The sequence below is a fragment of the Pseudomonas sp. C9-3 genome, assembly GCF_032392015.1.
Lineage (GTDB): Bacteria > Pseudomonadota > Gammaproteobacteria > Pseudomonadales > Pseudomonadaceae > Pseudomonas > Pseudomonas nitroreducens.
In genome coordinates this window covers 3,698,627-4,150,908 of sequence record NZ_CP135919.1, presented here as the reverse complement: position 1 = coordinate 4,150,908, position 452,282 = coordinate 3,698,627, and the positions used below count along the sequence as shown (strand labels likewise).

The 452,282-nt window shown below is 64.7% G+C and carries 422 protein-coding genes, 16 tRNA genes and 5 pseudogenes (2 of these 443 running past the window's edge); 289 read left to right on the top strand and 154 right to left on the bottom strand.

The annotated features are described in order from the left end of the window. The 4 genes from RS899_RS18920 to RS899_RS18905 all read right to left on the bottom strand — a co-directional run. Positions 1-130 carry the beginning of an MlaA family lipoprotein gene (locus RS899_RS18920; protein ID WP_054911122.1) on the bottom strand. The gene continues 683 nt to the left of window position 1, outside the view, so the window shows 130 of its 813 coding nt (coding positions 1-130); its start codon is at positions 128-130; the stop codon falls past the left edge of the window. 4 nt (positions 131-134) lie between these two features. Further along, entirely contained in the window at positions 135-1,484 is a 1,350-nt protein-coding gene (locus tag RS899_RS18915) for an alpha/beta fold hydrolase (protein ID WP_313464066.1), read from the bottom strand. A gap of 85 nt (positions 1,485-1,569) precedes the next feature. Continuing rightward, the gene (locus RS899_RS18910) at positions 1,570-2,055 is read right to left on the bottom strand and encodes a GNAT family N-acetyltransferase (RefSeq protein WP_315807828.1); all 486 of its coding nucleotides are present in this window, start codon (positions 2,053-2,055) and stop codon (positions 1,570-1,572) included. Between the two features lie 70 nt (positions 2,056-2,125). Next, a complete protein-coding gene (locus RS899_RS18905; protein ID WP_315807827.1) occupies positions 2,126-2,692 on the bottom strand; it encodes a hypothetical protein in 567 nt (188 codons plus the stop codon). A 111-nt stretch (positions 2,693-2,803) separates the two neighbouring features. Here RS899_RS18905 and RS899_RS18900 point away from each other — a divergent pair, with 111 nt between their 5' ends. Then, positions 2,804-3,169, top strand: coding sequence for a hypothetical protein (locus RS899_RS18900; protein WP_233300322.1), 366 nt, complete (start codon positions 2,804-2,806; stop codon positions 3,167-3,169). A 1-nt stretch (position 3,170) separates the two neighbouring features. Here the strand turns inward: RS899_RS18900 and RS899_RS18895 are convergent, their stop codons facing one another. Beyond that, entirely contained in the window at positions 3,171-4,727 is a 1,557-nt protein-coding gene (locus RS899_RS18895; RefSeq protein WP_315807826.1) for a glycosyl hydrolase family 17 protein, read from the bottom strand. A gap of 74 nt (positions 4,728-4,801) precedes the next feature. Then, complete coding sequence (locus RS899_RS18890) at positions 4,802-5,014, bottom strand: DUF2061 domain-containing protein (protein ID WP_024763444.1); 213 nt, start codon at positions 5,012-5,014, stop codon at positions 4,802-4,804. 285 nt (positions 5,015-5,299) lie between these two features. Between RS899_RS18890 and RS899_RS18885 the strand changes: the two genes are divergently transcribed. The 10 genes from RS899_RS18885 (at position 5,300) to RS899_RS18840 (ending at position 13,683) form a co-directional block, all read left to right on the top strand. After that, positions 5,300-6,154 (top strand): glycine betaine ABC transporter substrate-binding protein, encoded by an 855-nt coding sequence (locus tag RS899_RS18885; RefSeq protein ID WP_054911116.1) that lies wholly within the window; start codon positions 5,300-5,302, stop codon positions 6,152-6,154. Positions 6,155-6,366: 212 nt separating this feature from the next. After that, the gene (locus tag RS899_RS18880; RefSeq protein ID WP_024763446.1) at positions 6,367-6,678 is read left to right on the top strand and encodes a DUF485 domain-containing protein; all 312 of its coding nucleotides are present in this window, start codon (positions 6,367-6,369) and stop codon (positions 6,676-6,678) included. Then, a complete protein-coding gene (locus RS899_RS18875; RefSeq protein ID WP_054911115.1) occupies positions 6,675-8,330 on the top strand; it encodes a cation acetate symporter in 1,656 nt (551 codons plus the stop codon). The genes RS899_RS18880 and RS899_RS18875 overlap by 4 nt, the downstream gene beginning before the upstream one ends. A gap of 75 nt (positions 8,331-8,405) precedes the next feature. Next, the gene (locus tag RS899_RS18870; RefSeq protein WP_315807825.1) at positions 8,406-10,196 is read left to right on the top strand and encodes a DUF294 nucleotidyltransferase-like domain-containing protein; all 1,791 of its coding nucleotides are present in this window, start codon (positions 8,406-8,408) and stop codon (positions 10,194-10,196) included. After that, the gene (locus RS899_RS18865) at positions 10,193-10,819 is read left to right on the top strand and encodes a 3'-5' exonuclease (protein ID WP_024763449.1); all 627 of its coding nucleotides are present in this window, start codon (positions 10,193-10,195) and stop codon (positions 10,817-10,819) included. Before RS899_RS18870 ends, RS899_RS18865 begins: the two co-directional genes overlap by 4 nt. A 120-nt stretch (positions 10,820-10,939) precedes the next feature. Then, on the top strand, positions 10,940-11,098 hold the full coding sequence (locus RS899_RS18860; protein WP_017522017.1) for a DUF3309 family protein: 159 nt from the start codon (positions 10,940-10,942) through the stop codon (positions 11,096-11,098). A 279-nt stretch (positions 11,099-11,377) separates the two neighbouring features. Further along, a complete protein-coding gene (locus RS899_RS18855) occupies positions 11,378-11,677 on the top strand; it encodes a hypothetical protein (protein WP_054911112.1) in 300 nt (99 codons plus the stop codon). Positions 11,678-11,845: 168 nt separating this feature from the next. Then, on the top strand, positions 11,846-12,658 hold the full coding sequence (locus RS899_RS18850) for an SDR family oxidoreductase (RefSeq protein WP_054911111.1): 813 nt from the start codon (positions 11,846-11,848) through the stop codon (positions 12,656-12,658). Between the two features lie 240 nt (positions 12,659-12,898). Continuing rightward, positions 12,899-13,324: a hypothetical protein gene (locus tag RS899_RS18845; protein WP_024766159.1), complete on the top strand. Its 426-nt coding sequence runs from the start codon at positions 12,899-12,901 to the stop codon at positions 13,322-13,324. A gap of 29 nt (positions 13,325-13,353) precedes the next feature. Continuing rightward, positions 13,354-13,683: a YnfA family protein gene (locus RS899_RS18840; protein WP_138215220.1), complete on the top strand. Its 330-nt coding sequence runs from the start codon at positions 13,354-13,356 to the stop codon at positions 13,681-13,683. 168 nt (positions 13,684-13,851) lie between these two features. Here the strand turns inward: RS899_RS18840 and RS899_RS18835 are convergent, their stop codons facing one another. The 16 genes and pseudogenes from RS899_RS18835 to yejK form a co-directional block, all read right to left on the bottom strand. Continuing rightward, complete coding sequence (locus RS899_RS18835; RefSeq protein WP_037009258.1) at positions 13,852-14,082, bottom strand: YheU family protein; 231 nt, start codon at positions 14,080-14,082, stop codon at positions 13,852-13,854. Positions 14,083-14,147: 65 nt separating this feature from the next. Beyond that, a complete protein-coding gene (locus RS899_RS18830; RefSeq protein ID WP_315807824.1) occupies positions 14,148-15,374 on the bottom strand; it encodes an osmoprotectant NAGGN system M42 family peptidase in 1,227 nt (408 codons plus the stop codon). Next, a complete protein-coding gene (ngg, locus tag RS899_RS18825) occupies positions 15,371-17,170 on the bottom strand; it encodes an N-acetylglutaminylglutamine synthetase (RefSeq protein WP_315807823.1) in 1,800 nt (599 codons plus the stop codon). The genes RS899_RS18830 and ngg overlap by 4 nt, the downstream gene beginning before the upstream one ends. Positions 17,171-17,240: 70 nt before the next feature. Then, positions 17,241-19,010, bottom strand: a complete 1,770-nt coding sequence (locus RS899_RS18820; protein ID WP_315807822.1) for an N-acetylglutaminylglutamine amidotransferase — start codon at positions 19,008-19,010, stop codon at positions 17,241-17,243. 29 nt (positions 19,011-19,039) lie between these two features. Then, the gene (locus tag RS899_RS18815) at positions 19,040-20,224 is read right to left on the bottom strand and encodes a tyrosine-type recombinase/integrase (protein WP_315807821.1); all 1,185 of its coding nucleotides are present in this window, start codon (positions 20,222-20,224) and stop codon (positions 19,040-19,042) included. A gap of 183 nt (positions 20,225-20,407) precedes the next feature. Beyond that, positions 20,408-20,704 carry a DUF4031 domain-containing protein gene (locus tag RS899_RS18810; protein WP_315807820.1) on the bottom strand — a complete coding sequence of 99 codons (297 nt, stop codon included), beginning with the start codon at positions 20,702-20,704 and terminating at the stop codon, positions 20,408-20,410. Continuing rightward, positions 20,704-21,432, bottom strand: a complete 729-nt coding sequence (locus RS899_RS18805) for a hypothetical protein (RefSeq protein WP_315807819.1) — start codon at positions 21,430-21,432, stop codon at positions 20,704-20,706. Before RS899_RS18805 ends, RS899_RS18810 begins: the two co-directional genes overlap by 1 nt. Before the next feature lie 3 nt (positions 21,433-21,435). Further along, positions 21,436-22,203 carry a hypothetical protein gene (locus RS899_RS18800; protein WP_315807818.1) on the bottom strand — a complete coding sequence of 256 codons (768 nt, stop codon included), beginning with the start codon at positions 22,201-22,203 and terminating at the stop codon, positions 21,436-21,438. Between the two features lie 3 nt (positions 22,204-22,206). Next, positions 22,207-22,404 carry a hypothetical protein gene (locus RS899_RS18795; RefSeq protein ID WP_315807817.1) on the bottom strand — a complete coding sequence of 66 codons (198 nt, stop codon included), beginning with the start codon at positions 22,402-22,404 and terminating at the stop codon, positions 22,207-22,209. Positions 22,405-22,492: 88 nt separating this feature from the next. Further along, positions 22,493-22,876, bottom strand: coding sequence for an ASCH domain-containing protein (locus RS899_RS18790; protein WP_315807816.1), 384 nt, complete (start codon positions 22,874-22,876; stop codon positions 22,493-22,495). Further along, positions 22,873-23,193, bottom strand: a complete 321-nt coding sequence (locus tag RS899_RS18785) for a DUF4406 domain-containing protein (protein WP_315807815.1) — start codon at positions 23,191-23,193, stop codon at positions 22,873-22,875. The genes RS899_RS18790 and RS899_RS18785 overlap by 4 nt, the downstream gene beginning before the upstream one ends. A 2-nt stretch (positions 23,194-23,195) precedes the next feature. After that, the gene (locus RS899_RS18780; RefSeq protein ID WP_315807814.1) at positions 23,196-23,474 is read right to left on the bottom strand and encodes a hypothetical protein; all 279 of its coding nucleotides are present in this window, start codon (positions 23,472-23,474) and stop codon (positions 23,196-23,198) included. Positions 23,475-23,539: 65 nt separating this feature from the next. After that, a complete protein-coding gene (locus RS899_RS18775) occupies positions 23,540-24,259 on the bottom strand; it encodes a hypothetical protein (RefSeq protein WP_315807813.1) in 720 nt (239 codons plus the stop codon). Further along, positions 24,246-24,725, bottom strand: coding sequence for a hypothetical protein (locus RS899_RS18770; protein WP_315807812.1), 480 nt, complete (start codon positions 24,723-24,725; stop codon positions 24,246-24,248). Before RS899_RS18770 ends, RS899_RS18775 begins: the two co-directional genes overlap by 14 nt. Then, positions 24,722-24,937 (bottom strand): annotated as a pseudogene (locus RS899_RS18765) (DNA translocase FtsK); the annotation flags it as partial. The pseudogene RS899_RS18765 and the gene RS899_RS18770, both read right to left, overlap by 4 nt. Positions 24,938-24,988: 51 nt before the next feature. Continuing rightward, positions 24,989-25,984, bottom strand: a pseudogene (gene yejK / locus RS899_RS18760) (nucleoid-associated protein YejK); the annotation flags it as partial. Positions 25,985-26,064: 80 nt separating this feature from the next. Here yejK and RS899_RS18755 point away from each other — a divergent pair. Then, complete coding sequence (locus RS899_RS18755) at positions 26,065-26,769, top strand: TIGR02391 family protein (protein ID WP_315807811.1); 705 nt, start codon at positions 26,065-26,067, stop codon at positions 26,767-26,769. On the opposite strand, the gene RS899_RS18750 is transcribed toward RS899_RS18755, so the two are convergent. The 7 genes from RS899_RS18750 to RS899_RS18720 form a co-directional block, all read right to left on the bottom strand. Next, positions 26,770-27,690 (bottom strand): DNA cytosine methyltransferase, encoded by a 921-nt coding sequence (locus RS899_RS18750; RefSeq protein WP_315807810.1) that lies wholly within the window; start codon positions 27,688-27,690, stop codon positions 26,770-26,772. Beyond that, positions 27,687-28,874, bottom strand: a complete 1,188-nt coding sequence (locus RS899_RS18745) for a site-specific DNA-methyltransferase (protein WP_315807809.1) — start codon at positions 28,872-28,874, stop codon at positions 27,687-27,689. The genes RS899_RS18750 and RS899_RS18745 overlap by 4 nt, the downstream gene beginning before the upstream one ends. 38 nt (positions 28,875-28,912) lie before the next feature. Further along, on the bottom strand, positions 28,913-29,119 hold the full coding sequence (locus RS899_RS18740; protein WP_315807808.1) for a hypothetical protein: 207 nt from the start codon (positions 29,117-29,119) through the stop codon (positions 28,913-28,915). Beyond that, positions 29,116-29,625, bottom strand: a complete 510-nt coding sequence (locus RS899_RS18735; protein WP_315807807.1) for a hypothetical protein — start codon at positions 29,623-29,625, stop codon at positions 29,116-29,118. Before RS899_RS18735 ends, RS899_RS18740 begins: the two co-directional genes overlap by 4 nt. 217 nt (positions 29,626-29,842) lie before the next feature. Beyond that, positions 29,843-30,094, bottom strand: coding sequence for a hypothetical protein (locus RS899_RS18730; RefSeq protein WP_315807806.1), 252 nt, complete (start codon positions 30,092-30,094; stop codon positions 29,843-29,845). Positions 30,095-30,477: 383 nt separating this feature from the next. Further along, positions 30,478-30,693, bottom strand: a complete 216-nt coding sequence (locus RS899_RS18725) for a hypothetical protein (protein ID WP_315807805.1) — start codon at positions 30,691-30,693, stop codon at positions 30,478-30,480. Next, positions 30,693-31,133, bottom strand: a complete 441-nt coding sequence (locus tag RS899_RS18720; protein WP_315807804.1) for a tellurite resistance TerB family protein — start codon at positions 31,131-31,133, stop codon at positions 30,693-30,695. The genes RS899_RS18725 and RS899_RS18720 overlap by 1 nt, the downstream gene beginning before the upstream one ends. Before the next feature lie 714 nt (positions 31,134-31,847). Here RS899_RS18720 and RS899_RS18715 point away from each other — a divergent pair. Further along, a complete protein-coding gene (locus RS899_RS18715) occupies positions 31,848-32,183 on the top strand; it encodes a DUF1654 domain-containing protein (RefSeq protein WP_315807803.1) in 336 nt (111 codons plus the stop codon). Between the two features lie 40 nt (positions 32,184-32,223). On the opposite strand, the gene RS899_RS18710 is transcribed toward RS899_RS18715, so the two are convergent. The 3 genes from RS899_RS18710 to RS899_RS18700 all read right to left on the bottom strand — a co-directional run bounded on the left by RS899_RS18710 (position 32,224) and on the right by RS899_RS18700 (position 34,472). Next, complete coding sequence (locus tag RS899_RS18710) at positions 32,224-32,736, bottom strand: nuclease (RefSeq protein ID WP_315807802.1); 513 nt, start codon at positions 32,734-32,736, stop codon at positions 32,224-32,226. Next, entirely contained in the window at positions 32,737-33,477 is a 741-nt protein-coding gene (locus tag RS899_RS18705) for a hypothetical protein (RefSeq protein ID WP_315807801.1), read from the bottom strand. Between the two features lie 116 nt (positions 33,478-33,593). After that, positions 33,594-34,472 carry a S24 family peptidase gene (locus tag RS899_RS18700; protein WP_315807800.1) on the bottom strand — a complete coding sequence of 293 codons (879 nt, stop codon included), beginning with the start codon at positions 34,470-34,472 and terminating at the stop codon, positions 33,594-33,596. Positions 34,473-34,537: 65 nt separating this feature from the next. Here RS899_RS18700 and RS899_RS18695 point away from each other — a divergent pair, with 65 nt between their 5' ends. After that, a complete protein-coding gene (locus RS899_RS18695; protein WP_315807799.1) occupies positions 34,538-34,774 on the top strand; it encodes a hypothetical protein in 237 nt (78 codons plus the stop codon). Continuing rightward, a complete protein-coding gene (locus RS899_RS18690; RefSeq protein WP_315807798.1) occupies positions 34,771-34,911 on the top strand; it encodes a hypothetical protein in 141 nt (46 codons plus the stop codon). Before RS899_RS18695 ends, RS899_RS18690 begins: the two co-directional genes overlap by 4 nt. 8 nt (positions 34,912-34,919) lie before the next feature. Here the strand turns inward: RS899_RS18690 and RS899_RS18685 are convergent, their stop codons facing one another. Next, the gene (locus tag RS899_RS18685) at positions 34,920-35,138 is read right to left on the bottom strand and encodes a hypothetical protein (protein WP_233300390.1); all 219 of its coding nucleotides are present in this window, start codon (positions 35,136-35,138) and stop codon (positions 34,920-34,922) included. 73 nt (positions 35,139-35,211) lie between these two features. Between RS899_RS18685 and RS899_RS18680 the strand changes: the two genes are divergently transcribed. The 37 genes and pseudogenes from RS899_RS18680 (at position 35,212) to RS899_RS18505 (ending at position 66,058) form a co-directional block, all read left to right on the top strand. Continuing rightward, the gene (locus RS899_RS18680) at positions 35,212-35,838 is read left to right on the top strand and encodes a hypothetical protein (RefSeq protein ID WP_315807797.1); all 627 of its coding nucleotides are present in this window, start codon (positions 35,212-35,214) and stop codon (positions 35,836-35,838) included. 60 nt (positions 35,839-35,898) lie between these two features. Next, positions 35,899-36,618, top strand: coding sequence for a phage antirepressor KilAC domain-containing protein (locus tag RS899_RS18675; RefSeq protein ID WP_315807796.1), 720 nt, complete (start codon positions 35,899-35,901; stop codon positions 36,616-36,618). Further along, entirely contained in the window at positions 36,615-37,496 is an 882-nt protein-coding gene (locus RS899_RS18670; protein WP_315807795.1) for a DnaT-like ssDNA-binding domain-containing protein, read from the top strand. The genes RS899_RS18675 and RS899_RS18670 overlap by 4 nt, the downstream gene beginning before the upstream one ends. Then, complete coding sequence (locus RS899_RS18665) at positions 37,399-38,160, top strand: replication protein P (protein ID WP_315807794.1); 762 nt, start codon at positions 37,399-37,401, stop codon at positions 38,158-38,160. The genes RS899_RS18670 and RS899_RS18665 overlap by 98 nt, the downstream gene beginning before the upstream one ends. Next, complete coding sequence (locus RS899_RS18660; protein ID WP_315807793.1) at positions 38,157-38,429, top strand: hypothetical protein; 273 nt, start codon at positions 38,157-38,159, stop codon at positions 38,427-38,429. Before RS899_RS18665 ends, RS899_RS18660 begins: the two co-directional genes overlap by 4 nt. Further along, positions 38,426-38,935: a hypothetical protein gene (locus RS899_RS18655; protein ID WP_315807792.1), complete on the top strand. Its 510-nt coding sequence runs from the start codon at positions 38,426-38,428 to the stop codon at positions 38,933-38,935. Before RS899_RS18660 ends, RS899_RS18655 begins: the two co-directional genes overlap by 4 nt. Beyond that, the gene (locus tag RS899_RS18650) at positions 38,935-39,375 is read left to right on the top strand and encodes a VRR-NUC domain-containing protein (RefSeq protein WP_315807791.1); all 441 of its coding nucleotides are present in this window, start codon (positions 38,935-38,937) and stop codon (positions 39,373-39,375) included. Before RS899_RS18655 ends, RS899_RS18650 begins: the two co-directional genes overlap by 1 nt. Further along, positions 39,372-40,688: a tyrosine-type recombinase/integrase gene (locus RS899_RS18645; RefSeq protein WP_315807790.1), complete on the top strand. Its 1,317-nt coding sequence runs from the start codon at positions 39,372-39,374 to the stop codon at positions 40,686-40,688. Before RS899_RS18650 ends, RS899_RS18645 begins: the two co-directional genes overlap by 4 nt. A gap of 131 nt (positions 40,689-40,819) precedes the next feature. Continuing rightward, entirely contained in the window at positions 40,820-40,990 is a 171-nt protein-coding gene (locus tag RS899_RS18640; protein ID WP_315807789.1) for a hypothetical protein, read from the top strand. Positions 40,991-41,000: 10 nt separating this feature from the next. Next, a complete protein-coding gene (locus RS899_RS18635; protein ID WP_315807788.1) occupies positions 41,001-41,702 on the top strand; it encodes a hypothetical protein in 702 nt (233 codons plus the stop codon). A gap of 213 nt (positions 41,703-41,915) precedes the next feature. After that, a complete protein-coding gene (locus RS899_RS18630) occupies positions 41,916-42,287 on the top strand; it encodes a hypothetical protein (RefSeq protein WP_315807787.1) in 372 nt (123 codons plus the stop codon). Between the two features lies 1 nt (position 42,288). After that, the gene (locus RS899_RS18625) at positions 42,289-43,041 is read left to right on the top strand and encodes a hypothetical protein (protein WP_315807786.1); all 753 of its coding nucleotides are present in this window, start codon (positions 42,289-42,291) and stop codon (positions 43,039-43,041) included. A gap of 193 nt (positions 43,042-43,234) precedes the next feature. Then, positions 43,235-43,780 (top strand): terminase small subunit, encoded by a 546-nt coding sequence (locus tag RS899_RS18620; RefSeq protein WP_315807785.1) that lies wholly within the window; start codon positions 43,235-43,237, stop codon positions 43,778-43,780. Next, entirely contained in the window at positions 43,752-45,680 is a 1,929-nt protein-coding gene (locus tag RS899_RS18615; protein WP_315807784.1) for a phage terminase large subunit family protein, read from the top strand. The genes RS899_RS18620 and RS899_RS18615 overlap by 29 nt, the downstream gene beginning before the upstream one ends. Before the next feature lie 15 nt (positions 45,681-45,695). Beyond that, positions 45,696-45,920 carry a gpW family head-tail joining protein gene (gpW, locus tag RS899_RS18610; protein ID WP_233300404.1) on the top strand — a complete coding sequence of 75 codons (225 nt, stop codon included), beginning with the start codon at positions 45,696-45,698 and terminating at the stop codon, positions 45,918-45,920. Further along, positions 45,917-47,398 (top strand): phage portal protein, encoded by a 1,482-nt coding sequence (locus RS899_RS18605; RefSeq protein WP_409978027.1) that lies wholly within the window; start codon positions 45,917-45,919, stop codon positions 47,396-47,398. Before gpW ends, RS899_RS18605 begins: the two co-directional genes overlap by 4 nt. After that, positions 47,395-48,585 carry a head maturation protease, ClpP-related gene (locus RS899_RS18600; RefSeq protein ID WP_315807782.1) on the top strand — a complete coding sequence of 397 codons (1,191 nt, stop codon included), beginning with the start codon at positions 47,395-47,397 and terminating at the stop codon, positions 48,583-48,585. Before RS899_RS18605 ends, RS899_RS18600 begins: the two co-directional genes overlap by 4 nt. Positions 48,586-48,595: 10 nt before the next feature. Next, positions 48,596-48,955 (top strand): head decoration protein, encoded by a 360-nt coding sequence (locus RS899_RS18595; protein ID WP_233300407.1) that lies wholly within the window; start codon positions 48,596-48,598, stop codon positions 48,953-48,955. Between the two features lie 69 nt (positions 48,956-49,024). Next, the gene (locus RS899_RS18590) at positions 49,025-50,020 is read left to right on the top strand and encodes a major capsid protein (RefSeq protein WP_315807781.1); all 996 of its coding nucleotides are present in this window, start codon (positions 49,025-49,027) and stop codon (positions 50,018-50,020) included. Continuing rightward, on the top strand, positions 50,020-50,334 hold the full coding sequence (locus tag RS899_RS18585) for a hypothetical protein (RefSeq protein ID WP_233300409.1): 315 nt from the start codon (positions 50,020-50,022) through the stop codon (positions 50,332-50,334). The genes RS899_RS18590 and RS899_RS18585 overlap by 1 nt, the downstream gene beginning before the upstream one ends. Further along, entirely contained in the window at positions 50,331-50,768 is a 438-nt protein-coding gene (locus tag RS899_RS18580; protein ID WP_233300410.1) for a hypothetical protein, read from the top strand. The genes RS899_RS18585 and RS899_RS18580 overlap by 4 nt, the downstream gene beginning before the upstream one ends. A 49-nt stretch (positions 50,769-50,817) precedes the next feature. Continuing rightward, entirely contained in the window at positions 50,818-51,039 is a 222-nt protein-coding gene (locus RS899_RS18575; protein WP_233300411.1) for a hypothetical protein, read from the top strand. 29 nt (positions 51,040-51,068) lie between these two features. Further along, a complete protein-coding gene (locus RS899_RS18570; protein ID WP_233300412.1) occupies positions 51,069-51,815 on the top strand; it encodes a hypothetical protein in 747 nt (248 codons plus the stop codon). Between the two features lie 75 nt (positions 51,816-51,890). Beyond that, entirely contained in the window at positions 51,891-55,163 is a 3,273-nt protein-coding gene (locus RS899_RS18565) for a tape measure protein (protein ID WP_315807780.1), read from the top strand. After that, positions 55,163-55,558 (top strand): hypothetical protein, encoded by a 396-nt coding sequence (locus RS899_RS18560; RefSeq protein ID WP_315807779.1) that lies wholly within the window; start codon positions 55,163-55,165, stop codon positions 55,556-55,558. Before RS899_RS18565 ends, RS899_RS18560 begins: the two co-directional genes overlap by 1 nt. Positions 55,559-55,569: 11 nt before the next feature. Further along, positions 55,570-55,869, top strand: coding sequence for a hypothetical protein (locus tag RS899_RS18555; protein ID WP_315807778.1), 300 nt, complete (start codon positions 55,570-55,572; stop codon positions 55,867-55,869). A 69-nt stretch (positions 55,870-55,938) separates the two neighbouring features. Further along, the gene (locus tag RS899_RS18550) at positions 55,939-59,514 is read left to right on the top strand and encodes a hypothetical protein (RefSeq protein WP_315807777.1); all 3,576 of its coding nucleotides are present in this window, start codon (positions 55,939-55,941) and stop codon (positions 59,512-59,514) included. Next, positions 59,514-60,485: a hypothetical protein gene (locus tag RS899_RS18545; protein WP_315807776.1), complete on the top strand. Its 972-nt coding sequence runs from the start codon at positions 59,514-59,516 to the stop codon at positions 60,483-60,485. The genes RS899_RS18550 and RS899_RS18545 overlap by 1 nt, the downstream gene beginning before the upstream one ends. Positions 60,486-60,640: 155 nt before the next feature. Next, positions 60,641-61,264 carry a hypothetical protein gene (locus RS899_RS18540; protein ID WP_315807775.1) on the top strand — a complete coding sequence of 208 codons (624 nt, stop codon included), beginning with the start codon at positions 60,641-60,643 and terminating at the stop codon, positions 61,262-61,264. Beyond that, positions 61,264-63,030 carry a hypothetical protein gene (locus tag RS899_RS18535; RefSeq protein ID WP_315807774.1) on the top strand — a complete coding sequence of 589 codons (1,767 nt, stop codon included), beginning with the start codon at positions 61,264-61,266 and terminating at the stop codon, positions 63,028-63,030. The genes RS899_RS18540 and RS899_RS18535 overlap by 1 nt, the downstream gene beginning before the upstream one ends. Continuing rightward, positions 63,030-63,266 carry a hypothetical protein gene (locus RS899_RS18530; protein WP_315807773.1) on the top strand — a complete coding sequence of 79 codons (237 nt, stop codon included), beginning with the start codon at positions 63,030-63,032 and terminating at the stop codon, positions 63,264-63,266. Before RS899_RS18535 ends, RS899_RS18530 begins: the two co-directional genes overlap by 1 nt. 171 nt (positions 63,267-63,437) lie before the next feature. Then, positions 63,438-63,770: an HNH endonuclease signature motif containing protein gene (locus RS899_RS18525; RefSeq protein WP_315807772.1), complete on the top strand. Its 333-nt coding sequence runs from the start codon at positions 63,438-63,440 to the stop codon at positions 63,768-63,770. Positions 63,771-63,829: 59 nt separating this feature from the next. Next, entirely contained in the window at positions 63,830-64,240 is a 411-nt protein-coding gene (locus tag RS899_RS18520; protein ID WP_315807771.1) for a cell wall hydrolase, read from the top strand. A gap of 9 nt (positions 64,241-64,249) precedes the next feature. Then, on the top strand, positions 64,250-64,720 hold the full coding sequence (locus RS899_RS18515) for a hypothetical protein (protein WP_315807770.1): 471 nt from the start codon (positions 64,250-64,252) through the stop codon (positions 64,718-64,720). Beyond that, positions 64,650-64,823: pseudogene (locus RS899_RS30880) on the top strand (hypothetical protein); the annotation flags it as partial. The gene RS899_RS18515 and the pseudogene RS899_RS30880, both read left to right, overlap by 71 nt. A gap of 144 nt (positions 64,824-64,967) precedes the next feature. Beyond that, on the top strand, positions 64,968-65,762 hold the full coding sequence (locus RS899_RS18510) for a DNA adenine methylase (protein WP_315807769.1): 795 nt from the start codon (positions 64,968-64,970) through the stop codon (positions 65,760-65,762). 35 nt (positions 65,763-65,797) lie between these two features. After that, a complete protein-coding gene (locus tag RS899_RS18505) occupies positions 65,798-66,058 on the top strand; it encodes a hypothetical protein (protein WP_315807768.1) in 261 nt (86 codons plus the stop codon). Here the strand turns inward: RS899_RS18505 and RS899_RS18500 are convergent. Both RS899_RS18500 and RS899_RS18495 read right to left on the bottom strand, forming a co-directional pair. Beyond that, a complete protein-coding gene (locus RS899_RS18500) occupies positions 66,055-66,744 on the bottom strand; it encodes an SOS response-associated peptidase (protein WP_315807767.1) in 690 nt (229 codons plus the stop codon). The two genes, RS899_RS18505 and RS899_RS18500, sit on opposite strands and share 4 nt — an antisense overlap. Positions 66,745-66,754: 10 nt before the next feature. After that, the gene (locus RS899_RS18495; protein ID WP_315807766.1) at positions 66,755-67,432 is read right to left on the bottom strand and encodes a hypothetical protein; all 678 of its coding nucleotides are present in this window, start codon (positions 67,430-67,432) and stop codon (positions 66,755-66,757) included. 384 nt (positions 67,433-67,816) lie between these two features. Here RS899_RS18495 and RS899_RS18490 point away from each other — a divergent pair, with 384 nt between their 5' ends. Then, a complete protein-coding gene (locus RS899_RS18490; protein ID WP_315807765.1) occupies positions 67,817-68,317 on the top strand; it encodes a MarR family winged helix-turn-helix transcriptional regulator in 501 nt (166 codons plus the stop codon). Positions 68,318-68,320: 3 nt separating this feature from the next. Here RS899_RS18490 and RS899_RS18485 read toward each other — a convergent pair whose 3' ends face one another. Continuing rightward, on the bottom strand, positions 68,321-69,070 hold the full coding sequence (locus RS899_RS18485) for a sulfite exporter TauE/SafE family protein (RefSeq protein ID WP_054908729.1): 750 nt from the start codon (positions 69,068-69,070) through the stop codon (positions 68,321-68,323). A 55-nt stretch (positions 69,071-69,125) separates the two neighbouring features. Continuing rightward, on the bottom strand, positions 69,126-71,093 hold the full coding sequence (gene mnmC, locus RS899_RS18480; RefSeq protein ID WP_315807764.1) for a bifunctional tRNA (5-methylaminomethyl-2-thiouridine)(34)-methyltransferase MnmD/FAD-dependent 5-carboxymethylaminomethyl-2-thiouridine(34) oxidoreductase MnmC: 1,968 nt from the start codon (positions 71,091-71,093) through the stop codon (positions 69,126-69,128). Positions 71,094-71,202: 109 nt separating this feature from the next. Here mnmC and pap point away from each other — a divergent pair, with 109 nt between their 5' ends. After that, positions 71,203-72,708: a polyphosphate:AMP phosphotransferase gene (pap, locus tag RS899_RS18475; RefSeq protein WP_054908728.1), complete on the top strand. Its 1,506-nt coding sequence runs from the start codon at positions 71,203-71,205 to the stop codon at positions 72,706-72,708. A 533-nt stretch (positions 72,709-73,241) separates the two neighbouring features. On the opposite strand, the gene lapD is transcribed toward pap, so the two are convergent. Then, on the bottom strand, positions 73,242-75,197 hold the full coding sequence (gene lapD / locus RS899_RS18470) for a cyclic di-GMP receptor LapD (RefSeq protein ID WP_315807763.1): 1,956 nt from the start codon (positions 75,195-75,197) through the stop codon (positions 73,242-73,244). Positions 75,198-75,208: 11 nt separating this feature from the next. Continuing rightward, positions 75,209-75,910 (bottom strand): cysteine protease LapG, encoded by a 702-nt coding sequence (gene lapG / locus RS899_RS18465; RefSeq protein WP_054908726.1) that lies wholly within the window; start codon positions 75,908-75,910, stop codon positions 75,209-75,211. Positions 75,911-76,118: 208 nt separating this feature from the next. Here lapG and RS899_RS18460 point away from each other — a divergent pair, with 208 nt between their 5' ends. Genes RS899_RS18460 through RS899_RS18445 form a run of 4 tightly spaced genes read left to right on the top strand, consistent with a single transcriptional unit; the run spans position 76,119 to position 82,519 of the window. Next, a complete protein-coding gene (locus RS899_RS18460; RefSeq protein ID WP_065085952.1) occupies positions 76,119-77,264 on the top strand; it encodes an efflux RND transporter periplasmic adaptor subunit in 1,146 nt (381 codons plus the stop codon). After that, positions 77,261-80,356 (top strand): multidrug efflux RND transporter permease subunit, encoded by a 3,096-nt coding sequence (locus RS899_RS18455; protein WP_315807762.1) that lies wholly within the window; start codon positions 77,261-77,263, stop codon positions 80,354-80,356. The genes RS899_RS18460 and RS899_RS18455 overlap by 4 nt, the downstream gene beginning before the upstream one ends. Positions 80,357-80,402: 46 nt before the next feature. Next, positions 80,403-81,095: a heavy metal response regulator transcription factor gene (locus RS899_RS18450; RefSeq protein ID WP_024766145.1), complete on the top strand. Its 693-nt coding sequence runs from the start codon at positions 80,403-80,405 to the stop codon at positions 81,093-81,095. 32 nt (positions 81,096-81,127) lie between these two features. After that, positions 81,128-82,519, top strand: coding sequence for a heavy metal sensor histidine kinase (locus RS899_RS18445; protein ID WP_233299616.1), 1,392 nt, complete (start codon positions 81,128-81,130; stop codon positions 82,517-82,519). Between the two features lie 298 nt (positions 82,520-82,817). Here the strand turns inward: RS899_RS18445 and RS899_RS18440 are convergent, their stop codons facing one another. Both RS899_RS18440 and RS899_RS18435 read right to left on the bottom strand, forming a co-directional pair. Further along, entirely contained in the window at positions 82,818-83,216 is a 399-nt protein-coding gene (locus RS899_RS18440) for a YbaN family protein (protein ID WP_315807761.1), read from the bottom strand. Positions 83,217-83,267: 51 nt separating this feature from the next. Next, positions 83,268-83,855, bottom strand: a complete 588-nt coding sequence (locus RS899_RS18435) for a YecA family protein (RefSeq protein ID WP_054908723.1) — start codon at positions 83,853-83,855, stop codon at positions 83,268-83,270. Between the two features lie 196 nt (positions 83,856-84,051). Between RS899_RS18435 and recQ the strand changes: the two genes are divergently transcribed. The 6 genes from recQ (at position 84,052) to RS899_RS18405 (ending at position 91,997) form a co-directional block, all read left to right on the top strand. Continuing rightward, positions 84,052-86,196 (top strand): DNA helicase RecQ, encoded by a 2,145-nt coding sequence (gene recQ, locus RS899_RS18430; protein WP_315807760.1) that lies wholly within the window; start codon positions 84,052-84,054, stop codon positions 86,194-86,196. A gap of 103 nt (positions 86,197-86,299) precedes the next feature. Next, positions 86,300-86,572 carry a hypothetical protein gene (locus tag RS899_RS18425; RefSeq protein WP_315807759.1) on the top strand — a complete coding sequence of 91 codons (273 nt, stop codon included), beginning with the start codon at positions 86,300-86,302 and terminating at the stop codon, positions 86,570-86,572. Positions 86,573-86,639: 67 nt separating this feature from the next. After that, positions 86,640-87,836 (top strand): GGDEF domain-containing protein, encoded by a 1,197-nt coding sequence (locus tag RS899_RS18420; protein ID WP_054908721.1) that lies wholly within the window; start codon positions 86,640-86,642, stop codon positions 87,834-87,836. Between the two features lie 97 nt (positions 87,837-87,933). Further along, positions 87,934-88,950, top strand: coding sequence for a DUF2804 domain-containing protein (locus tag RS899_RS18415; RefSeq protein WP_315807758.1), 1,017 nt, complete (start codon positions 87,934-87,936; stop codon positions 88,948-88,950). Between the two features lie 119 nt (positions 88,951-89,069). Then, the gene (slyA, locus tag RS899_RS18410; RefSeq protein WP_024766137.1) at positions 89,070-89,504 is read left to right on the top strand and encodes a transcriptional regulator SlyA; all 435 of its coding nucleotides are present in this window, start codon (positions 89,070-89,072) and stop codon (positions 89,502-89,504) included. A 387-nt stretch (positions 89,505-89,891) separates the two neighbouring features. Further along, on the top strand, positions 89,892-91,997 hold the full coding sequence (locus RS899_RS18405; protein WP_315807757.1) for a FimV/HubP family polar landmark protein: 2,106 nt from the start codon (positions 89,892-89,894) through the stop codon (positions 91,995-91,997). A 186-nt stretch (positions 91,998-92,183) separates the two neighbouring features. Here the strand turns inward: RS899_RS18405 and RS899_RS18400 are convergent, their stop codons facing one another. Then, on the bottom strand, positions 92,184-94,370 hold the full coding sequence (locus tag RS899_RS18400; protein ID WP_024766135.1) for a patatin-like phospholipase family protein: 2,187 nt from the start codon (positions 94,368-94,370) through the stop codon (positions 92,184-92,186). A gap of 70 nt (positions 94,371-94,440) precedes the next feature. On the opposite strand from RS899_RS18400, the gene RS899_RS18395 reads away from it, so the two are divergent. From RS899_RS18395 to RS899_RS18385, 3 genes are all read left to right on the top strand, one after another. Further along, the gene (locus tag RS899_RS18395; RefSeq protein ID WP_054908718.1) at positions 94,441-94,725 is read left to right on the top strand and encodes a SelT/SelW/SelH family protein; all 285 of its coding nucleotides are present in this window, start codon (positions 94,441-94,443) and stop codon (positions 94,723-94,725) included. A gap of 123 nt (positions 94,726-94,848) precedes the next feature. After that, the gene (gene rfaD / locus RS899_RS18390) at positions 94,849-95,841 is read left to right on the top strand and encodes an ADP-glyceromanno-heptose 6-epimerase (protein ID WP_024766133.1); all 993 of its coding nucleotides are present in this window, start codon (positions 94,849-94,851) and stop codon (positions 95,839-95,841) included. A 121-nt stretch (positions 95,842-95,962) separates the two neighbouring features. Continuing rightward, the gene (locus RS899_RS18385; RefSeq protein ID WP_315807756.1) at positions 95,963-96,466 is read left to right on the top strand and encodes a hypothetical protein; all 504 of its coding nucleotides are present in this window, start codon (positions 95,963-95,965) and stop codon (positions 96,464-96,466) included. Between the two features lie 211 nt (positions 96,467-96,677). On the opposite strand, the gene RS899_RS18380 is transcribed toward RS899_RS18385, so the two are convergent. From RS899_RS18380 to RS899_RS18370, 3 genes are all read right to left on the bottom strand, one after another. Further along, the gene (locus tag RS899_RS18380; protein ID WP_315807755.1) at positions 96,678-97,544 is read right to left on the bottom strand and encodes a DMT family transporter; all 867 of its coding nucleotides are present in this window, start codon (positions 97,542-97,544) and stop codon (positions 96,678-96,680) included. A gap of 87 nt (positions 97,545-97,631) precedes the next feature. After that, positions 97,632-97,973, bottom strand: a complete 342-nt coding sequence (locus RS899_RS18375) for a tRNA-binding protein (protein ID WP_037007488.1) — start codon at positions 97,971-97,973, stop codon at positions 97,632-97,634. 74 nt (positions 97,974-98,047) lie between these two features. Beyond that, positions 98,048-98,812 carry an AraC family transcriptional regulator gene (locus RS899_RS18370; protein WP_169940189.1) on the bottom strand — a complete coding sequence of 255 codons (765 nt, stop codon included), beginning with the start codon at positions 98,810-98,812 and terminating at the stop codon, positions 98,048-98,050. Between the two features lie 138 nt (positions 98,813-98,950). Between RS899_RS18370 and RS899_RS18365 the strand changes: the two genes are divergently transcribed. Further along, on the top strand, positions 98,951-99,760 hold the full coding sequence (locus tag RS899_RS18365; RefSeq protein WP_315807754.1) for a UDP-2,3-diacylglucosamine diphosphatase: 810 nt from the start codon (positions 98,951-98,953) through the stop codon (positions 99,758-99,760). Continuing rightward, entirely contained in the window at positions 99,757-100,800 is a 1,044-nt protein-coding gene (locus RS899_RS18360) for a glycosyltransferase family 1 protein (protein WP_315807753.1), read from the top strand. The genes RS899_RS18365 and RS899_RS18360 overlap by 4 nt, the downstream gene beginning before the upstream one ends. Positions 100,801-100,803: 3 nt before the next feature. Here the strand turns inward: RS899_RS18360 and RS899_RS18355 are convergent, their stop codons facing one another. Then, complete coding sequence (locus RS899_RS18355) at positions 100,804-101,052, bottom strand: hypothetical protein (RefSeq protein ID WP_024766130.1); 249 nt, start codon at positions 101,050-101,052, stop codon at positions 100,804-100,806. 214 nt (positions 101,053-101,266) lie between these two features. On the opposite strand from RS899_RS18355, the gene RS899_RS18350 reads away from it, so the two are divergent. Continuing rightward, positions 101,267-102,400 carry a GNAT family N-acetyltransferase gene (locus tag RS899_RS18350; RefSeq protein WP_315807752.1) on the top strand — a complete coding sequence of 378 codons (1,134 nt, stop codon included), beginning with the start codon at positions 101,267-101,269 and terminating at the stop codon, positions 102,398-102,400. Between the two features lie 88 nt (positions 102,401-102,488). Here the strand turns inward: RS899_RS18350 and RS899_RS18345 are convergent, their stop codons facing one another. From RS899_RS18345 to RS899_RS18320, 6 genes are all read right to left on the bottom strand, one after another. Continuing rightward, positions 102,489-103,052 (bottom strand): cytochrome b, encoded by a 564-nt coding sequence (locus RS899_RS18345; RefSeq protein ID WP_315807751.1) that lies wholly within the window; start codon positions 103,050-103,052, stop codon positions 102,489-102,491. A gap of 142 nt (positions 103,053-103,194) precedes the next feature. Continuing rightward, positions 103,195-104,469, bottom strand: coding sequence for a virulence factor family protein (locus RS899_RS18340; protein ID WP_315807750.1), 1,275 nt, complete (start codon positions 104,467-104,469; stop codon positions 103,195-103,197). Position 104,470: 1 nt separating this feature from the next. Continuing rightward, complete coding sequence (gene mprF / locus RS899_RS18335) at positions 104,471-107,104, bottom strand: bifunctional lysylphosphatidylglycerol flippase/synthetase MprF (protein ID WP_054908709.1); 2,634 nt, start codon at positions 107,102-107,104, stop codon at positions 104,471-104,473. Positions 107,105-107,264: 160 nt separating this feature from the next. Continuing rightward, positions 107,265-107,341, bottom strand: a tRNA-Met gene (locus RS899_RS18330). Between the two features lie 115 nt (positions 107,342-107,456). Next, positions 107,457-107,533 (bottom strand) — tRNA-Met (locus tag RS899_RS18325). 115 nt (positions 107,534-107,648) lie between these two features. Next, positions 107,649-107,725, bottom strand: a tRNA-Met gene (locus tag RS899_RS18320). Positions 107,726-108,003: 278 nt separating this feature from the next. Between RS899_RS18320 and dinB the strand changes: the two genes are divergently transcribed. Next, positions 108,004-109,002, top strand: a complete 999-nt coding sequence (gene dinB, locus RS899_RS18315; RefSeq protein WP_315810452.1) for a DNA polymerase IV — start codon at positions 108,004-108,006, stop codon at positions 109,000-109,002. A 17-nt stretch (positions 109,003-109,019) separates the two neighbouring features. Here the strand turns inward: dinB and RS899_RS18310 are convergent, their stop codons facing one another. The 4 genes from RS899_RS18310 to RS899_RS18295 all read right to left on the bottom strand — a co-directional run bounded on the left by RS899_RS18310 (position 109,020) and on the right by RS899_RS18295 (position 113,695). Continuing rightward, entirely contained in the window at positions 109,020-109,418 is a 399-nt protein-coding gene (locus tag RS899_RS18310) for an META domain-containing protein (protein ID WP_233299594.1), read from the bottom strand. After that, positions 109,415-109,855 carry a hypothetical protein gene (locus tag RS899_RS18305; RefSeq protein WP_054908707.1) on the bottom strand — a complete coding sequence of 147 codons (441 nt, stop codon included), beginning with the start codon at positions 109,853-109,855 and terminating at the stop codon, positions 109,415-109,417. Before RS899_RS18305 ends, RS899_RS18310 begins: the two co-directional genes overlap by 4 nt. 62 nt (positions 109,856-109,917) lie before the next feature. After that, on the bottom strand, positions 109,918-110,907 hold the full coding sequence (locus RS899_RS18300; RefSeq protein ID WP_315807749.1) for a 2-hydroxyacid dehydrogenase: 990 nt from the start codon (positions 110,905-110,907) through the stop codon (positions 109,918-109,920). 16 nt (positions 110,908-110,923) lie between these two features. Then, positions 110,924-113,695 (bottom strand): response regulator, encoded by a 2,772-nt coding sequence (locus RS899_RS18295; protein ID WP_315807748.1) that lies wholly within the window; start codon positions 113,693-113,695, stop codon positions 110,924-110,926. A gap of 127 nt (positions 113,696-113,822) precedes the next feature. Here RS899_RS18295 and RS899_RS18290 point away from each other — a divergent pair, with 127 nt between their 5' ends. From RS899_RS18290 to mazG, 6 genes are all read left to right on the top strand, one after another. Continuing rightward, positions 113,823-114,533, top strand: coding sequence for a response regulator transcription factor (locus tag RS899_RS18290; protein WP_315807747.1), 711 nt, complete (start codon positions 113,823-113,825; stop codon positions 114,531-114,533). A 1-nt stretch (position 114,534) separates the two neighbouring features. Then, positions 114,535-115,881, top strand: coding sequence for a sensor histidine kinase (locus RS899_RS18285; RefSeq protein WP_315807746.1), 1,347 nt, complete (start codon positions 114,535-114,537; stop codon positions 115,879-115,881). 102 nt (positions 115,882-115,983) lie between these two features. After that, positions 115,984-116,883: a cysteine synthase CysM gene (gene cysM, locus RS899_RS18280; protein ID WP_054908702.1), complete on the top strand. Its 900-nt coding sequence runs from the start codon at positions 115,984-115,986 to the stop codon at positions 116,881-116,883. A 1-nt stretch (position 116,884) separates the two neighbouring features. After that, complete coding sequence (gene rlmD, locus RS899_RS18275) at positions 116,885-118,255, top strand: 23S rRNA (uracil(1939)-C(5))-methyltransferase RlmD (RefSeq protein WP_315807745.1); 1,371 nt, start codon at positions 116,885-116,887, stop codon at positions 118,253-118,255. Positions 118,256-118,347: 92 nt separating this feature from the next. Beyond that, positions 118,348-120,606 carry a GTP diphosphokinase gene (relA, locus tag RS899_RS18270; protein WP_054908700.1) on the top strand — a complete coding sequence of 753 codons (2,259 nt, stop codon included), beginning with the start codon at positions 118,348-118,350 and terminating at the stop codon, positions 120,604-120,606. Further along, positions 120,599-121,432, top strand: coding sequence for a nucleoside triphosphate pyrophosphohydrolase (gene mazG / locus RS899_RS18265; protein ID WP_054908699.1), 834 nt, complete (start codon positions 120,599-120,601; stop codon positions 121,430-121,432). Before relA ends, mazG begins: the two co-directional genes overlap by 8 nt. Before the next feature lie 123 nt (positions 121,433-121,555). Here the strand turns inward: mazG and RS899_RS18260 are convergent, their stop codons facing one another. Further along, positions 121,556-122,488: an aspartyl/asparaginyl beta-hydroxylase domain-containing protein gene (locus RS899_RS18260; RefSeq protein ID WP_169940137.1), complete on the bottom strand. Its 933-nt coding sequence runs from the start codon at positions 122,486-122,488 to the stop codon at positions 121,556-121,558. Positions 122,489-122,649: 161 nt separating this feature from the next. On the opposite strand from RS899_RS18260, the gene RS899_RS18255 reads away from it, so the two are divergent. Continuing rightward, positions 122,650-123,189, top strand: coding sequence for a DUF2058 domain-containing protein (locus tag RS899_RS18255; RefSeq protein WP_054908697.1), 540 nt, complete (start codon positions 122,650-122,652; stop codon positions 123,187-123,189). 18 nt (positions 123,190-123,207) lie between these two features. On the opposite strand, the gene RS899_RS18250 is transcribed toward RS899_RS18255, so the two are convergent. After that, on the bottom strand, positions 123,208-123,486 hold the full coding sequence (locus RS899_RS18250; RefSeq protein WP_233299588.1) for a Rho-binding antiterminator: 279 nt from the start codon (positions 123,484-123,486) through the stop codon (positions 123,208-123,210). An 11-nt stretch (positions 123,487-123,497) separates the two neighbouring features. Further along, positions 123,498-123,722: a glutaredoxin family protein gene (locus RS899_RS18245; protein WP_233299587.1), complete on the bottom strand. Its 225-nt coding sequence runs from the start codon at positions 123,720-123,722 to the stop codon at positions 123,498-123,500. A gap of 114 nt (positions 123,723-123,836) precedes the next feature. Between RS899_RS18245 and RS899_RS18240 the strand changes: the two genes are divergently transcribed. Further along, entirely contained in the window at positions 123,837-124,406 is a 570-nt protein-coding gene (locus tag RS899_RS18240) for a MarR family winged helix-turn-helix transcriptional regulator (protein ID WP_315807744.1), read from the top strand. 151 nt (positions 124,407-124,557) lie between these two features. Here the strand turns inward: RS899_RS18240 and RS899_RS18235 are convergent, their stop codons facing one another. From RS899_RS18235 to RS899_RS18220, 4 genes are all read right to left on the bottom strand, one after another. Then, complete coding sequence (locus RS899_RS18235; RefSeq protein WP_054908693.1) at positions 124,558-125,847, bottom strand: outer membrane protein transport protein; 1,290 nt, start codon at positions 125,845-125,847, stop codon at positions 124,558-124,560. Positions 125,848-126,032: 185 nt separating this feature from the next. Beyond that, positions 126,033-126,512, bottom strand: a complete 480-nt coding sequence (locus tag RS899_RS18230) for a hypothetical protein (RefSeq protein WP_054908692.1) — start codon at positions 126,510-126,512, stop codon at positions 126,033-126,035. 182 nt (positions 126,513-126,694) lie between these two features. After that, complete coding sequence (locus RS899_RS18225; RefSeq protein WP_315807743.1) at positions 126,695-127,348, bottom strand: tetratricopeptide repeat protein; 654 nt, start codon at positions 127,346-127,348, stop codon at positions 126,695-126,697. A gap of 116 nt (positions 127,349-127,464) precedes the next feature. Continuing rightward, positions 127,465-128,319 carry a sulfurtransferase gene (locus RS899_RS18220; RefSeq protein WP_233299583.1) on the bottom strand — a complete coding sequence of 285 codons (855 nt, stop codon included), beginning with the start codon at positions 128,317-128,319 and terminating at the stop codon, positions 127,465-127,467. An 80-nt stretch (positions 128,320-128,399) separates the two neighbouring features. On the opposite strand from RS899_RS18220, the gene RS899_RS18215 reads away from it, so the two are divergent. Then, positions 128,400-129,194, top strand: coding sequence for a lysophospholipid acyltransferase family protein (locus tag RS899_RS18215; RefSeq protein ID WP_054908689.1), 795 nt, complete (start codon positions 128,400-128,402; stop codon positions 129,192-129,194). Between the two features lie 4 nt (positions 129,195-129,198). On the opposite strand, the gene RS899_RS18210 is transcribed toward RS899_RS18215, so the two are convergent. After that, a complete protein-coding gene (locus RS899_RS18210) occupies positions 129,199-130,260 on the bottom strand; it encodes an SMP-30/gluconolactonase/LRE family protein (RefSeq protein ID WP_315807742.1) in 1,062 nt (353 codons plus the stop codon). A gap of 133 nt (positions 130,261-130,393) precedes the next feature. Here RS899_RS18210 and rnd point away from each other — a divergent pair, with 133 nt between their 5' ends. The 3 genes from rnd to RS899_RS18195 all read left to right on the top strand — a co-directional run bounded on the left by rnd (position 130,394) and on the right by RS899_RS18195 (position 133,043). Next, the gene (gene rnd / locus RS899_RS18205; RefSeq protein WP_054907201.1) at positions 130,394-131,533 is read left to right on the top strand and encodes a ribonuclease D; all 1,140 of its coding nucleotides are present in this window, start codon (positions 130,394-130,396) and stop codon (positions 131,531-131,533) included. A 33-nt stretch (positions 131,534-131,566) separates the two neighbouring features. After that, on the top strand, positions 131,567-131,860 hold the full coding sequence (locus tag RS899_RS18200; RefSeq protein ID WP_024766453.1) for a YcgL domain-containing protein: 294 nt from the start codon (positions 131,567-131,569) through the stop codon (positions 131,858-131,860). Between the two features lie 250 nt (positions 131,861-132,110). Next, the gene (locus tag RS899_RS18195) at positions 132,111-133,043 is read left to right on the top strand and encodes a D-2-hydroxyacid dehydrogenase (RefSeq protein WP_024766454.1); all 933 of its coding nucleotides are present in this window, start codon (positions 132,111-132,113) and stop codon (positions 133,041-133,043) included. A gap of 166 nt (positions 133,044-133,209) precedes the next feature. Here RS899_RS18195 and RS899_RS18190 read toward each other — a convergent pair whose 3' ends face one another. After that, positions 133,210-133,803 carry a nitroreductase family protein gene (locus RS899_RS18190; RefSeq protein ID WP_315807741.1) on the bottom strand — a complete coding sequence of 198 codons (594 nt, stop codon included), beginning with the start codon at positions 133,801-133,803 and terminating at the stop codon, positions 133,210-133,212. A gap of 258 nt (positions 133,804-134,061) precedes the next feature. On the opposite strand from RS899_RS18190, the gene RS899_RS18185 reads away from it, so the two are divergent. Continuing rightward, entirely contained in the window at positions 134,062-134,511 is a 450-nt protein-coding gene (locus tag RS899_RS18185) for a YcgN family cysteine cluster protein (RefSeq protein WP_233299578.1), read from the top strand. A gap of 1 nt (position 134,512) precedes the next feature. Here the strand turns inward: RS899_RS18185 and RS899_RS18180 are convergent, their stop codons facing one another. Next, positions 134,513-134,860, bottom strand: a complete 348-nt coding sequence (locus tag RS899_RS18180) for a CPCC family cysteine-rich protein (RefSeq protein ID WP_315807740.1) — start codon at positions 134,858-134,860, stop codon at positions 134,513-134,515. After that, positions 134,860-136,920: a S9 family peptidase gene (locus RS899_RS18175; protein ID WP_315807739.1), complete on the bottom strand. Its 2,061-nt coding sequence runs from the start codon at positions 136,918-136,920 to the stop codon at positions 134,860-134,862. The genes RS899_RS18180 and RS899_RS18175 overlap by 1 nt, the downstream gene beginning before the upstream one ends. A gap of 104 nt (positions 136,921-137,024) precedes the next feature. Here RS899_RS18175 and RS899_RS18170 point away from each other — a divergent pair, with 104 nt between their 5' ends. The 4 genes from RS899_RS18170 (at position 137,025) to RS899_RS18155 (ending at position 139,398) form a co-directional block, all read left to right on the top strand. Then, a complete protein-coding gene (locus tag RS899_RS18170) occupies positions 137,025-137,495 on the top strand; it encodes a hypothetical protein (protein ID WP_024766459.1) in 471 nt (156 codons plus the stop codon). 64 nt (positions 137,496-137,559) lie between these two features. Next, positions 137,560-138,006: an HIT family protein gene (locus RS899_RS18165; protein WP_054907206.1), complete on the top strand. Its 447-nt coding sequence runs from the start codon at positions 137,560-137,562 to the stop codon at positions 138,004-138,006. Between the two features lie 3 nt (positions 138,007-138,009). Then, entirely contained in the window at positions 138,010-138,783 is a 774-nt protein-coding gene (locus RS899_RS18160; protein ID WP_054907207.1) for a class II glutamine amidotransferase, read from the top strand. Between the two features lie 90 nt (positions 138,784-138,873). Continuing rightward, positions 138,874-139,398 carry a DUF2937 family protein gene (locus RS899_RS18155; RefSeq protein ID WP_054907208.1) on the top strand — a complete coding sequence of 175 codons (525 nt, stop codon included), beginning with the start codon at positions 138,874-138,876 and terminating at the stop codon, positions 139,396-139,398. Between the two features lie 105 nt (positions 139,399-139,503). Here RS899_RS18155 and RS899_RS18150 read toward each other — a convergent pair whose 3' ends face one another. From RS899_RS18150 to RS899_RS18135, 4 genes are all read right to left on the bottom strand, one after another. After that, the gene (locus RS899_RS18150) at positions 139,504-139,770 is read right to left on the bottom strand and encodes a DUF2790 domain-containing protein (protein WP_024766463.1); all 267 of its coding nucleotides are present in this window, start codon (positions 139,768-139,770) and stop codon (positions 139,504-139,506) included. 259 nt (positions 139,771-140,029) lie between these two features. Continuing rightward, positions 140,030-140,260 (bottom strand): cbb3-type cytochrome oxidase subunit 3, encoded by a 231-nt coding sequence (locus tag RS899_RS18145; protein WP_054907209.1) that lies wholly within the window; start codon positions 140,258-140,260, stop codon positions 140,030-140,032. A gap of 1 nt (position 140,261) precedes the next feature. Further along, positions 140,262-141,689, bottom strand: a complete 1,428-nt coding sequence (gene ccoN, locus RS899_RS18140; protein ID WP_205339689.1) for a cytochrome-c oxidase, cbb3-type subunit I — start codon at positions 141,687-141,689, stop codon at positions 140,262-140,264. A 150-nt stretch (positions 141,690-141,839) separates the two neighbouring features. Continuing rightward, positions 141,840-142,274, bottom strand: coding sequence for an NUDIX hydrolase (locus RS899_RS18135; RefSeq protein WP_054907211.1), 435 nt, complete (start codon positions 142,272-142,274; stop codon positions 141,840-141,842). 120 nt (positions 142,275-142,394) lie between these two features. Between RS899_RS18135 and rluB the strand changes: the two genes are divergently transcribed. Beyond that, positions 142,395-143,852: a 23S rRNA pseudouridine(2605) synthase RluB gene (gene rluB / locus RS899_RS18130; RefSeq protein WP_054907212.1), complete on the top strand. Its 1,458-nt coding sequence runs from the start codon at positions 142,395-142,397 to the stop codon at positions 143,850-143,852. A gap of 166 nt (positions 143,853-144,018) precedes the next feature. Here rluB and RS899_RS18125 read toward each other — a convergent pair whose 3' ends face one another. From RS899_RS18125 to ubiG, 4 genes are all read right to left on the bottom strand, one after another. Beyond that, positions 144,019-144,945, bottom strand: a complete 927-nt coding sequence (locus RS899_RS18125; protein WP_315807738.1) for a GGDEF domain-containing protein — start codon at positions 144,943-144,945, stop codon at positions 144,019-144,021. Positions 144,946-145,212: 267 nt separating this feature from the next. Further along, the gene (locus tag RS899_RS18120; RefSeq protein ID WP_315807737.1) at positions 145,213-145,956 is read right to left on the bottom strand and encodes a YciK family oxidoreductase; all 744 of its coding nucleotides are present in this window, start codon (positions 145,954-145,956) and stop codon (positions 145,213-145,215) included. Positions 145,957-146,009: 53 nt separating this feature from the next. Next, on the bottom strand, positions 146,010-146,687 hold the full coding sequence (gene mupP / locus RS899_RS18115; RefSeq protein WP_315807736.1) for an N-acetylmuramic acid 6-phosphate phosphatase MupP: 678 nt from the start codon (positions 146,685-146,687) through the stop codon (positions 146,010-146,012). Further along, positions 146,684-147,382: a bifunctional 2-polyprenyl-6-hydroxyphenol methylase/3-demethylubiquinol 3-O-methyltransferase UbiG gene (ubiG, locus tag RS899_RS18110; RefSeq protein ID WP_024767043.1), complete on the bottom strand. Its 699-nt coding sequence runs from the start codon at positions 147,380-147,382 to the stop codon at positions 146,684-146,686. The genes mupP and ubiG overlap by 4 nt, the downstream gene beginning before the upstream one ends. Before the next feature lie 10 nt (positions 147,383-147,392). On the opposite strand from ubiG, the gene RS899_RS18105 reads away from it, so the two are divergent. Beyond that, positions 147,393-147,638, top strand: coding sequence for a hypothetical protein (locus RS899_RS18105; protein WP_315807735.1), 246 nt, complete (start codon positions 147,393-147,395; stop codon positions 147,636-147,638). 114 nt (positions 147,639-147,752) lie between these two features. Here RS899_RS18105 and RS899_RS18100 read toward each other — a convergent pair whose 3' ends face one another. Beyond that, a complete protein-coding gene (locus RS899_RS18100) occupies positions 147,753-149,078 on the bottom strand; it encodes a TRZ/ATZ family hydrolase (protein WP_315807734.1) in 1,326 nt (441 codons plus the stop codon). Between the two features lie 153 nt (positions 149,079-149,231). Here RS899_RS18100 and mtnA point away from each other — a divergent pair, with 153 nt between their 5' ends. The 11 genes from mtnA (at position 149,232) to rarD (ending at position 164,150) form a co-directional block, all read left to right on the top strand. Beyond that, positions 149,232-150,308, top strand: coding sequence for an S-methyl-5-thioribose-1-phosphate isomerase (gene mtnA, locus RS899_RS18095; RefSeq protein WP_054907216.1), 1,077 nt, complete (start codon positions 149,232-149,234; stop codon positions 150,306-150,308). 233 nt (positions 150,309-150,541) lie between these two features. Then, positions 150,542-153,331, top strand: coding sequence for a DNA gyrase subunit A (gyrA, locus tag RS899_RS18090; RefSeq protein ID WP_315807733.1), 2,790 nt, complete (start codon positions 150,542-150,544; stop codon positions 153,329-153,331). A gap of 14 nt (positions 153,332-153,345) precedes the next feature. Continuing rightward, positions 153,346-154,431, top strand: a complete 1,086-nt coding sequence (gene serC, locus RS899_RS18085) for a 3-phosphoserine/phosphohydroxythreonine transaminase (protein ID WP_313463449.1) — start codon at positions 153,346-153,348, stop codon at positions 154,429-154,431. Next, a complete protein-coding gene (gene pheA, locus RS899_RS18080) occupies positions 154,431-155,528 on the top strand; it encodes a prephenate dehydratase (RefSeq protein ID WP_054907219.1) in 1,098 nt (365 codons plus the stop codon). The genes serC and pheA overlap by 1 nt, the downstream gene beginning before the upstream one ends. A gap of 1 nt (position 155,529) precedes the next feature. After that, the gene (gene cysC / locus RS899_RS18075; protein WP_315807732.1) at positions 155,530-156,165 is read left to right on the top strand and encodes an adenylyl-sulfate kinase; all 636 of its coding nucleotides are present in this window, start codon (positions 155,530-155,532) and stop codon (positions 156,163-156,165) included. After that, positions 156,155-157,267: a histidinol-phosphate transaminase gene (gene hisC / locus RS899_RS18070; RefSeq protein WP_315807731.1), complete on the top strand. Its 1,113-nt coding sequence runs from the start codon at positions 156,155-156,157 to the stop codon at positions 157,265-157,267. Before cysC ends, hisC begins: the two co-directional genes overlap by 11 nt. Then, a complete protein-coding gene (locus RS899_RS18065) occupies positions 157,260-159,479 on the top strand; it encodes a bifunctional prephenate dehydrogenase/3-phosphoshikimate 1-carboxyvinyltransferase (protein WP_315807730.1) in 2,220 nt (739 codons plus the stop codon). Before hisC ends, RS899_RS18065 begins: the two co-directional genes overlap by 8 nt. After that, positions 159,479-160,168: a (d)CMP kinase gene (gene cmk / locus RS899_RS18060; RefSeq protein WP_024767051.1), complete on the top strand. Its 690-nt coding sequence runs from the start codon at positions 159,479-159,481 to the stop codon at positions 160,166-160,168. The genes RS899_RS18065 and cmk overlap by 1 nt, the downstream gene beginning before the upstream one ends. Before the next feature lie 396 nt (positions 160,169-160,564). Beyond that, complete coding sequence (gene rpsA, locus RS899_RS18055; protein ID WP_038803317.1) at positions 160,565-162,247, top strand: 30S ribosomal protein S1; 1,683 nt, start codon at positions 160,565-160,567, stop codon at positions 162,245-162,247. A 140-nt stretch (positions 162,248-162,387) separates the two neighbouring features. Next, positions 162,388-163,257, top strand: a complete 870-nt coding sequence (locus RS899_RS18050) for a carboxylate/amino acid/amine transporter (RefSeq protein ID WP_054907223.1) — start codon at positions 162,388-162,390, stop codon at positions 163,255-163,257. Then, entirely contained in the window at positions 163,254-164,150 is an 897-nt protein-coding gene (gene rarD, locus RS899_RS18045; RefSeq protein ID WP_054907224.1) for an EamA family transporter RarD, read from the top strand. Before RS899_RS18050 ends, rarD begins: the two co-directional genes overlap by 4 nt. 37 nt (positions 164,151-164,187) lie before the next feature. On the opposite strand, the gene RS899_RS18040 is transcribed toward rarD, so the two are convergent. From RS899_RS18040 to RS899_RS18030, 3 genes are all read right to left on the bottom strand, one after another. Continuing rightward, positions 164,188-164,745 (bottom strand): C40 family peptidase, encoded by a 558-nt coding sequence (locus RS899_RS18040; RefSeq protein ID WP_371914055.1) that lies wholly within the window; start codon positions 164,743-164,745, stop codon positions 164,188-164,190. A gap of 391 nt (positions 164,746-165,136) precedes the next feature. Next, positions 165,137-165,541: an NUDIX domain-containing protein gene (locus RS899_RS18035; protein WP_315807729.1), complete on the bottom strand. Its 405-nt coding sequence runs from the start codon at positions 165,539-165,541 to the stop codon at positions 165,137-165,139. Beyond that, positions 165,538-166,110, bottom strand: coding sequence for a dihydrofolate reductase family protein (locus RS899_RS18030; RefSeq protein ID WP_409978026.1), 573 nt, complete (start codon positions 166,108-166,110; stop codon positions 165,538-165,540). The genes RS899_RS18035 and RS899_RS18030 overlap by 4 nt, the downstream gene beginning before the upstream one ends. A 144-nt stretch (positions 166,111-166,254) precedes the next feature. On the opposite strand from RS899_RS18030, the gene RS899_RS18025 reads away from it, so the two are divergent. Beyond that, the gene (locus tag RS899_RS18025) at positions 166,255-167,592 is read left to right on the top strand and encodes a DEAD/DEAH box helicase (RefSeq protein WP_139092964.1); all 1,338 of its coding nucleotides are present in this window, start codon (positions 166,255-166,257) and stop codon (positions 167,590-167,592) included. A 59-nt stretch (positions 167,593-167,651) separates the two neighbouring features. Here the strand turns inward: RS899_RS18025 and RS899_RS18020 are convergent, their stop codons facing one another. Further along, on the bottom strand, positions 167,652-169,316 hold the full coding sequence (locus tag RS899_RS18020; protein WP_315807727.1) for an MFS transporter: 1,665 nt from the start codon (positions 169,314-169,316) through the stop codon (positions 167,652-167,654). Between the two features lie 221 nt (positions 169,317-169,537). Between RS899_RS18020 and RS899_RS18015 the strand changes: the two genes are divergently transcribed. Beyond that, positions 169,538-170,833 carry a phospholipase gene (locus RS899_RS18015; protein WP_315807726.1) on the top strand — a complete coding sequence of 432 codons (1,296 nt, stop codon included), beginning with the start codon at positions 169,538-169,540 and terminating at the stop codon, positions 170,831-170,833. 58 nt (positions 170,834-170,891) lie between these two features. Here the strand turns inward: RS899_RS18015 and RS899_RS18010 are convergent, their stop codons facing one another. Both RS899_RS18010 and RS899_RS18005 read right to left on the bottom strand, forming a co-directional pair. Beyond that, a complete protein-coding gene (locus RS899_RS18010) occupies positions 170,892-171,155 on the bottom strand; it encodes a DUF2790 domain-containing protein (protein WP_024766324.1) in 264 nt (87 codons plus the stop codon). A 465-nt stretch (positions 171,156-171,620) separates the two neighbouring features. Beyond that, entirely contained in the window at positions 171,621-173,768 is a 2,148-nt protein-coding gene (locus RS899_RS18005; protein ID WP_315807725.1) for an FUSC family protein, read from the bottom strand. 344 nt (positions 173,769-174,112) lie between these two features. Between RS899_RS18005 and RS899_RS18000 the strand changes: the two genes are divergently transcribed. From RS899_RS18000 to argR, 11 genes are all read left to right on the top strand, one after another. Then, a complete protein-coding gene (locus RS899_RS18000) occupies positions 174,113-175,060 on the top strand; it encodes a LysR family transcriptional regulator (protein WP_054907232.1) in 948 nt (315 codons plus the stop codon). Positions 175,061-175,264: 204 nt separating this feature from the next. Then, entirely contained in the window at positions 175,265-176,308 is a 1,044-nt protein-coding gene (locus tag RS899_RS17995) for a TRAP transporter substrate-binding protein (RefSeq protein ID WP_313463465.1), read from the top strand. A gap of 45 nt (positions 176,309-176,353) precedes the next feature. After that, positions 176,354-176,992: a TRAP transporter small permease gene (locus tag RS899_RS17990; protein ID WP_315807724.1), complete on the top strand. Its 639-nt coding sequence runs from the start codon at positions 176,354-176,356 to the stop codon at positions 176,990-176,992. Continuing rightward, positions 176,989-178,269, top strand: coding sequence for a C4-dicarboxylate TRAP transporter large permease protein DctM (gene dctM, locus RS899_RS17985; protein WP_054907235.1), 1,281 nt, complete (start codon positions 176,989-176,991; stop codon positions 178,267-178,269). Before RS899_RS17990 ends, dctM begins: the two co-directional genes overlap by 4 nt. Positions 178,270-178,419: 150 nt before the next feature. Further along, positions 178,420-180,375: an acetate--CoA ligase gene (gene acs, locus RS899_RS17980; RefSeq protein ID WP_045210102.1), complete on the top strand. Its 1,956-nt coding sequence runs from the start codon at positions 178,420-178,422 to the stop codon at positions 180,373-180,375. A gap of 573 nt (positions 180,376-180,948) precedes the next feature. After that, positions 180,949-181,728 carry an ABC transporter substrate-binding protein gene (locus RS899_RS17975; RefSeq protein WP_054907237.1) on the top strand — a complete coding sequence of 260 codons (780 nt, stop codon included), beginning with the start codon at positions 180,949-180,951 and terminating at the stop codon, positions 181,726-181,728. A 140-nt stretch (positions 181,729-181,868) separates the two neighbouring features. Further along, a complete protein-coding gene (locus RS899_RS17970; protein ID WP_054907238.1) occupies positions 181,869-182,558 on the top strand; it encodes an ABC transporter permease in 690 nt (229 codons plus the stop codon). A 16-nt stretch (positions 182,559-182,574) separates the two neighbouring features. After that, positions 182,575-183,273, top strand: coding sequence for an ABC transporter permease (locus RS899_RS17965; protein WP_037017106.1), 699 nt, complete (start codon positions 182,575-182,577; stop codon positions 183,271-183,273). 10 nt (positions 183,274-183,283) lie between these two features. Continuing rightward, positions 183,284-184,396, top strand: coding sequence for a succinylglutamate desuccinylase/aspartoacylase family protein (locus RS899_RS17960; RefSeq protein ID WP_054907239.1), 1,113 nt, complete (start codon positions 183,284-183,286; stop codon positions 184,394-184,396). 17 nt (positions 184,397-184,413) lie between these two features. Continuing rightward, positions 184,414-185,178 (top strand): arginine/ornithine transport ATP-binding protein AotP, encoded by a 765-nt coding sequence (gene aotP / locus RS899_RS17955; RefSeq protein WP_024766334.1) that lies wholly within the window; start codon positions 184,414-184,416, stop codon positions 185,176-185,178. A gap of 37 nt (positions 185,179-185,215) precedes the next feature. Then, the gene (gene argR, locus RS899_RS17950; RefSeq protein WP_315807723.1) at positions 185,216-186,199 is read left to right on the top strand and encodes a transcriptional regulator ArgR; all 984 of its coding nucleotides are present in this window, start codon (positions 185,216-185,218) and stop codon (positions 186,197-186,199) included. A 93-nt stretch (positions 186,200-186,292) separates the two neighbouring features. On the opposite strand, the gene RS899_RS17945 is transcribed toward argR, so the two are convergent. Continuing rightward, positions 186,293-186,520 (bottom strand): hypothetical protein, encoded by a 228-nt coding sequence (locus RS899_RS17945; RefSeq protein WP_315807722.1) that lies wholly within the window; start codon positions 186,518-186,520, stop codon positions 186,293-186,295. Positions 186,521-186,953: 433 nt separating this feature from the next. Between RS899_RS17945 and RS899_RS17940 the strand changes: the two genes are divergently transcribed. The 14 genes from RS899_RS17940 (at position 186,954) to RS899_RS17875 (ending at position 200,818) form a co-directional block, all read left to right on the top strand. Continuing rightward, positions 186,954-188,174: an aspartate aminotransferase family protein gene (locus tag RS899_RS17940; protein WP_169940019.1), complete on the top strand. Its 1,221-nt coding sequence runs from the start codon at positions 186,954-186,956 to the stop codon at positions 188,172-188,174. A gap of 152 nt (positions 188,175-188,326) precedes the next feature. Further along, entirely contained in the window at positions 188,327-189,343 is a 1,017-nt protein-coding gene (gene aruF / locus RS899_RS17935) for an arginine/ornithine succinyltransferase subunit alpha (protein WP_054907242.1), read from the top strand. Positions 189,344-189,354: 11 nt separating this feature from the next. Next, positions 189,355-190,374: an arginine N-succinyltransferase gene (gene astA, locus RS899_RS17930; protein ID WP_315807721.1), complete on the top strand. Its 1,020-nt coding sequence runs from the start codon at positions 189,355-189,357 to the stop codon at positions 190,372-190,374. A 25-nt stretch (positions 190,375-190,399) separates the two neighbouring features. After that, complete coding sequence (gene astD, locus RS899_RS17925) at positions 190,400-191,866, top strand: succinylglutamate-semialdehyde dehydrogenase (RefSeq protein ID WP_315807720.1); 1,467 nt, start codon at positions 190,400-190,402, stop codon at positions 191,864-191,866. Further along, a complete protein-coding gene (astB, locus tag RS899_RS17920; protein ID WP_315807719.1) occupies positions 191,866-193,212 on the top strand; it encodes an N-succinylarginine dihydrolase in 1,347 nt (448 codons plus the stop codon). The genes astD and astB overlap by 1 nt, the downstream gene beginning before the upstream one ends. A gap of 9 nt (positions 193,213-193,221) precedes the next feature. Further along, positions 193,222-193,503 carry a hypothetical protein gene (locus RS899_RS17915; protein ID WP_054907334.1) on the top strand — a complete coding sequence of 94 codons (282 nt, stop codon included), beginning with the start codon at positions 193,222-193,224 and terminating at the stop codon, positions 193,501-193,503. A 50-nt stretch (positions 193,504-193,553) separates the two neighbouring features. Next, positions 193,554-194,546 (top strand): succinylglutamate desuccinylase, encoded by a 993-nt coding sequence (gene astE, locus RS899_RS17910; protein WP_054907245.1) that lies wholly within the window; start codon positions 193,554-193,556, stop codon positions 194,544-194,546. A gap of 300 nt (positions 194,547-194,846) precedes the next feature. Then, complete coding sequence (gene ltaE, locus RS899_RS17905) at positions 194,847-195,851, top strand: low-specificity L-threonine aldolase (RefSeq protein ID WP_315807718.1); 1,005 nt, start codon at positions 194,847-194,849, stop codon at positions 195,849-195,851. 121 nt (positions 195,852-195,972) lie between these two features. Next, complete coding sequence (gene alaS, locus RS899_RS17900; protein WP_315807717.1) at positions 195,973-198,597, top strand: alanine--tRNA ligase; 2,625 nt, start codon at positions 195,973-195,975, stop codon at positions 198,595-198,597. A 101-nt stretch (positions 198,598-198,698) separates the two neighbouring features. Next, on the top strand, positions 198,699-199,934 hold the full coding sequence (locus tag RS899_RS17895; RefSeq protein WP_315807716.1) for an aspartate kinase: 1,236 nt from the start codon (positions 198,699-198,701) through the stop codon (positions 199,932-199,934). Between the two features lie 186 nt (positions 199,935-200,120). Continuing rightward, positions 200,121-200,306, top strand: coding sequence for a carbon storage regulator CsrA (csrA, locus tag RS899_RS17890; protein WP_003085981.1), 186 nt, complete (start codon positions 200,121-200,123; stop codon positions 200,304-200,306). 60 nt (positions 200,307-200,366) lie between these two features. After that, positions 200,367-200,457, top strand: a tRNA-Ser gene (locus tag RS899_RS17885). Positions 200,458-200,566: 109 nt separating this feature from the next. Further along, a tRNA-Arg gene (locus RS899_RS17880) sits at positions 200,567-200,643 on the top strand. 98 nt (positions 200,644-200,741) lie between these two features. Then, positions 200,742-200,818, top strand: a tRNA-Arg gene (locus RS899_RS17875). 66 nt (positions 200,819-200,884) lie between these two features. Here the strand turns inward: RS899_RS17875 and bamE are convergent. Beyond that, positions 200,885-201,412, bottom strand: coding sequence for an outer membrane protein assembly factor BamE domain-containing protein (bamE, locus tag RS899_RS17870; RefSeq protein WP_315807715.1), 528 nt, complete (start codon positions 201,410-201,412; stop codon positions 200,885-200,887). Between the two features lie 322 nt (positions 201,413-201,734). Between bamE and mgtE the strand changes: the two genes are divergently transcribed. Continuing rightward, positions 201,735-203,177 (top strand): magnesium transporter, encoded by a 1,443-nt coding sequence (mgtE, locus tag RS899_RS17865; protein WP_054907250.1) that lies wholly within the window; start codon positions 201,735-201,737, stop codon positions 203,175-203,177. Positions 203,178-203,306: 129 nt separating this feature from the next. On the opposite strand, the gene amrZ is transcribed toward mgtE, so the two are convergent. Next, entirely contained in the window at positions 203,307-203,639 is a 333-nt protein-coding gene (amrZ, locus tag RS899_RS17860; RefSeq protein WP_024764908.1) for a transcriptional regulator AmrZ, read from the bottom strand. A gap of 513 nt (positions 203,640-204,152) precedes the next feature. On the opposite strand from amrZ, the gene phnN reads away from it, so the two are divergent. After that, positions 204,153-204,689 carry a phosphonate metabolism protein/1,5-bisphosphokinase (PRPP-forming) PhnN gene (phnN, locus tag RS899_RS17855; RefSeq protein WP_409978025.1) on the top strand — a complete coding sequence of 179 codons (537 nt, stop codon included), beginning with the start codon at positions 204,153-204,155 and terminating at the stop codon, positions 204,687-204,689. A 2-nt stretch (positions 204,690-204,691) separates the two neighbouring features. Here phnN and RS899_RS17850 read toward each other — a convergent pair whose 3' ends face one another. Further along, the gene (locus RS899_RS17850) at positions 204,692-205,168 is read right to left on the bottom strand and encodes a GNAT family N-acetyltransferase (RefSeq protein ID WP_315807713.1); all 477 of its coding nucleotides are present in this window, start codon (positions 205,166-205,168) and stop codon (positions 204,692-204,694) included. Positions 205,169-205,260: 92 nt separating this feature from the next. On the opposite strand from RS899_RS17850, the gene RS899_RS17845 reads away from it, so the two are divergent. Then, positions 205,261-205,337: transfer RNA gene (locus RS899_RS17845), tRNA-Arg, on the top strand. Positions 205,338-205,377: 40 nt separating this feature from the next. Here RS899_RS17845 and RS899_RS17840 read toward each other — a convergent pair. The 5 genes from RS899_RS17840 to wecB all read right to left on the bottom strand — a co-directional run bounded on the left by RS899_RS17840 (position 205,378) and on the right by wecB (position 213,921). After that, positions 205,378-206,445, bottom strand: coding sequence for a GGDEF domain-containing protein (locus RS899_RS17840; RefSeq protein WP_054907255.1), 1,068 nt, complete (start codon positions 206,443-206,445; stop codon positions 205,378-205,380). A 96-nt stretch (positions 206,446-206,541) separates the two neighbouring features. Continuing rightward, positions 206,542-207,417, bottom strand: coding sequence for a DUF4434 family protein (locus RS899_RS17835; protein WP_315807712.1), 876 nt, complete (start codon positions 207,415-207,417; stop codon positions 206,542-206,544). Further along, positions 207,417-210,599 carry an NfrA family protein gene (locus RS899_RS17830; protein ID WP_315807711.1) on the bottom strand — a complete coding sequence of 1,061 codons (3,183 nt, stop codon included), beginning with the start codon at positions 210,597-210,599 and terminating at the stop codon, positions 207,417-207,419. The genes RS899_RS17835 and RS899_RS17830 overlap by 1 nt, the downstream gene beginning before the upstream one ends. Continuing rightward, positions 210,596-212,770: a cyclic di-3',5'-guanylate-activated glycosyltransferase NrfB gene (gene nrfB / locus RS899_RS17825; RefSeq protein ID WP_315807710.1), complete on the bottom strand. Its 2,175-nt coding sequence runs from the start codon at positions 212,768-212,770 to the stop codon at positions 210,596-210,598. The genes RS899_RS17830 and nrfB overlap by 4 nt, the downstream gene beginning before the upstream one ends. Next, complete coding sequence (gene wecB, locus RS899_RS17820; RefSeq protein WP_233299545.1) at positions 212,767-213,921, bottom strand: non-hydrolyzing UDP-N-acetylglucosamine 2-epimerase; 1,155 nt, start codon at positions 213,919-213,921, stop codon at positions 212,767-212,769. The genes nrfB and wecB overlap by 4 nt, the downstream gene beginning before the upstream one ends. Before the next feature lie 254 nt (positions 213,922-214,175). Between wecB and RS899_RS17815 the strand changes: the two genes are divergently transcribed. The 5 genes from RS899_RS17815 to flgE all read left to right on the top strand — a co-directional run bounded on the left by RS899_RS17815 (position 214,176) and on the right by flgE (position 218,153). Then, positions 214,176-215,027 carry a LysR family transcriptional regulator gene (locus RS899_RS17815; protein ID WP_054907260.1) on the top strand — a complete coding sequence of 284 codons (852 nt, stop codon included), beginning with the start codon at positions 214,176-214,178 and terminating at the stop codon, positions 215,025-215,027. A gap of 219 nt (positions 215,028-215,246) precedes the next feature. Next, a complete protein-coding gene (flgB, locus tag RS899_RS17810; RefSeq protein WP_024764913.1) occupies positions 215,247-215,654 on the top strand; it encodes a flagellar basal body rod protein FlgB in 408 nt (135 codons plus the stop codon). 2 nt (positions 215,655-215,656) lie between these two features. Further along, entirely contained in the window at positions 215,657-216,103 is a 447-nt protein-coding gene (gene flgC, locus RS899_RS17805) for a flagellar basal body rod protein FlgC (protein WP_024764914.1), read from the top strand. Positions 216,104-216,119: 16 nt separating this feature from the next. Then, positions 216,120-216,818 (top strand): flagellar hook assembly protein FlgD, encoded by a 699-nt coding sequence (flgD, locus tag RS899_RS17800; protein WP_054907262.1) that lies wholly within the window; start codon positions 216,120-216,122, stop codon positions 216,816-216,818. 27 nt (positions 216,819-216,845) lie between these two features. Continuing rightward, on the top strand, positions 216,846-218,153 hold the full coding sequence (gene flgE, locus RS899_RS17795) for a flagellar hook protein FlgE (protein ID WP_315807709.1): 1,308 nt from the start codon (positions 216,846-216,848) through the stop codon (positions 218,151-218,153). Between the two features lie 75 nt (positions 218,154-218,228). Here flgE and RS899_RS30875 read toward each other — a convergent pair whose 3' ends face one another. Together RS899_RS30875 and RS899_RS30870 are read right to left on the bottom strand one after the other, a co-directional pair. Continuing rightward, positions 218,229-223,574: a non-ribosomal peptide synthetase gene (locus RS899_RS30875; RefSeq protein WP_409978024.1), complete on the bottom strand. Its 5,346-nt coding sequence runs from the start codon at positions 223,572-223,574 to the stop codon at positions 218,229-218,231. 73 nt (positions 223,575-223,647) lie between these two features. Next, positions 223,648-225,489, bottom strand: a pseudogene (locus RS899_RS30870) (AMP-binding protein); the annotation flags it as partial. Between the two features lie 476 nt (positions 225,490-225,965). On the opposite strand from RS899_RS30870, the gene flgF reads away from it, so the two are divergent. The 8 genes from flgF (at position 225,966) to RS899_RS17745 (ending at position 235,172) form a co-directional block, all read left to right on the top strand. Beyond that, positions 225,966-226,709: a flagellar basal-body rod protein FlgF gene (flgF, locus tag RS899_RS17780; RefSeq protein ID WP_024764917.1), complete on the top strand. Its 744-nt coding sequence runs from the start codon at positions 225,966-225,968 to the stop codon at positions 226,707-226,709. A gap of 56 nt (positions 226,710-226,765) precedes the next feature. Next, entirely contained in the window at positions 226,766-227,551 is a 786-nt protein-coding gene (gene flgG, locus RS899_RS17775) for a flagellar basal-body rod protein FlgG (RefSeq protein ID WP_024764918.1), read from the top strand. Positions 227,552-227,725: 174 nt separating this feature from the next. Then, positions 227,726-228,418: a flagellar basal body L-ring protein FlgH gene (gene flgH, locus RS899_RS17770; protein WP_037014602.1), complete on the top strand. Its 693-nt coding sequence runs from the start codon at positions 227,726-227,728 to the stop codon at positions 228,416-228,418. Positions 228,419-228,486: 68 nt separating this feature from the next. Continuing rightward, positions 228,487-229,575 (top strand): flagellar basal body P-ring protein FlgI, encoded by a 1,089-nt coding sequence (locus RS899_RS17765; RefSeq protein WP_409978088.1) that lies wholly within the window; start codon positions 228,487-228,489, stop codon positions 229,573-229,575. A gap of 10 nt (positions 229,576-229,585) precedes the next feature. Further along, complete coding sequence (gene flgJ, locus RS899_RS17760; protein WP_315807708.1) at positions 229,586-230,833, top strand: flagellar assembly peptidoglycan hydrolase FlgJ; 1,248 nt, start codon at positions 229,586-229,588, stop codon at positions 230,831-230,833. Between the two features lie 34 nt (positions 230,834-230,867). Then, positions 230,868-232,865, top strand: a complete 1,998-nt coding sequence (gene flgK, locus RS899_RS17755; protein WP_315807707.1) for a flagellar hook-associated protein FlgK — start codon at positions 230,868-230,870, stop codon at positions 232,863-232,865. Positions 232,866-232,875: 10 nt separating this feature from the next. Continuing rightward, positions 232,876-234,471, top strand: a complete 1,596-nt coding sequence (locus RS899_RS17750) for a flagellar hook-associated protein 3 (protein WP_267919108.1) — start codon at positions 232,876-232,878, stop codon at positions 234,469-234,471. 50 nt (positions 234,472-234,521) lie between these two features. Next, a complete protein-coding gene (locus tag RS899_RS17745; protein ID WP_024764923.1) occupies positions 234,522-235,172 on the top strand; it encodes a hypothetical protein in 651 nt (216 codons plus the stop codon). Positions 235,173-235,473: 301 nt separating this feature from the next. On the opposite strand, the gene RS899_RS17740 is transcribed toward RS899_RS17745, so the two are convergent. Both RS899_RS17740 and RS899_RS17735 read right to left on the bottom strand, forming a co-directional pair. After that, positions 235,474-237,060, bottom strand: a complete 1,587-nt coding sequence (locus RS899_RS17740) for a methyltransferase domain-containing protein (RefSeq protein WP_315807706.1) — start codon at positions 237,058-237,060, stop codon at positions 235,474-235,476. A 91-nt stretch (positions 237,061-237,151) separates the two neighbouring features. Beyond that, positions 237,152-238,789, bottom strand: a complete 1,638-nt coding sequence (locus RS899_RS17735; RefSeq protein ID WP_315807705.1) for a hypothetical protein — start codon at positions 238,787-238,789, stop codon at positions 237,152-237,154. A gap of 209 nt (positions 238,790-238,998) precedes the next feature. On the opposite strand from RS899_RS17735, the gene RS899_RS17730 reads away from it, so the two are divergent. From RS899_RS17730 to RS899_RS17655, 16 genes are all read left to right on the top strand, one after another. After that, positions 238,999-240,144: a flagellin gene (locus tag RS899_RS17730; RefSeq protein WP_024764928.1), complete on the top strand. Its 1,146-nt coding sequence runs from the start codon at positions 238,999-239,001 to the stop codon at positions 240,142-240,144. 79 nt (positions 240,145-240,223) lie between these two features. After that, positions 240,224-240,565 carry a flagellar protein FlaG gene (locus RS899_RS17725; protein WP_054907270.1) on the top strand — a complete coding sequence of 114 codons (342 nt, stop codon included), beginning with the start codon at positions 240,224-240,226 and terminating at the stop codon, positions 240,563-240,565. Positions 240,566-240,668: 103 nt separating this feature from the next. Continuing rightward, positions 240,669-242,075 (top strand): flagellar filament capping protein FliD, encoded by a 1,407-nt coding sequence (gene fliD, locus RS899_RS17720; RefSeq protein ID WP_054907271.1) that lies wholly within the window; start codon positions 240,669-240,671, stop codon positions 242,073-242,075. A 137-nt stretch (positions 242,076-242,212) separates the two neighbouring features. Further along, positions 242,213-242,593 (top strand): flagellar export chaperone FliS, encoded by a 381-nt coding sequence (gene fliS, locus RS899_RS17715; protein ID WP_024764930.1) that lies wholly within the window; start codon positions 242,213-242,215, stop codon positions 242,591-242,593. Between the two features lie 26 nt (positions 242,594-242,619). Continuing rightward, on the top strand, positions 242,620-242,916 hold the full coding sequence (locus tag RS899_RS17710) for a flagellar protein FliT (RefSeq protein WP_315807704.1): 297 nt from the start codon (positions 242,620-242,622) through the stop codon (positions 242,914-242,916). A gap of 269 nt (positions 242,917-243,185) precedes the next feature. Then, complete coding sequence (locus RS899_RS17705; RefSeq protein WP_054907273.1) at positions 243,186-244,661, top strand: sigma-54 dependent transcriptional regulator; 1,476 nt, start codon at positions 243,186-243,188, stop codon at positions 244,659-244,661. Between the two features lie 122 nt (positions 244,662-244,783). Next, on the top strand, positions 244,784-246,004 hold the full coding sequence (locus RS899_RS17700) for a sensor histidine kinase (protein ID WP_315807703.1): 1,221 nt from the start codon (positions 244,784-244,786) through the stop codon (positions 246,002-246,004). Positions 246,005-246,009: 5 nt separating this feature from the next. Further along, on the top strand, positions 246,010-247,422 hold the full coding sequence (fleR, locus tag RS899_RS17695) for a sigma-54-dependent response regulator transcription factor FleR (protein ID WP_315807702.1): 1,413 nt from the start codon (positions 246,010-246,012) through the stop codon (positions 247,420-247,422). Positions 247,423-247,756: 334 nt separating this feature from the next. Continuing rightward, positions 247,757-248,089, top strand: a complete 333-nt coding sequence (gene fliE / locus RS899_RS17690) for a flagellar hook-basal body complex protein FliE (protein WP_024764936.1) — start codon at positions 247,757-247,759, stop codon at positions 248,087-248,089. A 19-nt stretch (positions 248,090-248,108) separates the two neighbouring features. Further along, entirely contained in the window at positions 248,109-249,899 is a 1,791-nt protein-coding gene (gene fliF, locus RS899_RS17685; RefSeq protein WP_315807701.1) for a flagellar basal-body MS-ring/collar protein FliF, read from the top strand. Then, the gene (gene fliG / locus RS899_RS17680; protein WP_017520274.1) at positions 249,892-250,908 is read left to right on the top strand and encodes a flagellar motor switch protein FliG; all 1,017 of its coding nucleotides are present in this window, start codon (positions 249,892-249,894) and stop codon (positions 250,906-250,908) included. Before fliF ends, fliG begins: the two co-directional genes overlap by 8 nt. A 1-nt stretch (position 250,909) precedes the next feature. Continuing rightward, the gene (fliH, locus tag RS899_RS17675; RefSeq protein ID WP_315807700.1) at positions 250,910-251,698 is read left to right on the top strand and encodes a flagellar assembly protein FliH; all 789 of its coding nucleotides are present in this window, start codon (positions 250,910-250,912) and stop codon (positions 251,696-251,698) included. Then, complete coding sequence (gene fliI / locus RS899_RS17670) at positions 251,688-253,043, top strand: flagellar protein export ATPase FliI (RefSeq protein ID WP_024764939.1); 1,356 nt, start codon at positions 251,688-251,690, stop codon at positions 253,041-253,043. Before fliH ends, fliI begins: the two co-directional genes overlap by 11 nt. A gap of 142 nt (positions 253,044-253,185) precedes the next feature. Then, positions 253,186-253,629: a flagellar export protein FliJ gene (gene fliJ / locus RS899_RS17665; protein ID WP_233299536.1), complete on the top strand. Its 444-nt coding sequence runs from the start codon at positions 253,186-253,188 to the stop codon at positions 253,627-253,629. 65 nt (positions 253,630-253,694) lie between these two features. Beyond that, a complete protein-coding gene (locus tag RS899_RS17660; RefSeq protein ID WP_315807699.1) occupies positions 253,695-254,531 on the top strand; it encodes an aminoglycoside phosphotransferase family protein in 837 nt (278 codons plus the stop codon). After that, positions 254,519-255,172 (top strand): DUF1345 domain-containing protein, encoded by a 654-nt coding sequence (locus RS899_RS17655; protein ID WP_196912671.1) that lies wholly within the window; start codon positions 254,519-254,521, stop codon positions 255,170-255,172. Before RS899_RS17660 ends, RS899_RS17655 begins: the two co-directional genes overlap by 13 nt. Here the strand turns inward: RS899_RS17655 and RS899_RS17650 are convergent. The 3 genes from RS899_RS17650 to RS899_RS17640 all read right to left on the bottom strand — a co-directional run bounded on the left by RS899_RS17650 (position 255,169) and on the right by RS899_RS17640 (position 257,663). Further along, entirely contained in the window at positions 255,169-255,789 is a 621-nt protein-coding gene (locus RS899_RS17650) for a LysE family translocator (RefSeq protein ID WP_315807698.1), read from the bottom strand. The two genes, RS899_RS17655 and RS899_RS17650, sit on opposite strands and share 4 nt — an antisense overlap. Positions 255,790-255,838: 49 nt before the next feature. After that, the gene (locus RS899_RS17645) at positions 255,839-256,642 is read right to left on the bottom strand and encodes an AraC family transcriptional regulator (RefSeq protein WP_315807697.1); all 804 of its coding nucleotides are present in this window, start codon (positions 256,640-256,642) and stop codon (positions 255,839-255,841) included. Between the two features lie 304 nt (positions 256,643-256,946). Further along, complete coding sequence (locus RS899_RS17640; protein ID WP_024764953.1) at positions 256,947-257,663, bottom strand: TorF family putative porin; 717 nt, start codon at positions 257,661-257,663, stop codon at positions 256,947-256,949. 249 nt (positions 257,664-257,912) lie between these two features. On the opposite strand from RS899_RS17640, the gene RS899_RS17635 reads away from it, so the two are divergent. From RS899_RS17635 to RS899_RS17495, 29 genes are all read left to right on the top strand, one after another. After that, entirely contained in the window at positions 257,913-258,218 is a 306-nt protein-coding gene (locus RS899_RS17635; RefSeq protein ID WP_054907280.1) for an STAS domain-containing protein, read from the top strand. A 28-nt stretch (positions 258,219-258,246) separates the two neighbouring features. Beyond that, on the top strand, positions 258,247-259,944 hold the full coding sequence (locus RS899_RS17630; protein WP_233299532.1) for a SpoIIE family protein phosphatase: 1,698 nt from the start codon (positions 258,247-258,249) through the stop codon (positions 259,942-259,944). 55 nt (positions 259,945-259,999) lie between these two features. After that, positions 260,000-260,341: an Hpt domain-containing protein gene (locus RS899_RS17625; RefSeq protein ID WP_054907282.1), complete on the top strand. Its 342-nt coding sequence runs from the start codon at positions 260,000-260,002 to the stop codon at positions 260,339-260,341. Positions 260,342-260,406: 65 nt separating this feature from the next. Then, positions 260,407-261,711 carry a flagellar hook-length control protein FliK gene (locus RS899_RS17620; RefSeq protein ID WP_315807696.1) on the top strand — a complete coding sequence of 435 codons (1,305 nt, stop codon included), beginning with the start codon at positions 260,407-260,409 and terminating at the stop codon, positions 261,709-261,711. A 343-nt stretch (positions 261,712-262,054) separates the two neighbouring features. Further along, positions 262,055-262,573 carry a flagellar basal body-associated protein FliL gene (fliL, locus tag RS899_RS17615; RefSeq protein WP_024764958.1) on the top strand — a complete coding sequence of 173 codons (519 nt, stop codon included), beginning with the start codon at positions 262,055-262,057 and terminating at the stop codon, positions 262,571-262,573. Between the two features lie 9 nt (positions 262,574-262,582). Next, positions 262,583-263,554, top strand: a complete 972-nt coding sequence (gene fliM / locus RS899_RS17610) for a flagellar motor switch protein FliM (RefSeq protein WP_054907284.1) — start codon at positions 262,583-262,585, stop codon at positions 263,552-263,554. A gap of 22 nt (positions 263,555-263,576) precedes the next feature. Further along, entirely contained in the window at positions 263,577-264,044 is a 468-nt protein-coding gene (gene fliN, locus RS899_RS17605) for a flagellar motor switch protein FliN (RefSeq protein ID WP_024764960.1), read from the top strand. A 1-nt stretch (position 264,045) separates the two neighbouring features. Continuing rightward, positions 264,046-264,525 carry a flagellar biosynthetic protein FliO gene (gene fliO / locus RS899_RS17600; protein ID WP_139092959.1) on the top strand — a complete coding sequence of 160 codons (480 nt, stop codon included), beginning with the start codon at positions 264,046-264,048 and terminating at the stop codon, positions 264,523-264,525. A 20-nt stretch (positions 264,526-264,545) separates the two neighbouring features. Continuing rightward, positions 264,546-265,313 carry a flagellar type III secretion system pore protein FliP gene (gene fliP / locus RS899_RS17595; protein WP_371914056.1) on the top strand — a complete coding sequence of 256 codons (768 nt, stop codon included), beginning with the start codon at positions 264,546-264,548 and terminating at the stop codon, positions 265,311-265,313. A gap of 166 nt (positions 265,314-265,479) precedes the next feature. Next, positions 265,480-265,749, top strand: a complete 270-nt coding sequence (gene fliQ, locus RS899_RS17590; RefSeq protein WP_054907285.1) for a flagellar biosynthesis protein FliQ — start codon at positions 265,480-265,482, stop codon at positions 265,747-265,749. Beyond that, the gene (gene fliR / locus RS899_RS17585; RefSeq protein WP_024764964.1) at positions 265,749-266,525 is read left to right on the top strand and encodes a flagellar biosynthetic protein FliR; all 777 of its coding nucleotides are present in this window, start codon (positions 265,749-265,751) and stop codon (positions 266,523-266,525) included. Before fliQ ends, fliR begins: the two co-directional genes overlap by 1 nt. Beyond that, positions 266,525-267,661 carry a flagellar biosynthesis protein FlhB gene (gene flhB, locus RS899_RS17580; protein ID WP_054907286.1) on the top strand — a complete coding sequence of 379 codons (1,137 nt, stop codon included), beginning with the start codon at positions 266,525-266,527 and terminating at the stop codon, positions 267,659-267,661. The genes fliR and flhB overlap by 1 nt, the downstream gene beginning before the upstream one ends. A 105-nt stretch (positions 267,662-267,766) precedes the next feature. Continuing rightward, positions 267,767-268,978, top strand: coding sequence for a TPM domain-containing protein (locus tag RS899_RS17575; RefSeq protein ID WP_315807695.1), 1,212 nt, complete (start codon positions 267,767-267,769; stop codon positions 268,976-268,978). Between the two features lie 81 nt (positions 268,979-269,059). Beyond that, positions 269,060-269,491: a hypothetical protein gene (locus RS899_RS17570; RefSeq protein WP_315807694.1), complete on the top strand. Its 432-nt coding sequence runs from the start codon at positions 269,060-269,062 to the stop codon at positions 269,489-269,491. Continuing rightward, on the top strand, positions 269,491-270,765 hold the full coding sequence (locus RS899_RS17565; protein WP_315807693.1) for a TPM domain-containing protein: 1,275 nt from the start codon (positions 269,491-269,493) through the stop codon (positions 270,763-270,765). The genes RS899_RS17570 and RS899_RS17565 overlap by 1 nt, the downstream gene beginning before the upstream one ends. A 141-nt stretch (positions 270,766-270,906) precedes the next feature. Continuing rightward, positions 270,907-273,030: a flagellar biosynthesis protein FlhA gene (flhA, locus tag RS899_RS17560; RefSeq protein WP_054907289.1), complete on the top strand. Its 2,124-nt coding sequence runs from the start codon at positions 270,907-270,909 to the stop codon at positions 273,028-273,030. 15 nt (positions 273,031-273,045) lie between these two features. Then, positions 273,046-274,356, top strand: a complete 1,311-nt coding sequence (gene flhF / locus RS899_RS17555) for a flagellar biosynthesis protein FlhF (RefSeq protein ID WP_233299526.1) — start codon at positions 273,046-273,048, stop codon at positions 274,354-274,356. A gap of 164 nt (positions 274,357-274,520) precedes the next feature. Next, the gene (gene fleN, locus RS899_RS17550) at positions 274,521-275,348 is read left to right on the top strand and encodes a flagellar synthesis regulator FleN (RefSeq protein ID WP_017520297.1); all 828 of its coding nucleotides are present in this window, start codon (positions 274,521-274,523) and stop codon (positions 275,346-275,348) included. After that, entirely contained in the window at positions 275,345-276,094 is a 750-nt protein-coding gene (gene fliA, locus RS899_RS17545) for an RNA polymerase sigma factor FliA (RefSeq protein WP_024764971.1), read from the top strand. The genes fleN and fliA overlap by 4 nt, the downstream gene beginning before the upstream one ends. A 197-nt stretch (positions 276,095-276,291) precedes the next feature. After that, complete coding sequence (locus RS899_RS17540; protein WP_085988857.1) at positions 276,292-276,666, top strand: chemotaxis response regulator CheY; 375 nt, start codon at positions 276,292-276,294, stop codon at positions 276,664-276,666. A 19-nt stretch (positions 276,667-276,685) separates the two neighbouring features. After that, on the top strand, positions 276,686-277,468 hold the full coding sequence (locus RS899_RS17535; protein WP_024764972.1) for a protein phosphatase CheZ: 783 nt from the start codon (positions 276,686-276,688) through the stop codon (positions 277,466-277,468). Positions 277,469-277,499: 31 nt separating this feature from the next. Further along, on the top strand, positions 277,500-279,716 hold the full coding sequence (locus tag RS899_RS17530; RefSeq protein WP_233299525.1) for a chemotaxis protein CheA: 2,217 nt from the start codon (positions 277,500-277,502) through the stop codon (positions 279,714-279,716). Positions 279,717-279,778: 62 nt separating this feature from the next. Continuing rightward, complete coding sequence (locus RS899_RS17525) at positions 279,779-280,897, top strand: protein-glutamate methylesterase/protein-glutamine glutaminase (protein ID WP_054907292.1); 1,119 nt, start codon at positions 279,779-279,781, stop codon at positions 280,895-280,897. Then, positions 280,897-281,637 carry a flagellar motor protein gene (locus tag RS899_RS17520; RefSeq protein ID WP_054907293.1) on the top strand — a complete coding sequence of 247 codons (741 nt, stop codon included), beginning with the start codon at positions 280,897-280,899 and terminating at the stop codon, positions 281,635-281,637. The genes RS899_RS17525 and RS899_RS17520 overlap by 1 nt, the downstream gene beginning before the upstream one ends. Positions 281,638-281,653: 16 nt before the next feature. Then, on the top strand, positions 281,654-282,538 hold the full coding sequence (motD, locus tag RS899_RS17515) for a flagellar motor protein MotD (RefSeq protein ID WP_315807692.1): 885 nt from the start codon (positions 281,654-281,656) through the stop codon (positions 282,536-282,538). Positions 282,539-282,590: 52 nt separating this feature from the next. Continuing rightward, positions 282,591-283,379: a ParA family protein gene (locus RS899_RS17510; RefSeq protein ID WP_315807691.1), complete on the top strand. Its 789-nt coding sequence runs from the start codon at positions 282,591-282,593 to the stop codon at positions 283,377-283,379. Between the two features lie 97 nt (positions 283,380-283,476). Further along, positions 283,477-284,421 (top strand): CheW domain-containing protein, encoded by a 945-nt coding sequence (locus RS899_RS17505; RefSeq protein WP_315807690.1) that lies wholly within the window; start codon positions 283,477-283,479, stop codon positions 284,419-284,421. 72 nt (positions 284,422-284,493) lie between these two features. Continuing rightward, a complete protein-coding gene (locus RS899_RS17500) occupies positions 284,494-284,973 on the top strand; it encodes a chemotaxis protein CheW (protein ID WP_015476565.1) in 480 nt (159 codons plus the stop codon). A 1-nt stretch (position 284,974) separates the two neighbouring features. Next, positions 284,975-285,382 (top strand): DUF2802 domain-containing protein, encoded by a 408-nt coding sequence (locus tag RS899_RS17495; RefSeq protein ID WP_233299522.1) that lies wholly within the window; start codon positions 284,975-284,977, stop codon positions 285,380-285,382. Between the two features lie 15 nt (positions 285,383-285,397). On the opposite strand, the gene RS899_RS17490 is transcribed toward RS899_RS17495, so the two are convergent. Then, positions 285,398-286,441, bottom strand: a complete 1,044-nt coding sequence (locus RS899_RS17490; RefSeq protein WP_315807689.1) for a hypothetical protein — start codon at positions 286,439-286,441, stop codon at positions 285,398-285,400. Positions 286,442-286,656: 215 nt separating this feature from the next. Between RS899_RS17490 and RS899_RS17485 the strand changes: the two genes are divergently transcribed. The 7 genes and pseudogenes from RS899_RS17485 (at position 286,657) to RS899_RS17455 (ending at position 299,272) form a co-directional block, all read left to right on the top strand. After that, entirely contained in the window at positions 286,657-287,121 is a 465-nt protein-coding gene (locus RS899_RS17485; protein ID WP_315807688.1) for a filamentous hemagglutinin N-terminal domain-containing protein, read from the top strand. Continuing rightward, a complete protein-coding gene (locus tag RS899_RS17480; protein ID WP_315807687.1) occupies positions 287,084-295,297 on the top strand; it encodes a hemagglutinin repeat-containing protein in 8,214 nt (2,737 codons plus the stop codon). Before RS899_RS17485 ends, RS899_RS17480 begins: the two co-directional genes overlap by 38 nt. A gap of 47 nt (positions 295,298-295,344) precedes the next feature. Next, positions 295,345-295,701, top strand: coding sequence for a hypothetical protein (locus tag RS899_RS17475; RefSeq protein WP_315807686.1), 357 nt, complete (start codon positions 295,345-295,347; stop codon positions 295,699-295,701). 225 nt (positions 295,702-295,926) lie between these two features. Further along, entirely contained in the window at positions 295,927-296,331 is a 405-nt protein-coding gene (locus RS899_RS17470; RefSeq protein WP_315807685.1) for a hypothetical protein, read from the top strand. Between the two features lie 427 nt (positions 296,332-296,758). Further along, positions 296,759-297,130, top strand: coding sequence for a hypothetical protein (locus RS899_RS17465; protein ID WP_315807684.1), 372 nt, complete (start codon positions 296,759-296,761; stop codon positions 297,128-297,130). Positions 297,131-298,296: 1,166 nt separating this feature from the next. Continuing rightward, positions 298,297-298,584: pseudogene (locus RS899_RS30865) on the top strand (hypothetical protein); the annotation flags it as partial. Positions 298,585-298,774: 190 nt separating this feature from the next. Then, a complete protein-coding gene (locus RS899_RS17455; RefSeq protein WP_315807682.1) occupies positions 298,775-299,272 on the top strand; it encodes a hypothetical protein in 498 nt (165 codons plus the stop codon). A 6-nt stretch (positions 299,273-299,278) separates the two neighbouring features. Here the strand turns inward: RS899_RS17455 and RS899_RS17450 are convergent, their stop codons facing one another. Continuing rightward, a complete protein-coding gene (locus RS899_RS17450) occupies positions 299,279-299,620 on the bottom strand; it encodes an EscU/YscU/HrcU family type III secretion system export apparatus switch protein (protein ID WP_054907298.1) in 342 nt (113 codons plus the stop codon). Then, the gene (locus RS899_RS17445; RefSeq protein WP_315807681.1) at positions 299,617-301,227 is read right to left on the bottom strand and encodes a flagellar hook-length control protein FliK; all 1,611 of its coding nucleotides are present in this window, start codon (positions 301,225-301,227) and stop codon (positions 299,617-299,619) included. Before RS899_RS17445 ends, RS899_RS17450 begins: the two co-directional genes overlap by 4 nt. Before the next feature lie 327 nt (positions 301,228-301,554). Between RS899_RS17445 and RS899_RS17440 the strand changes: the two genes are divergently transcribed. The 11 genes from RS899_RS17440 (at position 301,555) to RS899_RS17390 (ending at position 309,747) form a co-directional block, all read left to right on the top strand. Next, complete coding sequence (locus tag RS899_RS17440) at positions 301,555-302,193, top strand: serine acetyltransferase (protein ID WP_170858323.1); 639 nt, start codon at positions 301,555-301,557, stop codon at positions 302,191-302,193. A gap of 141 nt (positions 302,194-302,334) precedes the next feature. After that, positions 302,335-302,988, top strand: a complete 654-nt coding sequence (gene ccmA / locus RS899_RS17435; RefSeq protein ID WP_054907300.1) for a cytochrome c biogenesis heme-transporting ATPase CcmA — start codon at positions 302,335-302,337, stop codon at positions 302,986-302,988. Beyond that, positions 302,985-303,656 carry a heme exporter protein CcmB gene (gene ccmB / locus RS899_RS17430; protein WP_054907301.1) on the top strand — a complete coding sequence of 224 codons (672 nt, stop codon included), beginning with the start codon at positions 302,985-302,987 and terminating at the stop codon, positions 303,654-303,656. Before ccmA ends, ccmB begins: the two co-directional genes overlap by 4 nt. A gap of 65 nt (positions 303,657-303,721) precedes the next feature. Next, positions 303,722-304,468 carry a heme ABC transporter permease gene (locus tag RS899_RS17425; RefSeq protein ID WP_139093035.1) on the top strand — a complete coding sequence of 249 codons (747 nt, stop codon included), beginning with the start codon at positions 303,722-303,724 and terminating at the stop codon, positions 304,466-304,468. Then, on the top strand, positions 304,465-304,641 hold the full coding sequence (gene ccmD / locus RS899_RS17420) for a heme exporter protein CcmD (RefSeq protein WP_024765945.1): 177 nt from the start codon (positions 304,465-304,467) through the stop codon (positions 304,639-304,641). The genes RS899_RS17425 and ccmD overlap by 4 nt, the downstream gene beginning before the upstream one ends. Continuing rightward, positions 304,638-305,123: a cytochrome c maturation protein CcmE gene (gene ccmE, locus RS899_RS17415; protein ID WP_024765946.1), complete on the top strand. Its 486-nt coding sequence runs from the start codon at positions 304,638-304,640 to the stop codon at positions 305,121-305,123. The genes ccmD and ccmE overlap by 4 nt, the downstream gene beginning before the upstream one ends. A gap of 2 nt (positions 305,124-305,125) precedes the next feature. Continuing rightward, complete coding sequence (locus tag RS899_RS17410) at positions 305,126-307,099, top strand: heme lyase CcmF/NrfE family subunit (RefSeq protein WP_054907302.1); 1,974 nt, start codon at positions 305,126-305,128, stop codon at positions 307,097-307,099. 2 nt (positions 307,100-307,101) lie between these two features. Next, positions 307,102-307,644: a thiol:disulfide interchange protein DsbE gene (gene dsbE / locus RS899_RS17405; protein ID WP_037013469.1), complete on the top strand. Its 543-nt coding sequence runs from the start codon at positions 307,102-307,104 to the stop codon at positions 307,642-307,644. Next, positions 307,641-308,111 carry a cytochrome c-type biogenesis protein gene (locus RS899_RS17400; protein WP_054907303.1) on the top strand — a complete coding sequence of 157 codons (471 nt, stop codon included), beginning with the start codon at positions 307,641-307,643 and terminating at the stop codon, positions 308,109-308,111. The genes dsbE and RS899_RS17400 overlap by 4 nt, the downstream gene beginning before the upstream one ends. Then, positions 308,108-309,319, top strand: a complete 1,212-nt coding sequence (gene ccmI / locus RS899_RS17395; RefSeq protein ID WP_315807680.1) for a c-type cytochrome biogenesis protein CcmI — start codon at positions 308,108-308,110, stop codon at positions 309,317-309,319. Before RS899_RS17400 ends, ccmI begins: the two co-directional genes overlap by 4 nt. A gap of 23 nt (positions 309,320-309,342) precedes the next feature. Then, positions 309,343-309,747 (top strand): hypothetical protein, encoded by a 405-nt coding sequence (locus RS899_RS17390; RefSeq protein WP_054907305.1) that lies wholly within the window; start codon positions 309,343-309,345, stop codon positions 309,745-309,747. A 109-nt stretch (positions 309,748-309,856) separates the two neighbouring features. On the opposite strand, the gene RS899_RS17385 is transcribed toward RS899_RS17390, so the two are convergent. Further along, entirely contained in the window at positions 309,857-311,059 is a 1,203-nt protein-coding gene (locus tag RS899_RS17385; protein ID WP_054907306.1) for a GGDEF domain-containing protein, read from the bottom strand. Positions 311,060-311,280: 221 nt separating this feature from the next. On the opposite strand from RS899_RS17385, the gene RS899_RS17380 reads away from it, so the two are divergent. The 3 genes from RS899_RS17380 to RS899_RS17370 all read left to right on the top strand — a co-directional run bounded on the left by RS899_RS17380 (position 311,281) and on the right by RS899_RS17370 (position 314,775). Next, complete coding sequence (locus tag RS899_RS17380; protein ID WP_315807679.1) at positions 311,281-311,994, top strand: lipoate--protein ligase family protein; 714 nt, start codon at positions 311,281-311,283, stop codon at positions 311,992-311,994. A 58-nt stretch (positions 311,995-312,052) separates the two neighbouring features. Further along, a complete protein-coding gene (locus RS899_RS17375; RefSeq protein WP_054907308.1) occupies positions 312,053-313,867 on the top strand; it encodes a monovalent cation:proton antiporter-2 (CPA2) family protein in 1,815 nt (604 codons plus the stop codon). Positions 313,868-313,950: 83 nt separating this feature from the next. Then, positions 313,951-314,775, top strand: coding sequence for an enoyl-CoA hydratase/isomerase family protein (locus RS899_RS17370; RefSeq protein WP_315807678.1), 825 nt, complete (start codon positions 313,951-313,953; stop codon positions 314,773-314,775). Positions 314,776-314,794: 19 nt separating this feature from the next. Here the strand turns inward: RS899_RS17370 and RS899_RS17365 are convergent, their stop codons facing one another. Both RS899_RS17365 and RS899_RS17360 read right to left on the bottom strand, forming a co-directional pair. After that, positions 314,795-315,061: a hypothetical protein gene (locus RS899_RS17365; protein ID WP_315807677.1), complete on the bottom strand. Its 267-nt coding sequence runs from the start codon at positions 315,059-315,061 to the stop codon at positions 314,795-314,797. Between the two features lie 248 nt (positions 315,062-315,309). Then, positions 315,310-316,032 (bottom strand): RNA pseudouridine synthase, encoded by a 723-nt coding sequence (locus tag RS899_RS17360; protein WP_054907310.1) that lies wholly within the window; start codon positions 316,030-316,032, stop codon positions 315,310-315,312. Between the two features lie 105 nt (positions 316,033-316,137). On the opposite strand from RS899_RS17360, the gene RS899_RS17355 reads away from it, so the two are divergent. Continuing rightward, positions 316,138-316,761, top strand: coding sequence for a hypothetical protein (locus RS899_RS17355; RefSeq protein WP_024765954.1), 624 nt, complete (start codon positions 316,138-316,140; stop codon positions 316,759-316,761). Positions 316,762-316,783: 22 nt separating this feature from the next. Here the strand turns inward: RS899_RS17355 and RS899_RS17350 are convergent, their stop codons facing one another. The 3 genes from RS899_RS17350 to RS899_RS17340 form a co-directional block, all read right to left on the bottom strand. Further along, entirely contained in the window at positions 316,784-317,392 is a 609-nt protein-coding gene (locus RS899_RS17350; protein WP_315807676.1) for a DUF4893 domain-containing protein, read from the bottom strand. Positions 317,393-317,447: 55 nt separating this feature from the next. Then, positions 317,448-318,557: an AI-2E family transporter gene (locus RS899_RS17345; protein ID WP_315807675.1), complete on the bottom strand. Its 1,110-nt coding sequence runs from the start codon at positions 318,555-318,557 to the stop codon at positions 317,448-317,450. 182 nt (positions 318,558-318,739) lie between these two features. Continuing rightward, positions 318,740-318,940 (bottom strand): hypothetical protein, encoded by a 201-nt coding sequence (locus tag RS899_RS17340; RefSeq protein ID WP_024765957.1) that lies wholly within the window; start codon positions 318,938-318,940, stop codon positions 318,740-318,742. A gap of 157 nt (positions 318,941-319,097) precedes the next feature. Between RS899_RS17340 and RS899_RS17335 the strand changes: the two genes are divergently transcribed. Further along, complete coding sequence (locus RS899_RS17335) at positions 319,098-320,870, top strand: ABC transporter transmembrane domain-containing protein (protein ID WP_315807674.1); 1,773 nt, start codon at positions 319,098-319,100, stop codon at positions 320,868-320,870. A gap of 169 nt (positions 320,871-321,039) precedes the next feature. Continuing rightward, on the top strand, positions 321,040-321,876 hold the full coding sequence (locus RS899_RS17330; protein WP_024765959.1) for a CvfB family protein: 837 nt from the start codon (positions 321,040-321,042) through the stop codon (positions 321,874-321,876). 4 nt (positions 321,877-321,880) lie between these two features. Here RS899_RS17330 and RS899_RS17325 read toward each other — a convergent pair whose 3' ends face one another. From RS899_RS17325 to RS899_RS17315, 3 genes are all read right to left on the bottom strand, one after another. Beyond that, positions 321,881-322,294, bottom strand: coding sequence for a DUF5064 family protein (locus RS899_RS17325; protein ID WP_315807673.1), 414 nt, complete (start codon positions 322,292-322,294; stop codon positions 321,881-321,883). A gap of 56 nt (positions 322,295-322,350) precedes the next feature. Further along, the gene (gene arcD, locus RS899_RS17320) at positions 322,351-323,781 is read right to left on the bottom strand and encodes an arginine-ornithine antiporter (RefSeq protein WP_233299513.1); all 1,431 of its coding nucleotides are present in this window, start codon (positions 323,779-323,781) and stop codon (positions 322,351-322,353) included. 189 nt (positions 323,782-323,970) lie between these two features. Then, positions 323,971-324,525 carry a hypothetical protein gene (locus tag RS899_RS17315; RefSeq protein ID WP_054907316.1) on the bottom strand — a complete coding sequence of 185 codons (555 nt, stop codon included), beginning with the start codon at positions 324,523-324,525 and terminating at the stop codon, positions 323,971-323,973. 239 nt (positions 324,526-324,764) lie between these two features. On the opposite strand from RS899_RS17315, the gene def reads away from it, so the two are divergent. After that, positions 324,765-325,304, top strand: a complete 540-nt coding sequence (def, locus tag RS899_RS17310) for a peptide deformylase (protein WP_315810450.1) — start codon at positions 324,765-324,767, stop codon at positions 325,302-325,304. A 109-nt stretch (positions 325,305-325,413) separates the two neighbouring features. On the opposite strand, the gene RS899_RS17305 is transcribed toward def, so the two are convergent. Continuing rightward, on the bottom strand, positions 325,414-326,271 hold the full coding sequence (locus tag RS899_RS17305; RefSeq protein WP_233299512.1) for a MurR/RpiR family transcriptional regulator: 858 nt from the start codon (positions 326,269-326,271) through the stop codon (positions 325,414-325,416). A gap of 187 nt (positions 326,272-326,458) precedes the next feature. On the opposite strand from RS899_RS17305, the gene zwf reads away from it, so the two are divergent. Genes zwf through RS899_RS17290 form a run of 3 tightly spaced genes read left to right on the top strand, consistent with a single transcriptional unit; the run spans position 326,459 to position 329,296 of the window. Then, a complete protein-coding gene (zwf, locus tag RS899_RS17300; protein ID WP_024765964.1) occupies positions 326,459-327,928 on the top strand; it encodes a glucose-6-phosphate dehydrogenase in 1,470 nt (489 codons plus the stop codon). Further along, the gene (gene pgl, locus RS899_RS17295; RefSeq protein ID WP_315807672.1) at positions 327,915-328,631 is read left to right on the top strand and encodes a 6-phosphogluconolactonase; all 717 of its coding nucleotides are present in this window, start codon (positions 327,915-327,917) and stop codon (positions 328,629-328,631) included. Before zwf ends, pgl begins: the two co-directional genes overlap by 14 nt. 17 nt (positions 328,632-328,648) lie before the next feature. Next, on the top strand, positions 328,649-329,296 hold the full coding sequence (locus tag RS899_RS17290; RefSeq protein WP_054907319.1) for a bifunctional 4-hydroxy-2-oxoglutarate aldolase/2-dehydro-3-deoxy-phosphogluconate aldolase: 648 nt from the start codon (positions 328,649-328,651) through the stop codon (positions 329,294-329,296). 213 nt (positions 329,297-329,509) lie between these two features. On the opposite strand, the gene RS899_RS17285 is transcribed toward RS899_RS17290, so the two are convergent. The 4 genes from RS899_RS17285 to RS899_RS17270 all read right to left on the bottom strand — a co-directional run bounded on the left by RS899_RS17285 (position 329,510) and on the right by RS899_RS17270 (position 333,756). Next, complete coding sequence (locus RS899_RS17285) at positions 329,510-331,342, bottom strand: ABC transporter ATP-binding protein (RefSeq protein ID WP_315807671.1); 1,833 nt, start codon at positions 331,340-331,342, stop codon at positions 329,510-329,512. A gap of 75 nt (positions 331,343-331,417) precedes the next feature. After that, complete coding sequence (locus RS899_RS17280; protein WP_024765968.1) at positions 331,418-331,978, bottom strand: peptidylprolyl isomerase; 561 nt, start codon at positions 331,976-331,978, stop codon at positions 331,418-331,420. Between the two features lie 28 nt (positions 331,979-332,006). Beyond that, positions 332,007-332,798, bottom strand: coding sequence for an alpha/beta fold hydrolase (locus RS899_RS17275; RefSeq protein ID WP_054907321.1), 792 nt, complete (start codon positions 332,796-332,798; stop codon positions 332,007-332,009). Between the two features lie 31 nt (positions 332,799-332,829). Beyond that, positions 332,830-333,756, bottom strand: a complete 927-nt coding sequence (locus RS899_RS17270; RefSeq protein ID WP_024765970.1) for a LysR family transcriptional regulator — start codon at positions 333,754-333,756, stop codon at positions 332,830-332,832. A gap of 55 nt (positions 333,757-333,811) precedes the next feature. Here RS899_RS17270 and RS899_RS17265 point away from each other — a divergent pair, with 55 nt between their 5' ends. From RS899_RS17265 to RS899_RS17225, 9 genes are all read left to right on the top strand, one after another. Beyond that, positions 333,812-334,126 carry a hypothetical protein gene (locus tag RS899_RS17265; RefSeq protein ID WP_054907323.1) on the top strand — a complete coding sequence of 105 codons (315 nt, stop codon included), beginning with the start codon at positions 333,812-333,814 and terminating at the stop codon, positions 334,124-334,126. 147 nt (positions 334,127-334,273) lie between these two features. After that, the gene (locus RS899_RS17260) at positions 334,274-334,873 is read left to right on the top strand and encodes an FMN-dependent NADH-azoreductase (RefSeq protein WP_315807670.1); all 600 of its coding nucleotides are present in this window, start codon (positions 334,274-334,276) and stop codon (positions 334,871-334,873) included. Between the two features lie 197 nt (positions 334,874-335,070). Continuing rightward, positions 335,071-335,355, top strand: coding sequence for an integration host factor subunit beta (ihfB, locus tag RS899_RS17255; RefSeq protein ID WP_003091441.1), 285 nt, complete (start codon positions 335,071-335,073; stop codon positions 335,353-335,355). Positions 335,356-335,388: 33 nt separating this feature from the next. Then, positions 335,389-335,694 (top strand): lipopolysaccharide assembly protein LapA domain-containing protein, encoded by a 306-nt coding sequence (locus RS899_RS17250; RefSeq protein WP_024765972.1) that lies wholly within the window; start codon positions 335,389-335,391, stop codon positions 335,692-335,694. Continuing rightward, positions 335,687-336,838 (top strand): tetratricopeptide repeat protein, encoded by a 1,152-nt coding sequence (locus tag RS899_RS17245; protein ID WP_315807669.1) that lies wholly within the window; start codon positions 335,687-335,689, stop codon positions 336,836-336,838. The genes RS899_RS17250 and RS899_RS17245 overlap by 8 nt, the downstream gene beginning before the upstream one ends. Before the next feature lie 55 nt (positions 336,839-336,893). Continuing rightward, positions 336,894-337,856 carry an SDR family oxidoreductase gene (locus RS899_RS17240; RefSeq protein ID WP_315807668.1) on the top strand — a complete coding sequence of 321 codons (963 nt, stop codon included), beginning with the start codon at positions 336,894-336,896 and terminating at the stop codon, positions 337,854-337,856. Further along, positions 337,853-338,878 (top strand): glycosyltransferase family 4 protein, encoded by a 1,026-nt coding sequence (locus RS899_RS17235; RefSeq protein WP_315807667.1) that lies wholly within the window; start codon positions 337,853-337,855, stop codon positions 338,876-338,878. Before RS899_RS17240 ends, RS899_RS17235 begins: the two co-directional genes overlap by 4 nt. A gap of 70 nt (positions 338,879-338,948) precedes the next feature. Next, entirely contained in the window at positions 338,949-340,937 is a 1,989-nt protein-coding gene (locus tag RS899_RS17230) for a polysaccharide biosynthesis protein (RefSeq protein ID WP_054907329.1), read from the top strand. A gap of 196 nt (positions 340,938-341,133) precedes the next feature. Then, entirely contained in the window at positions 341,134-341,481 is a 348-nt protein-coding gene (locus RS899_RS17225) for a ComEA family DNA-binding protein (protein WP_054907330.1), read from the top strand. A gap of 534 nt (positions 341,482-342,015) precedes the next feature. On the opposite strand, the gene RS899_RS17220 is transcribed toward RS899_RS17225, so the two are convergent. Together RS899_RS17220 and RS899_RS17215 are read right to left on the bottom strand one after the other, a co-directional pair. Then, positions 342,016-342,091 (bottom strand) — tRNA-Asn (locus tag RS899_RS17220). 69 nt (positions 342,092-342,160) lie between these two features. After that, on the bottom strand, positions 342,161-343,357 hold the full coding sequence (locus tag RS899_RS17215; RefSeq protein ID WP_054907331.1) for an amino acid aminotransferase: 1,197 nt from the start codon (positions 343,355-343,357) through the stop codon (positions 342,161-342,163). Positions 343,358-343,541: 184 nt separating this feature from the next. Here RS899_RS17215 and uvrB point away from each other — a divergent pair, with 184 nt between their 5' ends. Beyond that, positions 343,542-345,557: an excinuclease ABC subunit UvrB gene (gene uvrB / locus RS899_RS17210; protein ID WP_315807666.1), complete on the top strand. Its 2,016-nt coding sequence runs from the start codon at positions 343,542-343,544 to the stop codon at positions 345,555-345,557. A gap of 112 nt (positions 345,558-345,669) precedes the next feature. Here the strand turns inward: uvrB and RS899_RS17205 are convergent, their stop codons facing one another. Both RS899_RS17205 and RS899_RS17200 read right to left on the bottom strand, forming a co-directional pair. Next, positions 345,670-347,169 carry an MDR family MFS transporter gene (locus RS899_RS17205; RefSeq protein ID WP_315810449.1) on the bottom strand — a complete coding sequence of 500 codons (1,500 nt, stop codon included), beginning with the start codon at positions 347,167-347,169 and terminating at the stop codon, positions 345,670-345,672. Between the two features lie 49 nt (positions 347,170-347,218). Next, on the bottom strand, positions 347,219-348,253 hold the full coding sequence (locus tag RS899_RS17200; protein ID WP_233299501.1) for an HlyD family secretion protein: 1,035 nt from the start codon (positions 348,251-348,253) through the stop codon (positions 347,219-347,221). 110 nt (positions 348,254-348,363) lie between these two features. Here RS899_RS17200 and RS899_RS17195 point away from each other — a divergent pair, with 110 nt between their 5' ends. The 11 genes from RS899_RS17195 (at position 348,364) to RS899_RS17145 (ending at position 355,436) form a co-directional block, all read left to right on the top strand. After that, the gene (locus RS899_RS17195) at positions 348,364-349,284 is read left to right on the top strand and encodes a LysR family transcriptional regulator (protein WP_054909154.1); all 921 of its coding nucleotides are present in this window, start codon (positions 348,364-348,366) and stop codon (positions 349,282-349,284) included. Between the two features lie 63 nt (positions 349,285-349,347). Next, a complete protein-coding gene (gene gltX / locus RS899_RS17190; protein WP_233299500.1) occupies positions 349,348-350,832 on the top strand; it encodes a glutamate--tRNA ligase in 1,485 nt (494 codons plus the stop codon). A gap of 280 nt (positions 350,833-351,112) precedes the next feature. Beyond that, positions 351,113-351,188 (top strand) — tRNA-Ala (locus RS899_RS17185). Positions 351,189-351,241: 53 nt separating this feature from the next. Then, a tRNA-Glu gene (locus tag RS899_RS17180) sits at positions 351,242-351,317 on the top strand. 44 nt (positions 351,318-351,361) lie between these two features. Continuing rightward, positions 351,362-351,437, top strand: a tRNA-Ala gene (locus RS899_RS17175). A 58-nt stretch (positions 351,438-351,495) separates the two neighbouring features. Beyond that, positions 351,496-351,571: transfer RNA gene (locus tag RS899_RS17170), tRNA-Glu, on the top strand. Positions 351,572-351,735: 164 nt separating this feature from the next. Further along, positions 351,736-352,275: a TetR/AcrR family transcriptional regulator gene (locus RS899_RS17165; RefSeq protein WP_315807665.1), complete on the top strand. Its 540-nt coding sequence runs from the start codon at positions 351,736-351,738 to the stop codon at positions 352,273-352,275. A gap of 14 nt (positions 352,276-352,289) precedes the next feature. Then, positions 352,290-353,129, top strand: coding sequence for an alpha/beta fold hydrolase (locus RS899_RS17160; RefSeq protein WP_054909156.1), 840 nt, complete (start codon positions 352,290-352,292; stop codon positions 353,127-353,129). Positions 353,130-353,297: 168 nt separating this feature from the next. Continuing rightward, the gene (locus tag RS899_RS17155; RefSeq protein WP_315807664.1) at positions 353,298-353,948 is read left to right on the top strand and encodes a bifunctional 4-hydroxy-2-oxoglutarate aldolase/2-dehydro-3-deoxy-phosphogluconate aldolase; all 651 of its coding nucleotides are present in this window, start codon (positions 353,298-353,300) and stop codon (positions 353,946-353,948) included. Further along, positions 353,945-354,400, top strand: a complete 456-nt coding sequence (locus RS899_RS17150) for an acyl-CoA thioesterase (RefSeq protein ID WP_054909158.1) — start codon at positions 353,945-353,947, stop codon at positions 354,398-354,400. Before RS899_RS17155 ends, RS899_RS17150 begins: the two co-directional genes overlap by 4 nt. 76 nt (positions 354,401-354,476) lie before the next feature. Next, positions 354,477-355,436, top strand: coding sequence for a tRNA dihydrouridine synthase (locus RS899_RS17145; RefSeq protein WP_315807663.1), 960 nt, complete (start codon positions 354,477-354,479; stop codon positions 355,434-355,436). 116 nt (positions 355,437-355,552) lie between these two features. Here RS899_RS17145 and RS899_RS17140 read toward each other — a convergent pair whose 3' ends face one another. Next, the gene (locus tag RS899_RS17140) at positions 355,553-356,299 is read right to left on the bottom strand and encodes an SDR family oxidoreductase (RefSeq protein ID WP_315807662.1); all 747 of its coding nucleotides are present in this window, start codon (positions 356,297-356,299) and stop codon (positions 355,553-355,555) included. A gap of 147 nt (positions 356,300-356,446) precedes the next feature. On the opposite strand from RS899_RS17140, the gene RS899_RS17135 reads away from it, so the two are divergent. Then, positions 356,447-356,893 carry an Hsp20 family protein gene (locus RS899_RS17135; RefSeq protein ID WP_024766905.1) on the top strand — a complete coding sequence of 149 codons (447 nt, stop codon included), beginning with the start codon at positions 356,447-356,449 and terminating at the stop codon, positions 356,891-356,893. An 84-nt stretch (positions 356,894-356,977) separates the two neighbouring features. Here RS899_RS17135 and RS899_RS17130 read toward each other — a convergent pair whose 3' ends face one another. The 3 genes from RS899_RS17130 to RS899_RS17120 are packed head-to-tail and all read right to left on the bottom strand — an operon-like array spanning position 356,978 to position 359,607. Then, positions 356,978-358,039 carry a YkvI family membrane protein gene (locus tag RS899_RS17130; RefSeq protein WP_024766906.1) on the bottom strand — a complete coding sequence of 354 codons (1,062 nt, stop codon included), beginning with the start codon at positions 358,037-358,039 and terminating at the stop codon, positions 356,978-356,980. A 60-nt stretch (positions 358,040-358,099) separates the two neighbouring features. Beyond that, a complete protein-coding gene (locus RS899_RS17125) occupies positions 358,100-358,474 on the bottom strand; it encodes a RidA family protein (protein ID WP_045211910.1) in 375 nt (124 codons plus the stop codon). Between the two features lie 20 nt (positions 358,475-358,494). After that, positions 358,495-359,607 (bottom strand): FAD-binding oxidoreductase, encoded by a 1,113-nt coding sequence (locus tag RS899_RS17120; protein WP_315807661.1) that lies wholly within the window; start codon positions 359,605-359,607, stop codon positions 358,495-358,497. Between the two features lie 111 nt (positions 359,608-359,718). Between RS899_RS17120 and RS899_RS17115 the strand changes: the two genes are divergently transcribed. Further along, the gene (locus tag RS899_RS17115) at positions 359,719-360,342 is read left to right on the top strand and encodes a helix-turn-helix domain-containing protein (protein WP_054909163.1); all 624 of its coding nucleotides are present in this window, start codon (positions 359,719-359,721) and stop codon (positions 360,340-360,342) included. Positions 360,343-360,348: 6 nt separating this feature from the next. Here RS899_RS17115 and RS899_RS17110 read toward each other — a convergent pair whose 3' ends face one another. Beyond that, on the bottom strand, positions 360,349-363,222 hold the full coding sequence (locus RS899_RS17110) for a sensor domain-containing protein (RefSeq protein ID WP_315807660.1): 2,874 nt from the start codon (positions 363,220-363,222) through the stop codon (positions 360,349-360,351). Positions 363,223-363,334: 112 nt separating this feature from the next. Continuing rightward, the gene (locus tag RS899_RS17105; protein WP_024766911.1) at positions 363,335-364,228 is read right to left on the bottom strand and encodes a LysR family transcriptional regulator; all 894 of its coding nucleotides are present in this window, start codon (positions 364,226-364,228) and stop codon (positions 363,335-363,337) included. A 166-nt stretch (positions 364,229-364,394) separates the two neighbouring features. Here RS899_RS17105 and leuC point away from each other — a divergent pair, with 166 nt between their 5' ends. The 20 genes from leuC (at position 364,395) to RS899_RS17005 (ending at position 384,748) form a co-directional block, all read left to right on the top strand. Further along, the gene (gene leuC / locus RS899_RS17100) at positions 364,395-365,822 is read left to right on the top strand and encodes a 3-isopropylmalate dehydratase large subunit (protein WP_315807659.1); all 1,428 of its coding nucleotides are present in this window, start codon (positions 364,395-364,397) and stop codon (positions 365,820-365,822) included. Between the two features lie 11 nt (positions 365,823-365,833). Continuing rightward, entirely contained in the window at positions 365,834-366,478 is a 645-nt protein-coding gene (gene leuD / locus RS899_RS17095; RefSeq protein WP_315807658.1) for a 3-isopropylmalate dehydratase small subunit, read from the top strand. Between the two features lie 35 nt (positions 366,479-366,513). After that, positions 366,514-367,278 carry a class I SAM-dependent methyltransferase gene (locus RS899_RS17090; protein WP_054909167.1) on the top strand — a complete coding sequence of 255 codons (765 nt, stop codon included), beginning with the start codon at positions 366,514-366,516 and terminating at the stop codon, positions 367,276-367,278. Positions 367,279-367,365: 87 nt separating this feature from the next. Beyond that, complete coding sequence (gene leuB, locus RS899_RS17085; protein ID WP_024766915.1) at positions 367,366-368,448, top strand: 3-isopropylmalate dehydrogenase; 1,083 nt, start codon at positions 367,366-367,368, stop codon at positions 368,446-368,448. Between the two features lie 80 nt (positions 368,449-368,528). Continuing rightward, complete coding sequence (gene asd, locus RS899_RS17080; RefSeq protein WP_024766916.1) at positions 368,529-369,641, top strand: aspartate-semialdehyde dehydrogenase; 1,113 nt, start codon at positions 368,529-368,531, stop codon at positions 369,639-369,641. Between the two features lie 275 nt (positions 369,642-369,916). Further along, on the top strand, positions 369,917-371,086 hold the full coding sequence (locus tag RS899_RS17075) for a FimV/HubP family polar landmark protein (RefSeq protein ID WP_315807657.1): 1,170 nt from the start codon (positions 369,917-369,919) through the stop codon (positions 371,084-371,086). Positions 371,087-371,180: 94 nt separating this feature from the next. Further along, positions 371,181-372,191, top strand: coding sequence for an aspartate-semialdehyde dehydrogenase (locus tag RS899_RS17070; protein ID WP_315807656.1), 1,011 nt, complete (start codon positions 371,181-371,183; stop codon positions 372,189-372,191). Positions 372,192-372,358: 167 nt separating this feature from the next. After that, positions 372,359-375,250: a FimV/HubP family polar landmark protein gene (locus RS899_RS17065; RefSeq protein WP_315807655.1), complete on the top strand. Its 2,892-nt coding sequence runs from the start codon at positions 372,359-372,361 to the stop codon at positions 375,248-375,250. A 19-nt stretch (positions 375,251-375,269) separates the two neighbouring features. After that, positions 375,270-376,127 carry a tRNA pseudouridine(38-40) synthase TruA gene (gene truA / locus RS899_RS17060; RefSeq protein ID WP_054909170.1) on the top strand — a complete coding sequence of 286 codons (858 nt, stop codon included), beginning with the start codon at positions 375,270-375,272 and terminating at the stop codon, positions 376,125-376,127. A 57-nt stretch (positions 376,128-376,184) separates the two neighbouring features. After that, positions 376,185-376,808: a phosphoribosylanthranilate isomerase gene (locus RS899_RS17055; RefSeq protein WP_315807654.1), complete on the top strand. Its 624-nt coding sequence runs from the start codon at positions 376,185-376,187 to the stop codon at positions 376,806-376,808. 238 nt (positions 376,809-377,046) lie between these two features. Continuing rightward, the gene (accD, locus tag RS899_RS17050) at positions 377,047-377,922 is read left to right on the top strand and encodes an acetyl-CoA carboxylase, carboxyltransferase subunit beta (protein WP_054909172.1); all 876 of its coding nucleotides are present in this window, start codon (positions 377,047-377,049) and stop codon (positions 377,920-377,922) included. Beyond that, complete coding sequence (folC, locus tag RS899_RS17045) at positions 377,919-379,199, top strand: bifunctional tetrahydrofolate synthase/dihydrofolate synthase (RefSeq protein WP_315807653.1); 1,281 nt, start codon at positions 377,919-377,921, stop codon at positions 379,197-379,199. Before accD ends, folC begins: the two co-directional genes overlap by 4 nt. A gap of 22 nt (positions 379,200-379,221) precedes the next feature. Continuing rightward, positions 379,222-379,890, top strand: coding sequence for an SPOR domain-containing protein (locus RS899_RS17040; RefSeq protein WP_315807652.1), 669 nt, complete (start codon positions 379,222-379,224; stop codon positions 379,888-379,890). A gap of 104 nt (positions 379,891-379,994) precedes the next feature. Beyond that, positions 379,995-380,537 (top strand): CvpA family protein, encoded by a 543-nt coding sequence (locus RS899_RS17035; protein WP_138525869.1) that lies wholly within the window; start codon positions 379,995-379,997, stop codon positions 380,535-380,537. A gap of 106 nt (positions 380,538-380,643) precedes the next feature. Then, positions 380,644-382,149: an amidophosphoribosyltransferase gene (purF, locus tag RS899_RS17030; protein ID WP_037015408.1), complete on the top strand. Its 1,506-nt coding sequence runs from the start codon at positions 380,644-380,646 to the stop codon at positions 382,147-382,149. 11 nt (positions 382,150-382,160) lie between these two features. Then, entirely contained in the window at positions 382,161-383,372 is a 1,212-nt protein-coding gene (locus RS899_RS17025) for an O-succinylhomoserine sulfhydrylase (protein WP_054909176.1), read from the top strand. 2 nt (positions 383,373-383,374) lie between these two features. Then, entirely contained in the window at positions 383,375-384,136 is a 762-nt protein-coding gene (locus tag RS899_RS17020; protein ID WP_267919113.1) for an SDR family oxidoreductase, read from the top strand. Positions 384,137-384,407: 271 nt separating this feature from the next. Further along, positions 384,408-384,483, top strand: a tRNA-Val gene (locus RS899_RS17015). A gap of 15 nt (positions 384,484-384,498) precedes the next feature. After that, positions 384,499-384,575, top strand: a tRNA-Asp gene (locus RS899_RS17010). A 96-nt stretch (positions 384,576-384,671) separates the two neighbouring features. Beyond that, positions 384,672-384,748, top strand: a tRNA-Asp gene (locus tag RS899_RS17005). A gap of 252 nt (positions 384,749-385,000) precedes the next feature. On the opposite strand, the gene RS899_RS17000 is transcribed toward RS899_RS17005, so the two are convergent. After that, complete coding sequence (locus tag RS899_RS17000) at positions 385,001-386,038, bottom strand: AraC family transcriptional regulator (protein ID WP_315807651.1); 1,038 nt, start codon at positions 386,036-386,038, stop codon at positions 385,001-385,003. Then, positions 386,035-387,153: a carbon-nitrogen hydrolase family protein gene (locus RS899_RS16995; RefSeq protein ID WP_315807650.1), complete on the bottom strand. Its 1,119-nt coding sequence runs from the start codon at positions 387,151-387,153 to the stop codon at positions 386,035-386,037. The genes RS899_RS17000 and RS899_RS16995 overlap by 4 nt, the downstream gene beginning before the upstream one ends. A 210-nt stretch (positions 387,154-387,363) precedes the next feature. On the opposite strand from RS899_RS16995, the gene RS899_RS16990 reads away from it, so the two are divergent. From RS899_RS16990 to RS899_RS16980, 3 genes are all read left to right on the top strand, one after another. Next, positions 387,364-389,397, top strand: coding sequence for an NADPH-dependent 2,4-dienoyl-CoA reductase (locus tag RS899_RS16990; protein WP_054909180.1), 2,034 nt, complete (start codon positions 387,364-387,366; stop codon positions 389,395-389,397). A gap of 287 nt (positions 389,398-389,684) precedes the next feature. After that, positions 389,685-391,145 carry a chromosome partitioning protein ParA gene (locus RS899_RS16985; RefSeq protein WP_315807649.1) on the top strand — a complete coding sequence of 487 codons (1,461 nt, stop codon included), beginning with the start codon at positions 389,685-389,687 and terminating at the stop codon, positions 391,143-391,145. A gap of 10 nt (positions 391,146-391,155) precedes the next feature. Beyond that, positions 391,156-392,100 carry a 1-aminocyclopropane-1-carboxylate deaminase/D-cysteine desulfhydrase gene (locus RS899_RS16980; RefSeq protein ID WP_315807648.1) on the top strand — a complete coding sequence of 315 codons (945 nt, stop codon included), beginning with the start codon at positions 391,156-391,158 and terminating at the stop codon, positions 392,098-392,100. Here the strand turns inward: RS899_RS16980 and RS899_RS16975 are convergent. Continuing rightward, on the bottom strand, positions 392,088-393,026 hold the full coding sequence (locus tag RS899_RS16975; RefSeq protein WP_315807647.1) for a DUF1853 family protein: 939 nt from the start codon (positions 393,024-393,026) through the stop codon (positions 392,088-392,090). The two genes, RS899_RS16980 and RS899_RS16975, sit on opposite strands and share 13 nt — an antisense overlap. Before the next feature lie 102 nt (positions 393,027-393,128). On the opposite strand from RS899_RS16975, the gene RS899_RS16970 reads away from it, so the two are divergent. The 10 genes from RS899_RS16970 (at position 393,129) to RS899_RS16925 (ending at position 407,579) form a co-directional block, all read left to right on the top strand. Next, complete coding sequence (locus RS899_RS16970) at positions 393,129-394,016, top strand: NAD(+) kinase (RefSeq protein WP_017519352.1); 888 nt, start codon at positions 393,129-393,131, stop codon at positions 394,014-394,016. Further along, complete coding sequence (locus RS899_RS16965; protein ID WP_054909183.1) at positions 394,016-394,996, top strand: metallophosphoesterase; 981 nt, start codon at positions 394,016-394,018, stop codon at positions 394,994-394,996. Before RS899_RS16970 ends, RS899_RS16965 begins: the two co-directional genes overlap by 1 nt. A 14-nt stretch (positions 394,997-395,010) precedes the next feature. Continuing rightward, positions 395,011-395,859 carry a rhomboid family intramembrane serine protease gene (locus tag RS899_RS16960; protein WP_409978087.1) on the top strand — a complete coding sequence of 283 codons (849 nt, stop codon included), beginning with the start codon at positions 395,011-395,013 and terminating at the stop codon, positions 395,857-395,859. Positions 395,860-396,043: 184 nt separating this feature from the next. Next, positions 396,044-396,304 (top strand): YeaC family protein, encoded by a 261-nt coding sequence (locus tag RS899_RS16955; protein ID WP_024765109.1) that lies wholly within the window; start codon positions 396,044-396,046, stop codon positions 396,302-396,304. Next, on the top strand, positions 396,304-397,131 hold the full coding sequence (locus RS899_RS16950; RefSeq protein WP_315807646.1) for a DUF2797 domain-containing protein: 828 nt from the start codon (positions 396,304-396,306) through the stop codon (positions 397,129-397,131). The genes RS899_RS16955 and RS899_RS16950 overlap by 1 nt, the downstream gene beginning before the upstream one ends. A 149-nt stretch (positions 397,132-397,280) precedes the next feature. Beyond that, positions 397,281-399,953, top strand: a complete 2,673-nt coding sequence (pepN, locus tag RS899_RS16945; protein ID WP_315807645.1) for an aminopeptidase N — start codon at positions 397,281-397,283, stop codon at positions 399,951-399,953. Positions 399,954-400,438: 485 nt separating this feature from the next. Beyond that, positions 400,439-402,406, top strand: a complete 1,968-nt coding sequence (locus tag RS899_RS16940; protein WP_054909187.1) for a DUF1302 domain-containing protein — start codon at positions 400,439-400,441, stop codon at positions 402,404-402,406. A gap of 56 nt (positions 402,407-402,462) precedes the next feature. Further along, the gene (locus RS899_RS16935) at positions 402,463-403,830 is read left to right on the top strand and encodes a DUF1329 domain-containing protein (RefSeq protein WP_054909188.1); all 1,368 of its coding nucleotides are present in this window, start codon (positions 402,463-402,465) and stop codon (positions 403,828-403,830) included. Positions 403,831-404,166: 336 nt separating this feature from the next. Next, a complete protein-coding gene (locus RS899_RS16930; RefSeq protein ID WP_409978023.1) occupies positions 404,167-405,183 on the top strand; it encodes a WD40/YVTN/BNR-like repeat-containing protein in 1,017 nt (338 codons plus the stop codon). A 14-nt stretch (positions 405,184-405,197) separates the two neighbouring features. Continuing rightward, positions 405,198-407,579, top strand: a complete 2,382-nt coding sequence (locus RS899_RS16925) for an efflux RND transporter permease subunit (RefSeq protein ID WP_054909190.1) — start codon at positions 405,198-405,200, stop codon at positions 407,577-407,579. A 135-nt stretch (positions 407,580-407,714) separates the two neighbouring features. Here RS899_RS16925 and RS899_RS16920 read toward each other — a convergent pair whose 3' ends face one another. After that, entirely contained in the window at positions 407,715-408,521 is an 807-nt protein-coding gene (locus RS899_RS16920) for a cyclase family protein (protein ID WP_233299482.1), read from the bottom strand. A 114-nt stretch (positions 408,522-408,635) separates the two neighbouring features. Between RS899_RS16920 and RS899_RS16915 the strand changes: the two genes are divergently transcribed. After that, the gene (locus RS899_RS16915) at positions 408,636-409,052 is read left to right on the top strand and encodes a carboxymuconolactone decarboxylase family protein (protein WP_233299481.1); all 417 of its coding nucleotides are present in this window, start codon (positions 408,636-408,638) and stop codon (positions 409,050-409,052) included. Between the two features lie 33 nt (positions 409,053-409,085). Here the strand turns inward: RS899_RS16915 and RS899_RS16910 are convergent, their stop codons facing one another. From RS899_RS16910 to RS899_RS16875, 8 genes are all read right to left on the bottom strand, one after another. Beyond that, entirely contained in the window at positions 409,086-410,186 is a 1,101-nt protein-coding gene (locus RS899_RS16910; protein ID WP_315807643.1) for a chlorophyllase/cutinase-like alpha/beta fold protein, read from the bottom strand. Between the two features lie 37 nt (positions 410,187-410,223). After that, positions 410,224-411,870 (bottom strand): BatD family protein, encoded by a 1,647-nt coding sequence (locus RS899_RS16905; protein ID WP_315807642.1) that lies wholly within the window; start codon positions 411,868-411,870, stop codon positions 410,224-410,226. Further along, entirely contained in the window at positions 411,867-413,627 is a 1,761-nt protein-coding gene (locus RS899_RS16900) for a vWA domain-containing protein (protein WP_315807641.1), read from the bottom strand. Before RS899_RS16900 ends, RS899_RS16905 begins: the two co-directional genes overlap by 4 nt. Continuing rightward, positions 413,624-414,658 (bottom strand): VWA domain-containing protein, encoded by a 1,035-nt coding sequence (locus tag RS899_RS16895; protein WP_315807640.1) that lies wholly within the window; start codon positions 414,656-414,658, stop codon positions 413,624-413,626. The genes RS899_RS16900 and RS899_RS16895 overlap by 4 nt, the downstream gene beginning before the upstream one ends. Next, positions 414,651-415,148, bottom strand: coding sequence for a DUF4381 domain-containing protein (locus RS899_RS16890; RefSeq protein ID WP_169939782.1), 498 nt, complete (start codon positions 415,146-415,148; stop codon positions 414,651-414,653). The genes RS899_RS16895 and RS899_RS16890 overlap by 8 nt, the downstream gene beginning before the upstream one ends. Next, entirely contained in the window at positions 415,145-416,089 is a 945-nt protein-coding gene (locus tag RS899_RS16885; RefSeq protein WP_054909198.1) for a DUF58 domain-containing protein, read from the bottom strand. Before RS899_RS16885 ends, RS899_RS16890 begins: the two co-directional genes overlap by 4 nt. 1 nt (position 416,090) lies before the next feature. Further along, complete coding sequence (locus RS899_RS16880) at positions 416,091-417,050, bottom strand: AAA family ATPase (protein WP_038803712.1); 960 nt, start codon at positions 417,048-417,050, stop codon at positions 416,091-416,093. 61 nt (positions 417,051-417,111) lie between these two features. Further along, a complete protein-coding gene (locus RS899_RS16875; RefSeq protein ID WP_054909199.1) occupies positions 417,112-417,984 on the bottom strand; it encodes a DUF1353 domain-containing protein in 873 nt (290 codons plus the stop codon). A gap of 304 nt (positions 417,985-418,288) precedes the next feature. Here RS899_RS16875 and RS899_RS16870 point away from each other — a divergent pair, with 304 nt between their 5' ends. Next, positions 418,289-423,151: an NAD-glutamate dehydrogenase gene (locus tag RS899_RS16870; protein ID WP_315807639.1), complete on the top strand. Its 4,863-nt coding sequence runs from the start codon at positions 418,289-418,291 to the stop codon at positions 423,149-423,151. A 366-nt stretch (positions 423,152-423,517) separates the two neighbouring features. Here the strand turns inward: RS899_RS16870 and RS899_RS16865 are convergent, their stop codons facing one another. Beyond that, positions 423,518-423,733, bottom strand: a complete 216-nt coding sequence (locus RS899_RS16865; protein ID WP_054909201.1) for a hypothetical protein — start codon at positions 423,731-423,733, stop codon at positions 423,518-423,520. A 199-nt stretch (positions 423,734-423,932) separates the two neighbouring features. Between RS899_RS16865 and RS899_RS16860 the strand changes: the two genes are divergently transcribed. Continuing rightward, positions 423,933-424,463 (top strand): hypothetical protein, encoded by a 531-nt coding sequence (locus RS899_RS16860; protein ID WP_054909202.1) that lies wholly within the window; start codon positions 423,933-423,935, stop codon positions 424,461-424,463. On the opposite strand, the gene RS899_RS16855 is transcribed toward RS899_RS16860, so the two are convergent. Next, positions 424,454-424,666, bottom strand: coding sequence for a helix-turn-helix domain-containing protein (locus RS899_RS16855; RefSeq protein ID WP_054909203.1), 213 nt, complete (start codon positions 424,664-424,666; stop codon positions 424,454-424,456). The genes RS899_RS16860 and RS899_RS16855 overlap by 10 nt on opposite strands. A 121-nt stretch (positions 424,667-424,787) precedes the next feature. On the opposite strand from RS899_RS16855, the gene RS899_RS16850 reads away from it, so the two are divergent. Beyond that, the gene (locus tag RS899_RS16850) at positions 424,788-425,201 is read left to right on the top strand and encodes a helix-turn-helix domain-containing protein (RefSeq protein WP_233299474.1); all 414 of its coding nucleotides are present in this window, start codon (positions 424,788-424,790) and stop codon (positions 425,199-425,201) included. Between the two features lie 9 nt (positions 425,202-425,210). On the opposite strand, the gene RS899_RS16845 is transcribed toward RS899_RS16850, so the two are convergent. After that, on the bottom strand, positions 425,211-426,092 hold the full coding sequence (locus RS899_RS16845) for a DUF6685 family protein (protein WP_315807638.1): 882 nt from the start codon (positions 426,090-426,092) through the stop codon (positions 425,211-425,213). Between the two features lie 149 nt (positions 426,093-426,241). Here RS899_RS16845 and RS899_RS16840 point away from each other — a divergent pair, with 149 nt between their 5' ends. Continuing rightward, the gene (locus RS899_RS16840; RefSeq protein ID WP_315807637.1) at positions 426,242-426,463 is read left to right on the top strand and encodes a DUF2835 domain-containing protein; all 222 of its coding nucleotides are present in this window, start codon (positions 426,242-426,244) and stop codon (positions 426,461-426,463) included. Between the two features lie 53 nt (positions 426,464-426,516). Further along, positions 426,517-427,542, top strand: a complete 1,026-nt coding sequence (locus tag RS899_RS16835; RefSeq protein WP_233299472.1) for a quinone-dependent dihydroorotate dehydrogenase — start codon at positions 426,517-426,519, stop codon at positions 427,540-427,542. Positions 427,543-427,645: 103 nt separating this feature from the next. Here RS899_RS16835 and rmf read toward each other — a convergent pair whose 3' ends face one another. Further along, positions 427,646-427,864 carry a ribosome modulation factor gene (rmf, locus tag RS899_RS16830; RefSeq protein WP_081519407.1) on the bottom strand — a complete coding sequence of 73 codons (219 nt, stop codon included), beginning with the start codon at positions 427,862-427,864 and terminating at the stop codon, positions 427,646-427,648. 474 nt (positions 427,865-428,338) lie between these two features. On the opposite strand from rmf, the gene rlmKL reads away from it, so the two are divergent. Together rlmKL and RS899_RS16820 are read left to right on the top strand one after the other, a co-directional pair. After that, on the top strand, positions 428,339-430,522 hold the full coding sequence (rlmKL, locus tag RS899_RS16825; RefSeq protein ID WP_315807636.1) for a bifunctional 23S rRNA (guanine(2069)-N(7))-methyltransferase RlmK/23S rRNA (guanine(2445)-N(2))-methyltransferase RlmL: 2,184 nt from the start codon (positions 428,339-428,341) through the stop codon (positions 430,520-430,522). A 101-nt stretch (positions 430,523-430,623) separates the two neighbouring features. Then, positions 430,624-433,035, top strand: a complete 2,412-nt coding sequence (locus RS899_RS16820; RefSeq protein WP_024765086.1) for a sensor domain-containing diguanylate cyclase — start codon at positions 430,624-430,626, stop codon at positions 433,033-433,035. Positions 433,036-433,074: 39 nt separating this feature from the next. Here the strand turns inward: RS899_RS16820 and dacB are convergent, their stop codons facing one another. After that, on the bottom strand, positions 433,075-434,511 hold the full coding sequence (dacB, locus tag RS899_RS16815) for a D-alanyl-D-alanine carboxypeptidase/D-alanyl-D-alanine endopeptidase (RefSeq protein WP_024765085.1): 1,437 nt from the start codon (positions 434,509-434,511) through the stop codon (positions 433,075-433,077). A 254-nt stretch (positions 434,512-434,765) separates the two neighbouring features. Here dacB and RS899_RS16810 point away from each other — a divergent pair, with 254 nt between their 5' ends. Next, positions 434,766-435,113, top strand: a complete 348-nt coding sequence (locus tag RS899_RS16810; RefSeq protein WP_315807635.1) for a YggL family protein — start codon at positions 434,766-434,768, stop codon at positions 435,111-435,113. Here RS899_RS16810 and RS899_RS16805 read toward each other — a convergent pair. Continuing rightward, positions 435,094-435,510 carry a response regulator gene (locus RS899_RS16805; RefSeq protein WP_315807634.1) on the bottom strand — a complete coding sequence of 139 codons (417 nt, stop codon included), beginning with the start codon at positions 435,508-435,510 and terminating at the stop codon, positions 435,094-435,096. The genes RS899_RS16810 and RS899_RS16805 overlap by 20 nt on opposite strands. 828 nt (positions 435,511-436,338) lie before the next feature. Here RS899_RS16805 and RS899_RS16800 point away from each other — a divergent pair. Further along, positions 436,339-436,965: a response regulator transcription factor gene (locus tag RS899_RS16800; RefSeq protein WP_315807633.1), complete on the top strand. Its 627-nt coding sequence runs from the start codon at positions 436,339-436,341 to the stop codon at positions 436,963-436,965. Between the two features lie 92 nt (positions 436,966-437,057). Beyond that, a complete protein-coding gene (locus tag RS899_RS16795) occupies positions 437,058-440,618 on the top strand; it encodes a transporter substrate-binding domain-containing protein (RefSeq protein WP_315807632.1) in 3,561 nt (1,186 codons plus the stop codon). A 14-nt stretch (positions 440,619-440,632) separates the two neighbouring features. Here RS899_RS16795 and RS899_RS16790 read toward each other — a convergent pair whose 3' ends face one another. From RS899_RS16790 to RS899_RS16770, 5 genes are all read right to left on the bottom strand, one after another. Next, positions 440,633-441,964, bottom strand: a complete 1,332-nt coding sequence (locus RS899_RS16790) for a deoxyguanosinetriphosphate triphosphohydrolase (protein WP_054910463.1) — start codon at positions 441,962-441,964, stop codon at positions 440,633-440,635. A 69-nt stretch (positions 441,965-442,033) separates the two neighbouring features. Further along, a complete protein-coding gene (locus RS899_RS16785; RefSeq protein WP_315807631.1) occupies positions 442,034-443,200 on the bottom strand; it encodes an EAL domain-containing protein in 1,167 nt (388 codons plus the stop codon). 82 nt (positions 443,201-443,282) lie between these two features. After that, positions 443,283-443,627, bottom strand: coding sequence for a hypothetical protein (locus RS899_RS16780; protein WP_054910461.1), 345 nt, complete (start codon positions 443,625-443,627; stop codon positions 443,283-443,285). Further along, positions 443,624-444,004 (bottom strand): phage holin family protein, encoded by a 381-nt coding sequence (locus tag RS899_RS16775; protein WP_089285716.1) that lies wholly within the window; start codon positions 444,002-444,004, stop codon positions 443,624-443,626. Before RS899_RS16775 ends, RS899_RS16780 begins: the two co-directional genes overlap by 4 nt. Positions 444,005-444,019: 15 nt before the next feature. Then, complete coding sequence (locus RS899_RS16770) at positions 444,020-444,337, bottom strand: DUF883 family protein (protein ID WP_045211754.1); 318 nt, start codon at positions 444,335-444,337, stop codon at positions 444,020-444,022. 393 nt (positions 444,338-444,730) lie between these two features. On the opposite strand from RS899_RS16770, the gene RS899_RS16765 reads away from it, so the two are divergent. Continuing rightward, positions 444,731-445,939, top strand: coding sequence for an ammonium transporter (locus RS899_RS16765; protein ID WP_054910459.1), 1,209 nt, complete (start codon positions 444,731-444,733; stop codon positions 445,937-445,939). Between the two features lie 138 nt (positions 445,940-446,077). On the opposite strand, the gene RS899_RS16760 is transcribed toward RS899_RS16765, so the two are convergent. From RS899_RS16760 to RS899_RS16750, 3 genes are all read right to left on the bottom strand, one after another. Beyond that, on the bottom strand, positions 446,078-447,349 hold the full coding sequence (locus RS899_RS16760) for an OprD family porin (protein ID WP_054910458.1): 1,272 nt from the start codon (positions 447,347-447,349) through the stop codon (positions 446,078-446,080). A gap of 175 nt (positions 447,350-447,524) precedes the next feature. Continuing rightward, positions 447,525-448,391, bottom strand: coding sequence for an MBL fold metallo-hydrolase (locus RS899_RS16755; protein WP_082450841.1), 867 nt, complete (start codon positions 448,389-448,391; stop codon positions 447,525-447,527). Between the two features lie 59 nt (positions 448,392-448,450). Beyond that, positions 448,451-449,047, bottom strand: a complete 597-nt coding sequence (locus RS899_RS16750) for a glutathione S-transferase family protein (RefSeq protein WP_233299468.1) — start codon at positions 449,045-449,047, stop codon at positions 448,451-448,453. Positions 449,048-449,224: 177 nt separating this feature from the next. On the opposite strand from RS899_RS16750, the gene RS899_RS16745 reads away from it, so the two are divergent. Genes RS899_RS16745 through RS899_RS16735 form a run of 3 tightly spaced genes read left to right on the top strand, consistent with a single transcriptional unit; the run spans position 449,225 to position 450,978 of the window. Next, positions 449,225-449,782, top strand: coding sequence for a TetR/AcrR family transcriptional regulator (locus tag RS899_RS16745; RefSeq protein WP_024765068.1), 558 nt, complete (start codon positions 449,225-449,227; stop codon positions 449,780-449,782). A 28-nt stretch (positions 449,783-449,810) separates the two neighbouring features. Further along, positions 449,811-450,050, top strand: a complete 240-nt coding sequence (locus RS899_RS16740; RefSeq protein ID WP_054910456.1) for a glutaredoxin family protein — start codon at positions 449,811-449,813, stop codon at positions 450,048-450,050. 52 nt (positions 450,051-450,102) lie between these two features. Beyond that, positions 450,103-450,978, top strand: a complete 876-nt coding sequence (locus RS899_RS16735; RefSeq protein WP_315807630.1) for an NAD(P)-dependent oxidoreductase — start codon at positions 450,103-450,105, stop codon at positions 450,976-450,978. Between the two features lie 114 nt (positions 450,979-451,092). On the opposite strand, the gene RS899_RS16730 is transcribed toward RS899_RS16735, so the two are convergent. The 3 genes from RS899_RS16730 to mobA all read right to left on the bottom strand — a co-directional run bounded on the left by RS899_RS16730 (position 451,093) and on the right by mobA (position 452,204). Next, positions 451,093-451,169 (bottom strand) — tRNA-Pro (locus RS899_RS16730). A 134-nt stretch (positions 451,170-451,303) separates the two neighbouring features. Then, positions 451,304-451,525 (bottom strand): YgdI/YgdR family lipoprotein, encoded by a 222-nt coding sequence (locus RS899_RS16725; protein WP_017519306.1) that lies wholly within the window; start codon positions 451,523-451,525, stop codon positions 451,304-451,306. 91 nt (positions 451,526-451,616) lie between these two features. Continuing rightward, on the bottom strand, positions 451,617-452,204 hold the full coding sequence (gene mobA / locus RS899_RS16720; protein WP_233299466.1) for a molybdenum cofactor guanylyltransferase MobA: 588 nt from the start codon (positions 452,202-452,204) through the stop codon (positions 451,617-451,619). A gap of 70 nt (positions 452,205-452,274) precedes the next feature. On the opposite strand from mobA, the gene moaB reads away from it, so the two are divergent. Next, positions 452,275-452,282, top strand: the start of a protein-coding gene (moaB, locus tag RS899_RS16715; RefSeq protein ID WP_054910453.1) for a molybdenum cofactor biosynthesis protein B. Its footprint extends 532 nt past the window's final position; 8 of the gene's 540 nt are visible here — the first part of the coding sequence; it begins with the start codon at positions 452,275-452,277; its stop codon lies off the right edge, out of view.

The window sequence follows — 452,282 nt, the reverse complement described above, 5'->3', positions numbered from 1 at the left end:
TGAAGCCGTCGTCGTCCGGCGCCATGTCGAACTTGGTGGTGATGGGCGTCTGTACCGGTTGCGCGGTCTCGGCCTGGGCGACGCCGCAGGCCAGCAGCAGGGCAAGAGTCCAGGAATGGCGGAGTGGCATGGAGTCAGTTCCCTGTCTGCGCGGTGGCCAGGCCGTCGGCCGGGGCACCCTGTCCCTTGAAGAAGCCCAGCATGTCCTGGGCGTTCACGCGGTAATTGAGGTTGCCGCAGTGGCCGCCGCGCGGGTAGAGCGTCAGGCGATCACCAAAGGTGCGGCGCAGGAAGCCGATATCGCCCGGGCCAAGGATGACGTCGTCGGCGTTGTGCATGACGGCGATCTTCGGGCTCTGCTTCAGGTAGTCCTGGACCCCATACAGGCTGACCTGGTCGACCAGCTGCGGGAGGCTGCCGCCGTCGTACTTGGCGCGCCATAGCGGCATCAACTGGTCGGTCATGTAGCACTCGAAGTCGCACTGCATGGCGCGCTTGAAGAACGGCGTCAGGCTGGTGCCTTCGGTGATCGGGTACTTGGGCGGAGTGATCAGGCCGCGGCGGTTGATCAGGTCGGAGGTGAAGGCGATGTCGGCGGAGGAGAAGCGGAACACCGCGCCGATCAGCATCGCCATCTCTTCATTGGAGAGGTGTTGCTTGGACTGCTGCAGGTCGAAGAGGAAGGCGTCGTTGAGGTCGACGTAGCCCTTCTGGTTGAAGTAGCGGGTCAGCTTGGCCAGGATCACCTGGTAGAAGGTGTTGGTGTCGTTGATGCCCTTGACCTGGGTCTGCACCAGCTTGTCGAGGTTGCTCACCGAGGTGTAGAGGTTCACCGGCGGGTTGAGCAGCAACACACGCTTGAAGTTGAAGCTGCGGCGGGTTTCGTCGAGCTTGCTGACAAAGGCTGCGTGCAGCGCGCCCAGGCTGTAGCCGGTCAGGTAGTAGTCGCTGACAGGCAGGTCCGGATGCTGCGCGCGCACCGCCTGCATGACTCTGTACAGGTCGTCGGCATCGTCGGGCGTGTAGCCGGGAGTGGCGACGTGGGAAGCGCCGACCATGAAGTCCCAGCTGGTCGGCGAGGACAGTTGCACCACGTGGTAGCCGGCGCCGTAGAAGAGGCGCTTGAGGTACTCCGGCGTCGTGCTGGCATAGTTGGCGCCGGTGCCGGCAATGATGAATACCAGCGGCGCCTTGTGGTTCTGCCAGGCCAGGCGGTAGTGCAGCTTCTTCACTGGCCAGAAGTTGCTCGGTAGCTCGTACTCGCGCTCGGGGCGCAGCTTGAGTGCGTAGTCCGACTGGCGGATGTCCTCGTCCGCCGGCAGTTGCGGGCGCAGCTCCGGCGGGGTGGTGGCGATGGTCGCCTCGAACGGGTTGATCAATGGGTAGCCGTAGCTGGCCTGATCCACATCGCGGGCAAATGCCGGCCCGGCGAGTCCCAGTGCGAGGCAACCGATCAGGGCAGCCACGCGGTCAAGAAATGTCATGGTTCGGAGTCCTTTCAAGAGGAGGCCAACTCAAAGGTGACCGGCGATTAAGACCAGCACATTTCCGACAAGTGCAACTTGCTTGTCAGCCTTTGCGCGCGAGGTCCCCGAGTGCGTCACCGGTTAGACGATAGACGCTCCATTCGTCCTGTGGGCGCGCGCCCAGGCTGCGATAGAAACCAATGGCCGGTTCGTTCCAGTCCAGCACCGACCATTCCAGCCGGCCACAGCCACGTTCCACCGCCAGCCGCGCCAGCTCCGTGAGCAGCGCCTTGCCCAGGCCGGCGCCACGCGCGGCGGGGCGCACGTAGAGGTCTTCGAGGTAGATGCCGGGCTGGCTCAGCCAGGTGGAGTAGTTGTGGAAGAACAGCGCAAAACCCTGGGGCGTGCCGTCCACCTCGCCGATCAGCACCTCGGCGTAGGGGCGCGGGCCGAACAGGTGGTCGTGCATGCGCTGGGCGTCGGCCTTCACCTCGTGGACCAGCTTTTCATAGTCGGCCAGCTCGCGGATGAGGTCGAGAATCAGCGGGATGTCGTCGGGGACGGCAGGGCGCAGGGTGGCACGAGGCATCGGTAATTCCTTGCAGGGCGGGATCGCAGCGAGGATGCCCAAAGGCAGGCGCGGCTGGCAACCGGGCACTTCAGTAATGCTCCAGGCTTTCCACCCAGACCAGCTCGCAGGCGCCGGCGCCGGTGTCCTCGCGGGTCAGCGAACTGATCCAGCGCCAACCATCATCGCCCTCCACGCGTACCAGCTTGCCGGAGAGGCGAATGTGCTCGCCGGCGCTGACCTGGGCCAGGGTGCGCGCCACGTCGTCATTGGCCGGGATCATATGCATGTTGGCGGCATGGGTCTCCAGCTCCCGGCGGGGAATCGGCAGCTTGTCGGCGTGCCAGTAGAACCAGCGGTTGCCCTGGGTGATACGGATATCGGCCAGCACGCGCGGATCATCCATCGGCCCCCAGCCCAGGGCGAGATCGGTGGGCGACAACTCCGCCTCGCGACCCAGGCGGTAATCCTCGCGGCCCAGCACGCGCGCCTCGATGCTGAAATCCTCCAGCGGATAGATGGAATAGCGCTCCAGGCGGAAACCGCCATTGGCCAGTGTCTGGCTTTGCTGCTGCGGCGCCTGGGGACGCTCGGTCGGCCAGAGCCACCAGAAGCTGCCCGCCAGGCAGGCCAGCAGGAACAGGGTCGATCGTTTCATCGAAGGCTCCATTACTGGGCGAAGTCTAGGCTGCAACCGGCCCCCCTTGCATCGGCCCTTGCGCTGGTTATGCTGGGCGCCGATTTCCCGCCTGCCCGGAGTAGTGGCGCCATGTCCCGTCGTTTGCCCCTGATCCTCCTGCTGCTCGCCCTGGCCCTGTGGCTGGCCGCCAGTTATGGCGTACGTTTCGGGCTGATGGAGGATGGCCGCTGGGTCGGCATCTGCGCCGACGAGGCCGCGCGCTGGGAGTGCGGCGTGCGTTCGCAGCTGGGTTGGGCGATCCACTTCGGCGTATTCGGCAAGCTGGCCCTGGGGCTTTCGCTGCTGGCCTTCTTCGTGCCGCGTCAGGCCGGCTGGTGGCTGGCGGTGCTGGCGATGCTGGTCACGCTGCCGGCGCTGGTGCTGTACAACGCCGGGCTCGCGGTGTTCGCGGTGGTATTGGCCGGGTTGCGCCTGGTGCGGGCAGCAGGACCCTGATTCAGGCCTTTTGCGGCGCCAGCCGTCCGCGTAACAGTGCGCCGAGCAGGAGCAGGCTCACCGCTGCCCAGCCCAGTGCCTGGAGATTGCTCAAGCCTTCCAGCGCCAGCTGTGCGGGAATCCCGGCGGCAATGATCAATGCCAGCAATAGTGCTTCTCGACGTGGTGTCGCAACCGGCCGGCACAGATAGACCAGCGCCGGGAACAGCAGTGCCGCGCTGGGGAAGCTGCGGTAGCGCGCGTCGAAGACCATCCCGAGCATCAGTACCGCGCCAGCGAAACCGGCCGCCGCCAGCCACAGGCCGGCGTGGCGCTGCAGCCAGCCGAACGCCTTCGACCGCCAACCCGCGCGGGCTGACAGCGCCAGGCTGATGTGCAGCAGCACCAGCAGGTTGAGGCCCACCAGTGCCGCCGACCAGAGCCACTCGCCCCAGAAGCGGCTGGTGATCACCGACAGCTCCAGCCACAGGCCGATGCAGCCGGCGCCGAGTGCGCCAGCCAGCGGCAACAGGAAGGCATGGCGGGCAGAGGCGGGGCGGCCGCCGACCAGCAATCCAGCGAGCAGGATCACGCCGGAAAGTCCCAGCCAAAGCGGCCAGCCCGGCAGGTTGCTGACCGGCCCGGCGAGCACGCCTTTCTCCTCGCGGTCGGCGCTGAACACGCCCCAGTAACCGCCCACCGCGCCTTCGCTCTGGCGTTTCCAGGGCTGGTCGAAGGCTTCGATCAGGTTGTAGCGCCAGCCTTTCTCCTCCGCCATGTGCACGAAGCCGCGGATGAAGCGCGCCTCGTTGACGCGACTGGGCAGGGCGGTTTCGCGCTGGCGGCCTTCGCTGGGCCAACCGGTTTCGCCGATCAGGATGTCCTTGGGGGCGAACTCGCGGCCGAAGTCTTCGCGGATCTTCGCCACGTGGGTGAGTGCATCGTCGATCCCGCTGGGATTGTCTTCCCAGTACGGCAACAGGTGGATGGTGACGAAGTCTACCGCCGGGGCGATCTCCGGGTGCTGGTGCCAGAAGTCCCAGACGTCGGCGTAGGTCACCGGTTGGCGCACACGAGCCTTCACCTTGTGGATCAGCCCGGCGAGGTAGCGCCCGGTAACTTCCTTGCGCAACAGGGTCTCGTTGCCGACGATCACCGCCTGTACCACGTCCGGGTACTGGTTGGCCGCCTTGATCAGCGCCTCGACTTCCCTATCGGTATCCACCGGGTTGGCATTGACCCAGGCGCCGAGCATTAGCTTCAGGCCGTGCTTGCGCGCCAGCGCCGGGATGCCTTCCAGGCCGGTCATGGAATAGGTGCGCACGCACTCGAAGCGCGTTGCCAGCAGCGCCAGGTCGGCGTCCATCTGCTCAGGGCGCAGGACGAAGGGCTGGTCGAAGGGCGACTGGTCCTTGGCGAACGGGCTGTAGGACGCGCATTGCAGCTTGTGTGTGGGCGTGGCCGCGTCGGGCAGGGCCACCGGTTTGCCCAGGCCGTACCAAAGGCCGCCGAGGGCGATCAGGGCAAGCAGCAGGGCGAGAAGGTAGGGGAGAAGCGGAAAGCGCGAGGACTGGGGCATGGGGGCACGCGAACCGTGGCGAGGCGCGCATCTTAGCAACGCCGCTCGCCGCCGTCAGTGCCCGTGCGAGGCGTTCACGCGTGGCGGTGAATCCAGTTGTGCGTCGGCTGGGCCGCGTTGCCCTCGATACGCTTCCAGAACTTCTCGTGGAAGTGGAAGCCCACCGCGTTGCACAGCGGCTCGACGATCGCCACCAGGCCGCCCACGGTGATGCTGCCGGTCAGCGCGTAGGCGACGCTGAAGGCGATGGCGAAGTGCATCAGGGTGAAGGTGACGGTCTTGAGCATGGTGGCAATCCTCCAGTCGAGAATGATTCTCCGTTGCTGAAAGACTACTGCGCGGGAACCCCGCCGGGTAATCGAGCCTCTGTATGGAGGCGATAGGCCGGCACCTTCGTCGCGGATGGAATGGCGCGGTCGTGGATGGACGGATTCTGTCGTGGATCGGACCGTTTGGCGTCGTTCTCAGAGCAGTTCGCCAGCAGCGGGCGCCGATCATGAAAGGGCGGCCAAGACCGCGAATGGCGCCGGGTCCACTCGGACGCCGCAACGAAAAATCACGGGGAGAAAACCATGTCTATGATGCGACGCCTGTTGGGCCTTGGCGCAGGGCTGGTGCTGTCGGCAGCGGCCGGGCTGGCCGGTGCGGCGGCCAAGCCGGAAATCACCATCGGTTACGTGGACGGCTGGTCGGACAGCGTGGCCACCACGCACGTGGCCGCCGAGATCATGCGCGAGAAGCTCGGCTACCAGGTCAAGCTGATGCCGGTTGCCGCCGGGATCATGTGGCAGGGCGTGGCGCGCGGCAAGCTCGACGCCATGCTCTCTGCCTGGCTGCCGGTCACCCACGGCGCCTACTACGAGAAGATGAAGGACAAGGTCACCAACCTGGGCGTGAACTACCCGGGTGCGAAGATCGGCCTGATCGTGCCCGAATACGTGAAAGCCAACAGCATCGAGGACCTCAAGGCGCAGAAGGATGACTTCGGCGGCCGCATCGTTGGCATCGACGCCGGCGCCGGGGTGATGCTCAAGACCGACCAGGCGATCAAGGACTACGGCCTGGACTACAAGCTGGTAGCCAGTTCCGGCAGCGGCATGATCGCCGAGCTGACCCGCGCGGAGAACGACAAGAAGGCCATCGCCGTCACCGGCTGGATTCCGCACTGGATGTTCGCCAAGTGGAAGCTGAAGTTCCTCGAAGACCCGAAAAAGGTCTACGGCGAAGAGGAGCATGTCGACAGCGTCGCCAACCCGGCGCTGGAGAAGAAGGCGCCGGAAGTCTGGGCCTTCCTGAAGAAATTCCAGTGGAAGGACGGCCAGGAAATCGGCGAAGTCATGCTCGCGGTGCAGAACGGCGAGAAGCCGGAAGTGGCCGCCAAGAAATGGGTCGAAGCGCATCCGGATCGCGTGAAAGAGTGGCTGTGATCTTCTAGGCCGAACTGACGCGAGCAACAGAAGAATCCCCCGCGAACGCCATCGTTCGCGGGGGATTTTTTTATTCCGAGGCGTCTATTCCGGGCTTGTTCGCAAGAGAGGGCAAATCGCTACGACTAAAGTCGTCTGGAGCGCTTGCAGCGGACACATAAATTAGGGATCGACGACATCCGCGTCATCCCCGCTGTGAGGACAAGAACAAAATGAACGACAGCATCTACCAGCGGATTGATACCAATCCGCGCTTCAAAGAGTTGGTGGCCAAGCGCGAGCGATTCGCCTGGCTGCTCTCCCTGATCATGTTGGGCCTGTACGTGGTCTTCATCCTGCTCATCGCCTTCCAGCCGCAGCTGCTCGGCGCGAAGATCAGTGCCGATTCGTCCGTCACCTGGGGCATCCCCATGGGCGTCGGGCTGATCCTCTCGGCCTTCGTGCTCACCGGTATCTACGTGCGCCGGGCGAACGGTGAATTCGACCGCCTCAACCAGGAAATCCTCAAGGAGGCCCAGCAATGAAAGGCCGTATCGCCGCGGCCCTCGCGCTGGCCGCATTCGCTCCCGCACTCTGGGCTGACGCCCTCACCGGCGAGGTACAGCGCCAGCCGCTGAACGTTTCCGCCATCGTCATGTTCGTCGCTTTCGTCGGCCTGACCCTTTGCATCACCTACTGGGCCTCCAAACGCAGCAAATCCGCCGCTGACTTCTACACCGCCGGCGGTAGCATCACCGGCTTCCAGAACGGCCTGGCGATCGCCGGCGACTACATGTCCGCCGCCTCCTTCCTCGGCATTTCCGCGCTGGTGTTCACCTCCGGCTACGACGGCCTGATCTACTCCATCGGCTTCCTCGTCGGTTGGCCGATCATCCTTTTCCTGATCGCCGAACGCCTGCGCAACCTGGGCAAGTACACCTTCGCCGACGTGGCGTCCTACCGCCTCAAGCAGAAGGACATCCGCACCCTGTCCGCCTGCGGCTCGCTGGTGGTCGTGGCCTTCTACCTGATCGCGCAGATGGTCGGCGCCGGCAAGCTCATCGAGCTGCTGTTCGGCCTGAACTACCACGTCGCCGTGGTCCTGGTCGGCATCCTGATGGTGCTGTACGTGCTGTTCGGCGGCATGCTCGCCACTACCTGGGTACAGATCATCAAGGCCGTGCTGCTGCTCTCGGGCGCTACCTTCATGGCGATCATGGTGCTCAAGCACGTCAACTTCGACATCAGCACCCTGTTCTCCGAAGCCATCAAGGTCCACCCGAAAGGCGAGGGCATCATGAGCCCCGGCGGCCTGGTGAAGGACCCGATCTCCGCGTTCTCCCTGGGCTTCGCGCTGATGTTCGGCACTGCCGGCCTGCCGCACATCCTGATGCGCTTCTTCACCGTCAGTGACGCCAAGGAAGCCCGCAAGTCGGTGTTCTTCGCTACCGGCTTCATCGGCTACTTCTACATCCTAACCTTCATCATCGGCTTCGGCGCGATCCTGCTGGTCAGCACCAACCCGGACTTCAAGGACGCCACCGGCGCCCTGCTGGGCGGCAACAACATGGCCGCCGTGCACCTGGCCGACGCCGTGGGTGGCAGCCTGTTCCTCGGCTTCATCTCCGCTGTGGCCTTCGCCACCATCCTCGCGGTGGTTGCCGGCCTGACCCTGGCCGGTGCCTCGGCGGTTTCCCACGACCTGTACGCCAGCGTGCTCAAAGGTGGCAAGGCCAACGAGAAGGATGAGCTGCGCGTGTCGAAGATCACCACTATCTGCCTCGGCGTGGTGGCCATCGTCCTCGGCATCCTGTTCGAGAAGCAGAACATCGCCTTCATGGTCGGCCTGGCCTTCTCCATCGCTGCCAGCTGCAACTTCCCGGTACTGCTGCTCTCCATGTACTGGAAGAAACTGACCACCCGTGGCGCGAAGATCGGCGGCTGGCTCGGCCTGATCACCGCGGTGACCCTGATGATCCTCGGCCCGACCATCTGGGTACAGATCCTCGGCCACGAGAAAGCCATCTACCCGTACGAGTACCCGGCGCTGTTCTCCATGGCCGTGGCCTTCATCGGCATCTGGTTCTTCTCCATCACCGACAAGTCCGCCGCTGCCGACGAGGAGCGTGCACGCTTCTTCCCGCAATTCATTCGCTCGCAGACCGGCCTGGGTGCCACTGGCGCCGTTGCCCACTGATCGCTTGAGCTAACCTGCCGGGGCCGGAGGTGGAAACACCTCCGGCCCTGCTTTTTTGACAGGGATGGATAACGGATGTCCGACGATTTCAACTTCACCTCGCCTCCCTTCGATCAGCTTCGCGCGCTGGAGCGCGAGCAGCTGCGCGATGCATTGAGCGTGGGTTACTACACGGTCGACGAAGTACTGCTCGAGGCCGGTGCGCCGGTGCCCTGCCTGTTCGTCCTGCTGAAGGGTGTGATCGAAGAGCGCGGCGAGGACGGCAGGCTGTTCGCGCAATACGGCGCCGAAGACCTGTTCGATGTTCGCGGATTGCTCTCCGGCAGCAGCAAGCACCGATACCAGGCAGTGGAAGAAAGCATCGTCTACGAACTGCCCGCCGCGGTATTTCATCAGCTCTGCGCGGACAATCCCGAGTTCGCGCGATTCTTCCGCGCGGACCTGGCCAGCAAACGCCAGCTGGAGCGTCGCGACGGACAGAACCTGGCCGAATTCATCCTCACCCGCATCGCCCCCGAACACCTGTTGCCGGCCATCGAAGTCGAGCCCACATTGCCGCTGGGCGATGCGGCGCGCCTGCAGCTGAGCCGCGGTGCCGATGCCTTGCTGGTGCGCGAGGACGGTGCGCTGGGCATCGTTACCCGCACCGACCTGATGACCGCACATTTCCGCGATGGCTTCAGCGAGGCGCAACCCATCGGCCCGCTGGCGCACCGACCGCTGAGCCATGTCGAGCTGGGTGACTTTCTCTTCGACGCGATGATCGTCATGACCCGCCAGCGCATCGAGCGCGTGGCGGTGTGCGAGGCGGGCAGGGTGGTTGGCCTGCTCCACCTGACCCAGGTGCTCAGCCTGTTCTCCACCCATTCCCATGTGCTGGCGCTGCGCATCGCCCGCGCTGAAAGCGAAGCCGAATTGCGCGCCGCTGCGCAAACCCTGCACACCCTGATCGCCACGCTGGCCGGCAATGGCATCCGCCTGCGCTTCATCATGCAACTGGTCAGCGCGCTCAACGAACAACTGCTCGAACGCCTCTTCGAACTGCAGGTACCGCCGGTGCTACGCGGTCGTTGCTGCCTGCTGGTGATGGGCAGCGAAGGGCGCGCGGAACAGCTGCTGAAGACCGACCAGGACAACGCCCTGATCCTCGACGACGGCCTGCCGGTGGAGCAGGGGCTGTTGCTGATGCAGCGTTTCTCCGCCGCGTTGCTGGAGTTCGGCTATCCGCCGTGCCCCGGCGGCGTGATGGCTAGCCGGCCGGAGTGGTGCAAACCCTTGTCGGAGTGGCAGCGCGAGTTGCGCGAGTTGCCGTTGCAGGGGCGCCCGGAGCAACTGCTGCGCCTGTCGATTCTTGCCGATGCCTGGCCGGTGGCGGGCAACCGACGGCTGTTCGACAGCCTGCGCGAAAGCCTGGGTGAGCTGGCTGGCGACAGCGGCCGCTGGATGAGCGACCTCGCCTTGCCGGCGCTGCAATTCGACACACCACTGACCTTCCTTGGCCAACTCAAGACCCAGGATGCGCAACTCGACGTGAAGCGCGGCGGCATCTTCCCCATCGTCCACGGCGCCCGCGTGCTGACCGTGCGCGAAGGCCTGGAGGAGCGCGGCACGCTGGGCCGGCTGACTGCGCTGAAGGCGCTCGGCGTGCTGGACGAGTCGCTGGTGGACAACCTGGTCGAGTCCTTCGAGCTGTTCCTTCAACTGCGCCTGCGCCAGCAATTGGACGGCAAGCGTGACGGTCGCGAGCAGGGGCTCGATGTTTCTCGGCTGAGCCGCCACGAGCGCGACCTGCTGCGCTTCGGCTTGCACACGGTGAAGAAGTTCAAGCAGAGCCTGACCCGCCAATTCCATCTGGAGACCCGATGAACGCCTGCGTCGCCGCCCCCGATCCGCATTGGTCCGCCTGGCGCCGTCGCCTCTACTGGTGGCGGCATGATCCGGCCGAGGCGGAGGAACTGGTGTCGCTGGACCTGGAAACCACCAGCCTCGATCCGCGCAAGGCCGACATCCTCAGCATCGGCGCCGTGGTGATCCGCCGTGGCAAGCTGATCCTCGGCGAACGCCTGGAGCTGCTGGTGGAACCGCCGCCATCGCTGGACGGCGAGTCGATCCGCATCCACAAACTGCGCCGCGCTGACCTCGAAGGCCAACTGCCGCTGGCGGAGGCGCTGAAACGGGTACAGGCGTTCATCGGCGACCGCCCGCTGCTGGGTTACTACCTGTCCTTCGACGTCGCCGTGCTGCGCCGGCATCTGCGCGAGCAACTCGGCGCGCGGCTGGACAATCCCCGTGTCGAGGTCTCCGAGATCTACCACCGCAAGATGAGCCGGCGTTTTCCTGACCTGCACCTGGACCTGCGTTTCGACACCCTGGCACGCAACCTGGAAATCCCCATCGAAGGCCGCCACACCGCCATCGGCGATGCGCGCACTGCCGCGCTGATGTTCCTGCGCCTGCGCAAGGGCTCATTACCCCGCGATTTGAGCTGATCCCGGCGGCGCGCAGATTCTTTGAATCTTCCGCGCAGCTGCCCGGTCGGAACTCATAAGCGCTGGCCAATCGCATCCCGCGAGCCATCGCCCCTCGTCGACTGAAAGAGGAGAGACGATATGGGACTCGGGACTATTCTGTTGATCATCCTGATCTTGATGCTGATCGGTGGTTTGCCGGTCTTCCCCCACTCGCGCAACTGGGGTTACGGCCCCTCGGGCGTCATCGGTGTCGTACTGGTCGTCCTGCTGGTGCTGTTGTTGCTCGGACGAATCTGACCGAGCGGATCGGCGTGAACCATTAAACCCCTCACCCTAGCCCTCTCCCCAGGGGATTAAGGGAACGTTCGGCACAGGATGAAGCCGAGGCGTCAGCCGGCAAGAGCGGCTCCCTCTCCCCGGGGAGAGGGCTGGAGTGAGGGGAATGACCCGGCGCGGTGGCACCAGGCAAGTCGTTTTTTGTCACCGCGCTGATACGCCACAGGGTGATTCGTCGCACAGCCCGTTGGGGTGGCCTGTACTAACATACTGGGCCTTTGCCATCAGGGAGTCGTAGGGATGCTGGGCGTTGTACTGGTTGTGCTGGGCGTGGTGTGGTTGCTCGTCCAGTGCGGGCTGGGCCTGCCACCGCTGGCCGAAGCCATGACCCTGGACCCGGTGGTCGACCCCGACCGCTATTGGCAGTTCGCCTTCCTCGGCCCGGCCCTTCCCGTGGCGCTGGGCATCTTCATCCTCCGCTACCGTATCCGGGGCTTTGCCCAGCTCAAGCGCGAGCGCATCAACTGCGCTGCCCACCTGCTCGTCTCCGCCGGCATCGCCCTGGTGCTGGGCAAGCTCTGCGTGCTCGTCCAGGCCTGACCCGGCAACCCGTGAAGCGCTAGTGCGCCGGCGGTTTGCCAGGGGCATTCAGCGCCCTGATTTCACCGCTGGTGGTCGAAAGCCTTGGTTACACTTCGGGCCACAGTCGTCGACAAATCCTCGTCGACCACCCGTCCCGAACAAGACAAGAAAAGGCAGACCTCCCTTATGCAAAATCGCATCATGATCACCGGCGCCGGTTCCGGCCTCGGACGCGAAATCGCCCTGCGCTGGGCCCGCGAGGGCTGGAAGCTGGCGCTGGCCGACGTCAACGAAGCAGGCCTGCAGGAAACTCTCAAGCTGGTGCGTGAAGCCGGCGGTGACGGCTTTACCCAGCGTTGCGACGTGCGCGACTACAGCCAGCTGACCCAGCTGGCGCAGAACTGCGAAGAGAAATTCGGCGGCATCGACATCATCGTCAACAACGCCGGCGTCGCTTCTGGCGGCTTCTTCAGCGAACTGTCGCTGGAGGACTGGGACTGGCAGATCTCGATCAACCTGATGGGCGTGGTCAAGGGCTGCAAGGCCTTCCTGCCGCTGCTGGAAAAGAGCAAGGGTCGCATCATCAACATCGCCTCCATGGCCGCGCTGATGCAGGGCCCGGCGATGAGCAACTACAACGTGGCCAAGGCCGGCGTGGTGGCACTGTCGGAAAGCCTGCTGGCCGACCTCAGCCTGGTGGACGTGAAGGTCCACGTGGTCTGCCCGTCGTTCTTCCAGACCAACCTGCTGGACTCCTTCCGCGGCCCGAGCCCGGAAATGAAGACCCAGGTCGGCAAACTGCTGGAAAGCTCGCCAATCAGCGCCGCTGACATCGCCGATTACATCCACCAGGAAGTGGGTCGCGATGTCTTCATGATCCTGCCCCACGAGCAGGGCCGTATGGCCTGGCAGATCAAGCAGCAGAACCCGCAGGCGATCTACGACGAGATGGCGAAGATGGCGGAGAAGATGCAAGCCAAGCGCCGCAGTCTTTCGTAATCGAAGGGCTTTTTCGCCCCCTTTCGGTGCAATGAAAGACAGGGCTTGCCCAGGCCGGTGCAAAGGTTTAGTTTTAGTCACCGGCCTGCCTGGCTGATGTACGTTGGACCCCGGTGAAAGCCCCGCTCATGTCGCGGGGCTTTTGCTTTTTCGGGCTACCGCCCAGCTCTTGGGGTTCGTGCTTTGCGCATCGTCGGGCCTGTGTTAGAAGGCTCCGGTGTCATTGAAGGAAGAACCCGCTTGCACTGTGAATCCATCGTCTATGGCTGCATCCGCGACTGGCCCGGCGACTCGATGGAGCGCCGCCTGCGCCGCGCCGCCAACCGCAAGGTGCTCGACAGCCTGCCCATGGGCGAGGCATGGCCGTTCCTCGGCCGCGAGATGTTCAGCCGCTGCGAGACTGAAGGCGCGGGCCTGTACCAGTCCCAGGTGATCCATTTCGGCGCCAGCTACCAGACCATCGAGTACGAGTGGAAACTCTGGGTCGAACAGTTCGAAGCGCTGCTGCGCCGGCTTTACTGGGCCAGTGCGGTGGTGCACCTGGAAACCGAAGTCAACGGCAGCCACACCTTCCGCTGGGAGTCCGAGAACGGCTTCCACAGCCCGCGCGAAGGTGAACTGAAAGTGCGTTGCGCCTGGGAGCGCGAAGGCGGCCTGCGCGGCTGATCGCGCGCCTCCCGTTACGGAAAGAATCCATGATCAATTACCTCTGGTTCGTCCTCGCCGCGTTCTGCGAGATCGCTGGCTGCTACGCCTTCTACCTCTGGCTGCGCCTGGACAAGAGCGCCCTGTGGATCATTCCCGGGTTGCTCAGCCTGACGGTGTTCGCCCTGCTGCTCACCCGTGTCGAGGCAAACTACGCCGGGCGTGCGTATGCCGCGTACGGCGGCATCTACGTCGCCGCATCGCTGTTCTGGCTGGCCTTCGTGGAAAAGAGTCGCCCGCTGTGGAGCGACTGGGTGGGCGTGGCGCTCTGCGTGATCGGCGCCAGCGTGGTGTTGCTCGGGCCTCGTCTCGCGCCCTGAGCCAAGCGACTACTGAATGGCGTTATCCGGTCTACATCTGAAAGGGACCGGTACCTGTAGGAGCGAGCTTGCTCGCGAACCCGGCGCTCGCCGATTGCTCCGGCGCCGCCGGGTTATCCGTTCGCGAGCAAGCTCGCTCCTACAAGAGCAGGTGTTCCTGACACGCGATCAGTCCTCCAACCACTCCCTCGGCACTTCGCTTTTCAGCATCAGCTGGCACTGCTGGCTTTCCGGGTCGAAGACGATCACCGCCTCGCCGCGCTTGAGCGCATGGCGCGCGCGCTCCACGCGCACGTCCAGCGGCGTGTCGTCGCCGTTGTCGGTGCCTTCGCGGGTGACGAAGTCTTCCAGCAGGTTGTTGAGGGTGTCGGCTTCGATCAGGTCGTAAGGAATCAGCATGGCGGGGTACTCGAAAGCGCAGCGCGGGATTGTAGTCCCGCGCTGCCGCGAGTGCAGCTTCCGTTCTAACGGCGGTTGGGTTCCTTGCCCTTGTCCTTGCTCTTGTCGGGAGCGTCGCCGCTGTCGATCAGGTCGTCCACCGGCGGTACATGGGTGGTGCTTTCCATGTGCACCGGATGCTCCAGTTGCTTGCTGAAGCGCTCCAGCGTGCCCTCGCTGGGTTCCGCGTCGCTGTCGAACACCGGCGGGCTGAGCAGGTAGGCGGTGAGCAGTTTCGACAGTGCGGCCAGGCTGTCGATATGAGTGCGCTCATAACCGTGGGTGGCATCGCAGCCAAAGGCCAGCAAGGCCGTGCGGATGTCGTGGCCGGCGGTGATCGCCGATTGCGCATCGCTGTGGTAGTAGCGGAACAGGTCCCGGCGCACGGCGATCTCGTGGCGCTCACCCAGCCGCAGCAGGTGCCGGGACAGGTGGAAATCGTAAGGCCCGCCGGAGTCCTGCAGCGCCACGCTGACCGCATGTTCGCTGGAGTTCTGCCCCTCGGCCACCGGCGCGATGTCGATGCCGACGAACTCGCTCACATCCCAGGGCAGCGCGCCGGCGGCGCCGGAGCCGATCTCCTCGGTGATGGTGAACAGCGGGTGGCAGTCGATCGGCGGCACCTGGCCGGCCTCGACGATGGCCTTGAGCGAGGCCAGCAGCGCGGCCACGCCGGCCTTGTCGTCGAGGTGGCGGGCGCTGATATGGCCGCTCTCGGTGAACTCGGGCAGCGGGTCGAAGGCGACGAAATCGCCGATGGCCACGCCGATGGATTCGCTGTCGGCACGGCTGGCGGTGTAGGTGTCCAGGCGCAGCTCGACGTGATCCCAGCTGATCGGCAGCGTATCCACCGCGGTGTTGAAGGCGTGCCCGGAGGCCATCAGCGGCAGCACGCTGCCGCGGAATACGCCGTTCTCGCAGAACACCGTGACCCGGCTGCCCTCGGCGAAGCGGCTCGACCAGCAGCCCACCGGCGCCAGGGCCAGGCGGCCGTTGGGCTTGATCTCGCGGACGATGGCGCCAATGGTGTCCAGATGCGCCGAGACGGCGCGGTCCGGGCTCTTGCGCCGCCCCAGCAGGGTGGCGCGGATGGTCCCGCGGCGGGTCATCTCGAAGGGCACGCCGATCTCTTCCAGCCGTTCGGCGACGTAGCGCACGATGGTGTCGGTGAAACCGGTGGGGCTGGGGATGGCGAGCATTTCCAGCAGCACGCGCTGCAGGTAGTTGAGGTCGGGTTGTGGCAGTTGGGTCATGCCGGGGCCTCTTCGTTGGGGTGAGGCTGATCACGGTTGTCGCGATGCAGGAGTTCGCGGCTCAGCGGGAAGAGCAGGTCGACGAAGCGTTCGGCGGTCGGCTGCGGCTCGTGGTTGGCCAGGCCGGGGCGCTCGTTGGCTTCGATGATCACGTAGTCCGCCTGGTCGGCCTCGGTGACCAGCAGGTCGAGGCCGGTGACCGGGATTTCCAGCGCTCGCGCCGCGCGGATGGCGGCGTCGGCCAGGGCCGGGTGCAGGCGCTCGGTGACGTCCTCCAGGGTGCCGCCGGTGTGCAGGTTGGCCGTGCGGCGTACGGCCAGGCGTTGGCCGCTGGGCAGCACGTCGTCGTAGCTGAAGCCGGCGGCGGCCAGGGTGCGTTCGGTCTCGCCGTCCAGCGGGATGCGGCTTTCGCCACCGGTCGCGGCCTGGCGCCGGCGGCTCTGCGCCTCGATCAGCTTGCGGATGCTGTGCCGACCATCGCCGATCACCTCGGCGGGTCGGCGAATGGCGGCGGCCACCACCTCGTAGCCGATCACCACGATGCGCAGGTCATTGCCGGGGTGGTAGCTCTCGAGGATGACGCGGGTGTCGAACTGCTTCGCGTGGGCTATGGCGCTCTCCACTTCCTCGGCCGTGCGCAGGTCCACGGCGACCCCCTGGCCCTGTTCGCCGTCCACAGGCTTGACCACCAGCGCGCCGTGTTCTTCGAGGAATGCGGCGTTGTCTTCGGTGCTAGCGGCCAGGCGCTGCTGCGGCTGGCGCAGGCCGGCGCGGTCGAGGGCGCGGTGGGTGAGGGTCTTGTCCTGGCACAGGCTCATGCTGACGGCGCTGGTGAGGTCGCACAGCGACTCGCGGCAGCGGATGCGCCGACCGCCCTGGGTGAGAGTGAAGAGGCCGGCGTCGGCGTCCTGCACCTGCACCTCGATGCCGCGTCGATGGGCTTCGTCGACGATGATCTTCGCGTAGGGATTGAGTCCCTTTTCCGGGCCGGGGCCAAGGAACAGCGACTGGTTGATGCCGTTCTTGCACTTCACTGCGAAGGTCGGCAGTTCGCGGAAGCGCAGCTTGCGGTACAGCGACTTGGCCTGCTGGTTGCCGTGCAGCACCGACAGGTCCAGGTACGCCAGGCCGCGGCTCATGAAGTGCTCGATCAGGTGGCGCACCAGCGCTTCGCCGACGCCGGGCCGGCTGGACTGCGGGTCCACGGCCAGGCACCAGAGGCTGGAGCCGCCTTCCGGGTCGCGGAAGGCCTTGGCGTGGTTGATGCCCATGACGGTGCCGATCACCGTGCCGGTCTCGGCGTCTTCCGCCAGCCAGTAGGCCGGGCCGCCCTGGTGGCGCGGGGTGACGTTGGAGGGATCGACCGGCAGCATGCCGCGCGACAGGTAGAGGCGGTTGATCGCCGTCCAGTCGTCGTCGCTGTGCACGCGGCGGATGCGGAAGCCACGGAAGGGGCGGCGCGCCGGGCGGTAATCGGTGAACCACAGGCGCAGCGCGTCCGAGGGGTCGAGGAAGAGTTGCTGCGGGGCGTGGGACAGCACCTGCTGTGGCGCGGCGACGTAGAGGGCAATGTCGCGCTCGCCGGGTTGTTCGTTGAGCAACTCGGCGGCCAGCTTGTCCGGGCTGGAGAAGGTATGGCCGATCAGCAGGCGGCCCCAGCCGCATTGCAGGATCAGCGGGCCGTGGCTTTCCGCGTGGTCACCGGCGAAGCGCGCCTGCAGGCGCTCGTAGGTCGGCGTCTGGCCGCGCAGCAGCCTCTGGTTGTGGGGATGGGGCAGGTTGGAATGGGGTTTCATCGTGCGCTCCCTGATAAGCATCTGTCCTGGGCTGTGGGGAAGGCGGCGCCACGCACGGCGCCGCCGGGCTCTAGAGGCCTTGTTCCGTCAGCCAGAGATTGAGGGCCGCCAACTGCCACAACTTGGAACCGCGCAGCGGAGTGAGGTCGCTCGCCGGGTCGCTGAGCAGACGGTCGAACATCGCCGTCTCGAACAGTCCACGGTCCTGGCTCGGGTCCAGCAGCAATTCGCTGACCCAGGCGCGGGTATTGCCTTGCAGGTGCTTGAGGCCGGGCACCGGGAAGTAACCCTTGGGCCGGTCGATCACCTCGCTGGGGATGACCTTGCGCGCGGCGGCCTTGAGCACCTGCTTGCCACCGTCGCCAAGCTTGAAGCGCGACGGGATGCGTGCCGACAGTTCCGCGACGCGGTAGTCGAGGAACGGCACGCGGGCTTCCAGGCCCCAGGCCATGGTCATGTTGTCCACGCGCTTGACCGGGTCGTCCACCAGCATGATGGTGCTGTCCAGGCGCAACGCCTTGTCCACCGGGTCTTCTGCGCCGGGTTGGGCGAAGTGGTCGCGGACGAACTCGCTGGCCACGTCCTCGACCCGCATCGCCTCGCGCACGGTGTCCAGGTACTCGCCATGGCTGCGGTCGAAGAAGGCCGCGCGGTAGGCCTGCAGCGGGTCCTTCGCGCCGGCCACTTTCGGGTACCAGTGGTAGCCGGCGAACAGCTCGTCGGCGCCCTGGCCGCTCTGCACCACCTTGCAGTGCTTGGAGACTTCCCGCGAGAGCAGGTAGAAGGCGATGCAATCGTGGCTGACCATCGGCTCGCTCATGGCGCGGAAGGCCGCCGGCAACTGCGAGATGACTTCGTTCTCGTCGATGCGCAGTTGGTGGTGGCGGGTGCCGTAGCGTCGAGCGATCAGGTCCGAGTACTGGAACTCGTCGCCGCGCTCGCCGCCGGCATCCTCGAAGCCGATGGAGAAGGTCAGCAGGTCTTCGACGCCGGCTTCGTGCAACAGGCCGACCAGCAGGCTGGAATCGACGCCGCCGGAGAGCAGCACACCGACTTCGCGGGCAGCGCGCTGGCGCACGCTCACGGCGTCGCGCAGGCTGATCAGCAGGCGGTCTTCCCAGTCGTCCAGGGTCAGCTCGCGCTCATCCGGCAGCGGGCCGTAGTCCAGCGTCCACCAGCGCTGGCGCTCGGTGTGGCCGTCGGCGTCGATGGTCATCCAGGTGGCCGGCGGCAGCTTCTGCACTTCGGCCAGCAGGGTGCGTGGCGCGGGCACCACGGCGTGGAAGTTCAGGTAGTGGTTGAGTGCCACCGGGTCCAGCGCCGGGTCGATATCGCCGCCCTTGAGCAACGCCGGCAGGCTGGAGGCGAAGCGCAGGCGCTTGCCGGTCTGCGACAGGTACAGCGGCTTGATGCCGAGACGGTCGCGGGCGATGAACAGGCGCCGTTTGTCGCGTTCCCAGATGGCGAAAGCGAACATGCCATTGAGGCGTGGCAATAGTTCTTCACCCCAGGCGTGGTATCCCTTGAGAAGGACCTCGGTGTCGCCACCGGAGAAGAAGCGGTAGCCCAGGGCTTCGAGTTCCTGGCGCAGCTCCGGGTAGTTGTAGATGGCGCCATTGAAGACCAGTGACAGGCCCAGGGCGGTATCGATCATCGGCTGACCGGAAGCTTCCGCCAGGTCCATGATCTTCAGCCGTCGATGGCCCAGCGCCAGGGGACCTTCGCTATGGAAACCCCAGGCATCGGGGCCTCGCGGTGCGAGGTGATGAGTGATGCGTTCGACTGCGGCAAGGTCCGCAGCCTGGTTATCGAAACGTAGTTCTCCTGCAATTCCGCACATAGTGCTGTGGGCCCAGTAAAATCAGGGCCTCAGTCCTCCTTAGCGATTCTCCGTACCAATTTCGTACCAGTTTTTAGCTTTTCCATCTCACTCCAGTCCGACGTCGAGTTGAGCCACTTGGCGTAAGTGGAAAGCAGAACCGGCACGCTGTGGCCGAGCTGCGAGGCGATGAAGGCGGGATTCATCCCGGCCATCAAACACATCGTCGCGTAGGTGTGGCGAGTGTCATACGTCCTGCGCTGGCGCATGCGCAGCTTCTTCAAGGCATCACGCCAGTAGCGCTTCGGGCCCGTCTCCGACTTGATGTAAAGGTCGGAGCGTTCTGCCTTCAGGCTGGGAGCAAACACGTAATCCGATCTCGCCGCAGTCAGCGGCCTAGCTTGTTCGAGGGCATGCATCGCGCGATCGTTCAACAAAACTTCCCGAACGGTCTTCGTTTTGGTGCGCTCGTAGATTTTCCCGCGCTGCTGGATTCGGCAGACCTTGGCCTTGCGGCTGCGGGTGTCGACTTCCTCCCAGCGCAGGGCCATCGCCTCGCCCGGGCGCATGCCGGTGTAGAAGAGAAACTCGAACAAGCAGGCGTAAATGCGCTGCAGGCCGGTGGCCAGTTCGTACAGCTTGTCGATGATGGCGTCTGCCTCCTCTCGGGTGAGCGGGTCAATCTCCCGCTTTGGTACTCGGGCTTTCGGAATGGAGAGGGTGGGATCGCGCTGCACCAGCTCCTCCTTCAATGCCAGCTTGAACAGGCAGGCCAATACCCGAACGGCGTACTTCCGCCGGCCGGGTGACGGCCATTTCGTCTGCGTGGTGATCCGGCGCAGCATCTGCGGCGGGATCTGGTCCATGGGCAACTTTGCCAGGTGAGGAACCCAGTAGATCTGCAGTGCGATCCGATAGCCCTTGCGGGTGCTGTCCACGATCTCGAGCGAGTCCAGCCATTCCTGGGCGTACTCGAAGAAGGTGGGGCATGCGGTTGAGGGGAGTTGCGCGCGGGAGGAGGGGAACAGCTCCAGGTACTTCTCGTGGGTCAGGGCGCCCAGCTTGTTGAGCTGGACTACCTGAGTACGTAGAGCGTCTGCTGCTGCGATCCCTTTCGGGGTCGGGGGGTAGGCAAGCGTCTCGCACCGCCTGCGCTTTCCCCACTGGAATCGAATGCGGACTGACTTGCCGACGACTTCGACGCCGGTCGGCAGGTCCAGAGGCTTTCTAGCCACGCGTCGTACCTCCTTTTGCTGTAGATAATGCGGCCGTCGATCTTCATCCAGATTGTGGTCGGGATGATGCCCCGCTCTCGCTTGCGCTTCAGGGCTTTGTCTGTTGTCCCGATCAGCTCGGCCATCTTCTTCTCGGTGACTTTGTCCACCTCGTCGATGAGGTTTTCAGCGGCGCCCATGGCGTTACCTCTCTGCGCCGGCCTGGGCCGACAAGGATGCAAGTCGTTGCTGGCGCTTCTGCCGCACCAGCTCCGCGGTCTGCCGGGCCTCGATCTCGACTGCGCCGGCAGCGACTGCGAGCGCGCGTTTGCTCAAGCAGATGTCGAAGTGGCTCTTATCGGCGCCGGGGTACTGGTGCCAGCGCCTGGCCACTCCGATCCTGTCGGCCATGGCCAGCAGCTCTTCCTCGGTGTCCGCCACCATGTGGCACATGATCAGGCGCCCGAACGGCGCCCGCATGTCGTCGACGTAGACCGGCATCACTCACCGCCCTGCGCCACTGCTGCGGCGCGGTCGAGGCGTTCCAATTCGGCGAAGATCAGTGCGCCGGCGCGGATGAGGGTTTCGCGAGGTGTCTTTGGCTTCCACCAGCCCTTGTCCCAAGGCCAGAACAGCGCAGAGCCGTTGCCGATCCCTTCCGGCCAGCGAGTGCCAACGCCACCAGCATGCAGGGCGTAGCAGCCGGCAGCGCGCGCGAGCTGACCTCGCGTTGCACAGTCATCGTGGCTGGGGTCGAAAGCCTCTTCCTCAACTTGGCGGCGGCGTTCGGCGTGAACATCGAGCCAAGCCTGCGGGAGTTGTCCCGCCAGGGCCTGGTCGCGCTCCCGGCGCAGCCGTGCCATGGTCTCGCTCTGGATTCGGGAGCTGGTGAGCGCGCCCTGTTCGAAGCTGCGAACCTTCTCGCAGATGTGCTCCACGTCGGCGCGGGCGGCATCACGCTCGGCACGCATGCGTTCGAAGTCTTCCGCCAGTACGAACTCCCCGAGAGGAGGCTGGCCTTCAACCAACACCGAGAAGCGTCGGCCGTTTTCCTTGATGTCCTGCATCAGAGCATCCCAACCTGGGCCCACCTTGATATCGCCCAGGTCTACAGAGGTCGTTGCCTGAAGCCGGCAGCGGCTACACACGCCGCAGCCGCTGCCCAATGCCAGGTCTCCCTTGCATACGGGCTGTCCGGCAGTATCGCTGCCAGTATTCTGGTCGGTCATGGCTCATGCCTCGCCGGTGGGGTGGCTGTTGTTTTTGCTGGCCTGCGCGTTCTCAAGCTCAAACACGCCAAAGCCTTTGCCCTCAAGCTCTCGCAATAACAGAAGGCCACGGTCAATCCAGTCGCCCGCGGAGGCCAGCGAGGCGGAGATGCATGCCGCGCCAAGCCTTACAGCCTCCAGGTTGCCGGGCTGATCGGTGTATGAGTAGGCACGCCTGGCTTCAGGGGCGTCGTAGGCCTTTCCGCAGTTGCCCAGCTTGCAAACCTGGACCGTGCGTACGATGTCCTTTGCCGGCATCGCCGCGTCGCAGTCCGGGCACATGCCGGAGCCTTCGATGAAGCCCGCGCCATAGCTCTCCTTGGCATACACGGAACCGCAGCGGTGCGGGCATTCCACAGGTGGCTCGGGCACTAAGGGCTCCCCCCATTCCTGCACCGGGGTTTCAAAGCGGTCGCCCGCCACGTCAAGACCGCCCTGCAGTACCGGTGGCTGAATGGGATGCGCCAGGGCTTGCTCGAGCGTTCGGCTCAGCCAACGGATGCGCTCCTTCGCAGCAGTGAGCAGCGCAATCGGTGAGTGGTAGGTGGGGTCTTTCGCCAAGAGGCGTTCGATGTTCAGTGGCTCGTTGCCGCCCATGTACACCGCGTTCGCCAACTCATCGTCGGTGAGCTGGCCGAGAGCAAGCGCAGCTCGCTCGCCGTCGTACTGGCCCGCGTGTGGGTCTTGCTCGCCGGAGGCGCGCCAGTTGGCGGCCGGGGTAGTGTCGGTCATGGCTCAGCCCTCTACGGGATATTGGATGGTGCCGGTGGCGCCCTGGTCGGCGTCGTTGGCGATCTCGTTCAGCTGGCGGGCCAGTTGGCGCATCTGCGCCGGCTGGAGGAGGGCGCCCAGCCTGGGCAGCCCGTCGATGTCAGCCACTCGGTTACCCGCCTGGTCCTCGCGGTGTTCCGCGGTCAGTTGGATGGCTTGCATGGTTCTCGCTCCTGGAGGGCAGGCCTGCAGCGCAGGCAGTCGCATTTTTCAGATGGGCGGCCGGTGCCACGGCAGAAGGTGGGGCGGGTCACTGCGGCACCTCCACGTCGAAGAAGCCGAGGCGGCCCTTCAACCGTTGGAACGGGAGGGGCTGCGGATCGCGCAGGACGAAGGCCTTCTTGCCCATGTACCAGGGGGAGTCGCTGGCTTCGGCGCTGTCCACCAGTTCGACGGAGCCGATGATCCCGCCGCGCTGCAACTGATCGAACTTCGGGAAGGCCCGCAGCAGGCCGGGCGAGCCGATGCTTTCAACGAAGTCCAGGGTCTCGATGTACTCGGCTCGAGTCATGGCCTGTGCGGCATGAACGAGGAACCGGCCGCGATGCTTGGTGTGCCAGGAGCGGTTCTCGACGTCCTTCCAGCCATAGACGATCAGCCAGGCCCAGGGCTGGCGGATGCTCAAGGCCTTCATGCCGCGGTCCTCGCGGGCTCGGTGATCTGACTGGCGGTGTGTGCCTGCATGCCCAGCTTGCTGGCGACGTGGTACTCGAGGCAGGCGCCTTCGGAGTTGTGCCAGCCCGGCAGCATGGCGATCGAGTCGCAGGTGATCAGCTGGGCTAGGGCCAAGCGCAGGTAGCCGGACCAGGTGGTGTCGGCTGGCGCGTTGTTCTCGGCCGGGTTCTCGACGTGGTAGCCGAGTTGGCGCAGGCGCGCGGCCTCGGCGTGGAAGGCCGGGTAGTTGAACTCCGGCAGGCCGGTCATGGGGCCGGCAAGGTAGATTCGCTCCATGATCACTCCCAGCCCGCCAGGTAGCCGGGCTCCGTCTGCTCGGCCAGTTCTTGGCGCAACGTCTTGTCCAGGGTGACCACTTCGCCTTCGTCCTGGTCGTAGGCCTGCGGGTTGTCCAGCACGGCGTCACTGACCAGCTTCACGTCGTCCAGGGAGTAGCCGTAGTGGTTGTCGACGTCGCCTTGCTGCTCCAGCAGCGCTTGAATGGCGCCGGCCTCGTCGTAGGCAGCCACGATGTCGTAGTCGCCTACCTGGTAGGCCTTGAGGGTTTGTTCGGGCATGACGAATCCTTGCGCCTGCTGGCGCGGAAAAGAGTTACCGGGAAAGGGCAATGTGTTGCGGAGGGTCAGGCTGCGGCGGCTTGCTTCTGCGCCAGGATGGCGAGGGCGGCGTGGCGGATCATGTAGAGCTCGCGCATCAGCGACTGGGAAGGATTGGTGACACTGATCTCCCACCAGTCAGGGCCCAGGCCCAGCGTTTCGCAATGCTCGTTCATGAACGCGCCTGCCTGGTGCTCGTCGCCGATGTCGGTTGCTTCGGCGAGCAAGTCGCCCCACTCGTCCCATTCGTCGGCAGCGTCATCCTTCTTGGCCTCGGCCTCGACCAGGTCGCGCAAGTCTTTCCAGAGACTGCCGTCTGCGCCGCGCTTGGCTTCTTCAAGGACCCACTTCGGGAGCGCCTCGCACTCGTCGTCACCGAGGACCTCTTCCGCGATCCGCTGGCACACGCCAGCGATTAGCGCTCGCCGGAATGCGGCTTCGTCGAACTCGCGTGTTTTGCACTTCTCATCGAGCTTCGAATGGATGTAGTAGCCGACATCGTCGCCGGCCAGGAAGTCGAGGCCGTAGCTCAGGCCAACACCGAAGGTCAGGTTGGCGATGTCGCCCACGACGGCGATGCCGTAGCGGGTGAGCATGATGTCGAAGGCATAGGCGCTGGTGCCCGGTTGCTGACAGCGCCAGACCTTCACGTCCGCTGCATCTACCAAGGGGCGGTACTGGTGATTCTTCAGGTACTCGGCGGCCTCGTCCCGGCGCTCGGCCCGCAGTTGTTCATAGGTCTTCATTTGGGGATTCCTCGGCCTGGTCCTTGTTCTCTGCCTTGAGCCAGCCTGCGCGCAGGCGGTCAGACTCTTCGCGCTCCTGCTCGGCGAGCAGTTCGAAGTGCTCGGCGGGCGCCCAGGGCGAGGGGATAAGGTTGATGACCGGATCAATCCAATCGCCTTTGTTGCCCATGGCGACCCAGCGCTCATGCGATCGCCGGCAGGCCTCGATGATGTCGCGGGCCATGCGCTCGCCGTCCTCCTTGCTGAAGGCGGGGTGGACCTCTCCCGGGCCAACACAGTGGATGGCCCAGAGCGGAACGAGCGGCGCCCCAAGCAGGCCACGAAGTTCGGCTACCTCCGAACTGGCCGGGTCGATACCTTCCAGCTTGGCCAGAATGCGTTCGGCGAGCCCTTCCTGGATGGTGATGACAGGCTTCGCCGGGTCCGGCGGTGCCGTCATGAAGCTGATGATGTGCTCAATGCTCACGCTGGCTGCCTCCGTACCGTGCTCTTGATCACTTCGCGGCCGCCGTTGGTGTTCATCGGGGTAACGATTCCCGCCATCTCCATTTCCTCGATGAAGCGCGCGGCGCGGTTGTAGCCGATCTTCAGCTTGCGCTGCACGGCCGAGATGGAGGCGCGGCTGGTCTCGGTGACGTAGCGAACGGCCTCGCCGTAGAGCGGGTCATCGGCGGCCCCCGGGTAGCCGGTGGCGTCGGCCGCTGGTGCGCTGGCTGGCGCCGCCGCGACCTTGCTCATCTGGTTCTTGAGCTGGGTGGGCACGCCATGGATCAGCAGGGTGTCGCGCGCCTGGTCAAACTCGACCTTGGAGCCGAGCAGGTGCGGGGCGAAGCTGATCGAGATGCCGTCCGCCTTCGCGGTGAAGCGGCGGAAGCTGTTCAGCGTGCGCTTGTCGGCGGGAATCTCCGGCGACAGGCCGTAGTCCTTGTTGCGGATGAAGTCGGCGAAGGCCTGCGGCGCCAGGTCGTCCATCAGCTCGGACAGGGCGTCCAGGGTCATGGGCTCGCCGATCTTCGCCTGGCTGATGGCGTAGTCGATCAGCGTGGTGGTCTTCTCGCGGGCCTGTTCCTCCGGCAGGTCCTCGCTCTCCACGAAGTCGCTGAAGGCCTTGAGCAGGGTGCGGGTCTCGCTCGGCGAGTCGACGCCCTCGGTGCAGCCGATGAAGTCGCGGAAGTGGTCCTGGCGCTTGCGCCCGCCCTTCGCCGTGAGGAAAGACACGTACTGGCGCGACTTCGGGTTGGTGCGCCACTCGGTGAGGTTGATGCGCGCTGCCATGTGCAGCTGGCTCAGGTCCAAGTGCCGGCACGGGACCACCTCCAGGTGCTCGTTCACCGCGACCGCCTCGGTGGTCTGCAGCACGGCCACGAATAGGTAGTCGGTCAGGCCCTGCTGGTAGTGGCTGATCAGCAGGTGGCCGCCGGTGCTCAGGTTCGACTCTTCCAGCAGCGCTTTCAGGTGCTCGGCCGCCAGCTCGCTGAACTCGCCGAAGTCCTTGGTGCCATCGAGGAACTCCGCCAGCCAGCCGCTGAAGGGGTAGGCGCCGGACTCGCCCTGGAACAGGCCCCAGGATTTCGAGGGCTTCGCGTTGTATGCCACGTTCAGGTCGTGCGCCAGGTTCTCCAGCGCCTGCGAGTCGGTCAGAGGGTGGCGGGCGACGTGCAGCATCGCCGGGTTGCCGTCCGGCTTCTTGTCGATGTGGTGGATGATCGCATTGCGAATGGGCATGGCTAGTCCTCGCGCCACTGGCGCGCCAAGAAAGACAGGGGTAGGGTGGTTTCTCTTAAAACAATGCCAAGGAAGCTGTCATGGTCGGAGTTGCGAAGGTCGCCCAGTATCACGAAGCGTATAAGGCGGCCCTTAATATCAATCGGGAGTTTCCGCACCTTGATGCTCCCGCGCTTTTGATTTTGTTCAATAACTTCGAACGGCTGATAGTTCCGCTAGTTAATGAGGTTTCTCCTGAATGGCACAATTGCGGCAGCCTCGGGCGTCACATGACATTCTTGAAGCGATACCTTGAGCACGGGCAGAAAGGCGCGTGTGCGAGCGACGCTTCTGACATCGTTCATTACGATTTGCCTATCCTCGGAGACTTCTTAATTGCTGGTGCCGCGGGGCCTGGTGAAACCGACCCACGTTTGTTCGAGGCCACGAATAGACTCTTTGAAATAGGGGAGCTTGCTTCAGTTATTCGAGCTGCGTTCCCGGTCCTATCCGCGAGATTGCGGCGGCTATTTGGTATTCCGAATGGGACAGATGGCGAGAACTTGATTAACTTGATTTTTAGCAGGGGAGAAGGAACTAACCCCGTGCGCCTTGATGAGTCTGAAAAAACTGCATACAGAAACTTGCTGGCCGGATTCTACGCAGCTTATCGGAACCGGCTAAGTCATGATGATTTTCAGCCGACGCTATCTCAAGCGAGGGGCGTTGTTGAAATGACAAACTTGCTAATTAAGGATTTAGAAGAAGTAGCGGAACAGTCAGCAATGCAGAACCTTATCGACTGATCATGCTACGGCCAGCATCGCTTCGATGACCTTCTGGCCGGCTACCGGAGGAACCGCGTTGCCGGCCATGTGCACCGTCAGGCGGTGGTTTTCCGGTCGTCGGGTGTTGGCTGGGAATGACATCGCCGCCAAGCATTCATCGGCTGTGATCATGCGCATCCGGTTGCCGTCCACCAGCGCCCAGCGATCACGTGTTGTGATGGTCCCGATGGGGCGGTCCAGACTGCGGCCAGTCAGGCCTGAGCCGGAACCGTAGTAAGGCATCAGGAAGCGGTCGCCGAACTGCCGGCGGCCATTCCGGACCCGTTCCAGGGTTGCCGCCGCGCGGCCTGGCCGATCGATCTCCGTCCAACTGCCGGCGTTGAAGTCGATGAAGCTCGACGCTGGAACAAGCTGATGCTGCTGCAGGTTGAGCAGCAACGGCGCGCGGCTGCGACTGAGCACGATGAAGATCCGCACGCGATGCTGCGGCACGCCAAGGTCTGCGCAATCCACGATGTGCGGGCTGATCTGGTAGCCCAGCGCACGCACCGCCATCTCCCACGCCGGGTACAGCTCCCACTGCACGAACTCCGGGGTATTCTCGATCACGCCGAACTCTGGGCGGTGGTGTTCCAGGCAGGACACTGGGGCCCAGGCAGTCGAGCGTGAGGCGTCGTGCTGTGGATTGCCCGACGCCTTGCCGCGCGCTTTGCTGTGCCCCTGGCAGCAGGGGGAGGCCAGCATCAGGTCGTGCTCTGGCACTTTCGACCAGTCGCACTGGTGCAGGTCCTGGCAGACGTGTATGGCTTCGGGGTGGTTCTGGCTGTGCCAGTGCACCGCGTCGGGCCAGTGGTTCGCAGCCCAAACGACGGTGGCGCCTGCGTCTCGCGCGCCGGTGGACCAGCCGCCCAGGCCAGCGAATTGATCGATCGCCCTCATGCGGCGGGCTCCTTGGTGTCGTTGAAGATGTCGAGTTGGGCAGCGCTGGCGCCTGTCGCTTCTGCTTCGGCGCTGGCGCGGGCCAGTTCGTGGGAAATGCGAGCGGCGGAAATCGCTAGGTAGGGCGGCTCGCGCTCGATGCCGACGAACTTGAAGCCCTCGCGCATGCAGGCCTTGCCGGTGCTGCCGCTGCCCATGAATGGGTCGAGCACCACGCCGCCAGGGCGCGTTACCAGCCGGCACAGGTAGGCCATCAACTCGGTGGGCTTCACCGTCGGGTGATGGTTCTGGCTGGTCTTGTCGGTGCCAGGCGATTGGAAGCTGCCCGGGTTCGCATCGCCGCTCGACCAATGCAGCGGACGACGCTCCATCTCTTCGCAGCCTTCGTTGCGGTCTCGGCGGCTGGTCTTGGCGCAGTAGAAGAAGCGAGCAGCGCTGCCGGTGTCCGCGTGAAACGCTCCGGCCACTCGATCGCGCATGCCACTGTAGGCCACCGAGCCGCTGAATCCGTTCGCCGTGGGCTCCGTGCCGCGCACGGGGGAGACAGCGCCTGCATCTGCCGGAAACAGGGCTACGACCTCTGCGCTGCCGTCATGCAGGAGATTCGCCGGCCATCGCCCACCAGGGTGCGGCTGGCTCAGAGCTCCTGGGCCTCTCTGTTCGTCGTCGCGTCGCCGGGGCATGCCGCCGGCACCAGTATTCGGCGGCATGGCTTCGGAAGGAACTCGGCAGCTGTCGATATGCAGTGCGCCCGTGCCGTGCTCCTCCGCGTTCTGGGTCACGGTGCCGGCCAGCGGCTTGCGCGCCATGGTGATCGGCTCCAGAGCAGGCTTCAGGGCGGTGCCCCATCCCTGCCAGTCGCCGTCGAGGTTTTTCGACTTTGGGAAGCCTGATCCGTAGACCCACGCGATCATGTCGCGCAGCTCGAATCCCGCGTCCTCGATCCGGCAGGCCATGCGGTGCTGTGTGCGGGTACCGGCAAAGGCGAGCAGGTGGCCGCCCGGCTTGAGCACCCGCAAGCATTCCTCCCAGACCTCGACGCTGGGCACGTCGTAATCCCACCGCTTGCCCATGAAGGACAGGCCGTAGGGCGGGTCGGTCACCACGCTGTCGATGCTGTTGTCGGGAATGGTGCGCAGCACCTGCAGGCAGTCGCCGAGGTGCAGCGTGTAGGGCAGGGACATGCGTTTCTCCTGGGGAGTACTTCCGCCGCTGGCGTCGATCAGGCTGGGCGGACGCTGCGGGAAATCTCGGGCGTGTGATGGATCAGTCCCTTCTTCTTCAGGGCCATCAGGCGCTCGTGCACCGCGTTCGGGTTGACGCCGGCCAGTGCGGCCAGCTCGGCGACGGTGGGGGAGTAGCCTTTATCGGCGATGAAGGTGCGGATATGGCCGAGCGTCTCGGCCTGCTTGGGGCTGGCGGTGCTCAAGGCTCCTCCTCCTTGTCGAGTTTGGCGGCCTCTTTGCGGCCGTCCTTCTGGAGCTTCCGCTCCACGTTTTTGCTGATCCGGATTTCGTGGCGCGGCGGCGTGAGCAGCGCGGCGGATTCCTCACGGCCGAGGCCGAAGGTGTTCCGGACCAGGCGCTCGGCCGCGTCCGCCTCGGTGTCGATACCGTGCCAGCGCATCAGCTCGCGGAAGTGGTCGAGCGGACCAGGGCGAAGCCGATGGCGCAGCACCTCGGAGATGCTCTGCTCACCACCGACACTGAGGCGGGCCGCGAAGAGCGGCGCCGATCCCTGCTTGCCCAAGGCGTGGGCGTTGAGGATCAGCAGCTGCATGGCCTCGGCCTGCTGGGTGATGCTGTGCCAGCGCATCAGCTTGCGGAGCAGGTCCCGCGTGCCGCGCGGCACGTTGTGGCGCAGCTCCACTTCGCCCAGGCGCTCGCGCTTGTCGGCGGCGGCCTTGCTGCGTTCCTGCTGGCTCTTCGCGGTCATGCGGCGTTCCTGTGCTGGCGGCGCGCTGCCTGCTCTCCAGCCCGGCAGGCGCGGCAGCGGTTGTGGAAGTGGCCCCTGGTGGTGATGAAGGAGAAGAACTCCCCGTCCTGGGGCCACCAGGTGTCGCAGCCTGGACATAGCTTCTCGGGGCCCAGGTCGGTCACTCTGGTGACCAGCTCGCGCCAGGGGCGGCGGAGCAGGTCACGATCGCGGCGCCTCACTTGCTCGCGCGGCACTCCAGGCGTTCGCAGGCCTGCAGCGCTTCGCGTTTGGTCCGGCGCAGGGCGACTGCGCGGCTGGAGCCGGGGGCGACAACCTTCCAGCGGAACTCACCGGCGCCGTCGACGCGCTCGATGCGGTAGGCGATCTTTTCGGCCGGGCGGCGGAGACGCTCGAAGGTCTCGCGGGCCTTGGCGGTGAGCCGGAGCAGAGCCGGCAGCGACGGGTTGCTGTGCATGGTTGCCTGCATGGTGCGTTCCTCGGTTGGGTGGCTTCCTTTGGGCAGCACTCGATCGCGCGGCTGTGCGCCGGTGGGCGTCGCGGGGAGTGCTCTCGAAAGGATTCAGGGGGAAGGTGGAAAGGCCCGTCCGACAGGGCCTTTCCGGGTCTCACATCCGCCTCCGTATGTGAGCGTTTCGCGGCTCGCCCGGCTTGTTGCCGAACTACCAGGGCTGTCAGTTACATGGCTGCGGCCTCCATTCACTGTTCGGCCGGAAGCGCCGGCCGGCGCAAGGAATAGGGGGCGGGCAGGGCGCCCGCAAAAAGCCCGCGCGCAGCGGGCAAAGGTGACCACCCTCTGGGGGATGGGGTGGCATCCCGCTGCCGCCTCGATGAAGCGGCAGAAGTGATGCCTCACTGCATGACGCGCAGTTCGTTGCGGGGAATCCACTGCTGGTCGACCCGCACCATGCAGCCGATGAAGGCTGCATAGCGGGTGTCGCGGTTGGTCTGGTAGCCGTACCAGGAGCAAGAGCCCCAGGCGATCAGGCGCAGCACCAGCCAGGCCAGCAGGATGACCACCGCCGCGCCCGCGAGCCCGGCGATGGCCTTCCGGCGGGCCGCGCGCATTACAGGTAATCCTTCAGGCGCAGGTTCAGCTTGCCGGCTGCGCGCTCGAGCACTTCCACTTCGGCGGGCTCGATTTCACCGTCCGACTCGGCGATGGTCAGCATGAAGTTGATCACCGTTTCCGCATCGCCCGGAGCGTGGGCCAGGTCGCCCAGTTCGCGCTCGGCGTTCATGCGGATGATGCGCGGTCCGCCCTCGTTGAAATCGGCCTTGGCCTTGTCGATCAGGTTGCCCAGCTCGGCGCCGAAGCCCTGCAACTTGGGCTCGTTTCGCAGCAGGCGGTCGATCTTGTCCAGCTCCTGCGGCTCGATCTCGCCGTCGGCGGCGGCTACATAGAAGCAGCCGTAAACGATCGCCTGGAGCAGGTCGCGGTTTTCCAGCTTGGCCATCGCGGCGCGGGCTTCCCGGCCCTTACCGAACAGCTTTTTCAGTCCGAACATGGTGCATCCTCGAAGAGTCGTTGGGGGTCGATGCTCTGCGCATCGGGGAGTGATCTGGCCTGTGCTGAGTCTCTGTCCGGGTCTCCGGCGGATGGCTCTGAACTGAATCAGGTAGCTCCCGCGCACGCGCTACCCCTCGCGCATGGAAACCAGATCACTCTCCGATGCGCCCTGGCGGAGCCGTGAAGAGCCGCCAGGGTCATCGGTGTTACTCCCGCGTTCGCCTAAATTCCGGGCTTCTCCAACCCGCGGGTGTCGCTTCTGGCTGTCAGGTGAACCGTGGCGCCGGCATCCGTACGCTGCAGTCGTGTTGCGGCCGGGGTTACGAGGCCACCACCGGCAAGGCTCGAACAATCAACGCAAGCGCTTTTGGCGCCTGTCCGCTGTACCAGGTAAAGAGCCCCGTTCTGAAGAGCCCTGGCAGGGAGCGTTAGCGAAGCAACCCTCGGCGCGTCGCCTCCAGAAGGACGTCGCAGCTTCGAGCAGGCCGGTGACCAGAGCCGGCGTGGTTGTTCCAGGTTGTGAAAGAGCGCTTGGCCCGCAGGCCGTTCGCCGATGTGCTGGCGTTGAATGAAATTTAGAAAACTAAACACGAGAGGTCAAGAGAAATTTAGAGAACTAAACAGAGTGGAAATTGTCTGAGAGGCACTTGCCGACCTCTTTGCTTGAAATTACTGTATACGCATACAGTAATTTCTCAGGGAGGAAGTCGAGATGGGGTTGATGGATGAAGGGGTGGTGCAGCAGGGGGAGATGGGGGTGTCGGGATTGGATCGCCTGCGCCTCAGGCTGGCGGCGATGATTAACAGTCCAAAGGCGCAGGCTGATCGTCGGGCCACGATCTGGCGCCTCGATCGCGATACCGATCTGGAGTGGAACCAGGTGCTGGAGGAGTTGGCCGAAACGGACGGGTTAGAAATGACCGCCAATGACGATGGCACTGTGTTGCTGGAGTGGGAGGCGGAGATGAATGACGAGCAGCCAGAGGAGACAGAGGCGCCGGCAGATTTAGTCGTCCAGCGGTTGTTCGACGTTCCCGCGCCTTTCTGATTGCAGAAACAAACAGCCCCGCGAAGGCGGGGCTACTTGACTAAGCTTCGACCTCGGGCGCTGGCTCGTAATTGATGGCGTGTTGGCGGAGGTCGTCGGGAATTTCTAACTCGGCGATCGCCTTACAAGTCAAGCCGGAGCGGACCGCCTCGAGTTGCATATCGCCATCGTTCGTGAGCAGCAGACGAGCGCGGTGGAGCTTGCCAATAGCGATGATTTGCCAGTCGACTTTTACTGCCTGGCGTTCGCGTTTCTTGCCCTTAGTGGCCTTCCTGGCATCTCGTCCTGACCTGGAAACCTCGACGGTTTCCATCGCTGCGCGAAGGTCATATGGAAGCAGACGGAAAGCACTGGTTTTGAATATGTCTTGGCTGTGCGCGAGTTCTTCAGGACTGGCCGCGTCCAGAAACTCCGCCCACACCTGGGCCGGGATTCCAATTGGTTCCCGCTTGCGCTTGAGCTCAGCAACGAGGCCAGCCATTCGAAGTTGATCGTCCTGACCAAGCCTTTTCCCGAAGTACAGCGCCAGGATATTGGTGTCCCAAATTACCAATTAGTGCCCCTTACGGATGTTTGCACACCGGTCTTCGATATCGGGCACGTTGTGCCAACCCGAAGCGAGATTTCCCATTGCCTCGTACGCTGCATCCCAATCGTTCGAGAGCGGTGTCCAGGACTTGACGGTCATCTGATCGAGGATCCACTCACCGTCAGGGCTGCGGCGCCATTTCCCCCGGCCGCTGACTTCAATCGGGTCACGAAGGTAATAAGCGGAAATTTCCCTGGCGAGTTCTTCGCCCTTGACCGTGCAGTGGTACTCAATGCCGTCGGCGTCTCGAAGCAATAGCGGAATGGTGTCGTCCTTTCCGCCAATCTTTATGACCTGGCCGGACACACTGCAGTCTTCGTCAATAATGAGGTCTTTCACGGGGGGCGCTTTCTGCCCGCCAGGGAACGGGCAGATGACAGCGCCGCTAGGGTTTTTCAGTTCGGCTCGCTTGCCGTCCTGAACTAGCAGGCCGTTGATGTTCTCCAGGGCTTTCGACGCATCACGAGCGCTCTCAGGGCTTTTGGCCACTGCAAGAGCGACCCGTCTTGCAACGGCCGGAGCGGCCTGAGGCTCGGCCCACACCTTGAGCGCCGCACTTCCTCGGCTCACCTTATCGAAATGGATGTGCTCATTCTCTCCGAGCAGCTTTGCCATTTCTGCCAGGTACAAGGCCAGCCGATCAAGCGGAAGCTTGTTGGGCGCGGATCCTATGATCCTGAGGGTGTAGGTGTAGGGCTTTTTCATGTCGTCGATTCTATTCCTTGAACCGGGATGCGACTAGCTGCCTAAGGGTAACTCATCATTGCTCCGCGTGCGTCGCCCAGAGAGCGGCGCTTGACGGAGGCCCCAGACGATGCGTGTCAAAGCCTGCGGAAGTTCCAAGTCCCGAGTACTTTCGCGTGGAAGTGCATGTCTTCCATACGCGCCTTTTGTGGCTCGAAGACCTTATTGTCGGACACCAGTTGGAAGTGTTCTGCATCCAAGAGCTGCACGCGCTTGATAAACAGATGCTGCAGCCATGTGAAGACGTAGACGCCTTCCTCGACGAAGTCTGTGACGCCGATATCGACAATCAGCGGTGACTTGTCATCGATGGTGCCCAGCATGCTCTGGCCCCAGCCGGTGATGATCTTGAGGTTTGTCGGAGCGGTGTATTTGATCCCCAAGTCATCGAGTTGGACCTTATCCACAACCAGATTCCGAACAAACTCGCGGTACTCGGCTGGAACCTGTCCGGCGCCCATTGCTCCGCGTACGTCGTACTGAGCAATCGAGATGGTGTCACCTCTCACGACAGTGGATCGGGAGAAGTCAGCGACGATGACATTGCCGCTGTTCTCCGGCGCCGGAGCCTCGGCGAGACTGTCAGCTACCGCCTGGGCGATGCGCTGCTGGGCAGCGCTATTGAGGCTCTTGCCGGCGTGTTTCTTGAGCATGTCCAACACCATGCCGGCTGCCGCCGACTTGGCAGGTTTTGGCTGTTCCTCTCGAGGCCCACTCGCTGGGCTTGGTGCCTGCGACTCGCCGGTCGCCAGCCACTCTGCCGAGCACTCCAAGGCGCTCGCTAAAGCAATGAGTCGCTTACCACTGGCCTGGTTGGTTCCATTCGTCCAGTGCGTTACGGAGCCTTTGGAAACGCCAACAAGCTGAGCCACCTCAATAGAGGTGAGCTTTAGCGCCTTCATGCGTTCTTTCACGCGATCTGAGAAGTCCATGTTTAGAAGGCTAAACATTTCCATGTTTAGTTTCCTTGCTCGTTGTGGTTTATTTTTCTAAACTGCGCTCACGAGCCCGGAGACACCTCATGACCTTCGACCAAGCCCTGAAATATTTCCGTACCGGTAGCGCGATCGCCCTAGCCCTGGGGGTTTCCCGTGGCAGGGCATCTCAGATGCGCGCTGCTGGAGGCTTTTCATTTGCGCAGCAGTGCGTGTTGGAGAAGGCCTCTTCAGGCCGGCTCAAGGCCGCCGAGGCTGATGTGCCGGGACGGACCGATGACGACGAATCCCCAAAAACACAAGCCAAGGAGGGCGCGAAGTGACAACTGCGCCCGCCCAGGACTCGCCCCATGAAGACCGCCTGCGCGCTCTTGAAGAGCGACTGTTGGAGCTGGTCGAGGACCTTCACCAACTGCGTGAAGAGATGGGCGCCCAGCGACGCGAAGAAGGCGAGGAGTAAGAAGGTGCTCACGCGGACACCTGTTCCAACTGAGCTTCGAAACCCGGCATCACCGGCCCCGACCACTCGGTGCTGATGATGTCGACCCGGGCCAGATCGGCCTGGCGCTGTAGGTGCTCCTGAACCTCTTCAAGGATCACCGGAGGCAGCGAAGCGAACAACGCATTGAGTTGTGCCTGTAGGGCGAGCAGTTGGCCCTGGAGGAGATGAATAGATGGCTGGCGCATGGAGCGATTCCCTCCGCTGGCCCCCGATAAGAAGGCCTCGTTGATGGGGCCAGAGTAGGACCAGGAGCGCAACATGACTATGTCCAGCACGCGACACCCCTTCACCCGCGACCAGGTCCTCCTGGCGTACGCCAACTCCCAAATCATCCGTTCCTCTGCCAAGACGCCCGCTTTCGCCGCGGCGCTCAGCCGCTCCCTGCACGCCAAGTGCCACGAGAAGGCGATCGAGATGGCGGTGCCGGACTTCGAGTGCGACGAGCTGAAGAACGACGGGACCGCGTACCTCTCTGCCTCGGCCGCTTGGCTGAAGCGGGTGCAGCGCTGGGTTGCCGGCACCGTCGAGTTGCCGGCCTGGGTTGAAGAGTCCTGGGTGGCCGCTTTGGAGCCCGAATGGCGGGACCGCTGCATCAACGAACTGGCGGCGCGTTACGACCTGGCTGGCGCGCGGATGCCCCAGGCCGACTTCTGCCCGGTGAGCGCCTTCGGGCGAATGGTGAAGCACCTGGGCGGCGCCGTGGAGGCCTGCAGCAACGTGCTCGCCGATGGCGAGGTGAACGAGAAGGACAGAGGGGAGCTGCCGCCCGCGATTCACCACCTGCGCGGTGTTATCGCGCGGAGCAGCGAGTTGCTCTCGAAGATGGAGCAGGAGGCGCTGGCGATGGGCCTGGACGTCCACGAAACCGGGCGTCCGATCCACTAAAAAACAAACCCCGGCGAAGTGTGGGGACACGGGCCGGGGTTCTGATCAACGGGAGGTAGTATGCAACTCCAAAGCAATACCGACAACACTGCGCCACGTTTTCCGGTTCTGCAAAACGTGGCGCGCGCAACCATGAGCACGGTGGAAATCTCGCAGCTCACGGCCAAGGCGCACAAGAACATCATCCGCGACGTCCGCAAGATGATCGCCGTCCTGACTGCTGATGGCTCAGATTTGAGCCATGTACGTGAGGAGCGCGACAGCCGCGGCTACACCACCGCTTACCACCTGGACCGCGAATTGACGGAGACGCTGATCACCGGCTACGACGTCGCGTTGCGGCATCGGGTGATCCGCCGGCTGCATGAGCTGGAAGGCCAGGTAATCAGTCGTATCGCCATCCCGAGCACACTGCCCGAGGCGCTGCGCCTTGCCGCTGAATTGGCGGAACAGGTGGCCGAGCAGGCGCCCAAGCTTGCGGCCTATGAGCTGCTGCAGGGGGCGGGCGGAACGCTGAACCTCACCGAAGCTGCGGCCCACCTCGGCATCGAGCGTTATCGCGTGATTCGCTGGTTGTCCGAAAATCGCTGGATGTATCGGCCCGCGAACAGCAAGCGCTGGCTCGCATACCGCCGGCGCATCCAGCAGGGCGTTGTGGTCAACAAGGTGTCGGTCATCGGTACCACTGATGAAGGGGATTCTCGCTGCGCCTCGCAGTTCCGCATCACCGCCAAGGGGATGACCATCCTGGCGACCAAGGTGACGGAGGGCGAGCTGTGAAACGCCCTGCATTCCAATTCTACCCGGCCGACTGGCGCAACAACGCCAAGCTGCGCCGTTGCTCCTGGGAGGCGCGCGGCGTCTGGCTGGAAGTGATGGGGCTGATGCACGACAGCGACAGTTACGGCGTCCTGCATTGGTCCTTGAAGGAGATCGCCCAGGCCCTTGGCGCCCCGATAAAGGCACTGAAGGAGCTTGTCGACAAAGGGGTGATGTACGGCGTTGAGAAAGGCGCTTGTGAGGCCCTGGTCTACACCCCGGTCAGCGGTCGCCGCGCAGGCCCTTCAGTTGAGCTGCTCGCGGTCCAACAGGGGCCGGTCTGGTACTCGCCCCGCATGGTGCGCGATGAGTACGTGCGCAACCACAAGGGCAACTCTTCCCGCTTTGGTGCCAGCACTGATGATGCACCCCAACCACCACCAAAGGGGGGCATTGGTGAAAGGCAGAGTGATGCACCCGAGCCGTCACCAAGCGCCCCGCAAGGTGACGGCTCTACAGCTTCTCCTTCTTCTTCATCTTCTACTTCGGTAGCTAGCGCTACCTCCGTAGACGCGCGGCGCCGGTTCGAGATGTTCGATGGGTGGGAGCCGGACGAGGTCAACCTGAAGACCCATCTGCGCCTGATGGCCGTCGCTGCCAGCGACATCACCCCGCAGCTGCTCGCTGAGTTCGTGAGCTACTGGCTGACCCGCAGCTACGCCGACACCCATCCCGGCTGGTGCCGGGCGCTGGTGAAGCGCGCCGCCGACCTGAAAACCAAATCTGCTGGAGCTACCGCCCATGGCACTGCGCCCCGTCAAAGCCGTCCTGCCGGCGGCATCTCGCTTGCTGACAACGTCCAGAATGACGACTGGGCCGACGGCCTCGACCCCCTGTGATGAAGACCAGTTCAAGGCCCTGCTGAAGGCGCGTGTGACGATGGTGTTTGCCGCCTTCCAGGTGCAGTTCCCCGATCAGTTCAGCTGGAACTACCCAGCGAGCGATGAAGCCAAGTTGAAGGCCGGCAAGCGGTCTTGGTTCCGCAACGAGCTCGGAGCGCTACCGCAGGGTCTGTTCGATCTCGGACTCCGCCGGATGGGGCTGGCCTGCAAGAAGATCCCGTCGCTGGCGGCCTTCCTCGAGCTGTGCCGGCCGACGCCGGACGATCTGGGTATGCCCACCGTTGAGGCGGCCTACAACGAGGCAGTGCGGCACGCGAAGAACCCGCAGCACCGTTGGCGCCATCCAGCCGTGCACCTGGCGGCAGCGGCCACTGGCATGCACGACCTGCACTGTGCCGAGGGCTTGGCGATCGAGCGCATTCGGAAATCGTTCGAGTACCACTACTCGGTCCTGGTGCGGCAAGTGGGTTGCGGCGAGCCGCTGACCATGCCGATGCAGGCCATTGCCCACGACAGCCAGCGCTCCTACGCCGAGGTACAGCAGGAGCACTCCGAACAAGAGGCCCAACGCCTGGTCGAGCACTACGGATTGTCAGGCAGTGGTCTGGCGGCGCGCGATCTGCTGTTGGCGAAACTGCGAATCACCCGAGGTGAAAAATGACTGACTTCCCCCGGCCGATGTGGCTCGCCAAGCAAGGCGCCGCTGGCAACGTTATCCGGAACTGCTGGCAGCACTTCTCGGGCTACACCGCCTCGCTGACCGGCCGCCCTGGCCCGCTCCGGTATGCGGTAACGCGGCCCGGAGACCGTGACCCTTTCGCTTACCTCGGCACGCCAGAAGAGATCGAGCTGGTTATCGGCGTCGACCGCACTTTCAACTCGAAGCCTCTATCCGCAGAAGACTTCAAGAAACTGGAGCTGCAGCCATGACGCCCGCCAAGCAGGAGGCCCTGATGCAGGGGCAGACAGGAATCGCCAAGAAGGTCTTCGAGTGCGTCCCGATCGCCGAGGCCTGGAGTTCGTTCCAGGTGATGACCCAACTGCGCAACCTCACCGGCAGTACCCCAGACACCCGCATCGTTTCCGGATGCCTCACGTCGCTGGCGGACGCCGGCCTGATCAAAAAGACCGGCCGCGACGCCTACCAGCGCCTCCCGGTCGAGCAGAAGCAAAAGCCCAAGGAGCAGAAGATGACCGTCCCAGCGACCAAGCCCGCGCCGCAACTCGAAGCCAAACCCACGGCCTCGCCGCTGGACCTGCTCGGTGAGCTGGCGAGCGCCATCGCCGCGGCTGGGGAGAGCCTGAAGCAACTGGCGAAGCGCGCCGAGGACGTCGCTCTGATGGTCGAGCAGGATCGCGAGGCCAACGCCAGCGCGATGGAAGGTTACCGCCGGCTGAAGGCGGTGCTGAAGGACCTGCAGGGAGACGGCGTGTGATGAAGCCCCTGAAGAGCAAGCCCCTTGGCAGCGCGCTCCGTACGGTGCGCCGCAAGCCCATCGACTGGGAGGGGAAGGAGCAGGCTCTGCTGATGAGCATCCTGAAGGTGAAGCATCCGGAAGCCTACCGCCTGATTTACCACATCCCCAATGGAGGCCACCGGCACCCGGTGGTCGCCGCCAAGCTGACCGGTCAGGGCGTGAAGGCTGGCGTCAGCGACCTCAATCTGCCGATCGCGCGTGGTGGCTGGTTCGGTCTGTTCATCGAGTTCAAGGCTTCGCCGCCGCACGACTCGGCAGTGACCGAAGCCCAGACCGCCTTCCTGCTGCGCGTCGAGCAGCAGGGCTACTACGCGACGGTGTGCCGCGGCGTGGACGACGCTCTGCGAGTGATCGAGGACTACCTGCGGCAGCCACGTACCCAGGTGATGCGCGCATGACCACCATCGCATCTATCGCTTTCAGCGACGCCGAGATCCGCCGGCAGGCCCTGGGTGCCGCGCGCGACCTGAAGGACCCTCGCCACCAGGGGCTGCGCCTGCGCTTCGGCATCCAGCGCGAGCGTGGCAGCTGGTTCCTGATTGTCCGCCGGGTCTGGCACAAGATCGGCACCTTCCCCGAGATGAGCGCCAAGGACGTCCTGGCCACGCTCCCGGAGCACCGCCAGCGCCTATCGAAGAACCCCGAGGCCGTGATCGGCCAGGCTGGCTGGGTGAGCGTTGAGCAGGTGCTGGTGTGGCACCGGGACCGAGTGATGCGCGACCGGTCGCTGTCGGAGAAGCGCAAGACGCAGGTTCGCTCGGCCATCGACTGCCACCTGGTGCCGCGCCTGGGTGCGCTGCTGATCACTCAACTGAACCGGGCACAGATCGACGAGCGCCTCATGTGGCCCCTGCAGCAGGAGTTCAGCCTGGGCTACGTCCGTCTGATCCTGCGGGTGCTGATGATGGCCTTCGCCAACGCCCTGCGCCTGCACATGCTCGACAGCAACCCGATGGCGGCCATCAAGTTCGGCGACTTCGTCCAGGCGAAGATCAAGCCAAAGGCGGCCCACCTGCACGGCATGCACGCCGAGCCGCTGCTGGCCGCGCTGGCGGAGCGCTTCGAGGATGCACCGGCCGAAGGGATGCTGGCCCTGATGATGCTGGCCCACGGCAGCCGCATCGGTGAGACCCGGCAGGCTCGGTGGCGCGACATCAGCCTGGCTGAGCGCGTCTGGTTGATCCCGGCCGCCAACACCAAGACCCGCGTGCAGCATGAGCTGCCGCTGACCGAACAGGTGTGCGCGCTGCTGCAGCGGTATCGGGAGCAGCAGGTGGCGGCCGGCGGCGAGCAGCTCTACCTGTTCCCGGGCACCGGCAGCAAGCCCATGGGCGAGAAGCAGGCTAGCGCGGTGTTCGCCAAGCTGGGGGCCGGCGAGTGGACCAGCCACGACCTACGCAAGCTGGCGCGCACCACCTGGGCCGACCTGGGCGTCGACTACCTGATCGGGGAGCTGCTGCTGAACCACTCCATGGGCTACTCGGCCAAGACCTACATCCACACCACCGCCGAGGAGTTGAAGCGGGAGGCCCTGGAGAAGTGGCACGGATGGTTAGACGCCCGTGGCTTCGACCGGATTCACCGTCAGATAGGTGCAGGATCGGCGGTTATCGAAATCGAGGCAGACGCCAGCAGCGGCGCACCTCTCCGGGCTTCTCGGGAATTTTCACAGGAGAGGCTGAACGTAACGGGTTGGGAGGGCGCGGAGTGATCCAGGGACACCGCCGGCCGGACATGACGGCCCGCATCAAGCCCCTGCCGGCGTGCACCGGATGCACCGGGTCAGGGGTCGAGGACGGACTTTTCGGGAAGCGGGTATGCGGCCTTTGTCACGGCGCGGGGATGACCACCGCAACGGGGGACCCGTTACCGCTCGAGGAGGCGCTGCTGCAACTGCGCCTGCGGCTGAGCCAGGCGCTGCTCGAGAAAGGCCTGATGAGCCGTGAGCAGGCTACCGAGTACTACATCGAGAACCGCCGCGGGGCCGGCGGATCGAACTTTGTCGGGGATTGAGGGGGAGCACATGATCTATTCGGGAGCACGGAGCGCCGTCGTAGCGGTGATGGCGGCGGAATGCATCGACAACACAGCGAAGCAGGCCTGGCAGCGGCTCTACTCGGCGACGGAGATTGTCTCCAAGGGCTCGGGGGTGAGTGCGGAGGATCGCATGGAGGCGGATTGCTGGGTGCATGCCCGCCTGCATTCGGAGCTGAAGCCGCGGTACTGGAATGTCCTGATGGCTCGCTACAGCACCCATGGCCCCCGCAAGGTGCTGGCCATCAGCGCCATCGCGCCACTGGTGGCCTCGCACGCGCCCCAACTGTTCATCTACAAGGCCGTGACCGCCTGGGCGATCCCGGCACTGCCGGGCGCCAAGGTGGAGCGCCGGGTGCACGACGCGGGGGTGGCCAGCCGCAGTGCCAAGGAGGCGGCGGTGAATCGCGCTATGAGCGACTTTATCCGGGGGAAGGTGGAAGGGGAGGATGAAGGCGAGTACGTCGCACCGGAGCGTGATGAGTACGTGGTGTCCGCGCCGGGGATGATCCTGCTGCCGGACAGCTTCTACAACATGAACACCTGGGACCCGGACGCGAATCATGAGCGCACTCGCCGCCGGTGGCGCAAGGGCATCTACGACAAGCTGGACGAGATGGCGGACGAGGCGCTGGTGGCCGCTGAAGCGGTCCTGCGGTCCGAGGGGCTGCTGATCCCGATCGCTGCTTGACTCTCGTGTCCGCGTGTCCGAATATATCCCCATCCTGCCGTCCTTGCGCGTTGCGCTGATGGCAGACAGAAACCCGGCCCTCGTGCCGGGTTTTTTGTTGCCCAAATTTTAGGTGCGCGCTCCTGCGCCTTAGCCCGCAGCACGCGCGGGCCTTTTATTCATGTAGTGCCAGGGCGGGCCAAGCCTGGAGACACCCTTATGAGGACACACACCATGACCGAGCCGGCCTCGACTGCAGTTGGCGGGATCGCGCTCTACAAGCTCGGCGCCTTTGGCTTCTTCGCCATTCTCGCCGCCATCCTGGTAATGGCTATGACCCTGCCCAAGACAGTGCGGGAGTTCGTTGTGGCAATGACCTGCACGGTGGTGGCCAGCGTATGCGGTGGGGCTTTCGTCGTCCGGTGGTTCGATCTCGGCAGTTGGGTGCAGGACGATGTGGGAATGATCGCCATCTGCGGCATCATCTTCGTCTGCGGTCTGCCAGCCTGGGTGATTGTTCGCGCCTGGTTCGCCTGGAGCGAGGCACGCAAGGGTGTCGGCCTGCCGGAGCTGGCCCGCGAGTTCCGCGACGGCACTGGCATCTGACATGAGGGGCAGCATCAGCGCCAAGGACCTGGACGACGCTGTCGCCTCGCTGCAGGTGCTGGGTGGAGACCTGCCCGACAAGGCGCTGGCCGACGCGCTCAACCACACTGCGAACCAGGCGAACCGCGCACTGGTTGATGAGATCGACGAGGTGTTCGACAACCCGACGTCGTTCACCCGCAACGCCGTCCGCGTCTTTCACGCGAAGCCCAACAACCTGGAGGCCTCGCTGTGGGTGAAGGACGAGAAGGACGGCGCGTCGAAGGGGGCCGCGCCCGAGGACTGGGTAGCGCCACAGGTGTTCGGCGGCCCGCGGGTGGACAAGGCGTCGGAACGTAATCTGCGCGCCAAAGGCATCTTGCCGGCCGGGAAGTTCCTCGTGCCTGGCGCCGGAGCCACGCTGGACAAGTACGGCAACATGAGTCGCGGCCAGATGATCCAGATCCTGTCCGGGCTGGGTGCGCTGGAGTACAAGGCCGGCTTCAAAGGCAATGCCACCGACAGCGCTCGGTCGATCCGCAAGGGACACCAGCGCGCCTACTTCGTGATGAAGCGGGGCAGTGTACCGATCGGCATCGGTGAGCGCCGCGACGGCACCATGGTGATGGTGCTGGCCTTCGTCAGCCAGCCCCAGTACAGCGTCCGCTTCAAGTTTCACGATGTGGTCAGGGCCATAGCCGAGGACGACAGCAGGCTCGAAGCGAACATCGAGCTGGCCTTGGCGAAGGCGATGCAGGCGAAGGGCGGGCGCTGACCCTGCCGCGGGGGTAGGGTTGATGCACGCCACTGGCGTGCTTCATTCTGAGCGGGCAACCTGTGGGGCAATGGCGTGCCACACGAACCGGCCCCCCGGGGGCCCCTGGCACATCCGAAAGGCGTGAGGGTAATTCGAGCCCCGCCTTTCCACTATGTATGGCCCAAATTCAGAGGTTGGTTGTTGTGTTGTTATGAGCAAATCAGACATCACTCGGCAGCCTCACTGGCTCAACAAAAGCCGGATGGCGGCGAGCCTCGGCATTAGCACGCAAGCCTTTGATAAATGGGGCGTTGAGCCGGTCGCAAGGATTGGCCGCGAGGCCTTCTATGACGTCCGGTCGGTACTGGAAAACCGCCTCGACTTCGCGGAGCGGAAACACCAACCAGACGGTGACGTTCCGCAAGGGATCGACCCGCTGGCCGAACACAAGCTGACGCAGGAGCGTCTGCGCCTCACCTCGGCCCAGGCCGACGCCCAGGAGAAGAAGAACCTGGTCGCCGACAAGCACCTGGTGCCTACCGAATTTGCGGTCTTTGCCTTGGGCAAGATCGCTGCCCAGATCGGTTCAATTCTCGACACGGTGCCATTGAAGTTGCGCCGCAAGCACCCGGACCTCGACGTGCGACACGTCGAGGCGCTGCAGCGAGAGATCGCCCTGGCGCGCAACCGCGCTTCCGAGTTGGGCGACCTACTACCGGGGATGCTGGATGAATATGTCGAGTCCTTGGCTGAATGACCTGCAGAAGCAAGTCCGCCTCGGCCTCGAATCCCTTTTCCGTGAACCCCCACTGACCGCGGTCGAGTGGGCGGACAAGCATTTCTATCTATCGTCCGAGTCCTCCTATCAGGAGGGGAAGTGGGAGACGGCTGCGTTCCAGGTCGGAATCCTCAACGCGATGGGCAACGACCTGATCCGCGTGGTCAACCTGATCAAGTCGGCGCGGGTCGGCTACACCAAGATGCTGATGGCGAACATCGGCTACAAGCTCCAGCACAAGAAGCGCAATGTGTTGAGCTACTGCCCGACGGACCCTGACGCTGAAGAGCTGATGAAGCGGCACGTCGAGTCGTTCATCCGCGACGTGCCGGTCCTGCTCGCTCTGGCGCCCTGGTACGGCAAGAAGCACCGGGACAACACCCTCGCCGCGAAGAAGTTCAGCCACCAGAAGATGCTCTGGTGCCTGGGCGGCAAGGCCGCGCGCAACTACCGCGAGAAGTCGCCCGACGAGGTCATCTACGACGAACTGTCAAAGTTCGACGCCGACGTGGAGGGCGAGGGTTCGCCGACCTTCCTCGGCGACAAGCGCCTGGAAGGGGCCACCTTCAAGAAGTCGATCCGCGGCTCCACTCCGGGGACGGCGGGCGAGTGCCAAGTCACCAAGGCCGGTGAAGAGTCGCCGCACTTCATGCGCTTCCACATCCGCTGCCCGCATTGCAACGGTGAGCAGTTCCTGAAGTGGGGCGGCAAGGATTGCGCGTTCGGCATCAAGTACGATACCAACGCGCTCGGCGAGGCTGAAAAGGCCTGGTACCTCTGCGAGCACAACGCATGTGTGATTGAGTACCACGAGGCGGTCGAGGCGGCGAACGATGGCCGCTGGATTTGCGAGCGGACCGGGATCTGGACGCGCGACTCCATGGACTGGTTCAAGGCCGACGGCGAGCCGGCGCGCACGCCGCGCTCGGTCACCTTCCACATCTGGACCGCGTACAGCGTCTTTACCACCTGGCTGGACATGGTCGGCGACTGGCTGAACGTGAAGGGCGACCGCGAGAAGCTGATCACCTTCGTCAACACCACCTTGGGCGAGACCTGGGAGGGCGACCAGGGCGAGAAGTTGGAGTGGGAGAATCTCTACGGCCGGCGCGAAATCTGGCAGCACATGCCCGCGCGCGTGGCTGCGCTGACCGGCTTCATCGACACCCAGGATGACCGCTACGAGGCGCGCATCTGGGCGTGGGCTGCGGGGGAGGAAGGCTGGTTGGTAGACCGCTGGATTCTGCAGGGCGACCCGGGCAGCGTTGAGCTGCGGCGGAAGGTCGGGCTCAAGCTCCACCAGCAGTACCAGCGCGAGGACGGCGTGAGCATGCGCGTTGCGCTCTGGGGCTGGGACTCCGGCGGCCACTACACCGACGAGGTCTACGAGGAGAGCAAGAAGCACGGCCTGTTCTGGGTCATCCCGACCAAGGGGCACAACGTCTACGGCAAGCCCATTGCGATGTTCCCCGACAACAAAAGCAAGGCCGGCGTCTACCTGACGATGATCGGCACGGACAACGCCAAGGAGCTGATCTACAGCCGCCTGAAGCTGCAGCCCGAGCCGGGCAAGGTTCTCCCTGGAGTGATGCACCTGCCGGCCAACGACGCGATCTGCGACGAGAACGAGCTGAAGCAGCTCACCGCCGAAACCAAGGTGATGAAGATCGAGAAGGGCCAGCGGGTGTATCGCTGGGATGCGAAGGGGCGCCGCAACGAGGCACTGGACTGTGCTGTCGGCGCCTTGGCGATGCTGCGCGTTGCCCAGCAGCGCTTCGGCCTGGTCCTCGATGCGCCGCCCACCACGTCCTCGGCACCTTCGGCTCCGGCCACCAAGCGCCGCAGCTCCGGCAGCGGCTACCTGAAACAACGTCGATAACCACGCGAGGCGGATATGACCGAGGCGCAGCAACGGCTGGCGGATGTGCGCGCGGCCATCCACGACATTCTCACCAAGGGACAGGCCATCACCAAGGACGGCCGCAAGCTGGAGCGCGCCCAGCTCTCCAGCTTGCGGATGCTGGAAAGCCAGTACGTCGCCGATGTTGATATGGAGACCGCGCGCAATGTTCGCCGGTCGCGGGCGTTCCGGCTTTACTCGGGCGGGAAGGGGGTGTGATGAAAGAGTTTCCTCGTCGCGCCCTGGCGGGCTCCCGCCTTCCTGGTCGCATCAAGAACAGCTATGACGGCGCCGGCACTGGCCGTAGGGCGAAGAACTGGGACGCGCCGCCCGGCTCCATCAACACCTTGTCTCTGCCGGCGCTACCCATGCTCCGGAAGCGCTCCAGGGCAGCGGTCAGCAATGATCCTTATGCCGGCGGCGCCATTGACGCCCGTGTCAGCAACCTGATCGGTACCGGCATCACGCCGATGCCCACCACGCGGGACAAGGAGCTTCGCCGCGCACTGCTCGACCTCTGGGCGGATTGGACCGACGAGTCTGACGCCGACGAGCGAACGGACTTCTACGGCCAGCAGGCGCTGGCAGCTCGCATGGTGGAGGAAAGCGGCGAGTGCTTCGTGCGTCTGCGCCCGCGGCGCCTCGAGGACGGCCTGGCTGTGCCGCTGCAGGTGCAACTGCTGCCGGCCGAATTCGTGCCGGTTGAGAAGAACGAAACGACCCGAAACGGCAACCTGATCAGGGCGGGTATCGAGTTCAACGCCCTGGGCAAGCGCGTCGCTTACTGGATGTACCGCCGGCACCCGGGCGACAGCACCGTGACCGGCGCGGGCTACAACCAGTTGGTGCGAGTTCCGGCCAGCGAGGTGTTGCACATCTATGAACTGCGCGAGGCGGGCCAGCTCCGCGGGGTGCCGCGGCTGTCGCGCGTCCTGCTGCGCCTGCGCTCGCTGGATAACTTCGACGACGCTGTACTGTTCCGGCAGGAGGTCTCGAACCTCTTCGCCGGCTTCATCACGCGCCCGTCGCCGACGGACATGCCGCAGATCGACCCCATCAACGGCGGCCCCGCACAGTTGGACACGGACGGCTTTACCCCGATGGTGGGGCTTGAGCCGGGGACCATGCAGGAGCTGCTGCCGGGCGAGAAGGTGGAGTTCTCGAAGCCGCCGGAGGCGGGCAACAACTACCCGGACTTCATGCGGCAGCAACTGCAGGCGTCTGCGGTCGGGGCCAGCGTTCCCTACGAGCTGATGACGGGTGACCTCCGGCAGGTCAACGACCGCGTCATCCGTGTGGTGCTCAACGAGTTCCGGCGCCGCTTGGAGCAGCTCCAGTTCAGCGTCTACGTCCACCAGTTCTGCCGGCCGATCCGGGCCGCCTGGCTGGACATGGCGTACCTCTCCGGCGCGATCGACTTGCCTGACTTCGCGCGCAGGCGCCGCGAGTACCTGCGCACGCGCTGGGTTCCGCAGGGCTGGGCCTACATCCATCCGGTGCAGGACATCCAGGGCAAGCTCATGGAAATCAACGGTGGCGTCACGTCGCGCAGCGAAGTGGTGCTGCGCAATGGCTACGACGCCGAAACCATCGACGAAGAGAACGCAGCCGACCAGGCCCGGGCACGGAGCTTCGGGCTTTCCTACACCACGGGCGGCGAAGCGCCGCTCAAAGACGACGAGGGCGAAACCCCATGATCAGCTTTTCCAGCCTGAAGGCGCTGGCCGTCCAGCTCGGACTGGTCATCTTCAACAAGACCCCGGCACCGCCGGCTCCCCAGGATGGCACCTGGTACCAGATCAAGGCCGCGGCCGAAGGCGCCGAGGAAGGCGGGGCCGAAGGTGGCCAGGCGATCGAGGTCTACATCTACGGCGAGATTGGCGTGTGGGGCGTCACGGCGAACCAGTTCATCAAGGACCTGAAGGCGGTCGACGACGGCACGTCGCCGGTGCTGGTCGCCTTCAACACCATCGGCGGCGACCTGTTCGAGGGCCTGGCCATCCACAACGCGCTGAGCCGGCTGGGTGAGCGCTGCACCGCGCGCGTGGATGCGCTGGCCGCCAGTGCGGGCAGTGTCGCAGCTTGCGGCGCACACCGCCTGGAGATGGCGTCCAACGCCATGCTGATGATCCATAACCCGTGGACCTGGGCGAGCGGCGATGCGGATGACTTTCGCAAGGTCGCCGACATGCTCGACCAGACCCTGGAGGCGATTGTCGCCTCGTACAAGCGCAAGGCCCCCGAGGTCGACGATGCCGAACTGCGTCGGCTGATCAACGAGGAAACCTGGCTGACCGCTACCGAGGCCAAGAATCTGGGCCTCTGCGATGAGGTCATCGACGGTGTGACGGTCAAGGCCATGGTCGGCGATGGCGGTGCACTGCGCCGCTATCACAAGGCACCGCTGGCTCTTCTGGCATCGCTGGAAGAGCCGGAGCAGCCACCGGCTGCGGTGGTGCCGCCGGCCGATGAACCACCGGCCACTCCTGTTCCCCAACCCAACGCCGCCGCCCTGGTCAGCCGCATCATCAAAGGCTGCGCGGACGCTGGCATCAGCAATCTCGTGGAGGTCCTGTCCATGTCTGGAGACCTGAAAGACGAGGCGAGCGTCGACGCAGCGATCGCACGGGCCAAAGCGGTCCGTGAACTATGTGTCAGCGCCCGCCTACCTGAACTCGCCGCGGACTACGTGAAAGCCGGCCTTGAGCCGGAAGCCGTGCGCGCGCGTCTGTTCGACAAGCTGGCCGGCAACGGCTTCGGCGAAATCATCAACACCCCGCCGCTGGATGACCAGCCGGCACCCACCACCCCGAAGGCTGCTTCGCCCGCGAAGGTTTACGCGAACCGCAAGCAAGCTCGCACCGCCAAACCCAAGGCTTCGTAAGGAGAAGCAGATGAACAAGACCGAAGGCTTCCACGCTGGTGAGTTCCTCCTGTCGGAGGGCACCGGTGCCATCTCGCGCGAGCAGGTCACCCTCGCGGCAACCGCTGTCGACCTGCCCGCGGGCCAACTCCTGGGCATCGTCACCGCATCCAGCGAATACGCACCGTATGACAACGCCGCCACCAATGGCACCGAGGTCGTCGCCGGCATTCTCTACTCGCCGAAACCGGCCTCTACCGAGCCGCAGGCGGCGACCATCGTCGCGCGCCTCGCCGAGGTGGTGGACGTAGCGCTGACCGGTCTCGACTCTGCCGCCCGCGCCGACCTCAAGGCCCGCAACATCATCGTCCGCGTCGGCACGCCGTACTGATCCGCGCCGCTCACCCACAACCCCTTCAAACCCCGCTTCGGCGGGGTTTTCCATTTTTGGAGCATGCCAATGGCTGAGATCAATATTTTCGAAGACGAAGCGTTCGGCGTCGGCGCCCTGACTGCCGCGATCAACGAAACCCCCGAAGTACCCGGCCGCCTGGCCGCGCTTGGCCTCTTCGAAGAAGATGGCAGCACCACCATCACCCAGCAGATCGAGAAGGACGGCGACTCCCTGCACCTGGTACCGGCCGCAGACCGCGGTGCCCCGGGCCTGGTTGTCCAAGGCAACAAGCGCCTGCTGATCCCCTTCAACAACGTGCACCTGCCGCAGACCTTCAGCATCATGGCTGACGAAATCCAGGGCATTCGCGCCTTCGGCGAGCAGACCGAGTTGCAGGCGGTGCAGGACGTGGTGAACCGTCGCCTGGAGAAGATGCGCCGCGCGCTCGACGCCACCCACGAACACCAGCGCATGGGTGCGGTGCTCGGCACCATCCTCGATGCCGACGGCACCACCGTGCTGCTCGACCTGTACGACCGCTTCGGTATCAGCCCGCAGGTCGTCCAGATGGAGCTGGGCACCGCCACCACCAAGGTGCGCCTGAAGGCCGGCGAGGCGCTCGATGCGCAAGAAGATGCGCTGGGCAACATCTCCAGCAGCGGCTCGCGCGCACTGTGCGGCAAGAACTTCTGGAATGCGCTGATCACCCACAAGTCGGTCGAAGAGACCTACCTGAACACCCAGCAGGCCGCCCAGCTGCGCGGCGACGCCCGCGAGGAGTTCGAGTTCGGCGGCATCGTCTGGGAACGCTACCGCGGCAAGGTCGGCGGTCGTTCCTTCATCCCGGATGACGAAGCCCGCCTGGTGCCGCTGGGTGTTCCGGAGCTGTTCCTGAGCATCTTCGCTCCGGCGAACTACATGGAAACCGTCAACACCCTGGGTCTGCCGTACTACGCCAAGCAGGAGGCCATGCCATTCAACAAGGGCATTGCCGGCGAGGCGCAGTCCAACCCGCTGCACATCTGCACCCGCCCGCGCGCGGTCATCAAGCTGGTGAAGTAATGGCCGGCTTCGGCGACCTGGTCGACGAGATGGACGACACCATCCTCGAGGTTCTCGGGGATGGTGAGTTCGCCCTGGTCGACCGCAACGGCCATGTGCAGGTCGACGTGCTCCACGGTCTCGTCGAAGACGGCGTGGAGCGCATCGATAGTGGGGCGGTGGATCGCTTCAGGACCATCGAGGTCCGCAAGGCGCTGCTCGGCTCCTACGACCGGCGCGGGGGCTTCGTTGACGCCGAGGGCAACCGCTGGACGATCGACGGCATCCACCTGGATGACGGCCATCTCATCACCTTCTACGTGGTGCCCGAATGAGCCTTGAACGAAACATGCAGGCCGAGATCATCGGCCAGCTCCAGGCCTTGCTGGCTGGCGTGCCGCAATTCGGTGCTTCTGTCGTCGAGGACTCGGTGGCGCGCGTGCTGGACGCGGAAGATAGCGACCTGTCAGACGAGATGATCGTCCTGCAGGAAGGTGACACTGTCGAACTCGACCGCACGCCGAGTAACTGCAGGGAGCAGTGGACCGTCAACCTGGTGGCGATGTCGCGTAACCGAGACGCGCCGCAGGCCTTGCGCACGGCCCGCCTCGCCATCAAGCGAGCCTTGAAGGGGGCGAAAGCCGGCCTCGAGGTGCCGGGGCTGGTCGCTGTCGAGTTTCCCGCCTCGTCGGTTCGCTTGCCTGAGCCAGGGCGGCGGTGGAGCTATCGCGTCCTGCCCATCACCTTCACCTACAACCAGCCGCTGTAACTCACCCACCAGGCCGCCTTCGGGCGGCCTTGCCATTTCTGGAGGGCGTATGCCCGAGATCGTCATCACCAAGGCCTTCAACCACCGCGAGGGGTCGCAGGTCACCCATTACCCGAAGTCGGAGAAGGCCGTCGCGGTCTCTCAGGCTGTCGCCGACCACGCGCTGGCTCGCGGCTTCACTCCCAAGCCGGAAGAGAAGGCACAGAAGCCAGCCGCCAAACCTGCTGCGCCGGTCCCCGCAGCGACCACTGAAACCAGCGCAGGCAAGTAAGCCGCGCGGCCTCCCATCAGGAGATCCCAATGCTCAAGACGATTGATCGCTCCTTCATCGGTGAGGGTCAGGTATTTGCCCGGCTCTACGGTTCCCAGGATGCGCTGTTGCCGTTCGGTAACTGCGATGCCTTCAGCGTCAGCTATGCCACTGATCGCAAGGCGCTGCCCGACTTCCAGGGCGGCGGTGGTAACCGCAACGTGCGTACCCGTCCCACCGACGTGACCGGTTCTATCGGCATGTACGACATCACTTCCGACAACCTGGCTCGCATCACCCGTGGTTCCATCAAGGTGGCCCCGAGCGCGGCAATAACCGACGAGCTCCACACCTCGGCGGGCGTGGTGTTCGAGTTGATCCCGTTCAAGTACCTGCCGGACATGACGAAAACCGTCATCGTTAAAACGGCCGCTGACGCCGAGTTGGTCGCTGGCACCGACTACCTGCTCACGCCGCACGGCATTCAGGTGCTGACCGATAGCGACATCGACGCCACGGGCGTGAAGGTCAGCTACACCCCGCGCAAGAGTTCGGTGGTGCACATGCTCAATGCTTCCGAGCGTGAATACGAAATGCTCATCGCCGGCCTCAACGACGCCCAATCCGGCGAGCCGTACGCGCTGCGCATCCGCCGTGCCAAGTTCGGCATGCTCCAGGAGCTGGCTGTGCTCGGCCAGGACTACCTGAAGCTGACCGGCCCCATCGAGCTGCTGTCCGACCCGACCGTGGTCGCCGACGACATCTCGAAGTTCTGCCAGATGGACCTCGCGGCCTGAGCCGCCCGGCCACGGATGGCCACCCCATGAACAAAGCCCGCCACCCGGCGGGCTTTTTATTGCCCGGAGTTTTTCATGGCAAACCCGATCCAGCGCCTGATTCAGTTCGTGCTGCGCGGCAAGGACGATCTGTCCGATCCCGCCAAGAAAGCCACCGAAGCCATGGAGGCGCTGCGCGCCAAGACTGGCGAGCTGAATCAGGCATTGGACTCGGCGAAGGATGCCCGCGGCATGGTTGTTGGCCTAGCCAACACCGAGCGGGCGATCGCGCAGACCAAGACCTCCATCGAGCGGGCGGAAAGCACCGTCCAGGCTCTGCGCGAAGCACTCGACAAGAACCCCGACAGCAAGGGCTTCGAGACCTCGCTGAAGGCGGCCGAGCGCGATGCGGCGAACCTGCGCCGCACCCTGGACACGCTGAGCACCAAGCACGCCGAGCAACAGCGTGCGGCCAGAGAGGCCGGCGTCGACACCAGCAAACTGGCCGACGAAGAAAAGCGTCTGGCGGCCGAGGTCTCCAAGGCGAAGGACGGCATCAGCCAGAACGCCAAGGCACTGCGCGATCTTGAGCGCGACCAGGCCCGTGCGGCGCGCGAGGCGGCCAACCACGTCTCCCGCGTGACCGCGCTGCGCCAAGCCATGGCCTCGGGCGTCCGGCAGGCTGCTGGCTATGCCGCGGCCTTCTTCGGCATCCAGGCGGCATTTGGTCTGGTGGGCAGGGGAGTTGACGCGGTGCGCACCGGCATCCTCGAGATGCTCAGCACCGGCGACATGTTCGAGAACCTGCAGAACCGCCTGACCTCGCTCATGGGGTCGGTCGAAGGCGGCGAACAGGCGACGGCTTGGATCAAGCGCTTCGCCAAGGACACGCCGCTACAGCTGTCTGACGTCACTGACGCCTTCGCCTTGCTGAAGGCTTACGGCGTCGACCCTATGAACGGGTCGCTGAAGGCAATCGAGGACCAGTCCGAGAAACTTGGCGGCGGCCTGGAGCGCCTGGAGGGCATTTCCACTGCCCTCGGCCAGGCATGGGCGAAGGAGAAGCTGCAGACCGAAGAGATTCTGCAACTGATCGAACGCGGCGTGCCGGTCTGGGACATGCTGGGCAAGGTGACCGGCAAGACCACCAGCCAGCTGCAGGACTTGGCCACCAAGGGTAAGTTGGGCCGGGACGTTATCCAGGCCCTGATCGATGAGATGGGCCGCAGTTCGGAGGGCGCCGCGGCCAAGGCCATGGGCACCCTGACCGGCCTGGTCAGCAACCTGGCTGACACCGCGACCGACTTCCTCGGCCGTATCGCCAACAGCGGCGCCCTGGACTACGCGAAGAACAAGCTCAAGGAACTGGGCCAGACCATCGCCCAGATGGACGCCGACGGGCGCCTGGACAGGCTGGCCAAGGGGCTGTCGGATGCCTTTGTGCAGGGCGCCGAGTGGATCGGTAACTTCATCAAGCGCATGGCCGAAGTGGATTTCGGCACGCTGGTGGACAAGACCTCTGCTTGGCTCAGCGACTTCAGCACCTCGCTCGACGACATGGCCACCAAGGTCAAGCTGTTCGTGGCCCCGTTCCGCACGTTGTTCAACGGCCTGACCACCGGCCTGAGCGGCATCGCCCTGGCGTTCACCAGCAACATGGGGCTGATGGTCTCGGCCATCGAAGCGATCGCCGCGAAGATTCCCGAGGCGCTGGGCGGTGAAGAAATCCGGCGCTCGGTCGCGGGCGTCAGCGAGATGCTCGCCGGCATGAGCGAGGGCTTCAAGAATCAGATCCAGCAGGACGCCAAGGACATCGCCGACGCCTGGAAGACCGGCGCTGACGAGAGCGAAGGCGCGGTGCAGCAGCAGGCCCAAGCGGTTACCGAGCACTTCGGTGACATCAAGGCGAGCGCCCAGGACGCTTCGGCGGCATCCGTCCAGGCAGTTACCAGCCTGCAGAACGCCCTCGACCAAATCAGCTCGGCCACCTCGGTGGCGCAGCTGACCAAGCTGCAGGAGGAAATGCGCAAGGCCTACTCGGAAGGGATTCTCACCCAGCAGGAGTACGCCAACGGCGCCGGGGTCCTCAACGGCAAGTTGAAGGAGCTGAAGACCTCCGCCGGCTCGGCTGCCCTTGGCGTGTCGGACCTCAGTACTGGGCTGGAGAACCTGAAGCAGGTTCAGGACGCCATCAGCAACGCGCGCACCACGGCGGACATCCAGAACATCCGCACCGCCCTGAACAAGCTGTACAACGACGGCACGATCAAGGCGCAGGATTTCAACCGGGAACAGCAGCGCCTTGAAGACAAGCTGAAGGAGCTGAAGAACGCCGGAGACACTGGCGCGCAGGGCATGGACCAGTTGGCCGAGTCCACCGACAAGGCCACCCAGTCGCTGGAGGAGCAGCGCAAGGCTATCGGCGATTCGATGGAGGCCACCCGCAAGTCTGTCGGCAGCACCGAAGAGGATATGTCCGACTTCGCCAACTTTTTCTCCGGAGTGATCAGCAGCGCGCGCACTCCGCTGGCCCAGCTCAGCGAGGAGGCCCTGGCCACCTTCGACCAGCTGCGCGGCATCTCCAACGCCAATATCCAGATCGACACCAGTTCCCTGGAAAGCACCACCGCGGCGCTGGAGCGCATGCGGGAGGAGTTGGCCCAGGTCGATGCTGCCTCGTCCATGCCTGGCGTCTCCAACCTCGGCCGCTGGGCGCTTTCGATGAAGGCGGACAGTGATCGGGTAGCAGTGTCGTTCCTTGAGCAGAAGCGACAACTGCTGAGCCTGCTGGACGGCTACGAGTCCGGTGAAATTGTGGTCGGCGATTTCCTCGAACAGGCCAAGGCCGCGCGCAATGGCATGAATCTGCTGAACGACTCGGACCTCCGACAACTGGAGAGCACTATCGAGTCAGCCAAGCAGCGGATGCAGCAGTTGTCTGAGGGTTCACGCGATACCTTCGCGAGCCTGCAGGAAGAACTGGCCGGCCTACGCGGCGAACAGGAGGCAGTGGACCGCAGCAAGTTCGCCAGTCGTCAGCGTGAACTCCAGCAGCAGCTGGCAGAGGCCCAGGCGGCGGGCGATCTCAATGCGGTGGAGAACTACATGAAGGCCATCGGCACTCTTCAGCAGATCGAAACCGAAACGAATAGCCAGCGGCAACTCGCCGAGCAGAAGGCGAGAGTGGAGGCGCAGAACGCCGCGCAGCCTGCCGCGGCTCCTGCGCCTGAGCCGGCCGCCCCTACACCGCAACAGCCGATGAAGATCATCCGGCTTGAGGCCGGCGGGCGTAGTGCTGACATCGGTGTCGCCGACGACGGAACGCAGTTGCTCGGTGTGCTCGACCTTTATGCGAAGAGGACAAGCTGATGATGCTCGACAGCATCGAGCTGGATGACCAGTTCGAATGGGCGGATGAGTTCGAGTGGGACGCGGTGGCGCAGGAGCAGGAGCGCTCGCTGACTGGGGCGCTTCTGGTGCAGGAGGGCGTCAAACTGCATGGGCGGTCGGTCACCCTCAAGTCAGGCGGCGGCGTGTGGACGCCTCTGGCTATCGTGCGGCAACTGGAGGTCCTGCGCGACCAGCGGCTGAAGGTGATGGACCTGGTGTTGCCGGATGGTCGCGCGTTTTCGGTGATCTTCAACCGTAGTAACGGCGCGCCACTGAAGGCCACGCCAATCTTCCGCGAGGTGAATCCCTCACTGGATGCCATCTACGACGTCGAGATAAGCCTGATCACGGTGGCCCCGGTGGCTGCCCCCTGATGGAGAACAACATGGAACTGACCGGGTATTGGGTCGGCGGCAGCGTCGTGGCTGCGCGCACGGAACAGGGCGCCATCGCCGTGATGGAGCAGCACGAGCCTGCCGGCCTCTACAGCCTCGACGACGTGCTGGTGATGCCGGAGAGCCAGCTGGATCAGCAGGTAACGCCGGACGCGCCTGAGACTTTCCGGGAAGCGCTGGCCCGCTGTCAGGCCGAGTCACCCAGCGGTCGCCCTGGTTCGCGCCTTGCCCAGGCTCAGGCCGGTATGGGCCGCCCGCAGCTCATCTACTGGGATTTCCCCAGCGCATAACGCGACCACAACCATACCTCTCTACAGACCCCGCTTCGGCGGGGTTTCTCGTTTCTGGCTGGAGTGCCCATGGCTATCAGCAACGACAACATCAAGCTGCTCAAATCCCAGCGTCTGACCGACGAGGAAGACGGCGGCGGGCGCGCCACTGGCACCGCTGTGGTCGACAGCGAGATCAACAATCTTTTCCCGGATATCTCGCGCCTGGACCGCACCATTGGCCGCATCAACCTGCGCAAGGCCTTTGCCGGCGTGGTGTCGACCAACGACAACCCGTACCTGGGTGCGCACTGCATCCTGACCAAGGCCCCGGCCGACCCTCGCGTTTCCGTCGTGCTGTTCAACACCGGCAGCCAGACCGACGAGCGCGCCGATGCGCGGGACGCCATCGAGTCGTTCGTGGTGCCGGCGGTCGCTGCATCCTTCGAGCTGTTGGGTAACCAGCTGCAGGGACAGCGCGCCATCGCCTGCGTGCAGCGCGAGGAGCAGCGCCTGCCGGAGATCAGCGAGGTGTACCAGCTGGTCAACCAGGGTTACTCGCAGTACGTGCGCTTTACCGCGGTGGAGGCCTCACTGGAGACGTTCACCTACGACTACGGTAACGGCAACTTCTCGACCTTCACCCGACGCCGCCTGGATATCTCCATCAGTTCGCCGCTGCTGGCCCCGTATGCGGGCGGTTCGCCGACGCCGGCCGGCACATCCGCCACCAACATCGCCAACCAGCCCAAGACCCAGGTGCTGTCGACCCAGGTCGCCGACGCGGCTCGCTATTACGGCATCAGCCCGCTGGCTCAAGCAGTTTCGGCCGGCGCACTCAGCGTCACGGTGAAGTCGGTCTATGCCCAGTTGGTGCCCAGCACCACCCGTGAAAATGCGCTGATCGACAAGCTGGCCGGCTACCAGAAGCGCCTGATCCTGGCCACCGGCCCGGCACGCACCGTGGCGATCACCTTCGCCCTGGTCAGCGGCGGGCAGTCGCGCAGCTTCGTCGGCACCGGCATTGCCCCTGGCACTCTGACCCTTACCGTCAACAACGGCGTGTTCGCCGACGACAGCACTGGCAAGCTGCGCTATGTCTCGGGCAGCAACTGGATCACCAGCGGCACCGTTGATTACGAGACCGGCGAGATCAACCTGGTGCGCGCCACGGCCGGCTACACCGGCGCGGCCACTGCCACGATGCAGCCGGGGGCGGCAGCCACTGGCGAGATGGTGACCGGGGAAATCCCCATCGACCTGTCCAACCGTGGCTATGTGTACACCCTGAGTCTGTCCGAGGCGCCGCCTCTGCCCGGAACGCTGGAGGTCAGCTACATGGCCCTGGGCAAGTGGCAGACGCTGCGCGATCCGGGCAATGGCGAGCTGACAGGGCAGGGCAGCGGGACGATCACCTTCGCCACCGGCTCGGTCGCACTGACCCTCAGTGCGCTGCCCGACGTCGGCAGTTCGGTGATTTGGGCGTATGTCGGCCAGAACACCGCGGCCTTCACCCAGCGCACCGGCTCAGCGGCGCAGGCCAAGGCTAAGGTGAGCCGCACGCTGCCGCACCAGGGCATCCTGCCGGGCAGCTACAGCGCGACCTTCAAGGTCGGTGGGGTGACCAAGACCATCACCGACAGTGGCACCGGCACGCTCAGCGGCACCGGTGGCTCGGGCGTGATCAATTACGCCGCCGGCACGGTCTCGATGGAACTGACCGCCACGCCGGATGCCGGGACCGCGATCACCCATGCCTACCAGCAGGGCTCGGTCACCGATACCCCGCTGGCCGTGACGTCGGATAGCTCGGGGATGGCGACCTTCACCATTCCGGGGGCACCGCTCAAGCCGGGCAGCGTGCAGATCAGCTGGCTGACGCGGCGTCGCCAGGCGGTTCCGGCAATCGACAAGAGCATTACCGAGAGTGGCAGCACGCTGCCGGTTTACGAATCCGAGGTGCAAGTCAGCAACGCCCTGACCGACAACACGGCAGGGGGATGGAGCGACGGCCGCGCCGGTAGCATCAACTACTCGACCGGTGCGTGCTCGATGCAGGTGGCCAAGCAGTACGTGTATGTCCAATACACCTACGCCACGCAGAAGAACGGCTTCAAGCCGGACACCCTGGAGTTGGTGAAAACCAACACCAACATGCTGGAGGCCTTCGGTGGCACCCTGACGGTTCGCGCGCAGGCCAGCGGCCAGAGCTACGGCGCGCAGACCGATGTGCAATCGGTGGTGCCGGTGACCCTGGACCTGCTGCCCGGCGTGTCGGAAGCGATCCTGCCGGGCTCGCTGTTGTTCACCTGGGGCGGCGAGACCTACGTCGACCGCTCGGGCATGTTGTACAAGGGCATCAGCTCGGCCACTAACGCCGGCACGGCAGTGGGCTCGGTCGATTACGCCGGGCGCACCGCCACCCTCAGTACCTACAACGCGGGCGCGGGCTCCACCGTGACGGTGCTGGCCTGTCTGACCACCAATGCTGGGTTCAGCGTCAACGCGATGACCTTCCGCACGCCGGGGGCGCCGCTGCGCGCCGGAAGCCTGCAGGTCACGGCGGTGCGCGTCGACACGGCGGCGGTCGTCATGGCCACCGCTGACGCCAACGGCGTGTTCAACCATGCGGTGATCAAGGGCGCGGTGGACATCGACACGGGCATCGTCCGGCTGCGCTTCACCAGCGATCTGAACGACCAGACCGGGGCCAGCGACATTCCGGTGATTCCGCTGCTGCTGCGCTACAACGGGGTGATTTTCTCGACCCTGCCGCTGGACGCCAGCCTGATCGGCCTGGACCCGGTGCGGCTGCCATCGGATGGCCGCGTGCCGCAGTACCGCGAGGCCGACGTGCTGGTGATCCGTCACGTCGCCGAGACTACTGTGGCCAGCCCGATAGCAGGCAGCACACTGCAGTTGGATCGGCAGCAACAGGCCGCCATCGAGGTGGTGGACGCCAATGGCGTGGCACTGGCGCCAACCAGTTACACCGTTAACCGTGAGCTGGGCCGGGTGACCTGGGGCAACCCTCTGGTGCTGAAGAACGCCGCCGGTGACCCGCTCAGCCTGCCGCTGGTGATTCAGGATCGCGTCGAGCACATGACCTTGTGCACCGAGGTGCAGATCAGCGGTGACATCGGCTTTTCCTCGCCGCTGCCGTGGGATCTGCCGGCGGATGAAACGACGGTGTCCAGCGCGGTGAGCTGGGGCGATCTGCAGTCGCGCTATCACCACTGGTTCACCCAAAAGGCCTGGAACACCGGGGCGCCCAACTGGACCGACGCGCCTATCGGCGAGACCACCACGGCGAACTACAACACGCTCAGTTACCCGCCGATCATCACCAACCAGGGCGCAATCGACGGCAAGTGGGCGTTGGTGTTCACCTCGCCGACCACCTACCAGGTCGTCGAGGAAAAGCTGGGGGTGATCACCACCGGCAACACCACGACCGACTGCGCGCCGATCAACCCGGAGAACACGATGCCGTATTTCACCATCCGCAAAGAAGGCTGGGGCAGCGGCTGGGCGGCGGCCAACGCCGTGCGCTTCAACACCGACTCCGCGCTGGGGCCGCTGTGGATCGCGCGCACGGTGCTGAGCGGTCAGGGCACGGTCGAGGACGACAAGTTCGCGCTGCAGATTCGAGGGGATGCTGACTGATGGCAACCGTCTATCACCGCGACGACGCGGGGGCTCCGACGTACTCGATGGGGTCCGTTGTGCCGAGCAACACGATGCACTTCGAGGCTGTCCGCACCATCCTCAAGGCCTGCCTGGTAAGTGGGTATGGCGCGAAACCCGCCGCCGGCTGGACGCTGGTGGCGGAGTCGACCAACTACATCGTGCTGCGCAATGGCTCCATGAGTGGCTATGTGTGCCTGACATGGTCGGGCGCCGGGACCGCCTACATCGATGTCTACGTGGCTGAGACCTTTACCGGCATGTCCGGCAACTACATGACGGGCGACGGGCTCAAGTCCGGCATCGCTGCCAACAATGCGACGCCCCAGCGCATTGCGCTGTCGTCGTTTGTGTACAACACCTCGGTGCACACCTGGACGCTGATCGCTGACAGTCGAACCTTTGTGATCAACCTTTGCTCGATGCAAAGCTCTTCTGCCGGGGAAATCACGAACACTTCGGTCGGCAACTTCTGTTCTGTCCTATATGTCGGAGAGGACAGTGCAGGCAACTTCATCTCCACCGGCGGGCAGAACACCACCGCGACGTCCCCCGTGAATTACTTCGGTTTGGCCGGGGGGACGGCGCTTAAGGACCCGCGCTCGGGCCTGCTGATCGGCGCTGGTGCGTTGCCTGGCTTTACAGTGTTCAGCTCCGGTGTAACGCAGGGCTGGAGCGAAGTGGTGCCGATCCTCAAGACGTCCTTGGCGCGTTCGATTTGGGGCTTTAACGGTGGGCTGGGCGGCTATCTGCGAGGCGTTGCATTTCCGGTGGATGTGTTTGCGCACTTTCCATCGAAAGCGGCGCAGTGCCTTGGTCTGCCCGTAGCGCTCACCACGCGTAATGTGAATACGCCGATTGATCTTGGCGATGGGTTTACCTACTTCGCCACCGCCCACAACTATCAGTCGGCCTTTCGGCTGATCACCAACAACCCGGAGTTCTGGTGATGGCGACCCTTCGTAGCGTGTACCCAGTGCAGGCCGCCAGGGTTGATTCGCCTAAGGTCACGCTGCGTTTCCGCTTGCTGCGTGAAGGGGAGGTGACGACCGGGGAGAAGTTCCTGCGGCTCTTCCGGGGTTGGGACACCATCAGCCAGCTCTGCATGGCGTTTCATGCAGAGCCAGGGCAGGGCGAGTTCACGCAGACCTACGTTGTCGACCAGGCCACGCTGCTTGCTCAGGGGCAGTGGCTGGCGGCGGGTATGGATGATGCGGCGCCGCGCCTGACTCGCGCGGTGTACCTGAGCCTCAACGACTCCAAGACCTACACCTTCAACATCACCAGCGGTGAGGGTTCGGCCGGCGGCGATGCGGCGGAGTTCAACGCGCGGGTGCGGGTCGACGGCGCCCTGGCGGAGCGCGAAGTGGTGTTCATCGAGAAGCCCTCGAACGGGCAGTACCGCGTGGCCGGCTACGGTCCCGCAGAGGGTGGCGATGGCGTCATCGACCTGAAGGTGACAGACGGCGTGGTGTACGCCCTCGCCATGGATGACTGGGGAACGCTGTTCCAGCCAAACCTCGATGTCGTAGAGGACCAGGTGATCAGGCCGTCGCTGATGCTGGGGTGGCTGTACCGCGTGACCCAAGCCGGCCGCCTACCGGCTGCCGAGCCCGACTGGTGGGACGAGACCCTGGTCGGACCGCAGCCGCTGGGCACGGCTCGGGCAGAGGCGATCCGCTATTACCGCCCGCTGGCCCATGGGCCGCAAGCTGTGGAGAAGACCTGATGTTGACCCATGACGCCGTGGCCGGCTGGAGCAAGGCCCGCCATCAGTTCGATCTTGCGCGCCATTCGGAATGGGGAGCAGTGTCGCGCAGGGACGCGAAGGCGACCGGAAGCTGGGGCGAGGGAACGCCCCAGGATGCCAGCATGTCCGGGGCCTGGGATGAGGTGCCGTGGCGCGATCAGCAACGTGGCTCGGCTTGGGAATGGGCAACTGATCTGGACGCCGCCACCGGCAGCCGATGGGACACGGTGGCGCCCAAGGACATGTCGATGTTGTCCGCGTGGGATCGGTCCATCCGGGCCAGGGACACCCGCCTGCGGCTGATCTACAACCCTCGGCCGGCCTGGCGAGACACGACCGTTGAGCAAGTCTGGAACCGCTGCGATGAGTTCGGCCCTCGCTTCGATGCGGCAGCCGCGCGAGCCGCGAGCCTGTACGTGCCTACGCCAGGACTGGTGGATTTCAGCTTTGGCGGGGCGCGCTACGTGCCGGGCGGCGCGGGCGTGGTCTTCTTCGAGTTCAGCTACCAGGCGCCGCACCATGCCATCCAGCCGGTGGACAGCGGGGCGGTGGTGCGCTTCACCCCGGCGCGCATCGTGGACGCCATGCGCACCCTGCCATGGGGCTGGGGCACGCCCACCGACCCGAAGCCAACCGGCATCGTTTACCCGGACTATCCGGGGCCAGTGATCGTGATCGATCCGCCCCAGGAACCCGACATTCTGGAGACCTACATGATCGCCAACACGGTCACGCTGGTGGACGTGGCCACCGGCACGCCGCTGGATGCCAGCAGCATCGACATCGGCCTGGATATCGACAGCTTCGCGTGGACCTTCAGCGCCGAACTGTTCGGACGTACCTCGCTGAACCTGGTGAAGCAGGACGCTGCCGGGCCGAAAACGGTAGAGCTGACCATCAACGGCTGGGTCTGGCGCTTCCTGGTGGAGCGCTACAGCGGCAGCGGCAAACACGGCAGCGAGCGCTACAGCATCAGCGGCAGCAGCCGCACTCAGCTGCTCGCCGCACCCTACGCGCCCGCGCGCAGCGGCATGAACACTGCCGCGCTCAACGCACGCAACGTCGTGGACGATCAGCTCGAGTTCACCGGCTTTACCGCCAACTGGGACGCCGTGGCAATGGGGCCGCCGGATTGGTCGCTGCCGGCCGGCGCCTTCAGCTATTCCGAGATGACGCCGATGGAGGTGGTCCACCGCCTGGCCGAGGTGGCTGGCGGAATCGTGCGGCCTTCGCTGGCGGGAGATTCCTTCACCATCCTGCCGCGCTACCGCGAGGCGACCTGGTACTGGCACCAGGCAGTCCCCGATTGCATCGTGCCGGCGGAGATCGTGGCCGAATGGGGCAGCGAGTGGAGCCCGCAGACCGCCTGGAATTTCGTGTATGTGAGCGGCATCAACTACGGCGTGTCGGTGCAGGTCCGGCGTGCCGGTACGGCAGGCGATGAGCCGGCACCGGACGTCATGGAGGAGTGGATGACCGGCACCGATCCGGCGCGCACGCGTGGCATCTGCGAACTGAGCAAGGGCGGCAACCAAGCCATCGAGACCCGACGCATTCCGCTGTTCGAGAACGGCGGCAGCGCGCCAGGCCTGGTGCAGCCGGGCATGCTGGTGGAGTTCCGCGACCCCGGCGACATCTGGCGCGGCCTATGCCTGGGCGTGAGCATTCGCGCCGAAGGCATCGGCGCCGCCAAGGTCTGGCAGACCCTGAAGATCGAACGCCACTACGACGAGGGCAGCAGCTGATGGCAACCGTGAACCCGTGGAAAAAGTTCATCGGCCTGCTGCCTGGAGGCGCCAAGACGGTGGGGGAGGTAGTCAGCGTCAACACCTCGGCCGGCACCTGCGTGGTGGAGTTGCGCAACGGCAACCATGTGGTTGCCCGCGGCACCACCGTGTCGGCCGGACAGAATGCCTTCATCAGCGATGGGCAGGTGATGGGGCAGGCGCCGAGCCTGCCCCAGTACGACTTCGAGGTATAGCGGCAGGGCGCGTGGTGGGTTACATTTCTCGGACCTGCTCCAGAGTGAGCAGGCTGGGGTGTTTTTAGGCACTCCTGGCCATGTCTTTTCAGGCTGGTCACCGTTCGGATCGTTTTCTTCGTACGACGGACTTCCTTTCACAAGGGGGCCGCCGTGCCCCAGGAAAACGACATGACCATCAGCAAAACCCGCGCTAAAGCCTTTCAACGCCAGTCCGGCCGCTGCACCTACTGCGGCTGCCCCATGTGGCAATCCTCCCCCGAGCAGTTCGCCCACCAGCATCAGGTCACGCGAAAGCAGGCCAGCGCATTCCGCTGCACTGCTGAGCATTTGCGCGCCCGCTGTGATGGTGGGGGCAATACCGCGAGCAACATTGCCGCGGCCTGCCAGTTTTGCAACTCACAACGCCATAGAGCGGCGAAGCCGCTGGAGCCGGACGCCTACCGCGCGAAGGTGCGAAAGCGCATGGCAAAGGGTGGCTGGCATACGGCCCATCCGGCCTGAATGCAGATACACCAACCAAGCCCGCCACCTGGCGGGCTTTTTCATGCCTGGAGAAAAGCATGAGCGATCGTGAAGTGGATGTGCTGGCGCGGACCCTCTGGGGGGAAGCGCGCGGCGAAGGGTTCGCCGGCATGGTTGCCGTCGGGTTCACCATCAAGAACCGCGCTGCCCGTCCGGGCTGGTGGGGCAAGGACATCATCAGTGTGTGCCAGCACCCCTGGCAGTACAGCTGCTGGAACGTGAAGGACCCGAACTATCCGTACCTGAGTGGCTCCCGGCCGATCCCTTCGGCCGAGTACGTGAAGGCGCGAGAGGCGGCCCTGGTCGTAATCGCCGGCCGACAGTCCGACCCAACGGGCGGCGCCACACATTACTACTCGACCAGCATGAAAACGCCGCCGGCGTGGTCGGTGAAGGCCAAACAGACGGTGCAGATCGGTCGGCACCGCTTCTTCCGTGACGTGCCGTAGGAGGTGGCCATGCCGACTTTCTCCTGGGGCAACGGTGTCCGTGTGCTGATTGTGGCCCTGCTGCTGGCGCTGGGCGTGGCGCTTACCTGGTGGGGGCTGGCGCCACGCATCGACTTGGAGGCGCAGCGCGCCGATCGAGCGGAGGCAGCTGCCAGTGATGCGCAACAAATGGTGGACCTGCAGGCCCGAGTCCTGGCCGAGCAGCAACGCCAGATAGGTGCTGTCACCGAGATATTCCAACGCATGCGGCAGCTGGAGCAGGCCGTTTCAACCAATACCAGGGCGCAGAGCGCCGCCTTCGAGGAGCTTCGACGAAATGACCAGGCCGTTGCTGAGTATCTCGGGTTGCCTGTTCCTGCTGACCTTGGCCGGCTGTACGAGCGTCCCGCCACAACCGACCCCGCCGCCTACCGTAGCCCAGCAGTTTTGCCCGTTGGTGGCGTGCCAGCTACCGGCGCGGCCGGCAGTTCTGGTCAATGACCAGTGGCGCCAGGCACTGGATATGACCGAAGCCGCGCTGGTCAGTTGCGCGAGCCAGGTCCTCGAGTGCATCCAGGTCCAGGACGCCCAGCGCCAGAAATGAAAGGAGCGACCGGTGCGGTGCTGCAACACCTCGCCGGCCGCCGAACCTGCAGAACATCCCTGCAAGCCCAGCCCAGGCTCCCGCCTCGTGCACGAAGCGAGGCGAGTCTAACACCTGTTTATCCATACAGTATAGGCTTGCAAAATGACCAACCCGATTTTCCCCTGGATGGGCGGCAAACGCCGCCTTGCCGACCGCCTTATCCCGCTGTTCCCACCTCACGAGTGCTATGTCGAGGTCTTTGCCGGCGGCGCCGCGCTCTTCTTCCTGCGCCCGGTGCCGGCCAAGACCGAGGTGCTCAATGATCTCAACGGCGACATCGTCTGCCTCTACCGCGTGGTGAAAAATCACCTCGAGGAGTTCGTCCGCCAGTTCAAGTGGGCGATTTCCAGCCGCCAGGTCTTCGAGTGGCAGAAGCTCACCCGGCCCGAAGTGCTCACCGACATCCAGCGCGCGGCGCGCTTCTTCTACCTGCAACACCACGCCTTCGGCGGCAAGGTGTCTGGTCAGACTTTCGGCACCGCCACGACTGGACCTGCGATCAACCTACTGCGCATCGAGGAGAACCTTTCCTCGGCTTGGCAGCGCCTGGCTGGCACCTATGTGGAAAACCTGCCTTGGCTTGAGTGCGCTGAGCGCTACGACCGCGAGCACACCTTTCACTACATGGACCCACCGTACTGGCAGACCGAGGGCTATGGCGTCGACTTCCCGTTCAGCCAGTACGAACTGATGGCCGACTTCATGCGTCGCTGCAAGGGCAAGGTCATGGTCAGCATCAACGACCATCCCGATATCCGCCGGGTGTTCGCGGGCTTCCACATGGAGCGCCTGGATATCCGCTACTCCAACACGAACCAGCGGCAGGGCACGGCCGAGGTGACGGGCGAGCTGGTGATCATGAACTGGGAACCAGGTGCGTTCGGCGGACTGTTCTGAGGCTACAATGCCGGCCTCGATCACAGGAGGTCGGCATGCTCAGAATTCGATCCAACGGCGGCACGCGGCTAAGCCTTGAGCGGCTGGTCACCAAAACTGGCCAGTACGGCGTCTGGGAGTTCCACGTTGCGGCCAACTCCGAGATGTTTCCCGGACTCCAGGCTGGGCGTCATGCAGCACTGCTGCCGGCAGAGCCAAAGGAAGGACAGGAAGTGGAGCTCTTCGCCATGCTGTCGACGAACTCTCCTCAGGAAGAGTGGAAGCCCATCGGAAAGGGTGTGGCGCACTACCTCTAGATCGGCTCGATCAACTGCGCGCCCTGGTTCCTGACGCTCCCGACGTCCGTCGAGATGCGGTAGGCCTCGAAGTCCCGCCGCGCCAGGGCGATGGTGTCGTAGGCCAACTCCAGCGAGGTCTCGGGCGATAGCCAGGTCTTCCACTGCTCCGGCGCCAGGATCACCGGCATCCGGTGGTGGATGGCTGATACCAGCCCCTGGGCCTCCTTGGTCAGCAGCGCGCAGGATGTGATCGGCTCACCCTCCGGCGGCGCCCAGGTCGACCAGATCCCGGCGATCGCCAGCACGTCGCCGTCGATGGCGTGATGGTAGTAGGGCTGGTGCGTGTCTTTGCCGGCCTTGTTCCTCGCCGGCTCCTTCTCGTTCCACTCATACCAACCGGCTGCCGGCATCAGGCAGCGCCGGTGCCGAATCGCATCCCGCCACATAGGCTTCGTCGGCGCTTCCTCGCTTCGTGCGTTGAAGGTCAGCGCCGGCGGCTTCTCCTTCTTCCACCAGAACGGGATCAGCCCCCAGCGGGCGGCCACCACTTCCTGTTCTCCCGCCTCGTTCAGGAGCACCATCGGCACCTGGCTGGTCGGCGCGACATTGTACGCGCGATCAATCCAGCGCCCGGAGTTCCCCCTTCCTATATGCCAGTACCGCTCCATTGCGGCTTCTTCTGGCGTCACGTATCTCCCGCACATTCCCAGATCCTCAAACCGTAACCCGAATGAAGCCTAGCCCGGTGCACTGGTCGCAGTCCTCCCGCCCGTCGAAGCGGTCCCGGCAGGCAGGGCAGACCCTGAAAGGACTTACGCCTGCGCGCTCGCTGAGGTGACCCGCCCCGTCGGTGTCGCCAGCCTCGCGAGCCGCCTCGATCGCATCCAGCGCCAAGCGAAAGCAGTCTGGGTCGGTTATGGCCTCGACATACTCGCCGCCCTTCAGGTAGCGGCCTGCCTCGACCAGAGTGAAGCGCCGGCCGTTCTCCATGATCAGCGCTAGCCCCTGCAGCGATCCGGCGAGAAACGTGAAACCAGTCCCGCTGAATGCCTGTAGTTGCCCCTGGTCTCCATGCTGGATTAGTAGCGGCCACTTCGCCCCGGTGAACAGCAGGACTCCCCGCGTGGCAGTTCCGACCTTGCACCAGTTGGAGTCGAAGACGTCGTACGCGGACGATTGGTGAAACAGTTCGGAGGCCCGCTGCTCGATCGCGAAGGAGTAGGCGCCGGTGATGAGGTCGCACAGCTCGAGCCATTCGTCGGCGGTCACCACGCCGCGGACACGGAGAGCCTGGGCACTATCGCTTAGTGCTCGACGATGTTCCTCTGGGTGCGCCATCAGGTCACGCCGGCTGTTCAGCTTGGCGTGCCACTCTGTCAGTTCGGGGTGCACGGTGATGTATTCAGTGTGCTGTATGGATATACAGTTTAAGTGGAGCTTGGGATGGAATGAAAGGGGTGCCCAGGACGGGCGAGGCGGGGGCGTGCTCGTACCACTTTTTGTACCAAAACGATGATCTAAAGGGGGATTCAGGGGCTGGAGAAGGCCCTAGAATCCCCTCTAGGGCGCATGTTTAGTCCTCCTGCTATTCCGCACATGTCCTTACCGGATCTCCGTTGGGGATGAAGTGGGTGGCGTCTCATGGACGCCTGTGGGGCGCGACAGCGTCGAGGTGCGACGCCTTCTTACGCGGCCCATAGGGGATGACCCGTCGATCTGGCGAGAGTTCTATTTGATTTCATTGAGGAAAAATGACGGAGCAGCAGGTGGACTGACATGGCCGACAGCAAGACTTCGATGCGCAACGCCCACGCACTCTCGATGTTGCAGGCCCTGCGGCGCCTGCAACAGGCGGCGGAGGTGCACTCCAAGAGCCTGGGCCGGGATGGCGAACTGACACCGCTGCAGTTGCTGATCCTGCAGGTGGTGGAGTTGGAGGGGGAGATAACCGCTGGTCAGTTGGCGCGGCATGTGGCGCTGTCCCAGTCATCGCTTTCCGGTGCGCTGGCCCGGTTGGAAAGCAAGGGGCTGCTGACGCGGCGGCGCGACGATGATGACCGTCGCAAGCAATGGATGAGCCTTGAAGCCGATGGCCGCAAAGCGCTGAAACACAGCCCGGCGCTACTGCCCGAGCACGCCCTGGAACGCTTCGCCGGTTTACCCGAATGGGAGCAGCACGCGATTCTCGCCGGGCTGTTGCGCGCGGCCGAGCTGTTCGAGACGCCGGGGAGCGGCGTCGAGGAAGAAGAAGAGGAAGAAGAGGAAGAAGAGTTCTGAGCGTCAGCTCATCAGTTTCTGTGCCGCCAGGGACAGGCTGACCGCCACCAGCATCAGCGCGAACAGGCGCTGCAACGTCGCGCCGCCAAGGCGCACCGCCAGGCGATTGCCGAACAGCACGCCCAGTGCACCGCCCGCCGCCAGGCACGCCAGCAAGGGCAGCGGTGGCTGTGCGTGGGTCAGGTAGAGCAGGAACCCGCCGCCGGACACCAGCGCGATCACCGCCATGGACGTCGCGGTTGCCGCCATCATCGACAGCGGCGTGAACCACAGCAGCCCCGGCACGATCAGGAAGCCGCCGCCGACACCCATCAGGCCGGACAGCATTCCCACCGCCAACCCCACCGCAAGCAGCGGACCGTTGCGCGTCGGCTGGTCGGACACGCGCGGCTGGCTGGAGCCCTGCCACATGCGCCAGGCCGACCACAGCACCAGCACGCAGAAGCCAATGATCAGCCAGCCATCGGGCACGAACTTGCCCAGCCACTGGCCGATGGCGTTGCCCGGCCAGCCGGTGATCACCAGCCAGAACAGCGGCTTCCACGCCACCTGGCCTTGCCGCGCGCGCGGCACCGCGCCGATGGCGGCCGAAAGCGCCACCGCGCCCAGGCTGACGCCAATGGCATCGTGCAACGGCAGGTGCAGGCTGAGCAGCAGCGGCAGCGCCACCAGCGAGCCGCCGGCGCCGGTCAGGCCCAGCAGCAGCCCGAGGATCAGGCCGATGGCGGAGGATTCAAGCAGCAGTGCATCCATGTCGGTGGTCCGCTCTGGAAGCTGGTCGCGGTCCTGTCGCTGGACCGCGAGATGATCAGGCGTTCTTCTGGCCGCGCACGATGTCGCGCAGGAAGAAACGGTTCGGGTGGCAGGCCTCGGCCACGGCACGGGGCAAGGGTAGCGGTTCGTCGTCGATCCAGGCAGCGAGCAACTCGCCAGCCAGCGGCGCGGTGACCAGCCCGCGGGAGCCGTGGGCGCTGTTCAGGTACAGGCCGTCGAGCCACGGGCACGGAGTTTCCGGCACCTGGCGCGCATCCTTGCCCAGTACAGCGTAGGCGCTGGCGAAGGCTTCGCGGTCGGCCAGCGGGCCCACCAGTGGCAGGTAGTCCGGCGTGGTGCAGCGGAAGGCGGCGCGGCCCTGCAGCGTTGCCGGGTCCAGTTGGGCGATGTGCATGCGTTCGCTCAGGTCTGTGGATATTTCCGCCAGCAGGTCGAGGTTGCCCAGGTGTTCTTCCAATGATGGCTCAGTGTCGTCTCGCTTGAATTCGAAACTGGCGCCTAGGGTGTGCTCGCCGTGACGCGGCGGGGCGACGTAGCCTTCGGCGCAGACCACGGTGCTCAATGCAGCGCTTTCGGCGGTGGCCGGCACACGGGTGATCTGCCCGCGAATGCGCTTCATCGGCAGGCTCGATGCGCCTTCGAAGCGGCGCACCTCGGCGGCGGTGGCAAGGATGGCGACGGGCGCGCTGGCAAGTTTCGCGTCGCCGCTCCAGGCGCTCCAGCCATCGGCTTCGCGTTGCAGGCGGACTTCCTCGCCGGCCAGCACGCGGATGTTCGGATGTTGCGCCAGGTGCCGGCACAAGGCCGGCGGATGTACCCAGCCACCTTCGGGATAGAACAGCCCGCCGGCGGGCAGGCCGACGCCGGCGAGGTTTTCCGCCTCGGCCTTGTCCAGCAGGCGCAGCAGCGAGCCGGGGAAGGCTTCGGCGAGCTTCGCCTGGCGGCCGGCCTCGGCTTCATCAAAGCCCAGTTGCAGCACGCCACAGTCGGACCATTCCTCGCCTTTCTGCAGACGCTGGATCAGCCGCCGGGTATGCCCGAAGCCGCTGACGATCAGCCGCGACAGTGCGGTGCCGTGGGCGGACAGCTTGAGGTAGAGCACGCCCTGGGGATTGCCCGAGGCTTCCTCGGCAAGGCCGGCATGACGCTCGATCAGGGTCACCTGCCAGCCGCGTGCGGCGAGACTCGCGGCGCTGGCGCAACCGGCCATGCCGCCGCCGATCACCAGGGCTTCGCGCGCTCCTTTCGCGCGAGCAGGGCGGGCGTACCAGGGCTTGCCGGCGGGCTGTTCGAGGCCGATGAATTCGCCCTGGGACATCTCCCATTTCTTGCCGAAGCCCAGGGTACGGCGAATCTTGAAGCCGGCTGCGCCCAGTCCGCGGCGGACGAAACCGGCGCTGGTAAAGGTGGCGAGGGTCGTGCCCGGTGCCGAAAGACGGGCCAGCTGCGCGTAGAGCGCGTCGTTCCACATCTGTGGGTTCTTCGCCGGAGAGAAACCGTCGAGGAACCAGGCGTCGATGCGTGCGTCCAGCTCCGGCAGCGTGTCCAGTACATCGCCAATCAGCAGGCTCAGCACCACGCGGCCGCCCGCGAAGACGAAGCGCTGGAAGCCGGGATTGATCGCCACGTACTGCTCCAGCACCTGCCCCGACAGGTGCGCCAGCTCCGGCCAGAGGGCGAAGGCGCGGCGCAGGTCTTCAGGGGCTACCGGGTACTTCTCGGTGGTGACGAAGTGCAGCCGTGCACCGCCAGGTGCCAGTGCTTCGAACAATTGCCAGGCACAGAGGAAGTTCAGCCCGGTGCCGAATCCGGTCTCGCCAATGCACAGGCGCCCGCCCGCTGGTAGCGCCGCGAAGCGCTCTGGCAGACGGTTGCCGTCGATGAACACGTGGTGCGTTTCGGCAATGCCCGAGTCGCGGGAGAAATACACGTCGCCATAGACGCGGGAAGTGGGCTGGCCGTTCTCGTCCCAGTCGATCTGGGCGCTGCTGATATCTGGCATGAAGGAATGCAGGGCAGGGAAGCGAAGGCGGCAGTTTAGCCGATCCATTCCGAGGACAGGCTGCGTCACTTCCGCTACCTTCTATTCACTTCGAAACAAGGAGAGCTGCATGTTCGAATCCGCCGAGATCGGTCATTCCATCGACAAGGAAACCTACGAGAAGGAAGTCGCTGTGCTGCGCGAGGCCTTGCTCGAGGCACAGTACGAGCTCAAGCAGCAGGCGCGTTTCCCGGTGATCGTCCTGATCAATGGTATCGAGGGGGCCGGCAAGGGCGAGACGGTGAAGCTGCTGAACGAGTGGATGGACCCGCGTCTGATCCGCGTGGAAAGCTTCCTCCTGCCCACCGATGAGGAGCTTTCCCGTCCACCACAGTGGCGCTTCTGGCGCCGCCTGCCGCCCAAGGGCACGACCGGGATTTTCTTCGGCAACTGGTACAGCCAGATGCTTTACGCGCGGGTTACCGGCGAGATCAAGGACAGCCAGCTCGACGGCCTGATCAACGACGCCGAGCGCTTCGAGCGCATGTACTCCGACGAGGGTGCGCTGATCTTCAAGTTCTGGTTCCACCTCTCCAAGAAGCAGCTCAAGGAGCGCCTCAAGGCGCTGGAGAACGACCCGACGCGCAGTTGGCAGCTCAGCGACGTGGACTGGAAGCAGAGCGAGGTCTACGACAAGTTCGTGCGCTACGGCGAGCGCGTGTTGCGCCGCACCAGCCGCGACTACGCGCCCTGGTACGTGGTGGAGGGTTCCGATGAGCGCTACCGCAGCCTGACGGTGGGTCGCACCATCCTCGAAAGCCTGCAGGCCGCACTCAAGCGCAAGGACCGCCCGACGCCGCAACCGCATGCCGCGCCATTGGTCTCCAGCCTCGACAACAAGGGGCTGCTGGACGCGCTGGACCTGAGCCTGAAGCTGGACAAGGACCAGTACAAGGAACAACTGGCCAAGGAGCAGGCGCGCCTGGCCACGCTGATGCGCGACAAGCGTTTCCGCAGCCACTCGCTGATTGCCGTGTTCGAGGGCAACGACGCGGCCGGCAAGGGCGGCGCGATTCGCCGTGTCACCGACGCGCTGGACCCGCGCCAGTACCGTATCGTGCCGATTGCCGCGCCCACCGAAGAGGAGCGTGCGCAACCCTACCTGTGGCGCTTCTGGCGGCACATTCCGGCGCGCCGGCAGTTCACCATCTTCGACCGATCCTGGTATGGCCGCGTGCTGGTGGAGCGGGTCGAAGGCTTCGCCACCGATGCCGATTGGCTGCGCGCCTATGCGGAGATCAACGATTTCGAGGAGCAACTGGTGGACTACGGCATCGTGCTGGTGAAGTTCTGGCTCTCCATTGACCAGGACACCCAGCTGGAGCGCTTCAAGGAGCGCGAGTCGATTCCCTTCAAGCGCTTCAAGATCACCGAGGAGGACTGGCGCAACCGCGACAAGTGGGACCAGTACGTGGATGCGGTGGGGGATATGGTCGATCGCACCAGCACCGAGATTGCGCCCTGGACGCTGATCGAGGCCAACGACAAGCGTTATGCGCGGGTGAAGGTGCTCAAGACGATCAATGATGCGTTGGAGGCGGCTTACGGAAGCGCGAAGAAGGGCAAGAAGGACTAACGTTTCGTGTAGGAGCGAGCTTGCTCGCGAATGCGGCCTTCAAGGCCTGCTCCGGCGTTTGCCCTTGTGTAAGAGCGGGCTTTGTTCGCGATGTGTCTGCCTAGCTTTGAGGTTTCCAGCGCCGCTTCAGCGTGCGCTGTGACTTCTCGTTTCGCCCCCTCGGGCGACCCACTTTGGCAAACGCCCCAAAGTGGGCAAAGGTCTTGCCCCGGACATCCGGTTTTTCGCTTAGGCGAAAAATTCCCTCGTCGAATCGAAGTTTCAGGGGCACGAACTAGGCGTCCCCCCACGACGGGCCATCCCTGGCCCATCGTGGCTCTCGCGACATCCATGTCGCTCAACTCCTGAAACTCCGCTTCAACGAGGCCTCCTGAACGGGGCATCCGGAGTGCTCGGATGTTTTTCTGGAAGTCTGTAAGAGCCGGAACGTGACGCAGGTTTTCATGTAGGAGCGAGCTTGCTCGCGAACAGGCCCCGTCGCGGGGATGGTTCGCGAGCAAGGGCTAGGCGCCCCCCTCGGTCCTGCAAGGACATCAGGAACCGTTCTTCTGCGACGGCTTCGGCGCGCCAATGAGCCGGCCCATCGCCCCGGCAATCCCCATCTCCCGCAGCACCTGCAGCTCGCCCTCGGTCTCGACCATCTCCGCGATCAGCGGCAGGTCGATACTGTTGGACGCGCGGTACATGGCCTCGATGAACAGGCGCTTGTCGTTGTCCTGGTCGATGGCGCGGATGTAGCTGCCGTCGATCTTCAGGTACGCAAGCCCCAGGCGGGTGAGGTTGCCGATCAGGCTGAAGCGCCCGCCGAAGTGCTGCAGGCCGAGCTTGGCGCCGACTTCCTGGACAGACTGGGCGAGCTTCTCCAACTCGGCCGGCGGCGGCAGGTAGCGTTCGTCCACTTCCAGCGTCATCAGCTGCGCTTCCTGTGGGTGGGCACGCAGGATTTCGAAGAGCTGGCGCAGAGGCTCGGCGCTGCGCACGGTTTCCGCCGAGAGCGACAGGGCCAGTGGCGCCGGTTGCTGGGCGAGGTGGGCGAGGGCGTGTTCGAGCATCGCCAGGTCGAAGCGCGCCGACCAGCCGAAGCGCTCGATCCAGGGCAGGAATTGCCCGGCGGCCACGGCCTCGCCCTTGGGATCGAGCAGCCGCGCGAGAACCTTCTGGTGCAGCAACTCGCCATTCTTGACGCAGGCGCGCACGGGCTGGAACCACAGCTGCAGCTTGCCCTTCTGCAGGGCGTCGTCGAGCCAGTCGCGCCAGGCGCGGGAGTCCTGGGCGGGCTGGCTGCCGGAGCTGTCCAGGCGTTGCCAGGTGCGGTCCGGGGTGGCCTGCGCCTGGGCCAGTGCCTGGTCGGCGCGCGACAGCACGCCAGCGGAGGGCTCGCCCGGTCGGAAGGCCGCCAGGCCCAGGTGCGCCACCGGCGTGCAATCGCTGGCGCCCGTGCCGCGCAGATTTTCCAGGGCGGCACTGAGTTCGTCCGCCAGGTGCTCGGCACTGGCGCTGTCCAGGCCGGGCGCGAGCAGGGTGAATTCGCCGCCGCGGCTGCGCGCGGCCAGCCAGTCCGGGGTGCCGTGCTGCTCGCGCTCACGTTCCAGCAGTTCGGCGACGTCGCGGATCAGCGCGTCGGTGCGTTGCCCGCCGAGGCGCTGGTTGAGCCCGGCCAGGTCGTTCAGGCGCAGCAGCAGCAGGTAGCCGGCGGCGTTCTGCTCGCTGGGCGAGAGCTGCGCGTCCAGCCGTGCGTCGAACAGGCGACGGTTGGCCAGGCCGGAAAGGCTGTCCTGGTAGGCTTCCTCGCGCAGTTTCTCGCTGCGGCTGGCTTCCTCGGCGAACAGGGCCTTGAGCTTGTCGACCATCTGGTTCATCGCCTGTACCACGCGCCGCAGCTCCGGAGTACGCGGTTCCTTGGGCAGGGTGAGGAATTCGCGGCGGGTAATGGCGTGGGCTTGCTGCACCATCTGGTCCAGCGGCTTCAATTGGGTACGCAGCAGCCAGCCGCCAAGGATGGCGCTGACCAGCCCGCAGGCCAGCAGCCAGGCGAGGCTGCCCAGCGCGCCGTCCCACAGCTTGGCCAGGGCGAACTGCGGATGGCTGACCACCTCGACCCGCGCGGCCTGTTCCCAGCCGCGCATGATCAGCGCGTCGCCGCCCTGGGCCTTGAGGTTGACCAGCTTGGCGAACCAGGCGGGCACCTGCTGGTTCTGCGTGTCGCTGTCGCGCTCGACGATGACCTTGCCCTCGGGAATGCTCACCACGCGGATGGTGGCGAAGTAGCCGGAGTCGAAGATCGAGCTGACCATCAACTCGATCATCGCCGGGTCGTCCACGTGCGGGGTGAGCGACAGGCCCAGCGCGGTCGCTGCGTCCTGGGCATGGGAGCGCAACTGGCCGATCAGTTGCTCGCGGGAGCTTTCCAGGCTGGCGGCGAAGCTGCCGGCGAAGGCCACCACGAGGAACAGGCAGATCGCCAGGAACAGTTGCTTGAGCAATGACATGCCGGGTTCTCCTATCGCGTCTCGTCGAGGTCCAGGCCCTCGGCGCGCATCTTGGTCAACAGGTCCTGCCAGCGCGACAGCTTCTTGCTGTCGCCGGTGCGTTTGCCGCCGCCGGGGCCAGGCAGCCACAGCCCCTCGGCGTTGAAGGCGTAGACGGGCAGGAGGTCCTTGCGCTGGGAGGCGGGCTTGATCTGCGGGATCAGGTTGTCCAGCACCAGCGGCTCGGCAGTGGGGGAGGCGTAGTAGGTGAGCACCATGTGCGCCTGGTTCTGCTGCAGCGCCTTGACGTAGGTGATGCGCAGCTTGTCGCTGGCGACTCCGAGGCGGCGCAGGGTGACGAACTTGGCGATGGAGTAGTCCTCGCAGTCGCCGGCGCCCTTGTAGAGCGACTCCACCGGGGTGGCCCAGTAGTCCTCCTGGTGCCAGACGGTGCGGTCGTCGGTGAACACCAGCGCGCCATTGAAGAAGGCGTTGACGGCCTTGAGCTTGGCCATCTCGTCGAGATTCTCGCTGTCGTCGATCAGGCGACCCCAGGATTCGATGCGGGTCTTGGCGGTGCCGAGGTTGCCGTAGCGCTGCTCGGCGTTCTTCAGGATGGTGTCGAAGTTCCAGGCGGCGCCGGCGCTCAGCGTGAGGAGCGCGAGCAGCAGCACGCCGGCCCGCAGACGCAGCGGGCTGGCGAACAGCCAGAGGGCTCCTCGGGGTGGCTGCATCGCCAGCGCTCCATGTGGGATGTGTGGAGTCTAGGCGGTCTTCGAGAACTTGCGCCGGCCTATCGCCATTAGGCGCAAAGCCCCGTTGTACGGGCCTTGAAGACGAAACTGACAGGATTGTCATTTAAGGGTCAGCGTCCGGTCCCGGCTGCTGGCTTATAACCCCAGGATGCGGCCGCTGTGGCCGATCCAGACGCAGGAGAGCGGGATGCAGGGGCAACGGCGGGTTTGGCTGGCGGCAGGGTTGCTGGGGGTGACGGCGCTGGGAGCAGGCATCTGGGGCTTTGCCGGCCGGCACGAGGCACCGCAGGCCGCAGCCCAGCCAGCCGGCATACCGGTAACCCTGGCGCGAGTGGCCCGCGAGGACCTGGCGCAGAACCTCGACGGCGTCGGCACCGTTACCTCGCTGGCCAGCGTGCTGGTCCGCCCGCAAGTGGAAGGCCAGCTCACCGCGTTGCTCGTCGAAGAGGGGCAGATGGTCAAGCAGGGCGAGCTGCTGGCGACCATCGACGACCGCGCGATCAAGGCTGCGCTGGAGCAGGCTGAGGCGACCAAGCAGAGCAACCAGGCGCAGCTGCGCATCGTCGAGCAGGACCTAGCGCGCTACCAGACGCTGATCCAGCGCGGCTCGATTTCCCGGCAGACGGTGGAGCAGAGCGAGGCCGAAGCCGCCCGCCTGCGTGCCACCCTGCGCGGCAACGACGCCACCATCGACGCCGAGCGCGTGCGCCTGTCCTACACCCGGATCACCTCTCCGGTTGCCGGCCGTGTCGGCATTCGCAACGTGGATGTCGGCAACCTGCTGCGCACCAATGACAGCAGCGGCCTGTTCACCGTCACGCAGATGTCGCCGATCTCGGTGGTCTTCGCCCTGCCGCAGGAAAGCCTGCCAAAGTTGCAACCGCTGATGAGCAGCGATTCCCCGGTCGTGGCGCGCAGCCGTGACGGCGGCCAGTTGCTCGGCGAAGGCCACCTGCGCAGCATCGACAACCAGGTGGCCGCCAGCACCGGCACCATCCGTGTCCGTGCGGTTTTCGACAACAAGGACGGCCAGCTCTGGCCGGGGCAGTTCGTCGCCATCGACCTGCAGTCCGGCGTGCTGCACAACGGCCTGGTGCTGGACAGCCGGGCCGTGCGCCGTGGCCTGGACGGTGCCTTCGTGTTCCGCATCGAGGACGGCAAGGCGCAGAAGGTGCCGGTGCGCATCGTCGCGGAAGTGGACGGGCGCACCATAGTCGAGGGCCTGGCGGTGGACGATGAGGTCGTCCTCGACGGCCATTCCCGCCTGACGCCCGGCGCACGCGTCGAGGTGCAGGGCGACGTGCAGGCCCTGGCCCGCCGGAGCGAGCCGTGAGTGTGCGCGCCGGCATGTCCGGCTGGTGCGTGCGCCATCCCATCGCCACCTGCCTGCTGACCATCGCCTCGCTGCTGCTCGGGCTGCTGGCGTTCTTCCGGCTCGGCGTCGCGCCGTTGCCGCAGGTGGACTTCCCGACCATCCAGGTCCAGGCCCTGCTGCCCGGCGGCAGCCCGGAGACCATGGCGTCGTCGGTGGCGACCCCGCTGGAAGTGCAATTCAGCGCCATTCCCGGCATCACCCAGATGCTTTCAACCAGCGCCCTGGGCTCGACCACCCTGACCCTGCAGTTCGACCTGGACAAGAACATCGACGTCGCCGCCCAGGAGGTCACCGCCGCGATCAACGCCGCCGCCGGCCGGCTGCCGGCAGACATGCCGAACCTGCCGACCTGGCGCAAGATCAACCCGGCGGACAGCCCGATCATGATCGTGCGGGTGAACTCCGAGCTGATGCCGCTGATCGAGTTGAGCGACCTGGCCGAAGTGCTGCTGTCGCGGCAGCTCAGCCAGATCGCCGGGGTGGGGCAGATCTTCGTGGTTGGCCAGCAGCGCCCGGCGATCCGCATCCAGGCTCAGCCGGAGAAGCTCGCCGCGTACCGCCTGACCCTGGCCGACCTGCGCCAGTCGCTGCAATCGGCGAGCATCAACCTGGCCAAGGGCGCGCTGTTCGGCGACGGCCGCGTGTCCACCCTGGCGGCCAACGACCAGTTGTTCAGCCCTGACGAGTACGGCGATCTCGTCGTCGCTTACCGAGCGGGCGCGCCGGTGTTCCTGCGCGACCTGGCGAAGGTGGTGAAGGCGCCGGAAGACGACTACGTGCAGGCCTGGCCGGATGGCCGGCCGGGCGTTGCGCTGGTGATCCTGCGCCAGCCCGGCGCGAACATCGTCGAGACCTCCGATGCCATCCAGGCCGAGTTGCCACGCCTGCGCGAAATGCTGCCGGCGGGCGTCGAGGTGGAAGTGCTCAACGACCGCACCCGCACCATTCGTGCCTCGCTGCACGAAGTCGAACTGACCCTGCTGTTGACCATGGGCCTGGTGGTGCTGGTGATGGGGCTGTTCCTGCGCCAGCTGTCGGCGACCCTGATCGTCGCGACGGTTCTGGCGGTGTCGCTCAGCGCGAGTTTCGCGGCGATGTACCTGCTGGGCTTCACGCTGAACAACCTGACCCTAGTAGCGCTGATCATCGCGGTGGGCTTCATCGTCGATGACGCCATCGTCGTGGTGGAAAACATCCACCGCCACCTGGAGCAGGGCAAGGATCGGGTCGAGGCGGCGCTGGCCGGCGCCTCGGAGATCAGCTTCACCGTGGTCTCGATCAGCTTCTCGCTGATCGCTGCGTTCATTCCCCTGCTGTTCATGGGCGGCATCGTCGGCCGGCTGTTCCGTGAGTTCGCAGTGAGCGTCACGGCCGCCATCCTGATCTCGGTGCTGGCCTCGCTGACCGTGGCGCCGATGCTCGCCTCGCGCTTCATGGGCAAGCCGAAGCATGGACATGATGACGGCGGCATCGCCGGCTGGCTGCTGGCGCGCTACGCCAGGGGACTGGACTGGTCGCTCAAGCACCAGCGTACGGTGCTCGCCGGCTTCGTGGTCTGCGTGGCCATCGCGGTGGCCGGCTATGTCGGGATTCCCAAGGGCTTCTTCCCGTCCCAGGACACCGCCTTCATCTTCGGTACCACCCAGGCCGCCGAGGACATCTCCTATGCCGACATGGCCGAGAAGCACAAGCAACTGGCGGACATCATCGCCGCCGACCCTGCGGTGCAAAGCTACAACCATGCCATCGGCATCACCGGCGGTAGCCAGAGCCTGTCGAACGGGCGCTTCTGGATCGTGCTCAAGGATCGCGGCGACCGCGACGTGTCGGTGGACGAGTTCATCAACCGCATACGGCCCAAGCTGGCCAAGGTGCCGGGCATCGTTCTCTACCTGCGTTCGGCCCAGGACATCAACCTTGCCACCGGCCCGGTGCGCACCCAGTACCAGTACGCCCTGCGCAGCAACGACAGCGCGGCGCTGGCACTCTGGGCGGACCGGCTGACCCAGCGGCTGAAGGAGGAGGGCGGCCTGCAGGACGTCTCCAACGACCTGCAGATGGGTGCCAGCGTCACCTCGCTGCAGATCGACCGAGTGGCGGCGGCGCGTTTCGGACTGTCCGCCGAGGATGTCAGCCAGACGCTCTACGATGCCTTCGGCCAGCGCCAGGTGGGTGAGTTCCAGACCGAGGTCAACCAGTACAAGGTCATTCTCGAACTGGATTCCCGGCAGCGTGGTCGCGCTGACAGCCTGGCGTGGTTCCACCTGCGCTCGCCGCTGACTGGCGAGATGGTCCCGCTGGCGGCGCTGGCGCGGGTCGTGCCGGACAAGTCCGGGCCACTGCAGATCAACCACAACGGCATGTTCCCGGCGGTGACCCTGTCCTTCAACCTGTCGCCGGGCGTGGCCCTGGGCGATGCCGTGAGTCTCGTCCAGCGCGCGCAGCAGGAGATCGGCATGCCGTCGAGCATCAGCGGCGAATTCCAGGGGGCGGCGGCAGCCTTCCAGAGCTCGCTGGCCAGCCAGCCGTTGCTGATCCTGGCTGCGCTGTTCGCGGTCTACGTGATCCTCGGCGTGCTCTACGAGAGCTTCGTGCACCCGCTGACGATTCTCTCCACCTTGCCTTCGGCGGGTATCGGCGCGGTGTTCCTGCTCTGGGGCTGGGGTCTGGAGTTCTCGGTGATGGCGCTGATCGGCCTGGTGCTGCTGATCGGCATCGTCAAGAAGAACGGCATCCTGATGGTCGACTTCGCCCTGGCTGCACAACGCCAGCGTGGGCTGTCACCCTACGATGCCATCCGCGAGGCGTGCCTGGCGCGCTTCCGGCCGATCATGATGACCACGCTGGCCGCGCTGCTCGGCGCGATCCCGCTGATGATCGGCTTCGGCACCGGCTCGGAACTGCGCCAGCCGCTGGGCGTGGCGGTGGTGGGCGGGCTGATCTTCAGCCAGGCGCTGACCCTGTTCAGCACCCCGGTGGTGTACCTGGCGCTGGACCGCGTCTTCCACCGCCCGCAGCCTGCGCCGGTAATCGCCGGAGGTGCGGCATGAAGCGCGGCTGGGTAGCATGGCTGGACGCTGCGAACGGAGGGCCGGCATGCGCGTACTGATTGTCGAAGACGAGAGCAAGACCGCCGATTACCTGCAGCGCGGCCTGAGCGAGCAGGGCTTCACCGTGGACGTCGCGGCCAACGGCATCGACGGCCGGCACCTGGCGCTCAACGGCGAATACGACGTCATCGTGCTCGACGTGATGCTTCCCGGTATCGACGGCTACGGCGTACTGCGCGCGTTGCGCGAGCAGCGGCAGACGCCGGTGATCATGCTCACCGCCCGCGAGCGTGTGGAAGACCGCGTGCGCGGCCTGCGCGAGGGTGCCGACGACTACCTGATCAAGCCGTTCTCCTTCCTCGAACTGGTGGCGCGCCTGCAAGCGCTGACCCGCCGTGGCGCGCACCTGGAAAGCGCCACGCAGATGCGCATCGCCGACCTGGCCATCGACCTGGTCAGCCGCCGCGTGCAGCGCGGCGGCACGCGCCTGGAACTGACCGCCAAGGAATACTCGCTGCTCTGCGTGCTGGCCCAGCGCAGCGGCGAAATCCTCTCCAAGACGGCCATCGCCGAGCTGGTCTGGGACATCAATTTCGACACCGATACCAATGTCGTCGAGGTCGCCATCAAGCGCCTGCGGGCCAAGCTCGACGGGCCGTTCGACACCAAGCTGCTGCACACCATACGCGGCATGGGCTACGTGCTGGAGAGCCGCACCGTGCAGGAGCGCGAAGCGTGAAAGGCCTGTCGCTGTCGACGCGCCTGGCCGGCATGTTCGCCGTCGCCGCGCTGGGCATCTTCCTGCTCATCGGTTCGGCCATCTATTGCGTACTCGACGCGCAGATCGAGCGCCTGCAACGCTCGGAGCTGGACACCCGCTTCAACATGGTTGCGCGCATGCTCGACAAGCCCGACCTCGCCGAGCGCTGGCCGCACATGCAGCTCAAGCTCAACACCCTGAGCCAGGAGTACCAGCTGATCCGCTTCTGGATCGACAGCGACGACGCGCGCTTCCGCTACGGAAAACCCAACGAGACGGTCAACCGGATGCTCGGCACCGGCAACGGTTATGCCGAGCTTGAGCTGCCCGAACACGACGCACCGCTCTCCGCCCGGGTCGGCCGCCTGCCGGCCAGCGATGGACGACCGGCGCTGGTGCTGCTGGCGGCGATCGACAGCGTGGCATTCAAGCACGCCCGCGAGGCGACGCTGATGACGCTGTTCGTGCTCTCCGCGCTGGGGATCGCGCTGGCGACCTTGTGCGGCCACTGGATTGCCCGCGTCGGTTTGCGGCCGCTGCACGAACTATCTGCCGAAGCGAGGCAGATCAGCCCCCGCCAGCTGTCCCAGCGGTTGCGCCTGGCCGGCTTGCCGGCGGAGCTGTCGGCGCTGGCCGGTGCCTTCAACGAAGCACTGGACAGGCTGGAGCAGGCTTATCTGCGTCTGGAGTCGTTCAACGCCGACGTCGCCCACGAGTTGCGCACGCCGTTGGCCAACCTGATCGGCCAGAGCCAGGTCGCGTTGTCCCGCGAGCGCAGCGCACAGGATTACGAGGAGGTGCTGCAGTCCAACCTGGAGGAGCTGGAGCGCCTGCGTGCCATCGTCAACGACATGCTGTTCCTCGCCCGTGTCGACCAGGGCGGGCTGGCTGCCGAAAGGGTGGAAACCTCTCTGGCGGCCGAGGTATCGACGACGCTGGACTTCCTCGAAGTAATCTTCGACGAACAGGGCGTGCAGGTGAATCTGCGCGGCGATGCGCGGGCCTGCGTCGAGCGCGCGCTATTCCAGCGCGCGGTAACCAACCTGCTCTACAACGCCGCCCAGCACACCGCACCGGGCGGGCGCATCGACGTACGCCTGAGCGGCGAGCGCGGCGCCGCGCTGGTGGAAGTCAGCAACCCTGGCGAGCCGATCACCGCCGAGCAACGCGCGCGGCTGTTCGAGCGCTTCTATCGCGCCGACATGGCCCGCGCCAACAGCCAGAGCAACCATGGGCTGGGGTTGTCCATCGTCAAGGCGGTGGCAAGCATGCACGGCGGCTCGGTGTTCGTGCGCAGCGAAGGCGGGGTGAATACCTTCGGCTTTACGGTGGATGGGGTGGGGCCAGTCGGGCCGGCGCAGGATGATCAGCAGGATGTGAATGGCGAAGTGGTGCCAGTCTGAGGGCTTCAGTGCTTGGGCAATACCCCTCTCCCTAACCCTCTCCCTGAAGGGAGAGGGGACTGGATCGGCATCAGGCGACTCACCGAGTTGGCAGGGCGCCGTCAATGGCCCGCTCTCCCTTCAGAGAGGGGCTGGATTGGCATCAGGCGGGCTGGGCGCCGTCAATGGCCCGCTCTCCCTTCAGAGAAAGGGGCTGGATTGGCATCAGGTGAATTGCCGAGTTGGCCGGGCGCTGTGAACGGCTCCCTCTCCCTTCAGGGAGAGGGCTGGGGAGAGGGTATTCGAGCCCGCAGCGGACTCAATCCAATCGCCGTGTCTTTGTCCGAATCAGGTAGATGCTCACCAGCGTCGCACTGGTCAGCATGAACGCCCAGGCCCAGGGCCGCTGCACGATGAATCCTGAAATCAGGATGCTGCACCACATCAGGCCGATGGCGTAGACCTTGCCCTTGAGCGGGATGCCTTCGCCGTCGAGGTAGCCGCGAATCCACGGGCCGAGTTTCGGGTGGTTCACCAGCCAGTCATAGAAGCGCTGGGAGCTGCGCATGAAGCAGGCGGCGGCGAGCAGCAGGAAGGGCGTGGTGGGCAGCACCGGCAGGAAGATGCCGATCACGCCCAGTGCCACGCTGAGCCAGCCGATGCCCAGCAGGCAGTAGCGAACCCAGGCGTGACGGCTTTGGCGGATTTCTCGTGGCATCGACGTACGCGTAGCGAATCCGGAGCCGCGTTGCGCGGCTCCGGCAGTGGATCAGTGGGTGCGGGGCTTGAGCAGGGCCGGTTTTTCTTCCGGGGCCTGGCACAGCAGGAACAGGTTGGTCAGCAGTTCCGGGATCTGCGCGACCATGTCGTCCACCAGCCCGCGGTCGCTGGCGATCTCGTCGAACTCGGGTTGTTCGTCGAACAGGCCGGAACCGACCATGATCGGCAGCAGCAGCTCGCTGACTTCTTCCTCGGCCTGCTCGAACCACACCGCTTCACGCAGGAACACGCCTTCCATGAAGCCGATGCACCAGCCGCGGATGTCGGAGTCGTCCGGCTCGTCACCCAGGTAGGGTTCGCAGGGCAGCTCCAGCTCTTCGTCACCGGCCATCTGGCGGATGATGTGCGCCTTGAGCTGGGCCAGGGTCGACTCGATTTCGCTGCGCTCTTCCTCGCTGCGGTAGTGCGGCGGCTCGGCGAACAGGGCGTCGATCCACTCGCGCTCCGGCACTTCCTCCGGGCAGATCGCCAGGGCGGTCAGGTAGCCGTGTGCCGCCACGTAGTCCAAGGCTTCCTCGTGCAGGTCATCGGCATCGAGAAAGGCTTGCAGGCGGGACAATTGGTCGGCGAAGGACATCGGGTACTACCTCGGAGGTGATCGGTCCCGAATTGTAGTCCTTCCGGGGGCCCGCGGCAAAAGCCAAATGCCCGTGCAGCCTGAGCCGACGCGGGGTTCGGACGCATGTGACGGATTTTTCCGCAGTTTCCCGGACAAGGTGCCGGCCGTGGGCGGACGGCTTGCGTATAATGCGCGGCTTCATTCGGAGTCCCCCATGCTCGATCAGGCACTGCGCATCCTCAAAGACGTTTTCGGTTACGACGCCTTCCGCGGCAATCAGGCGCGGATCATCGAGCGCGTGGCCAGCGGCGGCGATGCCCTGGTGCTGATGCCCACCGGCGGCGGCAAGTCGCTGTGCTTTCAGGTCCCGGCGCTGCTGCGCGACGGCCTGACGGTGGTGGTCTCGCCGCTGATCGCGCTGATGGAAGACCAGGTCGCCACCCTCGACGAACTGGGCGTGCCGGTGGCGGCGCTGAACTCCTCGCTGAGCCCCGAGGCCCAGCGCGAGATCGCCGCTCGCCTTCAGCGTGGCGAAATCAAGCTGCTTTATCTGGCGCCCGAGCGCCTGGTGCAGCCGCGCATGCTGGACTTCCTGCAACGCCTGGAGATCGGCCTGTTCGCCATCGACGAGGCGCACTGCGTGTCGCAGTGGGGCCATGACTTCCGCCCCGAATACCTGCAGCTGGGCCAGCTCGCCGAACTGTTCCCGCACGTGCCGCGCATCGCCCTGACCGCCACGGCGGACATGCGGACCCGCGAGGAGATGACCCAGCGCCTGCACCTGCAGGACGCCGAGCAGTTCCTCTCCAGTTTCGACCGACCGAACATCTTCTACCGCATCGTGCCCAAGGAGCAGCCGCGCAAGCAGTTGCTGGGCTTTCTGGCCGAGCGCCGGGGCGATGCCGGAATCGTCTATTGCATGTCGCGCAAGAAGGTCGAGGAAGTCGCCGAGTTCCTCTCCGCCCAGGGCTTCCCGGCGCTGCCTTACCACGCCGGGCTGTCCAACGACCTGCGCGCCTATCACCAGAAGCGCTTCCTCAACGAGGAAGGGCTGATCATGGTCGCCACCATCGCCTTCGGCATGGGCATCGACAAACCCAACGTGCGCTTCGTCGCGCACCTGGACCTGCCGAAAAGCCTCGAGGCGTATTACCAGGAAACCGGCCGCGCCGGCCGTGACGGTCTGCCCGCCGATGCCTGGATGGCCTACGGCCTGCAGGACGTCTTGCTGCTGCGGCAGATGATGCAGAACTCCGAGGGCGACGAGCGTCACAAGCGCGTCGAGCGGCACAAGCTCGAAGCCATGCTGGCGCTCTGCGAGGAAACCCGCTGCCGCCGCCAGGCGCTGCTGGCCTACTTCGACGAGGTGATGCCCAACCCCTGCGGCCATTGCGACATCTGCGTCGATGGCGTGGAGACCTGGGACGCCACCGAGCCCGCGCGCCAGGCGTTGTCGGCCATCTACCGCAGCGGCCAGCGCTACGGCGTCGGCCATCTGGTGGACGTGCTGCTGGGCAAGGACACCGAGAAGGTGCGCAGCGTCGGCCACCAGCACCTGGCGGTGTTCGGCATCGGCAAATCCCGCGCCGAGGACGAATGGCGCACGCTGTTCCGCCAACTGGTCGCCCGTGGCTTCGCCGATGTGGACGTCGACGGCTTCAATGGCCTGCGCCTGACCGAAGCCTGCCGTCCGTTGCTGCGCGGCGAAGAGACGCTGGCCCTGCGCCGCGATCCGAAGCCGCAGCGCAACAAGTCGTCCTCTTCCGGCGGGGCCAGTTCGGCCAGCCAGCTGGTGCGCCAGGAAGAGCGCGAGATGTGGGAAGCCCTGCGCACCCTGCGGCGCAAGCTGGCACAGGAGCACTCGGTGCCGCCCTACGTCATCTTCCCCGATGCGACGCTGCTGGAGATGCTGCGCAGCCAGCCGCGCTCGCTGGTGGAAATGGCCCAGGTCAGCGGCGTCGGCGCGCGCAAGCTGGAGCGCTACGGCCAGGCCTTCCTCGATGTGCTCACCGAATCCGAGGCGGCGCCCGCCACTCCGGCACCGATGGCCGACCTCAGCCACGAACTGGTCACCCTGGCCCGCGCCGGCATGACCCCGGCGCAGATCGCCCGCCAGCTCGATTGCAGCGAGAAGAACGTCTACAGCCTGCTGGCCGAGGCCATCGGCAAGCAGCAGCTGGGCCTGGAACAGGCGCTGGACCTGCCCGAGGAACTGCTCGGCGAAATCCAGGACGCCTTCCTCGACGAGGACGGTGAGCTGCCGCCGGTGACGGCGATTGCCGAGCTGTTCGAAGGCCGCGTCCCGCTGGGCGTTCTGCATTGTGTGCGCGCCGCCCTGCAGGCCGAGCTGGAAGTCTGATCGCGCCGAAATACGGCGTTACAGATGAAATATCAATGTGCCAGCAACGGCGCTTTTTGCCACCAGTCCTATCTGTCAGTATGGAACACTATCGGAGTGACAGATGGCGAGCTGGGTGCGGGTAGTGGCGGGGCTGCTGGTCGTTGGGCAACTCAGCGGATGTGCCAGTGGTGGCGGGCTGACCGAAGGTGGCAAGAACGCCTTGATCGGCGTTGCGGCGGTCGCGCTGGTAGCAGGGCTGGTCATCATGTCCAAGGACGATGACGATGACGATCGAGACTGCCGCAAGCATCACAATCGCTCCGAGCGCCGCTATTGCAATGACTCCTACTACAACCACGACCGCTACTGGAACTCCCGCGACGATCGCTGGTGATTGCAATGCTCCGTCAGTTTCGTGACGTAGCAAAACGACAAACTTGTGACGCACGTCCCGAACAGCTATGGTGGCACTTAGACCTCCACGAGAAGAGGTGAGCGTGCCACAACAACAAAGCTGGCTGGACGACGTCCGCTCCAATGCCTATGCCGAACAGCTCTCCCGGGGCTTTCGCCGCCTGCGTTTCGAGCCCGACCTCGAGACCCAGTACCGTCATTACCTGCTCGAAGACAGCTTCGACCTCAAGCGCACCGCGCTGACCATCGGCGTGCTGATCTGGCTGGCGCTGGCAGCCATCGATTTCCTTCTCATCCGTGGTCCCGAACACTGGCAGATGCTTGCCGTGCGCATCGGCGTGCTGGTGCTGCTGACCGTCTGCGGCGGGTTGATCCTGCAGCGTCGCCATATCCACCTGCTGGTGCCGCTGAGCCTGGCCTGCATCCTCAGCGTCGGCATCGGCGCGGCGGCAGTCGCGGGCATCGCCCACACCGTCGACCAGAGCTATCCCTACGAAGGGCTGTTGCTGGTCAGCATGGCTGCGTACTTCCTGATCGGCCTGCGCTTCGCCGAGGCGGTGGGCAGTGCTTCCGTGATCCTGCTGGCCTACGTGGGCTTCGAACTGTATGCCGGGCTGCCGCTGCCCAAGCTGGTCAGCAACGTGGTCTTCCTGCTGTTCGGCAACCTGGTCGGCGCGGTGGGCTGCTACCTGTTGGACTACAAGTCCCGCCAGCATTTCCTGATCAGCCGCCTGCTCAAGGTGATGGCCGAGCATGACGCGCTGACCGGCCTGCACAATCGCCGCAGCTTCAACCGCCAGCTGGAGCGCCTGTGGCGCCAGGCACAGCGTGAGAGCGTGGGGCTGGCACTGCTGCTCTGCGATGTCGACCACTTCAAGGCCTACAACGACCGCTACGGCCACCAGGCCGGCGATGGTGTGTTGCAGCGTATCGGCGAGGTGCTGATGGCCAGTGCCCGGCGCCCGCTGGACATGGCTGTGCGCCTGGGCGGCGAGGAGTTCGCCGTGCTGCTCTATGGCGCCAGCGAGCGGGAAGCCAAGGAGCGGGCCGAGGTGCTGCGCGAGGCAGTACAGGGGCTGGGGATAACCCACGAGGGATCGCTGACAGCGGATGAGGTGACGCTGTCCATCGGCGTCTCCTGCCTCTGGCCGGAGACCGGGCATCCACTGCGCAGCATCTACGAGCACGCCGACCGCGCGCTCTACGAGGCTAAGGCGTTCGGGCGCAACCAGGTCGTTGCCTGATGGCCCATTCCGTCCCCCGAGCTGGCGCCGTGCGTGACTGCGGCGTGCGCAGGCGCGGTGCTAGGATTCGCCGCACCTTGCCTCCGAGCCCGCGCCCATGCAGCAGCTGATCCAGCCCAACGGCCAACCGCACTACGGCATCTTCCCCGGCACCCCGGCGACCATCAATCACCGCGACTTTGACTTCCGCTCGCCCATGGGGCGCCGCCTCGGCGCGTTGAGCAAGTGGCGCAGCTTCCACCAGTTCCAGTACTTCGGCCTGATCAGCCCGACGCTGATCGGCGGCTGCGCGCTGGCGGACCTCAGCCTGCTATCCATCGGTTTCGTCTACCTCTACCACCCCGAGAGCGGGCGGATGATCGAGCGCCAGTTCAAGTGCCCGCTGGGCATGGGCTCGAGTTTCTCGCAGACGCCGAACGACGGTGTCTGTGAACTGCGCCAGGGGCGCAACCTGCTGCGCCTGGAGAATGGTTCCTCGCCCCTGGAAAAGCGCCTCCTGGTGGAGCTGGACGACGGTACCCGCATCGACGCCCGTTTCAGCGAGGAGCAGCCAGCGTTCGAACCCATGAGTATCTGCACACCGACGGCGGTCAACGGCTGGGTCTACGCCCGCAAGGTGGCCGGCGTGCATTGCCATGGCGAGGTGCGTAGCGCGCTGGGCGACTACGACCTGCGGGAGCTGGATGCCTACGCCCACCACGACTGGTCCGCCGGCTACATGCGCCGCGAGACGTTCTGGAACTGGGCGTGCCTGTCCGGCGAGACGCAGGGGCGGCGTGTCGGCCTGAATCTGTCCTGCGGGGTCAACGAGACCAGCTTCACCGAGAACTGCTACTGGCTCGACGGCCAATTGGTGAAGGTCGATACGGTGCGTTTCGAGTTCGACCGCGATCATCCGCTGCAGCCCTGGACCATCCGTTCCTATGACGGCCAGGTCGAGTTGCGTTTCGAAGCCCACGGCCTGCACCAGGAACGCCTGAACCTCGGCGTGCTGGCGAGCAACTTCAAGCAGATCTTCGGGCGCTTCAGTGGCGTGCTGAAACCGGCAGGGCAGGCCGAGGTGCGTATCGACAATCTGTGGGGCTTCGTCGAAGACCAATATGCGAAATGGTGAGGCCCGAGGTCACACCCTGCGACAATCTGTCATTGTACGGGCTTGATTAGCTGGCTAATAATTAGTCAAATCAACTTAGCCGACTCATCCTCGATTCTCTCAGTAGAAAGCCCGACGCAATGTCAGATAACGATAAGCACTACTTCGGTACCCAATTGGCCCAGGCTTCGCGTGCATGGCGGGCTGAACTCGACCGCCGTCTCAGTCATCTCGGACTTTCCCAGGCGCGCTGGCTGGTGCTGCTGCACCTGGCGCGCCACTCGGCCGCCCCCACCCAGCGCGAGCTCGCGCAATCGGTCGGGGTCGAAGGTCCGACGCTGGCCCGGCTGCTGGACGGCCTCGAAGCCCAAGGTCTGGTCCGGCGGCAAGCCGTGGCCGAAGACCGTCGCGCCAAGCGTATCGCCCTGACCCCCAAGGCAGATGTGCTGATCACCGACATCGAGAACATCGCCGCCGCGGTTCGCAACGAAGTGCTGGCGGGGATTACCGAAGATGAAATCGCCCTGTGCCAGAAAACGCTCAGTCGGATTCTCGGCAATCTCGAGCGGAATTGAGCAATTCATCACGTTATTCGGGTAAAGTAGCCATTTTTCTGGCGGTCCTTTGCAGGGCCGCTGGCCATTCGCTATCCACTCCCTAACCATTCGCCGGTTTTTCGACGATTTATCTTGACCAAATCCAGCGCACCACCTAATCCGTGATATCAGACGGCCTGTACTCTGCAAGGTACAGTGGGTAGTGCGTGACGGTCTGTAGTCCGGCATGGCTTCAAGTGTGTGGACAGGTTCAGCCTGCTGCTTTCGAGTGGTCAGGGAATGGCGTGCAGACCCGGACAATGGGATGGGGTTATGGCTCGAATAAATAGAATTCCGCTGACGCTTGCCGCACTTTCGGTTTTTGTCTCCGCTCACGCGAATGCCCTCGGTCTGGGGGATATCACGTTGCATTCCGGCCTGAACCAGCCCCTGGATGCCGAGATCGCTCTGCTGCAGACCGGAGACATGACGTCCGACGAACTGGTGGCCAAGCTCGCCAGCCCCGCGGACTACGAGAATGCCGGGGTCGACCGCTTCGTGTTCCTGCAGAACCTGCGCTTCACCCCGGTGATTCGCAACGGTCGTGGCTACATCAAGGTGGTGTCCACGCAGCCGGTACACGAGCCTTACCTGAATTTCCTGATCGCCGTGGAGCGCCCCAACGGTCGCCTGCTGCGCGAGTACACCGTGCTCATCGATCCGCCGGAGTACAGCGCCAACCGCAGCCTGGCCGCCAATCTGGCGAGCAGCGTGCCGGCGCCTTCGCGGGCTTCCGGCTATCGCACGGAACCTGTACACCGGGCTCCGGCGCAACCTTCGTTGCCGGCTGGCGATGGCCGCTACACCACGGTGCGCAATGACACCCTGTGGAAGATCAGTTCGCGCCTGAGCGGCACTGGCGTATCGCGCTCGCAACTGATGGACAGCATCGTCGCGCTGAATCCGCAGGCCTTCGTCAATGGCGATCCGCATCGACTGAAGGTCGGCCAGACGCTGATCCTGCCGCAGGGCCAGCAGCTCGCCGGCAATACTGCCGCGCCCGCTCCGCAGGCCGCTTCAACAGAAGCATCCACGCCTGCCGCGCCCGCAGCCGCTGCCCCGACCCAGGCACCGGGCAACACCGCTGCGTCGACTGCGCCGGCCGGTGGAGCCGATGTCGCCAAGGTCGAGGCCGACCTGCTCCTGGCCAACGCCCAGCGCGACCAGTTGAACCAGCGCATGGACGACATGCAGAAGCAGCTGGAGTCCCTGCAGCAGGCGTTGCAGAGCCGCGACCAGCAGGTGCAAACGCTGCAGGCCGAGCTGGATCGTCGCCAGGGCGAAGCCGCCTCCGGTAATGCTCCGGCAGCCGATGCTCCCACGGCCAATGCGCCAACCAATGCCATTCCCGCTGCCCCCAATGCGGTGGCGCCGGCGCAGCAGGACGCCCCGGCTGCGAGCGTTGCCCAGCCGGCGACTCCGGTGCAGGACGCGCAGGACACCGGTTTCAACTACTGGCCATGGCTGGGCGCTGGTGCTCTCGGCGCACTGTTGGTCGGCCTGCTGTTCGCCCGCCGCAAGCGCGAGGAAAAACCGGTCGAGATGCCGCCCCTGCAGGCGGCTGCCGAGCCGGTCAGACCGCTTCCGCCGGCCAAGCCGCTGGCCGCTGCCGTCGTGGCCCCGGTACCGGTTCCGCATCCGGTGGTGATCGCCACTCCGGAACCGGGCGTCGCCCGGTTGCCGGCCGCCAGCGCGGACAGCCTGGAAGGTGCGGACATCTATATCGCTTACGGCCGCTTCAACCAGGCCCGCGACATGCTGCGCAAGGCCGTCAATGCCGAGCCGAACCGCCGCGAGCTGCGCATGAAGCTGCTGCTGGTGCTGGCCGAACTGGGAGATGTGGCGGGCTTCCATGAGGAAGAGCGCGCCCTGGCGGCAGTCGGCGGCGACCAGAAACAGATCGACCAGCTCAAGTCGCGTTACCCGGCGATGCTGATCCGCCCGGAAGACACCCTCCAGGCGCCCACCGGGGAGACGCTGACCGATTGGGACGATCTCGAGCTGGGCGAACCGGTAGCTGCCCCCGTGGAGCAGCCCAAGGCGGCGCAGGACCAGCCGGACTTCGCCATGAACCTCAGCGACCTGTCGCTGGACCTGGACTGGGACAAGCTCGACAACCCCTTCGAGTCACCCAAGCAGGGCAAGGCTGCTTCCAAGGCCGCCCAGGAAGTGCCATCGGACTTCCGCAGCAACCTGCATGAACTGCCGGAAATCACCGAGCTGGATCTGGGCGAACATGGCGAGATGTTCGGTCATGGCAGCAAGGCCCAGGTTGAGGACGACCTGACCTTCGACCTGCCCGACGACATCGGCCACGAGCATGACGAGTTGCTGGCTAGCCTCGACCGTGCGCGCAAATGCATCGACCAGGGCAACCTGGAAGAAGCCTACGGCATCCTCAAGCAGGTGATCGCCAGCGGCGACTCCAAGGCCAAGGCCGAAGCGCGCGAGCTGCTGGCGCTGATTGCCTGATCCGCTGTCTGAATGAAGAAGCCCGGCACTTGCCGGGCTTTTTCATTTGCGAGAGGCCGATATTGCTTACCTCCCGAGGATCGGGCCGCGAAGGCTATTGCAGTAGCGAGTTTGCTCGCGAACAACGTTTTCCGGCGGGTTTGCCGGTGGGCAGTTCGCGAGCAAGCTCGCTCCTACAAGACCGGCTCAGAAGTTACGGCCCAGGTTGATGTACACCGCGTGCTCGCTGGCATCGTTCAGGCCGTAGCTGAAGGACAGCGGACCCAGCGGTGTCTCGAAGCCCATGAGGATGCTGCCAGCGTTGACGTAGCCGGTGTCGTAGCTGTTGTCGTTGTTCCATACCCGCCCGCGTTCCAGGCTGCCGCCGAGGTAGAAGGGGAAGTCCAGCGGCAGGAACGATCGCTCGGTCATGCGCCGGTAGTAGATGACCCGGCCCAGGCTGTAGTTCTGCCCGGCGAGGGCGTCCTGGCGGTAGCCGGAGAGTTGCCGCGCGCCGCCGAGCAGGAAGCTCGAGACCACCACCTCGGCGTCATCGATAGTGCGTCCGTAGCCGCCGCCCAGCACCCAGGTGTTCGGCCCGCTGCTCAGCGCCTTGTCCAGGCGCAAATCCCATTGCCGGTAGCGGTCGTCGTCGCCCAGGGACGGCGTGTGTTCGCGGAAGGAGGTCTGGATATTCTCGCCTTCGCGCGGGAAGTCGACGTTGTCCATGGTGTCGAAGGAGTATTTGAGCTCGGCGTAGCCTTCGGTGAAGTGGAAGTCCGGCAGGTCCTGTTCGCCGACCCGCACATCCGCCTTGCCGAACGCCTGGGCCACGCCGAGGCGGATCTCGCCGTTGTTGGCGATCTGCCGGCCAAGGTTCAACCCGTAGCCGTAGCGCTCCAGGCGGTACTCGGCGATGGGGTCGTCGTTGTCGGTGGCCTCGACGTTCTGCGCCTCGTTGAACAGGTAGGGCGCGACGAAGTAGCGCGAGCCCACGTCCAGCGGCTGGTAGAACTCGCTGTAGAGCTCCTGCTGGTCGCCGATCTGCAGGCGCGTCAGCCATTCCGCGCCGAGGCGGTTGATACCGTTCATGCGGTAGCTGCCGCCGACGTTGAAGGTGCTGTCGCCGCGCAGGTCGTCGGAGAGGTTCAGGCCCAGGCGCAGGTAGTCGGTGCCGCCGCGCTTGCCATAGGCGTGGATCACCAGCGCGTTGCCATCCTTGCGGTGCACGACCCGGTACTGAACCTGGTCGAAATAATCCAGGCCGTAGAGGGTGCTCATGTCGCGCTGCAGGCGTTCCAGGTCCAGGTGCTCGCCCAGTGGTTGGCGAATGTAATGGAGGATGACGTCGTCGCTGACCTTGGAGTTGTTCTCCACCTCGATGCGGTCGATCACCGGTTGGCGCTCGCCCGGTGTGCGCGCCTCGTTCAGCGCCACTGCCTGGGCGTCGGCGGGTTTGCGCAGCGCTGCCAGGCGCGGGGCGAGGATGCTGGTGGCGCGGTAGCCGGCGTCGATCAGCTGCGGCACGCGGCCAAAGTCGGTGGAGCTGTAGCCGCTGAGCGGCGGCTGCACCAGGATGTCGCTGGATTTCAGGGTGGCCAGCTGTGCTTCAGAGTTCTTACGGGTCATCAGGGTGATGGACTGGTTGAGCATGTCCACCACGGTGGCCAGCTGCTTGCGATCCAGCAGCGGGTTGCCGATGTCGACCACGATGACCACGTCGACGCCCATCTGCCGGGCCACGTCCACCGGGATGTTGTCGACCATGCCGCCGTCCACCAGCAGCTTGCCGTTGACCTCCACGGGCGCGAACACTGCCGGGATCGACATGCTGGCGCGGATCGCCTGAGGCAGGTGGCCCTTGCTGAACACCACTTTCTCGCCGGTGGAGATATCGGTGGCCACTGCGCGGAAGGGAATCGCCAACTGATCGAAGTCGCGGGTATCGCTGGTGTGCACCAGCAGGCTTTCCAGCAGCATCGACAGGTTCTGCCCCTGGATGGCCCCCAGCGGCAGGCCGAGGGTGCCGTCGTCGCGGAAGCTGAGCTTCTGCTTCACCAGGAAGTCACGGTCGTCCTGCTTGCGGCGGAAGGGCACGTCGACCCTCGGCGGCGAGTCGGAGAGCGCTTCCTTCCAATCCAGCCCCAGGGCCAATTGTTCCAGCTCCTTGGGCGTGTAGCCCGCTGCATACAGGCCGCCGATCACTGCGCCCATGCTGGTGCCGGCGATGGCGTCGACGTGGATGCCCTGTTCGTCCAGCGCCTTCAGCACGCCGATGTGCGCCAGGCCGCGCGCTGCGCCGCCGGAGAGGACCAGGCCGATCTTCGGCGGAGTGTTCGCCGCCAGGGCGCCGAGGGGAAGGAGCAGGAGGAGGGCGAACAGCAGTCGGCGCATGAAGAGAAGAGTCCGGTAGGGCATTTCAGAGCGGTATTATAGGTTCGCGTCCTACTGCAGAGTCTGATTCATGTCCGAAGCCAAAGCCGAAATCGTCATCACCTATTGCACCCAGTGCCAGTGGCTGCTGCGCGCCGCCTGGCTGGCCCAGGAACTGCTGAGCACCTTCGCTGACGACCTGGGCAAGGTCAGCCTGGTGCCGGGCACGGGCGGGGTCTTCCACATCACCTGCGACGCCGAGCAGATCTGGGAGCGCAAGGCCGACGGCGGTTTCCCCGAGGCCAAGGTGCTCAAGCAGCGCGTGCGCGACCGCATCGATCCGCAGCGCGACCTGGGCCATAACGATCGTTCCTGAAGCGTCGCGGTACCGGTCGGCGGAACCATTCGATAGCTGGCTAACTTCCTTGCTTCATATCAACGGGGTACGCGCGTACCACTCTTAGTCTGAGAGCACCCATTCTCCACAGGAGGTGCCCTCATGAGCATCATTGTCACAGGCGCCGCCGGCTTCATCGGCAGCAATCTCGTCAAGGCGCTGAACCAGCGCGGCGAGACCGACATCATCGCGGTCGATGATCTGACCGAGGGTGACAAGTTCGCCAACCTCGCCGACTGCGACATCAGCGACTACCTCGACAAGGGCGATTTCATCGCGCGTTACGCCCGCGGACGCTTCGGCGTGGTGCGTGCGCTGCTGCACCAGGGCGCCTGCTCCAGCACCATGGAGCGCGACGGGCGCTACATGATGGACAACAACTACCGCTACAGCTGCGAGTTGCTGGACGCCAGCCTGTCCCTGGGTGTGCCGTTCCTCTATGCCTCGTCGGCGGCGGTCTATGGCGGCGGCCAGGAGTTCCGCGAGACGCGCTCCTGCGAGCGGCCGCTGAACGTCTACGGCTACTCGAAGTTCCTCTTCGACCAGCGCGTGCGCAAGGTGCTGCCCACGGCGCGTACCCAGGTGGCCGGCTTCCGCTACTTCAACGTCTACGGCCCGCGCGAGCAGCACAAGGGGCGCATGGCCTCGGTGGCCTTCCACTGCTTCAACCAGTTCCGCGAGACCGGCAAGGTGAAGCTGTTCGGCGAGTACGGCGACTACCCGGCCGGCGGCCACCTGCGCGATTTCGTCTCGGTGGAGGATGTGGCCAGGGTCAACCTGCATTTCCTCGACAACCCCGAGCGCAGCGGCATCTTCAACCTCGGCAGCGGCCGTGCCCAGCCGTTCAACGACGTGGCGCTGGCGGTGATCAATACCCTGCGCGAACAGCAGGACCTGCAGCCGCTGACCCTGGACGCGGCGATCCGCGATGGACTGCTGGAGTACACCGAGTTCCCGGACGAGTTGCGCGGCAAGTACCAGTGCTACACCTGCGCCGATATCGCCTTCCTCCGCGAGGCGGGCTACCGCGCGCCGATGATGGGTGTGGAGGAAGGGGTGCAGCGTTACTGCCGGTGGTTGCTGCAACAGGCTTGATACCCCGTGTATCGGGCTTTTTACCCAGTCTTTACCCAGTGCTGACACTCGGCGCAGGGGCGGCGCGAGACAATGTTCACCACGAACGGCGGGCGGTGGATCGCCCGTGACTGGAGGTGAAATGAAGCTGTCCTCGCGCATCGCGCTCAAATCCGTCGCCACCCTGCTGGCCCTGAGCCTGTCGGCGAGTGTGCTGGCGGGGCCGCATGGCGGACCCGGCGGGCCGGGCGGCCCAGGGCCAGGTCCGTACCATGGCTGGGGCCCAGGCCACGGCTATGGGCTGCCGGATTACGCGCGGGAAGTGTGGATCGGCAGCATGCTCTACTTCGTCGCCGCCGGGACCTACTACCTGTGGAATGCCGACCGTCGCCAGTATGTGGCGGTGGAAACACCGCCTGCCGTGCAGGCGGCGCCGACCACCAGCTATGAGGTGATCGCCTATCCCGCCAGCGGCCAATCGCCGGAGCAGCAGAGCCGCGATCGCTACGAATGCCACACCTGGGCGGTCGGCCAGAGCGGCTTCGACCCGGCCGCCGCCAGCCAGGCGCCGCCGGCCGGCATGTCCGATACCTACCGCCGCGCATTGGGCGCCTGCCTGAGCGGGCGCGGGTACAGCATCAACTGATTCCCGGCGCCTTATCCAGAGGCGCCACACCGAACAGGCCGCCTCGCAGGCTGTCGTGCGATGAATCCTTGGCACTCCCTCCCCGGGGCAAGGTTCGAGATACGCACGCTGCGGGGCGGCCTTCTTTTTGTCTCACGCACTGCTTTGGCTCTTTGTAGGAGCGAGCTTGCTCGCAAACAAGCTCCGCTCCAGAACCAAGCGGTACAGGTCGTCAATGCGAGCCGCGTGCGCTGAGGAAGGTTGCGAAGATGATCAGCGCGCCGCCCGCCAGCATCCGCAGACTCGGCTCTTCCCCAAACAGCACGGCGGCGAAGGCGATGCCGTAGACCGGCTCCAGGGCAAAGATCACCGCCGCCGTGCGTGCCTTGATCAGCCGCAGGCTGGCGACGAACAGGCTGTGGGCGACACCGGTGCAAAGGACGCCCAGCGCCACCAGCCACAACCAGTCCATGCCGCGAATCGCCGGCAACTCGAAGAGCACCAGCGGCAGCAGGCAGGCGATGATCGTCAGGTTCTGGCACAGCGCCGCCTGGATTGGGTCGATCCCGCGCACGCTGACCCGGTTGGCCAGCGACAGCAGGGCGAACAGCAGCCCGGAGAGGGTTCCCCAGAGCAGCCCGGCAGTAGCGCCGTCGCGCAGGTCCAGTGTCGGGGTGACCATCACCAGGCCGATGCACACCAGCGCCACCACTAGGTATTCACCCTTGCGAATGCGTTCGCGGAACAGCAGGCCTTCCAGCAGCACGGTGAAGGCGGGGAAGCTGGCAAAGCCGAGGGTGGCGACCGCTACGTTGCCGACTTTCACGGCGAGGAAGAACGTCAGCCAGTGGGTGCACAGCAGCACGCCGCCACCCAGCAGCATGGCGGCCTGTTTCAGCGTAGGTCGCTTCTGCTGCCGCAGATGCCCGGCGAAAACCGCTGCCAGCGACAGCGAGCCGAACAGCGCGCGGCCGAAGACGATGACCAGGGGGCCGGCGAGGATGAGTTTGCCGAAGATGCCGGACAGCCCGAACATCAGGGCGCCGATGTGCAGGCCGATCAGGGCGCCGCGGGGTGTGAGTTGGGTAATGCAATTCATGCCTGAGCTCCCGCCGATTGCTGTGGCGGGGCCTTGTCGGGAAAGAGGCAAGCGCGCCGGGTTGGCTGGCGCGCGGTGAGTCGAAGATCAGGCCAGCCGCGCGCCATTGGGCAGCGGCTTGTCGAAACCGGCGAGAACCACCTTGTCGTCGCTGTCGTAGGCGCCGGTGACCAGCACTTCCGAGCGCACACCGGCGATGGACTTGGGTTCGAAGTTGCACACGCAGAGCACCTGGCGGCCGATCAGCTCATTGGCTTCATAGTGTGCGGTGATCTGTGCGCTGGAGGTCTTGATCCCCAGCGGACCGAGGTCGACCTGGAGGATGTAGGCGGGCTTGCGCGCCTTCACGTTGGGTTCGGCCTGGACGATGGTGCCCACGCGCAGTTCGACGCGCTCGAAATCCTGCCACTCGATGGTGTCTGCCGACATCGCTGCTCCCGTTGGGTTATTGGGTTCGATGGCCGGCAGTCTAGGCCCTGGGCGCGCGTCTGTCTGTCGCGCGGCTAGCGGGAATTGTCGCGCGCCTCCTGGCGAAGCTGGCGCGCGGTGGTGCCGAACTGGCGCACCAGCGCGGCGGTGAAGGCGCTCTGCGAGGCATAGCCGACCTGCGCGGCGATCTCGCCGACCGATTGGTGCGAACCGCGCAGCAGGTCGCGGCCCAATTGCAGGCGGCGCTGGCGCACGTAGTCCATGGGCGTCTGCCCCGTCTCGGCGAGGAAGCGGGCATGGAAGCGCGCGGCGGAAAGCCCGGCGAGCCGCGCCAGGTCGGCCACCTGCAACGGATGCGCAGCGTGGCGATCGATGTAGCTGTCGAGGCTGGCCAACGGCAATTGCGTAGGCTCCTCCACGCGCTGCTGGCCAGCGGCGAGGCTGGCGAGCAGGAGGATCGCACCCTGGCGCGCCAGTACCGGGTCATGCAGGGGGCTGCCGGCCAACCAGTGCACCAGTTGCGCCTGGTCGTTGTTGAGCAGGCGCTGGCCGGGGGTTTCCAGCAGGCGGCGGCCGGCGTCGCTGTGCAGGCCCAGGCCACCGAGCAGGTCTTCCTCGTCTTCCAGGTCCACCACCAGGCAGCGGCTGCCGTCCGGGCTGGCGCAGGCGTGGTGGGCCTCGCGCGGTACCACGGCGAAGGTCTGCCGGGTCACCAGGCTGCCGCGTCCGCCCACTTCGAAATCCAGGCTGCCGGACAGCCCAAGCACCAGCTGCGCATGGCTGTGGCTATGGGCGAGATGGTCGTGGCTGTAGTGGCGCAGGGAGAGGATCGGGTTCATGCGAACTGCTTTCCGAAGCTGGCGGGCAGGTGGACAGTCTAGCGCGCCGCGGCTTGTCACGGGACTGTCGCCAGTCGGTCATGTTCGCTTCACCGCTGCGGCCGACACTCGGAGAAACCCCTCTGGAGGTCGCCGACGATGAGCAGCGCGCAACGCATGACGCCGACGAAGAAACAACGGGTGCGAACCCTGTGGATATCCGATGTCCACCTTGGCACCCGCGACTGCCAGGCCGAGCATCTGGCCGGCTTCCTCAAGCGCTACCACGCCGACCGCATCTACCTGGTGGGCGACATCATCGACGGCTGGAAGCTGCGTGGCGGCATCTACTGGCCGCAGGCGCACACCAACGTGATCCGCCGCCTGCTGACCATGAGCAAGCGGGGCACCGAGGTGATCTACGTCACCGGCAACCACGACGAGTTCCTGCGCCGCTATTCCTCGCTGCTGCTGGGCAACATCCGCCTGGTCGACGAGATCGTTCACACCACCGCCGACGGTCGCCAGTTGCTGGTGATCCACGGTGACCAGTTCGACGTCATCACGCGCTACCACAAGTGGCTGGCCTTCCTCGGCGACTCCGCCTACGAGTTCACCCTGACGCTTAACCGCTGGCTGAATCACTGGCGCAGCCGCTATGGCTACGGCTACTGGTCGCTGTCGGCGTACCTCAAGCACAAGGTGAAGACGGCGGTGAACTTCATCAGCGATTTCGAGGAAGCCATTGCCCACGAGGTGCACAAGCGCGGCCTCAACGGCGTGGTCTGCGGGCACATCCACCACGCGGAAATCCGCCAGATCGGCGAGGTGGAATACCTCAATTGCGGTGACTGGGTGGAATCCTGCTCGGCGCTGATCGAGCACTGGGATGGCAGCATCGAGCTCTACCGCCTGGCCGAGGAACCGGTACGCACCGAGGCGCCTGCGGTGGTCGAGTCGGCGGCATGAGGCTGCTGATCGTCACTGATGCCTGGCTGCCGCAGGTCAACGGCGTGGTCACCAGCCTCCGGGCACTGGTGGCCGAGTTGGAGGAAATGGGGCACACGGTCGGGCTGATCACCCCGCAGGATTTTCGTCACCGGCCTTGCCCGAGCTACCCGGAAATCCCCCTGGCGTGGAACCTGTGGACAGTCGGCGAGAAGATCGCCGACTTCGCCCCGGACTGCGTCCACCTCGCCACGGAAGGCCCGCTGGGCTGGGCTGCACGGCGCTGGCTGGTGCGCCGCGGGATGAAGTTCAGCAGCGCCATCCATACGCGCTTTCCCGAATACGTGAACACTCGCTGGCCCTGGCTGCCGCTGGCCTGGGGCTACGCCTTCCTGCGCCGCTTCCATGCACCGAGCCACGCCGTGCTGGTGAGCAGCGAGCGCATGCGCGGAGCTTTCACCGATCACGCTTTCGACAATCTGGCGCTGTGGCGCAAGGGCGTGGATCTCCAGCGCTTTCAGCTGGGGGAGGGCGCACCGCCCCAGGAGCCGGTATTCCTCTATGTCGGCCGGCTGGCGCGGGAGAAGAATCTCGAAGCCTTCCTTGCGCTCGACCTGCCGGGACGCAAGCGCGTGGTGGGCGACGGCCCGCAGCGCGCGGAGCTGCAAGCGGCTTATCCACAGGCGGAGTTCCTCGGCTATCGCCACGGCGACGAACTGGCGGAGGCCTATCGCAGCGCCAGTGTGCTGGCCTTCCCATCGCTGACCGACACCCTCGGCCTGGTGATGGTCGAGGCGCTGGCGTGCGGTACGCCAGTGGCGGCGTTCCCGGTGACGGGGCCGCTGGATGTCCTCGAGGACGGCGTCACCGGGGTGATGGACGTGGATTTGCGCAGCGCCTGCCTGCGGGCGCTGGAGCTGGATCGCCAGGCCTGCGCGCAGTGGGCACGCGGGCAGACCTGGCGGGCATCCGCGCAGGAGTTCCTGGCGCTTCAGGTGAGCCTGACGCCATTGCCAGTCAGTGCGCCGGTCAGCGAAGAACCGGGCTATGTGAGCAGCTAGAGATCAGAACAGCCGACGGTCGTGGTCCAGGTTCTGGTCCACCAGCCATTTGCCGTGGGCGATGGAAGCGTGCTGGGCCTTCTGCAGATCCGACATGAAGGCAAACTCCACCGGTAGCGTCTTGCGTTTGGTGGTCTGCCCGTCCGGGGCGGTGATGTGGCAACCGCCGGCCCAGGGAGTGGGCAGGCCGGGATGCTCGACGACATCGGCGGTGATGGTGTACTTGCGGTACTCGCATTGCATCAGGCTCATGGGGCGTCCTCCTGGCTGGTCGCCAACGGCCCGCGAAGGGCGGGTGGCGAGCGGAACGGTGCTGGCGTCGTGCGCCGGCAAGCCTTGCTAACCCCCAACATAGACCACTCTGCCGGCCTCTCCGGCGGATACCGACGAACGTGAATGTCACCGGCGTGCGAGTTTTCCCGCTTGAATCTTCCCTTCGCTCGCGCCTCGCGCCAGACTGTCGGCCATGCCTATCCAGACCCTTTCCCGCCTTGCCGAAGTCGACGCCCGCCAGTGGGACGCCCTGCTGCCGGACGACCAGCCGTTCCTGCGCCATGGCTTTCTCTCCGCCCTGGAGGAAAGCGGCAGCGTCGGCGGCCGCAGCGGCTGGAAGCCTTCCCACCGGGTGCTGCTGGCCGACGATGGCCGCCTGCTCGCCGCGGCGCCGGCCTATCTGAAAAGCCACTCCTACGGCGAGTACGTGTTTGACTGGAGCTGGGCGGATGCCTGCCTGCGCGCCGGCATTCCCTACTACCCCAAGCTGCTGGTGGGGATTCCCTTCACCCCGGTCGGCGGCGCTCGCCTGCTCGGCGCGCCGGACGCGGCGCTGAGCCTGGTCGGCGCGCTGGCGGGCGAAGTGGACGAGGGGCATTGCTCCGGCGTACACGTGAATTTCACCGATGCTGCCGCCGATGCCCTGCTGGGCGCTGCAGACGGTTGGCTGGAACGCCTGGGTTGCCAGTACCACTGGAGCAATCGCGGCTACCGCGACTTCCAGGACTTTCTCGACGCTCTCAGCTCACGCAAGCGTAAGCAGATCCGCAAGGAGCGCGAGCAGGTCGCTGGGCTGGGGCTGGATTTCGTCTGGATGGAAGGGCGCGAGCTGTCCGAAGCGCACTGGGACTTCGTCTATGCCTGCTACAGCAGCACCTATGAGGTCCGCGGGCAGGCGCCCTACCTGAGCCGAGCGTTCTTCAGCCTGATCGGCGAGCGTATGCCGGAGGCGATCCGCGTGGTCTTCGCTCACCAGAATGGCCGGCCTGTGGCCATGGCTTTCAGTCTGCTCGGCGGCGATACGTTGTACGGTCGCTACTGGGGCTGCCTGGCGGAGTTCGACCGCCTGCACTTCGAGACCTGTTTCTACCAGGGCCTGGACTTCGCCATCGGCCACGGCCTCCAGCGCTTCGACGCTGGAGCGCAGGGCGAGCACAAGCTGATCCGTGGCTTCGAGCCGGTGATCACCCGATCCTGGCACCGCCTCGGTCATCCCGGACTGCGCGAGGCGGTGCAGGAATTCCTGATAGGGGAGAGGGCGGGCATCCTGGCTTATGCCGAGGAGGCGCGTGCTGCGCTGCCTTACCGTCAGGACTGCACTTCGTAGGAGCGAGCAAGCTTGCTCCTACGAAGTGCAGCTTTCCCTGCAGGAGCAGACCTTGTCCACGGCTGGTCGGCGCTGCAGGGCGGGGAAATTACTCCGGCTTTGCCTCGCCCTTGCCCGGCAGCATGCGCACCAGGGTGTTGTCGCGGCTGATGTAGTGATGGAACAGCGCGGCCAGTGCGTGGATACCGATCAGCCAGTAGCCGAGCACGGCGATGGTTTCATGCCAGTACTTCACCTGCTTGGCCAGGTCCGGGTTCTTGCCCACCAGGTGCGGCAGCTCCATGCCCCAGAACGGCACCGGCTTGTCGGCGGCGCTGAGGATGATCCAGCCGGCCAGCGGCAGGCCGATCATCAGGCCGTACAGTGCCAGGTGCGCGAGCTTGGCCAGGATCATCTGCCAGGCCGGCGGTGCCGGAACGATGGGCGGGGTGGGGTAGATGAAGCGGCCGATCAGGCGCAGCCAGACCAGCACGAACACACTCAGGCCGAGCATGAAGTGCCATTGGGAGAACAGCGCGCGGGTGTCGCTGCCTTTGGGGAAATTGGTGCGATATTCCATGCAGAAGTACACGGCGGCGATCAGCACCAGCATGATCCAGTGCATGGCAATGGACAGGCTGCCGTAGCGGGACGGGGTCTTGGACAGGCTCATGACGGTTCCTTGTTTGGCTCGGTTATCGTGACGCCCCGTTCTGGCGACGGGCTTGTCAGTCTGAGCATAGAGCCTTAAGCGTGCCTGAAACACCATGAAGGCAAAGTGAAAGGGCCGCGATGTGCGGCCCTTTTGATGTCGGTCAGCCTTCGTCGTCGGCTGACTGGCGGGAGCGGATGGCGTTCACCAGCCTTTTGGCCAAGGCCGGGTAGTCCTCGTCGAAGTGGTGTCCGCCGGGCAACTGCAGGTTCTCGCCCACGGCCTGGGGCTGGGTGCAGCCGCTCTCGTCCTTCTCTTCCACGCCGTACACGCAGAGCACCTTCGGTCCGGGCAGGCGCGCCATTTCCGGGCCGGTGGAAGCTTCCTGACCGGCCTTGCCGAGCCAGCCCTGCACCTCGATCTCGAAGCTGCCACTGCGGGCGAAGGCCAGCAGGATCACCGAGCTGACGTCCTTCTTGGCGTCCGCCGGCAGGCGGTTGTAGATCGCCGGCAGCACGTCGGCGCCAAAGGAGTAGCCGGCCAGCACGAAGTGCTTGGCTCCCCACTTCTCGCGGTAGTGCTGCATCAGCAGGGCGAGGTCGGCGGCGCTCTGCTCCGGGGTCTTGTGCTCCCAGAAGTAGCGCAGGGCATCGACACCCACCACCGGATAGCCCAGCTCGGCCATCTGCGCGGCAACGTCGCGGTCGAGATCGCGCCAGCCGCCGTCGCCGGAATAGAACAGGGTGACGGTTTCCGAGGGCTTGGCGGCCGGGACTTCCACCACCGGTACGTTATCGCCGCCGCCTTGCAGCTGCTGGCGCAGTTGATCGGCAAGGACCTTGGGCAGCGGCGTGTCGTAATCGGTGATCACCGTTTCGGCGTTTTTCAAACCACGGGCGAAGCGCGCGCTGGCATCGTCCGGGTTGTCGTTCCAGGCAGCCAGCCAGTGGCCGTGGGGAGCGGTCTGCGGCAGAGGGGTGGCGGCGCAGTCGGGTTTCTCCAGGGAGAAGCCCACGGACAGCGCCTTGGCCTTGTCGTCGGTCTGCCCGGCGAGCCAGCGGAAGGCCCAGGCGCTGCCCGGACCGATGCCGGCGACCAGGGTCGGCTGGCCGTCGAGCAGCTCACCAGCGGCCTGGATGCGAGCCTGCTGGGCCTTGCAGTCGGTCTCCGGGAAGACGAACTGCACCACACGGGCGCCGCTGTCGTGGGCCAGGGCCAGCAACTGGGCGTCGTCCAGTTTCTGGTCGGCCTGCACGGCCAGCAGCACGCGTGCATTGGGCTGCTTGCCGGGGTTGGCCAGGCTGGCGGCGCTGCCGTCGGGCAACTGGCGGTGGTCCAGGGAGGCCTGCGGGGCCGGGCGGCTCCACAGCAGCAGGCCGACGGCAATGACGATCAGCAGGAGAAGGGCGAGCAGGTGTCGCCAGCGTCGTTTCAACATATCAGCGTTTTACCAATCCACTCAGGCCGCCCGCGATGAGGGCGGCTGTGTCGGCCAGGGCCACCAGCGGATCCAGTCCGGCGGGCACGGCCAGGTAACGGGGTTCCCAGTCGGGCTGGAACTTGTCCTTGAAGCGACGCAGCCCCTGGAAGTTGTAGAACTGCTCACCCCGGCGAAAGACCAGCGCGCCGAGACGTTGGGTCAGCGGGGCGCCGCGGCGCGGCTGCAAGCCGGCCAGGGGTACCATGCCGAGGCTGAAGCGGGTGTGCCCGCTCTCCTTGTAATGCAGGATCAGGCCGAGCATGAGGAACTCCATGGTCAGCTTGGGCGCATCGGGGACGACGCGCATCAGGTCAATGCTCGCCAGTTCCTTGCCGGACGTTTCCAGCAGGTTGGCGAAAGCCACGGCGCGGCCCTGGAATCGGACCACGACGACGCGGAAATAGTGCAGGTATTCAGGGGTGAAGCGGCCGAGGGAGAAGCCTTTCTCACGGACGTTCTTGCCGCCCAGCCAGGCATCGGAGATGGCGCGCAGCTCGTCCATCGGCGCCTGCCCGGCATCATGGAACTCCAGGCTCAGGCCATCGCGCTGGCCGCGGTTCCAGGTGTAGCGCAGGTCCTTCATCTCCTTGCCCTTGCTCTCCAGGTCGAAGCGGCGCAGGTCGACCCGCGCTTCTTCGCCGAGCTTGAGCGCGGTCAGGCCGATGTCCATGTACAGCGGCAGGTTCTCCGCGCGCACCTGGTAGAACACCGGGCGGGCGTGGTGCAGGTCGCAGAGGTCGCGGAACTGCCAGATCAGCTCCGCGCGGGCCTGTGCCGGGCCGATCGGATCGAACAGCGCGACCAGGCTGCGGCCGCGGCGGGCATACATCAGGAAGGCGTCGTTGCCCTCGTGGAACAGCAGCGCCTTGTCGCCGGAAAGGGCCAGGCCGCCGTCGGGCTGAGCGGAGTTGGAGAGGATGCCGGCTGCGCTGTCCAGCTCCTCGCGTGTGGGCGCGTGGATCGCCGGCGGTGCGGTGCGCAGCAGCCAGTACAGCGCCAGGGCGGCCAGCAACAGGCAACTGCCCAGGGCGGCGCGCAGGCCGCGCGGGGCATCGGCGTCCAGGGCGAACTGCCACCAGAGCTCATGGCTGTAGGGCACGTCCTGGTAAGCGAACAGCAGCAGCCAGATGGACGCGGCGATGACGCACGCGGCTGCGCCCAGGTACAGCGGCGAGAAGGGCAGGTCCATCAGGCGGCTGCGACGGTAGAAGGCGCTGCGGAAGATCACCAGCAGGGCGGCGGTGAAGCTGAGGATCAGGGCTTCTTCCCAGTCGAAGCCCTTGAGGAGCGACAAGGCAGCGCCGGCGATCAGCAGGCCGAGGGTCAGCGCCCAGGCAGCGGAGAGGCGCCGGCGCAGACCATAGGCGAGCAGCAGGCAGAGCACGCCGATCAGGCTGGCGGCCAGGTGCGAGGCGTCGATCAGGCGGTGCGGGACGAGGAAGCCGACCTCGTCGAGGCGGGTATCGATGGACGGGGTGGCGCCGGAGAACAGCAGCACGATGCCGGAGATGAACACCAGCAGCGAGAGGATCTGCGCGGCAAAGCCGGAGGTGATCCGCACCGCCTGCTTGGCCACCAGGATGCGGCGTGCCTCGAGGAACAGCAGCAGCAGGCAGGCGACGATCAACGGCAGTACGACATAGATCAGGCGGTAGAGCAGCAGCGCCGCGGCGAGCGGTGCGGCACCCAGTTGTCCGGCGAAGGCAGCCAGCAGCACGGCCTCGAACACGCCGACACCACCGGGGACGTGGCTGAGCACGCCAGCCGCCAGGGCGATCAGGTAGACCAGCAGGAAGGCGCCGAAGGGCGGGGCCTCGGGCAGCAGCAGATAGAGCACGGTGGCAGCAGCGGCAACGTCCAGCGCAGTGATCAGCAGTTGCAGCAGCGACAGCCGCAGGCCGGGCAGGCGCAGGGTGCGGCGGCCGACGCGAACCAGGTGGCTGTCCGGCGAAGGTTGCTCGGGCAGGCGGCGACGTTCGATACCGACCACCAGCAGCAGGCAGAAGGCGATGATGCCCAGCGCGAGGACCGCCACCAGCCACTGTGGCAGGTGCAGGGCCAGCGATGCGTCCGCGAGGTCGCTCAGTGCGGCCACGGCCGCCAGCACTGGCAAGGCGCAGCCCAGCGAGAGGCTGGCAAACAGGGTCATCAGCGCGACATCGCCGGCACCCAGTCCCAGCCGGGCATACAGGCGATAGCGCACCGAACCGCCGGACAGCATCGACAACCCGACGGCATTACCGATGGCAAAGGCGGAGAAGCCGCCAGTCAGCAGTGCCGGGGTGGGTAGTTTCACACCGGCGAAGCGGCTGGCCGACCATTCATAGCCGAGCAGGAAGATGAAGCCCACGACGGTGGCCGCGAACGCGCCGGTCAGCGCGGTGGTCGGCACATCGAGCAGGGCGTCGTGCAGGGAATAGGCGTCGATGTCGCGCAGCAGGTGGTAGCAGGCGATCAACGCCAGGCTGAACAGCACCAGAGTTACGCCCAGGCCGAGTGCCTGGCGGTTGGCGTTGATCCAGTCGAGCCATGCCGCTCGTGGCGTGGCTTCGTCGGGGGCAGGTGTATCGGGTGTGGCAGGGTTGGCGCTCATCGGGCACCTCTAACGATCCTGCGCGACAGAGTAGGGGCACTGTCGCGAATTCCCAAGTCCTTGGAGAGTATTTTCGTCATTCGGCTGGCGCCACCCGTACGTGGTTTTTCTGCGCACAACGAAAAAAGCCACTCCTAAGAGTGGCTTTCTTCTTGATGTCTGGTTGCGGGAGCAGGATTTGAACCTACGACCTTCGGGTTATGAGCCCGACGAGCTACCAGACTGCTCCATCCCGCGGCGGCAATTCTACGGATATGAAGCCTCGTGTCAAACGATATTTCGTTTTCGATCAATAATTTAAATCGCGTGCAAACGAAAAAGGCCACTCCGAAGAGTGGCCTTTTCCTGTGTCTGGTTGCGGGAGCAGGATTTGAACCTACGACCTTCGGGTTATGAGCCCGACGAGCTACCAGACTGCTCCATCCCGCGCCGGCCATTCTACGTAAATGAAAGTCTCTGTCAATCGATATTTGTTCTGCGATCAAAAATTTAAATGACGCGCAAACGAAAAAGGCCACTCCGAAGAGTGGCCTTTTTCTGTATCTGGTTGCGGGAGCAGGATTTGAACCTACGACCTTCGGGTTATGAGCCCGACGAGCTACCAGACTGCTCCATCCCGCGACGCCCATTCTACGCCGGTGCGCCCGGGTGTCAATGAAAAAAGGGAAAAAGTGATTTTCTATCAGATATTTAGCCGCCAGGAATGGAATCGTCGCAGGGATCGACAAGGGTGATTTACACGGCTGTGGATAACCGGGACGGCAGGTTTTTGCATTACCATGGGCGGGTTTTCCGTCTTCTATAAAGGCGTTTCCGTTGGTGATGCAGGCGCCTCCTTCGTGACTCGGCAGAGAAAGATCATCCACATCGATTGCGATTGCTTCTATGCCGCCATCGAGATGCGCGACGACCCCAGCCTCGTGGGCAAGCCGCTGGCCGTGGGCGGGTCGCCGGACAAGCGGGGCGTGGTCGCGACCTGCAATTACGAGGCGCGTGCCTACGGCCTGCATTCGGCTATGGCCATGCGCACGGCAGTCAAGCTGTGCCCGGACCTGACCATCGTCCGCCCGCGGATGGACGTCTATCGCGAGACCTCGCGGGACATTCACGCGATCTTCCGCGACTACACCGACCAGATCGAGCCGCTGTCCTTGGACGAGGCCTACCTCGACGTCAGCGACAGCGAGCGTTGCGGCGGCAGCGCCACGCGCATTGCCCAGGAGATTCGCCAGCGCGTCTGGGAGACCTTGCACATCACCGTGTCTGCCGGGGTGGCGCCGAACAAGTTCATTGCCAAGATCGCCAGCGATTGGCGCAAGCCCAACGGCCTGTTCGTGGTCACACCCGATGAGGTCGACGGTTTTGTCGCCGATTTGCCGGTGAAGAAGCTGCATGGCGTGGGCAAGGTCACTGCCGAAAAGCTGGCGCGCCTGGGTATCCGTACCTGCGCGGACCTGCGCGACTGGTCGCGGATCCAGTTGGCCAAGGAGTTCGGCAGTTTCGGTGAGCGGCTCTGGGGACTGTCGCGGGGCATCGACGAGCGTCCGGTGCAGGTGGACAGCCGGCGGCAATCGATCAGCGTGGAGAACACTTTCGACCAGGACCTGCCGGACCTGGCAGCCTGCCAGGAAGAGCTGCCGTCACTGCTGGGCGAGCTGGAGCGGCGCATGACGCGCCTGGACGCCAGCTATCGGCCGGGTAAGCCGTTCATCAAGCTGAAGTTCCACGACTTCACCCAGACCACCCTGGAGCAGGCCGGCGCCGCGCGGGATCTGGAAAGCTATCGGCTGCTGCTGGGGCAGGCCTTCCAGCGCGGCAACAAGGCGGTTCGGCTGATCGGCGTAGGCGTGCGCCTGGTCGATCTGCGCGGCGCCCACGAGCAATTGACGCTCTTCTAGACCTGCCCGGAAGAGCCTCAGCCTTCCGGCCACATGCGCATGGCGCGACCGCTGGCCGGCCACAGGCGCAGCTCGCCTTCGTCGGTGATGTCCCAGCGCTGCACCTGGCCGAGCATCTTGAGGAACTGCTGTTCCTGCTCCATCACCAGGTCGGCGCAGAGCTTGCGGGTGGCGCCCGGCTGGCCGAAGGTCAACTGGTCGCCCTCGAGCTTGTAGCTGGCGAACCAGTGGTTGCAGCCGGCGCTGCCATAGGCGCGGCCATTGCCGTCCAGGGTCAGGCTGATGTGGGTGTAGTCGATCAGCGGGCGTTCGCCGATCCATTCCACGCGGTAGTTCTGCTCGGCTTCGGGCACCGGCTTGCTGGCGCAGCCGGCCAGGGCCAGCGCGGTGCAAGCGCTGGCGATCAGGGTTTTCATGCAGTCTCCTTGCTCTGGCAATCCGGGCAAAGGTGGCGCTTGCCGGCCTTGGCCCATCCGAGTTCGGCGATGCGCGCTTCGGCGGCCGGCTGTTGGGCGGCCTTGCCGAGGGTGGCATCGACGGCGAATTCGAAGTCCAGTGTAGCCGCGCAACCGTCGCAGTTGACCGTCCATTCGTGGATACCCAGTTCACGGAATGCCGGCCCCTTGGCCACGGCCATCCACTGCCCGGGCGGGTTGATCAGGTGGCGGACCTTTTCCACCTCCAGGGTCATGCTCAGGCTCTTGCTGCCCTTGAGGCTGACCAGCAGGGTGTCGCCGGCCTTGATCGAACCGCCGATGCCGGTGACCTGGTAGCGGCCCGGGGTCAGCGCGCGGCACTCGTTGAGGGTGAATTGCGGGTTGAGCAGGGTGTAGCGGAAATCGTGCTGGGCCATGGGTCCTCCGGGAAAGCGCGGCATTCTAGGTGGCACAGCGCCGGGATGCGAGGGGCAACTGATCAACCTTCGACCAGATTGACCGGCCGGCCCGCCTGCCAGGCGGCGATGTTGGACAGGGTGGTCTGGGCGATCCCGGCCAGGGCTTCACGGGTCAGGAAAGCCTGGTGCGCGGTGATGATCACGTTGGGGAAGGTCAGCAGGCGCGCCAGCACATCGTCCTGCAGCGGCTGGTCGGAGCGGTCGGCGAAGAAGATGTCGGCTTCCTCTTCATAGACGTCCAGGCCGAGGTAGCCGAGCTGGCCGCTTTTCAGCGCCTCGATCAGCGCCGGGGTGTCCACCAGCGCGCCGCGGCCGGTGTTGATCAGCATCGAGCCGCGCTTCATGCGCGCGAGGCTCTGGGCATTGATCAGGTGTTTGGTGGCGTCGTTGAGCGGGCAATGCAGGCTGATGATGTCGGACCGCGCGAGCAGTTCGTCCAGCTCGACGAAGTGCCCGCCCAGGGCCTCGATGGCCTGGTTGGGATAGGGGTCGTAGGCCAGGATGTGGCAGCCGAAGCCGCTCATGATGCGGGCGAAGACCTCGCCGATCTGCCCGCTGCCGATCACACCCACGGTGCGCCCGTGCAGGTCGAAGCCGGTCAGGCCATGCAGGGAGAAGTCGCCTTCGCGGGTACGGTTGTAGGCGCGGTGCAGGTGCCGACATAGCGCCAGGACCAATCCCACGCCATGTTCAGCCACGGCGTGGGGCGAATAGGCTGGTACGCGCACCACGGCCAGCCCCAGCGCGTGGGCAGCGGCCAGGTCGACATGGTTGTAGCCGGCCGAGCGCAGGGCGATCAGTTTCGTGCCGCCGGCGGCCAGGTGCTCCAGCACCGGGCGCGACAGGTCGTCGTTGACGAAGGGGCAGACCACCTCGAAGCCCATGGCCAGGGCGACGGTGTCCAGGCGCAGCTGGGTCTGCTGGAAGTGCAACTCGAAGCCAAGGCCGTGGTTGGCGGCGAGGAAGCTGTCGCGGTCGTAGGTCTGGTTGCTGAACAGGATGATGCGCATCGCTTGGATTCCGTCCTCAGTGCGGCTGGCCGGCCTCTGCTTCCAGGTGGCCCTCAGTCGCTTGTGCCAGTTCGGCCATCGCCATGTCGAGTTCATCCAGCGCGGCGGGGGCGTCCGGTTCGTTCTGTTTGAGCAGGGTTTCGGCGCGCTGACAGGCGGCGCGCAGCATTGGCACGCCGCAGTAGCGGGTGGCGCCGTGCAGGCGGTGGATGCGCTCGAGCAGGGTATTGCGGTCGTTGCGCTCGCGGGCCTGGCGAATCACCTGGCGGTCGGCGGACAGCGAGGCGAGCAGCATGCCGAGCATGTCGGCAGCCAGTTCCGCTTTGCCGGCGGCCAGGCGCAGGCCTTCCTCCGGGTCCAGGACGCTGAGCCCGTCAAGCTTGGATTCGGTGTGGCGCGGGCGTTCGTCACGTGGCTCGCCCAGCGCCAGGCCGGTCCACTTGAGGATCACCTGGACCAGTTGCCGCTCGTCGATCGGCTTGGTCAGGTAGTCGTCCATGCCGCCCTGCAGCAGGGCGCGTTTCTCGTTCGCGAGGGCATGGGCGGTGAGGGCGATGATCGGTACCGGGCTGACCTCGCGGTCGCCTTCCCACTGGCGGATCGCCTCGGTGGCCTGGCGGCCGTCCATGATCGGCATCTGCACGTCCATGAAGACCAGGTCGAAGCGCTCGCGCTGCACGGCCTCGACGGCGGCGAGGCCGCTGTCCACGGCAGTCACTTCTGCGCCCATGTCGGTCAGCAGGGTCTTCACCAGCAACAGGTTGGCCGGGTTGTCATCGACGCAGAGCAGGTGCGGGGTGCGCTCGAGCCGGCCGTTGGCCGATTTGTCCTTGCGCAGGGGGCGCAGGTGCAGCAGTTCGTTCATCGCCTGTTGCAGCTTGCGCGTGCAGGCGGGTTTGCTCTGCACCTGGGCGTCGGGCAGCACGTCGTTGTAGTGCGCCTGCTCGATGGTCGGGCATAGCACGAGGCTCTTGCAGCCATGCTGTTCCAACTCGCGGATGGACTGGCGCAGCGCCTCGGGCGGGTGTTCGGCGGCGGTCACGCCCAGCAGCGCCAGGGTGATCGGCGCCTTGTCCGACGGCCCGGCCAACAGCGCCTTTTCCAGTGTGGCGAGGTCGGGAAACTCGGTGACTTCCAGGCCGCAGTCTTCCAACTGGTGGTGCAGCGCGGTGCGGGTCAGTTCATGGGGCTCGTACAGTGCCACGCGCAGGCCGCCGGCCATGGCGGGCGGCAGGTCGTCGCCGTCGTCGCGGGCCTTGGGCAGGTTGAGGCTGATCCAGAATTCCGAACCGTCGCCGGCGCTGCTTTCCACGCCGATCTCGCCACCCATCTGCTCGATCAGGCGCTTGGAGATCACCAGCCCCAGGCCAGTGCCGCCGGCCTGGCGTGAGAGCGAGTTGTCGGCCTGGCTGAAGGCCTGGAACAACGCGCGCAGGTCGGCGTCGGTCAGCCCCACGCCGGTGTCCTGCACGCTGATGCGCAGTTGCGCGCGGTCGTCGCTTTCGTCCTCGAGCATGGCGCGTACGGCGATGCTGCCGTCGTGGGTGAACTTGATGGCGTTGCTCACCAGGTTGGTCAGCACCTGCTTCAGGCGCTGTGGGTCGCCCACCAACTGCAGCGGGGTGTCGCGGTAGATCAGGCTGACCAGCTCCAGGTGCTTCTCGTGGGCGGCGGGGGCGAGGATGGTCAGGGTGTCCTGGATCAGCTCGCGCAGGTTGAACGGGATGTTCTCCAGCACCAGCTTGCCGGCCTCGATCTTCGAGAAGTCGAGGATCTCGTTGATGATCCCCAGCAGGCTTTCGGCGGACTTGTGGATGGTGCCCAGGTAGTCCTGCTGGCGCGTGGTCATCTCGCTCTTCTGCAGCAGGTTGGTGAAGCCGAGGATGCCATTGAGCGGGGTGCGGATCTCGTGGCTCATGTTGGCGAGGAACTCGGACTTGATCCGGCTCGCCTCCAGGGCTTCCTTGCGCGCCAGGTCCAGTTCGATGTTCTGGATCTCGATGGTCTCCAGGTTCTGCCGGACGTCCTCGGTGGCCTGGTCGATGTTGTGCTGCATTTCTTCCTGGGCGCTCTGCAGCGCCTCGGCCATGCGGTTAATGCCGCCGGCCAGCTCATCCAGTTCGTGGCTGCCCAAGGCGGGCAGGCGGGTTTCCAGACGGCCTTCCTTGAGCTGGGCGACGCCCTGGGCGATCTGCCCCAGCGGCGCATTGATCGCGCGGCTCATGCGCAGGGCGAGCAGGGCGGTGACGGCAAGCCCGGCGCCGATCAGCAGCAGGCTGGTGAACAGGCTGCGGTAGCCGCGTAGCAGGGTGCCGTGGTGCGACAACTCCAGCTCGACCCAGCCCAGCAGCTTCTCGGCGTCATCGTCGGGGTCGCCGGAGAGGCTGCGGTGCTTGCCCAGCACCGGCAGGAGGAAGTGGGTGGTGTCCAGGTTGCTGGACATGCTCAGGTGCGAGCCGTCGCCGGAAGGAATGGGGGTGAGGATGCTGGGGCCGGCGTGGACCAGTTTTTCCCGGTCCGGGTTGAGGAAGGTCACGGCGCGTACGTCAGGCTGGTCCAGCGCCTCGTTGGCGATGCGTTCGAGCAGCTCGTTGTTGTGGTGGGCCATGGCCGGGGCCGACAGCGGTGCCAGTTGCTCGGCGATCAGTTGCCCGCGCTCGATCAATTGGGCATGCATGTCCGCCAGCTGCACCCAGGTGAAATAGCCGCCCAGCACCAGCGCCAGCAGGCTGGTGGGCAGCAGGGTGAGCAGCAGTACCCGTCCCTTGATGCCGAGATCCTTGAACACGCGCTTCCTCCGATGCGTTTATCCCCGGCAGTGTAGCGGTTCGGCCCCTGCTCGGAAGCCCTTTGCCTTGCCGAGACGACGCGGAATCGTGAATACTTCACGCAATTGCTAATCACTCTTATTTGATATGAATGCCATTGCTTCGTCCGGCCTGCGCCTGTTGACCATTGAGGACGACCCGACCTTGGGCGCCCACCTGTCCTCCCACTTGAGCGAGCGCGGCTTCGAGGTCACCTGGTGCCTGGATGGTGACGAGGGCCTGGCCCAGGCGCTCGGCGGTGACTACGACCTGGTGCTGATGGACATCATGCTGCCCGGCACCAGTGGCCTGGATATCCTTCGTACATTGCGTCGTGAGCGCGCGGTGCCCGTGATCCTGATGTCCGCCCTGGGCGCCGAGCAGGACCGCATCGCCGGCTTTTCCCAGGGCGCCGACGACTACCTGCCCAAGCCCTTCAGCCTCGCCGAGCTGAGCGTGCGCGTGGATGCAGTGCTGCGCCGTGTCGCGCTGGAACGCGGCAGCCAGTCCCTTGGCAGTACGGTGACCGGCCTGCAGATGGACCCACAGAAGGACGACGTCGGCCTCGACGGCCAGTGGGCCGGTCTGACCGGCACCGAGTACCGCCTGCTGGAGACCTTCCTGGGCAGCCAGGGCGAGACTCTCAGCAAACCCTTCCTTTATCAGCACGTGCTGCACCGCGCCTTCACTGCCCACGACCGTAGCCTGGACATGCATGTCAGCCACCTGCGCCGCAAGCTGCAGGCTATAGGCTACGTCCGTCACCAGTTGCACACCGTGTGGGGCAAAGGCTACGTCTTTGCCGAGGCCGAGGACTGACATGCCCGGCCGCCACTCGCTGTTCTGGAAGCTCGCCTTTGCCCTGGTAGTGCTGTGCCTGTCGGTGATCTGGCTGTCCTGGAACTGGGGCAAGCAGATGGAGCGCGACAGTTACAACCTCTCCGAGGAGGCGCGGCATGTCCTGGGTGGCTATGCCGAAGAGGCACAGCAGGCCTGGCGTACCGGCGGGGCGGCGGGCGTCGACAGCTGGCTGGCAGGGATGAGGCAGCGCGAGCCGGTGTGGATGGTGGTGGTGGACGGTCGCCTGCAGTCGCTGAGCACGCAGCCGCTGCCGATGGCCGATGTGGCGCACCTGACCTTCCAGCGCGGGCTGGACTGGCCGGTTAGCTCGCGCTCGGTCAACCTGCCCTACATCGGCATATCGTTTCCCGACGACCCGACTGCCGGCCGCCTGGTGCTGCAGCTGCCGCAGCGCTTCCTCCCCGGCGGCCTGAGTTTCCTGCGCCAGTCCGTCAGCCATGCACTGGTGCCAGCGATCCTCGCGCTGCTGCTCTGTGGGCTGATCTACCGGCGCCTGGTGCGCCCGTTGGGGCGTCTGCGCGAGCACGCCAATTCCTTGCAGGCGGATAACCTGGGCTCGGTCGCCGGCCCCGAACTCGTCACCCGTCGCGATGAACTGGGCGAGCTGGGCCGCGCGCTGGACCACATGGCCGAGCGCCTGCGCGGCCATGTCAGCCTGCAGCGCCAACTGTTGCGCGACCTGTCTCACGAACTGCGCACGCCACTGAGCCGCCTGCGTGTGGCAGGAGACAGTCCGATCAGCGAAACCGCGCTGCGTCAGCGCGTGGAGCGTGAGGTGGACGTGATGCAGCGACTGGTCGCCGATACGTTGGAACTGGCCTGGCTGGATACAGAGCGCCCGCGCGTGGAGCTGGAAGAGATCGACCTGCGTTCGCTGTGGGATCTGCTGGTGGACGATGCGCGCTTCGAGGCGGGCTGGAGTTCGGAGCGCTTTCTTTATCAGGTGCCGGCGGACTGCCGCGTGCGCGGTCATCTGAACGGGCTGGCCCAGGCGCTGGAAAATCTGTTGCGCAATGCCATCCGCCACTCCCCGGAGGAGGGTCGTATCCGCTTGAGTGGCCGGCGCGAACCGAGCGGCTGGCACCTGTGGCTGGAGGACGATGGCCCAGGCGTGGCGGAAAGCGACCTGGAGCGTATCTTCCTGCCCTTCACCCGGCTCTCCGATGCCCGCACCGGCGAAGGTTTCGGCCTGGGCCTGAGCATCGCCCGCAGCTCGCTGCGCATGCAGGGGGGCGAACTCTGGGCGGATTGCGCCGACGCTGGCCTGCGCGTTCACCTGCGCCTGCCGGACGCGGCGGCGGCCTGAGGCGCGCATCGGCCCCCGAACACGGCTTGTTAGGAAGTTTCGTATGGCAGGGCGTCTTTTGCCGGTATCATAGGGCGCCCTGTTCCAGATCCGAGTGCCTCCATGACCGTGCAGTACCCGACTATCGCCGATTGCGTCGGCAATACCCCGCTGGTGCGCCTGCAGCGCCTGGCCGGGGAAACCTCCAACACCCTGCTGGTGAAACTCGAGGGTAACAACCCCGCGGGTTCGGTGAAGGATCGCCCGGCGCTGTCGATGATCGCCCGTGCCGAACTGCGCGGCGACATCAAGCCCGGCGACACGCTGATCGAGGCCACTTCCGGCAACACCGGCATCGCCCTGGCGATGGCCGCGGCGATCAAGGGTTACCGCATGATCCTGATCATGCCCGACAACTCCACCGCCGAGCGCAAGGCCGCGATGACCGCCTACGGCGCCGAGCTGATCCTGGTGACCAAGGAGCAGGGCATGGAAGGCGCCCGCGACCTCGCCGACCAGATGGCGCGCGAAGGGCAGGGGAAGGTGCTCGACCAGTTCGCCAACGGCGACAACCCGATCGCCCACTACCATTCCACCGGCCCGGAAATCTGGCAGCAGACCGGCGGTGAGATCACCCATTTCGTCAGCTCCATGGGCACCACCGGCACCATCATGGGCGTGTCGCGCTACCTCAAGGAGCAGAACCCAAACGTGCAGATCGTCGGCCTGCAGCCGATGGAAGGCTCGGCCATCCCCGGCATCCGTCGCTGGCCGCAGGAATACCTGCCGAAGATCTTCGACGCCACCCGCGTCGACCGCGTCGTCGACATGCAGCAAACCGAAGCTGAGGACGTGATGCGTCGCCTGGCTCGCGAAGAGGGTATCTTCTGCGGCGTGTCTTCCGGCGGTGCGGTGGCGGCCATGCTGCGACTCTCGCGCGAACTGGAAAACGCGACCCTGGTGGCGATCATCTGCGACCGTGGCGACCGTTACCTGTCCTCGGGCGTGTTCGACGCCAACTGACATGGCCAAACAAAGATCCGGCCTGCGTTTCCAGCCCAGCGGCGGAGCGCGCAGCCCCGCGGTACCCGTGGGCAAGAAGCAGCGCCTGAACATCGAGCGCCTGGCCCACGACGGCCGCGGCATTGCCCACGCCGACGGGCGCACCTGGTTCGTCGCCGGCGCCTTGCCGGGCGAAGCGGTGGAAGCCCGCGTGCTGTCGGCACGCGCGCAGATCGTCGACGCCCGCAGCGAACGCCTCTTCAGCACCGCCGCCAACCGTCGCACCGAGCCTTGCCCGGTAGCCGGCACCTGCGGCGGCTGCAGCCTGCAGCACCTGCCCCACGCCGATCAGCTGGCGCTCAAGCAGCGCACACTGGCCGAGCAGCTGGAGCGCTTCTCCGGCCTGGTTCCGCAAGAGTGGGCCGCGCCGCTGGTCGGGCCGGAATTCGGCTACCGTCGCCGCGCTCGCCTCGCCGTGCGCTGGGACGTCAAGGCCAAGCGCCTGGATGTCGGCTTCCGCGCGGCTGCCAGCCAGGCCATCGTCGCCTTCGACGACTGCCTGGTGCTGGTGCCCGAGCTGCAGGTCCTCGCCCGCGAGCTGCCGGAGCTGCTGCGCGGCTTCACCAAACCGCAGTCGCTGGGCCATGTCGAGCTGTTCCATGGCACTTCCAGCGCGCTCCTGCTTCGGCATATCGAACCTTTGTCCGATAGCGACCGCGCGCGACTGCTGGAATTCTGTTCGGCACGGGATGTGCAACTGTGGTTGCAGGGCGACGGCGAGCCGACGCTTTGTTCCAGCGGCGCAGAAAACAGCGGGAACCGGGAGCTCGGCTTCCGGCTCGAAGCCTGGAATCTGACCCTGGCCTACCGGCCCGGCGACTTCGTTCAGGTGAACGCGCCGGTGAACGAGGCGATGGTCGCCCAGGCGCTGGACTGGCTGAAGCCCGGCAGCGACGAGCGCGTGCTGGACCTGTTCTGTGGCCTGGGCAACTTTGCCCTGCCGCTGGCGCGCCAGGTGCGCGAAGTAGTGGGCGTGGAAGGTGTGCAGACCATGGTCGAGCGCGCCGCCGCCAATGCCCATGCCAACGGCCTGGCCAACACCCGGTTCCATCAAGCGGACCTGACGAAACCGCTTGCCGAAGCCCCCTGGGCGGCGGAGGATTTCACCGCCGTGCTGCTCGACCCTCCGCGTGACGGAGCCTTCGAGCCGGCACGGCAGATGCGTTCACTGGGCGCGGAGCGGGTACTCTATGTGTCCTGCAACCCGGCGACCCTGGCGCGCGACGCTGGCGAACTGGCCCGACAGGGCTATCGCCTGAAGCGCGCCGGCATCCTCGACATGTTCCCGCAGACGGCCCATGTCGAGGCCATGGCTTTGTTCGAGGCAGGCTAGGAAGGCCTGCGCAATCCGACCGGCTCAAGCAAGAAGAAAGGCCGGCGCAGTGAGCGGTGTGTTGTGGCGCACCGTGGGGAAGGGTAGACACGATGGTACAGGTGAGAGCGCATCAGCCGGTCAACACGGACGGCAGCATCAATCTCGAGGCCTGGCTGGACCATGTCCAGACCCTGGTCCCGGGCCTGGATCGCCAGGTCCTGCTGGAAGCCTGCGAGTTCGCTCGCGAGGTGGAAGACAGGGCTGTCAGCACGGCTGACAACTCCTGGGCGGATGGCACCTCCAGCTTCCAGACGGGACTGGAGATCGCCGAGATCCTGGCGGACCTGAAGCTCGACCAGGAGTCCCTGGTCGCCGCGGTGATCTACCGTGGCGTGCGCGAGGGCAAGGTCAAGCTCGAGGACGTGGCGCAGCGCTTCGGCCCTGTCGTCGCCAAGCTGATCGAAGGCGTGCTGCGCATGGCTGCGATCAGTACCAGCCTCAGCCCTCGGCAGTCGCTGGTGCTCGGCACCCAGGCGCAGATCGAGAACCTGCGCAAGATGCTGGTGGCCATGGTCGACGACGTGCGCGTCGCGCTGATCAAGCTGGCCGAGCGCACCTGCGCGATCCGCGCGGTGAAGAACGGCGACGATGAAAAGCGCATGCGCGTCGCCCGCGAGGTGTTCGACATCTACGCGCCGCTGGCCCACCGCCTCGGCATCGGCCATATCAAGTGGGAGCTGGAGGACCTGTCCTTCCGCTACCTGGAGCCCGACCAGTACAAGCAGATCGCCAAGCTGCTGCACGAGCGCCGGCTGGACCGCGAGCAGTACATCGCTACCGTGATGCAGCAGCTCAAGGACGCCCTGGCTGCCACCGGCATCAAGGCCGACCTGTCCGGCCGCGCCAAGCACATCTATTCCATCTGGCGGAAGATGCAGCGCAAGGGTCTGGACTTCAGCCAGATCTACGATGTGCGCGCCGTGCGCGTGCTGGTGCCGGAAATGCGCGACTGCTATACCGCGCTGGGCATCGTGCACACCCTGTGGCGGCACATCCCCAAGGAATTCGACGACTACATCGCCAACCCCAAGGAAAACGGCTATCGCTCGCTGCACACCGCGGTGATCGGCCCCGAGGGCAAGGTGCTGGAAGTGCAGATCCGCACCCACGCCATGCACGAGGAAGCCGAACTGGGCGTCTGCGCGCACTGGCGCTACAAGGGTACCGACGTCAAGGCCAGCTCCAACCACTACGAAGAGAAAATTTCCTGGCTGCGCCAGGTGCTCGAGTGGCACGAGGAGCTGGGCGACATCGGCGGCCTGGCCGAACAGCTGCGGGTGGATATCGAGCCCGACCGGGTCTACGTCTTCACGCCCGACGGCCATGCCATCGACCTGCCCAAGGGCTCGACGCCGCTGGACTTCGCCTACCGCGTGCATACCGAGGTCGGCCACAACTGCCGCGGCGCCAAGATCAACGGCCGTATCGTGCCGCTCAACTACAGCCTGCAGACCGGCGAGCAGGTGGAGATCATCACCGGCAAGCAGAGCGGGCCGAGCCGTGACTGGCTGAACCAGAACCTGGGCTACGTCACTACCTCGCGGGCGCGGGCGAAGATCGTCCACTGGTTCAAGCTGCAGGCGCGTGACCAGAACGTCGCCGCCGGCAAGGCCATGCTCGAACGCGAACTCGGCCGCCTGGCGCTGCCGCCGGTGGACTTCGAGAAGCTCGCCGAGAAGGCCAACTACAAGACCGGCGAAGACCTCTTCGCCGCGCTGGGCGCCGGCGACTTGCGCCTGGCCCACGTGGTCAACTACGCGCAGCAACTGGTGGAGCCCGAGCGCGGCACCGAGCAGCTCGAACTCATTCCGCGCAAGCCGAGCAAGATCGGCCATGGCAAGCGCGGCGACATCCAGATCCAGGGCGTCGGCAACCTGCTCACGCAGATGGCCGGCTGCTGCCAGCCGCTGCCGGGCGACCCGATTGTCGGCTACATCACCCTCGGTCGCGGCGTGACCATCCACCGCCAGGACTGCGCCACCGCGCTGCAACTGGCCGGGCGCGAGCCGGAGCGGATCATCCAGGTCAGCTGGGGTCCGGTGCCGGTCAGCACTTATCCGGTGGATATCGTCATCCGCGCCTACGACCGTTCCGGCCTGTTGCGCGACGTCTCGCAGATGCTGCTCAACGAGCGCATCAACGTGCTGGCGGTGAACACCCGTTCGGACAAGGAAGACAACACCGCGATCATGCGCCTGACCATCGAGATCCCCGGTCTCGATTCGCTGGGCCGCCTGCTGGCGCGCATCTCCCAGTTGCCCAACATCATCGAGGCGCGGCGTGATCGCGCGGGTGCCAAGGATGCATAAGCTCGAAGATCTGCTGTACCTCATGGCCCGCCTGCGTGACCCGCAGAACGGTTGCCCCTGGGACCTCAAGCAGAGCTACGCGACCATCGTCCCCTACACCCTCGAGGAAGCCTACGAGGTCGCCGATGCCATCGAGCGCGGCGACTTCGACCACCTGCGCGAGGAGCTCGGCGACCTGCTGTTCCAGGTCGTCTACTACGCGCAGTTGGCTCGGGAAGAGGGCCGCTTCGAGTTCGACGCCGTGGTCGACGGCATTACCACCAAGCTGATTCGCCGCCATCCCCATGTCTTCCCTGATGGCGACCTCTACGGCGAGCCGGACCCGGCGAAGCTGGAGGAAGCGGCGGTCAAGCAGCGTTGGGAAGAACTCAAGGCCGAGGAGCGTGCCGCCAAGGCCGCCGAGCCGGTGCAGTTGTCGCTGCTGGACGATGTGCCCAACGCGCTGCCAGCGTTGAGCCGCGCTGCCAAGCTGCAGAAGCGCGCCTCCCAGGTGGGCTTCGACTGGGCCGACGCGCTGCCGGTGGTGGACAAGGTTCGCGAGGAGCTGGATGAGGTACTCGAAGCCATGGCCGGCGGCGACACCGAGGGCCAGGCGGAGGAGGTGGGCGACCTGCTGTTCGTGGTGGTCAACCTGGCGCGCAAGCTCAAGGTCGACCCGGAAACTGCCCTGCGCGCTGCCAATGCCAAGTTCGAACGCCGCTTCCGCTATATCGAGACGGCCCTGCGTGACCAGGGACGCACGCTGGAAGACAGCAACCTGGAAGAGATGGACGAGCTGTGGGGCGCTGCCAAGCGTGACGAGAAGAACCCGCTCAGCTGTGGATAAGTGCTGCCACCGTTGAATTGGCGCCCATGAAAAAGCCCCGCGATTGCGGGGCTTTTTATTTCTCTTCGTAGGAGCGAGCAAGCTCGCTCCTACAAGATGCTGTTGGCGCGTGGTGTCTGCTCGTCAGCCGAACAGCCAGCGCAGGATCAGCACCAGCAGCACCACCGCCAGCACCGGCCGGCCGATGCGGTAGGCCTTGGGATAGGCGCGCTTGAACACCTTCACCTTGCTGCCCACGGCGTCGCCGAGGCGAATCAATACCGAGTAGGCCTGGTTGATCCCGCCGACGCGTTCGCCCTCGACGTTCTGCGGCGCCGTGGCGCGGCCGAGGAAGGCACTGACGCGGCGGTTGATGCGGGTCAGCAGTGGTGACTTGAGCGGGCGCTCGATGTCGCAGAAGAGGATCAGGCGCGATTCGTCCGTCTCGTTCTTCACCCAGTGGACGAAGGTCTCGTCGAACATCACGTCCTGGCCGTCGCGCCAGGCGTAGGGCTGGCCGTCGACGAAGATACGGCATTCATCGGAGTTCGGCGTGGCGAGGCCCAGGTGGTAGCGCAGCGAGCCACCGTAGGGGTCGCGGTGCTTGTTCAGGTGGCTGCGCGGCGGCAGGCGGGTGAACATCGCGCCCTTGACGTTGGGGATGCTGCTCACCAGTTCCACGGTCTTCGGGCACAGCTGCTGCGCCGAGGGCAGCGGGCCGTCGTACCAGGTCAGGTAGAAGCGCGTCCAGCCCTTCTTGAAGAAGGAGCCGAAGCCGGCCTCGTTGTTGTTCAGGGCGTCGCGGATGTAGCCCTCGTCGAACAGTTTCTCGGCTTCCTCGCGGATCATCTGCCAGTTGTCGCGCAGCTTGTCGAGTTCGGGGAAGCGCTCGCGGTCCAGGTACGGCTTGGACGGCACGCTGGAGTTCAGGTACATCAGTGAGTTGTAGGGGGCGAACCACGCGGAGTGGTTCACCACCTGGCGGAGGAAGGGCAGGCGCACCTTGCCGCGCAGGTGTACGTAGAGGATGGCGATGAGGAAAATGGCCAGTATCGCTAGAACAATGAGCTTCAGCATGGAGGTAACGAGTCCGCTCCAGATGAGTGAATTCGAGCCAGGCACTTGCGCTGCGCTGGCACAGGCCCGAGGATTATACCCCCTGAGGACAGTCCCGCAGCACCTATGCGTTGGTCTGGGATTTGTCCGGCATCAATTGGGCTGTTGGAGAGCCTTGATTCATGAGCATGTCATTGCGTGATCAGTTGCTGAAGGCCGGGCTGGTCAACGAGAAGCAGGCCAAGCAGGCCGGCAAGCAGAAGCAGAAACAGCAGCGCCTGGAGCACAAGAACCAGGTAGCGAAGGACGACAGCCAGCGCCAGGCGGCCCTGCAGGCCCAGGCCGAGAAGCAGGCCCGTGATGCCGAGCTGAACCGCCAGCAGCAGGAGAAATCCGAGAAGAAGGCCAAGGCCGCACAGATCAAGCAATTGATCGAGGGCACGCGCCTTCCGAAGCTGGAGTCGGACGACTACTACAACTTCGTCGACAACAAGAAGGTCAAGCGTATCGCAGTCAACGACCTGATCCGCGACAAGCTCAGCCGCGGCAGCCTGGCCATCGTCAGCTATGACGGTCGCTACGAGATCGTCCCGCGCGATGCCGCGCTGCGCATCCAGGAGCGCGATGAGCGCCGTATCATCGTCCTCAGCGAGCCCAGTGGCGAGCCGGACGAAAACGATCCGTACAAGGATTACGTGGTGCCCGACGACCTCATGTGGTGAGGTTCCGCTGGCCCGGTTTCAGGCCGGGCCCAGCATCACCCTGCCGAACCGCGCCTGCGCCGACAGCGGCGTGATGGCGTGCAGACGGTCCAGCCGGAACTCCCGGCTGGCGTCGTCCACTCGCACTTCCAGATATTCCTCCAGCGATCCGTCCACGGTTCGCCGCGTGTGCGTGGTGAAGGCCTGGGCGTCGAACGCCAGGCCGTCACGCAGTTCGATACGCAGCCAGTAGCGGTAGAGGCAGGCGATTTCCAGGTAGTCATGGAGATCGCAATGCAATGGCTGGTAGTCGCTCATCTCGCCAGGCCTTATTTCAGGTCGGCCAGGGCCGCGCCGAAGTTCAGGTGCAGCACCTGCCCATCGACCACCAGCGCCGGTACGGATCTCACTCCCACCGCCTCGGCTTCGGCCACGCGCGGCGACTGCTCGCCCAGGTGCACGACTTCGACTTCGCGGTTCAGCAATGGCAGCAGCGCCCGCTCGGCTTCGACGCAGACAGGGCAACCGGCATGGTAGTAAACGGCGTTGTTCATGATCCTTCTCCTGATCAGTTATGTATCGATTCGATACCATTTCAGTCTGCAAGCGAAATTGACCTTCTGTCAAACTGGTTTTTGATCGATACTATCTATCGGGAGGATTAGCCCATGACCGATACGACCCTGTACGACTACCTCGAACGCATCGCCAGCCTGATGCGCGCATGGGCTCGTGAGCAGCCGCTGATGGCGGAGCTGCAGCCGATCCAGCTGAGTGCGCTCAATTACCTGGCGCGCTGCAACCGCTATTCGAATACGCCGCTGGGGGTGACGGATTTCCTCGGGCTGACCAAGGGCACGGTGTCCCAGTCGCTCAAGGCATTGGAGGCCAAGGGGCTGATCGAGAAACGCCCGGATGCCCTGGATCGCCGTAGTGTGCACCTGGAGCTGACTCGGGAGGGCAGGGGGCTGATCGATGCACTGGTGCCGCCGGCTTTTCTGCGGCGCGCAGAGGAAACGCTGGGGGAGCGCGGTGAGTTGCTGGTCGAACTGCTGCGGGAGTTGCTGACGACTGTGCAGCGCCAGGAGAACGTGCCGGGCTTTGGCCTGTGTCGCACCTGCCGCTTCCACCAGCCACTGGATGACGGCGCCCTTTGTGGTCTGACGGGAGAGCGGCTGGGCGCGCACGAAGGCGCACTGATCTGCCGCGAGCATGCCGCACCTGACGAAGTGGCTTGAGCCGAAACGACCGCCTTTGTAGGAGCGAGCTTGCTCGCGCCGAAGTCGCCTGGGAAAACCTGTTCGCGAGCAAGCTCGCTCCTACAGGGTTTCGCGGGGCGGAAATGAAAAAGCCGGGCATCAGCCCGGCTTTTTCATTGCGCGGAAGCTATCAGAAGCGATAGGTCATCTGCGCGGTCAGGCCGTGGGCACTGTTGTCGTACTTGGCGCTGTAGGCCGGCTGCAGTTGCAGGCCGGACAGCTCCTGGCCGTCCGGCTGGTTCACGCCGGCAGTGGATTCCCACAGGTAGGCGTAGGCCACGTCGATGGTCATGTCGGCGTTGGGCGAGTAACCGGCACCCAGGGTGAAGATCTTGCGATCGCCCACCGGGATACGCACGGTGCGGTGCTCGTTGGTGGTTGGCGACGGGTCGTAGGCGAAGCCGGTACGCAGCACCCACTGGTCGTTCCACTGATAGGAGGTACCGATGGCGGCCGACCAGGTGTCGTGCCAGCTCAGGTCTTCGCCGATGGTGTCGAAGGAAGAGATCGGGGCGCCGCTGTTCTGCACCTCGATGGACTTCAGACGGCTCCAGCGCGTCCAGGTGGTGCCGCCGTAGACGGTCCAGCGGTCATCCAGCTTCTGGGTGACGGACAGGTCCAGGGACTCGGGCAGGGTGATGTCCAGGCTGGCGTCCATGCGCGAGTCGAACAGGCCGGCCGGGGAGTTGGAGACGGTGGTGTGACCTTCCAGCTCGTACTTGACCTTGGAGTGGTAGGTGGCGCCGATGGAGGTGCTCTCGGTCGGGGTGATCAGCAGGCCGACGTTGAAGCCGGTGGCGGTGTCGTCGCCCTTGATGCTGATCTTGGTGTCGCCGCCGTTACCGCCCAGGGCGCTGTTCAGGCCGCCGGTGTCCAGGTAGTTCTCCAGCTTGCCGTCGATGCGGTTGATGGTCGGACCGAAGCCGACGGACACCACGTCGTTGAACTTGTAGCTGATGGTCGGCTGGACGGTGATCACCTGGACTTTGCTGTAGGAACCGTGGGAACGGCCCTGGAAGCCACTTTCGTAGTCGTTGATGATGCCGTAGGGCACATAGATGCCGAGGCCGACGCTGACCTTGTCATCCAGCGGAGTAGCGAAGTAGCCGAAGGGCACGGCGGCCAGTGGGACGGAGTCGCCCTTGTTGGAGCCGGAGGCAGTGCTGTGTGCGTCACTGATGTCGTCCTTGGCGGAAACAACGGCGAGACCGCCGCTGACTTCAGTGCGCTTGAGCTTGGACAGGCCGGCCGGGTTGCCGTAGATGGTGCTGGCGTCCAATGCCGAAGAAGCACGACCCGCGTAAGCGGTGCCGGCGCCGCTGGCGCTCTGCTCGTTGATGGCGATGCCGTTGGCAAGAGCCTGGGCAGAGGCAGCGCTAATGGTCAGGGCTAGTGTGGTCTTGAGCCATGTTGTTTTCATTGTAAGAGCAACTCCTGTGTTTATCGGCGCGCAAGCTACCAAGATTCCCGGGTCTTGGGTAGTGGTTGGCAGGCGCTCTACCTTGGGCTTCAGGGCTCAAACGAGCGTTCCATCTGAATGATGGCCGTTCGTCGCTGTATATAAATATTTTCTGACCGATCGGTCACGGTTCGGGTACGAAAGTACTAGGCAACGCGACTGAAATTGCCAACATAGCTGTGCCAGGCGTCGACGAAATCGTGGAGTCGTCCGTGAGGGTGGAACACCTGGCGCCAGATCCGGGCCAGTTCCATGGGGTCGTCCGACAGTGGCAAGGGCAGTTGTTCCGCCTCGACCAGCATCCAGGCGATGGCAGTGCTGTAACGCAGGTTGACCGTCAGTTCGAGGTGCGGCGCGTCGAGGAATGCATGCTGGCTGGCCAGCCCTCGGACGCGGCTGGCCAGCTCGGGGTCCAGCGCCAGGAATCCATCCCACAGCGTCTGGTGCCGTTGTTCACCAATGCGATACAGCCCGTGGCCATGGCTGTCATCCAGAGCGCTCCCCAGCGCCGACTGACAGGCCGCTGCCCCCAGCAGCAGCGATTCGGCCGCGATACTGTGGCGCCCCAGGTAGTGCAGGGTGGGGCGGATCACATACTGGCAGAGATCGTTCGCGGCGATTCCCATGACATCCTCGTCATCAATGACCGGCGGGGCTGGGCGTCTTGGCAGCTTCTGATGATTATCCTCGGCCCCGCCGGAAGCGGACTTAGCCGCTCGAATTGAAGTGTAGTGCGATGAATGTGATGTAAAGGACTGTTTTTAAATTGTTTCGTCGGCGCCGCTTTCCTTCATATTCCTTCTGGCGATTAGATGCTCGGCGGTAACTCCGGCATCGCAGCCAGCTTTTCCGCTGCCTCTTCGTGGCCCTGTTCCGCCGCCTTCTGGTACCAGGAGCGCGCCTGGGCCGGGTTCTTCGCCACGCCGCGGCCCTTGGCGTAGCTCTCCGCTACCTGGAACTCGGCGTCTACATCTCCCTGTTCGGCCGACTGTAGATAGAGAGCGAAAGCCTTCTTGTAGCTGCGGGTCACGCCGGTGCCGTTCTCGTACATGATTGCCAGGTTGAACTGGGCGTCCTTGTCGCCCTGGTCGACGGCTTTCTGATACCAGTACACCGCTTTGGCCGAGTCCTGCTCGACGCCGTCGCCGTTGTCGTAGGCATTGCCCAGGTTGTACTGGGCACAGGCATGGCCTTGCCTGGCGGCCTTTTCGTACCAGTAGGCGGCCTTCTCGTAATCCTGGTCGTACTCGTCGCTACCGGAGTCGTATTCCAGGCCGAGCGTGTACTGCGCACTGGCGTGGCCGGCCTTGGCGGCTTTCACCAAGTCGTCGCCATAGAGGTCGGACCACTGGTCCTGGATTTCACAGGGGGTGGCTTCGAGCTCGGTGGCGAAGGCCGGGGCAGTGCTGCACAGGCCAAGCAGCAGGCTGGCGAGCAGGGTCTGGCGGATGCGCGAGGGCATGGGGATCACTCCGTTGAAGATTGGGCACGAGTCTGACGGATGCCCTTACACCTATCCATGAGAACGGAAGACGCTGGTGTGACGCGTCTTCCGCTTTTATTGCCGGAAGGAGGCAGTCAGTCGCCTGTGGCCACCGGGCGTCGCGCATCGGTGATCCATTCACTCCAGGAGCCCGCATAGAGGCGGCCCAGCGGGTAGCCAGCAAGGCTCAGGGCGAACAGGTTGTGGCAGGCGGTGACGCCGGAGCCGCAGTAGGCCACCAAATCCTCGGCCGGGCGGCCGCGTAGCAGCCCGGCGAAGCGCTGGTGCAGGTGCTCGGGGCGCAGGAAGCGGCCGTCATTGCCGAGGTTGTCGGTGAAGGCCGCGCACTGGGCGCCGGGAATGTGCCCGGCCACCGGGTCGATGGGCTCCACCTCGCCACGGAAGCGCGGCAGGCCGCGGGCGTCGATCAGCGGCAGCTCGGCGTCGCCGAGTTTTGCGGCCAGTTCGCTGGCACTGATCAGCAGGCTGTTGTCCGGCTCGCCCTTGAAGTCGCCGGGGCGCAGCGGCGTTTCGGCGGTGGTCAGGCGCTGGCCGGCGTTGCGCCAGGCGGTCAGGCCGCCATCGAGCAGATAGACGCCCTCGCTCTTGCCCAGCCACAGCAATAGCCACCAGGCGCGGGCGGCGAAGGCGCCGGGGCCATCGTCATACAGCACCACTTCGCTGTCGGCATTCAGCCCCCAGCCACGCAGCTTCTCCAGCAGGTGCTGCGGGTCGGGCAACGGATGGCGGCCCGTTACACCCGGCCGCACCGGGGCGGAGAGGTCGCGGTTGAGATCGGCGAAATGCGCGCCGGGAATATGATTCTCCTGGTAGCTGCGTGCGCCGTAGGCCGGGTCTTCGAGGGCGAAGCGGCAGTCGAGCAGGACGAGATTCGGATCATCGAGGCGGGCGGCCAGTTGCTCCGGAGTGAGCAGGCGGGCTTGGGTCATGGGCGCGTTCCTGTGTCGTGACGGGGCCGAAACGCATCATAAGGCTTGTATGAAGAAAAGTTGGTGGGGAGTTGGCGAACATGCTCAACCTGCAATCGGCGCCGCGCAAGGCCGGCCCGCTGCGAGTCGCCCTGGTGGGGCTTGCGACCGTTCTGATCACCCTGGGCTATAGCGTCCGGGTTCTGGTGCTGGGCGCCATTGGCCGGCTTCGCCGCAGCAAGGTCGACGGCTTCACCCGTGACTGGTCCGGCAGCCTGTTGCGCCTGACTGGCGCGCGCCTGAGCCGCCATGGCGAGGTACCGGACTTCGGCGATGGCCGCCGCTACATGATCCTCTGCACCCACTCCAGCTTCTATGACATCCCGGCGATCTTCGTGACCATGCCCGGCTCGATCCGCATGCTGGCCAAGCGTGAGCTGTTTGCCGTGCCGGTGTGGGGCGCGGCCATGCGGGCGGCGGAGTTTCCCTCCATTGACCGGCATAACCGCCACCAGGCCATGGCGGACCTTGCCAGGGCGCGCACGATGATGGAGAGCGGCATCGTGCTCTGGGCTGCGCCGGAGGGCACGCGTTCCAAGGACGGCAGGCTGCAGCCGTTCAAGAAAGGGTGCTTCCGCCTGGCACAGCAGACCGACGCGATCATCATTCCGGTGGCGATTCGCGGCATCCAGCAATTGCTCCCGGCCGGTGGCCTGAAGCTGAATCTTGGCATGCCGGTGGAAGTGCACGTCGGCGCGCCGATCGACTCCACCCAGTTCACCGAGCATGGTGTCGATGCGTTGATGAGTGAGGTGCGCGAGCGAATGCTGGAATTGCTGGAGCCCTCCACAGTGCCCGCACCGGCGCCTGCCCTGAAGGAGCAGACGCCGGCCTGAGGCGTCAGTGAATCTGGAGACGTCCGATGCGATCGTTCTCCAGGCTGCCCAGGTAGAGCACGCCGTTCACCGGTTTAGCCGACGTCACCATGCGCAGGTGCTGGCCGCTGGTGTCATGCAGGCTGCGCACGATCTCGCCTTTCTCGTTCACCTGGATCACCAGGCCATAGGGCACCGGCTTGGGCAGGACCGCGCGCGGCAGCTTGGTGAGCTGGCGTTTCAGCCAGGGCATCTGCTGGATCAAATCGGCGTCTGCCTTGCGCGGCGAGGGCAGGGCGACCCAGAAGGTGCCGCTGCGATCGCTGGCGAGGTTGTCCGGCAGGCCCGGCAGGTTGTCGATGAACACGTCGTGTTGCCCGGCCTTCTCGCCCTTGAGCCAGAAACGCGTGATGCGGTAGCGGTAGGTCTCGTTGACCAGCACGAAGTCCTCGTGCTGCGACAGCGCTACGCCGTTGGCGAAATACAGGTCCTTGAGCAGCGTCTCGGTCTTGCCGGTGGCCGGGTCGTAGCGCAGCAGGCGGCCATGGGGGCGGGCTTCGAGCAGGTCGAGGACGTAGTCGGGCTGGTGGAAGCGGCTGGAAGCGTCGCTGAAATAGATGCGTCCGTCGCTGGCGATGTCCAGGTCGTCGGTGAAGGCGAAGGGAACGCCATCGGCCGAATCGGTCAGTACGCGGATCATGCCTTGCGGGTCGACCTGCAGCAGGCCTTTCCAGGCATCGGCGACGATCAGGTTTCCGGCCTTGTCGAATGCCAGCCCGAGCGGGCGTCCGCCGGTTTCGACGAAGGTTTGTGCCTTGCCGTCGGCGCCGATGCGCACGATGCGCCCGTCGTCCAGCCCGGCAAACACCTGGCCCTGGCTGTCCACGGCCGTGTCCTCGGGACCGACGATCTGGCCCTGGGCAAGCAGTTCGGCCTTCATCAGCGTGTCGTTGGGTTCCATCACGCCGGTCATCGGCGGCGCCTTGGGCGGCGTCCAGGCCAGCGGATCGATGGGGCTGGGCGTGACGGCCAGGTAAACGGCGAGGGCGGCGACCAGCAGGACGACCAACCCGAGAAGCTTCTTCATGTAAAGCTGCCTTATTGTTGTTGTGGGCGGGGCAAAGCGTAGAGACCGCTGGCCGATCGTCACAGACCGATGGCCGAGTGGAATGCTCGCACATCATGCATCTCTATATACTGCGCGCACCGAAACGAAGGAGATGTTCGTGACCGCCCTCGATATACAGTGGATTCGCGACGATGCCACCCTGGAGCGCAAGTGCCAGGACTGGAAAGAACTGCCGTACCTCGCGCTCGATACCGAGTTCATGCGTGTCGATACCTTCTACCCGGAAGCCGGACTGGTGCAGGTGGGCGACGGCAGCGGCGTGTGGCTGATCGACCCGCTGCTGATCCGCGACTGGTCGCCGTTTGCCGCGTTGCTCGAATCGCCGCTGGTGGTCAAGGTGTTCCATGCCTGCGGCGAAGACCTGGAAGTATTCCAGCGCCTGACCGGCAGCCTGCCGCAGCCGCTGTTCGATACCCAGTTGGCCGCCGCCTACCTGGGCATGCCGCACTCCATGGGCTACTCCAAGCTGGTGCTGGAAATCCTCGGCCTCGACCTGCCCAAGGATGAAACCCGCTCCGACTGGTTGCAGCGCCCGTTGACCGATATGCAGGTACGCTACGCCGCCGAGGACGTGCAGCACCTGGCCGAGGTCTATGTGAAACTGGCGCCGCGCCTGAGCGACGAGAAGTTGCAGTGGCTGCTGGCCGATGGTGCCGACCTGACCCAGAACCAGAGCCGTGTCAGCGACCCGCAGCAGGCTTACCTCGACGTCAAGCTGGCGTGGAAGCTCAATCCCCAGCAGCTGGCCGTGCTGCGCGAACTGTGTGTCTGGCGCGAGGAGCAGGCGCGCTTGCGCAACAAGCCGCGCAACCATGTGCTGCGCGAACACACCCTGTGGCCGCTGTCGCGCTTCCAGCCCGGCGACAAGGTTGCACTGGCGCGCATCGACGACATGCACCCGCGTACCGTGCGCCAGGACGGCGATACTCTGATCGCCTTGATCGCCCATGCGGCGAAGCTGCCCGAGGCCGATCGCCCGCAGACCCTGCCGGAGCCGCTACCGCGCGAGATCACCCCGGTACTGAAGAAGCTGCGCGAAGTCGGCCAGAAGGAGGCCGAGCGCCTGGACATGGCGCCCGAGCTGATGCTGCGCAAGAAGATTCTCGAAGCCCTGCTCAAGACCGGCTGGCCCAATGGCCCCTACCAACTGCCCGATTCGCTGCAAGGCTGGCGCCGCGAGCTGATGGGGCAGGCCCTGCTGGACAGCCTGGCTGCCCCGACTGCCGAATAACGCGGCCCACTCCATCACGCAGAAAGAACCGACATGAAACGCATCTGCTCCATCTACAAGAGTCCGCGCAAGAACGAGATGTACCTGTACGTCGACAAGCGCGAAGCCCTCAGCCGCGTGCCCGAGGCGCTGCTCGCGGCCTTTGGCGCGCCGAAGCACACCTTCGATCTGGTCCTGAGCCCCGAGCGCCAGCTCGCTCGCGAAGACATCAACGTGGTGCTGGAAAACATCGAGAAACAAGGTTTCCACCTGCAGATGCCACCGGCCGAAGACGAGTACATCGAGCACCTGCCCGAAGAGCTGCTGCGGCGAAACGATCCAGTCTGATCCCGACTGGCTCGTCACTGCGCTCAGGCCGCGGATTTGCCCAGTGCTGGCACTGTGCAAGTTCGCGGCTTGAGCGCATTATGCGCTCAGAAATAGGGTTCAACGGAGCGGAACGCTTGGTCTCTGGCTGTGTCTATAGCCGCCTGACTTCCCTAGAACTGACCACGTTTTATCCCAGGGAAGCTCCCTTGAAGCGAGTCCAGATGCGCCAGCCGGAAATGCACCACCGCTCGAAGCGAAAGGCCTGACCATGCGCCTGCTCGTACTCGATCGCGAACACTCCCTCTACGCTGCCCTGCTGATGGCGGCCGAACCCCGGTTGACGGTGATCTCCGGCAACAATCCCGATGCCCTGGTGGAAGCGGCGGCGGAGTGCCCGGTTTGGCTCGGCGAGCCGACCCTGGCCGCGCAGCTGTTGCGCCATGGCGTGCACCCGGTGTGGATCCAGTCCAGTTGGGCGGGCATCACCCCGCTGCTGGCCGACGACTTGCCCAAGGACTACGCGCTGACCCGCGCCGTCGGTATCTTCGGCCAGGTCATGACCGAATACCTGCTCACCTACATGCTTGCCCACGAGCGCCAGTTCCTTGGTCGCCTGGCCAGCCAGGTCGGCGTGCAGTGGGACGATCGTTCGCCGGGCAGCCTGAGCGGCCGGCAGATCCTCATCGTCGGCACGGGCGAAATTGGCCAGGCCGTAGCGCACATGCTCGCGCCGTTCGGCGTCGAACTGGTCGGCGTGGCGAAGAACCCACGCGCGCTGGTGCCGTTTGGCCGCATGGGCGGGCTGGATGACCTGCCGCGTCTGGCCGAGACCGCCGACTACGTGATCAACCTGTTGCCCGATACGCCGGAAACTGCCGATATCTACAACCTGGCGCTGTTTCAGCGGATGAAGCCCACCGCGCTGTTCCTCAACGCCGGGCGCGGTACTTCGGTGGTGGACGAGGATCTGGTCGCGGCGCTGGAAGCCAACCAACTGGCCGGCGCAGTGATCGACGTCTGCCGCCAGGAGCCGTTGCCGACGTCGCACCCGTTCTGGCACACGCCGCGCCTGCTGCTGACCGGGCATACGGCCGCGCCGACCTTGCCTGGCCTGCTGATCGAACTGTTCCGCGACAACCTGACCCGTTTCTGGGCGGGGCAGGCGATGCGTGGCGAGGTGGATTTCTCCCGCGGTTACTGATCGCCGTCGCACCCATGAAAAAGGCCCCAATCGGGGCCTTTTCTTTTGCTCTGCTGTAGGAGCGAGCTTGCTCGCGAACCTGCACGGCACGGGACTGTGCGGTTCGCGAGCAAGGACTAGGCGTCCCCCTCGGTCCTACAAAGGGCGGGAGCAGCCGCGCTGGGCGTCAGAGCGAGAAGTCGCCCTCGGCCACGATTTCCGCCAGCGGGCGGCGGGCGTTCGGTACTTCGCGGGCCTGCAGGCTCTCGGAGAGAATCGACTTGTCGCCCAGCTTGCCGATGGCGATTACCGCATGGATTTCGTGGTCCGTCGGGACTTTCAGTTCGGTACGCGCCAGTTCGCGGTCGAAACCGGCCATGCCGTGGGTGTGCCAGCCAGCCAGGCTCGCCTGCAGGGCGAGGAAGCCCCAGGCGGAGCCGGTGTCGAAGCTGTGCCACAGCGCAGGCTTTTCTTCGCTGGAGCCGGGCGGGGCGAAGGTGGTCTTGGACAACACGACGACCAGCGCCGAGGCGTGCTGCGCCCAGCCGCGATTGAACTCGCCCAGCAGGTTCAGGTAGCGCTGCCAGTTCGGCGTGTCGCGCAGGGCGAAGAGGAAGCGCCAGGGCTGCGAGTTGAAGGAGGACGGTGCCCAGCGTGCGGCTTCGATGAAGCTCAGCAGGGTCTCCTGGGGAATGGCTTCGCCGTTGAAAGCGCGGGGCGACCAGCGATTGATGAACTGCGGGTCGATGGGGTGCTCGGAAACGCGAGGGTTGGCGCTCATGGTGGCTCCTTGAAGGGCGTGGAATCTGCCGATGGTGCCGTGGTCGGCCGGGCATCGCGGTGGGATCGGGCGGCGCGGCTGCGGGAAGCGGCTGGCGAGTCCAGCCTGATGTATCGGCGGACCGGGCCCGTGGGGCGATCAAACTAACCAGCACGGCCCGCTCTGGCAAGCGCCGCGCGGTCAATGGTCGCCTGCGCTTGGCCTGCGAGCGCGGCGGGCTTAGACTTTGCGCCCCGTGAAATTGCCCCTGTACAAAAAATGGCCGCCAAAGTAGAGCCCTTCTGGAAACGCAAGACCCTTGACCAGCTCGACCAGGAAGAGTGGGAGTCGCTGTGCGACGGCTGCGGCCTGTGCTGCCTGCAGAAGCTGGAAGACGAGGACGACGGCACCGTCTACTACACACGCATCGCCTGCAAGCTGCTGGACCTGAAGACCTGCCGCTGCACCGACTACGCCAATCGCCGCGCCAGCGTGCCCGACTGCATCCAGCTCACCCCGGCCCAGGCCGACGAATTCCAGTGGCTGCCGCCGACCTGCGGCTACCGCCTGGTGGCCGAGGGCAAGGACCTGCCGTTGTGGCACCACCTCGTCTGCGGTGATCCGGATGCCGTGCACCATGAGCGCATCTCGCAGTCCGGCCGCATGCTCGCCGAGGGTTCGGTGCCCGAGGACGACTGGGAAGAGCACCTGATCTTCCGCGCCGGCTGAGTCAGCCCGGCGTCGGCGTGCGCAACCAATAGCAGGCTTCCTCACCGGTCAGTGGGGCCTCGCCATCCGGCAGGTCCACGCGCTTTTCCCAGAGCGGAAACCAGCGCTCGTCCTTCTCGTCGTCGATGGTCGCCGGGCGCACCTGCGCGCGGAAGCGCCGCTCGCACGCGCCCCATTGCACGAAGTTGACCTGTGCTTCGATCAGGCTCACGGCGTTGGCCCCGCCGCGGGCGTCGGGGAAGCAGAGTTGCAGGTGATCGTCTTCCCAGAGGCAGATCTCGCAGATTTCGTACGACCCCGGAGGGTCGCCGAAACTGAAATAGCCGCAGCAGGGGCAGGTGTAGAGCATCAGGCGTTGCCTTCGATGCCGAGCACCTTGAACAGGAAGGCGTATTCCAGCGCTACGTCCTTCAGGCCCTGGTAGCGACCGCTCATGCCGCCGTGGCCGGCGCCCAGGTCGGTCTTGAGCAGCAGCAGGCGGTCGTCGGTCTTGCTGACGCGCAGCTTGGCCACCCACTTGGCGGCTTCCCAGTACTGCACGCGGCTGTCGTTGTAGCCGGCCACCACCAGCAGTGCGGGGTAGTCCTGGGCGCTGACGTTCTCGTAGGGCGCGTAGGCCTTGATCCGTGCGTAGACCTCCGGCTCCTGCGGGTTGCCCCACTCGTCGTACTCGGTGACGGTCAGCGGCAGGTCCGGATTGAGCATGCTGTTGAGCACATCGACGAAAGGCACTTCGGCGATGGCCGCGGCGAACAGCTGCGGGCGCTGGTTGAGCACCGCGCCGATCAGCAGGCCGCCGGCGCTGCCACCGCTGATGGCCAGTTGCGCCGGGGTGCTGTAGCCGTGGCCGAGCAGATGTTCGGCACAGGCGATGAAGTCGCTGAAGGTGTTCTGCTTGTGCGCCAGCTTGCCGGAGCGGTACCAGGCTTCGCCCAGCTCGCCGCCGCCGCGTACGTGGGCAATGGCGAAGACGAAGCCACGCTCCAGCAGGCTCAGGCGGGCGTGGGAGAACCAGGGGTCGAGGCTCTCGCCATAGGCGCCGTAGCCATAGAGATAGAGCGGGGCGGGCTTGCCGCGGGCGACGTCTTCCAGCACGTCGCGACGGCCGACCAGGCTGATCGGCACCTGCACGCCGTCAGCGGCATCGGCCCAGAGGCGGCGGCTTTCGTATGCGTCGGCGTCGAACGGGCCTTCCACCGGGGTTTGCTTGAGTACTTTCTGTTCCCCGCTCGAAAGCTCCAGCTGGCGGATCTGCGCCGGGCGGTTGAGGGCCTCGTAGCGCAGGCGGATCGCGGCGCTGTCGAACTCCAGGCTGTCCTGCACGTAGAGGTTATAGGCGGCGTCCGGCAGGTCTACCCGGTGCGGCGGTTGTCCATGGGGATGGACTTCGACGATCGGCAGGCCGCCTTCGCGCAGGCTCAGGGTGAGGGCGCTGGCGTTCAGGGTGAGGCCTTCCAGCATCACGTCGTCACGGTGCGCCACCAGTTCCTGCCAGTGGGCGCGGGTGGGTTGCGTCTCGCTGGCGTGGTAGAGGGCGAAGTTGATGCCGGTCTGGTTGCTGCGGATCATCCAGGCCCAGTCGCCGTTCAGGCGACCGTGGTCCGGGTAGTACTCGTGGTCCTCCTCCCGTGGTGCCAGGCAGACGAACTCGCCCTCGGGCGTATTGGCATCCAGTACCCAGGCTTCACTGGTGGTCTTGCTGTTGAGCAGCAGGATCAGCTGGCGTTCGGAACTGGCGCGGTAGCAGTTGAGGAAGAAGCGCCCGTCGGGCTCCTCGAAGATCAGCTGCGCGCCGTTCTCGCCCAGGCTGTGGCGGTAGAGCTTGTGCGGGCGGTGGGTGTCGTCCAGCTCACCGAAGAACAGGGTGCGGTTGTCGTTGGCCCAGGTCAGGCTGCCATCGCAGTCCTCGAAGGGCAGGGTGGTGACGCTGCCGTCAGCCAGTTCCTTCACGTACAGGGTGTAGATCTCGTCGCCGCTGGTATCCAGGCTGTAGGCCAGCTTCGAATGATCGGGGCTGATGCTGAAGGCGCCCACGGACAGGAAGCCCTCGCCGGCCAGGGCGTTGGGGTCCAGCAGCAACTCCTCGGCGCTCGCGTCGACGGTGAGCGAGCCGTCGGCCGGGCGGGGGCTGCGGTAATGGCGCGGGTACTCGTCGCCGGCGGTAGTGCGCTGGTAGTAGAGCCAGGGGCCCCAGGGCGTGGGAAGCGACAGGTCGGTTTCGCGGATGCGGCCCTTGATCTCCTGGAACAGGGTTTCGCGTAGTTTCGTCTGAGGAAGAAGCTGATCTTCCAGGTAGGCATTTTCTGCTTTCAGGTAGTCGAGGACGTCCTCGGCGTCACGGTTTTCCAGCCAGGAATAGGGATCGGCGGCGGCCTCGCGGCGGGCGATGGGGGGCTGGCGGTCGGTCATGGCGAATCCTCGGCGGCGGCAATGGATGACGCCTGGCTGCGCACCCACGGGGAAAAGGAGCTATCATACGCACCCCTCTGTCGACACCGCACGTACGCACGCGCATGAACGAACACGATTACACGCTTGCCTGGGGCGCCTATATCGCCGCCGGCCTTGGCCTGACCCTGGTCTGGTTCCTGATGACCGGCTGGATGTGGCGCTGGCTGCGCGAGCCGCTGCGGGTGATCGTCATCGTCCTGCTGTTCACCCCGACCCCGGTGGACCCGGCGAACAACCTGTACGCCCCGGCTATCGCGATCACCGCGCTGGACGTGGTGTTCAAGGTTGGCAATAACGCCTGGCGCGCCGTCTCCGATCTTGCCCTGGTGCTGCTGGCCGCATTCGGTGTGTACCTGCTGTTCGTGCTCATTCGCTGGCCGCTGGAGCGCTCGCTGAAGAAGCGCCGCCAGGAAAAGGTCGACGAAGACGAGCCGACCCTGCGCCAGCTGATGCAACCGCAGCTGATGCCCGACGTTGACAGCCGCACCGACGATCACGGCGAGCGCCGCATGCGGATCGAACCACGCCTGTAGTCCGGCCTTGCGTACTGCCCCGCACGCGTCCAGCATGAACTGAACGGCCTTTCGAGGAGTTCCCATGGACTGCGTGTTCTGCGCCATCGCGGCCGGTCGCGTGCCGGCCCGTATCCTCTACGAAGACGACCATTTCATTGTGCTGCTGGACATCTATCCGCTGCGCCCCGCGCACCTGCTGCTGGTCGCCCGCGAGCACGCGGCCTTCCTGCACCAGCTCTCCGAGGCTGCGCAGCAGGACCTGATCCCGTTGGCCGAACGCATGGAGCGGGTGCTGCGTCGCGCCGGCTACGGGCGAGTCGGCATCAACCTGCTGGTCAACGACGGCCCCGCGGCCAACCAGCACGTGGCACATTTTCATCTGCACCTTATCCCGCGTGAGTTGAACGACCTGCCGGCCCTGCTGCTGCGCGCGCTGACGCGGTTCCTGCCACTGGGGCGGAAAAGGATGCAGAATCGCCTGGAACGCGAGCTGCATCAGCTGCGCGAGGCACTGATGGAGGAGAACTGATTCATGTGCGAGTTGCTCGGCATGAGCGCCAACGTCCCGACGGACATCGTCTTCAGCTTCACCGGGCTGATGCAGCGCGGCGGCGGCACCGGCCCGCACCGTGACGGTTGGGGCATCGCCTTTTATGAGGGGCGTGGTGTGCGGCTGTTCCAGGACCCGTCCGCCAGCGTCGACTCGGAAGTCGCGCGGCTGGTGCAGCGCTACCCGATCAAGAGCGAAGCGGTGATCGGCCACATCCGCCAGGCCAACGTCGGCAAGGTCTGCCTGGCCAACACCCATCCGTTCGTGCGCGAGATGGGCGGCCGCTACTGGACCTTTGCCCACAACGGCCAGCTCGCCGACTTCCATCCCGAACCCGGTCTCTACCGCGCGGTGGGCGACACCGACAGCGAAGCGGCCTTCTGCGACCTGCTCAACCGCGTGCGGCGTGCCTTCCCCGAACCCGTACCGGTGGAGGTGCTGTTGCCCACGCTGGTGACTGCCTGCGCGTCCTATCGCGAGAAGGGGGTGTTCAACTGCCTGCTCAGCGACGGTGACTGGCTGTTCACCTTCTGTTCCACCAAGCTGGCGTGGATCACCCGCCGTGCGCCCTTTGGGCCTGCGCGCCTGAAGGACGCCGATGTCACTGTGGACTTCCAGTCGGAAACCACACCCAACGACGTGGTCACGGTGATCGCCACCGAGCCGCTGACCGACAACGAGAGCTGGACCCTGATGCAGGGCGGCGAGTGGATGCTCTGGTGGCGTGGCGAGATCGTCACCCAGGGGCGCATCTGAGCGGGACGTGAAGCATTCCCGGAACGTGGACGCGGCAAGCGGGAGAATCCCGCGTCGCCTTGCACATCATAAGAACGAAAGGGGGAAAGAATGCTGCGCAGCTATATACGCATGGTGCTGTTCGCACTGGGGCTGATGGTCGCGGTCCAGGTTCCGGGCTTCATCAAGGACTACGCGCAACGCGTCGATGCCCATCGCATCGAGGCAACGCAGGCGCTGCAGGGCTTCAAGGACACCTCGGGGCAGTTCTTCAAGGGCGACCTGAGCGCCCTGGTGGCGCATTATCGCGGCAGCGCCGACCCGGTATTCCAGCGCGACGCCGACAATATCGAGCGGTTGATGCGTCGCGCCCAGTTGTTCGACAACGAGTGGCAGGCGTTGCAGGGCACCTGGTACCAGCGCGCACTGCACATGCTCACCTCGCCGAATCACGAACTGCTGCAGGAAACCTACGAGAACTACCGCTACCAGGTGATGCTGGAGCCCGAGGCAATTGGCTGGGCGCTGGCCGGTGGTCTGTTGCTGGCATGGATCGCCGAGGTACTGATGGCCTCGGTGGCGGCGCTGGTCGGCCTGGGGGACAACCGTCGCGCTTCGCGGCGGCATTGGAACTGAGCGACATCACCTGGCGGCGGGCCACTCATCAGGATCGCCCCCCGGTCGCCACCACTGGCTCGCGGGGTTTGGCCAAGACGGCCGGAGGGCGATGCTAGGTAAGGCTCAGCCCTGGCTGGTGCTGCCGCCCCATTCGAGGAAGCGGACCTTGTGGGTCTGGCCTTCGTGATCCTGGTAGACCATGTACGCCGGCACGATGCCGACCTTGCCGGAGTTGTCGGTGCGGTGCAGGACCTTGTCGACGTCCAGGGACATGCCGTAGTGGTATTCGGTGACCGGCAGGTCGGCGCCGGGGTTCTTGATTGCGTCCTGGGCAAAAGCCATCGGGGCGAGGCTGGAGATGACAGCCGACACGACAGAGGCAAGCTTCATTCTTTATTTCCTCGGTGAAGGACCCGGTCAGGGATCCTTGAGTGGGATGGAAAGCCCCACCGGGGAGCACTGGCATCGATGATGTCTGTCCTGGGGTCCAGACAGGGCAGGGGACGATGCTGCAGGCGTCCATCAGGTGGCGGGGCACGGAAGTGATATTCCGCCTCCGCACGCCCGCCGGGAAATTGATGTGCTTGCTAATGAAAATTGATGAAGGTGATGTGGCGCTCTGTCGCAGGCATGCCCGCAAACTGGCGCGCTAGGGCTGCCAGTCGCGCCAGTGCTCGCAGTCGCCCCTGCACTGGCCGGGGCAGCCGCAACCGGTGCGACTGCGCCCGGTGGCTTTTTCCATGCGCCGGGCCACTTCCTCGTCATCGGCGAAGGGCAGCATGCTGGCCTCCTCGATACCGCGCTGGCGGTGCGCCCGCAGGCTCCAGCCGACGCCGAAATACAGCGCCAGCAGGCCGATCAACCCTAGCCACAGCGTCATCTCAGGCCATCCGCTCGGCGACGCGCATCGCCTCGGGGCGCGCCTGGCGCACGGTGACCCAGGTATTCCAGGCCATCAGCAACATGCCGCTGAGGAACATCAGCCCGCCGGTCATGCGCACCACGAAGCCGGGGTGGCTGGCCTGCAGCGCTTCGACGAAGGAGTAGGTGAGCGTGCCGTCGGCGTTCACCGCCCGCCACATCAGGCCCTGGGTGATGCCGTTGACCCACATCGAGGCGATGTAGAGCACCGTGCCGATGGTGGCCAGCCAGAAGTGAGCGTTGATCAGACCGATGCTGTGCATCTGTTCGCGACCGAAGACCTTGGGAATCAGGTGATAGAGCGAGCCGATGGAAATCATCGCTACCCAGCCCAGCGCGCCGGCATGGACGTGGCCGATGGTCCAGTCAGTGTAGTGAGACAGGGCGTTGACGGTCTTGATCGCCATCATGGGGCCCTCGAAGGTCGACATCCCATAGAACGCCAGGGAGACCACGAGGAAGCGCAGGATCGGGTCGGTGCGCAACTTATGCCAGGCGCCGGAGAGGGTCATCATGCCGTTGATCATCCCGCCCCAGCTCGGCGCCAGGAGGATCAGCGACATCACCATGCCCAGGCTCTGCGCCCAGTCAGGCAGGGCGGTGTAGTGCAGGTGGTGCGGGCCGGCCCAGATGTACAGGGTGATCAGCGCCCAGAAGTGGACGATGGACAGCCGGTAGGAATACACCGGGCGCCCGGCCTGCTTGGGTACGAAGTAGTACATCATCCCGAGGAAGCCGGTGGTGAGGAAGAAGCCCACCGCGTTGTGCCCGTACCACCACTGCACCATGGCGTCGGTGGCGCCGGAGTAGACCGGGTAGGACTTGAACCAGTCCACCGGAATGGCCAGGTGGTTGACGATGTGCAGCATCGCCGTGACCAGGATGAAGGCGGCGAAGAACCAGTTGCCCACATAGATGTGCGGCGTCTTGCGCTTCATCAGCGTGCCGAAGAACACCACCGCGTAGGCGACCCAGACGATGGCCATCCACACGGCGCCGGTGAATTCGATCTCGGCGTATTCCTTGGTGGTCGTGTAGCCCAGCGGCAGGCTGATCATCATTACCACGATCAGTGCCTGCCAGCCCCAGAAGGTGAAGGCCGCGAGGCTGTCGGAAAACAGCCGCGTCTGGCAGGTGCGTTGCACCGTGTAGTAGCTGGTGGCGAATAGCGCGCAACCGCCGAAGGCGAAGATCACCAGGCTGGTGTGCAGCGGGCGCAGGCGCCCGAAACTGGTCCACGGCAGGTCCAGGTTCAGTTGCGGCCAGACCAGTTGGGAGGCGATCAGTACCCCCATGGCCATGCCGACGACGCCCCAGACCACCGTCATGATGGCGAATTGGCGAACCACCTTGTAGTTGTACGCCTGCTCCGTGCTTCTCGTGTTCATGCTTGATTCCCGCTTGTGACAGAACGTCCGGGCGCACCACTGGTGGAAAACCAGGGCGCTCCGGTGAGCGGGCAATCTAGGAAAATGCGGGCGGGGGAAACAGATTCAGATGGGCCGCTCAAATGCATATCAGCGGCCCGGCGCGCGGATTCAGGCGATGTCCATGCGCCCTGCGAGGAAATGCCGCAGGCGTTCCTGCAGGTAGCCCACCGCCTGTTCCTCGGCGAGGTATTCGCTGACGCGCATCAGCCGCCAGTACTGGCCTTCATCGCCGAAACGGATGGCCTCGAACTCGTTCTGTTGCAGCCGCGCCACCAGGAACCAGGCCCAGGGCGCGGGGCCGTGCGTAGCAGGGTAGCGGCGCTGCCATTCGATGCGTTGCTCGCCCAGGCGTAGGCCAAACTCTTCTTCCAATTCGCGCAGCGCGCATTGCGCCGGGTTCTCGTCGCCTTCGCGGCCGCCGCCGGGAAAGTCCCAGCAGCCGGGGTAGGGGATTCCCGGCTTGTCGTCGCGCTTGTAGACCACCAGTTGGCCCGCATGGAACAGCGCCAGCTTGGCCCCGGTGAAGTCGTCTTCGTGCTGCATGGCTTCATTCCCCTGTAAGTCGACTAGTCTTTCCCGACTGCGGGCGGTGCTTTGCCGCGCACAAGCGCGTATGATGCGCGACCTTTTTCTTCGTTGCACGACACACCGGGAGGTGCCGAGATGAACGACCAGCACGAAAACACCGAACTGACCCCCGCTCCGGAAGGCGAGAAGCTGCAGAAGGTCCTGGCCCGCATGGGCGTGGGCTCGCGCCGCGACGTCGAGGCCTGGATCGAGGAAGGCCGGGTCAAGGTCAATGGCGCCGTCGCCACCCTTGGCCAGCGCGTGGGCGACCGTGATGCCATCGCCGTCGATGACCGCCTGCTCAAGCGCGAGAAGATCGAAGAGCATGTGCGCCGCGTCCTGATCTACAACAAGCCCGAAGGCGAAGTCTGCACCCGCGACGATCCGGAAGGCCGTCCGACCGTGTTCGACCGCCTGCCGCGCCTGCGCAGCGGCCGCTGGATCAACGTCGGCCGCCTGGACATCAACACCACCGGCCTGCTGATGTTCACCACCGACGGCGAACTGGCCAACCGCCTGATGCACCCCTCCTACGAGATGGACCGCGAGTACGCCGTACGCGTGCGCGGTGAAGTCGACGAAGAGATGATCGAACGCCTGAAAGCCGGCGTGATGCTCGAAGACGGCCCCGCCAAGTTCAGCGACATCCAGGAAGCGCCCGGCGGCGAAGGCTTCAACCACTGGTACCACGTGGTGGTGATGGAAGGCCGTAACCGCGAAGTTCGCCGCCTGTGGGAATCCCAGGGCGTAATCGTCAGCCGCCTGAAGCGCGTGCGCTTCGGACCGGTGTTCCTGACCTCCGAACTGACCATGGGCCGCTACCGCGAAATGGGCCAGCGCGAGCTGGACATTCTCAGCGAGGAAGTCGGCCTGACCCCGGTTGCCCTGCCAGCCGTATCGACCAAGACCAAAGAGAAGGTCGAGCGCCAGGAGCGCAAGCTCGGCAAGAAACTTGCGCCCAGCGAGCGTCCGGGCCGTGGCTCGCGTACCCGCACCGAGCGCGCCGAAGGCGAGCGTCCGCAGCGTGCTCCGCGCCCGGCGGTTGGCGAGCGCCCGGCTCGTGCTTCGCGTGATGGCGACGAGCGTCCGGCGCGCGCACCGCGCGACAGTGCTGACCGCCCGGCGCGCGCTCCGCGTGATGCCGGTGATCGTCCGGCCCGTGGCCCGCGCAGCGATTCCGCTGACAGCCGTGCCCCGCGCAAGCCGCGTGATGCCGGTGGTGATCGTCCCGCTCGCGCTCCGCGTGATGCCGGTGACCGCCCGGCCCGTGGCCCGCGTAGCGATTCGGCCGACAGCCGCGCCCCGCGCAAGCCGCGTGATGCCGGTGGTGATCGTCCTGCTCGCGCACCGCGCGACGGCGCTGATCGTCCGGCCCGTGGCCCGCGTAGCGATGCCGGTGAGAACCGTGCGCCGCGCAAGGCTCCGAGCGACCGTCCGGCGCGTGAAAAAGGCGCCCCGCTGGCCGAGCGTCCCGGCAAGCCGGCGCGCAAGCCGATCGCCAAGCGCCGTCCACAGGCTGCCGGTGACGGCATGCGTCCGGGCTTCAAGCGCTAAGCGTCAGCGGTAAATGGAAAAGGGCTCCTCGGAGCCCTTTTTTCTTGCCTGTGATTTACCGGAAGTCTTCTGCAGGAGCGAGCTTGCTCGCGAACCCGCTTGACGCCAGAGCTGCCGGGAAATCCGTTCGCGAGCAAACTCGCTCCTACAGGGGGCTCTCGCTGAGTCAGCTGGCGCAGGCCAGGCGGTTGCGGCCGTCGCGCTTGGCTTCGTAAAGCGCGCTGTCGGCGCGGCGCAGCAGATCATCCACCGACTCGCCGCCATTGAGGGTGGCGCAGCCCAGGCTGATGGACAGCGGCAAGCGCTTGCCGCCGGCGGCCAGGTTCAGCTCCTCCACGGCAGCGCGCAGCCGTTCGCCCACCTGCGCGGCGGCGACGCCGGGGGTGTTGGACAGCAGCACGAGGAATTCCTCGCCGCCGAAGCGGAACACCATGTCGACATTGCGCAGGCTGTTCTTCAGCGCCGTTGCCACGGCGCGCAAGGCGTCGTCGCCGACGCTGTGGCCGTGCTCGTCGTTGATCTGCTTGAAGTGGTCCAGGTCGAGCATGAGGATCGACAGTGGCAGCAGGTGGCGCCGTGCTACCTCGACCTCGCGCCCCAGGGTCTGGTCCATGGCAATGCGGTTGCCAGTGCCGGTCAGCGCATCGCGGAGCGCCGATTGCACGGCGGCGCGGTAGAGCAGGGCGTTGCGCAGGGGATAGAGCAGGCAGGCCATCAGTGATTCCAGCTGCGCCAGCTCGGCCTCGGAGAAGCGCCGGGCACGACGGAAGCTGATCTCGCCGAGGTATTCACTGGCGTGGGTCAGGCGGTAGTCGGCGCTGTGCCGGGCCGCTTCGCCGATCTCCAGGCGCAGGTCGGCGCCGGCGTGGTAGTACGCCAGGTAGGCCACTGGCAGCAACTGCTGGATCTCGCGGAAGAACACCGCGAGGATGCGGTCAGCCTCCAGGCTCACCTGCAATTGCAGGTTCAGCTGCTGGCGCAGTTCCAGCAGCTCCAGCGGACGCCGCGAGGGTGTGCGGATGTCCTGGCTGGCCGCGCGCTGGAGCTTGGCAGCATCGAAATCGATGGTATTGGAGTGCTTGGGAGGAACCATGGCGGCGACCATTTTTACGGCGTTTGCAGGGACAGAGCGATTTCCGTGCCAGGGCGCGGAAAGGCCTGAAAAGACGCCGTATTGACCGACCGGTGGTGGTCAGGGTTCCCGGTCGGGGAAAGGTTTCGCCAGAAGTCTGGCGAAATAGTGGCACTTTGCTGGAGGGGAGAGCGGGGCGGAGCCAGAAAAATGGCGGGAGGCGGCGTGGTTGCTGGGCTGCAGACCGACGCCGTTGGTACGCCAGTACCGATTGTGCAGGGCCGGATCTCAGTCCTGGGCGTCGAAGGCCTGGCCGTTCACGCCCTTGCTGTCCGGGCCCATCAGGTACAGGTAGACCGGCATGATGTCTTCGGGCGCCGGGTTGTTGTAAGCGTTCTCGCCCGGGTAGGCGTGAGCGCGCATCGCGGTGCGGGTGGCGCCCGGGTTGACGCTGTTGGCGCGCACGCTGGTGATGTCCTCGCACTCGTCCGCCAGCACCTGCATCAGGCCCTCGGTGGCGAACTTCGACACCGCGTAGGCGCCCCAGTAGGCGCGGCCCTTGCGGCCGACGCTGCTGGAGGTGAAGACCACCGAGGCATCCTCGGAGAGCTTGAGCAGCGGCAGCAGGGTGTGGGTGAGGCTGAACATGGCGTTGACGTTCACCTGCATGACGCGAGTGAAGTTGTCGGTGGAAATCTGCTCGATGGGCGAGCGCAGGCCGAGGATCGAGGCGTTGTGCAGCAGGCCGTCGAGCTTGCCGAACTCGTTCTCGATCATGGCCGCCAACTCGTCGTACTGGTGCGGCAGGGTGGTTTCCAGGTTCAGCGGGATCACCACCGGTTCCGGGTGGCCGGCGGCAACGATCTGGTCATAGACCTCGTTGAGGTAGTCCTCGGTCTTGCCCAGCAGCAGCACGGTGGCACCGTGGGCGGCGAAGGCGAGCGAGGCGGCCCGGCCGATGCCGCGGCCAGCACCGGTCACGAGGATCACGCGGCCCTTGAGCAGGTCGGGGCGGGCGGAATAGTCGAACATGGTTTCTCCTTGGCGGAACCCGTCAGCGCGCTGGCGGGCTCGCGAGGTTCGGTTCAGCAGGAGCAGAGGGCGCGGTCGAGAACCGCCAGCAGGTCGCGGGGATGGTCGACGATGACGTCGGCGCCCCAGTGCGCGGGGTTGTCGTCCGGGTGGATGTAGCCGTAGCGCACGGCTGCGGTCTTGGTCCCGGCGGCGCGGCCGGACTCGATATCGCGCAGGTCGTCACCGATGAACAGCACTTCGGACGGGTCGATGTTCAGCTGGCTGCAGGCCAGCAGGAGCATTTCCGGGTCCGGCTTGCTGTTCTTCACGTGATCCGGGCAGACCAGCACCGCGGAGCGCTCGGCCAGGCCCAGCTGTTCCATGATCGGCGCGGCGAAGCGCACCGGCTTGTTGGTCACCACACCCCAGATCAGGCGGGAGCGCTCGATGCTCTCCAGCAGTTCCGCCATGCCCTCGTACGGACGGGTGAAGACGGCGCAATGCTCCTGGTAGCGGTCGAGGAATTCCTGGCGCAGGGTCTCGAAGCCGGGCGCTTCCGGGTCCATGTCGAAGGTCGCGGCGACCATGGCGCGGGCGCCGCCGGACACTACGTCCTGGATGCGCTGGTCGTCGATCGGCGCGCGGCCATGGGCGACGAGCATCGCCTGGCACACGGCGATGAAGTCCGGCGCGGTGTCCAGCAGGGTGCCGTCCATGTCGAAGAGAACCGCTCTGAGCATGCGATTCACTCCTCCCGCAGGGTCTGGATCATGTAGTTGACGTCGACATCGTTGGCCAGCTTGTAGTGCTTGGTCAGCGGGTTGTAGGTCAGGCCGATGATGTCCTTGACTGCCAGGCCGGCGTCGCGCGACCAGGCGCCCAGCTCGGAGGGGCGGATGAACTTCTTGAAGTCATGGGTACCGCGCGGCAGCAGGCGCATCACGTATTCCGCACCGACGATGGCGAACAGGTAGGCCTTCGGGTTGCGGTTGATGGTGGAGAAGAACACCTGGCCGCCGGGCTTGACCATCTTGTGGCAGGCGCGGATCACCGACGCCGGGTCGGGCACGTGTTCGAGCATTTCCAGGCAGGTCACCACGTCGAACTGTTCGGGCATTTCCTCGGCCAGCTCTTCGGCGGTGATGCGGCGGTATTCCACCGGCACGCCGGACTCCAGTTGGTGCAGCTGGGCGACTGCCAGGGGCGCTTCGCCCATGTCGATGCCGGTGACGGTAGCGCCGCGCTGGGCCATGGCTTCGCTGAGGATGCCGCCGCCGCAGCCGACGTCGAGGACCTTCTTGCCGGCGAGGCTGACGCGCTCGTCGATCCAGTTGACCCGCAGTGGGTTGATGTCGTGCAGGGGCTTGAACTCGCTTTCGCGGTCCCACCAGCGGTGGGCGAGGGCCTCGAATTTGGCGATCTCGGCGTGGTCGACGTTGCTCATGGTGTCCCTATTGATCAAAAAGCTGGAAACGAAGACTGGCTATGATGCCAGCTTCGTCGAATGGATGGGGCGCGGCATGACAGATTGTCGCAGTGGCGCCTTGCTGGGCGCGTGTGGCAATCAGCAGGATGCGAGCTTGAAGTGGCCTACCGTGGCCCGCCGTGGCTTTGAAGTGCTGGTGCTGGGCGTTACCCTCTCCCCAGCCCTCTCCCCAGCCCTCTCCCTGAAGGGAGAGGGAGCGTTCTGGGCAGCGTGAAGGATTCTGCGCTTCCAGCTGCCATAGTATCAGGCGACCTTCAGACTCAACTTTCGCGCCGATCCAGTCCCCTCTCCCTTCAGGGAGAGGGACTCTTCCTGAGCGGAGTCTCTATCAGGCCCCGGCGATCTTCCTGCCCCACTCGCCTGCTACGGCGATCAGGCGCTCTTCGTCCAGGCGGGTGAGCTTGCCGGCTTCGAGCAGTTGCTTGCCGCCGACCCAGACGTGGCGCACGCAGTCGCGGCCGCTGGCGTAGATCAGTTGGGAAACCGGCTCGTACACCGGCTGCTGGGCCAGTCCGGAAAGGTCGAAGGCCGTGATATCGGCCGCCTTGCCCAACTCCAGGCTGCCGGTCTCCTGCTCCATGCCCAGCGCGCGGGCGCCGTTCAGGGTGGCCATGCGCAGGGCGCGGTGGGCGTCCAGCGCGGTGGCCTGGCCGGCCACGGCCTTCGCCAGCAGGGCGGCCGTACGGGTTTCGCCGAGCAGGTCGAGGTCATTGTTGCTGGCCGCGCCGTCGGTGCCGATGGCGACGTTGACGCCGGCCTGCCACAGGCGCTCCACCGGGCAGAAGCCGCTGGCCAGCTTGAGGTTGGATTCGGGGCAGTGCACCACCGAACTGTTGGTTTCCACCAGCATGGCCAGGTCTTCGTCGTTCAACTGGGTCATGTGCACGGCCTGGAAGCGCGGGCCGAGCAGCCCCAGGCGATGCAGGCGGGCCAGCGGGCGCTCGCCGTGCTTCTCCAGCGCCTGCTGGACTTCGAAGGCAGTCTCATGGACGTGCATATGAATGCCGGCGTCCAGTTCCTCGGCGAGCATCAGGATGTTTTCCAGCTTGTCGTCGCTGACCGTGTAGGGCGCGTGCGGGCCGAAGGCGACCTTGATGCGTGGGTGATGCTTGAGATCGTCGCGCAGTGCCAGGCCCTGGCGGATGGCGTCGTCGGCGTCGCGGGCGCCGGGGACCGGGAAATCCAGTACCGGCACGCTGATCTGCGCGCGAACGCCGGCCTTGTGCACCACCTCGCAGGCCACCTGCGGCAGGAAATACATGTCGGAGAAGCAGGTGATGCCGCCCTTGAGTTGCTCGGCGATGGCCAGTTCCGTGCCATCACGGACGAAGTCCTCGCTGACCCACTTGGCTTCTGCCGGCCAGATGTGCTCCTGCAGCCAGGTCATCAGTGCCAGGTCGTCCGCCAGGCCGCGGAACAGGCTCATCGCCGCATGGCCGTGGGCGTTGATCAGGCCGGGGGAGAGCAGCATGCCCGGCAGTTCGCGGGTTTCCGCCGCCGGATGGCGCAGCGCCTCGGCGCGCGGCGCGAGCAGGGCGATGCGACCGTCGCGGATGCCCAGGCCATGGTCACGCAGGACGATGCCGGCGGGCTCCACGGGGACAATCCAGGTGGGGAAGAGCAGCAGGTCGAGCGGGACTTTGGTGGTGGGCATATGGCGCATCCTGGGCGCGATAATAAAGCGCCCGAGTATAGCCGAGCGCCACCGCCGCAGGCTCGGTATACTCGGCGCTTTTACCCGCCTGCGCGGGAAGATTCCTGGGGGCCGGGAAAGGCCCGCGATTCCATTGAATTGAAGAGGTGTTCCATGCGTGAGCGACTGTTGGCGGCCGAACGGGTCACGGCCATTGATTGGCGCAAGGGCACACTCCGACTGCTGGACCAGCGCCTGCTGCCGCTGGAGGAAACCTGGCTGTCCTTTGAGACCGCCGAAGGCGTGGCCGAGGCCATCCGCCAGATGGTCGTGCGTGGCGCACCTGCCATCGGCATTGCCGCAGCCTATGGCCTGGCGCTGGGCCTGCGCGCCCGCCTGGCCGCCGGCGGCGACTGGCGTACGGCGCTGGAAGAAGATTTCACCGTGCTCGCCGAATCGCGTCCCACCGCGGTCAACCTGTTCTGGGCGCTGAACCGCATGCGCGACCGCCTGGAGCGCCTGAAGCCGGGCGAGGACCCGCTGGCGCTGCTGGAAGCCGAGGCGGTGGCGATCCATGAAAGCGACCGCGAGGCGAACCTGACCATGGCCCAACTGGGCGTGGAGCTGATCCGCAAACACCACGGCGGCCCGCAGAAGATCCTCACTCACTGCAATACCGGCGCCCTGGCCACTGGAGGCTTCGGCACCGCGCTGGGCGTGCTGCGTGCGGCGCACCTGGAAGGGCTGATCGAGCGCGTCTACGCCGACGAAACCCGCCCCTGGCTGCAGGGCGCGCGTCTGACCGCCTGGGAACTGGCGAACGAAGGCGTGCCGGTCACCTTGAACGCAGATGCCGCTGCGGCGCACCTGATGAAGACCGAAAGTATCACCTGGGTCATCGTCGGTGCTGACCGCATCACTGCCAACGGCGACGTCGCCAACAAGATCGGCACCTACCAGCTGGCGGTCACCGCCATGCACCACGGCGTGCGCTTCATGGTGGTGGCTCCAAGCTCGACCATCGACATGGGGCTGGAAAGTGGCGAGGACATCCCGATCGAGGAGCGCGACGGTCGCGAACTCCTGGAAATCGGCGGCAAACGTGTCGCCGCTGACGTGGATGCCTACAACCCGGTGTTCGATGTGACCCCGGCGGACCTGATCGATGCCATCGTGACCGAGCGCGGCGTCGTCGAACGTCCGGATACCGAGCGGATGGCCCAGTTGATGAGCCGCAAGCGCCTGCATTGACGGGGCCTGCGGCAATTCATCGAGGGGCTTGGGCGAGGGTAGGGTTTGACCCTGGCTTGTGGTAAGCTCCGACGGTTCTTGATGGGGCATTTTTACGGCCCCCACAGCATCGCGGATCAACGGCCAAGTCGTTGATTTGTAGAGAGTCGGTGGCGCTTTGATAGCGCACCGCGCTCCGCCAGGCCCAGGACGGGCATGACGGAGACCCATTTGAAAAAGGAACCAGGCTTCTCATGGGCGAACTGGCCAAAGAAATCCTCCCGGTCAACATCGAAGACGAACTCCGACAGTCCTACCTCGATTACGCCATGAGCGTGATCGTCGGTCGTGCCCTGCCCGATGCACGCGATGGCTTGAAGCCCGTGCACCGCCGCGTCCTGTACGCCATGAGCGAACTGGGCAACGACTGGAACAAGCCCTACAAGAAATCCGCCCGTGTGGTCGGTGACGTGATCGGTAAGTACCACCCGCACGGCGACACCGCGGTGTACGACACCATCGTCCGCATGGCCCAGCCCTTCTCGCTGCGCTACATGCTGGTCGACGGCCAGGGCAACTTCGGTTCGGTGGACGGCGACAACGCCGCGGCCATGCGATACACCGAAGTGCGCATGTCCAAGCTGGCCCACGAGCTGCTGGCCGACCTGGACAAGGAAACCGTCGACTGGGTGCCCAACTACGACGGCACCGAGCAGATCCCGGCGGTCATGCCGACCAAGATCCCGAACCTGCTGGTCAACGGTTCCAGCGGTATTGCCGTGGGTATGGCGACCAACATCCCGCCGCACAACCTCACCGAGGTGATCGACGGCTGCCTGGCGCTGATGGACAACCCCGAGCTGTCCGTCGACGACCTGATGCAGTACATCCCCGGTCCGGACTTCCCGACCGCCGGCATCATCAACGGTCGTGCGGGCATCATCGAGGCCTACCGTACCGGCCGTGGCCGCATCTATATCCGTGCCCGCGCCACCATCGAGGACATGGAGAAGGGCGGCAACCGCCAGCAGATCATCATCACCGAGCTGCCCTACCAGCTGAACAAGGCTCGCCTGATCGAGAAGATCGCCGAGCTGGTGAAAGAGAAGAAGATCGAAGGCATCACCGAGCTGCGCGACGAGTCCGACAAGGACGGCATGCGCGTGGTCATCGAGCTGCGCCGCGGCGAAGTGGGCGAGGTCGTGCTGAACAACCTCTACGCCCAGACCCAGTTGCAGAGCGTCTTCGGCATCAACGTGGTGGCCCTGGTCGACGGCCAGCCGCGCACGATGAACCTCAAGGACATGCTCGAGGTCTTCGTCCGCCACCGCCGTGAAGTGGTGACCCGCCGGACCGTCTACGAACTGCGCAAGGCCCGCGAACGCGGCCACATCCTTGAAGGCCAGGCGGTCGCCCTGTCGAACATCGACCCGGTGATCGAGCTGATCAAGACTTCGCCGACCCCGGCCGAAGCCAAGGAACGCCTGATCGCCACTGCCTGGGAATCCAGCGCCGTGGAAGCCATGGTCGAGCGCGCCGGCGCCGATTCCTGCCGTCCGGAAGACCTGGATGAGCAGTACGGTCTGCGCGAAGGCAAGTACTACCTGTCGCCGGAGCAGGCCCAGGCCATCCTGGAACTGCGCCTGCACCGCCTGACCGGCCTGGAGCACGAGAAGCTCCTGTCCGAGTACCAGGAAATCCTCACCCTGATCGGCGAGCTGATCCGCATCCTGACCAACCCCGAGCGCCTGATGGAAGTCATCCGCGAGGAGCTGGAGAAGGTCAAGGCCGAGTTCGGCGATGCCCGCCGTACCGAGATCGTCGCGTCGCAGATGGACCTGACCATCGCCGACCTGATCACCGAAGAAGAGCGCGTGGTCACCATCTCCCACGGCGGCTACGCCAAGTCCCAGCCGCTGGCCGCCTACGAGGCCCAGCGTCGCGGTGGCAAGGGCAAGTCGGCCAGTGGCGTGAAGGACGAGGACTACATCGAACACCTGCTGGTCGCCAACAGCCACGCCACCCTGCTGCTGTTCTCCAGCAAGGGCAAGGTCTACTGGCTGCGCACCTTCGAGATCCCGGAAGCCTCGCGTACCGCCCGTGGCCGTCCGCTGGTGAACCTGTTGCCGCTGGACGAAGGCGAGCGCATTACCGCGATGCTGCAGATCGACCTGGAAGCCGTGCGCGCCCAGTTCGCCGGTGACGAGAACGACGATGACGACGTGGTCGCCGAGCAGGTCGCCGAAGTGGTGGAAGCCGAAGAAGGCGAAGAGGGCGACGACGCCGACTTCAGCCAGGACGAGCCGACCGGCGCGTACATCTTCATGGCCACCATGAAAGGCACCGTGAAGAAGACCCCGCTGATCCAGTTCACCAAGCCGCGTTCCAATGGCCTCATCGCCCTGAAGCTGGAAGAGGGCGATTCGCTGATCGCCGCCGCCATCACCGACGGCTCGAAGGACGTGATGATGTTCTCCGACGCCGGCAAGGTGATCCGCTTCAAGGAAAGCAAGGTGCGCATCATGGGCCGTAACGCCCGTGGCGTGCGCGGCATGCGCCTGGGCGAAGGCCAGCGGATCATTTCCATGCTGATCCCCGAGTGCCGTGAAGCGCAGATCCTCAGCGCCTCCGAGCACGGTTACGGCAAGCGCACCCCGCTGGCCGACTACCCGCGTCGCGGTCGTGGTGGCCAGGGCGTGATCGCCATGGTGATCAACGAGCGTAACGGCAACCTGGTAGGCGCCGTGCAGGTGCTGGACGGCGAGGAGATCATGCTGATCTCCGACCAGGGCACCCTGGTGCGTACCCGTGTCGACGAAGTTCGCGGTGCTGGCCGTAACACCCAGGGCGTGATCCTCATCAAACTGGCCGCTGACGAAACCGTCGTAGGCCTGGAACGGGTGCAGGAACCGACCGTCGTCGAAGGCGAAGAGATCGAAGGCGAGATCGTCGACGGCGAGATCGTCGAAGGTGAAGTAGCGGACGAGAACCAAGAAGCAGGCGAAGTCGCGGCTGAAGAAGCCCCGCAAGCCAGCGAAGACTGATAGCGAGAGTGGATGTGAGCAAGCGAGCCTTTAACTTCTGCGCCGGTCCCGCGGCGCTTCCCACCGAGGTGCTGGAACGCGCCCGTGCCGAGCTGCTGGATTGGCAGGGCAAGGGCCTGTCGGTCATGGAGATGAGCCATCGTAGCGACGACTACGTGGCCATCGCCGAGAAGGCCGAGCAGGACCTGCGCGACCTGATGGCGATCCCGTCGAACTACAAGGTGCTGTTCCTGCAGGGCGGCGCCAGCCAGCAGTTCGCCGAGATTCCGCTGAACCTGCTGCCCGAAGACGGCGTGGCGGACTACGTGGAAACCGGCATCTGGTCGAAGAAGGCCATCGAAGAGGCTCGTCGCTACGGCAACGTCAACGTCGCCGCCAGCGCATCCAAGTACGACTACTTCGCGATCCCCGGCCAGAACGAGTGGAGCCTGTCCAAGGACGCGGCCTACCTGCACTACGCGTCCAACGAGACCATCGGCGGCCTGGAATTCGACTGGATTCCGGAAGTCGGTGATGTCCCGCTGGTGGTGGACATGTCCTCGGACATCCTCTCCCGCCCGATCGATGTGTCGAAGTTCGGCCTGATCTACGCCGGCGCGCAGAAGAACATCGGCCCGTCCGGCCTGGTGGTCGTGATCGTGCGCGAAGACCTGCTGGGCCGCGCCCGCAGCATCTGCCCGACCATGCTCAACTACAAGGTCGCCGCCGATAACGGCTCCATGTACAACACGCCCGCCACGTACTCCTGGTACCTCTCCGGCTTGGTCTTCCAGTGGCTGAAGGAGCAGGGCGGCGTCGACGCCATGGAACAGCGCAACCGCGCCAAGAAGGACATGCTGTACGGCTTCATCGACCGCAGCGACTTCTACACCAACCCGATCCAGCCCAGCGCCCGCTCCTGGATGAACGTGCCGTTCCGCCTGGCCGACGAGAAGCTCGACAAGGCCTTCCTCGCCGGTGCCGACGCGCGCGGCTTGCTCAACCTGAAGGGCCACCGTTCGGTGGGCGGCATGCGTGCCTCCATCTATAACGCCCTGGGGCTGGACGCCATCGAAGCCCTGGTTGGCTACATGGCCGAGTTCGAGAAGGAGCACGGCTGATGAGCGACGCTGACCAGCTCAAGGCGTTGCGCGTACGCATCGACAGCCTCGACGAGAAGATCCTCGAGCTGATCAGCGAACGCGCCCGCTGCGCCACCGATGTGGCGCGCGTGAAATTGGCCTCCCTGCCCGAAGGCGAGAAGCCGGTGTTCTACCGGCCCGAGCGCGAGGCGTGGGTGCTCAAGCACATCATGGAGCTGAACAAGGGCCCGCTGGACAACGAGGAAGTCGCTCGTCTGTTCCGCGAGATCATGTCCTCCTGCCTGGCCCTGGAGCAGCCACTGAAAGTGGCCTACCTCGGCCCGGAAGGCACCTTCACCCAGGCTGCCGCGCTCAAACACTTCGGCCACGCGGTGATCAGCACGCCGATGGCGGCCATCGACGAAGTGTTCCGCGAAGTTGCCGCCGGTGCGGTGAACTTCGGCGTGGTGCCTGTGGAAAACTCCACCGAGGGCGCGGTCAACCACACCCTCGACAGCTTCCTCGAGCACGACCTGGTGATCTGCGGCGAGGTGGAACTGCGTATCCACCACCACCTGCTGGTCGGCGAGAACACCAAGACCAACAACATCACCCGCATCTATTCCCACGCCCAGTCCCTGGCCCAGTGCCGCAAGTGGCTGGATGCGCACTACCCGAACGTCGAGCGCGTGGCGGTTTCCAGCAATGCCGACGCCGCCAAGCGGGTGAAGAGCGAGTGGAACAGCGCGGCGATTGCCGGCGACATGGCGGCCAGCCTGTACGGCCTGGACAAGCTGCACGAGAAGATCGAGGACCGCCCGGACAACTCCACGCGCTTCCTCATGATCGGCAATCAGGAAGTGCCGCCCACGGGCGATGACAAGACTTCCATCATCGTCTCCATGCGCAACAAGCCGGGCGCGCTGCACGAGCTGTTGGTGCCGTTCCACAGCAACGGTGTTGACCTGACGCGCATCGAGACCCGCCCGTCGCGCAGCGGCAAGTGGACCTACGTGTTCTTCATCGACTTCGTCGGCCACCACAAGGACCCGCTGATCAAGGACGTGCTGGAAAAGATCAACAGCGAAGCCGTTGCCCTGAAGGTGCTGGGTTCGTACCCCAAGGCCGTGCTTTGACATGGGGCGAAGTGCCCATTGGCCGTCGCAGACGGTCGATTGTGCAGGGCGCGCCGGCCTCAAGGCCCAGCGCCCCTGCCTGGTCTGGCTGACTGGGCTGAGCGGTTCCGGCAAGTCGACGCTGGCCGATGCCCTCGAGCAGCGACTGCATGCGTCCGGGCGGCACACCTACCTGCTCGATGGCGATCATCTCCGTCAGGGCTTGAATCGGGACCTCGGCTTCAGCGCCGAAGACCGCTGTGAAAATATTCGCCGCGTTGGTGAGGTGGGGGCGCTGATGGTGGATGCTGGCCTGATCACCATCGCCGCGTTCATTTCTCCGTTTCGTGCGGATCGCGACAGAGTTCGCAAGCTGTTACCCGAGCGTTTCGTGGAAGTGCATGTCTCCACGCCGCTGAAAGTGTGCGAGGAGCGCGATCCCAAAGGGCTCTACCGCAAAGCGCGAGCCGGCGAACTCAAGGAGTTCACCGGCATCGACTCTCCGTTCGAGGCGCCGCTGGCCGCCCACGTGAGCATCGATACGTCCGTGCTGTCGGTAGAGGAATCTGTTGACCGTATCTGCGATTACATGGCTGCCGCCGGCTATATCGAGTCAGTCTGTGCGGCCCCAGTCGAGAGAGATGTCCATGAGCTGTGATTTCCTTGCCCTGGCCCAGCCGGGCGTGCAGAAACTTTCTCCCTACGTTCCCGGCAAGCCAGTCGAGGAACTGGCCCGCGAGCTGAAGCTCGACCCCGCCGGCATCGTCAAACTGGCCAGCAACGAGAACCCGCTGGGCCCGAGCCCCAAGGTCCTCGACGCCATTCGCGCCGAATTGGCCGAACTGACCCGCTACCCCGACGGCAACGGCTTCGAGCTGAAGTCCCGCCTGGCCGCCCGCTGCGGCGTCGACACCGCGCAGGTCACCCTGGGCAACGGCTCCAACGACATTCTCGACCTGGTCGCCCGCGCCTATCTGGCGCCTGGCCTGAACGCCGTGTTCAGCCAGTACGCCTTCGCCGTCTACCCGATCTCCACCCAGGCCGTCGGCGCCCAGGGCAAGGTCGTACCGGCGAAAGACTGGGGCCATGACCTGGAAGCCATGCTGGCGGCCATCGACGCCAACACCCGCGTGGTCTTCGTCGCCAACCCGAACAACCCCACCGGTACCTGGTTCGGCCCGGACGCGCTGGAGCGCTTCCTCTCGCAGGTGCCGGAGAGCGTCCTGGTGGTGCTCGACGAGGCCTACATCGAGTATGCCGAAGGCGAGGAACTGCCGGACGGCTTGAAGTACCTGGCCCGCTACCCGAACCTGCTGGTCTCCCGCACCTTCTCCAAGGCCTACGGCCTGGCCTCGCTGCGCGTCGGTTACGCGATCTCCTCGGTGCAGGTCGCCGACGTGCTCAACCGCGTTCGCCAGCCGTTCAACGTCAACAGCCTGGCCCTGGCCGCCGCCTGTGTGGCGCTGGACGATGCCGACTACCTGGCCCAAGGCAAGCGCATCAACGACGAAGGCATGGCGCAGCTGGAAAACGGCCTGCGCGCCCTGGACCTGCAATGGATTCCCTCCAAGGGCAACTTCGTCGCCGTGGACCTCAAGCGTGACGCCGGCCCTGTCTACCAGGCGCTGCTCGCCGAAGGCGTGATCGTCCGTCCGGTGGGTGGCTACGGCATGCCGCAGCACCTGCGCATCTCCATCGGCCTGCCGGCCGAGAACGCCCGCTTCCTCGAAGCGCTGGCCAAGGTGCTCGCCCGTGCCTGATGTTGTTCAGCGCAAGCGCCTGGTGGTGGTGGGGCTCGGCCTGATCGGCGGCTCCTTCGCCAAGGGCATCCGCGAAAAGGGCCTGTTCGAGGAAGTGGTCGGCGTCGACCGTGACCCGCAAACCCGCCGCCTGGCGGTGGAACTGGGAGTGGTCGACCGCTGCGAGGAAAACCTTGCTGCCGGTTGCCGCGAGGCTGACGTGATCCAGCTTGCGGTGCCGATCCTGGCCATGGAGAAGGTCCTCGGCGAACTCGCCACCCTCGATATCGGCAATGCCATCCTCACCGACGTGGGCAGCGCCAAGGGCAATGTGGTGCGCGCTGCGAAAGCCGTGTTCGGTGGCATGCCGGCGCGCTTCGTTCCCGGCCATCCCATCGCCGGTTCCGAGCAGAGCGGGGTGGAAGCGGCCAACGCGAAATTGTTCCGCCGTCATAAAGTCATCCTCACCCCGCTGGATAATGCCGACGCGGACGCGATCCAGTGCGTCGAGAGCCTCTGGCGCGAGTTGGGCGCTGATGTCGAGCAGATGGCCGTCGAGCATCACGACGAAGTCCTCGCCGCCACCAGCCACCTGCCGCACCTGCTGGCCTTCACGCTGGTCGACTCGCTGGCCAAACGCAGTGAGAATCTGGAAATCTTCCGTTATGCCGCTGGCGGCTTCCGCGATTTCACGCGGATCGCCGGCAGCGACCCGGTGATGTGGCACGACATCTTCCTCGCCAACCGCGAGGCGGTGCTGCGCATCCTCGACGTATTCCGTGACGACCTCGACGATCTGCGCGAGGCCGTCGACCATGGGGACGGGCAACAACTGATGGGTGTTTTCACCCGCGCCCGCGTTGCCCGCGAGCATTTCAGCAAAATCCTGGCCCGCCGGGCCTATGTGGACGCCATGCACAACGATGACCTGATTTTCCTGGCCCAGCCGGGTGGCCGCCTCTCCGGACGTGTTCGCGTACCGGGCGACAAGTCCATTTCCCACCGCTCGATCATGCTCGGCTCGCTGGCCGAAGGCACGACCGAGGTACAAGGTTTCCTCGAGGGTGAAGACGCCCTCGCCACCATCCAGGCCTTCCGCGACATGGGCGTGGTCATCGAAGGCCCGCACCACGGCCGCGTGACCGTGCATGGCGTCGGCCTGCATGGCTTGAAGACGCCGCCCGGCCCGATCTACCTGGGCAACTCCGGCACTTCCATGCGCCTGCTCAGTGGCCTGCTGGCCGCCCAGCCGTTCGACACCACCCTGACCGGCGATGCGTCGCTGTCCAAGCGCCCGATGAATCGCGTCGCCAAGCCGCTGCGCGAGATGGGCGCAGTGATCGAGACTGGCCCCGAAGGCCGTCCGCCGCTGACCATCCGTGGTGGCCAGAAGCTCACCGGCATGCACTACGACATGCCCATGGCCAGCGCCCAGGTGAAATCCTGCCTGCTGCTTGCCGGCCTCTACGCAGCCGGTGAAACCTCCACCACCGAGCCGGCCCCGACCCGCGACCATACCGAGCGCATGCTGCGCGGCTTCGGCTACCCGGTCGACGTCGAAGGCGCCACCGCTCGCGTCGAGTCCGGCCACAAGCTCACCGCCACCTCGATCGAAGTCCCGGCCGATATCTCCTCCGCCGCCTTCTTCCTGGTTGCCGCGAGCATCGCCGAAGGTTCCGACCTGACCCTGGAACATGTCGGCATCAACCCGACCCGTACCGGCGTCATCGACATCCTCAAGCTCATGGGCGCCGACATCACCCTGGAAAACCAGCGTGAAGTGGGTGGCGAACCGGTTGCCGACATTCGCGTGCGCTCGGCGCAGCTGAAAGGCATCGACATCCCCGAAGACCTGGTGCCGCTGGCCATCGACGAGTTCCCCGTGCTCTTCGTTGCCGCCGCCTCTGCCTCCGGCCGCACTGTGCTGCGCGGCGCGGAAGAACTGCGGGTGAAGGAATCCGACCGCATCCAGGTCATGGCCGACGGCCTGCTGGCCCTGGGCGTGAAGTGCGAGCCGACCCCGGACGGCATCATCATCGACGGCGGCAGCTACGGCGGCGGCGAAGTCTGGAGCCACGGCGACCACCGTATCGCCATGTCCTTCAGCGTGGCTTCCCTGCGTGCCGGTGCGCCTATCCGTATCCACGACTGCGCCAACGTCGCGACCTCCTTCCCGAACTTCCTCGGGCTGGCGTCCGGCGCGGGTATTCGCGTCGCCGAGGAGAAAAACTGATGAACGGCGAATGGCCGGTCCTCGCCATCGATGGCCCCAGCGGCTCGGGCAAGGGCACCGTCGCCGGTCTGCTGGCCAAGCGCCTGGGCTGGAACCTGCTGGACTCCGGCGCGCTGTATCGCCTGCTGGCGTTCGCTGCCGGTAACCACGGCATCGACCTGACCAATGAGGAAGCCCTCAAGGTTCTCGCCGCACACCTGGACGTGCAGTTCACCCATGCCAAGGGCGGACAGGGTCAGCACATCATCCTCGAAGGCGAAGATGTCACCGATACCATCCGGACGGAGCAGGTCGGCGCTGGCGCCTCGCAAGTCGCCGCACTGCCGGCGGTGCGCGATGCGCTGCTGCAACGCCAGCGCGCCTTCCTCGAAGCGCCCGGCCTTGTCGCCGACGGTCGCGACATGGGCACCGTGGTCTTCCCCAGCGCGCCGCTGAAGATCTTCCTGACAGCGTCGGCCGAAGAGCGCGCCCGTCGCCGTTACCTGCAGCTCAAGGGCAAGGGTATCGACAGCGATCAGGCGCAACTGGCGGAGGAAATCAGCGCCCGCGACGAGCGTGACAGCCAGCGTGCCGTGGCTCCGCTCAAGCCCGCCGAAGGCGCCATCCTGGTGGACTCCACCTCGATGAGCATCGAAGAGGTCGTGGACAGTATCCTCGCCGAGGTTTCTCGTCGCGGCCTGGCGGACTAGTCGAACGGCTCACGAAAATCCCCGGCCAGCCGGGGATTTTTCTTTCCCGGGGCGAGTGCGTCGCAGGACGGATCTGACAGGCGGTCCTCCCGTCTTCCGAGGCTGGGCGAAAATGAAGGAATGAGGCTGGAGTCGTGAAGGACATCGGAAACCGGGGGCGCCGATTGACGCAATCGACATCCGTTGCTACCATTCCAGACCTTGTATCGGGAGGGTTTCGCCCATATTGAGCGAAGCGTTCCCTTAAAATCTGAATGTGGAGCATCCGTTTCGGCGGGTGCAACAGGGGGCCGGCAGGATACCAGTCTTGATCCTGCTGGCTTCTTTTTCATCACTTGACCGTGTTCGCTGGTGGCGCGGAATCGGGCTTACAAGCCTTTGACTACAGGTATAGACATGAGCGAAAGCTTCGCAGAACTCTTTGAAGAAAGTCTTAAATCCCTCGACATGCAGCCGGGTGCAATCATCACCGGCATCGTGGTCGACATCGATGGTGACTGGGTCACCGTCCATGCCGGTCTGAAATCCGAGGGCGTCATCCCGGTCGAGCAGTTCTACAACGAACAGGGCGAGCTGACCATCAATGTGGGTGACGAAGTCCACGTTGCGCTTGACGCGGTAGAAGACGGCTTTGGTGAAACCAAGCTGTCCCGCGAAAAAGCCAAGCGTGCCGAGAGCTGGATCGTTCTGGAAGCTGCTTTCTCTGCCGACGAAGTGGTCAAAGGCGTCATCAACGGCAAGGTCAAGGGTGGCTTCACCGTCGACGTCAACGGCATCCGTGCGTTCCTGCCGGGTTCGCTGGTCGACGTGCGTCCGGTGCGCGACACCACTCACCTGGAAGGCAAAGAGCTCGAGTTCAAGGTCATCAAGCTGGACCAGAAGCGCAACAACGTTGTCGTTTCCCGCCGCAGCGTGCTGGAAGCCGAGAACAGCGCCGAGCGCGAAGCTCTGCTGGAATCCCTGCAGGAAGGCCAGCAGGTCAAAGGTATCGTCAAGAACCTCACCGACTACGGTGCGTTCGTTGACCTGGGCGGCGTCGATGGTCTGCTGCACATCACCGACATGGCCTGGAAGCGTATCAAGCATCCGTCGGAAATCGTCAACGTTGGCGACGAGATCGATGTCAAGGTTCTGAAGTTCGACCGCGAGCGCAACCGCGTATCCCTGGGCCTGAAGCAACTGGGCGAAGACCCATGGGTTGCCATCAAAGCCCGTTACCCGGAAGGCACCCGCGTTACCGCGCGCGTCACCAACCTCACCGACTACGGCTGCTTCGCCGAGCTGGAAGAGGGCGTGGAAGGCCTGGTACACGTCTCCGAAATGGACTGGACCAACAAGAACATCCACCCGTCGAAAGTCGTTCAGGTTGGCGACGAAGTGGAAGTTCAGGTTCTGGACATCGACGAAGAGCGTCGTCGTATCTCCCTGGGCATCAAGCAGTGCAAGTCCAACCCGTGGGAAGACTTCTCCAGCCGCTTCAACAAGGGCGACAAGATCTCCGGCACCATCAAGTCGATCACCGATTTCGGTATCTTCATCGGCCTGGAAGGCGGCATCGACGGTCTGGTTCACCTGTCCGACATCTCCTGGAACGAAGTTGGCGAAGAAGCCGTTCGCCGCTTCAAGAAGGGCGACGAGCTGGAAACCGTCATCCTCTCCGTTGATCCGGAGCGTGAGCGCATCTCCCTGGGCATCAAGCAGCTGGAAGACGATCCGTTCTCCAACTATGCATCGCTCAACGAGAAAGGCACCATCGTTCGCGGCACCGTGAAGGAAGTGGACGCCAAAGGCGCTGTCATCAGCCTGGGCGGCGAAATCGAAGGCATCCTGAAAGCCTCCGAAATCAGCCGTGACCGCGTTGAAGACGCTCGCAACGTTCTGAAAGAAGGCGAAGAAGTCGAAGCCAAGATCATCAGCATCGACCGTAAGAGCCGCGTCATCTCCCTCTCCATCAAGTCGAAAGACGTTGATGACGAGAAAGATGCGATGAAAGAACTGCGTCACAAGCAAGACGTAGAAGCCACTGGTCCGACCACCATCGGTGATCTGATCCGTGCTCAGATGGAGAACCAGGGCTAATCCCTGATTCACCATCCAAGGAAAAGGGCGACTTCGGTCGCCCTTTTTCGTTTCTGCCTTTCGCAGGGCGCGGGCGTACAGCGCTTTTCCTGTGCTGAGACTGACGCTATGTTGCCTGCCCCGTTCCGGTCTTCCTTTCCATGCCTTACCTGCTTTTCGTCACCGTCCTCTGGGCGTTCTCCTTCAGCCTGATCGGCGAATACCTCGCCGGGCAGGTCGACAGCTATTTCGCCGTGCTGACCCGCGTGGTGCTCGCCGGCCTGGTGTTCCTGCCACTGACCCGCTGGCGCGGAGTCGATCCTCGTTTCATTGGCGGGGTGATGCTGGCAGGCGCGCTGCAGTTCGGCATTACCTACGTTTGCCTGTACCAGAGTTTCCGGGTGCTGACGGTCCCGGAGGTGCTGCTGTTCACCGTGCTGACGCCGTTGCACGTGGCGCTGATCGATGACGCGTTGAACCGGCGCTTCAATGCCTGGGCGCTGCTGGCGGCCGCGGTGGCGGTGCTGGGCGCCGGGATCATTCGCTACGACGGCGTTAGCGGCGACTACATACAGGGCTTCCTCCTGTTGCAGGTGGCCAACGCGACCTTCGCAGCGGGGCAGGTGTTCTACAAGCACCTGGTGCGACGCTATCCCTCGGACATCCCGCAATACCGCCGCTTCGGCTATTTCTTCGTCGGTGCGCTGCTGGTCGCGCTGCCGGGCTGGTTGCTGTTCGGCAATCCGCAGAAGCTGCCGACCACCGACCTGCAATGGGGCGTGCTGATCTGGATGGGGCTGCTGGCCACCGCGCTCGGGCAGTTCTGGTGGAACAAGGGGGGCACCATGGTGGATGCCGGCACCCTGGCGGTGATGAACAACCTGCATGTACCGGTGGGGCTGCTCATCAACCTGCTGATCTGGAACGAGGCCGCTGACTTGCCGCGCCTGGCGCTGGGTGGTGCGGTGATCGTTGCTTCGCTGGGCGTCAATCGCCTTGGCCTGCGCCGTCGCAAGGAGCGCTTCGCATGAATATCTCCGGACGTGGCGTAGCGCTGTCCCTGGCGTCTTCCGTGCTGTTCGTGACCTTGCCGGGTTACATCCATTCGCTGGCGCCGCTGACCAGCATCCAGGTGATCGCCCACCGGGTGGTCTGGTCGATTCCCATGGTCCTGCTGCTGGTGCTGTTCACCCGCCAGGGCGGAGTGCTGCGTGAGGCGGGCCGCCGTCTGTTGCGCGAGCCATGGCTGCTGGCATGCTTCCCGTTGACGGCGGCGATGATGCTGATCCAGTGGGGTGTGTTCATCTGGGCGCCCATGGTTGGGCGCACGCTGGAGCTGTCGCTGGGCTACTTCCTGCTGCCGCTGACCATGGTGCTCTGCGGCCGGGTGTTCTATGGCGAGCGTCTGACCACGTTGCAGGGCATTGCCGTCGCCTTCGCGCTGGCGGGCGTGCTGCACGAGTTGTGGCTGACCCGCGCGTTCTCCTGGTTCACCCTGATCACTGCGCTGGGCTATCCGCCGTATTTCATGCTGCGCCGCAAGATGGCGGTGGATTCGCTGTCCGGCTTCGTCTTCGAGATGATCGTGCTGCTGCCGTTCGCCCTGGCCGCCTTGTGGATAACTGATAGTGCCAAGGTGCTGGAAGAGGTGCCGCGCCTGTGGGCGCTGCTGCCGCTGCTGGGCCTGATCAGCGCGCTGGCGTTCGGCGCGATGATGGCGGCCAGCCGGCTGTTGCCCATGGGGCTGTTCGGGATTCTGAGTTATGTCGAGCCGGTGCTGCTGTTTGCCATCGCCGTGCTGTTCCTGGGCGAGGCATTCAACCCGGCCCAGATCTGGACCTACGGGCCGATCTGGATTGCCGTGCTGCTGACCGGTTGGGATAGCGCGCGACTGCTGCGCCGGCAGGCGCGTCGCGGCCTATAAGAGTTGAGCGCTCTCCCGCAAGGGGAGAGCGCCCCAATCAGTCGTAACGACCGCCGACGTCGGCTTTCGCCAGGGTTTCCGGCAGGATGCGGCGGGCAGCGGTGTAGTGCTTCTTCCAGTAGTCGCCACTGAGGTCGGAGACACGAACCTTCTGGCCGCGGCGCGGCGCATGGACGAACTGGTTGTCTCCGACGTAGATGCCGACATGGTCGACATTGCGACGGTTGTGGATGCGGAAGAACACCAGGTCGCCGGGCTGCAGATCGCCACGCGCCACTTTCGAGTTGCCGCGCATGCTGTACATCTGCTGCGCGGTACGCGGCAGGTCGACTTCGTCGACGTTCTGGAACACGTAGTTCACCAGGCCGCTGCAATCGAAGCCGCGCTTGGGCGAAGTGCCGCCCCAGCGGTATGGCGTGCCGATCATGCTGTAGGCACGCTGGGTGACCTGGTGCGCCTCGCTCTTGGTCGGCTTGACCGGCTTGGCATTGAAGGTCAGTAGGGCACTGCCCTGGACCGGGACTCGCAGATCAACCGGTGCAGGTTGATAGGTGCGCGTGATCTTGGAGGAGGCGGTTGCCTCGGTGGCGGCCAAGAGGGTCGCCAAGCCTATGGAAAGGCATGTCAAAAGGGTACTTCGCATTCGGCATGTCTTCTTGCTGGTTGATATCGCCCAGACTCCGCTGGATCGCCATTGTTGTCGGCGTGGTTTCCTTTGGTCCGCTCAAAAATTCCACGCATTCTGAACGACTTTTCATGACAGTTCGTACCGTCTGTCGACTCTGATATTTCCCCTGTGACTTGTAGGACGCTGCGTGACATGTGTTCGGACGCATCAGTCACGGCCTGACCTTATAGCCGGAAGCCCTATAAAACGGGGTTTTCGGCCGCGCGACGGAAAGCCGGCGGGTTAATGGCCAAAAGCCAGGCGCTTAAGGTTTCTTAAGGAAAAACCCGACGAAATGCAGGTAATTGTTCTGAACGAATCAGCCCAGATGGGCGAGCAGGGCGGGAAGAACCTGTTCGCTCAGCAGCGGGGCAAGGTTCTGTGGGTATTCGCCGGTCGGGTCCAGCCAGGCGAGCTCTTCCAGCTCGGCGGCGGCCTGGACGGCATGGGGCAGGGCGGCGACGAAGACCTGGGCGTCCACGCGCATGTTCGCCTCGTTGGCGGCCTTGGCCTGGAAGTGGCCGAGCGGGGTCAGTGCGGAAGTCACAAGGCGCAGGTCGAGTTCTTCGCCCAGCTCGCGCAGCAGGGCCTGGACCGACGTCTCGCCGGGTTCGTGCTTGCCGCCCGGCAGCATGAAGGCCTGGGTGCCACGCTTTCGTACCAGCAGCAGGCGTCCGGCGTCATCGAGCAGGCAGGCGGCGGCGATACGAATGGTGGAGGTCATGGCGAGGGCGTTTCCTTCAGAACCTGGTAGCGCATCTGCACGATGCCGCTGGGAAAGCTGCGCTGCTCCAGCAGCTGCAGGCGTTGCTCGAGCCCGATGCTGAACAGCGGAATGCCGGCACCGAGCAGGTGCGGAATGATGCTGACGATCACTTCGTCGAGCAAGCCTGCGGCGAGGAAATTGCCCGCCAGGCTACCGCCGCCCACCAGCCAGATGCGCTGGCAGCCGCGTGCCTCCAGCGAGGCGAGGGCGTCTACCGGTGCGTAATGCTCAAGTTCCACCTGCGGCGCGGCCCTGGACAGGTGATTGGAGCGGGTCATGACCAAGGCGGGCTTGTCGGGGTACGGCCATTCGCCTTGGCTCAGGTAGAACAGATAGGTGGCGCGCCCCATGAGCAGGCCGTCGATGCTGGCATAGAAGGCGCTGTAGCCGTGGTCATCAGTCTGGCTGCCGTGGCCTTCGAGCCAGTCCACGCTGCCATCAGGGCGGGCGATGTAGCCGTCGAGGCTGGCGGACACGTAATAAATGAGCGTCGATGGCACCTGCGTTCTCCTTTTTGTCAGGCCCATCAGAGCATGGCATCGCGCTTCGCCAAGTGACGGTACGTTTGTCGGATTATTGACGCGACGGTGCGCCGCAAGCGGCCGCCGGCAATATTTCCAGCGCGCAGGCTCGGCAAACATTAAGCTATGCAGCTATTTGGTCTTTACGTGATATCGAGGTCTGCCTTGTTCTCCCAATTCGCCCTCCACGAACGCCTGCTCAAGGCGCTCGATTCGTTGTCCTTCACCGAACCGACCCCGGTCCAGGCCGCGGCTATTCCGAAGGCCCTGGAGGGACGCGACCTGCGGGTGACGGCGCAGACCGGCAGCGGCAAGACCGCTGCCTTCGTGCTGCCGCTGCTGCATCGCCTGCTCAGCGAAGAGAAGCCCAAGAGCGGCGCCCGCGCGCTGATCCTGCTGCCGACCCGTGAGCTGGCCCAGCAGACCCTCAAGGAAGTCGAGCGCTTCGCCCAGTTCACCTACATCAAGGGCTGCCTGATCACCGGCGGCGAAGACTTCAAGGTGCAGGGGGCGCGCCTGCGCAAGAACCCGGAAATCATCATCGGCACGCCCGGCCGCCTGAACGAGCAATTCAACGCCGGCAACCTGCCGCTGGGCGATGTGGAAGTGCTGATCCTCGACGAAGCCGACCGCATGCTCGACATGGGCTTCTCCGAGGACGTGCTCAAGCTCGCGGCGCAGTGCCCGGCCGAGCGCCAGACCCTGCTGTTCTCCGCCACCAGCGGCAGCGGCCTGCACGAGATGGTCGAAAAGGTCCTGCGCGAGCCGGAAACTCTCCAGCTCAACCGCGTCAGCGAGCTGAACGAGGATGTCAGCCAGCAGGTGATCCTTACCGACCACACCGGGCACAAGGAAGAACTGTTGCAGTGGCTGCTGGCCAACGAGACCTATGAGAAGGCCATCGTCTTCACCAACACCCGCGTCGCTGCCGACCGCCTGACCGGCCGTCTGATCGCTGCCGGCCACAAGGTCTTCGTGCTGCACGGCGAGAAGGACCAGAAGGACCGCAAGCTGGCCATCGAGCGCCTGAAGCAGGGGGCGGTGAAGATCCTCGTCGCCACCGACGTGGCTGCCCGTGGCCTGGACGTCGACGGCCTGGACCTGGTGATCAACTTCGACATCCCGCGCCGTGGCGACGAATACGTGCACCGCATCGGCCGCACCGGCCGTGCCGGCGCCGGCGGCACCGCGATCTCGCTGGTCGGCCATGGCGACTGGAACCTGATGTCGAGCATCGAGCGCTACCTCAAGCTGCGCTTCGAGCTGCGCACCATCAAGGAACTCAAAGGCACCTACAAGGGGCCGAAAAAGGTCAAGGCGTCCGGCAAGGCTGCTGGCACCAAGAAGAAAAAGGACGATGCGAAGAAGACCGGCAGCAAGTCGCCGGCGAAGAAGAAGCCCGCCGCCAAGCCGAAATCCGGCCCCTCGAAGGTGGTGAGCCAGGACGGCCTGGCGCCGCTCAAGCGCAAGAAGCCGGCGGCGGAGTAAAACTCCAGCGTCACCCTAAACGCCTCTCCTGACCGAGAGGCGTTTTTATTTGTGCGCGGTTAACCCAGGGTTTCCGGCGGCGCTTCGTAGCTGCCGGACTCGTAGCTCACGCCGTGACGGATCACCGGCGGCGCGTCGCCATCATGGAGGCTGGTCACGTTGTCGATGATGGTCTTGTCCTCGAGGGTGAGGCGATCGAGCATGCGCAGGTGGCCGATCCAGTTGTCCACCAGGAACAGCTCCTGCCAGACCTCGGGATTGCTCACGTCGCGGTACAGCGCCCAGCGTTCCGCGCCGTTACGCAGGCGCAGGCGGCGCAAGAGTTTGGCGGCGCGGACGAAGTCGCGCGTGCGCTCGGCGGGAATCCGATACTCGATGGAGACCATCACCGAGCCGCGCTCGGGGTTGAACACGAAGGTCGGCTGGCCCGGTACGCCGCCCGGTGCACGGGCGATGCTGGCGGAGTTCAGCTCCGGCAGGCGCGAGTTGTAGAGCAGCGCCACGGAGATCAGCAGCAGGCAGCCGGCGGCGATCAATGCGCCTTGCACGCCCATGGTTTCGGCAAAGTGGCCCCAGAGGAAGGAGCCTGCCGCCAGCCCGCCGTAGATCGCCGTCTGGTAGAGCGCCAGGGCACGCGCCTTGACCCAGTCGGGCACGAGAATCTGCACCGCTGAGTTGTAGGTGGCGACAGCGGCGATCCAGCAGGCGCCGCCCAGCACCAGCGCGGGGAAGATCACCCAGAGGTTGTCGACCCAGCCCAGGGTCAGCATGACCAGCGCCAGGGTGGCGGCGGCGAAGCTGATCAACCGGCTGCTGCCCAGCCACTGGCGAGCCTTGCTGACGATGGTGCTGGCGACAATGGCGCCAAGCCCGAGTGCCCCCAGCATGTAGCCGTAGACCGAGGCGCTGCCGTCCGGATTACGGTGCGCCAGCAGCGGCAGGAGTGCCCAGATGGCGCTGGCGGAGAGGCCGAACACCGCCGAGCGCAGCATCACCAGGCGGGTGACGCTGGAGTACTGGGTGAAACGCAGCGCGGCGATCACGCCCTCGAAGATGTGTTCCGGCGGCAGGGTGCGCTTGGGCACGTCGCGGCGCCATTGCCAGATCGCCCAGATCAGCGCGGCGTAGCAGATGCAGTTGAACAGGAACACCCAGGACGCGCCGGTGGCCGACAGCAGAAGGCCGCCGATGGCCGGGCCGACGGCGCGGGCAACGTTGTAGTTGACGCTGTTGAGCAGCACTGCGTCGCCGAGCATGCGCGGGGGCACCTGCTCGTTCACCGCCGCCTGCCAGGCGGGAATGGTGATGGAGCTGCCCAGCGACAGCCAGAGGATCGACACGATCAGCATCAGCGGGTCGAGATAGCCCATGAAGGCCAGCACCGTCACCAGTGCGGCACCGGAGAGCTCCACCGTCAGGCCGACCAGCATGATCTTGCGACGGTCGTGGTTGTCGGCCAGCACGCCGGACATGATCGACAGCAGCACCAGCGGCAATGCCGAGGCGACCTGGATCATCGCAACCATCAGTGGGCTGGCGTGGGCCTCGGTGACCACCCAGGCGGCGGCGACCGACTGCGCCCAGGTGCCCAGGTTAGCGAACAGGTTGCAGATCCAGATGATGCGGAACGCGGCGATGCTGAAGGGGGCGAGTACGCCACTGCGAGGTTCGGCTGGATCGGGCTTGAGGGGGAGGTCGTGCTTGGGTGAAACGGACTGCAGCATGGGGACGCCCTTATTTCAAGTGGTCGGCACGCGTGTGGAACCGGTGCCTGTCCATGCCGGGCAAGTGTAGTGGCTGGGGCCGTATGCGCCATTGATGATGGTCAGGCGTGGCGTTATCGGTGACTTGTGCTGGCAAGCTTCGACAGTGCCGGCAGGGCTTTGTGTTGTTAGTCTGCGTCGGAATTTTCCGCATTGCATTGCCAAATAAGAGCGAAAAGCCGATGAAGCGTCTTTCCACCTGCCTACTGGCTGGCCTGCTGGTCCTGCCGCAAAGTCTCTGGGCTTGGTCCAATCACACCCTGGGCAGCTACATCGCCCTGCAGCAGTTGCCGGCCGTCGTCCAGGCGCCGGACGTCGAGGTCGAGCCGCTGGAGAGCTTCATCAGCCAGCAGCGTGCCGGCCTGGTGAAGCTGTTGGACGAGCAGGAAGCCTATGCGCGCGAACATTTCCGCGAGTATCCGCCGCGTCCGGATGACCTGCGCTTCACCGAGGATGGCCGCGACGATCTGCGCAAGGCCTTCCTCATGGCGCTGCGCCTGAATCCGGAGATCAAACTGGCCACCGCCGTGCAGCCTCCGCCTGGTGGTGAGTTGCCGAATCATGTGGCGTTGCAGCCGGCCGAGGTGCTGGTGTTCCGCAACCTGTCCGGCTGGAACCAGTGGCGTTTCGTGCAGTTGCAGGCTGGCGAGAAGATTCCGGCCATCGACGTGCTGGCCAGCGCTGCCGACGAGCCGGACTTCGGTCACGACATCAATCTGTTCAGCGACAACCCCGGCGAAGCCGGCCAGCGCTACGGCTTCGGTACCCAGCCGTTCGGCGACCCGCGCTACGAGTTCAGCTCCCAGGCGCCGTTCCACATGGGCTTCTACCATGAGGACGCGATTATCTTCACCGGCGCACCGTACCTGGAGCGCAATTGGCCGGAGTGGCGCGCGTACCAGTTCTTCGGCCTGGCACGTTTTGCCTTCGACAAGGGGCACCCGTACTGGGGCTACCGCTTCCTCGGCTGGGCGATGCATTACATCCAGGACATGACGCAGCCCTATCACTCGACGCCGCTGCCGGGCGAGACCACCGCCAGCATGCTGTGGACGGCGGGCAAGTCCATGGCGGGCTTTGATGCCGACAAGCAGGCGGCGATCCAGCGCGTGGCGGACCGGCATACGGGCGTGGAGCGTTATCAGGTGGACTGGCTGCGCGAGACGCTGCGCCTGGGCGGGCAGTCGCCGTTGCTGACGGCCTATGCGGATGTGAGTACTGACGGCACTTATCCACCGTACTCGACGCAATACCTGCGTGAGGTGGTAGCGAGCGAATCTCATGCCCATGCGGCGGCGTTCGATGCGGCGATCGGCCATTGGCTGGAAAACGAGAAGGCGCCAGCGGGGGACTTCAGCGCGGGGAACTCACCGGAGCCGTTCCGGCACGATGAGGCGTTGGATGAGCAGATTCTGCAATTGATCCGGCACTTCGGCGCGCACAGTCGCAATATTGCGAAGGCGGCCCTGCAGCCGTAAAAGAGGGCTGGCGGTTGCGCCGGGGCTGCGTGGGCCTCGGCGCAACTGCACAAGTCGCTTAGCCGCCGGAGCAGCCGTTGCCCCACACCTGGTATTCGACGGTGTGGCGCTGACCCTGGGTATCTTCGTAGGTCATGCGCGCCGGCACGATGCCGCACTCGTTGGACACGTCGGTGGTCGAGATCACGTGGGCGACGTCCAGTTTCATGTCGTAGGTGTACTGCTCCACGGCCGCGCTTGGCGCCTGGTCGGCGGCGTTCACCTGCTCGGCCAGGGCGAGCGAAGAGAAGCCCAGCATGGCCAGGATGACTACAGCTTTCATGAATTTACCTGCCTTGTTCCCGGTGTCCGGACATGACGGGTCCGTGACGTTCAGCGGATGGCTGCGTCGGGAATCGTTGGGGTTGATTACGGGTCTTGGGTGGTGTTGCGGCGCGCGCTGTAACAGCACGGAAATAATAGGATTTGCCTGACCTGAGTCATATATCCAGGCGCCAACAAGACTTCGTACTCAGAGGCAACAATCCAGGATTGACGCGGGTTTCAAGGGTGTTCTTGCGGCGGGTTGTCGCAGGCTCTGGCAATTTCGGGACGCAGTTGCAGGGGGGCGTAGGAGCGGACTTCGTCCGCGATCGATTCCGCATCGCACCCCAGGCCAATCGCGGACGGAGTCCGCTCCCACGAAACGATCTGAAGTTCGGTGCCGTGTGGTTCGCGAGCAAGCTCGCTCCTACAGGTGGGCGTCGGCTTTTGTGTAGGAGCGAGCTTGCTCGCGAACCCGACCCGCTCAATCGCGCAGGGGCGACTGTGGATCGAGCAGCGAGGTGCGGATGAAGTGCAGGTAGCTGCACACGCGGCGCAAGGGCGAGGAATCGAAGTGCGGCGGGCGGCGATCGTCGGTAGTGCGGGTCGCGTGGATCGCGTGCTCCACGGCAGCCAGCGCACGCTGGCGGTTGCTCTCGCTGGGCTGGATGAACAGCCGGATCAGCGCCCGGCCCAGCGCGCGGATGGCCCGGCGCCAGGGCATGCGCTCGGCGTACCAGGGCTCTTTCGGCAGGGCCTCCTGCTCGCGGCGCAACTCGATGATCGACAGGCCGATCTCCTGCACCTGGAAGGTCCAGCGCAGCAGCCGGCGTTGCACGTCCGGGCGGCCTGTGGATAACCCATACGCCTGGTTCAGCAGGTCGCGGGTGCCACTCTCGAAATTGGACGACAGGCCCTTCAGAGGATCGCTGATCACCCGTACTACGCGCAGGCGCAGCTCGGCTTCCAGGCGCTCCCACAACCATGGCCGGTTGGGTGGCAGGATGACGATCGCCGCGACCACTGCCATGCCCATCGACAGCAGCATCGCCAGGTATTCGTTGATGAAGGTGTAGGCATCGTAGCGCGCCAGGTTCGCCGGCAGCGAGGCGATGCAGAACCACACCAGCAGGCCGACGCCGTAGCCGCTCCATTTCGGCCGGGTGATCAGGAAGGCGCCGAGGGCGAACACCGGGGCGAGCACGAAGCACAGCAGCGGGAAGCCGTCGATATGCGGTAGCACGCGGAAGGTGAGGATGAAGCCCAACGTGGCGCCCAGCAGCGTGCCGAGGGTCAGTTGCAGCGACAGGCGCTTGGGATTGGGTGAGGCGGAGGAGAGCGCTGCGATCAGTACCGAGGTCAGCGCGAAGGTGGCGCCGCTGAGCCAGGACGTTTCGATCCAGAACACACCGCCGACGATTACCAACAGCGCGCAACGGAAGCCCGCGACGGCGGCGGCAAGCGCATTCGCCTTGGGCGTGAAGCGCTCCTTCCACTGCTCGCGCTCGTGCTTGTGCGCGGCGAGCGAGGCGTGGGTCTGCGCATAGTTGTGCATGTCGTCGACGAAGCGGAACAGCAGCTCGGCGGCGGTCTCGAAATCCAACTGGTCGGCCTCTCGCGGGCAGGTGTGGCCGAGGCTGGCACGGGCTTCGCGGATGCGCGGCATCAGGTGATGCTTGCACAGTTCGAGCTGCACGCTCAGGCGCTCGGCATCCGCTTCGGCGAGTGGCCGGCCGTGCCAGCTGGCGAGCAATTCGCTGACATCGATCAGGCAGGGCATCAGCACTTCCAGTACATTGCTGGCCTGCCGCTCGCGCAGGCGGTCGAGCAGGCGCTGCAAGGCGTGGAAGCGCGTCGTCAGCTGCATGAACTCGCTGTTCAGCCGCGCCAGGCGGCCGCTGCGCAGGCGCATGTGCGGGTCTTCGAAGGCGGTGACGTTGCGCAGGCTTTCCAGGCCCACGACCTCGGCGGCGATGCGCGCGCTGGCCTGTTCGAAGCGCTCGCGTTCCAGCGTGCCGTTGAGGCCGGCGCTGGCGAGGCCGGCGAAGTCACCGAAGCGAGTGTTCAGCGCATTGCGCAGGGCGGCGGTGCTGGTCTGCGGTAGCACGACGGCGCTGACCACCCCGGTGCAGAGAATCCCCAGGGTGATCTCGATCACCCGCCACAGCGCCTGCATGAAGGCGCCTTCGGGGTGCAGCGTGGCGGGAATGCCGATCATCACGGCGGTGTAGCCGGCCAGCAGGCAGGCATAGGCGCGGAAGTCGCGATAGCGTGCCGCACCGGCGGTGCACAGGCCGACCCAGATCGCCACGCAGAGCAGGAACAGCACGCGCTCCTGGGCGAACAGGGCGATGAAGGTGACCATCACCGTGAGCCCGGCCAGCGTGCCGAGGATGCGGTAGAAACTCTTTGCCAGCACCTGGCCGCTCTGCGGCTGCAGCACGATGAAGGCGCTGACCAGCACGGTATTGGGCTGCGGCAGCTCCAGACGGTAGGCCAGCCACAACGCCGTGAAGGCAGTGATCAGCGTCTTGAGGATGAACATCCAGGTAACGCCATCGGTGTGCGCCCAGTCGGACAGGGCGAAACGCACCGCGGCGGCCTTGGGCAGGCGCACGGACAGACTGCTCATCAGGCTTATCTCGGCAGGCGGTGGTCGGGCTGGATCGGGCCTTGAGGACCCTGTAGTTCGAGGTGCAGAGGAGTGGGAGGCACGTTGCACGAAAGGCGGAGCACGGGTGCGAATCCTGGGGTGTCGCGGTAGACCGCGTTGGGGACGGCGATTCTAGAAGTGCGCCGGGGGGCAGGATAAGCTGACGGTTGGATGAATTATTGTTGCCTGAAAGGACAATAATCCCGTCGCGACAGGTATGCGACAATTCGCCGCCTGTCATGAATCTGTAACAAGGCGTTGCTCGTCCGAGCGCCGTTGCAGAGGCCGCCCGCCGTGGCGTGGACAGGCTCTCAGGAGAAATGATGGACCTGCTGCACAACATGCGTGCTTTTGTCTGTGTCGCCGAGACCGGCAGCTTCACTGCTGCCGCCCAGCGCATGGACCTCACCACCGCGTACGTCTCGCGGACGGTGGCCAAACTCGAAGCGCACCTGCGTACCCGCCTGCTGCACCGTACTACCCGCCGCATCGCCCTCACCGAAGCCGGCCAGCGCTACCTGCAGCGCTGCCAGCAGATCCTCGGTTACATCGAGGAAGCCGAGGCCGAAGCAGGCGATGCCCACGCCCGGCCCCACGGCAAGGTGAAGGTGCATGCCATGACCGGCATCGGCCAGCACTATCTGATCCGTGCGATCTCGCAGTACTGCGAGATCTACCCGGAGGTCACCTTCGACCTGACCCTGGCGAACCGCATCACCGACATCCTCGACGAGGGCTACGACATCTCCGTGGTTATCGCCCAGGAGTTGCCGGACTCGGGCTTCGTCTCCAAGCGTATCGGCAAGACCTACAGCGTGCTCTGCGCATCCCCCGAGTACGTGGCGCGCCAGGGCATGCCCAAGAAGCTTGCAGAGCTCACCGATCACCGTTGCCTGCGTCTGGTGAACTCGGTGATGTCGCTGGACAAGTGGCTGTTCGACGGCCCCGATGGCCAGGAAATGGTCGGCATCAACCACAGCCACTTCCAGGTCAACACCGCCGACGCCATGACCGAAGCGGTACGCGCCGGCATGGGCATCGGCGCGCTGCCGGTGTATTCCGCCGTGCAAGGGCTCAAGGATGGCAGCCTGGTGCGCGTGCTGCCCGACTACAGCCTGTTCCACCTGAATGTCTACGCGCTGTACCCGTCGCGCCAGTACCTCGACGCGAAGATCCGTACCTGGGTGGAGTTCCTCCGTGACTGTGTGCCCGGCATGCTCGAGGAACACGAGCGGATGATGCTCGAGCACCGTACGCGGGTGCCGGGCTGACGCGCCATCCCGCAGCCTTGAGCCGCTGATCCTTTCCGCGCCCGGCCCCTGCCGGGCGTTTCTTTTCGTATCTGGCGTTCCGTTTTTTCGAACGCGGCTTTGGGAAAAGATGAATTCTCCGAACGCCAGCATTTGCGTCAGTCTCCCTGCGAGCCTGTTCCCAGGCTCACCTCGCAAGCACAAGAACAAATTGAGGGTGACGCGATGTTTGGATCGAGGCTCGGATCGACAGGGCGGGCGTTGCTCGCCGTCCTGGCGTTGGCCTGCGCTACTGCCACACAGGCTGCCGATGAACCGCAGGCTGCCAAAGAACCGACTGTTCATGAACCCATAGTGATCAAGTTCGCCCACGTGGTCGCCGAGAACACGCCCAAGGGGCAGGGCGCGCTGATGTTCAAGCGCCTGGCCGAAGAGCGCCTGCCCGGCCGGGTGCGCGTGGAGGTCTACCCGAACTCCTCGCTGTTCGGTGACGGCAAGGAAATGGAAGCCCTGCTGCTGGGCGACGTGCAGATGCTTGCGCCGTCCCTGGCCAAGTTCGAGCAGTACACCAAGAAGGTGCAGATCTTCGACCTGCCGTTCCTCTTCGACGACATCCAGGCCGTCGACAACTTCCAGCGCAGCCCACAGGGCCAGAGCCTGCTGACCAGCATGCAGGGCAAGGGCATCCTCGGCCTGGCGTACTGGCACAACGGGATGAAGCAGCTGTCGGCCAACCGCCTGCTGCTGGAGCCAAGCGATGCGCGGGGGCTGAAGTTCCGCGTGCAGGCCTCGGATGTGCTCAACGAGCAGTTCCGCACGCTGCGCGCCATCTCCCGCAAGATGTCCTTCGCCGAGGTCTACCAGGGCCTGCAGACCGGCGTGGTGAATGGCACCGAGAACACCTGGTCGAACTACGAGAGCCAGAAGGTCAACGAGGTGCAGAAGTACTTCACCGAGTCCAACCACGGGCTGGTGGACTACATGGTGATCACCAACGCGAAGTTCTGGAACGGCCTGCCGCCGGACATCCGCGACGAGCTGCAGAAGATCATGGCCGAGGTCACCGTGCAGGTGAACCTGGAAGCCGAGCGCCTGAACCGTGACGCCCGCCAGCGCATCCTCGCCAGCGGCGGCAGTGAGATCCACGCGCTCACCGCGCAGCAGCGCGCCGAGTGGCGCGAGGCGATGCAGCCGGTGTGGCAGAAATTCCGCGACAACGTCGGCGCCGATTTCCTCCAGGCCGCCGAAGCCTCCAATCGTCCCCATTGATCCGTCCGGCCCCGCCGGATGGCGGGGCTTTCTGGAGCTTATTCCATGAATCGACTCGTGCGCGTCTGGAACCACTTCGAGGAGGGCGCCATCGCCTTCCTGCTGGCGACCATGACGCTGGTGACCTTCGTCTACGTGGTGATGACCAACGTCTTCACCCTGTTCTATGACCTGGGTGATCGCCTGCCCGCCGTGCAGGCACCGTTCTATGCCATCGGCGATGCGATCCTCGGCGTCGCCCAGGACATGTCCTGGAGCAACGCGCTGACCAAGGCCCTGTTCGGCTGGCTGATCTTCTTCGGCATCGCCTACGGCGTGCGTACTGCCGGCCACCTGGGCGTGGACGCGCTGGTGAAGCTGGCGCCGCGCCCGGTGCAACGTTTCATCGGTGTGCTCGCCTGCCTCTGCTGCCTGGGCTACGCCTGGCTGTTCATGGTCGCCAGCTTCGACTGGGTGAAGACGTTGTTCATCGCCGGCATCGGTGCGGAAGACCTCGACCACTTCGGCATCCTCCAGGCCTACATCGCGGTGATCGTGCCCATCGGCTTCGGTCTGGTGCTCCTGCGTTACTTGGAAATCCTCGTCAACCTGTTGCGCGGCCGCCAGCTCGGCCTGGGCCTTGCCGACGAGGCTGCGGAGGCCTCGAAACTGGCTGGCGAAGAAGCCGCGGAGAACCGTCCATGACCGTGATGATGCTGTTCCTCCTGCTGTTCGTCTTCATGTTCATCGGCGTGCCCATCGCCATTTCCCTGGGGCTTTCCGGCGCACTGACGATCCTGCTGTTCAGCCCGGACTCGGTGCGCTCGCTGGCGATCAAACTGTTCGAGACCTCCGAGGCCTACACGCTGCTGGCGATCCCGTTCTTCCTGCTTTCCGGCGCGTTCATGACCACCGGTGGCGTGGCGCGCCGGCTGATCGATTTCGCCAACGCCTGCGTCGGCCACATCCGTGGCGGCCTGGCGATTGCCGCGGTGCTGGCGTGCATGCTGTTCGCCGCGTTGTCTGGTTCGTCGCCGGCAACGGTGGCGGCGGTGGGCTCGATTGCGGTAGCCGGTATGGTGCGCTCGGGTTACCCGCGCGAGTTCGGCGCCGGGATCATCTGCAACGCCGGGACCCTGGGCATCCTGATCCCGCCGTCGATCGTCATGGTGGTGTACTCCGCCGCCACCGAGACTTCGGTGGGCAAGCTGTTCGTCGCTGGCGTGGTGCCGGGCCTGCTGCTGGGCGTGATCCTGATGGTGGTGATCTACATCGTCGCGCGGGTGAAGAATCTTCCGGCACAGCCGCGCGCCAGCCTGCGCGAGTGGCTGTCTGCTGCACGCCGTGCCGGCTGGGGGTTGCTGCTGCTGGTGATCATCCTCGGTGGCATCTACTCCGGGCTGTTCACGCCGACCGAAGCGGCGGCGGTGGCGGCGGTCTATTCGGCCTTCGTCGCGCTGTTCGTCTACAAGGACATGCGCCTGCGCGACTGCCCCAAGGTGCTGGTGGAGTCGGGGCGGTTGAGCATCATGCTGATGTTCATCATCGCCAACGCCATGCTCTTCGCCCACGTGCTGACCACCGAGCAGATTCCCCAGCAGATCACCGAGTGGGTGATGCAGGAAGGGCTGACGCCGATCGGCTTCCTGCTGATGGTCAACGTGGTGCTGCTGGTGGCCGGCAGCTTCATGGAGCCCTCGGCCATCGTGCTGATCCTGGCGCCGATCTTCTTCCCCATCGCCATGCGCCTGGGGATCGACCCGATCCACCTGGGGATAGTCATGGTGGTGAACATGGAGATCGGCCTGGTCCATCCGCCGGTGGGGCTCAATCTGTTCGTCACCTCCGCAGTCACCGGGTTGCCGCTGGGCTCGACCATCCGCGCGGCGCTGCCGTGGCTGATGATCCTGCTGCTGTTCCTGATCCTGGTGACCTACGTGCCCTACATCTCGCTGGCGTTGCCGCACGCGCTGGGCATGTGACAGGTTGTCGCGGCCCCATGGCAGTAGGAGTTATGGGGCTCATCACTACGACTAAGGATTGGTAAGACCATGGTCGTATGGTTCGGGGAAGGGTGTCGCCGTTACAACTTAGGGCAACAAAAACAACACTCTTCACCGAGGTAAAACGCCATGACAGCGGCATCCGTGTACCCCGTGCGTCCCGAAGTGGCCGCGACCACTCTGACTGACGAGGCCACCTACAAGAAGCTGTACCAGCAGTCGGTGGTCAATCCCGACGGCTTCTGGCGCGAACAGGCCCAGCGCATCGACTGGATCAAGCCGTTCACCAAGGTCAAGCAGACCTCGTTCGATGACCACCACGTGGACATCAAGTGGTTTGCCGACGGCACCCTGAACCTCTCCTACAACTGCCTCGACCGCCACCTGGCCGAACGCGGCGACCAGCTCGCTATCATCTGGGAAGGCGACGATCCTTCCGAACACAAGGAAATCACCTACCGCGAGCTGCACGAGCAAGTCTGCAAGTTCGCCAACGCCCTGCGCGGCCAGGACGTGCACCGTGGTGACGTGGTGACCATCTACATGCCGATGATCCCGGAAGCCGTGGTCGCCATGCTGGCCTGCGCCCGCATTGGCGCGATCCACTCCGTGGTGTTCGGTGGCTTCTCTCCCGAAGCGCTGGCCGGCCGCATCATCGACTGCCGTTCCAAGGTGGTGATCACCGCCGACGAAGGTCTGCGCGGCGGCAAGAAGACCCCGCTCAAGGCCAACGTCGACGACGCGCTGACCAATCCGGAAACCAACAGCGTGCAGAAGATCATCGTCTGCAAGCGCACCGGCTCGAACATCAAGTGGAACCAGCACCGCGACGTGTGGTTCGAGGACCTGATGAAGGTCGCCGGCTCCACCTGCGCGCCGAAGGAAATGGGCGCCGAGGACCCGCTGTTCATCCTCTACACCTCCGGCTCCACCGGCAAACCCAAGGGCGTGCTGCACACCACCGGCGGCTACCTGGTCTATGCCTCGCTGACCCACGAGCGCGTGTTCGACTACCGTCCGGGCGAAGTCTTCTGGTGCACCGCCGACATCGGCTGGGTCACCGGCCACACCTATGTCGTCTACGGCCCGCTGGCCAATGGCGCGACCACCGTGCTGTTCGAGGGCGTACCGAACTACCCGGACATCTCCCGCGTTGCGAAGATCGTCGACAAGCACAAGGTCAACATCCTCTACACCGCACCGACCGCCATCCGCGCCATGATGGCCGAGGGCAAGGCCGCAGTCGAAGGCGCCGACGGTTCCAGCCTGCGCCTGCTGGGTTCGGTCGGCGAGCCGATCAACCCGGAAGCCTGGCAGTGGTACTACGAGACGGTCGGCCAATCGCGCTGCCCGATCGTCGACACCTGGTGGCAGACCGAGACCGGCGCCTGCCTGATGACCCCGCTGCCGGGCGCCCACGGCCTGAAGCCGGGCTCCGCCGCCAAGCCGTTCTTTGGCGTGGTGCCGGCGCTGGTGGACAACCTGGGCAACATCCTGGAAGGGGCTACCGAGGGCAACCTAGTGATCCTGGACTCCTGGCCGGGTCAGGCGCGCACCCTGTACGGCGACCACGACCGCTACGTGGACACCTACTTCAAGACCTTCAAGGGCATGTACTTCACTGGCGACGGTGCCCGTCGTGACGAGGACGGCTACTACTGGATCACCGGCCGCGTCGATGACGTGCTGAACGTCTCCGGCCACCGCATGGGTACCGCCGAGATCGAGAGCGCCCTGGTGGCCCACCCGAAAGTCGCCGAGGCGGCGGTGGTTGGCGTACCGCACGACATCAAGGGGCAGGGCATCTATGTCTACGTCACCCTGAATGCCGGTGAGGAAACCAACGAGCAACTGCGTCAGGAACTGCGTGCCTGGGTGCGCAAGGAAATCGGCCCTATCGCCACTCCGGACGTGATCCAGTGGGCGCCCGGCCTGCCGAAGACCCGCTCGGGCAAGATCATGCGCCGCATCCTGCGCAAGATCGCCACGGCCGAGTACGACACCCTGGGTGACATCTCCACCCTGGCCGATCCGGGTGTGGTTCAGCACCTCATCGACACGCACCAGGCCATGCGCGCGGCCTGATCTGCGGCTCCATGAAAAACGCCCCGCTTGCCGGGGCGTTTTTCATTTCTGCGTTTTGGCTTTTCGTAGGAGCGAGCTTGCTCGCGAACGCATGACGCCGAGCCAATCCGGTTCGCGCGCAAGCTCGCTCCTACAGTGTGCTTCCTGCCCACCGGTAACATTTCCCTGCGACAAAATGAGGCGCCAGGAAACAATTCGCACAGCTTCGGTGCGACTTTTCTGTCTCCGCGGAATGAGTCAATATCGCGCACCCCGCGCAGGACCTGGAGTCGGGTGCTTGTGGCCCAATTTCTGCAAGTAAATTGGGTTTTACTACTCGCTTTCAGATCACGTAAAATCCGCGCCGTCAAGCCGCCGGGGCTCTGTCTCCGGCGCTTCTATAATTACTTGTCGCATTGAAGAAATAACCGCTCCGGGGCTGTCGCTAGAATGCCGCTCACCCCGGTAGGCGCGCTTTTCACAAGAATCGCGCCGGCAATGCGCAGACGAACAATAACCTTCACTTCTGCACGGGCAGCCTGGGCCAACCCCTTTCTCCTGCCAATCGAAGTCCTACCCTCGAAGGAGTTACTGATGAAGAAGTTTGCACTTCTCGGTGCGCTGGCCCTGTCCGCGCTTTCCCTGGTTGCCCACGCTGACGACAAGCCGGTCCGCATCGGCATCGAAGCCGGTTATCCGCCTTTCTCCTTCAAGACTCCTGACGGCAAGCTCGCCGGTTTCGACGTGGATATCGGCAACGCACTGTGCGAAGAGATGAAGGTCAAGTGCACCTGGGTCGAGCAGGAGTTCGATGGCCTGATCCCGGCGCTGAAGGTCCGCAAGATCGACGCCATTCTCTCGTCCATGACCATCACCGACGAGCGCAAGAAGTCCGTCGACTTCACCAACAAGTACTACCACACCCCCGCGCGCTTCGTGATGAAGGAAGGCGTGACCCTGAACGACCCGCTGGTCGACCTGAAGGGCAAGAAGGTCGGTGTGCTGCGCGCTTCGACCCATGACCGCTACGCCACCGATGTCCTGGCCCCGGCCGGCATCGAAGTGGTGCGCTACAACTCGCAGAACGAAGCCAACATGGACCTGGTCTCTGGCCGCATCGACGCGACCATGGCCGACTCGGTCAACCTCGACGACGGTTTCCTGAAAACCGACGCCGGCAAGGGCTACGCCTTCGTAGGTCCGGAATACAACGATCCGAAGTACTTCGGTGGTGGCGCCGGTATCGCCGTGCGCAAGGGCGATACCGCCCTGGCCGAGAAATTCAACGCGGCCATCGCCGGCATCCGTGCCAACGGCAAGTACAAGGAAGTACAGGACAAGTACTTCAAGTTCGACGTCTACGGCGAGAACTGATCCACGTCCAGAAGTGGCACAGACCCAGGCCCGGTCCTGATGTTTGTGCCACTTTTTTATTGGGGGTGATCCGTCAGGTGGCGGGCGCCCTGCAGCGTCCGTGCGGTTGCGGGCGGCTTCCGGTCTAGAGGTGCGAAACTATGTTCAATGGCTACGGAGCCACCATCGTCGATGGTGCCTGGCTGACGCTTCAGCTGTCCCTGCTGTCGATGGCCCTGGCAATCGCGTTGGGCCTGCTCGGCGCGGCCATCCGCCTGTCGCCGGTGAAGTGGCTGGCCTGGTGCGGCGACCTCTATTCCACCGTGATCCGCGGCGTGCCGGACCTGGTGCTGATCCTGCTGATCTTCTACGGCGGCCAGGCTGCGGTGAACTGGGTCGCGCCGATGGTCGGCTATGACGACTACATCGATCTCAACCCGTTCGCCTCTGGCGTCGGCACCCTGGGCTTCATCTTCGGCGCCTACCTGTCCGAAACCTTCCGTGGCGCCTTCATGGCGATCCCCAAAGGGCAGGGCGAGGCCGGCTTCGCCTATGGCATGAGCCCGCTACAGGTGTTCTTCCGCATCCAGGTGCCGCAGATGATCCGCCTGGCCATTCCGGGCTTCACCAACAACTGGCTGGTGCTGGTCAAGGCCACCGCGCTGATCTCCGTGGTCGGCCTGCAGGACATGATGTTCAAGGCCAAGCAAGCCTCGGACGCCACCCGCGAACCCTTTACCTATTTCCTCGCCGTGGCGGCGCTGTACCTGGTGGTGACCAGCGTTTCCCTGGTGCTGCTGCGCATGCTCGAACGCCGCTATTCGGTCGGCGTGAAAGTCGCCGAGCTTTGAGACCGGGAGCCTGATCATGATCTTCGACTTCTCCGTCATCTGGGACAGCCTGCCGCTCTACTTCAGCGGCCTGCTGGTGACCCTCAAGCTGTTGGCCATCTCGCTGTTCTTCGGCCTGCTCGCGGCGGTGCCGCTGGCGCTGATGCGCTGTTCGAAGAACCCGGCGGTGAACCTGCCCGCCTGGCTCTACACCTACGTGATCCGCGGCACCCCGATGCTGGTGCAGCTGTTCCTCATCTATTACGGCCTGGCGCAGTTCGCCGTGGTGCGCGAAAGCTTCCTCTGGCCGTGGCTGTCCAACGCCACCTTCTGCGCCTGCGCCGCATTCGCCATCAACACCAGCGCCTACACCGCCGAGATCCTCGCCGGCAGCATTCGCGCCACGCCGCATGGCGAAATCGAAGCGGCCAAGGCCATGGGCATGTCGCGCCTGAAGATGTATCGCCGCATCCTGCTGCCCTCGGCCCTGCGCCGCGCGCTGCCGCAGTACAGCAACGAAGTGATCATGATGCTGCAGACCACCAGCCTGGCGTCCATCGTCACCCTGGTGGATATCACCGGCGCCGCGCGCACCGTGTACTCGCAGTACTACCTGCCGTTCGAGGCGTTCATTACCGCCGGCATCTTCTACCTGATCATGACCTTCACCCTGGTGCGCCTGTTCAAGCTGGCCGAGCGCCGCTGGCTGGCCTATCTCGCGCCGCGCAAGCACTGAGGAAACGACCATGGAACGTATCGATCATCTGCTGCCGTGGAGCAGCCTGGGCAGCGAACGTCGCCTGAGCGTATTCCGCTACGGCAAGGGCCCGCGCAAGGTCTATATCCAGTCCAGCCTGCACGCCGACGAGTTGCCGGGCATGCGCACTGCCTGGGAGCTCAAGCAGCGCCTGGCCGACCTCGAGTCGCGCGGGCAACTGAACTGCGTTGTCGAACTGGTGCCGGTGGCCAACCCCATCGGCCTGGGCCAGACCCTGCAGGCCAGCCATCTGGGCCGTTTCGAGTTCGCCAGCGGGAAGAACTTCAACCGCGATTTCGTCGAGCTGAGCGCTCTGGTTGCCGAGCGTGTCGGCGAAAAGCTGGGCGCTGACGAAGCCGCCAACGTCGAGCTGATCCGCCAGGCCATGCGCGACAGCCTCGATGCACTGCCGCCGGCCTCGTCCGAGCTGCAGGGCATGCAGCGCATCCTGCTGCGCCACGCCTGTGATGCCGAGGTCGTACTCGACCTGCACTGCGACTTCGACGCCGCTATCCATGTCTACGCGATCCCGCAGCACTGGCCGCGCTGGAAGTCCCTGGCCGCGCGCCTGAAGGCGGGCGTGGCGCTGCTCGCCGAAGATTCCGGCGGCAGCTCCTTCGACGAGTCCTGCTCGCTGCCCTGGCTGCGCCTGGCGCAAGCGTTCCCGCAGGCAGCGATTCCGCTGGCGTGCCTGGCGACTACCGTTGAGCTGGGCGGCGTAGGCGATACCCGCGTCGACCAGGCGCAGGACAATTGCGAAGCCATCCTCGGCTTCCTGGCCGAGCAGGGCCTGATCGCCGGCGACTGGCCGGCGGCTCCGGCCGAGTGCTGCGAAGGCATGCCCTTCGAAGGTACCGAATACCTCTACGCGCCCCACGTCGGTGTCGTGAGCTACCTGCGCAAGGCGGGGGAGTGGGTGGAGAAGGGCGACGCGCTGTTCGAAGTGGTCGACCCGCTGAACGACAAGGTCAGCACCGTACGCGCCGGGACCTCCGGCGTGCTGTTCGCCATCGAGCGTGGGCGCTACGCCCAGCCAGGGCTTTGGCTGGCCAAGGTGGCCGGGCGTGAGCCGTTCCGCAAGGGCCGGCTGATCAACGACTGAATTCGAGAACCGACACCATGTACAAACTTGAAATCCAGGACCTGCACAAGCGCTACGGCACCCACGAGGTGCTCAAGGGCGTCTCCATGGCGGCCAAGGCAGGCGACGTGATCAGCATCATCGGCTCCTCCGGCTCGGGCAAGAGCACCTTCCTGCGCTGCATCAACCTGCTGGAGCAGCCCCACGCCGGCAAGATCCTGCTCAACGGCGAAGAGCTCAAGCTCACCCCGAACAAGGACGGTGCGCTCAAGGCCGCCGATGCCAAGCAGCTGCAGCGCATGCGCTCGCGCCTGTCGATGGTGTTCCAGCACTTCAACCTGTGGTCGCACATGAGCGCCCTGGAGAACGTCATCGAAGCGCCGGTCCATGTGCTTGGCGTGTCGAAGAAAGAGGCGCTGGAGAAGGCCGAGCACTACCTGGCGAAAGTTGGTGTGGCGCACCGCAAGGACGCCTATCCCGCACACATGTCCGGCGGCGAGCAGCAGCGCGTGGCGATTGCCCGTGCGCTGGCGGTCGAGCCGGAAGTGATGCTGTTCGACGAGCCGACTTCGGCGCTCGACCCCGAGCTGGTCGGCGAAGTGCTGAAGGTCATGCAGGACCTGGCGCAGGAAGGCCGCACCATGGTGGTGGTGACCCACGAGATGGGCTTCGCTCGCGAGGTCTCCAATCAGCTGGTGTTCCTGCACAAGGGTCTGGTGGAAGAGACGGGCTGCCCGAGGGAAGTCCTCGCCAATCCGCAATCGGAACGCCTCAAGCAGTTCCTTTCCGGCAGCTTGAAGTAAGCTGTCTGTCATTCGCACCGTTGGGTAAACCTGCCGCATGACCGCACAACGCATCGGATTCCTGCTCTGGCCGCACACGCGGGCGCTGACCCTCGCGCTGGCCGAGGAGGCCCTGCGGGTCGCCCGCCGGCTGCACCCTGAAGCGCTCTACGAACCGGTGTTCATGAGCGCCGAGCCGGTGGCCGAAGCGGATGGCTGGCGCCTGCCGGGGCAGTCCTGGAACGGTGTGCTGGAACAGTGCCAGCGTATCTTCCTGGTCGCCGACGAGATTCCCCAGACGGTCTCCGCGCCGCTGGGCGCCGTGCTCAAGCAGCTGTCGCGCAGTGGCGTGAGCATTGGCGCGCTGTCCGCCGGCATCTACCCGCTGGCGCAGCTCGGCCTGCTCGATGGTTACCGCGCCGCCGTGCACTGGCGCTGGCACGACGACTTCACCGAGCGTTACCCCAAGGTCATCGCCACCAACCACCTGTTCGAGTGGGATCGCGACCGCCTGAGCGCCTGTGGCGGCATGGCGGTGCTCGACCTGCTGCTGGCCGTGCTGTCCCGCGACCACGGCGCGGAACTGGCTGGCGCGGTATCGGAAGAGTTGGTGGTGGAGCGCATCCGCGAAGGCTCCGAACGCCAGCGCATCCCGCTGAAGAACCGCCTCGGTTCCAGCCACCCGAAGCTCACCCAGGCGGTGCTGCTGATGGAGGCGAACATCGAAGAGCCGCTGACCACCGACGAGATCGCCCAGCATGTGTGCGTCTCGCGCCGCCAGCTGGAGCGCATCTTCAAGCAATACCTGACCCGCGTGCCGAGCCAGTACTACCTGGAACTGCGCCTGAACCGCGCGCGGCAGATGCTCATGCAGACCAGCAAGTCGATCATCCAGATCGGCCTGTCCTGCGGCTTCTCCAGCGGCCCGCACTTCTCCAGCGCCTACCGCAACTTCTTCGGCGTGACCCCGCGCGAAGACCGCAACCAGCGCCGCGGGCAGGGCGTTGCCGAAGCCGCACCGGTCGCCGCTGAACGCGGCTGACTTTCTTACTCCTGTAGGGCGAGTAACCTGGAACAGGTTATCCGCCGTTCTTGGCACGGCGGATAACGCTGGCGCGTCATTCGCCCTACAGACCTACGGTAGGAAATCGCCCAATTCTGCCCGTGCCGTGGGGATGAGGGCTTCGAGGACTTCCAGCGGAACATCTTGCTGAAACAGGTTCACGACGTATCGTTTGTTTTCGTCGTCCCGGAATATTTCCAGAATCGGCACATTGTTGATGCAGCACTCCAGTCCCAGCCCGTCTCGTGGGTTCATGTCGGAGGCGAATTGAATCCCGTATTCGATTCCATTGATCAGCATGGTTCTTCCATCCATTGGTAGTAAGTGCTAGCGCCGTGGGGCAAATAGCCTGGGGTAGGTTAGCCGCCGTTCGCTGCACGGTTTATAGCTGTGATTCGCCTTTATGTAGGAGCGAGCTTGCTCGCGAACCGCCTGACGCCGGTGTGGCCGGTAAGAGCGTTCGCGAGCAAGCTCGCTCCTACATGAAAAGCCGCTCCCGTCTTATTCCCGTTTCGCTCCTTCGCCGAGCGAACAAATTCCACGCGCGTTGGTACCCGCAGCAGTTCGCAGGCCTTACACTGCGCCTTCCCGACGCTTTCTGTCGCATTTCCGTAAGCCTCGGCAATTCGCGGGTTGGCGCTATAACAAGTTGTCGCATGGCGGCAATGACGGCCCGCTGATCGTCCCTACAATCCATTCATCGATAGCCGCCTCACCAGGCAGGAGAACACCGATGTCCGCTCCGCAAGCTCAGGTCCAACGCTCCGACTTCGACCAGGTCATGGTTCCCAACTATTCGCCGGCGGCTTTCATTCCGGTGCGTGGCGAAGGCTCGCGAGTCTGGGATCAGAGCGGCCGAGAGCTGGTGGACTTCGCGGGTGGTATTGCGGTGAGCTCGCTGGGTCACACCCACCCGGCGCTGATGCAGGCGCTGACCGAGCAGGCCGGCAAGATCTGGCACGTCTCCAACGTGTTCACCAACGAGCCGGCCCTGCGCCTGGCCAAGAAGCTGATCGACGCCACCTTCGCCGAGCGCGTGTTCTTCGCCAACTCCGGCGCCGAGGCCAACGAGGCCGCGCTGAAACTGGCTCGCCGTTACGCCCATGACGTCCATGGCCCCGAGAAGTACGAGATCATCTCGATGGTCAACAGCTTCCATGGCCGCACCCTGTTCACCGTCAACGTCGGCGGCCAGGCCAAGTATTCCGATGGTTTCGGCCCGAAGGTCGAAGGCATCACCCACATTCCGTTCAACGACCTGGAAGCCCTCAAGGCAGCCATCTCCGACAAGACCTGCGCCGTGATCATCGAACCGGTGCAGGGCGAGAGCGGCGTGCTGCCGGCCGACCAAGCCTACCTGGAAGGCGTGCGCAAGCTGTGCGACGAGAACAATGCGCTGCTGATCTTCGATGAAGTGCAGAGCGGCTTCGGTCGTATCGGCTACCTCTACGCCCACCAGTACTACGGCGTGAACCCGGACATCCTCTCCAGCGCCAAGGGCCTGGGCGGCGGCTTCCCGATCGGCGCCATGCTGACCACCGCGAAGATCGCCGAGCACCTGGTCGTCGGCACCCACGGCACCACCTACGGCGGCAACCCGCTGGCGTGTGCGGTCGCTGGCGCCGCCTTCGACGTGATCAACACCCCGGAAGTGCTCGAAGGCGTAAAGGCCAAGCACGAGCGCTTCAAGGTCCGCCTGGAGAAGATCGCCGCCGAGTACGGCATCTTCACCCAGGTGCGCGGCATGGGCATGCTGATCGGCGCGGTGCTCAACGACGCCTTCAAGGGCAAGGCCAAGGACGTGCTCAACGCCGCCGAGAAGGAAGGCGTGATGGTCCTGCAGGCCGGCCCGGACGTGGTGCGCTTCGCGCCCAGCCTGGTGATCCCGGACGCCGACATCGACGAAGGCCTGGATCGCCTCGAGCGTGCCATCGCCAAGCTGACCCGCGGCTGATCCCCCGGCTACGCTGAATCGGCGGGGCCTGCGCCTCGCCGTTTAGCCGGCCGGATCGTCCCGGCTGGTGCTTTCGAATGCCCTGATGAGTGCGGCACGGGTTGTGTCGCGCCTGCCAATCACGAATTTTGTCTGGTTAGAGGAGTGACGCCATGCTGGTGATGCGCCCCGCCCAAGTGGCCGACCTGCAGCAAGTGCAGCGTCTCGCCGCGGACAGCCCGGTCGGCGTCACGTCGCTGCCGGACGACGCGGAACGCCTGCGCGAGAAGATCCTCGCCTCGGAGGCCTCGTTTGCCGCCGAAGTGAGCTTCAACGGTGAAGAAAGCTATTTCTTCGTGCTGGAAGACACCGACACCGGCCGGCTGGTCGGCTGCTCGGCCATCGTCGCCTCGGCGGGTTTCTCCGAGCCGTTCTACAGCTTCCGCAACGAGACCTTCGTGCACGCTTCCCGCGAGCTGAAGATCCACAACAAGATCCACGTCCTCTCGCTGTGCCACGACCTTACTGGCAACAGCCTGCTGACCAGCTTCTACGTCGAGCGCGAGCTGGTGAACACGCCGATCGCCGAGCTCAACTCCCGTGGCCGCCTGCTGTTCATGGCCAGCCACCCGGAGCGCTTCGCCGACGCGGTGGTGGTGGAGATCGTCGGCTACAGCGACGAGCAGGGCCAGTCGCCGTTCTGGAACGCCATCGGGCGCAACTTCTTCGACCTCGACTACACCGAGGCCGAGAAGCTCTCGGGGCTGAAGAGCCGCACCTTCCTCGCCGAACTGATGCCGCATTACCCGATCTATGTGCCGCTGCTGCCGGATGACGCGCAGGAGGCCATGGGCCAGGTGCATCCGCGCGCGCAGATCACCTTCGACATCCTGATGCGCGACGGCTTCGAATCCGACAACTACGTCGACATCTTCGACGGCGGCCCGGCACTGCACGCGCGCACCTCGGGCATCCGTTCCATCGCTCAGAGCCGCCAGGTGCCAGTGCGCATCGGTGAAGGTGGCAAGGGCAATCGCGGTTACCTGGTGACCAACGGTCAGTTGCAGGATTTCCGCGCCATCGTCGTCGAACTCGATTGGGTACCGGGCAAGCCCGTGACTCTGAACCAGCAAGCCGCCGAAGCCCTGGGCATCGGCGAGGGCGCCAGCGTGCGCCTGGTTGCGATCTGAGGGGAGAGAGCATGATCGTCCGTCCCGTAACCAGCGCCGACCTGCCGGCTCTTTTCGATCTGGCGCGCAGCACCGGCACCGGCCTGACCACACTGCCGGCCAATGAACAACGCCTGCAGCACCGCGTGAACTGGGCCGAAAAAGCCTTCCGCGGCGAGGCCGAGCGCGCCGATGCCGACTACCTGTTCGTCCTCGAAAACGACGACGGCAAGGTGGTGGGGATTTCCGCCGTCGCCGGTGCTGTTGGCCTGCGCGAGCCCTGGTACAACTACCGCGTCGGCCTGACCGTCAGCGCCTCGCAAGAGCTGGGTATCCACCGCGAAATTCCCACGCTGTTCCTGGCCAACGACCTCACCGGCCAGTCCGAGCTGTGCTCGCTGTTCCTGCATGCTGACCATCGCGCCGGCCTGAACGGTCGTCTGCTGTCCAAGGCGCGCTTCCTGTTCATTGCCGAGTTCCGCGAGCTGTTCGGCGACAAGGTGATCGCCGAGATGCGCGGCATGTCCGACTCGGCTGGCCGTTCGCCGTTCTGGGAAAGCCTGGGCCGGCATTTCTTCAAGATGGAATTCAGCCAGGCCGACTACCTGACCGGGGTGGGCAACAAGGCCTTCATCGCCGAGCTGATGCCCAAGTTCCCGCTCTACAGCTGCTTCCTCTCCGAGGATGCGCGTGAAGTGATCGGCCGCGTCCACCCGGACACCGAGCCTGCGCTGGCCATGCTCAAGGCCGAGGGCTTCAGCTACCAGGGTTACGTCGACATCTTCGACGCCGGCCCCGCCATCGAGGCGCCGACCGAGAAAATCCGCGCCATCGCCGACAGCCAGAACCTGGTGCTGGCCATCGGCACGCCGGGCGATGACGCCGAGCCCTTCCTGATCCACAACCGCAAGCGCGAGGAGTGCCGCATCACCGCCGCGCCCGCGCGCCTGGCCGCTGGTTCGCTGGTGGTCGACGCGCAGACTGCCAAGCGCCTGCGCCTGTCCGCCGGGGCCTCGGTCCGCGCGGTGCCTCTCTCCGGAAAACGCAACTGACGCCGCCCGGCGTCAGGGGAGCCTGATGATGAATACCCACTACATTGCCGGCCAGTGGCTGGCGGGCGAAGGCGAGCCGCTGGAATCGCTCTGCCCGGTCAGCCAGGCCGTGGTCTGGTCCGGCCGTGCCGCCTCCGAGCAGCAGGTCGCCGCTGCTGTCGCTGCCGCACGCAACGCCTTCCCGGCCTGGGCGCGCTGCCCGGTGGAAGAGCGCATCGCCGTGCTGGAGGGCTTCGCTGCTGCGCTGAAAGGCCGTTCCGAGGAACTGGCCCGCGCCATCGGCGAGGAAACCGGCAAGCCGCTGTGGGAAGCCGCCACCGAAGTGACCAGCATGGTCAACAAGGTCGCCATCTCGGTCCAGGCCTTCCGTGAGCGTACTGGCGAGAAGAGCGGCCCGCTGGCCGACGCCACCGCCGTGCTGCGCCACAAGCCGCACGGCGTGGTTACTGTGTTCGGCCCGTACAACTTCCCCGGCCACCTGCCCAACGGCCATATCGTGCCGGCGCTGCTGGCGGGCAACGCCGTGGTGTTCAAGCCCAGTGAGCTGACTCCGAAAGTGGCCGAGCTGACCCTGCAGGCCTGGATCGAGGCGGGTATTCCCGCTGGCGTGATCAACCTGGTCCAGGGCGCCCGCAATACCGGCGTGGCGCTGGCAAGCAACGACGACATCGACGGCCTGTTCTTCACCGGCTCCAGCCGCACCGGCAACCTGCTGCACAGCCAGTTCGGCGGTCGCCCGCAGAAGATCCTCGCGCTGGAAATGGGCGGCAACAACCCGCTGGTGGTCGACGAAGTGAAAGACGTCGACGCCGCCGTCTACACCATCATCCAGTCCGCCTTCATTTCCGCCGGCCAGCGCTGCACCTGCGCCCGCCGCCTGCTGGTGCCGCAGGGCGCCTGGGGTGACGCGCTGCTGGAGCGCCTGGTGGCCGTGGCCTCGACCATCAAGGTCGGCCGCTTCGACGAGCAGCCGGCGCCCTTCATGGGTTCGGTGATCTCCCTCGCGGCCGCCGAACACCTGATCAAGGCCCAGGACAATCTGCTGGCCAAGGGCGCCAAGCCGCTGCTGGCGATGACCCAGCCGTTGGCTACTGCTGCGTTGCTGACCCCCGGCATTCTCGATGTGACTGCCGTGGCCGAGCGCCCGGACGAAGAGTTCTTCGGCCCGCTGCTGCAGGTGATCCGCTACGCCGACTTCGACGCGGCTGTGCGCGAAGCCAACGCTACCCAATACGGTCTGGCCGCCGGCTTGCTGTCGGATTCCCGCGAGCGCTATGAGGACTTCCTCATCGAGAGCCGCGCCGGCATCGTCAACTGGAACAAGCAGCTGACCGGCGCCGCCAGCAGCGCGCCATTCGGCGGCATCGGCGCCTCCGGTAACCACCGCCCGAGCGCCTACTACGCAGCCGACTACTGCGCGTACCCGGTCGCCTCGCTGGAGAGCGACAGCCTGAGCCTGCCTGCAACCCTGACTCCGGGAGTGAGCCTGTGATGACCGCCTATGAAATGAACTTTGACGGCCTGGTCGGACCGACGCACAACTACGGCGGCCTGTCCTACGGCAACGTCGCTTCGCAGAGCAACAGCCAGGCGGCGTCCAGCCCGCGCGAAGCGGCGAAACAGGGCCTGTCGAAGATGAAGGCGCTGATGGAACTGGGCTTCAAGCAGGGCGTGTTCGCCCCGCAGGAGCGCCCGGCCGTCGCCTCGCTGCGCGCCCTGGGTTTCTCCGGTACTGATGCGGAAGTCATCGCCAAGGCTGCCAAGGAGGCCATGCCGCTGCTGGCCGCGGTCAGCTCGGCGTCCTGCATGTGGACCGCAAACGCCGCCACCGTCAGCCCCAGTGCCGACACCGCCGATGGCCGCGTGCACTTCACCGCGGCGAACCTGAACTGCAAGTTCCATCGATCCATCGAGCATCCGCAGACCAGCCGCATCCTCGCGGCGATGTTCAACGACGAGCAGCGCTTCGCCCACCACGCCGCGCTGCCGGCGGTCGCCCAGTTCGGCGACGAGGGTGCGGCCAACCACACGCGCTTCTGCAAGTCCTACGGCGAAGCCGGCGTGGAGTTCTTCGTGTTCGGCCGCAGCGCTTTCGACAGCCGCTTCCCGGCGCCGCAGCGCTACCCGGCACGGCAGACCCTGGAAGCCTGCCAGGCGGTCGCCCGCCTGCACGGCCTGGGCGATGACGGCGTGGTGTACGCCCAGCAGAACCCGGCAGTGATCGACCAGGGCGTGTTCCACAACGATGTGATTGCCGTGGGCAACGGCGAAGTGCTGTTCCACCACGAAGACGCCTTCCTCGACACCGAGCGTGTCCTCGCCGAACTGCACGACAAGCTGGGCCGCCGTGGCGGCCGCTTCCGGGCCGTGTGCGTGCCGCGCGATCAGGTCACGGTCGAGGACGCGGTGAAGTCCTACCTGTTCAACAGCCAGCTGCTCACCCGTGCCGACGGCAATATGCTGCTGATCGTCCCGGAGGAGTGCCGCAAGAACGAGCGCGTGTGGAACTACCTGTCGCGCCTGACGGCCGAGGACGGCCCGATCCGCGAGGTGAAGGTGTTCGACCTCAAGCAGAGCATGCAGAACGGCGGCGGCCCCGCTTGTCTGCGGCTGCGCGTGGCGCTGAACGACACCGAACTGGCGGCGGTCAATCCCGGCGTGATCATGACCCCGACCCTGCACGACACCCTGGTCACCTGGGTCGACAAGCATTACCGCGATCGCCTGGCCGAGTCCGACCTGGCCGACCCGCAACTGCTGGTCGAGTGCCGGACGGCGTTGGATGAATTGAGCCAGATCCTTAAACTGGGCTCGGTTTATCCCTTCCAGCAGAACTGAGTGAACGACATGACCGAAAGCCTCCCGCTGATTCTCGAAGACAATAAGGGCGAACGCCGCGAGACCCACACCGCGCGCCTGGCCATCCGCCTGGAAGGCCGCGAGCTGTGGCTGGAGGCCGACGGCAAGGGCGGCCTGGTGATCTACGCCGACTCCCATGAGGATGATGCCGAGATCCCGCTGCTGGTGGTGCGCCCGCAGGCGGTGAACCAGTTGGGCCTGAGCCTGGAGCTGGAAGCCGCCGAAGTCCACGAACATGGTCCAGACTGTGGATGTGACCACCACCACTGACCGCGGAGTCCACGGCCGGCCAGGCCGCAGGACATGATGGAGGCGTCCGCATGCTAGCCCTGGGCAAACTGCTCGAACTGACCCTCGCCGGCCGTGAGCCGACGGAAAAGATTCAGCTCACCGCAGACGGCACCCGTTTGCACTGGCTGGCCGAAGGCGCCCTTGAAATCACTCCGCCGGTGGCGCGGGACAATGGCCGCGACCTGCTGCTCTCGGCCGGTATCCATGGTAACGAGACCGCGCCCATCGAGCTGCTCGACCGCCTGGTGCACCGCGTCGCCCGCGGCGAGCTGAAGCCGGCGTCGCGGGTGCTGTTCCTGCTTGGCAACCCCGAGGCCATGCGCCGTGGCGAGCGCTACCTGGAACAGGACATCAACCGCCTGTTCTGCGGTCGCCATGAAGAGGGCAGCGGCAACGAGGCCCTGCGCGCAGCCGAGCTCGAGCGCCTGGCCGCCGCGTTCTTCGCCCGCGAAGGCCGCCCGCGCCTGCACTACGACCTGCACACCGCGATCCGCGGCTCGAAGATCGAGCAGTTCGCGCTCTATCCCTGGGCCAGCGGCCGCGAACATTCCCGCGAAGAGCTGGCGCGCCTGCGTAGTGCCGGCATCGACGCCGTGCTGCTGCAGAGCAAGCCGGGCATCACCTTCAGCGCCTACACCTACAGCCACCTGGGCGCCGAGGCCTTTACCCTGGAGCTGGGCAAGGCGCGGCCGTTCGGGCAGAACCAGGCGGTGAACCTGGATCGCCTGGAAGCCATGCTCGAAGGCGTGATCAGCGGCCAGGAGGCAGACGGTGCGCAGCTCGACGGCCTGCAGCTGTTCGCCGTTTCCCGCGAAGTGATCAAGCACAGCGACCACTTCCGCCTGCACCTGGACGACGCGGTGGACAACTTCACCGAGCTGGACCACGGCTTCCTGCTCGCCGAGGACATCGGCGGGACGCGCTGGATCGTGGAAGAGCAGGGCGCGCGGATCATCTTCCCCAACCCGCGGGTAAAGAACGGCCTGCGCGCCGGCATCCTCGTGGTGCCCACCGAGCTCTGATTTGCCATTCTTCCCGGCTGGCTTCGCGGTTTCCCTTCACGCCGAACGGCTCCCTCTCCCTTCGGAGCGGGGCGCGTAGCCAGGGCTGGGGAGAGGGGAGCGGGCTACGGGGATACTTCGGCGTAGACTTGGCACCATTCTCCCTCCCTGACCCTCCCCCTGAAGGGAGAGGGGAGCATCCGGCGTGGCTGCAGGTGATGCTGCTCGCCGACGAGGCTCTATTAATAATCCGCGCCTTGTTCCTCTGCCTCCAAGCCCTTAGCATCGGCCCTTTCCGCCTGATGCCCGAGGAGCCTTGCCATGTCCATCATCGACCTTCGCAGCGACACCGTGACCCTGCCCACTGCCGGCATGCGCGAGGCGATGGCGCGGGCCGAGCTGGGCGATGACGTCTACGGCGAAGACCCGACGGTCAATCGCCTGGAAGCGACCCTGGCCGAGCGCCTGGGATTCGCTGCCGCGCTGTTCGTCCCCACCGGCACCATGAGCAACCTGCTCGGCCTGATGGCCCATTGCGGCCGCGGCGACGAATACATCGTCGGCCAGCAAGCGCACACCTATAAATATGAAGGTGGCGGCGCCGCCGTGCTGGGCTCGATCCAGCCGCAGCCCATCGATGGCGAAGCCGATGGTTCGCTGGATCTGACCAAGGTCGAGGCAGCGATCAAGCAGGACGATTTCCACTTCGCCCGCACCCGCCTGCTGGCGCTGGAAAACACCATGCAGGGCAAGGTCCTGCCGCTGACCTACCTGGCGGCTGCGCGCGAAATGACCCACCGTCGCGGCCTGGCGCTGCACCTGGACGGCGCGCGCCTGTACAACGCGGCGGTGAAGCTGGGCGTGGACGCCCGTGAGATCACCCGCCACTTCGACTCCGTTTCGGTCTGCCTGTCCAAGGGCCTTGGTGCGCCGGTGGGCTCGGTGCTCTGCGGCGATGCCGAGCTGATCGGCCGCGCGCGCCGCCTGCGCAAGATGGTCGGTGGTGGCATGCGCCAGGCCGGCGGCCTGGCAGCGGCTGCGATTTACGCGCTGGACCATCAGGTCGAGCGACTGGCCGATGACCATGCCAATGCCGAAGCGCTGGGCCGTGGCCTCGCTGAGCTGGGCTACAACATCGAGCCGGTACAGACCAACATGGTCTACGTTGGCATTGGCGAGCAGGCCGGTGTGCTGGGCGAGCACCTGGCCGAGCGCGGCATCCGCGTCAGCCCGGCAGCGCGCTTGCGCCTGGTCACCCACCTCGATGTGAAAAGCGCCGATATCCCGCGTATCGTCGAAGCTTTTGCCGCCTTTCGTCGTTCCTGACAGAAATTATTGCGCGATAGGGGTTAACTATCGCGCAAAGACACTACAACCTTGATGCGGGGCCGATATAATGCGGCCCTTTGCCGGCGATTCGTGGCCGCATTTTTCCGTGGAAGAACCTATGAAAAGCGCTGAAATCCGTGAAGCCTTCCTCCGCTTCTTCGAAGAGAAGGGGCACACCCGCGTAGCGTCCAGTTCGCTGATCCCCGCGAACGACCCAACCCTGCTGTTCACCAACGCAGGTATGAACCAGTTCAAGGACTGCTTCCTGGGCCTGGAAAAGCGCGCCTACACCCGCGCCACCACCAGCCAGAAGTGCGTGCGTGCCGGCGGCAAGCACAACGACCTGGAAAACGTCGGCTACACCGCGCGCCACCACACCTTCTTCGAAATGCTGGGCAACTTCAGCTTCGGCGACTATTTCAAGCGCGATGCCATTACCTATGCCTGGGAATTCCTCACCTCGGACAAGTGGCTGAACCTGCCCAAGGACAAGCTCTGGGTCACCGTCTACGCCACCGATGACGAGGCCTACGATATCTGGACCAAGGAAGTCGGCATTCCCGCCGAACGCATGGTCCGTATCGGCGACAACAAGGGCGCTCCCTACGCGTCGGACAACTTCTGGGCGATGGGCGACACCGGTCCGTGCGGCCCGTGCACCGAGATCTTCTTCGACCATGGCGCCGACATCTGGGGCGGCCCGCCTGGCTCGCCAGAAGAAGACGGCGACCGCTACATCGAGATCTGGAACAACGTCTTCATGCAGTTCAACCGCACCGCGGACGGCGTCATGCACGCGCTGCCGGCGCCGAGCGTGGACACCGGCATGGGCCTTGAGCGCATCAGCGCCGTGCTGCAGCACGTCCACTCGAACTACGAGATCGACCTGTTCCAGAGCCTGCTGAAGGCGTCGGCCGACGCCATCGGCTGCGCCAACGACGACGCACCGTCGCTGAAAGTGGTCGCCGACCACATCCGTTCCTGCGGCTTCCTGATCGCCGATGGCGTGCTGCCGTCCAACGAAGGCCGCGGCTACGTGCTGCGCCGCATCATCCGTCGCGCCTGCCGCCACGGTAACAAGCTGGGCGCCAAGGGCACCTTCTTCCACAAGATCGTGGCCGCGCTGGTCGGCGAGATGGGCGAAGCCTTCCCCGAGCTCAAGCAGCAGCAGGCGCACATCGAGCGCGTGCTGAAGACCGAGGAAGAGCAGTTCGCCAAGACCCTGGAGCAGGGCCTGAAGATCCTCGAGCAGGACCTGTCCGAGCTCAAGGGCAGCGTCATCCCCGGCAACGTGGTGTTCAAGCTGTACGACACCTACGGCTTCCCGGTGGACCTTACCAACGACATCGCCCGCGAGCGCAGCCTGACCCTCGACGAGGAAGGCTTCGAGCGCGAGATGGAGGCTCAGCGCGAGCGTGCTCGCTCCGCCAGCGCCTTCGGCATGGACTACAACAGCCTGGTGAAAGTGGATGGCGACACTCGCTTCCTCGGCTACCAGGGCGTTTCCGGCGCTGGCCAGATCGTCGCCCTGTTCAAGGATGGCAAGGCCGTCGAGCAGCTGAACGAAGGCGAAGAGGGCGTCGTCGTCCTTGACCAGACCCCATTCTACGCTGAGTCCGGCGGCCAGGTCGGTGACAGCGGCTACCTGCAGGGTGCCGGCATGCGCTTCGACGTGCGCGACACCACCAAGGCCGGTGGTGCGCACCTGCACCACGGTGTGGTTGCCCAGGGCAGCCTGAGCGTTGGCGCGGCTGTCAAAGCCGAAGTCGACGCCTCCGTGCGCCAGGCCACCGCGCTGAACCACTCCGCTACCCACCTGCTGCACGCCGCGCTGCGCCAGGTGCTGGGCGATCACGTCCAGCAGAAAGGCTCGCTGGTCGACAGCCAGCGCCTGCGCTTCGACTTCAGCCACTTCGAGGCGATCAAGCCCGAGCAGCTGAAGCAGCTGGAAGACATCGTCAACACCGAGATCCGCAAGAACTCCGAGGTCGAGACCGAAGAGACCGACATCGAATCCGCCAAGAACAAGGGCGCCATGGCGCTGTTCGGCGAGAAGTACGGTGATCAGGTGCGCGTGCTGAGCATGGGCGGCAGCTTCTCCGTCGAGCTGTGCGGCGGTACGCACGTTTCCCGTACCGGCGACATCGGCCTGTTCAAGATCACCAGCGAAGGCGGTGTGGCCTCCGGCGTGCGCCGTATCGAAGCGGTCACCGGCGCTGCTGCGCTGGCGTACCTGAATGGCGCCGAAGAGCAACTCAAGGAAGCGGCCGGCCTGGTCAAGGGCAGCCGCGACAACCTGCTGGACAAGCTGTCTGGCTTGATCGAGCGCAACCGTCAGCTGGAGAAGGAGCTGGAGCAGCTCAAGGCCAAGGCCGCCAGCGCAGCCGGTGACGACCTGGCGGGTTCCGCCGTGGACGTCGGTGGCGTGAAGGTGCTGTCCTCGCGTCTCGACGGCCTCGATGGCAAGGCGCTGCTGTCGCTGGTCGACCAACTGAAGAACAAGCTGGGCAGCGGCGTGATCCTGCTGGGCGGCGTGTTCGAAGAGAAGGTCGTGCTGGTCGCCGGCGTGACCCAGGACCTGACCGCCAAGCTCAAGGCTGGCGATCTGATGAAGCAGGCCGCTGCGGCCGTGGGCGGGAAGGGCGGTGGTCGCCCGGACATGGCCCAGGGCGGTGGCGTGGATGCCGGCAAGCTGGACGAAGCTCTGGCGCTGGCAGTGACATTTGTCGAACAGGGCCTCTAAAGGCCCTGAAATACGGGGCCCGCAGCGCGTCCGGCGGGCCTTGGCAGCATGCGGTGATGCATGTTTAATGGGCGCCCTTCAGGAATCAGGCGGCTTTTGAAATGGCTTTGATCGTACAGAAGTTTGGAGGGACCTCCGTCGGCACCGTCGAGAGAATCGAGCAGGTAGCCGAGAAGGTGAAGAAATTCCGTGAAGCGGGCGACGACATCGTCGTGGTGGTGTCCGCCATGAGCGGCGAGACCAACCGCCTGATTGGTCTGGCCAAACAGATCATGGACCAGCCGATCCCGCGCGAGCTGGACGTCATGGTCTCCACCGGCGAGCAGGTGACCATCGCCCTGCTGAGCATGGCGCTGATAAAGCGCGGCGTGCCGGCGGTGTCCTATACCGGTAACCAGGTTCGTATCCTGACCGACAGTTCCCACACCAAGGCGCGTATCCTGAGCATCGACGATGCGAACATTCGCGCAGATCTGAAGGCTGGCCGCGTGGTCGTGGTCGCCGGCTTCCAGGGTGTGGACGAGCACGGCAATATCACCACCCTCGGTCGTGGCGGCTCCGACACCACGGGTGTGGCCCTGGCGGCGGCGCTGAAGGCCGATGAGTGCCAGATCTACACCGACGTCGATGGCGTCTACACCACCGATCCGCGCGTCGTGCCGCAGGCGCGCCGCCTGGACAAGATCACCTTCGAAGAGATGCTGGAAATGGCCAGCCTCGGTTCCAAGGTGCTGCAGATCCGTTCGGTGGAATTCGCCGGCAAGTACAACGTCCCGCTGCGCGTGCTGCACAGCTTCCAGGAGGGTCCGGGCACCCTCATTACCCTTGATGAAGAGGAATCCATGGAACAGCCGATCATCTCCGGCATCGCCTTCAACCGCGACGAAGCCAAGCTGACCATCCGTGGCGTACCGGATACCCCCGGCGTTGCTTTCAAGATTCTCGGCCCGATCAGTGCCGCCAATGTAGAAGTCGACATGATCGTGCAGAACGTCGCGCACGATAACACCACCGACTTCACCTTCACCGTGCACCGCAACGACTACCAGGCCGCCCTGGAAATCCTCAAGCAGACCGCCACCAGCATCGGTGCGCGCGAAGCCACCGGCGACACCAACATCGCCAAGGTTTCCATCGTCGGCGTCGGCATGCGTTCCCACGCTGGTGTGGCCAGCCGCATGTTCGAAGCCCTGGCCAAGGAGACCATCAACATCCAGATGATCTCCACCTCGGAAATCAAGGTTTCCGTGGTCATCGAAGAGAAGTACCTCGAGTTGGCGGTCCGTGCCCTGCACACCGCTTTCGAACTCGACGCCCCGGCCCGACAGGGCGAGTAAGGCGAGAACTACCGAAAGGCGCGGCTACCCCGCGCCTTTTGTCGTTTTTGACTGTCTGACAGGAACTTTCTTTCCGGCAGGACTGGTCAATACTTGGGTGAAGGATTCGTGCACTTGATCTATACGAATCTGCCACCATTTCTTTTTTTGCAGACTGCTTATCCCGTAACACGTAAGGAGAAAGGAATGCTGATTCTGACTCGCCGGGTCGGAGAGACCCTGATGGTCGGTGATGACGTCACCGTGACTGTACTGGGCGTCAAAGGAAATCAGGTGCGTATCGGTGTGAATGCGCCGAAGGAAGTTGCTGTGCACCGTGAGGAAATCTACCAGCGCATCCAGAAAGAGAAAGACCAAGAACCAAACCATTAATTTTTCTAAAATTTTTCTTTGCAAACGGGGAAAACATGGATATCATGCGCCCCGTGTTGCGGAGAGGTGGCCGAGTGGCCGAAGGCGCTCCCCTGCTAAGGGAGTACACCTCAAAAGGGTGTCGGGGGTTCGAATCCCCCCCTCTCCGCCATTGCATCCTCTGGTGCGATGGTTTGTCAGGTAACGTAAGTTACTGAAAAGATTGAAAAATCTTGTTGACGAATCAGAAAAATCGCTCTAGAATTTGCGCCCTCATCAGCGCACTCATAGCTCAGCTGGATAGAGTACTCGGCTACGAACCGAGCGGTCGGAGGTTCGAATCCTCCTGAGTGCGCCATATACGAGGCAACGCGAAAGCGGGGCTTCAGTGGCGAAAGGGCTGAAAAGCCGCTAGCTGCAACCAGTTGGTGAATCTGGTTAAACTTTACCGACGACGCACTCATAGCTCAGCTGGATAGAGTACTCGGCTACGAACCGAGCGGTCGGAGGTTCGAATCCTCCTGAGTGCGCCATATATGAAAGGGCCTGCAGAAATGCAGGCCCTTTTTCTTTGCCTTCGAAAAATAGCGACAGTGCTTTCAGCGCTTCGCCTTGCCCATTACGCAACCGTCTTCGTCGAAGGTCACGGTTTGCGCGCCGCGCTTCTTGTCCGCGTTGTAATGGTAGCGCAGCGTTTCATTGTGCTGGCTGACCTTGTCGGGCCTTCCCAGGGTGCTCTCCACGTCGTTGCGGGTCATACCTGTCCTGATCCTGCCTTCGATGATTGCCTTGCGCCGCGCGCTGCCTGTGACGCGGTTGCCGCAGCCGTTCTGCTGCTCGCCGACCACCACCACGGAGCGATCGTCGGCCTCCTTGTCCTTGCCTTTGCTTCGCGCCTGCGAGGCCTTCTGTGGTGCGGATTCCTGTGCTCTCGCCATGGGCACCGGCTTTCCGCTACCCGGTGTGGGATTGCTCGCTTCCTGGATTTTCTGCTGCCGTTCTTCGGGGCAGCCATACTGACTGAATAGCACGTTGCCATCGGCGGCAGTGCAACGGAACACCGAGGCCGCTTGGGTGGTCGGTACCCATGAGGTCAGGAGTGCACAGAGCAGGGCAGGCAGGCGCATGGTTTCCTCCGTGTTGGCGGGCCTGCCTGCAGCCTAGGAGTGGAATTTGTCAGTCGGAGCCGGGTGTCCTGGGGGAGCTTTCGGGCGTCGAACCGGGCAGTGATTCGGCAGTGAACTTTCGCCCGCAAGCGATTGTTCTAGCCGCCATTTTGTAACGCCTAATGCACCTTGGAGTGTTATCATTTCCCGCATCTGCCCTCGATGGGCGCATGGGACACCACCATGGACTTACCCAGTAGTTACTCAGAACCCCGATTGCGTAAACACGACCTGATGTATTGATCCCCTCTGGCCCGTTCTGCCACTGGGGGTGGAGCGTGCTATGACCGAAGTAGAAGCCAAGAAGCCGCAGGAAAGCCTGCAGGACCGCCTCAACCAGGTGGTCGACCTGCTGCACAAGCACAAGCTGGTTGAAGACCTGACGCACCGTCAGGAAGGCCAGCATCAAGACCTCGTCGAAAACCTCGTGCACCGCCAGAACCTTGCCGAATTGCAGCGCAAGATGGACGAGTTGCACCCGGCCGACATCGCCCACATCCTCGAATCGCTGCCGCTGGACGACCGCCTGACGGTCTGGCAGCTGGTCAAGGCCGAGCGCGACGGCGACATCCTCCTCGAAGTCTCCGACTCGGTGCGGGAAACCCTGATCGCCGACATGGACGATCACGAGATTCTCGCCGCCGCCCGCGACATGGACGCGGACGAGCTCGCGGACCTGGCGCCGGAACTGCCGCGCGATGTCGTCCACGAGCTGATGGAAACCCTCGACCAGCAGCAGCGCGAGCGTGTGCGCTCGGCGCTGTCCTACGAGGAAGACCAGGTCGGCGCGCTGATGGACTTCGAGATGGTCACCATTCGCGACGATGTCAGCCTGGAAGTGGTATTGCGCTACCTGCGCCGCCTTAAGGAGCTGCCGGGGCACACCGACAAACTCTTCGTGGTCGACTATGACGGCGTGCTCAAGGGCGTGCTGCCGATCAAGCGCCTGCTGGTGAACGATCCGGACAAGGACGTGGCAGAAGTCATGGCCACCGATCCTGTGACCTTCAGCCCTGACGAGGATGGCTACGATGCCGCCCAGGCGTTCGAGCGTTACGACCTGATTTCCGCCCCTGTGGTGGACAAGAACGGCAAACTGATCGGCCGTCTGACCATCGACGAGATGGTCGACCTGATCCGTGAGGAAAGCGAAAGCGAAGTCCTGAACATGGCTGGTCTGCGTGAAGAGGAAGACATCTTCGCCTCGGTCTGGAAGTCGGTCGGCAACCGCTGGGCCTGGCTGGCCACCAACCTGGTCACCGCCTTCATCGCCTCGCGGGTGATCGGCCTGTTCGAAGGCTCCATCGAGAAGCTGGTGGCACTGGCGGCGCTGATGCCCATCGTGGCCGGCATCGGCGGCAACTCCGGTAACCAGACCATCACCATGATCGTCCGCGCCATGGCCCTGGATCAGATCCAGACCAGCAGCGCGAACCGCCTGCTGCGCAAGGAGCTGGGCGTAGCGTTGGTGAACGGCCTGGTGTGGGGCGGGGTGATCGGCCTGGTCGCCTTCTATCTGTACGGCAACTGGGAGCTGGGCGCCGTGATGACCGGCGCCATGACGCTGAACCTGCTGCTTGCTGCGTTGATGGGGGTGCTGATTCCGATGACGCTGTTGCGCCTGGGGCGCGACCCTGCGATGGGCTCCAGCGTGATGATTACCGCCATGACCGACAGTGGTGGCTTCTTCATCTTCCTCGGGCTGGCCACGCTGTTCCTGATGTAGCGCCCATCCCGCCGAAAAGGCCGCCCGTGAGGCGGCTTTTTTGTGCCCGCCATGCGGACCTGGAGGGCATGAAAACGCGCGCATGAAAAAGCCGGCTCGAGGCCGGCTGTTTCGGGTGTCGCGAGCGAATCAGGCTTCGTTCTGCGCCATCTCGGCATCGTGCGCGATCAGGGCGATCAAAGCGTTCTGCTGACGGTGGGTCAGCTGGCGGAAGCGCTGCAGCAGTTCGCGTTCGTGCAGGCTGAGTTCCGGGCTGTCCAGGCGGATGCCCAGGTTGTCCTGCAGGGCACCTTCCTGCAGCAGGCTCTGTTCGAGACGCGCGATGATCTCGGAGTTCATGCTGCGGTGGTGGCTGCGGGCGACGTCGGCGATACGCTCACGCATGCCTTCGGGCAGACGTACGACGAATTTGTCAGCAGTACGGCTGGAGTAGGTGGGGGTTGCCTGTTTCAATGGGCGCATACTTTAAACCTGTAAGTCAGGGAGGCCGATGCCATGGGTCAGCGTTCGTTCAGGCCCTTTGACAGCGATTTCCAATGGCCGTTCAGCGCGTCGTCAAAGCTTTTGTGAAAATATCCAATAACTTGACGTCAAACCTTCGGCATATTGTGTCTTGGGTGAAGGCTAAATGCCAGCACCAATCGTCCGAAATGAGACCGCCTAGGCAGACCTTTCTTTAGATGGGAGTTAAGGGGGAAAGCTGGCGATGTGCCCATATCCGTCAGCGTAGTCGATATGTCATCCGTGGCAGCCTGCCGTTGGGCAGCCCGATGGGTTCGCTTCGGAGCAGGCTGCATGATGGCATAGCGCCCAGCGACGAGTCAGCGGATGCCGCTTCAGCGGTCTTTCATGATGAGTTTTCACTGATATCGCACAAGGCTCAGCGTATTATCCGGCCTGCGGATCAGAATTGAAGTAGCACCGAGCCGCCGGTGTACCGAGAGTCTTATGACCCCAGGCAGACTGATTTTCCTGATGGGCCCTTCGGGATCCGGCAAGGACAGCGTATTGCAGGCAGCCAGCGCTCCCCTGGCCGCGATGGATTGCCGGATTGTCCGACGCGTCATCACTCGCTCCGCTGAAGCGCGTGGCGAGGAAGCGCTTTCGGTGAGCGTCGAGGAGTTCAGCCGCCTGGAGCGTTCCGGTGCTTTCGCCATGAGCTGGCGTGCCAATGGCCTGCACTACGGAATTCCCCGCGAGATTGATGACTGGCTTGCCGCCGGTCACGACGTGCTGGTCAATGGTTCACGCAAATACCTGCCTGAAGCCCGCCGTCGCTATCCACAGTTGATCGCGGTGCTGCTGAAGGTCGACACCGATGTGCTGCGCCAGCGTCTGCTCAAGCGTGGGCGAGAGACACCGACGGAAATCGAGGAGCGCCTGGCACGCAATGCGCACTTCGCCGATGGCCTGCCGGGCCCGCTGGTGGAGTTGGACAACTCGGTGTCCCTGGAGGTGACAGTTGGCCATCTGCTGGACCTGCTCGCCCCTCCGGATGCCCAGGCCAGCTGAGGTCAGTCCAGGCTCAGCGACAGGCTGACACCGTGGGGCGCAAAGCCCATCGCTGCGTAGAAACGGTGTGCCATTTCCCGGTCCTGGTGGCTGGAGAGCGCCAGCTTGTAACACTTCCAGTCCCGCGCCCACTCTACGGCCCGGCCGATCAGCGCCTGACCGATACCCTGGCCACGCGCACGGCTGTCCACCACCATATCTTCGAGGATTGCCGAGCGGGCGAAGCCATGGGCGATGTGTTCGATCAGGTGCAGGGTGCAGGTGCCCAGCAAGGCTCCATCACGCTCGGCGATGAGTGTCACTCGTGACGGTAGCTGGTTGCCCAGGGCCAGCGCGAGCAGCGCGGTGTCGGGCAGCGGGTCGCGGGGTCCCAGTTGCTGCAGTAGCGGAGCGAGGGCAGCAGCGTCCTCGACCGTGGCGACGCGTACATCGAAGGTGGCGAAGGGGGAGTCGGGCAGGGCGCCGTCTACTGAGGTCATGGTGATTCTCCGGCTGACGGCAAAATTATGGACCGGGCCGGTGGCGGTGGCATGACAAATCGCTTGTCGGTGGTTAACATGCCGACCCGATTGTCCCGGTAGCTCAATTGGATAGAGCGTCCCCCTCCTAAGGGGAAGGTTGGAGGTTCGACCCCTCTCCGGGACACCAGTATGAAAAGGCCCGCTTGCGCGGGCCTTTTTCGTTTCACTCAGGGCGAATAGGTCGTTCGATTGCGGCCATTGTGCTTGGAGCTGTAGAGCGCCTTGTCTGCCTTGATCAGTGCTTCGCTGAGGTTTCCCTCCAGGCTCAGGTGCGCGAGGCCGAGGCTGATGGTGACGCTGGGGTGGCCGGGAAGGTCGGCGGTGGCCTCGCGCAGTTGCTCGAGCCGTGCCTGTGCCTGGTCGGCATCCAGGCCCCATAGGTAGAGGCCGAACTCCTCGCCGCCCAGCCGGGCGAACTCGAAGTCGCCCATCTGTTGCTTGATCGCCAGTGCGACGCGGGTCAGCACTTCGTCGCCGATGTCGTGCCCGTAGGTGTCGTTGACTCGTTTGAAATGGTCGATGTCGATCATCGCCAGGTAGCGTTGCTCGCCGTCCTCCACCAGGCGCTTGCCCACTCGCGCCATGAAGGAACGACGATTGGGGATCCCGGTCAGGGTGTCGATGTAGGCCTGATCCAGCAGCAGGCGGGCCATGGCGTAGTTGTGCAGCTTGGCCTGGCTGAGGTGGTGGAAGATGTACACCGTGAGGGCGCTGATGAAGACCGGATAGCAGATCAGCATGCTGTGTCGCACGTTGAACTCGGGCACGTTGCCCAGGAACGGGTTGAGCAGCAACCAGGTGATGGCCAGTACTGCGAAGAAGGCCGGGCGGTTCAGTGGTAGCACCGTCGCGCTGTAGAGCACGGTGGAGGCGCAGATCACCAGCCAGGCCTGGCGGACGTCACTGGGAATACCTTCGATCAGCAGGCGCGCGCCCCAGGCGAAGGTCACGACGAAGGCGAAGTTGATCAGGTAGAAATGCACTGCGCGGCGGGCCACTGCGGTCAGGGCAAAAAGGATGACGAAGGCTGCGAGGAACAGCAGCGAGATGTAGCTGAAGCCCTGGCCGGTCTGGAAGCTGACGATCAGGTCGAAGAGAAGCCAGATGCCGATGCTGACGCCGAATACCAGCAGGCTGAAGCCTTTGAGCCGCTCGAAGTCATGCTGGAGAAACTCGGCGCGCAGTTCAGGTGAAACGTGTTGCTTCACGACTTCCGATTCGATGGTCTTGAACATGAACGGTCCTGTACGGGTGCGGGATCGCTCGCGCGAGAATAGACGAACTCGGTTGCCCCCGCGCGGTGTCCGGCAGGTCGCGCGCGGGGGCTGGTCTCAAGGGTGCAGGGTGGTGCCGGCTCGCGCCCGCTGGTTGTCCAGCAGGAGTTTGCCCCAGGGCCGATAACGCACTTCGAAGACGGCACTGGCGTGACAGCCTGTGGAGACGCTGGACGGTGCGGCAGGCTCGGCGCGGAAGGCCTGGCCGGCTGCACTGGTCTGGCGGAAGGCTTCGCGGACGATGCCAACCGAGCAGGGTAGAGCGGCAGCGTACGCCTGGCGTACTCGCTCGGGCAGCGCGCCGGTGCCGGCGCCGTCCTGCCACCAGACCTGTACACCGAGGCTGGCGATTTCGCCCAGCCAGTCGCCGTATACCTGCGGCGCGAGCTTGCCGCCGGAGAATGCGCTCAGTTGCAGGGGGGCCTTCAGCTGAGCGGCGAAGTCCTTGAGCTGGCGTTGCAGGGCTTGTCGGCGTTCGGCGGCCTGGAAGTGCCAGTCGTCCAGTTCCATCGGCAGGTACCAGGCGGTAACGGGGAGTTTCCATTGCTCGCTCACTTGCCGTTGTTGCGCCAGGGAGCGGCCGAGCTGGTGCTGCCAGTAGGCCTCCAGGCCGGGTGTGTCCAGTTCGCTCTGGCGCTGGTAGTAGGCCGTGTCCATGTACAGGCCGAGGACCAGTTGCAGGCCGTTGTCGTGGGCGCTTTTCAGGGCATGTGCGAGCCAGCCGGTGGCGCCGCCGAAGTCGGAGTCGCCATAGGCGGTCCACTGCACGATCAGCGTCTTCGCGCCCTGGGCTGCGCTGGCGCGCCAGATCTGTTGCCACTGCGTCTCGCTGAGTGACGCATCGACGTTCAGCGGCTGATAGAACAGGCGATCGTCGGCCTGGGCAGCGAAGGCGGAGAGGAGCAGGGCGAGGGAGAGAATCAGGCGGCGCATCAGAAGTTCACCTCGAGTCCCACCAGCCAGCCGTTGGCCTTTTCGTAGAGATTGCCGGCCATGCCCAACTGGTATTCGGTGCGCACGGTGACGTGGGCGCGGTAGGTGTTGTAGCGATCCTCGCCGTACCAGTATTGCCAGCGCAGGCCAACGCCGCTGCGCAGGTCCTGGCGCCAGTCGTTGCTCGGGTCCTGCGTGGAGAACTCGGCAAAGCCGTAGGGCATGATCGTTTGCGGCGAATCCACCGGCAGTTTCCAGGTGTGGCCCTGCTGGTAGCGCGAGACCCACTGGTGGTCGCCGGCGTGGGTCCACCAGGCGAAGTCGGTGTAGAGGAAGCGTTCGTCCCAGTCGCTCTCGTCCACGCGCCAGTCGTTGCGGTACTCGCCCTGGTCGAGGAAGGAGGCCGTGGCACGCAGCAGGAAGTCGGTGGAGGTCTGGCCGTACTTGTCACGCTGGCGGGCGTAGCGCTCGAACTTCTCGGGAGTGCCGATCTCGTGCCAGCGGATGCCTTCGAAAGCGTCTTCGGCATCGCCGTCGTTCTTGATGGTGTTCTGCTTGTACAGCTCGCTGTAGAGATTGAGGTTGTAGTCGCCGAAGGGTTTGTAGCGCAGGCCGAAACCGGCGGCGAGGGTCTGCGTGTATTCCTTGCGCCCCTCGTTGCCGGCGATCGCCCGGCCATAGACCGAGAGGGTGCTGCCGTTGCGGGTCGGTTCATCGCCCAGCGCGTGGTCCCAGATGAAGGTCTGCAGGTTCTGCGATTGGGCGCGGCGTTTGTTGCCAACCTTGTTTTCGCCGATGGGTACGGCCACGGTGGTGATTCCTGCCGGCGACCAGGTACTGGCGATGGTCAGGTTGTCGCGCTGGGACAACGTCTGATGCGCACGGCGCTGACGGAAGCGACGGGCTTCGAGGCTGCCGTATTCGTCGTCGGCGGCCACCGGGTCCTGCTCCAGGTCGATGACCCGGCGCAACTCGCGGCGGGCGGCGAAGCTGTCCTCGGCCTCGTCGTAGCGCCAGGCCAGGGTTTCGCCCAGACGGAAGTCTTCCGGGTAGTCGCGGGTGGCGCGTTCCAGGTAGGGAATCGCAGTGCGCCGCTCTTGCGGCGTATCGGTGCCGGCCAGGCGCATGCCGTAGTCGGCGCGGAAGCGCGGGTTGTTCGGCTCGCGGCGTACCGCCTCGGCCAGCCAGAGTTTGCTCTGCTGCTTGTCGCCGGCCTTCTGGGCGCTGCCGGCGGCATTGTAGTAGTGCTGGCCGTTGGGCTCGTGTTGCAGGGCCTCGCGGTGCCGGGTGAGGCCCAGGGGATAGTCGCCACGGGCGTCGGCGATGTTGGCGCCCAGTGCCCAATCGTCCGCGCTGCCTTTCTTCGCCTGCTGCCAGTAGCGTTCGGCGCCGGCATTGTCGTTGGTGAGCAGGGCGGCGCGGCTGGCGGTGAGGCGGGCGTTGTCGTTGAGTTCGCTGGCGGGCAGGGCATTGAAAATGCGCAGGGCGCCGGCCGGGTCGCCGGCGGCTTCCAGTGCATAGGCCAGCGGCAGTTGGCTGTCCTTGTCGCCGTGGGCGATGGCGGCCTGGTAGTAGACCACCGCTTCGCCGGGGCGCGCGGGCATGGCGCAGCGGCCCAGGGCGCGCAGTTCGCCGGGGGTGTTGGAATCCGGGCTCAGGTAGCGTTGCAGGGCATCACAGCGCCCGGCTTCGGCCAGGCGACCGAGCAGGTAGCCGCGCGAGACCGGGTCGGCCTTGGGCAGCAGGGCCTCGATGCGGGCGATGTCCAGCGGCGTATCACTGCGCGCATGGATGCCGGCCAGGCGCTGCAGCAGCGTGGGCGGCAAGTTGCCGCCGCGTCGGTCGTAGGCGCTTTCCAGCAGTTGCTTGGCGCGTTCGGTGCGCCCGGCGTTGAGCGCCAGATAGCTGGCCTGGTCCAGCGCCTTGAGGTCGCCGGTCTGGCGGTAGCGCTGCTCCCACAGTGCGGCCGCTTCGCCGGTGCGGCCGCGGGCCTGCAGCAGCTCGGCGCGCTGGCGCACGGTATCGGGTGTCTGCGGCTGGCGGGATAGCCAGGCCAGGGCCAGGTCGGTGCGCCCCTGGCGTCGCCAGGAGTCCACCAGTTGGTCGCGGCGAGCGGTGTCCCAGGGTTCGGGCAGCCGGGTGTTTTCCAGCAGGTCGGTGGCCTCCAGGCGTTGGGCCAGGACCAGCCAGGTCTTCGGATCGTCAGTGGGCTTGCATTGCTGCAGCTTCGCCAGTGCCGCTGCCTGGTCGTGGCGTGACAACCATTCGGTGGTTTCCAGGCAGGGGCGGTTCTGCGCGTCGCTGAGCTGCGTTACCAGGGCCGCGTCACTGCTGTCGCGCGCGACTTCCAGTAGCTGTGCCTGGCGCGTCGGGTCGCGGCGGTCCTGCTCGGGCAGGGTGAGCAGCCAGCGCTTGGCCACTTCGGTCTGCTCGACGGCGATGGCGCGGTCGATGATCGCCAGCCGGGCCTTGCGTGCCGACTCCGCGTCCGGGGCCTGCTGGATTAGTTGCTCCAGCGGCTTTTCGTCCAGGCGCTGGGCATAGGCGTTGGCCAGCCGGTTCCAGTCCACGGCGGAGAGCTGGTGGGCAGCGGCCAGCGGCGCCAGCTGGGCGATGGTGGTATCCCAGTCACGCAGCTGTTCGGCCCAGTTCGCCCGCGCTTCGCGCAGTACTCGGCCGTCACTCCCCGGCGGCAAGGTGCCGAGCCATTCCAGCGCCTTGGCCGCGCCCTGGGTCTGGCCGAGCTTGAGGCTGTAGGCCTGCCACAGGCGCACACGCTCATTGGCATCGGCATGGGCCAGCCACTGGTTGACCTGCACTTCGGGCGGTGGGCCGTTCTCGATCAGGTCCAGGCGCAGGTTGGTCAGCGCCTCGGCGCCGGCATCGGTGCCGGCCAGGGCCTGGGCTTCCTTTTCCGCATCGGCATAGCGCTGTTGCTTGGCCAGGGACTGGATCAGCAGGGAACGCGCTTCGGTGTTGTTGGGTACGCGGTCGAGCAGGTGGCGCATCAGGCGTTCGACTTCCGCCCAGTTGTTCTTCTTCGCTTCCTTGTAGCCCTTGTCCAGGTAAGGGAAGCTGCGGAAGCGCTGGAATTCGCTGAGCTGGTCGTCGGCGGCCTGCGCCAGCGGAGCGGCGATGCTCGCCAGGATCAGGCCGTAAAGCAGGGTTTGTTGCGGTTTCACACGGCCTCCCGGGCAATGCGATAGGCCTCGTGCTGTTCGCTGGCCTGTTCCTCGAGTGCTTCTTCGAGCACCTGCTGGGTGATGATGCCGCGCTTGATCAGATGTTCGCCGAGGGAGTCCTGCTCGGGTTCGAAATCGATCAGGGCCTGGTTGAACAGGCTCGGCGGGACCATCCCGCGGACCTGCAGCAGGGTGCCGAACATCACCACATGTCCACAGAGGCGCTCCATCAGGGTTTCATCGCCGTTGCGCTGGCGGAGCGCGTCGACGATGGCGCGGGTTTCGTCGCTCTGGTGGCGCCCGCCATACCAGTGGCGCAGGCCGAGAGTGACGCGGCCCTGGGGAGCCAGACGCCCGCGCACCGGACGCTTGAGCTGGCGGCTGATGGCACCGAGGGATACCTGGCTGATCTGCTGTTCGCTGGCCAGCACCAGGGTGTCGCCCTCCAGGGCTACCGGCAGCACGGCATAGCGCAGCGCCAGCTTGCGCGGCAACGCTTCAATCAGCTTCGCATCGAGGGTGAAGGGGTTGAGCGGAGCCCATTCCTCGCCCAGTTCCTCGGCCAGGGTTTCCACCAGTTGCGTGCTGGTGATCAGCTCGCGCAGCAGCAGCTCGCGGCCCAGGCGCCGGCGCACGGGACTGGTGAGCGCCGATTGCAGCTGCTCCTCGGTGATCAGGCCTTTTTCCTTCAGGCGCTGGCCCAGCGGTGTGCGTTGCGGGCCGGCGAGGGCGGGGAACTCGTGGGTGGTCTTGTCCCACGCCACGCGGCGCGAGTCGCCCATTTCCATCACCTGCTTGAGCGCGCGCAGGTTGGCAAAGAAGTTGACGAAGTTGCTCCACATCATCCGCGGCGCCGACAGCAGCCCCTCGAAGATGCCGTAGAAACGGGTGACGAACCAGAAGCGCTGGAACAGCCGGTTGAGCAGCATCAGGCCGTTGAGGAACAGCAGCACCACCAGTAGCTGGCTGCCCTCGAGGATCGACGGGAAGCGCCAGGCGTTGGGCGACAGGGTGGTGATCAGCCACATGGTGATCAGCACCAGGAACAGCAGGTTGACCAGGAAACTCAGCAGGTAGGCGATCAGCCCCCGGCGGTCGCGCCAGAGGAAGTAGTTGAGCATCCCCTTGCTGCTCCAGCCCAGGTTGCGCGTGCCCTGGAAGACAATCCCGGTGATCCACCGGGACTTCTGGCGGATGGCGTGCTGCCAGGTGCGCGGGAAGTGTTCGCGCACGCAGATGACCTGGGAGAAGCGCCGGTCCATGCCCGGCACCCAGGTGCTTTTCAGCGCCAGCTGCGGGTCGGTGATGGAGTAGCGGGCGAAGATGCACTTCATGCCCTTCTGCTTGAGGCGGAAACCGATGTCGTAGTCCTCGGTGAGACTCTGCACATCGAAGGCGATGCCGTCGCCGTCTTCCAGCAGCGCGGCAATGGCGCGGCGGCTGAAGCAGGTACCGACGCCGGCGCTGGGCACCTGGCCGCTCAGCGCCTCGCGCACCGGCACATCCTTGCCGTGGTTCTCGGCGAACTCGTCGACATAGTGGCCGGCGGTGAAGCCGGTCCATTCCGGGGCGTAGGGGTAGACCGGGATCTGGATCAGGTCCTTGGCCGGCAGCAGGTAGTTGAACAGGCGCAGTTCCAGCGGCGAGATCACGTCCTCGGCGTCGTGCAGGATGAAGCCGGCGAACTCGATCTTCGCATCGGCCTCGAAGCGCAGGATGGCGTCGATGATGTTGTTCAGGCAGTCGGCCTTGCTGGTGGGGCCGGGGCGCGCGCAGACCACCTTGTGCACGTTGGGGTAGTGCAGGCAGACGGCATCCACGTCCGCCTGGGTCTGCGGATCGTTGGGGTAGGTGCCGACGAAGATCTGGTAGTTCTCGTAGTCCAGCGTCGAGGCCGCCAGGCGTGCCATCTCGCCGACCACGCCGACCTCGTTCCAGGCCGGCACCATGATTGCCAGAGGCTTCTCCGCGGCGGCGAAGAGGCGTTCCTCGTCGGCCCGGTCGAAGCGGTTGTAGATGCGGAAGCGCCGCACCAGCACACGGCCCCAATACACCAGGTCGATGAACAGGTCATCCAGGCCGAGCAGGAACATCAGCGCGGCCAGGATGATCGCCAGGTACTTCAGGGCATACAGGACGTAGGTGAGGATATCGACCAGTTCGAGGCTCATTCGAACTCGCTTGGCGTGCGTGATTCACCGAACCAGGACAGCAGCCGGGCGACGATCTTCTCGCTGGCGTGGCCATCCCCATAGGGGCTGAAGACCCGGCTCATCTGTTCGTAGACTTCTTCGTCGCGCAGCAGGTGGCTGGCTTCGCTGACGATGCGTCCGGTGTTGGTCCCCACCAGCACCACGGTGCCACCTTCCAGCACGGCAGGACGCTCGGTGACGCGGCGCAGTACCAGCAGCGGTTTGCCCAGTGCCGGGGCTTCTTCCTGGATGCCGCCCGAGTCGGTGAGGATGATGTAGGCGCGGTCCATCAGCCAGACGAAGTTCTGGTAGTCCTGCGGGGCGATCAGGTGGATGTTCGCCTTGTCCGAGAGCAGGCCGTAGACGGCGTTCTGCACCTGCGGGTTGAGGTGCACCGGGTAGACGAAGTCGACGTCGGGGAAGCGCTGGGCCAGCTCCGCCAGGGCCTGGCAGATGCGCTCGAAACCCTTGCCGAAGTTCTCCCGGCGGTGGCCGGTGATCAACACCACGCGGCGGTCGCCGGTGAACCTGGCCAGCGGTGAGTCGGGCGCGGGTTTCCAGTCGGTCTCGTGCAGGTGTTCGCGCATCCACAGCAGGGCGTCGATCACGGTGTTGCCGGTGACCTCGATCTGGTCGATGTTCACCCCTTCGCGCAGCAGGTTGTCGCGCGAGGCCTTGGTTGGCGGGAAGTGCAGGTCGGCGATCACCGCGGTGAGGCGGCGGTTGGCCTCTTCCGGCCACGGCTGGTGGATGTTGCCGGTGCGCAGGCCGGCCTCGACGTGGCCTACCGGAATCTGCCGGTTGAAGGCGGTGAGGGCGGCGATGAAGCTGGTGGTGGTATCGCCGTGCACCAGCACGATGTCCGGGCGGTGGCGGTCGTAGCTGTCGTCCAGCTTGCCCATCATCTGCAGGGACAGGCTGTTCAGGGTCTGGCCCTGGGTCATGACGTCGAGGTCTTCGTCGACCTCCAGTTCGAAGGAGTTCAGCACTTGCTGTAGCATCTCGCGATGCTGGCCGGTGGAGCAGATGCGCAGCTCGATTTCCGGGGTACGGCGGAGGACGCGGGCGAGGGGGGCCATCTTGATGGCTTCCGGACGGGTGCCGAAAACCATGGTGACTTTGTACTTCATCAATTGCTCCTTGGGCGCACCCTTGTGAGGCCGCCTTCGGTTTCCAGGTGGGATTTTTCCAAGGGCAATGAAAGTCGCTCAACTCCGGGCTGTCCAGCGCCAACTGGTGTTGCCAGTGATACAGGTCAGGTACATTGACCTTTTCAGGGCTTTTGTCGCTCGGCTGAAGGCCGCGTCGCCATTGGGCTGGCGCCGGTTTGCCGGCAGCGTTGAGAAAAACTGTTGATGAATTTTTCGAAGAGGCGGGTCGGCCGATGCTCAGCGCTGAACTGAAGGCGTTCTACCGGGTTGCCAGGCTGGGCAGCATCACCCAGGCGGCGAAGAAGCTCGGCCTCAGCCAGCCGACCGTGACCACCCAGATCCGCAACCTGGAAAGCCAGTACGCGGTGGAGCTGTTCTATCGCGGCGGCCGGCGCCTGACCCTGAGCGACGAGGGCGCGCGCCTGTTGCCGATGGTCGAGGCGCTGCTGCAGCAGGAAGCCGACATCGAGTTCTACCTGCGCAACTGCGGGCAGATGCAGGGCGCCCTGCGGATCGGCGCCACCTCTCCTTATTATGTGCTCGGGCTGATCAAGGACTTCCGCGAGCGCTTCCCGCAGATCGAGGTGTCGGTGGAGATCGGCAATTCCCAGCAGGTGCTCGAATCGCTCATCGAATGCCGGGTCGACCTGGCCGCCTCTTCGCAACAGGTGGATGACGCGCGCCTGACCCGCGTGGTGCTGGGCAGCGATCCGCTGGTGCTGGCAGTGCACCGCAGCCATCCGCTGGCGGCCATGCAGTCGGTGAACCTCGGCGACCTGCGCCAGCATTGCCTGCTGATGCGCGAGGCGGGTTCGACCACCCGCCAACTGACCGAGGCGATGTTGCAGCAGGCCGGAGTGGTACCCGCCTCGGTGCTGGAAATCGGCAGCCGTGAATCGATTCGCGAGGCAGTGATCCGCAACCTGGGCGTAAGCATCATTGCCCGCCAGGAAGTGCCCGATAACCCCCAGCTGTGCGTACTGGAGATCAAGGGCGCGAGCCTGATCGACGAGTACCTGTATTGCCTGAAGGACCGGCGGCAGGCGCGGTTGCCGAGCGCGTTCCTGGCGTTGGCGCAAGCGTAGGAACCTTTCGCTGGAGCGAGCCGGCTTGTTGCCGTGTGATGCGTCGAGCGGCAACGGCGGGAGGGGGCGGCAAGGAAATCGGTTGCCGCTTTGCCGCCTTTTGCCGCTCCTTGCCGCCCTTGATGGCTGCTCAAGCCATTGAATATAAAAGAAATAGATGTTTGGCACGCACCTTGCTGAAGTGTTGGCAAGCCCACACCGGCAAACAGGTTCGCGACCATGAGCATCAGCTTCGACAAAGCCCTCGGCATCCACCAGCAAGCACTGAGCTTCCGCTCCCAGCGCGCTGAAGTGCTGGCCAACAACCTGGCCAACGCCGACACGCCCAACTACAAGGCGCGTGACCTGGACTTCGCCTCGGTGCTCGCGGCGCAGTCCGACAAGCTGAAGAACGGCACCTTCAGCACCGCCCTGACCAACGCTCGCCACATCGAGGCGGATGGCCTGGCCATGGGTGACGAATCGCTGAAGTACCGCATTCCGAACCAGCCCTCGATCGACCAGAACACCGTGGATGCGCAGATCGAGCAGGCCAACTATGCGGAGAACTCCGTGCAGTTCCAGGCCTCCTTCACCTTCCTCAACAGCAAGTTCAAAGGGCTGATGAACGCCCTGCGCGGAGAGTAATCATGTCCCTCGCCAGTGTCTTCAACATCGCCGGTACCGGCATGAGTGCCCAGACTACCCGTCTGAACACCACCGCTTCGAACCTTGCCAACGCCGAGAGCGTGTCCTCGAGCATCGACCAGACCTACCGTGCCCGCCATCCGGTGTTCTCGGCGATGCTCAACCAGGCGCAGGGCGGCAGCGACCAGGGTTCGCTGTTCGGCGAGACCGACCAGGCGGGTTCCGGCGTGCAGGTGCTGGGCGTGGTCGAGGACCAGAGCCCGCTGGTGCCGCGCTACGAGCCGAACCATCCGGCGGCCGACAAGGACGGCTACGTCTATTACCCGAACGTGAACGTGGTGCAGGAGATGGCCGACATGATCTCCGCCAGCCGTTCCTTCCAGAGCAACGCGGAAATGATGAACACCGCCAAGCAGATGATGCAGAAGGTCCTGACCCTGGGTCAGTAAGCGCAGAGGACGCCCCATGAGCATCAATACCGACAACAGCACGAGCTCGATCCTGTCTTCGCTGAACGCAGGGTCCAAGAACTCGTCGTCCACCACCGAGACCGGCACCAGTGCGCTGGGCAAGGATTCGTTCCTGCAACTGCTGGTCACCCAGCTGAACAACCAGAACCCGCTGGACCCGCAGGACAACACCGAGTTCGTCTCCCAGCTGGCGCAGTTCAGCAGCCTGGAGAGCATGCAGAACCTCGACACCACCCTGGGCACCTTCTACTCCTCGTTCCAGTCCTCGCAGGCGCTGCAGGCCTCGTCGCTGGTCGGCCGCTCGGTGATCGTCAACTCCAGCAAGGTGCAGGTCGACGACCCGTCCGCTGGCGTCAAGGGTTCGCTGGTGATGCCGTCCAAAGGCGATGGCGTCACGCTGAAGATCTACGACGACTCCGGCGACCTGGTCCGCACCGTCGACATGGGCAGCCAGAAGGCCGGCAACATCGATTTCACCTGGGATGGCAAGGACGACAGCGGCGAGCTGGTGGGGGCTGGTTCCTACACCGTCAAGGCCACCGCGACCCTGGACGGCACCAGCACCGCCCTGACCACTTACCTGCCGGCCACGGTCAACAGCGTCACGCTGGGCCAGAACGGCGGGGAAATGACCCTGAACCTGGCGGGCATCGGCGCCGTTTCCGCCTCCAGCATTCAGACCATCGGAAAATAACGCCGCGTTTCGGCACAGGAGCAACACATGTCTTTCAACACCGCCCTGAGTGGACTCAACGCCGCGTCGATGGACCTGAACGTCACCGGCAACAACATCGCCAACGTCGGCACCACCGGCTTCAAGTCGTCGCGCACCGAGTTCGCCGACCTCTATGCCTCCTCGATGCTCGGCACCGGCCGCATCGCCGTGGGTAACGGGGTGGTCACCCAGTCCGTCTCGCAGCAGTTCACCCAGGGCAACCTGAGCACCACCGGGCGCAGCCTGGACCTGGCGGTGAGCGGCAACGGCTTCTTCATGACCAGCGACAACGGCAGCCGCGTCTATACCCGCAACGGCACCTTCAACACCGACGCCAGCGGTTACATCGTCGATGGCTCGGGCAACCGCCTGCAGGGTTATGGCGTCAACGCCAACGGCAGTATCGTCAATGGCGTGATCACCGACCTGAAGGTCGATACCGCCAACCAGCCGCCGAGCCCGACTTCGAAGATCACCTCGACCCTGAGCCTGAACTCCAACGCCACCACGCCCAAGACCACGCCGTTCGATGCCACCGACTCGGACAGCTACAACTGGTCGACCTCCGTGGACATCTACGACTCCCAGGGCAACTCGCACACCATGACGAACTACTTCGTCAAGGACGCCGCCAACAACTGGAGCATGTACACCCTGGTCGACGGCCGTAACCCGCAGACGCCGACCAGCACTACGCCGCTGAGCAGCGACATCACCTTCAATAGCGCCGGCCAACTGACGGGCATCACCTCCACCGGCATGACCGTCAACGCCGACAAGACCATGACCCTGACGGGCTGGACGCCGGCAGCTGTCACCGACTCCACCACCAGCCCGGTGACCTGGGGCGCCAACGGCGCGGCGGGGGCGACCGGCGGCATCAGCATCGACCTGACCAAGACCACCCAGACCAACGGCTCCTTCGCCGTGACCGCGGTGACCCAGGACGGCTACGCCACCGGCCAGATGTCCGGCCTGTCTTTCGCCCAGGACGGCCAGATGTACGCCACCTACACCAACGGCCAGTCCAAGGTGATCGGCCAGGTGGTCCTGGCCAACTTCGCCAACACCCAGGGCCTTACCCCGGTAGGCAACACCGGCTGGAAGCAGTCGCTGGCCTCGGGCGAGGCGGTGATCGGCACGCCGACCTCCGGCACCCTCGGCGCGGTGGGCTCGGGCACGCTGGAGGAATCCAACGTCGACCTGACGGCGCAGCTGGTGAACCTGATCGTTGCGCAGCGCAACTACCAGGCCAACGCCAAGACCGTACAGACCGAGAGCACCATCTCCGACACCATCATCAACCTGCGTTGATCCGTGCTTTGTGGTCGACGGTCAATTCGGTGCTGGGTGAGGCGGAGGCTGCGAGTGCTTGGGTCATGCCCCTGGCTAGGTGCTCATGGGAAGAAAGCCCTCATCGCGGAGATAGCTGACATAGCGCTCGACTAGCCGGACGGAATCGACGGTCAGGCTGACACCGAGACTTTCGAGTCTGTCGAGGGTGCGGCACTGCTGTACCGGTGTGTCGTGCCAGGTCAGGTCGCCCGTGTAGAAGTCGCGCAGCAGCGCCAGGCCATTGGAGGGATCGATGGTGGCCAGGCGCTTCTGCCACTGCCCTGGTGGTTCCGCTCTAGCCACCAGACCCTGGTTGCCGAGCATGGCGAACCAGTCGGCTTGTGGTATCACCTGTGGACTCTGCAGGTTGAAGACCTCCAGCCCTTCACGGGGATGCAGCGCGAGCGCGCTGATTGCCCGAGCAAGCACATCGACCGGCGTCATCTCGATGACCTGGCCGGTGGCCGGGTAGGCACCGAGCTGAATACAGCCCTGGTTGAACAACCAGAAATGATTGTTCCGGTAATTGCTGTAGCCGCTGTGACTATCTCCGGTGACATTGCCGACCCGTAAGATGGAGGCGGGCAGCCCATGCTGTTGCGCGCACGCGGCAATTCGTTGCTCGCCGACCCACTTGCCCAGCAGGTAACCGTTGTCCGTTGCTGGGGGAGCGTTGACGATACTTTCGTCGACCTGTTGCACGCCTTCGAGGAACAGGGGGACGGACATGGTCGAGAGGAAGCAGATCGGCTTCATGCGGACCGCAAGGGCCAGGCGTAGCAACTCCTGCGTGCTCCCCACGTTGGTTGCCTTGAGGCTGTCATAGCTATGCAGATGATGAACCTGCGCTCCGCAGTGCAGGATCGCCTCGGCGTCACTGGCCAGGCGCTGCCAGATGGATGCATGCAGACCCAGGCCAGGCAGCGACAAATCGGCCGGCAATACCTCGACGCGGGAGAAGTCGATGGCAAGATTGGCCATGCGGGCTTCGTGCTTCAGACGGTCCAGGCCCGCGGCCGGTGTTTTACAGCGTTGCAGGCAGAAGACACGCCGAACGCGCCGAGCCAGTTCGTTCAGCAGGTGGATGCCGACGAAGCCACTACTACCGGTGAGCAGCACGGAATCGATCGCAGCCGCCTCGACCTCCCGCCAGATCGGCAAGCGCTCGGGTGGGGCGGGCAGCGGTTCGACGGCATCGGCGATGGCGCGTTCGATATCGCTCTTGCCGCCGCCGCTGACCAGGCCCTCGATAGTCGGCGAGTGATAGAAGGCCGGTAGGGTGAAGTCGAGGCCGGTTTCGCAGCGAACCCGCTCGTGCATTCGTATGACGAGAATCGAGTTGCCGCCGAGGTGGAAGAAGTTGTCCTCGCGGCTGACATCCTGCAGTTGCAACAACTCGCACCAGATGGCGGCGATAGTCGTCTCGATTCCCGCGCGTGGCGGCTCGCCTCTGCACTCGCTCATGGGAGTGGGCAAGGCTGAGCGGTCGACTTTGCCCGAACCCGACAGCGGCAGGGCTTCCAGTCGGACATAGCGGGCCGGGAGCATGTAGCCCGGCAACCCAGCTTCCATGTGTCGTCGTAGCGTTTCTTCGTCGAGGGCCGCATCGGGCTCCGCTATATAGTATGCGGCCAGGTAACGCTGCTCGTTGGCGCCGCAGACCGTGCACACGGCACTCCGTATGCCGGGTTGCGCGGCCAGCCGGCCTTCGATTTCGCCCAGTTCGATACGGAAACCGCGTAGCTTGATCTGCGCATCATTGCGACCCAGGTACTCAATGCTACCGTCTGGAAGATAGCGGCCTAGGTCGCCGGTCCGGTACATGCGCGCATAAGGCTTTCCGGCGAATGGGTCGTCGGTGAAACGGCGCAGGCTGAGTTCGGTGTCGCTCTGATAGCCACGCGCCAGGTTATCCGAGCCGATGTACAACTCACCGACGGCGCCGAGCGGGACGGGTTGCTGCTGAGCGTTAAGCAGGTACACCCGATACTCCGGCAGGGGCTTGCCTAGAATCCGTACGGGGCCATCGGCTTCGATCTGCCCGCAGGTTGCCATGACGGTAATCTCTGTCGGGCCATACAGCGATAACAGTCTTGTCCGTGCCGCCCACCAGCGGGCGCAGCCTTCCTCCAGCGTATCGCCGCCGAATGCCAGTATTCGCAGATCGGGCAGGGCTTGTTGCGGCAAGCCTTGCAGCAGTACCGGGGCGAGAATGGCATGGGTGACTTTCTCGTTCACCAGCAACCGATGCAGCGCCGCCGCTTTCTGCCGCGTTGCCTCCGGAACTATGACCAACGTGCCGCCGTGCAGAAGGGCAAGGAAAATCTCCAGCACGCTGGCGTCGAAGTTGATGGACGCCACCAAGGTACTGATGCAGGGTGGCCCGTATTCGAGCGGTCCGGCCGCACCATCGATCATGCGCACCACGCTGTGGTGTTCGACCAGCACCCCTTTGGGCTTGCCGGTCGAGCCCGAGGTATGGATGACGTAGGCGAGCGTTCCCGGCTCGACCTCAGGAAGCGGCCGTGGCGCTGCGGTGGCGAGCTCGGTAGGGTTGAGGATGCGTAGATGCTGCAGGTTCGCCGCGGTGAGCCCGGCCTTCCCTTGAGCATCGGCAATGCAGGCGCTAAGCGAGCAATTACTGGCGAAGTGTTGCAGTCGCTGCGCTGGGTACGAGGCGTCGAGCGGAACATAGGCACAGCCGGCCTTCAGCACTCCCAGGATGGCGGCCACGAGATAGGGGCCCTTGACCATGGAGAGGCCGACGCAGGCGCCCGGTGAGATATGTTCCAGCAGGCCGCTGGCGATCCTGTCGCTGATGCGGTGCAGTTCGACATAGCTCAGGGGTTCATTGTCGAAGCGCAGCGCGACGCGGTCGCCGAAGCGGGCGACGACCGCAGCGAAACGATGGGGAATGGAGGCCGGCATAGCGTTCATCGGAAGGCCGCGGGCGAGCTCCGTCAGGCGTGAACGCTGCCCTTCATTCAGATAGGGCAGTTCCCCGACCAGGGCGTCAGGCGTACTGGCGGCGGCTTCGATGAGCGCCTCGAACACTTCCTTCATGGCTTGCATCGAACGTTCCGTGAAGAGCGAAGAGTCGTATTCGATGCGACCGTCGATTGCGCCGTTGGCGTTCTGGTAGAGGATGGTCGAGAGGTCGGTTTTGGAGGTCTTTGACGGCAGTTCCTCGATCTCGACGCAACCCTCGCCGATGCGTCCGTTCAACTCGATGCCGCTTTGCAGGCTGAACAGCACATTGACCGCGCCGATATCGCCGATGCCGGCTTCGTAAGGCGTGGCGAGCAGGTGTTCGCGGTCTTCGAGCATCTGTACATGCACGGCTTTAACCAGGTCACTCAAACGCTGGCGAGGGTCGATCGGTTGGCGCATCACGGCCATCGACACGAGCATGCCGTAGAGTGTTTCGCTGCCCGGCACATCGCGACCGGCCTGGGGGTATCCGCTGACGGATATGGCTTGCCCGGTCAGGCGCCAGAGCCACAGCAGGTGCAGTGCGAAGAGCACTGGGGACAACGTGGTTCCTTGTTCCCGCGCGATAGCTTGCAGGGCTCGGCTGTGGTCGGGTGTGATGTGCAGCGCGAGCGTGTGGTTGGCATCCGCCTGGCGCGTGTTGCTGTCCTGCGGGAAGTCGGTTCGCAGCGGTACGCTGTCGAGCTTGTGGAGCCAGTAGGCTTCGGCGCGGGCGTAGAGCGGCGACTGCTTCGAGCGTGCCTGCCAGGCGCAGTAGTCGAACCAGTTCAAGGGTTGCTCCGAAACCGCTCGGCCCTCGTAGAGCGCAGTTAGCTCTTCCCGAAGCAGCTTGAGAGACCAGCCATCGAAGAGTGCGTGATGAATGCCGAAGAGCACGGTGCAGGTACCGCTCTCGATGTTCAGCAGCAGCCGGGCGCGCCAGGCTGGCGCCGTATCGGGGGCAATGGGGATGCTGCGCCAGGCTTCAAGCTGCGTGGCGATGCTTTGCGTCGTGGCGCTTTCGATGGCAATGATCGGCCGCTCAGTTGCGCCAACTACCAGACGGAGCTCGCCGCTCACGTCCGTGAGCCGTGCCTTGAACAGAGGGTCGCGGTCGAACAGCCGGATCAGCGCCGTGTGCAACGCCAGCGGGTTCACCTCGCGGCTGAAGTTCAGGCGCACGATGATGTTGTAACTATTGTCCGAGGGGCAATGCCGTGTGCGATGCCAGATCGCCTGGACGATGCCGCTTGCCACGTCCACGCCCTGCAGGGCGTGGACGTCGGAGAGCAGCGTGGGCAGGCGGTCGCTTCCCGGGTGCGCATCGCGCAGTGTCTGGCAGAAAGCTGCAAAGCCGGGGTGGCTGAGCAGCAGTCCCGGTTTGACGTTCGTGCCCAGCGTGGCACCGAGCCGGCTGCAGGCGAGGGTGGCGAGCAGGGAGTGTCCGCCCGCCTCAAGGAAGTGGCTGCGTTCATCGATGGCCTGTTCCTCAAGTCCGAGCGTGGCTGCCCACACCGAGCGGACGGTACTTTCGAGCGGGTCCATATCAGGCACCGCCGTTTGCGTGACGGGGACGCCGGGTGCGGGCAGGCGTGCGCGATCGATCTTGCCGTTCAGGGTTAGCGGCCAGATTGGAACGGGAATCAGGAACGCGGGGATCATATAGCTCGGCAGGAGAGTTTCGATGCTTCGACGCAACTGGGCCGGGGTGAGTCCTTCGGCCGTGTACCAGGCGACGAGTGCCAGGCTGCCTTGATGTTCCTGCGTGCCAATGTACACCGCGCTGACTTCGGGCAGGGCCGCGATCACATGTTCGACTTCGGCGATTTCGATGCGGTAGCCGCGCACTTTCACCTGGAAGTCGCCGCGCCCGAGAAACTCGATATCGCCATTGGGCAAGAAGCGTCCCAGGTCGCCGGAGCGGTACAGGCGTCCGCGGGCATCGGGAGTATTCAGGAACTTCTGTGCACTCAGCTCGGGACGTCCGAGGTAGCTGCGGGCGACCGAGGCGCCGCCAATGCAGATTTCACCGATGCCACCCAGCGGTACCGGTTGTCCGTGGTCATCGAGCAGATGAATGGCATAGCCGGGCAGGGGGCGTCCCAGTTGATTGGCCAGCTTGTGGTTGCCGAAGGTGTTTTCGGTCGCCATCACGGTGGTTTCGGTCGGGCCATAGATATTCGACAGCCGCAGAACGGAGGACCAGAAGCGCACGGTGTCGTCGTCGCAGGCTTCGCCCCCGCAGAGGATGGTGTTCAGCTCCGGCAGTGGCCGTCGCGGCAGGAGTCGGAGCACGGCGGGCGGTAGAAAGGTGTGGCTGATGTGTTCGTCGCCGAGGAAGGCGAACAGCGCGGCCGGATCGGATCGGATCTGCTCCGGGGCGATGATCAAGGTGCCGCCGTGGGTCAGCGGGTTGAAGATTTCCAGCACACTGGCATCGAAGTTGACCGAAGCGAATTGCAGCCAGCGTGTGCCGGGGCCTCGCTCGTAACGCGAGTGCGGCCAGAAGATGGGCAAGCATACCGCGCTCGATTACTACACCCTTAGGGCGTCCGGTAGTACCCGAGGTGTAGATGACGTAAGCGGCGAGCGAGGTTGCGGTGGTGGGGTTGAACAACGAAGGGCGCAGTTCGGATGCTGGCATCGCACCGTCGAGCAGGTCTTCGATCAGCAACACCGGGCAGTCGAAGGTCGCCCGCACGTGGGGCGCGGTGGCTGCGTCGGCGATGACGGCATCCAGCTGCGCGTCTGTGGCCATGAAGCGCAAGCGTTCCTCGGGCATCAGTGGGTCCAGCGGTACGTAACCTGCACCGGAGGCCAGCGTACCCAGTATGGCCGGGATGACTCGCGCTCCCCGGTTCAGGCAGATGCCGACCAACCCCGTCGACATCGTGTTCGCCGCAAGGCGTTCGGCAATATGCGCCGCTCCGATTGCCAGCTCGGCATAGGTGAAGTGGACATCCTCGTCTTTCACCGCGAGGTGCTCGGGATGTCGTTGGCTGATTTCATCGAAGCAGGCGAGCACATCGCGCGGTTCGTGGGGCAGCGCTGCGCCCAGGGACCAGGTCTGGCGTAGGGCGTCGAGGGCGTCGGTGTCGAAGCACAATTGGCCGATTTCGATGTCGAGTTGCTCATCCAAGCGGGACAGGAAGGCGACGTAGTGTTCCAGGGCGATGCTCAAGCCCTGCGCGGCCTGAGGATGACGAAGATGAACGTCGAGCCCGATGTTCTCTTCCAGGCGCAGGAGGATGGCCGTGTCCTGGTATTCGAGGTGGTGGCACAGCGACGTGATCAGTTGGCCTTGCAGGTCATCCAGGTGCAGGGCGTTGTGGGGCAGGTAATCGCGTTCGCACAGGATGGTGGTGGCAATGCTGTAGTCCGGATGCAGGCGTTTGAGCTCTTCGAGTATGTCGCCCGCGGGAATGTTGGCGTGAAAATCGGCCATAGCGGAGCGAGCTGCGGCGTGCAAAAGGAACTGGCGTAGAGGTATGGAATCATCGAAATCGCTGCGAACGAAGCGCAGCCTCTCGTCATGGCCAATCTGCCCCAGGGTCTTTTGCCTGCCCCGTATGTTGTGTGCGGTGATCACCACGGACTGCCGTGCCAGCTTCTGCAGCAGCACGTGCAGGCAGGCCTGCAGGAGGAACTCGATGCTGACTCCGAGCGCCTGTGCCCGATTGCGCAGCGAGTTGCTCAAGGCAGACCCCAGCGGCACGAAGAAGCTGGCGTCGCCGGCGGTGCCTTCCAAGCGGGGAGGTTGCCACACGAAGGCTCCGTCGCCGAGTTCGCGTACCCAGAATGCCAGATCGCTACGCCATTGTTCCGGTTCCAGGGAGGTGCCTTCGGCCTCCAGCAGGGCTTGCTGATCCAGGCCAAGCTCGCCATCGAGCGTGGCGCCGGCGTAGACCTGCGATAGGGCGACGAACAGCGGCTCCAGGGAACAACGGTCCAACAGTCCCGGGTGGCAGACGAACACGAGATGACTCGTCGTCTCGCCGCGTAGCAGGGTCATTGACCAGGGGGCTCCCACATCCATGCGCAGTGGCTGTGAGCAGAGCGTGTTGATCATGCTCAGAATGCTCGCTTCGTCGGTGCTGCCCACCTCGATTACGTCTAGCTGTGCCAGGGCTTGGTCATGCAGGAGATAGCGCGAGCCGGCTTCGGCATGGAGGATTCGCCAGCGCAATGGCCGACAGTGTCGGGCGAGCAGCGCCAGCGAGTGTTCAAGACGCCGAGCGTCGGGGCGGCCGGCCAAGCGATAGACGACGCAGCGATTGCAGTGAGCGATAGAGTCCCGGGCCGCTCGCACCTGCGTGCGGGTGAGTGGCAATACATCAAGTGTCATGACGACTAACCTCGTTGTTTCATGAGATCGGCACGAGTGAGTCCAGTGTGCGAGGTGACTCTTCTGGCCTCCGTGCTTCAGCTCAGCCAATATCAGGGATCGCGTGCGCAGATGCCTTGGTATCTCTGGGAATAAATGAGCGGAATTCGCAAACTGGACAATGCGTCGGACTTCGGACGGACGCTGGGGGGGCGGGGGAGAGTTGGCGAACCGACACGCTGACCGGCAGTCATAGGCCGCGCTCGGAGGGGGGGCAGACATCGAGCTGCGATGCCAGGCCGAGGCGGCGGCAAAGGCTCGTTGCCGGAGGTGGCAGATCGTCGCCGCTGTCGGTCTGAATGCTGGCTCGGCAGAAACGTTTTATTCAGTAAAGTCTTTTATATCAGCTTCTTATAGGTTTAATTCGTTCATGGCATAGGGTTTGCTAGATCCATTCCAGCACCGCCGGGAATCCGACCCGGCACTGGAGGAATGCCTTGGACAGAATGCTGTATGTCGCCATGAGCGGAGCGAGCCAGAACACCCTGGCCATGCAGGCTCACGCCAACAACCTGGCGAACATTTCCACGAGCGGTTTTCGTCGCGACTTCGAACAGGCGCGCGCGATGCCGGTCTTCGGTGACAGCTTTCCGGCGCGCGTCTACGCCATGAGCGAGCGCCCGGCCACCGACTTCACCGCCGGCGCCCTGCAGGAAACCGGCCGTGACCTCGATGTCGCCGCCAAGGGCGATGCCTGGATCGCCGTGCAGGCGCCCGATGGCGGCGAAGCCTACGTGCGCACCGGCAGCTTGGAAATCGACGCCCTCGGCCAGCTGCGCACCGGCAACGGCATGCCGGTGATCGGCAATGGCGGGCCGATTGCCGTGCCGCCGGAAGAGAAGATCGAGATCGGCGACGACGGCACCATCACCGTCCGGGGCCTGGGCAACCAGCCCAATGCACTGGCCACCGTCGACCGCATCAAGCTGGTCACTCCCGATCCCAAGCAACTGGAGAAGGGCGCCGATGGCCTGATCCGCCTGAAGGCCGGGCAACCCGCGCCGCAGGCCGATGCCAACGCCAGCCTGCAGTCCGGCGTGCTGGAAGCCAGCAACGTCAATGCCGTCGAAGAGATGACCTCGATCCTGGCGCTGTCCCGCCAGTTCGAACTGCACGTAAAGATGATGCGCACCGCCGAGGATGACTCCCAGGCCATGGCGCGTGTTTTGCAATTCAGCTGATAACACCTGATTACCCGTTCGAGGCGCCATGAATCCGGCGCCCGAGGAGAGAAAACATGCTTCCGGCACTTTGGGTCAGCAAGACCGGTCTGTCCGCCCAGGACATGAACCTGACGACCATCTCGAACAACCTGGCGAACGTGTCCACCACGGGCTTCAAGCGTGACCGCGCGGAGTTCCAGGACCTGCTCTACCAGATCAAGCGGCAGCCCGGCGCCAACACCACCCAGGACAACCAGTTGCCCTCGGGCCTGCAACTGGGTACCGGTGTGCGCATCGTCGGCACCCAGAAGAACTTCACCGCCGGCAGCCTGCAGACCACCGACAACCCGCTGGACATGGCCATCAACGGCCGTGGCTTCCTGCAGGTGCTGACCCCGGACGGCACCGTCGCGTACACCCGTGACGGCAGCTTCCACTTGAACTCCGACGGCCAGATCGTCACCTCCAACGGCAACGCCCTGGAGCCGGCCATCGTCGTCCCGGCGGAAACCCAGACCTTCACCGTCGGCAACGACGGCACCGTCTCGGTCACCGTCGCTGGCAACGCCACGCCGCAGATCATCGGCAACATCCAGACCGCCGACTTCATCAACCCGGCGGGCCTGCAGGCCACCGGCAACAACCTGTTCCTGGAGACCGCCGCCAGCGGCGCGCCGCAGGTTGGCACCCCCGGCCTGAACGGCCTGGGCACCGTGCTGCAGAACACCCTGGAGAACTCCAACGTCAGCGTGGTGGAGGAGATGGTGAACATGATCACCACCCAGCGCGCCTACGAGATGAACTCCAAGGTGATCTCGACCGCCGACCAGATGCTCTCGTTCGTCACCCAGAACCTTTAACGACCGGCTGCGCGTCGGCCATGCGGCGTTGAAATCGAATTAGGAATGCTCATTGGCTGGAGCCAACTCCGCTTCCAAATTCGATTTCGCCTTGCCTGACCTAGCTCGCGCGGTCGTGAGACAAACCGGCCCTTGGGCCAACACGTAGTCGCTCTCCCCGAGAGGTAGCTGTAGATGAACCGTTCCCACCTCCTTCCGCTGCTGGCCATCGCCGCGTTGGCAGGGTGCGTGAGCCCGCCGCCCAAACCGGACGACCCCTATTACGCGCCGGTGCTGCCGCGCACGCCCGCGCCGGCTGCGCAGAACAACGGGTCGATCTACCAGGCCGGGTTCGAGAACAACCTCTACGGCGACCGCAAGGCCTTCCGCGTGGGTGACATCATCACCATTACCCTCAACGAGAAGACCCAGGCGAGCAAGAAGGCCAGTTCGGACATCTCCAAGGACAGCAAGAACAAGCTCGGCCTGACCTCGATGTTCGGCAGCAGCCTGACCACCAACAACCCGGTGGGCAGCGGTGACCTGAGCCTCTCCGCCGAGTATTCGGGCAACCGCGAGAGCAAGGGCGACAGCCAGGCCGGGCAGAGCAACAGCCTGACCGGTTCGATCACCGTCACCGTCGCCGACGTCATGCCCAACGGCATCATCGCCGTGCGCGGCGAAAAGTGGATGACCCTGAACACCGGCAACGAGCTGGTGCGCATCGCCGGCCTGGTCCGCGCCGACGACATCGCCACCGACAACACCGTGCCGTCCACCCGCGTGGCCGACGCGCGCATCACCTACTCGGGCACCGGTGCGTTCGCCGATGCGAGCCAGCCGGGCTGGTTCGATCGCTTCTTCCTCAGCCCGCTGTTCCCGTTCTGAGGGTGATGACGATGATGGCCTCTGGAAAAACGTTGGTAGCGATCGCGGACAAAGTCCGCTCCTACGTCATGGTGGTGTTCTGTGTAGTGGTCATGGTGCCGGTTGCTCACGCCGAGCGGCTGAAAGACATCGCCACCATCCAGGGCGTGCGCAACAACCAGCTGATCGGCTACGGCCTGGTCGTCGGCCTCAATGGCACGGGCGACCAGACCACCCAGACGCCCTTCACCCTGCAGACCTTCAACAACATGCTGGCGCAGTTCGGCATCAAGGTCCCGGCCGGTTCGGGCAACGTGCAGCTGAAGAACGTCGCGGCGGTGTCCATCCATGCCGACCTGCCGCCGTTCGCCAAGCCGGGCCAGGCCATCGACGTCACCGTCTCCTCCATCGGCAACGCCAAGAGCCTGCGCGGCGGCAGCCTGCTGATGACCCAGCTCAAGGGTATCGACGGCCAGACCTACGCCATCGCCCAGGGCAACCTCGTGGTCGGCGGCTTCGATGCCGAGGGCCGCGATGGCTCCAAGATCACCGTCAACGTTCCGTCGGCCGGCCGCATACCGGCGGGCGCCACGGTTGAACGTGCCGTGCCGAGCGGCTTCGACCAGGGCAACAGCCTGACCCTGAACCTCAACCGCCCGGACTTCACCACCGCCAAGCACATCGTCGACCGCATCAACGAACTGCTCGGCCCGGGCGTCGCCCAGGCGGTGGACGGCGGCTCGGTGCGCGTGAGTGCGCCGCTGGATCCGAACCAGCGCGTGGACTACATGTCGGTGCTGGAAAACCTCGACGTGCAGGCCGGCGAAGCCGTAGCCAAGGTCATCATCAACTCGCGTACCGGCACCATCGTGATCGGCCAGAACGTGCGCGTGTCGCCGGCCGCCGTGACCCACGGCAGCCTGACCGTGACCATCACCGAAGACCCCATCGTCAGCCAGCCCGGCCCGTTCTCCAACGGCCAGACCGCCGTGGTCCCGCGTTCGCGGGTGAACGCCGACCAGGAAGCCAAGCCGATGTTCAAGTTCGGCCCGGGCACCACGCTGGATGAAATCGTCCGCGCCGTTAACCAGGTGGGCGCCGCGCCCAGCGACCTGATGGCGATCCTCGAAGCCCTGAAACAGGCCGGCGCACTGCAAGCCGACCTGATCGTGATCTGAGGACGCCGACGTGGACGCCAGACTGCTTTCCTCCAGCACTTCCAGCACCGACAGCGGGTCCTACACCGACCTCAATCGCCTGTCGGCGATGAAGACCGGTTCGGCCCGCGACAGTGCCGGCAACATCCGCAAGGTCGCCCAGGAATTCGAATCGCTGTTCATGAACGAGATGCTCAAGTCCATGCGCTCGGCCAACGAGGTGTTCGCCAAGGACAACCCGATGAACAGCGAGGCCTCCAAGCAGTACCAGGACATGTACGACCACCAGCTGTCGGTGTCGCTGGCCACCCAGGGCCATGGCATCGGCCTGGCCGACGTGCTGGTCAAGCAGATGGAAAAGATGCAGGGCGTGCGCCACACCGGCAACAACCCGTTCGCCCAGGCAGGCGCCCAGGCCTCTGCCGACGCGACGCCGAGCGCGACGGCCACCGCAGCCGCCTCCGACCGCCAGAAAACCCGCAGCCTGTGGTCGTCCAACGGCAAGGACCTGCCCCAGCCCGAAGCCGGCCGCGATGATCGCCAGGCCCTGAACTCGCGTCGCCTGGCACTGCCGGGCAAGCTCGCCCAGCGCATCGCCGCCGGTATCGTGCCGGGCGCCGACAGCGGCAACGTCGTGGCTTCCAGCGCCGGCCAGCCGGCGCAGCTGGCCAGCAACGACTGGCGTGCCAACCGCGCCTACACGCAGCAGATCGACACCCGCGTGCCGGTCGCAGACGTCGACACCTCGGCCATCTCCACCAAGCCGGGCAAGTCGATGTTCGCCTCCGCCGACGACTTCATCAGCACCATGCTGCCCATGGCCGAGCGCGCCGCCAAGCGCATCGGCGTCGACCCGCGCTACCTGGTGGCCCAGGCCGCGCTGGAAACCGGCTGGGGCAAGAAGATGATCGCCCAGCGCGACGGCAGCAGCAGCCACAACCTGTTCGGCATCAAGAGCGGCTCCAGCTGGAAGGGCGATTCCGCCCGCGCCACCACGACCGAATTCGAGAACGGCAAGCAGGTCCGGGAGGTGGCGTCGTTCCGCGCCTACAACTCCTTCGAGCAGAGCTTCCAGGATTACGTGAGCTTCCTGCAGAACAACGACCGCTACCAGGGCGCGCTGGATTCCGCCGCGCGCCCGGACCAATTCATGAAGGAGTTGCAACGCGCCGGCTACGCCACCGACCCGCAGTACGCACGGAAGGTGAACCAGATCGCCAAGCAGATGCAGGTCTACCAGACCGTGGCGATGGCCGACGCCCCGACCCGCGCCCTTTGATGCCCACCTCAAGGGAACGCTCTAAGGAAAGCCCATGAGCCTACTATCCATCGGACTGTCCGGACTCAATGCCTCGCAAGCGGCACTGAGCACCACCGGCAACAACATCACCAACGTCAACACGGCCGGCTACACCCGCCAGTCGACGTCGCAGGTGACCTCTGCCGAGCAGTTCGCCGGGCAGTACTACGTCGGCACCGGCACCACGGTGCAGGACGTGCGCCGGATGTACAGCGAGTTCCTGGCCAACCAGTTGCGCGGCGCCACCTCGGTGGACAGCGATGCGCAGACCTACCTGTCCCAGGTCAACCAGATCGACTCGCTGCTGTCGGACAGCACCACCGGCCTGTCCAAGGTCATGCAGAATTTCTTCGCCTCGCTGCAGACCGCCTCGGCCACGCCGACCGACGCCGCGTCGCGCCAACTGGTGCTGACCCAGGCCAGTAACCTGGCGCAGCGTTTCAACTCGATCTCCACCCAGCTGGGCACCCAGAACAGCTACGTCAACACGCAGATGGACAGTCTGGCCGGGCAGGTCAGCGACCTGGCCAAGACCATCGCCCAGTACAACCAGGCGATCATCGCGGCCGAGGCCGGTGGCGCCAGCGCCAACGACCTGCAGGACAAGCGCGACCAGGCGGTGCTGCAGCTCTCGGGCATGATCGGCGTCAGCGTGGTCAAGCAGGGCAGCAGCCTCAACCTTTACCTGGGCTCCGGGCAGCCGCTGGTGGTGGGCGCCAATTCCTCCACCCTGACGGCCGGCCCGAGCGCCAACAACCCGTCGCAGTTCAGCCTGAGCCTGAGTTCCGGCAGCTCGACCATGGACGTCACCTCGGTGGTTACCGGCGGCCAGATGGGCGGCCTGCTGCGCTACCGCAGCGATGTGCTGGACAGCACCCAGAACGAACTGGGGCGCATGGCGATCGTTCTCGCCGATACCTTCAACAGCCAACTGGCCCAGGGCCTGGACCTCAATGGCAACTTCGGCGCGCAGCTGTTCAAGGACATCAACGACGCCAGCGTGATCGGCAACCGCAGCCTGGCCAACACCCACAACACCGGCACCGGCAACCTCAACGTCAACATCACCGACAGCGGCGCGCTGACCACCAGTGACTACGAGGTGACCTTCACCTCCGCCACCGGCTATACCATCAAGCGTTCCTCCGATGGCACGGTGCTGGGCAGCGGTGACCTGACCGACAACCCGCCGAAGGAATTCGACGGCTTCAGCATCAGCCAGCAGAGCGTCGGCACGGTGCAGGCTGGCGACCGCTTCACCGTGATCCCGACCCGCACCGCCGCGGCGGACATCTCGGTCACCATGACCGACTCCAACCGCCTGGCCTTCGCCTCGGCGGTGAGCGTCAGCACCACCACCGGCAACAAAGGCAGCGGCACCATCAGCGGCACCAGCCTGACCTCGCAGCTGGACTCGACCAACAGCGCGGCCATGTCGGCGGCAATCAAGGCTGGCCTGCCGGTCAAGCTGGTGTTCGACGCCGCCAGCGGCGGCACCCAGGGCTATACCATCTACGACTCGGCCGGCAATCCGCTGGGCACCGGCAACATCGTGCCGGGGCAGAGCAACGACCTCAGCATCACCGTGCCGGGCACGCCGTCGTTCACCTTCGAGACCACCATCGCCGGTTATCCGGGGCAGGGCGACAGCTTCTCCGTGGCCTTCAACAGCGACGGCGACGCCGACAACACCAACGCGCAGAAGCTGATTGACCTGCAGAGTGCCAAGACCGTTGGCAGCGGTACCGGCAGTGGTAGCGGCATGAGCCTGACCGGCGCATACAGCAGCCTGACGGAGACCGTTGGCGCCACCGCCAACCAGGCCAAGCTCGACGCCACCGCTACCGAGGCGGTGCTGACCCAGGCACAAGGCACGCGCGATTCGCTGTCGGCGGTGAACCTCGATGAGGAAGCGGCCAACCTGGTCAAGTTCCAGCAGTACTACACGGCCTCCGCGCAGGTCATCAAGACCGCGCAGACGCTCTTCGACACTTTGATCAACAACATCTGAGGAGGCCGAAATGGTAGTGCGAATTTCCACCCCGCAGATCTTCAACTCCAATATCGACAACTACAACCGCGGCTATGCAACCCTGTCCAAGCTGCAGGAGCAGATCTCCAGCGGCACGCGCATCCAGACGCCCGCCGACGACCCCGTCGGCGCCGCGCGCCTGCTGCAACTGGAACAGCAGCAGGCGCTGCTGACCCAGTACAGCGGCAACATGACCAGCGCGACCAACAGCCTGAACCAGGAACAGAGCGTCCTCGACTCCATCACCACTGCCTTGCAGCGCGCCCGCGAACTGACGCTGCGCGCCGGCGACGGCTCGATGACCGACGAAGACCGCGGCGCCATCAGCGATGAACTGGGCGCGATCCAGAACCAGCTGCTGACCCTGATGAACAGCAAGGACGCCAGCGGCAACTACCTGTTCTCCGGCAGCAAGAGCACCGTGCAGCCGTTCGTGCAGAACGCCGACGGCAGCTTCAGCTACCAGGGCGACCAGAGCACGCTCAAGCTGCAGATATCCGACAGCCTGCAGATGTCGACCAACGACAATGGCTGGAGCATCTTCGAGATGGCCGCCAACGCCAGTCGCACCATCAGCTCGGTGACCAGCAACCCGAGCACCGACGGCACCCAGCGCGTGTTCCTGTCCCAGGGGACCGTCACCAGCGACAGCCAGTACAACGCCAGCTTCCGCGACGGCGCGCCGTACACCCTGAAAGTGCTCAGCGGCACGCAGTACCAGATCCTCGACAAGGACGGCAACGACGTCACCAGCGAGGCCACCACCAACGGTACCTACGACGCCACGTCCACCGACAGCAACGCCATCAACTTCCGTGGCTCGCAGTTCCAGCTCGACGTTTCGCTGCCTTCCAGCGACGACGCCAGCAACATGGACAGCCTGGTCGGCGGCTACAGCTTCAGCTTCGGCACAGCGCCGGACAGCCTGTCGATCAAGCGCAATGCCACCAACACTTCGACCGCGCAGATCACCTCGGCCGCGGTGAGCAACAACACCGCCTATACCACGCAGTTCCCCAGCAGCGGCGTGCAGCTCAAGTTCACCAGCGCCACCGCCTACGAGGTCTATGCGCTGCCCACCAGCCAGGGCGCCACGCCTTTGTCCACCGGCACGCTGGGCGCGACCTTCCCGCAGACCGTGACCGTCGCCGGCGTGGACATGAGCATCAGCGCGGCCCCCGCAGCCGGAGACCAGTTCAGCGTCACCGCCAGCTCGCCGGAGCGGCAGAACATCCTCAACACCATCGGCGACCTGCGCAAGGCGCTGGATACCTCGACGGCCGGCGACCCGCAGGCGCAGCTGAACATCCGCAACATGGTGGCCACTGCACTGACCAACCTGGACAAGGCGAGCGACCAGGTGCTCGCGACCCAGTCGTCGATCGGCGCACGGCTCAACACCATCGACGTGCTGACCCAGGAAAACCAGAGCCTGGCCCTGACCAACACCACCACCCAATCCTCGATCCGCGACACCGACATGGCCGCGGCGACGTCGCAGCTGGTGTTGCAGCAGACCATGCTCGAAGCGGCCCAGGCCGCGTTTGCGCGGATCAGCCAGCTCAGCCTGTTCAACAAACTCTGATTCATCCGGCCCGCCGATAAAGGCGGGCACTCACTTCGGAAGACATGCACATGGGCGATATCGACTTCAGTTCCAAGGGCCGCCAGTTGATCGAGATGTACGGGCAGATGGCCCGCGAAGGCTACGATCGCAGCGATGAGCAGCACGTCGAGGTGGCCTTCAGCGACTTCGAGTTGCGCCCGTTCCGCCCGCAGATCCGCGAGATTCTGCAGGGGCACGGCATCCGCAATGTCCTGGACTACGGCTGCGGCGGTTCGGACTGGACCATGCCCGGCTTCGACGACAATGGCCAGTCGGCGGTGCAGTACTTCAATCTCGAATCGGTCTTCCGCTACGAGCCGGCGCGCGGCATCGACGAGCGTCGGAAAGTCGACTGCGTGGTGTCCTTCGACGTGCTCGAACACATCTTCGTCGCCGATGTGCCCAAGGTGCTGCGCGACATCTACTCCTGTGCAGACCGGCTGGTAATCCTCAACGTCGCCTGCTATCCGGCGCAGGCGCTGCTGCCCAACGGCGAGAACGCCCATATCACCGTACGCCAGCCGCTGTGGTGGAAGGGCATGGTCGATTGCATCACGCCTGAATTCCCCAACGTGACCACCTGCCTGATCTGCTCCACCGCCTGGCGCCAGGCCACCGGTTTCCCGCAATGGAGCGGCAACGGCTGGCAAGCCAGCGAGACGTTCGTCATCGCCAACTGATCGGCTCCTGATCGACAAGAAAAAGCCTCCCTTGCGGAGGCTTTTCATGTCAGTGCGAGCGGCTCCGGCAGGAGAAAGGGGACGCCCGGCCCTTGTCCGCGAAATCCTTCGCGGAGGATTGCTGATCCTTCGGCAGATACTCGAGCTCGCCGCATCCCCCTGTGGGAGCGAGCTTGCTCGCGAACAGATTTCGGCGGCAAAGGAACTGGGCGGTTCGCGAGCAAGCTCGCTCCTACAAACACCCCCAAAGGCCAAAGAAAAAGCCCGGCAAACGCCGGACTTTTTTTATCACAGCGATGAGTCAGTCCAGTCGCTTGAACACGCAGAAGCCACGGTGATGGACCTTGTCGTCCAGCAGTTGGCCCTGGTACAGCAGGAAGAAGCCCTGCTCGTAGAAGTGCCGCACGTTGGCGAAGAACTTGGTGTCGTTCATCTTCAGGTCGTTGCTCTCGATGACCACGATGCCGCCGGGCTTGAGCAGGCTTTTCAGGTCGGCAACATAGTCGGGCATCGGCTTGCCGATCCACACGTGCACGGCGAATGAGAAGATCACGTCGAACAGGTCCGGTTCGCTGGCGCGCAGGTCTTCATAGGTGCAAGTGCGGAATTCGCAGTTCTTCACCTCATGGTATTGCGCCAGGCGCTCGGCGATACGGATCAGCGAGTCGTTGTTGTCGAAGCCCAGGTAGCTGCCGACTTTCTGTGCCACTTCAATACCGAAGCAGCCGATGTTGCAGCCGATGTCCAGCACACGGTCGGTGGGCGAGAGCCATTTTTCCAGCGCATAGCGCTCCATCCGGAACAGCGTCGGGCGGGCGCCGGGCAGGTCCCAGCCTTCGTGGCCCTGGTACAGCTCCTTGTTGGCGCCGAATACCTGGGACTGCGAGAAGAAGTTCTCGTGCACGTCCAGCTTGCAGTCGCGCCATTGGCTGTCTTCCGGCGCGGCGTCGGGGCTGCGCAGGTAGCAGAGCACGTCGTTGCCATCCACCAGGTTGAGCTGTTCGCGCAGGTTGTGCTCGGCCCAGACTTCCAGCACATCCGGCGAGGAAGGCACGGCGGCGCGGCGGATCAGCACCGGCGCATGGCGGCCCTCGAACTGCAGGAAGCCCTGGTAGTAGAAGTAGCCCATGCGGATATAAGGCACCTGCTCGTATGGCGCGGGGTAAACGATGCCGTTGCCGGACTCGAAGAACAGGGGGGCGATCTTCTGCACCAGGTCCTTCGGATCGAACAGCGCCTGCAGGTTCAGGGTGCCGGACTCGATACGCTGCCAGCCGGTGACCGCCAGCAGGTCGTCACGCTGGCTCGGGTTCTGCTCCATGATCGCCTTGGCGCCGGGCGGGCCGCCGGCGGTGGCGGCGTTGCTCGAGCGGGCGAAGACACGGGCCTTGCCGAAGAAGCTGCTGGCCTCGGCCTGGCGCATGCCCTGGAGCATTTCCAGCTGGGCCAGCAGGTCGGCGGTGTCGGCGCGCTTCTCGTAGGTGGAGAGGCTGGCCAGCCAGTGATAGGCCTCTTCCAGGTGACCCTGGAACAGCGCCAGGGTGGCCAGGGTGTTGCGCACTTCGAAGTCTTCCGCGTCGATTTGCACGGCGAGGTGCAGGTACGGATGGGCTTCGTCGTAACGGCGCAGGCGCACCAGCAGGCGGCCGAGCAGGCTGTTCACTGCGGCGTTGTCCGGCACGGCACGCTGGATGTGCAGCAGGTGTTCGAGCGCTTCATCGTTGTGCTGGCCGAGCTCGCCCAGGGCGATGGCCAGGCTCAGGCGCACCGGCAGGTCGTCCGGGCGTTCGCCGTGCAACTCGCGGAAGGCGGCGACGGCCTGTTCACGCTGACCGCTTTGTTGCAGTTGCTGAGCCTGGGCAATGCGGGCTTCAAAAGGTTGGGACACTGTGGTTCTCCTCCAAGCGGAGTCGCTGGCGATCAGGGATGGCGGGCGCCACACGGGCGGGCCGGTTGAAAGAAGTTGGCGGCAGCGGTGTTCATATCACCCCGCTTCCGCGCATGCGTTGCACGGCCTGCTCCAGGGCTTCGCCCCAGCGGCCCAGCTCGCGGTTGCGGATCAGTTGTACGGACGGATACCAATAGCTGGTTGCATCGTCGACACCCCAGCGCCAGTTCGGGTTGAGCTGGAGCAGCACGAAGGTCGGCACGCCCAGCGCGCCGGCCAGGTGGACAGTGGTGTTGTCGATGCTCAGCACGGCGTCCAGCGCGGCAAGCTGGCTGGCCTGGGCATCCATGTCCTTGAGTGGATTGACGGCGGCGTCATGGTGGATGTGCAGGCCGAGGCTTTCGGCCTCGGCACGTTCCGGATCGGTATTGCCGTACTGCAGGTTGATGAGCTGGACGTTGTCCAGCTTCGCCAGTTGTGCCAGCTCCTGCATCTCGATGCGACGGCTCTGCATGTCGTTGGCCGTGTCGGTGCCGCCACGCCAGGAAATCCCTACCAGGCGCTTGCCGGGGAACAGTTGCTGGTACTCGGCACGCTTGGCCCGGGTCAGTTGCTCGTCGGCCTTGAGGTAGGCGCGGGTGCCGGCGAAGGAAGCGAGGGTAGGGCGCAGGAATTCGCCCAGGCTGCCCATGGGAATCTGGTAGTCGCTGCGCGGCCAGGTCTGCCGGTGCATCATGCGTTGGCCGTTGTGGACCTGGCCGGTGCTTTCGCGCTGGATGATGGAGAGGCCCGGCAGGCTGCGGTGCAGCAGGGGGTAGAGACGGTCATAGGTCTCGACATGCACCTGGCCGCCCAGCTTGAGCAGGTCCGGCAGCATGCTGGCGAACATGACGTGATCGCCGATGCCCTGTTCGGCCCAGACCAGAAGCGTCTTGCCCTCCAGTGGCTCGCCACGCCAGCGCGGCGTGTTGAACTCCTGGTGATGCTCCTTCAGTGAGGTCTTCCAGCGCGCATCGTAGTTTGGCCAGGCCACATCGAATTGCTTGAAGCGCAGCTGCAGCAGCGACAGGTTGTTATGCGTGCCCGAATGCTCCGGTGCTTTCTGCAGCATCTGTTCATAGAGGCGGTAGGCCTCCTGATAACGGCCTACCTGCTCCAGGGACAGGGCGAGGTTGAACGGGCCGTAATAGTAGTTGGGCGTCAGTTCTACCGTCAGTTGATGGCAGGCGACGCTGTCGTGGTAGCGGCCGCATTCGAAGTACAACGTGCCCAGCAGGCCAAGCAGGCTGCTCTGCTGCCATGGCTCCAGCGGCTTCTCCAGTGCCTGGGTATAGAGGGCTTCCGCTTCGTCGAAGCGTTTGCGCAGGCTCAGCGCAGCGCCGTACAGCGCCATGCGCGGCAAACTTGGCGAGGCCTTGTACCAGCGCTCGGCGCGCTCGAGATTCTTGATGAACAGCCGATGGGTTCGCATCGTGTCGAGCAGCTCTTCATCGACCTTGGGGTCTGTGCTCATGTCCAGCGCTCGCTCGGCCCAGGGCTCCGCCGATTGCGGGTCCTGCAGTTCCAGGTGCAGGCGGGCGATCTTCGCGTGGACCATCGCCGTGTTCGGCGCCAGTTTCGCCAGGGCTTCATACAGACGGATCTGCTCGCCGCGATCTTCACGGTCTTCGGCAACCTGCAGCGCCTGGCTGAGGCGCTGGATCTCGGATTGGAGCTTGTGGTTGGACATGCGGAACCTGCTGGTGACGGAGCTTTGGCGCGTGCGAGGGGGCTTTGCAAGAACGAGGCCAGCCGGGGGCTGCAGAGCGTTCTGAAGAAAACTCGAAAAAAAAGTTAAAGCCCATCCGACTTGGGACGATAACCCTAACGAAGGTTCTCCACGCCATTTCGAATCAATCGGGCAGGGAGGCCACTTAGCCCTAACACGAGGAATTCGTCATGGCTCTTACCGTCAACACCAACATCGCCTCGCTGTCGGTTCAAAAGAACCTGACCAAGGCCGCCAACAACCTGAACACTTCGATGACCCGTCTGTCCACCGGCCTGCGTATCAACAGCGCCAAGGACGACGCCGCCGGCTCGCAGATCTCCAACCGTCTGACCAGCCAGGTCAACGGCCTGAACGTAGCTGTGAAGAACGCCCAGGATGCTAACTCCATCGCCCAGGCCGCCGAAGGCGCCCTGCAGGAGTCCACCAACATCCTGCAGCGTATGCGTGAACTGTCCCTGCAGTCCGCCAACGGCTCCAACAGCAGCGAAGACCAGACCTCGCTGAACCAGGAGTTCAAGTCGCTGACCGCTGAACTGACCCGTATCTCCAAGACCACCACCTTCGGTGGCGGCACCTCCGGTATCAAGCTGCTCGACGGCACCGCCGGCACCAACGGCACCCTGACCTTCCAGGTCGGCGCCAACGCCAACGAAACCGTCAGCTTCACCCTGAGCGACATGAGCGCCACCGCGCTGAAAGGCTCCTCGCAACTGGCTTCCGCCAGCCTGGACCTGTCCACCGTGCTTTCCGGCACCGGTGGCGTTGCAGCCACCGCCGGCTCGATCACCGTCAACGGTACCCAGGTCAGCTACGCCAAGGGCGCCAGCGCCAACGACATCGTCTCGGCGATCAACACCAACATCAGCGGCGTAGCGGCAGTAGCCGGCGCGGCTGGCAGCGGCGGCACCACCACCTCCATCTCGCTGACTTCCGGCAAGGACTTCACCGCAGGTGTGGGCACTGGCGCCGGCAGCGCGCACGCCGTGGTCACCTCGAACTCCACCATCCAGGCGCTGGACATCGCGACCGCCAAAGGTGCCCAATCGGCCACCCAGGTGATCGACGCCGCCCTGAAGCAGATCGACAGCCAGCGTTCCTCGCTGGGTGCCATCCAGAACCGTCTGGACAGCACCATCTCGAACCTGCAGAACGTGTCCGAGAACGCCACCGCTGCACGCAGCACCATCCAGGACGTGGACTTCGCCGCAGAAACCGCGGAGATGACCAAGCAGCAGACCCTGCAACAGGCCGCCACCGCGGTTCTGGCCCAGGCCAACCAGCTGCCTTCCGCTGTCCTGAAGCTGCTCCAGTAAGGGGTTGCCGAAAGGCAAAAAACGGAAAGGAAGGGCGCCCGGCGCCCTTCCTTGCTTTGCATTCGGAGGGTAACACCTGATGGATACCAGCCTCGGAATCAACAACCCGCGTCCGGTCGACAGCGCCGTCGCAGGCAGCAAGCCGGTCAGCGGCAACAGCTTGCCGCAGGGCGCCAAGGAATCGCCGGCCAGCAACAAGGCTCGCAGCCTGAACGAAGCCGTCAGCCGGCTGCGTGAACAGGCCCAGTCGGTGCAACGCAACCTGGAGTTTTCGGTGGACGACGCCAGCGGCGAAACCGTCGTGAAGGTCGTGGCCTCCGATACTGGCGAGGTCATACGCCAGATTCCTTCGGAAGTTGCACTCAAGTTGGCAGAAAGCCTGAAGGAAGCGGGTAATCTGTTGTTCAGCGAACGCGCCTGATCTCTTTAGATTAGAGATCCTTGGCGCGATTCTTGAATGAAGCGTTACCAGACGCAGGCGGCACTCTGAGAACCGCCAGAAAATTGGACAGGAGGGTAGGCAAATGGCCGGGACTTCGATCAACGGTGTAGGGTCGGGATACGACATCGACTCCATCGTGACCGCTTTGGTCAATGCGCAGAAGGCGCCAAAGTCGAATCAGATCGCCAACCAGAAGACCGCCACCAACACCACGCTCTCCGGTGTCGGTTCGCTCAAGAGCGCCCTGTCGACTTTCCAGACCGCCCTGGGCAAGCTCAACGACCCCGACTCCAATGCCTTCGCCGGCCTCGCCGTCAAAAGCTCCAATACCGACGCGCTGACCGCGACCCTGGGCACCGGCGCTTCCGCCGGCACCTACAACATCGAAGTACAGAACCTGGCGACCAGCTCCAAGGTGGCTACCCAGTACGTCGACAAGTCCGCTTCCTTCGGGGCCGGCAGCCTGACCATCAGCCAGGGCAGCAGCACCTACAAGGTCAACGTCAAGGCCGGCGCCAGCCTTACGGACATTCGCGACAGCATCAACAGCCAGCTCAAGGACAGCGGTTTCACCGCCAACATCATCACCGACTCGAACGGCCCGCGCCTGGTGCTGGGCTCCAGCGTCACCGGTGCTGGCAGTGACATCAGCGTCACGACCACCGGCGATAGCAGCCTGTCGGTCCTGGCTATCGACGGTGCCAACACCAAGGCTTCCGCCACGGCCGGCGGCTACGTCGACAAACCGGCGATGAATGCCAACTACACCATCGACGGGCTGGAAATGAGCAGCTCGGTGAACAAGATTTCCAGCGCCATCAGCGGCGTGGAATTCAGCCTGGTGGCCGAGGGCAAATCCACCCTCAGCGTCAATACCAACACCGACGGCCTGAAGAGTTCCGTGCAGTCGTTCGTCGATGCCTACAACGCGTTGATGACCAGCATCAACTCGCTGACCAAGGTCACCACCACCACGGATTCCAGCGGCAATCCGACCACGTCGGCTGCCTCGCTGGCCAGTGACTCGATGACCCGCAATCTGCTCAACACCCTGCGCACCCAACTGGTTGGTTCCTCCACTGATGGTGGCAGCATCAAGCTGCTCTCCCAGTTGGGCGTCACCACCAAGAACGACGGTACGCTGGAGGTCGATAGCGAGAAGCTCGACAAGGCCCTGGAGAAAAACTTCTCCTCGGTGCAGGGCTTCTTCACCGGTGATGGCGGCCTGCTCTCGCGCATGAGCAACAGCATGGACCTGTACACCAAGACCAACGGCCTGATCGACCAGCGCCAGTCTGCGCTCAACGACACCCTGAGCGACCTGGCTGACCAGTCCACCAAGCTGGATACCCGCATGACCAAGCTGACCGAAACGCTCATGGCCAAGTACACCGCCATGGACACCCTGGTCGCCCAGCTCAATGCCACCAAGTCCAGTGTGCTGACCACGCTCAACGCGCTGAACAAGACCAGCAGCTCCGACAGCTGATTCCTGAGCAACCCGCCGCTCTGCGGCGGGTTGCGGGGCCGTACGCCCGTGCAGATTTTTGCCTAAAGGTTTTCCCGCCAGCGCCGATACTTTGAATATCGACGATTTGATCGTTCAGCGAATCAAGGGGAAATCAGATGAACGCTTCGGCAGCGCTGCGCCAGTACCAGAATGTGAACAACCAGTCGCAGGTGCACGACGCCTCTCCCCATCGTCTGATCCAGATGCTGATGGAAGGTGGCCTGAGCCGCATCGCCCAGGCGCGCGGCTCGATGGAGCGCGAGCAGTTCGCCCAGAAGGGCATGCTGATCGCCAAGGCCACTGCGATCATCGCCGGCCTGCGCGAAGCGCTGAACTTCGAGGCGGGTGGCGAGGTGGCGGAAAACTATGCCAACCTTTACGACTACATGAGCCGTCGCCTGGGCGACGCCAACCGCAGCAACGAAGTGCAAGTGCTCGACGAAGTCTCGGGTCTGCTGCGCACCATCAAGGAAGGCTGGGACGCCATCGCTCCGTGATTGCGGCCTGCCAGGAGATACCGAACATGACTCTCGCCGTCCAGCAGATCGAACAGACCCGCCTCGCTCTCGGGGCCGCACTGGCCCAGGAAGACTGGGAAGCGGTCGCCCAGCTCGACCTTCAGTGTCGCGAGCACGTCGATGCCGCGATGGTCGAGCCGATGGACGATGACAGCGAGCTCAAGCGCAGCCTGGAAGGATTGCTGGTGCTCTACCGCGAACTGGTCCAGGCTGTCACCCGGCAGCGCGAAGACGTGGCCAGCGAGATCGTCCGCGTCAACCGCTCCCACCAGGGCGCCAAGGTCTACCAGATGTTCGGCTGATCCATTCGGATCGGCTTTCTTCAGGCGGTGATCGGTCAGGTACCGGTGGCCGCCTTCTGCGCTTCGAACTACCCTCCAGTTCGATTGCCATGACAAGGATCAACACCCTTCGTCGGGCTGCATCAAAAAAAACACGCCATAAATTTGACTCGAGCCACAATTTTGACTTAACTAGTGGCCAAATGCTGGCTAGCACGAGGAATTTGTGCTGTGGCCAGATCGTGTCAGCCGCCGTACGACGGCCTTCAAGCCCGGGATGACAAGCTAAGATGTGGCGCGAAACGAAAATCCTCGTGATCGATGACAACCAGGACCGCTGCCGGGACCTCTCGGTGATCATCAGCTTCCTGGGTGAAGACCAGCTCTCCTGCAGCAGCCGTGACTGGCGGCAGACCGTCGACCCGCTGCCCAACGGCAGCCGCGACGTGCTCTGCGTGCTGGTTGGTGCCGTGGAAAGCAAGGGCGGGGCGCTGGAGCTGCTCAAGCAGTTAGCCGCCTGGGACGAATACCTGCCCGTGCTGCTGATGGGCGAGCCGGTGCCCAACGAATGGCCCGAGGAACTGCGCCGCCGCGTGCTGGCCAGCCTCGAGATGCCGCCCAGCTACAACAAGCTGCTCGACTCCCTGCACCGCGCCCAGGTCTATCGCGAGATGTACGACCAGGCCCGTGAACGCGGTCGTCAGCGCGAACCCAATCTGTTCCGCAGCCTGGTGGGCACCAGCCGTGCCATCCAGCAGGTGCGGCAGATGATGCAGCAGGTCGCCGATACCGATGCCAGCGTGCTGATTCTCGGCGAATCCGGCACCGGCAAGGAGGTGGTGGCGCGCAACCTGCACTACCACTCCAAGCGTCGTGATGCGCCATTCGTGCCGGTCAACTGCGGCGCGATTCCGGCGGAGTTGCTGGAAAGCGAACTGTTCGGCCACGAGAAGGGCGCGTTCACCGGCGCCATCACCACGCGTGCGGGCCGCTTCGAGCTGGCCAACGGCGGCACGCTGTTCCTCGACGAGATCGGCGACATGCCGCTGCCGATGCAGGTCAAGCTGCTGCGTGTGTTGCAGGAGCGCACCTTCGAGCGCGTGGGCAGCAACAAGACGCAGAACGTGGACGTGCGCATCATCGCCGCGACCCACAAGAACCTCGAGAAGATGATCGAGGACGGCAGCTTCCGCGAGGACCTGTACTACCGCCTCAACGTCTTCCCCATCGAGATGGCCCCGCTGCGCGAGCGCGTCGAGGACATCCCGCTGCTGATGAACGAGCTCATCTCGCGCATGGAGCACGAGAAGCGCGGTTCGATCCGCTTCAACTCGGCCGCCATCATGTCGCTCTGCCGTCACGACTGGCCGGGCAACGTGCGCGAGCTCGCCAACCTCGTCGAGCGTCTGGCGATCATGCATCCCTACGGCGTGATCGGAGTGGGCGAGCTGCCGAAGAAATTCCGTCACGTCGACGACGAGGACGAGCAACTGGCGACCAGCCTGCGCGAGGAACTGGAAGAGCGCGCGGCGATCACCGCCGGCCTGCCGGGCCTGGACTCGCCGGCCATGCTGCCGGCCGAGGGCATCGACCTGAAGGACTACCTGGCCAACCTGGAACAGGGATTGATCCAGCAGGCGCTGGACGACGCCAGTGGTGTAGTCGCCCGTGCCGCCGAACGCCTGCGCATCCGCCGGACCACCCTGGTGGAGAAAATGCGCAAGTACGGCATGAGCCGCCGCGAAGAGGAAATGGCGGAGGATTGACGCCTCCGTCACACTCGTTTTTTCAAGTCATTGAAATATAACGAGTAATTTTTAGGCACGCGGTTTGCTAAGACTCATCCGACCGACAGATTCACGCCGTCGGACGGATGAGGAAAAACCGCATGATGCCCGCCACCAATCGCCAGACTGAAGTCGCTTCCCGGCCCTCCGAACAGGTGCCGGTGGAGCAGCAGAGCCGCGCCCATCTGGAGCAGACCTTCGAGCTGTTCAGCCAGATGTCCAGCCAGCTCAACCAGTCCTACAGCCTGCTGGAAGCCCGCGTCACCGAGCTCAAGGGCGAACTGGCCCTGGTCAGCGCGCAGCGCATGCAGGAGCTGGCGGAGAAGGAGCGCCAGGCCAACCGCCTGCAGAGCCTGCTCGACGTATTGCCCGGCGGCGTCATCATGATCGACGGCCAAGGCGTGGTACGCGACGCCAATCCGGTGGCGGTCGCCTTGCTCGGCAAGCCGCTGGTGGGCATGCTCTGGCGCGAGGTCATCGCCCGCAGCTTCGCCCCGCGCGCCGACGACGGCCACGAAGTTTCCCTGCGCGATGGTCGCCGTGTGTCCATCGCTATCCGCCCGCTGAACGGCGAGCCCGGCCAGCTCATCCTGCTCAACGACTTGACGGAAACCCGTCGTCTGCAGGACCAGCTTGCCCGTCACGAGCGCCTGTCCGCCCTCGGCCGCATGGTTGCTTCCCTGGCTCACCAGATCCGTACCCCGCTGTCCGCCGCCATGCTTTACGCCGGCCACCTGAGCGAAGGCGAGCTGCCGGTCGAGCAGCAGCAACGCTTTGCCGGCCGCATCAAGGAGCGCCTGCACGAACTGGAAAGCCAGGTGCGCGACATGCTGGTATTCGCCCGCGGCGAGCTGCCATTGCCGGACCGCCTCGCCCCCAACCAACTGTTCAGCAGCCTTCGCGCGGCGGCCGAATCCCACGTCGTCGGACTCAATCTGCGTTGGCAGTGCGATGCACGCGTGGGCGAGTTGTTGTGCAACCGCGACACGCTGGTCGGCACCGTACTCAACCTGGTGGAGAACGCCATCCAGGCCGCTGGCCGCGAAGTGCGCCTGAAGGTGCACCTCTACCAGCGCGGCAACAGCCTGCGCCTGAGCGTCAGCGACAACGGTCCGGGCATGAGCGCCGAAACCCTGGCGCGTCTCGGCGAACCCTTCTTCACCACCAAGACCACCGGCACCGGCCTCGGCCTCGCGGTGGTGAAAGCTGTCGCCAAGGCTCACCAGGGTGAACTGCTTCTGCGCTCGCGGCCGGGTGTCGGTACCTGCGCCACCCTGGTCCTGCCGCTGATCCTGGCTCAATCCGCCGTCCACGAGGAGTGATTTCCATGGCCGCCAAAGTCCTGCTGGTCGAAGACGACCGCGCCCTTCGTGAAGCCCTCTGCGACACCCTGTCGCTCGGCGGGCACGACTTCATTGCCGTCGATTGCGCCGAGGCCGCGTTGCCGGCGCTGGAGAAGGACGCCTTCAGCCTGGTGATCAGCGACGTCAACATGCCGGGCATGGACGGGCACCAGTTGCTCGGCCTGATCCGCAAGCGCTACCCGCAATTGCCGGTGCTGCTGATGACCGCCTATGGCGCCGTCGACCGCGCCGTGGATGCCATGCGCCAGGGCGCTGCCGACTATCTGGTCAAACCGTTCGAGCCGCGTGCGCTGCTGGAGTTGGTGGCCCGTCATGCGCTGGGGGCCGTGCCGACCAGCGCTGGCGAAGGCCCGGTAGCCCTGGAGCCTGCCAGCCAGCAATTGCTGGAGCTGGCTGCCCGTGTCGCGCGCAGCGATTCCACCGTGCTGATCTCCGGCGAGTCCGGTACCGGCAAGGAGGTGCTGGCGCAGTACATCCACCAGCAGTCGCCCCGCGTCGGCAAGCCGTTCGTTGCGATCAACTGCGCGGCGATTCCGGACAACATGCTCGAGGCCACTCTGTTCGGCCACGAGAAGGGCGCCTTCACCGGCGCCATCGCCGCCCAGCCGGGCAAGTTCGAACTGGCTGACGGGGGCACCATCCTGCTCGACGAAATTTCCGAGATGCCGTTGGCCCTGCAAGCCAAGCTGCTGCGCGTGCTGCAGGAACGCGAGGTGGAACGTGTCGGCGCGCGCAAGCCGATCAGCCTGGATATCCGCGTGCTCGCCACCACCAACCGCGACCTGCTCGGCGAGGTGGCTGCCGGCCGATTCCGCGAGGACCTCTACTATCGCCTGTCGGTGTTCCCGCTGGCGTGGCGCCCGCTGCGCGAGCGTCCTGCCGATATCCTGCCGCTGGCCGAACGCTTGCTGGCCAAGTACGCACGCAAGATGAACCACGCACCCGTCACCCTGGCCGATTGCGCCCGCGCCGCTTTGCTGACGCACCCCTGGCCGGGCAACGTGCGCGAGTTGGACAACGCCATCCAGCGCTCGCTGATCCTGCAGCAGGGCGGCCAGGTGCTGGCCGCTGATCTGTGCCTGACCTCGCCCATCGGCCTGGCACCGCGCCCGATGTTGTCGGCAGTGCCGGCATCGACGCCGCCGGCTTCGGCCAGCGTCGACATTCCGTCAGTCGCCTCCACCGAGGCCGGGCAACTGGGCGAAGACCTCAAGCGCCGCGAGTTCCAGATGATCATCGACACCCTGCGCAGCGAGCGCGGCCGCCGCAAGGAAGCCGCCGAGCGCCTGGGCATCAGCCCGCGCACCCTGCGCTACAAGCTCGCGCAGATGCGTGACGCCGGCATGGATGTGGAGGCTTATCTCTACGCCAGCTGAGCCGCCGACACATAACCCCTCTTGGCCCGCATTCGTGCGGGCCTTTTCTTGGCGCTCTGCCGGCCAGGTAGGGCGCGCTTTTCGTAGGAGCGAGCTTGCTCGCGAACCGACATTGCAGCGGGGTTGTTCGCGAGCAGGCTCGCTCCTACAGGCAAGTCCTGTCCCTGCGTCGAAACAGCTGCCATCCGCGTATTTGCCTTTCCCCTGAAAGGCCCTGCCCAGAGCCTCCTTCTTCGATTTTTCTGCGCCTTGAAAACCTGGCACCCAAGTTGCAATCACCTCTGCAAAGCGCCGCGCAGTGTCAAAAAACCGCGGCCGGTCGGAGGGGTAAGTGATGAGTCAGGGTATCGAGTTCAATCGTCTGCTGCTGGAAATGCGCTCCATGCAAATGGAGGCCATGGCCAAGGCGAAGACGACGCAGGCGGCGCCGGTCGAAGCGGGGGCGCCGAGCTTCTCGCAGATGCTCGGCCAGGCCGTGGACAAGGTGAACGGTACCCAGCAGGCCGCCTCCGACATGGCCTCCGCCTTCGAGATGGGGCAGAAAGGGGTCGATCTCACCGACGTGATGATCGCCTCGCAGAAGGCCAGTGTTTCTTTCCAGGCGATGACCCAGGTACGCAACAAGCTCGTGCAGGCGTACCAGGACATCATGCAGATGCCGGTTTGATCGGCGAGGATCGTAGGTAATGTCCCAAGCCTCCGTTGTTGATAGCCAGATTCCGGCCAAGGTCGGCGCCGAAGCGCCGAAAAAGCCGCTGCTGGGCCTGGCCTTCCTCGAGAACCTCGCGGACATGCCGGTGCTGCGCCAGGTCGGCCTGCTGGTCGGCCTTGCCGCGAGCATCGCCATCGGCTTCGGCATGGTCCTGTGGTCGCAGCAGCCGGACTACAAGCCGCTCTACGGCAGCCTCAATGGCGTCGACGCGAACAAGGTGGTCGAGGCGCTGTCCGCCGCCGATATCGGCTACAAGATCGAGCCCAACTCCGGCGCGCTGCTGGTGAAGGCCGACGACCTCGGCCGTGCGCGCATGAAGGTGGCCGGTGCCGGCCTGGCGCCGACCGACAGCAACGTCGGCTTCGAGATCCTCGACAAGGAGCAGGCGCTGGGCACCAGCCAGTTCATGGAAGCGACCAACTACCGTCGCGGCCTGGAAGGCGAGCTGGCGCGCACCGTCGCCAGCCTGAACAACGTCAAGGGCGCCCGCGTGCACCTGGCGATCCCGAAGAGCTCGGTGTTCGTCCGTGACGACCGCAAGCCCAGCGCCTCGGTGCTGGTCGAGCTGTACCCGGGCCGCAGCCTGGAGCCGAGCCAGGTGCTGGCTATCGTCAACCTGGTCGCCACCAGCGTGCCGGAGCTGGACAAGTCCCAGGTCACCGTGGTCGACCAGAAGGGCAATCTGCTTTCCGACCAGCAGGAGCTCTCCGAGCTGACCATGGCCGGCAAGCAGTTCGACTTCACCCGCCGCATGGAAAGCAACTTCACCCAGCGCGTGCACAGCATCCTCGCGCCGGTCCTGGGCAATGGCCGCTACAAGGCCGAAGTGTCCGCCGACGTCGACTTCAGCGCGGTGGAATCCACTTCCGAGTCGTTCAACCCGGACCAGCCGGCCCTGCGCAGCGAACAGGTGAACAACGAGGAACGGCAGAACAGCAACGGCCCGCAGGGCGTGCCGGGTGCGCTGTCGAACCAGCCGCCGAACCCGGCCAGCGCGCCGCAGACCACCGGTCAGAACGCCGGCGCGGATTTCGTCGCTCCGGGTCAACCGCTCAAGGACGCCAACGGCCAGACGATCATCGATCCGAAGACCGGCAAGCCGGAGCTGGCTCCGTACCCGACCGACAAGCGCCAGCAGAACACCCGTAACTACGAGCTGGATCGCTCGGTGAGCTACACCAAGCAGCAGCAGGGCCGCCTGCGCCGGCTTTCCGTCGCGGTGGTGCTGGATGACCGCGTGATCGCCGATCCGAAGACCGGCGAAGTCAGCCACCAGCCCTGGACCGCCGACGAACTGGGGCGCTTCACCCGCCTGGTGCAGGACGCGGTAGGCTACGACGCTAGCCGTGGCGACAGCGTCAGCGTGATCAACGCGCCGTTCGCCCCGGAACTGGGTGATGAAATTGCCTCGCCGCCGTTCTACTCGCAGCCCTGGTTCTGGGATGTGGTCAAGCAGGTGCTGGGCATCGTCTTCATCCTGGTGCTGGTGCTGGGCGTGCTGCGCCCGGTGTTGAACAACCTGTCGGGCAACAAGAGCAAGGCACTGGTGGCCGGCGGCGCAGGCGAAGGCGGCCTGGGCGAGCTGGGTGGTCTGGAGGGCGAGCTGTCCGAAGACCGCGTGAGCCTCGGCGGCCCGGCCAGCATCCTGCTGCCGAGCCCCTCCGAGGGGTACGATGCACAATTGAATGCGATCAAGAGTCTGGTCGCCCAGGACCCGGGGCGCGTAGCCCAGGTAGTGAAGGACTGGATCAATTCCGATGAGTGAAGCCCGCATGAGCGCCAAACTGAACAAGGTCGACAAGGCTGCCATTCTCCTGCTCTCCCTGGGTGAGACCGATGCCGCGCAGGTGCTGCGCCACATGGGCCCGAAGGAAGTGCAGAAGGTCGGCGTGGCCATGGCGCAGATGCGCAATGTGCACCGCGAGCAGGTCGAGCAGGTGATGGGCGAGTTCGTCGAGATCGTCGGCGACCAGACCAGCCTGGGCGTGGGCGCCGACAGCTACATCCGCAAGATGCTCACCCAGGCCCTGGGCGAGGACAAGGCGAACAACCTCATCGACCGTATCCTGCTGGGCGGCAATACCAGCGGCCTGGACAGCCTGAAGTGGATGGAGCCGCGTGCCGTGGCCGACGTGATCCGCTACGAGCACCCGCAGATCCAGGCCATCGTGGTCGCCTACCTCGACCCGGACCAGGCCGGCGAAGTGCTCAGCCACTTCGACCACAAGGTGCGCCTGGACATCATCCTGCGCGTGTCCTCGCTGAACACCGTGCAGCCGTCCGCGCTCAAGGAACTGAACCTGATCCTGGAGAAACAGTTCGCCGGCAACGCCAACTCCACCCGCACCACCATGGGCGGCGTGAAGCGCGCGGCAGACATCATGAACTACCTCGACAGCTCGGTCGAAGGCGCGCTGATGGACGCCATCCGCGAAGTCGACGAGGACCTGTCGGGCCAGATCGAAGACCTGATGTTCGTCTTTGACAACCTCGCCGACGTCGACGACCGCGGCATCCAGGCGCTGCTGCGCGAGGTCTCCTCGGACGTGCTGGTGCTGGCCCTCAAGGGCTCGGACGAGGCGATCCGCGAGAAGATCTTCCGCAACATGTCCAAGCGTGCCGCCGAGCTGCTGCGCGACGACCTGGAGGCCAAGGGCCCGGTGCGCGTCAGCGAAGTGGAAGGCGCGCAGAAGGAAATCCTCACCATTGCCCGGCGTATGGCCGAGTCCGGCGAGATCGTGCTCGGCGGCAAGGGCGGCGAGGAGATGATCTAAGTTGGTCAAGGACGAGGACAAGCTCAGCGAGCTGATCCGGGCCCGCGATACCGTGGGGTTCGATCGTTGGTCGCTGCCCAGTTTCGACCCGGCCCGGCCGGCCCCGGAACCCGAACCCGAACCCGAGCCGGTGCTCGACGAACCGCCGCAGATCGAAGAGGTGCCGGAGGAAGAGGTCAAGCCACTGACGCTGGACGAGCTCGAGGCGATTCGCCAGGAGGCGTACAACGAGGGCTTTTCCACCGGCGAGAAAGACGGCTTCCACGCCGGCCAGCTGAAGGCGCGCCAGGAAGCCGACGCGGCGCTGCAACCGCGCCTGCAGAATCTCGAAACCCTGATGTCGCACCTGCTCGACCCCATCGCCGAGCAGGACCAGATGCTCGAACAAGGCATGCTCAACCTGGTGACCCACGTGGTGCGCCAGGTGGTGCAGCGCGAACTGGCCACCGATTCCAGCCAGATCCGTCTGGTGCTGCGCGAGGCACTCAAGCTGCTGCCCATGGGTGCCAGCAACATCCGTATCCAGGTCAACCCGCAGGACTTCGAACTGGTGAAAGCGCTGCGCGACCGCCACGAGGAAAGCTGGAAGATCATCGAGGACGATGGCCTGCTGCCCGGCGGTTGCCGTATCGAGACCGAACATTCGCGCATCGACGCCTCTGTCGAGACGCGCCTGGCCCAGGCCGTGAAGCAACTCTTCGAGCAGCAGCGCGACCAGGCGACCCATGCGCTGGAGCCTGACCTGCATGTGGACCTCGACGCTGGCCAAGGCGACCCCGATGCGTCTTGATCGCGTCAGCTTTGCCCGCCGCCTGCAGGGCTACAGCGACGCCGTGAGCCTGCCGACCCAGCCGGTGGTGGAAGGCCGCCTGCTGCGCATGGTCGGCCTGACGCTGGAGGCCGAAGGCCTGCAGGCCGCCGTCGGCAGCCGTTGCCAGGTGATCAACGACGGCGGCTATCACCCCGTGCAGGTGGAAGCCGAAGTCATGGGCTTTGCCGGCAGCAAGATCTACCTGATGCCGGTGGGCAGCCTCGTCGGCATCGCGCCCGGCGCCCGCGTGGTGCCGCTGCCGGACTCCGGCCGCCTGCCCATGGGCATGTCGATGCTCGGCCGCGTGCTCGATGGCGTCGGCCGCGCGCTGGACGGCAAGGGCGGCATGCGCGCCGAGGACTGGGTGCCGATGGATGGCCCGATCATCAACCCGCTGGCACGCGACCCGATCCACGAGCCGATGGACGTCGGTATCCGTTCGATCAACTCGCTGCTCACCGTCGGCCGCGGCCAGCGTCTGGGCCTGTTCGCCGGTACCGGCGTCGGTAAATCCGTGCTGCTGGGCATGATGACCAAGTTCACCAAGGCCGACATCATCGTGGTCGGGCTGATCGGTGAACGGGGCCGCGAGGTGAAGGAGTTCATCGAGCACATCCTCGGCGAGGAAGGCCTCAAGCGTTCCGTGGTCGTCGCCTCGCCGGCGGACGACGCGCCGCTGATGCGCTTGCGCGCCGCGCAGTATTGCACCCGTATCGCCGAGTACTTCCGCGACAAGGGCAAGAACGTCCTGTTGCTGATGGATTCCCTGACCCGTTACGCCCAGGCCCAGCGCGAGATCGCCCTGGCCATCGGCGAACCACCGGCGACCAAGGGCTATCCGCCGTCGGTATTCGCCAAGCTGCCGCGTCTCGTTGAGCGCGCCGGTAATGGCGAAAAGGGCGGCGGTTCGATCACCGCGTTCTACACCGTGCTCAGCGAAGGCGACGACCAGCAGGACCCGATCGCCGACGCCGCGCGGGGTGTGCTCGACGGCCACTTCGTGCTGTCGCGCCGGCTGGCCGAGGAAGGCCATTACCCGGCCATCGACATCGAAGCCTCCATCAGCCGGGTGATGCCGCAGGTCACCTCGCCGGAACACCTGCGCGATGCCCAGCGTTTCAAGCAACTGTGGTCGCGCTACCAGCAGAGCCGCGACCTGATCAGCGTTGGCGCCTACGTGGCCGGTGGCGATCCGGAAACCGACCTGGCCATCCAGCGCTTCCCGATCATGCGCCAGTTCCTCCGCCAGGGACTGGACGAAAGCCAGAACCTCGACGACAGCCGCCTGCTGCTCGACGCGGTCGTCAGCGGCAAGGCCGGCTGATGCCCGGCCTGCAAGCTGCTCGTAGGATGGGTGGAGCGCAGCGATACCCATGCTGTCTCGCGCCGATTTTCACCTGGAACACCGCTGCATCGGATCGATGGGTATCGCAAGCTCCACCCATCCTACGGCATGGGGCGAGCCGGTGAACCGCCGCGCCGAACGCCTGGCTCCGGTGGTCGAGATGGCGCTCAAGGCTGAGCGCGAAGCCGCGCGCCAGCTCGGTCTGGTGCAGGGTCAGCTACAGCAGGCGCAGCGCAAGCTCGCCGAGCTGGAACGCTACCGCTTCGACTACCAGCAGCAGTGGATCCGCAATGGCCAGCAGGGCGTCAGTGGCCAGTGGCTGATCAACTACCAGCGCTTCCTCTCCCAGCTCGAAGGTGCGGTGGAGCAGCAGAACCGCTCCGTGAGCTGGCACCAGGAAATCGTCGACAAGGCACGAGCCGTCTGGCAGGAGAAGTACGCGCGCCTGGAAGGACTGCGCAAACTGGTGGAGCGTTATCGCGAGGAAGCGCGCCTGGCCGCCGACAAGTACGAGCAGAAGCAGCTCGATGAGTTTGCCCAGCGTCTGAAACCCTCCGTCGACTGACTGCGCCAGCGGCGCGGCGCGGCGGCGTGCTAGGCTCCACGGAGTCCTCCCAGCGGAAGCCTTTCATGCCTCTCCCCACGCCTGTTCCTGTGGATTTCCAGCGCGTCCTGGACCTGTGGCAACTCACTCCCGAAGGCGAGCCCATCGTCACCCCCAGCAGCCACCTGTTGCCGGTGCGCTGGCGCGGCCGGGCAGCGATGGTCAAGCGTGCGCTGGACATCGACGAGCAGGTCGGCGCGCAGGTGATGAACTGGTGGAATGGCGAGGGCGCCGCGCTGATCTACGCCTTTGACGGTGACACCCTCCTGATGGAGCGTGCCGAGGGCACTCGATCGCTGATGCACATGGCGCTCAACGGCGAGGACGACCAGGCCAGCCGCATCGTTTGTGATGTCGTGCGCCGCCTGCACTGGCCACAGGAACAACCGCTGCCGCCACTGCTAGGGCTGCGCGAATGGTTCCGCGACCTCGCGCCTGCGGCGGCGCGTTACGGTGGCCTGTTCCCGCGCTGCCTGGAAACCGCCGAAGCGTTGCTGGCCAGCGAGCATGACCGGGGCGTGCTGCACGGCGACGTCCATCACGACAACATCCTGGATTTCGGCGCGCGCGGCTGGCGCGCCATCGATCCCAAGCGCCTGTATGGCGAGCGTCTGTTCGACTACGCCAACCTGCTGTGCAACCCGGACCTGCCCACCTCTCGCGAGCGTGCGCGCTTTCTCCGCCAGCTGGATGTGATCGTCGAGCACGCCCGTGTCGATCGGCGGCGCCTGCTGGAGTGGGTGCTGGCTTTCGCCGGTCTTTCCGCCGCCTGGTTCCTCGACGATGGCATGGCCGCAGAGAGCGATCTCACCGTCGCGCAACTGGCGGCCGCCGAACTGGACCGCACCGCATGCTGCGCGTGAATCGCACGTTGCTGCGGGCGCATCCACGCCTGCTGGGGGCCGGGTTGTTCGGCGTGCTGGCGGGGCTGGCCTGCTACTGGCTGTCACCCATGACGCGGGTGCTGGTGGGGTGGAACGGCATGGCCTGGCTGTACGTGCTGCTGATCGGCTGGCTGGCCTGGCGGGCCGACGCCGCTCAGGTGAAGCGCGTGGCGAGCATCGAGGACGAGAACGCCGAAGCAGTGCTGGTGTTGATCATCGTGGCGGCGCTGGCGAGCCTGGGGGCGATCATCGTCGAACTGGCCACCGCATCCCACGCCGGTGACCGCGAGAAGCTGGTGCGTTATGCCTTCACGGCCAGCACCGTGCTCGGTTCCTGGTTCCTCATCGGCACCATGTTCAGCATGCATTACGCGCGGATGTTCTATGCCGCCCACGAGAGCAAGCCGGTGCTGCGCTTTCCCGAAGGCGAACAGCATCCGGACCTGTGGGACTTCCTCTACTTCTCCTTCACCCTCAGCGTGGCGGTGCAGACCTCCGATGTGGAAGTCGCCTCGCGCTCGATGCGCAAGGTGGTGCTGGCGCACTCGGTGATCGGCTTCCTGTTCAATACCGCGATCCTGGGGTTGGCGATCAACATGGGCGCCGGCTTGGTCGGCTAGGCGGGCGGCAGCGTCTCGGCGGCCAGGCGCAGCGCAAGCACGACGAAGGCCAGCGAGAAGCCCCAGCGAATCCCTTTCATTACGGCGGGTCGACCGATCACGTGGTCGCGCACCCGGGCTGCCAGCAGCCCATAGCCGATGAACACGAGGAAGGTCATCAGTGCGAATGCCAGGCCAAGCACCAGGAACAGGGCCTTGGCGTCCGCGCTGCCGGTCGGCACGAACTGCGGCAGGAAGGCCAGGAAGAACAACCCGAGCTTGGGGTTGAGCAGGTTGAGCCAGAGCCCGGTGCCCACCAACTGAGTGGTGCTGCGCGGGCTGCCGGCCGAGTCCAGTGCCAGGGCGCCGTTGCCGCGCAATACCTGCCAGGCGATGAACAGCAGGTAGGCGGTGCCCAGCCATCTGATGACCTGGAAGCTGGCCGCGCTGGCCTGCAGGATCAGCGACAGGCCGAAGGTCGCGAGCAGCAATTGCGGGACCATGCCCAGTGTGCAGCCCAGTGCCGCAAGGGTGGCCGCGCGGGCACCGAGTCCGAGGCCGACGGCCAGGGTGTAGAGCACACCGGTGCCGGGCAGCAAAACGACGACGAACGCCGTCAGCAGGAATTCTGCGTTCATTCCCGTGGGTTTCCTGTCTGGAATAAGTGAGGCCGTGAGGCCGGCGAACTCAGGGTGCTGGTAGTGGTGCCCTGAGCGAGGAGCGCCATTGTCCTGGCGTCGGCCCGAGCTGGCGGGCGAAGGCGCGGGTCATGTGGGACTGGTCGGCGAACCCGGCGAGCAGGCTCGCTTCGGCCAGCGAGCGGCCCTCGCCGATGGCCTTGTGGGCCACTCGCACGCGGTACTGCAGCAGGTACGCATGGGGCGTGGTGCCCAGTTCGCGGCGGAAGCGGCGCAGGGCCGCAAAGGGGGTCAGCCCGGCAAGGCTGGCGAGCTCGGCCAGTGTGGGAGCATGGCGCGGGTCATCGTGAATCCGTTCGAGCATGCGCGCCACGCTCCGGGAGGGCAGGGCGGCCGCTGTCGTGGCGGTACGCCAGTCGAGCAGATCGCCGAACAGGTCGAGCAGGCCTTCGCTGGCTTCATCGGCGCAAGCGTCCGGCAGGCGCTGCAACAGGCTGGCGATGCGTCGGGCGAGTCGCGGGTCGGCCAGCGTCGGCAGCGGAAATTCCCGGCCTGCCATCTCGCTGCCGGCCAGTCGTGCAATCAGCGCCGGCTCGACGTACAGCATCCACCAGCGACGGGGCGCGCTGCGCAGGGGAATGCCGTCGTGCAGTTCGTTGGGGCTCACGGTGATGATGTCGCTCGGCCCGGCCTCGACCTGGCCGCGGCCGCTCCACGAACGATGGCAGCCCTCGAGCATCACGCCGATGCCGTACTCGTCGTGGGCATGACGCGGGAAGCTGCGCTGGGTGAGGATCTCGACGGTGCGCAGGCCGGGCAGGGCAGTGGAAGTGCAGTTCACTCGGTGCAGCATGGGTCAGAGCCTGCGGGCGTGGTGTGGTGACTGGCAGAGTAGCCCCTTGTGCAGCGATGCTCTTGAATGAAATTGACTCTTTCGCCGCTGCCGACCGTCGGTACTCGGTTTGCCCCTCACCCCAACTCTCTCCCGAGGGAAAGGGGGCCGTTCGGTGTGTGCGGGGAACTGCTCTCTGCGGGAATCGATGGTGCAGGAAAAACGGTGGATTCAGCCCTGGCACGGACTACCCCCTCTCCCTCAGGAGCGGGGCGCGCAGCCAGGGCTGGGGTGAGGATGCTCCGGGGACTGAGAATGTCCAGGCTCAGAAGAACGGCCGTGACGCCTTGAACATGAATGCCGAGTCGCAATAGGCGTTGTGCCCGGAGTAGGCACTGCAGTCGCCGCCGGTGAGGCTGCTGCCGCTGTAGGAGAAGTTCAGGTCGATGCCTTTCCATGGTCGGCTGAAGTTCAACGACCAGTCGCCGTACTCGCTGACGCTGCCGCCGCTGCTCAGGCTCACGGGGGAGGCGAGACTGTAGGCGGAGTACTTGAAGGTCACGTCGAAGCCGAGGTCGGACTGTACGCCCAGGTCGGTGAACAGCGTCGCGGTGCTGCGCCCGGCCTGGGCACTGTAGGCCGCGCCGAGGCGGCTGCCGAACACCGAGAGGCCACCGTACAGCGCCTGGCTGTCGTAGTCGGGTTGCTCCGGGCGGCTGTAGCGCAGGGTGCCTACTTCGTAGCCCAGCTTGCCGTCACCCAGCGGGTGCTTGAAGCCGGCGTAGCTGTCGATCTCCAGGGGCTTCTCCTGCTCCAGGTTCGATGTCCAGCTGCCCACATACCACCCACTGTCGTGGGTGATGTCGAGGCCACCCTGGGCGCTGCTGGCCTGGCCCGGCTGGACCAGCCCCTGGGCCATGCTGCGCGTCGGCGAGTTGGCGAACTTGAGTTCGAAGTCACCCAGCTCGCGCTGCATCACCTGGGCGGCGGCATACGGCGCTGCACACAACATGCAGGCCGCGATGAGAATGGACTTGGTCATGCTCCCCCCTTCTTGCGGCTGCGACCCTTACAAGGCTTCTTGCGAGCCTTCACCCCGCGTCGCACGCGTAAAAGGGTAAAGGCATTCGCCATGCCTGTGTCGACCGGTGGTCCATTAATCGACTCCCGCGGCGAAGGCCAGATGGGCCTGGCCCGGCGGTTTCCCATCGCTCGCCGAGGTTGCCGCTGTCATCGCTAACTGCTACATCTTCAAGCTCGTGCGCGACCATCGATCGATAAGGAGAATCCCATGGCCATCACTTCCGTTCCCTCCGCTGACGGGCAGGAGCTCACCATCGTGGTCCAGGGGCGTTTCGATTTCGGCGCACACCAGGAGTTCCGCAACGCCTACGAGCGCGTCGAGACCACTCCCAAGCGCTACGTGGTGGACCTGAAGGGCGCCACCTATCTGGACAGCTCGGCGCTGGGGATGCTCCTGCTGCTGCGCGACCATGCCGGTGGCGAGAGCGCGCAGATCAGCCTGGTGCACTGCAACCCCGATGTGCGCAAGGTGCTGGCCATTTCCAACTTCGAGCAGCTGTTCAAGATCAGCTGACGCGGCCCGGTCCGCAGTGGCAACGGCCATGTCCGAACTCCTCACGGTACTGATCGCCGACGACAACGCCGCCGACCGCCTGCTGCTGTCGACCATCGTCAGCCGCCAGGGTCATCGGGTGCTCACCGCCGCCAACGGGTTGGAAGCCCTGGCGCTGTTCGCCCAGGAGCGCCCGCAACTGGTGCTGATGGACGCACTGATGCCGGTGATGGACGGCTTCGAGGCGGCGCGGCGGATTCGCCGGCAGGCCGGCGAAGAGCTGGTGCCGATCATCTTCCTCACCTCGCTGAGCGAGCCCGAGGCGCTGGTACAGAGCCTGGAGGCGGGCGGCGACGACTTCCTCTCCAAGCCCTACAACCGCATCATCCTCGAAGCCAAGATCCGCGCCATGGGGCGCCTGCATCACCTGCAGCGGATGGTGCTGGAACAGCGCGACCTGATCGCCCGGCACAACGAACACCTGCTCAACGAGCAGCGGGTGGCCAAGGCGGTGTTCGACAAGGTGGCGCATTCGGGTTGCCTGAATGCGGCGAATATCCGCTATCTGCAATCACCCTTTGCCTTGTTCAACGGTGACCTGCTGCTGGCGGCCTTCAAGCCTTCCGGCGGCATGCACGTGCTGCTCGGTGACTTCACCGGCCATGGCTTGCCGGCGGCCATCGGTGCCATGCCGCTGGCCGAGGTGTTCTACGGCATGACCGCCAAGGGCTACCCGATGGCGGACATCCTTCGGGAGATGAATGCCAAGCTCAAGCGCATCCTCCCGGTAGGGGTGTTCTGCTGCGCCGCGGTGCTCAACCTGAGTTTCCAGCGCGGCCTGGTGGAGGTGTGGAACGGCGGCCTGCCCAATGGCTACCTGCTGCGTCAGCAGCCGCGCGAGATCGTGCCGCTGGTTTCGCGGCACTTGCCGCTGGGGATACTCGAGGCGTCTGCCTTCAGCGACCACTGCGAGGTCTACGCCATGGAGGAGGGCGACCGTGTGTTTCTCTTCTCCGACGGAGTGCTGGAAGCGCGCAATGCCGCCGGCGAAGTGTTCGGGGAACAGCGCCTGCGCGAGGTCTACGACAGCGAGCCAAGCTCCGCGCGCCTGTTCGATGGTATCCAGGCCGCCCTGGCGCGCTTCCGTGGCGAGGCCCAGGATGACGTCAGCATGCTGGAGGTCGCGCTGGTCCCCGAGGACTCGCTGCAGCGCCCGCCGCTGGCGTTCTCCGACAATGGCCTGAGCAGCCCGCTGGACTGGTCCGCCAGCTTCGAGTTCCGTGCGCCGACCCTGCGCAATTTCAATCCCCTGCCTTTCCTGCTGCAGCTGCTGATGGAAGTGCACGACCTGCGCCCGCGCGGCGGCGCGCTCTACACCGTACTCGCCGAGCTGTACTCCAACGCTTTGGAGCACGGCGTGATGGGCCTGGACTCCACGCTCAAGTGCGATGCCGCCGGCTTCGCCCGCTATTACCAGGAGCGCAGCCAGCGTCTCCACGAGCTGCACGACGGCTTCGTGCGTTTCCACCTCGACCTCGCGCCCCACGGCGATGGCGGGCGGTTGCTGATGCGGGTGGAAGACAGCGGCGACGGTTTCGACGTCGGCGCGGTGCTCGCTTCCCAGCAGGCTGCCGGTAGTCTCTGCGGGCGCGGCCTCACGCTGGTCCGGCAACTGGCCGACCGCTGCCAATGGTCGAGCGACGGCAAGACCGTGGCCGTGGAGTTCTTCTGGTCGGCTCAGGCATAATCGGGGCCTTCTTGTCCCCCCGCAGGGTGGCGAGCCGTCCTCCAGGGAGTGCCCCATGTCCGAGCCGCATCTCGATGGCGCCGTGCTGAGCAATTTGCTGTCGATCATGGAAGACGAGTACCCGCTCCTGGTGGAGACCTTCCTCAGCGACTCCGAAGAGCGCCTGCGCAGCATCCGCGAGGCATCCGCCGTCAGCGATGCGCCGGCCCTGCGCCATGCTGCGCACAGCTTCAAGGGCAGCTGCGGCAACATGGGCGCTTCCGTACTGAGCAGCCTGTGCAAGCGCCTGGAAGAGGCCGCACGGCAGAATGACCTGGCCAGCGCCCAGAGCCTGATCGGCAAGGTCGAGCACGAATTCTCCATCGTCCGTACCCTGCTGGTGCCCGGTCGCTCCTGAGTTTTCCGAGTTGGCCCGCGCCTTGCTATCTCCGTGTTGGATATTCACATCAACGGAGAACTCCGATGGCTGTCGCCCCGGATATGTTATTGACGTCGACGCCTGACACCAGGCCCAAGGCGGCGCTCTCCAAGTCTGCCCAGAATTCGTCGAACAGCAGCAACGACAAGGGTTCCAGCTTCGCCGACGTCTATGCCAAGGAGCAGCGTCCGGCGGCCAGCGAGCGCCCGGACAAGCCCGTCAAGGCGAAGACCGACAAGCCTCGGGACACTGCCGACAAGGGCACTGCGAGCAAGGATTCTGCTGCGCCGGCTGCCGCCGACCAGCCAAAGGTTGCCGAGGACGGCAAGGCCTTGCCGGCCGATGGCGCCAGCAAGGCGCAGGACAGCACGGTAGCCGATACCGAAGCCAAGACCGACGCGACCCTCGACCCGCTGCTGATGCTGGGCATGACCGGGCAACTGCCGGAGCCCGAGGCGCCACCGTTGGTGGTCAGCAGCGGGGCCAGCCAGCTGACGGATGCCAGCAGCGATGGCGACTTGCAGAAGCTCAACGAGATCCCTGGCGTGAGCCTGGCCCTGGGGCTGGGTGGCGAGGACCAGGCACCGCAGGTTCAGCAGACGCAGTTGGCCGGCCACCTGGCAGCCAAGGCCGACGGCAAGGCGAACGTCGACGCGAAGAACGACTTGTCCGCTGCCCTGGCCGCGCTGAACCCGGATTCGGCCGCCAAGGGCGGTGAAGCGAAGCTCGGCGAAGGCGCGCTGAAGGATGGAGCGGACCTGACCCAGCAATTGGCGGATGTGCAGACCGACGCCAAGCCGGAGATGCCGCGCAACGAGACCTTCGCTGCGCGTCTGGAGTCCCTGACCCAGGCGCTGAACACACCACAGGCCATGACCACTCGCCCGGTGAACCCGCTGGTGCCCGGCCAGGCGGTGTCGATGCAGCAGAATGGCTGGACCGACCAGGTAGTGGACCGGGTGATGTGGATGTCCTCCCAGAACCTCAAGTCCGCCGAGATCCAGATGGACCCGGCCGACCTCGGTCGCCTGGAGGTGCGCATCCACATGACCGCCGACCAGACCCAGGTGAACTTCGTCAGCGCCAACGCCGGCGTGCGTGAGGCGCTGGACAGCCAGCAGCACCGCTTGCGCGAAATGTTCAGCCAGCAGGGCATGGGCCAGCTGGACGTCAACGTCTCGGACCAGTCCGCCCGTGGCTGGCAGCAACAGCAGCAGGGCGATGAGCGCGGCGGTTCGCGGCGCGTGGCCGGTTCAGAGGGCGACGACGAGCCGATGATCAGCGGCGTGTCGGAGATCCGCCCGGCATCGACGGCGCAGGGCAGGGGGCTGGTGGATTACTACGCGTGACTTGCTGGTTGCTCTACGGGAAATGGTGCGTTGTTTGAAAGCCCCCTCTCCCTGAAGGGAGAGGGGACTGAGCATCATCAAGCGAATACTGAGCTGACTGGCAACTCCGGGCTGCTCCCTCTCCCTTCAGGGAGAGGGCTGGGGAGAGGGAAAACGCCCAGGTGCCGAACCTGCCCTGTTCGGCAAACGCCCAGCCTGTGGATACACAGGAAAATTCTTACGCTCCCCGTGACATCCTCCGTCTAGCCTGTAATATCCGCGGCGGCGCCAGTCGAACTGGCACAGCCCTTGCTGATACCCCCTGTATCAGCGCATTGCGCCGGAATAGTGACGGATATTTGGCATGGCCAAGAAAGAACAGCCTCCGCTTCCCGATGGACAAGCGCCCGCCAAGGGCAAGCTGAAACTCATCATCATCATCGTGCTGGCCTTCCTGCTGGCAGTCGGTGCTTCGGTGGGCGGCACCTGGTTCTTCCTGCACAAGAGCGCCAAGCCCGAGGAAGCCGAAGCCAAGAGCGCCGAGCACGCGGAGCCGACCAAGAAGCAGGCGGTCTACGAGATTCTCGCGCCCGCCTTCGTGGTCAACTTCAATCAGAACGGTCGCCAGCGTTACCTGCAGGTGGCCGTCGCCCTGATGGGCCGCGACCAGGCGCAGATGGACGCGCTGCGCGAGCAGATGCCGCTGGTGCGCAACCAGCTGGTGATGCTCTTCTCCAGTCAGAATTTCGACACGCTGGTGACGCCGGTGGGCAAGGAAATGCTGCGTCAGCAGGCGACTTCCAGTCTTCAGGAACTGGCGAAGAAGGCGACCGGTCAGTTGACCGTGGAGCAAGTGCTTTTCACCAACTTCGTATTGCAGTAGGTACCCGCCATGGCCATGCAGGATCTACTTTCCCAGGACGAGATCGACGCGCTGTTGCACGGCGTGGACGATGGCCTGGTGGAAACCGAGTCCGACGTCGAGCCGGGGGCGATCAAGTCCTACGACCTGACCAGTCAGGACCGCATCGTCCGGGGCCGCATGCCGACCCTGGAGATGATCAACGAGCGGTTCGCCCGCTACACCCGCATCAGCATGTTCAACCTGCTGCGCCGCTCGGCGGACGTCGCCGTGGGCGGCGTGCAGGTGATGAAATTCGGCGAGTACGTGCATTCGCTGTACGTGCCCACCAGCCTCAACCTGGTGAAGATGAAACCCCTGCGCGGCACCGCGCTGTTCATCCTCGACGCCAAGCTGGTGTTCAAGCTGGTGGACAACTTCTTCGGCGGTGACGGGCGCCACGCCAAGATCGAAGGCCGCGAGTTCACTCCCACCGAGCTGCGCGTGGTGCGGATGGTCATCGAGCAGGCCTTCGTCGACCTCGCCGAAGCCTGGCACGCGGTGATGCCGATCACCTTCGAGTACGTGAACTCCGAGGTGAACCCGGCGATGGCCAACATCGTCAGCCCCAGCGAAGTGGTGGTGGTCTCCACCTTCCACATCGAACTGGACGGCGGCGGCGGCGACCTGCACATCACCCTGCCGTACGCGATGATCGAGCCGATCCGCGAGATGCTCGACGCCGGCTTCCAGTCCGACGTGGACGACCAGGACGAGCGCTGGATCAACGCCCTGCGCGAAGACATCCTCGACGTCAGCGTGCCGCTGGGCGCCACCGTCGTGCGTCGCCAGCTCAAGCTACGGGACATCCTGCACATGCAGCCGGGCGACGTGATCCCGGTGGAGCTGCCCGAGCACATGATCATGCGCGCCAACGGCGTGCCTTCCTTCAAGGTCAAGCTGGGTTCGCACAAGGGCAACCTGGCCTTGCAGATTCTCGATCCGCTCGTGCGCCCGCGCTGAGCGAATCCCAAGAGGACCCACCATGTCAGACGAAGAAAACGTGACTCCCGAAGAACAGGCACTGGCCGACGAATGGGCCGCGGCGCTCTCCGAATCGGGTGACGCCAACCAGGACGACATCGATGCGATGATGGCCGGCGCCGCCGCTCCGGCCGTGCCCGCCGCGCCGCGCGCGCCGATGGAAGAGTTCGGCATGGCGCCCAAGGCGCCGACCATTGCCGGCCTCGAAGGCCCCAACCTGGATGTGATCCTGGATATTCCGGTGACCATTTCCATGGAGGTCGGCCACACCGACATCAGCATCCGCAACCTGCTGCAGCTCAACCAGGGCTCGGTGATCGAACTCGATCGCCTGGCCGGCGAGCCGCTGGACGTGCTGGTCAACGGCACACTGATCGCCCACGGCGAAGTGGTGGTGGTGAACGAGAAGTTCGGCATCCGCCTCACCGACGTGATCAGCCCCAGCGAACGCATCAAGAAGCTGCGCTGACATGGCCCGCCTGCTCGCGAAACTGTCCGCCCTGCCGCTGGCGGGGCTGTCCCTCCTGGCGATGGCCGACGAGGGCGCCAAGGTTCCGGCATCCAACCCGGCCATCGTCCATGCCAGCTCCACGCCGAGCCTGATCACCGGCAGCGCCGGCGCGCAGCTGATGCAGCTGTTGCTGGGCCTGGTGCTGGTGGTCGGCCTGATCTTCCTGCTCGCCTGGCTGGTGCGCCGCGTGCAGCAGGTGGTGCCGCGCGGTAACCAGGCGATCCGCCTGATTTCCAGCCAGGCACTTGGCCCGCGCGATCGCCTGGTGCTGGTGCAGGTGGGCGAGGAGCAGGTGCTGCTGGGCCTGACTCCTGGCCGTATCACGCCGCTGCACGTCATGCGCCAGCCGGTGCACGCCGCCGAGACGGAGCCCGCGCAGCCGGAATTCGCCCAGCGCCTGCTGGAATTGCTGAACAAGGACAAGGGCCGCCCGCAGTGACCCGTTCGCCGACTTCTTCCGTGCTGATCGGCGCGCTCAAGCGTTTCGCGCCGCTGCTCCTGGCCCTGCTGGCGCTGGCCGCGCCGCAGGCCTTCGCCGCCGATCCGACGCAGCTGACGGCGATCACCGTGACCACCAACCCGCAGGGGCAGCAGGAGTATTCGGTCAGCCTGCAGATCCTGCTGATCATGACCGCGCTGAGCTTCATCCCGGCGTTCGTCATGCTGATGACCAGCTTCACCCGGATCATCATCGTCTTCTCCATCCTTCGCCAGGCGCTGGGCCTGCAGAGCACGCCGTCGAACCAGGTGCTGATCGGCCTGGCCATGTTCCTGACGCTGTTCGTGATGGCGCCGGTGTTCGACAAGATCAACAGCACCGCGCTGCAGCCCTATCTGAACGAGCAGATCCCGGCACAGGAAGCGATCACCCGCGCCGAGGTGCCGCTCAAGGCCTTCATGCTGGCGCAGACCCGGCAATCGGACCTGGAGCTGTTCGTGCGGCTGTCCAAACGCACTGACATCGCCAGCGCCGACGCCACGCCCCTGACCATCCTGGTGCCGGCGTTCGTCACTTCGGAGTTGAAGACGGCGTTCCAGATCGGTTTCATGATCTTCATTCCGTTCCTGATCATCGACCTGGTGGTGTCCAGCGTGCTGATGGCGATGGGCATGATGATGCTCTCGCCGCTGATCATCTCGTTGCCGTTCAAGATCATGCTGTTCGTCCTGGTGGACGGCTGGGCGCTGATCATCGGTACGCTCGCCGGCAGTTTCGGGACGGTCTAGCGATGTCCATTCCTGTCGGCGCAACGCTATCCGATGGCACTGTAGGATGGCGTGGAGCGAAGCGATACCCATCGATTTCCGGGTCAAGCCCACTGATGGATATCGCAAGCTCCACCCATCCTACGAATGAGCTTTCCATTGAGGCCGCCGCGCAAGAGGAGCAACCATGACCCCCGAAGTCGCTGTCGACCTGTTCCGTGAAGCGCTCTGGCTGACCGCCGTGATGGTCGGCATCCTGGTGCTGCCCAGCTTGCTGGTGGGCCTGATCGTGGCGATGTTCCAGGCCGCCACGCAGATCAACGAGCAGACCCTGAGCTTCCTGCCGCGCCTGCTGGTGGTATTGATGACCCTGATCGTGCTGGGGCCCTGGCTGCTGCGGCAGCTGATGGAGTACACCCAGTCGCTGATCACCAGCATCCCGACGCTGATCGGCTGATGCTCGAGCTCAGCAACGCGCAGATCGGCGGCTGGATCGGGGCCTTCCTGTTCCCGCTGTTCCGCATCGCCGCGATGTTGATGGTGATGCCGATCATCGGCACCCAACTGGTGCCCACCCGCGTGCGTCTCTACCTGTCCGTGGCGATCGCCGTGGCCCTGGTGCCGAACCTGCCGCCGATGCCGCAGGTGGACGCGCTGAGCCTCAAGGCGATGGTCTACATCGCCCAGGAAATCCTCGTCGGCGCCATGCTCGGCTTCGTCCTGCAGCTGATGTTCCATGCCTTCGTCATCTCCGGGCAGATCATCTCCATGCAGATGGGCCTGGGATTCGCCTCCATGGTCGACCCCACCAACGGCATTTCCGTGCCGGTGCTGGGGCAGTTCTTCACCATGCTGGTGACGCTGCTGTTTCTCTCCATGAACGGCCACCTGGTGGTGTTCGAGGTGCTGGCGGAAAGCTTCAACACGCTGCCGGTGGGTGAGGGGCTGTCGAGCAACCATTTCATCACCGTGGCCGGGAAGCTCGGCTGGGTCCTGGGTGCCGGCCTGATGATCGCCTTGCCGGCGATCACCGCGCTGCTGGTGGTCAACCTCGCGTTTGGCGCCATGACCCGCGCGGCGCCGCAGCTGAACATCTTCTCCATCGGTTTCCCCCTGACCCTGGTCATGGGGTTCGTCATTGTCTGGATTGGCAGTGCCGACATTCTGACTCAGTACCAGGCACTGGCCAGTGAAGGCCTGCGCCTGCTTCGCGAACTCGTGGGGGCCCGCTGATGGCCGAGAACGACAGTAGCGAAGACAAGACAGAGGAACCTACAGAGAAACGGCGCCGCGACGCGCGCGAGAAAGGGCAGCTACCCAGGTCCAAGGAGCTGAACACCCTGGCCGTGCTGCTCGCCGGCGCCGGTGGTCTGCTGATGTTCGGCGCCAGCCTTGCCGACGCGCTGCTGCGCCTGATGCGCGGCAGCTTCGAGTTCGATCGCGCCACGGCGATGAACAGCGAGAGCATGCTCAACCTGCTGATCGCCGGTGCGAAGATCGGCGCCGACGGCGTCTGGCCGATCCTCGCCGTGCTGCTGCTGGCTGCGCTGATCGGGCCGGTAGCCCTGGGCGGCTGGCTGTTTTCCGCCGAGGCGCTGGCGCCCAAGTTCAGCCGGATGAACCCGCTGGCGGGGCTCAAGCGCATGTTCTCGCTGCGTTCGCTGACCGAGTTGCTCAAGGCGCTGGCCAAGTTCGTGCTGGTGCTGATCGTGGCGATTCTGGTGCTCAAGTCCGACCAGGACGACCTGCTGGCGATGTCCCACGAGCCGCTGGAGCAGGCCATGGTGCACAGCGCCAAGGTCGTGGGCTGGAGCGCCTTCTGGCTGGCCTGCAGCATCATCTTCATCGCCGCCGCGGACGTTCCGTTCCAGCTCTGGGACAACCGCAAGAAGCTGATGATGACCAAGCAGGAGGTCAAGGACGAGTACAAGGACTCCGAGGGCAAGCCGGAGGTCAAGGCCAAGGTCCGCCAGATGCAGCGCGAGATGGCCAACCGCCGCATGATGCAGGCGGTGCCCCAGGCCGACGTGGTGATCACCAACCCGACCCACTTCGCCGTGGCCCTGCAGTACGACGCCGAGAAGGGCGGCGCGCCGCGCCTGCTGGCCAAGGGCAACGACTTCATGGCGCTGAAGATTCGCGAGATTGCCCAGGAGCACAAGGTCACCGTGCTCGAATCCCCGGCGCTGGCGCGGGCGGTGTACTACTCCACCGAACTCGATCACGAGATTCCCGCCGGCCTCTACCTGGCGGTCGCCCAGGTGCTGGCCTATGTCTACCAGCTCAAGCAGTACCGCGCCGGCAAGGGCAAACGCCCGGGGCCGATGCCGGACCTGCCGATCCCGCCGGATCTGCGTCGCGACGAGTGATGTAGGACCGCGTCCGCTATATCTCGCCCCTCCGACCGCAGTAGCATGGGCGGTTCATGGCCGGGTCGCATGCTCTGGCTGCAAGGATCGCGAAGGGACACTTCGATGCTTCATGGATTCTCCGCCGGCTGGCGCTCGACGTTCTGGTTTCTGCTCTGCCTGTTCTGCTCCCAGTACACCTGGGCGGCTTCGGATGCCGAGGGCGGGGTCCTGCTGCCGCTGGGCGAACGCGTGGTCGACGTCACCGGCACTCTCGACCCCTCCGCCAAGGCCCGCCTGATCGACAAGCTCAAGGCCCTGGAGGAGCGGCGCGGTGCGCAGATCGCCGTGGTGATGCTGCCCTCGGTCGGCAAGATGGGCATCGAGGCGTTTTCCAACAAACTGTTCAGCCTGTGGAAGCTCGGCCGCAAGGGCATTGATGATGGCGTGCTGGTGGTGGTGGCCAAGGACGACCACCTGATGCGCATCGAGGTGGGCTACGGCCTGGAAGGCGCGATTACCGATGTGCTGGCCGGGCGCATCATCCGCGAGCGCATGGCGCCGGCGTTCCGCGAAGGGGATTACGTCGGCGGTATCGACGCGGCGGTGGATGCGCTGATCGGCCTGATCGACGGCGAACCGCTGGCCGCGCCCGCCCCGTTGCGGGTGCCGCTGGAAGCCTGGCTGCTACTGGTGGCGTTCGTGGCGGGTGGGATTGGCAGTGTGTTGCTGGCCGCCCATCGCCTGCGTTGGCGTGGTGCCCTGATGATCGGCATCGCAATCGTCGCGCTGGTGGCGGTACTGGCCAGCGGCACCGATGCCCTGGTGACCGTGGCGATTTCGCCGCTCTGCTTGCTGATTGGTGGCGCTACCTTCGGCGCACTGTGGACGGTTCGCGTGGTGTTCTACGGTGTGCTGGGATTGATCGCCTACTGCATCCTGCTCGGCTTCCTGACGCCGCGCTTTGGCGGCGTCCTGTGGATTTATGCGCTGGCCGCGCCGGTGGGCCTGCTGTTCGTGCTTGGCCTCTGGTGGCTGGTTATCTCGATGATGCGCGATACCTGGCGCAAGGGTCGCCAGGGCTTCTATCTGCGTTTGCTGATCCTGGCGGGGCTCTACCTGGTGGTGGCGTTCTTCGCGGGCGCACCGGCCGTGCCGCTGAATTGGCTGGCGGTGCTGCCGTTCATGGCGCTCCCCGGGCTGCTGATATTCGGTTCGGGCAAGGGGGCTGGTGGCTCCGGCTCGGGCAGCGGCTCGTCCCGTGGCGGCTCCAGCGGTGGCGGTTTCTCCGGCGGTGGCGGGTCGAGCGGCGGCGGTGGTGCCTCCGGCAGCTGGTAGCGCAGCGCCCCGCGGCTTTGCGCGTTGAGCGCATTCAACTAGCATCTCGACACCCATTTGCCAGGAGGCACCGAGCACGCCATGGACAGCACCGTTCGCGACCGCCGCATTGCGGCCGTCATTCCCCTTGTCACGCTACCGGTGATTTACGTTTCGCTGTGGCTCATCCCCTTGCTGGTGCTGGGCTATCTGCTGCTGGGGCGCAGGGCTCCGCCGCTGGTCCGTGAAGTGACGCTGAGAGTGCTGGACCTGTACTTGTCCCTGGCGCTGATCTTCGTGGCTGTCGTGCTGTTGATCGGTTCGCTGGGCGTGGTTGCCAACAATGGCGAGATCAAGCTCTGGCCTCAGATCAAGTCCGTGCTGGTGGTTGTGTTCAGTCTGCTGATCACGGGATACGTCCTCGTCAGCTCTGCCTTCAGCGTCGTTCGTGCCTGGCGCGGCCAGTTGCACGATCCGAAGCTGTCCATGGGGATTCTGCAGGCCCTGCGCGGACGGCCGAGGGCGGCTGCCTGATGAGAACCTGGATTCTCGGCCTCCTGTGCCTGTTCCTCCTGTCGGGCGTGCCGCTCACGCAGGCTGTCCAGGCTGATAGGGCTGCGGCCAGCGTAGATGTCGCCGATGCGCTGCAGGAGCAGGCGCCTGCCGCGGTGGCCGTGCCTCGGCTGGAGAGCCCGGTCACCGACCTCACCGGCACCCTGGATAGCGACTGGATCGCCTCTATGCGCCAGCGCCTGCTGGCGCTGCAGCAGCGCAAGGGCTCGCAGATCGCCATTCTGATGCTACCCAGCACCGGCGAGGACAGCATCGAGCTGTACGCCACCCGCGTCTTCGAGCAATGGCGCCTGGGGCGGCAGGGGGTGGATGATGGCCTGCTGGTGCTGGTGGCCAAGGACGACCGGACTATGCGCATCGAGGTCGGCTATGGGCTGGAAGGCGCGATTCCGGATGTCAGTGCCGCGCGGATCATCCGGGAATACATGGTTCCGTCTTTCCGCGACGGTGACTTCGCCGGCGGCATCCAGCAGGCGGTCGAGGTCCTGGAGCGTCTGATCGATGGCGAGACACTGCCGGAGGAACGCCAGCAGGGCGGCCTGACGCTCGAGGGCTGGCTGCTGCTGATCGGCCTGGGCGCCGGCGCCGTAGCAGGCATTGCCTTGCGTCGACGCTGGTTCAGCGTTCGCGCCGTGCTGCTCGCATCGGTGGCCCTGGCGCTACTTCTGGCCTTCAGTTCCGGATTGAAAGCCGCGCCGATGCTGCTCTTCGTCCTGCCGTTCTGCCTGTTCACCGGTGGCGGCATCGGCGCCCTGGCTGCTTCTTCGCGCAAGGCGGCCTGGGTGGTGTGCGGGATCATCGGTTACCTGGTGGCGCTGATGCTGCTCGCCTCGCATTTCGACGGGGGAGACGTCGCGCTCTACGGCCTGGCGGCGCCCATTGGTGGGACCGTCGCGCTGATCTTCCTGTGCCTGCCGTTCTTCCTCGCCTACGGCACCTGGAAGCGCAGCCGGCTGGAATTCTGCATTCGCCTGGCGCTGGCCGGCGGCATCGCCGGGTTCGTGGTCTATGCGACGGGAATCCCACTGTGGCCCTGGGTGCTTCCCGATTCGCTGGCGCTGATTCCGATGCTGTACGTGCCGATGCTGGTTGCTTTCCTGGCCGGCGGCAGCACCGGTTCCGGGTCCGGCTCGGATTCAAGCTCCGGCGGCAGCAGTTCGTCGTCCAGCGGCGGCAGCAGTTACTCCGGCGGTGGCGGTTCCAGCGGCGGTGGCGGCGCTTCCGGAAGCTGGTGATCCGGCCGCTCTGAGTCGGGCATTTATCGCGGTTCGAAGAAGTTGGAACGCTTCCTGCAAAACCCTGTGCGGATGCCGGTCTCGGCGTCAAAAGTTTGATCCGGTGGCTGCCTCGGCCACCCACGCGCAGGGGAAATTCGGGTGGATCGTACGCAACTGATCGGCACTGTTCGCAGCAACCTGGTAGGGCTCAGCCGAGGCAACCTCGGCGTGCCGCTGCTGCTGCTGGCGATGCTGGCGATGATGACCCTGCCCATCCCGCCGTTCCTGCTGGATGTGCTGTTCACCTTCAACATCGCGCTGTCCATCGTCGTCCTGCTGGTCAGCGTGTATGCCCTGCGCCCGCTGGATTTCGCCGTCTTCCCGACCATCCTGCTGGTCGCCACCCTGCTGCGCCTGGCGCTGAACGTCGCGTCCACCCGCGTCGTGCTGCTGCACGGCCACGACGGCCATGCGGCCGCGGGCAAGGTGATCCAGGCCTTCGGCGAGGTGGTGATCGGCGGCAACTACGTCGTCGGCATCGTGGTCTTCGCGATCCTCATGATCATCAACTTCGTGGTGGTCACCAAGGGCGCCGGGCGTATCTCCGAGGTGAGTGCGCGTTTCACCCTCGACGCCATGCCCGGCAAGCAGATGGCCATCGATGCCGACCTCAATGCCGGCCTGATCGAGCAGGCGGAAGCCAAGAAGCGCCGCGCCGAAGTAGCCCAGGAAGCCGACTTCTACGGCTCCATGGACGGTGCCAGCAAGTTCGTCCGCGGCGACGCCGTTGCCGGCCTGCTGATCCTGTTCATCAACCTCATCGGTGGCGTGGCCATCGGTGTGATCCAGCACTCGATGAGCTTCGGTGATGCCGGCAAGGTCTACGCCCTGCTGACCATCGGTGACGGTCTGGTGGCGCAGTTGCCCTCGCTGCTGCTGTCCACCGCTGCCGCGATCATGGTGACCCGTGTGTCCAGCTCCGAGGACATGGGGGCCCAGGTCAACCGCCAGATGTTCGCCTCGCCCAAGGCGCTGGCCATCTCTGCCGCCATCCTCATCGCCATGGGCCTGGTGCCCGGCATGCCGCACGTTTCCTTCGTTGGCCTGGGCGCCCTGGCTGCCGGTGGCGCCTGGATGATCTGGAACCGCCAGCGCCAGGCTACCCAGAAGGCCGAACAGGAAGCCCAGACGCAGCAGGAACTGCTGCCCGCCCAGCGCGCCGAGCAGACCAAGGAGCTGGGCTGGGATGACGTGACCCCGGTGGACATGGTCGGCCTGGAAGTGGGCTACCGCCTGATTCCGCTGGTGGACCGCAATCAGGGCGGCCAGCTGCTGGCGCGGATCAAGGGCGTGCGCAAGAAGCTGTCCCAGGACCTGGGCTTCCTGATGCCGTCGGTGCATATCCGCGACAACCTCGACCTGCTGCCCAATGCCTACCGCCTGACGCTGATGGGCGTCAGCGTGGCCGAAGCCGAGATCTATCCGGACCGCGACCTGGCGATCAACCCTGGCCAGGTGTTCGGCACCCTCAACGGCATCGCCGGCAAGGACCCGGCCTTCGGTCTGGAAGCCGTATGGATCGAGGCCTCGCAGCGCGACCAGGCGCAGTCCCTGGGCTACACGGTGGTGGATGCCAGCACCGTGGTTGCCACCCACCTGAACCAGGTGCTGCACAAGCACGCCCATGAGCTGCTCGGCCACGAGGAAGTCCAGCAACTGATGCAGCTGCTGGCCAAGACTTCGCCCAAGCTCGCCGAAGAGCTGGTGCCGGGGCTGATTTCCCTGTCGACCCTGCTCAAGGTGCTGCAGGCGCTGCTGCAGGAACAGGTGCCGGTACGCGATATCCGCACCATCGCCGAGGCCATCGCCAACGTGGCGGCGAAGAGTCAAGATCCCGCCGCGATGGTAGCGGCGGTTCGCGTAGCGCTGTCCCGCGCAATCGTGCAAACCATTGTGGGACTAGAGCCGGAGCTGCCTGTGATCACTCTGGAACCCAGGTTGGAACAGATATTGCTCAATAGTCTTCAGAAGGCCGGACAGGGCTCCGAAGACGGCATGTTGCTGGAACCCGGAATGGCCGAAAAGCTGCAACGCTCGATGGTTGAAGCGGCGCAGCGTCAGGAGATGCTCGGCAAGCCGGCGATTCTGCTGGTGGCAGGTCCCATCCGCGCGATGATGTCGCGATTCGCCCGGATGGCGGTTCCCACCATGAACGTGCTGGCTTACCAGGAAATCCCGGACAACAAACAAGTCACGATTGTCGCCACTGTTGGGCAGAACTGATTGAGGTCCAAGGCCATGCAGGTAAAACGCTTCTTCGCCGCCGATATGCGTCAGGCCATGAAACTGGTCCGTGACGAGCTGGGCCCGGATGCCTCGATCATCGGCAACCGCCGTGTCGCCGGCGGCGTGGAGCTGACCGCCGCGCTGGATTACCAGGCGCCGGTGGCCGCCAGCAAGCCGAACCCGGCGCTGGAAGCCGAACTGCGCAAGACCCAGGCGAAGATCGCCCAGGCCAAGGCGGACCTGTCGGCCCCGACCCGCGCAACCGATGGCGTGCGCAAGGACCGTCAAATGTACGGCACCGAAGCGCCGCGCCGCAGTGCTGCCGAGACCCTGGCCGAAGCCATGGCCGCGCCGGCCGCCCCGACGCCGGCTGCCGCCGGCCAGCAGGCGCTGGAAGCCATGCGCTTCGAGCTCAACGGCCTGCGTGAACTGATTGAAGTGCAACTGGGCTCCATCGCCTGGAACCAGCTGCAGAACCAGCGCCCGAAGCAGGCCAACCTGTGGCGTCGCCTGCAGCGCATGGGCCTGCCGGCCGACCTGTCGCGCAGCCTGCTGGAGCGCGTAGCCTCCATCGCCGATCCGAAGCAGGCCTGGCGTATGCTGCTGGCGCACCTGGCGCGCTCGATCAACACCCCGGAAACCGACCTGCTGGAGCAGGGCGGCGTGATCGCCCTGGTCGGCCCGGCCGGCATGGGCAAGACCACCACCTTGGCCAAGCTGGCTGCCCGCTACGTACTCAAGTACGGCGCGCAGAGCATTGCCCTGGTGTCCATGGACAGCTTCCGCATCGGTGCTCAGGAGCAGATCAAGACCCTGGGCCGTATCCTCAATGTGCCGGTGACCCTGGTCGATCCTGGCCAGTCGCTGATCCAGGCCATGGCGCCGCTGGCGCGCAAGCGTCTGGTGCTGATCGACACCGCCGGCCTGCCGGCCAATGATCCGGCGCTGCGCATGCAGCTCGAAGCGCTGTCGTCGCTGAGCCTGAACGTGAAGAATTACCTCGTGCTGGCCGCGACCAGCCAGAGCCAGGTGCTCAAGTCCGCCTGGCAGAACTATCGTTCCTGTGGGCTGGCCGGGTGCATCCTGACCAAGCTGGACGAAGCGGGAAGCCTCGGCGAAGCTCTGGCTCTGGCTATCAGCCAGCATCTCCCGGTAGCCTATCTGGCTGACGGGCCGAAGATCCCGGATGACCTGCATGTGGCACGCGCGCACCAACTGGTCAGCCGTGCGGTGAGCCTGCAGTCGCCGGAAGAGCCCAGCGAGGACGCCATGGCCGACATGTTCGCCGGCCTTTACCAGCAGCCGGTGCGTCGCGCCAGCTGAGGATTGTGAGCCCCGGGTGGGGCGTGGGGCGGCCGGTTGGGCCGCCCAAGCGATGCGGATGCTCTGCAAGATGATCCGCGAGCACCGGAAGCGGTGGAGCACCGCAGCCGGATTAGCCGAAACGCCAGAAGCGTGACGGTCGAATGACGAGACAAGGTATTGATATGGGCATGCATCCCGTTCAGGTAATCGCAGTCACCGGTGGCAAGGGTGGCGTGGGCAAGACCAACGTGTCGGTGAATCTGTCGCTGGCGCTGGCCGATCTTGGTCGCCGCGTCATGCTGCTGGACGCCGACCTTGGCCTGGCCAACGTCGACGTGCTGCTGGGCCTGTCGCCCAAGCGCACGCTGGCCGACGTGATCGAAGGCGAATGCGACCTGCGCGACGTGATCCTCCAGGGGCCCGGCGGCATCCGCATCGTCCCGGCGGCCTCGGGCACCCAGAGCATGGTGCACCTCACGCCGATGCAGCATGCCGGCCTGATCCAGGCTTTCAGCGACATCAGCGACAACATCGACGTGCTGGTGGTGGACACCGCCGCCGGTATCGGCGACTCGGTGGTGAGCTTCGTTCGCGCGGCCCAGGAAGTACTGCTGGTCGTCTGCGATGAACCCACGTCCATCACCGATGCCTATGCTTTGATCAAGCTGCTCAACCGCGACTACGGCATGACCCGTTTCCGCGTGCTGGCGAACATGGCCCACAGCCCCCAGGAGGGCCGCAACCTGTTCGCCAAGCTGACCAAGGTCACCGACCGTTTCCTCGACGTGGCGCTGCAGTACGTCGGCGCCATTCCTTACGACGAGTCGGTGCGCAAGGCGGTGCAGAAGCAGCGTTCGGTGTATGAGGCGTTCCCGCGCAGCAAGGCTTCCCTGGCCTTCCGGGCGGTGGCGCAGAAGGTCGACAGCTGGCCGCTGCCGGCCAACCCACGAGGGCACCTGGAGTTCTTCGTCGAGCGCCTGGTGCAACATCCCACGGGTTCGGCCGTATGACCGCGGCCTCCGGAGCGCGTATGTACAGCAAGGCACAGGCGCATAACTCCCAGGAACTGCTGATCCAGAAACACGCACCACTGGTGAAGCGCATCGCCTACCACCTGCTGGGCCGCCTGCCGGCCAGCGTGCAGGTGGAGGACCTGATGCAGGCCGGGATGATCGGCCTGCTGGAGGCGGCGAAGAAGTACGACGCGGGCAAGGGCGCGAGCTTCGAGACCTATGCCGGCATCCGTATCCGTGGCGCCATGCTCGACGAGGTGCGCAAGGGCGATTGGGCGCCCCGTTCGGTGCACCGCAACACCCGTATGGTCAGCGACGCCATCCGCGCCGTCGAGGCGCGCACCGGACGCGACGCTAAAGATCAGGAGGTTGCTGCCGAACTCAATATGAGCCTCGAAGATTATTACGGCATCCTCAGCGACACCCAGGGCAGCCGGCTGTACAGCTTCGATGACATGTTGCAGGACGGTGAACAGGGCGGTGGCCTTGCCGAAGACGCTTCGCATCACGACAACGAGCCGTCCCACGGCCTGGAAGACGAACGCTTCCAGGCGGCGCTGGCCGACGCCATTACCAAGCTGCCCGAGCGCGAGCGGCTGGTCCTGGCGCTGTACTACGACGAGGAGCTCAACCTCAAGGAGATCGGCGAAGTACTGGGCGTCAGCGAGTCCCGCGTCAGCCAGCTGCACAGCCAGTGCGCCGCGCGCCTGCGCTCGCGACTGGCGGAGTGGCGCGCGCGCTGAGCATCGGGTAGTTTCGCGGCTGCTTGTTCTGAGCGTAAAGCCTGAAAGGAATTTCCTTAGGCAAGTTATAGGCTTACGAATTTTTGGGTGACGTTCCTTTGACGCATCCACCCCAAAGAGCGCACGGCGCTCAATGAATTGACGGCACGCCCGCCAGGGCGCGTTTGGTATCGATGGAGGCAGGTTTGGACAAGAACATGAAAATTCTCATCGTGGACGACTTTTCCACGATGAGGCGCATCATCAAGAACCTCCTGCGAGACCTGGGGTTCACCAACACCGCAGAAGCCGACGACGGCACCACTGCGCTGCCGATGCTGCACAGCGGCAACTTCGATTTCCTCGTGACCGACTGGAACATGCCCGGCATGACCGGCATCGACCTGCTTCGTGCGGTCCGCGCCGACGAGCGCCTCAAGCACCTGCCGGTGCTGATGGTCACCGCCGAAGCCAAGCGCGACCAGATCATCGAAGCGGCCCAGGCCGGGGTCAACGGCTATGTGGTCAAGCCTTTCACCGCTCAGGTGCTGAAAGAAAAGATCGAGAAGATTTTCGAGCGGGTCGGCAGCTAAGGCCGGCATAGAGGGCGTCATGGATTTCAACGAATCCGCGGGTGACTTCGAGTCGACCCTGAAAAAACACGCGCGCGAATTGGTCGACTGCCTCGAACGCGGCGACGTTCAGACCGCCGTGCAACTGATCTCCGAGCTCAACCAGGCGCGCGACCGAGGCCTCTACCAGGAGGTCGGCAAGCTCACCCGCGAGCTGCACAACGCCATCGTCAACTTCCAGATCGATCCCAACTCCCGGCACGCCGAGGAGATGTCGCAGATCGCCGACGCGACCGACCGCCTGTCCTACGTGGTGACGATGACCGAGAAAGCGGCCAATCGCACCATGGACCTGGTGGAGGAGTGCACCCCGGTGGTCATGCACATCGAGACCCAGGCCAAGGAGCTGCAGGAAGACTGGTCGCGCTTCATGCGCCGCGAGCTGGGCGCCGACGCCTTCCGCGACCTGGCCAAGCGCGTCGAGCAGTTCCTCTACATCAGCGCCCAGGACAGCCGCAAGCTCTCCGCCCACCTGAACGACATCCTGCTGGCGCAGGACTTCCAGGACCTTACCGGGCAGGTGATCAAGCGCGTCACCAAGCTGGTGACCGAGGTCGAGTCGAACCTGGTCAAGCTGGTCTGGATGGCGGGTCAGGTCGATCGCTACGCCGGTATCGAGCATGACCACGACGGCATGCGCGACGCGGTGGAAAAAGAAAGATCGTCCAAGGGTGAAGGTCCGCAGATTGCTGCCGATACAAGAAAGGACGTCGTGTCCGGTCAGGACGATGTCGACGACCTGTTGTCCAGCCTTGGTTTTTAAGCGTCGCCTGACGCTGTAGAGGGAGCACCGAATGAGCTTCGACGCCGATGACGAAATCCTCCAGGACTTCCTGGTGGAGGCCGGCGAGATTCTCGAGCTACTGTCCGAGCAACTGGTCGAGCTGGAAAGCCGCCCGGAAGACATGGACCTGCTCAATGCCATCTTCCGTGGGTTCCACACCGTCAAGGGTGGTGCCGGCTTCCTCCAGCTGAACGCGCTGGTGGAGTGCTGCCACATCGCCGAAAACGTGTTCGACATGCTGCGCAAGGGCGAACGCCGCGTGGATGCCGAGCTGATGGACGTGATGCTGCAGGCGCTGGATACCGTCAACGTCATGTTCCAGCAGGTGCGTGACGCGCAGGAGCCGACTCCGGCGACGCCCGAGCTGCTCGCTGCCCTGTCGCGCCTGGCCGACCCGAACGCCGCCCCGGCCGAAGCTCCCGCTCCGGCCGTGGTCGAGCCTGTTGCGGAAGAAGCTCCGGCGGCCTACGGCGACATCACCGACGCCGAGTTCGAGCAACTGATGGATGCCCTCGAACCCACCGCTGACGCGCCTGCCGCACCGGTTGGCGCGGGTGGCGACGACATCACCGACGACGAATTCGAAGCACTCCTCGACCAATTGCACGGCAAGGGCCAGTTTAGTGCTGGCGCCAAGGAAGCCGCCAAGGCCGCCCCGGCTCCGCTGGCCGAGGCGCCGGCTGCCAGTGGTGGTGACGAGATCAGCGACGATGAGTTCGAAGCGCTGCTCGACCAGTTGCACGGCAAGGGCCAGTTCACCGGCGCGAAGGAAGAAGCCGCCGCTCCCGTCGAGGCTGCTGCCGCGACCAAGGCGGAGGAAGCTCCGGCGGCCTCCGGCGACGACAACATCACCGACGACGAATTCGAGAAGCTGCTCGACGAACTGCACGGCAAGGGCCAGTTCACCGGCGCGAAGGAAGAGCCGGTTGCGGCCGCCAAGCCGGCTGTCCAGCCTGCTGCGCCGGCGCCCAAGCCCGCCGCCGCGCCCGCGCCGGCTGCTGCCAAGCCTGCCGCGGCCAAGCCCAGCGCGGCCGCCGCCGCAGAGAAGCCGGCCAACGAAGCGGAAACCACCGTGCGCGTGGACACCGCCCGCCTGGACGAGATCATGAACATGGTCGGCGAACTGGTGCTGGTGCGTAACCGCCTGGTGCGCCTGGGCCTGAACAGCGGCGACGAGGCGATGGCCAAGGCCGTTTCCAACCTCGACGTGGTCACCGCCGACCTGCAGTCGTCGGTCATGAAGACCCGCATGCAGCCGATCAAGAAGGTCTTCGGCCGCTTCCCGCGGCAGGTCCGCGACCTGGCGCGCAACCTGAAGAAAGAGATCAACCTCGAGCTGATCGGCGAAGAAACCGACCTGGACAAGAACCTGGTCGAAGCCCTGGCCGACCCGCTGGTGCACCTGGTGCGCAACGCGGTCGACCACGGCATCGAAGGCCCGGACGAGCGCGAAGCCGCCGGCAAGTCCCGCTCGGGCAAGGTGGTGCTGTCCGCCGAGCAGGAAGGCGACCATATCCTGCTGTCGATCTCCGACGACGGCAAAGGCATGGACCCGGATGTGCTGCGCGCCAAGGCCGTGGAGAAGGGCCTGCTGGACAAGGACGCGGCCGATCGCCTGTCCGAGTCGGACTGCTACAACCTGATCTTCGCGCCGGGCTTCTCGACCAAGACCGAGATTTCCGACGTCTCCGGCCGCGGTGTCGGCATGGACGTGGTGAAGACCAAGATTTCCCAGCTCAACGGCATCATCAACATCTACTCGACCAAGGGCCAGGGCTCGAAGATCGTCATCAAGGTCCCGCTGACCCTGGCGATCATGCCGACCCTGATGGTGATGCTGGGCAACCAGGCCTTCGCCTTCCCGCTGGTCAACGTCAACGAGATCTTCCACCTCGACCTGTCGAACACCAACGTGGTCGATGGCCAGGAAGTGGTGATCGTTCGCGACAAGGCCCTGCCGTTGTTCTACCTCAAGCGCTGGCTGGTGCCGGGCGCGCAGCATGACGAGCCGGGCGAGGGCCACGTGGTGATCCTCTCCGTGGGCACCCAGCGCATCGGCTTCGTGGTCGACCAACTGGTGGGCCAGGAAGAGGTGGTGATCAAGCCGCTGGGCAAGATGCTGCAAGGCACGCCGGGCATGGCCGGAGCGACCATCACCGGGGACGGGCGCATCGCGCTGATCCTCGACGTGCCGAGCATGCTCAAGCGCTACGCCCGTCGTATCTGACCGCCGTGCGCGGGCCGCGAGGCCCGCGCCCGTGATGGAAGAAGTTTTTTTCAGGAGTGTCTATGGCTGTCAAAGTCCTGGTGGTGGACGATTCGGGGTTCTTCCGCCGCCGCGTCTCGGAGATTCTTTCGGCTGACCCGCAGATCCAGGTGGTCGGCACGGCGACCAACGGCCGCGAGGCGATCGATCAGGCGCTGGCGCTCAAGCCCGACGTGATCACCATGGACTACGAGATGCCGCTGATGGATGGCATCACCGCCGTGCGGACCATCATGCAGCGCTGCCCGACGCCGGTCCTGATGTTCTCCTCGCTGACCCACGAGGGCGCGCGGGTGACCCTGGACGCGCTGGACGCCGGCGCCGTCGATTACCTGCCGAAGAACTTCGAGGACATCTCGCGCAACCCGGACAAGGTCCGCCAGTTGCTGTGCGAGAAGGTTCACACCATCGCCAAGAGCAATCGCCGCTTTGCCGCGTACTCGTCCTATTCCTCCAGCACGCCGACTTCAGCCGCACCGGCGGCCAGCAGCGCCGCGCGCCATGCCGCTCCCGCTTCCTCGGGCAGCAGCCAGGCGCCAGCGACTCCGGCGCCGACGACTTCCGCCGCCCCAAAGCGTAAGCCCTACCGGCTGGTAGCCATCGGTACGTCCACCGGTGGGCCGGTGGCGCTGCAGCGGGTCCTGACCCAGCTGCCTGCCAACTTCCCTGCGCCGCTGGTGCTGATCCAGCACATGCCGGCGGCCTTCACCAAGGCCTTCGCCGAGCGCCTGGACAAGCTGTGCAAGATCACCGTCAAGGAAGCCGAGGATGGCGACATCCTGCGTCCTGGCGTGGCGTTGCTGGCTCCCGGCGGCAAGCAGATGATGGTCGACGCTCGCGGCGCGATCCGCATTCTCCCCGGCGACGAGCGCCTGAACTACAAGCCTTGTGTCGACGTGACCTTCGGTTCCGCGTCCAAGGCCTATGGCGACAAGGTGCTGGCGGTGGTCCTCACCGGCATGGGCGCCGATGGCCGCGAAGGTGCGCGCATGCTCAAGCAGGGCGGTGCCCAGGTCTGGGCGCAGGATGAGGCCAGCTGCGTGATCTACGGCATGCCCATGGCGATCGCCAAGGCCGGCCTGGCCGATGCGGTGTACAGCCTGGACGACATCGGTCGCCACCTGACCGAGGCCTGCGGCTGATGGATGTCCTCAGCCTGGTCGGCCTGATCCTTGCGCTGGTTGCCATCATCGGTGGCAACTTCCTCGAGGGTGGGCATGTCGGTGCCCTGGCCAACGGCCCGGCGGCGCTGATCGTGGTCGGCGGCACCCTGGCCGCCGCGCTGCTGCAGACCCCGGTGGCAGTGCTCAAGCGGGCGCTGACCATGCTGCGCTGGATGGTCCTGCCGCCCAAGGTGGACCTGGTCGGCGGCATCAACCATGTGGTCGGCTGGAGCATGACGGCGCGCAAGGAAGGCCTGCTGGGCCTGGAAACCGTCGCCGACGCCGAGCGTGACCCCTATGCGCGCAAGGGCCTGCAACTGCTGGTGGACGGCACCGAGCCCGAGGCCATCCGCAGCATCCTCGAAGTCGACCTGTACAACCAGGAAAGCCGCGACCTCGCGGCGGCCAAAGTGTTCGAAGCCATGGGCGGCTATTCGCCGACCATCGGCATCATCGGCGCGGTGATGGGCCTGATCCACGTGATGGGCAACCTCGCCGACCCCAGCCAGTTGGGCAACGGCATTGCCGTGGCCTTCGTCGCCACCATCTATGGCGTCGGCCTGGCCAACCTCCTGCTGCTGCCCATCGGCAACAAGCTCAAGAGCATCGTGCTGCGCCAGTCGTGTTACCGCGAAATGTTGATGGAGGGCCTGCTGTCCATCGCTGAAGGCGAGAACCCGCGCTCCATCGAGCTGAAGCTGCAAGGCTTCGTCGGCTGAGGGGGAGGGGATGCGCATGCCTCGCCGCAGACGCCATGAGGAACACGAGAATCACGAACGCTGGCTGGTGTCCTACGCGGACTTCATCACCCTGCTGTTCGCCTTCTTCGTGGTGATGTACTCGATCTCCTCGATCAACGAGGGCAAGTACAAGATCCTCTCGGAAACCCTGACCGGCGTGTTCAACCAGCCGGACCGTTCGATCCGCCCGATTCCTGTGGGCGAGGAGCGCCCGCGCACCCAGCAGCCGGACCAGTCGATCACCGAGCCGCAGGACGAGGGGCAGGCCCAGGGCAGCCCCGATACCCTGCAGCAGATCAGCGACAGCGTGCGCCAGGCGTTCGGCGACCTGATCTCCAGCGAACAGCTGTCGGTGCGCGGCAACGAGTTCTGGATCGAGATCACCCTCAATTCCAGCCTGCTGTTCCCCAGCGGCGACGCGATCCCCAATGACGCTGCCTTCGCCATCATCGAGAAGGTCGCCAGGATTCTGGCGCCTTACCGCAACCCGGTGCATGTCGAAGGCTTCACCGACAACGTGCCGATCCATAATTCGCAGTACCCGACCAACTGGGAGTTGTCCGCGGCCCGTGCCGCCAGCATTGTCCGCATGCTCGCCCAGGACGGCCTCGACGCCGGTCGGCTGGCAGCGGTGGGCTATGGCGAATTCCAGCCAGTGGCGGACAATGCCACGGCGGATGGCCGCGCACGCAACCGCCGGGTGGTACTGGTGATTTCCCGCAACCTGGAAGTGCGCCGCAGCATCAGCGGTGTCGGCAGCGGCAAGGCGCAGCCCGATCCGGCCTTGCGACATGCTGGCACGCAATCTGCACCAGTGGTTGCCAGCGAGGCGCCCGCCAGTGGCGCCGTCAATTCTTCGTCATCGGCTACAGGGCAATGAGAACTATGACTACGATCCTGAGCCGATGCTGTGCCACCGGGGAGCGCGCACTATGAAAGTCTGGGCGGTAGCCAACCAGAAAGGTGGCGTCGGCAAGACCACTTCCTCCATCGCCTTGGCGGGCCTGCTGGCGGATGCCGGCAAGCGCGTGCTGATCGTCGACCTGGACCCCCACGGCTCGATGACCAGCTATTTCGGCCATGACCCGGACAGCCTGGAGCACAGCGTTTTCGACCTGTTCCTGCACCAGGGCAACGTGCCTGAGGGACTGCCCGAGTCGCTGCTGCTGCCCACCAGCCACGAGAACATCCGCCTGCTGCCCTCGAGCACCGCGCTGGCCACCCTGGAGCGCCAGTCGCCGGGGCAGAACGGCCTGGGCCTGGTGATCGCCAAGAGCCTGGCGCAGCTGTGGAACGAGTTCGATCACGCGATCATCGACAGCCCGCCGCTGCTGGGCGTGCTGATGGTCAACGCCATGGCGGCCAGCCAGCACCTGGTGATCCCGGTGCAGACCGAGTTCCTCGCCCTCAAGGGTCTGGAGCGCATGGTCAACACCCTGAAGATGGTCAACCGCTCGCGCAAGCAGGCGCTGCCGTTCACCATCGTGCCGACCCTGTTCGACCGCCGCACCCAGGCTTCCCTGGGCACCCTGCGGGTATTGCGCGATACCTACCCGGACACGCTGTGGCAAGCCTTCATCCCGGTGGACACCAAGCTGCGCGACGCCAGCCGCCTGGGCATGGTGCCGTCGCGCAACGACAGCAACAGCCGGGGCGTGATCGCCTACCGTGCGTTGCTCAAGCATCTGCTGGCCCATGTGCCGGCGAGCCAGGTAGCCTGAGCATGGCTGGCACCCACAGAAGAATCCGACGGATGCGTTCAAGTCCTGCGCATTCGCTGCCGATAGGCTGGACAGTTACCTTGCGCGGTTATCCATCATGAGTCGTTCCGCTACCGCCACTCGCCCCCAGCTCGCGCTGCAGTCCTACCTGGACGCGCTGCTGCAGGAGGCCACTTTCGAAGACTTCGCCGTGGAACCGCTGGCGCAGCCCGTTGCCGCACCCGTTGCACCGGTCCCGGTTGCCGCGGTGGCACTGGTGGTCAGCGAGCCGGTGGAGCCACTCACCGCCGAACCTCAGGTAGCGGTGATGCAGGCGCCGGAAACCAGCGTCAGCCTCGACGAATTCGAAGCGGCCGTGCTCGAAGAGCAGGTTCGTGATGCTCGCCTGATCGGCGTTGCCCGCGCGCCAGTTGCTGAACCCAAGGTCATCGAAGCCCTGCTGCCCGAACCGGTCGCCCCGGTCATCGAGGCGCCGATCGCCGACGAGCCGCCGGCGCAGATCGGCCAGGTCATCGACCTGCACCAGCCCGGCAGCGCCGAGATGCCTGCCGCGCCGCTGAAGCTGCTCGACGATGGTCGTCCGGTATGGGCTGCCGAGCCCTTCGAATGCCTGCTGTTCGACGTCGCCGGCCTGACCCTGGCGGTGCCGCTGGTCTGCCTGGGTTCGATCTATCCGCTGGCGGGGCACGACCTGACCCCGCTGTTCGGCCAGCCGGACTGGTTCCTTGGCATCCTGCCGGGGCAGAACGGCAACCTCAAGGTGCTCGACACCGCGCGCTGGGTGATGCCCGAGCGTTACCGCGACGACTACCGCGAGGGGCTGCAATACGTGATTTCCGTGCAGGGCTACGAGTGGGGGCTGGCCGTGCACCAGGTCAGCCGCTCGGTGCGCCTCGACCCGTCCGAGGTGAAGTGGCGCAGCCAGCGCCAGCAGCGCCCGTGGCTGGCCGGCACGGTGATCGACCAGATGTGCGCGCTGCTGGATGTCTCGGCCCTGGCCGAACTGATCGCCAGCGGCGCGGCGAAGCACCTGAAGCCCTGAGGCCGGGCGCTACCTTATTGAAAGACAACCATCGCGCCGCAGGCGGCGCGGTACCAGAAGAGGCGAGGGGATATGAAGAAAACGTCAGCGCAAGGTGCCGAAGATCCGATTCTGCAGTGGGTCACCTTCCGCCTGGACAACGAGACCTACGGCATCAACGTGATGCAGGTCCAGGAAGTGCTGCGCTACACCGAGATCGCGCCGGTCCCCGGTGCCCCGAGCTACGTGCTGGGCATCATCAACCTGCGCGGCAACGTGGTCACCGTGATCGACACCCGCCAGCGTTTCGGCCTGGACCCGGCGCCGGTCTCGGACAACACCCGCATCGTCATCATCGAGGCCGACAAGCAGGTCGTGGGCATCCTGGTCGACAGCGTTGCCGAGGTCGTCTACCTGCGCCAGTCCGAGATCGAGACCGCGCCGAACGTCGGTAACGAGGAATCGGCCAAGTTCATCCAGGGCGTCTGCAACAAGAACGGCGAGCTGCTGATCCTGGTCGAGCTGGACAAGATGATGACCGAGGAAGAGTGGTCGGAGCTGGAGAGCATCTGAGGTGCTGATCGCCCTGGTGGTACTCGGTATCGTCTGCGCCGGTTTGGCGCTGGCCTGCGTCTGGCTGTCCGGCCGGCAGCGCGACCAGCAGGCGCAGGCCGCCGAACTGGCCAAGCAGCTGGCAGTGTTCGAGCAGCGCCTGAAAGAGCAGGGCAAGCGCATCGAGTCGTACCAGCAGATCAATATCCGCATGGGCGAAGAGCTGCGCGAGCTGACCAAACAGGTCGCGCCGCTGCCGGAGCGCCTGGTGCGCATCGAGCAGCGCGACCCCACCAGCCTGTCCTTCAGCCAGGCCGCGCGCCTGGTCGGCATGGGCGCCAGCCCCGAAGACCTGACCCAGAGCTGCGGCCTGTCCCAGGCCGAGGCCGAGCTGGTCGCCCGCCTGCATCAGGGCAAGGCGCGCGATTAGCACAGGCTGCCTCGGTCAGCGGTCGTAGGACTCGTAGCGCTGCCTGACCTTCGACTTGCTGCTGCTCAAACGGCTCATATGCCCGCAAGTCGGGCACCATCTGCCTGAGCGAATATTGGTGAACGTGCTATGCCAGCTATGGCCCTTATGGCAGAGCCAATGCAGCTTCTGCTGGCACCGTACATACTCCTTGGAAAGGCACTGCCCGCCGCGCTCCGTGGCTATGCGCTGCGCATCTTCGAGTGTGAGCCGCTGTGAAAGCGTCAGGCAGACCTTGCACCAGGTGCCCGCCAGGACGTGGGTGGCCTTGGTTTCCCACTCGTGCCCCTTGGCGCAGCGGAAGCGGTAGCCAGGATTGGCGCCCAGATACTCATCGGCCAGGCATATGCCGCCATGCCGTGCTGCAGCCTCGCGCAGTCTGGCCAAACCGTCCGCTTGCCATACCGCACGGTCGATAGGCCAGTTGTGACAACGGGGGCACCAGCTGTCATTTTTCATGACGGATGCGCCACGGGCTTGCCAGGTATGCCCCTTGGCGCAACGAAACTCATGTTTCCTCATCAGTCCGTGGTACTCGGGAGATAGACATTCGCCGCCATGGCGTCTCGCTGCTTCCTGCAGGCGCTCCAGGCCATCGGGTAGCAGATCGGCCTGTCGAGGGCGGCCACGGGTGCATTCCGGGCAACTGATGTTATTCAGTGCGGTGCGGCCGGTTCGCTCCCAGCTGTGCCCCTGGGCACAAGCAAAGTGATGAAGCGCCTTGTCCCCCAGCCACTGCTTGCTCAGCAGCGTGATGCCTTCCTTCCTGGCCTTGGCGCGGAGTGATTGCAGTCGATGCTTCGTCAGGCATACCTGGCATTCGGGTAGCTTCGATTGTCGGGTAAAAGGCCCCATGTAGCGTTTGATCTCGTGCCCCAGGCGGCAGCGGAACCAGTAGGTCGCCTGGAACCCCTTCCAGTCCCCCTGTCGCTCCATCCCCACGCGAGCAGCCTCGGTGCGCAGATGCTCGTATCGGGCTTGCTCGCTTGCTTCGTCCCGGGGTGACTGAACCTGATTCATCACACTGCAACCTCTTCGCTCGCTGAAAGCCCGGCGCTTTCAACCGGGAGTGGGTCTTCAAGGAGGCGCGACGGTAGCGCAAATGGACGGGAGCGAGCGGCCGAGACGGCGGGATAAGGATGCGTCAGACGACAAGTCGGGAAGCTGCTGACTCGGCTGTTTTGTGACCAATCGTTAGTGTTCGCGCCCCGGTTTCCCGTGACGAGACACTCGAAATGGATATTCGCCACCCTGCGTGCAAGCTGATTGCCAGCGTCCTGTCCGGCCTGTTGATCCTCAACCCCATTGTCGCGGCCGCGGCAGAGCTGGCGGTGGATGCAGCAGCGGGTGGAAATACCAGCATCGGCGCGGCCGGTAATGGGGTGCCCGTCATCAATATCGCCACCCCCAACGGCGCCGGGCTTTCGCATAACAAGTTCTCATCCTATGGCGTCGGCTCCGAGGGCCTGATCCTCAACAACAGTACCCAGAGGACCCAGGCCACCGAGCTGGGCGGCATCGTTGTCGGAAATCCGAACCTGCGCGGGCAGGCGGCGCAAAAGATCCTCAACGAAGTCACCAGCAACAACCTCGCGAAACTGCAGGGCTACACCGAGGTGGCCGGGCAGGCGGCCCATGTGATCGTCGCCGCGCCAGGGGGGGGTGTATTGCAATGGCTGTGGTTTCATCAATACGCCTAGAGCCACGCTCACCACTGGCAAGCCGCTGATGGATGGCGAACGCCTGCGCGGTTACGACATCGATGGCGGCAGCATCACGATAGACGGCAAAGGCCTGAACGCTTCCAACGTCGACCGTTTCGAGATTCTGACCCGCAGCGCCAAGCTCAATGCCGATCTGTACGCCAACCAACTGACAGTGGTAACCGGCCGCAACCAGGTGGATGCCGATTCTCTGGCTGCCACTGCCAAGCCGGACGACGGGAGCTCCAAGCCGCAATTGGCCATCGACAGCTCCGCGCTGGGCGGTATGTACGCTGGCGTCATCCGCCTGGTGGGTACCGAGCAGGGCGTAGGGGTGAAGCTGGCCGGCAACATGGCTGCCAGTGCCGGTGATATCCAGATCGACGCCAACGGCCAGTTGTCTCTAGCGCAAACCAGCGCTGCCGGCAGCCTGCGCGCCAAAGCGCAGTACATCGCCCTCACGGGCTCGGCCTATGCCAGCACCACGGCAAACCTGCGGGCCGATGGCCAACTGACGGTGGACAAGAGCCTCGCCTCCGGTGGGCAAGTCCAGCTCAACGCCGCGCACCTGAGTAATACCGGCCAGATCGTCAGCGGGATCGACGGCGAGCGCCGTATTGCCGGGCAGGCTCTCGACATCACGGTCGATAGCCTCAATAACCGTGGCCGCCTGGATGCCACCGGAGCCGCAAACGTCATTGCCCGCGTTATGGATAACAGCGGGCAGGTCTATGCCGACCGCATTGCACTCACCGCACGGGACTCTGTGGATAACCGCGGCACCCTGCAAGGACGCGAAGTTACGCTCACGACCGCGCAGCTGAACAACCTGGGAGCCAGCGCCCAAGTGGTCGCCGAGCAGGCCCTGCTCCTAGATGCTCCGGGCATCGCCAACCTGGGCGGTCTCGTGCGCTTTGGCGACGGGCAAGCCGTGGCGCTGAGCTTCATCAACCTGGATAACCGTGGTGGGCGCCTGGAGGTGAATGGCGGAAGCCTGACGCTCAACGGCGGCACGCTGGGCAACCAGCACGGCACTATCGTTGGTGGCACTGCACGCATCGACGCACAGCGTATCGATAACCAGGGCGGGCTGATCGGTAGCAGCCATGGCGACCTGACGCTGGCCAGCCAGGGCGAGCTGAACAATGACGGCGGCAAGCTCCAGGCCGCGCGTGACTTGAAGGTCGACGCGAATGCGGTGGGTAACCGCGCCGGCACGCTGGTCGGCAATCACCTGGGCATTACCGCGGGCAGCCTGGATAACCGCGACCAGGGTGTGCTCAGTGCCGAGCAGGGCGACCTCACGCTGCAACTGGGCGGTGCGCTCAACAACAGCAACGGCATCGTTCAGGCCAGTGGGGCGCTGTCGCTGGGCGCAGGCAGCGTCAACAACGTTTCTGGGAAGTTGCTGGCCGACTCGCTGACCCTCATCGTCAAGGGCGACGTAAACAACAATGGCGGCACCCTGGTTGCCGAGCAACTGAACGTTTCCGCACGCAGCGTCGACAACGAGAACGGGCGAATGCAGGCGAAAGCCTTGCTGAAACTCACCGCCGATGACCTGGAGAACAGCCAGGGTTTACTGCTGGGCGGCGCGCTTGACGTCAAACTGGGCGACCTCAGCGACAACACCAATGGCACGCTCAGCGCAGACGGCCTGCTGAAACTTGTCGTGCGCAACGCCCTCGACAACACCCTGGGTCGCCTGCAGTCCGTGCAAGGCAACCTCGATATCCACACCGGCAGACTGGACAACCGCCAGGGTGCGCTGGTCGGATCTCAACTGCTGCTGACTGCTAAGGGGCAACTGGACAACCGGGGTGGTCGCATCGCCGCTGATGGCATCCAGGCCAGCGCCGGCGTCATCGACAACAGCGATCAGGGCCAGATGGTGGCCGGCAAAGGTGGGGTGAGCCTGATCGCTGCGCAGCGCCTGTCAAACAACCATGGGCGCATCCAGAGCGAGGGCAGCCTCGAACTTCAGGCTCCACAGTTGGAAAACCGTGGTGGTACGGCCCTGGGCAAACGTATCGAAGTGAGCGGTAGTCACCTAGACAACAGCCAGGGTGGCGCGCTGGTCGGCGACGGCGACGAGGTTCTCCTGAACCTCGACGGCGTACTGAACAACGCCACCGGCCTGATCGATGCCGGCAACCAGGCACTGATCTTCACCCGCGCCGTCGCCAGCCTGGGGAACCAGGGCGGCACGCTGCGCGGTGAGCGCATTGACCTGCTGGCCGACAAGCTTGACAACTCTGCGGCCGGACGCGTTCTGGCCGGCGCCAGCGGTCTGTCGCTGAAAACCGCCGCGGCGAACAACCAGCAGGGCCTCCTCTATGCCCAGGGCGGTGTGGTGACCGTCGAACTGGGAGCCGGCACTCTGCAGAACCAGGCCGGCACCGTGCAGGGCGACACGGTGAAGATCACCGCTGCCAGCCTGGATAACAGTAGGGCCAACGGTGAAGCCGGGATCATCGCCAGCCTGCTGGGCAAACTCGAACTGTTGGTAGGGGAGCTGACCAACCGAGGCGGCCAGCTATTCGCCAAGGGCGACCTGAAGCTGGTCGGCCACACCCTGGACAACGGCGCAGGCCAGATCAGCGGTGCCAGCGTAACCCTGACCAACAGCGGCGCGCTGGGCAACCAGAACGGCCTGATCGAATCGTCCGGCTCGCTTGCCCTGGACAGCAACACTCTGGACAACAGCCAGGGCGGCCGCCTGCGCGCGCTTGGCGGGGATAGCAGCCATATCCGCAGCGACGGCCAACTGAACAACCAGGGCGGCAGCATCGGTGTCGCCAGCCAGGGCTTCGAGCTGTCCAGCGGCGCCATGTTGCTCAACGGCCTGGGCGAAATCCAACATGCTGGCAGCGGCCTCTTCCGCCTAGGCGCGGCCGACCTCGTCGGGGCCGGTACCCTTACTGGCCTGGGCAGTGGATGGTGGCAACTGGGCAGCCTGTCCAACGTTGGGCAGATTCACCTCAACGGCGCTCTCAACCTGCACATAGACCATGGCCTGGGCATCGGTGCCGGTGAGCGCATTGCCAGTGCCAGCGACCTGACACTCACCGCCGCGTCCCTCAACAACCAGGGCGAACTGCTCAGCGACGGCGACCTCAGCCTTACCCTGGATGGCGACGCCTACAACACCGGTACCCTGTCCGCTCAACGCGGCCTGGCGCTCAATGCAGCCAACCTCACCCAGCGCGGAGGACGCCTGGCCAGTGGGCAGGACACCCAGCTCAATCTCACCGGCAACCTGGATAACCAGGGTTGGCTGATCGCCAACCAGGCCCTGCGTGGCAGCGCCGCGCAGATCATCAACAATGGCACCCTGGGTGCCCTTGGCGCCCTCAGTTTCAACAGCGCAAGCATCGCCAACGGCCCGGACAGCCTGCTGTTCAGCGGGGGCGACATGACCCTGCGCACGGCCAGCCTGAGCAACCGCTACGGCGATCTCTACAGCCAGGGCAGCCTCGACTTCGCCGGCCAGGACGGTGGCCGCGCGCAAAGCCTCAGCAACCGCTCCGGCATCCTCGAAGCGCAAGGTGACATCTACCTGAATGTTGCCAGCCTGGAAAACGTGCGGGATATCTTCGACTTCGAACAGACCACCAGTGCTGCTCAATACGACGTGCGATGCGGCCAGCACTGCGGTGGCCACGACTCCTACAAGCGCGGCAAGGTCAACCTCAATGAAACCATCGAAGAACGCATCACCCAGAACAGCCCCGCTGCCTGGCTGACCGCCGGGCGTAACCTGACCATCGATGCCGGCTCGGCGGAAAACCGCAACAGCACCCTCGCCGCCAACGGCGACCTGACCATCAACGCCGGCTATCTGCTCAACCAGGGCAACACCTCACGCACCGGCGAGAAAACCCAAATCATCAACACCGTCGCCAGCGACTACGGCGATATTCCCACCGGTCAATGGGACACCATGGCGCGCCTGGCCAACCAGTTCAACGCCAAGATGGCCCAGGGCATCTTCGACCAGAGCCTCTACGACCAACTGTGGGCCATCTACAACAACGGCCGCTGGGTTATCGGCACGCCCGTCATCACCTGGAGCCAGGACGACGCCCAATCCGCGCCCGCCACCCTCCAGGCCGGCAACCGCGTCACCCTCAACGTCACCAACACCCTGCAGAACGGCACCGTCGCCGACTACAGCTACGCCCAACTGACCGGCGAACTGGCCGGCAGCCTGCTCGGGCAGCAGACCGGCACCGTCAACCTGACCATCAACAAGGCCTCCAGCGATGCCCAGGCGCGCGGCCCGCAAACCGTCGAAACCGTCACCCGCACTGCGCCCGACGGCAGCCAGCAGATCAGCTTCATCCCGGTCGACTACACCGGCGTACCCTTCGCTGCCGTCGACCCCACCGCTGCCGACACTTTCCGTCTGCCGCAAGGCCAGTACGGCCTGTTCATTCGCAACAGCGATCCGGGCAGTCACTACCTCATCGAAACCAACCCCGCACTCACCGACCAGGGACGCTTCCTGAGCTCCGACTACCTCCTTGGCCAGCTCGGCTACGACGCCGACAAAGCCTGGAAGCGCCTGGGCGATGGCGCCTACGAAACGCGCCTGATCCGCGAGGCCATCCAGGCCAAGACCGGCCAGCGCTTCCTCGACGGCCTGGCCAGCGACTACGACCTCTACCAATACCTCATGGACAACGCCCTGGCCGCCAAGAGCGCCCTGCAGCTCTCGGTCGGTGTCGGTCTTTCCGCCGAACAGGTCGCCGCGCTCACTCACGACATCGTCTGGCTGGAAAGCCGCGTCATCGACGGCCAGCAAGTCCTGGTCCCGGTGGTCTACTTGGCCCAGACCGACGAGCGCAACATGCGTGGCGGCAGCCTTATCCAAGGCCGTGACCTCAACCTCATCAGCGGCGGCAACTTGATCAACGTTGGCACACTGCGCGCCAGCAACGACCTCAACGTCGTCGCCGGCGGCAGCATCCTCCAGGGCGGCCTGATCGATGCCGGACAGCGGATCAGCCTGCTCGCCGGCGACAGCATCCGCAACGCCCTCGCCGGGCAGATTCGCGGCGACCAGATCGACCTCACCGCCTTGCGCGGCGACATCGTCAACGACCGCACCGCCGTTACCGGCGGCATTGGTGGCAGTGAATACCGCAGCTTCCTCGATAGCGGCTCCAGCATCAGTGCGCGCAGCAAACTGAGACTGGACGCCGGCCGCGACATCACCAACCGCGGCGCCCTGAGCAGCGGCGGCGATGCCTACCTTAGCGCCGGCCGTGACATCAACCTCGAAGCCGTCACCGACGCCAGCCGCCTGCGCGACGTGCAGCAGGGCGGCCATCACGTCACCACCACTACGATCGAGCAGAACCACGCATCCAGCCTCACGGCCGGCGGCAACCTGAGTCTCGAAGCGGGGCGTGATCTGAACGTGGTGGGGAGCAAGGCCACGGCTGGGCAGGACCTTGCTGTCAGCGCCGGGCGTGACGTGAATGTGGTGTCCACCGCCGACTACCAGGATGTCGACGTCCGCAGCAAGGACGGCAAGGAGCGCATCCACGAACAGGACACCCAGACCCGCCAACAAGCCTCCGAACTGGCAGCCGGTGGCGACTTACTGGTCAGCGCCGGCCAGGACATCACACTCGCCGCCAGCAAGATCGCTGCTGGCAACGAAGCCTACCTGGTGGCCGGTGACAAGATCGAACTGCTCGCCGCCAACGATAACGACTACTCGCTGTACGACAGCAAGGAGAAGGGCTCCTGGGGCAAGAAGAAAACCCAGCGCGACGAAGTCACCGACGTCCGCGCCGTGGGCAGCGAAATCAGCGCCGGTTCCGACATCACCCTGCTTAGCAACGGCGACCAGAAATACCAGGGCGCCAAGCTGGAAGCGGGCAATGACATCGCCATCCTCAGCGGCGGCGAAGTGACCTTCGAAGCGGTGAAGGACCTGCACCAGGAAGCCCACGAAAAGACCGACAACAGCGTCACGTGGAACAGCTCCAAGGGCAAAGGCTCTACCGACGAAGCCGTGCGCCAAAGCGAACTGATCGCCCAGGGCAGCGTGGCCATCCACGCGGTCGATGGCCTGAATATCGACTACAAGCACATCGATAAACAGTCCGTCAGCCAGGCCGTCGATGCGATGGTACAGGCCGATCCGAGCTTGGGCTGGCTGAAGGAAGCCGAGGCACGCGGGGATGTGGATTGGCGTGCCGTGAAGGAGATGCACGACAGCTACAAGTACAGCCATTCGGGGATGAGCCAGGCCGCCATGCTGGCGGTCATCATCGTGGTGACCGTGCTCACCGCCGGTGCGGCCAGCGGGGCTATCGGCGCAGCGGCGGTCGGCACCAGTGCCGGCACCGTCGGAGCTGGCTCCCTGGCAGCGGCAGGGACAGTCACCACCACGGTTGCCGGGGTAACCACCACCACCGCCGTATCGGCTGGCTGGGCCAACATTGCCTTGTCCATGGGGGCCGCGTCGCTGGCTTCCACCGGGGCCGTCAGCGCCATCAATAACAAAGGCAACATTGGCACAGCGCTGAGTGACACGTTCAGCAGCGACAGCCTCAAGCAAGCCATGATCTCCGCAGGTGTAGCGGGCACTATGGCTGCCTATGGGCCCGAATGGTTTGGCACCAAAACCGATCCGGTCAATGGCACCACCACCGTTGCCAGCGAAACAACAACCAGTGCAGCGACCGGAGCGAAGATCGTGAAGGACCTGGAAACCTGGACTCGCTTCGCCGGATCTCAGGTGACCCAGGGTGCGCTGACCGGTGCAGCCAACGAAGCCTTGGGGCAAGGCAAGTTCAGCGATGCCATGCAGGGCGCGCTGTACAACATCCTGCAAGGCAGCGCGTTCGACTACGTTGGGAGCCAGGGATTCGAAGGTGGCAGCGCTCAGAACGTCGCCGCTCACGCCCTTACCGGCGGTCTGCTGGCCGAAGCCATGGGCGGCGACTTCCGCACCGGTGCCATCGCGGCTGGGGCTAGCGAGGCCTTGGTCAACGAACTGCAAAGTGGCTTCCTGTCCGGCACCGACGAGCAAGCCAGGCGCCTGCAACAGGCGGCGGCGCAAATCGTCGGCATTGCTGCTGCGGCAAGCGTCAACGGCGATGTGCAGATGGGCGGGGACATTGCCAGGAGTGGCATGGCTTACAACTCGCAATTGCACGAAGGCTCGAAGAAACTGGCCAAAGCGCTTGCCGAGGAAAGTGACGGCCGCTTTACGCCGGAACAGATCGAAGCTGCAATGAGGATTGCCTCTATCGATGGCACTAACATCACCCCGTCAACCGATATGGTGGCAGCACTGCCGGGCATATACGACGCCGGCGGAAATTGGATGCCACTCGGAGACAGTGGCCTGTATGTCCAGACCTTTGACAAGGCAGACCCTGCGGTCATCGCCTATATCAAAGAAAACGTCGCAGGTTATACCTGGACGAGCGAGGCGGAGACGGGCTTTTCGAAGACGTTCCCTAATAGTGGTTTGGGCGTTGGGCTCGAGTCGAAGCCAACCTACTCGGACCTCTGTGTAGCCTGTGCAGCAGGTCTGTCCTACGGTCTGCCGTTGGATTTGCGCAGTGACCAGCAAATGCAACTCGATCAACGAGCTTTCACATTGGGATTGAGCTCCTTGGCGGGGGTACCTTTCGCAATGCCGGTTGTCTCCAGCTATGGAGTGGGTTCCGTGGCAACGGGAGCCGGCTTGGGGGCAGGCTTTGATGCCCTTGGGCAGACACTGGGTGGCCAGGAGTATCGCCCTGGACAAACTGTCATAGCGGGAATGACGGGTGGTCTGGCCTATCCGTTAGCGGGGGTAGGAGTTGTGACCAATACTGTGGCAGGCGCGGCGCTCGGTGGGACGAATATGGTGCTAAATAATTATATTTATGATGAGAGTAACTCGATTTCCCGAGCCGTGGCGTTAGGCTCTTTTGCAGGATTCATAGGAAGTTCTACAGACAAAGCGGTGACATTTGGGTTGGAGAGTATATTGCCTGGCCGAATTGGTGGTTCAATTATTGATCCTAATAAGGCTATTCTTCTTCAAAATATTGGAATTCCAAACCTATACCCTGGCTATATTGGTTGGGGAAGCGGTCAGGCTGTCACCGGAGGACTGCCCTTGGTTGTTGGGGGAGCTGATAATGGAGGTAAACGTTAATGTTAATGCGAACTCCCAAGGAAATGCGGCCTGGCGGACCTCTGGAAATGGATACATTGAAAGGGTGTGTTAGATGGTTTTTTTTAGGGTGGATTTGCTTCTTTGGTATGTGGTATGTGGATTGTATAGGCTATTGGATAGATAATGTTTTTGGGGTTGTTAGTGATCCGCCTACTATAGGTCAGATAAGATTTCAACGGTTCTTAGCAATATCTCTAGCTGGTACCACAATAGTTGGCTCATTCTTCATGGGGCTTAATATTTACATCAAGCAAAAGAGTGCAAAAAAAGCGGCACGAGGCCAGTGGTACGACAAAGAAAACCTGACCCGAGAAGATTTATACGGAGATAAAGAGAAGTTGGAAGAGTCTGCCGAATCTCCCGACGACCGTCCTCCACATTGATAGACGAAAATCGAAAAGTCGACCGAATAGGGGAATCTCAAAAGGAGCAGATTTATTTTTCTGCTCTAAAACTATCTAGCGGGTCAGGATTAGAGTGAAGAAAATAAATCTGTCCCCTTTTCAGGGGCCTCTTTTCAGGTCTTACTTCGGCTGGGTTATCGGTCAAGCTGTTAATGGAGTTCTGCCAATTGCTGGCGGTGTGATGACGGATGGGGATAAACGCTAATGCTATTGCCAACCCCCAAAGAGATGCGCCCGGGTGGATCGTTAGACTTAGGTACATTAAAGGGGTGCGTCAGATGTTTCTTTTTAGGATGGATCTGTTTTTTCTGTCTTTGGTATGCTGATGATTTCTTCCTTTGGGTTGATCAAGTAAGAGGCATTGTGCGTAATTATCCGCCATATAAAGATCAAAGGTTCCATAGGTTTTTGGCTATTTCTTTATCTGGAGCTGTTATAGTAAGTTCATTTGTTATAGGTATAACTATCTATATAAAGAGAGAAAGTTCCAGAAAAGCCGCCCGAGGCCAGTGGTACGACAAAGAAAACTTGACCCGCGAAGATTTATACGGAGATAAAGAGAAGTTGGAAGAGTCTGCCGAATCTCCCGACGACCGTCCTCCACATTGATAGACGAAAATCGAAAAGTCGCCCGAAAAGGGGAGTCTCAAAAGGAGCAGAAAAGGCGGCAGATTTATTTTTCTGTTCTAAAGCCAGGTGTGGAGTCAGGGTTAGAGTACGAAAGATAAATATTTCCACTTTTTATTTCCCATTTTTTCTTTTTCCATGAGAATAAGAGTGCTCTTACAAGTATGTGGGTGGGGTCTTTTGCTGGTTTTGCAGGAGGCCTTACAGATAGGTTTGTAATTTCTGGGTTAGCAAATATATTGCCGTCTCGTATAGGTGGCTCAGTAGTTGATCCTAATAAATCAATTCTTCTGCAAAATATCGAAATATCAAATTCCTACCCTGGGTTCATCGGCTGGGGCGCCGGTCAAACAGCTGGCGGAATGACTCCCTTCGTGTTGGATAGTATTGCTGGTGGAGAGAAGCGCTAATGTTATTGCCAACGCCTAAAGAGATGCGCCCTGGAGGCGCATTAGATATATTTACTTTGAAAGGCAATATTAGGTGCTTTTTTTTAGGGTGGATTTGCTTTTTTGGAATGTGGTATGCCATTGAGATTTTTGGTGGGCTTGAATACTTACTAGGGATAGTTAGTGATCCACCGACTGTCGGTCAAAGGAAGTTTTATCGCTTTTTAGCAATTTCTTTAGCGGGGCCAATAATATTTGGTTCGTTGTTGATGGGTGTCAAGATTTTTATCAAACAGAATCGCGCAAAAAAATCTGCGAATGGTCAGTGGTACGACAGGGGAAATTTGACCCGCGAAGAGTTATATGGGCAGAAAGAGAGCTCGAAAGACTGAGGTGAGAGGAAGATTTATTTTTCGACTCTAAAACGATCTGGCGGGTCAGGATTAGAGTGAAGAAAATAAAACTGTCCCCTTTTTAGCTTATTTTTAGCTAATTTATGTTAATGGAGTTTCTGGTAAGATTATCGAATTTAAAGGCTCGCTAAATGAAGGGAGATAAATAGTGAATTGGCAGAGGCTTTACGCTGTCGTCCAGATTTTCCTAGTTCATGCTATCTCTTGGGTTCTTTCGGTTGTGTTCTTTGCATATGTAATCTCAGCTTTGGCTGAATTAATTTTTGGTATCGAGGAGGAGAAGTCGTATTTTTATTGTGGTGTGCCAGCATTGCTTGTTTTTAGTGTGATGTATTTTTTCTATATGTCAGCATCTTTACGTAAGGCGGGGGTTCTTAGTGATGAACCGCGTAAGTTTGGGTCTTGGTTTAAATAGGTTGGTTTGTCCCGATGCCTGTCCCGTCCAAGCGTCCAGTTCAATTTCCCTGCTTAATTAGCCCGAAAAGGGGACAGATTTATTTGTCTACTCTAAAGCTATCTGGTGGGGCAGGACTAGAGTGAAGAAAATAAATCTGTCCCCTTTTTCCATTATTTATAGTGTCCTGGATCTTAGAATATATATTGATATGTAGGGGAAAAAAGTGACGCAAAAATATATTTTGCTAAACAAACTGGATGAGCGATTAAAGATCTCATTCTTTGTAATTCTGGCGATAGTAGTTTTGTGTTGAGTGGGATTGTCGCTAATTCAGCTCTTGATGGAGTTGTGAGGGTGGTTTTGCAAAGTGTATTTCTGGTTAATGTTTTTGCATATTTATATGACATGACTATGTATGGTCCGCATCTTTATTTGAAGTACGCTGGTGATGCAGGGGGAGAGCAGATAGGACGGTTTGTTTTTATGGTTTTTTGCATAGGTTTGTGTGTGGTTTGTATTTTGTACTGATATTTCTGCGTCTGATATTTATCTCGCCCGAGGAAAGGGGGAGGATTGATTTTTCTACTCTAATCTCGGTCGCTGTGAAGGCGACTAGGTGCAGCCAGGCGTAGCAGCCTCTCTCCAGAGCCAGCGGCTACCTTTCTGACCTTTGCGAACTGAAAGATGTCTTTCAGAGAATATTGCGCAGATTAATTTTCCCTACTTTGAGTCTGTGTGCGGAGTCAGGATTAGAGTGCGTAGAATATATCTGTCTCCTTTGGGGGCCCTGGCGCTGGCCTGCGTCTGGTTGTTTGACCAGCAGGCGCAGGCAGCAGAGCAGGCCAATCGACTGGCGATGTTCGAGTAGCGCCTGAAAGTGCAGGGCAAGCGCATCGAGTCGTACCTGCAGATCAACATCCGCATGGGCGAAGAGCTGCGCGAGCTGGGTAAGTAGGTCACGCCGCTGCCCGAACGTCTGGCGCGCATCGAACAGCGCGCCCCCACCAGCTTGTCCTTCAGCCAGGCCGCCCGCCTGCATGAGGGCAAGGCCCGCGACTGAGTGCGCACCGCCCCTTGTCCGCACGACTTTTCCGCGATCTCAGCCGTTTGTCGGGATTCCTGGTTTGTAGGAGTTTCACTACGTGCGATTAGGACTCGTCTGATAAGAAAGGCGGCAAATCGTCGCTAAATTGGCCTCGTCAAAAATTTCTCCCGAGGCCATCGATATGGCGACCATTTCCCGACGTGCCATGGTGCTGTGCTCGCATCCCGGTCGGCTGCTGAACTACAGCGTGCTGCTCAATCGTCTGGAGTTCTATCACCTGAGCCTGTGCCTGAACCTGGACGAAGTACGCAAGGCGCTTGCCACCCGGCAACGCTACAGCCTGTTCATTCATGACGACTTCCGCCCGGGCCCCAGCGAGCTGCTGAGCCTCAAGGCGCTGAGCCAGAGCAATACCTTCCGCCAGTTCCTGCTGGTCGGGCACTACAGTGCCGAGGAAAAGCGCGGGCTGATGCAATGGGCCTGGGCCAACCGCGTGCCGCTGCTGGATGTTCTGGACAAGCCGTTGTCGCTGGCGCAGTTGCGCGAAGTGACCAGCGGCATGGTGCTTTATCACAGCGAGGACCGGCAGCCGATCCGTCAATCGGTGCGTGAGTTCTGCGACTTCGCTCCGGCAGGCGATCTTCCGCCGGCAAAGTCCGGCTGCGAGTGCCGCGGCTGAGGCAGGTCACTGGCGCCGGGAGTCCGGTCCTTCCAGCAACAGGGGCATCGCGTCCGGCGGCGCCCCTGGCGTGTCGTTCAGCGGGCTCTTGCCCTTGAGATACCAGGCGAAGGCGATGATTTCGGCGATGGTGCGGTAGAGCGCCTCGGGAATCGCGTCGCCCAACTCCAGGCGCGCCAGCAGGCGCACCAGTTCGCCGTTCTCGTAGATCGGCACCTCATGGTGGCGGGCGATGGCGAGGATGGTTTCCGCCAGTTCGTCGTCACCCTTGGCGGTGAGGGTCGGCGCGCTCTGCCCGTCATAGTTGAGCGCGATGACCTGGCGCGGGGCTTTCCTGGCCTTCTTCATGCGGTCTCATCCACCCAGCGCTGTTCCACTGCCGTCCGCGCCCCCTGGGGCGGCTTGCCCTGGCGGCAGCTCAGCTCGCCCACGGTCAGGCCGGCGTCGCTCAGGCGTTGGCGCAGGGTGCCCAGTTCGCCATCGATGAGGTTGGCGGTGGTGCCGCGCTCGGCCCACAGCTGGGTGCCGATGCTGCCGTGGGCCAGGGTGGCCTGGACCTGCAGCGGGCCGAGGCTGTCCAGGTCGAATGCGAGGTCGACGCGCCAGAGCATGTCGCGGGTCTGCTGCTCGCGCTCGCTGGCCTGGCTGTCCTTTTCTTCCTGCTGGATACGCACCTGGATCGGCACCATCTGATGTTGATGGCGCAGGGGGATTTCCAGTTGCCAGGTATTCACCACGGTGCCGTCGGGGAGAACGTCGCTTTGCGCCAGGCTGCCCAGCTGGTGTGTCTGCAGACGCGAAACCGCGGCCGCGGCGAGCTTGAGCAGCGATTCGAGATCACCTTCCTGCTCCAGCTCACTGGCAAGCCGGCTGGGGAGCGGAAAGCTGATCGGTGACGGCGTGCGCCCGCTGGTCTGGCCGATGACACCCAGGGCGTTGCGCACAAAGGCCGGCATGGCCTGCGCCAGATTGCTGGCACCGGCCATGGCGTTGCCCGGCAGATTGTTCAGCACGGCCGCCGCCGTGCCGCCTTGTACGGCAGGCAGCAACTGGGCGATCAGCCGCAGCAGGTTGGCCTTGAGGTCCAGGGGAAGGCTTTCGACACCGCGCAGCATCTGCCCTTCGAGGAACGCGCCGCTCTGCTGGAAGGCCTGGGCCACGCCCTTGGCGTCACTGAGCTGGCGAATGTCCGGCAGTGCGCCGAGCAACTTATCTACCGACTGACGCAGCTCGGGGCTCACGTCCGGGTTGCTGCCGGCGCCCTGCAGCGCCTTGAGCAGCCCGTCCAGCGGGCCCTGGCGGCTCTGCTGGGCGCTGAGTTGCAGGCTCAGGTCGAGCTGTTCCAGACGGGCATTCATCGGCAGGAACTGCAAGGCCTGCTGGTCCTGCACACGGGCGCTGAGCAGGCTGTTGAGCGGTAGCGGGTTGGGCGATTCGATGCTCAGCTGGCGCCCGGCCAGCGGAGTGTTGAGCAGCGTCACCAGGACCTTGTAAACCACTTGTTCGGCCTTGCCGAGGGCGACCAACTGGCTGGCATCGACCTTGCCCTGGATCAGCGTGCCGACCGGCAATACGTCGAGGTCGAGGCTGCCCAGCGGCGTCTGGCTGGCGCCGCCCAGGCTCAGCGAGCCCAGGCTTGGCTGGGTCAGCAGGGTGGCGGCGAGGCTGGTCTGGTTCAGTGTCGACAACTGAAGGGTGCTGCCCTTGGGCAGCGCCTGGGAGCTTTCCGCCACCACCAGCGCCTGCTGGCCGCTGGCCATGGTCAGGCGCAGCAGCAACTGGAAACTCACCTGCCCGTCACGTACCGCCAGCACTTCCGCATGGGCCTTGTCCCCCGGCGGCAGCAGATCGCCCAGGCTTTGCGCGAGCTTGAGCGTCAGCTCGGCGGCGTTCTGCGTGCTGCGCAGCGACGGCGTAGGCGGTAGCGGGCGGGAAGCGCCAATTTCGCTCGGCATCGGGGACCTGTGGGCGGCGTGACGGGATTACGGCCAGTGTATCGGCGGCGACCGTGGACACTTTAGACCGGCGGTCCGGATGGGCGATCCTCAACAGGGCGACAAAGTTCGCAGGCTGTCAAAGCGTTAAGACTGGCTTAAGCGAGACGACGGCAAAATGTTGCCGTAAATCTCGAAAATGTTCTCAAGGCGCTCAGTTTCGCGGCTTTTACGCCATTGTTACCTGACCCGGAAGGCTGCTTTGCTTTGAGACATGGCCCACTATCGGCGTAATATTACGTTTTCATTGCCGCACGGAGCGCTGGCTGTATCAGGTGGAATGCAGTAATGACCTTTGCGGAACTGAAGCGTTTTTGGCGAATCGAGATGTTGGGCGGCGAGCAACGCCACTTCAGCTGGTCGCGCCTGTGGCGGCGCTACCGTCAGCGCTCCCGCTACCGTTACATGTTCTGGTTTCGTCTTGCCCAGTTCCTCCATTCGAGCCCCTATCGTTTTTGGCAGAAGCGCGCCGAGCGCATGGGCGATCGCCTGGCGGAGCGCTTCGGTATCGAGATCCCGGTGACCATCCCGGTCGGTGAGGGCCTGTACATTCCGCATCTGGTGGGCATCGTCATCACCCGCAAGGCGGTGATCGGCAAGAACTTCAGCATCTTCCAGAACACCACCATCGGCCAGAAGAACGATGGCAGCCAGCCCATCGTCATTGGTGACAACGTGAGTATTGGCGCCAATGTCTGCATCGTCGGCGATGGCCTGCACATCGGCGATAACGTCACCATCGGTGCCTCGGCGTTCGTCAACCGCGATATCCCGGCCGACCACGCCTATATCTCCCGGCACACCCACAGCCTGATCAAGCAGCAGCACGGGCGCTCACCGATCAGCTCCATGCACACCCGCAACGCCCGCGACGAAGAGGCGCAGTCGGGCGAGCCGGGTGGTTCAGAGGCCAGACGCCGCGCCTGAGGGCGTTACAACCTGTCGAAAAACCTGACGTCGGGTGTAAGAACGGCTGTGTATAATGCGCCGCCCGAGGCCGTGCTTGGCGGCCCGCGCGGCATGGCCGCGTTTTTGCACCACTGACTGTTTTCTGCCCGACGGTTGCCGATGCCCTTGAACCATCCCCTCCTCGAAACCGTGGCGCTCGCCTGCGAGCGGGACTGGCGCATGCTGTTCGAGCGTCTCGATTTGCGACTGGGCGCGGGCGAAATGCTACAGATCGTCGGCCCTAATGGCAGCGGCAAGACCAGCCTGCTGCGCTTGCTCAGCGGGCTGATGCAGCCCACCGCCGGTGAGGTGCTGCTCAACGGCAAGCCGCTTACCGAGCAACGCCACGAACTGGCCCGGTTGCTGTTGTGGATCGGCCACGCCGCCGGCATCAAGGGCCTGCTCACCGCCGAAGAGAATCTCGCCTGGCTCTGTGCGCTGCACCAGCCGGCCAACCGCGATGCCATCTGGCAAGCGCTGGAGGCCGTCGGCCTGCGCGGTTTCGAGGACGTTCCCTGCCATACCCTGTCCGCCGGCCAGCAGCGCCGCGTGGCCCTGGCGCGCTTGTACCTCGACGCGCCGCCGCTGTGGATCCTCGACGAACCCTTCACCGCCCTGGACAAACAGGGCGTGGCGCAGCTCGAAGAACACCTTGCCGGCCATTGCGAGCGCGGCGGGCTGGTGGTGCTGACCACCCACCACACGCTGGAGCGCATGCCTTCAGGCTATCGCGCCCTCGACCTGGGTCAGCACGCACGGGAGGCGGCGCGATGAGCAACGTCTTCACCCTGCTGCTCGCCCGCGAAGCACGCCTGCTGTTCCGCCGTCCGGCGGAGCTGGCTAATCCTTTGGTGTTCTTCGCCATCGTCATCGCGCTGTTCCCGCTGGCGGTCGGCCCCGAATCGGAAATGCTCAAGAACCTTTCGCCCGGCCTCGTCTGGGTCGCGGCATTGCTGGCGGTGCTGCTGTCGCTGGACGGCCTGTTCCGCAGCGATTTCGAGGATGGTTCCCTGGAACAGTGGGTCCTTTCGCCGCACCCCCTGCCACTACTGGTCCTGGCCAAAGTGCTGGCACACTGGCTGGTTTCAGGGCTGGCCCTGGTGCTGCTTTCGCCACTGTTCGCCCTGATGCTGGGCCTGCCGGCGCGCTGCCTGCCGGACCTGCTGCTGTCGCTGCTGCTGGGTACGCCGGTGCTGAGCCTGCTGGGTGCCGTGGGCGCTGCACTCACCGTCGGGCTCAAGCGTGGCGGCCTGCTGCTGGCCTTGCTGATTCTGCCGCTCTACATTCCGGTGCTGATCCTGGGCAGCGGAGCGCTTCAGGCGTCGCTGCAGGGGCTGCCCACCGCCGGGCACCTGTTGTGGCTGGCCAGCCTGACGGCGTTAGCATTGACGCTGACGCCCTTTGCCATCGCCGCCGGGCTGAAGATCAGCGTCGGCGAGTGAACGAACGATCGCCGGGCTGGGAAGCGGCACCGGCGGCAGACTAGAGCTTTGAAATACAGAGCCTGATGATGAACTGGACTTGGTTTCACAAACTTGGCTCGCCCAAGTGGTTCTACGAGATCAGCGGACGCTGGCTGCCGTGGTTCGCCGTTGCTGCAATCGTGCTGATGGCTGCCGGCACCGTCTGGGGCCTGGCCTTCGCACCGCCGGACTACCAGCAGGGCAACAGCTTCCGGATCATCTATATCCACGTGCCGGCGGCGTTCCTCGCCCAGTCCTGCTACGTCATGCTCGCCGTGGCCGGCGCCATCGGCCTGATCTGGAAAATGAAGATTGCCGACGTCGCCGTGCAGTGCGCCGCGCCCATCGGTGCCTGGATGACCTTCGTCGCGCTGGTCACCGGGGCCATCTGGGGCAAGCCGACCTGGGGCGCCTGGTGGGTCTGGGATGCACGCCTGACCTCGATGCTGATCCTGCTGTTCCTGTATTTCGGCATCATCGCCCTGGGCCAGGCCATCACCAACCGCGACAGCGCCGCCAAGGCCTGCGCCGTGCTGGCCATCGTCGGCGTGGTGAACATCCCGATCATCAAGTACTCGGTGGACTGGTGGAATACCCTGCACCAGCCGGCCACCTTCACCCTGACCGAAAAGCCGCCGATGCCGCCGGAGATGTGGATTCCGCTGCTGATGATGGTCGCCGGTTTCTACTGCTTCTTCGCCGTGGTGCTGATGATGCGCATGCGCCTGGAAGTGCTCAAGCGCGAAGCCCGCGCGAGCTGGGTGAAGGCCGAGGTGGAGCGCGTGCTATGAGTTTCGAGTCTTTCTCCGATTTCCTCGCCATGGGTCACCATGGCCCTTACGTGTGGTCCGCCTACGCCATCTGCGCGGTGGTCCTGGCGATCAACGTCGTCTCGCCCATCGTGGCGCGCCGGCGTTACCTGCAAGAAGAGGCGCGTCGTCTGCGCCGGGAGGCCAGCAAGTGAATCCGGTCCGCAAGAAGCGTCTGTACATCGTTCTCGCCATCGTTGCCGGTGTCGGTGTCGCCGTCAGCCTGGCGCTGTCGGCCCTGCAGGAAAATATCAACCTGTTCTACACCCCGACCCAGATCGCCAACGGCGAGGCGCCCCATGACACGCGCATCCGCGCCGGTGGCATGGTGGAGAAAGGCTCGCTCAAGCGTTCGGCGGATTCGCTGGACGTGGAATTCGTGGTCACCGACTTCGCCAAGGAAGTCACAGTGAAGTACCGCGGCATCCTCCCGGACCTGTTCCGCGAAGGGCAGGGCATCGTCGCCCTCGGCAAGATCAACGAGGCCGGCGTGCTGACCGCCGATGAAGTGCTGGCCAAGCACGACGAGAAATACATGCCGCCGGAAGTCACCAAGGCGCTCAAGGACAGCGGCAAGCTGGAGCACTACGAAGCCAGCCAGAACGGTAATGCCGCGCCGCAACAAGGGAGCAACTGACGATGGTCCCAGAACTCGGCCACCTCTCGCTGATCCTCGCGCTGTGCATGGCGCTGGTGATGTCGTTCTTCCCGCTGATCGGCGCCTGGCGCGGCGATCGCCAGTGGATGAGCCTGGCGCGCCCGGCAGCCTGGGGGCAGTTCGCCTTCCTGCTGTTCTCCTTCGGCTGCCTGACCTGGGCCTTCCTCCACGATGATTTCTCGGTGGCCTACGTCGCCAGCAACTCCAACAGCGCGCTGCCCTGGTACTACAAGTTCAGCGCCGTGTGGGGCGCCCACGAAGGCTCGCTGCTGCTCTGGGCGCTGATCCTCGGCGGCTGGACCTTCGCTGTCTCGGTGTTCTCCCGCCAGTTGCCGGAAGTGATGCTGGCCCGCGTGCTGGCCGTGATGGGCATGATCAGCACCGGTTTCCTGCTGTTCCTGATCATCACCTCCAACCCCTTCAGCCGCCTCCTGCCGCAGGTGCCGGCCGATGGCAACGACCTCAACCCGCTGCTGCAGGACCCGGGCCTGATCATCCACCCGCCGATGCTCTACATGGGCTACGTGGGCTTCTCGGTGGCCTTCGCCTTCGCTATTGCCGCGCTGCTCGGCGGTCGCCTTGACGCCGCCTGGGCGCGCTGGTCGCGGCCCTGGACGCTGGTGGCCTGGACCTTCCTCGGCGTCGGTATCGTGCTGGGCTCCTGGTGGGCCTACTACGAACTGGGCTGGGGCGGCTGGTGGTTCTGGGACCCGGTGGAAAACGCCTCGTTCATGCCCTGGCTGGTGGGCACCGCGCTGATCCACTCGCTGGCGGTGACCGAGAAGCGCGGCGTGTTCAAGAGCTGGACGGTGCTGCTGGCCATCGCGGCCTTCTCGCTGAGCCTGCTGGGCACGTTCCTGGTCCGTTCCGGTGTACTGACCTCGGTGCACGCCTTCGCCTCGGACCCCGAGCGCGGCGTGTTCATCCTGGCCTTCCTGCTGGTGGTGGTCGGTGGCTCGCTGACGTTGTTCGCCTTGCGTGCGCCGGTGGTCAAGAGCCAGGTCGGCTTCGCCCTGTGGTCCCGCGAGACCCTGCTGCTGCTGAACAACCTGATCCTGGTGGTCACCGCCTCGATGATCCTGCTGGGCACCCTCTACCCGCTGGTGCTCGATGCCATCAGCGGCGCCAAGCTGTCCGTCGGCCCTCCGTACTTCAACGCGCTGTTCGTGCCGCTGATTGCCATCCTCATGCTGGCCCTGGCGGTCGGTGTGCTGGTGCGCTGGAAGGACACTCCGACCCGCTGGCTGCGCAACATGCTCACCCCGGTGCTTATCGGCACCGTGGTGCTGGGTGGCCTCGGCAGCTTCCTGTATGGCGAGCTGCACTGGGAAGTGCTGACCGTGTTCATGCTGGCGGCCTGGGTGGTGTTGGCCGGTGTGCGTGACTTCTTCGACAAGGTCCGCCACAAGGGCGTGATCGCCGGTGCCGCGGGCCTGAACCGCAGCTACTGGGGCATGCAGCTGGCGCACTTCGGTATCGCCATCTGTGCCATCGGCGTGGTGCTGACCAGCCAGTTCAGCGCCCAGCGCGACCTGCGCATGGCGCCGGGCGAGTCGGTTGAGCTGGCGGGTTACCAGTTCCGCTTCGAAGGCACCCACCATTTCGAAGGTCCGAACTTCACCTCCGACAAGGGCACCATCCGCGTCACCCGCAAGGGCTCGGAAGTGGCCGTGCTGCACCCGGAGAAGCGCCTGTACAGCGTGCAGAACTCGATGATGACCGAGGCCGGTATCCACGGCAGCCTGACCCGCGACCTCTACGTCGCCCTGGGTGAGCCGCTGGACGACGGTGCCTGGGCCGTGCGCGTGCACATCAAGCCCTTCGTGCGCTTCATCTGGCTCGGCGGCCTGCTGATGGCCCTGGGCGGCGTGCTGGCGGCGCTCGACCGTCGCTACCGGCTGAAAGTGAAAACGCGTGTACGCGAGGCCCTGGGCCTCGCCGGACAGGGAGCCTGAGTGTGAAGCGTGCGATCCTGCTGTTGCCCCTGGCGATCTTCCTGGTCGTCGCGGTATTCCTCTTCCGTGGCCTGTGGCTGGACCCCAGCGAGCTGCCCTCGGCGCTGATCGGCAAGCCGTTCCCGGCGTTCTCCCTGCCCAGCGTCACCGAGCCGGGCAAGACCTACACCGAGGCCGATATCAAGGGCAAGCCGGCGCTGGTCAACGTCTGGGGCACCTGGTGCCCGACCTGCCGCTTCGAGCATCCGGTGTTGACCGACCTCGCCGCCAAGGGCGTGGTGATCTACGGCATCAACTACAAGGATGACGGCGCCGCCGCGCAGAAGTGGCTCAAGGAGCTGCACAACCCCTACCTGCTGAACATCGCCGACGCACAGGGCACCCTCGGCCTGGACCTGGGCGTCTACGGCGCGCCGGAGACCTACATCATCGACAAGGACGGCATCATCCGCCACAAGCTGGTTGGCGCCGTCGACGAGAAGGTCTGGCGCGAGCAGTTGGCGCCGATCTACCAGGGGCTGGTCGACGAGGCGCAAGGTAAATGAAGCGACTTCTTGCCGCCGCAGCGCTGGGCCTGGCTCTCACTGGTATCGCCCACGCGGCCATCGACACCTACGAGTTCGCCAACGACGCCGAGCGCGAACGTTTCCGCGACCTGACCACCGAGCTGCGTTGCCCCAAGTGCCAGAACCAGGACATCGCCGACTCCAACGCGCCGATCGCCGCCGACCTGCGCAAGCAGATCTACACCCAGATGGCGGCCGGCAAGAGCAACCAGCAGATCGTCGACTACATGGTCGACCGCTACGGCGAGTTCGTGCGCTACAAGCCCGAAGTCAGCGAGCGCACCTGGCTGCTCTGGTTCGGCCCCGCCGCGCTGCTGGGGCTGGGCGTGATCATCATCGGGGCCATCGTCGTGCGCCGCCGTCGCCCGGCCGCTGCCACTTCCACCACGCTGTCCGCCGAGGAGCAGGCGCGTCTCGACCAATTGCTGGATAACCAAGACAAATGATCGATTTCTGGCTCGCCGCCGGCCTGCTGTTGCTGGTAGCCCTGGCATTTCTCCTCGTCCCTCTGCTGCGTGGCCGCAAGGCCCAGGCCGAGGAAGACCGCACCGCCCTCAACGTCGCCCTGTACCAGGAACGCCTGGCAGAGCTGACCGCCCAGCGTGACGCCGGGACTCTCGACGACGCCCAGCTCGAAGCCGGCCGCGCCGAAGCGGCCCGCGAGCTGCTCTCCGATACCGAAGGTGCCAGCGAGGACCGTCGCTCGCGCCTGGGCCGTGCGGCGCCGATGATCGTCGCGCTGGTCCTGCCATTCCTTGCCCTGGGCCTGTATCTGCACTGGGGCGCCAGCGACAAGGTCGCCCTGGCCCGCGAATTCGCCACCGCGCCGCATTCCATGGAAGAAATGACCACTCGCCTGGAGCGCGCGGTGCAGGCCCAGCCGGATTCCGCCGAGGGCTGGTACTTCCTCGGCCGCACCTACATGACCCAGAACCGCGCCGGCGACGCTGCCAAGGCCTTCGAGCAGGCCGCGCGCCTCTCCGGTCGCCAGCCGGAAGTGCTCGGCCAGTGGGCCCAGGCGCTGTACTTCGCCGGTGACAAGGCGCTGACCCAGCAGGTCCGCGAGCTGGCCGACGAAGCCCTGAAGAAGGACCCACAGGAAGTCACCACCCTCGGTCTGCTCGGCATCGCCGCCTTCGAGGACGAGAAGTACGCCGACGCCATCGACTACTGGGGCCGCCTGGTTGCCGTGCTGCCGCAGGACGATCCGTCCCGCAGCGCCATTGCCGGTGGCATCGAGCGCGCCCGCCAGCGCATGGTCGAGAAGGGCGAGACCCCGCCGGAGGCTCCTGCCGCAGCGCAGGCCGCCGGTGTAACCCTGAAGGTGAAGGTCGACCTGACCGCCGCCGTGAAGGGCCAGGTCAAGCCGGACGACAGCGTGTTCGTCTTCGCCCGCGCTGTGAGCGGCCCGCCGATGCCGCTGGCGGTGAAGCGCCTGAAGGTCTCCGACCTGCCCAGCGAGGTTTCCCTCAGCGATGCCGACGCGATGATGCCGCAGCTAAAGCTCTCGCAGCATCCGCAGGTGCAGCTCGTCGCGCGGATCTCCCGTGCCGGCAATGCCATTACCGGCGAATGGATCGGACGCAGCGAAGCGTTGTCTACTGCCAACGCGGGCGAGCAGAGCGTCACCATCGACAGCCCGGATCAGAAGTAAGACGAACAAGAGAGGGTTGAGCGATGAAGGGCAGAGTGCTGGCGCTGGGCGCCATGCTGGTATTGGGTGGTTGTGTGGTGCAGCCGCAGCAACCTGAGCAGCCGCCACAACAGACGCCTCCGCCCGCGCATCCGACCACTCCGACACCGCCGCCCAAGCAGTCGTCTTCGCCGATCACCCCGCAGCCGAGCTCCGCACCGGCTGCCAAGCGCCCGACCCAGTTCGCCCCGCCGCCCGGTGGCAAGGGGCGCTGGGATGCCAGCCTGGGCGTCTACGTGATCCAGGGCCAGAAGGACCTCTACTACCGCCAGCGGACCTATTACCACTGGGACAACGGCTGGTACTGGGGCGTCGGCCCGCAAGGCCCGTGGACCGAGACCGACAGCAGCGGCGTGCCGCCGGGGCTGACGCGCAAGTACGCGCAATAACGCGGGCTTTTCGTAGGAGCGAGCTTGCTCGCGAACCGCTTGACGCCGGTGTCGCCGGGAGTCTCGTTCGCGAGCAAGCTCGCTCCTACAGGTTCCACCGAGGCGGCGCTCAATCGAACGTCCCCATCTCCGTCCCCAGCTCTATCACTTCCACCCGGTTGCGCCCACTGGCCTTGGCCTTGTACAGCGCCTTGTCCGCCGCCGCGTAGAGGCCCTCGTAGGTTCCCGGCATGCCGGCTTCCAGGCAGGCAATGCCGAAGCTGGCGGTGAGATAGAGCAAGCCGTCCTTCATCGGCAAGGGAGTTTCCTCCAGCAGGCGGCGCACCTTTTCGGCGATGGTGCGCGCCTGCGGCTGCGAGGTGTCGGGCAACAGCAGCAGGAACTCCTCGCCACCCAGGCGCGCCACGCTGTCGCCGGTGCGTGTGTAGTTGCGCAGGAGCGTGGCGGTGTGGCGGATGACTTCATCGCCCAGTGGATGGCCATAGCGGTCGTTGATGAACTTGAAATGATCCAGGTCCACCATGAGCAGGCTGATGGGCGCCGGCTGGCGCGCGGCGCGGGACAGCTCCATGCCCACCAGCTGGTCGAACTGGCGGCGGTTGAACAACCCGGTCAGCGGGTCGTGGCCGGCGAGGTATTCCAGCTGGCGGTTCTTTTCCTCCAGTTCCAGCCGCTGTTGGCGGAGGAACTCGCGTTGGCGCAGGTTGCGCACATGGCCGTGCCAGAGGATCAGCGAAAGGATCACGCCGATGCCACAGATGGTCAGCCCGCCCATCTGATTGGACAGGCGCAACTGCGGATCGGCCTGGGTCAGGCCGATCGTCAGTTCGAAGGCGGCGAAGGCGAGAATGTAGAGGGTGACCGCCAGTCGGGGGCGCATCAGCAGGATCAGGGCGGCGGCCACCGAGGCCATCAGGAAGGGCGTGATGCTGCTGGTGACCTGTTGGTCTGCGCCGGTTATGGCGACGCCGAAGCCCAGCAGCAAGGCGCTGCCCAGGATGGTCAGCAGTTGCATGTACCACAGCGGCGCGCTGCGCCTGGGTGGTAAGGCGAGCCATGCCAGCAGCCCGAGCAGGGAGAAGAGTACCGCGACCGTGGCATGCACGCGGATGATGTCCATCCTCCAGCCGTCGTGCGCCGCGCTCGCCCCTTGCAGATTGAGCTTGAACACGATGATGTGGATCAGATCGAAGAGCACGGCCAGCGGTGCCGACAGATACAGCCGCCTGAGGTTTTCCCGGGCGATCGGCAGCGCCAGCGCGTCGTTGACCGCGATGGCGTGGTGCAGTCGCTGGAGCAACGTCCTGGACACGGGCTCTGGCCTCCTGCGCAAAGTGCCGGGCAGTTGCAGAATAGTCAGCCGCTGCCACGCTGTCGTGGCGATCGAGCCTGACGTGACCAGGCCTTGCATTGAGGGAGTCACAGGCCGCTATCGATAAATTTCCGACCCTGGCAACGAATTGGCCTGGAACATTGTCGGATAAGCCCTCTGCGGGCATAGTCCGCAACCCGGATCGCTCAAGGATATGCGTCATGAATAGAGTGCAAAGACTGCCGACGGAGCAGGGCCTGGATGCCGAGCGCGCCCTGCTGGACGCCACCTTTGCCGGCCAGCGTGACAGCGGCCTGCTGTTCTGGCGCCCACTGGAGCAGTCCCTGGTGATGCCGCGCCGGCTGAGCCGACTGGAAGGCTTTTCTGCCGCCGAGGCCGCGTGTGCCGGCCTGGGGTGGCCGATCGCCCTGCGCGACACCGGTGGCGAACCGGTACCGCAGTCCCCAGGCGTGCTCAATGTCGCACTGGTCTATGCGATCCCGCCGGGCGATAACGAGCAGACGCGTATTGAAACCGCCTATCTGCGCCTGTGCCAGCCGCTGTGCGACTGGTTGGCCGCCCTCGGACTCGATCCGGGCCTGGGGGAAGTGGATGGCGCCTTCTGCGATGGCCGCTACAACGTCAACCTGGGTGGTCGCAAGCTGGTGGGCACCGCCCAGCGCTGGCGCCGCCGGCCCAGCGACGGGCGCTATGTGGTCCTGGCCCACGGCGCGATCCTGATGGAAAACCAGCGCGAGCCGATGGTCGATGCGGTGAATGCCTTCTACGAGAATTGTGGGCTCGACGCGCGCGTGCGCGCCACCAGCCACGTGGCGCTGGATGAGCGGTACGAACAGCCCTGGGACCAGGTTGACGCCCTGGCCGGGCAGTTCCAGCGGCACTTGCTGGCCGAGGGTGTGGCGCTGGATGTGTGATACGAACGACGTGGGTGGATATTCGCTTCGCCCCAACCCTTCCAAGGAGTCTTGATACATGGAACATGGGACGAATTACCTGCAATCCACGGTGGTCTTCCTGATCGCCGCGGTGTTCATGGTGCCGTTGGCCAAGCGCCTGCAGCTCGGCGCTGTGCTGGGTTACTTGCTCGCTGGGGTGATCATCGGGCCGTACCTGCTGGGCCTGATCGACAACCCGGAAAGCGTCGCCAGCCTTTCCGAGCTGGGTGTGGTGCTGCTGCTCTTCATCATCGGCCTGGAGCTGTCGCCCAAGCGCCTCTGGGTGATGCGCAAGCAGGTATTCGGCGTGGGCCTGGCGCAGGTGCTGCTGACCGCCCTGGCACTGGGCAGCCTCGCCGTGCTGGTGTTCGAGCTGCCGGTGAATACCGCCGTGGTGATCGGTGGCGGCCTGGCGCTGTCGTCCACCGCCTTCGGCCTGCAGATTCTCGCGGAGCGCAAGGAACTCAACAGTCCCTATGGACGCCTGGCGTTCGCCATCCTGTTGTTCCAGGACATCGCCGCGATCCCGCTGATCGCCATGATCCCTCTGCTGGGCGCCCGCGCCGACACCCTCGCTCCCGGTGGCGATGTCGCCCATGTGATCGAAGTGGTGGGCAGCATCGCCGTGGTGGTGATCGGCGGGCGCTTCCTGCTGCGCCCGGTGTTCCGCTCGGTGGCGCGCACCGGTCAGGCTGACCTGTCCACCGCCACTGCCTTGCTGGTCGTGGTCGGTACGGCGTGGTTGATGGAGGAGGCCGGTGTATCCATGGGGTTGGGCGCCTTCCTCGCCGGCCTGTTGCTGGCGGATTCCGAGTACCGCCATGAACTGGAAGCGCAGATCGAACCCTTCAAGGGGCTGTTGCTGGGGCTGTTCTTCATCAGCGTGGGCATGAGTGCTGACCTCGGCCTGCTCAAGAACGAGCCGTTCCGGGTCATCGGCCTGACCCTGCTGCTGGTGGCGATCAAGCTGCCGCTGTTGTTCGTCATCGGCCGTCTGGCCGGTGGCCTGGACAAGGTATCGGCGCTGCGCCTGGGCGTGCTGCTCGGTGCCGGTGGCGAGTTCGCCTTCGTGGTGTTCAAGCTGGCGGCGGCGCAGGGTCTGATGGATGCCGACATGCATTCGCTGCTGGTGCTGGGCATCACCCTGTCCATGGCGATGACGCCGCTGATGGTGCTGGCCCTCGCACGCAGCATCAAACCCAAGCCCGAGGTACTGCGAGAGCCGCCGCCGGAGTACAGCCAACTGCCGGACGACGCGCCGCGCGTGGTGATCGCCGGTATGGGCCGGATGGGCCAGGTGGTTGCCCGTATCATGCGCGCCCAGGGCGTGCCCTTCGTCGCGCTGGACACCTCGGTGGACACCATCGAACTGACCCGCAGCTACGGCAATATCCCGATCTTCTACGGCGACCCGCTGCGCCCGGAAATCCTCCGGGCAGCCCAGGTGGAGAAGGCCGAGTTCTTCGTCGTCGCCACCGACGATCCGCAGACCAACATCGAGACCGCGCGCCTGGTGCGCAAGCTCTATCCGCACATCAAGGTCATCGGCCGGGCGCGTAACCGCCAGCACGTCTATCACCTGCTGGACGCCGACGCGACGCCGGTGCGCGAAACCTTCCACTCGAGCCTGGAAATGAGCCGCCTGCTGCTCACCGGCCTGGGCCTGAACGAAGAGCAGGTCGGCGCGCGCATCCGCCGCTTCAAGCGCCACGACGAGGCGGTGCTGATGGCCCAGTACCGCGTCTACGACGACGAGAAAGCCGTGGTCCAGACTGCCCGCGAGGCACGCAAGGAACTGGAAACCCTGTTCGAGGCCGACCACCTGGAAGACCAGGGTATCGGCCACCACTGACGGGCCATTCCGCGCATCGATAGTGCTGGGGCGGGCTGCCCGCCCCGGCGCATCCTCGGGTCTTCGCAACGGAGGCCCCATCGATGAGCGACTACCGCACCTTTATCCGGGAGGACCGCGACGGCGTAGCCGTGGTGAGCTTCCGTCACCCGCCGATCAACCTGATCGACCGCGCCATGGTCATCGACCTGCTGCACCTGGCCGATGAGCTCGAGCGCAATGCCGATATCCGCGTGGTGTTGTTTCGTAGCAGCAACCCGGACTTCTTCCTTGCTCATTACGACCTCGGCAGCCAGCTCGACACGCCGCCGATGAAGCTGCCCGCCGGCATGGCCAGCCCGCTCAGTGCGCTGTTCAGCCGCTTCAGCCGGCTGCCGCAGGTGACCATTGGCGAGTTGCGCGGCCGCGCGCGTGGCGCCGGCAGCGAATTCCTCCTGGCGCTGGACATGCGCTTCGCCTCTCGGGAGCGCGCTCTGCTCGGCCAGCCGGAGGTCGCGGTTGGTTTGTTGCCTGGCGCGGGCGGTACGGTGCGCCTGGCACAGATGCTCGGGCGGGGCAGGGCGCTGGAGGTCTGCCTGGGTGGCGAGGACTTCGATGCGGACACGGCAGAGCGCTACGGCTGGATCAACCGGGCACTGGCGGACGCGGAACTGGAAGGATTCTGCGAGGCCCTGGCGCGACGGATCGCGGCCTTCCCGGCGGCGGGCATCGCCCATGTGAAGGCGGTGGTGGATCAGGTGACGGCGGCGGATCAGGCGGCGCTGGCGGAGGAATCGCAGCGCTTCGTCGGTGACATGTCTGCACCCGGAACGGTGGAGCGGGTGCGCTGGATGATGGACAACGGTGGCCAGCGGGACGGGGAACTCGAACGCGACCTGGGGGCAGCGCTCGGGCGCTACCCGGGCTGAACCGCTGGCGAGGACGGCGTCACGCGGTCTTCGCCAGGATCGGCTCGTTCGCCACGGCGACCAGTATCGGCCGGGCCAATTGATGCTTGACCGCCGGACGCGGCTGGCGGCTGACTGAGGGGCGACCGTCGGGGATGACCACAGCCGAGCCCGGCGAGCGCAGGGTCAGCACGGCAATGACGCTGAGCAGCACCACAGCGGCGAGCACGATACTGGCCAGGGCGACGTAAAGCAGCAGCTCCACCAGGGAGCCAACGAGCAGCAGGAAATCGAGAATGACTTGCATGGTGGTGTCCTCTTGACGATCCGTTGGGGGCGTCTCGCGAGTAGCTCGTTCGCCCCTGCGGCCCGACTGCGGGGCCGGCGAATCTCCTGCCAGCGAGTTGATGGGGCAAAGATGCCGCGCACGGACTATCAAGAGAACTGAATGCGTCGACTGGTGACTATCGACGTTATCGATAACGGCTGGAAGCCGCAGTTTAGAGAGGCACCCTGGCTAATTTCGGGCGCCTGCGACCTTGGTCTCGTAGACGCTCAGAACTTCTCGCCCGGCTGCAGGAAGCGCCACTGGCCGGCGGGCAGCTTGCCCATGGCCACGCCGCCCAGGCGCAGGCGGCGGATCGACAGGGCATGCAGGCCTACGGCGCGGCACATGGCGCCGATCTGGCCGGGGCGGAACTGCTTGCCGGCGAAGCGCAGGCGGTTCTCGCTCTGCCAGCTGACCTTCAGCGGCGGCAGCTCGCGGCCGTCGATGACCAGGCCACGGCACAGGCGCTTCAGGCCATTGTCGGCAATCTGCCCGCTGACCTCGACCACGTACTCGTGCTCGATGTTGTCCGCCTCGTCCACCAGCCGGCGCTGCACGCCGCGGCTCTGGGTGTAGACGAGCAGGCCGCTGGCGTCGGTCTCCAGCACCGTGGTGTTGAACTGGTGGCCGAAGTGCTTGCGCAGCAGGCGTTGCTGCAGGTTGTCCTCGGCCCAGCGCTTGTCCGGCGTCAGCAGTTGCTGGGCGGAGTTGGCGCCGTTGCCGCTGCCCAGGCCGACCGGCTTGTGCACCAGGATGGTCACCGGCGGAATCGGGTCGGCGGAGGCACCCGGCAGCAGTTCGATGCGCTGGGCGTCGACCTTGAATTGCGGTTCTTCCACGCGCTGGCCGTCCACCGTGACCCAGCCGCCCTCGATGTACAGCTCGGCTTCGCGGCGCGAACAGGGCAGCAGCTCGGCGAGGCGCTTGGACAGGCGGATGGCTTCGGACATTTCGGGTAACCAGGCAGGGGGAAAGCGATCATTGTAACCGCAAGCCAGCGGAATGATCCGCGCGGCTTCCGGTCACAACTCCAGAGCAAGCAATGAGGAAGCGCGATGCGGATCACCCTGATCGACGGCCTGGGCTGGGACCTGGACGAACACGGCAGCGGCGGCCTGATCAACAAGCGTGGTGAGAAGGTGCACCTGCGCCAGGGCGACATGGACGGCGCGTGCGGGCCGTACTGCCTGGTGATGGCGATGCTGGCGCGCAACCAGCTCGGCCGGCGCGCGGCCAAGGGCCTGGCGCCGGTGGATTCGCGCACCCGCTACGGGCGGCTGATGGAGGCGTTGAACGCGCACGAGACCCTGGTGCGCGTTGGCACCACCGGCGCGGATCTGCTGGAGCTGCTCAAGGTCATCAGCGACAAGGAATACCGCGTCGAACGCGGCAACGGTACGCGGATGGTCGAGCTGACCCGGCGGCACCTCGACGAGAATATCCCGGTGGTGCTGGGCTTCCACGGCCGCAAGGACAGCGATATCCGCCACTGGTGCCTGGCGGTGGGGATGAGCGACGACGCCTTTTTCCTTCTCGACCCGGCGCACGACCTGCAGCGCGGGCTGGCCTGGAACGCGGTGCTCACCACCCAGGCCAATGGTTCGCGCTTCGGTTATCGCTACCTCAACGCGAAAGGTACCTGGGCGGTGACGCTCAAGGAAATGGTGGCGCTGCTCTAGGCCTTTGCTGGTGTGGCAGGGCTCAGCGAGAGAAGCGGAACAGGTTGTAGCCACCCAGTTGCTCGGGCACCAGCAGCACGAAGCCGTCGTGCGAGTTGCGCACCACGCCGACCACGTCGGTCTCGCGCGCCGCCGCCTGCTCCAGGCCGCTGTAGCCCACCTGCGGGTCGTCGTTCACCGAAGCGCCGCCGACGAATACCAGCTGCTTGTCGTCCAGGCGTTGCAGATAGCCGCTGATGCGCTGCGAACCGCTGGTCTTCTCCAGGTACAGGCCCTTTGGCGTTTGCCGCACCGAGCACTTGAAGTTCGGGTAGCCGTACAGCGCTTCCGTTTCGATCTGCACCGAGCGGCATTTCCAGTTCCCGGTCAGGGCCGCGTCGGCCAGTGGTTCGGGATCTTCCAGCACGATGCGGTACAGATTCAGCGCTTCGTTGCGGGTGGTCTCGTCTTCGCTCTGCTGGAGCTGGTCGAGCAGGCGCTTGACCTCGCCATCGAGGGTCGTCAGGCGCTGCTGGTCGGCAGCGTTGACCACGGCGGGCCAGACGATCGCGGTGTCGTCGGCGAAGGCCAACGGGGAGAGCAGCAGGCCGGCGGCGAGCAGGGCAGCGGTGAGGGAGCAGCGTTTCGACATCTTGTGCATTCCATTGCGGGGGAAATCCCGCGGCGCGCGCCGCGGGCGAGAGGTTTCAGGGGGTGTCCTGAACTGGCGGCTCGATGGGCGGAGCGACGGGCGCCTCGCGCTCGTGGACCCAGGACATGAACAGCTCGTAGCCCAGCGCCAGTACCACCGGGCCGACGAACAGGCCGATGATGCCATTGCTGAGCATGCCGCCCAGGGCGCCGATCAGGATCACCGGCATCGGCACCTTGCCGCCGCGCCCGAACATCAGCGGCTTGAGGACGTTGTCGGAGAGGCCGCCGGCCATGGTCCAGATCGTGAACAGGATGGCGACCAGCAGCGAATCGTTGGTCATGAACACATAGATGATCGCCGGGATGGTGATCAGCACCACCGGCAACTGGGTGATGCCCAGCAACAGGACGCCCAGGGCCAGCAGGCCGGCGCCGGGAATGCCCATGACGACGAAGCCCAGGCCGAGGATCATGGTCTGGATGAAGGCCACGCCGACTACGCCCTGGGCTACCGCTCGGATGGTGCCGGTGCACAACTCGGCCAGCCCCGGCCCGCGGTCCGGGCCGGAGATACGGATGGCGATATCGCAGGAGGTTCGGCTGCCCAGTTCGCCGTAGGCCATGATCACCCCGGCAATGACGAACGCGGCGAGGAACTGCATCAGGCCCATGCCCGCACCCGCCGCCTGACCCGCCAGGGTCTTGGCGACGCCCTGCAGGTGCGGGGCCATCTGGTGGACCACACCCATGAAGTCGGTGGCCACGCGTGTCCAGAAGGGATAGACGTACTGACCGATCACCGGCCAGGTCTGCACCGAGTCGGGCGGCAGAGGTATCTGCAGGGTTCGGTTCTGGATCGCGTGCACCAGGTCGCGTACCGAATCGGCCATCGACATGCCGATCACCACCACCGGCACCAGCAGGATTACCAGGCCGAGGATCACGATCAGCGTTGCCGCGCTGTTGGGCCGTCCGCCCAGCCAGCCGCTGAGCAACTGATGCAGCGGGTAGAGGGTGATGGCGAGGATCACCGACCAGAGCATGAGGTCGAGGAAGGGATGGAAGATGCGGAAGCAGAACAGCGCCAGCAACAGGATCAGGCCGGCGCGGATCAGCACATCGAGCAGGTTGCGCGACAGCAGCTTTTCCGGGGAGGGCAGCATGGGGTGCTCCTTGCAGCGGGCGCGACGTGGCCCAGTCCTTAACTATTGGCGGACTCTGCCCGAGTGCAAGGTGTTCAGGCAATAAAGGAAGTTCGGTATTGCGGGGAGGATCGTGAAAAGCGCGGAGGTGAAGCGGGGGAGGCGGGCAGCCTGCCGAGGTTCGGCAGGCTTGCCAGCGGGTATTACTTCTTGCCGAGGCTGATGTGGCGGCTCGGTGCGCCGTAGTTCTGACCGGTCACGCCCTTGGCGATCTGCTGGATCTCACCGCCGGAGTTCAGGAAGGCGGCGATCTGGGCTTCCAGGGCTTCGCTGGTCGCGGTAGCGGCGGGAGCCTTGGGGGCGGCTTTCTGGCGGGTGGAGGGCTTGGTAGTCATATCTGCCATACCTGTCTGCGCAAATTGGCCGCCCATTGTACATCAAACGAGCAGCTTTCGGGGCGGTCATGGAACGAACGGTCCCATTCGGCTGCCTGAATCGTCCTTCGCGCGCGATGTGGCGGCAGTGCTACCCTCTGCGCACTCCGGCCTTTCAGAGCCTGCCATGTCCCTGCTGTCGTCCCGCCAGCGCAATGCCTTGCGCCTGGCTCGCTCGTTCCTCGCACCTTACCGCTGGCGTGCCCTTGGCGCGCTGCTGGCGCTGCTGTTCACCGCCGCCATCACCCTGTCCCTGGGGCAGGGCATCCGCCTGCTGGTGGACCAGGGCTTCATCACCCAGTCCGAACAGTTGCTCACCCGCGCCATCGGTATCTTCTTCGCCCTGGTGCTGTGCCTGGCAGTGGGCACCTTCGTGCGCTTCTACCTGGTGTCGTGGATTGGCGAGCGGTTCGTCGCGGACATCCGCCAGCGCGTGTTCGACCACCTGATCGAGTTGCATCCCGGCTTCTACGAGAACAACCGCGCCTCGGAAATCCAGTCGCGGCTGACCGCCGACACCACGCTGCTGCAGTCGGTGATCGGCTCCTCGCTGTCGATGGCGCTGCGCAATGTGCTGATGCTGCTGGGCGGGGTGATCCTGATGTTCTTCACCAACGCCAAGCTGACCAGCATCGTGGTTGCATCGCTGCCGCTGGTGATCGCGCCGATCCTGCTGTTCGGCCGCCGCGTGCGCAGCCTGTCGCGGCTCAGCCAGGATCGCGTGGCGGACGTCGGCAGTTACGTCGGCGAGTCCCTCGGCCAGATCAAGACGGTGCAGGCCTACAACCACCAGGCGCAGGACCGCGCACGCTTCGGGCGCACGGTGGAAGACGCCTTCGACACCGCGCGCAAGCGCATCATGCAGCGCTCCTGGCTGGTCAGCGTGGTGATCCTGCTGGTGCTTGGCGCAGTGGGGGTGATGCTCTGGGTCGGCGGCATGGACGTGATCGCCGGGCGCATCAGCCCCGGCGACCTCGCTGCCTTCGTGTTCTACAGCCTGATCGTCGGCATGGCCTTCGGCACGCTGAGCGAGGTGATTGGAGAGTTGCAGCGCGCCGCCGGTGCGGCCGAGCGCATCGCCGAGCTATTGCGGGCGCGCAGTGAAATCCACGCACCGGCCAGCGACCTGCTGCGTTTGCCCGAGCGCATTGTCGGCAGCATCGATCTGCAGGGCGTGCATTTCGCCTATTCGTCGCGCCCGGAGCAATGGGCCATCGATGGCATCGACCTGCGTGTGGAACCGGGCGAAACCCTGGCGCTGGTGGGGCCGTCGGGCGCGGGCAAGTCCACCCTGTTCGATCTGCTGCTGCGCTTCTACGACCCGCAGCAGGGGCGCATCCTGATCGACGGGCAGCCGATCGCACGGCTCGATCCGGCGGACCTGCGCCGAAGCTTCGCGCTGGTTTCGCAGAACCCGGCGCTGTTCTTCGGCACGGTGGAGGAGAACATCCGCTACGGCCGCCCCGGCGCCAGCGATGCCGAAGTGGTGGCTGCCGCCCGTGCAGCCCACGCCCACGAATTTATCCTGCGTCTGCCTGAGGGTTATCAGACTCATCTGGGGGAGAGCGGCCAGGGGCTTTCCGGCGGGCAGCGCCAGCGCCTGGCGATTGCCCGCGCGTTGCTGGTGGACGCGCCTATCCTGTTGCTGGACGAAGCCACCAGCGCGCTGGACGCCGAGAGCGAACACCTGATCCAGCAGGCGTTGCCGGGACTGATGCGTGACCGCACCACGCTGGTGATCGCCCACCGCCTGGCCACGGTGCTCAATGCCGACCGCATCGCGGTGATCGAGCACGGCCGCCTGGTGGCGTTGGGGCGACACGCCGAGTTGGTGGCGAGCAACCCCTTGTATGCGCGCCTGGCCGAACTCCAGTTCGGCCAGGCGGAACAGAACCTGTAGGAGCGAGCTTGCTCGCGAACTGCTTAAATGCGGAACTGCCGCAAAGCATGGTTCGCGAGCAAGGGCTGGGCGCCCCCTCGGTCCTACATAAAGCCGGCGTTCGGCGGCTTGAGGCGCATCCTTGCGCCAATGCGCGTAGAATGCTCGCCCCGTTCACGAGGTAAGCGTCATGGCAGTCATAGGTCGGTTCAATTCGTTGCAGGTGGCCAAGCACACCGATTTCGGTCTCTACCTGGATGGCGAGAGCCACGGCGAAATCCTGCTGCCCAAGCGCTATGTGCCGAAGAACGAACCCACCGAGGTGGGCGACTGGCTGAACGTGTTCATCTACCTGGACAGCGAAGACCGTCTGATCGCCACCACCCAGAAGCCCAAGGTGCAGGTCGGCGGTTTTGCCAGCCTCAAGGTGGTGGAGGTCAATCGCATTGGCCTGTTCCTCGACTGGGGGCTGCCCAAGGACCTGCTCCTGCCGCACTCGGAAGAGAAACGTCCGCTGCAGGTTGGCGATTACTGCGTGGTCTACGTCTACCTCGACGAGCGCAGCCGCCGCATCACCGCCACCGCGCGCCTGGACCGCTACCTGGACAACACCCCGGCGAACTACAAGGCCGGCCAGGAAGTCGACCTGCTGGTCGTCGAGCGCACCGACCTGGGCTACAAGGCGATCATCGAAGGCAAGCACTGGGGGCTGATCCACAAGAACGAAGCGTTCAAGTTCCTGCGTGGCGGCCTGCGTGAGAAGGGCTACATCAAGGAAATGCGCGCCGACGGCAAGATCAGCCTGAGCCTGCAGCCGGCCGGCGCGGGGCTCTCGGATGCCCTGAGCGAGAAGATCCTCCAGGCTCTGCGCGATGCCGGCGGCAAGCTGGCGATCAGCGACAAGAGCCCGCCAGAGCTGATCGCGCAGCAGTTCGGCGTCAGCAAGGGCAACTTCAAGAAGGCCATCGGCGGCCTGTTCAAGCAGGGCCTGATCGTCATCCACGACGATCGCATCGAGCTGGCCTGACGGCTCAGCCGCGCCCGCGGACGATGGACTCGGCCACCGCGCAACGCGGCTCGGCCGGGGCCAGCGAGCCCATGCGCTGCAGGTCGACCGGCGTGCCCGGCTCGGCCTTCAGCTGGCGACGCAGGTCGTCGAACACCCGGTCATGCTCCTTGCGAAAGCGCAGTACCGGCCCGCTGCAGACCCGCAGGCCGTGCCGTCGCAAAATGCGCGTGGCGCTGCCGGCGAAGTTGAAGGCGAGATCGCCGGGGAGTTCGAAGCCGTCATTGAAGGGCTGGCCGTCGATTTCGCCATCCAGCTCGAATTTCACTGTCGCATCACGGCTGGTGGCATTTTCCACGACGTAGCTCATGCGAATACGGTACTGCTGCCGATCGAGGCCGGCGGTGGAGTGGATGGTGACCTGAGCGGGAACGGTCATTTTTTCTCCTGGTAACGCCAGCCCGCGACCGAAGCCGCGGGCGTTCGATATTGGGCTCAGAGGCTCAGCTGTCCGGAATAGAGACCGTAGCCGGCGCCCAGTGTTGCGGCCAGCAGGACGGCAAAGATCAGCCCTTCCGCCTTGCTGAACACGCGTTCGCCGCGCTCGCGCTTGGCCATGATGAACAGCACCACGCCCGGGGTGTAGAGCAGCGCCGAGAGCAGCAGGTGATCCATGCCGCCGGCATACACCAGCCACAGGCTGTAGATGAGGGCGATGGCGCCGATTACCAGGTCCTTGCGGCGCTCGCGCAGCAGACCTTCATAGCTTTCCCCGCGCAGGCACAGCAGCACGGCGTAGCCGGCGGAGAACAGGTAAGGCAGCAGCGCCATGGATGCGGCCAGGTACACCAGGCTGGTGTAGGTGCTGGCGGCGAACAGGGTGACGATCAGGAATACCTGCACCGTGGCGTTGCTCAGCCACAGCGCGTTGACCGGCACGTCCGCTTTGCTCTCCTGGGCGAGGAACCTGGGCATGGTGTGGTCCTGGGCAGCGGCGAACATGATTTCCGCGCTCAGCAGAATCCACGCCAGTAGCGCGCCGAACAGCGAGACGACCAGCCCGGCGATGATCAGCACGGCGCCCCAGTGACCGACCACGTGTTCCAGTACGTAGGCCATGGACGGGTTGGGCAAGCCGGCCAGTTGCGCCTGGTTCATCATGCCCATGGACAGCACGTTCACCAGCACCAGCAGCGCCATCACCGAGACGAAGCCGATCACCGTGGCGGTGCCGACATCCGAGCGCTTCTTCGCGTGGCCTGAGTACAGGTTGGCGCCCTCGATGCCGATGAACACCCAGACGGTGATCAGCATCATGTTGCGTACCTGGCTCATCACGCTGTCGAAATCGACATGACCGTGGCCCCAGAAATCGGCAGTGAACAGGTCCATGTCGAACGCCACCAGGCCGATCAGGATGAACAGGACGATGGGTACGACCTTGGCGACCGTGGTGATCTGGTTGATGAAGGCCGCTTGCTTGATCCCGCGCAGGATCAGGAAGTGCAGGCTCCACAGCAGCAGGGATGAGCAGACGAAGGCAATGGCGGTATTGCCCTCGCCGAACACCGGGAAGAAGTAGCCCAGCGCGCTGAAGATCAGCACGAAGTAGCTGACATTGCCGAGCATGGAACTGAGCCAGTAGCCCCATGCCGAATTGAAGCCGATGTAGTCGCCAAAGCCGGCCTTGGCGTAGGCGTAGACGCCGGCATCGAGTTCCGGCTTGCGGTTGGACAGGCTCTGGAAGACGAAGGCGAGCATCAGCATGCCGATACCGCTGATGGCCCAGCCGATGAGAACAGCGCCGGGGCTGGCGCTTTTCGCGACGTTCTGCGGCAGCGAGAAGATGCCGCCACCGATCATGGAGCCGACCACCAGGGCGGTGAGTGCAGCCAGGCCGAGTTTCTGGTTGGGCGATGTGGGCATTTCCCAGCCTCCTGAATGTGAATGGATTCGCATATTTTCGAATCCGCTCGGAGGCACTCGGCTGATGTATATCAATAGCAAGCTAACGGTTTCTGAACCGACCCTGAACGAGTTCTGTTGCGGTTCAACAGCGCGCAGGGCTAAGGCCGCGGGTCACCAGAGCCGCGGAGAAGAGACTGGCGCTTGCCGCTACATCATGTGGCGGAAGCGATTCCAGGCCTGCTCGACGGAGAGCCACCAGGCCGGCATGGCGCTGCCGAAGCCGGCGATCTCCAGGCGCGGGTGGTGGCGCACCACCATGTCCAGCACCGGTTCCTGCTCGGGCTTCACGTCGACGAAGAACACGTGGCGGCCTTGCTGCAGGTTGCCCTGGAAGCGGCGCACGTCGCCACTGGGGCGTTGCAGGCCGAAGAAGCTGCTTTCCCACAGGCTGAAGCCCAGCAGCACCGCGGCGAGGAAGACCACAGGGATCCAGCCGGCCGCCGTCTGCGTCCAGCCACTCAGGTAGCCGACCACCAGTACCAGCACGGCCAGTGCGGCACCGATCACCAGGCCGATCTTGCCCCAGTGCACCACGTCTTTCTTCATCACCGACGGCACTTCATGCAGGCGGTGCTCTTCCAGTTCTGCGTCGCTGTCACTGAGCACATGCATCTGCTCGATGCCGATGCCGCTTTCGGAAAGCTCCTGCTCGACCTGTTCCAGGTCGTCCAGGTTGTCGCTGATGTAGTAATGCCTGTTCATGACGAACCTCGCGCCCCTCGGAAATAAAAGATCCCCCCAGGGTTTCGTCCGTGATCTGCCGCGTTTCCCGGCAAATCTCCGGCGTTCGAAGAATGTCGTCGTGCACCAGTCTAACACCGGGGTGGCGTGGCTCGCGGGGCGCTGCCGGGCGGTCGCGGGCTTGCCGGGCGGTCGCGGGCTTGCCAGGCGGCGTGGGAGGGCAGAGGATGCCGGTCTCACTCCCTGGCGACGAGGCCAAGATGATCCGCGAGATTCTCAGGATGGGCGACGAGCGCCTGCTGCGCATCGCCCCGCCAGTGCCCGAGTCGATGATCGGTAGCGCCGAGCTGCAGCAACTGATCGACGACATGTTCGAGACGATGCATCACGTTGGTGGCGTTGGCCTGGCCGCGCCGCAGATCGGCGTGGACCTGCAGTTGGTGATCTTCGGTTTCGAGCGCAGCGAGCGCTATCCGGATGCACCGGCGGTACCACCGACCATCCTGCTCAACCCGCTGATCACGCCTATCGGCGACGAGCTGGAGGAGGGCTGGGAAGGCTGCCTCTCGGTCCCCGGCCTGCGTGGTGCGGTGGACCGTTACCGGGCTATCCGCTACCAGGGCGTCGATCCCCAGGGCCAGCCCATCGACCGTACGGTGGAGGGCTTCCATGCGCGGGTGGTGCAGCACGAATGCGACCACCTGATCGGCCGGCTGTATCCGTCGCGCATCACCGATTTCAGCAAGTTCGGCTTTACCGAGGTGCTATTCCCCGGGCTCGATCCGAATTCGGATGACTGACAGCAGCTTGAACTGTTCTCCGTAGGAGCGAACTTACTCCTACAGCAGGTGATGGTTCTGCGCGCGTTTGCAGGAGCGGGCTTTTCCAGAGCCGAGGGCGGCGCCGCCCTCAACTTTCCTCGTCGAGCTGGTAACGGGTCGGCACCAGGCTCTCCTTGATCTTGCGCAGGTGTGGCTGGAAATCCACGCCACGGCGCAGGGTCACGCCGGTGGCGAGCACGTCGAGCACGGTGAGCTGGATGATCCTTGAGGTCATCGGCATATAGATGTCGGTGTCCTCGGGCAGCGGGATGTCCAGGCTCAAGGTGCTGGCGCGGGCCAGCGGCGAGTCCGCGGCGGTCAGGCCGAGCACCGAGGCGCCGTTCTGTCGCGCCAGGTGGGCCACGTCCACCAGCTCGCGGGTGCGCCCGGTGTAGGAAATCACCACGAACAGGTCGCCGGTGTGTGCTACCGAGGCGATCATCCGCTGCATCAGCACATCGCTCTGCGCTGACACCGCCAGGTTGAAGCGAAAGAACTTGTGCTGCGCGTCGAGGGCCACCGAGCTGGACGCGCCAAGGCCGAAGAAGTGGATCTGTCGGGCCTGGATCAACAGGTCCACGGCGCGGTCGATCACCTTCGGGTCGAGCAGCTTGTGGGCACTGTCCAGCGAGGCGATGGTGTTGCTGAATATCTTGCGCGTGTAGGCCTCGGGGCCGTCGTCGGCCGCCACGGCCTGGGTCACGAAGGCTGCGCCGCTAGCGAGGCTTTGTGCCAGCTGGATCTTCAGCTCCGGGTAGCCACTCATGCCGAAGGAGCGGCAGAAGCGATTCACCGTCGGCTCGCTGACACTCGATGCCTGGGCCAGCGCGGCGATGCTGAAGCGCGTGGCCTGCTGCGGGTCGTGCAGGATCACCTGGGCGACCTTGCGCTCGGCCTTGTTCAGCTCTTCCAGACGGCTCTGGATCTGCTCCAGCAGGTTTTTCATCCGTGCTCCTTGGGGCAATCGACGGTTGACCGGGTAGGTGCGGCCAGCGGCGCTATCCTAACGTCAGGCTGGCAAGCGACCAACAACGGCGCGAGATGGCAGAAATATGTTGTTTAATTACTACATATTTGTCTTAATGCCGGCGTAGAAGGCTAACTATCGTTCAAAATTTGGTTGGTAACAACAAATGCCTGAAGTCCGCGTTCTGCCCTGCACCCTTGCGCTGTTCGGCGCCCTGGGTGATCTCGCCCTGCGTAAACTGCTGCCGGCGCTCTACCAGCTCGACCGCGAAGACCTGCTGCACCGCGATACCCGCATTCTCGCCCTGGCCCGCGATGACGGCGCCACGGAAGCGCCATTGGCAACCATTGAACGCCGTCTGCGCCAGTATGTCCCGGCGAAAGAGTGGGATGAACAGGTCTGGGCCCGCTTCCAGGCGCGCCTGCATCACCTGAGCATGGACTTCCTCGATGCCGGCTCCTACCAGGCGCTGGCCGAGCTGGTGGGCGACGAGAAGACCCTGGTTGCCTACTTCGCCACCGCCGCCTCGGTGTTCGGCGGCATCTGCGAGAACCTTGCCGCTGCCGGCCTTGCCGAACGCACCCGGGTGGTGCTGGAGAAGCCCATCGGCCACGACCTGGAATCGTCCCGTGCGGTGAATGACGCCGTGGCACGTTTCTTCCCGGAAAACCGCATCTACCGGATCGACCACTACCTGGGCAAGGAGACGGTGCAGAACCTCATCGCGCTGCGCTTCGCCAACAGCCTGTTCGAGACCCAGTGGAACCAGAACCACATCTCCCACGTGGAGATCACCGTGGCCGAGAAGGTCGGTATCGAGGGTCGGTGGGGCTACTTCGACAAGGCCGGCCAGCTGCGCGACATGGTGCAGAACCACCTGCTGCAACTGCTCTGCCTGATCGCCATGGACCCGCCGGCCAACCTCACCGCCGACAGCATCCGCGACGAGAAGGTGAAGGTGTTGCGCGCGCTGGAGCCCATCGCTCCCGAGCAACTGGCGACCCGCGTGGTGCGCGGCCAGTACACCGCCGGCTACATCGACGGCAAGCCCGTACCGGGCTACCTCGCCGAGGAAAATGCCAACCCCAACAGCGACGCCGAGACCTTCGTCGCCCTGCGCGTGGATATCCGCAACTGGCGCTGGTCCGGCGTGCCGTTCTACCTGCGCACCGGCAAGCGCATGCCGCAGAAGCACTCGCAGATCGTCATCCACTTCAAGGAACCGCCGCACTACATCTTCGCCCCGGAGCAGCGCTCGCTGATCAGCAACCGGCTGATCATCCGCCTGCAACCGGACGAGGGCATTTCCCTGCAGGTGATGACCAAGGACCAGGGCCTGGGCAAGGGCATGCAACTGCGCACCGGCCCGCTGCAACTGAATTTCTCCGAAACCTTCCAGACCGCCCGTACGCCGGATGCCTATGAGCGACTGTTGCTGGAAGTCACTCAGGGCAATCAGAACCTGTTTGTCCGCAAGGACGAGATCGAGGCCGCCTGGACATGGTGCGATGGCCTGATCGACGGCTGGGGCCGACTGGGCGAGGAGCCCAAGCCTTACCCGGCTGGAAGCTGGGGACCGCAGGCCTCGGTTGCCCTGATCGCTCGCGACGGGAGGGACTGGTATGGCGATCTTTGAACCGACACTGAAAGAAGGCATGGCCTGGAAGACCTGGAACAATGCCGCCGAGCAGGCCCGCGGCCTCGCCGAAGCGGTAGCCGACGCGCTGCGCGAGGCGCTGATCGAACGTGGCCGCGCATTGCTGGTGGTGTCCGGCGGGCGCAGTCCGGTGGCTTTCCTCGAGGCCCTGAGCGGCGCGGTGCTGGACTGGTCGAAAGTGGCCGTCAGCCTCGCCGACGAGCGCTGGGTGCCCGAGTCGCACCCTGACAGCAATGCAGGCCTGCTGCGCCGCCATCTGCTCAAGGGGGCGGCAGGCAAGGCGCAGTTCATCGGCCTGTATCAGCCGGCGAGCAGCCTTGAGGAGGCGGCCGACAAGACCGATCGCTTCCTCCACGAGCTGACGCTGCCGATCGATGTGCTGGTGCTGGGCATGGGTGACGACGGCCACACGGCTTCGCTGTTCCCAGGCAGCACCAACCTGGTCGAGGCGCTCGACCCGGCCGGCACACGCCGATGCCTGCCGATGTGGGCGCCGACCGTGCCGCACCAGCGCCTGACCCTCACCCGAGCCGTGTTGCAGGGCGCGCGGGTGCAGATCCTGGCCATCCAGGGCGAGTCCAAGCTGGCCACGCTGAGTCAGGCGCTCAGCGATAACGACGACCAGCGCATGCCGGTCAATGCGTTCCTGCGTTCACCTCTTTCGATCCACTGGTGCCCCTGAAGCACGGAGTTACCGCTATGCCTGAACAACACATCCAGCAGATCGATGCCCTGGCGCAGCGTGCGCGCATCCTGCCGGTGATCACCATCGACCGCGAGGCAGACATCCTGCCCATGGCGGATGCTCTGGCAGCCGGCGGCATTACCGTTCTGGAAGTGACCTTGCGGACGGCGCTGGGTCTCACCGCGATCCGCCAGTTGAGCGAGCAACGCCCGGAGCTGATCGTTGGCGCCGGCACCGTGCTCGACCCGGAAACTTTCGCCCAGGCGGAAGAGGCGGGGGCGAAGTTCATCGTCACGCCCGGCTGCACCGAGGAGTTGCTGCAGTACGCGGTGACTCGCCCGGTGCCGTTGCTGCCGGGGGTGGCCACCGCTTCGGAAATCATGGCGGCATACCGTCATGGCCTGCGTCGTTTCAAGCTGTTCCCGGCGAAGGTCGCCGGCGGCGTGGAGGCGCTCAAGGCTTTCGGCGGGCCGTTCCCGGACATCCGTTTCTGCCCCACTGGCGGCGTCGGCCCGGACAACCTGAATGACTATTACCGCCTGGCCAACGTGATGTGCGTGGGCGGCAGCTGGATGCTGCCCAAGGCCGCCGTCGACAGCGGCGACTGGGCTACGGTCGAACGCCTGAGTCGCGAGGCGCTGGCGTTACTGGACACACACTGAGCTGTCCTGAATTTGGACGTGCCCGGCCTTGTGCCGGGCTTTTTTATGGGTGCTTCTGCGGTTGAACAGGTTTGCCGTGCGGGTTCGCGAGCAAGCTCGCTCCTACAGAAAAACGAGCCCGGTGCAGGACTGCTCCCTGCAGGAGCGAGCTTGCTCGCGAACAAACCCCGACGCGGGGCTGTTCGCGAAAGGATCGCGCGTGACCCTCGGGCTTCAATCCACCCCTACGAACCCGCCCGTCTGGTGCCGCCACAGCCGCGCGTAGAGTCCGCCATGGGCAAGCAACTCGGCATGGCTGCCGCTCTCGACCACGCGGCCGTGCTCCAGCACTACCAGCCGGTCCATGCGCGCGATAGTGGAAAGCCGGTGGGCGATGGCGATTACCGTCTTGCCCTGCATGAGGGTCTCCAGGCTTTCCTGGATCGCCGCTTCCACCTCGGAGTCCAGCGCCGAGGTGGCCTCGTCGAGGATCAGGATCGGCGCGTCCTTGAGTAGCACGCGGGTGATCGCGATGCGCTGGCGTTGGCCGCCGGAGAGCTTCACGCCGCGCTCGCCGACGTGGGCGTCAAGGCCGAAGCGACCCTCGGCGTCGCTCAGTTGCGGAATGAACTCCGAGGCGCGCGCTTTCTGGATGGCGTCCTGCAAATCCGCCTCGCTGGCGTCCGGGCGACCATAGAGCAGGTTGTCGCGGATCGAACGGTGCAGCAGCGAAGTGTCCTGGGTGACCATGCCGATCTGCGCGCGCAGGCTTTCCTGGGTCACGTGGGCGATGTCCTGGCCGTCGATCAGGATGCGCCCGCCCTCGAGGTCGTACAGGCGCAGCAGCAGGTTCACCAGGGTGGATTTGCCGGCGCCGGACGGCCCGACCAGGCCGATCTTCTCGCCGGGGCGTACGGTCAGGTCCAGCCCACTGATCAGCCCGCCGCCCTTGCCGTAGCTGAAATCCACCTGGTCGAAGCGCACTTCGCCATGGCTCACCACCAACGGCTTGGCGCCGGGCTGGTCGTTCACCTGGCGGGGCAGGGCGATGGTCTGCATGCCGTCCTGCACCTGGCCGACGTTCTCGAAGATGCCGCCGACCACCCACATGATCCAGCCGGACATGTTGTTGATGCGGATGACCAGGCCAGTGGCCAGGGCGATGGCGCCGACCGAGATCAGCGACTGGGTCCACAGCCACAGGGCAAGGCCGGTGGTACCGGCGATCAGCAGGCCGTTGAAGACGGTGATGGTGACGTCCATGGAGGTCACCACGCGTCCGGCCTGCTGGGCCTTGCGGGTCTGGTCGTCGATGGCTTCGCGGGCGTAGTCCTCTTCCTGGCGCGTGTGGGCGAACAGCTTGAGGGTGGTGATGTTGGTGTAGCCGTCGACGATCCGGCCCATCAGTTTGGAGCGCGAGTCCGAGGCGACCACCGAGCGATGCTTCACCTGGGGAATGAAGTAGCCCAGCGCGCCGACGTAGCCGACGACCCACAGCAGCAGCGGGATCATCAGGCGCCAATCGGCCTCGGCAAACAGCACCAGAGCGCTGACGGTGTAGATCACCACGTGCCAGATGGCATCCACCACCTGCACGGCGGAGTCGCGCAGGGAGTTGCCGGTCTGCATGATGCGCTGGGCGATGCGCCCGGCGAAGTCGTTCTGGAAGAAGCCCAGGCTCTGCTTGAGCACGTAGCGATGGTTCTGCCAGCGGATCAGGTTGGTCATGCTGGGATTGATGCTCTGGTGCACCAGCATGTCGTGCAGGCCGTTGAACACCGGGCGCAGGATGAGCGCGACGACGGCCATCCAGATCAGCTCGCGGCCGTGCAGGGTGAAGAAGTCCGCGGGCGCGGTGCCTTGCGCGAGGTCGACGATGCGCCCCAGGTAGCTGAACAGCGCGACTTCGATCAGGGCGACGATCAGGCCGACGAAGAGCAGGGCGAGGAATACCGGCCAGACCTGGCGCAGGTAATAGACGTAGAAGCGGATGACATCGGACGGCGGCATGCGCTCGGGGACGTCGCGGAAGGGATCGATCAGACGCTCGAAACGACGGTAAAGCATGATAGGTCTCGGGTTGTCGGCGGGGCCGTCCTGGCCCCGCCTTGAATGGCCTCCGTCAGCCGTGATTGCGCAGAATCACAGACGCTTGGCGGAGAGGATGACCACCGGGGTGGTCGGTACGTCCTGGAACATGCCGCGGTTGCCGGTCTTCACTCCGGCGATCTGGTCGACCACGCCCATGCCGCGTACGACCTTGCCAAATACGGCGTAGCCGAAGTCACGGGCGCCGTGGTTGAGGAAGTCGTTGCCGGTCAGGTTGATGAAGAACTGGCTGGTGGCGGAGTTCACGTCGCTGGTGCGTGCCATGGCCAGGGTGCCGCGCTCGTTGAGCAGGCCGTTGTCGGCCTCGTTCTTGATCGGCGCCTGGGTGTCCTTCTCCTTCATGGCCTCGGTGAAACCGCCGCCCTGGATCATGAAGTTGGGGATGACGCGGTGGAAGATGGTTCCGTTGTAGAAACCGCTGTCGACGTAGGACAGGTAGTTCTTCACAGAAATCGGCGCTTTATCGGCGTACAGCTCGATTTCTATTTCGCCAGAGGTGGTGGACAGCAGCACATGCGGGTTCTTGCTGTCGGCGGCGAACACCGAGCCGGCCAGGACCAGGGAGCAGGCAGCGAGCAGGAAGCGTTTGAACAGGGTCATTTGGTGGATGTTTCCTGAGGTTCTAGGGATGGTCGACCTGCTCGATGAAGTCGAGCAGGGTGGTGTTGAAGCGTTCGGGCTGGTCCAGCGGCGTCGCGTGGCGCGAATCCTCGATTACCACCAGGCGTGCGTTGGGCATCTGCCCGACATAGGCCTGCTTGAGAGAAACCGGGGTGTAGTCGCGGTCGGCGCTGATCACCAGGGTTGGACAGGTTATGCGCGCCAGGCGTTCCTGCACACCCCAGCCGATGATGGCATGCAGGCTGGACAGATAGGCGCGCTTGTCGTTCTGCGGCCAGCGCTGCTGGATCTTGCGGCGCAGATCGCCCTGTTCTGGCTTGGGGAAGAGCATCTTGCCCAGTGCCTTGCCCACGGTATCCAGGCCCAGCACATGGGCGAGGAATAGCCGACGCGCCACTTCGAGGTACTCGCGAGGGCTGCGTGGCTTTACCTCTGGCGCGCTGTTGACGATGGTCAGGCTGTTCAGCCGCTCCGGCCAGCGGGTGGCGAGTTCGAAGCCAATCATGCCGCCCATGCTGATGCCCACCAGGTGCACGCGGCCCAGGCTCAAGTGGTCGAGCAGGGCAATCACGTCCTCGGCGAAGGCGCCGATGCTGTAGCGCTGGCGCGGCTTGTCAGACTGGCCATGGCCGCGTACATCGAGGGCAATTACCCGGTGGTGCTTTTCCAGTTCCGGCACCTGGAACTCCCAGTCGCGGGTGCTGGAGCCGAGCCCGTGCACCAGCAGGACCGGCGTTCCAAAACCGCTTTCCTCATAGTGCAGACGGTGGCCGGCGTGGTCGAAGAACGGCATGACGGGCTCCTTTTCCGTGCGGCCTGTGTATTCAGACCGGGCTTTCGGGGGCGGCGAAATGGGCGTCGAGTGGCACGTTGGCGAAGGTGGTCAGCAGCTCCACGAGGATCTGCGTGGCCGGGCCCAGGGGCTTTTCCTTGTTCGGGTAAAGATAGAAGCGGCTCTCGCGCACGCCGCCCTGTTTCATCGGCAGTGGCTTGACCTGGCCGTCGCGCAGCTCGCGCTCGATCATGTGCCGCGGCAGCCAGGCGAAGCCCAGGCCGTTGCTGACAAAGGTGGCGGCGGTGGCCAGGCTGCCCACCGTCCAGCGTTGCTCGGCACCGAGCCAGCCGACGTCGCGCGGCTGCAGGCGACCGGAATCGCGGATCACCACCTGCATCTGGGTTTCCAGGTCCTGGTGGGTGACTTCGCGTTGCAGGCGGTGCAGCGGGTGATCGGGATGGGCGACGGCGACGAAGTCGACGATGGAGAGGTCGGCGCCCAGGTGGCCGGGGATGTTCAGGCCGCTGATGGCGAGGTCGGCGTGACCTTGCACCAGCGCTTCTTCCACGCCGGACAACACTTCCTCGCGTAACAGCACGCGGCAGCCGCGGCTCTGCGGCATAAAGGCGGAGAGGGCGCGCACCAGGCGCACGGTGGGGTAGGCGGCGTCGACCACCAGGCGTACTTCTGGCTCCCAGCCCTGCTCCATGTGATGGGCGAGCTCTTCCAGCTGGCCTGCTGATTTCACCAACTGCCGCGAGCGACGCAGCAGCACTTCACCGGCCTCGGTGAGCACGGCCTTGCGCCCGTCGATGCGCAACAACGGTACGCCGAGCTGCTCCTGCATGCGCGCCACGGTATAGCTGATCGACGACTGCGAACGATGCAGGGCTTCCGCCGCCTGGGCGAAGCCGCCGTGATCGACCACGGCCTGCAGGGTTCTCCACTGATCCAGGGTAACGCGGGGCGCTTTCATCCTCGCTTCCTCTTGTCTAATCTGGCGGTCCGCAGAAGACCAACAAGAGACCGCCATGAAAAAATTCTGTTGTGCCGTTCTGGCACTGTTGCCGCTGACCGCCCTGGCCTATCCCATCGAAGTGGAGAAATCCCTCAAGGGCACCCAGGTGGACTATGACACCCAGGACATAGGCGACCAGATGGGTGCCATCATGCTGCGCAACAATGGTCAGGAACAGGCGACCTGCACCGCAGTCTTCGTCAATGGCCCGGAAACTCCGCATGTCCGCAAGGCTTCCATCGCGCCGGGCAAGGAAGCCAACCTGACTTCCAGCTTCAGTCGCGCGGTAATCAAGCTGCGCATCAAGCTCACCTGCGTGCCGGGTTGAGTATTCTGCCGGACAAGACTAGAAGCAGTTTTGTGAGAAATCAATTTATTCGATAATTAGAAGCGATTATTTGCGCTTTTTTATCGATTTGTTCATCTCTAGGATGGCCTCCATCGACACATTCAATGACCGATGGAGGTCCAGTCCATGTCCCGCGTTCTTGTCATCGAAAGCAGTGCCCGCCAGGAAGGTTCCGTTTCCCGCCAGCTGACCCGCGATTTCATCACGCAGTGGCAGGCTGCGCACCCGGCCGACGAGATCCAGGTTCGCGACCTGGCCATTGAACAGGTGCCGCACCTGGATGCCCACCTGCTGGGTGGCTGGATGAAGCCGGCCCAGGAGCACAGCGAGATCGAGCGCATCGCGCTGGAGCGCTCCAACCAACTGACGGCCGAACTGCAAGCCGCCGATGTGCTGGTGCTGGCCGCGCCGATGTACAACTTCGCCATCCCCAGCACGCTGAAGTCCTGGCTCGACCATGTGCTGCGCGCTGGCGTTACCTTCAAATACACCGAGACCGGCCCGCAGGGCCTGCTCACCGGCAAGCGCGCCTTCGTCCTGACCAGCCGTGGCGGCGTGTACGCCGGCGGCGCGCTGGATCACCAGGAACCCTACCTGCGCCAGGCGCTGGGCTTCGTCGGTATCCATGACGTGACCTTCATCCACGCCGAAGGCCTGAACATGGGCGGTGAATTCGCCGAGAAAGGCCTGGCCAAGGCCAAGGCGCAGCTCGCCGCCATCGCCTGACCCGCTTTCCGCTTGCGCGTCCTCCCGCTCCTGGACGCGACCGTGGCCGATTCCCTGCCTGGGAGTCGGCCATTTTTTATTCGCCGGCTACTTGACCGACAGAAAACACATCCTTTCCGTTCGGGCTGTTCAAAGCATGATCAGCATGCTAAAAGAACCTAGAGCTGATCTAGCCGCTTGAAAAAGAAGGGAAAACCATGACCAAGTCGGAGTTGATCGAGAGAATCGTCACCCATCAGGGGCAGCTTTCCGCAAAGGATGTGGAGCTGGCGATCAAGACCATGCTTGAGCAAATGTCCCAGGCTCTGGCGACGGGGGATCGTATCGAAATCCGGGGGTTCGGCAGCTTCTCTCTGCACTACCGCGCACCGCGCGTGGGGCGTAATCCGAAAACCGGCGAGTCCGTGCGCCTGGACGGCAAGTTCGTCCCGCACTTCAAGCCCGGCAAGGAGCTGCGCGACCGCGTCAACGAACCCGAGTGACCCCGGGGTATCCGTCTTCAAGAAGGAGTGTCCATGCTTCGGGCAAAACGTTTCCTGCTGATTCTGGCGTTGGTCGTCCTGGCCGCCATCGTTGTGGTTTTCGTCCTGGAGAACCTGCAGTCCGCGCAGCTGACCTTCCTTGGCTGGCAGTCGCCGCAGTGGCCGCTGGTGGTCTTCATCTCCCTCGCCTTCATCGTTGGTGGCGTGATCGGCCTGCTGCTGAGCATCCCCTTCCGGGCGAAGGCGCATGCCCGCATGAGCGGCCTTCGCTCCGAAGTCACTCGTTTCCGCAAGGAGAATGACGCGCTGCGTGAAAAGTCGCTGACGGACCATGCCTAGCGTCATCGCCACGCTGTTCTTCTTCTGCGCCCTGGCCATCGGCTGGTGGATGGGGCGTCGTTCTCTTTCCCGGCCCCGGGAAGCCTCCGAAACCCATCTGCGGAGCCGTGTCCACAGCATGCACAACCTGCTGGAGCGACACTCCGACGATGCACTGGAAAGCCTGTCCCAGGGCTTGGTCGTCAGTCCGGAGACTCTCGAAAGCCACCTGCACGTCGGCAACCTGTTTCGCCGTCGTGGCGATATCGAGAAAGCCATCCACATTCACCAGGAACTGCTGGGCCGTGCCGGCGAGGATGGTTCGCTGGTCGCACAGGTGCGCCTGGAGCTGGCGCGCGATTTCATCGCTGGCGGCCTGTTGGGTAGCGCCGAGGAGCTGCTGGACGAGCTGACGCAGCAGCGCGATGAACCCATCTCCCTCGAAGCGCTGGATGAACAACGGCTGATCTGCGAGCGCGAGAAGAACTGGTCGCGCGCCATCGAGTTGGCCTCTCGCCTGGTCGCAAGTCGCCCCGAGCTGAGCGCGGCGTTGGCCAACTACTACTGCGAACTCGCCCAGGAGAAGGGCAGGACCGGCGATCGCAGTGCCATGCAGGAGCTGCTGCGTGAGGCTCGCCGTGTGGACAAGCGCTGCGTCCGCGCTCTGCTGATGCGGCTGGACTGCGAGTTGTGGCGCAAGGATCAGGTCGCTGCCGTGGCTACCGTCGGTGAGTTGGCGAGCGATGCCAAAGCCTTCCTCGGCGAGATCGTGCCGCTATTGCGTCGCCATGATGGCCTTGCCCGGCCCGAGTTGCTCGCCTGCCTGCGGGGGCTGGCCACCGGCGAGGAAGTGCCGCCGGCAATCCTCGCGCTACTGGCGCAAAGCGAGCAGCCGGTGGGGGCGTCCGGCTGGCGCGAGAGCCTGCTGGAGCGGGTGGAGCGTCATCCTTCCTGGCAAGGAGTCGGCGAGTACCTTGAAGTAGTCGGAAACGATGGCGAAAAAGACTCGGCAGCCGGAAAAATCGCTCCAATAATCATCGGTTTGTATAAGACAATGCCGCGCTATCGATGCGGCAAGTGTGGTTTCGCCGGCCGCGAACTGCACTGGCAATGCCCCAGCTGTCACGCTTGGAATGCGCTGCGACCGGTCATTTCGCCGCTCTGACGCGTTCGCTCAAACATGGAAGACGCCGCTGGCGTCAGGTTCTGCAGGTGCTGGATTGAAGGTTCTACTCACGGGCGCGACCGGTTTTGTCGGCCGAGGCGTGCTGGCTCGCTTGTGCCAGGAAGATGATGTGCAGGTTCGCGCCGCCCAGCGGAGCGCCAGCGTGCAACTCCCGGAAGATGTCGAGGTGGCGCTCATCGATGGGTTGAGTGTGGCGCAATCCTGGACGCAGGCCCTGCAAGGGATCGATGCAGTGATTCATTGCGCTGCCCGGGTTCACGTCATGGACGAGCGGGCTGCCGATCCGCTCGCCGAGTTTCGCGCAGTGAACGTCGAGGCGACCCGGCATCTGGCGCAGCAGGCCGCGGCGGCTGGCGTGAGGCGTTTTGTCTTTGTCAGTTCGATCAAGGTCAATGGCGAGGAAACGGCGCCAGGTCGGCCGTTCACGGCCGATGCCGAGCCGCAACCGCAGGACCCTTACGGGCAATCCAAGCTCGAGGCCGAGCAGGCCTTGTTCGAGGTTGCCCGGCAGACAGGGCTGGAGGTCGTGGTGGTGCGCCCGCCACTGGTCTACGGCCCAGGGGTCAAGGCCAACTTCGCCAGCCTGATGCGCGCCTTGCAGCGCCGTCTGCCGTTACCCTTCGGCGCTATCGACAATCGCCGCAGCCTGGTGGCCCGGGATAATCTGGTCGACCTGTTGGTGCTGTGCGCGCGCCATCCTGCGGCGGCAGGGCAGATGTTCCTGGTCAGTGATGGGGAGGACCTGTCTACGGCCCGGCTGTGTCGCAGCCTGAGCAGGGCCATGGGCGTACACCCTCGTCTGCTGCCGGTTCCGGCGGGGTTGCTGCGCCTGCTGGGGCTGCTGACCGGGCGAGGCCAACAGGTTCAGCGCCTGCTGGGATCCCTGCAGGTGGATATTTCCGCAACTCGCAGCCGGCTGGGCTGGGCTCCTCCCGTCAGTGTCGAACAGGCCCTGCTGGAAACGGTGCAGGAGCGCGGTCAGGAGCAAGGACGATGAGTGCGGCATTGCTGCTTCTGGCTGTGTTCATTGCGTCCTGGGCCATGACGGCGGGGGTTCGTCGCTACGCGCTGGTGCGCAGCATCATGGATATTCCGAACGCCCGCAGTTCGCACCGGATTCCCACGCCGCGTGGTGGCGGTGTTGCAATTGTGCTGGGCTTTCTCGGCGGCCTGCCCTTGGCTGCCGTGCTCGGGATGATCGGCGGGGCCAGCCTGGTGGCTCTTCTGCCGGCCGGCGCCCTGGTTGCGGCCATTGGCTTCCTCGATGATCACCGCCATATTCCGGCACGCTGGCGGCTGCTAGGGCATTTTGTCGCTGCGCTGTGGCTGCTCTGCTGGCTGGGTGGCGTGCCTGTGTTGCCGCTCCCCTGGGGCGCGCTGGACCTGGGCCTGGCAGGCGACCTACTGGGACTGGTGTTCCTGGTGTGGCTGCTCAACCTGTACAACTTCATGGACGGCATCGACGGTATTGCCGGCCTGGAGGCCATCAGCGTCTGTTTGGGCGGAGCCCTCTGCGGCTGGGCCTTCGGGGCTGCGGAGCTGGTCTGGCTGCCGTTGCTGCTGGGCTTGGCGGCGGCGGGTTTCCTGGTCTGGAATTTCCCTCCCGCGCGAATTTTCATGGGCGATGCCGGCAGTGGTTTCCTCGGGTTGATCCTCGGCGGTCTGGCGCTGCAGGCCTCCTCGGTGGCCCCACCGCTGATCTGGAGCTGGTTGATTCTCCTGGGTGTTTTCATCGTTGACGCGACGTTCACCCTGATTCATCGGCTGATGCGCGGCGAACGCGTCTACGAAGCGCATCGCAGCCATGCCTACCAGCGCGCTTCGCGGCGCTACGGCAGCCACCTGCGAGTATCGCTGGCGGTAACCGCGATCAACGTATTCTGGCTCCTGCCGCTGGCATTGCTGGTCGCGCTGGGGCATGTTTCAGGCTTGCTGGCGCTGATTGTGGCCTATGCTCCTTTGGTGCTTGTCGTAGCTCATCTGGGTGCAGGTCGTCCGGATGAACAGGATGTGAGCTGAACTCCGCCGGATTGGGTGGTCAATGTAGCGGGTGGAAAATTTCCTCTGCTCGGGAAAAGGACAAGCGCTGATGCTTCGAGAACGCCTGCTGAGGCTTCCGAGACGAAACAAACGGTTACTGCAGGTCACCACCGATATTTGCCTGGTGTGGTTTTCGCTGTGGCTCGCGTTCATCGTGCGACTGGGTACGGATGATCTGGAGTACCCGTTCCGCGTGCACGGCTGGTTGTTCTTCGCCGCCCCCGCAGTGGCAATTCCGCTGTTCATCCGCTTCGGCATGTACCGCGCGGTCATGCGCTATCTCGGCAACGACGCGCTGATCGCGATCTGGAAGGCGGTGACCATCTCGGCACTGCTGTTGTCGCTGGTGGTTTACTGGAACCGCTCGGTAATCGAGGCGGTTCCACGTTCGCTGGTCCTGAACTACTGGTGGCTGAGTCTGCTGATGATCGGCGGATTGCGCCTGGCCATGCGCCAGTATTTCATGGGGGACTGGTACAGCACCGTGCAGGCCGTTCCGTTCCTCAAGCAACAGGATGGCTTGCCGAAGGTTGCCGTCTATGGTGCGGGCTCTGCCGGCAACCAACTGGTGGCCGCCTTGCGCCTCGGTCGCGCGATGCGCCCGGTAGCTTTCATCGATGACGATGACGAGATCGCCAACCGTGTCATTGCCGGCCTGCGCGTCTACAAGCCCAAGCATATCCAGCAGATGATCGACGAAACCGGCGTGCAGGAAGTGCTGCTGGCGGTTCCCTCTGCGACGCGCGCCCGCCGCCGCGAAATTCTCGGCTTGCTCGAGCCCTACCCGGTCCATGTGCGAAGCGTGCCGGGATTCATCGAACTGGCCAACGGCCGGGTGCGGGTGGATGACATCCAGGAAGTGGATATCGCCGACCTGCTCGGGCGTGACCCGGTCGAGCCGCGCAAGGAGTTGTTCGAACACTGTATCCGTGGCGAAGTGGTGATGGTCACTGGCGCGGGCGGCTCTATCGGCTCCGAACTTTGCCGACAGATCCTGGGTTCGTCGCCTACCGTGCTGGTGCTGTTCGAACACAGCGAATACAACCTCTATCGGGTGCACCAGGAGCTGGAGAGCCGCGTCAAGCGCGAGTCCCTCGCGGTGCAGCTGGTGCCGATCCTCGGCTCCGTGCGCAGTGCTGAGCGTCTGCTCGATGTCATGCGCACCTGGAAGGTCGCAACGGTCTATCACGCCGCGGCCTACAAGCATGTGCCCATCGTTGAGCACAATATTTCCGAAGGCGTGCTGAACAATGTGATAGGCACCTTGCATACCGCCCAGGTGGCGGTGCAGGCCGGTGTCGAGCACTTCGTGCTGATTTCCACCGACAAGGCAGTGCGCCCGACCAATGTGATGGGCAGCACCAAGCGCCTGGCGGAGATGATTCTGCAGGCCTTGAGCCAGGAATCCGCACCGGTGCTGTTCGGCGACAAGTCCGGCGTGCACCAGGTCAACAAGACCCGGTTCACCATGGTTCGCTTCGGTAATGTGCTGGGGTCCTCCGGTTCGGTCATTCCGCTGTTCCGCGAGCAGATCAAGCGCGGGGGGCCGGTTACCGTGACCCATCCCGGCATCACCCGCTACTTCATGACCATCCCGGAAGCGGCCCAACTGGTGATCCAGGCGGGCTCCATGGGGCGTGGTGGTGACGTCTTCGTGCTGGACATGGGGCAGCCGGTGAAGATTCTCGAGCTGGCCGAGCGGATGATCCACCTGTCCGGCCTGAGCGTCCGTTCCGAGCGCAATCCGCACGGTGACATTTCCATCGAGTTCAGCGGCTTGCGGCCCGGCGAAAAGCTCTACGAGGAGCTGTTGATCGGCGACAACGTCAGCGCCACCGAACACCCGATGATCATGAAGGCCAACGAGGAGCTGATGCACTGGGAGGGCTTCAAGCTCGTCCTGGCTGATCTGCTCAAGGCGGTAGACCAGGGCAATTACGCACGTGTGCGGCAGTTGCTGCGGGAAACCGTCAGCGGCTATTGCCCCGAGGGCGAGATCGTCGACCTGATCCATCAGCAGCGGCGGATGGAACCCTGAGTCGGGGTACTACCTAGCAGACAGCGCCGCTGCTGCGTCTGCGAGTCATGTCAGTCCTTTCTTGGTGAGCTGTCGGCGGCGCCGGAATCTGCCGCCGACTCTCTAAACCGGCGTTTTCATCAGTGTTCCTGGCGATATGTTTTCCAGGCGGCGCAATCGCGCCTGCCTTGAAACCTGTTGCATCAAGGAACGATCCATGAAGAAGAGTCTGCTTTCCGTTGCGCGTCTGATTCTGTTGGCGGGCCTCTCGTTCGGTGGCGCCGCTCTGGCGGCCACCAATGGGGCCCCGGCCGTTAAACCTCCAGCCGAAACCACTGCTTCAGCCGAGAAGGCACCTGTTGCCCAGGTGGCGGCCGTGAATATCAACAGCGCATCGGCTGAAGAGTTGCAGCATTCCCTGAAAGGTATTGGCAAGGTGAAAGCCCAGGCCATCGTTGACTACCGTACAACCAACGGGCCGTTCACCACGGTCGATCAATTGCTGGAAGTGAAGGGCATCGGCAAGGGGACGCTGGACAAGAATCGCGACAAGATTTCGCTCTGAGCATTGCCAGGTGGAATGAAAAGGCCGGTCGTCGACCGGCTTTTTCAATGGGGGCTCTTTCGAATCCAAAGAAAAAGCCCCCGGCGTGTGCCAAGGGCTTTGAATTTTGGCTCCGCAACCTGGACTCGACGGCGTCAGCCGAACGCGCTTCAGCGCGGCCCCGAAGGGGGAATTACCTGGGGCGCAGTCCCTGGCGAGAGTCCAGAGGCCCAATAAAAAAGCCCCCGGCGTGTGCCGAGGGCTTTGAATTTGGCTCCGCGACCTGGACTCGACGGCGTCAGCCGAACGCGCTTCAGCGCGGCCCCGAAGGGGGAATCACCTGGGACGTAGTCCCTGGAGAGAGTCCAGCGCCCAATAAAAAAGCCCCCGGCGTGTGCCGAGGGCTTCGAATTTGGCTCCGCGATCTGGACTCGACGGCGTCAGCCGAACGCGCTTAAGCGCGGCCCCGAAGGGGGAATCACCTGGGACGTAGTCCCTGGAGAGAGTCCAGCGCCCAATAAAAAAGCCCCCGGCGTGCGCCGAGGGCTTCGAATTTGGCTCCGCGACCTGGACTCGAACCAGGGACCCAATGATTAACAGTCATTTGCTCTACCGACTGAGCTATCGCGGAACAACGGTGCGTATCTTACTGATTAAGAAGGGGAAGTCAACAATCAGGCGATGACTTCCCCTTAATTTTTTACAGCACCTGGACGATGGCGCGGGTGACGGTGTCCAGGTTGCCGTTGTTCAGCGCGGCCACGCAGATGCGGCCGGTGCCGACGGCGTAGATGCCGAATTCGTTCTTCAGGCGTTCAACCTGCTCGGCGGTGAGGCCGGAGTAGGAGAACATGCCGCGCTGCTGGGCAACGAAGCCGAAGTCGCGCTTGGCACCCTGGGCTGCCAGTTGGGCGACCATGGCTTCGCGCATGGCACGAATGCGGGTACGCATCTCGCCCAGTTCTTCTTCCCATACCGCACGCAGTTCCGGGCTGTTCAGCACGGAAGCGACGACGCTGGCGCCGTGGGTCGGCGGGTTGGAGTAGTTGGTGCGGATCACGCGCTTGACCTGAGACAGGACGCGGGCGGACTCCTCGCGGCTGTCGGTCACGACCGACAGGGCGCCAACGCGCTCGCCGTACAGCGAGAACGATTTGGAGAAGGAGCTGGAGACGAAGAAGTTCAGGCCGGACTGGGCGAACAGGCGCACAGCGGAGGCGTCTTCGTCGATGCCGTCACCGAAGCCCTGATAGGCGATGTCGAGGAACGGCACATGGCCCTTGGCCTTGAGCACGTCCAGCACCTGCTTCCAGTCGTCCATGGTCAGGTCGACGCCGGTCGGGTTGTGGCAGCAGGCGTGCAGAACGACAATGGACTGCGAGGGCAGGGCATTGAGGTCTTCCAGCAGGCCGGCACGGTTCACGCCGTGGGTGGCTGCGTCGTAGTAACGGTAGTTCTGCACCGGGAAGCCGGCGGCTTCGAACAGGGCGCGGTGGTTTTCCCAGCTTGGGTCGCTGATGGCGACGGTGGCGTTGGGCAGCAGGCGCTTGAGGAAGTCGGCGCCGGTTTTCAGCGCGCCGGTGCCGCCTACGGCCTGGGTGGTGACCACGCGGCCTTCGGCCAGCAGCTCGGAATCAGCGCCGAACAGCAGCTTCTGCACGCCCGAATCGTAGGCGGCGATGCCTTCGATCGGCAGGTAGCCGCGCGGAGCGTGGGCTTCGATGCGGGCCTTCTCCGCGGCCTGGACGGCGCGCAGCAACGGGAGGCGACCTTCCTCGTTGTAATACACGCCAACGCCCAGGTTGATCTTGCCCGGACGGGTATCGGCGTTGAAAGCTTCGTTCAGGCCCAGGATCGGGTCGCGGGGGGCCATTTCGACAGCGGAGAACAGACTCATTTTGGCAGCAGCTCTAAGGCGGGAGTGAAGTGCAATTGCAACCCACCCGCTCACGGCGCTGGGGGTTGCGTCGACGGGCCGGTATTATATAGGCCTCTATGGCAGGCGGCGAGTTGTCGCGCATGCTTTTCGACTGGTATGACGCTTTGGCGACCGAAGCGTCACACGTCAAAGCGAGGTTCCCATGTCGTTATTCCAGCTGGATTCGCGCTTCAAGCCCGCTGGCGATCAGCCAGAAGCCATCCGACAGATGGTTGAGGGGCTGGAAGCGGGCCTGTCGCACCAGACTCTGTTGGGGGTGACCGGCTCCGGCAAGACCTTCAGCATCGCCAACGTCATTTCCCAGGTTCAGCGCCCGACCATGGTCCTGGCGCCGAACAAGACTCTGGCCGCGCAATTGTACGGCGAGTTCAAGACCTTCTTCCCGAACAACGCGGTGGAGTATTTCGTCTCCTACTACGACTATTACCAGCCCGAGGCCTATGTGCCGTCCTCGGACACTTACATCGAGAAGGACTCCTCGATCAACGACCACATCGAGCAGATGCGGCTGTCGGCGACCAAGGCGCTGCTGGAGCGCGATGACGCGATCATCGTCTGCACCGTGTCGTCGATCTACGGCCTGGGCGACCCGGCGTCCTACCTGAAGATGGTCCTGCACCTGGACCGCGGCGACAAGATGGACCAGCGCGAGCTGCTACGCCGCCTGACCAGTCTTCAGTACACCCGCAACGACATGGATTTCGCCCGCGCCACCTTCCGCGTGCGCGGCGACGTGATCGATATCTTCCCGGCGGAATCGGACCTGGAGGCCATCCGCGTCGAGCTGTTCGACGACGAAGTGGAGAACATCGCCGCCTTCGATCCGCTGACCGGTGAGGTGCTGACTAAGCTGCCGCGCTTCACCTTCTATCCCAAGAGCCACTACGTGACCCCGCGGGAAACGCTGCTGGAGGCGGTGGAGCACATCAAGGCCGAGCTGAAGGTGCGCCTGGAATACCTGCGCAACAACAACAAGCTGGTGGAAGCCCAGCGGCTGGAGCAGCGCACCCGCTTCGACCTGGAGATGATCCTCGAACTGGGCTACTGCAACGGCATCGAGAACTACTCGCGCTACCTCTCCGGGCGTGGTCCCGGCGAGCCGCCGCCGACCCTCTACGACTACCTGCCGGCCAACTCGCTGCTGGTGATCGACGAATCCCACGTCAGCGTTCCCCAGGTCGGCGCCATGTACAAGGGCGACCGCTCGCGCAAGGAAACCCTGGTGGAGTACGGCTTCCGCCTGCCCTCAGCGCTGGACAACCGGCCGCTGCGATTCGAGGAGTGGGAGGCGATCAGCCCGCAGACCATCTTCGTTTCGGCGACTCCCGGCCCGTATGAAGAACAGCACGCCGGTCGTGTGATCGAGCAGGTGGTGCGCCCCACCGGCCTGGTCGATCCGGAGGTGGAAATCCGCCCGGCGACCACCCAGGTGGACGACCTGCTCTCGGAGATCGGCAAGCGCGTGGCGCTGGATCAGCGCGTACTGGTCACCACCCTGACCAAGCGCATGGCCGAGGACCTGACCGACTACCTGGGCGACCACGACGTGCGCGTGCGCTACCTGCACTCGGACATCGACACCGTGGAGCGGGTGGAAATCATCCGCGACCTGCGCCTGGGCAAGTTCGACGTACTGGTGGGCATCAACCTGCTGCGTGAGGGCCTGGACATGCCGGAAGTGGCGCTGGTGGCTATCCTCGATGCGGACAAGGAGGGCTTCCTGCGTTCCGAGCGCTCGCTGATCCAGACCATCGGCCGCGCCGCGCGGAACCTGCACGGCAAGGCGATCCTCTACGCCGACAACATCACCGGTTCGATGCAGCGGGCGATCAACGAGACCGAGCGCCGCCGCACCAAGCAGGTGGCCTTCAACGAAGCGAACGGCATCGTGCCCAAGGGCGTCACCAAGGATATCAAGGACATCCTCGAGGGTGCCGTGGTGCCGGGCGCCAAGGGCAAGCGCCGCAGCCTGGCGAAAGTGGCGGAGGAGAGCGGCCGCTACGACAACGAGCCGCGCACGCCGGACGAGATCGGCAAGCGCATCAAGCAGCTGGAAGAGCGCATGTACCAGTTGGCCCGCGACCTGGAGTTCGAGGCCGCGGCCGGCGTGCGCGACGAGATCGGCAAGTTGCGCGACCGCATCGTGTCGATGGGCTGATCGACTCTTTGTAGGAGCGAGCTTGCTCGCGAATTGCCTGATGCCGGTGTGGCCGGCTGATTGAGCGTTCGCGAGCAAGCTCGCTCCTACAGCGTTTTGCGAGGCCAGGGACTCAATGCGCCCCGGCCGCCGCACCAGCCCCCACGCCCACCGGCAGCGGCCGCGTCAGCAACACCGCCACCATGCTGACTGCCAGCACAATGCCGATGGCATGGAAGGCGTCGTTGTAGGCCATGATCGCCGCCTGCTGGTGGACGATCTCGCTGATCTTGCCCAGTGCCGCCTGCTGTGTTCCCAACTGCGAAGTCAGCTGCGCCAGGCGTTCATCCACGGCGCCATTCACCGGCACCACCGCTTCGCGCAGGTAGTCGTAATAGACCTTGGCGCGGCTATCCAGCAGCGTGGCGAGTAGCGCGATGCCGATGGCGCCGCCCAGGTTGCGCAGAATGTTGAACAGGCTCGAAGCCGAGCCCGCGTCCTGCGGCTGCAGGTAGACGGTGGCGATCAGCGAGATGGTGACCATCACCATCGGTTGGCCAAGGGCGCGCAGCAGCTGGATCTGATTGAACTGCGGGCCGGCGAAGTCCGGATTGAGCACGCCGGAGAAGAAGCTCGCCATGCCGAACAGGCCAAAACCTACGGCGCACAGCAATCGCGGCTCGATGATCTTCATCAGCTTGGGGATCAGCGGGATGAGGAACAACTGCGGCACACCCATCCACATGATCACCTCGCCGATCTGCATGGCGTTGTAGCCCTGGATCTGTGCGAGATACAGCGGCAGCACGTAGATCGAACCGTACAGTCCCATGCCCAGGCCGATGCTGGAAATGCTCGACAGGCCGAAGTTGCGGTTGCGCAGGATGCCCAGGTTGATCAGCGGGTTGGGCCGCGAGGTCTGCAGGATCACGAAGAGGATCAGGCTGACCAGGGCGATACTGCCCAGGCTGACGATCAGGTTCGATTCCAGCCAATCCTTGCGGTGGCCTTCTTCCAGGAACACCTGCAGGCAGCCCAGGCCGATGGCCATGGTGACGATGCCGGCGTAGTCGGTGCTTTTCAGCAGCTCCCAGTGCGGCGGCTTCTTTTCCAGGCCGTAGAGCAGCCCGGCGATCATCAGCAGGCCCGGCGGGATGTTGATGTAGAAGATGTACTCCCAGCCGAAGTTCTCGGTCAGCCAGCCGCCCAGGGTCGGGCCGATGGAGGGCGCGAAAGTGGCGGTGATGGCGAACAGCGCCATGCCCTTGGGGCGGTGGTGCTCCGGCAGCTTGATCAGCGCCAGGGTGAACGCCAGGGGAATCAGCGCGCCGCCGGTGAAGCCCTGCATGGCGCGGAACACGATCATGCTCTCCAGGTTCCAGGCGAACGAGCAGAGCAGCGAGGAGAACAGGAAACCGACCGAGATCATCCACGCCAGCCGGCGTGCCGAGAGCAGCTGCACCAGCCAGGCGGTGAGCGGGATCATGATGATTTCCGCCACCAGGTAGGAGGTGGAAATCCACGAGCCTTCCTCCAGGGTGGCGGCCAGCGCGCCCTGGATATCCTTCAGCGAGGAGTTGGTGATCTGGATGTCGAGAACCGCCATGAACGCGCCGAGCATGGCGCTGAACACGGCGATCCAGTCGCGGCGGGTCGGTTCCCCGACCGGCCGCACCAGGGCATCAGCGGACACGCAGCTCGACCTCGGCCTCGACGGACATGCCCGGGCGGATCAGGCCCTTGAGCGGGTTGTCGTCGGCGAAGGTGATCTTGACCGGGATGCGCTGCACCACCTTGGTGAAGTTGCCGGTGGCGTTGTCCGGCGGCAGCAGGCTGAACTGTGCGCCGGAGGCGGCGAACAGGCTCTGCACCTTGCCTTCGATGGGGGTGTCGGGGAAGGAGTCGAACACCAGTCGGGTGGTCTGGCCGGGGCGCATCTTGCCGATCTGGGTTTCCTTGAAGTTGGCCTGTACCCAGATGCCGTCGTCCGGCACCAGCGACAGCAACTGGCTGCCGACCTGTACGTATTGGCCGACGCGGGCGCCGCGCTGGCCGACCAGGCCGCTGACCGGCGCGTGGATCTCGGTGCGGGCGAGGTTGATCTCGGCCTGGGTGATGTCGGCGCGGGCGCTCTCGATCTGCGCCTGCAGGCGCTGGATGTCGGTACCCAGGGTTTCGCGCTGTACGCGCTGGGCCTGCAGATCAGCCTGGGCCTTGGCCACCTGGGAGCGGGCGACGTTGGAGTCGGCGGCCAGGGTGGTGACGCGCTCTTCCGACACATAGCCGGGCTTGCGCAGCGCTTGGGCGCGGCCGAGATCGACTTCGGTGCGGCCGAGGGTGGCCTGGCTGGCGTTCACGTCGGCCGCGCTGGCGGCGATCATGCTGGTCTGGCCCTTGAGCTTGCTGCGCGCCTGCTCCAGCTCTGCCTCGCGGGTGGCCAGGGTGGCCTTGGCGCGGTCCAGCGCGAGCTGGAAGTCAGCGGCCTCCAGTTTTACCAGCAACTGGCCTTTCTCCACGTGCTGGTTGTCCTGCACCAGCACCTCGTCGACGCGGGCGCCGAGCTGGCTGGCAATGCGGGTGATCTCGCCCTGCACGTAAGCGTTATCGGTGGTCTCGACGAAGCGGCCGATGAAGTACCAGCGCGCCAGGAAGGCGAGGGCGACCACGGCGAGGATGACGAAGAACACGGTCAGGCGGCGTTGTAATTGTGCGGGCATAGGTAAACGAGCGTTTGGTTGGCCAAAAAAATGTTTGCCAATGTAACAGTGTTCCGTGGCGGCACGTAGCCGCTACACTTCGGAAACTTTGTTGCTTATAGGGAACAATCATGGGGCTGGATGATGCGCTGATCTTCACCCGCGTCGTGGAGCTGCACAGTTTCACCCAGGCGGCGCAAAGCCTGGGCATGCAGAAATCGACAGTGAGCCGGCGTATCGCTTTGCTGGAAGAGCGCCTGGGCGTGCGGTTGCTCAACCGCACCACGCGCAAGCTGCGCCTGACCGAAGTGGGGCAGGCGTACTACGACCGTTGCCGGCAGATCATGCATGACTTCGCCGAGGCCGAGCAGGCGGTGATGCAGTTGCAGCAGGCGCCCTCGGGATTGTTGCGGATCAGCGCGCCCATCGAGTTCGGCCAGATGTACCTGGCCAAGGTGCTGGGCGATTTCATGAACCTTTATCCACAGATCACCGCCGAAGTCGAACTGACCTCGCGCAACGTCGATCCGCTGGAGGAAGGTGTGGATATCGTCATCATGGTCGGCCAGCCGGAAGACTCGACCCTGATCGCCCGGCGCATGCTCACCACCAACCGCTGCCTGTGCGCCAGCCCGGACTACCTGGCGCTGCATGGCCGACCCGAGACGGTCGAGGAGCTGGCCGGCCATCGCGCGGTATTGTTGCAGGCCGATTCCCAGCGCTACTGGCCGCTGCGTGGGGAGACCGTGCCATGCCACCGGGTGCTCTCGTGCAACAACATCACCTTCGCCCGCGAGACAGTGCTGGCGGGGGCGGGAATCGCCTCGCTGCCGGAACTCATCGTTGACGAAGAACTGGCCAGCGGCCGCCTGGTCCGGGTGCTGCCACACATTCAGCTGCCGGTGGGCGAGCTCTACGCGGTCTACCCGTCGCGACGCTTCCAGGCGATGAAGGTGAAGGCCTTCCTCGACTTCCTGATCAACAACCTGCCTATCGATCCCGGTCGCTGGCTGGAGCCGAAGGCGGCCCGCCTGATACCATCGCACCCATGAGCGCGCGCGCCGTCGCGCGCTGTCGCCGCTTCACACGAAGAATTGCTTCACACGAGAGCCTTCATGACCACAGTCCGCACCCGTATCGCGCCGTCTCCCACCGGTGACCCGCACGTCGGCACCGCGTATATCGCGCTGTTCAACCTCTGCTTCGCCCGCCAGCACGGCGGTCAGTTCATCCTGCGTATCGAGGACACCGACCAGGTGCGCTCGACCCGCGAGTCGGAACAGCAGATCTTCGACGCACTGCGCTGGCTGGGTATCGAGTGGGATGAGGGCCCGGACGTTGGCGGCCCGCACGGCCCGTATCGGCAGAGCGAGCGTGGCGCCATCTATAAGCAGTACAGCGACGAGCTGGTCGAGAAGGGGCACGCCTTCCCCTGCTTCTGCTCTTCCGAGCGCCTCGACGCGCTGCGTGCCGAGCAGCAGGCGCGCAAGGAAACCCCGCGCTACGACGGCCATTGCATGCACATCCCGAAAGAGGAGTCGGCCAAGCGCATTGCCGCTGGCGAATCCCACGTCGTGCGCATGAAGGTGCCGACCGAGGGTGTCTGCGTGGTGCCGGACATGCTCCGTGGCGACGTGGAAATCCCGTGGGACCGCATGGACATGCAGGTGCTGATGAAGGCCGACGGCCTGCCCACGTACTTCCTCGCCAACGTGGTCGACGACCACCTGATGGGCATCACCCACGTCCTCCGCGGCGAAGAGTGGCTGCCTTCGGCGCCCAAGCTGATCAAGCTGTACGAGTACTTCGGCTGGGAGCAGCCGGTGCTGTGCTACATGCCGCTGCTGCGCAACCCGGACAAGAGCAAGCTGTCCAAGCGCAAGAATCCCACCTCCATCACCTTCTACGAGCGCATGGGCCTGCTGCCCCAGGCGCTGTTGAACTACCTCGGCCGCATGGGCTGGTCCATGCCTGACGAGCGCGAGAAGTTCAGCCTGGCGGAGATGATCGAGCATTTCGACCTGTCCCGCGTGTCGCTGGGCGGGCCGATCTTCGATATCGAGAAGCTCTCCTGGCTGAACGGCCAGTGGATCCGCGAGCTGTCCGTCGAGGACTTCGCGAAGGAAGTACAGAAGTGGGCGCTCAACCCCGAGTACCTGATGAAGATCGCCCCGCACGTGCAAGGCCGCGTGGAGAACTTCAGCCAGATCGCTCCGCTGGCCGGTTTCTTCTTCAGCGGCGGCGTGCAGCTGGACGCCAAGCTGTTCGAGCACAAGAAACTCGATGCCACCCAGGTTCGCCAGGTGCTGCAACTGGTCCTGTGGAAGCTCGAAGCGCTGCGCCAGTGGGAGAAGGATCGCATCACCGCGACCATCCAGGCTGTGGCCGAACACCTGGGTCTCAAGCTGCGTGACGTGATGCCGCTGATGTTCCCGGCGATCACCGGCGCGGCCAGTTCAGTGTCGGTGCTCGACGCCATGGAAATCCTCGGTGCCGACCTGTCGCGCTATCGCCTGCGCCAGGCCCTGGAACTGCTGGGTGGTGCGTCGAAGAAAGAAGCCAAGGAGTGGGAAAAGATTCGCGACGCCATCGGCTCCTGAGTTCTTTCCTACACTGAAAAAGGCCGGACGCTGCAAAGCACCGGCCTTTTTCATACCGGCATCGTTGATTGCGGACGTACCGGGGGAGGGCAGCCGAGCCGCGGATTTCGCCGGCCGGAAACCGCGGTGGTCACTTAAGTGATTGTTCTGTGGGAGAAAAAAATAAGAAATCTGAAAAAATGTTGTTGACAGGGGTTCGCCTCGCCCCTAAGATGCGCCCCGTTCCAGCGACGAACTGAACTGACAGGGCGAAGCGGAACGGTAGATCCAGCGGTACTTTGGGGCTATAGCTCAGCTGGGAGAGCGCTTGCATGGCATGCAAGAGGTCGACGGTTCGATCCCGTCTAGCTCCACCAAATTACCAGTAGGTCTTGCCTGGTCCGGGCAAGGCTGAAATCGAAGGTTTTGCGTCCCCTTCGTCTAGTGGCCTAGGACACCGCCCTTTCACGGCGGTAACAGGGGTTCGAGTCCCCTAGGGGACGCCACTATTCCAGCGACGATGCGTTCGCGTCGTCAGCCAGAGTCATCTGGGGCTATAGCTCAGCTGGGAGAGCGCTTGCATGGCATGCAAGAGGTCGACGGTTCGATCCCGTCTAGCTCCACCAAATTCCCATACGGGATGAAGCCAGAATCCACCGCCTGGTGGGTTTCTTCGAAGGATATGTCCCCTTCGTCTAGTGGCCTAGGACACCGCCCTTTCACGGCGGTAACAGGGGTTCGAGTCCCCTAGGGGACGCCATTTTTATCGCTCTGCGATGCCTATAGGGCCACTGAGACTTTCAGTGGCCCTTTTGTTTTTATCCCTCCCGAAAATTTTCTCCCGACCGGCGGTCGCAATTTCTGCTTGCCGATTTTTATTATGAGAATAATATTCTATCCATAATATTTCAGCCGGAGGCCGCCATGAGCGACAAGAAAGCCCAGACCCGCGAACGCATCCTGTCTGCTGCCACCAGCGCGCTGCTGCAGCGCGGCCCGGTCGGCCCGAGCGTGGGCGAGGTGATGTCGGCGGCGGGGCTGACGGTGGGCGGCTTTTATTCGCACTTCGAGAGCAAGGATGCGCTGATGCTGGAAGCCTTCCGCGAACTGCTCGCCAAGCGTCGCGAAGGGCTCAAGCGCTTCGATCCGAGGTTGAGCTTCGCCGAGCGCCGCGCGCTGACGGCGCAGTTCTACCTGTCGCGCAAGCATCGCGATACCGAGGAGGAGGGTTGCCCGATTCCCAGTTCGCTCAACGAGGTGGCCAACCTGCCGGAAGCTTTCCGCCAGACCCTGGAAGAGCACGTGGAATTGATGGTCGCGGCTTTGGCCGGGCGTCCTGAAGAGATCGACACGGTGCTCAGCGACATGGCCCTGATGATTGGTGGCTTGGCGCTGGCACGGGCCCTGGGCGACGGCGACCTGTCCGATCGCGTCCTGCGTGCCGCGAAGAAAGCGGTGATCTGAGGAGGTGCGAAAAAATGAATAGCCTGAGCTGGGTTCGAGGCATCAATGCCACCCTGGGGCGCGTGGCGCCGCAATGGGCGGCGGGGCGCATGCGTGAGCTGTTCGTGACGCCTAATGAACATGCGCCGCGTGATTGGGAGCTGCCGCTGCTGGCCAGCTCGGAGCGCGTGACCCTGCGCTTCGGCTTGTCCGCGTTGCGCTGGGGAGAAGGGCCGGCTGTGTTGCTGATGCACGGTTGGGAAGGGCGGCCCACCCAGTTCGCCACCCTGATCGAGAATCTGGTGGGCGCCGGCTACGGCGTGATCGCCCTGGACGGACCGGGCCATGGGCGCTCGCCCGGTCGGGAAGCGGATATCGTGCTGTTCGCCCGTGCGCTCCTTGAGGCGGCTGGCGAGCTGCCTCCGCTGCGCGCCGTGATCGGCCATTCCATGGGCGGCGCCAGCGCCTTGCTGGCCACCCAGATGGGCTTGCGTACCGAAACGCTGGTCACCATCGGTGCGCCCAGCAACGTGCTCGGCGTCCTGCGGGGCTTCTCCAAAGTCGTCGGCTTGCCGCCGGTAGCGCGCTCGCGTTTCATCCGGATGATCGAAAGCCGCGCGGGGATCGCCGCCAGGCAGTTGGATGTGGCGCGCTATCAGCTGGACTTTCCTGGCCTGGTGGTTCACGCCGAGGATGACCGCTACGTGCGCGTGAGCGAGGCGGCGGCTATTCATGAAGCCTGGCCGCAAAGCCGGCTGCTGCGCCTGCCCGCTGGTGGACATCACCGGGTGATGGCGGACGCAGCTGTCATCGACGCGATTCTCGAGTTGCTGGAAGCGGTCGAGGAGCCGCTGCCCCTGGCCCTGGTTTCCTGAGTCATTCACCCAGGTGATGACGGCGGCTACAGGCCGCCGTTTTCGTTTCGTGATGGCCCCTTGCGGGTCGTCAGGCCCGGCGCGCTGGCGTAGACTTTCGGGCATTTCCGGCCGCCCCGGCCTGGGCGCGACGTCTTGCGCACGTGGGTGGTCGATTGGGGGGAATGCATGAATCTGTCGCTGGATTGGGTACTGCAGAAGGCGCGCCCTGTCATGCCGGTGCTGGTGATCGACGATGTGGCGCTGGCCACTGACCTGGCGCGCGCACTGTATGACGGGGGTGTGCGGGTGCTGGAAGTGACCCTGCGCACGCCGCAGGCGCTGGATGCGGTCGCGGAGATCCGTCGCGAGCTGCCGGAGATGATCGTCGGTGCCGGTACCCTGATCCACACCGAGCAATTCCAGGAAGCCCGCGACGCTGGTGCCCAGTTCGCCGTCAGCCCCGGCTGCACGCCGCGCCTGGTGGCTGCTGCCGATGACGCGAAGTTGCCATTCCTGCCGGGTGTGATGACGCCTTCGGAAGTGTTGGTGGCGCTGGAGTACGGCTATCGCTCGCTGAAGCTCTTCCCCGCCGACGGCAACGCCGCGATCAAGATGCTCAAGAGCCTCAAGGCACCTTTCGCCGGCATCCGCTTCTGCCCGACCGGCGGCATCACCCAGGAAAACCTGCTCAACGTGTTGCGCCTGCCTAATGTCGCCTGTGTCGGTGGCACCTGGATCGCACCGCCCAGCCTGGTACGCGCCCGCGCCTGGGATCAGATCACCCAATTGGCCAGTGAGGCGCGCGCGCTGTCTGCAAGCCTGGAGCATGCTTCATGAGTTGGCGGTTACCCGATCCGTTCGTCATCGATATCGAGGTCAAGTCCGAGGACATCGACGGCCTCGGCCACGCCAATAACGCGGTGTACGTCAGTTGGCTGGAGCGCTGCGCCTGGCGGCATTCGCAGAAACTCGGGCTGGACCTGGCCGAGTATCGCCGGCTGGACCGTGCCATGGCTGTGGTCCGTCACGAAGTGGACTACCTGGCCGCCGCCTACGAAGGTGATCAGTTGCAGTTGGCGACCTGGATCGTCGAGTCGGACCAGCGCCTGAAGATGACCCGCTATTTCCAGTTGGTGCGCCCGGCGGATGCCCTGACCCTGCTGCGCGCGCAGACCACCTTCGTCTGCATCGAGCTATCTACCGGCAAACCCAAGCGCATGCCAGCGGAGTTCATCGAAGGTTACGGCCGCGCTCTGCTCTCCCCGGACACTGTGGCCGCCGGCGCGTGATCCGTCGTGCCGCGCTTTTCCCGGCACGGCGCATTCCCTACAATCCGCGGCCTTCGCCACAGCCCGAGATTTCCCCGTGCAGATCGCCCTGGCCCCGATGGAGGGGCTGGTAGATGACATCCTCCGCGATGTGCTGACCCGCGTCGGCGGCATCGACTGGTGCGTCACCGAATTCATCCGCATCAATGACCGATTGCTGCCGCCGTCGTCCTTCCTGGCGCTCGCCCCGGAACTGGCGCACGGCAGCAAGACGCGCGCCGGCGTGCCGATGCGCGTGCAACTGCTCGGCTCCGATCCGCAGCTGCTGGCGGAGAACGCCGTGCAGGCCTGCGAACTGGGTGCGCCGGTGATCGACCTGAATTTCGGCTGCCCGGCCAAGACAGTGAACCGCTCCCGTGGCGGCGCGGTGCTGCTCAAGGAGCCCGAGCTGATGTTCAGCATCATCGAGGCTGTGCGCCGCGCGGTGCCTGCGCACATTCCGGTGACCTCGAAGATGCGCCTGGGCTACGACAGCCCAGACGGCGCCATCGATTGCGCCCGCGCCCTGGCCGACGCCGGTTCCGCCCATGTGGTGGTGCACGCGCGGACCAAGGCCGATGGTTACAAGCCGCCTGCGCATTGGGAGTGGGTGGCGAAAGTATCGGATGCGGTGAAGGTGCCGGTGTTCGCCAATGGCGAAGTCTGGACGCTCGAGGATTACCATCGCTGCCGTTCCATCAGCGGCGTGGCGGACATCATGCTCGGCCGTGGGCTGGTTTCGCGCCCTGATCTGGCCCGGCAGATCGCCGCGTGGCGTGACGGCCGCGAGGTTGTGCCGATGCCCTGGTCGGAAGTGCGCGTGCTGCTCGACGACTTCTGGCGCCAGGCCCGGCGCAAGCTGGCACCGCGCTATGCGCCGGGGCGCCTGAAGCAGTGGCTGGGGATGCTTACCCGCAGTTATCCCGAGGCCGTGGAGCTATTCGCCCAGGTACGCCGCGAGCACGATTGCGACGTGCTGGATCGGATGCTGCAGGTCGAGATCGAAGCAGCCGCCTGATCTGCTCTTCGAAGGAGCGAGCTTGCTCGCGAGCGCGGTTCCTCTCAACGCATCGGTGTTGGGCGGTTCGCGAGCAAGCTCGCTCCTACAAAAGCGTGCGCCACGATTACACCGAATCAGCGCCCACCGCTGACGTCGACGAAACTGCCGGTGGAATAACTGGACTCGTCCGAGGCGAGGAACAGGATCGCCCGCGCCACTTCCTCAGCCTCACCGCCACGTCCCAGCGGAATCGCCGCTTGCAGGCGCTCCACGCGCCCGGGTTCGCCGCCACTGGCATGGATTTCGGTCTTGATCAGCCCAGGCCGCACGGCATTCACGCGGATGCCTTCTGCCGCCACTTCCTTGGCCAGGCCGATGGTCAGGCTGTCCACGGCGCCCTTGGCGGCGGCGTAGTCGATGTACTCGTTGGGCGAGCCCAGGCGCGAGGCCATGGACGAGACGTTGACGATGCTGCCGCCGTTGCCGCCGTGCTTGCGCGCCATGCGTTTGATCGCCTCGCGGCAGCAGAGGAAAGTGCCGGTGACATTCACCGCGAAGACCCGCTGCAGGCGCTCCACGTCCATGTCTTCCAGGCGCATCTGGCGCTCGAGGATGCCGGCGTTGTTCACCAGCACGTCCACGTGGCCGAAGGCTTCGTCTACTTCTCGGAACAGTTGCAGCACATCGCCTTCGTTCGCCACGTCGGCGGCGAAGGCGCGTGCCTTGCCGCCAGCCCCTGTGATTTGTGTTACCAGCGCCTCGGCGGCCTCGCGCTCGCGACGATAGTTGATCGCCACGGCGTAGCCGCGCTCGGCGGCGAGCAGGGCGGTGGCGGCGCCGATGCCGCGACTGGCGCCGGTGATCAGCATGACCTTGTCCATGGAAAATCGTCCTGTGGCGAAGGGGGCTTGAAATGGATTCGAGCAGCCCAATCTATGTTCCTGCGGGAGGCCGAAGACGGGTCCCGCACCGGAGTTCTGAAGACAGGCTCCCGATCATACCTTGCTGAAATTTTCAGGAGATTCGCAATGAGCAACGTCCTTTCCCTCGCCCCGCTGTTCCGCCAGTCCGTCGGCTTCGATCGTTTCAACGATCTGTTCGAATCCGCCCTGCGCAGTGAAAGCGGCAGTTCCTACCCGCCCTACAACGTCGAGAAGCATGGTGACGACCAGTACCGCATCGTCATCGCCGCTGCCGGCCTGCAGGAGGAAGACCTGGAGCTGCAAGTGGAGCGCGGTGTGCTGACCGTCAACGGCGGCAAGCGCGAAAAGGCTTCCGAGAGCGTCACCTACCTGCACCAGGGCATCGCCCAGCGCGCCTTCAAGCTGTCGTTCCGCCTCGCCGACCATATCGAGGTTCAGGGTGCGTCGCTGAAGAACGGCCTGCTCAGCGTCGAGCTGGTGCGTATCGTTCCGGAAGAAGCCAAGCCCAAGCGGATCGCCATCAACGGCCAGCGCCCGGCCATCGAAGGCTGAGCAACGCCACGGCGCTAGTCGGTTCGTAGCCGCAAAGCAAAACGCCCGTCTCGACAGAGACGGGCGTTTTCGTTCGTGCCTCGATCAGGCATTTTGCTCCAGCGGCGCCGAGCGATTGCGCCACCAGGCGATGACGATGGCTGCCATCAGCACGAAGCCCAGGTAACCCATGGCCGGGTAGACCAGCCCCACCAACCTGACGAAGCCGACCTGGCTGGCGATGAAGGCGAGCACCACCGCAACCACGGTCGCCACGCGGAAGGGCACGCCGTAGGCAGCGCAGCGCGCGGCCAGGGTGTAGGCGAAACCGCTGGTGGTGCAATACAGCTTCACCAGCAGCAGGGCGAGCATCACGTCGCCGAACCAGGGTGCGATGTTGTTGCTCAGCAGCAGGGTGGGAATGGCGCTGCCGCCGATCACGTCGATCTGCACCAGCATGACCAGCGCCATGGCGAGGATCAGCACGCCGACGCCGATACCACCGAACACGCCGCCCAGCGCGGCAGTGCGCAAGTTCGCCACGCTGCCCCCCATCACCACCACGGCGGCCGCGGTGGCGGCTACGTTGTAGGAGACGTAGAGCAACGCGCCGAGCAGCCAGTTGGGCGCCGGGTGCGGCACGGCCAGGGCGATCTGCTCCAGCTCTGCCAGCGGCTTCTGGATGTGAGTCAGCGCGTAGATGGCGATGATCGCCACAATGATCATCAGTACCGGGGTAATCAGGCTCATCAGGGTGATCACCCGCTTCAGGCCCATGCACACGGTGATGATGGTCAGCACGCCGAGGACGATCCCGCCGATGGAATGACCGATGCCCAGTTGCTGCTCGAAGGACGAGTTCGCCCCGGCGAACATGACCACCATGGTGCCGAACAGGAAGAAGGTCAGCATCAGGTCGACGACACGGCCCAGCGGCTTGCCACAGATGAACTCCATGGCTTCCTTGTGCGACTGGGTCTGCAGGCGGCTGCCGATCTGGTAGAGGTTCATCAGCAGGAAGGCGAACAGCGCCAGCGCCACCAGGCCGCCGGCAAGACCCATGATGCCGAAGCCGCCGAAGAACTGGAGGATCTCCTGGCCAGAGGCGAAGCCGACGCCCACCACCAGGCCGATGTACGCACCGCCCAGCTTGAGACTGGTTTTCATGATCGAGACTCTGTTGTTGTTATGGGGCGGCCCGGTTCAGCGCCGGACCGCAAAAAGGGCTTACGCCTGGCCGACGTAGGCCTGGATTTCCACCTCGACGTCCACGCCCAGCGCCAGTGCGGACGCCACGCAGGAACGTACCGGCAGGCCCTGGTCGAAGTAGCGCTTGTACACCTCGTTGAAACCGGCGAAGTGGGACATGTCCGACAGCCACACGGTGGCCTTTACCACTTGGGAGAAGTTCGCGCCGCAGGCTTCCAGGCTCTCGGCGATGCGGGTCATCACTGCCTCGGTCTGGGTCTGGATGTCGCCTTTCACCACCTGGCCGTCGGCGGTCATCGGCACCTGGCCGGAGAGGAACAGGAAGCCGCCGGCTTTCACCGCGCGGGAGAAGGGGAAGGGCAGGGTGCTGGGGTAACGCTGGATATCGCTCATGGGTAAGTCTCCGGGGGAATTCAACGCAGGCGCGCCGGGTCCAGGCGCTGGGGATCGACGCCTTCCTGGCGCAGGGATTCGGGGAGCTGCTGGCCGAGCAGCAGCGATTGGGCCAGACGCGAAACGCCGTCAGCGGACTGGATGCCATAGCCGCCCTGGGCGGCCAGCCAGAAGAACGCCGGGTTCTGTGCATCCGCACCAATCACCAGGTCGCCATCGGCGACGAACGAGCGCAGGCCGGCCCAGCTGTGGTTCGGCCGCCGGATCGCCAGGGTGGTGTGCTCCTCGATGTGGTACACGCCCAGGGCGATATCGAGTTCCTCGGGCTGCACGTCCTGCGCTTCCACTGGGTCGGCGTTGGCGGGGGAACCGAGCAACTGGCCGGCATCGGGCTTGAAGTAGAAGCTTTCGTCGATGCCGATCACCGTCGGCCACTGGCTGATGTCCGCGCCGTCGGGCGCCGGGAAGGTAAAGGCGGTACGGCGGCAGGGTTGCAGGCCGATCGGGCGGATGCCGCAGCGCTTGGCCAGGTGATCGGCCCAGGCGCCGGCGGCATTGACCAGTTGCGCGGCCTGTATGACTTCGCCATGGCTGAGTTCCAGCGCCCAGCGGCCATTGGCGTATCGAGCTGAGAGCAACTCGCGGTTGCAGCGCAATTCGCCGCCGCGCTGGCGCAGCGCGCGCAGATAGCCCTGGTGCAGGGCGTGTACGTCGAGATCGCGGGCGTCAGGCTCGTAAAGCGCGCCGATGATGGCGTCCGCGCGAAGGCAGGGGAGGAACTGCAGCGCCTCTTCGGTGCTGATGCGTTCCACGCCGGGCGTGGCTTCGGCCTGGTTCAGCAACTCGATGTGCTCGGGGCCGCCGACGTACAGGCAGCCGCGCGGGGTGAGGATCGGATGCTCGCTGAAGCCGGCCGGCGGGTTCTCGTAGAAGGCGCGGCTGGCACGGGTAAGCGCCTGGATCTGCGGTGTGCCGTAGGCCTCCATGAACATGGCGGCCGAACGCCCGGTAGAGTGGTAGCCGGGCTGCTCTTCGCGTTCCAGTACCAGCACTTTGTGCGTCTCGCTCAGGCGGTAGGCGAGGGAAGCTCCGGCAATGCCGGCGCCGATGATGACGAAATCGAAATGGCTCACTGCAAGGGCCTTCTGAGAGATTTCTCTTATGTGAGAAATCTAAGATATGAGAATTTTTGCGACAAAGGCAAGGCCCGGTAAACTTTCGTCGGCCCCCTCACGAGAAGTCCCATGAGCGAAACCGCCCAAGCACTACCCAAGCCCCAGCAGCTGGATCGAGACGAAGTCGGAGCGCGCCTGCGGGCAGTTCGAAAGCAACAGAAGCTGACCCTGAAACAGCTCTCCGACCTGTCTGGCGTAGCGGTTTCCACCTTGTCGAAGATGGAGCTGGCGCAGGTCGCGGTGAGCTACGACAAGCTGGCCGCCGCCGCCCGGGCGCTGCAGGTGGATATTGCGCAATTGTTCCGCCCATTGCCGCCTGTCGGCGGGCTGATGGGGTTGAAGACTTTCGTGAAGACCCGTGTGGATGATGCTGCCGGCTACGACACTGGTGGTTACGAGTACTACCCGATTGCCGGCGATTTCCCTCAACGCAATATGACGCCGCTGTACGCGCGCATCTTTGCCCGCGAGGTCGGCGAATTCGACGACTACGTTCGCCACCCTGGTCAGGAGTTCGCCATGGTGGTGGCCGGCCGCGTGCGGATCCAGTTCGAGACGGGCGAGTCGGTGAGCATCGGCCTGCGCGAGACGGCCTATTTCGACAGCAGCGTCGGCCATCTTTATCTCAACGATGGCGAGGCCGACGAGGCGCAGGTGATGGTGGTGATGTCGGAGTCGCGGCCCGCCGAGTAGCGAGCTTCAGGTCGCCTGTTGCTCGCGGCCGGGCAGCAGCGCGATGAACTCCTCCAGCGGTACCGGGCGGCTGAACAGGTAGCCCTGGTACAGGTGGCAACCCTGCTCGGCCAGCAGCGCCAGTTGCTCCGGGGTTTCCACCCCTTCAGCCACCAGTTCCAGGCCGAGGCTATGGCCCATGGCAATGATGGCGCGGACGATTTCCGCGTCGTTGCTGTCGTTGGGCGCGTCGCGCACGAAGCTCTGGTCGATCTTCAGGCTGTCCACCGGCAGGCGCTTGAGGTAGGTGAGCGATGAGTAGCCGGTGCCGAAGTCATCCATGGCGAATCGAACGCCGGCCTCGCGCAGGCGCTCCATGCGCGCGATGGTGTCGTCCAGTTGCTGGATCACGATGCCCTCGGTGATCTCCAGCTTGAGCAGGCTGGGCGGCAGCCTGGTCTTGTGCAGCAGCGCCAGCAGGCGCTCGACGAAATCGCTCTGGCGGAACTGCCGCGGGCTGATGTTCACGCTCAGGCTGAAATTCTCGATGTCGATGCGGCCTTCGGCGAGCAGCTGTGCGCCGGTACGGCAGGCTTCCTCGATGACCCACTGGCCGACTTCGACGATCAGCCCGCTGTCCTCCAGTACGCGGATGAAACTGGCCGGCGATTGCGGGCCGAGAGTCGGGTGGCGCCAGCGCAGCAATGCTTCGGCGCCGACGATGCGTGAATCGCGGGTGTCCACCTGCGGCTGGTAGTGCAGGTTGAATTCACGCCGGGCGAGGGCCATGCGCAGGCCGTTCTCCAGGCGCAGGCGCTCGCTGGCTGCCTGCTGCATGGATTCGTGGAACAGCTGCACGGTATTGCGGCCGGCGTCCTTGGCGCGGTACATGGCGATGTCGGCGCGCTTGAGCAGGTCGTCCGGGGTCGCGCCGTCGTCGGGTATCAGCGCGATGCCGATGCTCGGGGTGATCTGCAGGCGGTGGCCGTCCAGCAGCATCGGCTCGGCCAGCAGGTCACGGAGTTTTTCTGCCAGCTGGCGCACCTGCTGGGCGGTTTCCAGTCGGCTGCCTTCGATACCGGTGATCAGCACCACGAACTCGTCGCCGCCCAGGCGGGCCACGGTGTCTTCCTGGCGCACGCTGGCCTCCAGGCGCGCGGTAACCATCTGCAGGATGGAGTCGCCGACGGAGTGGCCGAGGGAATCGTTGATGTGCTTGAAGTGGTCGAGGTCGAGGAACAGCAGCGCACCGCGCAGGCTGTGGCGCTGCAGCAGGGCGATCTGCTGCTTGAGGCGATCCATCAGCAGGGCGCGATTGGGCAGGTCGGTCAGGGCGTCATGGTAGGCGAGGTGCTGGATGCGCGCCTCGGCCTCGCGCAGCTCGCTGGTGTCGCGGGCGGTGAGCAGCAGGCAATTCACGCCGCCCAGTTCGATCGGCTCCACCGACACGTCGACCGTCTTGATCGTGCCGTCACGGTGGCGGCCACGCATTTCCAGGTGGTGGACGAAGCCGTCGCGGTTGAGCGCGGCGATCATGTTCAGGCGCTCGTCCGGGTCGGCCCAGATATTGATACCCAGTGCCGTCTGCCCGATTACCTCGTCGGTACGGTAGCCGGTGAGGCGGTGGAAGCCTTCGTTGACCTCTATGTAGCGGCCGGTGTCGCGCTCGGTGATGGTGATGGCGTCGGGGCTGGAGTGGAACGCCTTGGCGAACTTCTCCTGGCTGGCCTTGAGCGCGGCCTCGGCCTGCAGGCGCCGGGTGACGTCACGGAAGCTGGAGAGGATGCACAGCTGGCGGTCGACCCAGATCAGCCGGCTGGCGACCATGCAGGTGATGGTCTGGCCTTCGCGAGTGAGGAACTGCACTTCGACGTTCTGCAGCGCGTGGTCGCGCATCAGTTGCTCGAACAGGCGCGAGCGCTGGTGATGATCGGCCCAGAAGGTGACCTGGTGGGACGAGCGGCCGATGATGTCCTCGGCGAGCCAGCCGAAAGTGCTGCAGAAGCTCGGGTTCACTTCCACGAATTCGCCGTCGCGCACTCGTGAGACGCAGATCGGGTCCGGGCTGCCCTGGAACAGGCTGGCGAACTTCTCCTCCGAGGCTTGCAGGCTGCGCTCGCGGAGCACGCGTTCGGTGATGTCGAGCAGGGTGCCGGCCATGCGCAGTGGCTTGCCGCTGGTATTGCGGTAGAGGCGGGCGCGGCTCTCCAGGTAGCGGACTTCGCCGGAGTCGAGCTGGGCGCGGTAGGTGAACTGGTAGTCGTTCTCCGGGCCGCGGGCGAGGCGGGCGTAGGCCTGGCGCATGCGCGCGCGGTCGGTCTTGTCGACGCAGGCGAAGAATTCGCCGAAGGGCCCGTGGAAATCCCGGTCAGGCAATTCGTGCAGAACGGCGGCGCGGGCAGAGCCGTAGAGCAGGCCGCTGGGGATATGCCAGTCCCAGATGCCCAGTTGTGCGGAGTCCAGCGCCAGGTCGAGGCGCTCCTGGCTGTCGCGCAGGGCCTGTTCCTGGGCGCGCACACGGGTGATGTCGCGTACGGTCAGGACCAGGCAGGGATGGTCGTCCAGTTCGATCTGGCAGCCGTAGACGCGGGCACTGCGGACTTCACCGGTGCGGGTCAGCAGGGTGACTTCGAAGCCGTCGAGCTGTTGCTCGGTGGCGATCCTGTCGAGCATCCGCTGGCGCTCGTCGAGGCTGCGCCACAGGCCGAGCTGCACCGAGGTGCGGCCAAGCGCTTCCTCGCGGCTCCAGCCGAAGTGGTCGACAAAACTGGCGTTGAGTTCGAGAAATTTTCCGCTGTCCCGGTCGGTGATGACCATGGCGTCGGGCGCGGTGTGAAAGGCTTTGGCGAACTGGTCCTGGCCGTCGGTAGCGAACGGGGGCGTGCGCGGAACGCGGCTCATGCTGCGCTTCCCCGGCAACTGGCGGCACCGGCCAAGTGGGGCCGGCTAACGCATGGTGGCGTGCGGACGGGCATTCGGGCCCCTTCTTCTAATTCTGTCAGAACAATAGAGGTTAGGCCGCGACAGGTGCAAGCCCCGCCGCCTGGGCGTCGAGCAGGCGCATGAAGGCCCGCGCGGCGTTGGACAGGGTGCGCTCGGTATGCAGGATATAGCCGAGCTGGCGGCTGAGCTGGATGTCCTGCAGTGGCAGGCGTACCACGCTGTCATCCAGCATCGTACGCGGCAGTACGCTCCAGGCCAGGCCGATGGAGACCATCATCTTGATGGTCTCCATGTAGTTGGTGCTCATGCCGATGTTCGGCGTCAGGCCCTCGGCTTCGAACATGCGCCGCACGATGTGGTGGGTGAAGGTGTTGCCGCCGGGGAATACCGCCGGGTGCCGCGCCACGTCGGCGAGGAATACCGGGCCCTGTACCGACAGCGGGTGCTCGGGGGCGGCGACAAAGTCCAGCGGGTCATCCCAGACCGGCACGGCGCGCACCGGCTCGGCGGTTTCCGGCGCCAGGGTGATCACGGCCAGCTCGGCGCGGCCATGGAGAATCTCTTCGTAGGCCACTTCCGAGTCGCAGAACTGGATATCCAGCGCGACCTGCGGGTGGGCCTTGGTGAAGGCGCGCAGCAGCGGCGGCAGGCGGTGCAGGCCGATGTGGTGACTGGTGGCCAGGACCAGCCGGCCGCTCACCTCGCCGTTGAGGTTGGTCAGGGCGCGGCGGGTGTCGTCCAGCACATTGAGGATCTGGTAGGCACGGGGCAGCAGGGCGCGACCGGACTCGGTCAGGGTCACCTCGCGGCCTACGCGGTCGAACAGGCGCACCCCCAACTGGTTCTCCAGGGCGGCGATGCGCTTGCTGATCGCGGGCTGCGTCAGGTGCAGGCGCTCGCCGGCTTCGGAGAAGCTGCCGGACTCGGCGATGGCGAGGAAGGTGTTGAGGCTGGTCAGGTCCATGTCGACTCCCTGCGCTCTGGATGCGGCGCCAGACTTTTATATCGCACCGTATTCCTCGTGGGAATCCTTTGGATAAAAAATATGAATTTGAGTTATTCGACGACAACCCATAGCATCATCCTCACAAGCCCTAGGGGCATAGAAAGACGCTGATGAGGACTCTCTGATGGCCGGCAAGACGCTCTACGACAAACTCTGGGAAATGCACGAGGTGAAGCGCCGTGACGATGGTTCGTCGCTCATCTACATCGACCGCCACATCCTTCACGAAGTGACTTCCCCGCAGGCCTTCGAAGGCCTGCGCCTGGCGGGTCGCAAGCCGTGGCGCATCGACGCGAACATCGCCACCCCGGACCACAACGTGCCGACCACCCAGGCCGAGCGCAAGGGCGGCCTCCAGGCCATCGCCGACGAAGTGTCGCGTATCCAGGTCCAGACCCTGGACGAGAACTGCGATGACTTCGGCATCCTCGAATTCAAGATGAACGACGTCCGCCAGGGCATCGTCCACGTGGTCGGCCCGGAGCAGGGCGCGACCCTGCCGGGCATGACCGTGGTCTGCGGCGACTCGCACACCTCGACCCACGGCGCCTTCGGTGCGCTGGCCCACGGCATCGGCACCTCCGAGGTGGAGCATGTGCTCGCCACCCAGTGCCTGGTTGCCAAGAAGATGAAGAACATGCAGGTCCGCGTGGAGGGCAAGTTGCCCTTCGGTGTGACCGCGAAGGACATCGTTCTCGCGGTGATCGGCAAGATCGGCACCGCGGGCGGCAACGGCCATGCCCTGGAGTTCGCCGGCAGCGCCATCCGCGACCTGTCCATGGAAGGCCGCATGACCATCTGCAACATGTCCATCGAGGCGGGCGCCCGCGTCGGCATGGTGGCGTGCGACGAGAAGACCATTGAGTACGTGAAGGGCCGTCCGTTCTCGCCGCAGGGCGGTGATTGGGACAAGGCCGTGGAGGCCTGGAGCGACCTGGTTTCCGATGCCGATGCGCACTTCGACACCATCGTCGAGTTGCGTGCCGAGGACATCAAGCCGCAGGTCAGCTGGGGCACCTCGCCCGAGATGGTCCTGGCTGTCGACCAGAACGTGCCGGACCCGGCTGCCGAAGCCGATGCGGTCAAGCGCGACTCCATCACCCGTGCCCTCAAGTACATGGGCCTGAACGCCAACCAGGCGATCACCGATATCCAGCTGGACCGCGTGTTCATCGGCTCCTGCACCAACTCGCGCATCGAAGACCTGCGCGCCGCCGCCGCCGTGGCCAAGGGCCGCAAGGTTGCCTCCACCGTGAAGCAGGCGCTGGTCGTGCCAGGCTCTGGCCTGGTGAAAGCCCAGGCCGAGCAGGAAGGCCTGGACAAGATCTTCATCGAAGCAGGCTTCGAATGGCGTGAGCCGGGCTGCTCCATGTGCCTGGCGATGAACCCGGACCGCCTGGAAAGTGGCGAGCATTGCGCTTCCACCTCCAACCGCAACTTCGAAGGCCGCCAGGGTGCCGGCGGTCGTACTCACCTGGTGAGCCCGGCGATGGCCGCTGCCGCCGCGGTGACCGGTCGTTTCATCGACGTACGTGAATTGATGCAGGCCTGAGGAGACCGAACATGAAAGCCTTTACCCAGCACACCGGTCTCGTTGCGCCGCTCGACCGCGCCAACGTCGACACCGACCAGATCATTCCCAAGCAATTCCTCAAGTCGATCAAGCGCACCGGCTTCGGCCCGAACCTGTTCGACGAGTGGCGCTACCTGGACGTCGGCCAGCCGAACCAGGACAACTCCAAGCGTCCGGTGAACAAGGACTTCGTCCTCAACTTCCCGCGCTTCCAGGGCGCCAGCGTGCTGCTGGCCCGTGAGAACTTCGGCTGCGGCTCCTCCCGTGAGCACGCGCCGTGGGCGCTGGACGAGTACGGCTTCCGCACCGTGATCGCGCCGAGCTTTGCTGACATCTTCTTCAACAACAGCTTCAAGAACGGCCTGCTGCCGATCATTCTGAAGGATGAAGAAGTGGACGAGCTGTTCGCCCAGTGCGAATCCACCGAGGGTTACCAACTGACCGTCGACCTGGCCGCACAGACCGTGACCCGTCCGGATGGCAAGCAGTACAGCTTCGAAGTGGACGCGTTCCGCAAGCACTGCCTGCTCAACGGCCTGGACGACATCGGCCTGACCCTGCAGGACGCCGACGCCATCCGCAGTTTCGAAGGTGGCTATAAACAGCAGCAACCCTGGTTGTTCCGCGACGCCTGATGGCGCCGTAGCAACCGCAAGCCAAGGAGAAAGCCATGACCCAGAGTCGCCACGAGCAAGTGGTCCAGCGCCAGTTCGGCGCCCAGGCCAACGCTTACCTGACTAGTGCCGTCCACGCCCAGGGCGAAGAATTCGCCCAACTGCGCGAGCGACTGTCGGCGACTACCGGTGCGCGTGTGCTGGATCTGGGTTGCGGGGCAGGGCACGTAAGCTTCAACGTCGCGCCACTGGCTGGCGAGGTTGTGGCTTACGACCTGTCCCAGCAGATGCTCGACGTGGTGGCTTCTGCCGCCGCCGAGCGCGGCCTGGGCAACATCTCCACGCGTTGTGGCGGCGCCGAGCAGTTGCCGTTCGAAGAGGGTGAGTTCGACTTCGTCTTCAGCCGCTATTCCGCGCACCACTGGCGGGATGTTGGCCAGGCGCTGCGCGAAGTGCGCCGGGTGCTCAAGCCGGGCGGCGTGGCCTGCTTCATCGATGTCGCGGCGCCGGGCTTGCCTCTGCTGGACACCTATCTGCAGACTGTCGAGGTTCTGCGCGACACCAGCCACGTGCGTGACTACTCGCCGTCGGAGTGGGCGCGCCTGGTGGGCGAGGCTGGGCTTGCGGTGACCGCTGCCAAGCGCCAGCGACTGCGCCTGGAGTTCACCTCCTGGGTCGAGCGCATGCGTACGCCCGACGTGATGCGCCAGGCCATTCGTGCCCTGCAGCTTTCGATGGGCGACGAGGTGCGCGAGTATTTCGAGATCGACGCCGAGGGCTCTTTCAGCACTGACGTGCTGGTGCTCTGGGCCGAGCGCTGATTTCAGCTTTTTGACCGCTCCGGGTGGCGCGAGCCGCCCGGAGCGTTACGTTTTTTGCCAAGCGACTTTTATAAAGTGAGCAGAGAGATGAGCAAACAGATTCTGGTTCTCCCCGGCGACGGTATCGGCCCGGAAATCATGGCCGAAGCGGTCAAGGTGCTGGAGCTGGCCAACGACAAGTTCGCCCTGGGCTTCGAGCTGACCGAAGACGTGATCGGCGGCGCCGCCATCGACAAGCACGGCGTACCGCTGGCCGACGAGACCCTGGAGCGTGCGCGCAACTCCGACGCCGTCCTGCTGGGCGCCGTGGGCGGCCCGAAGTGGGACAAGATCGAGCGTGACATCCGCCCTGAGCGCGGCTTGCTGAAAATCCGTTCGCAACTGGGCCTGTTCGGCAACCTGCGCCCGGCCATCCTCTACCCGCAGCTGGCTGATGCCTCCAGCCTGAAGCCCGAAGTGGTCGCCGGCCTGGACATCCTCATCGTCCGCGAGCTGACCGGCGGCATCTACTTCGGCCAACCGCGCGAGCAGCGCGTACTGGAGAACGGCGAGCGCCAGGCGTACGACACTCTGCCGTACAGCGAAAGCGAAATCCGCCGCATCGCCCGCGTCGGCTTCGACATGGCCCGCGTGCGCAACAAGAAGCTGTGCTCGGTGGACAAGGCCAACGTCCTGGCTTCCAGCCAGCTGTGGCGCGAAGTGGTCGAGGAAGTCGCCAAGGACTACCCGGACATCGAGCTGTCGCACATGTACGTGGACAACGCTGCAATGCAGCTGGTCCGTGCGCCCAAGCAGTTCGACGTGATGGTGACCGACAACATGTTCGGCGACATCCTGTCGGATGAGGCTTCCATGCTCACCGGTTCCATCGGCATGCTGCCTTCTGCCTCGCTGGATTCGAACAACAAGGGCATGTACGAGCCTTGCCACGGTTCCGCGCCGGACATCGCCGGCAAGGGCATCGCCAACCCGCTGGCGACCATCCTCTCGGTCTCGATGATGCTGCGTTACACCTTCAACGAAGGCGCCGCCGCCGACGCCATCGAGAAGGCCGTGAGCCTGGTCCTCGACCAGGGCCTGCGCACCGGTGACATCTGGTCCGAAGGCTGCACCAAGGTCGGTACCCGCGAAATGGGCGATGCGGTAGTCGCGGCTCTGCGGAATCTGTAATCTGTCCGGCTCGCTCGTTCCCGCGCTCTTGTAGGAAAGCGGGAACGACGGCCCTCTAAATATTTGAAGGTGTAGTAGCGATGAAGCGTGTAGGTCTGATCGGTTGGCGTGGCATGGTGGGTTCGGTGCTCATGCAGCGGATGCTGGAAGAGCGGGACTTCGACCTGATCGAGCCGGTGTTCTTCACCACCTCCAATGTGGGTGGCGAAGGCCCGTCCATTGGCAAGGACATTGCCCCCCTCAAGGACGCCTACAGCATCGAGGAACTGAAAACCCTCGACGTCATCCTGACCTGCCAGGGCGGCGACTACACCAGCGAAGTCTTCCCCAAGCTGCGCGAAGCCGGCTGGCAGGGCTACTGGATCGACGCCGCCTCCAGCCTGCGCATGCAGGATGACGCGGTCATCGTCCTCGACCCGGTCAACCGCAAGGTCATCGACAACTCGCTGGATGCCGGCACCAAGAACTACATCGGCGGCAACTGCACCGTCAGCCTGATGCTGATGGCCCTGGGCGGCCTGTTCGAAGCCGGCCTGGTCGAGTGGATGTCCGCCATGACCTACCAGGCGGCCTCCGGCGCCGGCGCGCAGAACATGCGCGAGCTGATCAAGCAGATGGGCGCCATCAACGCCTCCGTTGCCGATGACCTGGCCAACCCGTCCAGCGCCATCCTCGACATCGACCGCAAGGTCGCTGAGGCCATCCGCAGCGACGCCATGCCGACCGAGAACTTCGGCGCACCGCTGGCCGGCAGCCTGATCCCGTGGATCGACAAGGAACTGCCCAACGGCCAGAGCCGCGAAGAGTGGAAAGGCCAGGCGGAAACCAACAAGATCCTCGGTCGCTTCAAGAACCCGATCCCGGTCGACGGCATCTGCGTGCGCATCGGCGCCATGCGCTGCCACAGCCAGGCGCTGACCATCAAGCTGAACAAGGATGTCCCCATCGCGGACATCGAAGGCATGATCAGCCAGCACAATCCCTGGGTGAAACTGATCCCCAACCAGCGCGAGATCAGCATGCGCGAACTGACTCCGGCGGCCGTTACCGGCACCCTGAGTGTTCCGGTGGGCCGTCTGCGCAAGCTCAACATGGGCTCGCAGTACATCGGTGCCTTCACCGTCGGCGACCAGTTGCTGTGGGGCGCTGCCGAGCCGCTGCGCCGTATGCTGCGCATCCTGCTCGAGCGTTGATCCGCTCTGCGTGACCTCACGACGCCGGCCCAGTGCCGGCGTTGTGCTTTCTGGAACACGAGAAGTTCCCCTTGTGTAGGTGAACCGCCGCACAAAAACGCCAGCCCGTGTCACTGCCGGCTCTTTGGCGCCAGTTTCTGTGACGCACCCGCAAAAGCCACCGGGAACCAGTCGCTATCCTCGCAGCCCGTCCATGGGGACAGGTTCTGGCGCGCCCTTTCGCGCCGGCCGACGGCAAGCAAGCAGCGGGGGAGAGGATGGCTCGGTTACACAGATTGTGGTTGGCAACGGCGGTGGCGGCGGCTTTCCTGCCGGGCATGGCGGGCGCCCTTGAGCTGGGCGACATTTCCTCGCGGGCGGCGCTGGGGCAGAACCTTTCGGCCAATATCGATCTGCGCGGTGCGGCTGACATGAGCTCCGAAGACGTCGTGGTGAGCCTGGCCTCGGCCGAGGACTTCGAGCGCCTCGGGGTGGACCGCAACGTGGTCACCAGCGGGCTGAAATTCACCCCTGATATCGGCAAGAACGGCCGTGGCGTCATTCATGTCAGCTCGAACAGGCCGATTCGCGAGCCGTACGTGAACTTTGTCCTGCAGGTCGTCTGGCCGCAGGGGCGCCTGGTTCGTGAGTTCACCCTGTTGCTGGACCCGCCGTCCTATGTAGCCAGCCCCGTGACGCCGCCGGCCATTGCGCCGGTTGCTGCTGTTCGTGCGCCGCAAGCGCAACCGTTGGCGCCTTCTGTGGCCAATGCGCCGGCTGACAGCTATCGCATCCAGCGCAACGACGCGCTGTGGGACATCGCCTCGCGCAATCGCCCATCCGGCGGCGTCTCGGTCATGCAGACCATGGCGGCGATGCAGCGGATGAACCCCGATGCCTTCGTCGACGGCAACATCAATCGCCTGAAGGTCGGCCAGGTACTGCGTCTGCCCAGCGAACAACAGGTTCGCGAGCAGAGCCATGCCCAGGCAGTGGCCCACGTGGAAACCCAGAATTCTCAGTGGAAGGCCAAGCGCAATCCGCAACTGGCGCAGCAGGAGCGCCAACTGGACGCGACCCACAAGGCAGAGGCTGGCAGTGCGCCGGCGAAGGCCGATGAGCGCGACAACCTGCGTCTGGTCTCCGGTCAGCCGGGTAAAGATAAAGGCAAGGTGGAGGCCGAGCAGTTGGCCGTTGCCCAGGAAGGCCTGGACAGCGCACGCCGTGAAGGCGAGGAACTGCGCAGCCGGATTTCCGACCTGGAAAGCCAGACCCAGAAGTTGAACAAGCTGATCGAGTTGAAAGACTCGCAGATCGCCGGCCTGATCGCGCGACTGGCCGAGCAGGATCGCGCCAAGGCCCAGGCCGCCTCGCCAGCGGGCAATCCCCAGGCAGCGGCAGGCGAGGTCGCCCAGGCATCCGCAGGGTTGACCGCTCAGGCCGCCGGGGGCGAGCCGCGCCCCTGAGCTGCGGCGATAGGCGGCGGGGCGCTCGATTGCTTCGCCGCCGGTGGGGGCAGTAAAGTGCTGCGCTACTTTTCCCACCGATTGTGAGACCCCGATGCCTGAAACACTCGACATCGCCGTAGTTGGCGCCACAGGACTCGTTGGCGAGGCTTTGGTCGAACTGCTGGAAGAGCGCGACTTCCCCGTCGCCAACCTGTATCTGCTGGCCAGCGGCGAATCCGCCGGCAAGTCGATAGGCTTCCGTGGGCGCAACATCCGGGTCGGCAAGCTCGATGATTTCGACTTCGCCAAGGTGCGCCTGGCGTTCCTCTCCGTGGGCGCCGAAGCTGCTGCCGACTGCGCCGCCCGCGCCAGCGAGGCTGGCTGCAGTGTGATCGACCTCAGTGGTGCCTCGCTGAACAATGCCGCCGCGCTGCTGGCCCAGGCCTGCGTGAATGGCGATGCCATCGAAACCCTGCAGCTCCCCGCCCTGATTGCGGCGCCGGCAGCGCCCGCCGCCGAGGTGGCCGAGGTGCTCGCGGCGCTGCGCGGCGTGCTGGAGCTTCGCCAGGTCAATGTGGCTGCCTGCCTGTCCGCCTCTGCGCTGGGGCGCGAGGGGGTACAGGAGCTGGCGCGGCAGACTGCCGAGCTGCTCAATGCGCGCCCGCTGGAGCCGCGCCTGGTGGATCGCCAGTTCGCCTTCAACATGCTCGCGCAGTTGGGTGGCGTCGACGAGCGGGGCCATTCCGCGGTGGAGCGTCGCATCGCGGCGGAGCTCGCAAGGCTGTTCCCCGAGCTGGAGCATGGCCTGAGCGTGACCTGCAGCGTGGCCCCGGTTTTCTTCGGTGATGCCCTGATGCTGACCATCAAGGCTGCGGCCCCGGTTTCCCTGCCCGATGTCAGCGCAGCTCTCGAGGCGGCTGACGGCATTGAGCTGGTGGAAGACGATTACCCGACTGTCATCGGCGATGCACAGGGGCAGGATACGGTTTACGTCGGTCGCCTACGGACCGGTCTGACAGATTCGTGCGAACTGAATTTGTGGATTGCGTCAGATAATGTGAGAAAAGGCGCAGCCCTAAATGCTGTGAACTTGGGCGAATTGTTGATAAAACACTATCTGTAAAAGATACTTACCGAATATTTGAAGAAGTATTCTAGCTTGGCAATACTGGCCGGGAACGTCGCTGACAGGGGAAGCACTGCCGTGAAAACGGCGGGTGTAGTGGGCAGCGGCGCCCGATAGACGTTGTTCTAATCCAGAAAAAAGCTATTAAAACAAGGGATTACTATATGGTCCGGCTTCGCAAACTGGTGCAGGCAATCGCAGCTGCTTCGGCACTGACCTCGGGCATGGCGCATGCGCTGGGGTTGGGAGACATCCACCTGCGTTCGGCGCTGAACCAGCCGCTGGATGCCGAAATCGAGCTGGTCGAAGTTCGTGACCTGTCCGCGGCCGAGGTGATCCCGAAGCTGGCTTCTCCGGAAGACTTCAACAAGGCCGGCGTCGACCGTCAGTACTTCCTGACCGGGCTGAAGTTCACCCCCATCGTCAAGCCCAACGGCAAGAGTGTCATTCGCGTGACCTCCGACCGGCCGGTGCAGGAACCCTACCTGAACTTCCTCGTGGAAGTGCTCTGGCCCAATGGTCGACTGCTGCGCGAATACACCGTGCTGCTGGACCCGCCGCTGTATTCCCCGCAAACCGCCGCTGCCGTGCCGCGCGCGCCGATGGCCGTCCCTGCCCCGGTGGTGCGCCCGTCCGCCACGGCTGCGCCCCGACTTGCCGCCGCTCCCGCCCGCAGCGCCGCTCCGGCCCCGGCCCCGGCCCCGGCTGCCGCGTCGCGCCGCCTGGAAGGCAACGAATACCGCACCGGCAAGAATGACACCCTCTGGGACATCGCTGCCCGTGCGCGCCCGGACGGCAGCGTATCCGTCCAGCAGACCATGCTGGCGATCCAGGACCTCAATCCCGACGCCTTCCTCGGCGGCAACATCAACCGCCTGAAGAGTGGCCAGGTGCTGCGCCTGCCCGATGCGGAGCAGATCAAGGCCCGCACCCAGCCGACCGCCGAGACCGAAGTCAAACAGCAGTACACCGCCTGGCGCGAGGGCCGCAGCCTGCCCACCGGCGGTACCCGTCAGCTGGACGCCACTCCCCGCGCCAACGCCGGTAACGCTCCGGCCCAGGCCGAAACCAAGGACAGCCTGCGCCTGCTCTCCGGCGAGAACGGCAAGGCCAAGGGTGGCGACAAGGGCAGCAAGGATGGTCAGGCCGTCGCCGACAAGCTGGCCGTCACCAAGGAAAGTCTCGACAGCACCCGTCGCGAGAATGACGAGCTGAGCAGTCGCATGACCGACCTGCAGAGCCAGATGGACAAGCTGCAGAAGCTGATTGCGCTGAAGGATGCGCAGCTGGCGAAGCTGCAGAACGAATTGGGCAATGACAAGAGTGCCGCCAACGGCGCCGCTGTCGTGCCGGCTCCGGTGCCGGGCGCCGAACCGTCTGCTCAGCCCGCAACTCCGCCGGCTCCGGCGGTTGCAGAACAACCGGTCGCCCCGGCTCCCGCTGGCGACGCAGGCACTCCGCCAGCCCCGGCCGCCGAGGCCCAGCCGCAACCCGCACCGACGCCCGCTCCGGTCGCCCCTGCACCCGAAGCGCAGAAGCCCAAGCCGGCGCCTGCTCCGGTGGCTGCTCCGGTTGAGCAGGCCCAGACCAGCATCGTCGACGAGATCCTCGCCAATCCGATCTGGCTGGGTGCCATTGCCGGTAGCGCGCTGCTCGCCCTGCTGGTCCTGCTGATGATCATTTCCCGCCGTCGCGCCGCCAAGGAGCAGGAAAGCCTCGCTGCCTACGCCGGTGACGACGAGCCGCACCTGGACGATGACCTGGCTCTCGCCGGCAGCGAGCTGGATACCCTCGATGTGCCGCAGGCCGCCGAAGTCGCTGCCCCGACACAAGCTGCGCCCGAGCGCGTTGCCGCACAGACCAGCGATGCGCTGGGCGAGGCGGACATCTACATCGCCTACGGCCGCTTCAACCAGGCTGCCGAACTGCTGCAGGGCGCCATCTACGATGAGCCGCAGCGCGCCGACCTGCGCCTGAAGCTGATGGAGGTCTATGCCGAGATCGGTGATCGAGAAGGCTTCGCCCGCCAGGAAAACGAGCTGCGCGAGATCGGCGGTGCCGAACCGCAAGTGGAACAACTGAAATCCCGCTACCCGGGCATGGTCACCCTGGCAGCAGTGGGTGGCGGCCTGGCCGCAGCGGCGGCGGCTTCCGACGATGGACTCGACGGATTCAGCCTGGACGACTTCACCATCGATTCCCCGGCTGCCGCCGCGGAGCCCGCTGCGCAGCCCCATGGTGGCCTGGACGATGCCTTCGACCTGGCGCTCGACGACCTTGACCTGGGCGAAGACAAACCTGCCGCTCCGGCCGCCCAGCAGAACGACGATCTGTCCTTCGGCAGTTTCGACCTGGATGACGACCTGAGCCTGGGCGGTTCGCCGGCCCAGGCGCCGAGCGCCAAGGCCGAGGACGACTTCGCCTTCGACCTGGACCTGCCGGAAGAGTCGGTAGCCAAGGTCGAGGCTCCGTCGCTGGCGGACGATCTGGGCGACTTCTCCCTGGACCTGGACAAGGATCTGGAGAAAGACACCCGTGCTACCCTGGCATCGGCGGAAGACGACTTCCTGCTGGGCCTGGACGACGACACCGCTTCGCTGTCCGGCGTGAGCCCCGAGGAGTTCAGCCTGGATATCGACAGCAAGGCGCCGCAGGCCGACGACCTGCCGGACGACTTCGACCTGTCCCTGGCGGATGACGAACCGGCGCCGGCCAAGGCCGATGACAGTTTCGCCGCACAGCTGGACGAGGTCAGCGCCGAACTGGATCGCCTGTCGTCGCAGAACGACGAGCCGCAGGCTCCCGTTGCCGCGCCGCTGGCCGAAGACAGCTTCGCCGCCAGCGACCTCGACCTGCCGGGCGAGGGTGCCGATGACGAAGACGATTTCGACTTCCTCTCCGGCGCCGACGAAGCGGCCACCAAGCTCGACCTGGCGCGTGCCTACATCGACATGGGCGACACTGAAGGCGCCCGCGACATCCTCGATGAAGTGCTCACCGAGGGTAACGACAACCAGCAGCAGGAAGCTCGCGAACTGCTCGGGCGTATCGCCTGAGCCGGAAGGCTCCAGATAGATGATTGAAGCAGTACCCTCAGCGGCGGCCGAATCGGCCGCCGTTGGCGTTTCCAGGATTGCCCTGGGCGTCGAATTCAAAGGCTCGCGATATCGCGGTTGGCAGCGCCAGGAAAATGGTGTGCCGACCGTGCAGGGCGCGCTGGAAAAAGCCCTGTCCCGGGTGGCGGATCACCCGGTCTCGCTGATGTGTGCTGGCCGTACCGATGCGCTGGTGCACGCGAGCGGGCAGGTGGTGCATTTCGATACCACCGCCGAGCGCTCGCTCATCGCCTGGGTCATGGGCACCAATGCCAACCTGCCCAACGATATCAGCGTGACCTGGGCCAAGGTGATGCCGGCACATTTCCATGCGCGCTTCACCGCTATGGCAAGGCGCTACCGCTATGTGATCTACAACGACCAGATCCGCCCGGCACACATGGCCGAGGAGGTCACCTGGAACCACCGTCCGCTGGATGTCTCGCGCATGCGCGAGGCAGCCAAGGCGCTGGTCGGCACCCACGACTTCACCTCGTTCCGCGCGGTGCAGTGCCAGGCCAAGTCGGCGATCAAGACCGTGCATCACCTGGAGGTGATCGAGCACGGGCGCTTCATCGTGCTGGATGTCCGCGCCAACGCCTTCCTGCATCACATGGTGCGTAATTTTGCCGGCATGCTGATGACTATTGGCGCCGGCGAGCGCCCGGTGGAGTGGGCAGCTGAGGCGCTGGCTGCGCGCGACCGGCGCGCCAGCGGCATCACCGCGCATCCGTACGGACTGTACCTGGTGAGTGTGGAATACCCGGAAGAGTTCGTGTTGCCCGAGCGCTACCTGGGGCCACATTTCCTTTCAAGTTTGCCGGATGTCGTTGGCTGACGTTGCCAGGGTCATTTGCTACCATCGATCGATCACTTGCCTGAAGGTTGCTGCATCTTGTCTGCCGTTCGCATCAAAATCTGCGGTATTACCCGAGTCGAGGATGCCCTGGCAGCCGCCGAGGCGGGCGCTGACGCCATCGGCCTGGTGTTCTACGCCAGGAGTCCGCGTGCGGTGAGCATCCAGCAGGCCAGGGCAATCGTTGCGGCGTTGCCGCCCTTCGTCAGCACCGTCGGCCTGTTCGTCGATGCCAGCCGTTGCGAATTGGGGGAAATCCTCGATGCGGTGCCTCTGGACGTACTGCAGTTCCACGGTGACGAAACGCCCGAAGCCTGCTCTGGCTGGCACAAGCGTTATCTCAAGGCCCTGCGGGTAAAGCCGGGCGACGACGTGGCGGCGCAGATCGCCAGCTATCCGCAGGCCAGTGGTTTCCTCCTCGATACCTACGTGGAGGGCGTCCCTGGTGGAACCGGGCAGGCTTTCGACTGGTCCCTGGTGCCGAAGGATGTGGGGCGCCCACTGATCCTGGCGGGTGGCCTGACGGTTGCCAACGTGGCCGAAGCCATCGCCCAGGTGCGGCCATACGCCGTGGATGTGAGCGGCGGGGTGGAGGCGAGCAAGGGGATCAAGGATGCGCAGAAGATCCGCGATTTCATCGCCCAGTGTCGGTCGGTGGCTTGACGCGGAATCTTCATGTGACGACGAGCGGCCCGCCGCCGTCCACTACCCAATCGCTGCACGGCAGCGTTGGGACTCGTTGGCGGCTACCGTCGGCGACCCAGTGGTGTATTCATGGCGACGCCTCGGCGGCGCCTTTGTTTGCGAGGGGTTCCGGCCTTGAGGTCGGTACCGCGACGATGAATTTGCTCAGGGGCAGGCGCCGTCCATCGCACCGCGCCCCTGCACTGGAGATGTAAGCATGAGCAACTGGCTGGTAGACAAGCTGATCCCTTCCATCATGCGTTCCGAGGCTAAGAAGAGCTCGGTACCGGAAGGCCTGTGGCACAAGTGCCCGTCCTGCGAAGCGGTGCTGTACCGTCCGGAGCTGGAAAAGACCCTCGATGTCTGCCCCAAGTGCGATCACCACATGCGTATCGGCGCGCGCGCGCGCATCGACATCTTCCTCGATGAGGAAGGTCGCGAGGAGCTGGGTGCCGAGCTGGAGCCGGTGGACCGCCTGAAATTCCGCGACAGCAAGAAGTACAAGGACCGCCTGACCGCTGCGCAGAAGGATACCGGCGAGAAGGACGCGCTGATCTCCATGAGCGGCAAGCTGATGGGCATGCCGGTGGTGGTCAGTGCCTTCGAGTTCTCCTTCATGGGCGGCTCCATGGGCTCCGTCGTCGGCGAGCGCTTCGTGCGCGCCGCCAACTACGCACTGGAAAACCGCTGCCCGATGATCTGCTTCTCCGCCTCGGGTGGCGCGCGCATGCAGGAAGCGCTGATCTCCCTGATGCAGATGGCCAAGACCTCCGCCGCGCTGGCCCGGCTGCGCGAAGAGGGCATCCCGTTCATCTCCGTGCTGACCGACCCGGTTTACGGCGGTGTTTCCGCCAGCCTGGCGATGCTCGGCGACGTGATCGTCGGCGAGCCGCGCGCCCTGATCGGCTTCGCCGGTCCGCGCGTGATCGAGCAGACCGTGCGCGAGAAGCTGCCCGAAGGCTTCCAGCGCAGCGAGTTCCTGCTGGAGCACGGCGCCATCGACATGATCGTTCACCGTGCCGAGCTGCGTCCGCGCCTGGCCAAGGTGCTCGCCAAGTTCACCCACACTCCAAGTACCGCACTCGCAGGATGACCCAACGTACCCTTGCCGACTGGCTCAGCTACCTCGAACAACTCCACCCCACGGCAATCGACATGGGGCTGGACCGCTCCCGTGAAGTAGCCGGCCGGCTTGGCCTGGGGCGCCCAGCACCCCGCGTGGTGACCGTCACCGGCACCAACGGCAAGGGTTCCACCTGCGCCTTCCTCGCCGCCATGCTCGGCGAGCAGGGCCAGCGGGTCGGCGTGTACAGCTCGCCGCACCTGCTGCGTTACAACGAGCGCGTGCTCATCGATGGCGCCGAAGCCAGCGATGAAGCGCTGTGCGAAGCCTTCGCCGCCGTCGAGGCGGCGCGCGGCGAAATCTCCCTGACCTACTTCGAGATGGGCACTCTCGCGGCCTTCTGGCTGTTCGAGCGCGCCAACCTCGATGCCGTGGTCCTGGAAGTCGGCCTGGGCGGCCGCCTGGATGCGGTCAACCTGATCGACTCCGATGTTGCCGTGGTCACCAGCATCGGCATCGACCATGTCGACTGGCTGGGCGATACCCGCGAAAGCGTGGCCTTCGAGAAAGCCGGCATCTTCCGCACCGGCAAGCCTGCCGTGTGTGGCGACCTGGAACCGCCGGCGCCGATTCTGGAGCAGGCTCGCCAGCTGGGCTCGCCGCTGGTCCTTCGTGGTCGCGATTTCGACCTGGCGATGGGCGAGGGCGATTGGCACTGGCGTGGCCGCTCCGCTTCGGGTGAAGCGCTGAGTCTGCACAACCTGCCGCTGCTCGACCTGCCGATGGAGAACGCGGCGCTGGCGCTGCAGGTCTATGCCTTGCTGGACCTGCCATGGCAGCCCGATTCACTGGCCGCCGCGCTGCTACGTACCCGGGTCACCGGGCGCCTGGATCGGCGCACCGTGCAGTGGCACGGCGAGGAGCGACACTTGCTGCTCGACGTCGGGCATAATCCGCACGCCTCGCAATACCTGGCCAGTCGCCTGCGCGCGACGCCGCCCAAGGGCGTGCGCCACGCGGTATTTGGCCTGCTGGCGGACAAGGATCTCGACGGCGTACTGGAACCCGTGCTCGGCTTGGTGCAGGATTGGGCCGTCGCACCGTTGCCCACCGGTCGCAGCCGTCCGGCGCAGGAGCTGGAGGCAGCACTACAGGCGCGCGGGGCGCAGGTCAGTTGTCATGGCGATATCGCCGCGGCGCTGGTAGCGCAGTGCGATGCAGCAAGCACCGATGACGAGATTCTGGTGTTCGGTTCGTTCTACAGCGTGGCGGATGCCCTGGAGTGGCTCGCCAAGGCTGCTCAATAAGAGACCAAAGGGGAGTTGTTGCATGGCGTTGCTCGATAAGGGGCTCAAGCAGCGGGTAGTCGGAGCGCTGGTGCTGCTGGCGCTGGCGGTGATCTTCCTGCCGATGCTGTTCTCCCGCGAGGATGAAGTACGCCAGGTCGTGGTCGAGGCGCCGGTGATGCCCAAGCCGCCGGCCATGCCGACGGTCGAGGTGCAGCCCACCGAGGTTCCCGAGCCGCAGGCCGAAGACGCCGACAACGGTGTGCCGCCTGCCGATACGGCGGCTGCGCAGGCGCCTTCCGCGCCGATTGCCAGCTTGCCGGCCCAGCAGTCCCAGCCCGCCCAGCCCAAGGCTCCGGCTCCGCAGCCAGTTGCGCCCAAGCCTGCTGCCCCCGCTCAGCAGCCCGCCCAGGCCAGTGTCGCTCCGGCCGCGCCGGCGCAACAGCCGGCCCAGCGCCTGGACAGCAACAACCTGCCGGTGAGCTGGTCGGTGCAGTTGGCCAGCCTGTCCAACCGCGCCCGCGCCGACGAGCTGCAGAAGTCCCTGCGCAGCCAGGGCTATAACGCCTACGTGCGCAGCTTTGATGGCATGAACCGGGTGTTCGTCGGTCCGGTGGTCGAGCGCGCCGAGGCGGACCGCCTGCGCGACCAGCTCGGCAAGCAGCAGAAGCTCAATGGCTTCGTGGTGCGTTTCCAGCCTGAACGTGGCTGAGTTGGTTCGTTAGCTTCTCTCAATCAGCCCCATGGCAAACTGGGGCTCTTCTAAATCGAAGGCCTCTGCTAAAATGCGGGGCCTTTCCGTTTCTGGGCCGCAACGTGGCATTTACCTGGGTCGATTGGACGATGATCGGCATCATCGTCATTTCCAGCCTGATCAGCTTGAGCCGTGGTTTCGTCAAGGAAGCCCTGTCGCTGGTCACCTGGATCGTAGCCGGTGCGGTCGCCTGGATGTTCGGCGGCGCGCTGGCCGAGCATCTCGCACCCTATATTCAGCTGCCCTCGGGGCGCGTCATCGCCGCTTGCGCTCTTCTTTTCGTCGTCACGCTGTTGCTGGGCGCACTCGTCAATTTCCTCATCAGCGAGCTGGTGCGGGTGACCGGCATGTCCGGCACCGACCGAGTGCTCGGCATGGTGTTCGGCGGCGCCCGAGGCGTGCTGCTGGTGGTTCTGCTGGTGGGCCTGCTGAGCCTTGCACCGGTGCAACAGGATCCGTGGTGGCAGCAATCGGTGCTGATGCCGCATTTCCTGATGGTCGCCGATTGGTCGAAGAACTTCATCCTGACTTTTGCCGGGCAGTGGATGTCCGGCGTGACCATCACTCCGCCATCGGGAGTGGGGTCTTTGCTGCCGGCCCAATGACGGGCGGGCAGAGGCGACGGGTAGCCGTCGCCGCTATGGCAGGTCCGGTGGATACTGCCGAATACGGAATTGTTTTAGCCTGAACACCAACTAGGGGTTGCGTCGCATGTGTGGCATCGTCGGTATCGTGGGCAAGTCGAACGTCAATCAGGCGCTGTATGACGCCCTCACCGTTCTCCAGCATCGTGGCCAGGACGCTGCGGGGATCGTCACCTGTCAGGACGACCGTCTGTACCTGCGCAAGGACAACGGCCTGGTCCGTGACGTCTTCCAGCAGCGCCACATGCAGCGCCTGGTCGGCAAGATCGGCATCGGCCACGTGCGCTACCCCACAGCGGGCAGCTCCAGTTCCGCCGAGGCCCAGCCGTTCTACGTCAACTCGCCGTACGGCATCACCCTGGCGCACAACGGCAACCTGACCAACGTCGAGCAGTTGGCCAAGGAAATCTACGAGTCCGACCTGCGCCACGTGAACACCAACTCCGACTCGGAAGTGCTGCTCAACGTGTTCGCCCATGAGCTGGCGGTGCGCAACAAGCTGCAGCCCACCGAGGAAGACGTCTTCGCCGCCGTTGCCGGCGTGCATGCGCGTTGCGTTGGCGGCTACGCCGTGGTGGCGATGATCACCGGCCACGGCGTCGTCGGTTTCCGCGATCCGCATGCCATCCGCCCGATCGTCTTCGGCCAGCGCCACACCGAAAACGGCGTGGAATACATGATTGCGTCGGAAAGCGTGGCGCTGGACGTCCTCGGCTTCACCCTGATCCGCGATCTCGCGCCGGGCGAAGCGGTGTACATCACCGAGGAAGGCAAGCTCTATACCCGCCAGTGCGCGGCCAACCCGCAGTACTCGCCGTGCATCTTCGAGCACGTCTACCTGGCACGTCCGGACTCCATCATCGATGGCATCTCGGTCTACAAGGCACGCCTGCGCATGGGCGAGAAGCTGGCCGACAAGATCCTTCGCGAGCGTCCGGACCACGACATCGACGTGGTCATCCCGATCCCGGATACCAGCCGCACCGCCGCGCTGGAGCTGGCCAACCGTCTGGGTGTGAAGTTCCGCGAAGGCTTCGTGAAGAACCGCTACATCGGCCGTACCTTCATCATGCCCGGCCAGGCCGCGCGCAAGAAATCGGTGCGCCAGAAGCTCAATGCCATCGAGCTGGAATTCCGCGGCAAGAACGTGATGCTGGTGGACGACTCCATCGTGCGCGGCACCACCTGCAAGCAGATCATCCAGATGGCCCGCGAGGCCGGCGCGAAGAACGTCTACTTCTGCTCCGCCGCTCCCGCCGTACGCTACCCCAACGTCTACGGCATCGACATGCCGAGCGCCCACGAACTGATCGCGCACAACCGCAGCACCGAGGAAGTCGGCGAGCTGATCGGCGCCGATTGGCTGGTGTACCAGGACCTGCCGGACCTGATCGAATCCACCGAGGGCGGCAAGATCAAGATCGAGCACTTCGACTGTGCCGTGTTCAACGGTGAGTACGTTACCGGCGACGTCGACGAGGCCTATCTGAACAAGATCGAGCAGGCGCGCAACGATGCGACCAAGACCAAGGTCGCCGCAGTCAGCGCCATCATCGATCTGTATAACGACTAAGGAGAGCAGGCATGGCTCAGGATTGGGAAGCCGGCCGGCTGGACAGCGACCTCGAGGGTGTCGGTTTCGACACCCTGGCGGTGCGTGCCGGCCAGCGCCGCACCCCGGAAGGTGAGCATGGCGAGGGCCTGTTCACCACTTCCAGCTACGTGTTCCGCAGCGCCGCCGACGCGGCCGCGCGTTTTGCCGGCGAAGTGCCGGGCAACGTCTATTCGCGCTACACCAACCCTACGGTGCGTACCTTCGAGGAGCGCATCGCTGCGCTGGAAGGCGCCGAGCAGGCGGTGGCGACGTCCACCGGTATGTCGGCGATCCTTTCCCTGGTGATGAGCCTGTGCAGTGCCGGCGACCACGTGTTGGTCTCGCGCAGCGTGTTTGGCTCGACCATCAGCCTGTTCGAGAAGTACTTCAAGCGTTTCGGCATCGAGGTGGACTACCCGCCGCTGAGCGACCTGAAAGCCTGGGAAGCGGCGTGCAAGCCGAACACCAAGCTGTTCTTCGTCGAATCGCCGTCCAACCCGTTGGCCGAGCTGGTGGACATCGCCGCGCTGGCCGAGATCGCGCATGCCAAGGGAGCGCTGCTGGCAGTGGACAACTGCTTCTGCACCCCAGCGTTGCAGCAACCGCTGAAACTGGGCGCGGATGTGGTGATCCACTCGGCGACCAAGTACATCGACGGCCAGGGCCGCACCATGGGCGGCGTGGTGGCTGGTCGCCGCGCGCAGATGGAGCCCGTCGTCGGTTTCCTGCGCACCGCCGGCCCGACCCTCAGCCCGTTCAACGCCTGGATCTTCATCAAGGGCCTGGAAACACTGCGTGTGCGCATGCAGGCCCACAGTGCCTCGGCCCAGCAAGTCGCCGAATGGCTGGAGCAACAGCCGGGCGTCGAGCGCGTCTACTACTCCGGCCTGCCCAGTCATCCGCAGCATGAGCTGGCCAAGCGTCAGCAGAAGGGCTTCGGCGCGGTGGTGAGCTTCGAGGTGAAAGGTGGCAAGGACGCGGCGTGGCGCTGCATCGACGCTACCCGAATGATCTCCATCACCACCAACCTGGGCGACACCAAGACCACCATCGCCCACCCGGCTACCACCTCCCACGGTCGCCTTTCGCCGGCCGAGCGCGAGAACGCCGGCATCCGCGACAACCTGATCCGCGTTGCCGTTGGCCTGGAGGATGTCGACGACATCAAGGCCGATCTGGCGCGAGGCCTGGCGGCACTGTGAGCATGGCTGACATCCTCGGCAACGGGCGTGTCGTCCTGGTCACCGGGGCGGCGCACGGCATCGGCCTGGGCATCGCCGCCTGGCTGGTCGCCGAGGGCTGGCAGGTGGTGCTGGCGGATATCGATCGTGAGCGCGGGCCGAAAGTGGCCGCAGCGCTCGGCGAGCGCGCCAGCTTCATCGCCCTGGACGTGGCCAATGAAGGGCAGGTTGCAGCAGCGGTGGCCGAGTTGATCGGCCAGTTCGGTCGTCTCGACGCGCTGGTGAGCAATGCCGCTATCGCGCGGCCACATAATACGGCGCTCGAAAGCCTGGGCCTGAACGAGTGGAACCGCACGCTGGCGGTGAATCTCACGGGGCCGATGCTGCTGGCCAAGCACTGTGCGCCCTATCTGCGTGGGCACAGCGGTGTCATCGTTAACATCGCTTCCACCCGCGCGCACCAGTCCGAGCCGAATTCCGAAGCCTATGCGGCGAGCAAGGGCGGGTTGCTGTCGCTGACCCACGCCCTGGCCAGCAGCCTGGGTCCGGAGATTCGCGTCAACGCGATTTCCCCCGGCTGGATCGACGCTCGCGACCTGCGCGAGCGCGAAGCCGAGCCTCTGACCGAGCTGGACCATGATCAGCATCTGGTCGGCCGCGTCGGTACGGTGGAAGACATCGCTGCGGCAGTGTCCTGGCTGGTCAATGGCGATGCCGGTTTCGTTACCGGCCAGGAGCTGGTGATCGACGGCGGCATGACGCGCAAGATGATCTACCTCGACTGAGTGTCGGGTGTGGAAGAGGAGGGCGGCCCGCGGGTCGCCCTTTTTCTTTTGTGGCTCTCCGACTCCGAGCGAGGGCTGTTCGCGAGCAAGCCCGCTCCTACAGGGTCAACCTCGCGAGCGCTCTTGTAGGAGCGAGCTTGCGCACGAACCTGGAGCCGCGCCGGGGGCGCTAACCGCACGCTGAACTTTTTTTGCGGAAAATGAAAAAAAGTTCAATCAGGGCATTGACTTAGGATTCGTCGGCTGTAGAATGCGCCCACTTCGAGACGAAGGGTGATTAGCTCAGCCGGGAGAGCATCTGCCTTACAAGCAGAGGGTCGGCGGTTCGATCCCGTCATCACCCACCACTCTCGCAGTTACGCGCAGCGGTAGTTCAGTCGGTTAGAATACCGGCCTGTCACGCCGGGGGTCGCGGGTTCGAGTCCCGTCCGCTGCGCCATTTCCCCCTCCTTGGTTCCTACCCCGAACCGGCTTGTCGAGTGATTCACTCCAGGCGCAAGGAGGTTGCTGTACCGGACGAAAGTCCAACCGACACGCAGCGGTAGTTCAGTCGGTTAGAATACCGGCCTGTCACGCCGGGGGTCGCGGGTTCGAGTCCCGTCCGCTGCGCCATATTCGAAAGCCCTCAGGTAGCGATACCTGAGGGCTTTTTCGTTTCTGTCCGAAAAGTCCTGACGTTGTCCTGTAAAACGCTGTCACAGGTCGTTCACCTTTGGCGTCTAGCTTTTTTCCCGTGGTCTTTGCTAAAACCGGATCGAACGGTCAGGAGAAAAGCCAATGGACGACTATCAGGAAGAACTGCTGGAGCTGCATGCCGTGGAACAGGATTTGCCGGAGCCGGCCGACGACGCCACGGAGATGTGATCAGGCGCTGTGGCGCTGGGCGCGGCGGAACTCTCCCGGCGTTTGCCCGCTCCAGCGCTTGAAGGCGCGCTGGAAGGCCTCTGCGGAGGCGAAGCCGAGCAGGTAGGCGATTTCGCCGAAAGCCAGGTCGGTGTCGCGGATGTAGATCATCGCGAGGTCGCGACGGGTGTCGTTGAGGATGCTGCGGAACTGCGTGCCTTCCTCCGCCAGCTTGCGGCGTAGCGTCCAGGTCGGCAGCTTCAGGCGGGCGGCGACTTCCTCCAGGTCCGGCTCGCGTCCGTTAAGCATCGGCCCCAGCAACTGGGCGACGCGCTCGCGCAGGCTGCGTGTGCGGGTCAGTTGCTCCAGTTCCTTCTCGCAGATTTCCAGCAACTGCCGCCAGGTGCTCGGGCAGTGGTCCGGGTTGCCGCGTGCCAGGGTCGACAGGTCCAGGCGCAACTGGTTGTGCGCCGCACCGAACTCCACCGGGCAACCCAGCAGCTCCTCGAAGCGCGGGGCCCAGGCGGGTGCCGGATATTCGATCTCGATTTTCTCCGGGCGCAGAGCCTGCGCGCCGATGCTGCCGAGCATGCTCACCCAGCCGGCGAGCACCGAATCCACCACGAAGCGGTTGTAGGCGTTGTACGGGCTGATGGAATAGAAGCGCAGCCAGGCGCCGCTGGCGTCCTCGATGAAGCTGCTCTGGCCGCGGTAGTTCTGTGCGTACAGCGGCTCGAAGCGGATCAGCGCACGTGCCGCCGCACGCAGGTTGGGCGCTTGCGCGGCGGTGACACCGGCCAGGCCGCTCTGGCTCGGTCGACTCAGCTGGCCCATGCGCAGGCCGAGGGCGGGGTTGCCGCTCTGCTGGATAGCCGCATGGCCCAGGCGCATGTAGCGTGGGATCGACAGGCGAGCGCCCGGTTCGCCCAGGCGCGCGGCGTCCAGCCCGTATTGTTGAAGCAGTGGCTGCGGCGCGATACCGCTTTCCGCGAGAGCGTCGGCGAGGCTGTGGACAAAGCCGACCGACAGATCGCCCAGCCGCATGGTTGGGCGGCTCATAGCCAGAGGTTGATCAGGCGCGCGCCGGGCCCGTCGGGCGCCAGGGTGTGGCTGTCGCCGCTGACCACCAGGCTGCGGCCGTCGCTGCCCAGGTCCCACAAGTGGCCGCGCATGAACACGGTGATGCCGGCATGGGCGCCGCTTTCGCCGAGGCGGCCGGCCAGGGCAAGGCGCTCCCAGGCTTGGCCTTCGGTCAGTTCGCCGGGCTTGAGCGTCACATCGCTCGGTGTCGGCGCGCCGTTGTAGCCCTTCCAGGGCTTGCTCCAGTTGCCGTTGCCGGTGAGGAAAGCAGGCACGGCGACGATATCGGGCTTGTTCGTCGCCAACGCCTCGTAGCTCGCCGGGAACCAGCTGTCGGCGCAGACCAGCACGCCCAGGCGTCCGGCCGGAGTCTGCAGGACCTGCAGGTCGTCGGGATCGCCGCCGCGGGTGAAGCCTTTCTCGTCGTCGATGGGGAAGAGTTTGCGCTGCGGCTTGCCCAGCGGCAGGCCGTCGCTACCGAAGACCTGGCTGACGTTGTAGAGGCGGCCGTTGCCGGTACGGATCTGCCCTTCGACGATGCGCGGGTTGGGCAGCACGATGGACCCGGCGACGATGGTCACGCCGAATTCCTTGGCCAGCCCGCCAAACAGTGTCTGGTAGTCATGTGCCATGTCTACCGCCTTCATGCGGAACAGGGCGTCCGCCATGCGGTCCTCGCCCTTGGCGCCGAGCCAGCCGCGCGCGAGCTTGAGCGGGTTGCTGGCGGCCATCCATTCCATGGCCTCGGTCAGGTGCTCGGTCTGGTAGACCTCGGGCTTCTCGCCAGCGGCCACCAGCCAGGTGCCGATGTGCTCGGGGAACACCACGACGGTACGCGAGTTGATCAGCCCTTCGTCGCGGGCCTTGGCCAGGTAGGCACGGAATTTCAGACGCAGGCGTTCGGCGCTCTGGTAGTCCTGGGTGAAGAGTTCCGGCTGGACACCCAGCAGGTTGCCGCGCTCGGACGGCTGGCCCTGGTTGATTACCACCTGGCTGCGCAGGTCGGACAGGTAGTGGCCCACCGGGCGACGCTCCGCCCAGCCGGCATAACCGGCGAAGAGGATGACCAGAACGAGGAAGATCAGCTTGCGCATAAAGGACGGGTACTCATGGGGTGCCCCACAGGGTAGGGGCTGCGCCGGGTATTGCCAAGACGGCGTGTCATCTTTGGTCAGTAACTTGTCATTTTCGATCATTGAGCGGCGGGTGCGCGCTGCCTAAAGTCTGCCCCATACCGACCGCGCCCCATGCCTCGCCGTTCCGCAGGCTGAGGGCGCGGCATCATCGTGAATGCCGGAGGAACCATGACCGCCACTTATCCGCACCTGCTCGCGCCGCTGGACCTGGGTTTCACTACCCTGCGCAACCGCACCCTGATGGGCTCCATGCACACCGGCCTGGAAGAGAAGCCCCAGGGCTTCGAGCGCATGGCGGCCTACTTCGCCGAGCGCGCCCGCGGCGGCGTCGGCCTGATGGTCACCGGCGGCATCGGCCCGAACGAAGAAGGTGGCGTCTATTCCGGTGCAGCCAAGCTGAGCACGCCGGAAGAAGCCGAGAAGCACAAGATCGTCACCCAGGCCGTGCACGAGGCGGGCGGCAAGATCTGCATGCAGATCCTCCACGCCGGCCGCTACGCCTACAGCCCCAAGTCCGTCGCGCCCAGTGCCATCCAGGCGCCGATCAACCCGTTCAAGCCGCGCGAGCTGGATGAAGAGGGCATCGAGAAGCAGATTGCCGACTTCGTCAATTGCTCGAGCCTGGCCCAGGTGGCCGGCTATGACGGCGTTGAGATCATGGGTTCGGAAGGCTACTTCATCAATCAGTTCCTCGCCGCCCACACCAACCACCGCACCGACCGTTGGGGTGGCAGCTACGAGAACCGCATGCGCCTGCCGGTGGAAATCGTCCGCCGCGTGCGTGAGGCCGTCGGCCCGAACTTCATCATCATCTATCGCCTGTCGATGCTCGACCTGGTGGAAGGCGGCAGCACCTGGGACGAGATCGTCCTGCTGGCCAAGGCCATCGAGAAGGCCGGCGCGACCATCATCAACACCGGCATCGGCTGGCACGAAGCGCGTATCCCGACCATCGCCACCAAGGTGCCGCGCGCGGCTTTCACCAAGGTCACCGCCAAGCTGCGCGGCGAGATCGGCATCCCGCTGGTCACCACCAACCGCATCAACACCCCGGAAGTCGCCGAGCAGGTACTGGCCGAAGGCGATGCCGACATGGTCTCCATGGCCCGTCCGTTCCTCGCTGATCCGGACTTCGTCAACAAGGCCGCCGAAGGCCGTGCCGACGAGATCAACACCTGCATCGGCTGCAACCAGGCATGCCTGGACCACACCTTCGGCGGCAAGCTGACCAGCTGCCTGGTCAACCCGCGTGCCTGCCACGAGACCGAGCTGAACTACATCCCGACCACCCACGTGAAGAAGATCGCCGTGGTCGGCGCCGGCCCGGCGGGCCTGTCCGCCGCTACCGTGGCGGCCGAGCGTGGCCATGAAGTGACCCTGTTCGACGCCGCCGGCGAGATCGGTGGCCAGTTCAACGTCGCCAAGCGCGTACCGGGCAAGGAAGAGTTCTACGAGACCCTGCGCTACTTCAAGCGCAAGGTGGAAACCACCGGCGTCGACCTGCGCCTGAATACCCGCGTCAGTGTCGATGACCTGGTCAAGGGCGGCTTCGACGAGATCATCCTGGCCACCGGCATCGTACCGCGCACCCCGGCGATTCCGGGCATCGAGAATGCCAAGGTGATCAGCTACCTGGATGCCATCCTCGAACGCAAGCCGGTGGGCAGGACTGCCGCGGTGATCGGCGCCGGCGGCATCGGCTTCGACGTCTCCGAATACATCACCCATGCCGGCGAATCCACCAGCCTGGACCGCCACGCTTTCTGGCAGGAATGGGGTATCGACGAGAAGCTGGAAGCCCGTGGCGGCATCGCCGGTATCCAGGCGCACCCGCATGCGGCGGCGCGCCAGGTGTTCCTGCTGCAGCGCAAGAAGTCCAAGGTCGGTGACGGCCTGGGCAAGACCACCGGCTGGATCCACCGCACCGGGCTGAAGAACAAGCAGGTGCAGATGCTCAACAGCGTCGAGTACCTCAAGGTCGACAACGACGGCCTGCACATCAGCATCGCCGGCGGCGAACCGCAGGTGCTGCCGGTGGACACCGTGGTCGTCTGCGCCGGCCAGGACCCGCTGCGCGAGCTGCATGACGGCCTGGTCGCTGCCGGCCAGAGCGTGCACCTGATCGGCGGCGCCGACGTGGCTGCCGAGCTGGACGCCAAGCGCGCCATCAACCAGGGCTCGCGCCTCGCTGCCGAGATCTGAAGCGCCTGAGACCTGAGTCGGTTGAGATTCAGGTCTCAAAACCGGGCCCGGAAAAGTTCCCTTCCGGGCCCGGATATCCTCTCGAAAATCCAACCGCGTCACAGAATTATCCAACCGGTTAACCGCCCGGCCAGACCGCCGGGTCGGGTGCCAACCGAGTCACATTGCCTGCGACATTAATTCCCCTAGACTTGCTCGGATGTCGGGATTTTCCCGCTGTCTGGGTGCTGCATTTCTGACAGACCCTTTTTCCAGACTTCCTCCCGCACGAGCCCAGAGGTCAATCGATGAGCATGCAGAAGAAGCCTCAAATGGTGGAAGCCGTGGTCTTCTTCAATGACCGTGGCGTCTGCAGGGAAATGCTCTACCCCGAATTCGAGGCGCTGCTCGACAACGTCGTGCAGATGCCGGAGTACGCCGATCAGCAGATGCAGCTCGCCTATGTGCTGATCAACCCGCGCCTGCTGGTCAAGGCGGTGGTGTTCTTCTATCTGGACTTCGACGAGAAGGGCGAGGCCGACCGCGGCTGGAACCTGCCGCTGCGCAATCTCGCCGACCGCGCAGGCCGCGGCCCCGACATGGGGGCCGGTCCCATTCGCCTGGCCTGCCGCAGCCAGTGCCCGGTGTCCTGGCATCAGATGCATCTGTGGGACCCGAACCTGGACGCCAGCCAGAATCATCTGGTGCAACTGCGGGAATCGATCAAGCGCAACAACCTTGGCGTGCTGGTGGAAGAAGAACCCGCCGCCGTAGAGCTGGCGCGCCTGCAAATGGCCGACGAGCACCAGTGGTATGCGCCCGCCGAAGAGTCCCGCGAGGAGGCCGAGAAGCTGGCCCGCGCGATGCTCGAGGAGCACCAGCAGAAGACTGCTGAGCTGCTCGGCCAGCATGAGGCCCGCCTGTCCCAGGTCAGCCAGCAGCACGAGCAGGAGCTCAGCCGCCTGAAGCTCGGTGCGCAGGAGCAGGTCAAGGTGTTGCAGGCCGAACTCGCCGCGCTGCGCGAAGGCCTCAAGCGCGAGGAAGAGATTAACGCCGGCCTGCGCCGCGAGCTGGATGGCCAGGCCAATGGTTTCCAGCGCGGCCGCGAGGAACTGACCGCGCAACTGCGCCATATCGAGCAGAGCGGCCGCGACGAGCTGGAGCAACTGCGCCAGCAGATCGAGGAGGAGTCCCGCACCCGCATGGCCAGCCTGGAGGCTCGCTACAAGGAGCAGATTTCCGTCCGCGATGTCGAGCTGGGCTACCGCAACGAGCTGGACCAGCAGCTGCAGCAGGAGAATCAGCAACTGCGCCACGAAGCCGAGCAGCTGCGCGAGGAAACCGCCCAGTTGCGCCAGGTTGCCACGCAGCTGCAGCAGGGCGCCGAAGGCCTGCGTCAGGAGCTCGACGCACTGTCGGCCAAGGCGGTAGACGGCTCGGTGCTGGAGCGTCTGGCCGGCTTGGGGGTGATCTTCGTGGTGTACCATCCGGGCGCCGGTCATCTGACCCTGTCGCTGCAGGATGTCGCCCGTTACCAGGAAAACCCCATGGCTTACGCCGCTGCCAAGTGCTTCGTCGCTGAAGACCAGTACCGCAGCTGGCTTGCCCATTACCAGCAACCCGCCTGTGAAGGACGGCTGTCCAACGGCGAGCGCTGCGCCATGCCCATCGACCGCGTGGAAACCCCCGGCCGTTTTGTCGAAGGCGACAGCAACTGCTGCTCCCGGCACAAGACCGCGGGCCGTCTGCGCAGCGTCACCACCGGCTGACCGGGGCGCCTTGCTGTTTCCCGACTGGCGCCCGGAAGCACCGCTGCAACGCATTCACCTGGAATGGCTGGATCGCGCTGGCGTCGAGCTGGCGTTGTTGCGCCTGGATCTGGTGGATTCGCTGGTCTCCGGCAACAAGTGGTTCAAGCTCGCGCCTTACCTCCAGCAGGCCGCCGATCTCGGCCTGAACGGTGTGATAACCCTGGGCGGCGCCCATTCCAATCACCTCCACGCGGTCGCGGCGGCCGGTGCACGATTTGGTTTCCAAACCGTGGGATTGCTGCGCGGCGAAGAGCAGGACAACCCGACGGTGGCCGACCTGCGCCGGCTCGGCATGCAGCTCCACTGGCTCGGCTACGGCGGTTATCGCCGGCGCCACGAAGCCGATTTCTGGACGCCCTGGCGCGAGCGCTACCCCCAGTTGCTCGCGGTAGGCGAGGGCGGCGGCGGGCTCGCCGGCGCACAGGGCTGCTCACCCCTGGTCGGGGTGATTCGCCAGCAGCTCGGCGACCTGGGCTGGAAGGACTATCAGCAGCTCTGGGTTGCCTGCGGTACCGGCACGACCCTGGCCGGCCTTGTGCTCGGCGAGCAGGGCGAGCATTGCGTTGTCGGTGCCCTGGCGGTGCCGCCGGGGCATGGCGTCGAAACGCAGGTGCCTGAGTTGCTGAGAGCGGGCGGTGTGCCCGATGCCGGCTACCGTCTGATCGACGCCAGCCGTGGTGGCTTTGCGCGGGTCGACGCGACGCTGGCGCGCTTCATTCTGGCGACCGAGGCGGAGTGCGGCGTACCGCTGGAGCCGCTGTATACCGGCAAGCTGCTGCTGGCGCTGCACGATGAGATTGCAGCGGGGCGCATTGACCGTGGTGCTCGTATCGTCGCCGTCCACAGTGGTGGCTTGCAGGGGCGCCGAGCGCTGGACGATAAGCTGACGGCGCTGGCCACTCAGCGCGAATAACCGCTGTGCACCCGCGGCCAGCGGTCACCCACCAGGAACAGGCGCTCCTGCTCCCGCCAGCGCCCTTCGCGGAACTCCAAGCGCACCAGCATTTGCGGGAAGCCGTCTTCCGGTAACTCCTCCAGCCAGGCGGCGAAGCGCTCGGCGCTCCAGCATTCGTCCTCGGCGGCCGGGGAGAGCCAGCCCTTGCGCGACAACGCCTGCCAACCCTGCGGATGCTGTGCCTGGTAGGCCGGCCAGGCGCGTCGGTGCAGCCAGCGACCACGCTGGTGGTTGTCACTGGCGCCGGTGGGCGGCGGGCAGGGCGTGGGCCAGGAGTAGAACAGATAGCCGCCCAGCCAGAGGCCGGGGGATGGCGTGGCGTCGCTGTGCTCGCGGACCACGGCCAGCCCTTGCGCGGTGGCCGAGAGCGGCAATTGGTGTTGGTAGAAGTGCTCGATCTTGCGCAGCAGATGGTCCTCGGCCCCCGGCCCGAGCCAGGAGTCGGGGCCGTCGTCGCTGGGGCCGAGGTAGAGCTTGATGGCCAGCTCCAGGTGATGCAGCCCGGCGTCGTCTTCCACCAGCAGGTCGAGCTCGCCCAGGGTCTGGCCGTTGTCGCGCACCGGCAGGTTGGCGGCGAGCAGGCGCAGATCCGGTGCGCGCTCCAGGGCGAACTGCCAGAGGCGTTCGTAGTAGCGTCCCAGGCGCTGGTGCGGCGCGGCTTCGAGCTGGGCCAGCAGCTCGCCCGGCGAGTGTTCCTGGCTGCGCAGCCAGTCGGCCAGCAGCCGAGGCTGCGAGTGCCAGCGACTGGCGCTGAGCGGATGGCGCAGGGCGGGGCTGCCAGGTTGCAGCAGGGGCGGGGAGAGCAGCGTCCAGGCGAGGTCGCGGACCTGCGGCTGGCGCAGGTCGATCAGCAGCTCGTCGAGCAGGGCGGTGAAGTCGGTCATGCCCCAAGCCTAGCCGTTATGCCCGCGCTGCGGTTTGCCGCTGCCTGAGCCTTTCGCCCATAATTCCGACATTCGAGTACCCGCAACGCCGTCCGGAGTCCCATGGAACCCTTTCGCAATATCGGCATCATCGGCCGCCTGGGCAGCACCCAGGTCCTGGAAACCATCCGTCGGCTGAAGAAGTTCCTCACCGAGCGACACCTGCATGTGATCCTCGAGGACACCATCGCCGAGGTCCTGCCGGGCCACGGCCTGCAGACCTGCTCGCGGAAGATCATGGGCGAGATCTGCGACCTGGTGATAGTGGTCGGCGGCGACGGCAGCATGCTCGGCGCTGCGCGCGCCCTGGCACGGCACAAGGTGCCGGTGCTGGGAATCAACCGCGGGAGCCTGGGCTTCCTCACGGATATCCGCCCCGACGAGCTGGAGACCAAGGTCGCCGAAGTGCTCGGCGGCCAGTACATAGTCGAGAGCCGCTTCCTGCTCGATGCGCTGGTGCGCCGGCATGGCGAGTCCATCGGCCAGGGCGACGCGCTGAACGACGTGGTGCTGCACCCCGGCAAGTCCACGCGGATGATCGAATTCGAGCTGTACATCGATGGCCAGTTCGTCTGCAGCCAGAAGGCCGACGGCCTGATCGTCGCCACGCCGACCGGCTCCACTGCTTACGCGCTGTCCGCCGGTGGGCCGATCATGCATCCCAAGCTGGATGCCATCGTGGTCGTGCCGATGTACCCGCACATGCTGTCGAGTCGGCCCATCGTGGTCGACGGCAACAGCGAGCTGAAGATCGTCGTCTCGCCGAACATGCAGATCTACCCGCAGGTTTCCTGTGACGGGCAGAACCACTTCACCTGTGCACCGGGCGACACCGTCACGGTGAGCAAGAAGCCGCAGAAGCTGCGCCTGATCCATCCCATCGACCACAACTACTACGAGGTCTGCCGGACCAAGCTGGGTTGGGGCAGCCGCCTGGGGAGCAGCGAGTGATGGAACTCGACCCTGCACGCGGCTATGACCTGATCGGCGATATCCACGGCTGCGCGCACACCCTCGATCACCTGCTGGAGCGCCTCGGCTATCGCGCCCAGGGTGGCGTCTGGCGACATGCGCGGCGGCAGGCGCTGTTCCTCGGCGACATCATCGACCGTGGCCCGCGTATCCGCGAGGCGCTGCACCGGGTGCACGACATGGTCGCCGCCGGCGAGGCGCTGTGCATCATGGGCAACCACGAATTCAATGCTCTCGGCTGGTCGACTCCCGCTGCGCCCGGTAGCGGCCGGCAGTACGTGCGCGAACACACGCCACGCCATGCCCGGCTGATCAAGGAGACCCTGGAGCAGTTCGAAGGCCACCCGGCGGACTGGCGTGACTTCCTCGGCTGGTTCCAGGAGATGCCGCTGTTCCTCGATGCCGGGCGCTTCCGTATGGTCCACGCCTGCTGGGATCACGATGTGATCGATACGCTGCGCCAGCAATTCTCCAGCGGGCGCATCGACGAGGCCTTCCTCAAGGCCAGCGCCGAGCCCGGCAGCTTCGCCCAGCAAGCCTGTGACCGCCTGCTGCGCGGCACCGACATGCGCCTGCCTAACGGCATGACCCTGACCGGCAGCGACGGCTTCACCCGCTCGGCCTTCCGTACCAAGTTCTGGGAAGAGGACCGTGCGCCGGAGACCTACGGCGACATCGTGTTCCAGCCCGACGCGCTGCCCGACGAAGTGGCCAGCGAACGCCTCAGCGAGGAGCAGAAGTCGCGCCTGCTGACCTACGGTGCCGACGAGCCGCTGTTGTTCGTCGGCCACTACTGGCGGCGCGGCACGCCGGCGCCGATCCGCCCGAACCTCGCCTGCCTGGACTACAGCGCGGTGATGTACGGCAAGCTCGCGGCCTACCGGCTGGACGAGGAAACGCGGCTGGACCGCAATAAGTTCGTGTGGGTGGACGTCAAGCGTCCGGAGGGCGATGAGTGAGTGCCATTGAAGCGATGCGGTTGCCGGCGGCAGTCGACCTGGGGGAGTTCGTTGGCTTGCTGCGCCGACTGAACGTGCCGTTCCGGGTCAGCGAGGAGGCCGGCGAACAGGTGCTCTGGGTGCCCAATTCGCAGCTGGCCGAGCAGGTTCGCAGCCTCTACCAGCGCTACCCGCAGGGCGACCCGGAGTTCACCGTGCAGGCCGAACCCCAGCGCCGCGGGCCGGGGTTCGTGCAGCAACTGAAGATGAGCCGGATGACGGCGGCGGTGTTGCTGGTGACCTTCGTGGTTGCGGCTGTCACCCTGCTGGGTACCTCGCCGGAGACGCTGCGCTGGTTCACCTTCCAGAACTTCCAGCTGGTCGGCGAGGATCGCGCGCTGTTCTATCCGCTGTCCGACTCGCTGGCGCAGGGGCAATGGTGGCGCCTGTTCACGCCCATGCTGATCCACTTCGGCTGGCTGCACCTGGCGATGAACGCCATGTGGTACTGGGAGCTGGGGCGGCGCATCGAGTACCGCCAGGGGCCGTGGCTGTTGCTGGGGCTGAGCCTGGGCTTTGGCCTGATCTCCAACGTCGTGCAGTACGGCGTCAGTGGGCCGAGCCTGTTCGGCGGGCTGTCCGGCGTGCTCTACGGGTTGCTGGGGCACTGCTGGATCTTCCAGCGCATGGCGCCGACGCCGGCCTACAACCTGCCCAAGGGCGTGGTGGCGATGATGCTGATCTGGCTGCTGGTGTGCCTCTCGGGCGTGATCGACCTGCTCGGCTTCGGCTCCATCGCCAATGGGGCGCATGTGGGCGGGTTGGTGGCGGGTTGCCTGAGCGGCTTGATCGGTGGACTGCTGGCGCGTCGTCGCGTGGCCTGACCCTGAACCTGTAGGAGCGAGCTTGCTCGCGAACTGCTTAGCTCCGCAGCATCCCGTGGGGCCCGTTCGCGAGCAAGCTCGCTCCTACACAAGAGCAATCACTTACCGCCTGACCTCTGTTCGTGCGCCCGGGCGCTCGGCCCGGTAGAATGCCCGCTTCGTTTTCCCCTGCAGGAGCCGGCCCATGTCGTCCTTCGCCGAAATGATCCAGAACATCACCCCCGAAATCTACGAGAGCCTCAAGCTGGCCGTGGAAATTGGCAAGTGGCCGGACGGCCGCAAACTGTCCCAGGAGCAGAAAGAGCTGTCGCTGCAGGCCATGATCGCCTGGGAGATGGACAACCTGCCCGAGGACCAGCGCACCGGCTACATGGGCCCGCAGGAATGCGCCTCCCACGCTGAGCCGATCCCGAACATGATCTTCTCCTCCAACTCCCTGCACTGATGCAAGAGATTGGACGCGGCGCCCTGGACAAGATGTCGGCGCGCCTGGAAAGCCCCGTGCAGTATGCCTTCCGCCTCGGCGAGGCGCAGGTCCCGGTCAACCCGCTGATCGGCAAGACGGTGCGCCTGGAGTACCTGGGCGAAATCTTCTGCAGCCATTGCGGCCGCAAGACCAAGAAGAGCTTCGCACAGGGCTACTGCTACCCGTGCTTCACCAAGCTGGCGCAATGCGACAGCTGCATCATGAGCCCGGAGAAGTGCCACTTCGAGGACGGTTCCTGCCGTGATCCGGAGTGGGGCGAGCGTTTCTGCATGACCGACCACGTGGTCTACCTAGCCAACTCCTCGGGCGTGAAGGTGGGCATCACCCGCGCCACCCAGGTGCCGACCCGCTGGATCGACCAGGGCGCGCGCCAGGCGCTGCCGATCATGCGCGTGGCGACCCGCCAGCAGTCCGGTTTCGTCGAAGACCTGCTGCGCAGCCAGGTCGCCGACCGCACCAACTGGCGCGCGCTGCTCAAGGGCGAGGCCGAGCCACTGGACCTAGTGGCGATTCGCGAGCAGGTCTTCGACGCCTGTGCCGAGGGTATCGTCGGGCTGCAGCAGCGCTTCGGCCTGCAGGCGATCCAGCCGGTGATCGACATGGAGCCCATCGAGATCCGCTATCCGGTGGAGGCCTACCTGGCCAAGATCACCAGCTTCGATCTGGACAAGACGCCGGTGGTCGAGGGTACCCTGCAGGGTATCAAGGGCCAGTACCTGATCTTCGATACCGGCGTGATCAACGTGCGCAAGTTCACCGCGTACCAGCTGGCCATTAGCGCCTGATCGACATCGTATTGAATTTCCGGCTCGTGGCACGCATCTAGGGATAGATGCGTGCGCGACTCGCCCGCTTCGCTCTAGCTCGCTAGAGTCAGTACCAGATTCCTCCGGCCGGCCCATCGCGCCGGCCGCCTGCCAAGGGGCCAAAAGCCATGCGTACCGAGCAACCGAAAGTCATCTACCTCAAGGATTATCAGGCGCCCGAGTACCTGATCGACGAGACCAACCTGACCTTCGAGCTGTACGAGGACCACACCCTGGTCCACGCCCAGCTGGTGATGCGCCGCAACCCGGATCGTGCGGCCGGCGCTCCGGGCGAAAGCCTGCCGCCCCTGGTGCTCGACGGCCAGCAGCTGGAGCTGCTGTCGGTGGCGCTGGATGACCAGGCCCTTGAGGCCGGCCAGTACCAGCTCGACGAGAACCACCTGACCCTGCAGCCGACGGCGACGACCTTCACCGTCGACAGCACCGTGCGCATCCACCCGGAAAGCAACACCGCGCTGGAAGGCCTGTACAAGTCCGGCAAGATGTTCTGCACCCAGTGCGAGGCCGAAGGCTTCCGCAAGATCACCTTCTACCTCGACCGCCCGGACGTGATGAGCAGCTTCACCACCACGCTGTCGGCCGAGCAGCACCAGTACCCGGTGCTCCTCTCCAACGGCAACCCGGTCGCCAGCGGCTCGGAAGAGGGCGGTCGCCACTGGGCGACCTGGCAGGACCCGTTCAAGAAGCCGGCCTACCTGTTCGCCCTGGTCGCCGGTGATCTCTGGTGTGTGGAAGACCAGTTCACCACCATGAGCGAGCGCGAAGTCACCCTGCGCATCTATGTCGAGCCGGAGAACATCGACAAGTGCCAGCACGCCATGGACAGCCTGAAGAACTCCATGCGCTGGGACGAGAAGGTCTACGGGCGCGAGTACGACCTGGATATCTTCATGATCGTCGCGGTCAACGACTTCAACATGGGCGCCATGGAGAACAAGGGCCTCAACATCTTCAACTCCAGCTGCGTGCTGGCCAAGGCCGAGACCGCCACTGACGCTGCGCACCAGCGGGTCGAAGGCGTGGTCGCCCACGAATACTTCCACAACTGGTCGGGCAACCGCGTGACCTGCCGCGACTGGTTCCAGCTGTCGCTCAAGGAAGGCTTCACCGTATTCCGCGACAGCGAGTTCTCCGCTGACATGAACTCGCGCACCGTCAAGCGCGTCGAGGACGTGGCCTTCCTCCGTACCAATCAGTTCGCCGAGGACGCCGGCCCGATGGCGCACCCGGTGCGCCCGGATTCCTTCATCGAGATTTCCAACTTCTACACCCTGACCGTCTACGAGAAGGGTTCGGAAGTGGTGCGCATGATCCACACCCTGCTGGGCGCCGATGGCTTCCGCAAGGGTACCGACCTGTACTTCGAGCGCCACGACGGCCAGGCCGTGACCTGCGACGATTTCGTCAAGGCCATGGAAGACGCCAACGGCGTCGACCTGACCCAGTTCAAGCGCTGGTACAGCCAGTCCGGTACTCCGCGCCTGGCGGTGGAGGAGAGCTATGACGCCGCCGCGCAGAGCTACACCCTGACCTTCCGCCAGAGCTGCCCGGCGACGCCGGGGCAGAGCGAGAAGCTGCCCTTCGTCATCCCGGTGCAGATGGGCCTGATCGACAAGCTGGGCAACGCCCTGTCGCTGCGCCTCAAGGGGGAAGAGCACGCCCATGGCAGCGACCGTGTGCTGCAGGTGACCGAGGCGGAGCAGTCCTTCACCTTCGTCGGCCTCGCCGAGAAGCCGCTGCCGTCGCTGCTGCGTGGTTTCTCCGCGCCGGTGAAGCTGAGCTTCCCCTACGACCGCGACCAACTGATGTTCCTCATGCAGTTTGATGAGGACGGCTTCAATCGCTGGGAAGCCGGCCAGCAGTTGTCCGTGCAGGTCCTGCAGGAATTGATCGGCCAGCACCAGCGTGGCGAGAAGCTGGTACTCGACCAGCGTCTGATCACCGCCTTCCGCACCTTGCTGCTGGACACCGGCCTGGACCAGGCCATGGTCGCCGAGATGCTTTCGCTGCCCAGCGAGGCCTACCTCACCGAGATCAGCGAAGTGGCTGATGTCGAGGCGATCCATGCGGCCCGTGAGTTCGCCCGCCAGCAGATCGGCGCGGCGCTGCACGAACAGCTGTGGGAGCGTTACCAGGCCAACCGCACGCAATCCCGCGAGACCGCCTACGTTGCCGAGGCCTCGCACATTGCCCGCCGCAGCCTGCAGAACATCGCGCTGTCCTACCTGATCCAGAGCGGCAAGGCCGAAGTGCTCGCCGCTTGCCAGGAGCAGTACAAGGATTGCGACAACATGACTGAGCGCCTGACCGCGCTGGCGGTGCTGGTCAACTCTTCCTTCGAGAAGGAGAAGGCCGAGGCGCTGGCGATGTTCGCCGACTACTTCAAGGATGACCCGCTGGTGATGGACCAGTGGTTCAGCGTCCAGGCCGGCTGCACCCTGCCGGGTGGGCTGGAGCGCGTGCAGGCGCTGATGGGCCATCCGGCCTTCACCCTGAAGAACCCGAACAAGATCCGCGCCCTGATCGGCGCCTTCGCCAACCAGAACGCGATCAACTTCCACCGCGCGGATGGCGCCGGCTACCGCTTCCTCGCGGACCAGATCATCACCCTCAACGCACTCAACCCGCAGATCGCCTCGCGCCTGCTCACGCCGCTGACCCGCTGGCGCAAGTACGCGCCCGAGCGCCAGGCGCTGATGAAGGCCGAGCTGGAACGCATCCTGGCGTCGGGCGAGCTGTCCAGCGATGTCTACGAAGTGGTGAGCAAGAGCGTCGCGTAATACACCCACCGCGCCCCGTTCCAGGGGCGCATGCCGCAGTCGAAAAGGTGTTACCAACTTTTGTTGGTAACACCTTTTTGTTACCTATCGAAATTAATCGATATCGTTCTTATCGCTGTGCGGTATTGGGCAGAAATGTCCGAAGTGTCTGCGTCGCGCCTTCAGGGGCGGATTGCGCCAGGGGAGGGAGCAAATGGCGCAATCGGTCCGTGAATTTGATCAGTGAATGACCAGTCACAAAAAGTAGCGAGCTGATTCTTTATTTTTTGTAAGCAGAACGGGATACAGACGTGCTCTTGGCATTGGGGTTGCACCGGCGGACCCCGCTTAGCCTTTGCCCGTCCATTGGGTCGGGAGGCGTGTCGAGCACCTTGGGGGAGTTTCCTTCAGATCGACGACAACAAGGCCGTGGAATAACGGCTGACAAGGCGTACCGCGCACTGGCGGCGCCGCTAAAGAATGATCAGTCCATGGAGTGAGTCCTAATGGAAATCCCAGTTCGCAAGCCTGTCTTGCGTTATGCGCCTGCTCGTGCCGGTTTCGCCCTGGCCGGCATCCTGCCCCTGCTGATGTCTGCCCAGGCAACGGCGGTCGAGTTCAGCTTCCTCGATAACGAAGTCACCGGCTCGCTGGACAGCACCGTGTCCTACGGCGCCCTGTGGCGCGTGCAAGGCCAGGACAAGACCAACAACGACATCAACGGCAACGACGGCAACCGCAACTTCGACACTGGCCTGGTTTCCGAGGTGTACAAGATCACTTCCGACCTGGAAGCGACCTACAAGAACTACGGCTTGTTCGTGCGTGGCTCGGCTTTCTATGACACCCAGATCATGGACAAGCGCAACGACTACTACGACAACAACCACCCGGCGCAACCGAGCCAGACCTATCCGAACAGCGATCGCTTCACCAGCGAGACCCGCGACGCCGCCGGCAACCGCGCCGAGATCCTCGATGCCTACGTCTATGGCAACTGGGACGTGGCCGATCACCCGCTGACCGCGCGCCTGGGTCGTCAGGTATTCAACTGGGGCGAAGGCATCTTCTACCGCGGTGGCGTGAACACCACCAACCCGGTGGACGCCGCCAAGTTCCGCCTGCCGGGCTCGGAGCTGAAGGAAGTGCTGATGCCGGTGGAGGCCGCGAGCTTCAACATCGGCCTGACCGACAACCTGTCGATGGACGCCTTCTACCAGTGGAACTGGAAAGAGACCCGCATCGACCCGGTCGGCACCTTCTTCTCCGAGACCGACCTGTTCGCCGATGGCGGCAACACTGCCTACACCACCGTGGGCGCGCTTTCCAACCCGCTGTTCCAGAGCCTCTACCCGCAGCTGTCCGCAGCCCATGTGGGCGGCCTGCAGGGTACTCAGTACCTGGACTCCAACGGTGTGTTCAAGGTCGCCAATGTCGGCAAGGACATCAACGCCAAGAACGATGGTCAGTTCGGTGTGGCCTTCCACTACGTGGCTGAAGAACTGAACTCCACCGAGTTCGGCTTCTACTTCGTCAACTACCACTCCAAAGAGCCGACCATCTACGCCGACCTGAACAGCGACTACGCTGGCGTGGATCTCGACCAGCTCGCCGGCGTTGGTGGCTTCACCTCCTACGACCAATTGGTGAGCGCCGCAGGCAGCGGCAATGCCATGGCCGGTCAGGTGCTGAGCCTGGTCAATGGCGCGACCTCCGTGGACGTCGCCAACCAGGTCAACGCCCGCCGTGAATATGTGGAAAACATTCGCATGTACGGCTTCAGCTTCAACACCACCGTGGGCGACGCCTCGGTGTTCGGTGAGCTGGCCTACCGCCCGAACCTGCCGATCGGCATCGCCACCACCAACGACCTGCTCGGCGACCTGCTGGTCCAGGCCCCGGCGCTGGCCAGCGGCAAGACCGTGAACATCGGCGGCGGTGATGTCTCGATTCGCGACCAGATCCACAACTACGAGCGCGTCGAGGCCTTCAACACCTCGCTGGGTACCATCTACAACTTCGGCCCGTCGCTGTCCTTCGACTCGCTGATGGGCGTGGCGGAACTGGCCTCCGAGCACCTGCGCGGCAGCGACCTGAAGTACACCGCCTACGACGGCAGCACCCGTTACTACTCCGGCCGTGGCAACGGCGCCTACATCTCCGGTTACGACCGCGACGATCAGGTGAACAAGAACGCCTACGGCTACACCCTGCTGCTATCCGGTACCTGGAACGACGTCTTCGCCGGCGTGAACATCTCGCCCTACGCCGTCTACAAGGACGACTTCGAAGGCAACTCCTACCAGACCGGCAACTTCATCGAAGGCCGCAAGGCCTACACCCTGGGCGTCAAGGCTACCTACCTGAACGCCCTGGAAGCCGAACTGCAGTACACCGAGTTCTACGGCGCCGGGCAGAACAACGCCAGCCGCGACCGCGACAACGTCGGCTTCAACGTCAAGTACTCCTTCTAACGACAAGCTCGCGTCGGCCCACTTGGGCCGGCGCGTGAACTTCACGGAGAATCACCATGCGCAACATGCGTACCCTGGTCGGCGCCGCAGTGGCCCTGGCCCTGTCCGCCGGCAGCGCCCTGGCGGCGGTTTCCCCGCAGGACGCGGCCAAGCTGCAGTCGAGCCTGACCCCGCTGGGCGCGGAAAAGGCCGGCAACGCCGCCGGCACCATTCCGGCCTGGACCGGTGGCATCACCCAGGCACCGGCCGGCTACAAGCCGGGCCAGCACCACATCGACCCGTTCGCCGCCGACAAGCCGCTGTATACCATCACCAAGGCCAACCTTGACCAGTACAAGGCCAACCTGACTCCGGGCACCCTGGCGCTGTTCGCCACCTACCCGGACACCTTCCAGATGCCGGTGTACCCGAGCCGCCGCAGCGGTTCGGCGCCGCAGTGGGTGTATGACAACACCCTGAAGAACGCCACCAGCGCCAAGCTGGCCGAAGGCGGCAACGGCTTCGTCGATGCCTTCGGCGGCATCCCGTTCCCGATCCCGCAGAGCGGCGTGGAAGCGGTGTGGAACCACATCGCTCGCTACCGCGGCACCTACGTCGTGCGTCGCGCGTCCGAAGTGGCTGTGCAGCGCAACGGCGACTACTCGCTGGTGACCTCGCAGCAGGAAGCACTGTTCAAGTACTACATCCAGGGCAAGAGCTTCGCCGACCTGAACAACCTGCTGTTCTACTACCTGTCGTTCACCAAGAGCCCGGCTCGCCTGGCCGGTGGTGCCGCACTGGTCCACGAGACCCTCGATCAGGTGAAGGAGCCGCGTCAGGCCTGGGGCTACAACGCCGGCCAGCGCCGCGTGCGCCGTGCGCCGAACCTGGCCTACGACACCCCGATCGCCGCCGCCGACGGCCTGCGTACCGCCGACGACACCGACATGTTCAACGGCTCGCCGGACCGCTACGACTGGAAGCTGATCGGCAAGAAGGAAATGTACATCCCGTACAACAACTACAAGGTTTCCAGCCCTGAGGTTAAGTACAAGGATCTGCTGACCCCCAACCACCTGAACCCGAAATACACCCGCTATGAACTGCACCGCGTGTGGATCGTGGAAGGCACCCTGAAGCCGGGCGCACGCCACATCTATTCCAAGCGCGTACTGTTCCTCGACGAGGACAGCTGGGGCGCCGCCGAAGTCGACCAGTACGACGGTCGCGGCGAACTGTGGCGCGTATCGCTGGCGTACCTGAAGAACTACTACGAGCTGCCCACCACCTGGACTGCTCTGGATACCTTCCACGACCTGCAGGCGCGTCGCTACCACGTACAGAACCTGGACAACGAAGAGCCGACCACCATCGACTTCAGCCAGGCCGTACCGGACGACTCCTACTTCAGCCCGTCCGCACTGCGTCGCCGCGGCACCCGCTGAGTTCGCTTCGTGCGTGAAAGAGCCCGCCCCATGGCGGGCTTTTTTATACCTGCGCGAAAGCGTGAAGGCGTGAAAGTGTTACCGCTCCACCCGCGGGAAGCCGCCACCCGCGCGCCTTTCGGGCGAGATGGCAAAATGCACTCATCCTTTCGAGTGAGGCGCCCGGGGCTTAACAAAAGATAACGTGCCGTTAATTGTCAGCCCCGGAAAAGGCTGGCTATATAGCTCCAAACTACATACCGCCTGCATAAGAAAAAGAGGTAAAGGCATATGCGTGAGCCCCAGTGGCGCACTTCGAGCGAGCAGCCCGTATCGGGAGTGCGAAGCTCCTTCCCGATGTCGCGCAAGTCGATTTCCCTGCTCGGCGCGTTTTCCTTCCTGATGATGTCCCTGGCTCCGCTGCATGCCGTTGCCGCAACGGACGCCGCCAGTGATTCCAACTCGATCATGTCCGCCAAGGCCTCCAGCAGCTTGCTGCTGAGCATCGCCCATGCCGGCAAGCGGCTGGTCGCGGTGGGGGACCACGGGCACATCCTCTATTCCGACGACGCAGGCAAGAGCTGGACCCAGGCCATCGTGCCGACCCGCCAGTTGCTGACCTCGGTGTTCTTCGTCAACGACAAGAAGGGCTGGGCCGTCGGCCACGACGCCCAGGTCCTGGCCACCACCGATGGCGGCACCACCTGGGTGCGCCAGTTCGAGGACCTCAAGCGCGAAGCGCCGCTGCTGGACATCTGGTTCCAGGACGAGAACCACGGTGTGGCCGTGGGCGCCTATGGCGCGCTGCTGGAAACCACCGATGGCGGCAAGAGCTGGGAAGACGTCAGCGATCGCCTGGACAACGAAGACCAGTACCACCTCAACGCCATCACGGCGGTGAAGGACTCCGGCCTGTTCGTGGTCGGCGAGGCGGGCAGCATGTTCCGCTCCAAGGACTGGGGCCAGACCTGGGAAAAACTCCAGGGCCCCTACGAGGGCTCGCTGTTCGGCGCCACCGGCACCACCCAGGCCGGCACCGTCCTGGCCTACGGCCTGCGCGGCCACCTGTTCCGTTCCACCGATTTCGGCAGCACCTGGCAGCAGGTCAGCCTGCCCACCGCCAATGGCGGCGAGCTGGAGTTCGGCCTCTCCGAAGGCAGCCTGCTGGATGACGGCACCATCGTCGTCGTCGGCCACGGCGGCAGCGTGCTGGAGAGCAAGGACGACGGCGTCAGCTTCAGCGTCGTCAACCGTCCGGATCGCCTGTCCCTCGCGGGCGTGAGCGCTGCCGGCAATGGCAACCTGGTGCTGGTCGGCCAGGGCGGTATCCACCTGGCTTCGGCGACCGGCGCCGAGCTGACAGAACAACAATAAGCCGGGGAGCCGCAATGAACGCTCTGAACAAGCATCAACAGGACAAGGCGACTTTCCTGGAACGCATCATCTTCACCCACCGGCCGTTCGTGATCATCGCGTGCCTGCTGGTGACCGTCTTCCTCGCCTGGTCGGCCACGCAAGTGCGCCCGTCCACCAGTTTCGAGAAGATGATCCCGCTGCAGCACCCGTTCATCCAGAACATGCTGGAGCACCGCAACGACCTGGCCAACCTCGGCAACACCGTGCGCATCTCGGTGGAAGCGGTGAACGGCGACATCTTCACCAAGGAATACATGGAGACGCTGCGGCAGATCCATGACGAGGTCTTCTACATCCCCGGCGTCGACCGCTCCGGCATGAAGTCGCTGTGGAGCCCGAGCGTACGCTGGACCGAAGTGACCGAGGAAGGCTTCGCCGGCGGCGAGGTTATCCCGCAGACCTACGACGGTTCCGCCAAGGCCCTGGACCTGCTGCGCAACAACGTGCTCAAGTCCGGCCAGATCGGCCGCCTGGTGGCCAACAACTTCAAGTCGAGCATCGTCGACGTGCCGCTGCTGGAGGTCTACCCGGACCCGAAAGACCAGGGCAAGCTGATGAAGCTGGATTACCGCCAGTTCTCCCATGAGCTGGAAGAGAAGATCCGCGACAAGTACCAGCTGCAGAACCCCAACGTGAAGATCCACATCACCGGCTTCGCCAAGAAGGTCGGTGACCTGATCGACGGCCTGCTGATGGTGGTCGGCTTCTTCGGCATCTGCTTCGTCATCACCCTGGTGCTGCTGCTGTGGTTCACCAAGTGCGTGCGCTCCACCATTGCGGTGCTGTCCACCACCCTGGTGGCGGTGATCTGGCAGTTGGGCCTGCTGCACATCATCGGCTTCGGGCTGGACCCGTATTCGATGCTGGTGCCGTTCCTGATCTTCGCCATCGGTATTTCCCACGGCGTGCAGAAGATCAACGGTATCGCCCTGCAGTCCAGTGACGCGGAAACCCCGCTGCTGGCCGCTCGCCGCACCTTCCGCCAACTGTTCCTGCCGGGCATGATCGCCATCCTCGCGGACGCCGTAGGCTTCATCACCCTGCTGGTGATCGACATCGGCGTGATCCGCGAACTGGCCATCGGCGCCTCCATCGGCGTGGCGGTGATCGTGTTCACCAACCTGATCCTGCTGCCGGTCGCCATTTCCTACATCGGCATCAGCAAGAAGGCGGTGCAGCGCAGCAAGGAAGACGCCGTGCGCGACCATCCCTTCTGGCGCGCGCTGTCCAACTTCGCCAGCCCGTCCGTGGCACCGATCTCCGTGGTCATCGCCCTGGCGATGTTCGCCGGCGGCATGTGGCAGGGCCATCACCTGAAGATCGGTGACCTTGACCAGGGTGCGCCGGAACTGCGTCCGGACTCGCGCTACAACCTGGACAACGACTTCATCATCCGCAACTACTCGACCAGCTCCGACGTGCTGGTGGTGATGGTGGCGTCCGAGGCCGAAGGCTGCTCCACCCACAAGACCCTGTCCGCCATCGATGAGCTGGCCTGGCGCCTGGAGAACACCCAGGGCGTGCAGTCGGCCATCTCCCTGGTCACCGTCTCCAAGCAGATGATCAAGGGCATGAACGAAGGCAACCTGAAGTGGGAGTCGCTGTCGCGCAACCAGGACGTGCTGAACAACTCCATCAGCCGCGCCGAAGGTCTGTTCAACAGCAACTGCTCGCTGGCACCCCTGCTGGTGTTCCTCAACGACCACAAGGCCGAGACTCTCGACCGCGCCGTGGCTGTCGTGCAGGACTTCGCCAAGGCCAACGAGAAGGACGACCTGAAGTTCAAGCTCGCCGCCGGTAACGCCGGTATCGAGGCCGCCACCAACGACGTGATCAAGCACTCGGAACTGACCATCCTGATCCTGGTGTACATCTGCGTGGCGGTGATGTGCCTGATCACTTTCCGCTCCTTCGCCGCGACCCTGTGCATCGTGCTGCCGCTGATCCTCACCTCGGTGCTGGGCAACGCGCTGATGGCTACCCTGGGCATCGGCGTGAAGGTAGCGACCCTGCCGGTGATCGCGCTGGGCGTGGGTATCGGCGTGGACTACGGCATCTACATCTACACCCGCCTGGAGTCCTTCCTGCGCCAGGGCCTGTCCCTGCAGGAGGCCTACTACGAGACGCTGAAGTCCACGGGTAAAGCCGTGCTGTTCACCGGCCTGTGCCTGGCCATCGGCGTGGCTACCTGGATCTTCTCGGCGATCAAGTTCCAGGCCGACATGGGCCTGATGCTGACCTTCATGCTCCTCTGGAACATGTTCGGCGCCCTCTGGCTGCTGCCGGCGCTGGCGCGCTTCCTGATCAACCCGGAGAAGGTGCGTCAGAAGAAGGCTTCGATCCTGGTTCACTGATCGACGCTCGAGCAATAAAAAACGCGGCCCTCGGGCCGCGTTTTTTTATGCTCTTCGTAGGAGCGAGTTTGCTTGCGAATCAACGTCCGCGAGGGGGCTGTTCGCGAGCAAGCTCGCTCCTACAGACAGGGCGGATCACGGCAGGATGGCGAAGACCCGCGCCGGGAAGCCTGTGCCTTGGGCGATCTTCGGGAAGCTCACCACCGCCAGCGCGCCGGCCTCGGGCACCTTGTCGAGGTTGGCGAGCAATTCGATCTGGTAGTGGTTGGTGCCCAGGATGTACGACTCCAGCGAATAGTCGTCCTTGCTGGTGGCGACGCCGGGATCGGTATCCGTGGTCTCGTGGCCGGACGCAGTGATCTTGCGCGTCTCGTAGAGGTACACCAGCGCCTCCTTGCTCCATCCCGGATAGTGCGCGACACCCTTGGCGTCCTGGTTCTGCATCTTCGCCTGGTCCGGCCAGCGCTGGGACCAGTCGGTGCGCAGCGCCGCGAAGGAGCCTTGCGGTACCGGGCCATGCTTGGCTTCCCAGGCCTTCACATCGGCCAGGGTCAGCACGTAGTCGGGGTTCTTCGCCACCTGCTCGTGGATATCGAACACCACCAGCGGCAGGAACTGCTCCTTCACGTCGAGTTGATCGACGCTGCGCAGGCCCTTGTGGAAGTGCACCGGCGGATCGACGTGGGTGCCCCACTGGCCAACGTGGCTGTACAGCTCCACCTGGAAACCGTCCTTGTCCACGGTGTAGAGCGTCTTGCGGCCCATGGGCTCGAAGCCTTTCCAGTGCGGTGTATTGCTGTCGAACGAGTGGGTCAGGTCGACCCAGTCGTGCTGCCTGAGGCTGGCGTAGGTGTCCCACAGGCCCGCCTGGGCGGCCTGGGCCGACTGGACGAGAAGCGGTAGCAGGGCGACGGCGAAGAACAGGGCGGGGCGGCGTTGCATGGGTCTGATTCCTTGACGGGGATGGGAGAGAACGCCTTATCTTTCTCCATCGCTTGTCCAGTCATCCAATTCTGAATTCTGCTTTTCTTATTCCAAAACTTATAGGGAGCCATCATGTCCTTTCAATTGATCGAGTACGCCGACGCCAGCCCTGAAGTCCGCGCCGTCTACGACGACATCATGGCGACCCGCAGGGTCGACTGGGTGAACAACTTCTGGAAGGCCCTGGCCAATCACCCGCAGACGCTCAAGCGCACCTGGGAGAGTCTCAAGGAGGTGATGGGGCCGGGTCAGCTCGATCCGCTGGTGAAGGAGTTGATCTACGTCGCCGTCAGCGTCACCAACAACTGCAACTACTGCATCGGCTCCCACGGCGCGGCGGCGCGCAAGGCCGGGATGGACGACGCCATGCTCGGCGAGCTGATGGCCGTGGTGGCCATGGCCAACGAGACCAACCGTCTTGCCATTGGCTACCAGGTGCCGCTGGACGATGTGTTCAAGGGGGCGGTGATGGAGCACAGCGGCAGTTGAGATTGTTCGCGAACCCAGGCCGGCGATGGATGCTCAGGGTACTGGTGCCGACAACCGCTGCATCGCCTTCACCGGTGTGCCATCGCTCCAGCGCCCCATGGACAGCTGCGCCGGCCCACCGCCCAGCGCGTAATCGCGGTCCTGGCCGTAGAAGGCCGCATCGCACAATGCATCGAACAGCTTCCACGGCCCGAACCAGTCCATCGCATCGGTCGCCAGGGCGTTGTGGGCTGAGGGTTGCCCTTGTTTCAGACGCTGCTTCACGCGCTCCTGCACGCGGTTGAGCAACCAGCTGGAGGAGTCGCTGGGCGGGTAGCGCGGATCGAAGCGCGGTGCGGTCGGCGCCGCATGGTTGGCCAGCAGGGGCGGGCTGCCGTGGCGATCGCTGCGCAGCAGGAGCAGGTCCTTGTTGCGCGGCGCGACCTGGGTGCTTTCCGAGTAGATGCGCTGAGCGTCATCGCAGGCAACGCGCTCGTCCTCATCACCACAAAGCGCCAGCAGCATGGTGCCGGCGGGGATGTTGGCCAGCGGTTCCAGTGGCACCTGGCGCCAGCGTGGGCCACTGCTCTTGCCCGGCTCCACCGCCATCAGCACACGCGGCTCCGGTATGCCCAGCCGTTGCCAGGAGGCGGCGAGCCCGCTGGCGATCAGGCCACCCGCCGAATGGCCGACGTAGGCGACGTGCTCCAGCTCCGGCTTCACTCCCAGCTTGCCTGCCTGCAGATCGGCGATGGCGCGGCGCACGGAGTCGGCTGCGTTGGGCAGGAACTCCGCCGCTGGCGTCTTCAGCGTCGCCTGGTAGCGCGGGTAGATGAGGATGGCGCCACGCCGGACGATGTGCTCGATCCAGGCGCGATAGAGGTCCGGCTGCATGACGCTCCAGCCGTGGGTGAAGACCACCACAGGCGAGCTGGCGGGGGCGGGCCGCTCCGGAGTGAACACCCAGTATTCGTTGCCCTCGGCCGAGAAGTGCCACTGGTGCACGTCGGCATGGGCGTAGTTCGAACCGCCGGGGCCCTGCAACGGCTGGGTCGGTGGCAGGGCCTCGGCTGCCTGCAGCGGGCCGGCCACGAGGAGGTTGCAGATCAGCAGCAGGCCGGCGGCCAGCGCCGGAATCAGCCGGTGGGCGGGCATGGACGCACCTCTGGCGGGGATGCCACCAGCATAGCCGTCAGCGCGGATAGAGCGGCGGCAGGCTGCTGGCCTCCGGCGCCGGCGGTGCGTCCGGGTCGGCACCGGGCAGGGTGCGGATGGCGCGCCAGAGGTCTTCGCCCTGCCAGTTGCGGCCGCCTTCGCTGTCGCTGTAGAGCGCGCCGTTGAGGCCATCCAGCGCATCGGACAACGGCACGAAGCGCGCTGCCATGTCGGCCAGGGTTTCCGGCTGCTGCCGGGCCCAGGCATCCAGCGCCTGGCGGGTGGCATGCGAGTCGTTGGCCTGGCAGGCGCGGCGCAGTTCGTCCAGCAGGGTGCGGGTGTTCGGGCCGGCCTGCGCCACGCGAATGACCGCCGGCTGGCTGCGGGCGCGCCACCACAGGGCGAAACCGAGCAGGGTGGTCAGGCTGAGCAGCGCGCAGGCGAGCTGCCAGGGCCAGAGCAGCGTGTCGCTGACTGCTGCTTCGCTGGGGGCAGCGGGGGCCTCGGTGTGTTCTTCCAGTTGCGCATTGGCGGCGACTTGCAGCGTGCGCGCCGGCAGGCTGGTGCGCTCGACCCGGCGCTCCTGGGTATTCCACCAGACCACCTCCACCGGCGGCAGCTCGACCGGGCCGGCCTTGTCGGCGATCAGCGCTTCGCGTTCCTCGCGGCTGCCGATCATGCCCTGGTCACTGCTTTCGTTGGCCAGCTGCGGCTGGTCCGGGTAATGGCGCAGGCCTTCGGGCAGGGTGACCGGCAGCGGCGGCAACTGGGCGCCGGACAGGCCTTCCACGCGCAGCATGATGTTGCGGGTCAGCGATTCGCCGGCCTTGGCTTCCTCGGGCTGCGGGCTCCAGGTCTCGCTCAGGCTGAGCGAGCGTGCCGGCAGCCAGGGTGCGTCCTTCGGGTAGTCCGCGGTCTTGGGGTCGATCTGCAACGGGATGCTCGGCGAGGTGACCAGCACCTGCTTGCCCGGCTGCGGGCCGAACGGGTTGTAGTCATCGTCGTTGCGGCGCTGGGCAACCTGAGTGGCCTTGAAGGTCTGGCCGGGGATCTCCAGGGTGCCGCTCTTCTGCGGGAAGATCGCGTAGCGCACTTCGATCACGCCATGGCGAACGCCGTTGATGTCCTTCTCGTAGGTGCGTGGCTCGCCCAGTTGCTCGACGCGGGCGTCGTTCATGCGCAGCGGGCTGAGGCTGCTGTCGTCGTACAACGACACCGAGTGGTAGATGCGCAGGGTGAGGATGACCTGGGCCTGCACCCAGCTTTCCTCGCGGTCGACGCTGGCGTCGATGAACACCGGCGCGAGCTTCTGTCCCTCGGCGCTGTCTTCGGCCTTGAGCACATCGAGGCTGATCGGCTCGCTGGCGTTGCCGCCCAGGTGGATCGGCGGGATTTCCACCTTGCCTTCGCTGCGTGGCTGCAGGGTGATGATCCAGCGCGTGGTGGCCTGGGCCTTGCCGTTGAGCGTGGTGAGGCGGTTGACCTGGCGGGTGCCCAGGACCACGAAGTGCTCGTCCAGCGGTTTCAGGTCGGGCTTGCCGAACAGCGTCGGGTCATCGGACTCCAGCGTCAGCTCGACGCTCTCGCCCTGGTTCAGGCGCGCACGGTCGACGCTGGCGGTAAAGCTGGCCTCGGCGCGGAAGGCGGCGAGGCAGAGCAGGGTCAGGCAGATCAGCCTTTTCATGGGTTGGGTTCCTGGCGCTGCTGCTGTTGCTGGTACCAGAACTTGCGACGCAACAGTTCGGACGGATCGTCGGGAATCTGCCGCAGCCACTGTTCCAGGGCCTGACGGCGCTCGTCTCCCAGTGGACCGGCATCTTCCGGGTTGGTTTCCTGATCTTCGCGAACGTCGCCGTCGGGCTTGTCGGCCTGGCTGGCGGTGGGTTTGTCGGCTTCCTGCGATGGGTTCTTCGCCGCGGGTGCCGGTTGCGAGTCACGCTCGCTGGCGTTGTCTTCCTCGTGCTGCTGATCCTGAGGCTGGGCGGCCTGGGGATCGCTGCTCTGCCCGGCGTCGTGGTTTTCTTCGGGAGGCTGGTCGGTGCCGTCGCCGGGCGGATTGTCCTTGCGTTGGCGCAAGAGGTCTTCGAGGAGGGCTTTGTTGCGCTTGGCGGCCTCCAGGTCGGGGTTGCGTTCAAGTGCCTGGTCGTAGGCGTCGATCGCGGCTTCCAGCTCGTTCTGTTTCGCCAGGGCGTTGCCGCGGTTGTAGTGGTCGGCGGCCTCGTCACCCTGGGCGAAGGCCTGGGCGGCGTCGACATAATCGCCGGCTCGATACAGGGCGAGCCCCTTCCAGCGGAAGTCAGCGAAGCGCTCGGCCGCCTCGGCCGGCTTGCCGGCGTCGAGCAGGCGCTGGCCCTGCTGGTCGGGGCGCAACCAGAGATCGTTCAACTCGAAGGCGTTGGCGTCCTGCGGCGGCGCCCAGAGCAGCGGCAGCAACAGCGGCAGGCTGAACAGCCAGCCGCGCCGCCCGGCACAGGCGGCGAGCAGGAGCAGTGGCAACAGCAGCCAGTAGCCCTGGTCGGCCCAGCGCTGCAGGCGTAGCAGTGCATCTTCCTCGCTGACCTGCAGCCCCTGGGTGTTATCCAGCAGGCCGAGGGAGCGCAGGTCGCCGCTGCTGGCGCGCAGGCGCTGGAAGCGGCCGCCCATGTCGGTGGCGAAGACGCGCAACCCATTCTCGTCCAGGCGTGGCACCAGGATGTTGCCCTGGTCGTCCTTGAGGAAGGTGCCGTCTTCCTGGGCGATGGGTGCGCCGCCGGGCGTGCCTACGGCGAGCAGTAGCAGGTCCTTGCCCTTGCCCTTGAGCGCCTGGCGAATGCCCTGGCGTTCGCGGGCGTCCAGTGCACTGGTGAGCAGCAGGATCCGGCCGTTGCCCTCGGCGCCGTTGTCGAGCAGGCGTCGCGCCTGGGCGACGGCAAGGTCGGCGCGCTGGCCGGGCTCGGGCATGATCGAGGGTTTGAGGGCGTCGAGCAGGTTGCGTGCGGTGCCCAGGTCATTGGACAGCGGCACCAGCGTGTGGGCGCTGCCGGCGTAGACGACGATGGCGGTCTGCGCGTCGCTGCGTGCCTGCAGGAGGTCGAGCAGCTTGCGCCGGGCCTGTTCCAGGCGTGTCGGCTTGAGGTCGGTGGCGAGCATCTGCGGTGTGAGTTCCAGCACCACCACCAGCGGGTCGCTGCGCTCCATGGTCGGTTGCTCCACCTGCTGCCAGCTCGGGCCGAGCAGGGCAAGCACCGCCAGCAGCCAGGCGATGCCCAGGTAGATCCACGGGCGGCGTTCATGACGGCCGTTTCCGCCGGCCAGCAGCCAGGGGTGGAAGGCCTGGGGCAGCAGCAGCTGCCAGCGGCCGGCGCGGCGCTCACGGTGCCAGAGCTTCCACAGCAGCCAGCCGAGCGGCAGCAGCAGGATCAGCCACAGCGGGTGCAGCAGGTGCGGCCAAAGGTTGCTCATGGCCGGCGCTCCTTCTGCAGGCGCGCCATCCAGGCCGGCCAGCGCCAGTCCTCGGGCGGCCAAAGCGTGCCCACCACCAGCGCTGCGCTGATCAGCAGTGCCAGCAGCAGCGGCCAGCGGTACAGCGCAATGGCCGGGCGCGCCTGGGTTGGCTTCTGTTCCACCGGCTCGAGTCGGTCGAGGCTGTCGGAGATGCGCTGCAACTCTTCGCCGTTGCGTGCGCGGAAGTACTCGCCGCCGGTGCTTTCGGCGATGGCCTTGAGCGCCGGCTCGTCCAGGTCCAACCCCGGGTTGAGGCCGAACAGTCCGGCGACGCCGCCCTGCTTGGGATCGGCGCCGATGCCGATGGTGTAGACCTTCACGTGCTCCTCGGCGGCCAGGCGTGCGGCGGTCTGCGGGGATATCTCGCCGGCGGTGTTGGCGCCATCGGTGATCAGCACCAGCACGCGGCTTTCGGTCGGGCGCTGGCGCAGGCGCTTGACCGCCAGGCCGATGGAGTCGCCCAGGGCGGTGTCCTTGCCGGCGATGCCGATCAGCGCTTCGTCCAGCCAGATGCGCACGGTGTGGCGGTCGAAGGTCAGCGGCGCCTGCAGGTAGGCGCGAGTGCCGAACAGGATCAGCCCGACGCGGTCACCCCGACGACCTTCGATGAAATCACCGAACAGTTTCTGCACGGCGTGCAGGCGGCTGACTTCCGCGCCGTCCCAGGTCATGTCGGCGTAGTCCATGGAGCCGGAGACATCCACCGCTACCAGCAGGTCGCGGCCGGTGGCGGGGATCGGCAGTGGCTCGCCGACCCACTGCGGGCGCGCCGCGGCCAGCAGCAGGCAGAGCCAGAGCAGGGCGAAGGGCGCCTGCTGGCGCCAGGCCGGCAAGCGCGCGCGGGCACGGCGGCCGGCGAGCCCTTCGAGTTCCTTGAGGAAGCTGACCTTGAGCGCCGCCTCGCCATTGTCGGCCGGCGGCAGGATGAAGCGCATCACCCAGGGCAGCGGGGCGAGCAGGAATACCCACGGCCAGGCGAGCTCAAACATGCTTGCGCACCCAGGTTTCCACGGCGGCGGCAAGGCCGTCGATGGCCTTGTCGTCCAGCTTGCACTCGGCGCGGTAGCCGCCTTCCACCAGGATCATCCAGCGGGTCAGGCCGGCGGCCGGGCAACGGGTGTCGAGGAAGGCCAGCCAGGCACGGCCGCTCAGGGTATGGCTGTGGCTGTCCGGCCAGCGGGCGCGCGACAGGCGTTTGAGCAGGCCATTGAGCGATTGCAGCCAGGGCCCGGCCGGCGCGCGGTCATAGGGGCGCGGCAGGCGCTTGAGTTCTTCCAGGGCGGCTTCGCGCAGCGGGTCCAGCGGGGCTTCCGTGACCACCTTGGCCTTGCGCCTGGGCAGCCAGCGCTGGCGATTGCGCCACAGCAGCCAGAGCAGAAGCGGCAGCAGCGCGGCGAGCAGCCACCAGCCCGGTGCCGGGGGCCACCAGGGCACCGTCGCCGGTTCGATCAGCGGTTGCAGTTGGTCGAGGGGATTCATTTGGCATAACCCGGCTGATGCTGTTCCAGCAGGTTGCGCAGCTGCTCCACCAGTTCTTCCTGGGTGGTCAGCGGCAGCAGCGGCACGCCAAGGCGCAGTGCAAGGCGCTGCCAGCGCTCGCGGCGGGCCTCGCCGAGAGCGCGGTAGGCCAGGCGCTGCTCGTCGATGTGGGTGTCCAGTTCCAGTTGTGCCTGGCCCTCGGCGAACCTCAGCAATCCGGCAGCGGGCAGGGCGTGGTCGAGCGGGTCGGATACCGGCAGCATCACCAGGTCGGTGTGCCGCGCCAGCAGGGACAATTGCTGCTCGGCCACGTCGCTGAGCGCGCGCTCGTCGCACATCACCATGATCAGGCTGCCGGGACGCAGCACCTCGCGGGCGCGGCGCAGGGCCATGCCGAAACCGTCGCCGGTGTGGCTGAGGTTGGAGCCGGCGAGCAGGGCGTTGTTGGCGCGCACGATCAGGTTGAACAACTGCAGCAGGCTCTGTTTGCTGCGCCGCGGCTTGATCTCGTGGCATTCGCTGTCGGTGAACACCAGCCCGCCGATGCGGTCGTTGTGTGCCAGCGCGGCCCAGCCGACGAAGGCCGCGGCACGGGCGGCGAGCACGGACTTGAACGACTGCCCGGAGCCGAAGAACATCCGCGCGCTCTGTTCCACCAGGACGTACACCGGGCGCTCGCGCTCTTCATGGAACAGCTTGGTGTGCGGCTCCTGGGTGCGCGCGGTGACGCGCCAGTCGATGGTGCGCACGTCGTCGCCGGCCTGGTACACGCGCACCTGGTCGAAGTCCACGCCACGGCCGCGCAGGCGCGAGTGGTGCAGGCCGATCAACGGGCTGCGCCGCGAGGGCGTGGAAAACAGCTGGACTTCGTGCAGGCGGTGGCGGATCTCGATCAGCTCGCCAAGGGAAATCGCGACGCCAGGCGCCAGGACATTGTGCATGTCAGGCGACGGCGACTACGTCGAGGATGCGCTGGACCACGCGGTCCTGGTCGATCCCGGCGGCTTCCGCCTCGAAGGTGAGGATCAGGCGGTGGCGTAGCACATCGAAGAGCATCGCCTGGATGTCCTCGGGGCTGACGAAATCGCGGCCGGCCAGCCAGGCGTGGGCACGCGCGCAACGGTCCAGCGCGATGGAGCCCCGCGGGCTGGCGCCGTAGGACAGCCATTCGGCCAGTTCGGCGTCGTACTTGGCCGGGGTGCGCGTGGCCATGATCAGCTGGACCAGGTATTCCTCCACGGCGTCGGCCATGTACAGGCCAAGGATTTCATGGCGTGCGGCGAAGATGGCTTCCTGGGTGACCCGGCGCTCGGGCTTGGTTTCGCCATTCAGCGCTTCGCCTCGGGCCTGCTGGAGGATGCGGCGCTCCACGGAGGCTTCCGGATAGCCGATCTTCACGTGCATCAGGAAGCGGTCGAGTTGGGCCTCGGGCAGCGGGTAGGTGCCTTCCTGCTCGATGGGGTTCTGCGTGGCCATCACCAGGAACAGCGGTGGCAGGTCGTAGGTGCTGCGGCCCACGCTGACCTGGCGCTCGGCCATGGCTTCGAGCAGCGCGGACTGCACCTTGGCCGGCGCGCGGTTGATTTCGTCGGCCAGCACCAGGTGGTGGAAGATCGGCCCCTGCTGGAACACGAAGCTGCCGTTCTCCGGCCGATAGATCTCGGTGCCGGTGATGTCCGCCGGGAGCAGGTCGGGGGTGAACTGGATGCGGTGGAACTCGGCCTCCAGGCCTTCGGCCAAGTCCTTGATCGCCTTGGTCTTGGCCAGGCCCGGTGCGCCTTCCACCAGCAGGTGGCCGTCGGCGATCAGGGCGATGAGCAGCCGCTCGATGAGCTTTTCCTGGCCGAGGATCTGGCTGGAGAGATACTGGCGCAGTGCAAGGAGCGACTCACGATGTTCCATCGCGTGGATTTCCTGGACGAAGGGTGGGGCTGTCGGGCCGCCTACTTTACTGCATCGGCCGTCACTCTTGCAGCGCTGCGCTTCGAGCCTTGTGCGGCGCTAGTGGTTCCTGAGTTGCCCGGCCGCCGGGCAGCGGGGTCAGCAGGCGCAGGGAAGTATTGGGGTTGAGCTGGCGGCGCATGTCGCGTGCGCCGCCGTGGACCACTGCGAAGCGGTAGACCCAGGCGACCAGGCGCGGCATGCCGGCGTCCAGCAGCATGCGGTGGAACAGCTCGTCCGCCTCGGCCTTGGTCACCGGGGCGACATTGAGGAACTGATAGAGCGCGTCATGTACCAGGCTGGCGTGGTGCGCCACCGGCCAGAACATCACGCGCTCCTGCTGCTGGCCGTGGCGCAGGCACTGCACGCTTTCCAGGTGCTCCCACCAGTCCGGCGTGCCAAGGGTCGCCATCCAGAAGAACGGCACTTTCGGCGAGCAGCCGTCCCAGGCATAGGTACGGGTGCAGCCGAAGTCGTAGCTCACGGTGCCGGCGTTCAGATCGACATGGGCGGGGCCGGGATTGATGACGATGCGCCCGTCGTGCACCACCAGCCATTCGCTATAGAAGTAGCGGCCTCTGAACAGCGGATCTTCGCGGACCAGCGGGAAATCGATGTAGTTGATCCACGGGCCGTTGCGGTCGCGGCTGCAGAAACCCCACTCGTCCACCGAGCGTTCCCGCGCAGCCTGCACCCGGCGCAGGCGTTCGTCCCGGCCGACGATGCGCGGCAGCAGCACGCCGAGATAGACCGGGACCGCGCCGATCAGCAGCGGCCGCACGGCTTCATCGAGGAACAGCCAGGCCAGCACGAGCAGCGCCGCGCCCAGCAGGGTGACCAGCAGGTTGTCCAGGTGGCGCAGCAGCGGGCGGCGCAGGGGAGGGTGGCGTTGCATGGCGTCCGTTCCAGGCGAGGGACCGCCATGATAGCGCTTTGATATTTCCTCGGGCAGTTGCGGAACGATCGTGCCGCAAATTCTGTCGTTTCCCCAGAGCGTGGTGGCTGCATGCCGTTGAACGAATATGTCGCAGCCCCGTAAGCCAGCGGCGGCCCAGTCCCGATAAGCTCGGTGGGATCGGTGACCGCCCGGTCGGGGCTGTCAATCGAGGGTCACACTGCCCGGCTATACCTGTGGCCCGACACAAGACGATATGCGTTCTACGCTCAATCCAATAATTCGAGCCCAGCGGAGTAACAACATGGCGTTCTTCACCGCAGCCAGCAAAGCCGACTTCCAGCAACAACTGAAAGCGGCCCTGGCGCAGCACGTCGACGACAAGGGTCTGCCACAAGTGGCCCTGTTCGCCGAGCAGTTCTTCGGCTTCATCTCCCTCGACGAACTGACCCAGCGCAGGCTGTCCGATCTGGTCGGCTGCACCTTGTCTTCCTGGCGCCTGTTGGAACGCTTCAACCCCGCCCAGCCGGAAGTGGCGGTGTACAACCCCGACTATGAAAAGCACGGCTGGCAGTCGACCCACACCGCCGTGCAGGTACTGCACCCGGACCAGCCGTTCCTGGTCGACTCGGTGCGCATGGAGCTGAATCGCCGCGGCTACAGCATCCACACCCTGCAGACCAACGTGCTCAGCGTGCGCCGCAATGCCAAGGGCGAGTTGCTGGAGATCCTGCCCAAGAACAGCACCGGCAAGGACGTGCACCAGGAATCGCTGATGTACCTGGAGATCGACCGCGTCTCCCAGACCGGCGAATTGCGCACCCTGGAGAAGGCCCTGCTGGAAGTGCTCGGCGAAGTCCGCCTGGCCGTCGCCGACTTCCCGGCCATGCGCAGCAAGGCCGAGGAGCTGCTGGCCTGGCTGGGCAAGTCCAAGGTCAAGGCCCGCGCGGAAGAGACCGCCGAAGTGCGGGCCTTCCTCGAATGGCTGCTGGACAACCACTTCACCTTCCTCGGCTATGAAGAATTCACCGTGCAGGAGGAGGCCGATGGCGGCCACCTGGTGTACGACGACAAGGCTTTCCTCGGCCTGACCAAGCTGCTGCGCGCCGGCCTTAACAAGGAAGACCTGCACATCGAGGACTACGCGGTGGCCTACCTGCGCGAGCCGGTGCTGCTGTCCTTCGCCAAGGCCTCCCAGCCCAGCCGCGTGCACCGCCCGGCCTACCCGGACTACGTATCGATCCGCGAGATCGATGCCAAGGGTAAGGTCGTCCGCGAGTTCCGCTTCCTCGGCCTGTACACCTCGGCTGTCTACGCCGAGAGCGTGTTCGACATCCCGTTCATCCGCGGCAAGGTTGCTGCCGTCCTGAAGAACTCCGGCTTCGACAGCAAGGCGCACCTGGGCAAGGAACTGGCGCAGATTCTCGAAGTGCTGCCCCGCGACGACCTGTTCCAGACCCCGGTGGATGAGCTGTACAACACCGCCATGTCCATCGTGCAGATCCAGGAACGCAACAAGATCCGCCTGTTCCTGCGCAAGGACCCGTACGGCCGTTTCGCCTACTGCCTGGCCTACGTGCCGCGCGACATCTATTCCACCGAAACGCGGATGAAGATCCAGCAGGTGCTGATGGAGCGCCTGAAGGCCAGCGACTGCGAGTTCTGGACCTTCTTCTCCGAATCCACCCTGGCCCGCGTGCAGTTCATCCTGCGCGTCGACCCGAAGGTGCGCATCGACGTCGATGCCGCCCAGCTGGAGCAGGAAGCCATCCAGGCCTGCCGCTCCTGGCAGGACGACTACGCCGCGCTGGTGCTGGAGAACTTCGGCGAAGGGCAGGGCAACAACCTGCTGGAAGATTTCCCCAAAGGCTTCCCGGCCGGCTACCGCGAGCGCTTCGCCCCGCATTTCGCCGTGGTGGACCTGCAGCACCTGTCCAGCCTGGGCGACAGCCGCCCGCTGGTGATGAGTTTCTACCAGCCGTTGGCCCAGGGTGAGCAGCAGCTGCACTGCAAGCTCTACCACGCCGACACGCCGCTGGCGCTGTCGGACGTTCTGCCGATCCTGGAGAACCTCGGCCTGCGCGTGCTCGGCGAATTCCCCTACCGCCTGCGCCACACCAACGGCCGCGAGTACTGGATCCACGACTTCGCCTTCACCTACGCCGAGGGCCTGGACGTCAACATCCAGGAACTCAACGAGACCCTGCAGGACGCCTTCGTCCACATCGTCAACGGCGATGCGGAGAACGACGCCTTCAACCGTCTGGTGCTGACCGCCGGCCTGCCGTGGCGCGACGTGGCCCTGCTGCGCGCCTACGCGCGCTATCTCAAGCAGATTCGCCTGGGCTTCGACCTGGGCTACATCGCCAGCGCGCTGAACGCCCACGTGGACATCGCCCGCGAACTGGTGCGCCTGTTCAAGACCCGTTTCTACCTGGCCCGCAAGCTCACCGCCGAGGACCTGGAAGACAAGCAGCAGAAGCTGGAGCAGGCGATTCTCGCGGCCCTCGACAACGTCCAGGTGCTCAACGAGGACCGCATCCTGCGGCGCTACCTCGACCTGATCAAGGCGACCCTGCGCACCAACTTCTACCAGCCCGACGCCGCCGGGCAGAACAAGAGCTACTTCAGCTTCAAGTTCAACCCCAAGGCCATCCCGGAAATCCCGCGCCCCACGCCCAAGTTCGAAATCTTCGTCTACTGCCCGCGCGTGGAAGGCGTGCACCTGCGCTTCGGCGACGTAGCCCGTGGCGGACTGCGCTGGTCCGACCGCGAGGAGGACTACCGCACCGAAGTGCTGGGCCTGGTGAAGGCGCAGCAGGTGAAGAACGCGGTGATCGTGCCCACGGGCGCCAAGGGCGGCTTCATCCCGCGCCGCCTGCCGCTGGGTGGTTCGCGCGATGAGATCCAGGCCGAGGCCATCGCCTGCTACCGCATCTTCATCTCCGGCCTGCTGGACATCACTGACAACCTGAAGGAAGGCAACGTCGTGCCGCCGGCCAACGTGGTCCGCCACGACCCGGACGATCCCTACCTGGTGGTGGCGGCGGACAAGGGCACCGCGACCTTCTCCGACATCGCCAACGGCATATCCGCCGACTACAACTTCTGGCTCGGCGACGCCTTCGCCTCCGGCGGCTCCGCCGGCTACGACCACAAGGGCATGGGCATCACCGCCCGTGGCGGCTGGGTCTCGGTGCAGCGCCACTTCCGCGAACGCGGCATCGATGTGCAGAAGGACAGCGTCACCGTCATCGGCATCGGCGACATGGCTGGTGACGTGTTCGGCAACGGTTTGCTGATGTCGGACAAGCTGCAGATGGTCGCGGCCTTCAACCATATGCACATCTTCCTTGATCCCAATCCGGACCCGGCGTCGAGCTTCGCCGAGCGCCAGCGGCTGTTCAACCTGCCGCGCTCCAGCTGGGCTGACTACGATGCCTCGCTGATCTCCGCCGGCGGCGGCATCTTCCTGCGCAGCGCCAAGAGCATCACCCTGACGCCGGAAGTGCGCGCGCGCTTCGACATCGATGCCGAGCGCCTGACCCCCACCGAACTGATCCACGCGCTGCTCAAGGCGCCGGTGGACCTGCTGTGGAACGGCGGCATCGGCACCTACGTGAAATCCAGCGATGAAACCCATGCCGACGTCGGCGACAAGGCCAACGACGGCCTGCGCGTGGACGGCTGCGACCTGCGGGTGAAAGTGGTGGGCGAGGGCGGCAACCTCGGCATGACGCAACTGGCGCGGGTCGAATTCGGCCTCAATGGCGGCGCGTGCAACACCGACTTCATCGACAACGCCGGTGGTGTGGATTGCTCCGACCACGAGGTGAACATCAAGATCCTGCTCAACGAGGTGGTGACCGCCGGGGACATGACCAGCAAGCAGCGCAACAAGCTGCTGGCGGAAATGACCGATCAGGTGTCCGACCTGGTGCTGGGCAACAACTACAAGCAGACCCAGGCGTTGTCCCTGGCCGAGCGCCGTGCCCGCGAGCGCATCGCCGAGTACAAGCGCCTGATGAGCGACCTGGAAGGCCGTGGCAAGCTCGACCGCGCGCTGGAATTCCTGCCTACCGACGAGGGGCTCGCCGAACGCATCGCCGCCGGCCAGGGCCTGACTCGCGCGGAACTGTCCGTGCTGATTTCCTACAGCAAGATCGATCTGAAGGAGCAGCTGCTGGGCTCGCTGGTGCCGGATGACGACTACCTGACCCGCGACATGGAAACGGCCTTCCCGCAGACCCTGGTCGACACCTTCGGCCCGGCCATGCGCAGGCACCGCCTGAAGCGCGAGATCGTCAGCACGCAGATCGCCAACGACCTGATCAACCACATGGGTATTACCTTCGTGCAGCGCCTGAAGGAGTCCACCGGCATGACGCCGGCGAACGTGGCGGGTGCCTACGTGATCGTGCGCGATGTCTTCCACCTGCCGCACTGGTTCCGCCAGATCGAGGCGCTGGACTACCAGGTGCCGGCCGAAGTGCAGCTGACCCTGATGGACGAACTGATGCGCCTGGGCCGTCGCGCGACGCGATGGTTCCTGCGCAGCCGCCGCAACGAGCAGGATGCCGCCCGTGACGTGGCGCATTTCGGTCCACGCATCGCCGCCCTGGGCCTGAAGCTCAACGAACTGCTCGAAGGCCCGACCCGCGAGCTGTGGCAGGCGCGTTACCAGGCTTATGTCGACGCCGGTGTGCCGGAGCTGCTGGCACGCATGGTCGCTGGCACCAGCCACCTCTACACCCTGCTGCCGATCGTCGAAGCGGCCGACGTCACCGGCCGCGACCCGGCCGACGTGGCGCGCGCCTACTTCGCCCTGGGCAGCGAGCTGGAACTGACCTGGTACCTGCAGCAGCTCAGCTCCCTGCCGGTGGAGAACAACTGGCAGGCGCTGGCCCGCGAGGCCTTCCGCGACGACCTGGACTGGCAGCAACGGGCGATCACCGTCTCCGTGTTGCAGATGCAGGACGGCCCGGCGGAAATCGACGCGCGCGTGGCACTCTGGCTGGAACAGCACGCCCCGATGGTCGCCCGCTGGCGCGCCATGCTCGTCGAGCTGCGTGCTTCCACCAGCACTGACTACGCCATGTACGCCGTGGCCAACCGTGAACTGCTCGACCTGGCGCAGAGCAACCAGCAGGGCGTGTGCCCTGTGTGATGCTCAAGCCTGATTGACCTTTTGATGCTCCAGCCCCGCCAAGTGCGGGGCTTTTTTTACCGTGAGTGACAGGCCAGCCAGCACAGAGACGGGACATGTTCGCAAGCAAGCTCGCTCCTGCCAGGAGCGCTGCTCAGCTGGATTGTAGGAGCGAGCTTGCTCGCGAACAGTTCAGACGGAGTGGCGAGGCCTTCGCCTACGTTGCGGGGCTTGGCAAAGCAGGCCACCCGAAGGGGAGAGACCGGCCCTGCGCGCACGCCAAGGCAGCGCAGACACTCCCAATCAGAAGAGCAGAAAGCAAGGCCGACAGGGCTGGCCTGCAGGAGCGCCTCGCAGAGGCAATCAGAAAAAGGGGGCGACGTGAAATCAGCTGCCGCTCCGCCCATCCTCGTGCGGCTCGGTCAGAGCCCGGCGGTACTTGGCGTACAGCTCATCGGACATGTTGCTGGTCCCCAGCATCTTCAGCGCGAAGGACTTCACCTGTTCGTTGCTGTAGGGCTCCTGCTGCGGCGCGGGCTGACTGGCGCAACCCACCAGCCACAGGGGCAGGGTCAGGGAGAGAAGGGCGAGGGCACGGTTCATGGTTTCACACGCAGGCTGGTTCGGGATGGTTGTCAGGCTATCAACCGCTCGAGGTGAGCAGAAATCATCCCGTTCGATAGTGGGTATCGTTTCTGGCAACTTCGGACGCTTTCGTCTGACGGAAAGTTCCCTACCTGCGGTGTTTTAGGGCGAATGCAGATATGCTTTCCGGCTGTTTATCTCTCTTCAGGACTCCCTCATGAAAGCGCAACTCGTCGAACTCCTCACGCTGATCAGCTCCGGCTGCCTGGCGGAGGAAGAGATCCAGCAGATCGCCGACGAGGCCTCGCAGGCCTATGCCGATCCTGCCGCCTTCCTCGCAGCCAATGCCGACATCAACTACGACGACAGCTTCCCCATCCCCCTGGGTGAATGGGTCGTGGTCGGCAGCTTGCCGGAAATCGTGCTGTTCATGGGTGACAGCTACGAGGAGCTGTTCGGCGAGATCCGCGCCTCCTTCGACCCCAGCGTCAACTTCGTGCTGCAGGCCAAGCAATTGCGCAAGGCCGAGCCGCTGGCGGCGCTGAATCGCATCCAGACCCAGCTCGGTGCGCTGTACCCGGAAAAGGGCGGGTACGTGCTGGTGGACTTCAGCGAGCCGCTGGATACCGAACTGCAGTGTGTGCTGGTGTATCGAAACGATCTGGAGCGCGTCATGGCACTCTGCGTGGAAGTCGGCATTCCCGCCATGCCGGCGTTGCAGGCCGCCCAGGAAGCCGATCAGGACTGATCCGGCTCGGTCATCAGGAGCAGGGCGGCCAGGTCCACCAGGGTTTGGCCGCCGATACAGCGCGAGGGGAGGTCTCCTTGCTCGATCCAGCGTTGCACAATGGCTTGGCGGTCGCCCAGGCCGATCAGCTGTGCAAAGCGCTGCGGCGTCACGTAATAGCCACCCGCGTGCAAGTCCGGGGTGAATCCTCTTCCCTGCTTCATATAGTGTCCCGCACCATCATGCCCCTTGATCCACGGGCTTGCGCCTCGGTCTGGATAGCCAATTTATCCTAGTAGTTGGGGTGTTTTTCGAGGCCTTCGCAGTCTCGGAGATGGACGACACATGATTAAGAAACGTTTCCTGTTCACCGCAGGAGAGAGACTACGGGCGCTGCGCTCACTGACGGGGCTGTCGCGCCGCGCCTTCGCCGAGACAGTCGGCATGAAGGCCAAGGATGTGGAGAACATCGAGTACGGCAACCAGCGCATGCGGGACCTGGACTTCCAGAAGGTCTGCAGCGTGTACCCGGATTTCAGCCGCTGGATCACCTATGAAGGACCGATCGATCCGGCCGAGGTGAGCTGGAAGGTGGAAGACTCCGCCCAGCGGGCAGCGGTCTACCTGGTGAAGCGCAACCCTCAGCTGTTGGCGACGGCGGGTCTCAGTCTCGAAGAGTGGCAGGCCAGGCATCACGCAATGCTGGAAAGCCTGGACGAAGAAGAGCGCCAGCTCCGCGAGGACGCACCTGAGGTGTGATACCGAGGGTCAGCTTTTGTTGCCGACGTCGCGCAGGTACGTGATCACATCCGGTGCTCCGGCCTCTTGCAGTCCTTGGCCGAAGGCATCCGACGCCGGATTGTCCCTGGGCAGCAGGAGGCTCTCCGGGGTTTCCGAGTTGAACAGGCCGAAGCGCGCGTAGGGCATGCCGGTTTCCAGCAGCAACTCCATGAAGGCTGCGTCGCTCCAGGCCCTCGACGGCATGGCCAGCATGTGGAAGTCGCGCTGCAGTTCATCCAGGACAGAAGCCTGTAACGCGAAGCGCTGGATTCGCGCGGGCAGGACGATCTCCAGCCCGCGGCGGCGGGCATAGACCACCGCGTTGGCCAGTTCGCAGGGGTGATTGTCGTCGTCCCAGAACAGACGCTCGCCATGCCATCCGGCGCTGCGTAACTGCAGTTGCGCCTTGCGCTCGAAACCGGGCAGGGCGACGCCCAGTACCTTGGTGAAATCGTTGTAGCTGATGATGCGCACCTTGCGGCACTGCTCGCAGTTGGAAAGCTCCTCCAGCCCTGCAAGCGGGCTGTCGACGAGGCCACGGCAGCACAGGCCGTCGATGCTGCGCATGTCGACTGCGGGATGTTCCTCTTGGCGGCTGCTTACCAGGCGCTTGAGTACGGCGTGGATGCGCGCCTTGTCCTCCTGCACGGGGCCGGAGAGCGCTCCGCGCGGCAGGTCGATCAGCCGGTACAGCGGCGGCCCGGACTGCCAGCCGAGGCCGGCGGGCCAGTCGGGTAGCGGTTCGAAGGGCAGGGACAAGCTCCGGCTGCGTTCGACGATGTTCCGTCCATCGGCGTTGCCGATGCCCAGGCGTTGGGCAAGGGCAGCCAGCCGACTGGTCACGCTGCGGGGGCGAGGTGGTTGACTCATGGACGACGCAAGACTCCCGATGGCCGATTGGTCAGTGCAGGAAGCGCCGGGCCGGATGCGCGGCGTATTGCCCTAAGCATAGAAAACCCTGGCGCCGTTGGGCGCATGCGTTGTGGCAAAATTCTTTCCTTCACTTCCGGGAGGCCTCCATGGCTTGCGTTGTGCTGGATATTTCTCTGTCGGCGGATCGGCTGCAGGCGCTCTATCGCGGGCATGCCAACCGGGTACAGGTACGTAGCCGCGATGGCCGACAGGTCAACCTGCCTGCTCATCACCTGCGTCCATTCGTCACTCACTCCGGAGTGCACGGCAGCTTCGAGCTGGAATTCGTTGATTCCGGGCGGCTGCTGGCGCTGCGTCGCCTCGCCTGAGCGAGGGCAGGCTGGCTATAATAGCGCCCCATTTTGCCGACCGATGCCCGACCATGTACAGCCTGGCCCGCGAGCTCCTGTTCAAGCTCTCCCCGGAAACCTCCCATGAATTGTCCATCGACCTGATCGGTGCTGGTGGCCGCCTGGGCCTCAATGGCCTGCTGACGCAGGCGCCCAGCAGCCTGCCGGTGAAGGTGATGGGCCTGGAGTTCGCCAACCCCGTGGGGCTGGCTGCCGGCCTGGACAAGAACGGCGATGCCATCGATGGCTTCGCCCAGCTGGGCTTCGGTTTCGTCGAGATCGGCACCGTCACCCCGCGTCCGCAGCCGGGCAACCCCAAGCCGCGCATCTTCCGCCTGCCGCAAGCCACCGCGATCATCAACCGCATGGGCTTCAACAACCATGGCGTCGATCATCTGATCGAGCGGGTCAAGGCGGCGAAGTACAAGGGGGTGCTGGGCATCAACATCGGCAAGAACTTCGATACCCCGGTCGAGCGTGCGGTGGACGACTACCTGATCTGCCTGGACAAGGTCTACGCCCACGCCAGCTATGTCACGGTCAACGTCAGCTCGCCGAACACCCCCGGCCTGCGCAGCCTGCAGTTCGGCGATTCGCTCAAGCAGCTGCTCGAGGCATTGCGCCAGCGCCAGGAAGACCTGGCCGTGCAGCATGGCCGTCGCGTGCCCCTGGCGATCAAGATCGCCCCGGACATGAGCGACGAGGAAACCGCGATGGTTGCCGCTGCGCTGATCGAGTCGGGCATGGATGCGGTGATCGCCACCAACACCACCCTGGGCCGCGAAGGTGTCGAGCACCTGCCGTTCGGCAACGAGGCGGGCGGCTTGTCGGGCGCTCCGGTGCGCGAGAAGAGTACGCACATCGTCAAGGTACTGGCCGGCGAACTGGGTGGCCGCCTGCCGATCATCGCGGCCGGCGGTATTACCGAAGGCGCGCATGCAGCGGAGAAGATCGCTGCGGGGGCGAGCCTGGTGCAGATCTATTCCGGCTTCATCTACAAGGGCCCGGCGCTGATTCGCGAGGCAGTGGACGCTATTGCTGCGGCCAAGCGGGCGTAAGGACAGGTAGCAGAAATAAGTAGGGCTCCTTTCGGAGCCCTTGGGCTTGCGCCCTTTTCCGCCCGGATGGGGCGGCTTGGGGAAGTCGTGGGTGACCCTGGATTCAGCCTGTTGCGTGCTGCAATTGGTTCACTCGTTGAATACCGGCGGCGCCGGTCAAACCATCCCAGTTGTCACCGCGGCCCTCACGCCAGCCGTTGAGCCAGGATTGCCGGGTAGTGGGATGGGTAAACGGACAGAGGTCGCGAGATTTTCCAGTAATGCCGTGCTGATAACCGCGCAAAAAGGCTCTTTCCAACGGATCACGCTTAAGTCTTCTCATAGGGTGTAGCCCTCACTTGTTGACTGTTATGTCCCGTTGGCCCCCCAGGGAGGCCGGGCGGAATGTTCCGCCAAATGGGGCGCATTGCCGGCGTGACGCGCCCCGCCCGACACCATTGCGGTGAAGGATTACCCCGAGTTCTATCGAAAGGTTCCGGGGCTGTGAATGACCAATTTGTCATAAGGACGTAACTCTTATGGGTTCAAGCCATAAGGTTCGCCCGGTTTGCAAAATGCCAGTACGGCATAACCCGCCAGGGGCGGGAGCTTGCCGAGGATCAAGAGGAATGTGTGTCTAATTGAGACCATCTCTCGTTCCGACGAGTGGGATGACTTTCTGCGACGCGAGGCCGCAGGTCGGTTCGCCGGTCCATCCCTGAAAATGAATACACGGGTCGCCTTGGTCGAATAAAAAGGTGGCCGACAAGGCCGTAAGCGGCTTTGCTGAAAGGGCTGCGGCCCGGGAATTATTTGCATGGCGGATTTGCACGATCTCTTCCTCACCTGCCCGAAAGGGCTCGATGGCCTGTTGCTGGAGGAAGCCCAGGCGCTCGGGCTGACCGAGGCGCGTGCCCAGGTTTCGGCCATTCGTGGCAAGGGCGACCTGGAGACGGCCTACCGTCTGTGTCTCTGGTCGCGCCTGGCCAACCGTGTGCTGCTGGTGCTGTCGCGCTTCCCGGTGAGCAATGCCGAAGACCTCTACCTGGGCGTCAACGCCGTTTCCTGGAGCGACCACCTGGAGGCCGATGGCAGCCTGGCCGTGGAGTTCAGCGGCAAGGGCTCGGGCATCGACAACACCCACTTCGGTGCGCTGAAGGTCAAGGACGCCATCGTCGATAACCTGCGCGCCGAGTTCGGCAAGCGTCCGACGGTGGACAAGGTCAATCCGGATATCCGCGTGCACCTGCACCTGGATCGTGGCCAGGCGGTACTGTCGCTGGACCTCTCCGGCCACAGCCTGCACCAGCGCGGCTATCGCCTGCAGCAAGGCGCCGCGCCGCTGAAGGAAAACCTCGCCGCAGCGGTGCTGATCCGCGCCGGTTGGCCGAAGATCGCCGCTGAAGGCGGCGCACTGTCCGACCCGATGTGCGGCGTCGGTACCTTCCTCATCGAGGCCGGCCTGATTGCCGCTGATGTGGCGCCGAACCTCAAACGCGAGCGCTGGGGTTTCAGCAACTGGCTGGGCCATGTGCCTGCGATCTGGAAGAAGCTGATCGACGAGGCCCAGCAGCGCGCCGACGTCGGCCTGGCGAAGACCCCGCTGTGGATTCGTGGCTATGAAGCCGATCCTCGCCTGATCCAGCCGGCGCGCAACAACATCGAGCGCTCGGGGCTGGCTGAGTGGGTGAAGATCTACCAGGGCGAGCTGGCGACGTTCGAGCCGCGTCCGGACAAGGGCCAGAAGGGCCTGCTCATCTGCAACCCACCCTACGGCGAGCGCCTGGGGGATGAGGCCAGCCTGCTGTACCTCTACCAGCATCTGGGCGAGCGGCTTCGCCAGAGCTGCCTGGGCTGGAGCGCCGGGGTGTTCACCGGCGCGCCGGAGCTGGGCAAGCGCATGGGTATCCGCAGCCACAAGCAGTACGCGTTCTTCAACGGCGCATTGCCGTGCAAGCTGATCATGCTCGACGTGGAGCCGCGCCAGTTCGTGACCGGCGAGCGCGGTGAGCGTAGCGAAGCGTCACCGGTTCAGGGCGCCGCGGTGATCGAGCAGGCTCGCCTGAGCGAGGGTGGGCAGATGTTCGCCAATCGCCTGCAGAAGAACGTCAAGGCGCTGGGCAAGTGGGCGCGCAAGGAAAAGATCGAGTGCTACCGGGTGTATGACGCCGATATGCCCGAGTACGCCCTGGCTGTGGATCTCTACCGTGACTGGGCGCACGTGCAGGAGTACGCGGCACCCAAGTCCATCGACCCGGAGAAGGCCCAGACCCGCCTGCTCGATGCACTGGCGGCGCTGCCGCAAGCCCTGGGTATTCCCACCGAGCGCATCGTGATCAAGCGTCGCGAGCGCCAGGCCGGTAAGAAGCAGTACGAGCGGCAGAATGCCGAAGGCCGTTTCATGGAAGTGGAAGAGGGCGGCGTGAAGCTGCTGGTCAACCTGACTGACTACCTCGACACCGGTCTGTTCCTCGATCACCGCCCGATCCGTCTGCGCATCCAGCGCGAGGCTGCCGGCAAGCGCTTCCTCAACCTGTTCTGCTACACCGCCACGGCGACCGTGCATGCGGCCAAGGGCGATGCGCGCAGCACCACCAGTGTTGACCTGTCCAAGACCTACCTGGACTGGGCGCGGCGCAACCTGTCGCTCAACGGCTTCTCCGACAAGCAGCGCCTGGTGCAGAGCGACGTGATGGAATGGCTGCGCGAAGACCGCGGCGAGTACGACCTGGTCTTCATCGACCCGCCGACCTTCTCCAACTCCAAGCGCATGGAAGGGGTATTCGACGTGCAGCGTGACCATGTCGAGCTGATCGACCTGGCCATGGCGCGGCTGGCCAAGGGTGGGGTGCTGTACTTCTCCAACAACTTCCGCAAGTTCGAGTTGGATGAAGGGCTGTCGGCGCGCTATCAGGTCGAGGATATCAGCGCCCAGACGCTGGACCAGGATTTTGCCCGCAATAGCAAGATCCACCGCGCCTGGCGCATCACCGTCCGTTGAAGTCCCTGCGGCGCGCGGCAGGGGCCGTGCGTCGCGCGGGCGCTGGGCAAATGGCCATCGGCTGCTATAAAAACTGAGTAACCCTGAGATCGGGATTCCACATGACTCAGTTGCCGGCCTACGAGCAGTTGCCCGTTGCTCAGGGAGTCGTCAGCCAGAAGAAGGCTCTGCGCGCCGCCGGCCTGGTGCTGGCGGCAGGTCTGCTGCTGACCGCCCTGTTGGGCTGGAATGTCTGGCGTAACGCCCGTATAGCCCTCGAGCAGCAGTTCTCCCTGGCCGCCAATGAGCGGATCGACCGGGTCCGCGAGCGGTTCACGATACAGCAGAGTGAACTGGAGTCGATCCAGCGCTTCTTCGAGAATTCCAGATCGGTCTCCAGAGAGGAGTTCGAACATTTCGTCAGCCCCCTGCTGGGCGACACCCTGGGCTATGCCTGGCTGCCCCATGTGGCGCAGCACGACCGGGAGGCTTTCGAAGCCCGCGCCCATGCTGCCGGGATGCTCGACTACATGCTGTTCGAGCTCAACCTGCAGGGGCAGCCGATTCCCGCGCAGGTCCGGGACAACTACTTCCCTGTCCTTTATGGTGCCTCCGAGTATCTGGAGGAAATGCCGCTGGGGCTGGATCTCAACTCGACGTTGCCGGGGCGCGAGCTGACCCGGCGCGTAGTGAAGACGCGCGCTGTTGCGGCCTCTATCCCGGTGGTCCTGCCCGGCGCACCGCCGGCCGATTCCACCGGGGTACTGCTGGCGGCGCCCTTCTACCGGACCAGCGTGACGCCCAGCCCAACGGCAGAAACCCGCGTCGGGATCCAGGGCATCCTGCTGGCGGCCATCAGTTATCGGCTGCTCATCGAGCAGGGCGTGGAGGGGCGCGAGGAGCAACTGGCCCTGACATTGCGCGATTCCGGCGACCTGCGCCCGGATGTCCCCCTGTATCGAAGCCCGGTGTCCCCCGACCAGACGGCAGGGTTGGTGGCCGAGCGCCACCTGGCATTCGCTGGTCGCGACTATCTGGTGCGCGTCGAGCCGTCCAGCGACTTTCTGCGGCGCAACCAGGGGCATCCTCAGCTGTGGGTGATCTTCGCGGGCGGGCTGACCTCCCTGTTGCTTGCCGGTTATGTCCTGATCCTGCTGGGCCAGCGTCAGCGGGCGCTGCAACTGGTGGGAGAGCGCACGGCCGAACTGCGCGCCAACCAACTGGAGCTGCAGGAGAACCAGGCGCGCCTGCATTTCGCCATGGACAGCGCCGGTCATGGCGTATGGGACTGGAGCCTGGATAGCGGCAGCGTCTTCTACTCCCACGCCTGGAAAGCGATGCTTGGCTACCGCGACAGCGAGGTGGGCACCACGACCGACGAAAGCCTGAGTCGCGTCCATCCAGACGACAAGGTGGCACGTTGCGAAGCGTTGCGCCGGCATCTTCGTGGCGAGACTTCGCTCTACCAGAGCGAACATCGGTTGCGCTGCAAGAGTGGGCGCTGGCTCTGGGTACTCGATCGCGGGCAGGTGGTGGAGCGCGACAACGACGGCGCGGCGCGGCGCATGATCGGTACCCAGACCGACATCAGTTCGCGCAAGGCCGCAGAACTGGAGCTGGGCGAGGTGAATAGCCGTCTGCACGGCCTGCTCGATGCGGCGACCCAGGTTGCCATCGTGTCGACCGACCTGCGCGGGTTCGTGCGCAGCTTCAATGTGGGGGCCGAACGCATGTTCGGCTACAGCGCCCAGGAGGTGATCGGGAGGCCGGTGCCGGAGAACGTCTTCGTCAAGGACGAAATCCGCCGTCGTGCGCAGGATCTGTCGAGCATCCTCGGCCGTGAGATTCGCGGCTTCGAAGTGGTCGGAGCATTGGTCGGCGAGGGGCACGAGGAGCACGAGTGGACCTGCGTGCGTCGAGATGGCCGGCAACTGAAGATCAATCTGATCATCACCGGCGTGCGCGATTCGTCTGGCAGCACCACCGGTTACCTGGGCATCGCCACCGACATCACCCGGCGCAAGGAAGCGGAGCTGGAGCTGCGGCGCCTTTCGGTCACCGATGCGCTCACCGGCATCCACAACCGCCGTTATTTCAAGGAGCAATTGGACCAGGCCATGGCGCGCTGCTCGCGCAGCGGCGAGCCGCTGTCGCTGGTGATGTTCGACATCGACCACTTCAAGAATATCAACGACCGCTTTGGCCACGAGGCGGGGGATATCGTGCTGGTGACCTTGTGCCAGCGCATTTCCCAGCGCCTGCGCAAGGTGGATGTGTTCTGTCGCCTGGGAGGCGAGGAGCTGGTGGTGCTCTGCCCGGGCAGTACTACGGAGCAGGCCTGGCAACTGGCCGAGGCTCTGTGGCAGGCACTGCGTGGTCAGCCGATGGAGGGAGTGGGCGTGGTCACGGCGAGCTTCGGAGTCGCCTCCTGGTCCCCTGGGGAAAGCGCCGATGATCTGATGCGCAAGGTGGACCGAGCGGTCTATCGCGCCAAGCGCCTGGGGCGCGACCGTCTGGAAAAGGTCGAAGCCTGATGCGAAAACCCCGGCCTGTTGGCCGGGGCTTGCGTTGGATCAGTGCTTGGTGCTGCTGTAGAGATCCAGCAGTACCTGGTCGAGGATCGACGAGGCACCCCAGGGGCGGTTGCTGTTGAGAATTGCCACCACGACCCAGGTGCGGCCGTTGGCGTCGCGGCTGAAGCCGGCAAGTGCGCGTACGGTGTTCAGGGTGCCGGTCTTAACGTGGGCTTCGCCGGCCATGGGCGTGCCGCGCAGGCGTTTACGCATGGTGCCGTCCTTCGCCACGATCGGCAGCGAGGAAATGTACTCGGCAGCATAGGGGCTGTGCCACGCGGCTTGCAGCATGGCAGCCATCTCGCGAGCGCTGACGCGCTCGTCGCGGGACAGGCCGGAGCCGTTCTCCATCACCAGGTGGCTGGCGGTAATGCCCTTGCGCGCCAGCCACTGGCGGATCACCCGCTGCGCGGCCTGGGCGTCGTCTGCGTCGGCGCCGTTGCGGTACTGGCGGCCGACCGAGAGGAACAGCTGGCGGGCCATGGTGTTGTTACTGAACTTGTTGATGTCGCGGATGATTTCCACGACGTCCGGCGACATGGCCCGGGCCACCAGGGTAGCGTTCTTCGGCACAGCGCCTTCGCGGTCCTTGCCGAGGATGCTGCCGCCCAGTTCCTGCCAGATGCCGCGCACGGCACCCGCGGTATATGCGGGGTGTTCGAGAAGGGACATGTAGGTCTGCGCGCTGCAGCCTTGCGGAATCTGCCCGGTGGCGACCAGCGAGGTGCCGTCGAACTGGGTTACCGGGTTGAAACGCAGCTTCGGCCAGGCCGGGCAGGCAGCGGCCTTGCTTACCTGGATCTGGTTGTCGATACGCACGTTCGCCAGCGGCGGGTCCATCAGGACAGTGGCTTTGCTGCCCTCGGTGCGGATTACCAGGCGCACGCTCTTCAGGTTGACCATCAGCGAGTCGGGGCCGACCAGGAACGGCTTGTTGTCGTCGCCGCCGTCGTCATTGAACACCGGCAACTGCGGAATATTGAAGTAGCTGCGGTCCAGCACAAGGTCGCCGGTGACCTTGAGCACGCCATTGGCGCGCAGGTCGCGCATCATCAACCAGAGTTTCTCCAGGTTCAGCTTCGGGTCGCCGCCGCCCTTCAGATACAGGTTGCCGTTCAGGACGCCGTCCTTGAGCTGGCCGTCGGTGTAGAACTCGGTCTGCCACTGATAGGTCGGGCCGAGCATCTCTAGGGCGGCATAGGTGGTGAACAGCTTCATGGTCGACGCCGGGTTCACCGAGACGTCGGAGTTGAAATAAGTGGCGTTACCGGGGCCTTCGAGCGGAATCATCACCAGCGAGAGAGCGTCATCGGTGAGCTTGCTGGCTCTCAGCGCCTTCTGTACGCGCTCGGGCAGGGTGGTGTTGATCTGGGCAACGGCCGGTAAGGCAAAGGGCAGTAATGTGGCGAGAGCGAGGACGCGCAGAGACTTGAACATAGAAAAGATGACATCCCAGTGGTCGGGCATTGACTTGAAAAAATGAAAAGATGAAGCGCAACACTACAGTTGAAGTACTCCCTGTTGGACTGGGAGACGCGGCACATTATGCCGCAAGCCGTTCCAGTATGCGCAGGCCTTCGAGCGCCGGTCGTCTCGACGAGATACTGCGTGACTGTGCTGGCGCAAGTTGTGTATTTGGCTCGGGCACACTTGTTCGTCGAGTGGCGAAGCCCTCATGAGGAGAGATTCAGATGGCCACCCATCGTTCCCGTCGTTTACGCAAGAAGTTGTGTGTCGATGAGTTCCAGGAGCTCGGTTTCGAGTTGAGCTTCAAGTACCGCGAGGGTAAGGACGAAGACTCCATCGGCAATTTCTTGAAGCGCTTCGCCGCTGATGTTGTCGAGCCCAATGACCTTGTCTACAGTGGGTGCGATGAGTACGGCTTCATCTGCCTGGCCCGGCGTGGCTCGGTGAACAACGAGCAGCGCGAGTTGGTCGAAGGCTGGTTGAGGCAGCAGCCCGAGCTGGCGGAGTTCACCGTCAGCCCGTTGATTGATGCCTGGTACCCGGACCAGCCGGTCAATCCGCCTGCTCGTTGAGCTTGAGGCTCTCCTCCGCTCTCAGGACCTGCATCAGTTTCCATGCGTCGAGAGGTTTCGGCAGGCAGGCCAGGATGGGCTGGCCTCGTGCTCTGAGCGTTTTTAGCTCGGCCTGAAACTCGTCTACTTCGCAGCCACTGAACAGGACTGCGTGGAGAACGGTGCCTGCGTCGGCCAGCTCGCAGGCCAATTCGATTCCATTGACGTCCGGCAGATTTATGTCGCAGAGCAGCAAGTCGAATGGTTCTCTGCGACGTGCGCACGCTTCGCGCGCTTCCGTGGCGTCCAGTGCAGGAGTCAGCCTGAAGAATCCCAAGCGGTTCAATTGCATTTGGGTGGCGATTAACTGGAAGGGATGATCTTCGACGACCAGGATGCTGAGTTTGTTGTCCTGCACTATGCGCTCCTTGAAAATGCTGGATGCAGTTGATGAACGTTCGCCGAAGGTTCTCCAAGGGCAGGCATAAAGACCGGAGTGGCATGCTGTCCTAACTCTGAGTGTGTAATTGCGTATACATATTCAGAATTGAGGATTTTTCTTGATTTTGTTTCTGGTCACTATTGTGTTCAGGAAGTTGGATTTATTCTTCTGGCTTTGTATGTCTGCGGTATTGGGTGGCGTCGCCTGTTGCTCAGTTTTGGCGATTTTCAATTACCCTTGAATATTATCTGTTGCACCGTGCTGGGTAGGTTTCAATTCTCGTAGGAAGTGTCAGGTTTTATTCCGCGCGCGCTGCTTGGCGGGCGACAGCGATGGCCATCAGGCTTTGCCGTGCAGGCACCCTTCATGGATAGGGTTGAAGTCTGGCGCCTGCTGCTGCCCAAGTCTCGGAGTCGACTGATTCTCTGCGTCCGGAAAGGCCGAAGCATAGGTCTTATGTCCATTTTTTGCGTCCTGCAGTTCGACACGGTGGAGATGGCTATCCATTGTTGCCTGTGAGTTAAGGATGGGTGCATATCAACAGCCAGACAGATGGAGTATGCGGAGATGGTGTCGAGGTTTGTCAGCGCTCTAGGCCGAATTTTCTTGTGTGTTCTGTAAGAATAATCTCGCGAGAGAGGGGCGGATGGTGGAGGGAGGAGAGATTTTTGTAGGAATTATTTAGATGTTGCGTAGGAAAGTCCTCTAATTATGAATAATGAGGGTGGGTAATCTCGACAGAACAAGCTTCGCATATATCTTACGGGCAAATACTAATTCGATGGGTCTGTGGGAGGAAGCTTGATGAGCAAAGTTCTTATTGTCGATGATCACCCGGTCATTCGTATGGCAATGCGCGTGCTGCTGGAAAAGGAAGGCCATGCCATCGTTGGGGAAACCGATAATGGTGTGGATGCGCTTTCGCTCGTCAAGGATCTGATTCCGGACCTCGTCGTTCTGGATATCGGCATTCCGCGACTGGATGGCCTGGAGGTCATCAGTCGGATTTCCGCTTTCGAGCTTCCGCTCAAGGTCCTGGTGCTGACTGGACAGAGCGCTTCATTGTTCGCCATGCGTTGCATGCAGGCCGGAGCTTCTGGCTTCGTCTGCAAGCAGGGTGGCCTTGCTGAGTTGATCAGTGCGGTCAACGCCGTGGTCGCCGGCTACAACTACTTCCCCAGTACCGCCGTTCGCCAGACCCGCCGCAACAGCGGGCAGATGGATGACCAGGAACTCATCCAGCGCCTTTCCGACCGTGAGATGGCTGTCCTTCAGTACCTGGCCAACGGATATTCGAACAAGGAAATCTCCGAGCAGATGTTCATCAGCAACAAGACGGTCAGCACCTACAAGACTCGACTGCTGCTGAAGCTCAATGCTCATTCCCTGGTCGATCTGATCGAGTTCGCCAAGCGGAATGCTCTGGTCTGAGGTGTGTGATGTACCGCTTCCGATTGCTCGTCAGTGTGTTGTTATTCATCTGTTGTGGATGGGTAGTCGCGGAGCCGCACGATTGGACTGCAATGAACCTGCTGGCTCGTTCGACGGACGAGCCGGTCAAGGTGAAGTTGAACGATGCCGACTGGCAATGGCTCAGGGACAAGCGCACGCTGCGTCTCGGCGTGACTGCACCGGACTATGCCCCCTTCGACATCATGGCCAGCGGCACCGATCTCGAGGGCATCACGGCAGATTTCGCCGGAGTCATTGCCGACGCGCTCAATGTTCGCGTCGAGGTACGCCGTTATGCGGATCGCACCACGGCCCTGCTGGCTTTGGAGCGGGGGGACATCGACATGCTCAGTCGTTCCACCCGTTACGAGGCCATGCGTCCCGATGTAGCCCTTACGCAACCCTATTTTTCCAATCAGCCCGTGGTTATCGGTCCAGAGGGCGTACGCCTGGAGAGTGCCGCGCAGTTGGTGGGAAAGCGCATTGCCGTGGTCAGCGACTATTTCTCCGCGGATGAGCGCGACAAATACCTTTCCGGGACCACCATCCAGAGCTACCAGTCAGTGCGTCGGGCTCTGGAGGCTGTTGCCTTCGGTCAGGCGGACTTCTACGTCGGCGATGCCTTCAGTGCCCAGTATCTGATCAGCCAGGGATACCTAGCGAACCTCAACCCACTGAATTTCGCCGGTTTCGATGGCCTGGGGTTCAGTTTTGCAGTCACCGCCTCCGCGGATGAGCTACTGGACATTCTCAACCAGACCCTGGCTGCTATTCCACGCCAGACCAAGATCTCGATCCAGCGGCGCTGGAGTCCTGGCGGGGCATTCTCGATCGTCAATCAGCGCCTCATCCTCACCCCCCGGGAACAGCGCTGGCTTGATCGTCATCCTCGCCCGGTGGTGGTCGTGGATCAGGCTCTGGCTCCCGTCTCATTCTTTGATGCCCAGGGGCAGTTTCGCGGCATTGCGGCAGACGTGCTGGATCTCGTCCAGAGCCGCACGGGCCTCGACTTCGAGGTTCGCCCCCTGCCCAGCGTCACGGCGATGCTGGAGCAGGTGAAAACGGGCAAGGCAGACATCATCGCAGCGTTGACACCGACCAACCAGCGCGAAGAGTGGCTCGGCTTCACTCGTCCCTACATGACCGCCTCCTTCGTGGTCGTGGTGTCCGGAAAGAGCGACTGGCTGCATTCGCTGGGTGATCTGGATGGGCGTCGAGTCGCAGTTCCAAAGGGCTCGGTCATCGCCGATTTTCTGCGTATGCATCATCCGCAGGCCAAAGTGGTCGAGGTCGAGAACAACGTCGATGACCTGTCGATGATCAGCGAAGGCAAGGTCGATGCGGGAATTCATCTGCTGTCTTCCGCCAATTACCTGATCTCTCGCTATTACCCGGAGCTGCGTGTAGCGCTTGCCCTCGACCGGGAGCCGGGGCAGTTCTCCCTGGCTGTTTCCCAGACGGATCCGGAGCTCCTCGGTATTCTGAACAAGGCGGTCCTCGCCATATCCCCCGAGGACATGAGCAACATCGTTACGCGCTGGTCTGCCAGCATGGAAAGGCCGGACAGCATCTGGCAAGGCTACCGCACGCAATTCATCCAGCTCGCGTGGGCCGCAGCACTGTTGCTGCTCCTGCTGTTGCTGTGGAATTGGCGCTTGTGGTTGAAAGTCCGACACCGACAGGACTCCGAGCGCGAGCTCAATTACCGGCTCGCATTCAAGCGTGCCCTGATCGATGGTATTCCCCAGCCGGTGGCCGTGCGGGACCGCGAAGGGCGCCTGGTCACCTGCAATATCGGATTCCTGACGGAGACCGGTATGACCCACGAGACGGCCGGCGGCACCCGAGTTGCCGATTGCTCGTGGCTGGATGTGCGGGACGCAGCCACGCTCCAGCTGATTCATCAGCAGGCCATGGAACAGGATGGCAAGGTGGCCTCCGACCTGATGCTGCAGATTTGCGGCGATGTTCGTGAAATCTATTACTGGGCCACGCCATACCATGGGCCTGGCGGCGAGCTTTTCGGAGTAGTGACCGGCTGGATCGATGTTACCGAGCGAGAGCGCCTGCACCACCAGTTGGAGGCGGCCAAGGAGCAGGCCGAGGAAGCCAACCGGGCGAAGAGTACCTTCCTGGCGACCATGAGCCATGAGATCCGTACTCCGATGAATGCGGTGATCGGAATGCTCGAGTTGGCGTTGACTCGAGCCGATCAGGGGCACTGGGAGCGCGAGCCGGTGGAAGTGGCTTATGACTCTGCGCATTCGTTGCTGACGCTGATCGGCGACATTCTCGACGTAGCCAAGATCGAGTCCGGTCGCCTGACCTTGCTGCCGGAGCGAGCACACCTGCGTGAACTGGTGGAGTCCGTGGCCCGCGTGTTCGACGGGCTGGCCCGGCAGAAGGCCCTGGAGCTTCGGTTGGAGATCGAGGCGGACTCCGCCTGCGATGTGTTGATCGATCCGCTGCGGTTCAAGCAGATCCTGTCGAACCTGGTCAGCAATGCCATCAAGTTCACCGATGTTGGCCAGGTGCGAATCCGCGTCTCCGGGGAGCGGGTCGCTGGCGAACGCCTGTCCCTTGAGGTCAGCGTGAAGGACAGCGGTATTGGAATTTCCGAAGAGGATCAGCGGCAGTTGTTCGAGCCCTTCAGCCAGGTGGCCCGCAGCAGCCATTCAAGTCGTGGCGGTACCGGGCTGGGCCTGACCATCTGCCGCAAGTTGGCGGAAATGATGGGCGGGACGGTGCGTATGGAAAGCCGCCCCGGCGAAGGGACGACGGTCATCGTGCGGCTATTGCTACAGACTCTCGAGAGCCTTCCCGAAGGTGAGCTACGCCCGGCTCCGGACATGCTGAGGTCTGTTCATTCGCTGAAGGTGTTGGTGGTCGACGACCACGCTGCCAATCGGATGTTGTTGTCCCAGCAACTGGAGCACCTGGGGCATCGGGTCGAAGTGGCATCCGAAGGCTCGCTGGCGCTTCAGGCATGGCATCCGGGCGATTTCGATCTGGTGATTACCGACTGCAACATGCCGGTTCTCAATGGCTATGGTCTGGCGCGCAAGATCCGCGAACTGGAAGCGGAGATGGAGGCCGAGCCGTGCGTGATCTTCGGTTTCACCGCCAATGCCCAGCCCGACGAGGTCGAGAACTGTCGACGCGCCGGGATGGACGATTGCCTGTTCAAGCCCATTGGTCTGGACAACTTGCGGGTACGGTTGGAAGCGGTACCGAAGATCACCGCTGCCGATGACCGGTCAAGGGGCTATCAGGACAAGCGAGCCGATGGGATTGACCTGAAGTCCCTGCGGGAAATGACCGGCGGTGACCCCGGCCTGATTCGCCGCCTGCTGGAGGAGTTGCACAGCAGTAACCGGCTGGATATCGACCAGGTCCGGCCACTTTGGGAGGCGGGTGACTGGAAGCAACTGGCGGACCTTGCCCACCGCATGAAGGGCGCGGCTCGGCTGGTCAATGCGAACGCGCTCCAGGAATTGTGCGGCCAGCTCGAGGGCGGCTGCAAGGATGGTCTGGGCAGCGACGAGTTGCACAACCGGGCATTGGCCGTGGAACAAGCGATGGCGGCCCTGCAGGACGATTTGTTGGCGCAATTGCGTACGCTGGCCGCCTAGTCTGTGCGGCCGCTTCAGCTCGGGCTGGAGCGGCCGGTCATCTCGCGAGCCATCTCTGTGGCGTAGCTGTCGGTCATCCCGGCGATGAAGTCGATGACCCGAAGGAACGCGCGATAGAGTGTCCAGTCCGGGTCCGGCGCGTTGTTGCCGAGCAGATCAAGGATGCGCTGGTTCTTGAATGACGGCGTACTCCGGCCGTACTGCTCAAGCGCTGCACCGCAGAAGGAATTCAGCAGGATTTCGAGGGTGGTGTAGGCGCCGATCTCGTGCAGCGTCTTGCGCTTGTCCTGGAAGATCTTTTCCCGCGCCATGCCCTTGGCCCGCTGCACGCAGCGCTTGGCGGGGCCATGCATGTGCTCCACCAGGTCGCCTTGCAGGGTGCCGGCGAGCAGAGCCGGTTCCTGTTCGACGAAGGCTCGTGCGGCGGCGTTGGTCAGGTGCTCGATAGCCTTGCCGCGCAGGATGGCGAGCTTGCGCCGGCGTGAGTCCTTCGGACCGAGCTGGCGGTAGGTTTCCGGCAGGTCATCTCCCACCAGGTCGAGCAGCAGCGATTCGACTTCCGCGTAATCGAGCAACTCCATTTCCAGGCCGTCTTCCAGGTCAATCAGGCCATAGCAGATGTCGTCGGCCGCCTCCATCAGATAGACCAGTGGGTGGCGCGCCCAGCGTTCGTCCTCCAATTGCGGCATGCCGAGCTTTTGGGTGATCTGCTCCAGCAGCGGCAGTTCGCTGCGGTAGCAACCGAACTTGTGCTTCTTGTAGCCGAGGGAGTCGGCATGGCGTGCCGTCCAGGGGTATTTCAGGTAGGTGCCGAGGGTGGCGTAAGTCAGGCGAGTTCCACCGTCGAACTGGTGGTATTCGAGTTGCGTGAGGACGCGGAAACCCTGGGCGTTGCCTTCGAAGTTCAGGAAGTCGGAGCTTTCCTCTTCGCTCATGCCATCCAGCCAGCCGCGCCCGGCGGCCTGCTGGAACCAGTGGCGGATGGCATCCTCGCCGGAATGGCCGAAGGGCGGGTTGCCGATGTCGTGGGCTAGGCATGCGGACTGCACGATGACGCCCATGTCACCCGGGTCGCACCATTCCGGCAGGCGATCGCGGAGGATTTCACCGACGCGCATGCCCAGCGAGCGGCCGACGCAGGCCACTTCCAGGGAGTGGGTCAGACGGGTGTGGATGTGGTCATTGCTCGATACCGGGTGTACCTGGGTCTTGCGCCCCAGGCGGCGGAAGGCGCCGGAGAAGATGATGCGGTCGTGGTCTTTGTGGAAGGCACTGCGGCCGAGTTCGGCGCTGCTATGCACCGGTTTGCCGAGGCGTTCTCGGGGGAGCAGGGTGTGCCAGTCCATTCGTCATTCCGCAATCGAGAGAGTTACCGGCAACGCTAGCCGTTCGTGCCGGCAATCTCAATCGTGGCGCTAGAGACCTTCGGCGTCGATGTCGATGAGTAGAAGCCGTCGGCCCTGGTCGATGAATTGCCCGGCAGTCATGCAGTATTGGTTGGTGGTGGCGTCGCGGTAGGTGTTGGAGAGTGTCAGGCGACGTTCCTCCCAGCCCTCGGCGAGCAGTTGGTAGAAGTACGGGCGCCAGGACCAGTTGTGTCCCAGGTAGCGGCGGTTTTCCTTCCAGAACAGGCCGTTCCACTCAAGGTTTGGCGAGGTCTGGGTGCCGTGGCGGTCGCACTGGTAGATGCGCAGCAGGCGGCTGAAGGACTCCGGCGCTGGCGGCAGGCTGCTGAGCATGGCGCCGCCTTCGGCCCAGGGGCGTAGCATGTTCATCAGCTCGGAGAGTTGTTGCCGCAACTGGATGAGGTTGGCGCGCTCCTGCAGCTTGCGATTCACGTAGTGGTCGCGGCGCTGGGCAAAGGCATCACGGAAGGCATCGCTGGCGGGAAACTCCAACGCAGGCTTGGCGAACAGGTAGCCCTGCACGTAGCGCGCACCGCACTCCAGGGCGAAGTCCATTTCCTCTTCGGTTTCCACGCCCTCGGCGATGATCCAGCAGCCGGTCTTCTCGGCCATCTGCGCCAGGGCTTTCACTACCTCGCCGCTGGGGCCGCCGCGGGCTGCCTCCTGGAACAGGCGCATGTCCAGCTTGAGAATGTCCGGTTGCAGCGCCAGCACGCGATCCAACTGCGAGTAACCGGCACCGAAGTCGTCGATGGCGATACGTGCACCTGCTTCTCGATAGCGCGCCACCACTTCGGGCAGACGCTGGTGGGCACCGCCCAACTCGGTGATCTCGAAGACCACCCGTTCGGGCGGCACGCCTTGCTGTTGCAGTTGCTTGAGGCTGGGCAGTGGCTGGTTCGGGCGCAGGCGGCTGATCCAGCGCGGCGAGATGTTCAGGCTGAGGAACCAGTCCTTGGGCGCCTCATGGATGCGGGCGAGGGCGGCATCGCGGATCTGCCGGTCGAGGCGGCGCAGTTCGGCGAGGCCGACTCGCGGGTTGAAGAACAGCGGGCCGACCGATTGCAGGTCACCGTTGTCCTGGCGCAACCGCCCCAGCGCCTCGACACCGGCAATCAGGCCGGTCGCGGTGTCGATGAATGGCTGGAAGCAGGCGATGGGTTGCCCGTCGATCAAGGGACACATCCTTAGTGGCGTGACAGGAAAGCGCGGGAGCGCTGCTGCGTGTCACATTGCAAGAATGTGGCCAGTATGGACGTCAGAGATGCGTCGACGGCGCGGGAGGGTCCTGATGGTCGGGCTTCCTGCGCATCTGCAGGATGACTGGCGCCAGGGCGATCCCCAGGCGCAGCAGCCGTATCCAGCGGCGCTTGCGACCGAACAGCAGTGCGAGGGCTGCGGCGCCGCCGGCGCCCCACAGCGGGATATTGCCGCCCAGGCCGCCGCGTAAGCTCTGGCCGACATGGCGAGCCTGTTTCAGGGGTTGCAGCAGCAATTCACCTTCCTGACGAAGCTGCTGGCGTTGCATTTCCAGGCGCAGGCGGACGATGGCCTTGCGCAGTTCGGCCCGGGTCAGGTTGCGGGCGTCCGGCATTTCGCTCATGGCAACAGGCGCTCCCGGTCGCGGGCCAGTTCATCGAGGGTGGCACTGAAGGGCGAGCCTTCGTCGGTGACCAACAGGTGCAGGCGCCAAGCGCAGAGCAGGCTGCCACCGACATAGAAGAGGCACAGGCCGATGGCGGCCTGCAGGCGGTAACTGTCCCAGAAGACAATCAACACCAGCACCGACAGCGCAACCAGCAGGAGCAAGGCGAAGACCAGTGCGAGGCCGGCCATCAGGAGCATCTGCACGGTACGGGTCTTCTGTTCCTGCAACTCGATGCCCAACAGTTCGACGTGGCCGTGCAGCAGCCCGAGGGCTGCGGCGCCGAAGCGCCGCAGGGAAGGAGAGTTGGCCGAGGACTTCGGCCCGGCGTCCATTCCGTCGCTCATCGGTCAGCGCCGGCTGACCAGCAAGCCGAGAAGGAAGCCGACACCGGCGGCGATACCCACGGCCTGCCAGGGGTGATCACCGACGTAGTCCTCGGTGGCGTCCACGGCAGCCTTGCCCTGGTCGCGCACGGAGTCCTTGGTGGAGTAGATCGCATCGCGGGCACGCTTGAGGCTCTCGTGGATCTGCGCGCGCATCTGGTCGGCTTCGGCGCCGGCCAGGTCGGCAGAGCTCTGCAGGAGTTTCTCGGTGTCGCTGACGAGGGCTTGGAATTCGGCCAGGAGTTCATCCTTGGCGGCGTTCACTGCGGTCTTGCGAGGCATGTGATGCTCCTTGTGCGGGTTGAGGTTCCTAGTTTTCGAACCCCGGGGGCGGAGGAAAGTTTCTCATAAATTCACCACGGGGCCGCTCTTGCGTGCGAGATGAAGCCTAGCTGTTGGGTGGTATGACGCTTGCATTTCTCTGGTGCGCATGGAGAGCAGGGCGCCCCACGGCGGGGCGTTTCCGGCGCCTTGAACGGCGCGGAAACTGAGCTCAAATCACTGAAAAACATAAGGAAGTACAGGAAATTGCGAAGCTGTTCGGATGGCCTGTGGGCCAATCTGGTTCAGCGCTCGGCTCTTCTGTGGTGCATCACTGCTTCAGCGTGGTGCGGCGCAGGGTCGCCGCGAGCCGTTTTGGTGCTTTCCCCTTGACCTCCGGGGCTGCCTGTAGCGATGGAAAACCTCAATAGTGCCGTAGAGACGCTGGTCCACGGCTCCAACACGCTGTTCCTCCTGATGGGCGCGGTCATGGTGCTGGCCATGCACGCGGGCTTCGCCTTCCTGGAAGTTGGCACGGTGCGCCTGAAGAACCAGGTCAATGCGTTGTCGAAAATTCTCTCGGACTTCGCTATTTCAGCCCTGGCCTACTTCTTCGTCGGCTACTGGATCGCCTACGGCGTGACCTTTCTGCAGCCGGCGGCGCAGCTGACGCACGAAAACGGCTACGCGCTGGTGAAGTTCTTTTTCCTGCTGACCTTCGCTGCAGCGATTCCCGCGATTATTTCGGGCGGCATCGCCGAGCGGGCAAAGTTCGGCCCGCAGTTGATGGCGACCGCGCTGATCGTCGCCTTCGTCTATCCCTTCTTCGAAGGGTTGATCTGGAACGGCAACTTCGGCTTCCAGGACTGGCTCAAGGCCGAGTTCGGTGCGGCCTTCCATGATTTTGCCGGTTCCGTGGTGGTACACGCCTTTGGCGGCTGGCTGGCGCTGGCGGCGGTGGTCCTGCTAGGGCAGCGCAATGGCCGCTATCGCGAAGGGCGCCTGGTGGCCTTCGCGCCGTCGAACATTCCATTCCTGGCGGCGGGCTCCTGGATTCTCATCGTCGGATGGTTCGGCTTCAACGTGATGAGCGCTCAGTCGCTGGCCGGCGCCAGCGGCCTGGTGGCGGTGAACTCACTGCTGGCGATGGTCGGCGGCACGGTGGCGTCGCTGCTGGTTGGCCGCAACGATCCGGGCTTCCTGCACAACGGCCCGCTGGCCGGGCTGGTCGCAGTCTGTGCCGGTTCCGACCTGATGCATCCCATCGGCGCCCTGGCCACTGGCATGGTGGCGGGCGCGCTGTTCGTCTGGGCATTTACCGCGACCCAGGTGCGCTGGAAGATCGACGACGTACTCGGTGTCTGGCCGCTACACGGTTTGTGCGGCGCCTGGGGCGGCATCGCCTGCGGGATCTTCGGGCAGCAGGCGCTCGGCGGCTTGGGCGGTGTGAGTCTTGCCAGCCAGGCGATCGGCACATTGCTGGGAGTTGTTGTGGCCTTCGCCGGTGGTCTGCTGGTGTACGGCCTGGTGAAGTCGGCAGTGGGAATTCGCCTGACGAAGGAAGAGGAGTATTACGGCGCCGACCTGTCGATCCACAAGATCGGGGCGCTCAGCCAGGACTGAAGGATATTGTAGGAGCGAGCTTGCTCGCGAACGCTTCGCGCCGGAGTGGCGGTAGAGAGGTTCGCGAGCAAGCTCGCTCCTACAAAAGAGCAAGAAAAAGCCCGGCATCTGCCGGGCTTTTTCGTCATGCCGCGAGGGTTACCAGAGCGGCATGGTGTAGCTGACGATCAGACGGTTCTCGTCGTAATCGTTGGTGTAGTTGGTGCGCATGGTCGCGTTACGCCACTTCACGCCCAGGTTCTTCAGCGGGCCGTCCTGGAAGACGTAGGCGATGTCGGTGTCGCGTTCCCATTCCTTGCCTTCGCCGTCGGTGGTGATCAGGTCGATGTTGTCGCCCTTCACGTAGCGGGTCATGAAGGTCAGGCCGGGGATGCCGAGCCCGGCAAAGTTGTAGTCGTAGCGCGCCTGCCAGGATTTCTCGTCCTTGTTGGCGAAGTCGCCGATCTGGATGTAGTTCACCAGGTAGGGGTCGGTACCGTTGATGTAGGCGAAGCCGGTGTCGCCGCTCATCTTCTGGTAGCCGAGGCCGAAGGCGTGGTAGCCCAGGGCATAGGTGAACATGGCGTTGAGCGCCTTGTTGTCGACGTTGCTGCCGCCGTCGTCATCGGACTTGGCCCAGCGGATGTCGGACTTCAGCGACTGCTTGTCGGCGATCGGCAATACGTGGATCAGGCCCAGGTAGTGCTGCTTGTAGATATCTTCCAGGCCGCCGTAGTGGTAGCTGGTGCTGAGGCTGTCGGTCCACTTGTAGGTGAGGCCGCCGAACAGGAACTTGTTGCTCGTGGTGGCATCGCCCAGCTTGATGTTGCGCTTGCCGCCACCGGTGATGGTCATGTCCTCGTAGTCGGAGGAGTCGCGCTGGTTCACCTGGTAGAGGCGGCCGCCATCGACGGTCAGGCCGTCGAGTTCCGCGGAGTTCAGGGCGAAGCCGCTGAAGGTTTGCGGCAGCAGGCGGGTGTCGTTGTACTGCACCACCGGCATCTTCGGCAGCAGGGTGCCGGCTTTCAGGGTGCTCTTGGACGCGCGCAGCTTGGCGGTGATGCCCAGGTCCCCGTAGCTGTCCTCGGCGCGGCCGTCGCTGCGGGAGCGCTGCAGCAGGCCGGTACCGCTGCGGTCAGGCGAGGAATCGAGTTTCAGGCCCAGGGTGCCCAGGGCATCGACGCCAACGCCGATGGTGCCGTCGGTGTAGCCGGACTCGTACTTGAGGATGAAGCCCTGGGCCCACTCCTCGGCCTTGTTCTGGGCAGGGGTGGGGCTGTCCTGGCGGAAGTCGCGGTTGAAGTAGAAATTGCGCAGTTCGACGGTGGCCTTGCTGTCCTTGATGAAGTCAGCGTGGGCTAGTGTCGGAAGGATAAAGCTGGTACCCAGCGTGGACAAAGCCACGGCACGGGCGATCGGGGTCTTGCTCATTGTTATTGTCTCCTCGAGCGCTTGGGGCAGTTCGGTGATACCGGTGGATCGGGCCGGCATGTCGATCTGTTACAGCCTACCTACTAAATCATTACCGAATGTTGACGACCCTTAGACCTTAGTCGCTGATTAGTGAGCTGGCTATTGAAGCGCCGAGTGGCGGCTGGCGTGGCTTTCAGTCGATCCAGCGGGGGTAGTAGCCGAGTTTGTCCTGCACCTGGGCATCGTGGGCCGGCACGACGGTCAACTTTGGATACGCAAGCATCAGTTCGTGCACACGGGCCACTTCCGCCAGGGTCTGGTCGCGGTCGCTGTCCACCAGTCTGCGGCTGACCCAGAATTTCTCGCGGGGGCCGGTGAAGCCGGACAGGCGCCAGGTGGTATCGCCGCTGAAGAAGAAGCGCCGCCCGTCATCGAGGGTGATGAACAGGCCGACCGAGCCGGGCGTATGGCCGCGCATAGGCACCAGCACCAGGCTGCCGTCGCCGAACAGGTCGAGGCTGCGCTCATAGCCCATGAAGGGGCCGGATTCGAACTGGAACGGCACCCATTTCACCGGATGGCGGAACTGGCTGGGGAATACCGCCGGGGGCTGGGCAATGTGGGCATAGTTGATTTCCTCGTAGGTTGCCCAGACCGGCACGTCCGGGAAGTCGGACAGGCCGGAGGCGTGGTCCCAGTGGGCATGGGAGAGAATGATCCGGTCGATGCGGATGCCGCTGCCCTGCAACTGCTCGCGGGCTGGTTTCAGGCCCTCGTACTGGAACAGTGGCTTGTCCCACCAGGGCATGTCCTGCTTGAACTGCGCGTCCGCCTGGCTGCCCAGTCCGGTATCGAACAGCAGGGTTGCCGCGTGGTGCTGGATCAATACCGCGGTGTGGTTGAGCGGGACCTTCTGTGTCCAGTCGCCGCCCGCCACGGTGAATGCATCCAGGGTGGTGACACCGGAGGTGCGGATCAGCGAGAAGCGCAGGTCGGCGGCCTGGCTGTTCAGGCAGGCAAGGGCGAACAGCCCGGCCAGCAGCAGGGATGGCAGACGCATCGAAGTTTCCTTTCGTGGAGCGGAGAAGGGCGCCGCCAGGTTCGCGGCGGCGCGCAGATTCAGAGGGCGGGTTGTGCGACGTAGCCGGGCAGGGCGCGCACGCGGGCCAGCCAATCCTGCACATAGGGATAGCCGGATGGCTCGAGCCCGCCTTCCGGCGCCAGGGCGACGTAGGGGTAGACGGCAATGTCGGCGATGCTCGGCTTCTCCGTCTGCGCCAGCCAGCGGTGGTCGGCCAGCGTCGCGTCGAGCAGTTCCAGTGCATGGCGGCCCTTGGCCTGCGCCGTGGCCAGGTCACCGGGGCGCTTGAACAGCTGGATCACCCGTGCCAGGGCCAGGCCGTGTTGCACCTCATTGGCTGAGAAGCTCAGCCAGTTGGCGATTCGCCCCTGGGTCATGGCGTCCTGGGGATGCCAGTGCGGCTCGCCATACTGCCGTGCGAGGTAGGCCAGGATGGCGTGGGAGTCGCCCAGGCGCAGTTCGCCGTCTTCCAGCGCGGGCACCTGGCCGCGCGGATTGATTGCCAGGAAGGCCGGGCGCTTGTGCGCGCCGCCCTGCAGGTCCACTGGCACCAGTTCAGCCTTGTGGCCGATGAGCCCGAGGAACAGACGAACCTTGTAGCAGTTACCGGAAAGCGCGACGTCGTGGAGTTTCATGGCGAGAGCCCTGTGCATTGTTGTGGGGACGGCGGAATAGATATTAGACAGACAGGTCTGTATAGTTCAAGCAAAATGACCGTCCACCAATCGGCACTTGCGCGGCCCTCCCTGCAACGCTCCGGCTCCCCATGGGCGCCGAGCCTCGCGCATAATGTCCGGTCAGGAGGTAATGCCATGGCATCCAGCAAACGCGAGCTGCTGCTCACCACCGCCCAGGACCTGTTCTACCGCGAGGGCTACCACGCCACCGGCATCGACCGCATCCTTGCCGAGTCGGGCGTGGCGAAGATGACGCTGTACAAGCACTTCAAGTCCAAGGACGAGCTGATCATGGCGGCGCTGGAAGAGCGCCACGCCCGCATGGTCGAGCGCATGGAGGTGGCCGGACGCATCCTCGCGCCGCGCGAGTCGATCCTGGCGATCTTCGACGGCCTGCAGGAGGTGCTCGACAGCCCGGACTTCTGCGGCTGCGCCTTCATCCACGCCGCGGGCGAATTCCACAACCGTGAACACCCCATCCACCAGCAGGCCGCTGAGCACAAGGCTTTCCTCGGCCGCTTCTTCGCCGCCCAGCTGATGCGCCTTGGTGCTGCGGAGCCGGAGGCTCTGGCCCGCCAACTGCAATACCTGCTCGAGGGCGTGCTGGTGATGGCGCATATGCAGGGCCCGGCGCAGCAAGGGCGAGAAGCCCGCGCCATGGCCGATACCTTGCTCAAGCACGCCGGAGTCTGAACCCATGCCGCCAACCCTGGAGCCTCACATGCCCCCGGAATGCCAACTCTTCGGCACCCTCGGCTGCCATCTCTGCGAAGTGGCCGAAGCCGTGTTGATGCCCTTTGTCGAACACGGCCTGCTGGTCGAGTTGGTGGACATTGCCGATCGCGAGGAATGGGTCGAGCAATACGGCTTGAGCATTCCCGTGCTGCGCCGCTGCGATTCCGGCGCCGAGCTGAACTGGCCCTTCGACGCCGAACAGGTCGCCACTTTCCTCCGCCGCTGATGCCTTTGGCGGCTTTTCCTCTCCTCAATCAACTGATGCGAGGCGCATAGCAATGAAGATCGGATTTCTCGGATTGGGCGGCATGGGTGCTGCCATGGCTGCAAACCTCATCAAGGCCGGCCACCAGGTCGTTGTCTGGAACCGTTCGCCAGCTGCTGCCGAGCCCCTGGTGGCGCTGGGTGCCGTTGCCGCCACCACGCCTGTGCAGGCTTTCGACGTCGAGCTGGTGATTTCCATGCTGGCCGACGACAACTCCACCCGCGCCGTGCTGCTGGACAGCGGCGCCCTGGCCTCGGCCAAGGCCGGGCTGGTGCACCTGAGCATGGCCACGCTGTCCACCGCCCTCGTCACTGAACTGGTGGAGCTGCACCTCGAACAGGGCGTCGAGTTCGTTGCTGCGCCGGTGTTTGGTCGCACCGACGTTGCCGCCGCCGGCAAGCTGAACATCCTGGTCGCCGGCCCCGAGACGGCTATCGCCAAGGCGCAGCCGGTCCTTGATGTGCTGGGACAGAAGACCTGGCCGCTGGGCGACGACCCTTTGCGCGCCGTTGCGGTGAAAATCGCCGGCAATTTCATGATTGCCAGCGCCATCGAGGCGATGGGGGAGAGCACTGCGCTGGTGAAAACCTACGGGGTGGCGCCGGGGGAGTTCATGGAGATCATGGGCAACACCCTGTTCAACGCGCCGGTGTACCGCAACTATGGCGCCCTGATCGCCGAGCAGCGCTTCGATCCGGCGGCGTTCCGCCTGGTGCTGGGCCTCAAGGATGTGGGGCTGGCGTTGTCGGCCGGGCAGGAGCAGCGCGTGCCGCTGCCGTTCGCCAGCGTCCTGCGTGACAACCTGCTCGAAGCCATTGCCCACGGCGATGGCGATCTGGACTGGAGCGCGCTATCGCAGGTGGCGCTGCGCAAGTCCGGGCAGCTCTGATTCGCCCATGAAAAAGCCCGTCCGGCTGGACGGGCTTTTTTGTGCCTGAAGATTGGCCTGCATGAAAAATCGCAGGCAATAAAAAACCCGCCGTTAGGCGGGTTTTTCGGGATTTGGTCGGAGCGACTGGATTCGAACCAGCGACCTTCTCGTCCCGAACGAGACGCGCTACCAAGCTGCGCTACGCTCCGTTTGATGGCGCGCATTCTACCGAAAAACTTTTGACGCACAAGGGGTTAGCGAAAAATATTTTTCGCCCCCCGGTAAAACGCGAACGCCCCGCAGACCGGTCAGGGGCTGCGGGGCGTTTTCACCGCCGGGCGAATCAGAGGTCCTTGACGGTCCGTACCTGATCCTTGTTCACGCGGGCGGTTTTGCCATCCAGCTGTTCGAACTCATAGAAGCCGGATTCTTCGTCGTACTTGGGTTTGTCGACCGACTGAATCTCGCGACCATCGTTCAGGGTGATGACCGACGGAGTGGAGCAACCAGCGAGCACTCCGAAGCCCAGGGCGAGCAGGAAGGCGGGAAGCATCCGTTTGTTCATTAGTGAATCTCCTGATGAGCGAACATAAAGGTACGAAAAGTCTGACAGGGTGCTTCTTGGCATAGTTCCCGGAAAATTTTCGAATACGTCGCTATCGTGCGTGATAGAGCAGCTCTGGCGTGTTGAGATTGGCCAGGCGCGGGTCGTTCGCCGGGCAATCCACTGCCTGCAGCCCCAGGTTCGAGAACACATGGCGCGGGCTGCGGTCGCCCTGGTGCCAGGCCTGTTCTATCGGTTCGCGCATCGCCACGGGAATGATGCTGAACAGCGGCTCCCACTGCGTGCCGCAGCGCAGCATGTGCACGACGTCCGGCGCTTCAGCCGATGCGAGCAGCAGGCGCTCCAGCAACTCGGCGTCCAGCAGCGGCGCATCGCAGGGCAGCACCAGCAGATGTGTATGACGGGCGGTGGCGAGACCCGCGCGAATGCCGGCGAGCGGGCCGGGGAAGTCCGGGCTGTCGTCCTGTACCAGCCGGTCGGCGTAGCCCGCGTAGATGTTCGCGTTGCGGTTGCAGGAGATGATCAGGTCGTCGCTGTACGGGCGGGCCAGGGCAGCGGCGTAGCTCACCAGCGGCTTGCCCTGCCAGTCCAGCAGGCCTTTGTCCTGGCCACCCATGCGCTGGCCGCGTCCTCCGGCGAGAATCAGGACGGAACAGCGGGGTAGCGGGGCTTGTGGCATGTCAGGGTCTCCAGGGCGGGCCTGTGATATAACACCGCGCATTCCAACCTCACAAGCAAGGGCCCTCATCATGAGCCA

Excerpts from the sequence above, each read along its gene's own strand:
- RS899_RS17975 (WP_054907237.1), top strand. The coding sequence starts at position 180,949 with ATGAAGAAGTTTGCACTTCTCGGTGCGCTGGCCCTGTCCGCGCTTTCC.
- RS899_RS18630 (WP_315807787.1), top strand. The coding sequence starts at position 41,916 with ATGACCGAGCCGGCCTCGACTGCAGTTGGCGGGATCGCGCTCTACAAG.
- RS899_RS18705 (WP_315807801.1), bottom strand. The coding sequence starts at position 33,477 with ATGAAAAAGCCCTACACCTACACCCTCAGGATCATAGGATCCGCGCCC.
- fliO (WP_139092959.1), top strand. The coding sequence starts at position 264,046 with ATGGCCCGCCTGCTCGCGAAACTGTCCGCCCTGCCGCTGGCGGGGCTG.
- RS899_RS18355 (WP_024766130.1), bottom strand. The coding sequence starts at position 101,052 with ATGAGCCTGATGCAATGCGAGTACCGCAAGTACACCATCACCGCCGAT.
- fleR (WP_315807702.1), top strand. The coding sequence starts at position 246,010 with ATGGCCGCCAAAGTCCTGCTGGTCGAAGACGACCGCGCCCTTCGTGAA.
- leuB (WP_024766915.1), top strand. The coding sequence starts at position 367,366 with ATGAGCAAACAGATTCTGGTTCTCCCCGGCGACGGTATCGGCCCGGAA.
- RS899_RS18125 (WP_315807738.1), bottom strand. The coding sequence starts at position 144,945 with ATGGTTCCTCCCAAGCACTCCAATACCATCGATTTCGATGCTGCCAAG.
- RS899_RS18180 (WP_315807740.1), bottom strand. The coding sequence starts at position 134,860 with ATGCTCTACACCTGCCCCTGCTGCGGCTATTTCAGTTTCGGCGACCCT.
- RS899_RS17130 (WP_024766906.1), bottom strand. The coding sequence starts at position 358,039 with ATGAAAACCAGTCTCAAGCTGGGCGGTGCGTACATCGGCCTGGTGGTG.
- RS899_RS18285 (WP_315807746.1), top strand. The coding sequence starts at position 114,535 with ATGCCCGGCCGCCACTCGCTGTTCTGGAAGCTCGCCTTTGCCCTGGTA.
- RS899_RS16860 (WP_054909202.1), top strand. The coding sequence starts at position 423,933 with ATGAAAGCGCAACTCGTCGAACTCCTCACGCTGATCAGCTCCGGCTGC.
- astB (WP_315807719.1), top strand. The coding sequence starts at position 191,866 with ATGACCGCCTATGAAATGAACTTTGACGGCCTGGTCGGACCGACGCAC.
- cmk (WP_024767051.1), top strand. The coding sequence starts at position 159,479 with ATGAACGGCGAATGGCCGGTCCTCGCCATCGATGGCCCCAGCGGCTCG.
- fliG (WP_017520274.1), top strand. The coding sequence starts at position 249,892 with ATGAGTGAAGCCCGCATGAGCGCCAAACTGAACAAGGTCGACAAGGCT.
- RS899_RS18015 (WP_315807726.1), top strand. The coding sequence starts at position 169,538 with ATGAAGCGTCTTTCCACCTGCCTACTGGCTGGCCTGCTGGTCCTGCCG.
- RS899_RS18535 (WP_315807774.1), top strand. The coding sequence starts at position 61,264 with ATGTTGACCCATGACGCCGTGGCCGGCTGGAGCAAGGCCCGCCATCAG.
- RS899_RS18810 (WP_315807820.1), bottom strand. The coding sequence starts at position 20,704 with ATGCCGGTCTACGTCGACGACATGCGGGCGCCGTTCGGGCGCCTGATC.
- RS899_RS18835 (WP_037009258.1), bottom strand. The coding sequence starts at position 14,082 with ATGCTGATTCCTTACGACCTGATCGAAGCCGACACCCTCAACAACCTG.
- RS899_RS18625 (WP_315807786.1), top strand. The coding sequence starts at position 42,289 with ATGAGGGGCAGCATCAGCGCCAAGGACCTGGACGACGCTGTCGCCTCG.
- RS899_RS17710 (WP_315807704.1), top strand. The coding sequence starts at position 242,620 with ATGACTCTCGCCGTCCAGCAGATCGAACAGACCCGCCTCGCTCTCGGG.
- RS899_RS16780 (WP_054910461.1), bottom strand. The coding sequence starts at position 443,627 with ATGAGCGAAATGCCGGACGCCCGCAACCTGACCCGGGCCGAACTGCGC.
- RS899_RS16920 (WP_233299482.1), bottom strand. The coding sequence starts at position 408,521 with ATGCAACGCCGCCCCGCCCTGTTCTTCGCCGTCGCCCTGCTACCGCTT.
- RS899_RS18865 (WP_024763449.1), top strand. The coding sequence starts at position 10,193 with ATGAACGCCTGCGTCGCCGCCCCCGATCCGCATTGGTCCGCCTGGCGC.
- RS899_RS18750 (WP_315807810.1), bottom strand. The coding sequence starts at position 27,690 with ATGAGGGCGATCGATCAATTCGCTGGCCTGGGCGGCTGGTCCACCGGC.
- RS899_RS17340 (WP_024765957.1), bottom strand. The coding sequence starts at position 318,940 with ATGGCAGATATGACTACCAAGCCCTCCACCCGCCAGAAAGCCGCCCCC.
- astE (WP_054907245.1), top strand. The coding sequence starts at position 193,554 with ATGCTAGCCCTGGGCAAACTGCTCGAACTGACCCTCGCCGGCCGTGAG.
- RS899_RS18775 (WP_315807813.1), bottom strand. The coding sequence starts at position 24,259 with ATGAAGACCTATGAACAACTGCGGGCCGAGCGCCGGGACGAGGCCGCC.
- RS899_RS17355 (WP_024765954.1), top strand. The coding sequence starts at position 316,138 with ATGCGGATCACCCTGATCGACGGCCTGGGCTGGGACCTGGACGAACAC.
- RS899_RS18170 (WP_024766459.1), top strand. The coding sequence starts at position 137,025 with ATGAACGAACACGATTACACGCTTGCCTGGGGCGCCTATATCGCCGCC.
- RS899_RS18795 (WP_315807817.1), bottom strand. The coding sequence starts at position 22,404 with ATGCAAGCCATCCAACTGACCGCGGAACACCGCGAGGACCAGGCGGGT.
- RS899_RS17525 (WP_054907292.1), top strand. The coding sequence starts at position 279,779 with ATGGCTGTCAAAGTCCTGGTGGTGGACGATTCGGGGTTCTTCCGCCGC.
- truA (WP_054909170.1), top strand. The coding sequence starts at position 375,270 with ATGATTGAAGCAGTACCCTCAGCGGCGGCCGAATCGGCCGCCGTTGGC.
- flgB (WP_024764913.1), top strand. The coding sequence starts at position 215,247 with ATGAGCATCAGCTTCGACAAAGCCCTCGGCATCCACCAGCAAGCACTG.
- RS899_RS16840 (WP_315807637.1), top strand. The coding sequence starts at position 426,242 with ATGGCTTGCGTTGTGCTGGATATTTCTCTGTCGGCGGATCGGCTGCAG.
- RS899_RS18395 (WP_054908718.1), top strand. The coding sequence starts at position 94,441 with ATGTCCGAAGCCAAAGCCGAAATCGTCATCACCTATTGCACCCAGTGC.
- csrA (WP_003085981.1), top strand. The coding sequence starts at position 200,121 with ATGCTGATTCTGACTCGCCGGGTCGGAGAGACCCTGATGGTCGGTGAT.
- RS899_RS16890 (WP_169939782.1), bottom strand. The coding sequence starts at position 415,148 with ATGAATCCCCTCGACCAACTGCAACCGCTGATCGAACCGGCGACGGTG.
- RS899_RS18840 (WP_138215220.1), top strand. The coding sequence starts at position 13,354 with ATGATCAATTACCTCTGGTTCGTCCTCGCCGCGTTCTGCGAGATCGCT.
- RS899_RS18210 (WP_315807742.1), bottom strand. The coding sequence starts at position 130,260 with ATGAAGAAGCTTCTCGGGTTGGTCGTCCTGCTGGTCGCCGCCCTCGCC.
- RS899_RS18820 (WP_315807822.1), bottom strand. The coding sequence starts at position 19,010 with ATGTGCGGAATTGCAGGAGAACTACGTTTCGATAACCAGGCTGCGGAC.
- RS899_RS17745 (WP_024764923.1), top strand. The coding sequence starts at position 234,522 with ATGGGCGATATCGACTTCAGTTCCAAGGGCCGCCAGTTGATCGAGATG.
- RS899_RS17150 (WP_054909158.1), top strand. The coding sequence starts at position 353,945 with ATGAGTTGGCGGTTACCCGATCCGTTCGTCATCGATATCGAGGTCAAG.
- RS899_RS18595 (WP_233300407.1), top strand. The coding sequence starts at position 48,596 with ATGAACAAGACCGAAGGCTTCCACGCTGGTGAGTTCCTCCTGTCGGAG.
- RS899_RS18345 (WP_315807751.1), bottom strand. The coding sequence starts at position 103,052 with ATGAGCCTGTCCAAGACCCCGTCCCGCTACGGCAGCCTGTCCATTGCC.
- RS899_RS18870 (WP_315807825.1), top strand. The coding sequence starts at position 8,406 with ATGTCCGACGATTTCAACTTCACCTCGCCTCCCTTCGATCAGCTTCGC.
- RS899_RS18830 (WP_315807824.1), bottom strand. The coding sequence starts at position 15,374 with ATGACCCAACTGCCACAACCCGACCTCAACTACCTGCAGCGCGTGCTG.
- RS899_RS18305 (WP_054908707.1), bottom strand. The coding sequence starts at position 109,855 with ATGGCCCAGCACGATTTCCGCTACACCCTGCTCAACCCGCAATTCACC.
- RS899_RS17105 (WP_024766911.1), bottom strand. The coding sequence starts at position 364,228 with ATGGACCTGACCAGCCTCAACACCTTCCTCGCCATCGCCGAGTCCGGC.
- rluB (WP_054907212.1), top strand. The coding sequence starts at position 142,395 with ATGAACGACCAGCACGAAAACACCGAACTGACCCCCGCTCCGGAAGGC.
- RS899_RS18850 (WP_054911111.1), top strand. The coding sequence starts at position 11,846 with ATGCAAAATCGCATCATGATCACCGGCGCCGGTTCCGGCCTCGGACGC.
- RS899_RS18010 (WP_024766324.1), bottom strand. The coding sequence starts at position 171,155 with ATGAAAGCTGTAGTCATCCTGGCCATGCTGGGCTTCTCTTCGCTCGCC.
- wecB (WP_233299545.1), bottom strand. The coding sequence starts at position 213,921 with ATGAAGTACAAAGTCACCATGGTTTTCGGCACCCGTCCGGAAGCCATC.
- fliE (WP_024764936.1), top strand. The coding sequence starts at position 247,757 with ATGAGTCAGGGTATCGAGTTCAATCGTCTGCTGCTGGAAATGCGCTCC.
- RS899_RS18755 (WP_315807811.1), top strand. The coding sequence starts at position 26,065 with ATGGTCGGAGTTGCGAAGGTCGCCCAGTATCACGAAGCGTATAAGGCG.
- RS899_RS17115 (WP_054909163.1), top strand. The coding sequence starts at position 359,719 with ATGAGCGAAACCGCCCAAGCACTACCCAAGCCCCAGCAGCTGGATCGA.
- RS899_RS18050 (WP_054907223.1), top strand. The coding sequence starts at position 162,388 with ATGCCTTACCTGCTTTTCGTCACCGTCCTCTGGGCGTTCTCCTTCAGC.
- pap (WP_054908728.1), top strand. The coding sequence starts at position 71,203 with ATGTTCGAATCCGCCGAGATCGGTCATTCCATCGACAAGGAAACCTAC.
- RS899_RS18680 (WP_315807797.1), top strand. The coding sequence starts at position 35,212 with ATGACTATGTCCAGCACGCGACACCCCTTCACCCGCGACCAGGTCCTC.
- RS899_RS18100 (WP_315807734.1), bottom strand. The coding sequence starts at position 149,078 with ATGCCCACCACCAAAGTCCCGCTCGACCTGCTGCTCTTCCCCACCTGG.
- RS899_RS18380 (WP_315807755.1), bottom strand. The coding sequence starts at position 97,544 with ATGAATTGCATTACCCAACTCACACCCCGCGGCGCCCTGATCGGCCTG.
- RS899_RS18660 (WP_315807793.1), top strand. The coding sequence starts at position 38,157 with ATGACTGACTTCCCCCGGCCGATGTGGCTCGCCAAGCAAGGCGCCGCT.
- argR (WP_315807723.1), top strand. The coding sequence starts at position 185,216 with ATGACCGCACAACGCATCGGATTCCTGCTCTGGCCGCACACGCGGGCG.
- RS899_RS17025 (WP_054909176.1), top strand. The coding sequence starts at position 382,161 with ATGGCTCAGGATTGGGAAGCCGGCCGGCTGGACAGCGACCTCGAGGGT.
- RS899_RS17725 (WP_054907270.1), top strand. The coding sequence starts at position 240,224 with ATGGATACCAGCCTCGGAATCAACAACCCGCGTCCGGTCGACAGCGCC.
- RS899_RS17275 (WP_054907321.1), bottom strand. The coding sequence starts at position 332,798 with ATGCCGTTCTTCGACCACGCCGGCCACCGTCTGCACTATGAGGAAAGC.
- RS899_RS17735 (WP_315807705.1), bottom strand. The coding sequence starts at position 238,789 with ATGTCCAACCACAAGCTCCAATCCGAGATCCAGCGCCTCAGCCAGGCG.
- RS899_RS18160 (WP_054907207.1), top strand. The coding sequence starts at position 138,010 with ATGTGCGAGTTGCTCGGCATGAGCGCCAACGTCCCGACGGACATCGTC.
- RS899_RS16955 (WP_024765109.1), top strand. The coding sequence starts at position 396,044 with ATGTCGTCCTTCGCCGAAATGATCCAGAACATCACCCCCGAAATCTAC.
- RS899_RS18385 (WP_315807756.1), top strand. The coding sequence starts at position 95,963 with ATGAAGCTGTCCTCGCGCATCGCGCTCAAATCCGTCGCCACCCTGCTG.
- flgE (WP_315807709.1), top strand. The coding sequence starts at position 216,846 with ATGTCTTTCAACACCGCCCTGAGTGGACTCAACGCCGCGTCGATGGAC.
- ltaE (WP_315807718.1), top strand. The coding sequence starts at position 194,847 with ATGTCCATCATCGACCTTCGCAGCGACACCGTGACCCTGCCCACTGCC.
- RS899_RS16895 (WP_315807640.1), bottom strand. The coding sequence starts at position 414,658 with ATGTTTGAGCTCGCCTGGCCGTGGGTATTCCTGCTCGCCCCGCTGCCC.
- RS899_RS18575 (WP_233300411.1), top strand. The coding sequence starts at position 50,818 with ATGCCCGAGATCGTCATCACCAAGGCCTTCAACCACCGCGAGGGGTCG.
- fliQ (WP_054907285.1), top strand. The coding sequence starts at position 265,480 with ATGACCCCCGAAGTCGCTGTCGACCTGTTCCGTGAAGCGCTCTGGCTG.
- def (WP_315810450.1), top strand. The coding sequence starts at position 324,765 with ATGATCCGCGAGATTCTCAGGATGGGCGACGAGCGCCTGCTGCGCATC.
- leuC (WP_315807659.1), top strand. The coding sequence starts at position 364,395 with ATGGCCGGCAAGACGCTCTACGACAAACTCTGGGAAATGCACGAGGTG.
- RS899_RS16745 (WP_024765068.1), top strand. The coding sequence starts at position 449,225 with ATGGCATCCAGCAAACGCGAGCTGCTGCTCACCACCGCCCAGGACCTG.
- rlmD (WP_315807745.1), top strand. The coding sequence starts at position 116,885 with ATGGCCAAACAAAGATCCGGCCTGCGTTTCCAGCCCAGCGGCGGAGCG.
- RS899_RS18555 (WP_315807778.1), top strand. The coding sequence starts at position 55,570 with ATGGAACTGACCGGGTATTGGGTCGGCGGCAGCGTCGTGGCTGCGCGC.
- RS899_RS18635 (WP_315807788.1), top strand. The coding sequence starts at position 41,001 with ATGATCTATTCGGGAGCACGGAGCGCCGTCGTAGCGGTGATGGCGGCG.
- RS899_RS18905 (WP_315807827.1), bottom strand. The coding sequence starts at position 2,692 with ATGAAACGATCGACCCTGTTCCTGCTGGCCTGCCTGGCGGGCAGCTTC.
- RS899_RS17750 (WP_267919108.1), top strand. The coding sequence starts at position 232,876 with ATGGTAGTGCGAATTTCCACCCCGCAGATCTTCAACTCCAATATCGAC.
- gyrA (WP_315807733.1), top strand. The coding sequence starts at position 150,542 with ATGGGCGAACTGGCCAAAGAAATCCTCCCGGTCAACATCGAAGACGAA.
- RS899_RS18440 (WP_315807761.1), bottom strand. The coding sequence starts at position 83,216 with ATGCCACGAGAAATCCGCCAAAGCCGTCACGCCTGGGTTCGCTACTGC.
- RS899_RS17540 (WP_085988857.1), top strand. The coding sequence starts at position 276,292 with ATGAAAATTCTCATCGTGGACGACTTTTCCACGATGAGGCGCATCATC.
- RS899_RS17350 (WP_315807676.1), bottom strand. The coding sequence starts at position 317,392 with ATGTCGAAACGCTGCTCCCTCACCGCTGCCCTGCTCGCCGCCGGCCTG.
- RS899_RS17505 (WP_315807690.1), top strand. The coding sequence starts at position 283,477 with ATGAGTCGTTCCGCTACCGCCACTCGCCCCCAGCTCGCGCTGCAGTCC.
- RS899_RS17640 (WP_024764953.1), bottom strand. The coding sequence starts at position 257,663 with ATGACCAAGTCCATTCTCATCGCGGCCTGCATGTTGTGTGCAGCGCCG.
- RS899_RS17570 (WP_315807694.1), top strand. The coding sequence starts at position 269,060 with ATGGACAGCACCGTTCGCGACCGCCGCATTGCGGCCGTCATTCCCCTT.
- RS899_RS17425 (WP_139093035.1), top strand. The coding sequence starts at position 303,722 with ATGATGAACTGGACTTGGTTTCACAAACTTGGCTCGCCCAAGTGGTTC.
- RS899_RS18220 (WP_233299583.1), bottom strand. The coding sequence starts at position 128,319 with ATGACCCAAGCCCGCCTGCTCACTCCGGAGCAACTGGCCGCCCGCCTC.
- RS899_RS17965 (WP_037017106.1), top strand. The coding sequence starts at position 182,575 with ATGATCTTCGACTTCTCCGTCATCTGGGACAGCCTGCCGCTCTACTTC.
- fleN (WP_017520297.1), top strand. The coding sequence starts at position 274,521 with ATGGGCATGCATCCCGTTCAGGTAATCGCAGTCACCGGTGGCAAGGGT.
- RS899_RS17520 (WP_054907293.1), top strand. The coding sequence starts at position 280,897 with ATGGATGTCCTCAGCCTGGTCGGCCTGATCCTTGCGCTGGTTGCCATC.
- RS899_RS17990 (WP_315807724.1), top strand. The coding sequence starts at position 176,354 with ATGAATCGACTCGTGCGCGTCTGGAACCACTTCGAGGAGGGCGCCATC.
- RS899_RS18725 (WP_315807805.1), bottom strand. The coding sequence starts at position 30,693 with ATGCGCGCGGCCCGCCGGAAGGCCATCGCCGGGCTCGCGGGCGCGGCG.
- RS899_RS18370 (WP_169940189.1), bottom strand. The coding sequence starts at position 98,812 with ATGAACCCGATCCTCTCCCTGCGCCACTACAGCCACGACCATCTCGCC.
- RS899_RS17730 (WP_024764928.1), top strand. The coding sequence starts at position 238,999 with ATGGCTCTTACCGTCAACACCAACATCGCCTCGCTGTCGGTTCAAAAG.
- RS899_RS18145 (WP_054907209.1), bottom strand. The coding sequence starts at position 140,260 with ATGACGCTGTGGCTAGGGTTGATCGGCCTGCTGGCGCTGTATTTCGGC.
- RS899_RS18150 (WP_024766463.1), bottom strand. The coding sequence starts at position 139,770 with ATGAAGCTTGCCTCTGTCGTGTCGGCTGTCATCTCCAGCCTCGCCCCG.
- RS899_RS17110 (WP_315807660.1), bottom strand. The coding sequence starts at position 363,222 with ATGAGCCGCGTTCCGCGCACGCCCCCGTTCGCTACCGACGGCCAGGAC.
- RS899_RS18720 (WP_315807804.1), bottom strand. The coding sequence starts at position 31,133 with ATGTTCGGACTGAAAAAGCTGTTCGGTAAGGGCCGGGAAGCCCGCGCC.
- RS899_RS17645 (WP_315807697.1), bottom strand. The coding sequence starts at position 256,642 with ATGCTGCACCGAGTGAACTGCACTTCCACTGCCCTGCCCGGCCTGCGC.
- fliL (WP_024764958.1), top strand. The coding sequence starts at position 262,055 with ATGGCCAAGAAAGAACAGCCTCCGCTTCCCGATGGACAAGCGCCCGCC.
- RS899_RS18685 (WP_233300390.1), bottom strand. The coding sequence starts at position 35,138 with ATGCGCCAGCCATCTATTCATCTCCTCCAGGGCCAACTGCTCGCCCTA.
- flgD (WP_054907262.1), top strand. The coding sequence starts at position 216,120 with ATGAGCATCAATACCGACAACAGCACGAGCTCGATCCTGTCTTCGCTG.
- RS899_RS17020 (WP_267919113.1), top strand. The coding sequence starts at position 383,375 with ATGGCTGACATCCTCGGCAACGGGCGTGTCGTCCTGGTCACCGGGGCG.
- RS899_RS17260 (WP_315807670.1), top strand. The coding sequence starts at position 334,274 with ATGTCCCGCGTTCTTGTCATCGAAAGCAGTGCCCGCCAGGAAGGTTCC.
- RS899_RS17345 (WP_315807675.1), bottom strand. The coding sequence starts at position 318,557 with ATGCTGCCCTCCCCGGAAAAGCTGCTGTCGCGCAACCTGCTCGATGTG.
- dinB (WP_315810452.1), top strand. The coding sequence starts at position 108,004 with ATGCGCGACGACCCCAGCCTCGTGGGCAAGCCGCTGGCCGTGGGCGGG.
- RS899_RS17250 (WP_024765972.1), top strand. The coding sequence starts at position 335,389 with ATGCTTCGGGCAAAACGTTTCCTGCTGATTCTGGCGTTGGTCGTCCTG.
- ccoN (WP_205339689.1), bottom strand. The coding sequence starts at position 141,689 with ATGAACACGAGAAGCACGGAGCAGGCGTACAACTACAAGGTGGTTCGC.
- RS899_RS16965 (WP_054909183.1), top strand. The coding sequence starts at position 394,016 with ATGGAACTCGACCCTGCACGCGGCTATGACCTGATCGGCGATATCCAC.
- RS899_RS18515 (WP_315807770.1), top strand. The coding sequence starts at position 64,250 with ATGCCGACTTTCTCCTGGGGCAACGGTGTCCGTGTGCTGATTGTGGCC.
- RS899_RS17330 (WP_024765959.1), top strand. The coding sequence starts at position 321,040 with ATGGCAGTCATAGGTCGGTTCAATTCGTTGCAGGTGGCCAAGCACACC.
- RS899_RS17195 (WP_054909154.1), top strand. The coding sequence starts at position 348,364 with ATGGGGCTGGATGATGCGCTGATCTTCACCCGCGTCGTGGAGCTGCAC.
- RS899_RS18215 (WP_054908689.1), top strand. The coding sequence starts at position 128,400 with ATGCTCAACCTGCAATCGGCGCCGCGCAAGGCCGGCCCGCTGCGAGTC.
- RS899_RS18260 (WP_169940137.1), bottom strand. The coding sequence starts at position 122,488 with ATGCTGAAGCTCATTGTTCTAGCGATACTGGCCATTTTCCTCATCGCC.
- RS899_RS18790 (WP_315807816.1), bottom strand. The coding sequence starts at position 22,876 with ATGAAGGCCTTGAGCATCCGCCAGCCCTGGGCCTGGCTGATCGTCTAT.
- relA (WP_054908700.1), top strand. The coding sequence starts at position 118,348 with ATGGTACAGGTGAGAGCGCATCAGCCGGTCAACACGGACGGCAGCATC.
- RS899_RS17700 (WP_315807703.1), top strand. The coding sequence starts at position 244,784 with ATGATGCCCGCCACCAATCGCCAGACTGAAGTCGCTTCCCGGCCCTCC.
- RS899_RS17840 (WP_054907255.1), bottom strand. The coding sequence starts at position 206,445 with ATGTTCAAGACCATCGAATCGGAAGTCGTGAAGCAACACGTTTCACCT.
- RS899_RS18165 (WP_054907206.1), top strand. The coding sequence starts at position 137,560 with ATGGACTGCGTGTTCTGCGCCATCGCGGCCGGTCGCGTGCCGGCCCGT.
- cysC (WP_315807732.1), top strand. The coding sequence starts at position 155,530 with ATGGGGCGAAGTGCCCATTGGCCGTCGCAGACGGTCGATTGTGCAGGG.
- RS899_RS18540 (WP_315807775.1), top strand. The coding sequence starts at position 60,641 with ATGGCGTTTCATGCAGAGCCAGGGCAGGGCGAGTTCACGCAGACCTAC.
- RS899_RS18650 (WP_315807791.1), top strand. The coding sequence starts at position 38,935 with ATGAAGCCCCTGAAGAGCAAGCCCCTTGGCAGCGCGCTCCGTACGGTG.
- RS899_RS17445 (WP_315807681.1), bottom strand. The coding sequence starts at position 301,227 with ATGCCGAGCGAAATTGGCGCTTCCCGCCCGCTACCGCCTACGCCGTCG.
- ccmA (WP_054907300.1), top strand. The coding sequence starts at position 302,335 with ATGCCCTTGAACCATCCCCTCCTCGAAACCGTGGCGCTCGCCTGCGAG.
- RS899_RS16905 (WP_315807642.1), bottom strand. The coding sequence starts at position 411,870 with ATGAAAAGGCTGATCTGCCTGACCCTGCTCTGCCTCGCCGCCTTCCGC.
- fliI (WP_024764939.1), top strand. The coding sequence starts at position 251,688 with ATGCGTCTTGATCGCGTCAGCTTTGCCCGCCGCCTGCAGGGCTACAGC.
- RS899_RS16940 (WP_054909187.1), top strand. The coding sequence starts at position 400,439 with ATGGAAATCCCAGTTCGCAAGCCTGTCTTGCGTTATGCGCCTGCTCGT.
- RS899_RS18805 (WP_315807819.1), bottom strand. The coding sequence starts at position 21,432 with ATGACCGACCAGAATACTGGCAGCGATACTGCCGGACAGCCCGTATGC.
- RS899_RS17815 (WP_054907260.1), top strand. The coding sequence starts at position 214,176 with ATGCTCAGCGCTGAACTGAAGGCGTTCTACCGGGTTGCCAGGCTGGGC.
- recQ (WP_315807760.1), top strand. The coding sequence starts at position 84,052 with ATGCTCGATCAGGCACTGCGCATCCTCAAAGACGTTTTCGGTTACGAC.
- aruF (WP_054907242.1), top strand. The coding sequence starts at position 188,327 with ATGCTGGTGATGCGCCCCGCCCAAGTGGCCGACCTGCAGCAAGTGCAG.
- mtnA (WP_054907216.1), top strand. The coding sequence starts at position 149,232 with ATGCGTGAGCGACTGTTGGCGGCCGAACGGGTCACGGCCATTGATTGG.
- RS899_RS18895 (WP_315807826.1), bottom strand. The coding sequence starts at position 4,727 with ATGCCCCAGTCCTCGCGCTTTCCGCTTCTCCCCTACCTTCTCGCCCTG.
- RS899_RS16755 (WP_082450841.1), bottom strand. The coding sequence starts at position 448,391 with ATGCGTCTGCCATCCCTGCTGCTGGCCGGGCTGTTCGCCCTTGCCTGC.
- RS899_RS17455 (WP_315807682.1), top strand. The coding sequence starts at position 298,775 with ATGGCGACCATTTCCCGACGTGCCATGGTGCTGTGCTCGCATCCCGGT.
- RS899_RS17305 (WP_233299512.1), bottom strand. The coding sequence starts at position 326,271 with ATGAAAAACCTGCTGGAGCAGATCCAGAGCCGTCTGGAAGAGCTGAAC.
- RS899_RS16770 (WP_045211754.1), bottom strand. The coding sequence starts at position 444,337 with ATGCCTCGCAAGACCGCAGTGAACGCCGCCAAGGATGAACTCCTGGCC.
- RS899_RS17335 (WP_315807674.1), top strand. The coding sequence starts at position 319,098 with ATGTCCCTGCTGTCGTCCCGCCAGCGCAATGCCTTGCGCCTGGCTCGC.
- leuD (WP_315807658.1), top strand. The coding sequence starts at position 365,834 with ATGAAAGCCTTTACCCAGCACACCGGTCTCGTTGCGCCGCTCGACCGC.
- fliD (WP_054907271.1), top strand. The coding sequence starts at position 240,669 with ATGGCCGGGACTTCGATCAACGGTGTAGGGTCGGGATACGACATCGAC.
- RS899_RS17655 (WP_196912671.1), top strand. The coding sequence starts at position 254,519 with ATGCTGCGCGTGAATCGCACGTTGCTGCGGGCGCATCCACGCCTGCTG.
- uvrB (WP_315807666.1), top strand. The coding sequence starts at position 343,542 with ATGTCGTTATTCCAGCTGGATTCGCGCTTCAAGCCCGCTGGCGATCAG.
- hisC (WP_315807731.1), top strand. The coding sequence starts at position 156,155 with ATGAGCTGTGATTTCCTTGCCCTGGCCCAGCCGGGCGTGCAGAAACTT.
- RS899_RS16960 (WP_409978087.1), top strand. The coding sequence starts at position 395,011 with ATGCGGTTGCCGGCGGCAGTCGACCTGGGGGAGTTCGTTGGCTTGCTG.
- RS899_RS17450 (WP_054907298.1), bottom strand. The coding sequence starts at position 299,620 with ATGAAGAAGGCCAGGAAAGCCCCGCGCCAGGTCATCGCGCTCAACTAT.
- RS899_RS18035 (WP_315807729.1), bottom strand. The coding sequence starts at position 165,541 with ATGACCTCCACCATTCGTATCGCCGCCGCCTGCCTGCTCGATGACGCC.
- flgG (WP_024764918.1), top strand. The coding sequence starts at position 226,766 with ATGCTTCCGGCACTTTGGGTCAGCAAGACCGGTCTGTCCGCCCAGGAC.
- RS899_RS18525 (WP_315807772.1), top strand. The coding sequence starts at position 63,438 with ATGACCATCAGCAAAACCCGCGCTAAAGCCTTTCAACGCCAGTCCGGC.
- RS899_RS17365 (WP_315807677.1), bottom strand. The coding sequence starts at position 315,061 with ATGCAAGTCATTCTCGATTTCCTGCTGCTCGTTGGCTCCCTGGTGGAG.
- RS899_RS18735 (WP_315807807.1), bottom strand. The coding sequence starts at position 29,625 with ATGACCGCGAAGAGCCAGCAGGAACGCAGCAAGGCCGCCGCCGACAAG.
- RS899_RS18340 (WP_315807750.1), bottom strand. The coding sequence starts at position 104,469 with ATGTTGAAACGACGCTGGCGACACCTGCTCGCCCTTCTCCTGCTGATC.
- ngg (WP_315807823.1), bottom strand. The coding sequence starts at position 17,170 with ATGAAACCCCATTCCAACCTGCCCCATCCCCACAACCAGAGGCTGCTG.
- RS899_RS18675 (WP_315807796.1), top strand. The coding sequence starts at position 35,899 with ATGCAACTCCAAAGCAATACCGACAACACTGCGCCACGTTTTCCGGTT.
- RS899_RS18600 (WP_315807782.1), top strand. The coding sequence starts at position 47,395 with ATGATCAGCTTTTCCAGCCTGAAGGCGCTGGCCGTCCAGCTCGGACTG.
- RS899_RS18415 (WP_315807758.1), top strand. The coding sequence starts at position 87,934 with ATGCAGCAGCTGATCCAGCCCAACGGCCAACCGCACTACGGCATCTTC.
- RS899_RS17475 (WP_315807686.1), top strand. The coding sequence starts at position 295,345 with ATGGATACATTGAAAGGGTGTGTTAGATGGTTTTTTTTAGGGTGGATT.
- RS899_RS17165 (WP_315807665.1), top strand. The coding sequence starts at position 351,736 with ATGAGCGACAAGAAAGCCCAGACCCGCGAACGCATCCTGTCTGCTGCC.
- accD (WP_054909172.1), top strand. The coding sequence starts at position 377,047 with ATGAGCAACTGGCTGGTAGACAAGCTGATCCCTTCCATCATGCGTTCC.
- RS899_RS17315 (WP_054907316.1), bottom strand. The coding sequence starts at position 324,525 with ATGAACAGGCATTACTACATCAGCGACAACCTGGACGACCTGGAACAG.
- dctM (WP_054907235.1), top strand. The coding sequence starts at position 176,989 with ATGACCGTGATGATGCTGTTCCTCCTGCTGTTCGTCTTCATGTTCATC.
- mprF (WP_054908709.1), bottom strand. The coding sequence starts at position 107,104 with ATGAGCGCCAACCCTGCCACACCCGATACACCTGCCCCCGACGAAGCC.
- RS899_RS18235 (WP_054908693.1), bottom strand. The coding sequence starts at position 125,847 with ATGAAAACAACATGGCTCAAGACCACACTAGCCCTGACCATTAGCGCT.
- RS899_RS16760 (WP_054910458.1), bottom strand. The coding sequence starts at position 447,349 with ATGAGCAAGACCCCGATCGCCCGTGCCGTGGCTTTGTCCACGCTGGGT.
- RS899_RS16855 (WP_054909203.1), bottom strand. The coding sequence starts at position 424,666 with ATGAAGCAGGGAAGAGGATTCACCCCGGACTTGCACGCGGGTGGCTAT.
- RS899_RS18120 (WP_315807737.1), bottom strand. The coding sequence starts at position 145,956 with ATGTTCGACTATTCCGCCCGCCCCGACCTGCTCAAGGGCCGCGTGATC.
- RS899_RS17635 (WP_054907280.1), top strand. The coding sequence starts at position 257,913 with ATGGCCATCACTTCCGTTCCCTCCGCTGACGGGCAGGAGCTCACCATC.
- RS899_RS16820 (WP_024765086.1), top strand. The coding sequence starts at position 430,624 with ATGACTCAGTTGCCGGCCTACGAGCAGTTGCCCGTTGCTCAGGGAGTC.
- RS899_RS17705 (WP_054907273.1), top strand. The coding sequence starts at position 243,186 with ATGTGGCGCGAAACGAAAATCCTCGTGATCGATGACAACCAGGACCGC.
- asd (WP_024766916.1), top strand. The coding sequence starts at position 368,529 with ATGAAGCGTGTAGGTCTGATCGGTTGGCGTGGCATGGTGGGTTCGGTG.
- RS899_RS17125 (WP_045211910.1), bottom strand. The coding sequence starts at position 358,474 with ATGAGCGATATCCAGCGTTACCCCAGCACCCTGCCCTTCCCCTTCTCC.
- RS899_RS16925 (WP_054909190.1), top strand. The coding sequence starts at position 405,198 with ATGAACGCTCTGAACAAGCATCAACAGGACAAGGCGACTTTCCTGGAA.
- RS899_RS18425 (WP_315807759.1), top strand. The coding sequence starts at position 86,300 with ATGGCGAGCTGGGTGCGGGTAGTGGCGGGGCTGCTGGTCGTTGGGCAA.
- RS899_RS17625 (WP_054907282.1), top strand. The coding sequence starts at position 260,000 with ATGTCCGAGCCGCATCTCGATGGCGCCGTGCTGAGCAATTTGCTGTCG.
- rpsA (WP_038803317.1), top strand. The coding sequence starts at position 160,565 with ATGAGCGAAAGCTTCGCAGAACTCTTTGAAGAAAGTCTTAAATCCCTC.
- RS899_RS17000 (WP_315807651.1), bottom strand. The coding sequence starts at position 386,038 with ATGAGCCGCCCAACCATGCGGCTGGGCGATCTGTCGGTCGGCTTTGTC.
- RS899_RS17440 (WP_170858323.1), top strand. The coding sequence starts at position 301,555 with ATGACCTTTGCGGAACTGAAGCGTTTTTGGCGAATCGAGATGTTGGGC.
- RS899_RS16870 (WP_315807639.1), top strand. The coding sequence starts at position 418,289 with ATGGCGTTCTTCACCGCAGCCAGCAAAGCCGACTTCCAGCAACAACTG.
- RS899_RS18400 (WP_024766135.1), bottom strand. The coding sequence starts at position 94,370 with ATGCGCCGACTGCTGTTCGCCCTCCTCCTGCTCCTTCCCCTCGGCGCC.
- RS899_RS18290 (WP_315807747.1), top strand. The coding sequence starts at position 113,823 with ATGAATGCCATTGCTTCGTCCGGCCTGCGCCTGTTGACCATTGAGGAC.
- RS899_RS17090 (WP_054909167.1), top strand. The coding sequence starts at position 366,514 with ATGACCCAGAGTCGCCACGAGCAAGTGGTCCAGCGCCAGTTCGGCGCC.
- RS899_RS17325 (WP_315807673.1), bottom strand. The coding sequence starts at position 322,294 with ATGACCGTTCCCGCTCAGGTCACCATCCACTCCACCGCCGGCCTCGAT.
- mgtE (WP_054907250.1), top strand. The coding sequence starts at position 201,735 with ATGACCGAAGTAGAAGCCAAGAAGCCGCAGGAAAGCCTGCAGGACCGC.
- RS899_RS16835 (WP_233299472.1), top strand. The coding sequence starts at position 426,517 with ATGTACAGCCTGGCCCGCGAGCTCCTGTTCAAGCTCTCCCCGGAAACC.
- ccmI (WP_315807680.1), top strand. The coding sequence starts at position 308,108 with ATGATCGATTTCTGGCTCGCCGCCGGCCTGCTGTTGCTGGTAGCCCTG.
- RS899_RS18300 (WP_315807749.1), bottom strand. The coding sequence starts at position 110,907 with ATGCGCATCATCCTGTTCAGCAACCAGACCTACGACCGCGACAGCTTC.
- RS899_RS17970 (WP_054907238.1), top strand. The coding sequence starts at position 181,869 with ATGTTCAATGGCTACGGAGCCACCATCGTCGATGGTGCCTGGCTGACG.
- RS899_RS17940 (WP_169940019.1), top strand. The coding sequence starts at position 186,954 with ATGTCCGCTCCGCAAGCTCAGGTCCAACGCTCCGACTTCGACCAGGTC.
- RS899_RS18700 (WP_315807800.1), bottom strand. The coding sequence starts at position 34,472 with ATGGAAATGTTTAGCCTTCTAAACATGGACTTCTCAGATCGCGTGAAA.
- RS899_RS18485 (WP_054908729.1), bottom strand. The coding sequence starts at position 69,070 with ATGGATGCACTGCTGCTTGAATCCTCCGCCATCGGCCTGATCCTCGGG.
- RS899_RS17155 (WP_315807664.1), top strand. The coding sequence starts at position 353,298 with ATGAATCTGTCGCTGGATTGGGTACTGCAGAAGGCGCGCCCTGTCATG.
- RS899_RS18195 (WP_024766454.1), top strand. The coding sequence starts at position 132,111 with ATGCGCCTGCTCGTACTCGATCGCGAACACTCCCTCTACGCTGCCCTG.
- lapD (WP_315807763.1), bottom strand. The coding sequence starts at position 75,197 with ATGTCATTGCTCAAGCAACTGTTCCTGGCGATCTGCCTGTTCCTCGTG.
- rlmKL (WP_315807636.1), top strand. The coding sequence starts at position 428,339 with ATGGCGGATTTGCACGATCTCTTCCTCACCTGCCCGAAAGGGCTCGAT.
- slyA (WP_024766137.1), top strand. The coding sequence starts at position 89,070 with ATGTCAGATAACGATAAGCACTACTTCGGTACCCAATTGGCCCAGGCT.
- RS899_RS18695 (WP_315807799.1), top strand. The coding sequence starts at position 34,538 with ATGACCTTCGACCAAGCCCTGAAATATTTCCGTACCGGTAGCGCGATC.
- RS899_RS16995 (WP_315807650.1), bottom strand. The coding sequence starts at position 387,153 with ATGCGCAAGCTGATCTTCCTCGTTCTGGTCATCCTCTTCGCCGGTTAT.
- RS899_RS18640 (WP_315807789.1), top strand. The coding sequence starts at position 40,820 with ATGACCACCGCAACGGGGGACCCGTTACCGCTCGAGGAGGCGCTGCTG.
- RS899_RS18910 (WP_315807828.1), bottom strand. The coding sequence starts at position 2,055 with ATGCCTCGTGCCACCCTGCGCCCTGCCGTCCCCGACGACATCCCGCTG.
- RS899_RS18200 (WP_024766453.1), top strand. The coding sequence starts at position 131,567 with ATGAAACGCATCTGCTCCATCTACAAGAGTCCGCGCAAGAACGAGATG.
- RS899_RS18005 (WP_315807725.1), bottom strand. The coding sequence starts at position 173,768 with ATGAGCAGTCTGTCCGTGCGCCTGCCCAAGGCCGCCGCGGTGCGTTTC.
- ihfB (WP_003091441.1), top strand. The coding sequence starts at position 335,071 with ATGACCAAGTCGGAGTTGATCGAGAGAATCGTCACCCATCAGGGGCAG.
- RS899_RS17630 (WP_233299532.1), top strand. The coding sequence starts at position 258,247 with ATGTCCGAACTCCTCACGGTACTGATCGCCGACGACAACGCCGCCGAC.
- lapG (WP_054908726.1), bottom strand. The coding sequence starts at position 75,910 with ATGCAGCCACCCCGAGGAGCCCTCTGGCTGTTCGCCAGCCCGCTGCGT.
- RS899_RS16800 (WP_315807633.1), top strand. The coding sequence starts at position 436,339 with ATGAGCAAAGTTCTTATTGTCGATGATCACCCGGTCATTCGTATGGCA.
- acs (WP_045210102.1), top strand. The coding sequence starts at position 178,420 with ATGACAGCGGCATCCGTGTACCCCGTGCGTCCCGAAGTGGCCGCGACC.
- pheA (WP_054907219.1), top strand. The coding sequence starts at position 154,431 with ATGAGCGACGCTGACCAGCTCAAGGCGTTGCGCGTACGCATCGACAGC.
- flgH (WP_037014602.1), top strand. The coding sequence starts at position 227,726 with ATGAACCGTTCCCACCTCCTTCCGCTGCTGGCCATCGCCGCGTTGGCA.
- RS899_RS18715 (WP_315807803.1), top strand. The coding sequence starts at position 31,848 with ATGGGGTTGATGGATGAAGGGGTGGTGCAGCAGGGGGAGATGGGGGTG.
- RS899_RS18365 (WP_315807754.1), top strand. The coding sequence starts at position 98,951 with ATGAGCAGCGCGCAACGCATGACGCCGACGAAGAAACAACGGGTGCGA.
- RS899_RS17915 (WP_054907334.1), top strand. The coding sequence starts at position 193,222 with ATGACCGAAAGCCTCCCGCTGATTCTCGAAGACAATAAGGGCGAACGC.
- RS899_RS17895 (WP_315807716.1), top strand. The coding sequence starts at position 198,699 with ATGGCTTTGATCGTACAGAAGTTTGGAGGGACCTCCGTCGGCACCGTC.
- RS899_RS16975 (WP_315807647.1), bottom strand. The coding sequence starts at position 393,026 with ATGACCGACTTCACCGCCCTGCTCGACGAGCTGCTGATCGACCTGCGC.
- RS899_RS16850 (WP_233299474.1), top strand. The coding sequence starts at position 424,788 with ATGATTAAGAAACGTTTCCTGTTCACCGCAGGAGAGAGACTACGGGCG.
- RS899_RS17850 (WP_315807713.1), bottom strand. The coding sequence starts at position 205,168 with ATGACCTCAGTAGACGGCGCCCTGCCCGACTCCCCCTTCGCCACCTTC.
- gpW (WP_233300404.1), top strand. The coding sequence starts at position 45,696 with ATGACCGAGGCGCAGCAACGGCTGGCGGATGTGCGCGCGGCCATCCAC.
- RS899_RS17465 (WP_315807684.1), top strand. The coding sequence starts at position 296,759 with ATGTTATTGCCAACGCCTAAAGAGATGCGCCCTGGAGGCGCATTAGAT.
- RS899_RS17565 (WP_315807693.1), top strand. The coding sequence starts at position 269,491 with ATGAGAACCTGGATTCTCGGCCTCCTGTGCCTGTTCCTCCTGTCGGGC.
- RS899_RS16845 (WP_315807638.1), bottom strand. The coding sequence starts at position 426,092 with ATGAGTCAACCACCTCGCCCCCGCAGCGTGACCAGTCGGCTGGCTGCC.
- amrZ (WP_024764908.1), bottom strand. The coding sequence starts at position 203,639 with ATGCGCCCATTGAAACAGGCAACCCCCACCTACTCCAGCCGTACTGCT.
- RS899_RS18615 (WP_315807784.1), top strand. The coding sequence starts at position 43,752 with ATGAATATGTCGAGTCCTTGGCTGAATGACCTGCAGAAGCAAGTCCGC.
- RS899_RS18460 (WP_065085952.1), top strand. The coding sequence starts at position 76,119 with ATGCAGGGGCAACGGCGGGTTTGGCTGGCGGCAGGGTTGCTGGGGGTG.
- RS899_RS18645 (WP_315807790.1), top strand. The coding sequence starts at position 39,372 with ATGACCACCATCGCATCTATCGCTTTCAGCGACGCCGAGATCCGCCGG.
- bamE (WP_315807715.1), bottom strand. The coding sequence starts at position 201,412 with ATGCGCCTGCCTGCCCTGCTCTGTGCACTCCTGACCTCATGGGTACCG.
- RS899_RS18240 (WP_315807744.1), top strand. The coding sequence starts at position 123,837 with ATGACCGATACGACCCTGTACGACTACCTCGAACGCATCGCCAGCCTG.
- RS899_RS17245 (WP_315807669.1), top strand. The coding sequence starts at position 335,687 with ATGCCTAGCGTCATCGCCACGCTGTTCTTCTTCTGCGCCCTGGCCATC.
- RS899_RS17660 (WP_315807699.1), top strand. The coding sequence starts at position 253,695 with ATGCCTCTCCCCACGCCTGTTCCTGTGGATTTCCAGCGCGTCCTGGAC.
- RS899_RS17270 (WP_024765970.1), bottom strand. The coding sequence starts at position 333,756 with ATGAAAGCGCCCCGCGTTACCCTGGATCAGTGGAGAACCCTGCAGGCC.
- RS899_RS17945 (WP_315807722.1), bottom strand. The coding sequence starts at position 186,520 with ATGCTGATCAATGGAATCGAATACGGGATTCAATTCGCCTCCGACATG.
- RS899_RS17225 (WP_054907330.1), top strand. The coding sequence starts at position 341,134 with ATGAAGAAGAGTCTGCTTTCCGTTGCGCGTCTGATTCTGTTGGCGGGC.
- RS899_RS18580 (WP_233300410.1), top strand. The coding sequence starts at position 50,331 with ATGAGCCTTGAACGAAACATGCAGGCCGAGATCATCGGCCAGCTCCAG.
- fliA (WP_024764971.1), top strand. The coding sequence starts at position 275,345 with ATGACCGCGGCCTCCGGAGCGCGTATGTACAGCAAGGCACAGGCGCAT.
- RS899_RS18520 (WP_315807771.1), top strand. The coding sequence starts at position 63,830 with ATGAGCGATCGTGAAGTGGATGTGCTGGCGCGGACCCTCTGGGGGGAA.
- fliM (WP_054907284.1), top strand. The coding sequence starts at position 262,583 with ATGGCCATGCAGGATCTACTTTCCCAGGACGAGATCGACGCGCTGTTG.
- RS899_RS17650 (WP_315807698.1), bottom strand. The coding sequence starts at position 255,789 with ATGAACGCAGAATTCCTGCTGACGGCGTTCGTCGTCGTTTTGCTGCCC.
- RS899_RS18915 (WP_313464066.1), bottom strand. The coding sequence starts at position 1,484 with ATGACATTTCTTGACCGCGTGGCTGCCCTGATCGGTTGCCTCGCACTG.
- RS899_RS18350 (WP_315807752.1), top strand. The coding sequence starts at position 101,267 with ATGCCTATCCAGACCCTTTCCCGCCTTGCCGAAGTCGACGCCCGCCAG.
- RS899_RS17410 (WP_054907302.1), top strand. The coding sequence starts at position 305,126 with ATGGTCCCAGAACTCGGCCACCTCTCGCTGATCCTCGCGCTGTGCATG.
- RS899_RS17470 (WP_315807685.1), top strand. The coding sequence starts at position 295,927 with ATGCTATTGCCAACCCCCAAAGAGATGCGCCCGGGTGGATCGTTAGAC.
- RS899_RS18190 (WP_315807741.1), bottom strand. The coding sequence starts at position 133,803 with ATGAGCGCCAACCCTCGCGTTTCCGAGCACCCCATCGACCCGCAGTTC.
- RS899_RS18585 (WP_233300409.1), top strand. The coding sequence starts at position 50,020 with ATGGCCGGCTTCGGCGACCTGGTCGACGAGATGGACGACACCATCCTC.
- RS899_RS18505 (WP_315807768.1), top strand. The coding sequence starts at position 65,798 with ATGCTCAGAATTCGATCCAACGGCGGCACGCGGCTAAGCCTTGAGCGG.
- gltX (WP_233299500.1), top strand. The coding sequence starts at position 349,348 with ATGACCACAGTCCGCACCCGTATCGCGCCGTCTCCCACCGGTGACCCG.
- ccmB (WP_054907301.1), top strand. The coding sequence starts at position 302,985 with ATGAGCAACGTCTTCACCCTGCTGCTCGCCCGCGAAGCACGCCTGCTG.
- RS899_RS17135 (WP_024766905.1), top strand. The coding sequence starts at position 356,447 with ATGAGCAACGTCCTTTCCCTCGCCCCGCTGTTCCGCCAGTCCGTCGGC.
- rarD (WP_054907224.1), top strand. The coding sequence starts at position 163,254 with ATGAATATCTCCGGACGTGGCGTAGCGCTGTCCCTGGCGTCTTCCGTG.
- RS899_RS16900 (WP_315807641.1), bottom strand. The coding sequence starts at position 413,627 with ATGAGCAACCTTTGGCCGCACCTGCTGCACCCGCTGTGGCTGATCCTG.
- RS899_RS16915 (WP_233299481.1), top strand. The coding sequence starts at position 408,636 with ATGTCCTTTCAATTGATCGAGTACGCCGACGCCAGCCCTGAAGTCCGC.
- astA (WP_315807721.1), top strand. The coding sequence starts at position 189,355 with ATGATCGTCCGTCCCGTAACCAGCGCCGACCTGCCGGCTCTTTTCGAT.
- RS899_RS17530 (WP_233299525.1), top strand. The coding sequence starts at position 277,500 with ATGAGCTTCGACGCCGATGACGAAATCCTCCAGGACTTCCTGGTGGAG.
- RS899_RS16740 (WP_054910456.1), top strand. The coding sequence starts at position 449,811 with ATGCCCCCGGAATGCCAACTCTTCGGCACCCTCGGCTGCCATCTCTGC.
- RS899_RS17285 (WP_315807671.1), bottom strand. The coding sequence starts at position 331,342 with ATGCTTTACCGTCGTTTCGAGCGTCTGATCGATCCCTTCCGCGACGTC.
- RS899_RS17375 (WP_054907308.1), top strand. The coding sequence starts at position 312,053 with ATGGAACATGGGACGAATTACCTGCAATCCACGGTGGTCTTCCTGATC.
- RS899_RS17065 (WP_315807655.1), top strand. The coding sequence starts at position 372,359 with ATGGTCCGGCTTCGCAAACTGGTGCAGGCAATCGCAGCTGCTTCGGCA.
- flgC (WP_024764914.1), top strand. The coding sequence starts at position 215,657 with ATGTCCCTCGCCAGTGTCTTCAACATCGCCGGTACCGGCATGAGTGCC.
- RS899_RS18880 (WP_024763446.1), top strand. The coding sequence starts at position 6,367 with ATGAACGACAGCATCTACCAGCGGATTGATACCAATCCGCGCTTCAAA.
- RS899_RS18530 (WP_315807773.1), top strand. The coding sequence starts at position 63,030 with ATGGCAACCGTGAACCCGTGGAAAAAGTTCATCGGCCTGCTGCCTGGA.
- RS899_RS18860 (WP_017522017.1), top strand. The coding sequence starts at position 10,940 with ATGGGACTCGGGACTATTCTGTTGATCATCCTGATCTTGATGCTGATC.
- RS899_RS16910 (WP_315807643.1), bottom strand. The coding sequence starts at position 410,186 with ATGCCCGCCCACCGGCTGATTCCGGCGCTGGCCGCCGGCCTGCTGCTG.
- RS899_RS18560 (WP_315807779.1), top strand. The coding sequence starts at position 55,163 with ATGATGCTCGACAGCATCGAGCTGGATGACCAGTTCGAATGGGCGGAT.
- RS899_RS17535 (WP_024764972.1), top strand. The coding sequence starts at position 276,686 with ATGGATTTCAACGAATCCGCGGGTGACTTCGAGTCGACCCTGAAAAAA.
- RS899_RS17510 (WP_315807691.1), top strand. The coding sequence starts at position 282,591 with ATGAAAGTCTGGGCGGTAGCCAACCAGAAAGGTGGCGTCGGCAAGACC.
- RS899_RS17360 (WP_054907310.1), bottom strand. The coding sequence starts at position 316,032 with ATGTCCGAAGCCATCCGCCTGTCCAAGCGCCTCGCCGAGCTGCTGCCC.
- RS899_RS17235 (WP_315807667.1), top strand. The coding sequence starts at position 337,853 with ATGAGTGCGGCATTGCTGCTTCTGGCTGTGTTCATTGCGTCCTGGGCC.
- RS899_RS18175 (WP_315807739.1), bottom strand. The coding sequence starts at position 136,920 with ATGACCGACCGCCAGCCCCCCATCGCCCGCCGCGAGGCCGCCGCCGAT.
- RS899_RS17490 (WP_315807689.1), bottom strand. The coding sequence starts at position 286,441 with ATGAATCAGGTTCAGTCACCCCGGGACGAAGCAAGCGAGCAAGCCCGA.
- RS899_RS18000 (WP_054907232.1), top strand. The coding sequence starts at position 174,113 with ATGGACCTGCTGCACAACATGCGTGCTTTTGTCTGTGTCGCCGAGACC.
- RS899_RS18590 (WP_315807781.1), top strand. The coding sequence starts at position 49,025 with ATGGCTGAGATCAATATTTTCGAAGACGAAGCGTTCGGCGTCGGCGCC.
- flhF (WP_233299526.1), top strand. The coding sequence starts at position 273,046 with ATGCAGGTAAAACGCTTCTTCGCCGCCGATATGCGTCAGGCCATGAAA.
- RS899_RS16985 (WP_315807649.1), top strand. The coding sequence starts at position 389,685 with ATGAGCATGCAGAAGAAGCCTCAAATGGTGGAAGCCGTGGTCTTCTTC.
- RS899_RS16750 (WP_233299468.1), bottom strand. The coding sequence starts at position 449,047 with ATGAAACTCCACGACGTCGCGCTTTCCGGTAACTGCTACAAGGTTCGT.
- RS899_RS18445 (WP_233299616.1), top strand. The coding sequence starts at position 81,128 with ATGTTCGCCGTCGCCGCGCTGGGCATCTTCCTGCTCATCGGTTCGGCC.
- RS899_RS16935 (WP_054909188.1), top strand. The coding sequence starts at position 402,463 with ATGCGCAACATGCGTACCCTGGTCGGCGCCGCAGTGGCCCTGGCCCTG.
- RS899_RS16795 (WP_315807632.1), top strand. The coding sequence starts at position 437,058 with ATGAACCTGCTGGCTCGTTCGACGGACGAGCCGGTCAAGGTGAAGTTG.
- phnN (WP_409978025.1), top strand. The coding sequence starts at position 204,153 with ATGGGCCCTTCGGGATCCGGCAAGGACAGCGTATTGCAGGCAGCCAGC.
- RS899_RS16865 (WP_054909201.1), bottom strand. The coding sequence starts at position 423,733 with ATGAACCGTGCCCTCGCCCTTCTCTCCCTGACCCTGCCCCTGTGGCTG.
- RS899_RS18245 (WP_233299587.1), bottom strand. The coding sequence starts at position 123,722 with ATGAACAACGCCGTTTACTACCATGCCGGTTGCCCTGTCTGCGTCGAA.
- RS899_RS18545 (WP_315807776.1), top strand. The coding sequence starts at position 59,514 with ATGGCAACCGTCTATCACCGCGACGACGCGGGGGCTCCGACGTACTCG.
- flhB (WP_054907286.1), top strand. The coding sequence starts at position 266,525 with ATGGCCGAGAACGACAGTAGCGAAGACAAGACAGAGGAACCTACAGAG.
- RS899_RS16810 (WP_315807635.1), top strand. The coding sequence starts at position 434,766 with ATGGCCACCCATCGTTCCCGTCGTTTACGCAAGAAGTTGTGTGTCGAT.
- RS899_RS18360 (WP_315807753.1), top strand. The coding sequence starts at position 99,757 with ATGAGGCTGCTGATCGTCACTGATGCCTGGCTGCCGCAGGTCAACGGC.
- ccmD (WP_024765945.1), top strand. The coding sequence starts at position 304,465 with ATGAGTTTCGAGTCTTTCTCCGATTTCCTCGCCATGGGTCACCATGGC.
- RS899_RS18450 (WP_024766145.1), top strand. The coding sequence starts at position 80,403 with ATGCGCGTACTGATTGTCGAAGACGAGAGCAAGACCGCCGATTACCTG.
- aotP (WP_024766334.1), top strand. The coding sequence starts at position 184,414 with ATGTACAAACTTGAAATCCAGGACCTGCACAAGCGCTACGGCACCCAC.
- dacB (WP_024765085.1), bottom strand. The coding sequence starts at position 434,511 with ATGTTCAAGTCTCTGCGCGTCCTCGCTCTCGCCACATTACTGCCCTTT.
- RS899_RS17995 (WP_313463465.1), top strand. The coding sequence starts at position 175,265 with ATGTTTGGATCGAGGCTCGGATCGACAGGGCGGGCGTTGCTCGCCGTC.
- fliN (WP_024764960.1), top strand. The coding sequence starts at position 263,577 with ATGTCAGACGAAGAAAACGTGACTCCCGAAGAACAGGCACTGGCCGAC.
- RS899_RS16950 (WP_315807646.1), top strand. The coding sequence starts at position 396,304 with ATGCAAGAGATTGGACGCGGCGCCCTGGACAAGATGTCGGCGCGCCTG.
- RS899_RS17960 (WP_054907239.1), top strand. The coding sequence starts at position 183,284 with ATGGAACGTATCGATCATCTGCTGCCGTGGAGCAGCCTGGGCAGCGAA.
- RS899_RS18255 (WP_054908697.1), top strand. The coding sequence starts at position 122,650 with ATGAGCATGTCATTGCGTGATCAGTTGCTGAAGGCCGGGCTGGTCAAC.
- RS899_RS17390 (WP_054907305.1), top strand. The coding sequence starts at position 309,343 with ATGAAGGGCAGAGTGCTGGCGCTGGGCGCCATGCTGGTATTGGGTGGT.
- RS899_RS17380 (WP_315807679.1), top strand. The coding sequence starts at position 311,281 with ATGAATAGAGTGCAAAGACTGCCGACGGAGCAGGGCCTGGATGCCGAG.
- astD (WP_315807720.1), top strand. The coding sequence starts at position 190,400 with ATGATGAATACCCACTACATTGCCGGCCAGTGGCTGGCGGGCGAAGGC.
- RS899_RS17265 (WP_054907323.1), top strand. The coding sequence starts at position 333,812 with ATGAAAAAATTCTGTTGTGCCGTTCTGGCACTGTTGCCGCTGACCGCC.
- RS899_RS16930 (WP_409978023.1), top strand. The coding sequence starts at position 404,167 with ATGTCGCGCAAGTCGATTTCCCTGCTCGGCGCGTTTTCCTTCCTGATG.
- RS899_RS17140 (WP_315807662.1), bottom strand. The coding sequence starts at position 356,299 with ATGGACAAGGTCATGCTGATCACCGGCGCCAGTCGCGGCATCGGCGCC.
- RS899_RS17200 (WP_233299501.1), bottom strand. The coding sequence starts at position 348,253 with ATGCCCGCACAATTACAACGCCGCCTGACCGTGTTCTTCGTCATCCTC.
- RS899_RS17575 (WP_315807695.1), top strand. The coding sequence starts at position 267,767 with ATGCTTCATGGATTCTCCGCCGGCTGGCGCTCGACGTTCTGGTTTCTG.
- RS899_RS18550 (WP_315807777.1), top strand. The coding sequence starts at position 55,939 with ATGGCTATCAGCAACGACAACATCAAGCTGCTCAAATCCCAGCGTCTG.
- mazG (WP_054908699.1), top strand. The coding sequence starts at position 120,599 with ATGCATAAGCTCGAAGATCTGCTGTACCTCATGGCCCGCCTGCGTGAC.
- RS899_RS17215 (WP_054907331.1), bottom strand. The coding sequence starts at position 343,357 with ATGAGTCTGTTCTCCGCTGTCGAAATGGCCCCCCGCGACCCGATCCTG.
- RS899_RS18230 (WP_054908692.1), bottom strand. The coding sequence starts at position 126,512 with ATGGGAATCGCCGCGAACGATCTCTGCCAGTATGTGATCCGCCCCACC.
- RS899_RS18490 (WP_315807765.1), top strand. The coding sequence starts at position 67,817 with ATGGCCGACAGCAAGACTTCGATGCGCAACGCCCACGCACTCTCGATG.
- RS899_RS16970 (WP_017519352.1), top strand. The coding sequence starts at position 393,129 with ATGGAACCCTTTCGCAATATCGGCATCATCGGCCGCCTGGGCAGCACC.
- pepN (WP_315807645.1), top strand. The coding sequence starts at position 397,281 with ATGCGTACCGAGCAACCGAAAGTCATCTACCTCAAGGATTATCAGGCG.
- RS899_RS18185 (WP_233299578.1), top strand. The coding sequence starts at position 134,062 with ATGGCCGCCAAAGTAGAGCCCTTCTGGAAACGCAAGACCCTTGACCAG.
- RS899_RS17370 (WP_315807678.1), top strand. The coding sequence starts at position 313,951 with ATGAGCGACTACCGCACCTTTATCCGGGAGGACCGCGACGGCGTAGCC.
- RS899_RS18375 (WP_037007488.1), bottom strand. The coding sequence starts at position 97,973 with ATGTCGGCAGACACCATCGAGTGGCAGGATTTCGAGCGCGTCGAACTG.
- RS899_RS18570 (WP_233300412.1), top strand. The coding sequence starts at position 51,069 with ATGCTCAAGACGATTGATCGCTCCTTCATCGGTGAGGGTCAGGTATTT.
- RS899_RS18655 (WP_315807792.1), top strand. The coding sequence starts at position 38,426 with ATGACGCCCGCCAAGCAGGAGGCCCTGATGCAGGGGCAGACAGGAATC.
- RS899_RS18885 (WP_054911116.1), top strand. The coding sequence starts at position 5,300 with ATGTCTATGATGCGACGCCTGTTGGGCCTTGGCGCAGGGCTGGTGCTG.
- RS899_RS17500 (WP_015476565.1), top strand. The coding sequence starts at position 284,494 with ATGAAGAAAACGTCAGCGCAAGGTGCCGAAGATCCGATTCTGCAGTGG.
- RS899_RS18435 (WP_054908723.1), bottom strand. The coding sequence starts at position 83,855 with ATGTCCTTCGCCGACCAATTGTCCCGCCTGCAAGCCTTTCTCGATGCC.
- motD (WP_315807692.1), top strand. The coding sequence starts at position 281,654 with ATGCCTCGCCGCAGACGCCATGAGGAACACGAGAATCACGAACGCTGG.
- fliR (WP_024764964.1), top strand. The coding sequence starts at position 265,749 with ATGCTCGAGCTCAGCAACGCGCAGATCGGCGGCTGGATCGGGGCCTTC.
- RS899_RS18890 (WP_024763444.1), bottom strand. The coding sequence starts at position 5,014 with ATGCTCAAGACCGTCACCTTCACCCTGATGCACTTCGCCATCGCCTTC.
- RS899_RS18030 (WP_409978026.1), bottom strand. The coding sequence starts at position 166,110 with ATGGGCCTGACAAAAAGGAGAACGCAGGTGCCATCGACGCTCATTTAT.
- RS899_RS16875 (WP_054909199.1), bottom strand. The coding sequence starts at position 417,984 with ATGCAACGCCACCCTCCCCTGCGCCGCCCGCTGCTGCGCCACCTGGAC.
- cysM (WP_054908702.1), top strand. The coding sequence starts at position 115,984 with ATGACCGTGCAGTACCCGACTATCGCCGATTGCGTCGGCAATACCCCG.
- RS899_RS16885 (WP_054909198.1), bottom strand. The coding sequence starts at position 416,089 with ATGCACAATGTCCTGGCGCCTGGCGTCGCGATTTCCCTTGGCGAGCTG.
- RS899_RS18745 (WP_315807809.1), bottom strand. The coding sequence starts at position 28,874 with ATGTCCCTGCCCTACACGCTGCACCTCGGCGACTGCCTGCAGGTGCTG.
- RS899_RS16735 (WP_315807630.1), top strand. The coding sequence starts at position 450,103 with ATGAAGATCGGATTTCTCGGATTGGGCGGCATGGGTGCTGCCATGGCT.
- folC (WP_315807653.1), top strand. The coding sequence starts at position 377,919 with ATGACCCAACGTACCCTTGCCGACTGGCTCAGCTACCTCGAACAACTC.
- RS899_RS18620 (WP_315807785.1), top strand. The coding sequence starts at position 43,235 with ATGAGCAAATCAGACATCACTCGGCAGCCTCACTGGCTCAACAAAAGC.
- ubiG (WP_024767043.1), bottom strand. The coding sequence starts at position 147,382 with ATGAGCAACGTCGACCACGCCGAGATCGCCAAATTCGAGGCCCTCGCC.
- RS899_RS16990 (WP_054909180.1), top strand. The coding sequence starts at position 387,364 with ATGACCGCCACTTATCCGCACCTGCTCGCGCCGCTGGACCTGGGTTTC.
- fliS (WP_024764930.1), top strand. The coding sequence starts at position 242,213 with ATGAACGCTTCGGCAGCGCTGCGCCAGTACCAGAATGTGAACAACCAG.
- RS899_RS16880 (WP_038803712.1), bottom strand. The coding sequence starts at position 417,050 with ATGGAACATCGTGAGTCGCTCCTTGCACTGCGCCAGTATCTCTCCAGC.
- RS899_RS16790 (WP_054910463.1), bottom strand. The coding sequence starts at position 441,964 with ATGGACTGGCACACCCTGCTCCCCCGAGAACGCCTCGGCAAACCGGTG.
- RS899_RS18310 (WP_233299594.1), bottom strand. The coding sequence starts at position 109,418 with ATGAAAACCCTGATCGCCAGCGCTTGCACCGCGCTGGCCCTGGCCGGC.
- purF (WP_037015408.1), top strand. The coding sequence starts at position 380,644 with ATGTGTGGCATCGTCGGTATCGTGGGCAAGTCGAACGTCAATCAGGCG.
- rfaD (WP_024766133.1), top strand. The coding sequence starts at position 94,849 with ATGAGCATCATTGTCACAGGCGCCGCCGGCTTCATCGGCAGCAATCTC.
- nrfB (WP_315807710.1), bottom strand. The coding sequence starts at position 212,770 with ATGAGCCTCGAACTGGTCGATATCCTCACCTACGTCCTGTATGCCCTG.
- RS899_RS17620 (WP_315807696.1), top strand. The coding sequence starts at position 260,407 with ATGGCTGTCGCCCCGGATATGTTATTGACGTCGACGCCTGACACCAGG.
- RS899_RS18250 (WP_233299588.1), bottom strand. The coding sequence starts at position 123,486 with ATGAGCGACTACCAGCCATTGCATTGCGATCTCCATGACTACCTGGAA.
- mobA (WP_233299466.1), bottom strand. The coding sequence starts at position 452,204 with ATGCCACAAGCCCCGCTACCCCGCTGTTCCGTCCTGATTCTCGCCGGA.
- RS899_RS18800 (WP_315807818.1), bottom strand. The coding sequence starts at position 22,203 with ATGACCGACACTACCCCGGCCGCCAACTGGCGCGCCTCCGGCGAGCAA.
- RS899_RS17160 (WP_054909156.1), top strand. The coding sequence starts at position 352,290 with ATGAATAGCCTGAGCTGGGTTCGAGGCATCAATGCCACCCTGGGGCGC.
- RS899_RS18665 (WP_315807794.1), top strand. The coding sequence starts at position 37,399 with ATGGCACTGCGCCCCGTCAAAGCCGTCCTGCCGGCGGCATCTCGCTTG.
- RS899_RS18500 (WP_315807767.1), bottom strand. The coding sequence starts at position 66,744 with ATGTGCGGGAGATACGTGACGCCAGAAGAAGCCGCAATGGAGCGGTAC.
- RS899_RS17485 (WP_315807688.1), top strand. The coding sequence starts at position 286,657 with ATGGATATTCGCCACCCTGCGTGCAAGCTGATTGCCAGCGTCCTGTCC.
- RS899_RS17040 (WP_315807652.1), top strand. The coding sequence starts at position 379,222 with ATGGCGTTGCTCGATAAGGGGCTCAAGCAGCGGGTAGTCGGAGCGCTG.
- rmf (WP_081519407.1), bottom strand. The coding sequence starts at position 427,864 with ATGAGAAGACTTAAGCGTGATCCGTTGGAAAGAGCCTTTTTGCGCGGT.
- RS899_RS17400 (WP_054907303.1), top strand. The coding sequence starts at position 307,641 with ATGAAGCGACTTCTTGCCGCCGCAGCGCTGGGCCTGGCTCTCACTGGT.
- alaS (WP_315807717.1), top strand. The coding sequence starts at position 195,973 with ATGAAAAGCGCTGAAATCCGTGAAGCCTTCCTCCGCTTCTTCGAAGAG.
- RS899_RS18135 (WP_054907211.1), bottom strand. The coding sequence starts at position 142,274 with ATGCAGCACGAAGACGACTTCACCGGGGCCAAGCTGGCGCTGTTCCAT.
- RS899_RS18855 (WP_054911112.1), top strand. The coding sequence starts at position 11,378 with ATGCTGGGCGTTGTACTGGTTGTGCTGGGCGTGGTGTGGTTGCTCGTC.
- RS899_RS18510 (WP_315807769.1), top strand. The coding sequence starts at position 64,968 with ATGACCAACCCGATTTTCCCCTGGATGGGCGGCAAACGCCGCCTTGCC.
- arcD (WP_233299513.1), bottom strand. The coding sequence starts at position 323,781 with ATGCCCACATCGCCCAACCAGAAACTCGGCCTGGCTGCACTCACCGCC.
- RS899_RS16775 (WP_089285716.1), bottom strand. The coding sequence starts at position 444,004 with ATGGACGCCGGGCCGAAGTCCTCGGCCAACTCTCCTTCCCTGCGGCGC.
- RS899_RS18785 (WP_315807815.1), bottom strand. The coding sequence starts at position 23,193 with ATGGAGCGAATCTACCTTGCCGGCCCCATGACCGGCCTGCCGGAGTTC.
- flgK (WP_315807707.1), top strand. The coding sequence starts at position 230,868 with ATGAGCCTACTATCCATCGGACTGTCCGGACTCAATGCCTCGCAAGCG.
- RS899_RS17070 (WP_315807656.1), top strand. The coding sequence starts at position 371,181 with ATGCCTGAAACACTCGACATCGCCGTAGTTGGCGCCACAGGACTCGTT.
- zwf (WP_024765964.1), top strand. The coding sequence starts at position 326,459 with ATGCCTGAAGTCCGCGTTCTGCCCTGCACCCTTGCGCTGTTCGGCGCC.
- RS899_RS17765 (WP_409978088.1), top strand. The coding sequence starts at position 228,487 with ATGGTGGTGTTCTGTGTAGTGGTCATGGTGCCGGTTGCTCACGCCGAG.
- RS899_RS18875 (WP_054911115.1), top strand. The coding sequence starts at position 6,675 with ATGAAAGGCCGTATCGCCGCGGCCCTCGCGCTGGCCGCATTCGCTCCC.
- RS899_RS18565 (WP_315807780.1), top strand. The coding sequence starts at position 51,891 with ATGGCAAACCCGATCCAGCGCCTGATTCAGTTCGTGCTGCGCGGCAAG.
- rnd (WP_054907201.1), top strand. The coding sequence starts at position 130,394 with ATGTTCGTGACCGCCCTCGATATACAGTGGATTCGCGACGATGCCACC.
- mnmC (WP_315807764.1), bottom strand. The coding sequence starts at position 71,093 with ATGCCAGATATCAGCAGCGCCCAGATCGACTGGGACGAGAACGGCCAG.
- RS899_RS18225 (WP_315807743.1), bottom strand. The coding sequence starts at position 127,348 with ATGCCCTCGCGCATCCGCCAGACCCTGCTCGCCAGCCTGCTGCTTGGC.
- RS899_RS16765 (WP_054910459.1), top strand. The coding sequence starts at position 444,731 with ATGGAAAACCTCAATAGTGCCGTAGAGACGCTGGTCCACGGCTCCAAC.
- fliF (WP_315807701.1), top strand. The coding sequence starts at position 248,109 with ATGTCCCAAGCCTCCGTTGTTGATAGCCAGATTCCGGCCAAGGTCGGC.
- RS899_RS18780 (WP_315807814.1), bottom strand. The coding sequence starts at position 23,474 with ATGCCCGAACAAACCCTCAAGGCCTACCAGGTAGGCGACTACGACATC.
- RS899_RS18730 (WP_315807806.1), bottom strand. The coding sequence starts at position 30,094 with ATGCAGGCAACCATGCACAGCAACCCGTCGCTGCCGGCTCTGCTCCGG.
- RS899_RS18020 (WP_315807727.1), bottom strand. The coding sequence starts at position 169,316 with ATGCTGCAGTCCGTTTCACCCAAGCACGACCTCCCCCTCAAGCCCGAT.
- RS899_RS17230 (WP_054907329.1), top strand. The coding sequence starts at position 338,949 with ATGCTTCGAGAACGCCTGCTGAGGCTTCCGAGACGAAACAAACGGTTA.
- RS899_RS18155 (WP_054907208.1), top strand. The coding sequence starts at position 138,874 with ATGCTGCGCAGCTATATACGCATGGTGCTGTTCGCACTGGGGCTGATG.
- RS899_RS17290 (WP_054907319.1), top strand. The coding sequence starts at position 328,649 with ATGCCTGAACAACACATCCAGCAGATCGATGCCCTGGCGCAGCGTGCG.
- RS899_RS17835 (WP_315807712.1), bottom strand. The coding sequence starts at position 207,417 with ATGCGCCGCCTGATTCTCTCCCTCGCCCTGCTCCTCTCCGCCTTCGCT.
- pgl (WP_315807672.1), top strand. The coding sequence starts at position 327,915 with ATGGCGATCTTTGAACCGACACTGAAAGAAGGCATGGCCTGGAAGACC.
- RS899_RS16725 (WP_017519306.1), bottom strand. The coding sequence starts at position 451,525 with ATGAACAAACGGATGCTTCCCGCCTTCCTGCTCGCCCTGGGCTTCGGA.
- RS899_RS18900 (WP_233300322.1), top strand. The coding sequence starts at position 2,804 with ATGTCCCGTCGTTTGCCCCTGATCCTCCTGCTGCTCGCCCTGGCCCTG.
- RS899_RS18420 (WP_054908721.1), top strand. The coding sequence starts at position 86,640 with ATGGTGGCACTTAGACCTCCACGAGAAGAGGTGAGCGTGCCACAACAA.